General features: G+C 60.8%; 287 protein-coding genes, 11 pseudogenes and 1 riboswitch. Of the genes and pseudogenes, 170 read left to right on the top strand and 128 right to left on the bottom strand.

The genetic code is table 11. The annotated features are described in order from the left end of the window. Positions 1 to 369: 369 nt before the first annotated feature. From RI103_RS36955 to RI103_RS36945, 3 genes are all read left to right on the top strand, one after another. A complete protein-coding gene (locus RI103_RS36955) occupies positions 370 to 1,587 on the top strand; it encodes an AAA family ATPase (RefSeq protein ID WP_310818998.1) in 1,218 nt (405 codons plus the stop codon). 23 nt (positions 1,588 to 1,610) lie between these two features. Continuing rightward, positions 1,611 to 2,558: a ParB/RepB/Spo0J family partition protein gene (locus tag RI103_RS36950; RefSeq protein WP_409077061.1), complete on the top strand. Its 948-nt coding sequence runs from the start codon at positions 1,611 to 1,613 to the stop codon at positions 2,556 to 2,558. Between the two features lie 3,839 nt (positions 2,559 to 6,397). Next, positions 6,398 to 6,676: an HU family DNA-binding protein gene (locus tag RI103_RS36945; protein WP_310818996.1), complete on the top strand. Its 279-nt coding sequence runs from the start codon at positions 6,398 to 6,400 to the stop codon at positions 6,674 to 6,676. A gap of 399 nt (positions 6,677 to 7,075) precedes the next feature. Here RI103_RS36945 and RI103_RS36940 read toward each other — a convergent pair. From RI103_RS36940 to RI103_RS36930, 3 genes and pseudogenes are all read right to left on the bottom strand, one after another. Then, positions 7,076 to 8,699, bottom strand: a pseudogene (locus RI103_RS36940) (malate synthase G); the annotation flags it as partial. Continuing rightward, on the bottom strand, positions 8,699 to 9,103 hold the full coding sequence (locus RI103_RS36935; protein ID WP_310818995.1) for a heme-binding protein: 405 nt from the start codon (positions 9,101 to 9,103) through the stop codon (positions 8,699 to 8,701). The gene RI103_RS36935 and the pseudogene RI103_RS36940, both read right to left, overlap by 1 nt. Before the next feature lie 85 nt (positions 9,104 to 9,188). Continuing rightward, positions 9,189 to 10,127 (bottom strand): SMP-30/gluconolactonase/LRE family protein, encoded by a 939-nt coding sequence (locus RI103_RS36930; protein ID WP_310818994.1) that lies wholly within the window; start codon positions 10,125 to 10,127, stop codon positions 9,189 to 9,191. Between the two features lie 237 nt (positions 10,128 to 10,364). On the opposite strand from RI103_RS36930, the gene RI103_RS36925 reads away from it, so the two are divergent. The 4 genes from RI103_RS36925 (at position 10,365) to RI103_RS36910 (ending at position 15,977) form a co-directional block, all read left to right on the top strand. Continuing rightward, positions 10,365 to 11,912 (top strand): altronate dehydratase family protein, encoded by a 1,548-nt coding sequence (locus RI103_RS36925; RefSeq protein WP_310818993.1) that lies wholly within the window; start codon positions 10,365 to 10,367, stop codon positions 11,910 to 11,912. A 100-nt stretch (positions 11,913 to 12,012) separates the two neighbouring features. After that, positions 12,013 to 13,320, top strand: a complete 1,308-nt coding sequence (locus RI103_RS36920) for an MFS transporter (protein WP_310818992.1) — start codon at positions 12,013 to 12,015, stop codon at positions 13,318 to 13,320. Positions 13,321 to 13,393: 73 nt separating this feature from the next. Beyond that, complete coding sequence (locus tag RI103_RS36915; RefSeq protein WP_310818991.1) at positions 13,394 to 14,686, top strand: MFS transporter; 1,293 nt, start codon at positions 13,394 to 13,396, stop codon at positions 14,684 to 14,686. A 124-nt stretch (positions 14,687 to 14,810) separates the two neighbouring features. After that, positions 14,811 to 15,977 carry a mandelate racemase/muconate lactonizing enzyme family protein gene (locus tag RI103_RS36910; RefSeq protein ID WP_310818990.1) on the top strand — a complete coding sequence of 389 codons (1,167 nt, stop codon included), beginning with the start codon at positions 14,811 to 14,813 and terminating at the stop codon, positions 15,975 to 15,977. Positions 15,978 to 16,046: 69 nt separating this feature from the next. Here RI103_RS36910 and RI103_RS36905 read toward each other — a convergent pair whose 3' ends face one another. Both RI103_RS36905 and RI103_RS36900 read right to left on the bottom strand, forming a co-directional pair. After that, positions 16,047 to 16,976 carry a dihydrodipicolinate synthase family protein gene (locus RI103_RS36905; RefSeq protein WP_310818989.1) on the bottom strand — a complete coding sequence of 310 codons (930 nt, stop codon included), beginning with the start codon at positions 16,974 to 16,976 and terminating at the stop codon, positions 16,047 to 16,049. Between the two features lie 41 nt (positions 16,977 to 17,017). Next, positions 17,018 to 18,016 (bottom strand): D-glycerate dehydrogenase, encoded by a 999-nt coding sequence (locus RI103_RS36900; RefSeq protein WP_310818988.1) that lies wholly within the window; start codon positions 18,014 to 18,016, stop codon positions 17,018 to 17,020. A gap of 143 nt (positions 18,017 to 18,159) precedes the next feature. Between RI103_RS36900 and RI103_RS36895 the strand changes: the two genes are divergently transcribed. Genes RI103_RS36895 through RI103_RS36885 form a run of 3 tightly spaced genes read left to right on the top strand, consistent with a single transcriptional unit; the run spans position 18,160 to position 21,536 of the window. Then, positions 18,160 to 19,899: an IlvD/Edd family dehydratase gene (locus tag RI103_RS36895; RefSeq protein ID WP_310818987.1), complete on the top strand. Its 1,740-nt coding sequence runs from the start codon at positions 18,160 to 18,162 to the stop codon at positions 19,897 to 19,899. Positions 19,900 to 19,953: 54 nt separating this feature from the next. Further along, entirely contained in the window at positions 19,954 to 20,697 is a 744-nt protein-coding gene (locus tag RI103_RS36890; protein WP_310818986.1) for a GntR family transcriptional regulator, read from the top strand. Positions 20,698 to 20,729: 32 nt separating this feature from the next. Beyond that, on the top strand, positions 20,730 to 21,536 hold the full coding sequence (locus RI103_RS36885) for an NAD(P)-dependent oxidoreductase (protein ID WP_310818985.1): 807 nt from the start codon (positions 20,730 to 20,732) through the stop codon (positions 21,534 to 21,536). A 93-nt stretch (positions 21,537 to 21,629) separates the two neighbouring features. On the opposite strand, the gene RI103_RS36880 is transcribed toward RI103_RS36885, so the two are convergent. The 3 genes from RI103_RS36880 to RI103_RS36870 form a co-directional block, all read right to left on the bottom strand. Beyond that, positions 21,630 to 22,331 (bottom strand): fumarylacetoacetate hydrolase family protein, encoded by a 702-nt coding sequence (locus RI103_RS36880; protein WP_310818984.1) that lies wholly within the window; start codon positions 22,329 to 22,331, stop codon positions 21,630 to 21,632. Positions 22,332 to 22,420: 89 nt separating this feature from the next. Beyond that, positions 22,421 to 23,380, bottom strand: coding sequence for a helix-turn-helix transcriptional regulator (locus tag RI103_RS36875; RefSeq protein WP_310819340.1), 960 nt, complete (start codon positions 23,378 to 23,380; stop codon positions 22,421 to 22,423). Positions 23,381 to 23,580: 200 nt separating this feature from the next. Beyond that, on the bottom strand, positions 23,581 to 24,447 hold the full coding sequence (locus RI103_RS36870) for a LysR substrate-binding domain-containing protein (protein WP_310818983.1): 867 nt from the start codon (positions 24,445 to 24,447) through the stop codon (positions 23,581 to 23,583). A gap of 128 nt (positions 24,448 to 24,575) precedes the next feature. On the opposite strand from RI103_RS36870, the gene RI103_RS36865 reads away from it, so the two are divergent. From RI103_RS36865 to ggt, 6 genes are all read left to right on the top strand, one after another. Beyond that, a complete protein-coding gene (locus RI103_RS36865) occupies positions 24,576 to 25,598 on the top strand; it encodes an ABC transporter ATP-binding protein (RefSeq protein WP_310818982.1) in 1,023 nt (340 codons plus the stop codon). Next, on the top strand, positions 25,595 to 26,725 hold the full coding sequence (locus RI103_RS36860; protein WP_310818981.1) for an oligopeptide/dipeptide ABC transporter ATP-binding protein: 1,131 nt from the start codon (positions 25,595 to 25,597) through the stop codon (positions 26,723 to 26,725). The genes RI103_RS36865 and RI103_RS36860 overlap by 4 nt, the downstream gene beginning before the upstream one ends. A 103-nt stretch (positions 26,726 to 26,828) precedes the next feature. Beyond that, positions 26,829 to 28,331 (top strand): ABC transporter substrate-binding protein, encoded by a 1,503-nt coding sequence (locus RI103_RS36855; RefSeq protein WP_310818980.1) that lies wholly within the window; start codon positions 26,829 to 26,831, stop codon positions 28,329 to 28,331. A gap of 6 nt (positions 28,332 to 28,337) precedes the next feature. Continuing rightward, complete coding sequence (locus RI103_RS36850; RefSeq protein ID WP_310818979.1) at positions 28,338 to 29,282, top strand: ABC transporter permease; 945 nt, start codon at positions 28,338 to 28,340, stop codon at positions 29,280 to 29,282. After that, positions 29,282 to 30,178, top strand: a complete 897-nt coding sequence (locus RI103_RS36845; protein WP_310818978.1) for an ABC transporter permease — start codon at positions 29,282 to 29,284, stop codon at positions 30,176 to 30,178. Before RI103_RS36850 ends, RI103_RS36845 begins: the two co-directional genes overlap by 1 nt. A gap of 61 nt (positions 30,179 to 30,239) precedes the next feature. Then, on the top strand, positions 30,240 to 31,877 hold the full coding sequence (ggt, locus tag RI103_RS36840; RefSeq protein ID WP_310818977.1) for a gamma-glutamyltransferase: 1,638 nt from the start codon (positions 30,240 to 30,242) through the stop codon (positions 31,875 to 31,877). Positions 31,878 to 32,027: 150 nt separating this feature from the next. Here ggt and RI103_RS36835 read toward each other — a convergent pair whose 3' ends face one another. The 4 genes from RI103_RS36835 to RI103_RS36820 all read right to left on the bottom strand — a co-directional run bounded on the left by RI103_RS36835 (position 32,028) and on the right by RI103_RS36820 (position 38,937). Further along, entirely contained in the window at positions 32,028 to 32,243 is a 216-nt protein-coding gene (locus tag RI103_RS36835; protein WP_310818976.1) for a hypothetical protein, read from the bottom strand. An 86-nt stretch (positions 32,244 to 32,329) separates the two neighbouring features. Further along, positions 32,330 to 32,512, bottom strand: a complete 183-nt coding sequence (locus tag RI103_RS36830; protein WP_310818975.1) for a hypothetical protein — start codon at positions 32,510 to 32,512, stop codon at positions 32,330 to 32,332. Positions 32,513 to 32,804: 292 nt separating this feature from the next. Then, a complete protein-coding gene (locus tag RI103_RS36825) occupies positions 32,805 to 33,173 on the bottom strand; it encodes a response regulator (protein ID WP_310818974.1) in 369 nt (122 codons plus the stop codon). A gap of 208 nt (positions 33,174 to 33,381) precedes the next feature. After that, positions 33,382 to 38,937 carry an AAA family ATPase gene (locus tag RI103_RS36820; RefSeq protein WP_310819339.1) on the bottom strand — a complete coding sequence of 1,852 codons (5,556 nt, stop codon included), beginning with the start codon at positions 38,935 to 38,937 and terminating at the stop codon, positions 33,382 to 33,384. A gap of 269 nt (positions 38,938 to 39,206) precedes the next feature. On the opposite strand from RI103_RS36820, the gene RI103_RS36815 reads away from it, so the two are divergent. The 3 genes from RI103_RS36815 to RI103_RS36805 all read left to right on the top strand — a co-directional run bounded on the left by RI103_RS36815 (position 39,207) and on the right by RI103_RS36805 (position 42,224). Further along, the gene (locus RI103_RS36815) at positions 39,207 to 39,887 is read left to right on the top strand and encodes a response regulator (protein ID WP_310818973.1); all 681 of its coding nucleotides are present in this window, start codon (positions 39,207 to 39,209) and stop codon (positions 39,885 to 39,887) included. A 596-nt stretch (positions 39,888 to 40,483) separates the two neighbouring features. Then, entirely contained in the window at positions 40,484 to 41,029 is a 546-nt protein-coding gene (locus RI103_RS36810) for a DUF3331 domain-containing protein (protein ID WP_310818972.1), read from the top strand. Positions 41,030 to 41,306: 277 nt separating this feature from the next. Further along, positions 41,307 to 42,224, top strand: coding sequence for an NAD(P)-dependent oxidoreductase (locus RI103_RS36805; RefSeq protein ID WP_310819338.1), 918 nt, complete (start codon positions 41,307 to 41,309; stop codon positions 42,222 to 42,224). A 48-nt stretch (positions 42,225 to 42,272) separates the two neighbouring features. On the opposite strand, the gene RI103_RS36800 is transcribed toward RI103_RS36805, so the two are convergent. Further along, positions 42,273 to 43,073, bottom strand: a complete 801-nt coding sequence (locus RI103_RS36800) for a DeoR/GlpR family DNA-binding transcription regulator (protein WP_310818971.1) — start codon at positions 43,071 to 43,073, stop codon at positions 42,273 to 42,275. A gap of 318 nt (positions 43,074 to 43,391) precedes the next feature. Here RI103_RS36800 and RI103_RS36795 point away from each other — a divergent pair, with 318 nt between their 5' ends. The 6 genes from RI103_RS36795 (at position 43,392) to RI103_RS36770 (ending at position 49,608) form a co-directional block, all read left to right on the top strand. Then, positions 43,392 to 44,387 (top strand): 2-keto-3-deoxygluconate permease, encoded by a 996-nt coding sequence (locus tag RI103_RS36795; protein ID WP_310818970.1) that lies wholly within the window; start codon positions 43,392 to 43,394, stop codon positions 44,385 to 44,387. After that, on the top strand, positions 44,384 to 45,727 hold the full coding sequence (locus RI103_RS36790; RefSeq protein ID WP_310818969.1) for a four-carbon acid sugar kinase family protein: 1,344 nt from the start codon (positions 44,384 to 44,386) through the stop codon (positions 45,725 to 45,727). Before RI103_RS36795 ends, RI103_RS36790 begins: the two co-directional genes overlap by 4 nt. Beyond that, a complete protein-coding gene (pdxA, locus tag RI103_RS36785; protein ID WP_310818968.1) occupies positions 45,724 to 46,725 on the top strand; it encodes a 4-hydroxythreonine-4-phosphate dehydrogenase PdxA in 1,002 nt (333 codons plus the stop codon). The genes RI103_RS36790 and pdxA overlap by 4 nt, the downstream gene beginning before the upstream one ends. Positions 46,726 to 46,804: 79 nt before the next feature. Then, the gene (locus RI103_RS36780) at positions 46,805 to 47,413 is read left to right on the top strand and encodes a TetR family transcriptional regulator (protein ID WP_310818967.1); all 609 of its coding nucleotides are present in this window, start codon (positions 46,805 to 46,807) and stop codon (positions 47,411 to 47,413) included. Between the two features lie 96 nt (positions 47,414 to 47,509). Then, complete coding sequence (gene yqhD / locus RI103_RS36775) at positions 47,510 to 48,664, top strand: alcohol dehydrogenase (protein ID WP_310818966.1); 1,155 nt, start codon at positions 47,510 to 47,512, stop codon at positions 48,662 to 48,664. 38 nt (positions 48,665 to 48,702) lie between these two features. Next, positions 48,703 to 49,608, top strand: a complete 906-nt coding sequence (locus tag RI103_RS36770; protein ID WP_310818965.1) for an NAD(P)-dependent oxidoreductase — start codon at positions 48,703 to 48,705, stop codon at positions 49,606 to 49,608. 104 nt (positions 49,609 to 49,712) lie between these two features. On the opposite strand, the gene RI103_RS36765 is transcribed toward RI103_RS36770, so the two are convergent. Further along, the gene (locus RI103_RS36765; RefSeq protein ID WP_310818964.1) at positions 49,713 to 51,008 is read right to left on the bottom strand and encodes an MFS transporter; all 1,296 of its coding nucleotides are present in this window, start codon (positions 51,006 to 51,008) and stop codon (positions 49,713 to 49,715) included. 226 nt (positions 51,009 to 51,234) lie between these two features. Further along, positions 51,235 to 52,056 carry an N-acyl homoserine lactonase family protein gene (locus RI103_RS36760; RefSeq protein WP_310818963.1) on the bottom strand — a complete coding sequence of 274 codons (822 nt, stop codon included), beginning with the start codon at positions 52,054 to 52,056 and terminating at the stop codon, positions 51,235 to 51,237. 220 nt (positions 52,057 to 52,276) lie between these two features. Here RI103_RS36760 and RI103_RS36755 point away from each other — a divergent pair, with 220 nt between their 5' ends. Together RI103_RS36755 and RI103_RS36750 are read left to right on the top strand one after the other, a co-directional pair. After that, positions 52,277 to 53,152: a LysR substrate-binding domain-containing protein gene (locus RI103_RS36755; protein ID WP_310818962.1), complete on the top strand. Its 876-nt coding sequence runs from the start codon at positions 52,277 to 52,279 to the stop codon at positions 53,150 to 53,152. A 217-nt stretch (positions 53,153 to 53,369) separates the two neighbouring features. Beyond that, complete coding sequence (locus tag RI103_RS36750) at positions 53,370 to 53,819, top strand: hypothetical protein (protein WP_310818961.1); 450 nt, start codon at positions 53,370 to 53,372, stop codon at positions 53,817 to 53,819. A gap of 70 nt (positions 53,820 to 53,889) precedes the next feature. Here RI103_RS36750 and RI103_RS36745 read toward each other — a convergent pair whose 3' ends face one another. The 4 genes from RI103_RS36745 to RI103_RS36730 all read right to left on the bottom strand — a co-directional run bounded on the left by RI103_RS36745 (position 53,890) and on the right by RI103_RS36730 (position 61,429). Further along, positions 53,890 to 55,359, bottom strand: coding sequence for an efflux transporter outer membrane subunit (locus RI103_RS36745; protein ID WP_310818960.1), 1,470 nt, complete (start codon positions 55,357 to 55,359; stop codon positions 53,890 to 53,892). Then, positions 55,352 to 56,539: an efflux RND transporter periplasmic adaptor subunit gene (locus RI103_RS36740; RefSeq protein ID WP_310818959.1), complete on the bottom strand. Its 1,188-nt coding sequence runs from the start codon at positions 56,537 to 56,539 to the stop codon at positions 55,352 to 55,354. Before RI103_RS36740 ends, RI103_RS36745 begins: the two co-directional genes overlap by 8 nt. After that, a complete protein-coding gene (locus RI103_RS36735) occupies positions 56,529 to 59,720 on the bottom strand; it encodes an efflux RND transporter permease subunit (RefSeq protein ID WP_310818958.1) in 3,192 nt (1,063 codons plus the stop codon). The genes RI103_RS36740 and RI103_RS36735 overlap by 11 nt, the downstream gene beginning before the upstream one ends. A gap of 719 nt (positions 59,721 to 60,439) precedes the next feature. Then, the gene (locus RI103_RS36730; RefSeq protein WP_310818957.1) at positions 60,440 to 61,429 is read right to left on the bottom strand and encodes a LysR family transcriptional regulator; all 990 of its coding nucleotides are present in this window, start codon (positions 61,427 to 61,429) and stop codon (positions 60,440 to 60,442) included. 170 nt (positions 61,430 to 61,599) lie between these two features. Between RI103_RS36730 and RI103_RS36725 the strand changes: the two genes are divergently transcribed. The 3 genes from RI103_RS36725 to RI103_RS36715 all read left to right on the top strand — a co-directional run bounded on the left by RI103_RS36725 (position 61,600) and on the right by RI103_RS36715 (position 65,965). Beyond that, positions 61,600 to 62,820, top strand: coding sequence for a fumarylacetoacetate hydrolase family protein (locus RI103_RS36725; protein ID WP_310818956.1), 1,221 nt, complete (start codon positions 61,600 to 61,602; stop codon positions 62,818 to 62,820). Positions 62,821 to 62,891: 71 nt separating this feature from the next. Further along, positions 62,892 to 64,229: an MFS transporter gene (locus RI103_RS36720; RefSeq protein ID WP_310818955.1), complete on the top strand. Its 1,338-nt coding sequence runs from the start codon at positions 62,892 to 62,894 to the stop codon at positions 64,227 to 64,229. Between the two features lie 170 nt (positions 64,230 to 64,399). Beyond that, a complete protein-coding gene (locus tag RI103_RS36715) occupies positions 64,400 to 65,965 on the top strand; it encodes an altronate dehydratase family protein (protein WP_310818954.1) in 1,566 nt (521 codons plus the stop codon). 51 nt (positions 65,966 to 66,016) lie between these two features. Here the strand turns inward: RI103_RS36715 and RI103_RS36710 are convergent, their stop codons facing one another. The 3 genes from RI103_RS36710 to RI103_RS36700 all read right to left on the bottom strand — a co-directional run bounded on the left by RI103_RS36710 (position 66,017) and on the right by RI103_RS36700 (position 69,869). After that, positions 66,017 to 67,363 carry an MFS transporter gene (locus tag RI103_RS36710; RefSeq protein WP_310818953.1) on the bottom strand — a complete coding sequence of 449 codons (1,347 nt, stop codon included), beginning with the start codon at positions 67,361 to 67,363 and terminating at the stop codon, positions 66,017 to 66,019. Between the two features lie 81 nt (positions 67,364 to 67,444). Beyond that, entirely contained in the window at positions 67,445 to 68,524 is a 1,080-nt protein-coding gene (locus RI103_RS36705) for a Gfo/Idh/MocA family oxidoreductase (RefSeq protein WP_310818952.1), read from the bottom strand. A gap of 289 nt (positions 68,525 to 68,813) precedes the next feature. Then, positions 68,814 to 69,869, bottom strand: a complete 1,056-nt coding sequence (locus RI103_RS36700; RefSeq protein ID WP_310818951.1) for an aldo/keto reductase — start codon at positions 69,867 to 69,869, stop codon at positions 68,814 to 68,816. A gap of 202 nt (positions 69,870 to 70,071) precedes the next feature. Between RI103_RS36700 and RI103_RS36695 the strand changes: the two genes are divergently transcribed. The 3 genes from RI103_RS36695 (at position 70,072) to RI103_RS36685 (ending at position 72,964) form a co-directional block, all read left to right on the top strand. Then, the gene (locus RI103_RS36695; protein WP_310818950.1) at positions 70,072 to 70,983 is read left to right on the top strand and encodes a LysR family transcriptional regulator; all 912 of its coding nucleotides are present in this window, start codon (positions 70,072 to 70,074) and stop codon (positions 70,981 to 70,983) included. 174 nt (positions 70,984 to 71,157) lie between these two features. After that, on the top strand, positions 71,158 to 72,012 hold the full coding sequence (locus tag RI103_RS36690; RefSeq protein WP_310818948.1) for an SDR family NAD(P)-dependent oxidoreductase: 855 nt from the start codon (positions 71,158 to 71,160) through the stop codon (positions 72,010 to 72,012). 16 nt (positions 72,013 to 72,028) lie between these two features. Next, complete coding sequence (locus RI103_RS36685) at positions 72,029 to 72,964, top strand: SMP-30/gluconolactonase/LRE family protein (RefSeq protein ID WP_310818946.1); 936 nt, start codon at positions 72,029 to 72,031, stop codon at positions 72,962 to 72,964. Positions 72,965 to 73,046: 82 nt separating this feature from the next. On the opposite strand, the gene RI103_RS36680 is transcribed toward RI103_RS36685, so the two are convergent. The 3 genes from RI103_RS36680 to RI103_RS36670 all read right to left on the bottom strand — a co-directional run bounded on the left by RI103_RS36680 (position 73,047) and on the right by RI103_RS36670 (position 74,933). After that, positions 73,047 to 73,244 carry a tautomerase family protein gene (locus RI103_RS36680; protein WP_310818945.1) on the bottom strand — a complete coding sequence of 66 codons (198 nt, stop codon included), beginning with the start codon at positions 73,242 to 73,244 and terminating at the stop codon, positions 73,047 to 73,049. 101 nt (positions 73,245 to 73,345) lie between these two features. After that, positions 73,346 to 73,768: a hypothetical protein gene (locus tag RI103_RS36675; protein WP_310819337.1), complete on the bottom strand. Its 423-nt coding sequence runs from the start codon at positions 73,766 to 73,768 to the stop codon at positions 73,346 to 73,348. 214 nt (positions 73,769 to 73,982) lie between these two features. Continuing rightward, positions 73,983 to 74,933, bottom strand: a complete 951-nt coding sequence (locus RI103_RS36670) for an oxidoreductase (protein ID WP_310818944.1) — start codon at positions 74,931 to 74,933, stop codon at positions 73,983 to 73,985. A 200-nt stretch (positions 74,934 to 75,133) separates the two neighbouring features. Between RI103_RS36670 and RI103_RS36665 the strand changes: the two are divergent. Continuing rightward, a pseudogene (locus RI103_RS36665) lies at positions 75,134 to 75,423 on the top strand (cupin domain-containing protein); the annotation flags it as partial. A gap of 112 nt (positions 75,424 to 75,535) precedes the next feature. Further along, positions 75,536 to 75,961, top strand: a complete 426-nt coding sequence (locus tag RI103_RS36660) for a hypothetical protein (RefSeq protein WP_310818943.1) — start codon at positions 75,536 to 75,538, stop codon at positions 75,959 to 75,961. 18 nt (positions 75,962 to 75,979) lie between these two features. Here RI103_RS36660 and RI103_RS36655 read toward each other — a convergent pair whose 3' ends face one another. The 5 genes from RI103_RS36655 to RI103_RS36635 all read right to left on the bottom strand — a co-directional run bounded on the left by RI103_RS36655 (position 75,980) and on the right by RI103_RS36635 (position 78,668). Further along, complete coding sequence (locus RI103_RS36655) at positions 75,980 to 76,579, bottom strand: short chain dehydrogenase (RefSeq protein WP_310818942.1); 600 nt, start codon at positions 76,577 to 76,579, stop codon at positions 75,980 to 75,982. Between the two features lie 188 nt (positions 76,580 to 76,767). Then, positions 76,768 to 77,208 carry a YkgJ family cysteine cluster protein gene (locus tag RI103_RS36650; RefSeq protein ID WP_310818941.1) on the bottom strand — a complete coding sequence of 147 codons (441 nt, stop codon included), beginning with the start codon at positions 77,206 to 77,208 and terminating at the stop codon, positions 76,768 to 76,770. Positions 77,209 to 77,390: 182 nt separating this feature from the next. Then, the gene (locus RI103_RS36645; protein ID WP_310818940.1) at positions 77,391 to 77,522 is read right to left on the bottom strand and encodes a hypothetical protein; all 132 of its coding nucleotides are present in this window, start codon (positions 77,520 to 77,522) and stop codon (positions 77,391 to 77,393) included. Then, positions 77,519 to 77,665 carry a hypothetical protein gene (locus tag RI103_RS36640; RefSeq protein ID WP_310818939.1) on the bottom strand — a complete coding sequence of 49 codons (147 nt, stop codon included), beginning with the start codon at positions 77,663 to 77,665 and terminating at the stop codon, positions 77,519 to 77,521. Before RI103_RS36640 ends, RI103_RS36645 begins: the two co-directional genes overlap by 4 nt. 217 nt (positions 77,666 to 77,882) lie before the next feature. Then, positions 77,883 to 78,668 carry an alpha/beta hydrolase gene (locus tag RI103_RS36635; protein ID WP_310818938.1) on the bottom strand — a complete coding sequence of 262 codons (786 nt, stop codon included), beginning with the start codon at positions 78,666 to 78,668 and terminating at the stop codon, positions 77,883 to 77,885. Positions 78,669 to 79,570: 902 nt separating this feature from the next. Here RI103_RS36635 and RI103_RS36630 point away from each other — a divergent pair. From RI103_RS36630 to RI103_RS36590, 9 genes are all read left to right on the top strand, one after another. Continuing rightward, the gene (locus tag RI103_RS36630) at positions 79,571 to 79,966 is read left to right on the top strand and encodes a hypothetical protein (RefSeq protein ID WP_310818937.1); all 396 of its coding nucleotides are present in this window, start codon (positions 79,571 to 79,573) and stop codon (positions 79,964 to 79,966) included. A 91-nt stretch (positions 79,967 to 80,057) separates the two neighbouring features. Next, positions 80,058 to 82,370, top strand: a complete 2,313-nt coding sequence (gene bamA / locus RI103_RS36625) for an outer membrane protein assembly factor BamA (protein ID WP_310818936.1) — start codon at positions 80,058 to 80,060, stop codon at positions 82,368 to 82,370. A 415-nt stretch (positions 82,371 to 82,785) separates the two neighbouring features. Beyond that, complete coding sequence (locus tag RI103_RS36620) at positions 82,786 to 83,130, top strand: hypothetical protein (RefSeq protein WP_310818935.1); 345 nt, start codon at positions 82,786 to 82,788, stop codon at positions 83,128 to 83,130. Positions 83,131 to 83,161: 31 nt separating this feature from the next. Beyond that, positions 83,162 to 83,386 (top strand): substrate-binding domain-containing protein, encoded by a 225-nt coding sequence (locus RI103_RS36615; RefSeq protein WP_409077060.1) that lies wholly within the window; start codon positions 83,162 to 83,164, stop codon positions 83,384 to 83,386. Between the two features lie 185 nt (positions 83,387 to 83,571). After that, a complete protein-coding gene (locus RI103_RS36610) occupies positions 83,572 to 84,705 on the top strand; it encodes a porin (RefSeq protein ID WP_310819336.1) in 1,134 nt (377 codons plus the stop codon). A gap of 214 nt (positions 84,706 to 84,919) precedes the next feature. Beyond that, the gene (locus RI103_RS36605; RefSeq protein ID WP_310818934.1) at positions 84,920 to 85,306 is read left to right on the top strand and encodes a potassium channel family protein; all 387 of its coding nucleotides are present in this window, start codon (positions 84,920 to 84,922) and stop codon (positions 85,304 to 85,306) included. A gap of 212 nt (positions 85,307 to 85,518) precedes the next feature. Beyond that, complete coding sequence (locus RI103_RS36600) at positions 85,519 to 86,574, top strand: methyl-accepting chemotaxis protein (RefSeq protein ID WP_310818933.1); 1,056 nt, start codon at positions 85,519 to 85,521, stop codon at positions 86,572 to 86,574. Positions 86,575 to 86,992: 418 nt separating this feature from the next. Beyond that, a complete protein-coding gene (locus RI103_RS36595; protein ID WP_310818932.1) occupies positions 86,993 to 87,130 on the top strand; it encodes a DUF3563 family protein in 138 nt (45 codons plus the stop codon). A gap of 152 nt (positions 87,131 to 87,282) precedes the next feature. After that, complete coding sequence (locus RI103_RS36590) at positions 87,283 to 88,089, top strand: alpha/beta hydrolase (protein ID WP_310818931.1); 807 nt, start codon at positions 87,283 to 87,285, stop codon at positions 88,087 to 88,089. Between the two features lie 292 nt (positions 88,090 to 88,381). Here the strand turns inward: RI103_RS36590 and choW are convergent, their stop codons facing one another. The 14 genes from choW to RI103_RS36520 all read right to left on the bottom strand — a co-directional run bounded on the left by choW (position 88,382) and on the right by RI103_RS36520 (position 102,668). After that, entirely contained in the window at positions 88,382 to 89,284 is a 903-nt protein-coding gene (choW, locus tag RI103_RS36585) for a choline ABC transporter permease subunit (protein WP_310818930.1), read from the bottom strand. Continuing rightward, positions 89,277 to 90,446 (bottom strand): glycine betaine/L-proline ABC transporter ATP-binding protein, encoded by a 1,170-nt coding sequence (locus tag RI103_RS36580; protein WP_310818929.1) that lies wholly within the window; start codon positions 90,444 to 90,446, stop codon positions 89,277 to 89,279. The genes choW and RI103_RS36580 overlap by 8 nt, the downstream gene beginning before the upstream one ends. A 307-nt stretch (positions 90,447 to 90,753) precedes the next feature. Beyond that, the gene (locus RI103_RS36575) at positions 90,754 to 91,632 is read right to left on the bottom strand and encodes a glycine betaine ABC transporter substrate-binding protein (RefSeq protein WP_310818928.1); all 879 of its coding nucleotides are present in this window, start codon (positions 91,630 to 91,632) and stop codon (positions 90,754 to 90,756) included. A 390-nt stretch (positions 91,633 to 92,022) separates the two neighbouring features. After that, positions 92,023 to 92,181, bottom strand: coding sequence for a hypothetical protein (locus RI103_RS36570; RefSeq protein WP_310818927.1), 159 nt, complete (start codon positions 92,179 to 92,181; stop codon positions 92,023 to 92,025). Between the two features lie 340 nt (positions 92,182 to 92,521). Continuing rightward, on the bottom strand, positions 92,522 to 93,853 hold the full coding sequence (locus RI103_RS36565; RefSeq protein WP_310818926.1) for a type II toxin-antitoxin system HipA family toxin: 1,332 nt from the start codon (positions 93,851 to 93,853) through the stop codon (positions 92,522 to 92,524). Between the two features lie 2 nt (positions 93,854 to 93,855). Then, complete coding sequence (locus RI103_RS36560; RefSeq protein WP_310818925.1) at positions 93,856 to 94,308, bottom strand: helix-turn-helix transcriptional regulator; 453 nt, start codon at positions 94,306 to 94,308, stop codon at positions 93,856 to 93,858. Positions 94,309 to 94,659: 351 nt separating this feature from the next. After that, positions 94,660 to 95,202 (bottom strand): MOSC domain-containing protein, encoded by a 543-nt coding sequence (locus RI103_RS36555; protein ID WP_310818923.1) that lies wholly within the window; start codon positions 95,200 to 95,202, stop codon positions 94,660 to 94,662. A 203-nt stretch (positions 95,203 to 95,405) separates the two neighbouring features. Then, positions 95,406 to 96,845: a dihydropyrimidinase gene (gene hydA, locus RI103_RS36550; protein WP_310818922.1), complete on the bottom strand. Its 1,440-nt coding sequence runs from the start codon at positions 96,843 to 96,845 to the stop codon at positions 95,406 to 95,408. Position 96,846: 1 nt separating this feature from the next. Beyond that, a complete protein-coding gene (locus tag RI103_RS36545; protein ID WP_310818921.1) occupies positions 96,847 to 97,572 on the bottom strand; it encodes an aspartate/glutamate racemase family protein in 726 nt (241 codons plus the stop codon). Beyond that, positions 97,569 to 99,008, bottom strand: a complete 1,440-nt coding sequence (locus RI103_RS36540; RefSeq protein ID WP_310818920.1) for an amidohydrolase family protein — start codon at positions 99,006 to 99,008, stop codon at positions 97,569 to 97,571. The genes RI103_RS36545 and RI103_RS36540 overlap by 4 nt, the downstream gene beginning before the upstream one ends. Before the next feature lie 30 nt (positions 99,009 to 99,038). Then, complete coding sequence (locus RI103_RS36535) at positions 99,039 to 100,016, bottom strand: NAD(P)-dependent oxidoreductase (protein WP_310818919.1); 978 nt, start codon at positions 100,014 to 100,016, stop codon at positions 99,039 to 99,041. A 1-nt stretch (position 100,017) separates the two neighbouring features. Next, on the bottom strand, positions 100,018 to 100,788 hold the full coding sequence (locus RI103_RS36530; protein WP_310818918.1) for an ABC transporter ATP-binding protein: 771 nt from the start codon (positions 100,786 to 100,788) through the stop codon (positions 100,018 to 100,020). A 4-nt stretch (positions 100,789 to 100,792) separates the two neighbouring features. Then, positions 100,793 to 101,614: an ABC transporter permease gene (locus tag RI103_RS36525; protein ID WP_310818916.1), complete on the bottom strand. Its 822-nt coding sequence runs from the start codon at positions 101,612 to 101,614 to the stop codon at positions 100,793 to 100,795. 13 nt (positions 101,615 to 101,627) lie between these two features. After that, complete coding sequence (locus tag RI103_RS36520; protein ID WP_310818915.1) at positions 101,628 to 102,668, bottom strand: ABC transporter substrate-binding protein; 1,041 nt, start codon at positions 102,666 to 102,668, stop codon at positions 101,628 to 101,630. A gap of 364 nt (positions 102,669 to 103,032) precedes the next feature. Between RI103_RS36520 and RI103_RS36515 the strand changes: the two genes are divergently transcribed. Then, positions 103,033 to 103,761, top strand: coding sequence for a GntR family transcriptional regulator (locus tag RI103_RS36515; RefSeq protein WP_310818914.1), 729 nt, complete (start codon positions 103,033 to 103,035; stop codon positions 103,759 to 103,761). 62 nt (positions 103,762 to 103,823) lie between these two features. After that, a complete protein-coding gene (locus RI103_RS36510) occupies positions 103,824 to 104,567 on the top strand; it encodes an aspartate/glutamate racemase family protein (RefSeq protein WP_310818913.1) in 744 nt (247 codons plus the stop codon). Positions 104,568 to 104,700: 133 nt separating this feature from the next. Here the strand turns inward: RI103_RS36510 and RI103_RS36505 are convergent, their stop codons facing one another. Further along, on the bottom strand, positions 104,701 to 105,345 hold the full coding sequence (locus tag RI103_RS36505) for a flagellar biosynthesis protein (RefSeq protein ID WP_310818912.1): 645 nt from the start codon (positions 105,343 to 105,345) through the stop codon (positions 104,701 to 104,703). 772 nt (positions 105,346 to 106,117) lie between these two features. Here RI103_RS36505 and RI103_RS36500 point away from each other — a divergent pair. Continuing rightward, positions 106,118 to 106,573: a MaoC family dehydratase gene (locus tag RI103_RS36500; protein ID WP_409077050.1), complete on the top strand. Its 456-nt coding sequence runs from the start codon at positions 106,118 to 106,120 to the stop codon at positions 106,571 to 106,573. 186 nt (positions 106,574 to 106,759) lie between these two features. Then, a complete protein-coding gene (locus RI103_RS36495; RefSeq protein WP_310818911.1) occupies positions 106,760 to 107,650 on the top strand; it encodes an NAD(P)-dependent oxidoreductase in 891 nt (296 codons plus the stop codon). Positions 107,651 to 107,672: 22 nt separating this feature from the next. Here the strand turns inward: RI103_RS36495 and RI103_RS36490 are convergent, their stop codons facing one another. Further along, a complete protein-coding gene (locus tag RI103_RS36490) occupies positions 107,673 to 108,266 on the bottom strand; it encodes a TetR/AcrR family transcriptional regulator (protein WP_310818910.1) in 594 nt (197 codons plus the stop codon). 108 nt (positions 108,267 to 108,374) lie between these two features. On the opposite strand from RI103_RS36490, the gene RI103_RS36485 reads away from it, so the two are divergent. From RI103_RS36485 to RI103_RS36470, 4 genes are all read left to right on the top strand, one after another. Next, positions 108,375 to 109,337, top strand: a complete 963-nt coding sequence (locus RI103_RS36485) for a zinc-binding alcohol dehydrogenase family protein (RefSeq protein WP_310818909.1) — start codon at positions 108,375 to 108,377, stop codon at positions 109,335 to 109,337. 135 nt (positions 109,338 to 109,472) lie between these two features. Further along, entirely contained in the window at positions 109,473 to 110,351 is an 879-nt protein-coding gene (locus tag RI103_RS36480; RefSeq protein ID WP_310818908.1) for an MBL fold metallo-hydrolase, read from the top strand. A 141-nt stretch (positions 110,352 to 110,492) separates the two neighbouring features. After that, positions 110,493 to 111,224, top strand: coding sequence for an SDR family oxidoreductase (locus RI103_RS36475; protein ID WP_310818907.1), 732 nt, complete (start codon positions 110,493 to 110,495; stop codon positions 111,222 to 111,224). Between the two features lie 286 nt (positions 111,225 to 111,510). Then, the gene (locus RI103_RS36470) at positions 111,511 to 112,386 is read left to right on the top strand and encodes a zinc-dependent alcohol dehydrogenase family protein (RefSeq protein WP_409077049.1); all 876 of its coding nucleotides are present in this window, start codon (positions 111,511 to 111,513) and stop codon (positions 112,384 to 112,386) included. A gap of 109 nt (positions 112,387 to 112,495) precedes the next feature. Here the strand turns inward: RI103_RS36470 and RI103_RS36465 are convergent, their stop codons facing one another. Beyond that, on the bottom strand, positions 112,496 to 113,275 hold the full coding sequence (locus tag RI103_RS36465) for a hypothetical protein (protein WP_310818906.1): 780 nt from the start codon (positions 113,273 to 113,275) through the stop codon (positions 112,496 to 112,498). A gap of 681 nt (positions 113,276 to 113,956) precedes the next feature. Here RI103_RS36465 and RI103_RS36460 point away from each other — a divergent pair. Together RI103_RS36460 and RI103_RS39815 are read left to right on the top strand one after the other, a co-directional pair. Beyond that, complete coding sequence (locus RI103_RS36460) at positions 113,957 to 115,132, top strand: GGDEF domain-containing protein (protein WP_310818905.1); 1,176 nt, start codon at positions 113,957 to 113,959, stop codon at positions 115,130 to 115,132. A 1,653-nt stretch (positions 115,133 to 116,785) separates the two neighbouring features. Then, a pseudogene (locus tag RI103_RS39815) lies at positions 116,786 to 116,953 on the top strand (phage tail protein); the annotation flags it as partial. Positions 116,954 to 117,058: 105 nt separating this feature from the next. On the opposite strand, the gene RI103_RS36450 reads toward RI103_RS39815, so the two are convergent. After that, positions 117,059 to 118,129, bottom strand: a complete 1,071-nt coding sequence (locus RI103_RS36450) for a glycosyltransferase (RefSeq protein ID WP_310818903.1) — start codon at positions 118,127 to 118,129, stop codon at positions 117,059 to 117,061. Positions 118,130 to 118,871: 742 nt separating this feature from the next. Further along, a riboswitch (guanidine-I (ykkC/yxkD leader) is annotated at positions 118,872 to 118,971 on the top strand. A gap of 58 nt (positions 118,972 to 119,029) precedes the next feature. On the opposite strand from RI103_RS36450, the gene RI103_RS36445 reads away from it, so the two are divergent. The 7 genes from RI103_RS36445 (at position 119,030) to RI103_RS36415 (ending at position 127,973) form a co-directional block, all read left to right on the top strand. Continuing rightward, complete coding sequence (locus RI103_RS36445; RefSeq protein ID WP_310818902.1) at positions 119,030 to 120,100, top strand: putative urea ABC transporter substrate-binding protein; 1,071 nt, start codon at positions 119,030 to 119,032, stop codon at positions 120,098 to 120,100. A 32-nt stretch (positions 120,101 to 120,132) separates the two neighbouring features. Next, on the top strand, positions 120,133 to 120,948 hold the full coding sequence (locus RI103_RS36440; RefSeq protein ID WP_310818901.1) for an ABC transporter permease subunit: 816 nt from the start codon (positions 120,133 to 120,135) through the stop codon (positions 120,946 to 120,948). Beyond that, positions 120,945 to 121,730 (top strand): ABC transporter ATP-binding protein, encoded by a 786-nt coding sequence (locus RI103_RS36435; RefSeq protein WP_310818900.1) that lies wholly within the window; start codon positions 120,945 to 120,947, stop codon positions 121,728 to 121,730. The genes RI103_RS36440 and RI103_RS36435 overlap by 4 nt, the downstream gene beginning before the upstream one ends. 23 nt (positions 121,731 to 121,753) lie before the next feature. Beyond that, positions 121,754 to 122,458: an urea amidolyase associated protein UAAP1 gene (locus tag RI103_RS36430; protein WP_310818899.1), complete on the top strand. Its 705-nt coding sequence runs from the start codon at positions 121,754 to 121,756 to the stop codon at positions 122,456 to 122,458. 15 nt (positions 122,459 to 122,473) lie between these two features. Continuing rightward, positions 122,474 to 123,115 (top strand): urea amidolyase associated protein UAAP2, encoded by a 642-nt coding sequence (locus RI103_RS36425; RefSeq protein ID WP_310818898.1) that lies wholly within the window; start codon positions 122,474 to 122,476, stop codon positions 123,113 to 123,115. Between the two features lie 175 nt (positions 123,116 to 123,290). Next, complete coding sequence (gene uca, locus RI103_RS36420; protein WP_310818897.1) at positions 123,291 to 126,890, top strand: urea carboxylase; 3,600 nt, start codon at positions 123,291 to 123,293, stop codon at positions 126,888 to 126,890. A gap of 252 nt (positions 126,891 to 127,142) precedes the next feature. Further along, a complete protein-coding gene (locus RI103_RS36415) occupies positions 127,143 to 127,973 on the top strand; it encodes a 3-keto-5-aminohexanoate cleavage protein (RefSeq protein ID WP_310818896.1) in 831 nt (276 codons plus the stop codon). 60 nt (positions 127,974 to 128,033) lie between these two features. On the opposite strand, the gene RI103_RS36410 is transcribed toward RI103_RS36415, so the two are convergent. Then, positions 128,034 to 128,507, bottom strand: a complete 474-nt coding sequence (locus RI103_RS36410; RefSeq protein WP_310818895.1) for a ferritin-like domain-containing protein — start codon at positions 128,505 to 128,507, stop codon at positions 128,034 to 128,036. Positions 128,508 to 129,025: 518 nt separating this feature from the next. On the opposite strand from RI103_RS36410, the gene RI103_RS36405 reads away from it, so the two are divergent. Then, positions 129,026 to 129,466: an SET domain-containing protein-lysine N-methyltransferase gene (locus RI103_RS36405; protein ID WP_310819398.1), complete on the top strand. Its 441-nt coding sequence runs from the start codon at positions 129,026 to 129,028 to the stop codon at positions 129,464 to 129,466. On the opposite strand, the gene RI103_RS36400 is transcribed toward RI103_RS36405, so the two are convergent. The 7 genes from RI103_RS36400 to recC form a co-directional block, all read right to left on the bottom strand. Further along, positions 129,439 to 131,343, bottom strand: coding sequence for an EAL domain-containing protein (locus tag RI103_RS36400; RefSeq protein WP_310818894.1), 1,905 nt, complete (start codon positions 131,341 to 131,343; stop codon positions 129,439 to 129,441). The two genes, RI103_RS36405 and RI103_RS36400, sit on opposite strands and share 28 nt — an antisense overlap. 19 nt (positions 131,344 to 131,362) lie before the next feature. Continuing rightward, entirely contained in the window at positions 131,363 to 133,063 is a 1,701-nt protein-coding gene (locus RI103_RS36395; protein WP_310818893.1) for a methyl-accepting chemotaxis protein, read from the bottom strand. Positions 133,064 to 133,901: 838 nt separating this feature from the next. Continuing rightward, positions 133,902 to 134,717 carry a formate/nitrite transporter family protein gene (locus tag RI103_RS36390; protein ID WP_310818892.1) on the bottom strand — a complete coding sequence of 272 codons (816 nt, stop codon included), beginning with the start codon at positions 134,715 to 134,717 and terminating at the stop codon, positions 133,902 to 133,904. A gap of 764 nt (positions 134,718 to 135,481) precedes the next feature. Continuing rightward, positions 135,482 to 136,081: a hypothetical protein gene (locus RI103_RS36385; RefSeq protein ID WP_310818891.1), complete on the bottom strand. Its 600-nt coding sequence runs from the start codon at positions 136,079 to 136,081 to the stop codon at positions 135,482 to 135,484. A 93-nt stretch (positions 136,082 to 136,174) separates the two neighbouring features. Beyond that, positions 136,175 to 138,208, bottom strand: coding sequence for an exodeoxyribonuclease V subunit alpha (gene recD / locus RI103_RS36380; protein ID WP_310818890.1), 2,034 nt, complete (start codon positions 138,206 to 138,208; stop codon positions 136,175 to 136,177). Then, on the bottom strand, positions 138,205 to 141,903 hold the full coding sequence (gene recB, locus RI103_RS36375) for an exodeoxyribonuclease V subunit beta (protein WP_310818889.1): 3,699 nt from the start codon (positions 141,901 to 141,903) through the stop codon (positions 138,205 to 138,207). The genes recD and recB overlap by 4 nt, the downstream gene beginning before the upstream one ends. Then, a complete protein-coding gene (gene recC / locus RI103_RS36370) occupies positions 141,893 to 145,546 on the bottom strand; it encodes an exodeoxyribonuclease V subunit gamma (protein ID WP_310818888.1) in 3,654 nt (1,217 codons plus the stop codon). Before recC ends, recB begins: the two co-directional genes overlap by 11 nt. 565 nt (positions 145,547 to 146,111) lie before the next feature. Between recC and RI103_RS36365 the strand changes: the two genes are divergently transcribed. From RI103_RS36365 to RI103_RS36340, 6 genes are all read left to right on the top strand, one after another. Further along, entirely contained in the window at positions 146,112 to 147,287 is a 1,176-nt protein-coding gene (locus RI103_RS36365) for a hypothetical protein (protein ID WP_310818887.1), read from the top strand. Next, the gene (locus tag RI103_RS36360) at positions 147,284 to 149,284 is read left to right on the top strand and encodes a hypothetical protein (RefSeq protein WP_310818886.1); all 2,001 of its coding nucleotides are present in this window, start codon (positions 147,284 to 147,286) and stop codon (positions 149,282 to 149,284) included. The genes RI103_RS36365 and RI103_RS36360 overlap by 4 nt, the downstream gene beginning before the upstream one ends. 29 nt (positions 149,285 to 149,313) lie before the next feature. Next, a complete protein-coding gene (locus tag RI103_RS36355) occupies positions 149,314 to 151,953 on the top strand; it encodes a helicase-related protein (protein WP_310818885.1) in 2,640 nt (879 codons plus the stop codon). Positions 151,954 to 152,171: 218 nt separating this feature from the next. Then, entirely contained in the window at positions 152,172 to 152,378 is a 207-nt protein-coding gene (locus RI103_RS36350) for a hypothetical protein (RefSeq protein ID WP_310818884.1), read from the top strand. Positions 152,379 to 152,446: 68 nt separating this feature from the next. Continuing rightward, positions 152,447 to 152,590, top strand: a complete 144-nt coding sequence (locus tag RI103_RS36345; RefSeq protein WP_310818883.1) for a hypothetical protein — start codon at positions 152,447 to 152,449, stop codon at positions 152,588 to 152,590. 119 nt (positions 152,591 to 152,709) lie between these two features. Then, complete coding sequence (locus RI103_RS36340; protein WP_310818882.1) at positions 152,710 to 153,543, top strand: Sir2 family NAD-dependent protein deacetylase; 834 nt, start codon at positions 152,710 to 152,712, stop codon at positions 153,541 to 153,543. Positions 153,544 to 153,687: 144 nt separating this feature from the next. On the opposite strand, the gene RI103_RS36335 is transcribed toward RI103_RS36340, so the two are convergent. Further along, complete coding sequence (locus tag RI103_RS36335) at positions 153,688 to 155,907, bottom strand: ATP-binding protein (RefSeq protein WP_310818881.1); 2,220 nt, start codon at positions 155,905 to 155,907, stop codon at positions 153,688 to 153,690. 275 nt (positions 155,908 to 156,182) lie between these two features. Between RI103_RS36335 and RI103_RS36330 the strand changes: the two genes are divergently transcribed. The 8 genes from RI103_RS36330 to RI103_RS36295 all read left to right on the top strand — a co-directional run bounded on the left by RI103_RS36330 (position 156,183) and on the right by RI103_RS36295 (position 165,777). Continuing rightward, entirely contained in the window at positions 156,183 to 156,764 is a 582-nt protein-coding gene (locus RI103_RS36330) for a hypothetical protein (RefSeq protein WP_310818880.1), read from the top strand. Between the two features lie 483 nt (positions 156,765 to 157,247). After that, the gene (locus RI103_RS36325; protein WP_310818879.1) at positions 157,248 to 158,180 is read left to right on the top strand and encodes a LysR family transcriptional regulator; all 933 of its coding nucleotides are present in this window, start codon (positions 157,248 to 157,250) and stop codon (positions 158,178 to 158,180) included. A 228-nt stretch (positions 158,181 to 158,408) separates the two neighbouring features. After that, entirely contained in the window at positions 158,409 to 159,953 is a 1,545-nt protein-coding gene (locus tag RI103_RS36320) for an APC family permease (RefSeq protein WP_310818878.1), read from the top strand. 60 nt (positions 159,954 to 160,013) lie between these two features. Then, positions 160,014 to 160,775, top strand: a complete 762-nt coding sequence (locus RI103_RS36315) for an SDR family oxidoreductase (RefSeq protein WP_310818877.1) — start codon at positions 160,014 to 160,016, stop codon at positions 160,773 to 160,775. A 70-nt stretch (positions 160,776 to 160,845) separates the two neighbouring features. Beyond that, positions 160,846 to 162,276, top strand: coding sequence for an aldehyde dehydrogenase family protein (locus tag RI103_RS36310; RefSeq protein WP_310818876.1), 1,431 nt, complete (start codon positions 160,846 to 160,848; stop codon positions 162,274 to 162,276). A 162-nt stretch (positions 162,277 to 162,438) separates the two neighbouring features. Next, entirely contained in the window at positions 162,439 to 163,524 is a 1,086-nt protein-coding gene (locus RI103_RS36305; protein ID WP_310819397.1) for a DSD1 family PLP-dependent enzyme, read from the top strand. Positions 163,525 to 163,577: 53 nt separating this feature from the next. Then, positions 163,578 to 164,756: a porin gene (locus RI103_RS36300; protein WP_310818875.1), complete on the top strand. Its 1,179-nt coding sequence runs from the start codon at positions 163,578 to 163,580 to the stop codon at positions 164,754 to 164,756. Positions 164,757 to 164,778: 22 nt separating this feature from the next. Beyond that, entirely contained in the window at positions 164,779 to 165,777 is a 999-nt protein-coding gene (locus RI103_RS36295) for a D-2-hydroxyacid dehydrogenase (protein WP_310818874.1), read from the top strand. Between the two features lie 1,021 nt (positions 165,778 to 166,798). On the opposite strand, the gene RI103_RS36290 is transcribed toward RI103_RS36295, so the two are convergent. Continuing rightward, the gene (locus RI103_RS36290) at positions 166,799 to 167,278 is read right to left on the bottom strand and encodes a hypothetical protein (protein ID WP_310818873.1); all 480 of its coding nucleotides are present in this window, start codon (positions 167,276 to 167,278) and stop codon (positions 166,799 to 166,801) included. A gap of 444 nt (positions 167,279 to 167,722) precedes the next feature. Continuing rightward, entirely contained in the window at positions 167,723 to 169,189 is a 1,467-nt protein-coding gene (locus RI103_RS36285) for a hypothetical protein (RefSeq protein WP_310818872.1), read from the bottom strand. 407 nt (positions 169,190 to 169,596) lie between these two features. Between RI103_RS36285 and RI103_RS36280 the strand changes: the two genes are divergently transcribed. Continuing rightward, complete coding sequence (locus tag RI103_RS36280; RefSeq protein WP_310818871.1) at positions 169,597 to 170,433, top strand: hypothetical protein; 837 nt, start codon at positions 169,597 to 169,599, stop codon at positions 170,431 to 170,433. A gap of 78 nt (positions 170,434 to 170,511) precedes the next feature. After that, positions 170,512 to 171,318 (top strand): CsgG/HfaB family protein, encoded by an 807-nt coding sequence (locus tag RI103_RS36275; RefSeq protein ID WP_310818870.1) that lies wholly within the window; start codon positions 170,512 to 170,514, stop codon positions 171,316 to 171,318. Positions 171,319 to 171,530: 212 nt separating this feature from the next. On the opposite strand, the gene RI103_RS36270 is transcribed toward RI103_RS36275, so the two are convergent. From RI103_RS36270 to RI103_RS36260, 3 genes are all read right to left on the bottom strand, one after another. After that, entirely contained in the window at positions 171,531 to 171,788 is a 258-nt protein-coding gene (locus RI103_RS36270) for a hypothetical protein (protein ID WP_310818869.1), read from the bottom strand. Positions 171,789 to 171,960: 172 nt separating this feature from the next. Continuing rightward, positions 171,961 to 174,576 (bottom strand): CHAT domain-containing tetratricopeptide repeat protein, encoded by a 2,616-nt coding sequence (locus tag RI103_RS36265; RefSeq protein WP_310818868.1) that lies wholly within the window; start codon positions 174,574 to 174,576, stop codon positions 171,961 to 171,963. 80 nt (positions 174,577 to 174,656) lie between these two features. After that, positions 174,657 to 175,037, bottom strand: a complete 381-nt coding sequence (locus RI103_RS36260) for a CHAT domain-containing protein (protein WP_310818866.1) — start codon at positions 175,035 to 175,037, stop codon at positions 174,657 to 174,659. Between the two features lie 102 nt (positions 175,038 to 175,139). Here RI103_RS36260 and RI103_RS36255 point away from each other — a divergent pair, with 102 nt between their 5' ends. Beyond that, positions 175,140 to 175,520, top strand: coding sequence for a hypothetical protein (locus RI103_RS36255; RefSeq protein ID WP_310818865.1), 381 nt, complete (start codon positions 175,140 to 175,142; stop codon positions 175,518 to 175,520). A 47-nt stretch (positions 175,521 to 175,567) separates the two neighbouring features. Here the strand turns inward: RI103_RS36255 and RI103_RS36250 are convergent, their stop codons facing one another. Both RI103_RS36250 and RI103_RS36245 read right to left on the bottom strand, forming a co-directional pair. After that, positions 175,568 to 176,665, bottom strand: a complete 1,098-nt coding sequence (locus RI103_RS36250) for a histidine kinase (protein ID WP_310818864.1) — start codon at positions 176,663 to 176,665, stop codon at positions 175,568 to 175,570. A 2-nt stretch (positions 176,666 to 176,667) separates the two neighbouring features. After that, positions 176,668 to 177,438 carry a LytTR family DNA-binding domain-containing protein gene (locus RI103_RS36245; RefSeq protein ID WP_310818863.1) on the bottom strand — a complete coding sequence of 257 codons (771 nt, stop codon included), beginning with the start codon at positions 177,436 to 177,438 and terminating at the stop codon, positions 176,668 to 176,670. Positions 177,439 to 178,026: 588 nt separating this feature from the next. On the opposite strand from RI103_RS36245, the gene RI103_RS36240 reads away from it, so the two are divergent. The 4 genes and pseudogenes from RI103_RS36240 to RI103_RS36225 form a co-directional block, all read left to right on the top strand. Then, positions 178,027 to 178,398: a YciI family protein gene (locus tag RI103_RS36240; RefSeq protein WP_310818862.1), complete on the top strand. Its 372-nt coding sequence runs from the start codon at positions 178,027 to 178,029 to the stop codon at positions 178,396 to 178,398. Next, positions 178,395 to 179,663 carry a DUF6596 domain-containing protein gene (locus tag RI103_RS36235; protein ID WP_310818861.1) on the top strand — a complete coding sequence of 423 codons (1,269 nt, stop codon included), beginning with the start codon at positions 178,395 to 178,397 and terminating at the stop codon, positions 179,661 to 179,663. The genes RI103_RS36240 and RI103_RS36235 overlap by 4 nt, the downstream gene beginning before the upstream one ends. Positions 179,664 to 179,846: 183 nt before the next feature. Continuing rightward, positions 179,847 to 180,626 (top strand): DUF4239 domain-containing protein, encoded by a 780-nt coding sequence (locus RI103_RS36230; RefSeq protein ID WP_310818860.1) that lies wholly within the window; start codon positions 179,847 to 179,849, stop codon positions 180,624 to 180,626. Between the two features lie 143 nt (positions 180,627 to 180,769). Next, positions 180,770 to 180,961: pseudogene (locus RI103_RS36225) on the top strand (IS3 family transposase); the annotation flags it as partial. A gap of 182 nt (positions 180,962 to 181,143) precedes the next feature. Here RI103_RS36225 and RI103_RS36220 read toward each other — a convergent pair. The 4 genes from RI103_RS36220 to RI103_RS36205 all read right to left on the bottom strand — a co-directional run bounded on the left by RI103_RS36220 (position 181,144) and on the right by RI103_RS36205 (position 186,863). After that, a complete protein-coding gene (locus RI103_RS36220) occupies positions 181,144 to 182,886 on the bottom strand; it encodes a VCBS domain-containing protein (RefSeq protein WP_310818859.1) in 1,743 nt (580 codons plus the stop codon). A gap of 808 nt (positions 182,887 to 183,694) precedes the next feature. After that, positions 183,695 to 184,465, bottom strand: coding sequence for an alpha/beta hydrolase (locus RI103_RS36215; RefSeq protein ID WP_310818858.1), 771 nt, complete (start codon positions 184,463 to 184,465; stop codon positions 183,695 to 183,697). A gap of 417 nt (positions 184,466 to 184,882) precedes the next feature. Continuing rightward, the gene (locus RI103_RS36210; protein ID WP_310818857.1) at positions 184,883 to 185,302 is read right to left on the bottom strand and encodes a cytochrome c; all 420 of its coding nucleotides are present in this window, start codon (positions 185,300 to 185,302) and stop codon (positions 184,883 to 184,885) included. After that, complete coding sequence (locus RI103_RS36205; protein ID WP_310818856.1) at positions 185,295 to 186,863, bottom strand: NAD(P)/FAD-dependent oxidoreductase; 1,569 nt, start codon at positions 186,861 to 186,863, stop codon at positions 185,295 to 185,297. Before RI103_RS36205 ends, RI103_RS36210 begins: the two co-directional genes overlap by 8 nt. A 493-nt stretch (positions 186,864 to 187,356) precedes the next feature. Here RI103_RS36205 and RI103_RS36200 point away from each other — a divergent pair, with 493 nt between their 5' ends. The 5 genes from RI103_RS36200 to RI103_RS36180 all read left to right on the top strand — a co-directional run bounded on the left by RI103_RS36200 (position 187,357) and on the right by RI103_RS36180 (position 192,191). Continuing rightward, on the top strand, positions 187,357 to 187,632 hold the full coding sequence (locus tag RI103_RS36200; RefSeq protein WP_310818855.1) for a metal/formaldehyde-sensitive transcriptional repressor: 276 nt from the start codon (positions 187,357 to 187,359) through the stop codon (positions 187,630 to 187,632). An 8-nt stretch (positions 187,633 to 187,640) separates the two neighbouring features. Beyond that, complete coding sequence (gene dmeF, locus RI103_RS36195) at positions 187,641 to 188,912, top strand: CDF family Co(II)/Ni(II) efflux transporter DmeF (protein WP_310818854.1); 1,272 nt, start codon at positions 187,641 to 187,643, stop codon at positions 188,910 to 188,912. 424 nt (positions 188,913 to 189,336) lie between these two features. Further along, positions 189,337 to 189,900 carry a DsrE family protein gene (locus RI103_RS36190; protein ID WP_310818853.1) on the top strand — a complete coding sequence of 188 codons (564 nt, stop codon included), beginning with the start codon at positions 189,337 to 189,339 and terminating at the stop codon, positions 189,898 to 189,900. Between the two features lie 598 nt (positions 189,901 to 190,498). Next, positions 190,499 to 191,848, top strand: a complete 1,350-nt coding sequence (locus RI103_RS36185) for a HAMP domain-containing sensor histidine kinase (RefSeq protein WP_310818852.1) — start codon at positions 190,499 to 190,501, stop codon at positions 191,846 to 191,848. A gap of 178 nt (positions 191,849 to 192,026) precedes the next feature. Beyond that, entirely contained in the window at positions 192,027 to 192,191 is a 165-nt protein-coding gene (locus RI103_RS36180; RefSeq protein ID WP_310818851.1) for a zinc ribbon domain-containing protein, read from the top strand. Positions 192,192 to 192,496: 305 nt separating this feature from the next. Here the strand turns inward: RI103_RS36180 and RI103_RS36175 are convergent, their stop codons facing one another. Next, positions 192,497 to 192,907: an ABC transporter permease subunit gene (locus RI103_RS36175; protein ID WP_310818850.1), complete on the bottom strand. Its 411-nt coding sequence runs from the start codon at positions 192,905 to 192,907 to the stop codon at positions 192,497 to 192,499. A gap of 41 nt (positions 192,908 to 192,948) precedes the next feature. Between RI103_RS36175 and RI103_RS36170 the strand changes: the two genes are divergently transcribed. Together RI103_RS36170 and RI103_RS36165 are read left to right on the top strand one after the other, a co-directional pair. Then, the gene (locus RI103_RS36170; RefSeq protein WP_310818849.1) at positions 192,949 to 193,233 is read left to right on the top strand and encodes a hypothetical protein; all 285 of its coding nucleotides are present in this window, start codon (positions 192,949 to 192,951) and stop codon (positions 193,231 to 193,233) included. 29 nt (positions 193,234 to 193,262) lie between these two features. Next, the gene (locus RI103_RS36165; protein ID WP_310818848.1) at positions 193,263 to 193,562 is read left to right on the top strand and encodes a hypothetical protein; all 300 of its coding nucleotides are present in this window, start codon (positions 193,263 to 193,265) and stop codon (positions 193,560 to 193,562) included. A gap of 355 nt (positions 193,563 to 193,917) precedes the next feature. Here the strand turns inward: RI103_RS36165 and RI103_RS36160 are convergent, their stop codons facing one another. From RI103_RS36160 to RI103_RS36135, 6 genes are all read right to left on the bottom strand, one after another. Further along, positions 193,918 to 195,132, bottom strand: a complete 1,215-nt coding sequence (locus RI103_RS36160; protein WP_310818847.1) for a cyclopropane-fatty-acyl-phospholipid synthase family protein — start codon at positions 195,130 to 195,132, stop codon at positions 193,918 to 193,920. A 467-nt stretch (positions 195,133 to 195,599) separates the two neighbouring features. Next, entirely contained in the window at positions 195,600 to 196,805 is a 1,206-nt protein-coding gene (gene glp, locus RI103_RS36155; protein WP_409077073.1) for a gephyrin-like molybdotransferase Glp, read from the bottom strand. Between the two features lie 38 nt (positions 196,806 to 196,843). Then, complete coding sequence (gene fdhD, locus RI103_RS36150; protein WP_409077072.1) at positions 196,844 to 197,686, bottom strand: formate dehydrogenase accessory sulfurtransferase FdhD; 843 nt, start codon at positions 197,684 to 197,686, stop codon at positions 196,844 to 196,846. A 73-nt stretch (positions 197,687 to 197,759) separates the two neighbouring features. Then, positions 197,760 to 198,746 (bottom strand): cytochrome d ubiquinol oxidase subunit II, encoded by a 987-nt coding sequence (cydB, locus tag RI103_RS36145; RefSeq protein ID WP_310818845.1) that lies wholly within the window; start codon positions 198,744 to 198,746, stop codon positions 197,760 to 197,762. Positions 198,747 to 198,790: 44 nt separating this feature from the next. Then, complete coding sequence (locus tag RI103_RS36140; RefSeq protein WP_310818844.1) at positions 198,791 to 200,188, bottom strand: cytochrome ubiquinol oxidase subunit I; 1,398 nt, start codon at positions 200,186 to 200,188, stop codon at positions 198,791 to 198,793. Between the two features lie 73 nt (positions 200,189 to 200,261). Continuing rightward, a complete protein-coding gene (locus RI103_RS36135) occupies positions 200,262 to 202,583 on the bottom strand; it encodes an FdhF/YdeP family oxidoreductase (protein WP_310818843.1) in 2,322 nt (773 codons plus the stop codon). A 255-nt stretch (positions 202,584 to 202,838) separates the two neighbouring features. Here RI103_RS36135 and RI103_RS36130 point away from each other — a divergent pair, with 255 nt between their 5' ends. The 5 genes from RI103_RS36130 (at position 202,839) to RI103_RS36110 (ending at position 208,644) form a co-directional block, all read left to right on the top strand. Next, positions 202,839 to 204,263 carry a PLP-dependent aminotransferase family protein gene (locus RI103_RS36130; RefSeq protein WP_310818842.1) on the top strand — a complete coding sequence of 475 codons (1,425 nt, stop codon included), beginning with the start codon at positions 202,839 to 202,841 and terminating at the stop codon, positions 204,261 to 204,263. 353 nt (positions 204,264 to 204,616) lie between these two features. Further along, a complete protein-coding gene (gene moaA / locus RI103_RS36125; protein ID WP_310819395.1) occupies positions 204,617 to 205,666 on the top strand; it encodes a GTP 3',8-cyclase MoaA in 1,050 nt (349 codons plus the stop codon). Between the two features lie 396 nt (positions 205,667 to 206,062). Continuing rightward, the gene (locus RI103_RS36120; protein ID WP_310818841.1) at positions 206,063 to 207,580 is read left to right on the top strand and encodes an efflux transporter outer membrane subunit; all 1,518 of its coding nucleotides are present in this window, start codon (positions 206,063 to 206,065) and stop codon (positions 207,578 to 207,580) included. After that, positions 207,570 to 207,770: a DUF1656 domain-containing protein gene (locus RI103_RS36115; protein WP_310818840.1), complete on the top strand. Its 201-nt coding sequence runs from the start codon at positions 207,570 to 207,572 to the stop codon at positions 207,768 to 207,770. The genes RI103_RS36120 and RI103_RS36115 overlap by 11 nt, the downstream gene beginning before the upstream one ends. A gap of 13 nt (positions 207,771 to 207,783) precedes the next feature. Beyond that, a complete protein-coding gene (locus RI103_RS36110) occupies positions 207,784 to 208,644 on the top strand; it encodes an HlyD family secretion protein (protein WP_310818839.1) in 861 nt (286 codons plus the stop codon). Between the two features lie 127 nt (positions 208,645 to 208,771). Here RI103_RS36110 and RI103_RS36105 read toward each other — a convergent pair whose 3' ends face one another. Continuing rightward, on the bottom strand, positions 208,772 to 209,227 hold the full coding sequence (locus RI103_RS36105) for a phosphate-starvation-inducible protein PsiE (protein WP_409077071.1): 456 nt from the start codon (positions 209,225 to 209,227) through the stop codon (positions 208,772 to 208,774). 306 nt (positions 209,228 to 209,533) lie between these two features. On the opposite strand from RI103_RS36105, the gene RI103_RS36100 reads away from it, so the two are divergent. The 6 genes from RI103_RS36100 to RI103_RS36075 all read left to right on the top strand — a co-directional run bounded on the left by RI103_RS36100 (position 209,534) and on the right by RI103_RS36075 (position 216,361). Next, on the top strand, positions 209,534 to 211,714 hold the full coding sequence (locus RI103_RS36100) for an FUSC family protein (RefSeq protein WP_409077070.1): 2,181 nt from the start codon (positions 209,534 to 209,536) through the stop codon (positions 211,712 to 211,714). Positions 211,715 to 211,973: 259 nt separating this feature from the next. After that, complete coding sequence (locus RI103_RS36095; RefSeq protein WP_310818837.1) at positions 211,974 to 213,284, top strand: Nramp family divalent metal transporter; 1,311 nt, start codon at positions 211,974 to 211,976, stop codon at positions 213,282 to 213,284. A 252-nt stretch (positions 213,285 to 213,536) separates the two neighbouring features. Then, a complete protein-coding gene (gene tatA / locus RI103_RS36090; RefSeq protein ID WP_310818836.1) occupies positions 213,537 to 213,719 on the top strand; it encodes a Sec-independent protein translocase subunit TatA in 183 nt (60 codons plus the stop codon). 85 nt (positions 213,720 to 213,804) lie between these two features. Then, positions 213,805 to 214,341 (top strand): Sec-independent protein translocase protein TatB, encoded by a 537-nt coding sequence (gene tatB, locus RI103_RS36085; RefSeq protein WP_310818835.1) that lies wholly within the window; start codon positions 213,805 to 213,807, stop codon positions 214,339 to 214,341. 27 nt (positions 214,342 to 214,368) lie between these two features. Further along, positions 214,369 to 215,148 (top strand): twin-arginine translocase subunit TatC, encoded by a 780-nt coding sequence (gene tatC / locus RI103_RS36080; protein ID WP_310818834.1) that lies wholly within the window; start codon positions 214,369 to 214,371, stop codon positions 215,146 to 215,148. Between the two features lie 943 nt (positions 215,149 to 216,091). Then, complete coding sequence (locus RI103_RS36075) at positions 216,092 to 216,361, top strand: DUF4148 domain-containing protein (RefSeq protein WP_310818833.1); 270 nt, start codon at positions 216,092 to 216,094, stop codon at positions 216,359 to 216,361. Between the two features lie 501 nt (positions 216,362 to 216,862). On the opposite strand, the gene RI103_RS36070 is transcribed toward RI103_RS36075, so the two are convergent. From RI103_RS36070 to RI103_RS36060, 3 genes are all read right to left on the bottom strand, one after another. Next, positions 216,863 to 217,447, bottom strand: coding sequence for a winged helix-turn-helix domain-containing protein (locus RI103_RS36070; protein WP_310818832.1), 585 nt, complete (start codon positions 217,445 to 217,447; stop codon positions 216,863 to 216,865). A gap of 188 nt (positions 217,448 to 217,635) precedes the next feature. After that, on the bottom strand, positions 217,636 to 218,964 hold the full coding sequence (locus tag RI103_RS36065) for a HAMP domain-containing sensor histidine kinase (protein WP_310818831.1): 1,329 nt from the start codon (positions 218,962 to 218,964) through the stop codon (positions 217,636 to 217,638). 77 nt (positions 218,965 to 219,041) lie between these two features. Next, positions 219,042 to 219,719: a response regulator transcription factor gene (locus tag RI103_RS36060; RefSeq protein WP_310818830.1), complete on the bottom strand. Its 678-nt coding sequence runs from the start codon at positions 219,717 to 219,719 to the stop codon at positions 219,042 to 219,044. 1,100 nt (positions 219,720 to 220,819) lie between these two features. Between RI103_RS36060 and RI103_RS36055 the strand changes: the two genes are divergently transcribed. Next, positions 220,820 to 221,770 (top strand): LysR family transcriptional regulator, encoded by a 951-nt coding sequence (locus RI103_RS36055; protein ID WP_310819393.1) that lies wholly within the window; start codon positions 220,820 to 220,822, stop codon positions 221,768 to 221,770. A gap of 113 nt (positions 221,771 to 221,883) precedes the next feature. Here RI103_RS36055 and tatA (RI103_RS36050) read toward each other — a convergent pair whose 3' ends face one another. From tatA (RI103_RS36050) to RI103_RS36040, 3 genes are all read right to left on the bottom strand, one after another. Then, positions 221,884 to 222,135 (bottom strand): Sec-independent protein translocase subunit TatA, encoded by a 252-nt coding sequence (tatA, locus tag RI103_RS36050; protein ID WP_310818829.1) that lies wholly within the window; start codon positions 222,133 to 222,135, stop codon positions 221,884 to 221,886. Between the two features lie 176 nt (positions 222,136 to 222,311). Then, complete coding sequence (locus RI103_RS36045; protein WP_310818828.1) at positions 222,312 to 223,568, bottom strand: oxalate decarboxylase family bicupin; 1,257 nt, start codon at positions 223,566 to 223,568, stop codon at positions 222,312 to 222,314. Positions 223,569 to 224,386: 818 nt separating this feature from the next. After that, a complete protein-coding gene (locus RI103_RS36040; protein WP_310819392.1) occupies positions 224,387 to 224,857 on the bottom strand; it encodes a ribonuclease in 471 nt (156 codons plus the stop codon). A gap of 169 nt (positions 224,858 to 225,026) precedes the next feature. On the opposite strand from RI103_RS36040, the gene RI103_RS36035 reads away from it, so the two are divergent. Further along, on the top strand, positions 225,027 to 225,440 hold the full coding sequence (locus RI103_RS36035; protein WP_310818827.1) for a hypothetical protein: 414 nt from the start codon (positions 225,027 to 225,029) through the stop codon (positions 225,438 to 225,440). Positions 225,441 to 225,732: 292 nt separating this feature from the next. On the opposite strand, the gene RI103_RS36030 is transcribed toward RI103_RS36035, so the two are convergent. Further along, entirely contained in the window at positions 225,733 to 226,338 is a 606-nt protein-coding gene (locus RI103_RS36030) for a TetR/AcrR family transcriptional regulator (protein ID WP_310818826.1), read from the bottom strand. A 128-nt stretch (positions 226,339 to 226,466) separates the two neighbouring features. On the opposite strand from RI103_RS36030, the gene RI103_RS36025 reads away from it, so the two are divergent. Beyond that, on the top strand, positions 226,467 to 227,390 hold the full coding sequence (locus tag RI103_RS36025) for an NAD-dependent epimerase/dehydratase family protein (protein WP_310818825.1): 924 nt from the start codon (positions 226,467 to 226,469) through the stop codon (positions 227,388 to 227,390). 2 nt (positions 227,391 to 227,392) lie between these two features. After that, positions 227,393 to 227,737, top strand: coding sequence for a DoxX family protein (locus RI103_RS36020; protein WP_310818824.1), 345 nt, complete (start codon positions 227,393 to 227,395; stop codon positions 227,735 to 227,737). A 35-nt stretch (positions 227,738 to 227,772) separates the two neighbouring features. Here the strand turns inward: RI103_RS36020 and RI103_RS36015 are convergent, their stop codons facing one another. Then, complete coding sequence (locus RI103_RS36015; protein WP_310818823.1) at positions 227,773 to 228,306, bottom strand: alkaline phosphatase D family protein; 534 nt, start codon at positions 228,304 to 228,306, stop codon at positions 227,773 to 227,775. 23 nt (positions 228,307 to 228,329) lie between these two features. Here RI103_RS36015 and RI103_RS36010 point away from each other — a divergent pair, with 23 nt between their 5' ends. Beyond that, complete coding sequence (locus tag RI103_RS36010) at positions 228,330 to 229,169, top strand: FAD-dependent monooxygenase (RefSeq protein ID WP_310818822.1); 840 nt, start codon at positions 228,330 to 228,332, stop codon at positions 229,167 to 229,169. A gap of 22 nt (positions 229,170 to 229,191) precedes the next feature. On the opposite strand, the gene RI103_RS36005 is transcribed toward RI103_RS36010, so the two are convergent. Beyond that, complete coding sequence (locus RI103_RS36005) at positions 229,192 to 230,259, bottom strand: alkene reductase (RefSeq protein ID WP_310818821.1); 1,068 nt, start codon at positions 230,257 to 230,259, stop codon at positions 229,192 to 229,194. A 365-nt stretch (positions 230,260 to 230,624) separates the two neighbouring features. Here RI103_RS36005 and RI103_RS36000 point away from each other — a divergent pair, with 365 nt between their 5' ends. After that, a complete protein-coding gene (locus RI103_RS36000) occupies positions 230,625 to 231,074 on the top strand; it encodes an Rrf2 family transcriptional regulator (protein ID WP_310818820.1) in 450 nt (149 codons plus the stop codon). A gap of 234 nt (positions 231,075 to 231,308) precedes the next feature. Here the strand turns inward: RI103_RS36000 and RI103_RS35995 are convergent, their stop codons facing one another. Together RI103_RS35995 and RI103_RS35990 are read right to left on the bottom strand one after the other, a co-directional pair. After that, complete coding sequence (locus RI103_RS35995) at positions 231,309 to 232,316, bottom strand: sterol desaturase family protein (RefSeq protein WP_310818819.1); 1,008 nt, start codon at positions 232,314 to 232,316, stop codon at positions 231,309 to 231,311. Positions 232,317 to 232,386: 70 nt separating this feature from the next. Next, on the bottom strand, positions 232,387 to 233,397 hold the full coding sequence (locus RI103_RS35990) for a beta-propeller fold lactonase family protein (RefSeq protein WP_409077048.1): 1,011 nt from the start codon (positions 233,395 to 233,397) through the stop codon (positions 232,387 to 232,389). A gap of 562 nt (positions 233,398 to 233,959) precedes the next feature. Between RI103_RS35990 and RI103_RS35985 the strand changes: the two genes are divergently transcribed. From RI103_RS35985 to RI103_RS35975, 3 genes are all read left to right on the top strand, one after another. Next, positions 233,960 to 235,660, top strand: coding sequence for a methyl-accepting chemotaxis protein (locus tag RI103_RS35985; RefSeq protein ID WP_310818817.1), 1,701 nt, complete (start codon positions 233,960 to 233,962; stop codon positions 235,658 to 235,660). 279 nt (positions 235,661 to 235,939) lie between these two features. Then, the gene (locus RI103_RS35980; RefSeq protein WP_310818816.1) at positions 235,940 to 237,781 is read left to right on the top strand and encodes a diguanylate cyclase domain-containing protein; all 1,842 of its coding nucleotides are present in this window, start codon (positions 235,940 to 235,942) and stop codon (positions 237,779 to 237,781) included. 60 nt (positions 237,782 to 237,841) lie between these two features. Next, on the top strand, positions 237,842 to 239,503 hold the full coding sequence (locus RI103_RS35975) for an EAL domain-containing protein (RefSeq protein ID WP_310818815.1): 1,662 nt from the start codon (positions 237,842 to 237,844) through the stop codon (positions 239,501 to 239,503). 299 nt (positions 239,504 to 239,802) lie between these two features. Here the strand turns inward: RI103_RS35975 and metE are convergent, their stop codons facing one another. After that, the gene (metE, locus tag RI103_RS35970; protein ID WP_310818814.1) at positions 239,803 to 242,094 is read right to left on the bottom strand and encodes a 5-methyltetrahydropteroyltriglutamate--homocysteine S-methyltransferase; all 2,292 of its coding nucleotides are present in this window, start codon (positions 242,092 to 242,094) and stop codon (positions 239,803 to 239,805) included. A 110-nt stretch (positions 242,095 to 242,204) separates the two neighbouring features. On the opposite strand from metE, the gene RI103_RS35965 reads away from it, so the two are divergent. Then, on the top strand, positions 242,205 to 243,095 hold the full coding sequence (locus RI103_RS35965) for a LysR family transcriptional regulator (RefSeq protein WP_310818813.1): 891 nt from the start codon (positions 242,205 to 242,207) through the stop codon (positions 243,093 to 243,095). A gap of 196 nt (positions 243,096 to 243,291) precedes the next feature. Further along, positions 243,292 to 243,750 (top strand): MEKHLA domain-containing protein, encoded by a 459-nt coding sequence (locus tag RI103_RS35960; RefSeq protein WP_310818812.1) that lies wholly within the window; start codon positions 243,292 to 243,294, stop codon positions 243,748 to 243,750. A 56-nt stretch (positions 243,751 to 243,806) separates the two neighbouring features. Here the strand turns inward: RI103_RS35960 and RI103_RS35955 are convergent, their stop codons facing one another. Further along, positions 243,807 to 245,774 (bottom strand): APC family permease, encoded by a 1,968-nt coding sequence (locus tag RI103_RS35955; protein ID WP_310819391.1) that lies wholly within the window; start codon positions 245,772 to 245,774, stop codon positions 243,807 to 243,809. 374 nt (positions 245,775 to 246,148) lie between these two features. Here RI103_RS35955 and RI103_RS35950 point away from each other — a divergent pair, with 374 nt between their 5' ends. The 5 genes from RI103_RS35950 (at position 246,149) to RI103_RS35930 (ending at position 252,040) form a co-directional block, all read left to right on the top strand. Next, positions 246,149 to 247,504 (top strand): 2-hydroxycarboxylate transporter family protein, encoded by a 1,356-nt coding sequence (locus RI103_RS35950; RefSeq protein WP_409077047.1) that lies wholly within the window; start codon positions 246,149 to 246,151, stop codon positions 247,502 to 247,504. Positions 247,505 to 247,645: 141 nt separating this feature from the next. After that, the gene (locus tag RI103_RS35945; RefSeq protein WP_310818811.1) at positions 247,646 to 247,978 is read left to right on the top strand and encodes a hypothetical protein; all 333 of its coding nucleotides are present in this window, start codon (positions 247,646 to 247,648) and stop codon (positions 247,976 to 247,978) included. 60 nt (positions 247,979 to 248,038) lie between these two features. Next, the gene (locus tag RI103_RS35940) at positions 248,039 to 248,608 is read left to right on the top strand and encodes a hypothetical protein (protein ID WP_310818810.1); all 570 of its coding nucleotides are present in this window, start codon (positions 248,039 to 248,041) and stop codon (positions 248,606 to 248,608) included. Beyond that, positions 248,605 to 250,365, top strand: coding sequence for a hypothetical protein (locus RI103_RS35935; RefSeq protein ID WP_310818809.1), 1,761 nt, complete (start codon positions 248,605 to 248,607; stop codon positions 250,363 to 250,365). Before RI103_RS35940 ends, RI103_RS35935 begins: the two co-directional genes overlap by 4 nt. Beyond that, positions 250,337 to 252,040: a LeoA/HP0731 family dynamin-like GTPase gene (locus tag RI103_RS35930; protein ID WP_310818808.1), complete on the top strand. Its 1,704-nt coding sequence runs from the start codon at positions 250,337 to 250,339 to the stop codon at positions 252,038 to 252,040. Before RI103_RS35935 ends, RI103_RS35930 begins: the two co-directional genes overlap by 29 nt. A gap of 52 nt (positions 252,041 to 252,092) precedes the next feature. Here RI103_RS35930 and RI103_RS35925 read toward each other — a convergent pair whose 3' ends face one another. Further along, positions 252,093 to 253,025 carry a hypothetical protein gene (locus RI103_RS35925; RefSeq protein ID WP_409077046.1) on the bottom strand — a complete coding sequence of 311 codons (933 nt, stop codon included), beginning with the start codon at positions 253,023 to 253,025 and terminating at the stop codon, positions 252,093 to 252,095. 471 nt (positions 253,026 to 253,496) lie between these two features. On the opposite strand from RI103_RS35925, the gene RI103_RS35920 reads away from it, so the two are divergent. Next, on the top strand, positions 253,497 to 253,955 hold the full coding sequence (locus tag RI103_RS35920) for an Lrp/AsnC family transcriptional regulator (protein ID WP_310818807.1): 459 nt from the start codon (positions 253,497 to 253,499) through the stop codon (positions 253,953 to 253,955). A 315-nt stretch (positions 253,956 to 254,270) separates the two neighbouring features. On the opposite strand, the gene RI103_RS35915 is transcribed toward RI103_RS35920, so the two are convergent. Beyond that, a complete protein-coding gene (locus RI103_RS35915) occupies positions 254,271 to 255,539 on the bottom strand; it encodes a sigma 54-interacting transcriptional regulator (RefSeq protein WP_310819388.1) in 1,269 nt (422 codons plus the stop codon). A 379-nt stretch (positions 255,540 to 255,918) separates the two neighbouring features. Here RI103_RS35915 and RI103_RS35910 point away from each other — a divergent pair, with 379 nt between their 5' ends. The 5 genes and pseudogenes from RI103_RS35910 (at position 255,919) to RI103_RS35890 (ending at position 259,274) form a co-directional block, all read left to right on the top strand. Further along, the gene (locus RI103_RS35910; RefSeq protein WP_409077045.1) at positions 255,919 to 256,785 is read left to right on the top strand and encodes an MBL fold metallo-hydrolase; all 867 of its coding nucleotides are present in this window, start codon (positions 255,919 to 255,921) and stop codon (positions 256,783 to 256,785) included. A gap of 39 nt (positions 256,786 to 256,824) precedes the next feature. Further along, positions 256,825 to 257,004, top strand: a pseudogene (locus RI103_RS35905) (beta-lactamase hydrolase domain-containing protein); the annotation flags it as partial. Next, a pseudogene (locus RI103_RS35900) lies at positions 257,003 to 257,494 on the top strand (TSUP family transporter); the annotation flags it as partial. The pseudogenes RI103_RS35905 and RI103_RS35900, both read left to right, overlap by 2 nt. A gap of 28 nt (positions 257,495 to 257,522) precedes the next feature. Further along, a pseudogene (locus RI103_RS35895) lies at positions 257,523 to 257,701 on the top strand (integrase); the annotation flags it as partial. Between the two features lie 388 nt (positions 257,702 to 258,089). Next, on the top strand, positions 258,090 to 259,274 hold the full coding sequence (locus RI103_RS35890) for a porin (RefSeq protein WP_310818805.1): 1,185 nt from the start codon (positions 258,090 to 258,092) through the stop codon (positions 259,272 to 259,274). 364 nt (positions 259,275 to 259,638) lie between these two features. On the opposite strand, the gene RI103_RS35885 is transcribed toward RI103_RS35890, so the two are convergent. Continuing rightward, positions 259,639 to 261,189, bottom strand: a complete 1,551-nt coding sequence (locus RI103_RS35885; protein WP_310818804.1) for an alpha/beta fold hydrolase — start codon at positions 261,187 to 261,189, stop codon at positions 259,639 to 259,641. Positions 261,190 to 261,307: 118 nt separating this feature from the next. On the opposite strand from RI103_RS35885, the gene RI103_RS35880 reads away from it, so the two are divergent. Further along, complete coding sequence (locus RI103_RS35880; RefSeq protein ID WP_310818803.1) at positions 261,308 to 262,690, top strand: monooxygenase; 1,383 nt, start codon at positions 261,308 to 261,310, stop codon at positions 262,688 to 262,690. A 139-nt stretch (positions 262,691 to 262,829) separates the two neighbouring features. On the opposite strand, the gene dhaK is transcribed toward RI103_RS35880, so the two are convergent. The 9 genes from dhaK to RI103_RS35835 all read right to left on the bottom strand — a co-directional run bounded on the left by dhaK (position 262,830) and on the right by RI103_RS35835 (position 271,249). Further along, positions 262,830 to 263,819, bottom strand: coding sequence for a dihydroxyacetone kinase subunit DhaK (dhaK, locus tag RI103_RS35875; protein ID WP_310818802.1), 990 nt, complete (start codon positions 263,817 to 263,819; stop codon positions 262,830 to 262,832). Positions 263,820 to 263,833: 14 nt separating this feature from the next. After that, positions 263,834 to 264,472, bottom strand: coding sequence for a dihydroxyacetone kinase subunit DhaL (dhaL, locus tag RI103_RS35870; protein ID WP_310818801.1), 639 nt, complete (start codon positions 264,470 to 264,472; stop codon positions 263,834 to 263,836). Next, on the bottom strand, positions 264,469 to 265,515 hold the full coding sequence (locus tag RI103_RS35865) for an ABC transporter ATP-binding protein (protein WP_310818800.1): 1,047 nt from the start codon (positions 265,513 to 265,515) through the stop codon (positions 264,469 to 264,471). The genes dhaL and RI103_RS35865 overlap by 4 nt, the downstream gene beginning before the upstream one ends. After that, positions 265,508 to 266,611 (bottom strand): ABC transporter ATP-binding protein, encoded by a 1,104-nt coding sequence (locus tag RI103_RS35860; protein WP_310818799.1) that lies wholly within the window; start codon positions 266,609 to 266,611, stop codon positions 265,508 to 265,510. The genes RI103_RS35865 and RI103_RS35860 overlap by 8 nt, the downstream gene beginning before the upstream one ends. Before the next feature lie 3 nt (positions 266,612 to 266,614). Next, positions 266,615 to 266,809 (bottom strand): hypothetical protein, encoded by a 195-nt coding sequence (locus tag RI103_RS35855; RefSeq protein WP_310818798.1) that lies wholly within the window; start codon positions 266,807 to 266,809, stop codon positions 266,615 to 266,617. Then, positions 266,806 to 267,759, bottom strand: a complete 954-nt coding sequence (locus RI103_RS35850) for a carbohydrate ABC transporter permease (protein WP_310818797.1) — start codon at positions 267,757 to 267,759, stop codon at positions 266,806 to 266,808. Before RI103_RS35850 ends, RI103_RS35855 begins: the two co-directional genes overlap by 4 nt. Then, the gene (locus RI103_RS35845; protein WP_310818796.1) at positions 267,756 to 268,712 is read right to left on the bottom strand and encodes a sugar ABC transporter permease; all 957 of its coding nucleotides are present in this window, start codon (positions 268,710 to 268,712) and stop codon (positions 267,756 to 267,758) included. The genes RI103_RS35850 and RI103_RS35845 overlap by 4 nt, the downstream gene beginning before the upstream one ends. A gap of 75 nt (positions 268,713 to 268,787) precedes the next feature. Beyond that, a complete protein-coding gene (locus RI103_RS35840; RefSeq protein WP_310818795.1) occupies positions 268,788 to 270,116 on the bottom strand; it encodes an extracellular solute-binding protein in 1,329 nt (442 codons plus the stop codon). A gap of 113 nt (positions 270,117 to 270,229) precedes the next feature. Beyond that, entirely contained in the window at positions 270,230 to 271,249 is a 1,020-nt protein-coding gene (locus tag RI103_RS35835) for a LacI family DNA-binding transcriptional regulator (RefSeq protein WP_310819387.1), read from the bottom strand. A 713-nt stretch (positions 271,250 to 271,962) separates the two neighbouring features. Here RI103_RS35835 and RI103_RS35830 point away from each other — a divergent pair. Next, complete coding sequence (locus RI103_RS35830) at positions 271,963 to 272,718, top strand: DUF3944 domain-containing protein (RefSeq protein WP_310818794.1); 756 nt, start codon at positions 271,963 to 271,965, stop codon at positions 272,716 to 272,718. A 335-nt stretch (positions 272,719 to 273,053) separates the two neighbouring features. Here RI103_RS35830 and RI103_RS35825 read toward each other — a convergent pair whose 3' ends face one another. From RI103_RS35825 to RI103_RS35805, 5 genes are all read right to left on the bottom strand, one after another. Next, a complete protein-coding gene (locus RI103_RS35825; protein ID WP_310818793.1) occupies positions 273,054 to 274,586 on the bottom strand; it encodes an efflux transporter outer membrane subunit in 1,533 nt (510 codons plus the stop codon). Then, positions 274,583 to 275,488 (bottom strand): HlyD family secretion protein, encoded by a 906-nt coding sequence (locus tag RI103_RS35820; protein ID WP_310818792.1) that lies wholly within the window; start codon positions 275,486 to 275,488, stop codon positions 274,583 to 274,585. The genes RI103_RS35825 and RI103_RS35820 overlap by 4 nt, the downstream gene beginning before the upstream one ends. Further along, positions 275,485 to 275,694 carry a DUF1656 domain-containing protein gene (locus RI103_RS35815; RefSeq protein ID WP_310819386.1) on the bottom strand — a complete coding sequence of 70 codons (210 nt, stop codon included), beginning with the start codon at positions 275,692 to 275,694 and terminating at the stop codon, positions 275,485 to 275,487. The genes RI103_RS35820 and RI103_RS35815 overlap by 4 nt, the downstream gene beginning before the upstream one ends. Beyond that, on the bottom strand, positions 275,684 to 277,726 hold the full coding sequence (locus RI103_RS35810) for an FUSC family protein (RefSeq protein ID WP_310818791.1): 2,043 nt from the start codon (positions 277,724 to 277,726) through the stop codon (positions 275,684 to 275,686). The genes RI103_RS35815 and RI103_RS35810 overlap by 11 nt, the downstream gene beginning before the upstream one ends. A gap of 541 nt (positions 277,727 to 278,267) precedes the next feature. Beyond that, positions 278,268 to 279,203 carry a LysR family transcriptional regulator gene (locus tag RI103_RS35805; RefSeq protein WP_310818790.1) on the bottom strand — a complete coding sequence of 312 codons (936 nt, stop codon included), beginning with the start codon at positions 279,201 to 279,203 and terminating at the stop codon, positions 278,268 to 278,270. Positions 279,204 to 279,397: 194 nt separating this feature from the next. Between RI103_RS35805 and RI103_RS35800 the strand changes: the two genes are divergently transcribed. Together RI103_RS35800 and RI103_RS35795 are read left to right on the top strand one after the other, a co-directional pair. Next, positions 279,398 to 280,216 (top strand): enoyl-CoA hydratase/isomerase family protein, encoded by an 819-nt coding sequence (locus RI103_RS35800; RefSeq protein ID WP_310818789.1) that lies wholly within the window; start codon positions 279,398 to 279,400, stop codon positions 280,214 to 280,216. A 21-nt stretch (positions 280,217 to 280,237) separates the two neighbouring features. Beyond that, complete coding sequence (locus RI103_RS35795; RefSeq protein WP_310818788.1) at positions 280,238 to 281,131, top strand: alpha/beta fold hydrolase; 894 nt, start codon at positions 280,238 to 280,240, stop codon at positions 281,129 to 281,131. A 314-nt stretch (positions 281,132 to 281,445) separates the two neighbouring features. On the opposite strand, the gene RI103_RS35790 is transcribed toward RI103_RS35795, so the two are convergent. Continuing rightward, a complete protein-coding gene (locus RI103_RS35790; protein ID WP_310818787.1) occupies positions 281,446 to 282,780 on the bottom strand; it encodes a PLP-dependent aminotransferase family protein in 1,335 nt (444 codons plus the stop codon). A 553-nt stretch (positions 282,781 to 283,333) separates the two neighbouring features. Here RI103_RS35790 and RI103_RS35785 point away from each other — a divergent pair. From RI103_RS35785 to RI103_RS35770, 4 genes are all read left to right on the top strand, one after another. Beyond that, complete coding sequence (locus RI103_RS35785) at positions 283,334 to 284,017, top strand: sulfite exporter TauE/SafE family protein (protein ID WP_310818786.1); 684 nt, start codon at positions 283,334 to 283,336, stop codon at positions 284,015 to 284,017. A gap of 265 nt (positions 284,018 to 284,282) precedes the next feature. After that, positions 284,283 to 284,480: a DUF3563 family protein gene (locus tag RI103_RS35780; RefSeq protein ID WP_310818785.1), complete on the top strand. Its 198-nt coding sequence runs from the start codon at positions 284,283 to 284,285 to the stop codon at positions 284,478 to 284,480. Between the two features lie 229 nt (positions 284,481 to 284,709). Beyond that, positions 284,710 to 285,936, top strand: a complete 1,227-nt coding sequence (locus RI103_RS35775) for an MFS transporter (protein ID WP_310818784.1) — start codon at positions 284,710 to 284,712, stop codon at positions 285,934 to 285,936. A 317-nt stretch (positions 285,937 to 286,253) separates the two neighbouring features. Next, positions 286,254 to 287,669: an IS1182 family transposase gene (locus RI103_RS35770; RefSeq protein ID WP_310818783.1), complete on the top strand. Its 1,416-nt coding sequence runs from the start codon at positions 286,254 to 286,256 to the stop codon at positions 287,667 to 287,669. Between the two features lie 209 nt (positions 287,670 to 287,878). Here the strand turns inward: RI103_RS35770 and RI103_RS35765 are convergent, their stop codons facing one another. Next, entirely contained in the window at positions 287,879 to 288,505 is a 627-nt protein-coding gene (locus RI103_RS35765; RefSeq protein WP_310818782.1) for a response regulator, read from the bottom strand. A gap of 67 nt (positions 288,506 to 288,572) precedes the next feature. Beyond that, a complete protein-coding gene (locus tag RI103_RS35760) occupies positions 288,573 to 288,887 on the bottom strand; it encodes a hypothetical protein (protein ID WP_409077044.1) in 315 nt (104 codons plus the stop codon). A gap of 152 nt (positions 288,888 to 289,039) precedes the next feature. On the opposite strand from RI103_RS35760, the gene RI103_RS35755 reads away from it, so the two are divergent. Beyond that, entirely contained in the window at positions 289,040 to 289,960 is a 921-nt protein-coding gene (locus RI103_RS35755) for a LysR family transcriptional regulator (protein WP_310818781.1), read from the top strand. A gap of 610 nt (positions 289,961 to 290,570) precedes the next feature. On the opposite strand, the gene RI103_RS35750 is transcribed toward RI103_RS35755, so the two are convergent. Further along, positions 290,571 to 290,828: a hypothetical protein gene (locus RI103_RS35750; protein WP_310818780.1), complete on the bottom strand. Its 258-nt coding sequence runs from the start codon at positions 290,826 to 290,828 to the stop codon at positions 290,571 to 290,573. 55 nt (positions 290,829 to 290,883) lie between these two features. Continuing rightward, complete coding sequence (locus tag RI103_RS35745) at positions 290,884 to 292,614, bottom strand: methyl-accepting chemotaxis protein (protein ID WP_310818779.1); 1,731 nt, start codon at positions 292,612 to 292,614, stop codon at positions 290,884 to 290,886. 467 nt (positions 292,615 to 293,081) lie between these two features. Here RI103_RS35745 and RI103_RS35740 point away from each other — a divergent pair. The 4 genes and pseudogenes from RI103_RS35740 (at position 293,082) to tnpC (ending at position 296,927) form a co-directional block, all read left to right on the top strand. Then, positions 293,082 to 294,454 (top strand): annotated as a pseudogene (locus tag RI103_RS35740) (IS1182 family transposase). An 84-nt stretch (positions 294,455 to 294,538) separates the two neighbouring features. After that, positions 294,539 to 295,015: an IS66-like element accessory protein TnpA gene (gene tnpA, locus RI103_RS35735; protein WP_310818778.1), complete on the top strand. Its 477-nt coding sequence runs from the start codon at positions 294,539 to 294,541 to the stop codon at positions 295,013 to 295,015. Continuing rightward, on the top strand, positions 294,991 to 295,341 hold the full coding sequence (tnpB, locus tag RI103_RS35730; protein WP_310818777.1) for an IS66 family insertion sequence element accessory protein TnpB: 351 nt from the start codon (positions 294,991 to 294,993) through the stop codon (positions 295,339 to 295,341). The genes tnpA and tnpB overlap by 25 nt, the downstream gene beginning before the upstream one ends. Before the next feature lie 32 nt (positions 295,342 to 295,373). Continuing rightward, positions 295,374 to 296,927, top strand: coding sequence for an IS66 family transposase (gene tnpC, locus RI103_RS35725; RefSeq protein ID WP_310818776.1), 1,554 nt, complete (start codon positions 295,374 to 295,376; stop codon positions 296,925 to 296,927). A gap of 1,081 nt (positions 296,928 to 298,008) precedes the next feature. Here the strand turns inward: tnpC and RI103_RS35720 are convergent. From RI103_RS35720 to RI103_RS35705, 4 genes are all read right to left on the bottom strand, one after another. After that, positions 298,009 to 298,797 carry a phytanoyl-CoA dioxygenase family protein gene (locus tag RI103_RS35720; protein ID WP_310818775.1) on the bottom strand — a complete coding sequence of 263 codons (789 nt, stop codon included), beginning with the start codon at positions 298,795 to 298,797 and terminating at the stop codon, positions 298,009 to 298,011. 553 nt (positions 298,798 to 299,350) lie between these two features. Further along, positions 299,351 to 299,752, bottom strand: coding sequence for a hypothetical protein (locus RI103_RS35715; protein ID WP_310818774.1), 402 nt, complete (start codon positions 299,750 to 299,752; stop codon positions 299,351 to 299,353). 93 nt (positions 299,753 to 299,845) lie between these two features. Further along, positions 299,846 to 300,361, bottom strand: a complete 516-nt coding sequence (locus RI103_RS35710) for a low affinity iron permease family protein (protein WP_310818773.1) — start codon at positions 300,359 to 300,361, stop codon at positions 299,846 to 299,848. Positions 300,362 to 300,887: 526 nt separating this feature from the next. Continuing rightward, complete coding sequence (locus RI103_RS35705; RefSeq protein ID WP_409077043.1) at positions 300,888 to 301,409, bottom strand: lecithin retinol acyltransferase family protein; 522 nt, start codon at positions 301,407 to 301,409, stop codon at positions 300,888 to 300,890. Positions 301,410 to 301,572: 163 nt separating this feature from the next. Here RI103_RS35705 and RI103_RS35700 point away from each other — a divergent pair, with 163 nt between their 5' ends. Further along, entirely contained in the window at positions 301,573 to 301,749 is a 177-nt protein-coding gene (locus tag RI103_RS35700; RefSeq protein WP_310818772.1) for a hypothetical protein, read from the top strand. A 247-nt stretch (positions 301,750 to 301,996) separates the two neighbouring features. Continuing rightward, on the top strand, positions 301,997 to 302,401 hold the full coding sequence (locus RI103_RS35695) for a hypothetical protein (protein WP_310818771.1): 405 nt from the start codon (positions 301,997 to 301,999) through the stop codon (positions 302,399 to 302,401). Positions 302,402 to 302,627: 226 nt separating this feature from the next. Here RI103_RS35695 and RI103_RS35690 read toward each other — a convergent pair whose 3' ends face one another. Beyond that, complete coding sequence (locus RI103_RS35690) at positions 302,628 to 303,527, bottom strand: LysR family transcriptional regulator (protein WP_310818770.1); 900 nt, start codon at positions 303,525 to 303,527, stop codon at positions 302,628 to 302,630. Positions 303,528 to 303,724: 197 nt separating this feature from the next. On the opposite strand from RI103_RS35690, the gene RI103_RS35685 reads away from it, so the two are divergent. The 3 genes from RI103_RS35685 (at position 303,725) to RI103_RS35675 (ending at position 305,888) form a co-directional block, all read left to right on the top strand. After that, entirely contained in the window at positions 303,725 to 304,471 is a 747-nt protein-coding gene (locus RI103_RS35685; protein WP_310818769.1) for a glucose 1-dehydrogenase, read from the top strand. Between the two features lie 99 nt (positions 304,472 to 304,570). Continuing rightward, positions 304,571 to 304,861: a hypothetical protein gene (locus RI103_RS35680; protein WP_310818768.1), complete on the top strand. Its 291-nt coding sequence runs from the start codon at positions 304,571 to 304,573 to the stop codon at positions 304,859 to 304,861. Between the two features lie 271 nt (positions 304,862 to 305,132). Then, positions 305,133 to 305,888: a hypothetical protein gene (locus RI103_RS35675; protein ID WP_310818767.1), complete on the top strand. Its 756-nt coding sequence runs from the start codon at positions 305,133 to 305,135 to the stop codon at positions 305,886 to 305,888. A 284-nt stretch (positions 305,889 to 306,172) separates the two neighbouring features. On the opposite strand, the pseudogene RI103_RS35670 reads toward RI103_RS35675, so the two are convergent. Further along, positions 306,173 to 306,350 (bottom strand): annotated as a pseudogene (locus RI103_RS35670) (IS5/IS1182 family transposase); the annotation flags it as partial. Between the two features lie 215 nt (positions 306,351 to 306,565). Between RI103_RS35670 and RI103_RS35665 the strand changes: the two are divergent. Together RI103_RS35665 and RI103_RS35660 are read left to right on the top strand one after the other, a co-directional pair. Continuing rightward, positions 306,566 to 307,738, top strand: coding sequence for a serine protease (locus RI103_RS35665; RefSeq protein ID WP_310818766.1), 1,173 nt, complete (start codon positions 306,566 to 306,568; stop codon positions 307,736 to 307,738). A 528-nt stretch (positions 307,739 to 308,266) separates the two neighbouring features. Then, positions 308,267 to 308,575: a DUF4148 domain-containing protein gene (locus RI103_RS35660; RefSeq protein WP_310818765.1), complete on the top strand. Its 309-nt coding sequence runs from the start codon at positions 308,267 to 308,269 to the stop codon at positions 308,573 to 308,575. A gap of 505 nt (positions 308,576 to 309,080) precedes the next feature. Here RI103_RS35660 and RI103_RS35655 read toward each other — a convergent pair. Together RI103_RS35655 and RI103_RS35650 are read right to left on the bottom strand one after the other, a co-directional pair. Further along, positions 309,081 to 309,246, bottom strand: a pseudogene (locus tag RI103_RS35655) (integrase); the annotation flags it as partial. 86 nt (positions 309,247 to 309,332) lie between these two features. After that, entirely contained in the window at positions 309,333 to 310,247 is a 915-nt protein-coding gene (locus tag RI103_RS35650; protein ID WP_310818764.1) for a LysR substrate-binding domain-containing protein, read from the bottom strand. A 175-nt stretch (positions 310,248 to 310,422) separates the two neighbouring features. Between RI103_RS35650 and RI103_RS35645 the strand changes: the two genes are divergently transcribed. The 4 genes from RI103_RS35645 to RI103_RS35630 all read left to right on the top strand — a co-directional run bounded on the left by RI103_RS35645 (position 310,423) and on the right by RI103_RS35630 (position 314,565). Beyond that, complete coding sequence (locus RI103_RS35645) at positions 310,423 to 311,310, top strand: transketolase (protein WP_310818763.1); 888 nt, start codon at positions 310,423 to 310,425, stop codon at positions 311,308 to 311,310. Beyond that, positions 311,307 to 312,308, top strand: coding sequence for a transketolase family protein (locus tag RI103_RS35640; RefSeq protein ID WP_310818762.1), 1,002 nt, complete (start codon positions 311,307 to 311,309; stop codon positions 312,306 to 312,308). The genes RI103_RS35645 and RI103_RS35640 overlap by 4 nt, the downstream gene beginning before the upstream one ends. 6 nt (positions 312,309 to 312,314) lie before the next feature. Continuing rightward, positions 312,315 to 313,163, top strand: coding sequence for an NAD(P)-dependent oxidoreductase (locus RI103_RS35635; RefSeq protein WP_310818761.1), 849 nt, complete (start codon positions 312,315 to 312,317; stop codon positions 313,161 to 313,163). A 76-nt stretch (positions 313,164 to 313,239) separates the two neighbouring features. Beyond that, positions 313,240 to 314,565 (top strand): MFS transporter, encoded by a 1,326-nt coding sequence (locus RI103_RS35630; RefSeq protein WP_310818760.1) that lies wholly within the window; start codon positions 313,240 to 313,242, stop codon positions 314,563 to 314,565. Positions 314,566 to 314,616: 51 nt separating this feature from the next. On the opposite strand, the gene RI103_RS35625 is transcribed toward RI103_RS35630, so the two are convergent. After that, positions 314,617 to 315,351 carry an FCD domain-containing protein gene (locus tag RI103_RS35625; protein ID WP_310818759.1) on the bottom strand — a complete coding sequence of 245 codons (735 nt, stop codon included), beginning with the start codon at positions 315,349 to 315,351 and terminating at the stop codon, positions 314,617 to 314,619. A gap of 678 nt (positions 315,352 to 316,029) precedes the next feature. Here RI103_RS35625 and RI103_RS35620 point away from each other — a divergent pair. The 9 genes from RI103_RS35620 to RI103_RS35580 all read left to right on the top strand — a co-directional run bounded on the left by RI103_RS35620 (position 316,030) and on the right by RI103_RS35580 (position 326,143). Further along, positions 316,030 to 316,446, top strand: a complete 417-nt coding sequence (locus tag RI103_RS35620) for a tripartite tricarboxylate transporter TctB family protein (RefSeq protein WP_310819384.1) — start codon at positions 316,030 to 316,032, stop codon at positions 316,444 to 316,446. A gap of 3 nt (positions 316,447 to 316,449) precedes the next feature. Next, positions 316,450 to 318,009, top strand: coding sequence for a tripartite tricarboxylate transporter permease (locus RI103_RS35615; protein WP_310818758.1), 1,560 nt, complete (start codon positions 316,450 to 316,452; stop codon positions 318,007 to 318,009). Positions 318,010 to 318,169: 160 nt separating this feature from the next. After that, on the top strand, positions 318,170 to 319,057 hold the full coding sequence (locus RI103_RS35610) for a fumarylacetoacetate hydrolase family protein (protein WP_310818757.1): 888 nt from the start codon (positions 318,170 to 318,172) through the stop codon (positions 319,055 to 319,057). A 154-nt stretch (positions 319,058 to 319,211) separates the two neighbouring features. Further along, complete coding sequence (locus RI103_RS35605; RefSeq protein WP_310818756.1) at positions 319,212 to 320,174, top strand: tripartite tricarboxylate transporter substrate binding protein; 963 nt, start codon at positions 319,212 to 319,214, stop codon at positions 320,172 to 320,174. Positions 320,175 to 320,176: 2 nt separating this feature from the next. Next, a complete protein-coding gene (locus RI103_RS35600; protein WP_310818755.1) occupies positions 320,177 to 320,647 on the top strand; it encodes a 2Fe-2S iron-sulfur cluster-binding protein in 471 nt (156 codons plus the stop codon). After that, positions 320,644 to 322,803 (top strand): molybdopterin cofactor-binding domain-containing protein, encoded by a 2,160-nt coding sequence (locus RI103_RS35595; RefSeq protein ID WP_310818754.1) that lies wholly within the window; start codon positions 320,644 to 320,646, stop codon positions 322,801 to 322,803. Before RI103_RS35600 ends, RI103_RS35595 begins: the two co-directional genes overlap by 4 nt. Positions 322,804 to 322,845: 42 nt before the next feature. Beyond that, on the top strand, positions 322,846 to 323,526 hold the full coding sequence (locus RI103_RS35590) for a substrate-binding domain-containing protein (protein ID WP_310818753.1): 681 nt from the start codon (positions 322,846 to 322,848) through the stop codon (positions 323,524 to 323,526). A 256-nt stretch (positions 323,527 to 323,782) separates the two neighbouring features. Continuing rightward, a complete protein-coding gene (locus RI103_RS35585; protein ID WP_310818752.1) occupies positions 323,783 to 324,952 on the top strand; it encodes a porin in 1,170 nt (389 codons plus the stop codon). A gap of 171 nt (positions 324,953 to 325,123) precedes the next feature. Continuing rightward, positions 325,124 to 326,143, top strand: a complete 1,020-nt coding sequence (locus RI103_RS35580) for an alpha/beta fold hydrolase (protein WP_310818751.1) — start codon at positions 325,124 to 325,126, stop codon at positions 326,141 to 326,143. A gap of 89 nt (positions 326,144 to 326,232) precedes the next feature. On the opposite strand, the gene RI103_RS35575 is transcribed toward RI103_RS35580, so the two are convergent. Beyond that, positions 326,233 to 327,309, bottom strand: coding sequence for a LacI family DNA-binding transcriptional regulator (locus RI103_RS35575; RefSeq protein ID WP_310818750.1), 1,077 nt, complete (start codon positions 327,307 to 327,309; stop codon positions 326,233 to 326,235). Between the two features lie 193 nt (positions 327,310 to 327,502). Here RI103_RS35575 and RI103_RS35570 point away from each other — a divergent pair, with 193 nt between their 5' ends. From RI103_RS35570 to RI103_RS35550, 5 genes and pseudogenes are all read left to right on the top strand, one after another. Then, complete coding sequence (locus RI103_RS35570; protein ID WP_310818749.1) at positions 327,503 to 328,867, top strand: MFS transporter; 1,365 nt, start codon at positions 327,503 to 327,505, stop codon at positions 328,865 to 328,867. A gap of 55 nt (positions 328,868 to 328,922) precedes the next feature. Continuing rightward, complete coding sequence (locus RI103_RS35565; RefSeq protein ID WP_310818748.1) at positions 328,923 to 330,086, top strand: mandelate racemase/muconate lactonizing enzyme family protein; 1,164 nt, start codon at positions 328,923 to 328,925, stop codon at positions 330,084 to 330,086. A gap of 495 nt (positions 330,087 to 330,581) precedes the next feature. Next, positions 330,582 to 332,090 carry a methyl-accepting chemotaxis protein gene (locus RI103_RS35560; protein ID WP_310818747.1) on the top strand — a complete coding sequence of 503 codons (1,509 nt, stop codon included), beginning with the start codon at positions 330,582 to 330,584 and terminating at the stop codon, positions 332,088 to 332,090. Between the two features lie 990 nt (positions 332,091 to 333,080). Then, on the top strand, positions 333,081 to 333,257 hold the full coding sequence (locus RI103_RS35555; protein ID WP_310818746.1) for a hypothetical protein: 177 nt from the start codon (positions 333,081 to 333,083) through the stop codon (positions 333,255 to 333,257). Positions 333,258 to 333,261: 4 nt separating this feature from the next. Next, positions 333,262 to 333,464 (top strand): annotated as a pseudogene (locus RI103_RS35550) (electron transfer flavoprotein subunit alpha/FixB family protein); the annotation flags it as partial. Between the two features lie 214 nt (positions 333,465 to 333,678). On the opposite strand, the gene RI103_RS35545 reads toward RI103_RS35550, so the two are convergent. Beyond that, positions 333,679 to 334,614 (bottom strand): LysR family transcriptional regulator, encoded by a 936-nt coding sequence (locus RI103_RS35545; RefSeq protein ID WP_310818745.1) that lies wholly within the window; start codon positions 334,612 to 334,614, stop codon positions 333,679 to 333,681. Between the two features lie 127 nt (positions 334,615 to 334,741). On the opposite strand from RI103_RS35545, the gene RI103_RS35540 reads away from it, so the two are divergent. The 3 genes from RI103_RS35540 (at position 334,742) to RI103_RS35530 (ending at position 337,550) form a co-directional block, all read left to right on the top strand. After that, positions 334,742 to 335,749 carry a zinc-binding alcohol dehydrogenase family protein gene (locus tag RI103_RS35540; RefSeq protein WP_310818744.1) on the top strand — a complete coding sequence of 336 codons (1,008 nt, stop codon included), beginning with the start codon at positions 334,742 to 334,744 and terminating at the stop codon, positions 335,747 to 335,749. Between the two features lie 57 nt (positions 335,750 to 335,806). Beyond that, a complete protein-coding gene (gene nfsB, locus RI103_RS35535; protein ID WP_310818743.1) occupies positions 335,807 to 336,460 on the top strand; it encodes an oxygen-insensitive NAD(P)H nitroreductase in 654 nt (217 codons plus the stop codon). A gap of 139 nt (positions 336,461 to 336,599) precedes the next feature. Continuing rightward, on the top strand, positions 336,600 to 337,550 hold the full coding sequence (locus RI103_RS35530) for an aldo/keto reductase (protein WP_310818742.1): 951 nt from the start codon (positions 336,600 to 336,602) through the stop codon (positions 337,548 to 337,550). An 88-nt stretch (positions 337,551 to 337,638) separates the two neighbouring features. On the opposite strand, the gene RI103_RS35525 is transcribed toward RI103_RS35530, so the two are convergent. From RI103_RS35525 to RI103_RS35500, 6 genes are all read right to left on the bottom strand, one after another. Continuing rightward, positions 337,639 to 338,751 carry an alpha/beta fold hydrolase gene (locus RI103_RS35525; RefSeq protein WP_310818741.1) on the bottom strand — a complete coding sequence of 371 codons (1,113 nt, stop codon included), beginning with the start codon at positions 338,749 to 338,751 and terminating at the stop codon, positions 337,639 to 337,641. 569 nt (positions 338,752 to 339,320) lie between these two features. Continuing rightward, entirely contained in the window at positions 339,321 to 340,022 is a 702-nt protein-coding gene (locus RI103_RS35520) for an MOSC domain-containing protein (protein WP_409077042.1), read from the bottom strand. A gap of 225 nt (positions 340,023 to 340,247) precedes the next feature. After that, complete coding sequence (locus RI103_RS35515) at positions 340,248 to 341,234, bottom strand: ABC transporter permease (RefSeq protein WP_132380169.1); 987 nt, start codon at positions 341,232 to 341,234, stop codon at positions 340,248 to 340,250. After that, a complete protein-coding gene (locus tag RI103_RS35510; RefSeq protein ID WP_310818739.1) occupies positions 341,231 to 342,211 on the bottom strand; it encodes an ABC transporter permease in 981 nt (326 codons plus the stop codon). The genes RI103_RS35515 and RI103_RS35510 overlap by 4 nt, the downstream gene beginning before the upstream one ends. Continuing rightward, positions 342,208 to 343,782, bottom strand: coding sequence for a sugar ABC transporter ATP-binding protein (locus RI103_RS35505; protein ID WP_310818738.1), 1,575 nt, complete (start codon positions 343,780 to 343,782; stop codon positions 342,208 to 342,210). The genes RI103_RS35510 and RI103_RS35505 overlap by 4 nt, the downstream gene beginning before the upstream one ends. A 36-nt stretch (positions 343,783 to 343,818) precedes the next feature. After that, entirely contained in the window at positions 343,819 to 344,946 is a 1,128-nt protein-coding gene (locus RI103_RS35500) for a sugar ABC transporter substrate-binding protein (protein WP_310818737.1), read from the bottom strand. A 560-nt stretch (positions 344,947 to 345,506) separates the two neighbouring features. Between RI103_RS35500 and RI103_RS35495 the strand changes: the two genes are divergently transcribed. The 6 genes from RI103_RS35495 (at position 345,507) to RI103_RS35470 (ending at position 359,733) form a co-directional block, all read left to right on the top strand. Then, complete coding sequence (locus RI103_RS35495) at positions 345,507 to 347,186, top strand: ATP-binding cassette domain-containing protein (RefSeq protein WP_310818736.1); 1,680 nt, start codon at positions 345,507 to 345,509, stop codon at positions 347,184 to 347,186. A gap of 1,062 nt (positions 347,187 to 348,248) precedes the next feature. After that, on the top strand, positions 348,249 to 350,645 hold the full coding sequence (locus tag RI103_RS35490) for a phosphoketolase family protein (protein ID WP_310818735.1): 2,397 nt from the start codon (positions 348,249 to 348,251) through the stop codon (positions 350,643 to 350,645). Between the two features lie 90 nt (positions 350,646 to 350,735). After that, positions 350,736 to 353,288 carry a phosphoenolpyruvate--protein phosphotransferase gene (gene ptsP / locus RI103_RS35485; RefSeq protein WP_310818734.1) on the top strand — a complete coding sequence of 851 codons (2,553 nt, stop codon included), beginning with the start codon at positions 350,736 to 350,738 and terminating at the stop codon, positions 353,286 to 353,288. Positions 353,289 to 353,310: 22 nt separating this feature from the next. Continuing rightward, the gene (gene ptsG, locus RI103_RS35480; RefSeq protein WP_310818733.1) at positions 353,311 to 355,140 is read left to right on the top strand and encodes a PTS glucose transporter subunit IIBC; all 1,830 of its coding nucleotides are present in this window, start codon (positions 353,311 to 353,313) and stop codon (positions 355,138 to 355,140) included. A 17-nt stretch (positions 355,141 to 355,157) separates the two neighbouring features. Next, entirely contained in the window at positions 355,158 to 357,656 is a 2,499-nt protein-coding gene (locus RI103_RS35475; protein ID WP_310818732.1) for a glycogen/starch/alpha-glucan phosphorylase, read from the top strand. Next, positions 357,643 to 359,733 carry an isoamylase gene (locus tag RI103_RS35470; RefSeq protein WP_310818731.1) on the top strand — a complete coding sequence of 697 codons (2,091 nt, stop codon included), beginning with the start codon at positions 357,643 to 357,645 and terminating at the stop codon, positions 359,731 to 359,733. Before RI103_RS35475 ends, RI103_RS35470 begins: the two co-directional genes overlap by 14 nt. Positions 359,734 to 359,774: the final 41 nt, after the last annotated feature.

The raw sequence follows: 359,774 nt of genomic DNA, 5'->3' as shown, positions 1-359,774 counted from the left end.
ACCCTTGCGCCTCTGCCTTGGCGGATCGAAATAAAAATGTAATGTAATCGTCCATGTCCGTGCGGTCCTTGCGCTATTAAGTGGCTTGAGCCTACTTCTTGGTACTTCGCTGGCTTGGGACGACGGTTCAATGGACAAAAACTCTCACCTTTTATCCATGACAGTTTTTCCCCGCGGCGTTACGTGCTTCAAAGGTGAGAGATTTTGTGCGGCAGATTTCTTACATATAGATTGGCAACGATATCGGTTGAACGCATAAAAAACAGTGGCTTACGAGCGACATTTGAGAAACTGCACGACGATATAACGCTGTTTTTGTGTTTTTCCTGTATTCTCCGTTTAGCTTCAATTTCTAGGGAAAACTCCGAAATGGCCAATGTCAGCCAACCGATGCCGATTGACCGAACCGTGACGCTTGAGGAAATCTCAGATTTCGCGGATGTCGTTACCGACTATGCAACTGAATTACGGGACCAGATTCTCGCGCCGCGCCCGCGCAAGGAAGCGCCGGTGTTTACGACTGGAGAAGTCGCGGAACTGTGCGGCCTGACGCGTCAGCAGGTGCAGTACTTGGCAACGAAGGGGGATGGTGTGCTGCCGGAAGGGCAGTCCACTGGCACAGGACGAAGCCGCAGTCGGCTATTTACATTAGGCGAAGCCCGGAACTGGGTGCAACAGGTGTCGGATATCTACCAGACGCCTCTGGTGGCTGGGCCGAGCGATTTTGAGGGCAAAGTGCTTATCACGTCGCAACTGAAAGGGGGCTCCGCTAAAACCACAACGTCGATGTGCCTTGCTCAAGGGTTAAGTCTGCGCGGGCGAAAAGTTCTCGTTGTCGACCTTGATCCTCAAGCATCGCTTTCTGAACTATGCGGGCTATACGCTGAAAAAGAAGTATCTCCGGACGATACGGTGCTGCCTTTTGTCTATGACCAACAGGTCGAAGGAGGTCTGCTCTCCAGGGTGCAGCCAACATACTGGGATGGGTTGGATATCATTCCGGCGCATACAGAATTGGTCGGGGCGGAGTATCACCTTCCAGCCATGCAGATGAAGCTTGCAGGCTTCAAGTTCTGGCAGGTGCTCCGGGATGGGCTGGCGCCGCTGCGCAAGCATTATGACTACATCATTCTGGATACCTCGCCCTCTCTGTCCTATCTCAATCTGAATGCATTGATGGCAGCGGACGCGATGGTCATGCCGATGGTCCCGGAGAATCTCGACTTCTTCAGTTCGCTGTCTTTCTGGCGACTTTTCTCCGACGTCGCCAAGTCGTTTATCAAATATGAAGCTAACAAAAAGTACGATTTCGTTTCCGTCCTGCTTACCCGCGTCAACTACAACAGCACGTCCGCGGCGCCTGTTGTGCGTACGTGGGCACAAGGCGCATATCGTCACTGGCTGGACCCGTTCGAGGTTCCGGCAAGCTCTGTAATGAGCTCAGGCGCGCTTGCATTTACGACCGTTTTTGACATCAGCAGCTCTCATAGCCAGGCGAAATCCTTAGCACGCGTCAAACAGCCGCTCATCGACTATTGCCGATGGGTCGATGACATGTTCGTCAAACAATGGAGGCCAGCACAGTGAGCACCAACAATATACGTGACCAGATGTTGGCCAAGACCGCGAATCTTAGGTCAACAGCGGAAAGAACCCCCGACGCCAGCCGTCGCGCGAATCGGACAGAGACAGCACCCGGCATGGCCGGCGCATTAGCCGCTGCACAACTGAGAGTGCAGGAGCTTGAATCGACAGGAACGACGTCGCAATTGCCGTTGACGGAAATTGTTCCGAATCCTTGGCAGCCCCGGCGGATTTTCAATGAAGCAAAGTTGTCCGAGCTGGCAGAGTCGATTCGTGAGGTTGGCCTCATGCAGCCGATCGTGGTTCGCCGTGTTGAATCGGCCTACCAGATTGTGGCGGGGGAACGGCGCTGGCGAGCGCACAAGATACTCGGCGCGGAGCACATCAAGACGGTAGTCATCGAATGCTCGGACCAGGACATGATTGTTCTGGCGCTGGTCGAGAATATGGACCGGGACGACCTGACCGACTATGAGGTGGCCATCTCTCTTCGTCGGTCGGAGAGCGAGTTTCCGAGCCGCAAAAGGCTGGCAGAAGCAGTAGGTCTGTCACGTACCGGGCTGTACCAATTCCTTGCGTTTGAAAATCTGCCGGACTTCATGAAGAAGGACCTCGATTTGCAGCCTGCTCTACTCGGCTGCAATGCCGCAGAGGAAATTGTCTCAGCGCTTAAGAAGCACGGCAGCGAAGCTGAGGTGGCCGCACGCGAACTCTGGCCAGATGTGGTCAAAGGGGAACTGGCACAGGGCAAGCTCGCACCGGCGATCACCGCGATGGTGACTCGTCGTGCCTCGGGGACGGCGGCTCGCGAAAGGCTCATTGAGAAGTTCTTCGCCGGAAAAGATCAGGCGGGGAGCATCACCAAGGACGTCAACAGCTTTACGGTCAAAATCAAGACTGCGGCTTTGACCGAAGCCCAAGAGGCGCGAATCCGGCAGCTTATCAGTGAGTTGTATAAAGACGAGCCGCGCTGATCGAGTCCTGCTATGCGACATAAGGCCCGCTTCGAGCGGGTTTTTTTTTGCCGACGCAGTGGCTGCGTCAGTATTACTGACACCTCCGAGCTAAGCCCGAGATAAGCAGCTTGACGAAGACTGTGGCTCGCCTGATACCGGCGTCCTGGCGTGCGTCAGCTATGGTGCCTCTGCGGCCTCGTCAACGCGATCGCGAAAAGTATCAGTACCCAAATGATCTTCGCGGCCGCCCTGAATCCGGCAGCAAGGATCGACGGAGGGACGGGAAAGCAGTCTTATCAGCGATCTCTCTTCCTTCCGGCTGTGGATATCCAAAAAAAACTGCTCTGAAGCGCATGCCTCAGTGCTTCAGCGGTGATCTTAATTTGCTCAAGGGCCAGACATTTGCGGCGCAGTCTACAGGCAACAACCTGCGATCCCCGCCGGAGGATCCGTGCTGAATCAACGTGCGGTGCTTCAGCGTTCAATCGAGGCTAAGGCAGCCGCGGCGCCTTCCAGACGAGGAACCGGTTTGCGATAGTCCCCCGACGAGAATCCAGACGCCTGTTGATGTGCTTTTCGGCGTCGCGTTTTTTTATGATTTTGAGCACAGGTGTCAGGTCTGTGTTCTTGGAAGGTCACCTGTTTCGTCTTGCAACGCGACTTGCGGGGCAACCGGTAGCATTGCTGCGATGGTATGGCCGGAGGGTTCATACGCAGCGGGGAATCACGCAGCCGGGGCAAGGGGTACCGAGTACGCCCGCTACCCTTACAAGGTGCATCGTTCGGAGTGTCGGTATTACTGACACTCGTGTTCAAGAGCGAGCTCGCTTCGGCCTGCCCGACGTCTACAAGCGAGGGTGTCAGCGTTACTGATACAGGTCCATGTCGGGCCTTTTGATCGGTCGACGCGCAAGCGGCGAGCAGCAGTGCGCCTTAAATGCGAGAACGCGATGAGGATGCTGTTTTTTTGCTTGCTGCAGAGGACATGGAAGCGCGTCCTGTAGAGGCACTTCCGTATTCATCGCTCAAGATGCGTCGTGACATTGCTTCCCTCCCCCTTACTGCTACTGGAGCGCTCGACCAATGAGCAGATCCCGGTAGTCGGTGGGCGGCGTTGGCCCAGCGCACACTGAAGCACGTCCACGCGCAGGTGTTTTGCCATTGACTGTTTGGCGATCGACAATGTTTTGTTCCGCTTTGCTCAGCGACGTCGAAGTCGCTACCCGGTCCAGTCCGTCAGAGCAAAAATCCATTGCCAGTTAGCGCAGGAATGCCACCCGAAGAAGTAGATGCTCCGCCCAGGTGGTATTCGTGGTGAGGATCGCTGCCGCAGCGAAACGGAGATCTCTCGCTTTTTGCATCTTCAAAGCGACCAGATGCGAAGGAAGGTCGTGCGCCCCTTTCGGTTCCTCCGACTCGGCATACTTCAGAAACACCTACCCGTCCATCCTGCTCGAACCGAGCCCGAGCAGGATGCGGAAAATGTGAATAGCATTTCCCGCAGCATCGTGTTGAGGCTTATCACGAAATTGCTAGCGCACGTGAGGCGGTATTCCGCGTGCGATGCATTGGCGTCTTCGACTCTCAGCGACATGCCATACCTTGTTCGGTGAACTTTCACGCAGGCAAGATCGAGGTCGCGGTCGACTCAGCGAACGAGGCCACGGGCGTGAACCGAGGTAGCGGACGTCGACCGTCTACATGAAAATTTCGCAGCATGAATTTCGCGTAACGCCCAAAATTGGCTACGAATGCCCCGGCAAACTGCCGTCTACGCGCACGTGTCCGGGTGCCTTCCGTGCGGACTCACGCTGGATCCAGCTTCTGGCAAAGCCTTGGCGCTATGCCACCGAAGACCCAGAACGCTGTTCGCCGCCTGCAGTAGCGTCACAGGAGGAGGTATTCGATCGACTTTTGGGCTGCGCAGGCGGTCTTTGTACGGCCGCGAAAACGATGTAAGTGCGCAGAATCGTTCCGAGGTCGATCTAAGCGGAGATCAGAGACAAGGCAAAAAAGCCCTGCGTGCGATTGTGACCATGGCAGTCGCCGCGCGCCTATACATGCGCCAAACGCCCATGAGCGGCTTTGCGTCAGGATTTAACTTGACGAGAGCCGGGCGCTGCTCCGCCGGTACAACGACCAGCCGCGCAGTTCGATATGGGCCAGCGTCTTGACTTGCTCCTGATGCACCGGGGTCATAGACCCTTTATCCCCAAAACATGCCGAGGCTGCAGCCCTCCGCCTCTGGGATAGGTAGTCACTAAAATACCGTCACTGACCAGCCGGTGAGTGAAATTTCGAGCGTACGCCGAGGTTCTCGGGGCAGGTAACGAATACTCAGCGACATCCGCTCACGTCGCTCAGTTAGATGGCCGCGCATGCCCGCGAGCAACGCCTCCAGCCGCGTCCTCGCTTCAATGCGGCTCGGCCATGGGCGTCTGTGGCGACCGCACTACCAGCATGTGTCGTGGGCACCCTGTTTGGACGGAAGGAACGGGCAGTTAAGTCAGTCGGCGAGCAATGCCGCGTTGAATGACAACGTTCCTACGATGGCCATGAACGGAGGGCCTGGTCTGCATCGTGACCCTCTGTCACCGGATAAAAATCGGCTTGCGACGTCGCAAAAGAAGTGCCCGGTGCGTGTCTCGTGGAAGGGATGGCTACGCCCAGCGGCCGCCATCAATTTCCCACGCCGTAGCGACAGTTTCGTTCGTCTACGCGCTCGACAGGCTGCATCCGTGCGCCAATCACTTCTGCGGGAATCCTGCTAGAAACCGTACAGGCCGCCAAATGAATCGTCTAGGAGGCGCCGCTTCAGTTGCGGTAGATTTCCTTGCCTCGGAACCGTGACGTCGACTTACCCGCGACTGCTGTCTACGCGCCACATTCACGGCGGCTGCCTACCGGTCGGCGTTTCACGCTCTTCGGCCCGCGTATCGAACTCGTGAGGACACCCGAGGTGCATACCGTGCGTGCCGCAACGATCAGAAACCTTGCCGTAAAATAGTCTTTATCTATTAATATTTATATTTGATAGTTTAAACTAAGGTGAATCGCGTTGCTTCGGATAGGCGATCCCGGCAGGCGCGGGTTCCGCAAGCGCGCGCTCCATCCATCACGGCACCCGCCTTACCGGAGAACATGCGAAGGGTGCGGTATGCATTAGATGACTTCCCGTCCTCGGGCGATGCCTGTTCCACTGGTCTACGGAAAATAGTCGAAAGTTTCGCACCGGGTCATGGTTCTCGATTCGCGGGATGGCGAGGGCAAGGCGTGGTTCCATCCTCACCGAGACTGACATTTATGCTGCGCCTTCAATCAAGGCAAGTCATTCGGATTCGTCGATAGCGAAGGGGCGCGTGACGCTGCGACAATGGAGTTGTTTTCGTGCGGTGTTGCGACAGTTGAAGCGGCATGGAGCTCTACAGGCATAAACACGACCGCTCGAGGACTTAGCTCTCGCCGTTTCCTGTAGAAAGGGTACGCAAAACCCCCTGTTTTGGCATCGATTAGACGGATTCCGTGAAACAATTAAACAACCAACGCGGGAGCGCAGAAACGTCGCGCAAACAAGGGCTTGGGACATTTCCGAGCCAACATCTCTCAAATGTTTCACGATGAAGGTGCATTCCAAGGCTGGCAAATCGAGAAGGGGAGATCAGATATCGTTGAGCAGTACCTTCGCAAAGCGCTATGTATCAAACGATACGTATTCTGTAATTCTTGTCTCGCCTAACAATCATTCACGGACGGCAACCGTTCAGCGACCAAGAGCAAAGGCACGCTCGCTCGCCATTGCGCGAGGGCGCGCCGATCGGGTAGGGTGACAACTTCACAACCACAACAACGGATCGACAATGAACAAACAGGAATTGGTGGATGCGGTCGCCGCGTCAACTGGCGCGAGCAAAGCAGCAACAGGCGAGGCGATCGATGCGTTCATCGGCGCAATCACGAGCGCCGTCACGAAGGGTGACATGGTTCAACTCATCGGCTTCGGATCGTTTTCGACGGGAGCTCGCGCCGCGCGTGTCGGCCGCAATCCGGCGACCGGCGCAGAGATCCAGATCCCTGCGGCGAAGACCGTCAAGTTCACGGCAGGCAAGGCGTTCAAGGATGCCGTGAACGGATCCTGACAGCGACAGAGAGCCGCCGGTCGGCGACATGCCGGCGGCCGACATGTCGCCGCCAGAGTTCAGATCCAGGGCTGCAAGAACGTGCATACCCTGATCGAGGAGAATCGTCGCAGCATCAAGCCGCCGGCAAATGTGCTGCAAGGCTTGCCGGTATCGAGTTGATGTTTTTCATCTGCAAAGGCCAAATCTTGCGAAGTTCGGCACCGGAAAACATCGACGCGTCCGCACTCTGAAATACCTCGCGTCGACATGCCTGGGTATCCTCTCTAAAAGGACCATATTCTCAAGGCGGCTATCCACGCCACAGCCGCCAGTTAGCCGACGCATGGCTACGCGGGACGGTGATGGCCGCCCGCGTGCATGCTTAAATCAGGCCACGGTTTCGACTGCGATCCGCGCCTACCACTTCGCGCCAAGCCGGAACTTGTGTAGCAATGGCTCCGTATAGCCGGCAGGCTGCGACCGCCCTTCAAAAACCAGCGCCTTGGCCGCCTTGAACGCGAGCGATGTGTCCAGGTGACCGGTCATTGGCTGATACTGCGGGTCATTGGCGTTCTGCGCATCCACCACCTTCGCCATGCGCTTGAAAGTTTCGTTCACTAGCGCTTCCGACACCACTCCATGATGCAGCCAGTTCGCAATGTGCTGGCTGGAGATGCGCAGCGTTGCGCGGTCTTCCATCAGACCGACATTGTGAATATCCGGCACCTTCGAGCATCCGACGCCCTGATCGATCCAGCGCACCACGTAACCCAGAATCCCTTGCGCGTTGTTCTCGATTTCCTTGCAGATTTCCTCATCCGACCACTGCGCCTTTTCGACGACCGGAATAGTCAGCAGGCCATCGAGCAGTTCGTCGCGCACATCGTCTAGGCGGTCTTTTCCAATTCTTGCTGCACGACCTGAACATCAACTTGATGGTAGTGCAGCGCGTGCAGCGTCGCGGCAGTCGGCGACGGCACCCAAGCCGTATTCGCGCCCGCTTTCGGATGCGCGATCTTCTGTTCGAGCATCGCCTGCATGAGGTCGGGCATCGCCCACATGCCTTTGCCGATCTGCGCGCGTCCGCGCAATCCCGAGCTCAAGCCGACCAGCACGTTATTACGCTCGTAAGCCGCGATCCATGCCGACGATTTCATCTCACCCTTGCGCATCATCGGACCGGCTTCCATTGCACTATGCATCTCGTCGCCGGTGCGATCCAGGAAGCCCGTATTGATGAACGCTACGCGCGCCGATGCCGCCGCTATGCACGCCTGCAGGTTGACGCTCGTGCGGCGCACTTCGTCGATGATGCCCATCTTGATCGTATAGCGCGGCAGCCCTAGCAGATCTTCGACACGGTCGAACAGTTCGTTGGAAAACGCCACTTCGGCCGGGCCGTGCATCTTCGGCTTGACGATGTAAATCGATCCGGTCCGCGAATTGAGCCTGTTTTGCAGGTCGTGCATCGCGCCGAGCGACGTCATCACGGCATCCAGAATCCCTTCGGGGATCTCATGACCGTCGCGATCGACGATTGCCGGATTCGTCATCAAATGCCCGACGTTGCGAATGAACAGCAGCGAGCGGCCATGCAGCTTCACCGTCGAGCCATCGGGGGCGGTGTATTGGCGATCGGCGTTCAGGCGACGCGTGAAGGTCTTGCCGTTCTTCGTGACCTGTCGGTCAGATCGCCTTTCGTGAGGCCGGTCCAGTTGCGGTAGAGCTGCACCTTGTCGGCGGCATCGACGGCGGCGACCGAATCTTCGCAATCGACAATCGTCGAGACGGCCGCTTCCATCAGCACGTCTTTCACGCGCGCTGCATCGGTTTTGCCGATCGGGTCCGTTGCGTCGATCTGGATCTCGAAGTGCAGGCCGTGATGCTTGAGCAGGACGGCGGAAGGGGAGCCCGCGTCGCCCTGATAGCCTACGAACTGCGCGCGAATCTTCAATGCCGACGAGCCGTTCTTGAGCATGACGGCGAGCTTGCCGCATTCCACGCGGTACGCGATCGCGTCGACGTGCGGGCCGTTGGCAATCAGCCGTTGAGGCTGTTTGCTGCCGCTCTCGCCACTTGCGAATCCTGATCCGGCTTGACACCGGAGACGCCGACTGCGCCCACGACGTTTCCGTCGACCACGACCGGGACGCCGCCCTCGAGCGTGCCGGCGAGCGGCGCGCTCAGGAACGCGGTGCGGCCGCCGTTGATCATGTCTTCGTACTGCTTCGATTCACGTCGACCGAGCGCGGCGGTACGCGCCTTTTCGGTCGCGATGTAAGCGCCTATCGGCGCACAGCCGTCGAGGCGGAGCAGGGCCAGCAGATGGCCCCCGTCATCCACGACCGCAATGGTGACTGCCCATTGGTTTTTCTCTGCTTCCGCGCGCGCGACTTCCACGATTCGCGTGGCTTCTACAACGGTCAATACGGATTTGCTTTGCATGTCAGGGTTATCAAGTCAGGATGTCGAAGTGAAGTGTCGCCATCGGCGCATGCCGTGGCCGGGGTATGTTTCGTGGTGAACGGGGTTATCCACCCAGCGCGCCCTGCGTGTTGACGTGCACCGCATAAATAGACTGAGACGACGCCATGAACAGCCGGTTACGCGCGCGTCCGCCAAAACACAAATTCGCGCAGCGCTCGGGCAGGGCGATCCGGCCAATCATCTTTCCCTGCGGCGAAATAACCATGACGCCATCGAGTTCGTCGCTGCCCATGCCCCAGCCGCACCACAAATTACCGTCGATGTCCGCGCGCATGCCGTCGATCGTGCCGGCGCCTGCGTCGTAGAACATCCGGCCTTTACCGATGCCGCGACCGTCCGCGTCCATTTCATATACGTGAATCATCCGGTTGGGCACACCGCGCGATTCGATGATGTAAAGCAACTTCTCGTCGGGAGAAAAGCACAAACCGTTCGGCCCTTTCAGGTCGCGAGTGACGACGGACGCTTCGCCGGTCACGCCATCGATCCGATAGACGGAATGCGGGAGTTCCTGCTCCGCCTTGATTCCCTCGTAGTGTCCGGAAATACCCATCGGCGGATCAGTGAACCAGATAGATCCGTCCGACTTCACGACCAGATCGTTGGGCGAATTGAGCGGCTTGCCTTCAAAGGAATCGAGAAGGACGGTGATGCTGCCGTCGTACTCGGTGCGTGTGACACGGCGGCCGTGCTCGCACGTAACGAGCCGCCCCTGTCTGTCGCGGGTGTTGCCATTCGCGTAGTTAGAGGGTTTCCGGAACACGCTGACGACGCCCGTTTCCTCCTCCCATTTCAGCATCTGGTTGTTCGGAATGTCGCTCCACAGCAGGTAACGTCCATCGCCGAACCATACCGGCCCTTCGGTCCACCGGTAACCGGTAGCCAGCCGCTCGACAGCCGAAAAGGCCACGCGGTATTTATCGAAGGAAGGGTCTAGCGAAATCACCCGCGGATCGGGGTATCGCTCAGCTTGTTGCCACATCTCACTCTCCTGTTCGGGTACCCGGCATTTCCGCCTATTGCGGCGGCACAATCGGTAGTATAAAGGGAAATGAGTAAGCGCTTTCTCTTGAATTCGCAACTGAAGTGCCATAAGATGCCTGAAATTGTTGAGGTTCGAGCAGCGGCGCATCGGCCGTAGCGGTTATGTAAGAAAGCGATTACTCGCCTCGTGCTTTTTCGACCGCCCGGCGCAAAATTTTTTGAAGGGCAATGCCTGATGACTGAGATGACGAGCAAGAACGTAACCGGGCCAGTGATCCGGTTGCATCCCGCTGACAACGTGGTAATTGCGCGCATCGACGTCGCAATCGGTACGCCGGTTCCTTCGGAGGATTTTGTTTGCCGCAGCCAGGTGGCCGCGGGCTACAAGATCGCGGCGAGGCCCATCAAAAAGGGCGAGCCGGTTCGCAAATACAACGTGGTGATAGGTTTCGCGGCGACGGATATTGCGCCAGGCACGATGGTCCATAGCCATAACGTCGAGTTCCGTGAGTTCGACCGGGACTACGCATTCGGCGCGGACTACCGGCCCGTCGAGATGGTGCCCGAAGCGGAGCGCGCCACGTTCCAGGGCATCGTGCGGGATAACGGCGAGGTCGCCACGCGTAACTACATCGGCGTATTGTCGACGGTCAATTGTTCAGCCACGGTCGCACACAAGATCGCCGAATGGTTCACGCCAGAACGGCTGGCGGATTACCCCAACGTAGACGGCGTGGTCGCATTCACGCACTCGATCGGTTGCGGCATGGAAATGAGCGGTGAGCCGATGGCGCTGCTGCGCCGGACGATGGCGGGTTACGCGCGGCATCCCAATCTCGCCGCGGCGCTGATCGTCGGGCTGGGATGCGAGCGCAACCAGTTGGCCGGACTGATGGATCAGGAAGGTCTGAAGGCTGATTCGCGGCTGCACACGTTCATCATGCAGGAGAACGGCGGCACCCGCCGGACCATCGAGGCCGGCGTGGCCGCGGTCCAGGCGCTGCTACCCGACGCCAACCGCGTGAAGCGCACGACGGTTCCCGCCAGCCACCTGAAGATCGGTCTGCAATGCGGCGGCTCCGACGGCTTTTCGTCGATCACCGCCAATCCTTCGCTCGGCGCCGCGATGGATTTGCTGGTCCGTCATGGCGGCACGGCCATCCTCTCCGAAACGCCTGAAATCTACGGCGTCGAACACACGCTCACGCGGCGCGCGGTCAGCCGCGAAGTGGGCGAGAAGCTGGTCGAGCGGATTCGCTGGTGGAAAGACGAGTATTCCGTCGGTCGCGACGTCCAGATCAACGGCCAGGTCAGTCCAGGCAATCAGGTGGGCGGGCTGGCGAACATCTTCGAAAAGTCGATTGGATCAGCGATGAAAGGCGGCACGGGCCCGCTGATGGAAGTCTATCGATACGCCGAGCTGGTGAAGCAACCCGGACTCGTATTCATGGACACTCCCGGCTTCGACCCCGTCTCCGCAACGGGTCAGATTGCAGGCGGCGCGAATCTTATCGCCTTCACGACAGGGCGCGGTTCGATGTTCGGCGCCAAGCCCGTGCCGTCGCTGAAACTCGCCACCAACACGCCGATGTACACCCGTCTGACCGAAGACATGGATCTGAACTGCGGCGGGATCCTGGATGGCATTGCGTCGATCCAGAGCACGGGCCAGAAAATCTTCGACGCCATTCTTGCAGCCGCGTCGGGCGAGCGCACCAAAAGCGAAATGCTCGGACTAGGCGACCACGAATTCGTGCCATGGCAGATCGGCATCATGAGTTGAGTCCGCAGTGGCTCAGCGCATTGCGAGGGCGAACGGCCATTTACACCCATAAGTAAAGCCGCCGCCTGCAGGCAGTCGAACAAAATAGCGGAGACAGCCCTTGAGTACCCAAAGCCCGGCAATACAACTACCTGACAGCGCGGCAAGCAACTCGATCTACACGCGAGTGACCTGGCGCTTCATGCCTTTGCTGTTCGTCTGCTACGTGGTCGCGTATCTGGATCGGGTCAACGTGGGCTTCGCCAAGCTTCAGATGCTCAGCGATCTGAACTTCAGCGAGGCGATGTATGGCTTCGGCGCCGGCATCTTTTTCATTGGGTATTTCTTCTTCGAGGTGCCGAGCAATTTGCTGCTGCACCGGCTCGGCGCGCGCCGCTGGATCGCCCGGATCATGCTCACGTGGGCCGTGCTCTCGGCCGCGACCGCGTGGGTTTCGACGCCCGCGACCTTCTACGTGTTGCGTTTCTTTCTGGGCGTGGCCGAAGCGGGCTTTTTCCCGGGGCTTGTGCTCTATCTCACCTACTGGTTTCCATCGCACCGGCGCGGCAAGATGATTGCCTTCCTGATGGCGGGCAATCCGGTGGCGGGCATTGTCGGCGGCCCGATATCGGGCTTCATCATGCAGCGCCTCGCGGGGAACGCGGGCCTTGCCGGCTGGCAGTGGCTGTTCATTCTGGAAGCCGCCCCCGCGATAATCCTCGCAGCCGTCATTTTCTGGTTCCTCGACGATCGGGTGAAGGACGCAAAGTGGCTGCCGGTTCAGGATCGCGACTTCATTGCATCGGAAATCGATGCGGAAGCACGCACCAAAAGCCACGGTTCCGTGCGCGAAGTCTTCACGTCGCTCAAAGTCTGGACTTTGTGCACGATTCTCTTCGGTATCGTGATGGGCTCCTACGCCGTTGGCTTCTGGCAGCCAACCATCATCAAGAGTTCCGGAATCACGGACGCCTTCACCATCGGCCTGCTCACCGTCGTGCCTTACCTGGCCGCCTTGATCCTGATGATTGTGGTCGGCCGCCACGCGGACCGCACGCGTGAACGCCGCTGGCACGTCGTGTTGCCGCAATGCATGGCGGCAGCCGGATTCGTGACGTGCGCCTATGCGGGAAACAATACATATATTGCGTTGCTTGGCCTGACGCTTGCCGCTTCAGGCGTGATTACGGCCTTGCCCATGTTCTGGGCCTTGCCCACGTCTTTTCTCGGCGGCACCGGCGCGGCCGCCGGCATCGCATTGATCAATGCGACGGGCAATCTCGCAGGATTCGTCAGCCCTGCGCTGGTCGGGTGGCTGAAGACGGTCACGCATTCACTTGATTCGAGCCTGTTCCTGATCGCAGGGGCGCTGATTGTCTCCGCGAGTCTCATCTTGACGCAGCTTCCCGCGAGGCTTGTCAACAAGTAGGACCTTCATGGCACCCGCGAGAGGTGTCAGACAATAACATTCGGCATCCTTAACTACATGGAATAGAGACAACATGAAGACTGGGAAGTATCGCTACGTTGTCGCCTTGCTGCTGTTCATTGCGGGTGCGATCAACTACATGGACCGCGCGGCGCTCGGAGTGGTCGCGCCTATCCTCAATAAGGAGCTGAGTCTTTCGCCATCGCAACTCGGTGTCGTCTTCAGCAGTTTTTTCTTTGGTTACTCCATCTTCGCGTTCGTCGGCGGACAACTCGCCGACAAGTACGGACCACGCCGGGTTTTCTCCTGGGCAATGGGGACGTGGTCCATTCTCTGCGGGCTGACCGCGGCAGCGACTGGATTCGGCACGCTGCTGATCTTCCGGGCGCTGTTCGGTTTCGGCGAAGGCCCGATGAACTCGACGACCAATCGAACCATCACCAACTGGTTTCCCCGGCATGAAACCGCGACCATGGTCGGCTTTACGTTTTCGGGCCAGACGGTAGGCAGTGCGATCGCCGGGCCGGTGGTCGGATTGATTGCCATCGCCTACGGCTGGCGTACTTCGTTTGTGATCATCGCGGCGTTCGGGCTGGTGTGGATCGTCGCCTGGCGCATATTCGCTACCGACAAGCCGGCGCAAAGCGCGTGGGTCGGCGAGGCCGAACGCGAGATGGTCGAGGCGAGCCGCAGCGCGGCGCATCCGGCCGAAGGCGGCGACGAAAGCACGCCGCTGCGCAGCTACCTGTTTCGTCCGAGCACGCTCGCGCTTGGCGTCGGCCTTTTCGCGGTGAACTACACGCTATTCGTGTTCATCTCGTGGATGCCGAGCTATTTCACCAACGCGCTGCATCTGGACATGAAGCAAATGAGCGTTCTGAGCGCGGTGCCGTGGGCATGCGGCGGGATTGGCTACTTCGGCGGCGGCCTGCTCGCCGACGCGTGGTTCAAGCGCATGAGCAACAAGCTGCTGGCGCGCAAGGTTTCGGCGGTTGTGCCGCTCGCGCTGTCGGGTCTCGCCCTGCTGGGCGTCAGCATGGTCGATTCGGTGACGCCCGCGGTACTGCTTGTCGCGTTCGCCGTGCTGTTCCTGACCGCCTCGTCGCAAGCGTGCTGGGCCACCATGCACGAGCTTGTGCCGGGCAGGCATCTCGGAGGCGTGAGCGGCTTTGTTCACCTGATGAGCAACATTTCCGGCATTGTCGGTCCGACCATGATGGGTATAGCGGTCCAATACTTTGGCGGATACAGCAGCGGCTTCGTGCTCGGCGCGGCGGTCGATCTGGTCGGGGTGCTGGCGATGGTGCTGGTCATCGGCCGGCGCGCGGCGGGCGAGACAGTCGAGACGCATACCACCGCCGCCTGAACGGTCCGTCCTGCCAGGCAAGGAGTCAGGGCGGCGCAGGTGGCGCCACCCGCCCGCGACCGTGCCCGCGGCAGCACGATCGGTCGCGTGAGCATCGCTGTCTTTTTTGAGTCGATCTACTGCCATGAAACACGTCAACGTTGAACCCGAGCGAACCGATTATCAGACACGTTCGCGGATCGTTTCGGTGGAGGCGCGCACCATCCGTGTGCCGCTTGACCGCCACACTGCATTCTCGACCCGTCTCGTCACTGCCCGCGACTACACGGTTGTGCGCGTCACGACAGCCGATGACCATTACGGCATCGGCTTTTGCTATGGCGGCAACCGCGCCGGCATGCTGGTCACCTATGCCGTGCGCGAATTGTTTGCGCCGCTGTTGCGCGGGCGCTCCGCGCTCGACGTCGAAGGCGCGTGGTCCGCCATGTACGACGAGTCGCTGCTGCAAGGGCGTGCGGGTTCGGTCATGCGGGCGCTGTCCATCATCGACATCGCCTTGTGGGACCGCAATGCGCGCGCTGCGGGTCTGCCGTTGAGCCGCTATCTCGGCGGCACATGGAGTGCCGCCGTGCCGGCCTATGCGAGCGGTGGTTACTACCTCGAAGGCAAGACGCCCGAGCATCTCGGCGAAGAACTGGCGGGCTACGTGGCGCAGGGGTTTCGCGCCGTGAAGATGAAAGTGGGGCGGCTCGATCCGCACAGCGAGGAAGCGCGGATCAAGGCCGCACGAGAAGCGATCGGCGACGACGTGCTGCTGATGCTCGATGCCAACAACGCCTGGTCCGACGTGCCGACCGCGCTCGAATATATGCGCCGGTACGAGCCGTTCAATCCGTACTGGATCGAAGAGCCGTTCGGTCCGGACGACATCGACAGCCATGCGCAACTGAGCCGGCGCACGCCGGTGACCGTTGCGACCGGTGAGATTGAAGCGGGGCGCTGGCGGCATCAGGCGCTGCTCGACAAGCGCGCGGCCGCGATCCTTCAGTCGGATGCGGCGGTATGCGGCGGGATCAGCGAATGGCGGCGGATTGCGGCGTCGGCCGCGGCCGTGGGTGTGACGATGTGCCCGCACTGGTTCCACGATCTGCATGTGCATCTGGTGGCGTCGACGAGCAATGCGCGCTATGTCGAATTCTTTCCCGACGATCAGGTGCTGAATTTCCGTCGGCTGGTGGATACGCAACTGTCGTTCGCGGACGGCAAGCTGACCGTGCCGACTCGTCCAGGCCTCGGATTCGACTTCGATGAAGCCGCGCTAAACGAATACGCGCTGGACGAGTGGGCGTGAAGCCGAAGCAATGAATAGCTGAAAAGACCACCGGTTGCGCATGCAACCGGCGGGCGCTTCTTCAGGCGATCACGCCGTGACTTCGACACCTGGCATCGAGAAGCCGATCTCGCCGAGTGCGGCGGCGAGCGCGTCGCACTGCACTGGCGTCAGATCGACGAGAGGAGGGCGGACGACGCCCCAGTCGGGATCGTTCGAATACACACCGATCGCTGCCTTGAGCGCAGGAATCATCGGGAACCTGGCGAACACCGCGCGCGTGGCATCCAGTGCTGCCTGACGGGCATCGGCGTCGGCTGATTGCCAGTGGCGATACAACTGCACGATAGCCGCCGGATTGACGTTCCCGGTCGCCGTAATGCAGCCGACACCGCCGGACCGCATCGTGGCGAGCAGGAACGTTTCGCTGCCGGCGAACACATCGAAGCCATGCGGCTGGAAGCGCTCGAGCATGGCCTGGGTGTTGCTCCAGTCGCCCGAACTGTCCTTCACGCCGGCGATCACGCCCGGGAAAGCGGCGAGCAGCCGCTCGATGAGCGCGAGGCTGAGCGGCACCTGGGACACGGGCGGGATGTGATACAGGTAAATGCGCAGTGCGTCGGAACCCACGCGTTCGATGATCTGCGCATAGCTGCGGAACAAACCTTCGTCGGTGACGCCCTTGTAGTAGAACGGCGGTAGAGTCAGCACATGGTTCACCCCCAACGAAAGCGCATGGCGTGTCAGTTCGACCGTGTCGGTGAGCGCCGAGCAGCCGGTGCCCGGCATCAGACGATCGAGCGGAATGTCCGCGCCAACCAACGTTTCGAGCAGCTTCATTTTCTCGCTGACGGCGAGCGAATTCGCTTCCGAATTGGTGCCGAAAACCGCGAGTCCGACGTCCTGTTCGATAAGCCATCGGCAGTGACGGACATAGCGTTCGTGATCCGGAAGAAGGTCTCTTGTGAACGGCGTGACCACGGGCGAGTAAACGCCGCGGGGCCGGTTGACTGAAGTCATCGCGTGTTCCTTTTGATTGAGGTGAGCGTGTTTCGCGCCATTCAGCCTGCGATCTGTTGCGCAGACGTGCGGGCGTGGAGCGCTTCGGGATTGACACAGGTCGACGAGAGCTGGCCGTCGAGTGCGTCGATGAGATTGCGTACCGCGCGCATGGCCATGTTTTCGCGCGTCTGTTGCGTAGCGGAGCCGATATGCGGCACCGCTACCACGTTCGGTAACTGCAGCAGCGGCGAGTCCGGCGACACCGGTTCGCGTTCGAATACATCGAGACCGGCGCCGCGGATGCGGCCGTCACGAAGATGTTCGATGAGGGCGGCTTCGTCGACGACCTGTCCGCGAGCACAGTTGATGAGGATGGCCGACGGCTTCATGGTCCCGAGCTCGGCGCTGCCGATCAGTCGCTCGGTGGCGGGCGATAGCGGCACCAGCACGCAAACGAAATCCGCAGTCGCGAGCAGTTCGGGAAGCGGCCGCCATTGCGCGCCGTAGCGCTCCTCTGCTTCGGGGTTGCGGGAGCGGTTGGAATAGATCACGTCCATGCCGAAGCCGAGCGCGGCGCGCCTCGCAACCGCGCTGCCAATGCGCCCAAGCCCGACGATTCCCAGCGTTTTGTGGTGCACGTCGACACCGAATTGCGCCTCGCCGATAGTGCGCGTCCACTGGCCGCGCCGCGTCCAGGCTGCAAGTTCCGAAATGCGCCGGGCGGTCGCGAGGATCAGGCTGAACACGAGATCGGCAGTGGTTTCGGTGACTTCTTCCGGCGTATTCGTCAAAACGATGCCGCGGCGCGAGAGTTCGGGGACATCGAACGCGTCGAAGCCGGCCGAAATGGTGGACGCGACTTCGAGCAAAGGCGCGGCATCGAGGATCTCAGGCGTTATCTTGAGATTGTTGCCGACCATTCCGTGAGCCGCGCCCAAGGCGTGCCTGAACGGCGCGAGGTCGCCGGACGAAACGTCGACCAGCTTGACGGAACAGTGCTCGCGAAGAAGCCCCAGCACGGCTGGAGGCAATGAACGATAGGCCACGACATGCTTCATGAAGACCTCGGCGGAAGGCTGCTGAAGAGAGGAAATGCGGCACCGACCGCAACAAAAAAAGAATCGCTTGCGGACAGACTATAAGTATCGGTAACATCCTCGTCAAGATTATTGATAATCTCATCGAAGATTTAGGAGCAACCATGAGCGAGAAGAAAAGCGGCTTGCGGCAGGGCCTGACGAACTACGGCGATGAAGGTTTCTCGCTTTTTCTGCGCAAGGCGTTCATCAAGGGCGCGGGCTATACCGACGACGCGTTGTCGCGTCCCATCGTGGCCATTGCGAACACGGGCAGTGCCTACAACCCGTGCCACGGCAACGCGCCGCAGTTGATCGAGGCCGTAAAACGCGGCGTGATGCTGGCTGGCGGGCTGCCTGTCGAATTCCCGACCATTTCGATCGCCGAGAGTTTTTCGCATCCGACCAGCATGTATCTGCGCAATCTGATGTCGATGGACACGGAGGAGATGATCCGGGCCCAGCCGATGGACGCAGTGGTGCTGATCGGCGGCTGCGACAAAACCGTGCCGGCCCAGTTGATGGGTGCGGCGGCAGCGGGCGTTCCCGCTATTCAACTGGTGACGGGTGCCATGCTCACCGGCTCGCATCGCGGTGAACGGGTGGGGGCGTGCACGGACTGCCGTCGTTTCTGGGCGAGTTTTCGCGGCGACCAGATCGACGAAGCCGAGATCGAAGCGGTCAACAATCAGCTCGTCGCGACGGTCGGGACCTGTTCGGTGATGGGAACGGCAAGCACGATGGCCTGCATCGCGGAAGCCTTGGGCATCATGCTGCCGGGTGGCGCGTCCGCGCCTGCGGTGACCGCCGACCGTATCCGCATTGCGGAGCGCACCGGCGCGCAGGCCGTGGCGATGATCGGCAAGGATCTGAGTCCAGCGGCCATCCTGACGCCCAAGGCGATCGAAAACGCGTTGCGCGTGCTGCTCGCCATCGGCGGCTCGACCAACGGCATCATTCACCTCACGGCAATTGCGGGCCGGCTCGGGATTCGCATCGACCTCGAGCAACTCGACCGGATCGCGCGTGAAACGCCGGTGCTCGTCGATTTGAAACCGTCTGGACAGCATTACATGGAAGATCTGCATCGCGCCGGCGGGCTGACCACGGTCATGCGCGAAATGAAAGGCCTGCTGCATCTCGACGCGCTCACCGTGACCGGCCGTACGCTCGGCGAGGAACTGGACGCCGCCCCGGCGAGTTTCCCGCAAGAAGTTGTCCGCCCGTTTGCCCGCCCGATCTTTCCGCAAGGCGGGATTGCTGTGCTGCGTGGCAACCTTGCGCCGGGCGGCGCGATCATCAAGCAGTCAGCGGCAAGCGCCAGCCTGATGGAGCACGAAGGGCGGGCCGTCGTCTTCGAGGACGCGGAGGATCTGGCTCGCCGTATCGACGATCCGGAGCTGGAAGTGGAAGCGCACGACATACTCGTGCTCAAGCGGATCGGTCCGGTCGGTGCACCGGGGATGCCGGAAGCGGGCTACATTCCGATCCCGCGCAAGCTCGGCCGCCAGGGCGTGAAAGACATGGTGCGCATTTCGGATGGCCGCATGAGCGGCACGGCGTCCGGCACCGTGGTCCTTCACGTCACACCGGAAGCGGCGATCGGCGGTCCCCTCGCGATCGTACAAACGGGTGACCGGATTCGCCTGAGCGTGGCACAACGGTCTATCGAAGTTGTCCTCAGTGACGAGGAAATCGCGGCTCGTCTCGCCACGTTGCCGGCGCGGCCTGTCGATCCCGACGAGCGTGGTTATCGCAAACTCTTTCTGACCACGATCACTCAGGCCGACCAGGGCTGCGACTTTGACTTTCTACAAGCTGCCCGTATCACCGCGACCGTTCCCGGCAACGGAAACAAGGGTTGAAGATCATATTTTCGTATAGGCTCGCGGCTTAGATCATTTTGCGGATCCTTTTCTATGAGCAACGCTGCCAAGCCCAAACGCTCCGATGCACCCACTGCGAAGCCGGTCGAGCGCGACCGCAATATCGACGAGACGCTGCGCAGCGTCTCGGACGAACTCGAGGAGCAGATCGTCCTTGGCGTTCTGCATCCACGCGAACGGCTCGTGGAAGACGATCTGTGCGAGCGCTTCAACCTGAAGCGCCATGTCGCGCGTCAGGTGCTGGCAGAGGTGGAGCGGCGCGGCCTGGTGGAGCGCCGCAAGAATGTAGGCGCGCTGGTCAAGTCGTTTACACCGCGCGAAGTCACGGAGCTGTATGCGCTACGCGAGCTGCTCGAAGCGGATGCGGCGAAGCGCATCGTTTTTCCGGTCAGCAGCGAGGCGCTCGCTGCATTGACGGCAATTCAGGCAGAGCACGACGAAGCTGCCGTCGCCGGCGATCTGCGGCGCGTGTTCCGCGCGAACATGGCTTTTCACCATGCGTTTTTTGCGCTGTCGGAAAGCCAGGTTCTCACCGAGGCGATTCGCGAGTATGAGCGCCGCACGCATGCCATCCGTTCGGTATCTATCGTGTTTCCTCAATATCTGGAGAAGGCTCGCGCCGAGCATCACCAGATGATCGAGGCGCTCCGAACCGGCGACCGGGAATCGTTGATCAGGTTATGCCGTGACCACCTGGTGCCATCGCGCGATGCGTATCTCGAAGCGCACCATCGCCGCTCGGCTGGCTACGCCGTACAGAAAGGCGAAACCGATTAACTGTTTTTACCTGAATCACAGAGAGGGTATCAATGACTCGAGTACTGATTACCGGCGCGGCCGGTCACATTGGACGCGTGCTCCGCGCCGGTTTCCAGGGCCACTATGCGCTGCGCCTCGCCGATATCGCGCCGCAGGCGCAGGCGCAGGAAGGCGAGGAAATCGTCACCGCGGACATCACGCGGCTGGAGGATCTTCTGCCGGCCATGGAGGGAGTCGACGTCGTCGTGCATCTTGCCGGGATCCCCGACGAGGCTCGCTGGGAGCGCATCCGTGACATGAACATCGAGGGTTGCTACAACGTGTTCGAAGCGGCGCGGCAAGCAGGCGTCAAGCGCGTGGTGTTCGCGAGTTCGAACCATGCCGTGGGTTTTCATCGTCGCGACCGGATGATCGACAACAGCGTCGAGCCGCGCCCTGATAGCCGCTATGGCATCTCGAAGGTGTTCGGCGAGGCGCTAGGCCGGATGTACGCCGACAAGCATGGCATGTCGGTTGCCTGCATCCGGATCGGCTCGTTCCGCCCGGACAACAAGCCGACCGTACCGCGCCACCTCTTCACGTGGATCAGCCATCGCGACATGGTGCAGGTGGCGCGCCGCTGTATCGACTATCCGGACTTCCACTTCGCGGTCGTGTATGGCGTATCCAATAACGCGCGCAATCGCTGGGACAATGCCGACGTGCGCTATCTCGGGTACGTGCCGGAAGATGACGCCGAACTGTACGCGGCTGAGATCGCGGCAACGGGGAAGGTGGAAGATGCGCGCGAAGCGCTGTTTCATGGCGGCCCCGGCTGCATGGTCGAATTCGACGGTGAACCGCTGCGGATAGATTGAGCGCGGCGCGCGTCTTCCCGCGAAAGTGCGCCCGGTTCGCGCCGGACGCACTCGTTCGCAGACTAGACCTTGCGGCTACTTCCCGCGCCTCGTTCATCCGGCCAGCGGGCCTACCTCGAAACTAAAGGTTGCAACGCCGTCCAATCCGCCTGTGACCTTGTCGCCTGGGCGCAGTGCGCCGACGCCAGCGGGTGTTCCGCTGAAGATAAGGTCTCCCGGTTTTACAGTCACGGCCTGAGACACGTAACTGATGATGTCCGCGACAGGCCAGATCATCTCACTGAGATCGCCTTGCTGACGAACGTCGCCATTCACGGACAACCAGATCCGGCCGCTGGATGGATGGCCCAGCCCGGACGCGGGTTTGATCTCGCTCACCGGCGCGGACGCGTCGAAGCCTTTCGCCCAGTCCCACGGACGGCTCAGTTTCTTCGCCGTCGCCTGGAGATCCCGGCGTGTGAGATCGACTCCAACGCCATAGCCCCAGACAAAATCGAGTGCGTTTTCGGGGGCGATGTCCTTTCCTTCCTTGCCGAGCGCAATGACGAGTTCAATCTCATGATGCAAGTCAGAGGTAAGCGGCGGGTATGGAAGCACGCCGTTCGCTGGCACGATGGCATCGGCAGGCTTGGAGAAAAAGAACGGCGGATCCCGGTCCGGGTTGGCGCCCATTTCGCGTGCATGGTCGGCATAGTTGCGCCCCACGCAGAACACGCGGCGCACGGGAAAGCGGCTCGTCGAGCCGCTCACGGCAACGGAGGTGATCGTGGGTGGTGTCACTGAGTATTCGGTCATGGTAAGCCTCGCGAGTAGTATTGGCCTACCTACGATATCGGCTTGCGAACGCGTCGTGCAGGACAAACCCGCCGAACACCAGGACGATCTTACGGTGCGCCTTTGTGTGCGGTTGCGCCATCGTTTCGTTGACCGGCACTGCGGTGCATGTCGCGAAAGTCGCTCGGCGACTGACCGACCGACTGACGAAACCGCCTCGAAAAATAGGCTTCGTCGCGATAGCCGACCAGGAACGCAATGTCCTTGATGCGCCGGTTGTCGTTTGCCAGCAGATCCTTTGCGCGTGCGATGCGCCGCTCGGTCACCCACTCGACGAATGTCCGGCCCGTCTCTTTCTTGATGAGATGAGTAAGATAGTTCGGCGATAGAAACGCGGCGGCGGCGGCCGAGGTCAGAGACAGCGCGTCGCTCGCGAGATGGGCATTGACGTGACGGTCCACGCGGACTAGAGCGTCGCGTCGGCCGAGTCGTTGTACGTTACGCGAGGAAAGCCGCAGTAGCTGATCCGCGTGTCGCTGGCATACGATCCCGATCAGCTGAAGAAGATACCCGCGCAGGAGGGTGGTCGCACCGAAGCCCCGCGTCTCATTGACCTCCAGCATGCGCGACAAGACCGGCTCGATTTCGGCGAGATCGGCGCCCTCCAGAATGAAGTCGATGTACTCCTGAAGCCTGAACGGTGCGAGTTCGGGCGCCTGCGTGATCGACACATCCTCGAGGTCCAGCGGATCCGCAATGCCGGCCGTATTGGCGTGTAGAAACGCCGGCGTAAAGTTGATGACGATGAAGCGTGAATGCGCGGGGTGCGGTATCAGATGCAAGCGATACGGCAGGATAAAAGCAACCGCACCCGCAGGAAACGGCCGGCGTACTCCGCCGATGTGCTGTTCCGTATCGCCGCCCAGGTTGATCTGAATTTGAAAGTATTCGTGCTTGTGCGGCTCTTCAATCGCCGGGCGTGAGGCCTGATCGCGTATATAGAAATCCAGGCGGTCGCTTCGCTCGGGCATTGCATACGTGCGTGATACCGCCGCCGGTGAAGCCTTCATGGCTGCGTGCTCCAATTGATTCAGGGTCGCCGGTGGGTTGCCTGCTGGCGCCGCCGTCGGGCGCAAGGGTCGCCGAAGATAACGCATGGCGGCGTCCGGGCGCCTGATGAGGCGCTTCCCCGCTTCCGGACGAAAGACTGTATCAGACCAGAAGTTGTCGTGTGCAGATGGACCGCGGTGAAGCGGCGGGCACCGGCCGCTCAGTCGTTGTGCAGCTTATCGATTATCGCCTGCGTGATGCCGGGCCGGTCATATGACGCGCGCTGGATCATGCCGACCGTGCGCAGCACCGGCGGATTCGAGATCGACAGCACGCGTAGTAACGGATCGTTGTGCCAGTTGCCGCGATGCAGAAGCGGTAGCACCGCGACGCCGACATTCTCGCGCACCAGCGCGGCGATCGTCTCGATCGAGTTGAGTTCGAGGTATTCGTTGACCGTCAGGCCGACGGTCTGCAGCGCATGCTCGACGACGCGCCCGGTGCGTACCCGCCGGTCGAAGCGCAGAAAGGGGTGGTTGCGCAGAATCCGCCGCGGATCGTTGTCACCGATTTCGCGGCTGACCACCAGCATCAGCGGCTCCGTGTAGAGCGTCGTCCACTTCAGCGTGTCAGGCAGCGCCGTATCGGCACGCCCGACGACCGCCGCGATATCGACCTCGCCCGCCTCGACCATCCGCGCCAGTTCGTCGGAGCGCGACGACAGCAGCCGCACATCCAGTTGCGGATGCGCGGCCTTCAAACGCGCGATGACCAGCGACAGCGCGCCGATCACCGACACCACCGCGCCGATGGTCACCGGCCCGACCATCGAATCCGCCGGCGTCGCTTCGAGTTCGGCCAGCAGATCGAAAATCTGCTCGACCTTCGGCCAGATATCTTGTCCGTGGCGGCTCAGCGCAATCTGCCGGCCGCTGCGGTCGAACAGCTGGCGGCCGAGCGCCTGTTCGAGCCCGCGCATCTGCAAGCTGACCGCCGCCTGGGTCAGCGCGACGCTCCCGGCCGCGGCCGCGAATGATCCGGTGCGCGCGACGGCCCGAAAGGTTCTCAACATGCGCAAGGTCGGCATCGCTCATTCCCAAGAAAAAATTAAGTACCGGTAAGAAATATTAATATTTTCTGTTGGAAAGCGCACCACATAATCGCCGCAGAGACAGCCTTGAACAGGACTAGCAGCTCGATATGGAGTTTTCCAGCATGACCGATGCCGCCCGCCGACCGGTTCTGGAGGTGCGCGGCTTTTCGTTGAAGTTCTCGCGTGCTGCGGAGGTGCCGAACCTCGTCCACGACGTGTCGTTCTCAGTCGGCACTGGCGAGACACTTTGCATCGTCGGTGAATCGGGCTGCGGCAAGAGCGTGACGTCGCTTGCGTTGATGGGGCTGCTCGCGAGCCCGCCTGCGCAACGCGTCGCCGGCACCGCGTATTTCGAAGGCAAGGACCTGTTCTCGTTGTCAGAGCGCGAACTGGCTGATATTCGTGGCAACCGGCTGTCGATGATCTTTCAGGAGCCGATGACGTCGCTGAACCCTGCGTTCACGGTCGGCGAGCAGATCGGTGAAAGCATCCGGCGGCATCGCGATGTCGACCGTGGGCAGGCGCGCGAGCAGGCGCTCGAGATGCTGCGGCTCGTGCGGATCCCGGCGCCGGAAACCCGGCTTGACGCGTACCCGCATCAACTTTCCGGCGGCATGCGCCAACGCGTGATGATCGCGATGGCGCTCGCGAACCGCCCGCGCCTGTTGATCGCCGACGAGCCGACGACCGCGCTCGACGTGACGATCCAGGCGCAGGTGCTGGCGCTCGTGAAAAATCTGCAGGCCGAGACCGGCACCGCGATGGTGTTGATCACGCACGACCTCGGCGTCGTCGCGGAAGTCGCCGACCACGTCGCGGTGATGTACGCGGGCCGCATCGTCGAATACGGTACGGTCGCCGATCTGTTCGACGACCCGCAACATCCCTACACGATCGGCCTGATGGGCGCGATTCCGTCGGTCGGCAAGCGCGAAGGCGCGCTCGCGACGATCCGCGGTTCGGTGCCGTCGCCCGAGTTGATGCCGAACGGTTGCCGCTTTGCGCCGCGCTGCCCGTTCGCCGAGCAACGCTGCATTGACGCCGCGCCGCCCGACAAGGTGATCGCCGGCGTGCATCGCGTGGCGTGCTGGCTTGCTCCGGTCGAACAGGCTGCCGCGCCGTCGTTGCGCAAGGAAATGGCATGACGACGCCCTCTACGCCGACGCCGCACGCACACCCGGCTTCGAATTCGCCGACGCCGATCATCGAGGCGCGCGCGCTGACGAAGCATTTTGGCGGTACGCGGCATCTCTTCACGCGCACGCCAACCGTCTACGCAGTCAACGACGTGTCGTTCGCGGTCGATCCCGGCGAGACGTTCGCGATCGTCGGCGAATCTGGCTGCGGCAAGTCCACGCTGGGCCGCCTGCTGGTCCGTCTGATCGACTCCACCGACGGCCGCGTGTTCTATCAAGGCAAGGACATCACGCATCAGCAAGGCGCGCCGCTGCGGCGGCTGCGCCGCGAAATGCAGATCATCTTTCAGGATCCGTTCGCGTCGCTGAATCCGGGCATGACGATCGGCCAGATCGTCGGCGAGCCGATCGCGCTGCACGGGCTCGCTCGCAACGGCGCCGAGCACCGCGAGCGCGTCGCGCAACTGCTGCGCACGGTTGGCCTGCAACCGGCCTACGCGGATCGTTACCCGCACGAATTCTCCGGCGGCCAGCGGCAACGGATCGGCATCGCGCGCGCATTGGCCGGCGAGCCGAAGCTGATCGTCGGCGACGAGCCGGTGTCGGCGCTCGACGTTTCGGTGCAGGCACAGGTGATCAATCTTCTCGAGACACTGAAGCAGGATCTCGGCCTCACGCTGATCATGGTCGCGCACGACCTCGCGGTAATCCGCCATATGAGCGACCGCGTCGCCGTCATGTATCTCGGCGAGATTGTCGAGCTGGCCGATGTCGATGCACTGTTCGACGCGCCGCTGCATCCATACACGCAAGCGCTGCTGCGCGCGATTCCGGCGAGCAGCCCGCACGAGCGGCGTGCGAAACCTGCATTGTCCGGCGATCTGCCGAGTCCGACCGCGCCGCCTTCCGGTTGCCGTTTCCATACGCGCTGTCCGCATGCGAAGCCGTACTGCGCGCAAGCGCGGCCGATCAGCGAACGACTCGAGGACGGACGGCAGGTCGCCTGCCACTTCTGGCGCGAGATCCAGAACGCCGGCGGCGGCGCACCGCTGGCCACGAGCGTCAGCCCGAAATTGATCGAGCGGCTCGCGATCTACCGCGACCGCCAGACGACGCTGGCCGCCGGCGGCGACTGAGCCGGTGGTCGGGATGAAAATCGGGTGAAGAATCGAGCTGCCGTCGCGCCAATGCCCGTTCACCAAACTGTTTTATGAATTGGACAACAAGGGGAAAGTCTTCATGCGAAGAATGTTGATTGCCGCGGCGCTCGCACTCAGCGCTACCGCCGCGATGGCCCAGACCAGCCAGACGATACGGATCGGCTTGCAGGACGACATCGGTTCGCTCGACCCCGCACGCAGCGTGCAGCTCGTCGACCGGATCGTGTTTGCGTCGCTGTGCAACGCGCTGGTCGATATCACGCCCGATCTGAAGATCGTGCCGATGCTGGCGACGTCGTGGACGACGAGCGCCGACGGCAAGACGCTGACGTTCAAGCTGCGTCAAGGGGTGAAGTTCCAGGACGACGAGCCGTTCAATGCGGCCGCCGTCAAGGCGAACCTGGACCGCGATCGCACGCTGCAGACGAGTAACCGCAAGAGCGAACTTGCGTCGGTCGATCACGTCGACGTAATCGACGACTACACGGTCGCCATTGCGTTGAAGCAGCCGGACGCCGCGCTGCTCGCGACGCTGACCGACCGCGCCGGCATGATGCTCGCGCCGAAGACGCTGGCCGATCCGGCTGGCGTCGCCGCGCATCCGGTATGTTCGGGCCCGTACAAGTTCGTCCAGCGCGTGCAGAACGATCGCGTCGTGCTCGAAAAATTCCCGGGCTACTGGGACGCCGACAAATACCCGGTCCAGCGCGTGATCTTCCTGCCGATCCCGGATAGCACCGTGCGCCTCGCAAACCTGCGCTCGGGTTCGCTCGACATGCTTGAGCGCCTCGCGCCGTCCGATGTCGCCTCGGTCAAGAGCGACGCGAGCTACAAGTTCGCGCCGGTCAGCGGCTTCGGCTACTACTACGTGACGTTCAACATCGGCAACGGCAAGCGCAGCAACGCGCTGCTGAAAGACAAGCGCGTGCGGCAGGCGTTCGAACTTGCGATCGACCGTGACGCGATCAACCAGGTGATCGGCGCGGGCATCTTCGCGCCGGCGAATCAGGCGGTGCCGAAGTCGAGCCCGTACTACAACGCGTCGCTGCCGATGACGCATCGCGACGTCGCGAAGGCGAAGGCGCTGCTGAAGGCGGCGGGCCACGAGCACGTCGACATCGAGTTCACTTACCCGAACAACACGGTGTCGAGCCAGATCGTGCAGATGATGCAGGCGATGGTCGGCGAAGCCGGCTTCAACCTGAAGCTGCGGCCGACCGACTATGCGACCGAGCTCAATGCCGCGCACAGCGGTGACTTCGAGGCGATGTACCTCGGCTGGTCGGGCCGTGTCGATCCGGACGGCAATCTCCATCAGTTCAACACGTGCGCCGGCAACCTCAACTATGCGCACTACTGCAACGCCGAAGTCGATCGCTTGCTCGACGCCGCGCGCGTGAAGCTGACCGCCGCGGATCGCAAAGCGCAGTACGACGCGGCGTCGAAGCTGCTCGCCGACGACGATCCGATCGTCTACGTGTATAGCCAGCCGTGGCCGTTCGAGCTGTCGAAGAAGGTGCAAGGCTTCACGCCGTATCCCGACGGCCTGATCCGCCTGCGCGGCGTCAGCATCAAGGGCTGACCGATCATGCTGCAGATCATCGCAAATCGCGTGCTGGTCGCCATTCCGACGCTGATTCTCGTGTCGATGCTGATCTTTGGCCTGCAGAAGCTGCTGCCCGGCGATCCGGTGATGGCGATGGCCGGCGAAGATCAGGATCCGCAGCTGATCGCGTCGTTGCGCGTCAAGTACCACCTCGACGAGCCGGTGCCGACGCAGTACGCGCTGTGGGTCCGTGACGTCGTGCATGGCGATCTCGGCGCGTCGCTGCGCACCGACGTGCCGGTGACGTCGCTGATCGCGCAGAAGCTGCCGGTCACACTGCAGCTCGCGGCGATGGCGATGATCTTCGCGATCGGCATCGGCATTCCGGCCGGCGTCATCTCCGCCGCAAGCCGCGGCGGCGCGCTCGACTACGGCGCGAACGTCTTCGCGCTGTCCGGCATGTCGATCCCGAACTTCTGGCTCGGGATCATGATGATCTTCATCGTCTCGGTGCGCTGGCATCTGCTGCCGTCGTCCGGCTACGTGTCGCCGTCTGAGGACTTCTGGCTCAGCATCAAGACCATGCTGATGCCCGCGTTCGTGCTCGGCGCCTCGCTCGGCGCGCAATTGATGCGCCACACGCGCAGCGCGATGCTGAGCGTGCTGCGCACCGACTATATCCGGACCGCGCGTGCCAAAGGGCTGCTGCGCGGCACCGTCGTCGTCAAGCACGCCTTTCGCAACGCGCTGGTTCCGATTGTCACCGTGCTCGCGCTGCTGTTCGGCGAACTGCTCGCGGGTGCGGTGCTGACCGAGCAGGTTTTCACGATCCCCGGCTTCGGCAAGCTCGTCGTCGATGCCGTGTTCAATCGCGACTACGCGGTCGTGCAGGGTGTCGTGCTCGTCACCGCGCTGTGCTTCATCGTGGTGAACCTGTGCGCCGACGTGTTGTACGTCCTCCTCAATCCCCGACTGAGACGCAGCTGATGGCTACCCCCGCCACCCCCGTTCGCGCGTCGGCCGCTGCGTCGCAGACGACCGTACTGCCGCGCCGCAAGCGCCGCGGAATCACGAAGTTCATGCGCAATCGCGCCGCCGTGTTCGGCGCGGCGCTCGTGCTGCTCATCGTCTTGATGGCGGTGTTCGCGCCCTGGCTGTCACATTACGACCCGGTGCAGGCCAGCTTCATGACTGTGCGGCAGGCGCCTTCGGCCGTGCACTGGTTCGGCACCGACGAACTCGGCCGCGACGTGCTGAGCCGTCTGCTGTGGGGCGCGCGCGCGTCACTGCTGGCGGGCGTCGTGTCGGTCTGCATCGCGGTCGTGATCGGCGTGCCGCTCGGCTTGCTGGCCGGCTATTTCGGCAAGCTCGTCGACGGAGTGATCTCGCGAATCGCCGATGCGTTGCTGTCCATTCCGTTCCTGATCCTCGCCATCGCGCTCGCCGCGTTTCTCGGCCCGAGCCTGACCAACGCGATGACCGCGATCGGCATCTCCGCGATGCCGCGCTTCGTCCGGCTCACGCGCGGCCAGGCGATCACCGTAAAGGCCGAGGAATACGTCGAAGGCGCGCGGGCAATCGGCCTCGGCCACGCACGGATCATCGTGCGGTACATCCTGCCGAACGTGCTGCCGCCGATCATCGTGCAAGCAAGCCTGACGATCGCGACTGCGATCATCGCCGAAGCGAGCCTGTCGTTCCTCGGGCTCGGCCAATTGCCGCCGGCGCCGTCGTGGGGTTCGATGCTCAACACCGCGAAGGATTTTGTCAGTCAGGCGCCGTGGATGTCGATTTTCCCCGGCATCGCGATCTTTCTGGCTGTACTCGGTTTTAACCTGCTCGGCGACGGTCTGCGCGATGCGCTCGATCCGCGCGAGTCGTAATCGTAATCCATCACCGTTTCCATACACCGACAGCCCCCCATCACTTTCGTTTGAGTTTTCAATGACACGTTTCAATTGGCAAAACCCGTATCCAACACCCCGTTTGCCCGTGTTCGCGCGCAATATCGTTTCGACGTCTCACCCGCTTGCCGCACAAGCCGGCTTGCGGATGTTGTGGAAAGGCGGCAATGCCATCGATGCGGCGATTGCCGCGGCCGCGGCAATCACGGTCGTCGAACCGGTCTCGTGCGGCCTCGGCAGCGACGCGTTCGCGCTCGTCTGGGACGGCGCGAAGCTGCATGGGCTGAACGCGTCGGGCGTGTCGCCCGCCGCGTGGAATGTCGATTACTTCAAGCGTAAGTACGGCGAGGAAAACGGTCTCGCGAAGCGCCCCAAGCGCGGCTGGGATGCGGTGACGGTGCCCGGCGTGATCGCCGGCTGGGAAGCGCTGCATCAGAAATTCGGCACGCTGCCGTTCGCGGACCTGATGGAGCCGGCCATCGAAATCGCCGAGCGCGGGCACGCGGTGGCGAGCGTCGTTGCATACAAGTGGGCGGCGGCGGTGCCCGAGCTGAGGAACCAGCCAGGCTTCGCCGACACGTTCATGCCGCGCGGCCGCGCGCCGGAAGTGAGCGAACTGGTGCGCTTTCCCGCCCACGCTAAGACGCTGCGCAAGCTGGCCGAGCAGGGCCCGCGCGCGTACTACGAAGGCGAAATCGCCGAGCAGATCGCCGCGTTCTCGCGCCAGGGCGGCGGCGCGCTCACGATGGACGACCTGCGCAACTACCGCGTCGACTGGGTCGAGCCGATCGGCAAGGACTATCGCGGCCACACGGTGCACGAGATTCCGCCGAACGGCCAGGGCATTGCCGCGCTGATCGCGCTCGGCATTCTCGAGCAGTTCGACGTGGGCGCGCTGCCGGTTGACGGCATCGAATCGCAGCACCTGCAGATCGAAGCGATGAAGCTCGCGTTCGCCGACGTCTACCAGTACGTCGCCGATCCGCGTTCCATGGAAGTCACGCCCGAACAGATGCTCGACGACGCGTACCTGAAGTCGCGCGCGAAGTTGATCGATCCGAAGCGTGCCACGCAGTTCGATTTCGGCATGCCGAAGGCGGGTGGCACGATCTACATGTCGGTGGCTGACGAGCGCGGCATGATGGTGAGCTTCATTCAGTCGAACTACATGGGCTTCGGCTCGGGCATCGTCGTGCCGGACGCCGGCATTTCGTTGCAGAACCGCGGCTACGGGTTCTCGATGGATCCGAAGTCGGCGAACGTGGTCGAGGGCGGCAAGCGGCCGTTCCACACGATCATCCCGGCGTTCCTTACGCAGCAGGTGAACGGCCAGCAAGAAGCGGTGATGAGTTTCGGCGTGATGGGTGGCGACATGCAGCCGCAAGGTCATCTGCAGTCTGTCGTGCGCATGCTCGACTACGGCCAGCAGCCGCAGGCCGCGTGCGACGCGCCGCGCTGGAAGGTCAATCGCGACTTCACGGTCGACGTCGAGTCGACACTCGATGGGGACACGGTGCGCGCGCTCGAGGATCTCGGCCACACGATCAAATCGGTCGACGATCCGTACATGGACTTCGGCTCGGGCCAGTACATCTGGAAGCTCGATCGCAACGATCCGGAGCGCGGCTATGTGGCGGCAAGCGACACCCGGCGCGACGGACTGGCCGCCGGGTTCTGATCCGGGCAGCCGTACCGTACAAGATGCGTGAGCCTCGCAGGCGGCGCCCCGCCGCTTGCGAGGCTCGGGCTCAATGATGCCGCGCACCCGTGTGCGAGTTGATTGGGCGGGACAGACGGGCGGTTTGGGGCTCAGCGCCCGGCGTGATTGCTAGTGGTTCAGACAGAAGCACGCGCTCACAGCTTCGGCAGGCGACAGGCCAGTGTCGAAGTAAGCTTGCAAGCGGTGGACGATCGCCTCGTCAGGTTCCCAGGGCACGTGAATGAAGCCCTCTCCGAGGGCTTTCTCGTACACGGCTTTTGCCCATGTGCCCAAGTCGAGCTGGAACGGAAACGGCACTGCTATCTGATTCGACTGGATAAACATGACAACCTCCACAACATCGAAAATGCGAGTGGTCAAATCACGTGGATGCGAATAACGGCAGCGGATAGATACGACATGTCCGCGTTTCAACGATTCGGGCGCGCTACGGTCTTGATCATTGCGACAAGCACGGTCGCCACGACGACAAGGAAAGCGGACATGTAGATAAGCACGATGGTCAGCATCGGTTGCAGCTCCTTCAGAGATGCCGCGATTGCGGCGGCCACCACCGGCTGACACCATGAGCCACGATTGTGCAGCAGGTCCACGGCTTAAGCCGCGAAACGAACGGTGAGCATCGATCGTGAAGAAGCTGGATTCAGGTTCGCGTACAGATCGACGAACTGGTGATGAATGAGGCCGACCCTGTCAGGCGCATCGCGCTTGCACATTGGCCTTGAGAACAATGTACAGGTCCGAGGGACACGAAACCATTCTACGAACGGTTCGAACGCCCGTGCATGCGGATAGCAATCTCATACCCCCGTATAACTCGCGCATGTGCTGGAGGGGATGAAAGGCGTCCTTCGCAATGATTTCTTCTGACGGGTTGCCGACGCGCTATGGCCGACCCAGCGCAAGATCGAGCAAGCGCTCGATAGTGGTGGCATCCACGGGCTTTTCGAGGAAAGGGGGGGCGCCTCTGGCCTGGATTTTGGCCTCAAGCGCGGCAGTCGGGAATCCCGTGGTGAAAATGATCGGAATTGCGTACCCAAGGACCAGCAGGCGGTCGTGCAGGTCGATTCCGGACAAGCCCGGCATCCGTATATCCGAAATCAGGCATGACGTTTCGCCGATCAGCCCTGATTCCAGAAATTCTTCCGCCGATGCAAACACTCGTGCCTGCCACCCGAGCGAACGAACCAGACTCGCGGTCGCTACCCGGGCACCCTCATCGTCATCGACGACGGAAATAAATTGAGAAGACACAAGCGACGGGCCTCGACAGACCAAAAGCGGAGCGTGCCAGACGCAATCGTGTGGCATGCGACTCCAGATCAATCGTAGCTCGGAAGCCGTCGCACGGAAATCATACGAATGTATAAACGGCTCATGAGCGTGGTGCCGGTCCGGATGCGTCTCGACCGTGCTCTCAAACAGGACGATTGCTGCCCTGCATACCGCGCCGGCTTGCCTTTCAGGGCGCGCCGCCAATCGAAGGCAGGCTAAGCTGGAAGATGGCCCCATGCCCGGCATTGTTAGACGCCCACACCTCGCCTCCGTGGGCTTCGATGATCGAACGGCAGATCGACAATCCCATGCCCATTCCGTCGGCCTTCGTGGTGTAAAACGCGTCGAACAGCCGATTTGTGTCTTTCGGATCGATGCCCGGCCCCGAGTCCTGCACGGCAACGATCACGTGCCCATCGCTATCCCGATGGGACTCGATCAGGAGTTCACGCGAGTTGTCGCCGATGTCAGTCATCGCCTGGATACCGTTTATGACCAGATTGATGAGCACTTGCTGAAGCTGGACCCGATCGCCGAGCAGCGGAGGCAACCCTGAGGCAAGCTCGAGCCGCAACGAAACGCGGTGATTCAGGACTTCTCGCTGAACCAGGGCTACGACATCGTTGATCACATCGTTGAGTTGCAGTTGCGTTTTATGCGGCGTTGCCTTCCTGGTGAGCGTGCGGATACGCCGGACAATTTCGCTCGCGCGCCTGCCTTCGCCGATCATGTGCTGCACACAGGCCCGCACCTCTTCCGGCTGCGGCTCCTTGTGGCCGAGCCATCGCAGGCAGGCTTCGCCACTGGTCACGATCGCGCCGAGCGGCTGGCCCACTTCGTGGGCGATGGAGGCACTCAGTTCCCCGAGCGTTGTTACGCGAGTGGCATGGGCCAGTTCAACTTGCAACGCCTGCAACTGCTCCTCAGCTCGTTTGGCCGCGGTGCGCCGCGCTGCCAGTTCGGCCTCGGCCGCCTTCTGTTCGGTCAGGTCGAGCACGAACGCCACGCCGTTTTCCTCCGAGCCCGCCATTAGCGCGCCGCCGACCAGAACCGGGATGCGACCGCCGTCCTTGCGGATATATTCCTTCTCATAGGGCTGCGAACTGCCGCGCTGCCGTAGTTCTTCAAGCGCCCGCGCATCGGCGGCGCGATATTCCGGAGGCGTCATGGTGGCCCATTGGACATCGCCGGACAGCAGATCTTCTCGCGAATAACCTACGATCCGGAGAAACGCGTCGTTCGCGTCGGTGGCGATACCGGCCAGGTTCCAGAAGAACACGCCGATGATGTTCGACTCGACCAGCCGCCGGATGCGTGCTTCGCGCACGCGTAGCTCCTCCTCGGCCAGCTTGCGCTCGCTGTTCTCGCGCCGCAGGTCGGCGTAGAGCAGCGCGTTCTCCAGCGAGATCGCCGCCTGGGAGGCCAGCAGTTCCAGCACGGTCACGCGTTCGGGCGGGAAAGCATGCGTGGCCAGGTTGTTCTCCAGATACAACAGGCCGATCAACGCAGAGCGCCGCATGATCGGCAGGCACAACACCGACTTGGGTTGCCGGCGGGCAAAGTAATCATCTGCTGCAAAGGGATTCGGCTGCATCGCATCGGCCAGCAATACCCGCTCCTCGCAGCGCCGCACGTAATTGATGATGGACGCGGGCAGCACAGACTCGCGTATGGACGATTCCGGCAACGCCTGCGCGGGCAGCGTCTGGCGCAGATGCCGTCGTACCTGGATCGTCTGCTGCTCGACGCTCGCTTCGGCCGCGAGGACCAGGCTCTCGTTGCGTGCGAGCAGCAAATGGCCGGTCTGCGCCCCGGCATTTTCAAGCAGGATGTGCATCAGCGTGTCGACCAGATCCTCCAGCACGATCTGGCCAGAGATGGCCTGTGAGGCCTTGGTGACCGACAGCAGATCCAGTTGCTCGACGTTGCCGAACGCACTGGCCGCCGATGAAGCCGGCTCTTCGCGCAGTTGCGGCGCGCGCGCGTCGATCTGTTTGACCTTGCCGTCGGCGCCCCAGCGCGCAAAGCAGTCACGCGCCTTTCGCATGTAGGTGTCGGCAATTGTCTCGAAGCCACGCGTCCGGTAGAACGCCGACGCGCACTCATAAGCGATTGCCTCGTTTTGCACGAAGTGGTGCTCGCGTGCCGCTTGAATGGCCTGTTCGTAAAGCCGCATGGAATCAAAGTCGCGAGCTTCGAGACGAGCGATCTCCGCGGCTATCAACGCGGCGCGGCCCGCAAAATTCTCGGGGCAATTGCTAGCCCACATCTCGAACCGTTGATGGTGATCGGACAACGCCTTCAGGTGCCTGGGTCGTTCGTCAGCCGATACCGAATCGCAGTGCGCCGCGTGCGCCAGTGCGTCATAGAAATGATATTCCGCCACCTCGAAACAGAATGGCGACGTCCACAGCAACCGCTCAGCATTCGATGCCGCCGCGATGGCGCCAGTGTAGTCACCCGCATGGAAACGCGCTTGCAACTTGCGAATCCAATACCAGCAAGTCACAAGTGCGAGCCCCGGATCTGCGCCCAGATGCCGCTCGAAGCGGTCTTCGTCGAACGCAGCATCGTTGAAGGAGCCGAAATCGGGCGTCAGACCGCGGAGTCCAATGATCAGCCTGAGTTGCGCAGTCATGACGTCGGCGACAAATTCGAACCGCATCTTGCGTGCGAACGCGAGGCCGCTTTCGGCTTCTCGCTGCACATCGCCGAGTGGATCTCCGGACGCTAGAAGATTGGTGATCAGGTTGTTGCCGCAGTAGCCCGAAAACGTGAGGTCGCCGGTTTGGTTGGCCGTGTCAAAGGCGAGCCGCAGTATGGCGCGGCCCGACCGTATGTGCGACGTCCAGGGAACGATGAAGGCACCAAAGCACGCGTAGACGCGGGCTTTGAAGCGATCCATGCGGTACTTCTCAACGAGATCGACGCCGAGCTTGCCGAACCGGAGCCCGGCGCGGTAATCGCCGAATTGCGGACCGAGGGTCATGCCGAGCATGACGTAGGCGAATCCCGATCCATCGCTGTTCCCATGTTCGAGGCTCAGATTCGCCATACGGCCGGCGACGAGGCAATACAGGTTCATGTCGGTGGCATGCGCGGGCGGCTGGACGGCTGTTAGCACGTCGAGGGTAGCACGGCAGACGGGATCGGTCATCAAAGGCAACTCGAGGAGCTGCTCGATCGAGCGGTTGCCCATCCGTTGCCACAATTTCTCGTACTCCTGCTGCACCTCCTCCTTCCTCGGGTGCGCCGACCACGTGACGCCGACGGCACGGAGATATTCGAGGCTGACTTCAACGGCGCGGTCGGCTTGCCCCGCGTTCATATAAAGGGCCATGCGCAGGCACGCCACGGCGGCTTTATCGATGAGGTTTGCGGCGCGGTTTGAAAGCATCGACAGCCGTTGTTCCGCCGTCGTCAGGTAGCTGTTCAGGAATTCGCATTCGGCACGCTGAAAGCCGAGCGAGAACGTGAGCGCAGCGTGCCGGTCGGTGCCATCCTCTGTCACCAGTGCGTCTCCGGCGGTGAAGTAGGCGAGTGCCGATGCGTAGGCCGTCGCTGCCTTGGCACGCAGGCCAGCCGTGAGATTGAGTTCAGCCACGCGCTCGCGCTCTTGCTGCACCGTGATCAGCGCGGCGCCCCGATTGAACTGGTTCGCCACATCGAACAGATGGTCGGCGAGTTCGTCGGCCGTCATGTTCGAGAGGAGCACGCGGCCAATGCGCAGGTGTACTTCACTGCGGCGTTCTTCGGGAATCAGTGAATAAGCCGCTTGCTGGATCCGGTCGTGCAGAAACTTACCGCTGCCGTGGGTGCGCAAGATCAGATTTTCGCGCACCGCAGGCGCGAGGTGTTGCTCAACCTCGGCCTGGCCGCTGACCAGCGCGAGAATTCGCAGGTCGAACTTGTTGCCGAGGCAAGCGGCCAACTGCAGCGCTTCCTGTGCGGGGATCGGCAGTTGCCGTAACTTGCCCAGCATCAGGTCGACGACGTTGTCGGCAAAGTCTTTCGCCTTGATCTGTTCCAGGTCCCATTGCCATGCGTGAATCTGTACATCACGCCGAAGCAACCCCTCCTTGTGCAGCGCATCCAGGAACTGGATAAAGAAGAACGGGTTGCGCTCGGTGCGTTCGCAGATGAGGCGTGTGAGCGGCTCGCACGACGCGGGAGGTGCATGCAGCGTGTCGGCCACCAACTGGTTCAGATGCGCGACGGACAACGGCGCGAGCTGGATGTCGATCATCGCGGTGCCGCTTTGATGGATCGCATCGAGGCTCTTCATAAGCGGATGCGCTGCGCTCACTTCGTTGTCGCGATAGGCGCCGATCAGCAGCAGATAGCAGGTGTCCGGGTGGGTGAGCAGGTGTTCGACGAGCGCCAGGCTGGCTGCGTCGATCCACTGCAGGTCATCCAGGAAGAGGACCAGCGGGTGTGCCTTGCTCGTGAACACGGTGACGAATTGCCGGAAGACCAGGCGAAACCGGTTCTGAGCCTCCGTTGGCGGCAGCGCCGGTACCGGAGGCTGCGCGCCGATGATCAGCTCGACTTTGGGCAGCACATCGAGAATGAGCCGGCCATTGACACCGACCGCGGCCTGCAGTCGTTGCCGCCAGCCGGCGATGCGTGCCGCGCTTTCGGCCAGCAATTGCTGCACCAACTCGCCAAACGCTTGCGTCAGGGTGGCATAGGGAATGTCGCGCTGGTACTGATCGAACTTGCCTGAAATGAAGTAGCCATGCTTCGTGACAATCGGCTTGCGCAAGGCGTCGACCAGCGAGGACTTGCCGATGCCCGAGTACCCGGACACAGTGGCAAGCGCCGCCCGGCCGGTGGCCGTCATGAGTTCGAATACACCGAGGAGCGCGTTCGATTCCTGATCGCGCCCGTACAGTCTGTGTGGAATCTGGAAGCGATCCGATAGATCGTCCGTGCCGAGCCGGAACGGCTCGATCCGGCCGGCGGCGCGCCACTGCGCCAGACAGCGGTCAAGATCGGACTGCACGCCACGCATGCTTTGATAACGATCCTCCGGTAGTTTGGCCAACAGCTTCATGACGATGTCCGACACCGGTTGCGGCACCGTGGGTACGATATCGCACGGCGGCGGTGGCATGCGGGCGATATGGCAATGTGTCCATTCCAGCGGATCGCTCGCCTGGAACGGCAACTGACCGGTCAGCAGGCGATAGAGCAACACGCCCATCGAATAGCAATCGGTCCGGTAATCCACGGGACGATTCATGCGGCCGGTTTGCTCGGGGGACATATACGCCCACTCGCCCACGGATACGACAACGTCCTCTGGCGAGACGGTGTGTGCATGGGTCGTCGCGAGGCTGAAATCCACCAGCAGAACATGGCCGGTTTCCGGCGCGACCAGAATATTGGCCGGCCGTAGATCCCGGTGGATGATGTGGGCGGCATCGATGCCCACCAATGCATCGGCGAGGTGATGGGCGATAGTCAGGCAGCGAAGCAGGTCCGGGCGCGGGCTGCGGCACAACTCGGTCTCGAGCGACTCGCCTGAGAAGTCTTCCAGCACCAGCACGAGGCGCCCGCGGTCATCGATCAAGGTTAGCGGCCTGGCGACGCCAGCGATTTTCAACGTTTGAAGGAGCAGGTATTCGCGTTTGAAACGGGCGGATTGGACTGTGCCGGCGTCTTCGGGAAGGAGCTTCAGCAGCACCGGCTTCCCATCCGTCAGGCGGCGGGCACGATAGAGGGCTGAGCCCGCGGTCATGTAGACCCGATCAATGGTCTGACAATTCGCGATGATCATTGCTCCCCCTTGTCTGCCGGCGAGCTAGCCCCGACACTTGCGTCTTGCATTGCGCTGTTGAAGAGGTGCAAGCCTGCACGAACGTTGGCCTCATCCAAAGTGATCACGCGTTCACTGCAACGATTTACAATCAGTTTACTCGGTTGCCAATGAGGTGCAGGAGCATTGGCAGGTGAAAATGGCTGCATGCCAGCGGGTGCGACCGCATTCCAGCTTCGCGAGGTATCCAGATGACTACCAGACCGACCCGCCAGACAACGGATAAATCCGAAGCAACTGACGGTTCCGTTATCTACGTCGTCGACGACGACGAAGGAATCCGTCGGGCCCTTGACTTGCTTATGCGCTCCGTAGGCTTGCGCGTCGAGACTTTCGAGTCCCCGGACGAGTTTCTGCGGTTTCCTCACTCCGCGGGACCGAGCTGCCTCATCCTGGACGTGCGACTGCGCGGGAAAAGCGGCATGGCTTTTCACCAGGAAATCGTCAATAGCGGCATACGCATTCCCGTCGTGTTCATGACCGGTCATGGAGACATCGAGATGGGGGTGAAGGCGATGAAGGCTGGCGCGCTCGATTTCTTTGTGAAGCCATTCAAAGACCAGGACATGCTCGACGCCGTTGCTCAGGCGTTGGCGCGAGACAGCGAGCGCCTCGCGGCAGAAGCCGCATTGGCCGGTCTGCGCGCTGCGTACGAGTCTCTTTCGCCGCGCGAGAAAGAGGTGATGGGCTTTGTCTTGTCCGGCCTGCTGAACAAGCAGATTGCCTCTGAGATGAACTTGAGCGAGATCACAGTCAAGGTCCATCGTGGACAGGTCATGCGAAAAATGAACGCGCGCTCGATGCCGGACCTTGTCCGCAAGGCCGAATCGCTTGGTATCAAGCCCTGTCTCCCGGACGGCCGTCGTGGTTGAGCGTGGATCTTCCGGACGCGACGTGGCCCACGAGGCCGCGCTATCCCGCAATGGTGGGCAAACGTTCGGCCCCTCGCGCTGAGCGGCATCAAGACTGTGCCGGCGTTCGTTTCCAGACGGTCGCTCTGGTTGCTTGCGTTTGCCGCTCAACAAGAAATTCGCCTGCGGGGCAAGCTCAGTGAAATCTCCTAGCCGCGCCTATACGTCCGTATAAGCCGGTTACGCTAATGCGGCATCGGCATATCCCACCGTAGAGTAGACTCGCGCTCCGGCTAAACCTACTCTTATCTCATCGCGGCACGCTCGCGGTTACTGCAGCGCAACGCTCGCGGTTCGGCCCGACGACCCCATGGCACTTTCGGATGGCCGCCAGACCGGTTCACTTCTTAACGTCGTCAAGGAATCACCGTGTCACAAGTTCTACATAGCTGGATTCATATCGGAAGCAACTCATACGGCGAGTACACGTTCGTGCCGTGGCTTGGCAGGACGATTTATCGCCGTACCGTGGACTTCTCCGCCATATGCATCCAGTAGCCGCAAGCCGGGAGTTGTTCGACCGCCGCTTCACTCTTTGCTAAGGATAGCAAACGATCGTGAATGCTCAACCTAGTACGGATTCTGACATCCCATCAGAAAGTGAATCTTGCCATGCGCCTGCTTTCCCTGCGCTGTCCTCGTCCCATCACTTGTCATCGCATCAGCCGGACCGACTTGCTTCAGCGCCCGACGTTCAGGATGCGTGGACGACGACGCTCGCAATCATCGACCCGCTTTTTTCTTCGCCAGACCCGATGCGGAATCCTCCGGACCTGTCCGGTCGCTCCCACTTGGGCGGCGAGCCGCGCAATTCGCGTAAGTCGAACGGTGGTGACGTGCGCACCTACACCGTGACGGTCGTGGAGGAATTGTCGAATGCGCTCTTCGCTTTGCGCTGGCATGACGCGACGCTTTGCAACTACGAGGAGCAAATCTGGGCACCATGTCTCGCTCCCGCCGCGGGGCGTTGCGCCCTGTCGGGCGAGCCTGTCAGCAAGGGCGATCCGATATACCGTCCCCGAATCCGCGGACGGTTCATACCACTTAACAGCGATGCGGTGATTCTGGCCAGCGAGCTGATCAAAGCCAGCACACGTGCGTGAGGCGTGCGCCGATGGTTATCGCCGGTCCGGTCATGAACGGCGCGAGCTGGATCCGGTCGCGCCCATAACGTCCTGCTTCGCTGCCGCACGGCTTCACATCCGGCCTCGAGTTTCACCTGACCTACGATCCGCCGCAAATGACCCACTCGAACTCGACGCACGGATACGAGATCGAACTGGAGGTGGCCAGCGGAGCGATCCATTTTGCGCTAATGTGTAGCGCCATTCCGCGCGCTGCTGGAGCGTCATCCTTTGACTCCGACGTCGTTGCGACGACCTGCTGCGCGACAAACTCTGTCCGGATCAAACAGTCATGAATCAATCTGCAAGCAAACCCGCTGTCGGCTTTATCGGCCTCGGCATCATGGGCGCGTCGATGGCGGCGCGGCTTGCCGCGGCCGGCTATCCGCTGCACGTCTATAACCGTACCCGTGCGAAGGCTGAGCCGCTCATCGCGGCGGGTGCATCCTGGCATGCCACCCCGAAGGCGCTCGCTGAAGCATCCGACGTGGTCATCACGATCGTCGGCATGCCGGACGACGTCCGCGCGCTGTACCTCGGCGACGACGGTCTGATCGTGAACGCGCGACGCGATGCCGTGCTGATCGATATGACGACTTCGAGCCCGCAACTGGCCGAGGAACTGGCCGCGCACGCTGCAACTCGCGGCGTGCACATGCTGGACGCGCCGGTTTCGGGCGGCGATGTCGGCGCGCGCGAGGGACGGCTGTCTATCATGGTGGGCGGCGCGGCCGACGCGCTCGCACGCGTCGAGCCGATGCTGCGCTGCCTCGGCACGAACATCGTGCTGCAAGGCGGACCGGGCGCGGGTCAGCACACCAAGCTGTGCAATCAGATCGTGATCGCGTCGACGATGCTGGGCGTGTGCGAAGGACTGGCCTATGCGCATAGCGCCGGACTGGATTCGCAGACCGTATTGAGCGCGATCGGCGGCGGCGCGGCTGGTGGCTTTCAGTTGAATAACCTGGGGCCGCGCATCGCCAAAGGCGATTTCGCGCCCGGCTTCTTTATCGAGCATTTCATCAAGGACATGCGGATTGCGCATGAGGAAGCCACTCACATGGGACGTGAGTTGCCGGGTCTGGATCTGGTGCGCAGCCTTTATCAGAAACTCGCTGAGCAAGGCTTCACGCGCAACGGCACCCAGGCGCTGTTCAAACTTTACGAGCGCTGAGGAGCGGCAATGAAGCTGGCAGATCAATGCACTCTTCCGCGCGAGGCCCTATGACTTCCCGTGAAGCAGAGGCTGGCGAGCCTGCTGCGAGGCGGTTTCGATCGTCACTTCGCTATGCAGCAGGAACGTTGCCAGTTCCGGGGTGCCCGGTTCAGCATCGGTCACCAGGGTCCAGTCGCGCTCGAGTGGTGTCCAGTGCTGCTGGCTCGCGCGATCCAGTTTGTGCGACGTCACCAGCACGAAGACGTTGGCCGCCTGCCTGATGATGCATTCCTTCAGATAGGCCTGCTCGGCGGTCGCCTCGCAGAGCCCACGGCCGGCGACTACACCGTCCGCGCCAAGAAAGGCCTTATCCACGGAGAGACGGTTCAACGCGATCTGCGCAAGCGGCCCGAGCGTGCTCATGCTCGAGGGTCGCAGGTCGCCGCCGATCAGCGTGACCGGCACGTCGCTCGAGGCGAGCAGGCCAATTGCCAGCAGGTTGTTGGTGACCACGCGAATGTCGCGGCGGCCGGCCAGCAGCCGGGCCATTGCAGCGGTGGTGGTGCCGCCGTCGAGAAAGATGGTGTCGCCGTCCTGCACGTGGCTCACCGCCACCTGCGCGATCGCATCCTTTTGCTCGCGGAAGCTTTCGCGCCGCAGATCGAGCGACTCCTCGGGTTCGTGAATCCCGACCGAAGCGGCCGCGCCCCCGTACGTGCGCACGATCAGCCGTTCGTCGGCGAGCGCGCGCAGGTCGCGACGCACGGTTGCTTCAGACATGCCGAAATGCTCGCACAGGGCGCCTACGTCGTTCATGCCGGACAGGACGGCCTTCAGCATTGCCTCGCGGCGGTTCGTAACTTTCATGGTGATAGAGGGTAGCGGGTCGTCCGAATGGTGCGCGCAATGGACAGGAAAAGCGCCAACGGGCGTAAGTGTAATCAAACCGCCTTCTGGAGCAACGCCCGCGGCGTCGTCGCGCCATGCGCGCGCGGCGCCCATTGTGATCGTTTCGATCAATCTCAGCCAGTTTCCCGCGTGGAATGACGCGTTGCCGCAAATCTACCTCCAACGACGACCTATTGACGACTGGATTGCGCATCGCCGTTTCGTCACGTACACTCCGAATGATCGAATCAATCAATCAATATGATTGCATCGGTCACTTTCAAACTGGAGACAATGATGGCCCAACTTCCTATCAAGCGCGCGATCGAACGCGTTCCGGGCGGCATGATGATCGTCCCGCTACTGTTCGGTGCAATGATCGCCACCTTCTTGCCGGACACGCCGAAGTTCTTCGGCTCGTTCACAAATGCGCTGTTTACCGGCGCGTTGCCGATCCTCGCCGTGTTCTATGTGTGCATGGGTTCGTCGATCGATATAAAGGCGACGCCTTATCTGCTCAAGAAGGGCGGGGCCTTGTTCGCGGCTAAGGTGGGATCGGCGATTGTGGTGGGTGTCGTGCTGGGCCACTTTCTGGGTGAGCAGCCGGTTTCGTCCGGACTGTTCGCGGGCATGTCGACGCTGGCGGTGGTCGCCGCGATGAACGACACGAATGGCGGCCTGTACATGGCGTTGATGGGTCAATATGGCAAGTCTGAAGACGTCGGCGCTTACACGATCATGTCGCTCGAATCCGGCCCGTTCCTGACGATGGTCACGCTCGGCGTGGCCGGGCTGTCGGCGTTTCCGTGGCAGACGCTGGTCGGCAGCATTCTCCCGCTCGCGGCCGGCATGCTGCTCGGCAATCTGGACCGTGAGATGCGCAACTTTCTCGGCCGCGCTGTGCCGGTGATGATTCCGTTCTTCGCCTTGGCGCTGGGCGCGAGCCTCGACCTGCACAAAGTCTGGCAAGCCGGCTTGCTCGGCATCGGCCTCGGCATCGCGGTGGTGATCGTGACGGGCATTCCCCTGTATTTGACCGATCGGCTGACCGGCGGCACGGGTGTCGCGGGCGTGGCGGCAGCCAACACGGCGGGCAACGGAGCGGCCGTGCCGGCGCTGATCGCAGCGGCCAACCCGGTCTATGCCGAGGCCGCGAAGAGCGCGACCTTGCTGGTTGCCTCGTGCGTCGTCGTGACGGCGATCGTGTCGCCGATCCTTACTGCGGCGGTCGCAAAGCGGATCGGCAAGCGTGCCGAGGCCAGCCGCGCTGCCGCATTGGAGGCGAGCCGGTGAGCAGCACGAGCATTCTGATCATCGCCGACGACCTGTCCGGCGCCGCCGACTGCGCGATTGCGTTCGCGGGAGCGGGGCGCAGCACGGCGGTCACGCTGAACGCGTCGCGCGCGATGGGCGCCGCGGAGGTGATCGCGGTGGATACGGACACGCGCCGCATGCCGCCCGCCGAAGCCGCGCACTGCACCTGCGCCGCGTGGCTGGCGCAACGCGCGCCGGGGCGGCGTCTGTACAAGAAAATCGATTCGACCTTGCGCGGTAACTGGGCCGCGGAAGTGGCCGCGTTGCAGCCGCTCGCGGGCCTCGCCATCGTTGCCACGGCCTTTCCCGCCACTGGGCGCACCGTGCGCGAGGGTCGCGTATTCGTGCGCGGCGTGCCGCTCGAAAACACGGAAACGTGGCAACTCGAACACGCCGCGCATTGCGCCGACCTCAACGCCATGGTCGAGGCGGTCGGCTTGCGCACCGCGGCGTTGGGTGTCGACGCGCTGCGCGGCGACGCCGCAGCGTTGCGCGCTGCCATTGCCGCGGTGGCGAGCAGCGGCGCACAGGCGCTCATCGTCGATGCGGAAACGGATGCGGATTTGAGGGCGCTCGCGCAGGCGACGGCGTCGATGGACGAAGCCCTGTTCTGGGTCGGCTCAGGCGGTCTTGCTCGCGAACTCGCGTCATTGAGCGACCTGTTCCAGATCGGCACGGAAGCCGCGCAAGACGCGCCGTCGAAGCCGGAGCAGCCGACAAGCGCAATCCTGATTCTGGTGGGCAGCCTGTCGGCCGTCTCGGAACAGCAATGCACGATGCTGCGCGAGCGCGCGGGCGTGGGCGAGCTGATCGTGCCGCCGGACGTGCTGCGTGCTGGCGAGCTTCATCTCGAGTGGGCGGCCTGGCAAGCGCGGGTCGGCGCGCATCTGGGCGCACACACCGATTTGCTGGTGCGAATGGGGCGCGACGATCTGTTCGATCCCGCCGAAGGCGCCCAATTGTCGGCGGCCCTCGCTTCGCTCGTTGCACCGTTTTTCACGCATCTGAGCGGCCTGATCGCGACCGGCGGCGAAACCGCGCGCGCGATGCTCGGTAGAGCGGGCATCGACAGCCTGCAATTGCTTTCGGAAATCGAGCCGGGCGTGGCGGTGGGCCGCCCGCACTGCAACCCGCGCCTCACCGTCGTCACCAAAGCCGGCGCCTTCGGCAGCGAGCACGCGCTGTATGGCGCCTACCTTCATCTGCGCGGCACACCGGAGTTCGCCCATAGCGAGTCCGGAGCGGCTCACCCGAGCGGCACAACGACATCTTCGCCGGCCCGCGAAACGAACCAACGTCATTCAGGCAAAACATCATGAGCAACTACCTTCCAGTCATCGGCATCACGATGGGCGACGCAGCGGGCGTGGGTCCGGAAATCATCGTCAAGAGCTTGACGCACGAGGCCGTCTACCGGCAGTGCCGCCCGCTCGTCATCGGCGATGCGGCACGCCTCGAGCAGGCCAACCGGATTGTCGGCGGCAGCACGAAAGTGCGCCGCATCGCGAAGCCGGCGGATGCGCAATATGAGCAGGGCACCATCGACTGCATCGACCTCGCGCTGATTCCCGCCGACTTGCCTTTCGGCGCACTGTCGGCGCTCGCAGGCGACGCCGCGTATCAGTACATCGCGCGCGCCGTCGAACTCGCGAAGTCCGACGAGATCGATGCGATCTGCACGGCGCCGCTGAACAAGGAAGCGTTGCACGCCGGCGGTCACAAGTATCCGGGCCACACTGAAATGCTCGCGCACCTCACGGGCATCGAGGAGGTGTCGATGATGCTGGTCGCACCGAAACTGCGTGTGATCCATGTGACGACCCACATCGGCATTATCGATGCGATCCGCAAGATCGAACCGGGCCTCGTGCAGCGCACGCTCGAACGAGGCCATGCGACGCTGGTGAAGGCGGGCATTACCAATCCGCGCATTGCCGTGTGTGGCATCAACCCGCATGCCGGCGAGAACGGTCTGTTCGGTTATGGCGAGGAAGAAGAAAAGATCGTGCCGGCCGTGCGCGTCTTGCGCGAACGCGGCTGGGACATCGAAGGCCCGCTCCCTGCCGACACGTTGTTCTTCCGCGCGGGACGCGGCGACTTCGATCTGGTGGTGGCGATGTACCACGATCAGGGCCATGGTCCGGTCAAGGTGCTCGGCCTCGAAGCTGGCGTCAACGTGACAGTCGGCCTCGATGTGATCCGTACCTCAGTCGATCACGGTACGGCGTTCGATATCGCGGGCAAAGGCATCGCTGACGAACGCAGTCTGCTGGAAGCACTGCGTCAAGGTGCCGAACTCGCGACGCGCCGCGCGTGACACGGCTTGAAATCGATGTACGTGCGCAGTGCCGCCCGCTCAGGTGGAGCGACACCTTGGCTTCAGGACTGCAGTTGTAATGGTTATGCAAACACGACGCACTGAAGACTTTCGCGAAAAGCTACTCGAAGCAGGTGTCGGGCTGTTTGCCGAAACGGGTTATCACGGCACCGGCGTAAAAGACATCGTCGAGCGTGCTGGCGTGCCGAAGGGTTCGTTCTACAACTACTTCGAGAGCAAGGAGGCATTCGGCGCGGCGATCCTGCACCACTACGCGCAGGAGCAGGCCGCTGAATGGCAGCAGTATTCGCTCGAAGCCGCGTCAGCTGATCCGCTGCTCGCGCTGCGCGGCATCTACGCGCGCATCGTTGCTGACTACGAAGACTGTGACGACCGCTACGGTTGTCTGGTCGGTAACTTTGCGGGCGAGGTCGCGCAGTCGAGCGATGTGTGCCGGCTCGCCGCGCGCACGACGGTGAATGAATGGCGTGTCGGCTGTGCCGATTATCTGCGGCGCGGCCAGGAATACGGCTCCGTGCGGCGCGATCTTTCGGCGGACGCAATGGCTGACCTGTTATGGAATGCGTGGGAAGGCAGCCTGTTGCGGATGAAGCTGGATGACTCGGTCGAGCCGCTGAAGGCTTGCGTGCATTCAATGTTCGATCTGTTTTTCAAATCCCCGCAGTAACGGTCGTAGCTGGACTGAACGGCAACGGGTTTTATCCGGGTAGCCGTTTATTGCGTTTTAAGACGACCGGTCATTTCAATGTAAGGAAGAGATTCAATGCAGAACTTTACGTTTCACAACCCCACGCGAATCATTTTCGGCGAAGGTCAGATTGCCGCACTCGATGCATACGTCCCGGCCAACGCGCGGGTACTGATTACGTGCGGGGGCGGCAGCATCAAGAGCAACGGCGTGCTCGCGCAAGTGCAGGCGGCGCTCGGCGAACGCGCGTGGCACGTGTTCAGCGGCATCGAGCCGAATCCCACTTACGAAACGCTGATGGAAGCGGTTGCGCTCGCCCGTGAGAAGAACATCGATTTTCTGCTGGCAGTGGGCGGCGGCTCGGTGATCGACGGCACCAAGTTCATCGCCGCCGCGGTGAAGTTCGACGGCGAGCCGTGGGACATTCTCGCGAAGCAGACCGAGGTACGCGACGCGATGCCGTTCGGCAGTGTGCTGACCTTGCCTGCCACCGGTTCGGAAATGAACAACGGCGGCGTGATCAGCCATCGCGCGAAAGGCGACAAGCTGCCGTTCCGCAGCGAGGCGACCTATCCGGTCTTCTCGGTGCTGGATCCGACCACGACGTATTCGTTGCCGCAGCGGCAGATTGCCAATGGTGTCGTCGACGCGTTCGTTCATATCGTCGAACAGTATCTGACCTATCCGGTCGATGCCAGGGTACAGGACCGTTTCGCCGAAGGCTTGCTGATCACGCTGACTGAAGTCGGCCCGCAAGCGCTTGCCGAGCCGCACAACTATGCGGTGCGGGCCAACCTGATGTGGACGGCGACGCTGGCGCTGAACGGCCTGATCGGCGCCGGCGTGCCGCAGGACTGGGCGACTCACATGCTCGGCCACGAGATCACGGCGCTGCACGGACTCGATCACGCACAGACGCTCGCCATCGTGCTGCCGGCCATGCTGAGCGTGCGCCGCGAATCGAAGCGCGGGAAGTTGCTGCAGTACGCCGAACGCGTGTGGAACATCACCGAGGGCAGCGAGGACGAACGTATCAGCGCGGCGATCACGGCGACCCGCGTGTTCTTCGAACGCATGTCGGTGGGAACCCGCTTGCGCGACTACAAGATTGGCGGCCAGTCCATCGGCACGCTGATGGCGAAGCTCGAAGAGCACGGAATGACGGCATTGGGCGAACACGGCGACGTGACGCTCGACGTAAGCCGTCAGGTCTATCAATTTGCAGTCTGAACAGGCCCGCATTCGCGCGGCTGATCATTTGGAATGGCATGATGAAAATTGGATTTGTAGGACTTGGCTCGATGGGCGCCGCGATTGCGAAGAACCTGATCGACGCCGGGCATGATGTGCAGGTTTTCAACCGGAGTCCGGCCCGCGCGGAACCGCTGCGCGCAGCAGGCGCGAGCGTCGCGTCGAGTCCCGCGCAGGCGGCGCTCGGGGCCGACGTGGTGTTCACGATGGTGGCCGACGATGCCGCGCATGCAGCCGTCACGTTCGGCGAGGCGGGCATCGCCACCACGCTGAAGCCGGGTGCGCTGCACATCTCGATGAGCACGATTAGCGTCGCCACCGCGCAGGATCACACAGCGAAGTACCGTGAAGCGGGTCTTGCCTTCGTGTCCGCGCCGGTATTCGGCCGGCCCGATGCCGCGGCGGCGCGCAAGCTGTTCATCATGGCAGCCGGCGCGGACGAGCATCTGAAGGTTGCCGTGCCGCTTCTCGAAACGCTTGGACAGTCGGTCGGCATTGTCGGCGAGGATCCTTCGCAGGCCAATCTGGTGAAGCTGATCGGCAATTTCATGCTATCCGTGATCATCGAAACGCTGGGCGAAGCGTGTGCCGTTGCGGGCAAGGCCGGCATCGATCCGATGCGTCTGGTGGAACTGTTGACGAACGCAAACTTCAATGCGGCGCCATACAAGATCTACGGTCCGCTGATCGCGGCGCAGCAATTCCAGCCGCCGGGCTTCTCGTTGCCGCTCGGCCAGAAGGACAACCGCCTGATGCTGGCGGCCGCTGAGGCGCTTGGCGTGCCGCTGCCGCTGGCAAGTCTCGTCCACGACCGGTTCCTCACGTTGCGCTCGCAAGGGCTCGGTGCTGAACATGACTGGTCGGCGGTGGCGCTTTGCGCGCTGTCCGATGCCGGCTTGAGCAACGCGCTTCACGGCGGCTAAGCGCAATGGGCACGATGCCGCTCGCCATGAGCGGCATTTCACGTGTCGAACGGCGCGCGAGCGGAAACGTCGAGTATTAGCGGACCCGAGGTGCTATCTCCGGCTCAGCTACGGCCCATATTCGGCTCAGCCGCTGTGTCAGGCTGATGTCGTGGTCTGGCGGTTTCCTTGATCAACATGACGAACGCGCTCGTGCCGATCAGACAGAGGCCCATGACCAGCAGTCCGGCGGAAAACGAGTTGGTGAGCGAGCGCGCGAAGCCGACGAAGTAAGGCCCTCCGAAGGCCCCGATCATGCCGATGCCGTTGATCATGCCGCTTATGCGGGCCGTCACTTCAGGCGGCACGAGATCAGTGGCGATCGACCAGAGTACTGGCTGCGATCCGTACAGTGTCGCGCCGGCGATCACGAGCAGCGCCATGTTGGCGACGAACGGGCTGGACTCGAAGGTCTCGCCGCCAATCAGGAGGGCGAGGCCGGAAATGGCCAGCGGGATCGCGGAAAAGAGCCGCCGGTCCAGTTTGCGGTCGGACCAGTAAGTCAGGATCGGCATGAGGACGATCGCGAACGCGTAGGGAATCGATGAGAGCCAGCCGATGTCCGTCGGCGAAAGCCCAGGCTGTTGATGAATGACGCTGGGCAGCCAGATCACAAAGCCGAGGAAGCCCGTGTTCCAAAGCAGGATCGCCGTGGCGAAGAGCCACACCGCTGGACGCCGCAATTGCGAACTGAAGGACACCAGTGTGGGCGCTGGCGCTTGCGACGCGTGCCGCTTGTTTTCCGAGTCGAGGCGTTCGAGCAGCTGCGCGCGATCGGCGGCTTTCAACCACTTTGCGTTGCGCGGCGAATCGGCCACGCCCCACAGCCATACAAATACCCATACGAGCGGGAATACGCCCTCGACGATGAACAACGTGCGCCAGTCGCCGAGCTTCAGGATGTAGCCGGCGATCGGACCGCTCGCCATCGCGGCGAAGGGGTAGCAAAGTTGCCAGATGCCATTTGCGCGAGCGCGCTCGGACGGCGCAAACCAGTTCCTGACGAACAGCAGGAAAGTCGGGAATATGCCGCCTTCGAACACGCCGATCGCGAAGCGAACCGCGACGAGCTCCTGCGCATTGTGCACATAACCCTGCGCCATTTCGATCGCTCCCCACAGCACCATCAGCACGGCGATCAGCGTCTTGCCGTGGCCCTTGTCGGCGATCCAGCCGCCCAGAACCTGCGAAGCGCCATAGCCGAGAAACAGCACGCCCGAAGCGAATCCGAGAATCGAGGCAGTCAGCCCGAGTTCCTTGCCCATCGACGGAATCGCAAAACCGATGTTGGTGCGGTCCATGAACGCGATGATAAGGGTCATCATCATTACGGGCAGTAAGCGGAACCATCTTTGCTTCATTGTCTGTCTCCATGTTTCGCGTGCATGGCGACAAGGCGGCAACCAGCCCTGCGCGACAGCACGTGTTTATCTTTGTATCGTTACGTATTGCAAACGATCCGGCCTTGCATCGCGACGGTCCTGACCGTCTCAGTATGCGAGGCACTGCACGAAATACTGCTCAGGCAACGCAAGAACTGGATCCGGTCTGGCGCCGTCCTGAGCATCCGGGGCCAGACCTTGTGACTCACGTGTATCGATGCGGCGCCGGTTGCCACTTCTTCCAGAAGTCGGGGTCGTGGCAGATCACCAGTTCACCGCCGAAGAAGTCACACAGCAGGCGCAGCCGCGCGATCGATGCAATCGCCTGTTCGGTGGTGTGCGCATTGCCGGGCGGCGAGTCGGGCTCGAGATTGGCCGGGCAGAACACGGCGTCGCCGGTCAGGATCATGAGCGAGCCCGACGGCAGACGCACCATCAGCGATTGATGCCCCGGCGTGTGGCCTGGCGTTGTGAGTACGGCCACGCCGGGCTTGACCACCTGATCGCCGTGCAGCAGTTCATAGTCGATGCCGCAATCGAAATAGGCGCGCTCGTAAGGCCGCGCGGCAAAGCTGTCTGGCTGGTATGCAAAGCGGTATTCCGAGCCCTGTACCAGGAATCGTGCATGAGGGAATAACAGGTTGCCGCCCGAGTGGTCCCAGTGGAAGTGGCTGTTGATGACGATCTTCACGTCCTGCGGTGTACGACCGAGGTCGGCCAGCCGTGCGCGAATGTCGTCCTGTCGTTCATAGCGCGTGATCATGTCGGAAAAGCGCTTCATCGACAGGCAGGGATCGGCGCCATCGTTGCGTTCGCAGTTATGCGGCAGAAGACCGGTATCGAACAGAATATGTTCACCGTCCGTCATCTCGATCAGCGCGCCGGTTACGGGAACCTCGACCCGCGTGCCCATTCCGCGCCGCAACGTCAACGACGACTGGTCGTTGATCAGTGTGCCCAGGTTGAATAGCGCAACGCTTTTGACAAGCGTTTCGGTCGCGCCGGATAGGCTGGCTGGCACCGTCATCGTCTCCTTCCTGTTATGAATCGCCAAGCTCCCGGTCGAGTCTTTAATGGTCCGTCAGCCATGCCAACTGATTGCACTCGCAGAACAGCCCGATGATCGACGTCGCAGCCAGATTCGACCAGTCACGGACGCACCAAGGGGATATTTGCGACGAGTATGCTAGTCATCGCTCCTCAGAAGAAGTAGTCTTTCCTTTCTTCAAAACATAAAATTTCTTTCGATGGACTCCCGTTATCTTCAGAGCTTTGTCTACGTGGTCGAGTTCGGCTCGATCGCGGAAGCCGCCCGCCGGCTCGATCTGACGCCGGCCGCGGTGGCACAGCGCCTGAAGATGCTCGAAACGGAGCTGGGCGGTCAACTCGTGCGTCGCTGCGGACGCACGGTCGGTACGACGGAGGCCGGCGAACGTATCCTCGAACGCGCTCGCCAGGTACTGCATGACATTCGCGACCTGAAGTCGGATTTGGAGAATCCATCCACGCTGGGTGGGCAACTGCGCCTCGGCGGCATGGGTACGATGATGACGAGTCTGATCCCCGTCATGCTGGCCGAATTGCTGGCGCGGCACCCAGGAATCGATTTCTATCTCGAGCCCGGCACCTCGCTCGACCTGTATCGGAAAGTGGTGAGCGGTGATCTCGATGCCGCGGTCGTCGCACGGCCTCCTTTCAATCTGCCGAAAAGTTGCGACTGGCACACGTTCAGGGAAGAACCGCTCGTGCTGCTGACGCCTGCCGCCATGAAGGTGACCGATCCGCACGTCACATTGCAGACGGAACCGTTTCTCCGTTACGACCGCAATGTTGTCGGCGGGCAGCTCGCCGAGAGTTACCTTCGGCAGCACGGCATTACGCCGCATCAACGCTGCGAGCTCGACGGGCTCGGCGCGATCGCCGCGCTGGTCGACCGCGGTCTCGGTGTTTCGCTCGTGCCCGACTGGACGACGAAACCACTCGCCGATTTATCGCTTGCCAAATGGCCGCTGCCGCATCCTTTTCAGAAGCGCGTGGTCGGATTGATATGGGGGCGCTCCTCAGTGCGTATCCGGCTGATCCAGGCCTTTCTGCAAGTGGCCTCGGAGTTCAAATTTGGCTAAGCGGGGCAGCGCGGTTGCAAATTTATCGTAAATGCAGCCTCGGCGATATCGCTATAGAATTGACGCGACCCAACCGTGAATGTCCATGATTCGCGCGCCAGTAGGGCCGTTTCGCAACTCTCTATTCGATACACTTTCAATGTCACATAGCACTCGCCGGCCCACGGGCCGCGCTTCTTTTGTTCGGCGTCACCTGAGCAAGGAGATGCAGCTCCCAATGACGAGGCGCGCTGCCTCTGATATCTCACTCGCAAATCATCTCGCGCTTGCGGTCTGCCGCAAAGGGCAAGGAAACGCTCATCTGATCAGTGAGCTGAACAGAGTTGTCTATCTGACGTACTACTTACAAGAGGCCGGATTCGGTAATGCATCTGTCGATCTGTACCGGCGTGCGGAGGCTGCACTGGATCAAGCCGCCGGCAGGGCACAGTGTGACGGCGTGTGGCAAATCAGCGCGGAGGTCGCAGGCATGCTCGAAGAGATCCTCGCCATTCACGATCAGCAACTGACGGCGGCCGCGACCCGACACATGGTTGAGGCCAAGGCGCGGTTTGCCAGGTTGATCAAAAGCAGCGTTAGTTTGCCAATTTCGGAAGAGGCGCAGACACCTGATCGCCGCGACGTTACCAGGCTCAACGTTGCCGCGACCGCCAGCAGGTTGCAATAGTCCGGATAGGGAACGTGCTCCGAAGTACTCAAAATACGGAGCATGCCGTTCCCGCACCGCGCAGCGGCGCTCAATTCGCGCTGTGTTCCGTTGCTGTCGCGACGAGCGCCGGCGCTGCAGCAGCTTGAGCAAGTTCATCGCTCGACCATCCACCGCCAAGCGCATGCAGGAGTTGCACATTCGCACTCAACTGGCGTGTCTGGATATCGAGCACGCTGCGTTGCGCTTCGAGTGCGACCGTCTGCGCCTGCACGACATCGAGGTAACCCACCACACCCTGGCGATATTGACGTAACGCGAGGTCGACCGAGTACTGGGCGGCGTTTGCTGCATCCCGTTGCTCAGCCAGCGCAGTGCCGAGATACGACAGCAGGGCAAGGTTATCTTCAACCTGCTGGAATGCGGACAGCACCACACCGCGATACAGTTCTCCCGCTTCTTCGGTTGCCGCTTTGGCGGCATCGAGTTGCGCACGACGGTACCCGCCGTCGAACACGTACTGCACGAGTTGCGGGCCGACCGCCCAGAACAGATTGGGCGCGCTGACCAGGCCGGCGTAGGCCGCGCTCTGCACGCCACCCTGCAAGCTCAACGTGATGTCCGGGAAGTAGGCCGCCCGCGCGACGCCAATTTTCGCGTTGGCTTCGGCCACCCGGCGTTCCGCCGCAGCGACATCGGGCCGCCGTTGCAGCAGCGTCGAGGGCAGGCCGGTCGGAATCGCCGGCAACGCGATAGCGGCGGTCTGGGGCGGCAGGCTGAATTCGGACGCCGAGGCGCCGACCAGAACCGCGATCGCGTGTTCGATCAGGGCGCGTTGCGCCAGATTCTGCGACAACTGCGACTTCGCCGACGAAAGTTGCGTTTGCGCTCGGGAAACGTCGAGGCCCGACACGATCCCACTGTTGTGCAACGTCTCCGTGAGTTGCAAGGCCTTCGTGTACGCCACGACAGTCTCGTTCAACAACTCGGTTTGCTGGTCGAGACCGCGTAAGCGCAGGCAACTGTCCGCCAGTTCGACCTGCAGGCTCAGCCTGACCGAGGCCAGATCGGCCTGGGTCGCCTGCGCTTCGTCCTTGCCGGCCACCACGGAGTCGCGCACGCGGCCCCAGAGGTCGAGGTCATAGTTGATTTCGCCGCCGAGCGTGACGGAGTTGTATTCGTTCGGGCCGCCCACGCGCAACGGCCGGTTGTCGGACTGGCGATTGCGCTGCGGCACGGCGCTCACACTGACCGACGGATACAGTCCCGATTCGACCTGCGCCACGAAAGCCTGCGCTTGCTCATAGTGTGCGTACGCCGCGCGCAAGTCGGTGTTGTTGGCCAGCAGACGTGTTTCGAGATCGTCGAGCTGTGCGTCGCCATACATCTTCCACCAGCCGTTGCGGTCTATCCGGTCGGCGGGCTGTGCCGCGGTCCACGGGCCGACGGTCTTGTATTGCGCCGCGACCGGCGTCGGCGGGACCTGATATTGCGGCGCGAGCGAGCAGGCGCAGAGTGCGGCGACGCTCGCGAGAAGCGCCGGAAGTCCATACTTAACCATGTGCCACTGCCTTCTTGTTGGCCGTTGTCGCAACCTGCACGCTGTCGCCGTCGGCAAGTCCGTCGGGCGGTGTATCTATCACGCGGTCGGTTGCGGCGAGGCCTGAGCCAATCTCCACCGAGTCGCCCAGGTCGCGGTTGATCTTCACCCGCTTGAACAGCACGTGACCGTTCGCGCCAAGCGTGGCGACCACGACGCCGCGGCTATCGAAGACGAGCGCGCTGGCCGGCACACGGACCGAATTGGCGGAAGCGGGCAGCGAGAATTTCAGGCTTGCAAACCCGCCCGGCAGCAGCTTGCCGTTAGCGTTATCAACGAGCAGTTGAACCAGTGTCGTTCCCGAACTCGAATTGACCGAGTCCGCCGCTGCCACCACGCGCGCGGTGAACTGCTGGTCGGGATACTCAGGGACGGTCAGGTTGGCGGTCGTGCCGTCGTGTATCGCCGGCGCGTAATTCTGCGGCACCTGGACGTAGACGCGTAACTGCTTGACGTCGGAGACCGCGAACAGCTCCTGTCCTACGCCGCCGCTGCCGGCGTTGACCAATGCGCCGACGTCGGTATCGCGCGCGGTCACCACGCCGTCGAATGGCGCGACGATGCGCGCGAACGCCTTGGTCGCGACGAGGCGATCGACATTGGCCTTCGCGGCCGCGACGATCGCCTCTTTGGCGGTGTAATCAGCGGTGCGTTGGTCGACATCCTGCTGGGCGACGGAATCCGTGCCGCTGAGCGCTTCCCAGCGCTTCGCCGTCGTGCCCGCGACTAACGCATTGGCCTGCGCGCTCTGCAGGTCCGCGCGCGCCTGCAAGAGCTGCTGGTCGAGTTCCGGCGTTTCGATTTCGGCAAGCACCTGGCCCGCTTTGACGGGCGCGCCAATATCGACATTCCACGATTTCAGATAGCCGCTGACCTGCGCGAAAATCGGCGCGCGCGTAAACGCTTCGAGGCGGCCGGGCAGTTGCAGCGAGGGACCGTTGGCGTCGCGCAAGGGTTGGATCACGCTGACGGTCGGCACGGCCTGGGCGTCGGTCCAGGTTTTAAGTTTGCGGGCATCGGCGGCTCGCAGCGTGAGGCCGGCGATGACGATGCCCAGGACGACCAGCAGGCCGACCACGCCGGCTACCAGAAGCGGCCGGCGCGAAGGGGTATTGGCGGGAAAAGTGGATTCAGACGACATGAGCAGGACCTCCCGAGACGGATGCCGGGGTAGCCGCGCGCCCGGGGCGCGCGTGCACGATACAGAAAATGACGGGGACGAGAAACAGCGAAGCGGTAGTGGCAAACAGCAGGCCACCGATCACGGCGCGGCCAAGCGGTGCGTTTTGCTCACCGCCTTCGCCGAGGGCGAGCGCCATCGGCAGCATGCCGATGATCATGGAGAGCGCGGTCATGAGCACAGGACGAAAACGCGTAAAGCCCGCTTCGAGGGCGGCCTTGAACGGATCGCCGTGCACGGCGAAACGTTCGCGGCAGAAACTGACGACCAGAATCGAGTTGGCCGTCGCCACCCCCATGCACATGATCGCGCCGGTCAATGCGGGTACGGAGAGCGTCGTATGGGTCGCGAACAGCATCCAGACGATACCGGCCAGCGCGGCAGGCAACGCGGTCACGATCACGAACGGGTCGGCCCACGACTGGAAATTGACCACGATCAGCAGATAGATCAGCACCACCGCACCGAGCAGGCCGAACAACATGCCGGCGAAGGCGCTGTTCATCGTCTGCACCTGGCCCAGCAATGCGACGCTCGAGCCCTTGGGCAAGGTGCTGGCGTTGTCGTGCACGATGCGCTGGATATCGGATGCCACCGCGCCGAGGTCGCGGCCCTGGGTGGTCGCGAAGATCTCGACCATGGGCTGGATGTTGTACTGGCTGACAACCTCATTGCTGCTGGTGCGTTCGACTGTCGCCAGACCACCGAGGATCTGGGCGGTGCCTCCGCCGCTCGCCGTGATTGGCAGATTTTGCAAGGCGGCGAGCGAATCGAGGCTGTATTGCGGCGTTTGCATCACGATCGGATAAGACACGCCGTTCGCGTTGTTCAGCCAGAACGTGGGCGCGACCTGGCTGGAACCCGCGAGGTTCACCACCATGCTGTTCGTCACGTCGCGCTCGGTGATGCCGAGCAATTGCGCGCGTGTGCGATCGACATCGACGTTGAAAGTGGGATTGCCGTGCGACTGCGCGATCCGCGCATCGACCACACCCGGCACATCGCGAACCTGGCGCAGCAGACGGTCCACATACGCGTAGTTGGCGTTCAGGTTATTGCCGCGAATCTGCAGGTCGATCGGTGCCGGCGAGCCGAAGTTCAGGATCTGACTGATGATGTCCGCCGGCGGGAACGAAAACGTGACGCCGGGGAATTCGCGCGGCAATCTCTCGCGCATGATGCGAACATACTCGTCCGTTGGACGATGGCCTTCGTTCAGCGCGATCTGAATGTCACCGTCCTGCGATCCGACCGTACCGGTGTTGTTGTACGCGGTATTGATACCGCTAACAGGCAGACCCATGTTGTCGACCACCGTGCCGAGTTCCGCCGGCGGAACGATCTGGCGGATTGCGCCTTCGACATCCGCAAAGATCTGCGCGGTCTTTTCAACGCGTACGCCGACCGGTGCGCGCACATGCATCAGGATTTGTCCGGAATCGACCGAAGGGAAGAAATTGCGACCGAGGAACGGCACCAGCGCGAAGGAGAGAGCGACAAAGCCGAGGAAGCCGCTGACGAACCGCCGCCGATGGGTCAGCGCGAGTTCCAGCAACCCACGGTAGGCGCTGCGCACCTTTTCGAAGCGCGCTTCGAAGCCACGCTGGAAACGCCCGAGTGGACCGGGGCGCTTCGCTTCATGCGCGTGCTCGTCCTGCACATGCTGTTTCAGCAGGTATTTCGCCATCGTCGGCACGAGGGTTCTCGACAGGATGAACGACGAGATCATCGCGAAGATCACCGCTTCGGCCATCGGCACGAACAGGAAGCGCGCGACGCCGTTCAGGAAGAACATCGGCACGAACACAATGCAGATACACAGCAGTGAGACGAATGCCGGCGTGACGATCTGCGCGGCGCCGTCGAGAATCGCCGTCTCCACCTCCTTGCCATGCTCGAGGTGCCAGTTGATGTTTTCGATCGTCACCGTGGCGTCGTCGACAAGGATCCCCACCGCTAGCGCGAGACCGCCGAGCGTCATGATGTTCAACGTCTCGCCGAGCGCGGACAGCGTGGCGATGGAGCCGAGAATGGCGAGCGGGATCGAGGTGGCAATGATGATCGTCGAGCGCCAGCTGCCGAGGAACAGCAGGATCATCAGGCTCGTCAGCACGGCCGCGATCACACCCTCGCGCGCCACGCCGGTGATGGCCGCCCGCACGAACAGCGACTGGTCGCCGATGGGTTCGATCTGCAGGTTCGCGGGCCACGATGCTTTCCCTGCGGCAAGCCGCTCCTTGATGCCGGAGATGATGCCGAGCGTTGAAACCGAACCGTTCTTGAGCACGGACATCAGCACCGAGCGCCGGCCGTCGACGTGCACGATATTGGTCTGCGGCGGGCTGCCGTCGCGCACGTTCGCAATGTCGCGAATGTAGACCGTGGTGCCATTGGCCGCCTTGACCGGCAGATCGCCCAAGGCCTTGATTTCCGACGGCGCATTGTTGAGCTGCAACGTGTACTCGTAGTCGCCGATCTTTTCCGTGCCGACCGGCGTAATCAGGTTCTGGCCGGCGAGCGCATTGGCGACATCCTGTGCGGACAGGCCGCGCGCCTGGAGTGCCGCCGGGTCGACGTCGATCTGCACCTGACGTGTCTTGCCGCCGAACGGGTAAGGAATCGCCGCGCCCGCGACCGTCGTGAGGACCGGACGCACCGCATTCAAGCCGAGGTCGCCGAGGTTCTGTTCAGAGAGTCCCTTGCCAGACAGCGCCAACTGGATGATCGGCACGGTCGACGCGTTGTAGTTCAGGATCAGGGGAGGCGTCGTGCCTGCAGGCAACTGCCGCAATTGGGTTTGCGCGACCGAGGTCACCTGCGCGTTCGCCGTGCTGATATTCACGCCTGGCTGGAAGAAGATCTTGATGATCCCGAAGCCGGCCACCGATTCCGCTTCGATATGCTCCACGTCGTTCACCGTGGTGGTCAACGTGCGTTCGAATGGCGACGTGATACGGCCGACCATCTGGTCCGGCGGCAGTCCCGTGTATTGCCACACGACGCTGATAACCGGAATCCTGATATCCGGAAAAATGTCGGTCGGCGTCTTCATCGCGGACAAAGGACCGATGATGAGAATGAAGATCGCCAGGACGACGAAAGTGTAGGGTCGCCGGAGGGCAATACGGACTAGGGCGAGCATGAGAATTCCAGAGCTTGGGGGAAAACGTGAGCGTGTCTTGGTGGTGGCTAGCGCGGTGTGCGATGTCCGGCGGCCACGTGCTTGTACCTGCAACCGGCGCAGGGCGCGCTCGAGCCGGCAGCATGTGCGACCTTGACGGAATATTGACTAGGGCTACGCATGATCTACTTCGGTTGAGAATGACTTTTTTGTTGCTTACGATCAGTCAAAAAGCTTGCACGCATCTTTCAATTGCCCGCGTGGAAGAGAAAGATTGCGCAACGAAGAGAGTTGCCTCAGGACACATGCCGATGTGCCCAACTCAACTCAAGCGCGAATGTACACAAAGCTCGGCATTCCTGCTGAAGGACAAATAAGACGCGAGGCATAGATAGATGCCCAGTGAACTCATTTCACTTTGCTCGCGCAAACCGGGAATACCTTGTCGTTGCTGGAGAGAGCGATGTCTGGCAAGAACGGGACACCGGCGCAAGCGTGTCGTTTCCCGCGAAGGATGAAGCGTCAGCGTTTTTTATTACCAATTGTTCGAAGAGGTCCACATGCGCACCGGACACCTGCGCTGAGTGGCATTCAAGGAGCCGACTTCAATTCTGGAGATGAGATGTTCACGTCACGGTCACATCATTCAAGATGGACGTCACCGTAGAAGCGACGTTTTTCACAAAACAGTTGTGTGCAAAACAAATGGACCAGAAAGCGACTTTCGTCGGCTCGTGTCGTCACGTCGACTCACGCGATCCGTCGCGCGTTGGAAGCACCTGATCGCCCACACGTCCGGCAACCGAACGCAGAATGGCAATGAATTCCTGCATGGGCTGCGACGGCGCCTCGTACTTGCGCGTGACGATTCCGTAGCTCGTCATGGTGCGCTTGATGGGAACGGGCAAGTGCCCGAGCAGCCCCTTGCTCACATATTTTTCGACGGCGGCACGCGGTTGCAGCGAGATCATGTCGGTCGCCTGCAACAGTTCCAGTGTCGAAAAGATCGAAGGTGTTTCCACCATGCCCACCGGCGCGGGAATGCCCGCGCCGGCGAACGTTTCGTCGAACAGGTGCCGGATTGCCGTTGCTTGCGGATAGAGAATCCATGGCCACGCGCCAAGATCGGCCAACTCCAGCCGCCGCTGCCGCAGCAACGGATGATGCTGTCCGACGACCACCCAGACCGGTTCCCCAGACAGCACCTCGAAGTCAAACAGTACTTGATGGCGCGGCTCCGTCAGCCGGCCGACCATCACGTCCAGCTTCCTTTCCTCGAGCCAGATCGCGAGCTGGTCACTGCTTTGTTCGACGAGTTTGATGACCAGTTGCGGCCGCTGCTCGCGGATCTCCCTGATGCCGGTGGTCACCACCTGAGCGGCCGAAGCCGAGATGGCGCCCACGGTGAGATGACCGTAGCCGCCCTCGCTCAAGGTGCTGAACTCGTTCACGAACTTGCCCAGATCGGCGACCGCAGTGGTCGCATAGCGCATGGCCAATACGCCGAGATCGGTTGGGCGCATTTCCCGCGGTAGTCGTTCGAACAACTGTGCCCCGAACATCGATTCGATGTCACTCAGGATTTTTGTCGCCGCGGGTTGGGTGATGAGCATCTGTTCGGCTGCGATGCGCAAGTTGTGCGTGCGTCCGAGCGCATCGAGCAGTTGAAGATGTCTGAAGCGCAGCCTTGCCAGGACGCTCGACGCACGCACCGTAAATTGTCTGGGCATGGGGTAAACACGCAAGAACTCATAACCGGATGGAATCGATTGTACTGAATAAGAGATTGGATGTTTATCGGCTGGCTGCCTAAAGTTGCAGCTGAGGTTGCAGCTGAGCGAATCAATGTGCGGACTAGCGGTAAGCCACGCGCGCCAGACAAACATCTGTGGAGACAGACATGACATCCTCGCTTTCACTCAGCGTTGCGGACACGCTTCCGTCGGACGGGTTGTCCGGCACACTTGTCGGCCGCGCCTGGGTTCCCGCCACGAAATCAATGCCCGCTGGTCCCGCTGTCGTTGTCTTGCGCGCCGATGGCGTGTTCGACATTTCCGATGCGGCACCGACCATCAGCAGCCTGCTGGAGCGGGACGATCCGGTCACGACGGTGCGAGCCGCAAGTGGCCGCTGGATCGGCGGGCTGGACACGATCATCGCCAATACGGCCGATGCGGCCGGCGCTACGGTGCGCGACCCGGAGCGCGTCCATCTGCTCGCGCCTTGCGATCTGCAGGTCATCAAGGCAGCAGGGGTGACCTTTGCGGCGAGCCTGCTTGAACGCGTGATCGAGGAGCAGGCCAAGGGCGATCCGCAAGGCGCGGTGCGCGTGCGGGAGCAGATCAGGTCGCTGGTCGGTGATAGTCTCACGAGCATCCGGCCGGACTCCGCCGAGGCACGCGAATTGAAGGCGCTGCTAATCGAGCAGGGGCTATGGTCCCAATACCTGGAAGTCGGAATCGGCCCTGACGCGGAGGTCTTTACAAAAGCGCCGGTGTTGTCAGCTTTGGGTACGGGCACGGAGATCGGGCTGCATCCGAATTCGGTGTGGAACAACCCGGAGCCGGAAATCGTGCTGTCGATCGACAGCCGCGGCCGCACGCTCGGCGCGACCTTGGGCAACGACGTTAATTTGCGCGACTTCGAAGGACGCAGTGCGCTTCTGCTCGGCAAGGCGAAGGACAACAACGGCTCGTGTGCGATTGGGCCTTTCCTGCGGCTGTTCGACGAGACTTTCTCGATCGGCGATGTGCGCCGCGCGACGGTCGATTTGCGCGTTGAGGGCAGCGACGGTTATGTGCTGCGAGGCAGGAGTTCAATGGATCAGATCACGCGCGATCCACTCGACCTCGTTTCGCAGACGATCAGTGCGACACATCAATACCCCGATGGCGCGCTGCTGTTCCTCGGGACGCTATTTGCACCGATCGAAGACCGCGATGCCGCTGGCGCGGGCTTCACGCACAAGCTGGGCGATATCGTGAAGATTTCGAGCCGGCAGCTCGGCACGCTGGTCAACCGGGTGAATTACAGCGACCGCATCGAGCCGTGGACCTTCGGCGTGCGCGCGCTGATGGCGAATCTTGCTGCACGAGGACTGCTCGGCGCAACGGCTCTCTGATCGGCATCCGAACCCGCTGCGACCCGCCATAACAGACCGGCATACCCGGCTTCCTCAAGGAGACAGACGAGATGCAGACTCAACACGTTGCACAAGAGCCGTTGCAAAGCGCGGTGCGCAAGGCGCGCCTGCGCCTCGCGCCCTTCCTCGCGCTGATGTTTGCGCTATCGATGCTCGACCGTTCGAACGTGGGGTTTGTCAAACAGGCCCTTCAAGTCGATTCGAATATCGGCAACGCGGCATTTGCGCTCGGCGCCGGGATCTTTTTCATCGGCTATGCGGTCTTCGAGATCCCGAGCAATCTGATGCTGCATCGGGTGGGTGCGAAGCTCTGGCTGAGCCGCATCATGGTCACCTGGGGGCTTGCCTCGGCGGCGATGATGTTCGCGCACAACGAGACCTCGTTCTATGCACTGCGTTTCATTCTGGGCGTCGCCGAAGCGGGTTTTTCGCCGGGCGTCATCCTCTATTCCACGTACTGGTTCCCCGCACGCGAACGCGGCAAGGCGCTAGGCATCTACTACTTCGGTTTACCGGTGGCGCTCGTGCTGGGGAGTCCGCTGTCGGGCTATTTGATGGAAGTCATGGGTGGCCGTCTCGGGCTGCACAACTGGCAATGGATGTTCCTCATCGAAGGTCTTGCTGCGTCAGTTGTCGGCATCATTGCGTTCTTCTATCTGGTCAGCAAACCGCGCCACGCGAAGTGGCTGACGCCGGCCGAAAAAGACGCCCTGGAAAACGCCATCGCAGCGGAAGACCGGCACAAGGTCGCGCATGGCCCGGCTACCGCGCTGAGCGCACTGCGCAACTGGAACGTGCTTCGCTTTGTGTCGATTTATTTCGCCATTCAGGTCAGCGTGTATGGCGTCATTTTCTATCTGCCGACGCGGATCTCGGAGCTGACCGGTACCGCCATCGGCTCGAAGGTCGGGCTACTGACCGCCATTCCCTGGCTGTGCGCACTCATCGCACTGCGCTTTATCACTGGCTATGCGGACGCGAACGGGAAGCATCGGCAGGTTGCCGCCGCGATGCTGGCGGCCGCCGCAGCAGGGATAGCATTGTCGACCCTCGGTAACCACACCGGACCCGTGCTCGTCGCATTCTGTATCGCGACGGTGGGCTTCGTTGTCGTTCAACCGCTCTTCTGGACCTTGCCGACGGCCTACCTGAGCGGCACCGCGGCAGCGAGCGGCATTGCAATGATCGGCGCGCTCGGCAATCTCGGCGGCTTCATCGCGCCGACTCTGAAGACGGCGGTGGAGACGCTCTTCCATAGCCCACGTGCTGGCATGTTCACCCTGGCATTGGCAGGTGTCATCGGCGTGCTTCTGCTTCTGAGCATCGGCGTGCATTCACGCCGCGTAACCGGAGCGCCGCTAGGCTCGCCCGAAGCGACGCTTCGCTAGGCGCATGCGGCCACGCTGCGCACGATTTAACCGGAAATTCACATGAGCTTTCTCGGACATCATTTCATCGACGGACGGCGCAGCGATTGCGCATCGAATACTCCGCTCTTCAGGCTTGATGCGCCAGCCGGCGCGGCAGTGCGCGCAGTGCGGATCGAGGAGGCCGCGTCATGACATTCGACGCTGAAAACGCAATCGCCGATGCTTCGGCAACCGTAGAGCCGATCGTGCAACTGCATCCCGATGACGATGTCGTCATCGCGCGGCACCAGCTTGTCGCGGGCATGCGTATCCGCGGCAGTCTCGCCGTACGGGGGTTGATCCCGGCGGGTCATAAGCTTGCCGTCCACGCTATCGAAGCGGGTGCACTGGTACGGCGCTACGGCCAGATCATCGGCTTTGCGACACGTGGCATCGAAGCCGGAGAGCATGTGCACACCCATAACCTTGCCATGGGCGGCTTCGATCGAGACTACGCGTTCGGCGCGGACGTGAAGCCCGAGCTGACGCCTGCAGCGTCGGCACGATTCATGGGCATAGTACGCGCCGACGGGCGTGTCGCGACGCGCAACTACATCGGCATTCTGACCTCGGTGAATTGCTCCGCGACGGCGGCTCGCGCCATTGCCGATTATTTTCGTCGCGATATCCACCCGCAAGCGCTTGCGGACTATCCAAACGTCGACGGCGTGATCGCGCTGACGCACGCTCAAGGCTGCGCGATCGATTCCGAAGGCGAAGCGCTGGATATGATCCGGCGCACCCTCGGCGGTTACGCACGGCATCCTAATTTCGCCGGCGTACTGATCGTGGGGCTGGGCTGCGAAACCAATCAGATCGACCGGCTTGTGCAAAGCCAGGGTCTTACACCAGGCGCAGCGCTGAAGACGATGACCATTCAGGCGACCGGCGGTACGGCGCGCACGGTGGCGGCGGGCATCGAACAGGTCAAGGCAATGCTCGTGGAAGCGAACAACGTGCAGCGCGAGCCTGTCGATGCAAAGCATCTGGTGATCGGTTTGCAATGCGGCGGCTCGGATGGCTATTCCGGCATTACTGCAAATCCGGCGCTCGGCGCGGCAGTCGATCGTCTGGTGTTGCAGGGCGGAACGGCGATTCTTTCCGAAACCCCCGAGGTTTACGGCGCAGAACATCTATTGACGCGCCGGGCCGTGTCTCGTGAAGTCGGCGAAAAGCTCATCGAACGGATTCATTGGTGGGAAAGTTACTGCGCGCGCATGAATGCCGATCTGAACAACAATCCATCGGCCGGGAACAAGGCCGGTGGGCTGACAACGATTCTCGAAAAGTCGCTTGGCGCCGTGGCGAAAGGTGGCACGACCAATCTCGTCGACGTGTACCGGTACGCCGAACTGGTTCGTACCCATGGTCTCGTTTTCATGGACACGCCGGGCTATGATCCGGTTTCGGCGACCGGGCAGGTCGCGGGTGGAGCAAACCTGATCTGCTTCACGACTGGCCGAGGCTCCGCGTATGGTTGCGCGCCGTCGCCGTCGTTGAAGCTGGGAACCAATACCGCTTTGTGGCTGCGCCAGGAAGAGGACATCGACCTGAATTGCGGGTCGATTCTCGACGGCGAACGAACGGTCGACGAACTCGGTGAAGAAATCTTCCAGCTCATGCTCGCGACCGCGTCGGGCCAGGCGTCGAAAAGCGAGATTCACGGATACGGCCAGAATGAATTCGTGCCCTGGCAGATTGGCGCCATCACATAAGGTGGCGTTTGCGTTCCCCTCGCTCGGCCTGCGTTAGTCGTTCTCTTGAGCCTAGTTCGACTGCGTGACCGGGTACGCTTCCGCCTCGCGCTTTTTCGGCGGCACGATCATTTCGATTTTGCCGACAAGGAAGATATACGAAAGGATGCCCACAACGGCGACGATCGAGACGTACCACATTGCATAGTGGAAGCTATGCGTACGCTGCAGAATCATGCCGAAGACAATGGGCGTGGCAATGCCGGACAGATTGCCGAACAGATTCAGGAAGCCGCCCATCGTACCGATGAAATTGCGAGGAATGACGTCCGTAAATACCACCCAGCCGAGATTCGCGACATTGTTTCCAAAAAAGGCCAGCGACAGGATCCCGATCGCAATGACGGGCTGGTCCTCGAAGAAATTGACGGTGACGATCATGGCCGTCAATACGAGCCCAACGATCACCGGCAACTTGCGCGCGAGGGTGACCGATTTACCTTTTTTCAGGAGGCTGTCACTGAGGAAGCCGCCCGCCAGCATGCCGACCATCGCCATGAGATAGGGAATGGATGCGCCGAGTCCCGCTTTGGACAGCGTGAGATTCAATGCCTTTTCCAGGTAGACGATGAACCATGTCATGAAGAAGATCAGCGTCGAGTTGTAGGCGAACTGCGTGATGAACAGGCCCCAGACAGTTTTGTTCTTGAGGAAGTACAGGATGTCGTCTCTCTCGACCACGGTGCTGACGGCGGCCTGATCCTGAGATCCGTAGCCACCGCCGGCCTTGATAAGGTCGAGTTCGGCCTGACCGGTTTTCCTGCTGTCTTTCGGGTCGCGATAAACGATCAGCCAGTACACTCCAAAGACGATCCCCACTCCGCCCGTTGCATAGAACACCGCTTGCCAGCCGTAACGGCTCGTCAGAAAAGTCAGGACAGGCGTGAACAAGGCGAGACCGATGTATTGCGAACTGATATACGTCGCGGTCGCCCGTGCGCGTTCGTTCTTCGGAAACCAGTTGGCGACGATCTTCGTATTCGAGAGATACGACGGCGCTTCAGCGAGGCCAATCAGGGCGCGGCAGACCAGCAGCACCGCAAACGAGGCGCCCAGGGTCGCGAAGAGATGATGTGAAGCAAAGCCCATCGCGAAGGTGCAGGTGCTCCAGATGACTATGGCACTGCCGTATAGCACCCTCGATCCGATTCGATCAAGGAGATACCCGACAGGAAGTTGGGCGGCCGCATAAGTCCATGTGAACATCGAAAAGAGCAGGCCGAGCTGGGTCGGCGAAAGGCCGAATTCCCCCTGGATCCTGCTGCCTGCGATCGAGAGATTCGCACGATCCATGTAGTTGATGGCCGTGACTACAAACAGTAAAAAGACGATGAAATATCGGGTTCTTGTTGTTTTCATGATTTCGCATTCAAGAAGCTGGCCGGAGGCTCGCTCAAACATGCGTTGCCCGCATGGCACTCCGGCGATTCGTTTTTTTGCTTAGAGTGGGAGTTTTACAACCGCATTGCTTTGCGTGCTGCGATAGATGGCTGTGAACAGTTCTACGGTCTTGCGGCCGTCCAGGCCGTCGATCAAAGGCTTCGTGTCGTTGAGAACGGCAGTCAGGAAATCATCTATTTGTCGCTCGTGATAGAAGTACAGGGAATCCTCGGAATTGAAAGTCTCCGCATCCGCGTTTTTCCACTCGGCAAGCATCCCTTCTTCGTTCTTGATCGTCCAGATATCGTTGTAAGGCGGTTCGGTGATGGTCGACACACCGGCGATGAACATCGCGCCCCCGTCCGTCTGCACGCCGACCGACGCACCGTTGTCGCCGTGAATATGGACCTTGCCGTACAAGGCAGGATTCTGTGCGTTGCTGACCAGAATGTTGGCAATCGCGCCGCTTTTGAACTTGACGATGGCCGCTGCGGTGTCTTCAACCTCGATGTAGTCGTGGTTGACGTTCTTCCATACTCCGTAGACTTCATCGATATCCCCCAGATACCAGAGGAGCAGATCGAGCTGATGAGGCGCCTGGTTCACGAGCACGCCGCCTCCTTCGCCAGCCCACGAGCCACGCCAGGGATCGCTCTCGTAGTACTGGCGGTCGCGCCATCCGAGCATGACGACGTTGCCGATCACTGGGCGGCCGATCTTGCCGGCATCGATGGCCTGCTTGATGCGCATCGCGGACGGATAAAAGCGCCGTTGGCACACGACGCCGACCGTACGCTGGTGTTCTTCCGCGCATGAGAGGATCGCATCGCAGTCTTCGAGCGACGAAGCGAGGGGCTTCTCGATGAGAACGTGACAGCCGCTTCTCAAGGCGGCGATCGCAACGGAAGCGTGCTGAGGATGCGGAGTGCAGATGCATACGACGTCGACCTGCGCGGTCTCCACCATCTCTTCGACGCTATCGTACGCATGCACGCCGTATTGTTGGGCGAAGGCCTTTGCCCGGTCGAGAGAGGTGCTGCACACCGCGACGAAGTCCGAATTCTCGAGTTTCGCGAGCGCCCGGGCATGGAAATGACCGACCTTTCCGCAACCGATGATGGCCGTCCTGAGTTTTTTCATGGTGATTCGGTGTTACGTGGTTAGTTTTAATGTGAGTGAAGCGCGGCTGCCACCGGTCGGGTGGCAGCGCACCATGTCGGTGGTGGACTGCGTGATGCCACGCGTGAAGGGGACATCCGTCGGCTCGATGGCGCGGCGGCCCCAGGACGGCGCGCCACGGTCGAGTGTCGTGGCTGCAAGCACAAGTCGGCTTCGCGATGGCACGACCGCGATCCGCGCGAGATCGACATCCGCGAATGACGGACGATCTTTCAGAGCGGCCGGAAGCCGGTGCCGGCCGCGTCACAATCTACGCGTTGAGATGGGGCTCCAGCAGCGACAGGTCCGCAGGCGAAAGACGATCGTGCGCGGTCCGCGCCTGATGCCAGTACGGGTAGAGCAGGGGCGGCGCGCTCACCTTGTCGAGCCGCTCGCGCTGTTCGGCGCTCAGCCGGAGATTCGCCGCGCCGAGGTTGTCGAGCAGCTGCTTCTCGTTGCGTCCGCCAATGATGACCGAGGTGACCGCGGCGCGCCCGAGCGTCCATGCGAGCGCGACCTGAGCGGCCGAGACATTCAGCTCGCCAGCGATTTCAACAAGCGTGTCGACAATCGACCACAGTCGTTCGGCGTCGCGGATTGGCGGCTCCGTCCAGCCGGCGAGCTGACGCGTACCCTCGGGCGTCGCGTCGCGACGGTGCTTACCTGACAGGAGGCCGCCTGCGAGCGGGCTCCAGACGAGAATGCCCAGGCCTTGATCGAGCGCAATCGGCGCGAGTTCGTATTCCGCTTCGCGTGCTTCGAGCGTGTAATGGATCTGTTGGCTCACGAAGCGCGGCACACGATCGCGTTCGCTCACATGCAACGCCTTCATAAGGTGCCAGCCTGAATAGTTCGAGCAGCCGACATAGCGGACCTTGCCGTGCCGTACGAGCAGGTCGAGCGCTTCAAGTGTTTCTTCGAGCGGCGTGAGTCCGTCCCATTCGTGCACCTGGTAGAGATCGATCACATCCGTCTTGAGACGGCGCAGGCTCGCCTCGCAGGCTTCTATCAAATGATGCCGCGACAGACCCCGGTCGTTCGGGCCGTCACCCATGGGAAAGCGGGCTTTCGTCGCGATCAGCACGCCACCTTTGCGCTTTCCGCCGAGCGCCTGACCGACGATTTCCTCCGACGCACCGTTCGAATAGACATCAGCGGTATCGATCAGGTTGACGCCCGCATCGATGCACATGTCGATCTGCCGGCGCGCCTCGTCGAGGCCAACCTCGCCGACGCTGGCGAATTTGCCTTTGCCGCCCATCGTCATCGTGCCTAGCGTGATGGTCGACACCTTCAGGCCCGAACGGCCAAGTTGACGGTAGTCCATGATGCGATCTCCATGTATGTTGCGAGGATTGACAACCGGCGTGCGGCCGTGATTTCCATTACGCCCGCATTTCGCGCCTGGCGCTCTTTCACGTCTTCAGACATTCGACGATAACGGAGATTGAATCACCATTCCAATAGAAAGATATGATTCAATTGTGCGGTTTCCGTGATTAATCGTCTCTGCAAGAAAGAGTGTCAACGTGGATCTGAAGCAGCTGGAACATTTCGTGGCGGTCGCGGAAGAGCGGCATTTCACGCGCGCGGCGCGGCGCCTGAACCTCGTGCAGTCCGGATTGTCCGCATCGATCCGCTCGCTGGAAGAAGACCTGGGCGGACCATTGTTCAATCGCAGCACCAGGCGAGTCGCCTTGACGCCCGCCGGCGAAGTGCTGTTCGCAGAAGCGCAGCGGGTACTGGCTGCGGCGCGCGACGCGCGACATGCTGTCACGCAGGTTCACGGTCTCTCACGCGGTCGGCTGAGTATCGGTGCGATTCACGGACTCGCGCCTTTCCTCGACCTGCCCGCTTCTCTGGGGCAGTTTCGGGCCGCGTTCGGCGGGATCGACATCGAATTGACACTGGACGGCTCGCGTGCGTTGATCGACGAGGTAGGGGAAGGTCGCCTCGATCTCGCGTTCACACAACCACCGGATACGTCGCTCGACGATCTCGGATCGCACATGTTCGCATGCGAAGGAATGGTGGTCGTCTGCGCGAGGCATCATCGACTTGCGGGCGCCAGCGGGCTGGCGCTGGCCGATCTCGTCGACGAAACATTCGCCGACCTGCGCCCGGAGTGGAGCGTGCGGCGGCTCGTCGATCGATGCTTTGCGGCGGCAAGTCTGCAGCGTCGCACCAGCTTCGAGGTCAACGACATGCCGATGTTGCTTGAACTGGCCGCACATGGGCTTGCGATCAGCATGGTGCCCGAATCCGTGGCCGCCGCGCGAGGGGGCACGCGCGGCGCGCCGGTCGCAACGGCGCGGCTGCGCGAAGCCGAGGAGCCCTGCTGGGAACTCGCGGCGGTTTTTAAGGGCAGCGCGGGAGAACCGCTCATACCTGTCGCCCGTGCTTTTCTCGACTTGCTCAAGTTGCCCGCGGTGGCGACCTGACGCTCGACTGGCTCCGCGCGGCGGTACTGCGCCATGCTTCGCGACGCTCCCCAATGCGAGTCCCGTGCGTCACGCGAAAAAAAGTTCATGCTAGGATCGCCGCCTCACTGTTTCAACGGCTCGGGATCGTAGTCGCTTGTCGGCGCCGCGATTCCGGCACCAAGGAGAATTCTGATGACTCATTCTGCCCTGACTCCGGGCGCCGTCGCCGTCATCACCGGCGGCGCCGCCGGCATCGGCCTGGCTGCTGCCAAACGCTTTGCGCAGCTTGGGCTGCGTGTCTGCATTGCTGATCTCGGCGCCGACCGCGTCGCGCGGGCCGTGGAGGAAGTCGCCGCGCTGGCCGCAAACGGTACGCAAGACGTCTTCGCGGTTGAGACCGACGTCAGCGTCGCCGACGATGTTCGCCGCCTGCACGCGACCGTCGTCGAACGCTTTGGCGGAGCGGACTTGCTGATGAACAATGCCGGCATTCAGCCCGGCAGCGGGATGTTCGGTCCAACCGGGAACTGGGAGCGCGTGCTGGGTGTCAATCTGTGGGGTGTGATCCATGGTACGCAGGTCTTCGTGCCGGACATGATCAAGCGCGGTCGTCCGGGGCTCGTGATCAACACCGGTTCCAAGCAAGGCATTACCACGCCGCCGGGCGACCCCGCATACAACGTGGCCAAGGCCGGTCTGAAAGCATTCACCGAAGCGCTGCAGCATGAACTGCGCAACACCGCCGACTGCCAGATTAGCGCTCATCTGCTGATTCCTGGCTTCGTGTTCACGGAACTGACTCGCAACGGCCGCGTGGAAAAGCCCGCCGCCGCATGGACGCCGGAGCAGACCGTCGATTTCATGTTCGAGCGTCTCGACGCCGGCGACTTCTACATACTGTGCCCCGACAACGACGTGCCGCGTTCGCTCGACGAATTGCGCATTCTGTGGGCGGCGGGCGATATCGTCGAGAACAGGCCCGCGTTGTCGCGCTGGCATCCGGACTATGCTGGGGCATTCCAGGCGTTCATCAAGCAGCCCCGTTGACTCGAGGGTCGGCGCTATGTGGCAACAAAGTGAAACCTATCCCGATCCCGCAGTGGAGGTGCTCGATCCGCGCTTCCTGAAATACCGGATCACGAGCGCGGCGGTCGAGCGGCTCGCGACTGGCATGCGTTTCGGTGAAGGACCGGTGTGGTTCGGCGACGGCCGCTTCCTGTTGTGGAGCGACATTCCGAACAACCGCATCATGCGGTGGGACGAGGAATCCGGTGCGACGTCGGTATTTCGCAAGCCCTCGGGTTACGCGAACGGCAATACACGGGACCGCCAGGGTCGGCTGATCACCTGCGAGCACGGCAACCGGCGTGTGACGCGCACTGAGTACAACGGCGCGCTGACTGTGCTGCTCGACCGCTTTGAAGGCAAGCGGTTGAATTCGCCGAACGACGTGGTCGTGAAGAGCGACGACAGCATCTGGTTCACTGATCCGCCGTTCGGCATCTCCAACAACTATGAGGGTGTCAAGGGCGAGCCCGAGCTGCCGACCAACGTGTACCGCCTCGACCCGGCCACCGGCCGGGCGGAGGTGGTCGCCGACGACATCGTCAATCCGAACGGCATCTGTTTTTCGCCTGACGAACGCCGCCTTTATATTGTCGAATCGGGCTCGAAGCCGCGGCGCATCCGTGTGTATGACGTCGAGGACGGTCGGCGCCTCGTGCGCGGGCGCGTCTTCGTCGATGCGGGCGAGAACGGTGCGCCAGACGGTTTCCGTTGCGACACGGACGGTAACCTGTGGGCCGGGTGGGGCACCGGACCGGGACTCAATGGTGTGATGATCTTCGCGCCGGACGGCGACGCGATTGGCCGCATCGCGCTGCCCGAACGCTGTGCGAACGTCTGCTTCGGCGGCGCGGCTTACAACCGGCTGTTCATGGCCGCCGGACAGTCACTGTACGCGTTATATGTCGATGCGACTGCGGCGGTGGCGACCTGAGCGCGCCGGTGGATTGCGTCCGCGGCCGGTCGGCCGCGGCGCAACCGCATGCCGGTCGGCCGGCATGCGGATTCATGTGGGTTCAAGAGGTGTGCTGGCGCTCGCTGAACGGAATGCCGCCTCTTGACTTGGAGTCTGGGGCAGACTCCACGATCTGCACGACAACCTGTTCGGCGGCGACGCCGAGGCTGTCCACCACCACTTTGGTAATCCCCGTCATCAGCGCTTTCTTCTGCTCGGCTGAGCGGCCTGCTACTGCGTAAACAACGACTTCCGGCATAACGTACTCCTGCGGGTTGGCATGGAACTGCAGCTGCAATCATAGCGGCACCGCACGACGCGCGCTTGAGCCCGGCCCGCATTAGGCCGCCTTACGCTGCCTTACGCAGCGTTCGTCAGAAGGTCGGCGTTGAGGCCGAATTGACGCGCGATCGATTGCAGCCTGTCGCCCCATTCCCAGACACCGAAGACGTCATGCACGTTTTGCAGGCAGCTCAGCAGGTTGACCGTCTGCGGGTCGTATACGTTGATCTTCGAACGCAGTAGCGCTCTTTTCAGCGCGGCGACACCCACGTCCATATAGGCGGGCACTTCGTGCCTTTGCTTGCTGACGTAGTGAATGGGAACCCCTTCCATCGCCGTCAAGTAGTCGCGTGGCTTGATCAGGTTGCCGACCGGACAGCCGCCGCCGTAACCGCGATATGCGCCGCCGCCGCGCGGCAGGAGCGCTGCTTCGCGCTGCCGGAAAAGATGCTGGACCGCCTGGTCGAAAATGACTTGATGGCTTAAAAATTCGAGAGTCATTCGGTTCTCCTGCCGCACCGCGGGCTGGCGTGCTCGCGGATTCTGTCGGAATGAGAGAAGGGTAGGTTCTGCCGGAGCGCAAATCTACTCTACGGGGGGTTATGCCGATGCCGCGTTAGCGTAACTTGCCTATACGGGGGTATAGGCAGCATGACCAGCGGTTTTGTCGACGTGTTCGAGGTCGCCTGATTTTTTCATCCAGTGCCGGACAGCGCTACGGGCGCAAGCGCACCTGAGCGAGCTCTTCGCACACCTGCCACAAATGGCCGGCAGTCGAAGCGTCCTTCGCCTGGCCGGCGACGCTGGCCTCGCCAATCCTGCTTCCGCGTGCCTCCAGAAGGCCTTGTGGACCGTAGTAGCCACCGTCGCGGACGTCACGCGAAGTAGCCGCGTAAAGGGTCGGCAGCGCGCCTGCGAAATCGGTGTTCAGTACGGCGCCGATGAAATGACTGAGGACGTCGCGGGCAACTCCTGAAATCGCGGAGCGATCCCCACCTCGAAACAGATTGGTGTTTGCGACGCCGGGGTGAGCGGCAACCGACATCAGGCGGGAATTCGCAGCGCGCAAACGCCGGTCGAGCTCGAACGCGAATATCAGATCCGCGAGCTTCGACTGCCGATAGGACCGCATCGGCGAATACGTCTTTCTGGATTGGAGATCATCGAAATCGATTTGTCCTCGCTTGTGCGCGATGGAAGCGATCGTGACGATCCGTGGTCGGTCGGGCGATCCGGCCGCAGCCAGTTCGAGAGCGGGCATCAGAAGCGCAGTCAATGCGAAATGACCGAGTACGTTGGTGCCAAACTGCAGTTCGAAGCCGTCGACTGTCTCGAGCCGTTTTGGCGGCGCCATGACGCCAGCGTTGTTGACCAGAATGTGAATGGGGCGCTGCTCGACGAGCTCCCGCCGCGCGAACTGGTGTACGGAGTCGAGGGAGGCGAGATCGAGAATCGCCAGTTCGGCGCGAGCGTCGGGTGCGGCGGCGTTCAGACGGGATAGGGCCTCTTCTCCGCGCTGTTGATCGCGGCATGCCAGAACGACCTGCGCCCCTTTGCGCGCCAGAGTCAACGCGGCATGGTAGCCGATCCCGCTGTTCGCTCCTGTGATGAGAACTCGCTTGCCGATCTGCGGCGCAATATCGGCTGTGGTCCACTGTCTATTCATGTGCTCCGGCTCGGCTTGGGATAGTCGCCTGCGAGACTACCATTAGTCCGCTTGGGGCGTCGCTATCAGCCAGGCAGCAGTTTCCGGCGATGCTGATCACCCAGGGGGCCGCGATGAAAAATCGTCGCAAAGTGCGACGCACGGTCAAACCTCGCAATAACAATGGATCAGAATCGCCGCTGATTGACATCCTGCCCAGGGACTCGGCGAACCTGTTTGCCAGACTCACCAACGTGACCGGAGGCCGTCATCTTGAGGTCATTCTTGTGAGATGCCGCCGGAGCAAGAGCGTTACGAAGTGACAACGCATGCTGGTGAGGAGTTTGTGTATGCGATCGCCGGTCAGGTGTCGCTGACGCCGGACGGCAAGACATTTGAGTTGCGCGCGGGAGATAGCGCGCATTACGAATCGACGCTGCCGCATAGCTGGGCAAATACCGCTCCCATCGAGTCGGTCGTCGTCTGGGTCGGTACACCCAGACTGTTGTAGACCGCGTACCGATCAACCCTGCAACTGACCGTTGCGTGTCCCTCCGTTCGCGTCGACCAGTGCCAAACACGCAACTAACGGTCTGCGAAAAATCGCCCACCCGACAAAAATCTTGCTCGATGTGCGCAGTGCCGCTGAATTCACCCGCGACGGCGCGCCCGCCGCAGTCCATGCGCCAGGCGGTCAACTGCTGCAGGCGACGGATCAGGCCATCGGCGCGCGCCGCGCGCGCGTGTTGCTGGTCGACCATGACAAGGTACGCGCGCCGGTTATCGCGAGCTGGCTCACGCAGATGGGGATCGAAACCGCGCTGGTTGCTTCTCGAGATGCTGCGGCCTTGCGGCGCCCTGCATCGGGCGACAGCCGAAACCTGGCGCTCGATGCCGTTTTCATCGACGCCAACGGGCTGCGCGAACTGCATGGCGCCCATGCCCTGCACCTGATCGATCTGCGCTCCAGCGCGGCTTACCGTACCGGCCACGCGGCAGGCGCGCGATGGTCGATCCGCCCGCCGCTCACTGACATCATTCGTTTATGACATGCCGGGTCCGCTCGCTTACCACTTCACGACCTGAATGACCTGGCCCGTGATGTCCTCGACCAGACTCTGCCTGTACGCGTGGGCCACGGCCTCGGCGGGAACGCCGGCAGAGCGGGCCTGGCCCATCGCGGCAAGTGTTTCGGAAACCCAGCCAGGGCTGACGACATTGACCCGTGCCTTGCCCTGCAGTTCGAGTGCAGCCGATCTGCCGAACGCCTCGACCCCGGCGTTCACGACACTCACGGCGGGGCTGCCTTTCATCGGATACTGGGCCAGGATGCCGCTGGTCAGTGTGAGGGAGCCACCTCGCGTAACATGGCCGAAGGAGCATCGGACGAGATTGATCTGACCCATCAGTTTGTTGGCCAGACTGAACGAAAGATCTTCATCGGTCAGCGATTCGAGTGGCGCGAATTTCGCCGAGCCTGCGGCGCAAATCACGGCATCCACGGTTCCGAGTTGCTGATACATGGACACGATGGATGCCTTGTCCGCGAGGTCGACGAACAGGTCTGAGCCTGTACGGCTGGCGCCGATGAGCTGGTGTTCGGGCGAAAGCAGGCGAACGACCTCTTTGCCGAGCAGTCCGGTTGCGCCGACTATGAGTACACGCATAGGTCCTCCTGGGTCTGGAATGCTCACGCCAGCGCGGAACGACGCATCACGCGAGGCGTGAGGAGAAAGGACGGGAATATCGTACTACCTCTCGCGGCAACGCGAGCACTACACGTCGTGCTTCGCCGCTGGCGGGCAAAAATGGCCCGTTGACTCTCGTAGAGAAACAGCACGCCATGTCCCGCCACTTACCTCTGCGCGACACCTGGCACATCAGACCGGGGCTTCAGCGGCAGTAGTCCGATATGCTTTCGCAGTCGCTGACAAGCAGGATTGGGTGTTCCGTCCTCGAGCCACACTCGATATTCGCGACATGGCGACGGCCGCAGCGGGTAAATTTCGCAGCGGATGCCAGGCTTGCCGACTATCCCGCGCAGGGCGATGCAGCGTCCGTGGCCGGCCTCCGTTCCCTTCATGCAGACAATGACTGGATTGACGGTAGAGACGAGTTCATCCGGGACCGTGCCGCCAGGTGAACTCGCCATTTCACCCATATACATCGACACACGGAAGTGCTGGCAACACGCTCCACACGACAGGCATGGGTTGCTTTCGTCGTCGGCCATATCCACGAAAACACGGTTGTCGTCCTGTACATGAAGTAGTTGAACGATTTTGCTGTTGGTCATATTCGATACTGAGCCGTTTATCGTACGGTCTAATTGCCGCGGCATCGCTTCGGAACTGCCTGGTAATGAAGCGTCGGACTCGCGTCCATTACTCCAAATGGCGCGAATGAGCGCAGCTGCGACTTGTCGGTCGCGACACGGCGACACGCGAATGCGCGCAAAAGCTGCATTCGTAAGGGCTATCAAATGTGCATGGGGAAATCAGGTACGACGCGCACCGTCTGCCGGCTGGCAAGACGGCGGCTGATCAAGAAGCGCGCGACGTCCTGCAGGTCAGACAGCGAAACTGCCCGAAAATCGACGACATCGATCACGCAAGGCGCCACTCCTTTGATTGACGTTCTCGAGATTCTAGGCGCGCGTCAAACTCGCGGGCAAGTAAAAAGGCTGTAAAGAACACCTTGGTGCTTTCGAATGAATACGGCTGATGGATGACAAGGCCGGCCTTGATGAGCATGGAGCGCGCCGCGTACTGTTCAGCTTGCGGCGCGCCCTAACACCGGGAGCGCTTCAATGTTGCGGCGCGCCTCCCCTCAACGCGCCTTCACATCATTCGCGTTGACCGCGAAGAAGTTGCGATACGGGTTGTCCGCTACCTTTTCCTGCGCGATGCGCTCCTGCATGCAAGCCCACACAGATTCCCAACTGGCCAGACAATGCAAGTCACTGTCAAATCAATTCCCGTCCGAAGCGGATGCGGCCATCGCGGTAGCGCCCGCCTTGTGACCCGCAGCCTCCAGAATCAGGTTCGCGACTTCTTGCGGATGAGACACGAGCGATAGATGACCGGCATCCAGTTCCACCGTCTTCGCCTTCATGCGCGCAGCCAGAAAGCGCTCCAGGTCCGGTGAAATCGTCTGGTCGTCCTTGGACACCGCATAAAATGTCGGCTTGTCATGCCAAGCCGCCGCGGTGGTCCGCTCGCCGAACAAGGAAGCAGCTGTCGGCCATTGTTCGGAATACAACGCTTTCGCTTTGTCAGGCGTGACGCCGTTTGCAAAATAGTCGAGGAAGGCACGCTCCGAAATGGTTGTTTGGCCTTCGTGATTTTGTACACCTGCGCGAACCGGCATCGTGGGAAACTTCGCCGAGAGCGCGACAAAATCCTCGCCCGCGCCAGGCGCGCGCGCAGCTACATACACGAGCGCCGACACTTTCGACTCCGTGCCGACATCGCTGATAACGGTACCTGCCCAGGAGTGTCCGACCAGCACTGTCGGACCATCCTGCAAGGCAAGCGCGCGACGCGTGGCCGCCTCCGAGTCCGCGAGCGACGAGAGCGGGTTCTGAACCGCGGTGACATGCATTCCGGCTGCCTGCAAACGCTCTACAACACCGTTCCAACTCGAGCCGTCCGCCCAGGCTCCGTGCACCAGAACGACATTATCTGCGTGCACCGGCTGCGTGGTCTGCGCGGAAACTTCATTAAAGAAAATGGGTGCGGACAGTGCAGCGAGCACGACCAGCTTTGCGATGGAGAGAGATTTCATATGGAATCCAAATAGATCGATGAGCGACGTGCTCAATCTCACGACCTGGCCGTGAGGCGGGGACATGTTTGTACACATGACTCAAACGTAAACCCGGCTTCGATCGGTTTATTCCAAACAATTTTTTAATCGAGCACGGCCACGCGACACATCTACGATGCCGGTATGCGTCGTTGCACCGACGGAGTGTCGTGCTCTAGTGACCGCCTTTTTCGCCGGCATTGCCTTGCACGTCGCCATGGAACGATCAGGCTACCTCGGTGTGTCGCCCGTGTCATTCAGCACATCCAGGGCTGCGCGACAAGCGCCGTCAAGCTGTTCGCGCATCAGGTCCTGCACATTCGGCAGCTGATTCACGATTGCATCGCGAATCCTGACTGTCTGGCTGAAAGACGCCTGCATGCGGCCGCCGCGCGCCATGGCGATGCGCCGCAGGCGGCATGACGTTGATGAGATCAGGTATTGCGCTCAGGCAGATGGAATAAGTTCCAGTGCCTGGCCGCTATGCCAAATATCCCCACCAGTTGCGGACGTCCACGAGACCCGAGAGAGGCGCCTCTGGCGAGCCCGTGGCGCGCTGCTGCCGGCGCGACGCCGAATTCCGATGGAAGCGGCGGTGCCGGCGCGGGCGCCGCCCCTTCTTCCGTTCTCCCCGCAACTGGCTGAACGAGACCTGACCATAAGCAGACAGGCTGCATACATGAATGGTCAAAGCCGTCGATCTTCTTTATCCAGAAAGAAACGTTACCTCCCATCAAATAGAAACAGTTTTAGAAGCTTACTGATTCGGAAGAAACGGTCGGTAATCCGTATGTAACGCCACGCGAGCGAAGTCGTACTACGCTCGATATCTGGCTCAAAGGAGTGCCCTCATGTCATCACCGCGCGCGTTCGCGATCGATTCGTTCCGTGGTTTCGAACTGACCGAAGACGGTCAGTATCTGACGTTGAATTGTAATGGGACCGACCGCATCGACTTGCATTGTTCGGCCATGCACGAACTGCTTGCGGCGCTTTCGAATGCCATCGGCTCGTCGGAGCGCATCCGCCACAAGAAGAAAAACGTGAAGTTCGCGATGCCTTGCGAAGCATGGACGCTAGGCAAGGATGCGGGCGGCGCACCTTATCTGATCTTTACGTTCCGCTTGCCCGGAGGAGCGGAATTGTCCTTTCAGTTGCATCGCTCCCAGGCTGCGCACATGACGGAGGTTCTCGCGCTAGCCACCGGATTGGCGAGGTCGGACGTCTCCGGGTTCAGGCTGCAATAAGGCACGAGTCCCTTCTCATCCGCACGTAGCGGGTTATCTATTCGTAAAAAGTCGATTGTGGTTTGAGCCGACTTTTTCTCTCGTGTCCTGTATGAACGCAAAGATTCTGTTTTCCCGTTGTACCAAGGTATTGGCCCTCGCTGGTTTGGGAGTGACGGCCGTCTCCGCGAACTCCGCAGAGCCGTTTGTGGTTCGCGATATCCGGCTCGAAGGCTTGCAACGCGTCGAACCCGGTACTGTGTTCTCGTACCTGCCGATCAAGCAAGGCGATACCTTTAGCGACGACAAGGCCTCGGAAGCGATCCGCACGTTGTACGCGACGGGCTTCTTCAACGACGTCAAGATCGCCACGGAAGGAGATTCCGTGATCGTGCAGTTGATCGAGCGCCCCGCGATCGGCACGATCGATTTTTCGGGCATTCACGAGTTTGATAAGGACAATCTGACCAAGGCGCTGAACGCCGTCGGCCTGTCATTGGGTCGCTATTACGACAAGGCGCTCGTCGACAAATCCGAACAGGAACTGAAGCGCCAGTACCTGACCCGTGGCTACTACGCCGCTGAAGTCACGACGACGGTCACGCCGATCGACCGCAACCGTGTGGGTCTACTGTTCTCGGTTGTCGAAGGTCCGAGCGCGAAGATCCGCGAGATCAACTTCATCGGCAACAAGGTGTTCAGCGAAAGTACGCTGCACGACGAAATGCAGTTGTCCACGCCGAACTGGTTCTCGTGGTACACGAAGAACGATCTGTACTCGAAAGACAAGCTCACCGGCGACCTCGAAAACGTCCGCTCGTATTACCTGAATCGGGGCTACCTCGAATTCAACATTGAGTCGACCCAGGTGTCGCTCACGCCCGATAAAAAGGACATGTACCTGACGGTGACGCTGCACGAAGGCGAACCGTACACGATCAAAAGCATCAAGCTGGCGGGCAATCTGCTCGACCGCGAGCCGGAGCTGGCCAAGCTCATCAAGATCAAGCCGGGCGAGCGCTTCTCGGCTGAAAAGCTGCAAGCCTCCACCAAGGCCATCGTCGACAAGCTCGGCGAATACGGCTATGCGTTCGCCACCGTCAACGCGCAGCCGCAGATCGATCAGGAACACCATACGGTCGACCTGACGCTGCAAGTAGACCCGAGCCACCGCGTCTACGTGCGCCGCATCAACGTGATCGGCAACACGCGCACCCGTGACGAAGTGGTGCGCCGCGAAATGCGCCAGATCGAAAGCTCGTGGTTCGATTCGAACCGCCTCGCGCTGTCGAAAGACCGGATCAACCGTCTCGGCTACTTCACGGATGTCGACGTGACCACGGTGCCGGTGGAAGGCACACCGGACCAGGTCGATGTGAACGTCAAGGTGACCGAGAAGCCGACCGGCGCGATCACGCTGGGCCTGGGTTATGGCTCGGGCGAAGGGCCGATCATTTCAGCGGGTGTGTCGCAAGACAACGTGTTCGGCTCAGGGACGAGCCTTGCGCTCAACGTCAATACGTCATCGACGTACCGCACGCTGACCGTCACTCAGGTTGACCCGTACTTCACGGTCGACGGCATCAAGCGCATTACCGACGTGTATTACCGAACCAGCGAGCCGCTCACATTCTCGAGCACGAACGACTCGAGCTTTCGAATCATTACGATGGGTGCCGATCTGAAGTTCGGGGTTCCGTTCTCGGAATCCGACATGGTGTATTTCGGTCTGGGTATCGAACAAAACCGGCTCGACGTCGACGCTACGACGCCGCAAAGCTATATCGACTACGTCAAAGAGTTCGGCCGTGTGTCGAACAACGTGCCGATCACGATTGGCTGGTCGCGAGACGACCGTGACAGCGTGCTCGTGCCGAGCCGCGGCTACTACACGCAGGCGAATGCCGAATACGGCACACCGATCGGCGGCACGCAGTACTACAAGACGGACCTGCAGGCACAGTACTACTACTCGTTCGCACGCGGATTCGTCCTCGGACTGAACTTCCAGGGTGGCTACGGCAATGGCATCGGCAACCCGTATCCGATCTTCAAGAACTACTACGCGGGCGGTATCGGTTCGGTGCGTGGTTATCAAACTGGCTCACTGGGTCCGCGCGACGCGACGACGGGCGACCCTATAGGCGGTTCGAAGATGGTTGTCGGCAACGTCGAGGTGACGTTCCCGTTGCCGGGCACTGGATACGACCGGACGCTGCGTGTCTTCACGTTCCTTGACGGCGGCAATGTATGGGGTTCCGAAGGCAACAGCATCGGCGCGAACGGCTTGCGCTACGGCTACGGCCTGGGCCTTGCATGGATCTCGCCGATCGGACCGCTGAAGCTCAGCCTCGGCTTCCCGGTCGTCAAACACACTGGCGATCAGTACCAGAAGTTTCAGTTTCAGATCGGGACGTCGTTCTAGCGAGGTCACGTTTTTGCCGATGCCGCGAACCGGTCAGCGCCTGATGTGGTTAGCCGTCGAGTTTTTGCAGGAAACACGACGTAACAAACCCATGCCGCACTGGGGGCCGGCAAGCGGAATAGCGTCAGCCGGCGGCGCGTTTTACATTCAGCAGATCCGCGTCGGCGTGTACATTCACATGCTCCGGCAAATGCGCTCTGCGAGGCGAACCGACGGGGTCTTCACGGTGTCGGCGCGGCGGTCCGCGTCGTGGCACCGGACCGTCGAAGAGGACGGAATCATGCGTAAATTCATTGGGGTCGCAATGCTGCTTTGCGGTTGTGTCGCATGCACGACGCCGGTGGCGTCGCAACTCGCCCCAGCTGTTCCGCTGGACGGGACGGCGACTACATCGACTGTGTCGCCCACGTGCCGTATGGTCAACGGCACGGCGGATGTCGATGGCACTACACAGAACATATCAGGGCTTGCATGCAAGCAGCCCGACGGCACCTGGCGGATCCAGCAGCAGGGCACGGACGTCGAGATGGGCGACGTTTATCCGCCGCCCGTGTATGCATATTATCCCTATTACGACCCGTGGTTTTATGGGCCGCCTGTGGCGTTCGGCTTCGGTGCGTCGTTCGTCTTCGTCGATCGTTTTCATCATTTCCATCATGGCCGCTTCGGACCGCACGGCGGCTTTCATGGTGGCTTTCATGGAGGTGGCAATTTCCATGGAGGTGGCGGTTTTCACGGAGGCGGCGGAGGGCACCGTTAGCGGATGGCCTGGTCAATAGCGATCGAGTCGAATCACTCGCGGCCGTACCAGTCGGCAAATCCTGTTCATGGTGCGCAAGGGCAACCCAAAGCATGTCCATGACTTGCCGGACTTGCGTGGGCCGGGAGTGGACGTCGGGACGCCCGACTCAAGCCGTCCCGGCAACGGCAAGCTGAGCGCCCTCGCTGCGTCGTTTATGAAATCTTTGCAAGAAGGAGCAAAGTCTTTCGGTGAACCGCAATGGCAATCCCCATAGAATCTTCAAGCTGCGGATACGCGGGTGGAAAGTGGATCACATTCACGGGCCAGCCACACCTTTGGTGCCGGGGGCTCTCGTTGAACCCTCGTTGCATGAACGGCGCGTTATCCGGATTTTTGTTGAGCCGGGATCATGCACACATCATGATTCCTTCTTGGGGCATTGCCTGGAGTGTAAAACAAGTGAAGAAGAAGATTATCGGCGCAGCAGCTTTGTCAGTCTTTGCGGCGGCGGCTCATGCGCAAAGCAGCGTCACCCTTTATGGATTGATCGATACAGGTATCGTCTACACGAATAACCAGGGTGGCAGCAGCGCGTGGCAGGAACAAAGCAGCATGCTGTCGAACGAAGTATGGGGTCTGCGGGGGAGTGAAGATCTAGGTGGCGGTCTGCACGCGATCTTCCGTTTGGAGAACGGCTTCAATATACAGAACGGCAAGACCACGTACTCGGGTACGATGTTCGGCCGTCAGGCTTTTGTCGGTCTGCAGAGTGACCAATATGGAACGCTGACTTTCGGCCGGCAATACGACTCGGTAGTCGATGTTCTGGGGCCGGTCGCATTGGCGAACAACGGCGACGGAAACAACCTGGCTGCACATCCGTTCGACAACGACAACGTAGACGACTCGTTCTATATCAACAACTCGGTCAAGTACGCGAGTCCGACTTATCGGGGGCTGCAGGCAGAGGCGCTGTACGGTTTCAGTAATGCGGCTGGTGGCTTTGCGGACAATCGCGCCTACAGTTTCGGTGTGACGTACAACAACGGTCCGATCAGTCTTGCGGCGGCTTACCTTCAACTGAATAACGGTTCGCTTTCGGGTACCGGGGCAGTGTCGAACAATGACTTCGTCAATTTCCCCGCCGCGCGCCAGCGCGTGATGGGGGTCGGCGGCAACTACACGATTGGTCCGGCGACTATCGGCTTGCTGTGGACGCACACGCTGTTCGACAATACGCAGCCGGGTGCGAACTCCGTGATCGCGCAGTCGTTCGACAGCCTGCATTTCGACAACTACGAAGCCAACGTGCACTATACGCTGACACCTTCGATTTCTCTCGCCGGTGCTTACACGTTCACTCAAGGCGCCTTTGCCGGAACCACGGGTTCGGCGGACCCGAAGTGGCATCAAGTGACACTGATGGCAGACTACTCGTTCAGCAAACGCACCGATGTCTATGTCGAGGGTGTCTACCAGCATGCATACGGAGCCGCTGGCTCTGCGTTCGAGGGCGCGTTTATCAACGGCCTGGCGCAAGCTTCAACAGGCAACCAGGTGGCGGCGACGGTAGGCTTGCGTACGCGCTTCTAACGGACGCAGTGTCTGTTCAGCGTGGACACGCGCTGGATCATTACGTCGGCACATCGCCCGTACGCCGGGATGGATGTTGCCGACGTATTGATCCAGCGTCTTCGGTTCACGGGCACCTTGCCATACACGGTTTGGACGATTATTCACGATCCTGAAGTAGTATCGATTTCAGGCTTCGTAAAAGAGAAGCCTGAAAATCCGTGAGGTTCATGACATGAATGATGCCGCCAAAGAGGCTGTGAGCGCCCGAATCCAGCCGCAAGAGGCAATTGCCGAGTTTGCCAAGATCCTCTGGCACCTGCGCGCCATTCTGGTGATGCTGGGGATACTTTTCTTCATTTTGTCGGTCGCCATGTACTACGTTGGCGGGGCTGTCGATGTAGCCACGCGCACGCCATCATCGCCTGGTCAAACCTTCTACTTTTGCGCGGTCACGGCGCTGACCATCGGCTATGGCGACGTGGTACCGACCACCGCGTCTGGTCGGATCGTCGCGATTTCACTTGGACTGCTCGGTGTGTTGATAACGGGTGTGGTCACTGCTTCCGCCGTGTACGCCATCCAGGTGGCGGCGCATCGTGCCGGACTACGGCCTCACTAGGCACGCACCCGTTGTGAAGTTCGATGCGACGGCTGCAATCGGCAACAACAAATGCACAGCGTCGGTGCGCACAAAAATGGCGCATTGAAGCGCCGATATATCGGTCGTTTTTTCCTCAAGTATCTCTAACAGCGTGCCGTTAATGCCGATTAATTATTCGAGTCGGCGGGGAGCGAGGGCTCCCACTCCGCACGCAACTGAGAGATACGAAAATGTCCATAGAGCAGGCAAAGCCTCGTCAATCGTCCGACGGGGCAGTTATCGCCGAGTTGACCCGCGAAGTGCGCAAGATATCCAGAGATAAGATCGCTGATATCGACCTGATCAATCGCGAGGCGACCTATCTTGCCATCAACGCGTTAATCGAAGCTGCTCGTGCTGGAGAAGCCGGCCGTGGCTTTGCGGTCGTCGCAAACCAGGTCAAGAACGTGTCCGGCCGGATCGGGCAACTCACCGGCGAACTCGGTAAGGAATTGGCCAGCATCAGCGAACGTATGGTGACGGAACTCGAGCGACAACAGGGCCGCCGTCTGACCGATCTTGCGTTGAACATGATCGACGTGATCGATCGCAATCTTTACGAACGGTCATGTGATGTGCGTTGGTGGGCAACCGACGCAGCGGTTGTCGATTGCATGACGACTGGATCGGCGGCGGCTGCCGCTCATGCGGCGAAGCGGCTGTCGGTCATCTTGGATAGCTATACCGTCTACCTCGACATCTGGGTACTGGATATCGAGGGGCGCGTCGTTGCGAATGGAAGACCCTCGCTGTTCCCAGTCGTCGACACAGTGAACGCAGCCCAGCATGACTGGTTCGCTGCGGCGCTCGCTACGCGGTCCGGCGATGAGTACGCAACCGCCAACGTCGACAGAGCCGCGGGATTGAACGGCGCGCAGGTTGCCACCTATGCGACGGCGATCCGGCAGGACGGTGCGAGTGACGGAAAGGTCGTCGGCGTTCTGGCCGTGTTCTTCGATTGGGCCAAGCAGGCCTCGACCGTCGTCAATAGCGTCCGCTTGACCAATGGAGAGCGGGAGCGCACGCGCTGCATGATCGTCGACGCAAGCGGTCGAGTGATCGCCTCTTGCGCAACAGCGGAGCACGAGAGTGTGCGCTTCGACCTGCCACGGAACGCTGCTGATTTCGGAACTTACCGGACGGCAGGAGGATCGCTTGTCGGATATGCGCTGACACCCGGCTATGAAACCTATCGCGGTATGGGCTGGTTCGGCGTTATCGAGCAACAGCCGGAGCAAACAACGTAACTATCGGCATGAACACACGCGGGTCAGGTCATCTGCAATAGTGGCCCAGGTCCCGCGTGGGGCCGATAGTTGCCGAGGGCTGTCACTCCACCTGAGTACCCCTTTTCCGAAACGTGGCGCTCATCCAGCGCGACACGTACTGAATACGTGTTAGTCGCGACCCAACTTTCACTCGAATATTCGTCGGCCACGCGGCGACACATCGTCGGATCCGCGTCCCTCAAAGACCGCTGAAACTCCCGCCAGACAAGGCTTCTTGCAACGTGGCACGGACTCTGCACTACACAGCGTCCAGCCGTAGCACGACTCGCCCATCCATCAAACCCGGATGCCCCGCACAGGATGCACGCCTGGAACCTACGTATCGGGCCCGTTCGTGACGATACGCAATCGATCAGGTCACCGTCTGGAGGACATCATGTTCATCTATCTTTTCCTGCTGCTGAGAAAGGCACTCGAGCGCGCTGAACACAGCCGTCGAGACGCGTACCTCGCGTCTGCCGTCGACATGGGCGAACTCGAACGCCGCATGCATGCGATGGACATTGACGGCTGAGCGACAAACCCACGCGCCCTCTACTGCACAGTCTGGACGCCGGATCATGCACGCCGGCGTCCCGATCATAGCCAGCTGCCCGCACCGCGCCGATAGTGGAGACTTCCGCCGTCCGGCACCGGTGTGCCCAACTCCTGAGTTTCATGAACGACATGAATAGCACTCTCGCATCGCAAGCCTTCGCATCCGCAACGTCGGTGATCGCGCTGCATTGCTCCGGTTCAGGAGCGGCGCAATGGCGCAAGCTCGGCGAGGCGCTTAGCCCGCGCCACGCGTTCGTCGCGCCCGAGCACTACGGCTGCGATAGCACGGGCCCGTGGAGCGGCGAGCGCGCGTTCACGCTAGCCGACGAGGCGGCGAGGACCATCGGCATCATCGACGCCTCGTGCGGCAAGGTGCATCTCGTCGGTCATTCGTATGGCGGCGGCGTGGCGTTGCGCGCGGCCGTCGAACGGCCGGAGCGCATTGCGAGCCTGACGCTCTACGAGCCCTCGGCGTTTCATCTGCTGAAGGCAATGGGCGCGCACGGTGCGCACGCGCTCGCGGAAATCATCGCGATCTCGAAGCGCACCGCCGATGGCGTGAGCTGTGGCGACTATCGGGGCGCGGCGGCTTCATTCGTCGACTACTGGGGCGGCCGGGGCGCATGGGAAGCGCTGCGGCCAGCGGTGCAGGCAGCGCTCACGCGTTGGGCGCCGAAGGCGCCGCTCGACTTTCGCGCGCTGCTCGACGAACGTACGCCCGCAAGCGCGTACACGGGCCTGCGTGTCCCGGCGCTGATCATGCGCGGCCAGCACGCGCCCGTGCCGACGCGCGCGATCGCCGACCGCCTGCCGATGCTGCTGCCCGCGGCGCGTCTTGCGATCGTCGAGGGTGCGGGACACATGGGGCCGCTCACGCACGCCGACAGTGTCAACGCGATGATCGTGCGGCATATCGCCGACGCGGATGCGGCGTAATCGGCGGGCTTCAGTGTGCAACGGGGTTTCTTCCGTCGAATAACGGCCGCTTCCGACGCAGCTGATGCGCTCTACCTGTCAGGCAGCGTGCGGCCCGATCTCGTCTTGCGCTTCTTCTCCAGTCGGTCCAACAGCCGGCTCACAAATTGAAAATTGCTGCTGGATCGAACGATGGTAGCAAGCCGTGTTGGACACCGTTATTACATGTTTATGTTGTGACCTCGCGGTGGTGTCCGAGGCGTCGTTCCGAACGATTTCAACTCGAGCGATACCTGTGCGGCTCGCTAGCTGTTCAACCCTGTGCGACCTGTCGCTCCCGTCGTATGCGCATCACACTGCGCAGGCCTGCGAAGGGTCGCGCGCTTGCCGCGCCGGGGGAGCGGCCGAAGCTCTCGGTAATACGGTCCAGAATGATCGCCAGCAGCACCACCGACAAGCCGCTTTCGAAGCCGAGGCCGATATCCAGACGCTGGATGCTCGCGAGCACGTCGTTGCCGAGACCACCTGCGCCGACCATCGACGCGATAATTACCATCGACAGCGCCAGCATGATCGTCTGGTTCACGCCCTGCATGATCGACGGCAGCGCGTTGGGACACTGCACCTTGTAAAGCAGTTGCCACGTCGTGCAGCCAAATGCCTGGCCCGCTTCGACGATCTCGCGATTCACATGGCGGATGCCGAGGCTCGTCAGGCGCACGGCGGGCGGCATGGCGAAGATCACCGTGGACAGGATGCCCGGCACACGGCCAAGGCCGAACAGCATCGCGGCCGGGATCAGGTACACGAACGCCGGCATCGTCTGCATCACGTCGAGAATGGGCCGCACGACCATTGCGACTTTCTCGCTCCTGGCGGTCCAGATGCCGAGCGGGATGCCGAACAGCAGGCTGATCAACGTCGACGACAACGTGAGACCCAGCGTCACGACCGTCTGGTCCCAGAAGCCGGTTGCGTAGATCAGCCATAGCGACAGCGCGGCAAAAATCGCGAACCGCCAGCCGACCCGCCAGAAACCGATACCGATGAAAAACGCCATCAGCGTCCACATGGGAAAAGCCTGCAGGCTGTGCTCGACAAGCGCGGCAAAGCTCTCGATGACCTTGCCGATCGAATCGAACGCGGCGGCGTCGTGATCGAGCAGATAGTGAACCGATCGATCGACCCAACGGCCAAGCGGAATGATCTCAGACATGGGAACCTCGATTGCGCGTAAGTACCTTTAGAACGATGGCCCGGTCGACCGATCCGCAGTAGCGGTCTTCATCGTCGACCACGGGCAGCGCGGTCGCGTTCGCGCACACGCGCGGCACCAGCTGGTCGAGCGGCGTGCCGCGGGAAATGCATTCGATCTTGCGAAGCGACGGCGACGCGTTGCCGATCGCGTCGCGCGTCACGAAGCCGCGAATTCGCCGCTCGGCGTCGAGCACGAATGCGTAGTCGGCGCTGCCGTTGAGTGTCGCCGCGACCGTCGACGCATCCAGGTTACGCAGGAGCGGCACGCCGTTGGTCTGCATCAGATCGGCCGCGGTCAGATAGCGGCTCGTGTCGATGCCTTCGAAGAACGCGCGCACGTAGTCGTCCGCCGGGTTGCTGATGATCTCCTGAGGCGTGCCGATTTGCACGACGCAACCGCCTTCCATGATCGCGATGCGGTTGCCGATGCGCAGGGCCTCTTCGAGATCGTGCGACACGAACATGATCGTGCGCCGCTGATTCCTCTGCAGTTCGAGCAAGACGTTCTGCATTTCCTTGCGCTTGAGCGGATCGAGTGCGGAGAACGCCTCATCCATGATCATCAGCGAAGGATTGACCGCCAGCGCGCGCGCGAGGCCGACGCGCTGCTGCATGCCGCCCGACAGTTCCGCTGGCAGCTTGTGCGCGAACGCGGCGAGCCCCACCTGCTCGAGCATGTCAAGCGCACGCTTTTCGCGCTGCTTGCGGCTCATGCCGCCCACCTCGAGGCCGAATGCGGCATTTGACAGCACCGTGCGCTGCGGCATCAATGCGAATGACTGGAACACCATGCTCATGTCGGTGCGCCGCAGCGACGTGAGTTCGGAGCGGCGCAGGGCGGCGATGTCGCGGCCGTCGATGATGACCTTGCCCGCTGTCGGCTCGACGAGCCGGTTGATCAGACGGATCAACGTGGATTTGCCGGAACCGGACAAGCCCATCAATACGAAGATCTCGCCCTTCTGAACGTCGAACGACACGTTGTGAACGCCGACGATCTGGCCGGTCTTCGCAAAAATTTCGTCCTTGGTTGCGCCGCGAGCGAGCAAGTCCACCGCTGCGGCGGGATTGTTTCCGAAAACCTTGCAGAGGCCTTCGACCACGATTTTTGGGGAATCCATTGAATTCATGTCCTTGTGGTGCAGGCGCCGGCCTGCACATTGTTGCCTCCGTGGCTTTTCGTACTTGCCGTGCAAAAGAGGGCGGTAGTCGCGCGCAGAACGGCCTTCAGCAAGGCTCGGCAGTTCGGCGGCTTTCGCGCAATTGGTGACAGCACAAGCGATTGATCAAACGGGATCTTTGGATCAAACCACTGTGATTGGAACAGGACGTACGTCTACCCCTGTCAGCGCGAAGGCGAGAAACGCGTAAAAGGAGCAGGTGGGTCTCGCCGCCGACATCAGATGGGAACTGCGAAACCAGAAAGCGTCATTTCGTCCCGGCGACCCAGCCATCCACGCGATCCGCGTGCGCCGCGATCCACGCATCGGCCGCGGCCGTAGGCTTGCTGCCGTTCTCGGTCGCCAGCATCACGCTATCGATCTCACCGGGTTTCCACTGGAATTTCTTAAGGAATGCAACCACGGGCGCGGCCTTCGTCTCGAGCTGCGGATTGATCACGTTATCAACATGCTCGGCGCCGCCAAATACCTTCTTGGGATCGTCCAGAAATTTGAGCTTCCACCTGGCAAACATCCAGTGCGGCGCCCAGCCAGTCACAACAACCGGCTTGCCCGCATTCATCTGCCGAGCGAGTTCCGCCGTCATCGTGCTGCCCGAGCTCGGCATCAACGTCAGACTGAGGTTATATGCCTTGATGGCGTCGTCGGCTTTCTTCATCACGCCCGCACCTGCATCAATCCCCACGATCCGACCATTGAAATCCGCTTTGTGCGCTTCGAGATCGGCAACGCTGTTCTCAGGCACGCTGGCCGGCACGACCAAACCGATCTTCGCATCCTCGAAATTGGTGCCGACGTCGGTCACCTTCGCTTTGAACTGGTCCCAGTAAGCGCCATGTGTCGCCGGCAGCCACGCTGACAGCGTCGCATCGAGATCGCCCCGCGCGACGCCCTGCCACATGACCCCTGCTGCCACTGGCACGAGTTGAACCGGATAGCCCAGTCGCTTCTCTATGATGCGTGCGGCCACATTCGACGTTGCGACGCTGTCGTCCCAGCCTTCGACATAGCCAATCTTGATTGATGGTTTGGTGTCCGCTGTTGCAGTGACGGCTGTACTCATCGTCACAATCATCGCGGCGCCCAAAGCACTGCACAACAACAGTTTTTTGAAATCCTTCTTCATTGATTTCCTTTACTTGTCAACTATAAGGATAAAAGCGCTCGCTGGGCCGTGATCGCGCTGTCATGACGCCTTCGCGGAAGACGGCTGAGTTCCGCGATGCAAAAGCCCTGCTCGGATGGAACGCGATCAGATGCGCTGCGGGTGGCGGCGAGTCGAGCACCAATTCTGCCCGGCCGCGAGCGGTGTCCGATGTTCAACGAAGGCGAAACGGAGCACCAACGCTCCAGCCGCGCAAACGACCGGTGTCGCATTTCCGTCGGAGTGGGTCCACTATCGCAACATCCGGGTGTTTCGCAGCGGCGCGCGCCGCGATCGGCTCTGTCACCGGGCCGGATACGCGTGTCCAGTGATAGGGGATGTGCGCGTCGTCAAGGATTGCATAGGTCGATTTCAACGCGCTCGGCATCGCTTGTTTCTGCTGCAGGCGCGAGGCACCGTGGCGATGGAGTGCAGACATTCGGCATTGCTCAGCGGCTCGAGGACTTCCGCCAGCTTGCCGCCGGCCATGCAGCGCTCGACAAAGAGAAAGACCACGCGGCGCGCTTTCATGATGAACGACCCGGTTCTGCAAACGTAACATGTCATTGCCCTTCGATATCGTTTGCATGCTTTCATTTCAACAAAAGCGGCATCAAGGCGCCGAAAAGAAATCCGGTTCGACGCATAAAAATGCCATCAACGCGGCTCGGAGGCGGCAACTTTACGGCTCGCGGCGACCTGGACCCTTGCGCTTGTGACGCTTGACGCACGGGGTGTCATTCTGGCGGGACTTCGTGGGATGCGTCGCGGCCGTCGAGCAAGGATGATCGATGGCAAGTCGAAGATATTTCCTCTGGACGGAGCGAAGCGGTATTGGGATGCTGGTCGACGAACCTGTCCTTCAATCGGTCTACTGAGCGGCGAGCTTCGCGCTTTGCTGCCGCAGGCCGTTAAAGATCTTGTCTGACACGTCCTTCGGAAATGTGGCCGGCAACAGCGCCTCTACCTCTGCGATAGCACCCTCCGTCATATCAACCAGAGTAGTGATCATCTCTTCGACGTCCGCAGGGGCCAGCGTGACTCGTTGCCCCTGCGCAATCCAGTGGCGATGCCGGATATCGTTGATCAGGTAATGAGCGTTCTTGCCACGTACCGCCATTGCCAGTTTTACCCGACGCGCAGGAAACAGGTTCGCTCCGTTTCCAATGATTGGGTGTGCGGAGAGAACGTCATAGATCGGAGTGGCCTCATAGCGATTGGACTTCAGGTGTGCGATGCTGAAATTCTTCGCGTGGCCGTCGGTGGCTGCGAGCATCCAGAACACGATCTGCGTCATGAAGAAATCGCGCTGATCGATGGTGGCCCGCTCTGAACCGGCCAGGACTTCCATGACCTTCTGGATTCCAGGTCCACCATCTGACTCATATTTGGCCGTCGCGGGCGTCCCGGTGGCCTGGCACATGTCCTCCTGGGGCAGCCGCAGGATCCATGAACCGTCGCTCGCGTACCTGCGATCGAATCGCTCGACGACGAGCACTTTCTGGTCCTCGAAGGTTGCCATGTCGCAATTGGCGATGGGTAAGCCATACGCGGCGACGATTTTTGAGCACAGCCATTCGTTCTCTACCGACGTGCGCATGTCGGCGCGCATGTTTCCGACCAGCCCAAGCGGTAGCTTCAGGATATGCGTGGTCGGAGTGCTGCCTTCCGGGATGGCCCACTGGTCGTCGTGCCGCAGAAGCGCGGTCTTTTCCTGCGCGCCTGCGATGGACAGGCGTAGGTCGTCGATGGGCTCATGCTGGCCCAGCACAGGCGGGGCCGTTATTTCCCGCAGCAGCCGCGCGATTTCCGCCTCATTGAGGGGACGCCCGCTGATCCGCTCAAGATCCACCGGGGTTTCGTCCGGAGGCAGCATTTGGATAGCGCCTACGCAGTCCCGGCCCAGCTTGGCCAGCAACTCGAAAGGCGACGTGCCGCCAGTTTTGTAGCGCCCCGCGATGCGTTCGCGGATAGCCTTGCTGTCTGGCAACAGGTTGTCGAAATAGTCCGAGACTACCTTGCCCCGATAGGGCTGATTGCCGGCCGTAAAAGGCAGCGAGAGCGACAGGGGACGTCCCTGTTCGTCTGCTGTCCAATCTTCGAAGTAGGTGAGTTTCTCCCCGTCGCGCGTGGTCTCCCAAGTGCCTACGGGCAACCCGTTCATCCAGAGGGTCAGGCTTTTGGCGTGTGCGCGGCGGGCCATTGTTACCAGTCCTCCCGCTTTCTGGGGGCAGCGGCCGTTGGCGCCGCTCGCTTGCGTGCGACCGGTTTCGGCGAGTCTTGCCCGCTACCACGCGTCGGTTTAGCGGCAGCCTTCCGGGCGCTCGCCGTCTTCGCTGCCGTGGTCGTCGCGCGCTTTTTTACCACGCTCTGCTTCACCGCGACCGGCGATTCCACCGTCCGCGGGCGCCCGGGCTGGCGGTCTTCGAGATTCGCCGAGCCCGACGCCTGGGCCAGAACGATATCGACCTTGAGCACCTTCAAAATATGGAATAGCCGATCCATGCTCGCGGATTCGGGCTTTGCCTCGAGCTGGGCGTAGGTCTGCTGGGTGACGCCCAAACGGCTCGCCATCTGGGCCTGCGTGAGGCCGGCGGCCTTGCGGAAGCCGACGAGAAGCGGCCGCAACTGGAGAGGGGTTTTAACGGGGTAGTCCACGGGCGACCTCGGCTAGTCGTAAAAAACAGTAATCAGCCTGTAAATGACGAAAACAGTATATATGCTGTTTTTGCCCAATACAAGAAATAGGCTGTAAATGACAAATACAGCAAATATACTGTTAAATTACCTTGTCGGATGCGCGCTGATCAAGTCAGGTTTACACCTTGAGAAGGGACAGGGCGGATGTCACTGTTGGCGCGCTGGCCCAGCTGGATCATGATGGTATCTGGGCCGCGCGCATGTGGTGGGTGCTGCGTGCGTTTGGACACGCACAGGTGGCTGTGCTCGACGGTGGCCTTGAGCAGTCGGCTGTACGCATAAACCTGGCGCAAGAGGTCTGGAAACCAGCTACACCATTTCAAGGTCTCGATATGGCGGTGGCGGCATCTTGACGGTGATGCCGTCGCCAGGGCTGACCGGTCCCGCCGTGGTCACGACACCCATCACGCCGGCCTTTCGCAAGAGCTTTCCTTCCGGCGAACGACCAAGAACGGCTGACAGGAGACCTGCCTGGAACTGATCTATTTGCGCGCACGGGTTTCTCAGGCCAGTGAGCGTGACGACCGAATGCTCGCCGATATGTAATTCTGTACCCACGGGCAACGAGAGAAGATCAAGCCCGCGCGTCGTGATGTTTTCGCCGAGATCACCGGGTACGACGCTAAAAGCCTTTTCCAATAACTCGTCGAATAATTCACCGTGCATGAGATGCACCTGGCGCAGATTGGGTTGCGAGGGATCTCGTGCGACACGCGAGCGGTGTTTAACCGTGGCGCCACAGTGGGCATCGCCTTCAACACCCAACCCTTTCAGCAACATGATCTGCCAAACGGATTGTTTGGAAAACGTGTGGGAGGCATTGACGTGAACCGCAATGACTTTTCCGTCCATGATCGAGTGACCTTCAACGATTTGGCGTGGTGACAATGGCATGCCGCAGACACAAGACGATGGCATCATAGTCAAAGTGGCGGTCATTGAACAACCGGTCGATGTCTTTCAGATGACTCATTGCGGGTCCACGCTCGTCAAAATCCGAGGGTAGTGCCGGCTCATCCGGTTCGCACCGGAACCCTCACACGCTCTCAACGAAACTACAGCGGCAGTTCGGTCTTCCGGCGGCGCGGCTTGGCCGGATCGGGCCGTGCGCACGGCAGGAATTCGCCGCGTCCGGCATCGCCGCACGGCTTTTCGCCGTCCCACACCACGTCGCCGCGCGACATCGTCAACGCGGGCCACGCGCTCAGATGCATGCCCTCATACGGCGTGTAATCGACGTTGTGATGCAGCTTCGCGTTTTCCACATGGAAAGTGCGGCTCTCGTCCCAGATGACGAGGTCGGCGTCCGCGCCAATCGCAATGCTGCCCTTGCGCGGATAGAGACCGTAGAGCTTCGCCGCGTTGGTCGAGGTCAGCGCGACGAAGCTTTGCGGCGTGATGCGGCCGGTGCGCACGCCTTCGGACCACAGCAAAGCCATGCGCGTCTCCACGCCGGGAATACCGTTGGCGATCTGGTCGAACGAGACAGCTTCGCCATGCGCTTTCTTGCCATCCGGACCATCGTAGCGGAACGGCGCGTGATCGGACGAGAACACTTCGAACGCGCCGTTTTCAAGCCCGTCCCAAATCACCTGCTGGTTGGCCTTGTCGCGCGGCGGCGGGCTGCAGATGCACTTCGCGCCTTCGAAGCTGTCGTCGCAGCCGAGCGAATCCGCGGTCAGAAAGAGATACTGCGGGCAGGTTTCGCCGTACACCTTGAGACCATGGCTTTGTGCCCAGCGGATCTGCTCGACCGCCTCGCGGCCCGACACGTGCACGATCAGGATCGGCACGTCCACCAGTTCGGCGAACGCGATCGCCCGATGCGTCGCCTCGCGTTCCACCAGCATGGGCCGTGACGTCGCGTGATAGCGTGGCGCGGTATGACCGGCGGCGAGCAGCCGCTCGGTCAGCCACGCGATGCAGTCTGCGTTCTCCGCATGGATCATCACCATCGCGCCCTCGCTGCGCGCGACCGAGAGCGTGTCGAGCATTTCGCGATCGCTCAGCTTGAGCGCGTCGTAGGTCATGTAGATCTTGAACGACGTGTAGCCTTCGGCGATCAACGCGGGCAACTCGTCGCGCAGAATCTCCGGCGTCGGGTCGGTGACGATCAGGTGGAACGCGTAGTCGATCACGGGCTTCCTGTTCGCGCGGCGATGGTAGTCGTCGATCGCTTCGCGCAGCGTGTGGCCTTTCTGCTGGCACGCGAACGGAATCACGGTCGTGGTGCCGCCGCAGGCCGCGGACGTGGTGCCGGAGAGAAAGTCGTCGGCCATGATCGAGCCGTCGCCGGTGGGCTGATCGAAGTGAACGTGGCTGTCGACGCCGCCGGGCGTCACGTGCCGTCCAGCCGCGTCGATTTCGCGCGCGCCGGCTTCGAGCTGCAGGCCGAGCGCGACGATGCGGCCATCGCGAATGCCGATGTCGCTGGTGAAGATGTCCGCGGCCGTGACCACGCGGGCGTTGCGAATGACGGTATCGAAGATTTGCATGTCAAATTTCCTGAACGAGCCGGCCCCAGCCGGCGATGCGGCGTGTATCGACGCCGCAGCGGCGCAGCATGTCCCATACGACGGTGGTGACGGTGTCGAACACCGGCACGCCGTGTCGCGCTTCCCAGTGCGCAACGCGGTGCGCGGCGTAAAGATTGGTGCAGAAGGTCGTCACCGCTTGCGCGCCGCGGGCCACCACGTCGGCCACTTGACGGTCGAGCGTCGCTTCGTCGACCAGCGCAAAAGAGAAGTTATCCTGAAGATCGAGATGGCTTTCGCGGCTCGCATCGATACCGAGCGCGGCGTAGTTCGCGACAATCTTCTGCTGCACGTCTGCGAGATACGGCGAGACGAGGCCGAGCCGGCGAATGCCGAACGCCTCCAGCGCGCGATTGAGCGCGAGCACCGACGTGCTGGCGGGAATGCCCGTCGTCTCCGTGATCGCGGCGCACAGCGCTTCGTCCTGATCGAAGCCGAGCCAGCCGGCGGACGTGCCGCTCCAGCCAATCATGTCGACATGCGCATCGGCGAGCAGGCGCGCGGCATCGAGAATGCGTTCGCGCTGGAACTGGCCGAGCGCGTCGGGACTGAGCGCGATCTGCGTGACGGAAAAACGCGCGAAATGCACGCTGACTTCTGGCAGCCCGGCTATCAGCGCCTGCGTCAGCGGTTCGAGAGAAGTATTGGATGAGGGCGTCAGAATGCCCAGACGGATGCGTCGGCTCATGAACGGATAGTGGAAACGGAGGGATAAGGACGAAGCGGACTCGGGCAGCGCCGCCAGACGGCATCGACGGCGCGTTGAGCGTCGGCGCGGATCTGGTGTTCGTCGACACAGAGCGCGCGGCCTTGCTCGATCACGAGCCGGCCGTCGACGATCACACTTTCCACGTCCGAGCCGGTGGCGTTGTGCACGAGATTGCCGAGCGGATCGATGCTCGGCGTGAGATGCGGTTGGCGAAAATCGATGATTGCCAGATCGGCGATCCGGCCGACCTCGAGTGTGCCGAGACGCGCGCCCCAGCCGAGCGCGGCGGCGCCATGGCGCGTGGCCATCGCGAACACGTCGGACGGTTGCCAGTCGTTGCCCACCGCGCCGGCTTGCAGACGGCCCATCGCGAGCGCCCAGCGCATCACTTCGATCATGTCGCCGTGCATGGTGTCGGTGGCGAGGCACAGCGGCGCGCCGGCGTCGAGCAGGCGCCGCGTCGGTGCGATACGCCCGGACATCGCGTTGCCGAGCGGAATGTGCACCACGTGTGCCCCGCTTCGGCCCAGACGCGCGATGTCGGCGTCGTCGACATGAATGCAGTGGCCTGCGAGCAGCCGGCCGTCGAGCAGGCCGATTTCGTCGAGCAATTGCACCGGCGATCGCCCATGCTGCTGACGGACCCAGTCGACTTCATCCGTGCTTTGCGCGAGGTGCGTGCTGATTGGCAGATCGTGACGGCGGGCGAGCGTGGCGATGTCTTCGAGCAGCGCGACTGAACAGGTGTCCGGCGCATGCGCGGTGAGGTGTGCCTGGATGCGGCCGTTCGCCTGACCGGCCCAGCGCGCGATGAACGCGTCGGCACGTTCCAGCTGGCGCTCGCCGCGGGCGCGGTCAAAGCGCCGTTCGCCAGCCAGCACCGAGGCGAAATCCACGTCCGCGAGCCGCTGGCTGGCGAACACCCGCACGCCGGTCTGCGCGATACCCGCGACGGTCGCCTCGGCATGCACGAAGCTGTCCGCCAGCGTCGTGCAGCCGGCGCGCAACGCTTCGAGCGCGCCGAGCCGCGACAGCGCGAGGGCTTCTTCAGCGTCGAGCCACGACGCTTGCGGCAAGCCCGGCGTATAGGACGGCGCGAAGCCGCAATCCGGCGCCACGCCACGCACAAAGTTCAGACCCGCGTGATAGTGCGCGTTGACGAATCCCGGCGTCACAACGCGTCCCGGCAGCGATAGCGTGCGTGTCGCTGCGGGCCGCGCGTCGCCGATATAGGCGATGTGCGCGCCACGAATGCCGAGTTGCGCCGCGCGCGCCGAGCCGTCGGCGAAAATCAGCGTCGCGTCCGCGATCAACAGATCGAGCGGGCCGTTCGAGACCGGCGCGGCGCCAGTTTCGATGCATACGTTGCCGGCCATGTTCAGGCTTGCGGCCGAATCGGGTGAGGGTAGGGTCATGACGTGGTTCGACGATCGCGTGACATGCGTTCACGCGCCATGCGCGGTTATCCAGTGATGGAAATCGGCTTCCGCCGCGGCGAGATCGAACCGTGGCGCAAAGCCGGTATCGGCGACCAGCCGCGTGTTGTCCATCGACGCGCGGTCGTAATCGGCGAAGTAATCGATATTCGGCGCCTCGTCATGTTGCGCAATGCGCCACGTGAACGCGGGATAGCGCAGCGCGAGCCGTTCGCACAGGTCGGCGACGCTCCACTCGAAACCCGCGCCGAGGTTGTAGACGGAGTGAGGCCAGTGCGGCGCGTCGAGCAGGGCGAGCAGCGCCGAGACCGCATCGCGCACGTAGAGCCAGTCGCGGCGGCCGGCGCGTGGCAGCACGGCGGTTTCACCCCGGCGCGCTTTCGAGAGCACCTGCAGCGGCGCACTCAAGGTGTCGCGCACGCCCGAGTCGGCTTCCCACGGGCCGAAGCACGTGCCGAGCCGTCCGATCACGAGCGGCACGCCGTGCAACGCGCAAAGACGCGATGCGGCGTCTTCGACGGCGCGCTTGGAGATGCCGTAGAGGCCTTCGGGCAGTAGCGGCGTGATGTCTTCGACGAGCCGGTGCGGCGCGCGGCCGCTCAGTCCGTACGCCGAGCCGGAACTGCCGTGCAGAATGCGTTCGACACCCGCATCGGCGGCCGCGGCAATAGCGGCGAGCACACCGCCGACGTTTACCTCGAAGATGGTCTGAGGCATTTGCCGCTCGCGCCGCGCATCCGCGGTGATCGCGGCCAGCGTGACGAGCCGCGATGGCCGATGCGTGCGCATTGCCTCGCGCAACGCGTTGCCATCGCGCACGTCGCCGGTCAGCGCAACGAAACGGCCTGGCAGCGCGGCAAATGACTGCAACGCTTGCGCGCGCGGCGCGCTGCGGTCGAAACCGATGACCGTCTCGCCGTCGGCGAGCAGGCGCTCGACCAGCGCGAGACCGACGAAACCGCTGCTGCCCGTGATGAACGTGGTCATCTCAGGCCGGCTCCATCACCGCTTCCGGGCGCAGCAGCGAGAGGATATGGCGCTTGTAGTCGTTGAATTCGGCGCTGGTCGGGTCGCGCGGCCGGTCGAGTGAGATCGGCAGCAGTTCGCGAATGCGGCCCGGACGCGCCGACATCACCGCGACATGCGTGCCGAGCGCAAGCGATTCGTCGATGCCGTGCGTGACGAACACGATCGTGCTGCGACTCTCGCGCCAGATGCGGATCAGCTCGGCATGCATGTCCATCTTGGTCTGCTCGTCGAGCGCGCCGAACGGCTCGTCCATCAGAATCACTTCCGGGTTCATGAGCAGCGCGCGCGCAATGCCCACGCGCTGGTTCATACCGCCGGAGAGCTCGCTCGGGAAGTGATTTTCGAAACCCCTGAGACCGACCATCTCGATGAAGCGCTGCGCCCGCTCGCGGCGTTCCGGTTTGGGGACGTTACGCATCTTCAGATGAAACGCGACGTTCTCCCACACCGGCAGCCACGGCATCAGGTTGGCCTGCTGGAACACCACGCCGCGGTCCGCGCCCGGCGCGGTGACGATCGAGCCACCGACGCTCACCGTGCCCGACGAAGGACTGTCGAAACCAGCGATCATGTTCAGCAGCGTGGACTTGCCGCAGCCGCTCGGGCCAAGCAGACAAAGAAAGTCGTTGCGCTCGACCTTGAGGCTCACGTTGTCGAGCGCGGTGACCACCTGTTTGCGCTTGGTGTCTTCGAACGTGCGCGAGACGCTATCGATTGTGATGAGGGCCATGCTGTCAACCTTCCCTTGCTTGCAGAGTGGAACCGCGTTGCCAGCGCAGAATGCGCCCGGCGATGCGCTTGATCATGTAGTCGCTCAGGAAACCGAGCAGACCGATGCTCACCATCGACGCGATCACGATGTCGTAGCGCAGGAAGTAATACGAATCCCACAGTACGTAGCCCACGCCGCTCTTTACCGCGACCATCTCGGCCGTCACTGTCAGCATCCACGCGGAACCGATCGCGATGCGCAGCCCCGAGAAGATGCTCGGCAACGCAGCGGGAAACACGATGTGACGCAGCAACATCGACGACGTGCCGCCCGTCATCGCGCCGGCGCGCAGCAGGTTGCGGTCGCAAGTCTTCACGCCGTGAATCGTGCTGAGCAGCACCGGGAAGAACGACCCCATGAAGACGAGAAAGATCGCCGGCTTGTTGGCGATGCCGAACCAGATGATCGCGAGCGGAATCCACGAGACGGGCGGTACGGGGCGCAACGTCTGCAGTGTCGGCTCGATCAGCGATTCGATCGAGCGGGACCAGCCGATTGCCATGCCAATGGCGACACCCAGCACCGTGGCGATCCCAAAGCCCGCGAACACGCGCGCGGAACTGGCCGCGATATCGAAGAGCCAGTGGCCGGAGTAGGTCTGTGTGTTGCCGTCGGTGCTGAAAATCCAGTCGGCCCAGGCGAGCACGACCTGCGACGGCGCCGGCAGCAGCGCGGCCGGCAAGATGCCGGAGCGGGAGAACGCCTCCCAGCCGGCCAGCAGCAGCACCGGCACGATGCCGCGCTCGATCCGCTTGTAGAAACGCGAGGAAAACAGGGTTGACATGGCGCGGTCCGGATCAGTAACCGAGTTCGGTCTTGGGTTTGCCGGTCACCTTCTCGAGGAAGCTGTAGTCGAGGTTCTTCTGCACGGCATCGCTGACATCCGAGTTCACGTACTTCAGGTCGTGCATCATTTTTGCGATCGATACAGCGGAGGCGCGATACATCTTGTAGTCCGGATAGAGATTGTCGACCGCGCCGGTGGCGATGTTCTTGTCGAGGCCCGTCACTTTCTGGATCGTATCGACGAAGAGCGGCTTGTTGGCGGCCATCATGTCGTCCACCTTGACGATCGAGCGCACGGTTTCCAGCACGCCTTGCGGATTGCTCTCGATGACATCCGGACGCGTGACGATCAGGTTGGTCAGCTTGCCGGCCGCCTGGTCATACGGAAACGCGAAGAACTTGGCCGCCTTGACCTCGCGGATCTGCGTGGCAAACGGCTCGACCGAAGTGATCAGCTCGACTTCGCCGCGGCGCAATGCCTGGACGTGGTCCGACGGATTCGGAATGTTGACGAACTGCACATCCTTGTTGATGTCGATGCCGTGCATGAGGAACGCGCCGCGCATGTGAATGTCCTGCGCGTTGCCGCGCGAGGCCGCCACGCGGAACGGCTTGCCGTCCTTCTTGTATTGCATGATCAGTTTCTTCAGGCCGTCCCAGTCGCCCGGCTGCACCGGCAAGTTGTTGGCGATCAACACCTGCGAACCGCCGTTGATCTGGCCGGAGATGGCGACCATCTTGAAGCCCTTGTCGAGCGCCGTGACATAGTGCAGATAGGTGACCTGCGCGACGTCAATGCTCTTCGAGAGCAACGCGGTCAGCACGTCGTTGGCCGTGTTGAACGAGGTCGTCGTGAGTTTGACGCCGGTGGCGTACTGCGGCGTCAGCGACAATGGCGTGCAGTGCGCGCACTTGGCGTAGCCGAGGTTGATCGGATCGGCATCCTTGGCGTGGCCGAGCGTCGGCGTGAGCGCGGCGGCAACCACGAGGGGCGCGAGCAGCACGCGGGCGGCGCGCTTCAGGGCGGCGAGAGACGGGCGGATAAATCGCATCAGAGAAGCTCCGTTATTGTCACAAAATGAACTGCGTTTGTGACAAACAAAGCAACAGACGTGCCAGTAGATTGTCAGGACGTCTCCCGCGACTTTGAGCGGTATCCTTGTGCATAGCTCAAGTCCGCGTGTGTCGGCGCTGTGGGTACTGCGAGACAATGGGCGCAATCGGTATCGTCCGCCGGCCGGCTTGCGGCACTGTTCTGCTACGCCCGCACACACGGCACCGTTCGGGTGCCTTTTAAATATGCGAGCGGTGCCGATGTGCGCCAATGGTGCAAATTCGCGCAATTCCAATTATTTTTGTCACAATCTATAATTGCTTTGACACAAAAGCCCCGTTGGTCAGCCGAGGAAACCCAGCGTGTTAACCGACAAAGAATCCCGCCGCCCGCGTAAGGCGCGGCCGGCCGCCCAGATCCTGGATGCGGAAGACAACTCCGATACGATCTACGAGCGCATCCTGACCGCCGTGATGGAGCACCGGCTCATTCCGGGCACCAAACTCGTCGAGGAAAAGCTCGCCGCCGTGTTCAAGGTGAACCGCACGCGAATCCGCAAGGTGCTGGCGCGGCTCACGCACGAAGGCATCGTTACCACTATCCCGAATCGCGGGGCGTTCATCGCTAGCCCGTCGGTGCAGGACGCGCGCCATATCTTCCAGGCGCGGCGCATTCTGGAGCCGGCGCTGGTCCGCAGCCTGGTCGAACGCGGCAGCGCCGAAGATTTCCGGCGACTCCATGCGCACGTCGCCAAGGAGCGCGCCGCGCGCGAGAAGGGTGACAAGCACGCGGTGATTCGCCTCTCAGGTGAATTTCATCTGCTGATCGCCGAGATGGTGGCAAGCCCGCCGCTCACCAAACTGATGCGCGAACTCGCGTCGCTGACCTGCCTCATCATCTTGCTGTTCGATTCGCCGAACGTGCCGGCCTGCCCGAACCATGAGCACACGGAAATCGTCGGGCTGATGGAGAAGGGCGAACTGGAGGCGGCGATCGCGGCGGCGGTCGGACACCTCGATCACATCGAGGCGACGCTTGATCTGTCGTTGCCTGAAGACACTGAGGTCGATCTGAACGCCATCTTCGGATGAACGCGTATCGGCCTCGCTTTTAAACATGGCAATTGCGCCATCGCACCTGATCGGAACCGTGAATGAAACTACTGATCGTCAACCCGAACATCTCGTCGAGCGTCACCGATCTGATTGAAGCTGAAGCGCGTCGTGTCGCTTTAGCCGATACACAGATCGAAATGGCGACGGCGGCGAGCGGCGTCGCCTACATTGAAACCCGTTTCGAGGCGCTGCTGGGCGCGCACGCGGTGGCGAACATTGCCGGCGAGCGCAAGGGCGAATACGACGCGCTGCTGGTGGCGGCGTTCGGCGATCCCGGCCTGCTCGAGTTGCGTGAAGTGCTCGACGTGCCGGTTGTCGGCATGACCGAAGCGGCGTTGATGACCGCCGCCCAACTCGGTCAGCGGATCGGCATCATTGCGATTTCGCGACGCATCACGGCCTGGTATCGCGAATGCGTGGACCGTTACGGCATGCTCGGCCGGCTGGCGGGCATCCGTCATCTCGACCGGCCGCTTCGCGATCCCGGTACGGTTCAGGAAGATCATGGCGCGCACCTGGTCGAACTGAGTCATCGCGCGGTGGAGGAAGATGGCGCCGACGTGCTGATTCTCGCCGGCGCGCCGCTAGCGGGATTGGCGCGCAGCGTGGCGGACCAGCTGCCGGTGCCGGTGATCGATGGCGTATCGAGCGGAGTATGCCAGGCGCAAGCGTTGACCCGGCTCGCCACGGCGCGCGCGCAGGCTGGCAGTTTCGCGAAGTTGCCGGCAAAGCCCAATGCAGGGCTATCAGGTGGCCTGGCCGCATTGCTGTTACGTGAATGAGAGACGCTGGGGCGTGAATTCCAGTTGGAATTCATGCGTCAATGTCGAGCGTAATTTCCCCGGAAGTATCGAAGTAAAAATCGCCGCCCTATGTATCTTCACGACGAGCCGCGTAATTCGCTACTGGAGGGAGTTACTTGCCGCTTACCAGATCCTTTGTCTGCAGGGTAATCGCTGACAGGCCTTTTTCCACAATCTCCCGCCAGTCGCCGGAAGCCACGACCTGCTTGGATTCGCTAACGCGAGTCTTGATGGTCTGAGCACCATGAAGAGCGCCGACATCGCCGGACACATGCAGTTCTGATTTATGGTTGGTTGTAACGGACCAGAAGCCGGGCTGGAACCAGGCCCAAAAATCGATTACTTGTGCAGTCACCGGAGCGGCGGTGGCAAAGTTGGGATCGCCTTGCTTCACAATGATGTAACCCGCCTGCTGAAAGCCAGTAGCCAGCGCGCTTTCAACGAGGCCGGAGACCGTCTTGCCTTCAGGAAGCACCACATCGCCGAGTGCCTTGCCGTAACCGTTTCTCTTCCGACCGATCGCGCGAGTTTTCGACGCATCGCTGGAATCTTCATCAGGATCCAGTGACGCCATGTCGGCGCTAGGGGGCGCGACGGTAAAAGTGCGTTTGTCCTGGACGGAATCAATGCGCACGTACTTCCCCGTCGCAGGGTTTGCGCCTTGAGGCGCGGCGACGTCGACAGTTCCTCTGCCCACCGCGCATCCGGCGAGTATGGACACAGCGACGCTATAGATGGCGATTCGACCCAACAGCATGATTGGCTTACTCCTGGTTGATTATTCTGGTCGCGAGGCCAAACGTTCGACGACGTCCCACGAAAGAATGCATGCGCTCGAACTCATCCTGCGCGATCCGAAGCATCGCTGCCAGCGCCGAGACGACGATTCATTTTGGTCTAGTGTCTTTTGTTGAGAACTCGCGGAGTACGCGTTGACTCAACGTCATTTGGAATAACGGCCGGTTGTTGGAAATCTGAAGGTCGTTATCGGGGCGGGGATTGCTGTGATAGCTTGTGGGACTTCGGCCGGAGCAGTCGCCGCTTTACTATCAAGCTAAACCAGTCCCGCGATACGGATCTGAGCGATTCAGATCGCTCGGGACATCGAAATAACATATTGCAAGACCCGCCTGCACCGGTGTCCGATGCGCAGATCGAATCGGCGGTCGCGAGCGCCGCACGAGATAGCGATTGATGCCTGACTCGATATCTTCTATGCGCCGCTTCAACTTTGCGCTGGTGAAATTGTGGTCCCGATTGTTGACCGCCTGACTTGGCGATGGTTTCGAAGTCCAGCGTCAACCGGTCAGTGAACCGCTTCTGTTCCCGATTTCTCGCTTGACAAAGTAACAGACCTGTCCGTACTATAAAAATTAGTTACAGGTTAGTTACTTTGCGATGAGCAACCATGCGGGCGATCGAGACAGAGACTTTCTCAGGCTGTCCCAAGACATCATCAATGTCGAAAGCGGTGCGGGGAAGACATTGGGCTCGTGCGCGAAACCATTGCATAAGGCTGGGACCGAATCATGAATCAGTTGAACGAGCGCTATCTGGAAGATTTCTCAGTCGGGCAGATGTTCGGCTCAGGGCGGCTGCGCATCGACAAGGAGCGGGTCCTTGCGTTCGCTGCCGAGTTCGATCCACAGCCCTTTCACCTCGATGAGTCGGCGGCGCGTCGCTCGATTTTCGGTGGACTGGCTGCCAGCGGCTGGCACACCGCCGCCGTGACGATGCGGTTGATGATTGAGACCGAACTCAAGCCGGCTGGCGGCTTCGTCGGCGCTGGGCTCGACGAGTGCCGCTGGCCTCGGCCAGTGCGTCCCGGTGATGTGTTGCGCGTCGAGTGCGAGGTGATTGAGGTGCGGCCGTCAAAGTCCCGTCCGGAGCAGGGTGTGATCAAGCTCCGAACGACTACGCTGAACCAGAACGACGAGGCCGTGCTGGTGCACGTCGTGAACATGGTCGTGCCGCGCCGTCAATAACCTTCGTGTTGACACCGCAAAGCGGGACTGCGGGAGAAGAATGCTCATGATGGAAATTGCGGAGGTCACGCAGGAAAAGTCGATCATGTACTGCCTTCCTATCCGCACGCTCCGCATTCGAAACCAGTTCCTTGTATTGGCGGCAACGTATCCGACCGTGTGGCCTCAAGCGCCAACCGCGTTGGGATGGAGGTGACAATGGACATCGGCTTCATCGGCTTAGGTGTCATGGGACAGCCCATGGCGCTCAATCTGGCCCGTGCGGGTACACAACTCATTGTGTGGAACCGTTCCGCTGACAGGAGTGACCCCTTGCGAGCGGCGGGCGCAACCGTCGCGACAAATCCTGCCGAGATATTTAAACGGACCCGCGTGGTATTCATGATGCTGGTCGATGGCGACGCAGTCGACGCCGTTCTCGGCCGTGGCACATCGCAGTTCAGCGCGAACGTTGCGCACCACACGATCGTCCACATGGGCACGACTTCGCCCGACTACTCTCGCGGACTCGAAGCCGACATTCGCAACGCCGGCGGCAGCTACGTGGAAGCGCCCGTTTCGGGCTCGCGCAAGCCCGCCGAGGCGGGCCAGCTCGTGGCGATGCTGGCGGGCGAAGACGCGGCCGTAGAAAGCATCCGCCGTCTGCTCGAGCCAATGTGCCATCAGGCGATTGTGTGCGGCCCGGTTCCGAGTGGGCTTCTCATGAAGCTCGCGGTGAACCTGTTTCTGATGACCACCGTCACCGGCCTTGCGGAAGCGGCCCATTTTGCCGAGCGGCATAGTCTGGACATGCAGCAGTTCCGCGTCATCGTGGACGCCGGTCAGATGGCGAGCGACATCTCACGCGCGAAAATTCTCAAACTGGTGACGCGTGACTTCGATGTCCAGGGGGCGATCACCAATGTGCTGGAAGTCAACCGATTGATTGCGGAAGCGGCGAGGGAAGCCGGGGTCGCGTCGCCGCTATTGGATGTCTGCTATGCGCTATTCGGTGAGACGCTGGCGCTGGGGCACGGACAGTCCGACATCGCAGCCGTCGTCCACGCACTCGAGGCAAGAACCGATTCCGGCAATTGATCGCGTTCGTGATCGCGTTCGATTAGGCCAACAATTTCGTGGCGGCATCAATGAGGTCGCCTCTCAGATCACCCGAGTCCGCTATCAGTCCAGTGACATATGCGCCGTTGATCAGCAGCGCAATCTGCGACGCGGTACGGTTGGGATCACTAGCGCCCAGCCTGGCAACGATCGTGGCGAGCCTCGCGCGCATTTCGTCCTTGTTGTCTCGGGCGATAACCCGGCCAGGATGGGTGTCGTCGGGAAACTCCGCCACCAGGTTAAGAAAGGGGCAGCCACGAAAAGCGGGGTGCGCAACCCGCTTCGCGATTCCAGATAGCAACGCGTCCAGCAAAGCGCGCGGGTCCGCGGCGTGCTTCTTTTCAACGTCATCCCACCAGGCCCAGAACAACCGATCCTTCTCGGCGGCGAAAGCAGAGATCAAAGCGTCCTTGGAGTCGAATACGCGATAGAGGCTCGTCTTCGACACCCCGGATCGCTCAACGACCGTGTCGACGCCGATGGCACGAATGCCCTCGCGGTAGAACAGGTCGCTAGCCGTCGCGAGGATGCGCTCGCGCGCACTCATTTCGCCCTTTGGCGGGGCTCCCCGCCGGGGTCGGGCTCCTGCCTTCATATCCGCAAACTCCTTTGAATCGAATTTTCTGGTTGACAAAGTAACAGATCAGTACCTAGTATGAAAGTTAAGTACAGGTCTGTTACTTTAAAGGATATACCAATGCGTGTGATCGAAGCGGAAGCCTTTTCGGGTTATGACGGGTTGCGGCAGATCGAATTACTCAAGCCGCAAACGGCGAAGGACCGGGTACTGGTTCGCGTGACGGCCGCCGGCGTCACGCCGCTCGAACATACGGTCCTGTCGGGTGGGCATCCTCGAGCCACGGCGCCGCTGGTGCTCGGCAATGAGGGCGTCGGTGTCATCGAGGACGCCGGCGATTCCGGGCTCGCGGTGGGAAGCCGCGTGATGTTCACCGGACCTTACGGCGTCGGTGAGAATGGAACCTGGCAGGAATGGCTGCTGGTGAAGCCGGAACATCTGGCGTCGCCCGACGCGATCGGGGACATCGTCGCGGCCAGCATTCCGGTTGCCTATCTGACAGCACAGATCAGCCTCACCGACGCCGGCTTCAAGCCGGGCATGACCGTGCTGGCACCGGGAATCGGCGGGTCGGTCGGCAACGCGACGTATCAGCTCGCGCGGGCGCAAGGCGCCGGCAAGGTGATCTCTACAGCTGGCAGCGCCGCGAAAGCCGCGAGGGCGCGCGAACTTGGCTTCGAGGACGTGATTGACCTCAGCGCGGAAGGTCTCGCCGATGGCGTTCGCCGGATAACGGCCGGCAAGGGCGTCGATATCGTCATCGAGAGCATCGGCAGCGCTGTGACGAGTGAGGCGTTGAGCAGCCTGGGTCGCGACGGTGTCCTGATCACGTTGGGCTACTCCGCCGGCCGCAGAACCACCATCGATGTCACGGACCTGATCTGGAAGCGTGCGCGGATGGCTGGTTTTTCCCTGTTCGCCCAGTCGCCGGTCGCGATCGCCACTGCGTGGCAGCACATCATCCCGTTGATCGTAAGCGGATCAGTCAAGCCGATCGTCGAGAGCATCTACCCCCTTGCCGAAGCACGCGAAGCCCTGCGTCACCTGATAGAGGATCGGCCGTTCGGCAAAGTCGTTTTGACGATGTGACCGACCTGACCGGCGGATATTCACAGCCCCACGCGCGCCTGTTCCATTGGTGCGATCCCTGTGCCTTGGCCGAAGCAGGTCAGGCGATGAGCGGACGAGATTTCCTCGACGCGATGCAACCACGAGGAGGTCGTTATGTTGAATTGGCAGGTGGGCTCGGTGAAGATCACATGCGTGGTCGAGATGCTGTTTTCCTTCCCGCACGACCCGGAGGGTTTCTTCCTGCGAGACGCGACGCCGGAGGCGCTGAAGGCCAGCCCCTGGCTTTATCCGCACTTCGTCAACGAGGATGGTTCGCTCAACGTATCCGCCCATGCGCTACTCGTTGAGGCGCCGGGGCTGAGGCTGGTAGTCGACACGTGCATCGGCAACGACAAGCCGCGCAATCTGGTGGGCGGAAACCCGCTCGCGACGCCGTTCCTGCAACACCTGGCGGATGCGGGATGGAGCCGCGACAGTGTCGACGCCGTGGTCTGCACTCACCTGCATGTAGACCACGTGGGCTGGAACACCATGTTGATGCATGGCAAGTGGGTCCCGACCTTCCCCAAGGCACGCTACCTGATTGGCAAGCGCGAATTCGAGTATTGGAGCAACGAGGGCGACGAGGAGCAGCGGGCGATCATGGGAGACAGCGTACGGCCGATCTTCGACGCCGGCCTGGCCGAACTGGTGGAGATGGACCACCGCGTCTCGCCTGAGATCTGCCTGAGGCCAACCCCTGGCCACACGCCCGGCCATGTCAGCGTGGTGATCGAATCGGAAGGGCAGCGCGGTGATCACCGGCGACATTGCTCACCATCCTTGCCAGATGGCGCACCCCGCTTGGGCCACGAGCCTCGACAGCGACGTCCAGGCCGCGGCGACCACCCGCGCGAAGATGTTCGCCGAATGGGCCGACCAGCCGATCCTGGTCATCGGCACTCACTATGCCGCGCCGACAGCTGGACATGTGAAGCGCGACGGGGCGGCGTTCCGGTTCGAGGTCTAGCCGCCGGACGGCCACGGAGATGATCGACTGACTGGCCGGCGTTGGTTGGTACGCGCAAACCAGCCTCGAATGCAGCCGCGCATGGGAGCTCGGCTATTTTTGGCAGCCGACCGCCAGCTCGGAGGCGCTGCCAAACGGAATTGGCAATCAACGGAGTAGTCGCTATGGATAAGTTGCAGGGAAAGGTGGCCGTCATCACCGGCGGCTCGTCGGGGATAGGCCTCGCCGCCGCAAAGCTCTTCGTCGCCGAGGGCGCCTACGTCTTTATCACTGGCCGTCGTCAGAAGGAACTCGACGAAGCCGTAAGGGCCATCGGGGGCAACGTGACTGGCATTCAGGGAGACGTCGCCAATCTGGATGATCTTGATCGTCTCTATGAGAACGTCAACGCCACAGGGCGAAGAATCGACATCGTCTTTGCCAACGCTGGCATCGCTGAGTTCGCTGCCTTGGGCAACATTACTGAAGCGCATTTCGACAAACTGTTCAACACCAACGTGAAGGGCGTGCTTTTCACCGTCCAAAAAGCTCTGCCGCTCCTGAACAATGGTGGATCGATCATTCTCACGGGCTCCGTTGCGAGCGCAAAAGGGACGCCTGCCTTTTGGGTATACGGCGCGACCAAGGCCGCCATCCGCAATTTCGTAAGAGGATGGACTGTGGAGTTGAAGGATCGTCGCATCCGCTCGAACGTCCTTAGCCCGGGGCCGATTGATACCCCGGTTATCGGTCAGCAGCCTCCAGACGCTATGGCGAGAATTTTATCCACCATCCCGATGGGACGCATGGGGGAAGCCGACGAAGTTGCCAAAGCTGCCCTGTTTCTCGCTTCGGATGACTCAAGTTTCGTCACGGGCATCGAACTCTTCGTGGACGGGGGCAGAGCGCAGATCTGATCGTCAATGGACTCGCTACGAAGGACGCCGCCGCCTTGTTCGCTGAAGATGCTGAACATGAGTTTGTCGCGCATCCACAACTGGCGGAGCGCCGGCATGCAGTGGCAATACACGACATTCCGCAACACGGTGCTCGATAAGGCATACCCGTACGCCATGTTTACTTAGGTATCCATCGAAGAGGAGTTTCATCATGAAAGGTATTGTGCTCACCGCATATGGCGACCCTGCAACGGGACTTGAATTCCGTGAGTTGCCCGAACCCGCCAGTCCGGGCGCGGGCCAGGTGATGGTCGCGGTCGACTATGCCCCGATCAACTTCAGCGATATTCTCGTCGCGCGGGGCTTGTATCCGCTGCATCCGGAGTTGCCGTCCGTGATCGGCAACGAGGGTGCGGGGCGCGTGCTGGAGGTGGGTGCCGGAGTTGGCAACGTCAAAGTCGGCGATCGCGTGACGCTCCCGATGGGCAGCTTTACCTGGCGCGAGCGAATGGTCGTCGACGTGGACGGCATAGTCGTGCTTCCCGCCGATGCCGACCCTCATCAGTTGGCGATGCTGAATATCAATCCGCCTACCGCGCATCTGCTGCTCGAGACATACGTGCACCTTCAGGCGGACGATTGGATTGCAATCAACGCGGCGAACTCGGCCATAGCGCGCTGGATAGTCGGCTTCGCCAAACGAAGAGGTGTCAAGACGCTCGGACTGGTGCGCCGCGCCGAGGCTATGAATACCGCGCGAGAAGCGGGATGCGAACTGGTCTTGCTCGACGATGAAGACGCGCCGGCGAAAATGACCGCGGCGCTGGGCGGAAAACGCGTGCAGCTTGCACTGGATGCTGTCAGCGGCGAGGCGGCTGGCCGACTGGCGAAGCTGCTGGGCCCTCGAGGCACACTAGTGTCGTACGCTGCCCCGAGCTTTTCGGCCATTGCAGTAAGCCCTTTCGACGTCATCTTCAATGACCTCACCATTCGTGGCTTTTCTTTGGGCAATCCGGACTTTGCCGGACAGATTCCTGGCGCCATCCTGGAGGCGTCGAAGATGGTGGCCGCAGGCGAAGTTGCAATTCCAGTGGCCGCAACATATCGGCTCGAGGAAATCGGCGCCGCAATCTCCCATCAGGAGCGAGGCGGAAAAGTTCTTCTGAAAGTCGGGGACTAGGTGCAGCAGACCAGGCCCTGGCCGGGCTGGAACAAGGGAACTCGTCGTCATCGTCATACTGGTCTTCGACGTTGACTGCGACTCGGCTCGCCTGCCCTCTTGCGAAAGTCTAGTCTCGCGCCATGCGCCGCAGTCGCATGGCGTGCAATCGATGGGAGAGACTTTTGAACACATTGCCCTCGTGCGGATCGCCGAAATGGAGCAGTACGGTACTGCGAACGCTGGACGGCAGACAGGCCTGATTCGCATGAAGCGAACGCATGCCCCAGAAGAAGTAGACATTGCCCGGCGTGAGCGGCACGATTTTCGCCGAAAGCCATTGCTGCACGCGCGGCGATCGCCACATCCGTTTCAGCAGTTTCTCTACCAGCAGTTTTTCGAGGATGTTGACGACCGCAAAGCGCCTGGCATTGCGCAAATTCGGGAACATGACCAGATGGCCCGGCGGTTCATCCGGGCCATTGGGGATCAGAATCGGCAACAGTACGGTGACGACGTACGAGTCGTAGTGAAAGTTGAGCGCGTGACGCAGTCCGTGCGTGCCAGTCAGCACGCGCAGGACCGGGAAAATCCGGTCGCTGGGCGGCGATGTGCGCATCTTCCGTTCGTAAAGACATCGTAATAGCGCGTGCAAGCCCGCGTCCTCGAATAGCCGATTGAGGCAGGTATCGGCGATCCACGCCTTGCCTTGAAAGTCGAAATATTGACCGCCGTGCCGCTCGATCTGATCTGCGACGAAACTGCGTAGCTGCACGAGAATCGCATCCGGCACGGTATAGCGCAGGATCCCTACGCCGGAATCGTCCATTGATTCGGCCAGTGCCTGGGCGCTCTCTGCGCTCACCGGCGCGAATCCGTCGGGCGGTAACCCGTCGCTCAATGCGGTCATTGAAGTCCTCCTGGCCTGGTTTCGATGGCGAACGCGCGTTCATGCTCAGCGTAGGAACCTTGACGGAAAATTGTGCTGTCTTCCGTACGAGTTCGTACAGATGGACCCATTTGCCCAGCGGATGCGCGCTTCGTTCAACTCCCGGATATGCCAGTCGGGTACCTCGAATAATTTGAGGTTTTCGGTCGCCCGGACATCACTTCAACCGCGGAAGTGACCGGTACGGAATGGCCGCCCCCTTGCCGGATTGCGTCGATTTATAGTGACCGACCTGTTTCGGTCCTTCGACGTGGAGTCTCAGATTGTTGACAATCGACGGATAAACCCACGCCTGAGAGATCCCGACCGACCACGGCCATTTGATACCTTATTTGAAGGCTCTAAAGTTTTGTCCATTTTTGCCGTTACATGGGCTGTGTCGCGGTATTGGCTTTTTCTCTCCTTCGTCGATTTGCGTTTTCGACAATTACAGCAATCTTTCTGAAGACGATATCTGTTGTCGCGACCGGACAGTTCACGTGCTCGTTCGACAAAGGTCTAATGTGGCGGTAACGCAGACATGCTTAAAGATGAGCGTCCTCCGAGCGCATCCAGGGCCATACCTCGACTATCATCCTACTATTGAATTTTTTGCGTAGAATTGCCGCCGCGATACACCGGCGTAGGATTCTCTCCTCAGCGATGCACGTCGATCTTCTCACCCTTTATTTCCTCATTGTCGGGACGCTTTTCGCCAGTTCCGGCATGACGCTCTGGGAACATCGAACACATCCCAGGCGCAGCAAGGAATTGAAAATACTGGCAGCGGGGTACGCAACGCTTGCCATCGGATGTGCGGCGGTAACAGTTCGCCACGAACTGCCCGGTGCGACTGGCTCGGCCTTGAGCAACCTCGTTATCGTCACTGGCTATCTATTGGTCCTGCAAGGCGTCGCGTCCTTGAGCGGCCGGAAATACCGTAACAGCTCTATTGCGATGCTCATCCTGCTGGCGCTCACATGGGCCGTGGCCGGCGCGCGCTGGGAGAATCTGGTGTGGTACTACGCGAGTGCGATTCCAATCGCGTTGGCTAGCGGCGTGACGTCTTTCGAACTGCTGCGATGCGACAGCATGAAATCGATGCAATCGCGGCGCATCGCGATGTGGGTGACGGGCATCCATACGCTCCTGTACGCTGCCAGAGCGTGCATCCTGCCGTTTTTGGCGGCACGGTACGGGCAGGACGTGGTGTCGGTCGCTAGCAACATTACGATGTACGAAGGAGTTCTGTATTCGGTTGTCCTGCCGATGACCCTGCTGAGGTTGATCCGCGAGGAGACCCATGGCGAGCTTCTGCGAGACTCCCAAACGGATTACCTGACCCGTCTTGGCAATCGCAGATGGTTTTTTGAAGAGGGCGCACGCGTGATCCGCGACGCAGAACCATGCCGGCCGATTTCTCTCCTTGCATTCGATCTCGATCTTTTCAAGGCAATCAATGATCGATACGGTCATAAGACAGGCGACGAGGTACTGAAAGCATTTAGCGACATTGCCCGGAGCGTGGTGGGTCCTCATGCGATTCTCGCGCGCATCGGCGGAGAAGAGTTCGCTGCGCTGCTTCCCGACCATGACAGCCTTCGCGCCAAAGAAGTGGGCGAGATCGTCGCCAAACGTTTCGCTGAGACGATTCCTCACCGGATTGATGGCGTCGCGATACAAGCAACGGTCAGCGTTGGGCTCGCACAGTTCGGAGCCGAAGCGCCCACGCTTGCCGACCTGCTGGCAGCTGCCGACGCGGCGTTATACAACGCGAAGTCGCTCGGTGGCAATCGGCTCGTATTGGCGCAGCCTGCCTCGCGCCCCGAGGTTGCCTGACGATGGTGTGGACAGCCCGGTTGCTATCCGCGTGACGCGAGTGGTCGAAACCGGTCGATGTCTTTCAATTTGAATAAACATTGCGGCCACACTTTCGTCGAAAGCCGGGCGAAATCTCACAAATGCCCGGCTTTGCATCAGAGTCCATTTTCAAACCTTTGTTGAGTCCGCAACGATGTTTTAATGCCACGTGGGTTCACCGTTCCAATGGTTTTTATAGGGCGTGATTTTTCCGTTGAATTAGCGGAGGAATACGATTATCCTCGCCCCGGCGAACCGAAAGTTTGGGTAAGGAATGGCTAATAACAATGCTCGGTTCCGCGTCTGGTCGGAGGCATCCGCTCACTTTGACCGCCTGACCACGCATCGAAACCTGAAGTCCCCAGGGGCCAATATCGGCCTTCGCCCGGGCGACGCAGAGCGCCTGAGGATTTTTGTGAATCCAGGAGAGCACCGGGTTTCAGATAAAAGAGCGGCATATATCGAATCAAAGGAATAAAAATGCAGGGGAAAAAAAGTACGGCAATTTTGCTTTCGATCGCGGTGTCGACATTGTTCAGTGGCTGCGGCGGTTCAGATTCCGCGGCAACCAGTCAAGGCATTGTGCCGGCGTCGATAAAAGGTACCGCGGCGACCGGCGCGCCCATTGTCAACGGTCAGGTGTCGTTGAATTGCGTTGCCGGACACGCTTCAACCCAGACCGCAGCCGACGGTTCGTGGTCGGTTTCAACTGCGGGATTAACGTTGCCGTGTGTGGTTCGCGTATCGGCTTCGTCGGGATTGGTCCTGCATTCCTATGCTGCCTCGCCTGGAACGATCAACGTGACGCCGTTCACCGAACTCGTCACGGCAAGCGCAGCGGCGAATTCCGACACGGAAGCGTTCTTCAATGGCTTCTCCGCGGCGTCGGCGAGTGCGGTCAGCAATCGGCTTGCGGCCGCGGTTGCGCAAACCGGGCAATTGCTGACTAACCTCGGTGTGAATGTCGATGCAATCAATCTGATGAACCAACAGTTTCAGCCTGTTTCCGGCAACGCATACGACGACGGACTGGAATTGCTGAGCGCAAGACTCGCTGCCACCAACAGCACGCTGACGACGATTACCCAGCAACTCGTGAGCGGCAATGTTGGGCCGGCTGGAGCCACCGGCGCGACGGGGGCAACGGGAGCAACGGGGGCGACAGGAGCCGCAGGAGCGACGGGTGCGACAGGCGCGACCGGCACAGCGGGCGCGAACGGCGCGTCGGGAGTAGATGGCGCGACGGGTGCGGCCGGAGCGACTGGCGCAACTGGTGCAACGGGCGCCACTGGTGCGGCGGGTTCCAACGGCGCGACGGGCGCCGCGGGGCCGGCCGGTGCCACCGGTGCGGTGGGCGCCACGGGGCCGGCCGGTGCGACTGGTGCGGTGGGCGCCACGGGGCCGACGGGCGCGACTGGCGCGCAGGGCGTCCAGGGCGTAACGGGAGCAACGGGGACAACAGGTCCAACCGGCGCGACCGGCCCGACCGGAGCCACGGGCGCTACCGGTGCCACGGGAGCACAGGGCGCTCAGGGCGCTCAGGGCGCTCAAGGCGCCACGGGCGCAACGGGTTCGGTTTCGGGATTGGGTAATCCGGGCAACGCTGCCCCGGGCACGGGCGAGACCTGCACACTGGGTACCGTCTGGCTGACGGCGGCCGGCGTCGGCGTGGGGGTGCCCGCCAACGGGCAGTTGATGAGCATCTCGCAGAACACAGCACTCTTCAGCTTGTTGGGAACCGCCTTCGGTGGAGACGGTGTAACAACCTTTGCATTGCCCAACCTGGCGTCAGTCACGCCGAATGGCCTGACCTACATGATCTGCACGCAAGGTATTTTTCCTTCGCGTAGCTGAAGCAGCTTAGTTTGGCGTCATCGAGACAGGGGCCGCCCGGCAAGGTAGTCCCTACAGCCCGAAATATTGTCGGTTCCCCTCGATGCGTTGACGATGCTCCTGCGGGAATTTCTGTTCGCGCAGGAGCCGCTGCAGCGCGACCCGCCCCTGCTCGATAGCGCCGACGTAATACGCGCTCACCACGAGCTCGTCCAGAGCCCGCCAGGCATAGACCGATTCGTCGACGAACAGCGTGTCCGCGGGACGCGCGATCGCAGCCGCCTGTTGTGCGAACAGATGCGCCAACGCGAACTCACCGCGCAGCCGGTGATACGCCGCGAGTCGGCTGAGTGGCTCAGCGCGATGCGGACGGGCCTGATAAGCCGCGAGATACGCTTCGCGCACTTCGTCTGGATTAGCCCCGCTGAGTTCGGTGAGAGATGCGATCTGGAAGAGCGCGAACCAGCGCTCTTCATCCCATCCTGCCATCTCACACCGTTCGCGGTACACGCGAATGCTATCCTCCAACCGACCGGCATCCCGGTAGCTTTGAGCAAGGTAAAACCGATAGCGGGGGTTATCAGGTTCGTTGCGTACCGCTCTTTCCAGCACTTCGATGTCGCGCAGATAGGTGTTGGTGTCACGAGCACGCGCGCCGTCGCGAGACACGACAATCGTCGCGCCTGGCAGAGCCTGCCAGGCATGAGGCGGCGCCTGCGTCAGGTACTCGTGCAAGACGCCTTCCCAGCGCCAGGGTTGATGCGCCGCGACAAGTGCATTGCGCAGATATTGCCATTCGTCGAGCTGGCAGCGGACCTGGTAGCCGTCCGCTTCGAGCGGCGGCCATGCGAAGCCTGCATCCATCTGCAGCGTTTCGTCCGCGTCGATGAAGAATAGATAGTCGCCGTGCGGTTTGGCGAGTATCAGCGCTTCATTGCGGTTGTGCGCGAAGTCTCGCCAGACTCGCTCATGCAATGTCCCCGGAATGCCCGCCATACAGTGCCGAATGATGTCTTGCGTACCGTCTGAGGAGCCTGTGTCGACGATTGCCCAATGATCGATCCATGGCTTGACGCTTGCGAGACATCTCTCAATGACTGGCGCCTCGTTCTTCACAATCATGCTCAGGCAGATTTTCTTCATCCATTTCCCCGTGGCCGGCGTTGATCTTGTGGTCTGTGTCATCGCCGCCCTTACATAGCTACAAAGAACTACTAATATCGACGCTCATTTTCCCGCAATAAAAAGGTCAAGCCGTTGACCGTCACAATACCGGGAAAAGAATGTGTCCGACCGCGCGCCGCAACCGGGCCACATATTGCAGACTGCCGTTGCCACCAGGACAGCAGGCTTGATCGTCAGTGTCATTCTTTCCTCGTCTTCGGTTGTTCAGGCTGTGGGTCGCGTCCGCGTTGCGTCGGCGCCCTCGTGCACGCATCCGGGGGCGTCACGGAGGTCACGTCGTTGCAGCAGCAAGCGTAGACCGGAAACCCGTATGAATTCGTGCGGATTATGGTGGTTGGTCCGTGCAGCGGGCACACCGCGTTCGTATTCATGTCGCCTCCTGAAAACTCATGGTCAACCGCTTATATCGTACACGCGGCTTCAGTTCGTGAATGATTTTCGTCATGCCTTATCCGTTGTTGGTCGGCCGACCGAACAACCGTTCGTCGATCACGTCGGCCTGGTAGCGCTGGCAGCAGGCAAACCGAACCGCCATGCACGCATAAGGTGCCCGGTCTGCATGCCCGGGTGCGCGGCGTCACCAAAGCGGCGCAGAAACGCGCTGTGCCGCGCCGGAATGCGGTGATTTTTATTTGGCACACTTATCGCTTAAGAAGAAGTGCAAGGAGCCGGCGCAGCATCCGGTTTAGCACACAATCTGGAAATGGACGGCTAGGGTTCCGGCCTGCTTCACGCAGGCGCTGGTCCGAGAGCTGTCGACCTCAGGCGAGGTTACACGGCGGGATAAAAGCCCGGGAGAGAACGCGATGTTTGCGCTGCTCCCTGCCGTCGCTAACCGTCCCTTTCGAGGTCAACCTCATGCGCAAGCTCGCTCGCTTTCTCGGCATCGCCGCCGTCTCTCTCGCCGCCTTCGCCTCAACCACCTCGTTCGCCGCCGGACGCACCGACTTCAAGGTGTGCTGGACCATCTACGCTGGCTGGATGCCGTGGGGCCAAGCGAAAACCCAGGGCATCGTTTCCAAATGGGCCAAGAAATACGGCATCAACGTCGATGTCGTGCAACTGAACGACTACGTCGAATCCATCAATCAATACACCGCTGGTAAGTTCGACGGTTGCGCGATGACCAACATGGACGCGCTGACCATCCCGGCCTCGGGGGGCGTGGATTCGACGGCGCTGATCGTCAGCGACTATTCGAACGGCAACGATGGCGTGCTCATCAAGGGCAAGGGCAAACAGATTGCCGACCTGAAGGGCCAGCAGATCAATCTGGTCCAGTTCTCGGTATCGCACTATCTGCTCGCACGCGCGCTCGAGAGCGCGCATATGAGCGAGCGCGACCTCAAAGTGGTGAACACCTCCGACGCCGATATCTCCGGCGCGTTCGCGACGCCCGCCGTCCACAATGCGGTGACGTGGAACCCGATGCTCGCCGACCTCAAGGCACAGACGAACGTCACCGAAGTCTTCGACTCCAGCAAGATCCCAGGCGAAATCATGGACATGATGATCGTCAACACGAAGACGTTGAAAGACAACCCGGCGCTCGGTAAGGCGCTGACGGGCGCATGGTTCGAGATGGTCGCATTGATGCGAGCCAATAACGCCGCCAGTACCAGCGCGCTCACCGCGATGGCGAAGGCGTCGGGCACCGATCTCGCGGGCTTCAAGGGTCAACTGTCGACCACCGCGCTGTTTTACACACCGAAGGCTGCGCTCGATTTCGTCACCAGCCCCGACATGCCGAAGATCATGACGCGCGTCGCGAAGTTCTCGTTCGATCATGGTCTGCTCGGGCAGGGTGCCAGGAGCGCGGATGTAGTTGGCATGGTGTTCGACAAGGGCGTCGTGATCGGCGACAGGAACAACGTCAAGCTGCGCTTCGATCCGACTTACGTCGAAATGGCAGCCGCCGGCAAGCTCTGAGCCAGACAACACGCATTTCAATGGGCAGGCACATGCGACTCATCAATCGACATCCCAGCCGAAGCGGCGGTCTGATGCTGCTGTTGCTGCCGTTCATCGTACTGATGGCGGTCTATTTCACCGGGTCGTCGATGCGGCTTAAGCTCAATCCCGATGACAAGCTGCTGCCGAGCGCGACGCAAATGAGTGAGGCCATCAAGGAAGTCGCTTTCAACGAGGACAAGCGCACCGGCGAGTATCTGCTGTGGACCGACACGATATCGAGCTTGCGACGGCTCGGCACCGGCCTCGTCGTGAGTGCCGTGATTGCGCTGGTCGCGGCCATCGCGACTGGCTCGTTTCCGCTGGTGAGCGCAACGTTTTCACCATTCATCACGGTGATTTCGATGATCCCGCCGCTCGCGGTGCTGCCCATCCTGTTCATCGTGTTCGGGCTCGACGAGTTGTCGAAGGTGGTGCTGATCGTGGTCGGCATTACGCCGATGATTATTCGCGATCTGCACGCGCGGGCTCACGAGATCCCGATCGAGCTGTGGGTCAAGGCGCAGACGCTCGGTGCAACCAGTTGGACCTTGATTCTGCGTCTCGTGCTGCCGCAATTGCTGCCGCGCTTGCTGGTGGCCATGCGTCTCTCGCTCGGCGCGGCATGGCTGTTTCTGATCGCCGCGGAAGCGATCGCTTCGACGGACGGTCTCGGCTACCGCATCTTTCTGATGCGTCGCTACCTGGCGATGGACGTGATCCTGCCTTACGTCGCGTGGATCACGCTGCTCGCGTGGCTCACCGACGAGCTGCTGCGCCGCCTGACGCAATGGTCGTTCCCCTGGTACGGCGGAGGCGCCCGATGATCGAAGTTCGTAACGTCTGGAAGGAATACGGCGAACAGGTCGTGCTCGAACGATTGAACCTGCGCATCGAAGAAGGCGAGTTCTGTTCGATGGTCGGCGCTTCGGGCTGCGGCAAGTCCACATTCCTGCGGCTGTTGCTCGGCCAGGAGCGCGCGACGCGCGGCGAGATTCTGCTCGAAGGCGAACCGTTGCCGGCTGAACCCGATGAGCATCGCGGCGTGGTATTTCAGCGCTATTCGGTGTTCGACCATCTAAGTGTGGTCCGCAATGTGATGCTGGGACTCGAATTGCCGCGCGCGAAGTTCACGGGCCGGCTGTTCGGTGCACGGCGGCGTGCGGCGCGCGACGAAGCCGCGGCGATGCTGGAACGCGTGGGCCTCGGCGCGGCGCTGGATAAGTATCCGCAGCAACTGTCGGGCGGCATGCAACAGCGTCTCGCGATTGCCCAGGCGCTGATGGCGAAGCCGCGCGTGTTGTTGCTCGATGAGCCATTCGGTGCACTCGATCCCGGTATTCGCAAGGACATGCACGACTTGCTGCTGGGCCTCTGGCGCGAATCGAAGCTGACGATCTTCATGGTCACGCATGACCTGAAGGAAGGCTTCACCCTGGGCAGCCGCGTGCTGGTATTCGACAAGGTTCGTGTCGATCCTCAAGCGCCCGGCGCCTACGGCGCGCGCATTACCTACAACATTCCGCTCGACCACAGCCGCGGCTCCGCGTCGTCCATCCATCTGGCCCGAGCCGTGGTGGAAGGCGCATCGCGTGTCGAAACGGTCTGAGCCTAAATGGGAATCTTGACAACATGGATTTGCTACTTGAAGAAACCGTCCCCGGAGGGGGTCATGCATCGTTGATCGTCAAACGCGGCCAATCGTTGCGCATTACCGACCTGCGCGGCGGCGCGAACGTCAGCGTTATGTTGATCAATGCAGCCGAGAAGAGCGAACGGCTCAATCTTCCCGATACGCTGAAGTGCCAGCACACCGCGAAACTGACGGCCGGTCACTGCCTTTATTCCGATATGGGCCGCGTGCTCGCAGCAATCGTCGCGGATACCTGCGGCTGGCACGACAGCATCGGCGGCGTATCGAATGCCGAAGAAGTGCATGAACGGTACGGGACCGGCCGCTATCAGGAACTGCGCAATGCGTTCCATCGCAACGGTACGGACAACCTGCTGGTCGAATTGGGCAAGTGGGGGCTGGGCATCTCCGATCTGCTGATGACGCTCAATCTCTTCAGCCGTGTCGACGTCACCGACGCGGGCGCCTTGAATTTCGTGCCTGGCAATTCGAAGGCGGGCGACTACGTCGACCTGTATGCACCGATGAATACGCTCGTCGTGCTCACCGCGATCCAGCATCCGCTCGATCCGCATCCGGAATACGCGCCCAAGCCGGTCAAGCTCGCGTTGAGCCATGCGGAGCGCGACGTCGCCGAATTGTGCCGAACCGCCTGTGAGGAAAACGTGCGCGGTTTTATCAACACCGATCGTTTCTTTCTCTGAGCGGAACCCGACATCATGAAAACGACGCTTACAGTCAGTGACAAACGCCCAGAACACGCAGTCTTTCGCGAGACACTCGCGGCCGGTGAACCCTGGCTTCATGAACTGAAAACGGGGCAGACGCTGCGCATTCTCGATCTGGAAGGCAATCAGGCGGTCGATACGCTGTTCTTCAGTCTCGCCGATCCGCGTGAACGTTTTGACCCGCAACGCACGCTGCGTCGGCAGAAGAATCTCTATCTGACGACCGGTACCGTGCTGTATTCGAATCTTGGCAATCCGATGCTGACGATCGTCGCCGACACCTGCGGCCGCCACGATACGCTCGGCGGCGCTTGCGCGCAGGAGAGCAACACGGTGCGCTACGCGCTGGAAAAGCGCTACATGCACAGCTGCCGCGACAACTACCTGCGCGCCTGTGCGCACGACGGACGTCTGTCGAAGCAGGAAATCGGCGCGAACATCAACTTCTTCATGAACGTGCCGGTGACGTCCGAAGGCGGACTTACATTCGAAGACGGCATCTCGGCGCCGGGCAAGTATGTCGAATTGCGCGCGCAAATGGATGTGATCGTGCTGATCTCCAATTGCCCGCAGTTGAACAATCCATGCAATGCCTATAACCCGACGCCCGCTGAGCTCCTGATATGGAACTGAAGCGTATCCGCAACTGGCTTTATTTCGTCATGCTGGTTCGGTCCGGACGTTGCTGCACTCGCACGCGCGAACAACTGACTCACGCATATCGCTGACACGGACCTCTGCCGCGGACGACCGCGGCATGCAATTCCCACGTGGCGGGACGGCCTGCCCATGAATCCAGTCTCCTCTCATGTTCGAGAAAATCCTGATCGCCAATCGCGGCGCCATTGCGTGCCGCATCCTCAGAACGCTGCGTGAACTCGATGTAACAGGTGTCGCCGTCTATGCGGAAGCGGATCGTGCGAGCCTTCATGTGAGCGAGGCGCCCATCGCGCACAGTCTCGGCGATGGGCCGGCCTCCGCCACCTACCTCGACACAGAAAAAATCCTCACGATCGCCCGCCGCGAAAACGTGCAGGCAATCCATCCCGGTTACGGTTTTCTGTCGGAGAATGCGGCGTTCGGCGAAGCGTGCGAAGCAGCAGGCATCGCTTTCATCGGACCGACGGCCGCACAATTGCGAGCTTTTGGCCTGAAGCACACGGCTCGCGCAATCGCGGCGGAAGAGGGCGTGCCGATGCTCGAAGGCACGGGCTTGCTCGACGATTTGCCCGCAGCCCTCGATGCGGCGGCGTCGATCGGCTACCCGGTGATGCTGAAAAGCACGGCGGGCGGCGGCGGTATTGGCATGCGGGTGTGCTGGAATGCCGGGGAACTGAGCGCGCATTTCGAAGTGGTGAAGCGCCTCGGCCAGAACAACTTCAGCGATGCGGGCGTGTTCCTCGAAAAGTACATCGAGCGGGCGCGGCATCTGGAAGTGCAGGTTTTCGGCGACGGTCTCGGCGATGCGATTGCCCTCGGCGTACGCGACTGCTCGGTGCAGCGGCGCAACCAGAAGGTGCTCGAAGAGACGCCCGCGCCGAATCTGCCGCAAGGCATGGCGGCCGCCTTGTGCGACGCCGCGGTGAAACTCGCGAAAGCAGTCGAGTACCGCTCGGCCGGCACGGTGGAATTCGTCTACGACAGCGCCGCGCAGCAGTTTTATTTCCTCGAAGTGAATACGCGTCTGCAGGTCGAACATGGCGTGACCGAGCAGGTCTGGGGCGTGGATCTGGTGCGCTGGATGATCGAACTGGCGGCGGGTACGCTCGCGCCCTTGCACGAACTCGCGGCAGGTCTGGAGCCGCTGGGGCATGCGATTCAGGCACGGCTCTACGCCGAAGACCCGGGCCGCGATTTCAAACCGAGCCCGGGCTTGCTGACCGACGTCGCGTTTCCGCTCGCCGACGGCCGAGCGCTGCGCATCGATACGTGGATCGAGGCGGGCTGCGAAGTGCCGCCCTATTTCGATCCGATGCTTGCCAAGGTGATTGCGTGGTCGTCAACGCGCGAGGCGGCGCGCCACCTGCTCACCGACGCATTGAAGAACACACGAATCTATGGCGTGGAGACGAACCGTGACTACCTGCGGCAGATCGTCGACGATCATCCGTTTGCGTCGGGTGAGCCGTGGACGCGCTGCCTTGAAGGGCTCAAGTATTCGGCGAGCACGGTCGAAGTCGTCAGCGGCGGCATGCAGACGACCGTGCAGGACCATCCGGGCCGCCTCGGTTATTGGGCGGTCGGCATTCCTCCATCCGGTCCCATGGACGACCGTGCGCTGCGGCTCGGCAACCGGTTTCTCGGCAACGATGCCGACGCTGCCGCACTCGAAGTGACGATGAGTGGGCCGACGTTGCGCTTCAACACGGACGCCGTCGTCGCCGTGACGGGTGCGAATCTTCCCGTGCTGCTTGACGATGTCGAACAGCCGTTGAACACGACCCTGTTGGTCGCCGCCGGTTCGACGCTCGCGCTCGGCACGATTCGCGGCGCCGGCGCGCGTGCGTACCTGTGCGTGCGCGGCGGCTTCGACGTCGCGGTGTATCTCGGCAGCCGCAGCACCTTCACGCTCGGCCAGTTCGGCGGGCACGGCGGTCGAGCGCTGCGCGCGGGCGATGTACTGCATCTTCAGCCGCTGCTGGATGAAGACGCGGGTAGGGTACTCGCCAACGTTCCCGCGCTGGAAACCGTGCGCACACTGCGCGTGATCTATGGTCCGCACGGCGCGCCGGAGTACTTTAGCTCGCGTTATATCGAGCAGTTTTTCGACACCGAATGGGAAATCCATTTCAACTCCAGCCGCACCGGCGTGCGTCTGATTGGACCGAAGCCGGAATGGTCGCGCGAGGATGGTGGCGAGGCGGGGCTGCATCCGTCGAATATTCACGACAACCCATACGCGGTCGGTGCAGTCGATTTCACTGGCGACATGCCCGTGATTCTTGGACCCGATGGTCCGAGCCTTGGCGGCTTCGTTTGTCCGGTGACGATCATCGAGGCGGATCTTTGGCAAATCGGCCAGTTGAAGGCCGGCGACAAGGTGCGCTTCGTGCCGGTGCGGATCGATGAAGCGCGCAAGGCGGCCCGCCAGCGTCTGCGTGAATTGCAAACGCTCGAATTCGAGGGGGAGCCGGCACTCTCGAAGGAAGTGGCACTCACGTCGCCTATCGTCCTCGATACCGGCACCGATCGCGAACGGCTTGTCGCGCGTGTTTCCGGCGACACGCATCTGCTGCTTGAAATCGGGCCGCCGGAACTCGATCTGGTACTCCGGTTCCGGAGCCATGCGCTGATGCAGTCATTCGAATCGATGGCGCTGCCTGGCGTGATCGATCTGACGCCCGGTATCCGCTCGCTGCAGATTCACTATCAGCCTGAAAGGCTGCCGCTCTCGCAACTGCTCGGAATTGTCGAGCGCGCATGGCAGCATGTGCTGCTGCAACGGGATTTGCGCGTGCCGTCGCGCATCGTTCATTTGCCGCTGTCGTGGGACGACCCCGCGTGCCGTCTCGCCATCGACAAATACATGACGACGGTGCGCAAGGACGCGCCATGGTGTCCGAGCAATCTCGAGTTCATCCGCCGCATCAACGACCTCGATTCGATCGATGCCGTCAAGCAGATCGTCTTCGATGCCAGCTACCTCGTGATGGGCCTCGGCGACGTGTATCTCGGCGCGCCTGTCGCCACGCCGCTAGATCCGCGTCACCGGCTGGTGACGACCAAATACAACCCCGCGCGCACCTGGACGGCGGAGAACTCGGTCGGGATCGGCGGAGCCTATCTATGCGTGTATGGGATGGAAGGGCCCGGCGGTTATCAGTTCGTGGGGCGCACGTTGCAGATGTGGAACCGCTATCGCGAAGTGGCGGATTTTTCAGGACGGCCATACCTGTTGCGCTTCTTCGACCAGATCCGCTTCTACGAAGTCCCCGCCGACGAATTGCTGCGCATCCGGGCGAACTTTCCCCTGGGGCGCTACCCGTTGAGGATTGAAGGGACCGAGTTGTCGCTTACCGACTATCAGGCGTTTCTCACGCGCGAATCCGCTGGCATCGAGCAGTTTCGGGCGCGCCAGCAGGCCGCGTTTCAGGCCGAGCGGGAGCGCTGGCGCGAAGCCGGGACGGCGGAGGAAAGTTTCGAGGCACCCGTCACGGAGAACGCGGAACTGGCGCCGCTGCGGGACGGTGAAGTGGCGGTGGACAGTGAGATCGCCGGCAGCCTTTGGCAGGTGCGGGTGGCGCCCGGCGAAACAGTCGCGGCGGGCGACGTGCTGCTCATTATCGAGTCGATGAAAATGGAAATCTCCGTGTGCGCGCCGTGTGCAGGGATCGTCGGCGAGATTCACGTGGTGCCCGGCTCGCCGGTGGGCGCGGGGCAACGGGTTGCGGTTATCGAGCGTATTTGACTATTCCGGTTGGCCTCGTGCGCCACCTCTTGCTGTCCAAATGCCATCTCAACGGGCCCCACGCTGATGAGTTGTGGTAGCGCGGGCGAGCCGACCGGCTGCTCGCGTTCCGTCTGTTCTAAGGTACGCGGTCCCCATCGCGCGGATTTGAACTAGACTTGGAGCACGTGGTGTGCGGGCATTTCGCCGGCCACGCGGTCATGATCGGCCGCCATATAGGCGGGACGGAAACCTTGAACTGGAGTGTGAGCCATGAGCGAACCGTGCATTATTTCCGTTGCCATCACTGGCTCAGTTCCGCGCAAGAAGGACAACCCGGCTGTGCCGATCACGATCTCCGAGCAGATTGAAAGCACGCACGAAGCGTACGAAGCCGGAGCATCGCTCGTGCATCTGCACGTGCGTGACGAACAGGAGAACTCCAGTTCTGACCGGTCGAGTTTCGCCTCTCTCCAGGAGGGCATCCGGAAGCACTGCCCTGACATCATCATCCAGTTTTCGACAGGTGGTCGTGGCCGTTCATTCGAGCAACGCGGCGCGATGCTCGATCTGCGCCCGGATATGGCGTCGCTCGCGACGGGCTCCGTCAATTTTCCCACTACCGTCTACGAAAATCCGCCGGACTTCGTGCGTGCGCTTGCGCAAATGATGCTCGACTACGAGGTCAAACCGGAAATCGAAATCTTTGATCTTGCGATGTTGTACAGCACAGTGGACCTCGTGCAACAAGGGCTGCTGACATCTCCTGTGCACGTTCAGTTCGTGATGGGTGTAAAAAACGCGCTGCCCGCGCGTCGCGAGATTCTTGAGTTCGAGGTCAAACAACTCGCGGCGCACTTGCCGGATGCAACGTGGACCGCAGCCGGTATCGGACGGCATCAGTTGGAGGTCAATCACTGGACTCTCGAAATGGGCGGCCACTGCCGCACAGGTCTGGAAGACAACGTGCGCTGGGACAAGGACACGCTGGCAAAGAGCAATGCGCAACTGGTTGCGCGGGTGGCCTCATTGTGTGACGAATATGGCCGGCGGGTGGCGAGCGCCGCCCAGGCGCGTGAAATGCTGGGTCTGCCGGCCAGATAGGCCGACGCGGCGCGCCACCACGCGTGGCGCGCCACGCGCATGTCACCATAGTCCGTTAGATCAGGGTTGACCCGTCTGGCGTTCAGCCGACGTCGTCATTTCTCCAGGGCGGCGCAGCATCTTGTCGACTTCGCCCGCGTGCATCTCTTCGACATGAATCATCTGACGGGCGAACTCTTCGAGTGCAACGGAGCGGTCCTCGACCAGCGCGAGCAGTTCGCGATAAAGCGCCAGCGCGAGGTTCTCGGCTTGCAGCGATTCGCGGAGGATCGACGCGATGTCGAATGTGTGGGAGTCGAGGAGGGGCCCGATCGCAAGCGACGGATAAGCGCCCAATGTGGTGATCCACTCGCCGACCTGCTGTGCGTGCAACAGCGATTCGTCGGCCTGCTCGCGCAGCCAGGACCTGATCGGAATGCGTCCGAAGCCGAAAACAAGAAACGAGTAGTGCGTATATCGAACGACGCCGGCCAACTCGGATTCGAGAATCCGGTTCAGCACCGCAACGACGTCTTCCTTGTCTATCTCTGCCATTTGGTCGCTCCTTTTTTGTCGCCGCGGCAGACACGCTCCGCGATTCGCCGCCTGTGCCACGCCACATGATCTGGGCGGATACTTGTTAAATGTAGTCCCGCAAGGCGATCGCGCAAGGCGTTAGTTGGAAACTACGGGTTTGCGTCGGCCAGCGGCGAGAGGGAAGGACTCTGTCGCAGGGCTGGAACGCTGTTTGTTTTGGTGTCAATTTGACATAATCGTGGCGGCGAATTTTTGGCGTGGTCTCCGCCAAGTTCAAATGTCCGCTTTTTCGCGGGGGAGCTGGCCGGCCGCCGGCGGTCCGGCACGGGAGGCTTTGATGGCCGCGACCGAACGGATAGCGATCGATGACGATGCGCAAATTGGGCCGGTTCAAGGCCATCCAGGACATCCCTGAGGCTAGCTCAAGCCGTCGTGCGCGGCGGAACGGTTCAGGCGGACGACACACCCCTCACGTCGAAGTGGATGCGAAAATTGGCCGCCCATATACTGGCGCTTACCTCGGTAAAGGAAACACTATGCGGCGCGTGATCGTTCGGCGGTCTTCAGTTCATGGAAAAGGCGTGTTCGCCATGCGCGCGCTCGCGGCGGGCGACCGTGTGCTCGAGTACAAGGGCGAAATCACGGCGTGGCGTGATGCCGTTCGCCGGCATCGGCGGGAAGGCGTCGCGGGACATACGTTTCTCTTCGGCCTGTCGGACGGACGCGTCATTGATGGCAGCCGCGGCGGCAACAGCGCGCGGTGGCTGAATCACGCGTGCGCGCCTAACTGCGAGACCATCGAAGACGGTGATCGCATTTACATTCACACACTGCGCGCCATCGAGCCGGGCGAAGAACTGTTCATTGAGTATCTGCTGGCCATTGACGAACCTTCAGATGAAGAGGTCCGCGCCCAATACGCGTGCCGGTGTGCTGCCGCGGAGTGTCGTCAGTCGATGCTGGCGGACGCGGTTTGAACAGAAGGATGCAGGCATTCTTCCCTGATCATCAGCAACGCTAGTTTCCCCAAGGGGCTTTTCGGATTTTGCGGATCTGGCAAACCGCGCTGGTTGCCTAGCCACGCAATCATCTGTTGCGCCGGCATCGGACGGGCGATCCCATAACCCTGAGCGGCGTCGGCGCCGAGAATCACGATGGCTTCGAGTAGCTCCGCGCCCTCGACTCCCTCCACGATCACGGATTTGCCCAACGAATGGCCGAGCCGGGTCAGATGGTAGATGAAATGCAGCACATTGGAAGGGTCCTGGTCGACGTGGCTCACGATACCCCGGTCAATCTTGACCCAGTCGAATGGCAGCTTTCGCAAACGGTTCAGGCTACTGTGCCCTGAGCCTAGATCGTCTTCGGCGAGGCTGACGCCAAGCGCCTTGAATTTCGCCAGTTCGCGGGACACGTCCACACCGGACGGAAGTGCACCCGTTTCCAGAATTTCCAGGACCAGCAGGTGCGGGGCGCAGCCGTGTTCTGTCAAGGCCTGCCGGGTGGCTTCGAAATAGCGGATGTCGCTCATCGCACTGGGCGGCAGATTGACGGACACGGTCAAGTCAACGCCGCCTTGCAGCCAGCGATTTCTCTGGGCCAGCGCTTGCCCGAGTCCCCGGACGTAGAGCTCCAGGAAATCGTCCGAGGACAGCGCCGGAAAAAACTCTCCAGGCATCAGCAGCCGATCGCCGTCCCGCAGGCGGGCCAGCGCCTCGACTTTGGTCACCTGACCGGTCCTGAGATCCAGCAGCGGCTGGTAGTGCATTTGCAACGCGTCCGATCTGAGCAGCGCCGCCCAATGCTGCCGGATCGCATGCGGCACCGTGACGGTATGTCCTTCGCTATTCTCGATACGAGCAATGGCGAACCCGAGGAGGGTTTGCAGCTGCGCGATAAAAGTCATCTGGTCTGCTGCCGCATATCCTCCCGGAAATGCGCTGTACAAGGACAGGATGGCCATCGGAGGGTGGCCCGGCGGGCTCAGAGGAATCGCCGCGCTGGAGCGAAATCCTTCGCGCCGCGTGAGGCGCTTCCAGGGCACCGCCAGAGGATCCGTCTGGAAATTGACGATCCGTTCGACCTTTCCGCTACGCCAGGCCCGGCCGGCCGGCCCCCGACCCTGAGGACGATCGCCATCCGAGACAGGCCGGTCCGCGGAGCTCTCCAGTTCAGCGCGATATTTCTCGATGGTCTTGCCCGAGACCGACTCGAAGCGGAACACCCCCTCGCTGTCCGGTCGGCCTACTGAGCATCCCGCGACCTCATCATGCGTGCCGAGTATTTCACCGACCCCGACAATCAGGCCGGTGTAGCTGTGCGCGTCCCACGCCAGTCGGGTAATGCCCAGCAACACGTCCTGACGCGAGGTCTGCAACTGCTGGTAGGCCTCTGTCTGCCAGGCCAGATCACGGGCAAGGCGCCGACCTAACACTCTGAGTGCTTCACCGTGCACAGTCGTATCCACATTGTTGTGAATCGCCGCGGCAAGGAGTCCACCACTGCGGATCAGGTCTTCGGTCTCCAGCCCCACCATGGCATGGACACGCCCTATCCGCAGTGCCATCGCGCGGTGATCCCTTGCGGTCAGATCAGGGGCGGCAAGGGTGCATAGAATCTGGATCTGCTGCGATTTGACATGCTGGAGCTCGCACTCGGACAGAGCCTCGAGAATGTGCTTCGAACTGGGCAGCCGGGTCAAACCTTCGTAGACCCGGCTGACAATGTCGCTGGCATTACGCTGCAATGCCTCTGCCAGGGATGTGAGTGCTGATGCCCACGCGGAGCTGTACAGGTGCGACTCATCATCCATCAGATCATTGTCACGAGTCGGATCGGGAGCGACGTTCGACATGGTCGGAGATCCCACCTGCTTAAAAGCGGTCCCACTCGCCGGCTTCAACGGTTTGCGCTATCCGAACGGGCTGCGGTGCGGGTCGCTTCAGGGTTGCCGTAGCGGGCGCCTTGGTGTGCGCTGGAGCCGCCTTAAGCCTTTGTGCGACCGGACGGCTGACCTCGGCGCCGCGGGAGGCGTTGAGCCTGAACATCGACACGGACGCTTTCAGATCGGTCGCCTGCGACTCGAGCGAGCTGGCGGCGGCCGCCGCCTGTTCGACCAGCGCCGCGTTCTGCTGCGTGACTTCGTCCATCTGCGTGACGGCCTGGTTGACCTGGCCGATGCCCTTACTCTGTTCCTGCGATGCGGCGGTGATTTCACCCATGATGTCGGTCACACGCCTGATCTCGTGAGTGATCTCGCGCATCTTCGCGCCCGCTTCCCTCACATGGCCGGCGCCCGCCTGCACGCGCTCGACCGATTCGTGGATCAGCTCCTTGATTTCCTTCGACGCCGCCGACGAGCGCTGCGCCAGCGAACGCACTTCCGAGGCCACCACCGCAAAGCCCCGTCCCTGTTCACCCGCTCGTGCGGCTTCGACCGCCGCATTCAGTGCAAGGATATTGGTCTGGAAGGCGATGCTCTCGATGATGCCGACAATGTTAGCAATCCTGTCCGAGCTGGCGTTGATGCCTTCCATGGTTTCGACCACGCGCGACACCACGGTGCCGCCCTGCTCAGCCACCGAAGCGGCCTGCGCGGCGAGCTGGTTGGCCTGACTGGCGTTGTCAGCATTCTGGGTGACGGTCGAGGTCAGCTGCTCCATGCTGGCCGCTGTTTCCTCGAGCGAGGCGGCCTGCTCTTCGGTGCGCTGCGACAGGTCCTGGTTGCCTGCTGCAATCTGGTGTGTGGCGGTGGCAATCGAGTCGGCCGATGTCTTGATCGTGCCGATCGTGTGCGTGAGTTGCTCCTGCATGCGCTTCATCGAGAAGAGCAGGCTCGAGCGGTCATCCGGTGCCGTCTTCACAACGGCGGTCAGGTCGTTGTTGGCGATCTTGTTGGCGATCTCGGCGGCATAGGACGGCTCGCCACCCAGTGAGCGGAGGATGCCGCGGTTGAGCAATACCACGACAGCCGACAATGCCCCGGCCAGTACCACCAGAATTCCGAGGCTCTGATACAGCGACGAGCGGAACGCCGCATCGAGGTCGTCGATATAGAGCCCCGTGGTGAGAATCCAGTCCCACGGCTGATAGGTCAGGTTGTAGGCAATTTTCGGGAAAGCTTCGGTGCCTCCTGGCTTCGCAACGCTATATGCGGTAAAGCCACGGCCGTCGCGCTTGACGAGAGCGACCATCTCCCTGAAGACGTACACACCGTTCGGATCCTTGTAGTCGCTGACGTCCTTGCCATTCAGCTCTGCGTTCGTCGGGTGCATCAACACCTTTGGCTGAAAACTGACGATCTGAAAATAACCGTCCTGGCCATAACGCATGTTCCGGACGCTGTCGATTGCCCGCTTCTGGGCTTCCGTCACGGGCATGGAGCCGGCGGCCGCCTGATCGCCAAAGGTCTTGACCACACTCAGGGCGATCTCCGCCGCGTGTTTCAGGTCCGCTTTGCGCTCCTCCAAACGCATTTCTCGAGTCTGGTATGCGTTATAGACCGATATTCCAGTGAGACATAGCAGGCTCAGAACCAGCGGCAGCCAGAGCTTCTGGACGAAAGACAGTTTCATACCTACGGACCCTTGCGTTGATCATGTCACGAGCAAGCAGATTGCATTCAGCGCACGTAATTCAAACATCACATGTATATCGGCTGAAGTTCGCTCTACTTGAGCGGACAGTGACGGATGCGGCTATTTGCCGCAGACTGGCTGGGGAACATCTGCGCAAGAAATGCCGGACGGAGTTCGCGGGCCGCCACGAGTACTGCGGGCATGAAGCCGTCGGTGCGTTTGAAAATAGGAGGAATCCTAACGGATGGTCACGTAACAGCAACATCAAGACGGGGACCGTGCCGCCGGTGGACGGCATCTAGACCGATCTGAGCTTGCTGCCCCAATCGTTCACTCTTGAGCGCGCCGACAGCAGCGTGAAGGGCCACGCCGCCTAACGCAAGGTCTCCGAGATCGGCCAGGACCAACTGCTCGAAACGCCCCTAACCTGGTCAGGGCTGCAACATCCATCGAATGTGATACTGCGACCGGAGGTATTCGAAGATGCGCCTCGTCGCCGCGCAGACACGCAGAGGTACTTTCGTCTGCAGAGAGGTGGGAGGATTCTCCCGGCGACCCGGGTTACCTGTGAGTGCGGATTTTGGGGTCCGTCGACAGCCCCTTGCCGCCAGTAGGACCTGCCCCATTTGACCCAGGATTAAATAAGCGAGGCGTCACCGTCGGCTCGCCGAGCGGCGACAAGGAGCGACATGTCATGCACGATGATTCCGTGGAATACAGGACATCGGCGATCATGCCGCTCGCCTCGATTTCCATCTTAGGTTATGCAGCGACAGCGATAGTCGTGCATCCCACGAGAGCGCCAGTCATCAATGACGTAGCACGCGTTTCTGGGTCAATTGGTTCGAGCCCGCTCCGATGCCGGCGTGCGGGCCTGAGAGGCATGGCCGATACCGCCTTCCTGCATCCAGTAGCCGAGGCCCATGAAGATTGCTCCGCCTGCCAGATTGCCCGCGGTCACGAAGAATTCATTGTGGATAGCGCCTGCAAGCGTAATTGAGGCGGGATGATCAGCCATCAACGCAAGCGCAAACGCAAACATGTTTGCGACGCTGTGCTCGAAGCCGCTTGCAACGAATGCGAAAATAGGCCAGAAGATCAGTCCGAGCTTCGCTGCGTCGTTCGTCGTACGCGCGGCCATCCAGATCGCGAGGCAAACCAGCCAGTTGCAAAGCAGGCCCTTGGCGAACAGAGGGAGATCTGGGGCAGACATCTTTGCCTCCACCGCCTTGAAGAATGCCTCTGAACCGTCAGTCAATAAAACCCCGCCGCCTGCTGCGTGCATAATGGCCGCCAGAACAATGGCGCCTATGAGATTTCCGATCCAGCATGTCACCCACACTAGCAACATGCCGCCGATCCCCGTCTCACCTTTAAATACGGCAAACGGCATATACATTGCCGTTCCCGTGAAAAGATCGGACCCGGCAAACACAACTATCGTAAGGGCGCACGCAAATACGGCACCCATCACGAGGTGCACGTAGGCTGGGCCGACGTGCGCGCCAACCGAAAACATGAGAATGTCGCCGAAGCCAATATAGGCTCCCGCCATTGCCGCACCGATCAGAAAAGCCAGCGGCGATCGCTGCACAGTCGATGCTTTGTGAGCACCCACCTTCGCGAACTTGTCGATACTCTCTGCGTACATCACTGCTCCACATTAAGGGTGTGCCTCCGCTGCCCGGGAGGTGTTGAGGCAAACTGACGCATATGCCTGTTTTCGAAGCCGTGATATTCGCCAGGAAACTTCTAAAAGTCGACGATTGGCTTTACATGCCGCAACTGTGCTCCTTGAGATTGCTATCTTTTGTACTCTTCCTGGCGTCTTTTCCTTATAGGCTGAATATGGCAGAAAGTTAGTTTATTGGTTATGGAAAGGAGGTCGTAATTGAGAGTGCAACCGAATGCCGCAGTACGACGCGATAGCTCATTGCTCTGTAACCCCTCTGCTCACGCTTCACATTAGTGCGGATTCGCCGTGGTCGAATACACCGTATCGGATGCCTTTGCCGTTAAGGCAAACAGAGACGTGATGAGAAGGACCTGCCTTCCATTTCGTGAGCGGCTGCAACTGTTTCTGCCCACGTGCCGGCAGAGCTGGAAAACAAAGAGCCCGCAGCAGCCGAGGCTGCGCGGGCGAACACTCGCGACAGGGGACACGCGAGCGAGGAGACACGGTGGTGGCCTGGTTCGGTATCGAACCGCGCGCTACCATGGGATCAGAATAGACGGACGGCGCAAAAGAAACCATTCTACGAACGGTCGCTGCAGTGTTCCGTCTGTATCGTGCGCTTATACGATTGGATACGCAGACTCGAGTCTCACGGCCTTGCAGCCTGCGGAAGTAATTCGCCAGCACCTCCCGCAACCGCCTGATCGCTTCCTTCTGCATCCGGCCGATGCGGCTCGCTGTTACGCCGAGCCTGGCAGCGATAACCTCGCCGCGCCGCTCGCGCCGGCGAGGCGGGCATGAGCTTCGGCATGATTGGCTGACGCCCATTGATACACGCGCTCTAGCACCGTCTCATAGGCGCGCGCAAAGAACCATTGCGTTCGGCTCAATTCCCAGGAGTAACCGAACACGCCTTCGCTGTCGACGATGAAATACGGCTGACGCGCCTTGACCATGAAGCCTGCTTCGAAATCCCACGCGATGCTGGCGAGAATCGCGGCGAGATCATCCACGTTCGTCGCTGTTCGTAAGCCACGCAGCGATTGGTCGCCCAGGATCAGTGCCTCGCGCACCTCGTTGAATTCGGCATGAAGCCGCGAGCGAACCGGGTCGATGAAGATGTCGTCACAAAGCGCGGCATCGATATGGATGATCTCTTCAAGCCGGACAGAATTCACAAAGAAGCGGGGGTGAATGCGTACATGTCTCTCGGGCAGGGGCATAGGACGTTCTCCGAAATTCGGGCGATCCGATTTCGATCGTATGGACATGCGTTTTATGGATTGCAAACGGTTTTGATTGCCGCAATGAGCGTCAATTGTCGTTTCGTATCGGGACATTTTCTGTCCCGATACGGGTTCGAGCCCTCAGGAAATGCCAAGGTCTACTGGCGGGAGGGACTATTGATGCTCTCGCCATGCTTCCTCGATACGCTAGAGAGGGTTATTCGGACCGAGTGTTGCAGCTTCCAGGCGGCGTCCTAGCGCGCTGGTTCGATCGGTGCGCTGCGCGATTGCATACGCGAGTGTTTCGCGGTTTGCCGATACGAGGGTGAGTTGCGTGCGCGCCCGCGTGACGCCCGTGTACAGCAGCTCGCGGGTAAGAACCGCGCTTTGCTCGGGTGGCAGCACGAGCGCCGTATGCCCGAATTCGGAGCCTTGCGACTTGTGGACGGTCATCGCGAATGCCGTCTCGACATGCGCGAGCCGACTGCATAGCACGCTGCGCAGCGTGGTGCCGTCGGCGAAATAGACGCGCAGCGCGTCGCCTGAAGGACCTCTGAGTGCAATGCCCACGTCTCCGTTGGACACGCCCAGTTCGGCGTCGTTACGCGTGACGAGGACGGGACGCCCTTCGTACCATTCGCCGGACGCACTGATCAAACGGTCGTGCGCCAGTTTTTGCCGGATCGCTTCATTCAGGCCGCTCACACCCCATGCCGTGTCGCGTAGTGCGCACAACACGCGGAAGCGATCAAACGCGGTGAGTACGTCGAGCGCCCAGCGATCGTGTTCCGGGTTATCGGCACGGGCAGCGATCACCTGGAGATAGGAAGCATATCCCCCCGCCGTGTTTGCACCGCCATGGCTCGCGAGCTGCACGATCGCCGCGGGGGTTGGCGTGACGAGCCAGCGCGCTTCGGCGTCGTCCTGCGTGGACAACACGGCCTCTGCTTCGGCCACGTCGCCATTGTTGATGTGTTTCGCCAGTCGACCGATCGCTCCGGCAAAGCGCCGGCTTTCGGTCAGCATCACAGCTTGCTGCGCGAGTCCCGAGCTGCGTGCCGAACCGGGCTCGCCGAGCTGGAATCCCGTGGTCGCTTGAATGTAGTCGCGCGTGGAGGCGTCGTATAAGGAGACTCCGGTGTCGTTGCACAGGTCCGCGAGGACCGCACCGGCTTCGACCGAAGCCAGCTGATCCTTATCGCCCAGCAGAATCAGGCGCGCATGCGGCGGAATCGCGTTCAGGAGGGCGGCCATCATGCCGAGGTGAATCATCGACGCTTCGTCGACCACGACCACGTCCACATCGAGCGGATTAACGGCGTCATGGCGCAGGCGTGCCGTGTCGGGGCGCGCGCCTAGCAACTTGTGCAGGGTCTGTGCCGGACCGATCATGCTGGCGAGATCGCGCGTGTGCAGCCCGTTTGCGAGCGCTACGTCGAGATTTTCCAGCGCACTGCTGATCGATGCCGTCAGACGCGCGGCCGCTTTGCCGGTCGGCGCGGCGAGCGCGATGCGCGGTTCGGAGCCGGATGCTGCCGTGGCGAACAGCAGCGCGAGCAGCCGCGCGACCGTGTAGGTCTTGCCGGTCCCCGGACCGCCGGTAACGAGCGTGAAGTGCCGCCGCAATGCGACGGCGCAGGCGACGCGCTGCCAGTCCGGCTGGTTGGCGTCCGTGACCGGTTTGAAGAGTTTTTGCAGCCACATCCGTACGGCGTCGTTGTCGAGCGGAATCGTCTGTGCGACACGCGCGGCGATGCCCGTGGCCACATCGCCTTCGTGACGCCAGAAACGGCGCAGATAAAGGGTCGTGCCGGCCAGCACGAGCGGCTCGTTATGATCGGCCGCCGACGCGTCGCACACGACGCCGGTTGCGCGCAACTGCGCCGCCCACTCGTGAGCGTCGGCGGGAATGAGACGCGCGAGCGCGGCGCCGGCCGCGCGGGCTTCGTCGCTCGGCGCCTCCTTGGCGGATGCAAGCCGCACATCGAATGGCTCGGCCGCCCAGGCGGCAAGTTCGATGCAGGTATGGCCGCGTCCTTCCATCATGGCGGCCAGCGCCGCTGTCACGGTGACCAGCGGCGCATTGCCTACCGCGCGGCGCGCCACGAATTCGGCGAAAGCATAGTCGAGCCGACGCAGCCAGCCTGCGTTGGCACACGTTTTCAGATCGCACAGCACCTGATCCAGATTCGCCGGCGGCGCTCCGTGCGTTGCCGCTGAAAGTTCGGCGGTCGGGCTCATGCGGGAACTCCGATGGGGCTCAGCGCGCGATCGAGCGCGTCCAGCTGAACGGGGTCGGTTGGGATGGTGACGCAGCAGTGCGCGCCGGGGCCAATCCCGCGCAAATAAAAGAACGCTGCGCCGCCCAGATGTTGAGTCGGATCGTAAGACTCACCGAGCCGGGCTCGCAGTAACCGATGCAATGCGACGAGGTACAGCACGCCTTGCAGGTCGTAGCGATTCTCTGCCGTGATCTTCTCGAGAGCGGCCCGTGTGTACGCGCTGTCGGTGCGTTCGACAATGCTCGTCTTGTAGTCGAGCAGCCAGTAACGTCCATCGTGCTGGAAAACGAGGTCGACGTAGCCTTTGAACATGCCGCGCAGCGTGTGGTCCGGCAGTGCGCCGCGTGGCGCGTCAAGCTCGATCCAGCGGCGGCAGATCGCGTCGATCTGTGCAAGCGACGCGTTGCGCGACGGCATCCAGAACTCCATCTCGCTGAAATACGTGTGAGGCCCGTCAGCGGGCGGCGGCAGCGAGGCGAGCGAGAAAGGCGGGGCGCCCGCTACCAGCGTGAACGGCGCGGCAACAATCGCGCGCAGCCATGCGAGCACAGCTTCGGCCTGGTGGCTCCAGCGGTGCCTTTTGCAGCGCTCGCCGATCAGGCGGGCGAATTCATCGGTATTGACGAACGCGAATCCCTTCGCCGAAAGCCAGTCGAGTTGCTCGTGGATGAAGTCGCCAATATCGGCGCCGGCCGGCAAGTCATGCCACGGCCAGCGCACGGCGGGCGCCGCCGGCGCTTTGGCGACCGGACCCTCGGGGGCGCCCGCGGCCGACTCCGCGTCGTGTCGGCGCCTGCGCGCGTCACTGCGGTTTTCACCCGGCGCGACCGGCGCCAGCGTGCGCTTCACGGCGGAAAAACTCGACACGCCCCAAGCACGATCGAGCGACGTGGTGAATTGCAGCGCGTCAGTGAGCGCACTGCGGGTCTCGGCTCGCGAAAGCGGCGTGCAATCCGGCTGCGCCGGAATGGCGACACAGTCGATCCCCGCGCCGTTCAACACGCTCTTCAGCCTGGCGGAGAGTGCGGTGGACTCATTCGGCTCCCCTGCATTCAACAGATAGCCGAGCGCCGTTTTCGGCAGCAGCTCCGTCGTTCTCTGCGTTACGTTGGCGGCGCCGAGCCAGACGGCAAAGCGTGCCCGCGTCAAGGCGACGTAGAGCAAGCGCACGTCTTCCTGACGGCGCTGCTCGTCGGCGCGTTCGAGCGCCTCGGTCTCGAGGCGATAGTCGAAACGGCGCGAGCCGTCTTCGTCGGCCCACGAGAAGAATGCTTTGCCTTTCCTGTCCACTATCCGGCACGACGATGCGAAGGGCACGAACACAAGCGGATACTCCAGCCCTTTCGACTTGTGGATCGTCACGATCTTGACGAGATCGGCATCGCTTTCGAGCCGGACCTTTTGATGGTCCGGCGCGTCGAGCGCCTCCGCGGCGTCGTCGATCTGGCTGGACAGCCAGCGTACCAGCGCGTGCTGACCGACGACTTCCTGCGCCGCGGCCTGCAGCAGGTCGCCGATATGCAGCAGGTTGGTCATCACGCGTTCGCCATCGCTGTGGCCGTGAGCGAGCAGGCGCGCCGGCAGATCCAGATCGTGCAGTGTCCGGCGCAGCATTGCGAGCACGCCCTGGCGCGCCCATGTGGCATTCAGTACGCGCAGCTTGTCGACGCGTTGGTCCCATGCGTAGTCGTCGGTCGCCAGTTCTGCCAGCGTTTCCAGCGATTCGCCCAAACTCGGCGCGGCCCAGGCGGCGCGCGCCGCATGGCCGTCGAGCGGGTTTGCGACCGCTTTGAGCCAGCGCCAGACGTCGAGCGCTTCCTGGCTGCGCAACACCGAGTCGCGTTCGGACAGATAGACACTGGCGACCTGCCGGCGACGCAGCGCGTCGCGCACCGCCGTGGCCTGCTTGCCGCTTTGCACCAGCACCGCGATATCCGCGGGTCGCAGGCGTTCCTTCAGCACGCCATCGGCGGCGAACCCTGCGTTGGCATCGTTGAGCAACTCGGCGATCTGTTGTGCACACGTTTCGGCATAGTGCGAGCGATATGCTTTAGTGGCTAGCGGTTCATCGGTGTACCAAACGGTTAGCGGCGCATGGAGGCCGGCCTGCGTGACGAAGGTCCGGTCGCGGCCCTTCGCACCGACTTTCACGAACGGCACCGGGTTGCCCTGCGGCGTGCGAAACAGGAACGCCGCGCGGGGGAAGGCCGGCGTGCCGTTCAGTCCTTCGGCATGGCCGAAGACATGATTGAGCGCGTCGACGACGGCCACCGTCGAGCGAAAGTTCGTATCGAGGTCATAGTGACGGCCAAGGGTTGCTTTGCGCGCCAGCAGATAGCTATGGATATCCGCGCCACGAAAGCCATAGATCGACTGCTTGGGATCGCCGATCAGCACGACGCCCGTTTCCGGGGCGTTCGCATCGATCTTGTAGAGGTGGTCGAAGATCCGGTACTGGACCGGTGCGGTGTCCTGAAACTCATCGATGAGCGCGAATGGATACTGATCGACGATTCGTTTGCGCAGCCTTGCGGCGTTTTCGCCCTGCAGCGCGGTGTCGAGTCGTTCGAGCATGTCAGCGAAGCCGAAGTTCGCGGCCTGCTGTTTCAGTGTGCGCAGGCGTTCACGCACGACTGCGGTGGCGTGCTCGAGGATCACTTCGGTGAGCGGCGTCAAGGCGTTGCAGTCTTCACGGAGTTTCGGCAACGCGTCGATATGCGGATGCTGGGGCACCGGACGGTCCTGGTATTGCGCTGCCTTGATGCCGTCCGGGCAGAGCCGCTTCCATGCACTGTCCGTCACCGTAGTGGTTTCCGCCGCGGGATTCGACGCCCAGGCGCTCAGTGCCAGCATCCAGCTCTCGATCCAGTCCTCGCGCACCTTCGCACGGCTCAGGGTCTGCGTCGGGCCGGCCTGAACCTGCTCCAGAAGCCACGCCTCAAGCGCCTGGAAGCGTTGCACCCAGCCGGATTTCAACGCTATGCGAGCGGCCAGCGCCGCTGCGAACGCGGCGGAGAGCGTCGCGGCGGGCCTGGGCCATTGGCGATCGATGGCCATCATCTGTTTGATGTGTTTCGCCAACTGCGTCACCGAGTCGAAACAGGCGCTGAATGCGTCGAAGTCGGCGCCTTGGAGCGGATAGACATGCTGCCGCCAGTAGTCGCGCACAGCGTCGTCGAACAACGCGGAGTCGTTGGGTGCGAGCGTCTCGTCGAACAGATTCCCGCTGTCGAATGCATGCTCGCGAAGCATCCGCTGGCACCATGAATCGATGGTGAAGATCGCGGCGTCGTCCATCGCGCTCGCGGCCAGCGATAAACGGTGAGCAGCGCCGCTGCGCAGCTGCGGATCGGCATAGCTGTGCCAGAGTCCCGTGAGGAACGGATCGCCGCTGGCGGCCGGCGCGCGCAGGCACGCGGCGGCTTCGATCAGGCGGGCGCGAATGCGGTCGGACAGCTCGCGCGTGGCACTGCGCGTGAACGTCATGACGAGAATTTCCGACGGCGCGAGCGGCGCGCTAAATGCGTTCTCGCCGCCGTGACCCAGCACGAGGCGCACGTACAGCGCGGCAATCGTCCAGGTCTTGCCGGTTCCAGCGCTCGCTTCGATCAGGCGGCTGCCGTGCAGGGGAAAGCACAGAGGATCAAGAGACATTTTCGGCAGCTTTTTTGCGTGACGAGCGGTTCGTCTTTGTGGCTTGCGGTGCGATAGCCGCGGATTCGTCTGCGTTTGCTTCGGATTCCTGGTCGTATCGCAGCACGGTCAGCGCATCCAGTTCGTCGCTCATCGGTTTGAAAAGCGTGAGCGCGAAGTCTTCGAAGCCGAGCCCGTCCGGCGTGCGATGCGCCAGCAGGGCATCGAAATCGGGAAACGCACGGGCGATGCACGGCTCCTTGCCGTCACCGGCAAATTGCTCCGAGCCGATGTACTTCTGCTCGGCGTCCTCCAGCTGGTCCGGCGCCGGCGCCGACGCGAAAGCGAGAGCCGTGGCAAATGCGAACGGTAGCGGCGAGCGCACGCCGGCGCTATACGTTGCAAGGAGCGTCGACAATTGCTGGCGCGCTCGCTCGGGGTCGATCGGCGGCCAGATCAGCGCGGCGTCGAGGCCGATTACCACGCCGGTGCACGACAGTCCGCACGCGGCCGCCGCAACTTGCAGCAGGTACTCGAAGAGCAGTTTGTCCTTCATCGCGACGGGAGGCTTGCCACGCCGTTTGGCCGAAAGCTGGCTGGGCCGCACGCGCACCCATTGCAATGTGCCGTCTGGTTCTTCGCGCAGTCCGTCGACCCAATCGACTAGTGCAACGTGCTCGCCCTCGGCTTCCGGCTGCGCTGTGGACTGCTGGTTGGCGTAGCGCAGCGGCAGTTTGCTCACCTGCGCGGGGCGGGTCTTCTTTTGATGCGCGTCCCAGTGCTGGATGAGCGGCAGAAGTTCTTCGGCCAGACTGTCTTGCAAACGCTCGCCGAAGCCACCAATCGGCAAGCGGCCGGTTTGGGAAAGCCGTGCCGCAGCCGTTCGCAACTGGAGGTCGCGGTCGCCGGCGGGGAGTGCATCGTTTTCACGCAACGAATCGAGCAGCGTATCGCGCAACGCATACTGCTGGAGGCCGTCGAGATCGAAGGGTTCGTCGTCCTCGGCGCTGCGCAGGCGCTCTTCGAACGTCACGTTCAGACGATCGCGGAAGAATTGTTTGACCGGATTTCTGAGGAACGCCTCGAGCATTTTGAGCGTAAGTGCCTGCAGCGCCTCGCCGGACAACTGAAGGGATTGCGGTCCAGCGGCGGCGGCCGGCGGGTTCGCGTAGACGGCGCGCCACTCGCGTGCGTACGTCGCCAGTGCGCCGCCTTCGAAGTAGCGGCGGCTGAACGGCTGCAGCGGGTGTTCGGTCGTCAGCCGCTCGACCGAAGCGCGGCCCCAGCCCGCCTCGAGATAGTCGCGTAACTGCGATACCAGCGTGGACGGCGGCTGCTCCGTGTTATCGCGCACGCTACGGCCGGTCCAGCTTATGTACAGCGTGTGTCGGGCGGCAAGCAGCGCTTCCAGCATCAGGTAGCGGTCGTCGTCGCGGCGCGCACGGTCGCCTGGGCGGCGCTGTGCGGCGAGCGCCAGCAGATCGAAGTCGGGGTGGCTCGCGCGGCGCGGATAGTCGCCGTCGTTCATACCGATCAGGCAGACCACCTTGAACGGGATTGCCCGCATCGGCATCAGTGTGCAGAAGGTGACGCCGCCGTACTGGAAGCCGCGCATGTCGCGCGGCGCGTCGAGTTCGTCGAGCCAGGCCTCGCGCAACAACTCGGCCGGCACGGCGTCTTCGAAACCGGCGTCCGCGCACAATTGCACCCAACGCGCGAGCGCGGTCCGCATCGAGGCAAGTGTGAAGCGGCTTGGCTCGTCGCGCTCGTCGAAGAAGGTCGAGAGCAGTTCGCGTGCGTGTCCCGACCATGCGTCCGGTGTGTAGTCGCTGCTCAGTCGCCTGCGCCAGTCGCGCAGCGCTTCGATCAGCTCGGCCAGTTGGCCGACTAGCGCAGCATCGAGGCCGGCCACGTCGGCGTAGGGTTCGATGTCGTCGAACATGGCATCGGCGCCGTTTGCGTAGCCGAGCAACATCCGGTTCAAGCCGAACGACCATGTGTTGAGTTCACCGCATTCGCTCAGTTGCAAGGCATCGCGATGCTCCGCGTCGAGCCCCCAGCGGATCCCGGCGCCTTCCATCCAGCGCGAGAGCCGCGCCAGATCCGGCTCGTCGAAGCCAAAGCGGCGCGCCACTGCCGGCACGTCGAGCAGGTCGCGGATTTCGCTCAGGCGGCAACGCCGCGTTGGCAACGACAGCAGCCATTCCAGCGCGCGCGGCAAAGGATCGTGGGCGCGCGCCCGCTGGTCTGCCAGCTGGAACGGAATGTAGCGTGGGTCGTTGTGGCCGAATTGGCCAAAGATCGCCTGGATAGCCGGCGCGAAGGGCTCGATGTCCGGCATCATCACCACAACGTCACGCGGTGCGAACGTGCTTTCACCGCCGGCGGCATGGCGCTGGAACAGGGCCAGCAACTGGTCGTGCAGAATCTCGATCTCGCGTTCGGCGCTGTGTGCGATATGGAAGACGATCGAGCGGTCGTCGTGATTCACGTCAAGCGGCTCGCCCTCAGGCAGCGGCTCCATGTCGCGGATGGCAGCCTGCACCTGGTCGAGCAGCGGCGCTGGCCACTCGGCCGGCTCGCTATCGTCGAAAACTTCGGCGCGGCGCAGCTGCGGATGCCTTTCTTCGAAAGTGTCGAGCAGACTCAGGAAGTCGCGCCCCTGACGGCCCCATGCGGCGAGCAGCGGATTGCCGTGCATGTACAGCGATTCCAGTGGAAACTCCGCGAGGTCGACGCCATTGCGCAACTTACGCTGACCGCGATTGCGGGAGCGCAGCAGGTCGCGGCCTTCGATCAGATCGCCCCAGTAGTATTGGCACGGATTCGGTACGGCGATGATCACGAGGCACTGCGAGCTCAATGCTTCGAGCGCCTGCAGCGTCTGCTCGGGTAGGGACGATGCGCCGAACAGCACGATACGGCGCGGCAAGCCACGGACAGTGCCGTGTTTCAACGCATCGACAAAGCGCCGGTGCACATCGGCTCGCCCACTGGCCGCGGCGGCCGCCGGGTTGGCGGCAGGGTCGGCCGTCCCGATATCGGCGAGGATGGCGCGCCACAGTGCGGCTTGCCATACCTGATCGCCGTTGAGCGGCCCAGGCTGATCATTGGCGTCGATCAACACGTCGTTGCCGGCCGCCCATGCCGCGAGCCAGTCGCCGCGATAAACCTGGTACTGGTCGTACAGATCGGCGAGACGACTTGCCAGTTGCAGCCGGCGCCGCGGTTCGCCGTTTTGCAGGAACGCGTGCAATGGCGCGTAAGAGTCGACGCCGACGCCGACGCCGTTGTCGTCCGGTGACGTGGCGGACGACGCGCTAGCCGCCCCGCATACCGTCGTGAGTAGACGCATCAGCCGCCATGCAAGCGGGTCCTTGTCCAGCGGCGAGACTTCGGGCACGCCGACGTCGCCGAGAACCTGCGCATAGGCGCGCCAAAGGTAACGGCCTGGCAGTTCGATCGAGGTTGCCGCGCAGATGCCGTCGGCGGTCGCCATCTGAAGGCGAAGCCAGTCGGCGATGCCGTTGCTTGGGACGAGGAATATCTCCCGTTCGAGGGGCGCCAGCGGTGCGCTGGCGAGTTGTTCTGCAACAAGTGACCAAAGCGTCTCGAGTCTGTTCCCGCTCAGTACTACAAGTCCGCGCTTATCGACCTGGCTCATCTGGATCCCGGTTAGCGGCTCCGGCGTCGTATGGCTGCGACAGCGGAAGTCTGATATGACATTGATGGTTATCGGCGCCGGAAAGACTTTTCTTTAGATAAACACGGGTACTCGCCTGATGCGGTTTTCAGGGTGCAGGGTGGGATCGGGACACAAAATGTCCCGACTTCGGAATACGATGACGGATTCGTTAACGCGTAGAGGCGCAGCTCTTGTCGTGCCTCTGCGGCTCAACCTCTTGCCGTAAAGTTCTCAACCGGCCTGCCGATAGGACGACATCTGGGCAAGTGAAGTTTGAGAACGATGCCCGCAGTCCAAGAGGTTCGCGCCGGACACGGACGGGAATGTCACATGGTCACGCAGTGCAACAGTAGGGATCACGCTGACGTATACACGGCCATGGCCTTCTGTGAATAACGCTTTAGAACGCTAGAAGAATGCTTACTATTACCGACCAAGAAAAGCTATTCGAATCGCGATTGCCTGGTAGCCAGCGCCTTGATGCGGGTGATCCTGGGGAGTCAGCATGATGTGGGGAGCAGCAGAACCGAAGGATTTCGCACAGATGCGCTTGCGGCTGGATTTCGGCTTGCGGCGCGCCATCATGGGTTTCAACGAATGGGCCGTGCCCGGTCTGGGCGGCGCGTTTTTCGTGCGTCAGCTCAGCTGGGCGTGCATGGGACTGCGTCTCGCACAGGAGATGGAAACCTCCGCTACGCCCGCGCGCATCGCGGAAGCGCTGGAAGCCATGGCGAGTTGGATCGTGGTTCGCCGTGGTGCGCAGGCCGAGACGGAACCTCGCGTGCAGGGCAAGCGCAAGTTCGCCGGCCGCAATAGCCTGTCGTTCAGCGACGTGGCAACGGGCGGGACATATGTCACCGTTCCTTTCCGCCGCTCCGTGACGCGGGCATTGCCGGGGCTGAACCTGTGCATCCGTGAGGAGGCGCGCTTCAGCAAGCTGGAGCTGACTCCTGCCGGCATCGAATTGGCCGAACTGGCCTTCGCCAGCGGACAGCAATCGGAAGGCGGCGCGCGCCGCTGGCTGAAGCAGTGGATTCAGCTGGAGGACAAGGAAGCGAAGAACGTGCAGCAAGTGGTCAAGGACGCTCTTGAGCCGGCGCTGGCCAGCGATGCGGAGAAGAGGCTCGTGCTGGAGCGCGTACGTGCCGATGAACGCCGCGCGGTTCTGGCGACATTGCTGTGCACTCACACCGACGCAAAGCTCGCGACGGAGAGCGGACGCAAAAGCTTGCTGGATGGCGTGCACCATGCCGAACACGCCGCCCGGCTGGCAACCTGTTTCGCGTTCGAGGACGTGCGCGCGAGCGCCTTGCAGGCAGCGCAATCCATTGGCGGTGCGATTCAGGGCTCCGCCCAGGAAGTGCGGGATCTGGCGGCACGCCAGGATGTGGCTGAGGCTTTCGATGCGCTGGGTCGCGAGTGTGACGCGATGCGGGACGGTGCCGCACCGGGGGCGCCGTCGGACGCAGTCGGCTTCTGTCAGGAGCAGTCCCACTCGCGCATGCTGGAGGAGCGGATCGCTTCGCTGGCCGGCCGCGCTCCGATGTTGTTCTCCGTGATTGAAGGACGCATCGATCAGGGTGTGGCCTACACGGGCAAGCCGTTGGTAGCCGACGACGCCTATGAAGTACAGGAAACGGAGGTGCCGCAGGCGCGCGGCGTACCAGGCCCGCTGCTTCGTTTCCGGCGGCTGCTGGCTGACGCGGGAGCGCTGTCATGAGTGCCGTCAAGGATCGCAGCGACCTCGAGACGCTCTTCTCACCGCCGCAAGGCGAGCACGGTACGCATCTGCTGCTGTGCGGACTGAGCGGCGACACGGAGACCCTTGAGCGGGCGCTGGCGGCTTTCACCAACGATACCCCCGCACAGCGTCGAGCCAGAGGCCTCGTGCGCGGGCTGATGATGCTCGACGCGTCGAGCCGGCAGTTGCAGGCGCAACCGGTTCCCGGCTTGCTGCAACTGTCGCCGTGCCTGAAGGATGCGTGGCGGAGCCGCACGAGCCTGATGCACGCGAAGGTGGCGCTGATGGGCTTCGGCCCGTCGAGTGTCGGGGCGCCGTGTCGCTGGCGTCTGGTCGTCTCCACCGGAAACTGGACAGCCGAGACCTGGGGACGCCAAGGCCAGATCGACCTGTTCTGGACGACAGAGTGGGAGGCGGAAAGTGATGGGGCGAATGCAGATCAGGCACTGGCGGACGTGCACGCCGCCTTCGAGTTCTTCGAGCGGCTGTTGGGCGGCCTCTACGGTAAGCACCACGCTGACCTCGCCGACGACGTCCTCGTGACCGGATGGCTGAAGGTCTGGCGTGACCGGTTGCAGTTACGCGGCAGCGCTTCGAAGCGAACGCCGCAATTTATCCACAGCCTCGACCGGTCGCTGTTCGATCAGATCAGAAAGCGCTTTCCACAGAAGGGCGTGTCGACTTTGGTAGCGGGATCGGGCTTCTTCGAGCAAGCCGGCAAGACGGCCCCGGATTCGGCACCCACGGTGCTGCAGAAACTGGAATCGTTGGGTGATCCCGGCAGCCGCCTGCTGGTGTTCAATCCTGAGCGGGCGGGTGGCATTGCCGCCTGGCTCGAGCAGCTGCGCGGGACAAAGGTGGGCGCGCGCAGGCTGACTCAGAGCCGGGCTGGAAAATGGTCCCTGTGCTTGCCGCGCGACCCGCTGGAGAAGAAGGCGAAGGTGGGCCGCAGGTTTCTGCACGCCAAGTACATCGCCGGGCTTGATCAGGTCCGCGAAGCCGGGGAGGGCAGTGCGAGGCTGGCCTTCCTGTACCTGGGCTCGGGCAACCTGTCGCATCGCGGCTTTCTGACGCGAGCCTGTGTCGAGGGCGATGCGCGGGATCGTCGCGGCGTGGGAAACGTGGAAGCCGGCACGGTGCTCTTGCCCGACGAACGCATCGCGCAGATCTGGCAACGCCTGGCGTGTGGCGATCGGGCGCCTGAGCGGGCTCTGAAGGAGGCAGTGGAGGGCCCGGGTGAAGACATGTTCGAGCCGCTCGATCCGCCGCCCGTGCTGTTCTTTCGCCAGGCGGGCGAGTGCCTGCATCTTGTCCGCAGCGAAGTGCCGCGGACTACGCTATGGCTGCAAGGGCCGGACGGTCTGTGGATAGCGGTCGAACCCGAACGGGAGTCCGTTCCCTGGACTGCCGCGGCCTGTCCGCCGTTCGTGCGAGTACGCAACGTGGACCCGGCATCGCAGCCCGCGGGATTCGGGTGGGACGTGGCCGTATTTGCCGCGAACGGCCTGTTCTGCAGGCGTGCCGTGCCGCAACTGGACGTGGAGAGTGTCCTGCAGGCGCTACTTGTGTTCCCCGCACTGCCGCCGCATGACCACGAGGACGATGAGGACGATGAAGACGTCGGCCGCCCAGCAGCCGCCGGCGCGGATGTACGTGGCGGCGCGGCCCGCTATGCCCTGCGTACGCTTGCCATGCTGGTCGAGACGATCGCGCAGCGCAACGTGCTGACGACCCCCGAGGAGTTTCCGTACTGGCTGACGCAGCTACGGGTGTTGCTCTTGGAGCAGACGGCAACGCACGAGCGGGAAGCAATCCGGGCCCTCAAGGTCGATCTGTTTGACGCGCTGGATCAGCCCGGCTTTGTGCCGCCCTGGCTGGCGGAACGAGCGGAACTGCACAGGCAGTATCGGACCTTCCTTCATGACCTGCGTGCCGCGTGGTGCGTGCCTTCGAACGCGGAAGCCCTATGCATGTGAAGCAAGCTGGTTACGGAAGGAGTCGGGCAGTGGATTGGGACCTGGTGCTGAAGCGGCTCGAGCAGCTCGCCAACGTGCGCAGCCTGCCCGACGGCAGCGAGCTATGGCGCGCCAATCAGGATGCCTCCTTGCGCTGGATGGCGCAGCGGCTGCGAGAGGAGCCGGGTGTCCTTATCGCGGACGAAGTCGGCCTGGGCAAGACGCGTCTGGCCGTCGCCCTCGCGGTCTGCGTGGCGGCGAGCGGGGGCCGGGTTGCCGTGCTGATCCCGCCAGGACTTGCCTACCAGTGGCAGGACGAGGAAGTGCAAGGCTTTCTGAAGCAGTTGAGCAATCTGCGGCTTGGCTGGTTGCAGGAGGCGCCCGCGCATCGCTTCCTGCGGACCTACGCGGATCTATACAGCGACGACAGCTCGTACCCACTCGCCGACGCATTCCCGATTCTGTTCATCTCGCATGGATTCGGGTTGCCGCCGGTGGGCAAAGTAGTGAACCACGAGTTGTGGGCGCTGCCTTATCTGGTCCGAAAAAAAACGGGCCTTGGCACCTGGGGCGCTAACAATCTGCTGGTCAGTCCGATGCAGCAGGATGCCGCACGGTACATCGGTGAGCGCTGCAGCGCCGCCACGCGCCAACTGTTGCAGGACGCCGTAGTCGGCACACCCGCGCCGGAAACCTTCAAGGACGAAAAGCTCGCCAAGCTGTTCCAGGACATGATCGGCGAACTGCTGGGCGACTTCGACCTGCTCATCGTGGACGAAGCACACAAGAGCCGCGCCGGCGCGAATCTCAGCCTCGAGGAGAAGCAGGCCGAGGGCAAACTGCGCAGCCGGCTCACCAAGCTGATCGACCATATCCTGTTTTCGGGTTCGCGGAACCGTCAAGCCAAACGGCTCGCGCTCACGGCCACGCCCATGGAACTCAGTGTTGAGCAGTGGAAGGCGATCTTCAGTCGGCTCGGTCTGGGGGACGAGCGGGTGAAAGTCCTGAGTGGTGTAGTGAACCGCTATGCCAAGGCGGTCGAAGGTTTGCGCGCCGGATCGCAGGACGAAATCGCGACACTCAGGTCGTCGGCGAGTGAATTCCAGGAGAAGCTGCAAGATATCGTGACGCGGCGTCTGTGGCGAGATCACCCCCTGGTGCAGCGCTATACGCAACAGACAGGCGAGCGGAACGGCGCCCACCCTCATCGGGAGTACCACGCACACCCGGTCGTGCTGGCGAAATTGAACCTCTCCGAGCGCAGGAAGCTCGCCTTGTCCGAGGCACTGGCCGCGGCGGCGCGGGGCACCAGCGTCGGACACGACCTGAAGACCGCGGGCATGCGTTTTTCGCAGGCGCTGCCGCAACAACCCGAAGCGCTGCAGGACGTGGACATCGACGAAGAAAAGCGGAGCAGAAAAGAGGAGGATGAGGCGCTTCCGGAGCGCGCGGACCCCATGGCGGCGCGCGCGGCGCAGGCACGGCTGCAGCGCTGCAAATACTGGCGCGCGGCCGCCGCGCGGGAAGACTGCGAGCAGCTCGGCGAGGTCGCTGACAATCCGCGCTACGCGTTGCAATGGCATCCGCGCGTGCTCGCGGCGGTGCGGTTGATCGAGGAACTCACCGTCCGTCGTGACGGCGAGAAGGTGCTGGTCTTCGGTGAGTACCTCGCCTCGCTGCATGCCCTGAACCGCAGCCTGAACATTCGCCATTATCTGCGGCACATGCGCGACGGGAAGCCGATCCCGCTGCCGCAAGGCGTGCGGGCCACGGATCACGACATGCAGCGCTGGCGCCTTGACCCTGAGTTCGAACTCGCTGGAATGAGCGACGAGCAATTCGAGAAGAAGGCCGGGGAGTTCACGGCGCGATACGAGCGGGAGCGCGAGCAACTGCGCGACGTGTGCAGCGGCGTCGTGGAAAAGGCCGGTCTCCTGCGCCATCTCTCCCCCGAGCTGGCCGGCGTGCTGGCAACGTGGCTGATCCAGCAGCTCTGCGTCGAGGACCAGCTATGGGCCGTCGACGATCCAGATGAGAAGGAGGCCTTGCGCGAGGAGGTGCGCGCGCGGCTGGCGAGCTTGCGCGATCCCGATCCACCTGAAAAAAAAGAAGCGCATAAGAGCAACCGGGAAGTCCTCAGTTGGACCAGGATCGTCGAACAGCTCAAGGAGGATCTGCAGAGCAATGAGGCTGGCGAGTACGTCTTCCGCATGAGCCCGTTTGCCCAGCTGATGATCGGCGACACCAAACCGGCCACGCGTCGTGCCCGGCAAGGTGCGTTCAACCATTCGCGCCTCAATCCGAGGGTGCTGCTCGGCCAGTCGGACGTGATGAGCGAGGGACTCAATCTCCATCACGCGTGCCGAACCGTGGTCCTGTTTCATCTGGACTGGAACCCAGGCCGGATCGAACAGCAGATTGGACGCGTGGACCGACAGAACAGCGCATGGATGAAGGCATGCGAAGCGGCCCTCGATCAGGACCACACGCCGCCGAAGCTGGAGGTCTACACGCTCGCGGTCGAGGGTACTTATGACGAGTTGCGCTCATCGGTGGTGCAGGAGCGTGTGCGGCTGCTACGCGCGCAACTATTCGGCGAAATTCTTGCGCCGGAGCGGCTGGTACAGTTGCCGCCGCAGGCACAGGCGCAGATCTCGGCGATCCACATCGATTTCCGTCCGAAGAGTTGAGTAAATCGTCTGCTGGGGCAGGAGGAAGGGGCCAAACCGATGCAGCGCGTCTTCGGCCCTGTGCGCTTTCCAGACTGACGTCAAGCCGACACGATGATGCGGAGCGCCGGCCAATGTTCGGGACACGATTTGTCTCGATCCGCATCTAAAGTCATGACGGCACGGCGGCAAGTTCGCTGGATGAAGCCGACAGACTTTCCAACGCCAGGAGAAAAAATATGGCCGTCGAATATATTCGGGACGATCAGCATCGTGTGGTCGGCAGCATCGAGACCGACTCGGGAGGCAAGCAGATCGCGCGCGATGTTCAGTTTCGCCGGGTTGGCGTGTTCGATCCGAAGGTCAACCAGACGCGCGACGATAACTTCAGGATCGTGGGCACGGGCAACCAGCTTGCTGCGTTGATCTGGCGCGCGGTCAAATAACGGTGCCAACGCCGGTGCCGCAACGATGCTGCGGCGGTCAACAACGTATTCACCTGAGAGGAACCGATATGGTCAATAACAATTCTCCGCTTGAGAGCCTTGCGGCATTCGCGCTCGTCTTTGCCGCGGGCATTCTGTCGACGGTAGCGCTCGGAAAGTACATCGAGAAAGTGCGCCGCGATGCCCTAACCGCCGCGACCTGCCCTGATTAAAGACGCGTCTGCCGGTGTTTGCCGCGCACGAAGCGGTAGCATGATGGCAGGCGTGGCTCCGACGAAAATGGCGGAGCCACGCCGCAAAGTACGAACGGGAATCACAGAGGCTGAACGCAATGGAAAAACAAGCCCAGACGATGCTGCGGGCCGTCGAATGGCTGCGGGAGGCGGATGGCTTGCTCGTGACCGCCGGCGCGGGCATGGGTGTGGATTCAGGGTTGCCCGACTTTCGCGGCAACGAAGGTTTATGGCGCGCCTACCCTGCGCTGGCCGCGGCGCAGCGCAGCTTCGAATCGATGGCCAATCCCCGCGCCTTCGACGAAGACCCTACGCTCGCGTGGGGGTTCTATGGGCATCGTCTGAGTCTCTATCGCAAGATAGAACCTCATGCCGGCTTTGCCGTGCTCAAACGCTGGGCGGCGCGTATGGAGCACGGCGCGTTTGTCTTCACCAGCAACGTCGACGGTCAGTTCCAGCGCGCGGGTTTCGCCGCGAACCGCGTCGCCGAATGCCACGGTTCGATTCACCATCTCCAATGTGTTGTGCCGTGCTGCTCGCGTATCTGGCCTGCAACGGATTTTGTTCCGCAGGTCGATGAACCGGCGTGCCGTCTTACCGGTCAACCGCCACGCTGCCCTGAATGCGGGGCGCTCGCGCGTCCCAACATTCTGATGTTCTGGGACTCCGGTTGGCTGTCGCGGCGAACCGACGAGCAGGAGGCGCGCCTGCAGCGCTGGATCCCATCGGTGAAACGGCTCGTGGTCGTCGAACTCGGCGCGGGTACCGCATTGCCGACGATTCGCCGTTTCAGTGAGCGACACGGGCCGAGAGTCATCCGCATCAATATGCGCGAACCGCAGATCAATCCGCCATGCGGCGTGGGCATCCAGGGTGGGGCGCTCGCCACGCTGATCGCGCTCGATGACGTTTTGCGCAAGCAGGCAGGGTGAGGGACGCCGACGATCTGATCAAAGGTGTCGATACGACACCCTCGCACTTTCCGGCTTGCCTCGCTGCGAGCAGCGTGACTCGCTAGCCCGGCCGAACGTCCTCATGTTCGACAATCGGTTCTGGATCGGCACACGTATCTCCAATCAGCTGAACCCGATCGGTGCCTTGCCCCGTTGCCTGGTGAGGCATTCGTCAGCGAGCGCGCGAGCGAACCCGGCCGCCGAACGCATCGGGCTCAGCCCGTGACGGCGGATCACAGCGGCGAAGTCTCCGGGCGTCAACGCGCCAAGCCGGGCGACCAGGGACTGGTCCTCCGGTCCGGGCGTACCGAGCCCAAGCGCCGTGCAGCGTTCGGCGAAAAACGCGCCGGCCTGTTCGGCTCTCAGATAACCGAAGTGCAGCTTCGCATCGAAACGCCGCAGCGCGGCCGCGTCGAACGTATCGAACAGGTTGGTCGACATGACCAGCACGCCGTTGAAGTGCTCCACCTGCGTCAGCATCTCGTTGACCGCCGTGATCTCCCAGCTGTGACCGCCAAAGGCCCGATCGCGCAGGAAGCTGTCGGCTTCGTCGATCAGCAGCACCGCGCGCTCGTGCAGCGCTTCGCGGAACACCCGCGCGATGTTCTGCTCGGTCTCTCCGACGAATGGCGCAATCATGTCCGAGGCGCGCTGGAGCAGAAGTGGGCACTCCAGGCGTTCTGCGAGCCACGCGGCGAAAGCGCTCTTGCCGGTGCCCGACGGACCATAAAGGCAGAGCCGTGCCGAGCGCGTGCGCACCACACCTTGGGCGAGTGCCGCCAGATCGCAGTCGACGTTCAAATAGCGCAGATCGTAATCGCCAGTGGTCGGCAGCGCGACGGGCGGCGCCAAGGGCGCATGGCCCTGCGCTTCCAGCGTGCCGCTGACGAGCCGTTCGAGCGCCTCGCCGAAGCGCTGCGGCGCCCAGTCGTCGGCTACCTGTTGCAGCACGGACGCCGCGCGCGCGACCACGCCCGGCGTCAGTGCGCCATGCGTGGACATGCGCTGCACGGTGGTATCGGGCAACCGGTGCGCGCACGCTTCGAGGATGATTCGCTTGCGCACCCGTGCCGGCGGAACACGCATGCGCAGCACCATGTCGAACCGGCGCATGAAGGCCGGATCGAGACCGGTCACCGAGTTCGACAGCCACAAGGTGGGCACCGGATTGCTTTCGAGTGCACGATTGATCCACGCCTTGCGCGCTTGTGCGACGCTGCGCTCGTGCGGGCCGGTATCGGCGAACACGTCCTCGGCTTCGTCGAACACGATCAGTGCCGGCGTTTCCGCGAAAAATGCCTGCGCGGCACGAAATGCTCGCAAACGCTGCTCGCCCATCACTGCGTCGCCATCGGTGTCTTCGCCGGTGACCTCGTAAAGCTTCACTTGCAGAGAGTGGGCCAACGCGCGCGTGAGTTCGGTCTTGCCGGTTCCGGGCGCTCCGTGCACGAGAATGTTCACACCATGCCGGCGCGCGAGTAGCACGCACTCGAGATAGCCGCGCATCAGTTCAATCTCATCGTCGACATGCGCGAAGTCCTCCAGCGTCAGCGTCGGCATTGGCGCGAACGTGACCATGCCGCGTAGAAGTTCGAGCGCGTCGATGTTGTCCGAGACGATCGTATCGGCAAAGCCGTCGCACAGCAGATCGAGCTTTGTGGCGAGCGCCCAGCGCTGTTTGCGGTCGACCGTCAGCAGGCCGGAACGCGCGAGCGTACCCTGCGGGGACAACGCCTGGCGCACTTCTTTCTCAGGAATGGCAAGCACAGCGCTCACCGCGTGAAAAAGCCTGGCCGAGGTCAGGTCGCCGACCCAGTCGCTCATCAGGTCCAGCACCTGATCGGTGTGAACCATCACGGCGAAAGTGAGGATGCGCGTCTCGAGGTCGGAGAGGCCGACGAGCTCGCGCAGCCGCGCCATGTTGGCGGCGACGATCGCGGGCGGGGTCGCGTGACGCGCGTTCGCTTCCTCCGCGGCGTGGCGATCGCGCAGGAGTTGCGTGGCGGCGTCAATGTCGAAGCCCTTGCCGGCGCGCGGCGGCGCGTCGTCGTCGCCGTCGCCGAACAGGCCAGCGATCGTCGCGTCCTCGTCGTCGCCTTCTTCGCTGCTGGAGTCGTCGGTCGTCTCGGGCAGCCCCTTTTGTGTGTTCGCCGGTTGCACTGCCTGAAGCTTCGGCAGCGCGAGCGCGCGCACGATCAGATCGCTCGCCCAACCGCGCGGCTTGATCAGGCGCCGGTGCAGTTCGAGGTCCACGAGAAAGCGCAGCGTCCACAGCCGCACGATGGGTTCGATGATCGGCGTGGCCGTGAGATTGGAATCGGGATCGACGAGAGGGTGCGTCATGTGTGCGTTGTAGCCTCCGGCAGTTGCGAAGCCCGCAGTATCGCGTGCTGACCGGACATTTCGCGTCCGGATCGTTTCTTTTTACCAGACGGGTTTTGTCCGGATCCGGCTTTATAGTGCGGTCCTCTTCCGGTCGGACAGCACGGGAAACAGAAACACGCGGTGCTAAAGAACATCGGCCGACGAGCCGATAACCTGACAGGCCGGCACGGTGCCTTCAGGAGGCATGCAGTAAAACAACGCCACCAGAACGATCAATCGAAACACGAGGAACCATGACCCAGACTGCCGAAATCGCTCCGCTGTATCCCAACGTCACTGAACGGTCGTTGCGCCTGGCTGCGGTGTACTTCCCGATTCTCGTCGAATGCGCAAAACGAAAAGAACTGATCTACTACAGCCAACTGGTCGAGCGTGCCAAAGCTCTTCATTCGGACCATGCCGATGTGCAGAGTGCGATTCCAGTGTCGATGGGCCGCGTGCTGGATGTGATCAGGACCTTCTGCCGGGCCGACGGGTTGCCTAACCTCGCGAGCCTCGTGGTAAGCCGTCAGACGGGCGAACCTGGGCAGAGCTTTGTGGATCGGCATAAGGCGGCCGAACTGCAACAGGAGGCATTCGGTTTCGACTGGGCAGCGCATGCCGTCGCGTTCGACACGCATATCGTCGAGGCGATCCGCGTCGTGACGCTCAAGCCGCGTTCAAGGGTCGAGGCAGACACGATGCGGTGGACCTATTACAGCGCCCACAAGGCGCAGTTGCCCGCGAATGTCAAAGAGGCCTCCGATGCCATCACGGTACTCCTGATGGAAGGCTACGAGCCCGCCGACGCGTTCGCGATGGCGCTGGAACGGTAGACACTGACAATGCGGATCAACGAGTTCGGCTGCGCGGGACGCCCGAGAGCCCGTGCGACGCGAAACTCGCAATGCCCAACTTCCTCCGCAACCGTCTTTGCATGGGTCCAGGCCGAATCGGCATTGGCCGGCTGCGTTTCTTGCCGCCATATTGGGAGATTTGATTCCGCGAAGTTTTCATGTTGACCATTCCGGAACAACAGGCGTCCCGCTAGGGTCAATGCGCGAACAGACTGGCCATCCCCAACGCCATATTCGCCGTGAAAGGTTGCCGCGCGGCAGGCTCCGTCGTGCCCACATAAGGTGCGCCCCAACACGTTTGACGTCACCATAATCATGCGCGTGCACCGCAATGGACCGCCGACATCCCCGATATGGTGTGTTTCACCCGGCACGGCAGTTGCTTGAACTTGCACCTGCCTTCGCCTCGCACGACTTCATCGGCGCGGGTGTCTCTTCGACTCGAGCGGTTGATTTCTGTCAATGGAACTGAAGTGGCTTGAAGATTTTCTGACGCTGGCGGCCACGCGTAATTTCTCGCGCACTGCCGAATTGCGTTTCATGACGCAGCCGGCGTTCAGCCGGCGCGTCAAAATGCTTGAGGAGTGGGTCGGCGTCACTTTGCTCGATCGCCACGCGCAGCCGATTGCGCTGACAGCCGCGGGTGAGCGGTTCCGCGATATTGCCGAAGAAGTGGCCCGGCAGCTCTACCAGGGGCGCGACGAGTTGCGTGCGGCAGCGGAGGGACTCGCCAATACGGTCAAGTTTGTCGCGACCCACAGCCTTTCGCTGACATTTTTTCCTCACTGGATCAGCGCTTCTGAAAGGCCGGGGGAAGTACTGAAGTTCCGGCTCGATACCGGCCATGCGACCGCGTGTGTGCAGATGATGCTGCAGGGCGCGAGCCACTTCATGCTGTGTCACACGCATCCTTCAATCGATATTGGCCTCGACCCGAAACAGTTCCTGGCCTATCGCATTGGTTTCGACCGCTTGCTGCCGTTGTCGCGGCCCGGCGTCGGCAGTGGGCCGCTCGATTCGCTCGACGACGCGTCTTCGGGGCGCTGCCGGTACCTGGCGTATGCCGAAACGTCCGCCATCGGTCGTGCGGTCGAAAAACTGCTGCGTACCTCGCCGGCAGCCGGTCGGCTCGACCGCGTCTTCGTCTCACCGCTCGCCGGCGTGCTCAACTCGATGGTGCGTGATGGGCGCGGGCTGGCGTGGCTGCCGCAGAGTCAGGTCGGGCGCGAACTCGAATCGGGCGAACTGGTGCGCGCGGGCTCTTCCGATTGGGATATCGAGGTCGACATCACGCTGTTCCGTCCACGCGCTCGCTTGCCGGGCAGCGCCGAAGCATTCTGGGAAACGCTGACGGCCACATCCTCCGCGCAAGCGGTTCGGCCGGCTGCTGGCTGAATCGCTGAACGCGCGAATCGCTATCTGAACCGTCGCAACCGGTACGCCCGGTTGCGCTTTCTCTGTTCGTCCTCGTCATCGTCCTCTTCCTCGTCCTCGGCCGAATGAGTCGCTCGCATACGCGATAGCGCCATGCTCGCTCAGCATCGCGCGATCGAATTTCGGCATTGGATGGCAGTTTTGTGACGACCTACGATGCGCTCAAGTTGACCTGACTGGAGCAATTCGATGAGCACGAAAGAGGAGAGCGCGATTGCAGAGGCCGATGGCCTCAAACGCAACGCGTTGGGATTAATCAGTGCGATGGGCATGTCCCTCGCGTTTATCTCGCCGACCATCGGCGTGATGTTCATATCGGCGTTGATCGGCGGCAAGGCCGGCGTGTCTTCGCCGTTCGTGTTCGTGCTTGGGACCGCGGGCATTGCGCTCATGGCGTTGACGATCGCGGAATTCGCCAAGCGTGTCACGTCGGCGGGAGGCTTCTACAAGTTCATTACGCTCGGTCTCGGGCCCGAAGCCGGTTTTGCAGCCGGCATGTTGATGTTATTCGCGTACGCGCTGCAAAGCCCGATCAACACCAACCTGTTCGGCGGTTTCCTCAGCAACGCGCTGAAGAATGACTTTGGCATCATGGTGCCGTGGTGGGCGTTGATGATCGGCGTCGTGGTCCTCGTCGGCATTCTCGCGTGGTATTCGGTCCATGCGTCGATGCAGTTCGACGTCGCGCTATTGATTGCCGAAGTCGTGGTAGTGGGCGGCCTGTTGATCGTCATTGTGATCAAGGGCGGCGATGCCGGCCAGGTGCCGCAAAGCTTTTCGCCAATGCACGCGGATCAGGGCTTCGGTGGTATCGGACAGGCATTCGTCTTTATCGTCATGGCATTTTTCGGCTTCGAATCGTGCCTGACTGTGGCGGAGGAATGTCGTAATCCGCGTCGCAATCTGCCGATCGCGCTGATTGGATCCGTGGTGCTCGCTGGTTTGTGGTTCACGTTCGCGATGTACTCGATCGTGGTCGGCTACGGCTCTGCGCACATGGACAAGCTCGCCAATTCTCAGGAGCCGATCCATGACCTCGCCGTGCGCTACCTTGGCCATATGTACGGCAATCTTGTCGACCTCGCGGCCGTCTCCGCAATCGTCGCTGTCGTGCTCGCCATCCACACCGCCAATTTCCGCGTGTTGTATTCGCTGGGCCGCGACGGGCTGCTTCACAAGGCGCTCGGCCGTACTCATCCGAAGCACAAGACGCCACACGTCGCGATTGTGGTGTACTCCATCCTGACCCTCGTGGTGGGTATTGGCGCGGGGTTCTGGTGGGACCCGATGTCCGCGTTCGGTAATCTCGGCTATCTGTCGTCGCTCGGCATGTTGCCCATCCTGATCCTGACCAACATCGCACTGCCAGTATTCATGTGGAAGCGTTATCGCCAGGAGTTTTCGCTGCTGCTGCATGTCGCGTTCCCTGTCATCTCCAACGTCATTTTCCTTGCGGCGATCTGGCTGAATATTCATCCGTGGCCTGCCGCGCCGTTGACCGTGTTCCCGTGGATTGTCGTCGCGGTGATCGTCCTCGCCGCGCTGTGGGGCCGGCAACTCAAGCGCCGTGAATCGCCGGCGTTCTATCGCCTGGGCGCGGTGCTCTTTATCGAAGGCGATGCGATTCCGGAACTGGTCGATGTCACCAACGAATCGCTCGACGATTTGCCCGTCGGTGCGGCAACCACACGTGGCACTGAAGAAGCACTGGGCTACGGCAACGAAACGGCCTGAATTTTTCCTCGCCACGTCGACGTCTCTTCGTGGCTTGTAACAACCAACTTGAGAACTGTGATGGGTAGACTGAATGGCAAGAGCGCGCTGATTACCGGCGGCGCGTCAGGCATAGGCAAGGCGATTGCGCAATTGTTCGCGCAGGAAGGCGCACACGTTGTGATCACCGACATCAACGCGGCGGCGCTCGCCGCGGCGGTAGACGAACTGACGCAATACGGCAAGGTATCCGGTTGCGCGGGCGACGTCCGCTCGATGGCGGATGCTGGCCGCATGGTGCAGCACGCCGTCGACGAGCATGGCGGGTTGGACATTCTCGTGTGTAACGCGGGCATAACCAGTGTGATGCCGATCGAGCAGCTATCCGAGGACGAGTGGGACGCGGTTCTGACCACCAACGTCAAGGGCATGTTCACGATGGTCAAGCATGCGGTACCCAAGATGATCGAGCGCGGCGGCGGAAAGATCGTCACGCTCGGTTCGGAGATGGGCATCGTCGCGGTTCCCGAGTCGCCGGCATACAACGCCAGCAAGGGCGCGGTCATGATGTTCACAAAATCGATCGCGCTCGATCTGATTCGCCACAACATTCGCGTCAACGCGCTGTGCCCCGGCATTACGCGCACGCCGCTGCTGCAGGCGGAAGTCGACAATAGCCTCGACCCGGCGAAAACCGCCGCGGCCCAAGCGTCGTGGGCGCCGATCATGCGCGTGGCCGACGCACGCGAAATCGCCTACGGCGCACTTTTTCTGGCTAGCGACGAGAGCTCGTTCGCGGTCGGCACCGACCTCGTGCTCGACGGCGGCTTTACTGCCCGCTAGACATTCACGCATTCCCGCAACGTCTGGCCGCTGACGCGGCGGCCGGCTTGCGTCCTTATGGAGTCACATAATGAAACAGACAGCCGCCTTCATCGATGCAGAGTGGATCGAGACAAACGACACGGTTGCCGTGCTGGATCCATCCAGCGGCAAGGCATTCGCCCAGACAGCGGAGTGCGGACCCAGCGAAATCGATCGCGCTGTGCGCGCAGCACGGCGAGCACAGCGGCAGTGGCGCAAGGTTGCGGTTGCCGAGCGTGCGCGCATCCTGCGACGCATCGCCGAACTGATCAAGCGCGATGAGGCGGATCTCGCGCATCTCGAAGCGCTGCAAACCGGCAAGCCATTGAAGCAGGCGCGACGCGACGCGGAACTCACCGCCCGCTATTTCGACTTCTACGCCAGTGCCGTGGAAACACACTACGGCTCATCGATTCCGCTGAATGCGGACACGATGATTTTCACGGAATGGGAGCCGCACGGCGTCACGGCGCACGTGATCCCGTGGAATTACCCGATGCAGATTTTCGCGCGCACCATTGCGCCGGCTCTCGCAATGGGCAACTGCTGCGTGTTGAAGCCTGCCGAAGAAGCGCCGTTGACCGCCGTGCGTCTCGCAGCGCTCGCATTCGAAGCCGGTCTGCCTGCCGGTGCTCTCAACGTCGTAACCGGATATGGTGAGACGGCGGGCGCGGCACTGACGGGTCACAGCGATATCGACCACATCTCATTCACCGGCTCGGTCGAAGTGGGGCGCATCATCGCTCACGCGGCGGCTAATCGCGTGATCCCGGCGACCATGGAACTGGGCGGCAAATCGCCGAACATTGTGTTCGGCGATGCAGACCTAGAACGCACGGTGCCGGGCGTAATCAACGCGATCTTGCAAAACGCTGGTCAGACGTGTTCGGCCGGTTCGCGGCTGCTGGTCCACGAGAGCCTGCACGACGAGATGGTGGCGCGCATTTCACAGGCCTTCGCCAGCGTGAAGATCGGCCCCGCGCTGAGCGACCCGGCACTGGGTCCGTTGATCTCGAAGATTCAGCGTGATCGTGTCATGTCGTTCGTCGAACGGGCTCGCGATCACAACGCGAAAATCGTCGTGGGTGGCGATGCACTGAACGGCGGCGCATTCGGTGACGGTTTCTTCTTTCAACCGACGCTGATCGACAACGTCGATCCGGACAGCGCGATCGGTCAGGAAGAAGTATTCGGGCCCGTGCTGGCCGTCACGTCGTTCCGCGATATCGATGAAGCGGTGCGTCTCGCGAACGGCACCGACTACGGCCTTGTCGCCGGCGTATGGACACGCGACATCGGTACTGCGCACCGGATGATCCGGGAAGTGCTGGCCGGACAGGTCTTCGTCAATACGTATGGTGCGTCCGGCGGCGTCGAGTTGCCATTCGGCGGCTTCAAGCGCTCGGGCTACGGCCGCGAAAAAGGCGCTGAGGGCTTGCGCAGTTTTGCCCAGATCAAGACCGGTGTCGTCGCGCTGTAAGTGCGTTCACTTCTTTCTACATTTCGACTTATGACCAGCATCATTTCAGCACCGCGCTTGTCCGACGAGCCAAACCTCGTCGGCAATTCGCAGGACGTTCCTGCTTCGACCCAGTCAATCGAACATCTCGATACGCCGGCGCTGTTGCTCGACGAAAGCCGGATGGTGCGCAACATTGCCCGCTTGCGTGGGCGGCTCGCGGGGCACGGCGTCAATCTGCGTCCGCACCTGAAGACGGGGAAGTCGCTCGACGTGGCGCGTCGTGTCATGGATGGTCCGGGCGGCCCTATAACGGTATCGACGTTGCGCGAGGCCGAGCAATTCGCGGAGGGCGGCGTAAGGGACATTCTCTATGCGGTCGGTATTGCACCGGCCAAGCTCGAGCGCGTGACGGCATTGCGTCGACGTGGGGTCGATCTGTCGGTGGTCGTCGACAGCCTGGATGCCGCCCATGCGGTCGCGCAGCAGTCGCGTATCAGTCGCGATCCGATTCCCACGTTGATCGAGATCGACTCCGACGGCCATCGTGCCGGTGTCAGCCGCGCGGCAGCCGGGCAGCTGATTGCCATCGGCCGTGCGCTGCATGAGGGTGGCGCATCGTTGCGCGGCGTCATGACCCACGCGGGTGAATCGTACTCGTGCGATACCGTCGATGCGATCGTCGCAATGGCCGAGCGCGAACGTGCGGAAGCCGTTGGATGTGCGGCCGTTTTGCGGGACGCGGGTCTTCCCGCACCGGTGGTGAGCGTGGGGTCGACGCCGACGGCTCATTTCGCGCGCGATCTGAGCGGTGTCACCGAAGTGCGCGCCGGGGTGTTCGTGTTCTTCGATCTCGTGATGGCGGGGCTTAACGTGTGCGCTGTTGACGACATCGCGCTGAGCGTGCTCGCGACCGTGATCGGGCATCAGTCCGACAAGGGCTGGATTCTGGTCGATGCGGGCTGGATGGCCATGTCGCGCGATCGTGGCACGGCCTCGCAAAAGATCGACCAGGGCTACGGCATTGTCTGCGACGTCGATGGCGTGCCGTACCCGGACTTGATCATGGCCGGCGCCAATCAGGAGCAGGGCATTCTCGCGCTGCGTGACGGGAGCGCCGCGCAGTTGCCGCAGCTGCCGATTGGCTCGCAGGTGCGCATTCTCCCCAATCACGCATGCCCGACCGCCGCCCAGCACGATTACTACACGGTCGTCAGGACTGGCTCGCGTGAGATTCTCGACAAATGGTCGAGATTCCGGGGATGGTGAAGAGGCAGTCGTATTGAGCCGAGGCAGTTTCAGGTCAACGAAAAAGCAAACAAATGAAGATAAAATTCCTGACTACGCTGGCATGTAGCACACTGGCTACCGCGGCACAAGCGCAAAGCAGCGTGACGCTGTACGGCACGCTGGATACCGCCGTGGGTTATGTGAGTAATCTGCCGAAGGCGAACGGTGGGACAGGGGCCGCGTTCCAGATGATAAACGGGACGCTGAGCGCCAACTCCTGGGGCTTGAAGGGTACCGAAGATCTGGGCGGCGGACTCTCCGCGGTTTTCAGGCTCGAAAACGGGTTCTTGCTTAGCAACGGGGCGCTGAACAACAACGGGCGGGAATTCGGCCGCGTCGCGACGGTTGGTTTGGCGAGCGTTCCGTTTGGCACCGTCACGGTCGGCCGGCAGTTCGATCCGATTGTCGACTTCGTTGAACCGCTGACCGAAGACGCAGTTTTCGGCTCGGCGTTCGCGACGCCAGGCGATCTCGACAATTACGACGAAAGTCTCGGTGTCAATAACGCGGTGAAGTATGTGAGCCCGAATTACTCAGGCTTGCAGTGGGAAGGGATGTATGCGCTCGGCGGGGTCGCGGGCAGCGCGTCCAGCGGTCAGACTTATGCGCTTGCCGTGGCGTATGGAAAGGGTCCGCTGAATCTTGCCGCCGGGTACTTTCACGCGAACTTCGGCAACGATTTCGTGTTGACCAGCAGCGGTGTGTCGCTCGCACCGGGCGCTAGCGCGCCCACCACCGACAATCCCTATTTTTCGAGTATCAACCGCGGATTGTTCTCGGCGAAATCCATGAGCATGATTCGCGCGGCCGCGACATATCAACTCGGCTTGTTTCACCTCGGTTCGGCATACAGTAATGTCGAATACGGCGAAGGGCCGCTGTCGGCCAACACCCACTTTAACAACGCCACGCTCTACGTCAACTACAAACCGGTTCCCACAACGACGCTGGGCATCGGTTACGACTTCACCAAGGGCGACGGTGGTGCGCAAACCGACGCGACCTACAATCAGGTCGGCCTGGGTGCCGACTACAGCTTCTCCAGGAGTACGGACGTGTATACGCTCGTTGCCTATCAGAAGGCGTCGGGTCGAACGGCCAATGGCACGGGGGGCAGTATGGCGGCTACTGCGTCGATCGGTTCCTATGGCCTCGACGCAGGCAAAGACTCGCAGACCATGGTGTTGCTTGGCATGCGGCATCAGTTCTAAATCAGGCCCTCATGGAGATCCGATGAAAGATATTGCGCAACGAGTGGAGCCCATCACGAGTGTGGCGGTGCTTCATGCAACGCCGGACGACTTTCGCCAAACGCTGGAGGGCTCGCATCCAGACGTGAAATTCCATTGGATCTCCGATCTTGAGAAGGTCGATGCGGTCATGTCCTCAGCGAAGCCGGATGCGGTGTTTGCGATCCGCAAGACAGGGTTCGGTGGCCTGCCGCATCGCCGGGCGGCGTTCTTTCCGGGGGTACGCTGGGCGCATGTCGGAGGCTCAGGATATGAACACCTCCTGCCAATCGAACGAAGCGACGTCTGCTTGACGAATGGGCGCGGCGTACTGGCTCCATTCGTTGCGGAGACTGCAATTTCCGGCATGCTGGCGTTAAACGGACGGTTCCTGAAGTACTTCGATCAACAAAGCCGCAGACTCTGGAAGCCGCTTGCTTTTCGTCCTCTGGCGGATCAAACCTTGCTCGTTGTCGGCTTGGGCGCTATCGGGCGAGAGGTTGCAGTGCGAGCGAAGAGTCTGGGCATGCGAGTTGTCGCGATCACTAGCCGCGTGCACGAAACGCACGCCGGAATCGACGAACAGTATCCGTTGACCCAGTTAGCGGAGTTGTTGCCGCGCGCTGACGTGGTTAGCCTGCACGTGCGGCATACGGATGAAACAACCCATCTGATTGACTCGAAGGCGCTGGCGCTGATGAAGTCCGAGGCCATATTGATCAACACCGCGCGCGGCGCGATTGTGCACGAGCGCGCACTGGTGTCCGCACTCGAAGAGGGGCGGCTCGGCGGCGCTTACCTGGATGTCTTCGAACAGGAACCTTTGCCGTCTGACAGTCCACTTTGGAGCTGCCGTAACCTGGTCCTGTCGCCTCACAGCGCCGACAATATCCTGGGATGGCCCGGTCGCATGGCGGCTCTCTTCTCGGACAATCTGGCTCGGTGGAACTCCAATCGCCCCTTGCTCAACGTATTGGTGCCTGCAATAGATGAGCGGAGCTGATGACGGCTTCAGTTTTAGCGTACCTGGGCCGGTCACTGGGGTTTCTGTGAGTCGGTCACGGTGCGGTTCGTATAAATGTCCAGAGAAAAAACATCCATAAGGACAGGGGCTACCCGGTGAACCTTTGAGGACCGAAACCCGGCCATGCGCCGGGTTTCTGTCGTTTACGCGCGTCACTTTCAAATGGGCGAACGGAAATGCAGGAGCGAGGCACTGATTGCCAGGTTAGCACGCCGGCGAGGGATACTCCCACTGATTATTAAATGGGTTGTATCGCGGTTGCACCTGGACGCTCATTTTGCAGCCATTTTCATATGTAACTATGCAACTTCCATTGGTACATTGAAACCGGCAGCTTATATTCGACTTGTTAGGCCGGCAGCTTTGGGACTGCGCGGCTACGACCTGAGACGATTGGCGAAACCCTGCCTCGTCATCCCAGTTTGGAATATTGTCGCGTTGACAGTTGCCATAAGACTTGGAGCAATCGTCGTATGCGTGATCAACCGCTGTCTGCATATCGTCGTATGCCGTCGACCAACTACAGCCCTTGTCACCACAAACCAGAGCACCATAACCGGGATTTTTGGCTCGGCTAATAACAGTGCACTTTTTTTCTAGCTGGGTCAGTCCATTTTTTTTAGCGGTAGCGCGACACCCTTCCAAAGCTTTATTGTCGGCCTCTTTTTGCGATGCGTAGTTATACGACACGTAAATTGTTGAAGTAGGATACCCATCGACGTCCGCAACCGACAGGTGCGCCTGGCTCATCCCCGGGAAAAGACAAATCAGCAAAGCGCAAAATAGGATTTTAGATATTTTATTCATACTTGTGCCTCATTTTTAAATTCACATCAAATGACTCTAATTGCGTGGTGCGGCTAACGCAGCTGGCGTCATTGCAGCGTTGCCCGCCATTTCGTTCTGTGACGGGTCAGTCTGCGTGCATCGTCGTTGCCACAACTCTTATCGGCTTTTTTCAGCAAAAATTAACGGGGGATATTGAAAATTCTGTCGCGATTCATCGCGACCGCCGGGGTCGCGGGCCATTCATTCGGAGTCGGGCCAGATGCGGAGTGAATCTGGCGATGCGGCGCGTAACCCAATGATGGATGCTGGGCCAAAGGCCATACCGTACGTTGTTCCACGATCGGCGCAACGAGGAATACTCAGGACCATCGTATATCTCGCAGACGTGCGAGATGAGATAGGCGACACCCGCCACCTTGTGTTCTCGTGGCACCTCGGCCAGCAGATGGCCGCGTGCGCATAGGTTCAGGTCGCGGAACGCCCCCGGGTATCGGAACGCTGGGCGCAAGAACAGGTCTGCGTCGGGCAATTGTTTCTTGTCCAGCAGCGCTTCGACCAGATTCGTGTAGGCGTTCGGCGTCTGAAATTCAGTTGGGATTTCGTTCCATGGGGGCATGAATCGGTCAGTCCCGAAGGTGCGGTCATCGTAGTTGATCGAGGCCAACTGGGCTTGCGTCAAGGTATAGGTCATGTTCCGTTCGCGTACATGCGGATCTGGTTGAGCAGGTGGTCGTCTATCTTGCGTCCGTCAGTGGCGGAGCAGGCAGCAGGCTGATCGCGGATAGCGCGGCTGCAATGTGCGTGAGTCTGAGCATTCTTTTTCCTCTCGTCTCGGGGCGGTATCGAGGTGAGAAGAGTTTCGCCGACAGGCGAGGGCGTTGTATCGCCCATGCGACGAACATGGCGTCTGTGCGACGAATGAGGAATTGGGCGGAAGAACAACCGGCGTGTTGAGCGCGGTATTTACCGATATTTGTGCGGCAACCGGATTTAGCAGCGCCAGCGACGGCTTGCGCGCGGATAACGAATAGTGAAGTTGCACGAGCGAAAGACCGTGGCCCGAGAATTGATCCCGGGCCATGGTCTGTCACGGACGATACGCTGAAGTCGGTCGCGTGGCGACCGACGTGGCCGCTCAGTGCCAGACTTCGGCGAGGAGCCCGACCATGTTGTCCGCCGTATTGCTGTCAAGCCACACGAGAGCGGCCGCCCCCGTCACAGGATCCGCCGCCGAGACCGGCGCGACGCCGGTCAGGTCGTGGATGGTTTGCGTCCAGTTCGTTGCTGCCGCGCTGCGCCGCCACGACATGATTGCAGTGCCGCGCATCGACAGGAACACGGAGGAGTCGTCGCCGAGCCACACCTTCGGCTGGCCGACGCCATTCGTGGCGCTCGCGATCTGGGACGCCGTTGTCCACGAGTTGCTTGCCGCCGAGTAGGTGGCGACCCATGGCGCGCGCTCGTAGTAGCTGGCGTTCGTCGTATTGGCCGCTGAAAACACGAGGACCGCGTCGCCGTTGCTGTTGGTCGAGACCGTCGGATAGAAGTTCACCGTGGCGCCGGCCACGTACATCGGCGCCTGCCAGTTGATCGCACCCGCTGGCAGGCGTGCCGTGTAGATCTGCTGGTTCAGGGCCACACCGATCACCGCCGCGCCGTTGTCCGAAGCAGCGAGACTGAACTGGAGATTGGTCGAGGACGATCCTGCCACGACCTGCGTCGCACCGACCGTGTTGTTCGCAAGCCGCCGCGCCGCTAGCAGTTGAAAGGCGGACGAGTTGTCCCACGCGCTCCATGCGACGTTGACGTTGTCGGAACCGTCGATCGAAACCTGCGGCGGAGTGCCGTCGGAGTGGCCTGCCGCAATCGGACCGAAGCTGGTCGTCTTGCCACTTGCAATGACGTCGCCCTGGATCACTGGTGCATCCGCTGTCGCGCCCGGCGCCATGTAGGCAAGGACCACGTCACCCTTGCGATTGATCGAAAGCGCCGGCATCGAGCTGGCATAGCCGAGGCGCGTGGGCGTCGACCAGTTATTCGACGATCGCTGATATGAGGCGATGTAAATCGATTGGGCCGCCGGATAGGCCACGCTCGCCTGATCGATCCACGCGACGGTGGCGTCCCCTGTCGTTCGGTTGACCACGACGCGATTCGCGGCCGGCGTGGCGAGATTGCCGGATGCGGGCGTCACCATGGCGGGGTTTTCGCCAGCGGCCGAAAGACTAACGGGCGTGCTCCACTGGTTCGAGCCGGGCTGGCGCACTACGCCATAGAGGGCGTTGGTGCCGCCTGCGTTGACCGGCTGCACGTAGACGGCGACCGCAAAGCCATCGGATGCGATGGCAAGGTCGGGATAGGACGCCGCTGTCTTCGAGATCGTGGCAGGCGTGGACCAGGACAGCGCTGATCCCGGTGACGTGCCACTCGATGACGGAGTGTTTCCAGAAGTCCCCGAAGTGCCCGAAGTGCCCGGCGAGGTGTCGTTCGCACCGGTCGAGCTGGCAGCAGACGACGCCGGGTCCGCGCCGCTACCCGCGCCGCCACAGGCAGCCAGGACGAGCGAAAGGGCAAGAGTGACGGTCAGACGGTTGGTTCGCATGTTCAGATTCCCGTAATCGAGTGGACGTGAAGAACGAGTGGTCTCGTTCGAAGCAGTATTACGGGCGTGCTTGGGTGCGTCGCGAGCTATGCGACGAATACGGCTGCGTTGCGATGAGTGGCGGGATGGGCGAGATGAACGCCGTCTGAACCGGGTGCGATTGGAGTGATGGAATAACCGCCTTCGAGCTGGCATGTCGAGGCAGCGTTGCTTCACCTCGCGCACAGGTACTGGTCACTCGATTCCCAGTTCGAACTTTGCCGATACCGCGTTTTCGCACTCAATGCGCAAATCTCCCCGTTCGTCGCACACGGGTGAAGTTCGTCGCTTTGCTATCACCGCCAGAACCCGCCTAAACGAAACTCCGGTTATGCAACAAAACAGTTCGAACCAATGGGGGAAATTCGATGGTCGTGTGTTCCGGAATAAACAACTCCGCCGGCGTTACCCAAGACGTCCGGCGCCCGCTAACCGTTCACCTCAACGTCTGCGGTGCTCCGCCGACAGACGATTCCAGCAGATCGTCCAAACGGTCCACATTGAATGGACGCGGAGCCAGGATGCGGCATATGAATAATTCGGGGATTTTCGCCATGCAGAAGTGCGCTCTTATAGCGGTCGCAGGATTGGCAATGTTCGCTGCTTCGGCAGTTCAGGCTCAGGAAGTATACGGAAACATCGGCACTGAAGGCTTGGGCGCCGGTGTGGGCTATTCGTTTGAATCGCATGACAACGTCCGCGCCGATTTCAACGGCATCGGCCTTTCGCACAACTTCAATGCCGGCGGCGCTCACTACGACGGCAAGCTGAGTCTTTATCACGGTGGCCTCTATGCGGACTTCTTCCCGGTACCGGGCATCGTCGGTGTGCGATTGACAGCCGGCGTTCTCATCGGCGGCGACAATCTTGCGGGCGACGCGACCAACATGTCCGGCACATACACCCTCAATGGCGTGACGGTCCCGGCGAACGGCGAAACCATTCACGCGAAAGCTCAATTCCCGAGTGTGCGGCCGTATCTCGGGATTGGTTTTGGTCACAATCCGCTCTCGCGTGGCCTGTCGTTTTTCTTTGACGCGGGGGTCGCCTTCGGCAAGCCCAAGCTCACCTACGATGTGCCCGCCGATATCGTGGCCGCCGCGGGCCAGGCAAACGTCGACGCTGAAAAGGCCAGCCTGCAGTACAAGGTGAACCGTGTGAAGGTCTATCCAATCGTCAAGGTCGGTTTGGCCTATCGCTTCTGATAAGGGTGTGCGCGAGGCTTGACTCCCCGACGGACGCGCTGCAGACCAATCACAAAAATTAGATACAGAACTGAATCGATGAATCTCAAACTGACAACTCTTGCGGCAGCTTCGCTGCTCTTTCTCTCGGCGTGCTCGGAAATGCAGTTGGGCAACGGAGCCAGGTCGCCTGATAGCACGAGCGTGGCCGGATCGAACTCGCAAAGCACCGACGATGGGTTGAAGCGTTGCAAGGCGCCGCTCGGCACCGCGTCGATCGTTGAGGACACTGCAGCGCCGTGGTTTTCGCTTCTGACCGGGCAGTATCAGCTCGGCAGCACGGTGCCCGTTCTCAAGCTACTGGTCCAGCAGTCGAACTGCTTTGTCATCGTCGACCGCGGACGCGCCCTGAATGCCGCCATGACCGAACGGCAGCTGAACGAAACGGGCGAGCTGCGCAAGACTTCCAGGATGCACAAGGGGCAGATGGTTGCGGCTGATTACACCATCAGTCCCACCATTACGTTCAACTCGAGCAGCACGACGGGCGGCGCGTCCAACCTCCTGACCTTCGTGCCGATTGTGGGCGGCGCGCTCGCTAGCGTCGCCGGTTCGATGAACACTAAGGAGGCATCCACGGTGCTGACACTGGTCGACACCCGATCGAGCGTACAGCTTGCGGCTGCCACCGGGTCGGCCAGGAACATCGACTTCGGGATGCTCGCGGGCTTCGTCACGACGAAGAACGGCGGCACGATCAGCGGGTACTCGAATACGCCGCAAGGCAAAGTGATCGTTGCTGCTTTCACCGACTCGTTGAATAACCTCGTCGACTCCGTCAAGGAATACCAGGCGCAGAACGTCAAGGGGGGCTTGGGTAACGGCGGAAACCTGCAGGTTAACTAATCGGCAGCTGTGCAGCGTGGGCGAAGACTGGGCGTGGCTTGCCAAAGAGGCAGGGCTTCGCCCAGCATTGCGTCAGTTAGTGAAGGAAACCGCATTGAAGTCGGACGACGAAGTTGGCTTTAGATTGCTTCGGCAAGTTGAGTTGGTGTTCGTCAATCGAAAGAAAAAAGCAGCCAGCGCCGAAATCGGCGCTGGCTGCTTTTCTTCTTGTGTTAGTTCATCGGGCACTCGGGAGACGGGTACACCCATTGGTTGTTGAACGAATCGTATTGCGCCTGAACCTGAACGTGAAAGCGTTTTCCGTCGTCACGGACGATCTCGCAATCGCCGTTCACGCAACGCGACCGGCAGTCGTGCTGCACGTACTGCTGGTTGTCATGCGCCTTGGCGGCATAGCCTGTTGCAAGGAAAACGGCGAGCCCTGCGCCGGCCATTGCGATTACGATGCGCTTTACGAGATTCTTCGACATGAGTTGGTCCTCTTGTGGGTTGGGTTGTTGGTGGGTTGCATCGCGTTGAAAACAGTTTCGCGTGTTCGCACCCGGGCATCATCGAGAATGCGACAAACGTCGATTGGCGCCGACAAACGCGGGATAGGCGAGACGGCTACGGATCGTTCACGGCGCCATCCGCGCCGAGGTCTTAAATCTTCCGCAACGGACTATCGCTGCCCGCGAGCAGGAAGGCAGCCCATGCCGATGCGGGATGCCCTGCTTGCCGCACTGCGCATTTCGCCTGCTGGAGGGCACGGCTTTTCGGCAACCCTTGAGAAAGCGCACGATAAAACTCCGCCATCAGGTCCACGGTTGCTTCGCTTGGCACGGGCCACAATGACGTGACCGAGCTTGCAGCACCAGCCTGCTCGAGCGCGCGTCGCAGGCTCGCCACTCCCTCGCCGACGTCGATATCGCCATTGCCCGTATCGCAACTGGAGAGCACCGCCAGTTGAGTCTGTTGCAGCGGCAACCGGGAGATGTCTTTGGCGAACATGATTGAAGCAGACGTAGCGCCGGAGAGCACCAATCCTGCTCGATGCCCCGGATAAATCAAATCGGTTATCGCGCCGTCCAGGCGGTCCATTTCCGCGTTGTCTGGTGCCGTCGGAAACGTAAAGGCCTCGGCCAACCGGTCATTTTGTGCATCACCAGAATCCGCCGGAAATGGACTTTCAAGAATGACGGCGTGACTGGCGACATGGACGACCGGCGGCGAATAGTCGAGGTTGAGCAACGCCTGAGGGGTTGCCGCCTCGTGCTCGAACAACCTGGTCCTGAAACCAATGTTCGTGAGGCCGCTCTGGACTGCGCGGGCCTCGTTGGCGGTGTCCGGCAATGGCGGTATTTCCATATCGCCCAGCCAGAAATTGCGGGTCGCCGGCTGCCTTTTTCCAGCCGATGCCTGATCCGGGGACGGATAGTCAGGGTTGGCAACGATGCACGCGGGACCGGCGCTTGTGGTAACAGGACGATCTTCGGTTAGTTGCCCGAGCGAGGTGACATACCGGATCGCGCGGCGCAGAAGTAAGGGCTGACCATTGATGTCCGGCAGTACCTCGAACGGCACCAGCGAGAGCGCGCCGTCCGGGTCGATCACCCAGTTCTTCGCGTTCGCCGCACTGGGCGGCAAGTCGCGCAACAGCGATTGGGCGAGCAACTGGCTTTGAGCGCTCCAGTCGCTATTGGCCAGCACCGCCCGCCGTAACGCGAATGCAGCCGCATCGATTTCCCGGCACGCGCCAATGTCGCGGAGGTCGACCGTGTCCCGGGAAACGCAGTAGCGCAGATAGCGCGTTGTGATCCGTCGCCCGTCTCCGTCCGCCGCCCCGGTCTCGTATTGCGCATAGCCAATCGCGACGCTGTCGCGCAGCACGGCCTGCACCTGAGGCAGTAAGGCACTGCCCGACACGATGACGTCATCCAATCCACGAGCACGGAGGTCCGGCGCGACCATTTGCAGACCAACCCCGTATTGCATGGTCAGCGTCATAAACTGGGTGAGCGCCTTCTTGGAGGGCTGCAGTGCTGCCAGTTGTGCGTCGATGGCGTGCAGCTGGTCGCGTGTCGTCCGCGTGCGCTCGTTCGACGATGTCTCCAACAGCAAATTCATCCGCTCCACGTAGCGAATCCCCAGCCCTTTGTTCTGGACAACGAGCCCGATCAGTTCCGCACTTATGTCCGGAGGCAAGCGCTTGCCGTCAGGTCCGGAGAGACGAAATCCAAGCCTCGCTGACGTCATTGCACGGCTCACGGCAAATCCGGCTAGCTGCACCTGATAGCCAGGTTTCGCCGCCGCCATCTCTCGCTGCCGCTGGAGGCTTTGGGTGAGCGCCCGGCGAAACGCGTCATCAGCTAATTCGCGCTGGCCGGCCCGGGCGAGAAGCAAGGCGAATTTAAATGTGCGGCGCTCATTGGTAAGGCTCGACCAGTCGAATTCGGGTGCGGCAGGCGGCATACGCGCAGCCATTACCGCCATTGCCCTGCGGAACGCTTCGTTGTCGACGGCCCGGCTTTGCCCAGCCTGGGCGAGCAGCATCTGGATTCTGGCCATGGGCGGCGACGTTGCCATACCGGGTGAGGGCGCCTTGAGGGCCGAATTCGAAGCGTTCTCGATACACTGTCTATAGAGTTCGGCGAGCAATTCAGGTTGCCGACAGGCCACCAACGCGCGTGCCAATGTGGTCGGAATGTCCGCCAGGCTCACCGGTTCCCGGAATAGCACATCGTCTATCGTGTAGGCGCGCTGTGTGCCCTGAATGGCATAGGCAAGCGTCGTGAACATCGGCTTTGAGAACTCGATGTCGAATAGCATCTTGCCGATTTCATCGTCCTGCCTGATGAGCATGCCGTAGTACGGCTCGATCCGTTCAGTACGGGTTCGCACTTCCGCAGCTCTCGCCTGTTCGAGCACGCGTCGCGCTTCCTCGTTTCGCCCTACGCCAAGCAGCGCACATCCAAGGAGCAGATTGACTCGCAGCCGCCATGGCCATTGGGTATCCGGTTTAGCCTCGACCAACGCGGATGCTTGAGTAAGCAAAGGAAGCGCTTCTTCCGCTCGGTTTTGCCTGAGCGACTCCGTTGCTGGCATGAGAAGCTGGCCGAGCTTCGCACGCAGGTCGTCCATTTGTCCGAACGCGTCAGCATCGGCTCGCGCTTGCCACGGTAATGCCAGGCCCAGGCCGGTGAATACAATGGAGCGCCGTAGCCGCGAAACGCGATGGCCTTTACGTGTCGTGAATTTGCCGCGTAGTTCCTGAATCATGGTCTGTTTGATTGTGTATAAATGCGACGGGGCTGAGCCGGTTCGCAGCACGACCGGCCGGCAACGGCGGCCCCTGAGTGCTAGGTTTTCAGAGGCGAATCGGAGCCGGCGAGGAGAAAACCAGCCCGTGCATAAGCCGGATAACCTTCGCTGTGCAGCGCGACTTTTGCGGCTTGCAAGGCCCGGCTTTTCGGCATGCCTGCGGCAAGGCCAGCGTAGAAGACTTTCACCAGTCCTGCAGTCTGCTCGCTCGGCACTGGCCACAGCGATGTCACGGTGCTTGTTGCTCCAGCTACTTCCAGCGACCGCCGCAGCTCCGACGAACCCAGGCTGCGATCGAATATCAAATCTTGCAGCGCGCGAAGCTGACTGCCGTCGGCGACCAGGGTCGATGCGAACTGGCGTCGGAATAGGAGCGCACGTCGAATGCGCGGGTGTTCATCAGAGGCGCGAGGGTGCATCGAGGGCGGTGGTTAGCTTGGGTGCCGCGCATTGAAAAGCGCAACCCAGTTTTGCCATTGGGCTGCGCTTGGGGACGTACCGGAATTGTCGGCGAGGCATCGATGCAAGACGTCGAGGGTAGCCGACTGCGTGAGGCACTGCCGCGCAGCCCGCATCGCTTCGGCCTGCGCCACTTCGTGTTCGGCGACCGAGCGAAGTTGTCCAACAAACCGTGTAGTGCCGTCGTCGGGCGATATCGAGCACGTCTCGGCCGCGCGGCGCAGGGTACCCCGCACTCGCGGCGATGGATCGCCGGCATCGGGTACGCGATGGCCCATCGCCGCGTCCACGCAGAGCGCGATTTCGGGTTTGATCTCATCACCCCCAAGCCACGTTTCGTACTGCATGAGCCTCAGGGTGAGTGCGGCGTCGGGCTTTGCGGCGGGGTCCGGTTCGGATGCGACCGCGCGAGCAAGGTTTGCGCAGGCGATCAGAAGCGCTGAACCGAAGGCCCAGGCGCGTCGCTGTTTTGCGAAATATATATGACGCGTCACGTCAATCTGCTTTGGATTCCGGGGATCATCATGCGGGCGATTACGCCGCCGCCCGGAGCGCCAGCAATCGACAGTACGGCGTTCGGCCCGTACAACTGCTGCATACGCTCCCGCACGCTGCGCAGACCGAGTCCGGTGCCGCGCGTGGCGGGCGCGCTTTGGAGGCCAATACCGTTATCCCGCACTTCGATCAGAACGCCGCCGCCGTTGTCGGCGCTCATCTCCGCTGCGACGCTCACGGACACGGCGCCAAGCTTCGGTTCCACGCCATGTTTGATGGCATTTTCGACGAGTGTCTGAACCAGCAGCGGCGCGAAAGGAACACCCCTCAACGCATCGGGCAGATCGACCGATACGGTCAGACGGTCCCCCATCCGGACTTTCATCAGTTCGAGATATGCGCCGACCGATTCGAACTCGGAGCCCAAGGTCGCGGTGTCATTGCGCATATGTGGAATCGCCGCCCGCAGATAGCGGATGAGGTGTGTCAGCATCAGTCCCGCATCGGCGGGAGCTTTCTGAATCAGGAACTGGAGGTGCGCTAACGTATTCCACAGAAAATGTGGCTCGATCTGGGCGCGCAACGTCATGATCTGCGAGAGCGCGAGCGCCTTTTCCTTCTGGGCGGTCGCCTCACGCGCGCGGGCGGCCTCAAGGTTCGCCTCCATGGCACGGGTTTTCTGTCTCGCGTAGTGCCGTAAATTGCGCGCGGCCACGAGCAGGCTCAGTCCCACGACGACCAGAATGATGAAATCGGAGACTGCGTCGCCCTGGAAGAGCCGCTCGCTGATCGAAAACGGCAGCGCATAGATGGCGAGCCCAGCAACGGTCGCGATCACCGCCGCGCCAATGCCCATTTCGACCGCGGCGATCAGCGTGGCGTAGAGCGATGCCACCCATGGTTTCCTCACGTCATTGAAGACGTTCAGCAGCAGAAAGATGGCGCCCATCAAAGCCATGCCCGTCACCACACCACGAAGCCCCACGTCGGCTCCGGCGAGGTAGCTCGACCACCACTCCATTGCCGCGAGCGAGGCGAACAGGACCATTGCCGTGACAAGCCAGTGAGCACGGCGGGAAAAGATCTTCCTCATGCTCACATTGCCCGGAAAAGCGAATGGTTTGCGGTAGACACCCGGATCCGCTCGGGCCGGTCGCGCAGTTCGATCTCCATGCTGTCGTCCTGGCGATGAACCGCACGGATGAAGCGCCGGTTGACGATGGCGCTGCGATGAGTCTGCAGGAACTGCGTTTCGTCGAGTTGACCTAGCAAGTCCTTTAGCGACATGCGGATCAGGCCGTCCACGTCGCCCGCCACAACGCGGGTGTACTTGGTATCGGATTCGAAATACCGCACGTCGTCGACGTGCACCATGTGCACCTGCGAGCCGACTGCCACCTGAAGCCACTCGATGTTCTGGCCGATAACCGGGGCCACTGCAGGCGTAGCACTGCGCACGCCCAACTGCGCGAGGGCATCCATGAGTTGCTGCGATTGCATGACAGCGGTCGCCATCGACTTGCGCAGGCGAGAGACCACGGTGGCAAGACGGGCAGGTTCAAGCGGCTTGAGAATGTAGTCCACCGCGCTGGCTTCGAACGCCTCTACGGCGTGATTGTCGTAGGCGGTGACGAAGACCACCCGGGACGGGACCGTGATGGCGCGCGCGACCTCGAGCCCGGTCAGACCCGGCATGCGGATGTCCAGAAAAGCCACGTCCGGGCGGCGGCTCTCGATCTCAACCAGTGCAGCAGGTCCGTCACCTACCTCAGCCAGGATATGGAGATCTGGCCAAAGGGCTATGAGCTGCTCGCGCAGCATTTCGCGCATATGCGGTTCGTCGTCGGCAATGATGGCTGTTGGCATGAGTTCTCTGGTTTTTTAAGCTGACTCAGTAGAGGCAGTTCTGCGTTGTGAGGTACAGGCAGGTGCTGACTCTACTGGGCATTGGCGACGACACAACTGGCCCGCGACGGACGTCGCTCAGGCTGGATGAACCCCGGTTTTCGCGGTACGAGCGCTGCTGCGATGGAGTTGTCGTCTGCCGGGAAAGTCCCTCTTACGCGGGCGATCGAAAGCGTCACGTCTTGTATACGGCTACGTTCCGAGGAAATTTAGGCGAGGGCATTCAAATCTTTTAGCCGTCGGCGAGTGGCTTGGTGCGCCGTGAGAGGTGGCGCCGTCTTTGTCCAATAGAGATGCCAAGGCACGCTTGACGGAAGGACTTGCAGACATCGGAAATCGGGCGACGCGTGCATGAGATGCTGCGCTGCTCGGAGGGTGTCCGGGCTGGGACAGTTGAAAGTCAGATATCCTCGACGGAGGCGAGTGACTAAGACGGGTGCGCCGTCCGCCATTTTTTTGACGCTGCCTGTCCGTCGGCATACGGCCCGAGCGTCATTGTCATGGCGGCCCGATGTGATTCACCGCCTCAACCCCATGACGGAGGCTCATATGCAATACCTATTGATGATCTATTCGGAAGAAAACGGCTGGAACCGGATGACCGACAGCGAGCGGCAGCAAGGAGTCGCCGCGTACCATGCGTACACGGAATCGTTGAAAAAAGCGGAGGTGCTGGTGGGCGCCAACCGGCTGCAGCACACGAGCACGGCCACCACGGTGCGGCTCATCGACGGCAAGCCGCAGGTGCTTGACGGACCGTATTCCGATTCGAAGGAGCAGCTCGCCGGCTACTACCTGATCGACGTGCCCAACCTCGACGCGGCGATCGCGTGGGCGTCGCGTTGTCCGGGCGCGGCGCACGGCCTCATGGAAGTGCGCCCTGTCTGGACTGCCCCCTACGACGCGCCGTCTGCTGCATGAGTTCGTCCGGCGGCGGTCGTGACACTGACGACACCGCGCATTCGATTGCCGAGGCGGTCGCCCGTCGCAGTTACGGCAAGCTCGTCGCACTGCTGGCGATGCGCACGCGCGACGTCGCCGCGGCCGAAGACGCGCTGGCCGACGCGTTTGCAGCCGCGCTCGCGGACTGGCCGGAGCGCGGCTGCCCCGCGAATCCCGAAGCGTGGCTGATGACGGTTGCGCGCCGCCGGGCGATCGATGGCGCGCGTCATCGCCGTGTCGGCGACGACGTGGTGAACCAGCTAGCGATCCTCGCCGACGAGATCGACGAGCGTGAAGCAGGCATGTTGCCCGACCGGCGGCTTGCGCTGCTGTTCGCGTGCACGCACCCTGCGCTCGAGGCCGCGATTCGCACGCCGCTGATGCTGCAGGTGGTGCTGGGGCTCGAAGCGAAGACGATTGCGTCCGCGTTCCTGACGTCGCCCGCCGCGATGAGCAAGCGCCTCGTGCGGGCGAAGAACAAGATCCGCGAAGCGGGCATTCCGTTCAGCGTACCGGAGCGCGAGGAGTTGCCCGGCCGGCTCGCTGCGGTGCTGGAAGCGGTCTATGCAGCGTATGCGGAGGGGTGGACCGATCCCGTCGGCGGCGGCACCGAGCGGCGTGATCTCGCCGGTGAGGCGCTGTTTCTCGCGCAACTGCTCGTCGAGCTGTTGCCCGAGGAGCCGGAGACGCTTGGTCTGCTCGCGCTGATGCTCTTTGCGCAGGCGCGGCGCGATGCGCGACGCAATGCGGCCGGCGACTACGTGCCGCTGTCGGCTCAGGATCCGGCGACATGGAACGCGCCGATGATCGACGCAGCCAACGCACTGCTGCGGCGCGCGAACCCATTCAACGCAATCGGACGCTTTCAGCTCGAGGCTGCTTTGCAGTCGGCACACGTCCACCGCTGCCAGACGCGTCGTCCGAACTGGGGCGAGGTCGTGCAACTCTACGATGCGTTGCTTGCCATTGCAGCTTCGCCGGTGGTCGCGGTGAACCGCGCACTCGCGCTGGCGGAACGCGACGGCCCGCAGGCGGCGCTCGACGCGCTCAAGCCGTACGCCGACGATCCGCGGCTGGCCGACTACCAGCCGTACTGGGCCGCGCGCGCCGATCTGCTCGCACGCGCCGGCGCGACGGCGGAAGCGCTCGGCGCGTACGATCTCGCGATCGGACTTGAACGCGATCCGGCCGTTCGCCGGTTTCTGCAGCGCAAGCGCGCGGAGCTGTCAGCGGCGCGAAGGTAGATTGGCGCCTCGCGTTTGCCACGCGAGTAAGCCTCGCGCAACGGCGACGCGGACCCCGGGTCGCGCTGTAACGTGGTCGAGCGCACAGACTATCGATGGAGCTTCGTGGTCTGGTTGAGGGGTTTGGAGTCCCCGACCCACCAGGAGTATCCCGTTCAGACTGGGCACTGCGCAACCACAATCATGAGTACATGGGTCCACGAGCTGCCGTTATGGTTGATGGCACTTGTCACTTTCAGTGCGATATTTCTCGCGGGCGCGACCATCCATTTCGTCACCGGATGGCTTGCTGCCGGTCGGTATGGGCGATCATTCAAGGCAATTTCTCCCGGTCTGCTTTCTCCACTCGGTATCATATTCGGCTTATTTATCGCCTTCACGGCCTCGCAGGTCTGGAACGATACAGCGCGCGCCAATATCGCGGTCGCCACTGAAGCGAGTGCGTTGCGGTCGGTTGTCGTCATGTCTGCCGTTTTGCCAAATGAAGCCCAGACCGAACTGCGAAGGATGGTCCGAGACTACATCCAGTACACCGCGACGACTGAATGGCCGCTCGTGGCGAAGGGAGCCGTCACACTTAACGTTAGTCCTCCTTCGCTGAACAACGCACTGAAGTTCACGCTATCCCTACCAGTCGTTACGCCCGGACAGCAGACGGCGCAGCGCGAGGTCGCGGCGTCCCTGCAGCATGCTCTCGAAGTGCGTCGCGAGCGTATCCTGATCAGTCGCAGTGAAGTGAATAGTGTCAAATGGCTATGCCTGACGTTTCTGGCGGTGTGCCTGCTGTTCGCCATCGCGTTCGTTCATTGCGACAACCGGCTGACATCTGCCGTGGCAATCGGTCTGTTTTCGGCGGCACTCGCTACAACCTTTTTGCTCATCCTCTCCCACGATCGGCCCTTTACAGGAGACGTCGCGCTGACGCCCGAGCCGCTGTTGCAGGTGATACCTGAGGATCGCTGAGCGTTGTCGGCCACGAACCGACAGTCGTAGCCGGGAGTTGACCGACCGTTACTCGTTGTTATGCAGACACCGGTAGTCACCCTGCTGGAAAGAGAGCATGCGGGTACAGCGATTCGCGGATGTGCCGGTGCCCTCGACGGCTGATGTGCCAGCTGCTGGGCGTTTCGGTCAGCGGCTATTACGCGTAGCGCAAACGGCCGCTCTCGTTGCGGGCACAACAGGAGTCTTGCCTCAGAGCTGAAGTGCTTGCCGCGCACCAGTGCACACGTGAGAGCTGTGATCCCGAACGCTTGCAGAGGCACCTCGGGGAGCAAGGTGTGTACATCGGCGCTAACGCATCAAAATGAACGCGAGGCGTTCGAAGCGGATGCGTAGGCGCCTCCGCTTCGCTCGCTGTGATCAACTTGCGGTGGGACTAGCACCCACTGGAGTGCGCCCATGCTACGCGCACAAAAAAATGGCTTGCATTCCACTGAATGCAAGCCATTTGAATGTTCGGGCCGGCAAGTATTGCTGCTTAGAGGCTGCTCATCGCCACGCCTCGCAGCACCTGACCGTAGGGCGCCGTCTGCATCACGGTGAAGCCCGAGGAAGTCGTCACGGTCGAACCGCTCACGCTCAGCGTGATCTTCACAAGCTGGTTCGAATCGGCACCTGCGTCGAACGTCGTGCCCAAACTGTTGTTGGCCGTCGAGGTGACCGCGTAGAGCGTGTACGAACCGTCACTGTTGATCACCCCCGTAACGTTGCGCAGGCCGTCCGCCGAGGTCGTGTACTTCGCGCTGACCGTACCGTACGTTCCGCTGGTATCGGTCACGGTGTACGCCTGGCCGAGATTAAGACCTTGGGTAAGGTGAGCGATGGCCGTCCAGGTACTGCCCGACTTCTGATAGACCCACAGACCGCCGCTGCCGATCGCCATGTCGCCCGGATCGCCATCGCCTTCGTCAGCCACGAACATCAGGTTTGTGTTTGTCTTCGGCATCCACATACCGAACGGGTAGCCGGTGTTCCAACTCAGCGGCCACGACGTCACGCCAGCGGTCGTCAGAGCTGAGGTCAGCGCCGCATTCGATGCCGGCTCATTGCTTGCGGCCGGCGCGCCCGACCATGCGGTTGTCGGCGCGCTAAACAGCGGCGTGATGTTGACGTTCTGCAAGCTGCTGAACTGAGCACCGTTCGCCAGGGCGCCCGTCGCCCCGACCTGGAACACCGTATTCAAGCCGTTGCTGCCGCTGCCCTTCGATACATACAGAGTGCCGTCCGAAGCCAGAAACAGACCGCGGAAGTTGCCGTCCTTGCCGGTCTTGTCGTAAGCGAGGCCGAGCGAGGTCAGCGAGAAGCCGAACTGGTTGCCGCCAGCGTTGGTCTTCTTCGCAAACGTAGTGCTCGACAGTGCGTCGGTAATCGTACCCAGCCCGCACGACGTCGGCGCCGTATAAGTGCTGCTGTTTCCGGAGAAGAAGGCGCCGACCGGCTGCGAGAATGCGCAGCTGCTACCCGCGGCAATCGTCTGCACGCCCGTGTTTATGGTCAGCATGTCGAGCTGGCCATAGGTCGGGTTCGGCGACGAGCCCGAGTTGCCGGCATTGCCGACGATATAGTACTGACCGCCAGCGAGCACCGACGCACGGCCGTTATTACCCGAGTAGGCATTGGTGTTCGTGAAGGTCAGAGCCTTGGTTGCCAGGTTGAGCTGAGCGACCGTGCGATACGTCGGTGTGGCGATGTCGGTATTGGTCGGATCGATTACGCCCGGCGTATTCGAGTTCGAGCGATCGATGGAGTCGATCGCTGCGTTATAGCCGTTGAAGGTGATCGCGCTACCGTCCTGCGACAGGTTCAACGCGAGTTCCGACTTCGATGCGAAGCTCGTTGTGAAATCGAAACCGTTCTGCTTGGCCGCTGCCGTCACATCGAGGTACTGGGTCGGGCTGGTGGCGCCGGTCGCCCATTGATCAATCACGGCATCGGAGGTCACACCGAAGTTCGCGTCGGCGGTTGTACCCTCCGTCGTGAACACGTTCGGATAGGTACCCGGCGAGACAGCGGTCACCGGCGCAGCATTGGTCGTTTCTGGCGTGGCGTTGAACGGCAGCGTGCCCGTGACCGTGAAGGCCGCGTCATAGATCGCACGCGAGACCAGCAGCGTCGGCTGTGCGCTAGCCGAGCTCGGTGTGGTGCCCGAGGCCGGGTTCGGACCGCTTTGCGCTGGCGTGCTGTTGGTGCTGCCGCCGCAGGCCCAAAGCATTGACGTCATTGCAGCGATCGGCAGCAGTCGGAACACGGTACTTTTCATGCAACCCCCTATAGTATGGATTTCGAATAAGTCTCATCGCACCATGCCGAAAACATAGAAATTACTAAACCGACTAGCTTGCTTTGCGAACGCACCAGCAACAGCCCGCAGGATCGCCTACACGATGTCATCAGCAACACAGCTTCGGGACTGTACCAGGGGGCGCGTGGTGTTGTTATGACGCCAACCTTGCATTTATAAACTTCTGCTGTGCACGAGGAAGTACGTCGGCGAAATGCGAACCTGACCGGCAATGCGGAATGGGGGCGCCGGCGCCGATCCATAGGCGCAACGCCTACCCGCCAGGGAGGCCACTGCCAAGGCGGCTTAAGCACGCCCTCGGAAGTTCAGTTCGAAGGAGTGATCCACCGCGCGGCATCGGCGGCGGGCCTTACAGAATCTGAGGCGTGGGGTGTGACACGCTGGCGAGAACCTTTGGACAACGTTAAAGGCCCGACGTGGAAATCTCGCCGTACAGTTGGCATAACCAATGATCCGGCGCAAGTTGGCCGAGCGCTCACAGGTTGCAGTTCACGAAAGCTCCCTCACAGCTCCGTAGAACTCTGTCCACATCACGTCCTCCACGATCGTTCGCGCAAGATCGTTATCATCCCGTTGGCGCCTCCAAACTGATCTTGAAGAGGATGAGCAAGATCGGGAGGTCCGGACGCACATCATAATTGCGACCGAACCGAGGTGAACGATCATAATCACGACACCGACGATCAACCAGGTACGCCCGTCCGATCACATTCATCGGGACGAGCACTTACGCGCACAATTTCATAAAGTGCACGAGCATCGCGTTGATCTGATCAGGCACTTCTAGCTGCGAGAAATGCCCCGCTCCAAGGGTCTGGCCAACGAAAATACCCGGGCACCTGGATTTCAATTGCATCATGTCGCCGAGTGGACTGGCAGCTCCGATGTATGCGGCTGGCACAGAGCACTGTTCTGCGGCGTCTGCGGCGTCGTATTCCGTAGTGTGACGGGCAAGCGCAGATGCAAGCACGTGCTGTGGCGTACTCTCCATGGCCGTGGTGATCCATTGCTTGCGTGCCGGGTCGTCAGACGGAATGAAGAGCGTCTCCGCAAGCTGGCGCACGACGAGCCTAAAGTCATTCGTCTGAAGTCCTGCGACGGCCACCTTAAGCTGCTCTAAGACGCGCGCGGAAGGGAACAGCAGCGAGTCGATAAGCACAATGCCACTGGCGACATCCGGATGACGCGCCGCAAGTTCAAGTACCGCGTTGCCGCCCATGCTATGCCCCACTAACATCGGCTTGCGCACGCCAAGCCTCGAGCACAACCAGGCGATGTCGTCCGCGAAGACCTCCATGGTGTAATTTTGATCTGGCGCGTCGCTCATGCCGTGGCCGCGAAGATTGAGGGAGATCACACGGTGATGCACGGATAAAGCGTCTACCTGCGGCTTGAAGAACTTACGGTTGCATCCCCATCCGTGCACCAGAACAATAGATTTTCCCTGCCCGACATCATCGAATCCGAGACGCACGCCATCACGGTCTATTTCTGCCATCTTCGCTCTCCGTATATCAAGAATCTGACACAAGCGATAACAGCTGTTCCCGGAATCTATTCCATCCTCCAACGTGCAGCGCGATCCTGTTCAGCCGGCCGTTGCGGCTTAGATGCCTCACGTGATCTTGCGTCGTCCGTGAGCTTATGCGCAGCCAAACGCCTCGCGGCGGCCACTGGTAACGGTGTGCGGCCGAGCAATGTGAAAAGCGGCCAAGGCGGCAGCGCCTCATAGTCACCGACCGTTCGTGCGCACGGCAGTGTTCGGACCAGCTTGATCAGATATGCGTACCAACGTTGAAACTGAAACCACCCCTCGCCGCCCCAAAACAAACCCGGGTACGTCGTGCCACAAGTCTCGTGAAGCGATGGAGGACGGTGCGGATAAGAGTCCCGGCGATTGCCACACCACGTGAACTCAGCGCAAACTTCTAACCTCGCTCGGCGTGACAGTTCCGGTAAATCGATTCCCAAAATGAGTTCTCGTGTAATTGACAACAGCAGCGACCTGCTCGTCATCCATCGCGTCGCCAAACGATGGCATCGCCTTTCGGCCGTGCAGCACGTTGACGATGACGTAGGGTGCTGCTTCGACTGCGGGGTTGTCAGCGAGCGCCGGGTAGTGCCCCGCGCCCTGTGCGCCTTTTCCATCCGGCATATGGCATCCCGCGCAGGTAGCGTTGTAAAGCGCTTCGCCGCTTTCTTCGGTGAAGCGGTGGCCTGGCGAAATCGTGAAGGCGCGTGATGTGTCCTGTGCCACGGCCTGAACCGACACTGTCGCGGCTCCCATCGGCAAGGCCATCAGCATTACGCTGAGGATCAGCGTCGGCCTATCCATTGACGATTCTCCGATGCAACCGGGTGATCGCATCCAGTGACGACAGCACGGCGCCTTCCTGCCATGCCGGGATATGGGAAGCGTGCTCTCCGGCAAGGACGATGCGTCCGTCGAGCTGACAGAGATTCGCGTAATGCGCTTCTCTCAACGCATCCGTCCAGGCGGCGAAGCAGCCATTCGTGAACGGTGATCGGCTCCAGCTCATCGCGAAGCCATTCTGGTACTCGCGCGCGTACTGCGGATGAATCTGGCTGCCCTGGCTCAATGCCACCGCGATCCGTTCCGCAGGGGGCAGCGCACCCATCTCATAGCTGGCGGGCCCCCACATGTAGGCGCCGAGCAGCACCGCAGGCCCGGTCGAACCGTAACCTGTTGCCGGATAGCCGATCGTCGAGATCGGCAGGTCAGTATGCGTGATGCCGCCGTAGATCTGATCGTCTTCTTCCCAGAATCGCCGGCCAAATTGCAAGCCGATTTTCACCGATGTCTCGTAGGGCACCGCATCGATCGCGGCGCGCATGGCCGGCCCGACCGCCATGTCGATCTGACTCAGAATCGAGAGCGGGATGGTGCACACCAGCCAATCCGCATGCGCGCTCCGTTCGGTCCGGGTGGTCGTATCGGTATAGCGCACTGTGACGCCTTGCTCGTCCTGCAAGATGGCCGTGACCCTGGCGTTGAACACTACGGCGCTTGCGACCTGCGAATGAAGCGCATGGGCAATCCTGTCCATGCCGCCGACGGGCTGGAAAATGGTGCTCTGATAGTCCCGCTCGTTTCCGGATGAGAGCCATTGCCACAAACGCGATGCAAGCAACGGGTCGCGCGGGAGCAGAGTCGACGGCACGGCCTCGGGCATCAGCCCACCGCCAGGCGCGGTCGCGAATCCGCGGCGTTCGCTGCTTCGCCCGCCCGCCTGATAGCGGCCACTCCTATCAAGCGCACCCCATTGACGCAGGGATTCGAGTAGCAGATGCGCATCTTCGGCTGACAACGCATCATCGAGTGCGTCTTTGTGCATTGCTTTGGAAAGCAGCTCGGCGATATAGCCCTGATAGTCGGTCTGCACCTCGCGGAATCGTTGCGGCTTGCCACCGAAAGCCTCCGTCGAATGCAGGTATGCGTTGTAATTGACCTGGATGAACGGCTCGAGCGCCACCTTCAGCCGTTTTGCATAGTCGAGTACGCCCTGATGGTGATACGGAATGCGCCACGGGCCTGGATTCAGATAAAGCCCATCAGCGAAATCGCAGTACTGGGTGGCACCGCCGAGTTCTGTATAACGATCACCGCCCCTGACAGTCCAGGCCCGACCACCCGCGCGGTTGTTGTACTCGAGCACTTGCACCTGGTAGCCCGCGTTCCTCAACTCAAAGGCCGCGACGAGGCCAGCCATGCCGGCGCCGAGCACGAGAATTCGCGTTCCTTGGGGCGCGCCATCGAGTTTGATCGGCCCGGCGTAGGTCGAGGCAGCGGCGAACCCAAGCGTGCTCATGCCTTGCATCATGGCGGCCGCGCCGAGGTTCTTGCCGATCAGCGTCAGCAGGTGCCGGCGGCTCATCGCGTTTGTGGTCATTCTCGACATAAGGACGGGTGCCCCGACTGGAGAGAAATGATGGAGACGGCATCCCGGATTGCAAAGGCCCGAATCATACGGATACGGATTCGTATACCCGGTCATTGTGTTGGGCGTGCTGCATCGGACTAGTTCATTCTATGCGATCACCCGTCGAGCGTCGTGAATCGAACACCAGAAACGTTGATTGTGAGCGCGAAGTTGGCCGTCGCGCCTCCGTTGCGACGCGAACGTCCGGCGGCTGCCTGCTTCCACTGAAAACGGGCTTGAGACGAACTGAAACTATGAACCGTTTCTCGTCACCACGTGCGACTGTCCGTTACCTGGATGGCCCACTGCGCCTTGTGAGCCGGGCTCACTTGGAGAATATCTGGCGAGTCCGCTGACATTAGAATCCGCGGTATCAACATATACCCCAACCCCCTATGCTAAACTTGCGGCCATTGCATACCCCGTGGGGGTATTTGGAGAGCGCACGGTGAGTCACACGGTCCAGGAAAAACAGAAGCTCCTCAATAGGGTCCGCCGCATCAAGGGACAGGTCGAAGCCATCGAGCGGGCGCTCGAGGAAGAGAACGGCTGCTCGGACGTGCTGCAGCGGATCACGAGTTGTCGCGGAGCGATGAACGGTCTGCTTGCGGTTGTGCTGGAAGACCACATCAGGAACCACCTTGTCGACGCGGAAACCGGCGAGGAGGCCGGTGTCAGCGCGACGGAACAACTCATTGAAGTTGTTCACAGCTATTTCAAATAGAGTTAAAAATGAGCGATTCTAAAGACGCCGCGTTCGGCGCAGGACATGACCACATCTTTCTGGGTGTCGGTCACGAGAAGAACGAGCGCAAGACGTGGGCCGTGATTGCACTTTGCAGTGCGATGATGCTGATTGAAATCGTCGGCGGCAGCATGTTCGGTTCGCTGGCGCTCGTCGCCGACGGCCTGCATATGTCGACGCATGCCGGCGCGATGCTGATTGCGGCTCTCGCGTACACCTACGCGCGCAAGCACGCCAGCGACTCCCGCTTCGTGTTCGGCACCGGCAAACTTGGTGACCTCGCAGGGTTCTCGAGTGCCATCGTCCTCGCGATGATCGCCGTGCTGATTGGCTACGAGGCGGTGTCGCGCTTTCTGTCACCGGTACCCATTCATTTCGGTGAAGCCATTCCCATCGCGGTGGTGGGCTTGCTTGTTAACCTGGCGAGCGTGTGGCTACTGAGCGGCGGCGACCATGGACACAGCCATGGGCATAGCCACGGCCATGGCCATGATGACCACGCTCACGAAGAGGAAGTGCCGACGATTTCCGCTGCATCCGGCGTGTTTGCCGTTTCCATCTTCGAAGACGGCGTGCCACCCGTTTTCCGCATTACGCCGGCGACAGCGGGCTCGCGCCTGGATGCTTCCGCTGTTTCCATTACGACGGTGCGGCCCGATGGGACAGAACAGGCATTCGCGCTGGCGGACCGCGGCGGCTATCTGGAATCGACGATAGACATTCCTGAGCCACACGCTTTCAAGGCCATCGTGTGGATGCCGGACGGCGAGCACGAAGTCGACTTCGAAGAACATGAACATCACGAGGACGTCCATGAAACAGCGACCCGCGACCATAACATCAGGTCGGCCTATATCCACGTGATGGCAGATGCGGCGGTCTCCGTGCTGGCTATCATCGGCCTTGTGCTGGCACGCGCTTTGGGCTGGCTCTGGATGGACCCGCTCGCCGGTGTCGTCGGCGCGCTGGTGATTGCAAACTGGTCGTACGGCTTGATGCGCGACACTGGCGCGATCCTGCTCGACATTAACCCCGACAGGCGCATGGCGGAGAATGTGCGTCACGCTATCGAGGACCGCGGCGACAAAGTTGTCGACCTGCATGTATGGCGGGTCGGCCCTGGTCACATGAGCGCCGTGGTATCGGTGGCAACAGATGAAATCCAGCGAGACTCGCGTTTCTACCATGCGGTGCTCGGACGCTTCAAGGGACTGTCTCACGTCACCGTTGAGGTCCAACCGTCACAGGTGGCGGCCTGAGGCATGACGGTCAAGTCGCCGTGCATCTATGTGTGCGGCTTCGATGATCGGACGCCAAACAATTACGAGCGCGTCCGCCCCGACCTCGGGAAATGCGTGCGGGAGACGCTCGATCTGAATGCCAATCAAACAGTTGCGCTCATGAGCGGTCCGAATGTCCCAATGATAGTGCACGGTCTTGCACATCGAGAAATTCTAAGTTTCAAAAACGCAGTCACCTGGTTCCTTTTGTAGCAATAGGATGGTGCTTCCTTATACGCAACGTGGCGACGATCCTGTCGATTGGCGATACGGACCCTGGCCAACGTGTCGCCTAACCCTTGATGCCAGACGAGCTTGTTTCCATCGTGCTGTGCTGTGTGCTCGGATATTGATCTGGCCGAATCGGCTCTGACCAATGACCGCATCGAAAGAGGAGGACCCCATGTCCAAACTTAAGACTCTAGTTGTCGGCTGTGCGCTATCGCTTGCTTGCGCAGCTTCGTTCGCGCAGACTCCTTCACAGCCCCCGGGGTTTTGGAGCACGCCCACGATACCCGGTTACGGCAGGATGCATATGCCGGATAGCCCTGCCTATATGCCGGACCCGTCGCACATCTATAAGATCGTCTTCGCGGTCACCCAGGCTTCGCGAACGCCGTCTGACGTGAACGGGGCTTTGGATCATGTTGCTCGAACTGTCAACCTCTATGTGGCGGCTGGCGTACCACTAAAAAATCTGAAATTCGTCGTGATAGTGGGTGGCGCTGCGGCACCAACGGCGCTTGACGACGCTCACTATCGAGCAAAATTCGGCATACCGAATCCCAACTTGCAATTGATTTCCGAACTCGAGCAGGCAGGAGTTGACGTGGCCGTTTGCGGGCAGGCTGTTCCTGAGCATCACTTCGACTACACGTGGATCGACCCAAAGATTAAAGTAGCGCTCTCCGAGTTGACCACTGTCACGGTTCTTCAGCAACAGGGCTACGCGCTGCTGCCTCAATGAGGAATCACTTCTGTGACTACCCAACCGATTGAACGGAAGCAATCGCAAAGCACAGACGTCGCGGTCGATCTGGAACAATTCAGTTTGACCGTCCGCATGCTCAAGATATAGCTTCAGCGATGCGGATGACAGCGGACAAGGAGGAAACGATACACAGTAATCGCTTTAATCTTTGATCGCGTTTTCACATTCCCTCTTAGCGCCAGCCATGCCCCCCGTCTGGCAACCTCTCGATCGTGATCGGCGGCAACGCGCCAGATCATAAGAAGGCGGACTACATTGCAAATTTGTAATCGACCCGTCCGTTTTGCGTAAACTACCATCCAGTATCCTCAAAGCCTTCGAATGGTAGTAGTTAGCCTCGAGCGCAAGGTTGCTGCAGTAGTTTGACCGTCAGTTGGAACCGGTGGGGGAAGGCTTCGCGAAAGCAGATTTCCCAGGACCCGTCGGATCCCGAGCGACTGCTTTGAAGTACCTCAACCTCGAGTAGGTCAACATGGGCTCCAATTAGCGCTAGCGTAGCTCGTGCGCGGCTCAGGCTATCTCCTCGTAGGGCAACCCCTTGAACATTTTCTCGTCAGCGACGGAAGGCGCCCAGGTGGGTCGCAGCTGGAATACGACGACGTTCCGACAGCTGTTCGCCTACGCTATCATCTTTTCGTTCTCGGTGATGTTCCTGATCGGCTTCGTTGGGTACGCGGTGACGGACCAGATGGAGCGCAGAGCCGACGACGTGATCCAGTGGCAGCTCGGCTATTTTGGCTCGTTACCCGAGAAAGAACTCGCCGTCATCCTGCAAAGAAGCGTCGAACACGAACACATCAACTACTACGGTCTGTTCACTGCGGATGGTCAGCATATCGCAGGGGACGTGCCGACACTTCCGCCGCAGCTGTCCGTCGAGCGCAGCGGCATGACGTTTAAACATACGCTGTCAGTTGCCGGTAGTGAACGAGCGCCGATCGTGCGCGCGATGGCGGAGCGGCGCAGGGACGGCACGATACTGGTCATCGCGCACGATATTACGCACGGTCTCACAATCCGCCTGGACGTCATCAATGCGCTTCTAGCGGGCGGGATAATTTCCCTCGTGGTCAGTTCTGCCGTCGGTGTTGCACTCGGCGTGCGCCAGATGCGACGTGTGAAGGCGATCCGTCGCGTTACATTGCAGATCGCTCAAGGCGACCTCAAGCGGCGTCTGCCGACCGGTGGCCGCGACGAACTGAACCTGTTGTCGCATCTGGTCAACAACATGCTCGATGAAGTCGAGCGCCTGATGACCGAGGTAAAGGGCGCGTGCGACGGCATTGCGCACGATCTGCTTACGCCGCTCGCCCACGTCGGTAGGTCGCTCGTCCATGTTGCGGAGCGCGCCGACGCACTTGACGACGAACAGTTGTCGACCATGGTTGCTCACGCGCGATCCAATACCGACAAGCTGCTGGAACGGTTTCGTGCAATGCTGCGCATTTCGGAGATCGGCGCGCTGCAGCGGCGCGGCGGCTTTGCCGAGGTGCAACTGGCGACACTCGTCTCGGAAGTCGGCGAACTCTACGAGCCGCTTGCAGAAACCAAGTCGATCCAGCTGGTGGTACAGGCAGAGCCGGTGGGCGCCATTCACGCCGACCGCGCGCTGCTGTTCGAGGCATTCACCAATCTGATCGATAATGCGATCAAGTTCGCGCCGACAAGTGGCACGGTGCGTATAACACTCACCCGGACACGGTTCGGTCCACAGGTCGAAATCGTCGACAACGGACCGGGTATTCCTTCCGGCGAACGGCAGGCGGTGCTCGGACGTTTCTACCGCAGCGAGCAGACGCGCCATATCCCGGGCTCGGGTCTCGGCCTCAGCATGGTCTCGGCGGTGATCCGGGTCCACGACTTCACAATGAGGATCGACAACGCCGCGCCCGGTACACGGGTGACGATCGAATGCTGGTCGTGAACGCTCGCTTGAGCCACGTCGGTTCCGCGACCGGAGGGTTGATTTTTGAACGTTTTTGCGGATGACCGATGTACAGCGGAACCCGCCTGCACTGCCCTGCACTAGAATGGGTTATTACCGGGCGTCGTTGGCAGTCTCTGGCCAGCACGGCGTTCGGAATTCTCGTTGGAGGAATGCCATGCCGACTTACCAATACAGGTGCGAGAAGTGCGGTGAATTGTTCGAACATGCCGAGCATCTTGCGGAACATGAAACCGCTCATCCAGCTTGTCCGAAGTGCGGAAGCGAAAAGGTTCAGCACACACCAACTCCATTTGTCGCGAAAACGTCCAGAAAGAGCTGAAATCTGTCTGACCGAGCAAGGCAAATCCGGCCATCTACGGCCGTTGGCCTGTCTGTCACGTGGACGTTCGAACGCGGGATCCGCCCTCAGACAACGGACGGTGGCGAGCGGATCACGCGCGGCATCAAACGTCCAGGCGTTGGGGCCGGAACCGACCAGCGAACTGTCTGCGCGGCTGAGCGGCGCACGTGCCCTAAGCCGCACGCCGGCGCCCAGATACGCGTCAGTCGAATCACCGGCAAGATCACCTCTCGCTCGCAACTGACCTTCAATGCGCTTCAGCGCAGTGCGTCGAGACGCCGTGTTCAGAGCGACGCCAGCGCCGGCACGACGCCGCTGATCACCAGCATCACCGTGCCCATGGCCATACCGTCGCCGATCGAACCCTGCTCGAACTGCTGCCAGATAAATACGGATGCGGTTTGCACGCCGCTGGGCGACAGCAGCAGCGACGTCAGGAGTTTACGTGAGGCCACCGCGAAGACGATCATCATCGACGCCGCGAGCGGCGGGGCCACCAGCGGCAAGACGATGCGCCACAACATACGCATTTCGCTAGCACCATGCACGCGTGCCGGGGCCTTGAGGCTGCCGCCGATCTGCCGCAGTGCGGCACTCGCATAAAATACAGGATAGGGCAGTAGCAGGCAGTTGTACGACAGGAGCAAATGACCCACGTGTTGTGCGGCGTGACGGGCCAGACCGGCAGATTCCACGCGAGGATCAAGCCGACGCCAATGACGATGCCGAGCATTGCATGCGGCAGCAGCGTGAGACCGTCGAGCGCCTCGCGCCCGGGTGTGCGCGTTTTGATGATGATCCACGCGGCAAGAGAACCCAGCGCGCCGGTGAGCACGGCCGTGCCCGCGGCGCGGAATTTTTCTGGGACGCAATGAACATGCGTGAAGGTGGAACAGTCGATTCTATTCGCTTCACTGCGTACAGCAACCCTTCCGTTGTTTTGAACCCAACACACGGCTTCATCGCGCGGCAGGTTTATTCTGGATGTGCAACTATAGTCACGCAACTCGCACCTGTCTGAACAGTCCTGACACCCAACGGGGAGGGTAGATGAGAGAAGATGCCAAGACGCTATTCGTTGCTTCCGAGGACATCGCGACGGCGTTAAATTTACTGGAGAGCATTGAGGTTGAGGTCGGGTTCAATAGCGATGACCCGGAGAGCATCGAGCAGGCGATTCTCGCCGTCGAGGACGCGATCAACACTCGTCTGAGCGGCTATCGCGGCGATGCGCGTATCGAATCAGCCATCCTTCGCGTCAAGTCGGACTTCCGGTGCGCGATCCTTGATCAAGCCTCGTCCGAGGACGACAATGATGAGGTCATCAGCAGTATCCACACCCTGCATTGATATTTTTCGTTCCCATATCACCCAAGCCCTAGTTGCATCCGGTCGCTTTACGGGGGCTTCTTGAGGCAGTGCTTCATCCGGTTCGCCGGACTACTGGAGCGTTCTCCGGATACTCATAAACTTCGGCTGAGTCATCTCCTCGTACGCGAAACGAACGCCTTCGCGGCCGAGGAGCGCAAGCTCCCGATGCGGTCACCATCCGTCGAAGTACTGTAGAGCTGGGCCCCGCACATTTCCTGATCAGGAAGCATGGACGATCCCGAAAACCTGTAAAGCCATTAGCTAAGTTAGCATGGCTGTTGATCCCGGAAGCGAGTATTTCATTTGAGAAGACGTGCTGCATTGACCTGTACGCTCATCCGCGTGCGATCCCCCCTCGCTGTCGTAGATTTACCGCCGGGACCCCGCTACGCATTGACGCAATGCCTCCTGCCTTCTGACACACGATTTGATGCGCCGATACGTTACGAATAGAGAACGCATGTGCGCAACCTGCAAGATAGACACGCCATGCCCTGTATTTAGTCTCGCCGATAGTCTGACGAATGCGCTCAGTGTGTTGCTCATAGCGCTCTGCCCAGCACCTCAGTGTCGCCGCGCAGTATTGTCCGAGATCTTGAATGTCGATAGCCTCCAATCCGCTTTCCCGCAATGCTCGCGTCACCAGCGAGATGTGCGAATGTTCACCGGACGGTAACATGAATCCACCAACGAACTCGCCTCCTGGAACCTGTGTGTCGCCCTCGCCGGAGTCAGAGTTCGTGATGCGATGGTCTAGAAGTATGCCGCCGTCTGCAAGGAGGCAGTGAACCTTCGAGAAGTACGATGGGAGGTGGTCTCGTCCTATGTGCTCGAACATTCCGACGTTCGTTATCCGCTCAAACGTCCCACGGAGATCGCGATAGTCCGCTAGCCTGATTTCAACCCTATCGCTCAGGCCTGCCGCTCTAACCCTTTCGGTTGCAAGCTGGTATTGATTCTCCGAGAGCGTTACACCGACGCATCTTGCCCCATAAGTCGCAGCAGCGCGCATGACTAGCGCTCCCCAGCCACATCCAATGTCCAGGAGACTTTGCCCAGATTGAAGTCCTATTTCACTGAGAACACGATCGATCTTCTTGAGTTGCGCTTCATCAAGCGTTTCCTTGCCGCTCTCAAAGTCGCCGCACGAGAAAACCATCCTTTCGTCCAGCCAGAGTTTGTAGAAGTCGTTGGAGACGTCATGATGATAGCGGATGGAAGTTTTATCCCATTGCCGGCTGCGATTTGTCCGACTCGCGGGTTTGGAACGCACGGACATGCGATATACCGCGTCGACGACTTCTTCGAGCTTTCCGTCCACATCGATGCGCTCCGTAATGTACGCTTCAGTGAGCGAGTTCACACTCGAAGTGAAAAGCAGCGGAAGGGCTGACGCATCGCGAACATGCACGCGTACGATCGGACTCTCGAAAATCCCCAGGTCAAAAATTTTTCCGTTCCAAAGGCTCAATTGGATTGGAAGATTGTGACTACGGCGAATACCGTTCACCCAGCGTTCTATTCCTGAGTTCACTAACCGATTCAGCATTTCTCCTTCCTTCGGTTCCATGTCGTTGATAGCCCACTTCCCTCGGGCCGAGTAGCCCCTGTCGTTGGCGCGGCTGCGCCGAACGCTTTGACTAAATATAAGGTCACTCTTTGGCGATCGAGAGCACACATGTCAAGACGCCCGAAGGGCACAGAAGAGAACGCCGACGTGCGCGATGTTTCGTCGGACCGGCGAGGCGCCGACTGTGCTGGTCTCGTTGTTGACCGATTGCGTTCGTTCATCGAGTTCGAGCAGCTTTATCCCACGAGAAAGACCGGTACTGTCGGGTTGCGGATCCGAGGGGACTGAGAGCAAGGCCTAGCGAGGGGCGGGTGACGACGATAAGTTTTTCAGAACTGCAATTGCCGTCCGCGAGAAACGGCTGTGCGTTTTGCGTCAATTGGTTCAGGCATTGTTCCGGTGCTGGCACGCAGGCCGTAGATGGGTGGCCGGTACGGTCTTCGCCCTCAGGTGAGCCAGTACTGAAAATCGTAATACTCGGCACGCTGACCACTAGTGAATTGACTACCGGCCCGGATGCGCGCCAGACCGCTCGTCCGTGCCATCGAACTTAACTCGCCCGCGCCTTGTTGCTGTAGAGGAACTAGCCGCAATTGACCTTCATCGCTCATCGAGCACTTAACACGAATGAAATCGTCCCTGTCCTGCGTCTCCTCCCTTGATGCGTATAGCGGTAAGCGGGGAACCTGCGGAAACAGCGTGTCGCGCCCCTGCATGCGTCTGAGCATTGGCGTCACCAGAAGCGCAAATACAGAGAAAACAGCCCCCGGATTGCCTGGCAGGCAGACAACGGGTTTTCCGGCTACGTAAGCAACTGCGACGGGTTTTCCCGGCTTCATCCTGACTTTCCAGGCAGCAAGCTCTGCTCCCATCGATTCGAGCGCCGGTTTGATCAAATCTTTCTCCCCGACTGAGACTCCACCGGCGCAGACTACCAGATCACTTTCTGAAAGCAACCGGCCAAGCGCGCCACGGATCTCGAATTCGCTATCGCGGGAGTGGATCAAGCCAACGACCTGTGCACCCATGCTTTGCACAAGCGAAGACAACATCGGGCCATTGCTGTCAAATACTTTCTCGGGGGTATGGATATTGCCCGGAGAAATGAGTTCATCGCCTGTTGTCAGAATGCCTACCCGGAGCTGCCGGTATACGCTGACTTGATAGATGCCCTGTGTCGCAATGAGCCCGATGTGCGCCGATTGCAACAGTGCGCCTTTTTCCAACAGTAACTGACCTTGGCGAATGCTCTCTCCGCGCCGTCGAACATGCTGGCCTCGACGCGGCGCACATGTGAATTCGACGCCATTGGAGCGCTCCTTCGCATATTCCTGCATGACTACCGTATCTGCGCCTTCAGGGATGAGACTGCCGGTAAAGACTCGAGTGGCCTTGCCGGGTGCCAGGTGTTGCGGCATTTCGCCGGCGTAGCATCGTTCCTGAACCGGGAGCGGTTTGCCGTCAGAGAGGTCTGCATATCTGATCGCGTAGCCATCCATTGCGCTGTTGTCGGCGCTCGGCAGGTCAATAGCGGCGAATACCGGTTCGGCCAGAACCCGGTTGGCGCAATCGCCAAGCGGCACTTGCTCCGTGGTGTCGATTTGCGGTGCGCCAAGCGCGAGCATCTGCTGAGCATCATCAAAGCGCAGCATTGTCGGTGTTTTCGTTTCCTGGGCCTCGAGAGTGTCACTCATTGTGCGAACCCGTTCGGTGAATGTGCAGTTGGCGCTGCCGTGTATTCGACAAATCCATTCCGGCGACAAAAGCTCAGCAAGCGTATCCCTGCCTCCTGAGCAATCTGAATGGCGAGGGACGTAGGCGCGGATATGGTTGCCAGCATCGGAATGCCGACACGAGCTGACTTTCGAACGAGTTCATAGCTCGCCCGGCTAGAGAGAAAAACAAAGCCGCTTTGCAAGTCGACGCGACGATGTACGAGTCGACCGATCAGCTTGTCCAGAGCGTTGTGTCGACCGACATCCTCGAATGCTTCCGTGATCGTGCCATCTGTCAAACACCATGCTGCCGCGTGAACACCACCGGTTTGTTTCATCAAGGTCTGTTTATCCGGCAACTGAAGGACGGCACGTTCGATAGCGCGGGACGTCACTGCAACGGAAGCGCTGTGAAGAGGGACTCTCTCTGGCCGCAAGTCGAGTAGCTCTATGCTCTCGATACCACAGACTCCGCAGCCTGTACGTCCAGCGAGCGCTCTGCGCTTGCCCTTTAACTGCTGAAATGCACCTTGCGCAATCGTCAACTGGATCTCGATGCTGGACGCGTGATGTACCACGTCCACCTCGAACACATCGGAGATCCGGTCGACGATACTCTCAGTCAAGGAAAAACCGATCGCGAATTCTTCCAGATCCAACGGAGTAGCCATCATGACCGCGTGCGAAATTCCATTGAACACGAGTGCGACGGGTACCTCCACGGCAACGCTGTCTACAGTGGTATCCAATACGCCCTGCCACAGGCGGGAGACCGGACGTACCACGCTGCCGGAATGATCAGTCGGAAGATTGCACAGCACGGACTCTCTCCAATGTTATTACGCGATGTTCGTGGCGGCTCGGACTTTCGCATGCCGAGCGACGGGTCGTTTAGTGATGAACGGGAGCGACCTTGCCGCGGAACAAGTGGTACTGGTACAGGTTGTAGCCAATCATGATTGGAAAGACGGTGCCAATTCCAAACAGCATGAAGGTGAGTGTCGAACTATCAGAGGCTGCTGACGCCACACTCAGTTGGCCAGGAACGATATACGGGAAGAGACTGGTCGCCAGCCCCGCAAAGGACGCAATGAACAGGACGGCGGAGCCGGCAAAAGGACCATGTTCGCTGCCCATATGAACCGAGTACAAGATGTAGCAGACGGCCAAAGCCGCGAGTACGGCGAGTCCAATCAAAATGCTCATCACCCCGTGCTGGTCCCAGCGGCTGACGCCGACAGGGCTGATGACCAGCGTTCCAGCAGAGACGATAATCGCGGCGGCCACGGTTGTGAATACGGCCGCGATGGAATAGCGCCGTGCGGTCTGTTCAAGGCTGCCGGTGGTCTTCTTGACCAGCCAGGTTGCACCGAGCAACACGTAACCAGACACGACTCCAATTGCGGTGACCGTGACGAAGGTCAAGTGCAGATGACCGGGAAGCAGACCCGTGAGAATCTTTCCGAGGATCACGCCTTGGCAAATTGCCGCGAGCAGGCTACCCACACCAAAGATACGGTCCCAGACGGGCTTGCTGCCCGTCGCGGCGTGCCGGAATTCGATGGCTGCGCCACGCATGATCATGCTCGCAATCAGCACCATGATGGGGACGTACAGATCGGACAATATCATTGCGTACGCGGACGGAAACGCGCCGAATAACGCGCCTCCGAGTGCGACAAGCCATGTTTCGTTGGCGTCCCAGACATGGCCGATCGATTGAATCATGAGATTGCGTTCCGACTCCTTGGGGCGAAACAAGGTGAGGATGCCGACGCCGAGGTCAAAGCCGTCCGTGACGACGTAAAGCACGAGCATCAAGCCGATTATGCCGAACCACGCGTGACTTAACAGGCTCTCAGTAGAAGCTGGATTCATTGGGGTACCTATCTGGATGAATTTAAGCGGGTGTGACGTGAGTCCTAGTATTCAACCGAGGCGTGAGGTGCGGTCCGCGGAGTGGTCTCAGCCGGTGGCTGCAGCGTGAGGTCCGGGCCCTTCTTCAACCAGCGGCGAGCAAAGATAAAGAACGACGTGATCAGAATGGCGTAGAACGTGGCAAACATAATCATGCTTCCGCTGATCGCTGTTGCCGATATGTTGGAAGCAGCCTGTTCCGTGCGAAGGAGGCCGTAGACGACCCACGGTTGACGACCAACCTCGCGAACGATCCAGCCGCATTCAACCGCCATATACGGCAACGGAATGGCGAGAACCCATGCGAGCAGCAATTTGCGTTGGGCGAGCAGGGCGTCGAGGCGGCCACGTGCCTTGCGTAGAGCAAAGATTGTCCAGAACGCCAGAACCATGAAGAGGAAGCCGATGCCCGCCATGACGCGGAACGCGTAATAGAGCAGGGGCAACATCGGCGGCTGGTCGGCAACGGGGATGTCGGCAAGGCCCGTCACCTGGCCGTGCAGAGTGTGCGTGCCGAGGACACTCAGGAGTCCAGGAACTTCGAGAGACCAGTCATTGGTTTGTTTGGCTTTGTCCGGCCATGCGAGCAAGGACCAGGGTGCACCGGTACCCGGCGCATTGGTCTGCCAGTGGCCTTCGATAGCTGCGCCTTTGGCCGGTTGCGTTGCAAAGACATCGACGCCGCTTGAATCGCCTAGCCAGATCTGGACAGGGGCGACGAACGCAAGACACACCAGCGCGACTTTGAAAGAGCGGACGAAGAATTCAGGGTTGCGGCGCTTCAAGAGGTAGTAGGCAGAAATGCCGGCGACAACGACCAGTCCGGTCTCGAGCGCCGCGAACCACATATGCGAAACGCCCCACACCATGTCGGGATTGAAGATGGCCTTGGCGTAGTCGGTGACCACCAGTTTGCCATTGACCGCTTCCACACCGGCGGGAGTCTGCATCCAGGAGTTTGCGACCATGATCCAGAACGCCGAGAGGGTCGAACCCAGAGCGACCATGCTGGTAGCAAAGAGGTGCACTGGCTTAGGCACACGTTCCCAGCCGAGCATCATGATGCCGACGAAGCCCGCTTCGAGCATGAATGCCATTGCGCCTTCGAAGCCGAGAATGTTGCCGAAGAACTGTCCGGTGTACTCCGAAAAGGGTCCCCAGTTGGTACCGAACTGGAATTCCATAGGGATGCCGCTCACAACTCCCACGGCGAAATTGAGAACAAGAAGCTTGCTCCAGAATCGTGCGTGGCGATACCAGACCACCTCGTTGGTTCGAACCCAGAGGGTTTCAACTACCAGCAAAAATGCCGAGAGGCTGATGGTGAGAATCGGCCACAGAATGTGGAATATGGCCGTCATTGCAAACTGGCCTCGCGCCAGATGTAAGGCTTCTACAGGCATTTCGATCACCAAAAGGAGCGAATTGGAAGGCAAGCGCGCCAAACGGCGCGCGGCTGGTCTAAAGGGCGTCGCGTTATGCGGCGGCGGCGGGCGGCCCGGAACGATGAAGCAACACCGGGATCGACTTGGAGGTGGGCGTATTGCACACGTCTGCGACACTGGACAATGGAACCAGCGGGTTAGTCTCCGGGTAATAGGCTCCAATGCACCCACGCGGAATGTCGTACTCGACGAGCAGGAACGAGTCGGCACTTCGATCAATGCCGTCGTCCCAGACTGTCGTCATGTCGACCCACTCGCCAGCCTTGAGGCCAAGCATTTCCAGATCCGCGGGATTGACGAACACCACCCGGCGCTGTCCGAAAACGCCGCGATAGCGGTCGTCGAGGGCGTAGATCGTGGTGTTGTACTGGTCATGCGAGCGGGTGGTCATCAACGTCATGACGCGTTCGCCGTGAAGCGCCTTGGCGCGCCGGATAGGCGTGTCCGTTTCGATCTTGTGGACGATGAAATTCGCTTTGCCCGTAGCGGTCAGCCAGTCGCGCTCGCGGGAGGCGACACGCAGATGAAAACCGCCGGGATGCTTGATTCGCTCGTTGTAGTTGTCGAAGCCGACGAGAACCTTTTCCATGTCGTCGCGAATCAGTGCGTAGTTCCGGGCACGTCCCAACCAGTCAACTTTGGCGTTGCCTAGCGTCGCATGGGCGATATTGGCGACGATGGCCGTCTCGGACATCAGATTCTTCGAGGCCGGAATACTCATGCCGTAGGAGATGTGGACCATGCTCATGGAGTCTTCCACCGTGACGCCTTGCGACACGCCGCCCTGGATATCGATTTCCGTTCGACCCAAGGTCGGCAGAATCAGAGCGTCCCGACCATGAACGAGATGGCTGCGATTGAGCTTGGTCGTGATATGCATGGTCAGGTTGCATGACCGAAGCGCATCGAAGGTTCGTGGGGTGTCCGGGGTTGCTATGGCAAAGTTGCCGCCGAGGCCAAGGAACACCTTCACGTGGCCTTCGAGCATATGTTCGATGGTTTCCACGACGTCGAGGCCATGCTCGCGTGGTGGCTCGAAGCCGAATATATTCCCTAAGCGATCCAGGAATTCCTGTGACGGCTTTTCTTCGATGCCGACCGTACGATTGCCCTGCACGTTCGAGTGCCCGCGTACTGGACACAGACCTGCACCCTCACGACCGATATTGCCGCGCATCAACATCAGATTCGACAGCATGTGCACCGTTGGCACGGAGTGCTTGTGCTGGGTAATGCCCATGCCCCACGTCGCGATGACGCGCTTGCCGTTCACATAGATACGCGCGAGCCCTTCAATTTCCTCGCGAGGCACACCCGACTCTTCTTCGAGAGCCGGCCAGCTTTCGGCACGCAGATCGGCGGCGAAGGATTCGAAGCCCAAGGTGTGTTCCTTGATGAACTCAACGTCGAGAATGCGTTCATCGCCCCGTTCGATCGCTTCGTCATCCAGTTCGATCACCCGCTTTGCGACGCCCTTGATCAGCGCAAAATCACCGCCGAGCTTGGGCTGGATGAATGTGGAGGCAATCTTGGTGCTGGACATCGTCAGCATTTCGAGCGGGTGTTGCGGGCTCGAGAAGCGCTCCAGACCGCGCTCCCGGAGCGGATTGATCGAGACGATGGTCGCGCCGCGCTTCGCGCAGTCGCGCAGTTCCCCGAGCATCCGCGGATGGTTGGTTGCGGGATTCTGACCGAAGATCAGGAGCGTATCGGCGTGTTCAAAATCGTCCAGCGTGACCGTGCCTTTGCCAATTCCGACGGTTGTCGGAAGGCCTCGACTGGTCGCTTCATGACACATGTTCGAACAGTCGGGGAAGTTGTTCGTACCATACATACGAACAAATAACTGATAGAGGAACGCTGCTTCGTTGCTTGCGCGGCCCGAGGTATAGAAGGCGGCGTGGTCCGGACTGTCCAGCTTGTTGAGATGCGTGGCGATGAGCCGATAGGCATCGTCCCAGGAAATTGGTTTATATTTGTCAGTCAGCGAATCGTAAACCATTGGGTCCGTCAGTCGGCCATGCTGCTCAAGGTCATAGTCGGTCTGCTTCATCAATTCTTCAACGGTGTGCTCCGCGAAGAACGCCGGCGTGACGCGCTTGGTCGTCGCTTCCGCGGCGACTGCTTTGACGCCGTTTTCGCAAAACTCGAAAGTCGAGGCATGTTGACGGTCCGGCCACGCGCATCCCGGACAATCGAAGCCGTCCGGTTGGTTCTGCTTGAAGAGGGCGCGATAGTTGCCGCCGGAGACTTTCTCCTTGATCAGATTGATGGCGACATACTTCAACGCGCCCCAACCGGCGGCGGGATGGTGGTAGGGCTCAATCCGCCCTTTCTCTTTCGGCTTTTCCATGACCTCGGCTCCATTGACTTCGCGCTTCGAGGTATCCGTCCATTGGGCTTCGCCGCGTCGCGCATTCGGTAGCCGAAGCATAAGAGCGTTGAACTGGGCGCAAAGCGCACACATCCGCTGTGCTCCATGAAGCACAGTTTCAATAGGTGCGTGGAGACGAAATCTGTGCTCCAAAGGAGTACACTTGCGTCATGTTCTACCGGCTGCGAACGGTTCTGGAAGCCGATGGCGCAGCGTTTGCGATTGAGACGACCTGTGAAGCTCTATGAAAAACTGGCCAGCGATATCGAAGCGACGATCCGTAAGGGCGTGTTTCGTCCTGGTGACCGCATCCCTTCAGTTCGGCAATCCAGTCAGCACCACCAACTGAGTATCACCACTGTCATCCGCGCGTATTTGCTGCTCGAGAGCAAAGGCGTTGTCGAAAGCCGTCCGCAGTCAGGGTATTTTGTACGTCTACTTGACGCCAATTCAGACGGCAATGCTCACGAGTTGCGTACATCAAAGCCGATCGTCGTGTCGTCGGAGGTGGACGTTAGCCGTCTGGTGCTATCGACGCTGCGCTCGATTGGGACCGATGAGGCAGTTCCGCTTGGCTCGCCTTATCCGGACCCAGACCTGTTTCCCTCCGATAAGATCAATCGCTACGCGCACGCGATGAGCAAGAAAAAGGGGATATGGGGCGTCACCGACGCGTTGCCGCCAGGCAATCCGAATCTGATTCGTCAAATCGCAAGACGCTACCTCGAGAATGGGGCGTCGATCGATCCAAATGAAATGATCATTACGATCGGTGCCACGGAGGCGATTAACCTGTGCCTGCAGGCAGTAGGCAAGCCCGGTGACACGGTTGTCGTCGAGTCGCCAACCTTTTACGCAATGCTCCACGCCATAGAGCGCATGGGAATGCGTGCAATTGAGATCCCGACGGATGCCCAGGAGGGCATCGATCTTACCGTGCTCGCAGACGTTCTGGAGAATCAGAAGATCGCCGCATGCATGGTCATGCCGAACTTCCAGAACCCGCTCGGCTTCCAGATGACGGAACAGAAAAAGCGCGAGCTCGTCGATCTGGTGACGCGGTACGACGTGCCTGTTATCGAGAACGCTGTCTACAACGAACTCTATTTCGGCGACGCTCACCCGAGGTCATTGAAATCTTACGACACGCAAGGTTTGGTGCTCCATTGCGCCTCGTTTTCGAAGACCCTCACTGCCGCCCACCGCATTGGCTGGGCGCTCCCCGGCCGCTATCGGGAGCAGGTTGAGAAGCTCAAATTTCTCAACACACTAACAACGCCGAATTTACAGCAACTGGCAATTGCCGAGTATCTTCAGAATGACGGCTACGAACACCATTTGCGTCGGATTCGGCGGCTCTACGCTCTACAGGCCAATCTGATGAAAGCGATGGTCAATCGTTTCTTTCCGGAGGGCACGCACACTTCGACTCCGGCCGGCGGATACGTCCTTTGGGTAGAGTTACCCGAAAAAGTCGACTCGATGAGGCTTTACCAGCTTGCGCTGGAGAATGGGATTACGATTGCCCCCGGCAATATGTTCTCGGCTTCGAACGCTTACAGCAACTTTATACGTCTCAACTATAGCTACGCGTGGAGTCCGGAGATCGAACGAGCGGTGCAGACGGTGGCAAAGCTGGTCGCGGCCAGCGCCCGATAGCCCTTGCATGGGCGCAACGCCCAGAACTCGCCGGATCCTGGAGCATTCCGCCTCGATCACTTGAACCGGAGCTGCCGCTCCTCGCTGTCCCAAGCCCAATCTGACGCATCGAGCCAATTCGGGCGTGGTCCACGCTCTTCTGTGTTCTTCGACAATCAGGCGGTCTGTACCGGTCTTGAATGACCCCTGCCGGTATGCTGGCTGTAAGTTCCCACGGTCGACTTTTAGCGTTTCCAGAACGGACCGACGGCCGGGCACTGATACGACATACCGATGTTTCAACGGAGGCTGGGGTGGGTTCGACTCAATATGACCTTGCAAACAATGACGCGTTACGTCGCTCTCGTTCGGCGGTGGCGTTGGACGAAGCAGAATGTGTGGATTTGCTCGGCCGACCGTTGAAGGATTTACGTCTGTCGGTAATCGATCAGTGCAATTTTCGATGTACCTACTGCATGCCGAAGGACGTCTTCACCAAGGACTATCCGTTTCTTCCTTCGTCAGAGATTCTTTCATTCGATCAGATGGTGTTGTTGGCCGAGTCGTTTGTCAGGCTCGGTGTCGAAAAAATCCGGATTACTGGAGGAGAGCCGTTGCTGAGAAAGAATCTCGAGTTTTTGATCGAGAGACTTGCACGACTCAAGACCCTTGACGGGGAAGACGTGGAAATCAGCCTGACGACGAACGGCGCGTTGCTTGCCAAAAAGGCGGCTGACCTTCGGAATGCCGGATTGCGACGGGTTACGGTGAGCCTTGATGCTCTGGATGACAATGTTTTCGGGAAAATGAACGGTGTCGGATTCCCTGTCGGCACGGTGCTACACGGTATCGAAACCGCAGTAGCAGTCGGCCTTGAGCCAATTAAGGTAAACATGGTTGTCGAAAGGGGTGCCAACGATGGACAGGTGTTACCTATAGCGGAATATTTCCGTAATACAGGAGTGACCGTTCGCTTCATCGAGTTCATGGACGTGGGGGGCGCGCGATTGTGGGACAAGCAGAAGGTCGTCACATCAGACGAGATTCGTCGCGCAATTGAGTCTGTCCACCCACTTCTTCCCGTGGAGAAAGACCGGTTGAATGATACGGCGATCAATTACGAGTACGGAGACGGAGCGGGAAGAATAGGATTTATTTCGAGCGTGTCGAAGCCGTTCTGTGGAAGTTGTACCCGTGCGCGGGTATCAGCAGATGGGCAACTATTCCTCTGTCTGTTCGCAACGCATTCGGCTAACCTGAAACCTCTGCTTGGCGAGATGCAATCACCATTGCAACTCGCTTCTGAGATTCGAAAGCATTGGAGTAATCGGGACGATCAGTATTCCTCGACACGGAGTTCCGCGTATTCCAGAACGGGTAAGAAGACTTACCCGACCGTACGAATGTCGCTTGTGGGCGGCTAAAGCGTCTGGCAATGGGCCGCCCTTCAATGCCGGGGCGGCTTATGGTACGTCGCGAAGTATTAATCCCCGGACGCGCAAAGTGCCGCACATACAGCCAGACCGCAAGCGCACAATGACGCGACTTCCATTCCGTCAACCTGTATCAAGACTTTCACCAGCCCGGCTTCCTCCAGTGAGGCCAGGGTCCGTACCAGCGTACTCATCGTAACCGTTCGATTAACTGACTAACTGACCGAACCGGCAAATGAGCTGACAGGGTACATATGCGATCTCGGCTGTGTCTTCCGCCGGATGCACAAACTGTCTACTTTCTGCTCTTCGACAACGCGGCACTATTACGCCCAGTCGCAAGAAACAATGACAACCTGGGTTCTATAGATAATTGAAGAGGAAATCGTGCAGATTCCTGTACAGAAAGGGATCGCCGCGCTCGCCGTTCTTACGATCTCGCTAGTCATCGCCGGCTGTGCCAGTACCCGAGGTATCGCCCCACAAGCACGCGGAATCGACGCATCCTCTCTTGATGCCGGCGCCGCCGTGCGTGCAGCCAATGCCGACGCGCAGTGGCCTGTTGCCGACTGGTGGCGTGCCTATAACGATCCGCAACTCGACGCGTGGATCAAGGCGGCTCAGGGCGGCAATCCAACGCTCGCCGTTGCCCAGGCACGGGTGCGCGAGGCGCAGTCGATGGCGGGCGTGGCGCGCGCGGCACTCTCGCCGCAGGTCGACGGCAATCTGTCGATCGAGCGGCAACACTGGCCGGACAATGACTGGTACGGTCCGGGTCCGTTCGCCGATGCGAACACGTGGAACAACACCGGCACCCTCGGGTTGTCCTATCACCTCGACCTGTGGGGCAAGGACAAGAACACCGCCGAGCGGGCGCTCGATATCGCGCATGCAAGCGCCGCAGACGAACGCGCCGCGCAGCTCGAACTGGAAGGGAACGTGGTGCGCACGTACATCGGCATGTCGATGAATTACGCGCTGCTCGATATCGCCAAGGCCACGCTGCAACAGCAGCAGCAGATCGTCGATCTCGCCACGCGCCGTCTGAACGGCGGTCTCGGCACGCAGCTCGACGTCAGCCAGGCAGAAACGCCGCTGCCCGAGTACGAGCGCCAGATCGACGCGCTCGAAGAAGAAATCGCGCTGGGCCGCAACCAGCTAGCGGCGCTTGCAGGCAAGGGCCCGGGCGCGGGTGACCCGATCACGCGGCCGACGCTCGCGCTGTCCGTGCCCGCCGGACTGCCGTCGGCCTTGCCCGTCGACCTGCTCGGCCATCGCCCCGACATCGTCGCGGCACGCTGGACGGTGGCGGCCCAGGCACGCGGCATCGACGTTGCGAAGGGCAACTTCTATCCGGACATCAATCTGCTGGCATCGATCGGCGGCTATGCGGCGGCCGGCCCGATGTTCGAGTTCCTGCGCTCGGCGGCCGGCAGTTGGACCGCTGGCCCCGCACTGGCGCTGCCGATCTTCGACGGCGGCCGGCTGCGCTCGCAACTCGGCGCCGCGGACGCGGGCTACGACGAGGCCGTGGATCGCTATAACCAGACCATCGTTAGCGCGTTGAAGGACGTTGCCGATCAGGTCGTGCGGATCCGCTCGCTCGATACACAGGAAGACGATGCCAGGCGTTCGGTTGCGACCGCACGCAAGAACTATGAGCTGTCCAGGGAAGGCTACCGACGCGGTCTGACCGACTATCTGAACGTGCTGGTCGCACAGAGCCAGTTGCTGCATGTCCAGCAAGGCGTCGCGCACATTCAGGCCGAGCGCCTCTCCGTGTACGCGTCGCTTATGACAGCGCTAGGCGGTGGCCTCGCCGAACCCAGCGACAGTCCGAAGACGGTCCAGACGCTGCCGGGCTCGCGAGCCGAAGCGCAACAAGGAGTTCGCCATGCCACGTGAAGTCGCTGTCCTGGATGCGTACGTGCCGACCATTGTGCTGTTGTTCATTGCCGGCGCCGCGCTGAGCTGGCTGCTCGATCGTGTGATTGCCTATACGGCCCTGTATCGCATCGTCTGGCACCCCAACCTGTTTCGGGCCAGTCTTCTCGTGTGTGTATGTGGCGTGCTAGGTCTCGCCGTTTATCGTTGATTAGAGTCCAATCATGATCATCCGAAATTCTCTGGGTTTTATCGCGACGGCCGTCGTTTTCGCGGCCGCGATCCTGATTGGCCGTCTCTTATGGGTTCACTACATGGATGAACCCTGGACCCGCGACGGGCGGGTGAATGCCGATATCGTCAACATTGCGCCGGACGTTTCAGGCGAGATTGTCGGTCTGTCAGTGCACGACAACCAGCTGGTGAAGAAGGGTGACCTGCTGATGCAGATCGACCCTTCGCACTACCAGATCGCCGTCGAGCAGGCCGAGGCTGCGGTGGCCGCACGTAAAGCCGAGCTGCAGATGCGTCGCGACAATGCACAACGGCGCGCGGATCTGGACAGTCTCGTCGTTTCGAAAGAGGGTCGCGAAGACGCGGCCGATACGGCGTCGGCTGCAGATGCGGCCTATCAGCAGGCACTGGCCACGCTGGCCGCCGCGAAGCTCAATCTCGAACGCACGCGGGTGCTCTCGCCGGTGGATGGCTATGTCACCAATCTTGAAACGTTTCGCGGCGACTATGCGAGCGTGGGTACCCCGAAGCTGGCCATCGTCGATAGCAATTCGTTCTGGGTGTATGGGTATTTTGAGGAAACCAAGCTGCCGCATGTGATGGTCGGCGACAAAGCCGAGATACGCCTCATGAGCGGCGGTGTGTTGCAAGGACACGTGGAGAGCATCTCGCGCGGTATCTATGATCGCGACAATCCGCAGAGCCGCGACCTGCTGGCTGATGTGAACCCCACGTTCAACTGGGTGCGCCTGGCACAGCGCGTGCCTGTGCGCATCAAGATCGACACTGTCCCAAACGGCCAGGTATTGACCGCGGGCACCACGTGTTCGGTGGTCATCGCGACCAGATGATCATGCCGGCGGGCTGGAGCGCTGCACCAGCCATTCGCAACCTGTATTTATCCGGGGCACTGCGCTCAGGTGCTCGCACGGCCCGGATCGCTGGCCGACCGGCTTTCGCGAGTGTCGGACGGCATTGTCACCGCGCCGTTCGTTTAGGCAACTCTTCGCGGCCCTCGTCGTCGCTAGCCGGGTATTTGTGCTGTCCGTAGCGAAGAATGAATATCCCGGCGGCGAGCATCACAATACCGAAGGCGGTCGCTAGCATGTGCATTTCACCCGCGTCTCCGAAGCGAAGGATTAGATCACGTGCCAGCGAAGCCATCGCGATGTAGAGCGGGAACCGGACGGGAAGCTGACCGAGGCGAAGATATCGCGCGTCCATCGTCAACACTTCGAGATACAAAAACATTAACAATAGGTCGGTCAGCGTCACCTGCCCCGATAGCAGCACCTTGTACGTTTCCTGCACCATGGCGAACGTCGTAGCGAGACCGATCAGGACCAGTCCGATCAGTTCGACGACATTCAGGAAGCGGTCAAAGTGGACACGCACGCGCGCGGTCGTCGAGGGGAAATTGCTCATGCCGTTCATATGGGTATGGAGGGTAAAGATGGCGTCAAGTATCGTTGCCGTTCTCTTGAGCACACGGGTACAGAAAGGATGCGAGAAGTAGATCACAGTTATCCGGCAGCGCCAGGCCGATGCATACACGCTCCGGTAATCGGCGTGGTTTGGGCTATGTGAAGCTGGACTTCGGACAATTCAAAAGAGCCGATGACTGTATTCGGGGCAGGTCCGCCTATTTGTGCTCTTCAGCGCCGGGCGCTCCACCTTATGCTCCTGCCTATGATGAGCCCCGGGTGATGAACACCCGCGCGAGGGAAGGATTTTGTGTTTATAACCGACGAGAAAGTGGCACGCCGAACCCCGGCCGGATTTTCCCGATTGTCTGTCTGGGTGCGCGCGACAAGGATAGGTGCCGCAGCGTGGATCGCTGGCGACGGCGGCGTCTGGCTATATCTGCTGAAAACTGCGACCGCCGCGTTGCTCGCGTTGGGCATTGCGATGCTACTGGAATTGTCGAGCCCGCGCACCGCGATGGCCACTGTGGTCGTCCTGATGCAGCCGTTCGGTGGCATGGTTCTGGCAAAAAGTTTCTATCGAGTCGTTGGGACCACGCTCGGGATGGTCGCCGCACTGATGCTAGGCGGGATTTTCGCGCAACAGCCCGAACTCTATATGCTGGGGATAACGGTATGGATCGGTGCCTGTACTGCTGCTGCGCTCCGGTATCGCCATTTTCAGTGGTACGCATTCGTGCTCGCGGGATACACCGCTGCACTGATTGGCATTCCAACGGTCATGGAGCCAGGCGGTCTGTTTATGGGCGCAATGACACGCGCCGCCGAAGTCACGATCGGTATTCTTTGTTCCAGCGCAGTCAGCGCGTTGGTTCTACCGCTGCGATCAAGCACCGTATTGCGGAACATCCTGCGCACACGCTATACCAACTTTTCTGTCTTCGCCGCGAGCGTTCTCGCCGAGCGGGTTGAAAGCGACGTTTACGAAGGTCGGTTTGCCGATCTGGTCGATCAGATTGTGGGATTCGAGGGGGCCCGCGGGTTTGCCTCTTTCGAGGATCCGAACACACGCGTCCGAACCAGACGGCTAGCTCGACTCAATAGCGAATTCATGAACGCTTGCACGCGTTTGCACGCGCTTCATCAACTGTCGAACCGCATGCGAACGGGGCGAGCAAGACTGGTTATGGAAGCTGTGCGGCCATATTTTGGCGAGCTTTCGGGTTTGCTAGTCAGTCGGAAAGATCCGATGAAACCCGACGAAGCGCGGGCGGCGAGGGCGGCGATTGAACTCGATCGCTTCCGGACAACGTTGCCGACACGTGCACGCGAGACGCGGCGCTCGCTGGAGACGGCTGTGCCGGAACTATTGCTCGACTTCGATACGACGATGGAGCTTCTTTATCGTTTTGTCGAGGAATTCCAGCGCTATACAGAAACATACGCGTCGCTGATTGACCAGAAGCATGTGCTCGAGCGATCTGTGACAAGACAGGTCGTCAAGACCAACGCGTATGCAGTCGCGTTTACGTTCTTGCGGACGGTGGTGGCGGTCGGGGCAGTAGGGGCATTCTGGATCGCGACTAACTGGCCGAGCGGCGGCTTCGCTGTGATTGGGGCCGCGGTCACGTGCGCGCTCACTTCCACAGCGCCAAACACGTCTAAGGTTGCTGCGCAAATGGCGGTGGGTGTGGCCTTTGCAACTGTGGTGGGATACGTCTTTACCTGCTTCGTATATCCGAATATCGAAGGGTTTCCGCTGCTGTGCGCTGTACTGACGCCTTTGCTTGGCCTCGGTGCGTTTCTGTCGATGCGGCCTGGCGCTGCTGGCTATGGGACCGCTTTTGGCATTTTTTTTTGTCTGCTGGGCGGTCCGGACAACGTAGTCGTCTATACACCGGATCTCATCATCAATAACGGCATCGCCGTGGTCGCGGGCATGCTCGTATCCTGCATCGTCTTTGCAGTGATTTTCCCGACGCAGATGTCGTGGCGGATTGAAAAGATCAAGCGGGATCTGCGGCGACAGATGGCGCTCGCATGTGAGGGCGCGCTCGTCGGACTCAACCAGAAGTTTCAGTCGAGCACGCACGATCTGATGTTCCAGTTGCGAATCCTACTGATGAAACGCTCCGAACAGCATCGCGATACATTACGATGGATGCTCGTTCTTCTTGAGGTGGGAAACTCGGTCATCGATCTTCGGAACGAGACGGTCGATATGCCATACGCAGCGCGATTGCAACCGGGATGGGACACAGTGCTGGATTCGGTGAGTCGAGATCTGGCAGACCTATTCGAGCGGCCGGACACGGCTCGACTCACGCGAGCACTGGCGTCAGTCGAAGCGGCGATCCGGATAGCGCAGTTCCTACTCGGCGAGTTGGGCGAGAATCGTGAAAAGCGTGATCGAATGCAACGAATTCTTAGCTATCTACATTTTATCCGCACGGCGTTGCTCGATAAGGACGCGCCTTTTTACACCACCATCAAGTGATTAGCGGGCGGGGCTGACGCGCGTGAATTACGTCATGCGCAAAACGCCCCGCCTGGATCGCGAACCGACGATCTGCTCCATCGGTTGCACGATTAACTTTTTTTCATAATCACGCCATTCCTGTTCCATTGTCTCGCACATATCCTCACCTTTAACTGAATCCATGCGCGGTCGTCGCGTTTTGAAACAACCAGGCCGTGACGGTCGGTTGCTCGTCCGACGCCCGTTTCTGACGGTGAGTTTCTAAGAGGATTTGATAATGAATAGTGGACAAGTCCCGCTAAGGTTGTCGGATCGGACGGTAAGCGCAATCAATGAAGTGCTGGCCGGTCGAAGGGCTGGCGGTCTCAGCAAATTGATATTTGCCGGTCCAGCTGTCGTGGCATCAATCGCCTACATGGACCCGGGCAACTTCGCCACGAACCTGCAAGCGGGCGCACGGTATGGCTATTCCCTGCTCTGGGTTGTCGTGGCAGCGAACGTCATTGCCATGCTGTTCCAGGCGCTGTCAGCCAGACTCGGTATCGTGACCAATCGGAATCTCGCTGAGATGTGCCGCGAGCATTTCCCGATGCCGGTGGTCTATGCAATGTGGGGCGTCAGTGAAATTGCCGCGATGGCAACGGATCTGGCGGAGTTCCTTGGCGGGGCAATTGGCTTGTCGCTCCTGTTTCACCTGCCGTTGATCGACGGCATGGTAGTAACAGGAGTGGTGACCTACGCGATATTACTGGCTGAAAGGCAGGGATTCCGACCAATCGAGCTGATCATCGGGGGGCTCGTTGCGGCAATTGCCATGTGCTATCTCGTTGAACTGTTCATGGTTCATGTGACGTGGGCCGCAGCCGCGCGTGGGACCTTCGTGCCAACGTTGCATTCGAGCCAGGCGGTCACAGTCGCAGTCGGGATTATCGGCGCCACCGTCATGCCGCACGCCATCTATCTGCACTCTGGCCTGACCCAGAACCGCGCGCCTGCACGTACCGAGGATGCACGCCGTAAGCTGGTGCGTTTCTCCAATCGTGAGGTGATTATTGCGCTCACGCTTGCAGGCCTCGTCAATATGGCGATGGTTGTGATGGCGTCCGCTGCATTTCACGTGGGCCATCCCGACATTGCGGAAATTGAAACGGCTTACCATACGTTGACGCCGTTGCTCGGCGCAGGGGCTGCCGCGATTTTCCTCGTTTCGCTCCTTGCGTCCGGCGTTTCCAGTTCGGTCGTGGGAACGATGGCGGGGCAAATGATCATGCAGGGTTTTGTCGGCTTTCATATTCCTGTGTTGCTTCGCCGCTTACTGACGATGGCGCCGGCCTTCGTGGTGGTCGCGTTGGGCGTGAATGCCACTAATGCACTGGTCTATAGTCAGGTGGTCCTGAGTCTTGCCCTTCCCATGCCGATGATTGCGCTGGTGATCTTTACCCGCAGGCGCGACATCATGGGGGTGTTCGCCACCGGCCGGCTGGTTAGCGCGGCGGCGATTCTTGGAACTTCGGTAATTTTTGTGCTCAACATCGTTCTGATTCTGCAAACGTTTGGTGTGAGCATCCCCGGCTTTCATGGTGGCTGACAGGCTATGTCAAACAGAAAGTAGCCAATACGTAAGATGTAATACGCAGGGCAATGTGACAACGCTTCTTGCTGCTGTAGCGGCGGCGGGCGTGGCACTGTCTCGTGCCCGGCACGATCAGTAAAGTGCAGGGCTTGTCTGCCTCGACATTCGCTGTTCCATTGAAGTGCACAAGCGCTTCGCATTCGACCGCCTGGTCAAATCAAACTCTCGCCGCACAAAATTAATGCGGCGGGATCAAGGAGAGTCTTAATGGGTTCACTAAGTATCTGGCATTGGCTGATTGTTCTGGTGCTTGTCGCGCTGGTTTTCGGTACGAAAAAGCTTCGGACCATTGGCGGCGATTTGGGTGGCGCGGTAAAAGGCTTCAAGGAAGGCATAAAGGAAGTCGAGACAGCGACTCATGCCGAGCGCGCAGAGTCGCCGCGAAACTAAACAGTTGAGGTCGAGACCGAAGAAACCTTTGAGCCCGGCGAAATTCATTGAACGACAAACAGTCATGTGCTGACGGGACATCTCCATGCTTGATCTAGGTCTTACCAAGATGGCAGTCATCGGCGTGGTTGCGCTGGTCGTACTGGGGCCGGAGCGGCTACCACGCGTAGCGCGCACGGCCGGAGCGCTCCTTGGGCGGGCGCAGCGCTATATCAGCGACGTGAAAGACGAAGTCACGCGCGAGATCGAACTCAATGAACTGCAGAAGGTGAAGAGCGAGTTTGCGGTGGCCGCGACGAACATCGAGAATGCCATTCATGAGAATCTGCGTGAACAGAAGGCGGATCTCGAGGTTGCGTGGAATGGCGGTTCTACGCAATCGCCGGAGGCCGAGCAAGCTGCAGCACCGCTTCCATTGTCAGCCCCGCCGGATGTCGCCTCGTGGCGCGGTGATACCGCCACGGGAACCAGGTGCAGGAACTGGCGTGGGAAGCAGGCGGTCACGCCGACCTGGTACAAGCGCACCGCCGCACGCCGTAGGCACGTGCAATCGGTTGCTGCTCGCGTGGCTCGCCACCCGTCGGCATATCCAGCCGTCAGAGAAAGATTTTTCAATGTCTAGCTTCCTACTTTTTAATCGAGGGCCGGTATGAGCCAACTTCAGCAAGCCCGGGTAGAAGGATCAGAATTAACCTTCGTGTCGCATCTCGTCGAACTACGCGACCGCTTGATCCGCGCAAGCATGGCCATCATTGTTGTGTTTCTCGGACTCGTCTATTGGGCTCCCGACATATTCAAGCTGCTCGCCCGCCCGTTGATGATGAACCTTCCGAAGGATGGCAAGTTGATCGTCACCGATGTCACAGGCTCATTCTTTGTGCCGATGAAAGTGACGATGCTCGTGGCGTTCGTGATCGCATTGCCGTTTGTGCTGTATCAGATCTGGGCGTTCGTCGCCCCCGGTCTTTACCAGAACGAGAAAAAGCTGGTCGCGCCGCTCGTCGGAACCAGCTACACGCTGTTCCTCTGCGGGATGGCGTTCGCGTACTTCGTCGTGTTTCCGACGATTTTTCGCGTCATGGCGCACTACAACGCGCCATTGGGCGCAGCAATGAACACCGACGTCGACAACTACCTTAGTTTCGTGATGACGATGTTTCTTGCGTTCGGCGTCACGTTTGAGGTCCCGATCTTCGTGATACTGCTGGTGCGGCTCGGCTTACTGACTGTCGCTAAGCTCAAGGAAATCCGCCCCTATGTGGTTGTCGCGGCATTCGTCGTGTCTGCCGTGGTGACGCCGCCCGACGTCTTTTCCCAGCTGATTCTCGCCGTTCCATTGATCGTCCTGTACGAAGCTGGAATCATCGCGGCACGGCTGTTCGTTAGCAGACAACCCAGTGCGACAGCTGAGAAGAGAAGTGGCAGCTAACGGCGGCATGGTCAACGGCTTTTTTAATGACGCCGCGACGAGCGGAGCGCTACCCCGAGCTTAGGGTAGCGCGCAAATACGCAGCGTTGTGGGGAAGGGAAGTCGATTTGATGCGTACCATGCCGGTGCGGATATCAATCTCCGCCGGCATGCGCGGCTACTGTATGAACCATGTTCGGGGAAGGCATTGCTTGTGAGGCAGGCCACGTGGCGAGTCCCTGTACTTCGTGAAGACGGCTGACTATGCCGCTTGTCATGACGGCGACACCGGCAACGAACAAAACGATGCCAATGAGCTGCCGAGGGCGCAACTGTCCGGGGATGTGGAAATTTATCTCACTGAACACGAAAAACTCCGATTCTTGGAAGTTGTGCGGACGCAGCCTGGCCGATAAGCGCAGAGGGAAGATACACACACGCATCGCTATTATGAGAATCGGCGGGTAACAGTCGTTCTCCGTAACCGTGAAACATTCTTTATGTCGAAGATCTCCGTTGTCGTAGTCGACCGGATCTGCGAAATTGGCCTTGATTGCCGCCCTTGCTTCTCGCAGGTGCCTAGGAGCGGTAACTTTGGTGCTGGCGGTTGCATAGCCGCAAGACGCAGGCCTTAACTGCTAGAGCAGTGCGTGCAGTTGCAGACCACTACGACCGCGGACCACTCATTGGAGTGCGACGAACTTCAATCGCGTCGATATCGTTAAAGAAAATTTAATAACTAACTTGGAGTCTGCCGCCGCTTGCCGGCGACAACGCTGTTTCGTATGGCCTGGTTGAGAGAAACGCGATTAGTCTCACATTGCTGGAAGAAAACTAAATGCGATTTCATCTTCGTTGCATGGTGCTGATAAAGCGCGTTCGTTATCCTTATTGTTATCCGATCGATGAGTGATTCAAAGATCATGTTTCGGAAAATCGACTTAACGCTATAAGGATGACTGAAATGAAATACCTGACGATTGTTGTTGCCATGTTCGCCGCTACCGCCACTGCTTCGGCATTTGCGCAGTCGAATCCATCGAACGTTCCAGGCAAGTCCGTTGTCGCACAGGTCGCATCGAACGATCAATCTACGGCGCAAAGCCAGTCGCTGCCCGCGTATGGGCAGCCTCTGCACGAGAAGACGCGAGCTGAAGTGTACCAGGAACTGGTCCATGCAGAGCAGGACGGGCAACTTGCTTATCTCAACTCGACCGTCTACGCGCATCCCTGACCAGCGAGGCTCTGACTATCTCAAGCGCGCATCGCGTCCTGAAGGGCTAGAGGCGTTTGAGCAGACTGGTCAGCGTTCCGCCTCGCGAGCAGCGTGTTGCTCATGGTCACCTGCGTGCAGGGCCGTGGACTGCCAAGCTTGCAACGGCGGGGACGAGGTACACGTTCATTTTTGACGTACTGGAGAACATAGTGAAAATCCGTAAGCTGATAACGCGATCTGTATGTCTGGTGGCCGTCGGTATGGCAGTGGGGCTGTTGTTGTCCGGCTGCGCCAGCGCTGGCCCAAATGGTCCGGACGGCTGCGTCGGTCCGCCCGATTTCTGTCAGCCGTATTTCGGTTCGTGAACAGGTGGGAACGCACTCGCCCGGTGGGACAGCGCGTTTAACACTGCGCAGAACCGTCCCGCCTGGGCTGCCGTCGCTCCGCTTTTTAAGTTTGGTTTTTCCGGAATCAGATGTGCTTTCGCGTTCTGGAATTTATTTTTGCTTGCACTGCGGGTCAAGTGTTTGCGGCGCGCTGGGAGCGTGGATCTTGCGCGGACGCTGGTACGCAAATCGGTGTTCTGGTGAGTTGATAGCCATAACAGCTAACGGTGGCGATGTTGATGTCGGGCAAATGCTGTTTGAGTCTGCGGCGCAAGCGCCAAACCAGAGGACTCGCTGTAGACAAATCAATGTCGTCCTTTTCCGGCCACGCGTAGCGGAGCAACTCATCGTGCCGCACAGGTACGTCGAACTGGCGCATCAAACATTCAAGTACCAGATATTCTCTCTTGGTGAGCGGGAGACGCCGGTTACCGTCGACCAGCTCTCGTTTTAGCGGATCAAGTCGGAATGGGGGCGGTAACTGGTTTCGCCGGCGTCGAACTGTGGTTGTGCGATGCAAAACCTGCATCCGCTCATGCATCTCGATATACGAATACGGATAGGTAAAGCATGCATCTGCGCCAGCACGTAGTGATGCAATTCTGTCGCTGGATTTAGCGGCGCCGAGCACCGCGACAATCACTGCGCCCTCGGCGGCGGTTTCAAATTGAGGTAACGCCGTTACCAACTCTGAATACGAAGAGGGGTCAAGGATCATTAGGACTATCGCGTCAAACGATCCTGTCGAAGCAGTCAGAATGCCGTCGTGGAGGTCATCCGAGCATCGCAGGCTATGCGCACTTTCGCGAAATGCTTTGCATAGCCAAGCGGACTCCCTATGTTGAGGTGACACGAGAAGAATGCGCATATAGTGATGGTCTCGATGGAAGGTGGAGTTCGCGCGAATCAGGCGAGTATCCGTGACCAGCATTCAATGGTTGCCCTGGTACCCGGCGCTGCATCATGTAGCCTGATTGTAAAGTCGTGCACGCGCATGACCGTCGATACAATGCTGAGTCCTAGTCCCGAACCGGCGATATGTTGAGTGCGTTCGCTTCGATAAAAGCGTTGAAGCACGGCGTCACGATCTGCCGGTGGGATGCCCGGCCCATTGTCGATCACTTCCACCTTGGGGCCGGCCGGCGTCGGATTGAGTTCAATCCGCACTGTTCCGCCAGTCGGCGTGAACTTCAGAGCGTTGTCCAGCAGATTGCACAGCGCCTCGAACAACAGGTTGCGGTCCGCGCGAATGGTGCCGACGTCCCGCGTTCGCACGATGAACTGAATCGAGCGACTCTCCGCTAATGGTTCGTAAAGGTCGCCAACTTCACGAACCAGGGTCTCGAGTTGCAATGAGGCAAAGCCCCCGCGCCGCTGTAGAGTGCCAATTTCAGAGATGCGCAGCATAGCGCGGAAGCGGTCGAGGAGTGCAGTCGTCTCGACGCGGGCCCGCTCCACCAGAAGCGACAGTTCCCGGTCCTCATGTTCCCCGGTGCGCTCCGCAACCTGCCCAAGCAGAGTGTGCATGCGAGCGAGTGGCGTACGCAGGTCGTGAGCGATACCGTCGCAGGCGCCCTTCACCTCATTCATCAGACGTTCCACTTCCTCGAGCATATGGTTGACCAGATGCACCAGCATGTCGATTTCGTCGCGCCCTCCGGTCGGCAGGCGCTGGCCGAGGTCGCCCTGCGCAATCATTTGTGTCGTGTGCCGGATCGCTTTCAGGCGGCCCAACTGTCGCAGGCTCAACGCGAAACCACCAGCGATGCCCGTGACCATGCAAAGTATTCCACCCAGGATGAGCGCGTTGATGATCCTTTGGCGAATCCTCAGGACGTGGGTAAGATCGCGGGCAAGCACCAGCCTCTCGCCGTCGCCGCGCTGCTCCGCCATGACTCGCGCCACTGGCGCTCGCCCTGCACCTGCAACCGCCAGGCTGTCCAGCGTTACGCCAGTGCGGTTCACCGGTAGTCCCGGCGGGAAGACAAGGATGTCGCCAGCAACGTGCTGACCGTCCGCAGTGAACAGGCCGTAATAGTTCGAGTGCATGCGCTCGTGCTCGATGCGTCGATAGATGGCCTCTGCAAGATCGCCATGCGGCATCGAATCGAAATAGATCAGTTGCCAGTGCATTACGACGTCGGTTTCGTGCTCCATGGTGCCTGCCACGATCCAGCCGATAAATCCGATCAGCAACATGACAGAAACCGAAAAGAGCACCGTGTAGGCGGTCATCAGCCGGAATGTCGTTGAGTGCCATCGCCACCGCAGGGGCAATGGCGTCAGAAGTGAAACGTCCACCAAGGTAGTTCTCATTCAAGAATATAGCCGGCGCCGCGTACGGTCTTGATCAGTGGTTTCGCTCCGGACGGGTCGAGCTTCTTGCGCAACCGACCCATGTGCACGTCAATCAGGTTGGTACCTGGATCGAAGTGGTAACCCCAGACGGTTTCGAAGAGCATTGTTCGCGTGACGGTCTTTCCGGCGTTGCGCATCAGGATTTCGAGCACACGATATTCGGTGGGCAACAGTTCAATCTCTTCGCCGTCGCGTCGCATCTTGCGGGAGATCAGGTCGAGTTCGAGCGGCCCCACCGACAGCGTTGTCTGAGCCTGAGTGCCCGGCGCCTGGTTACGGCGCAACAGTGCCTCCAGACGCGCGGCCATCTCGTCGGGATCGAACGGCTTGGTCAGGTAGTCGTCACCGCCTGCTCGCAGGCCGCGCACGCGTTCATCGACATCGCCCAGCGCGCTGAGCATCAGCACGGGCGTACGGATGCCGACGCCGCGCATGGTGGTCAGGATAGTCAGCCCGTCGATGCCAGGCAGCATACGGTCCAGGGTAATCAGGTCATACTCGGCGCTGATCGCCCGTACCATACCCTCCTGACCGCCGTCCACCCAATCGACCGAGTATCCGCGGCTCTGCAGTTCCCGAACGATCTCGTTTCCCATGATCTCGTCGTCTTCGATTGTCAGCACGCGCGACATGGTCATCTCGTGCGTCCCCCGCATGTATCACCTTCGAACCGTAAAAAGTCCTGCAATGTCAGATTTTGCTTTGCGGGCCATGTCTCGGCTAAGCGATCGATTGGTGGGTGTGTTGCGGACAACCGGATGGCCAGATCAACGCGCACAAGAGCGGTAAAACGGCGCGACATTGGCGGTTGGTTGGAATCCCACGGCAATCCTGCCGTGGACGACAAAGCTGGACGCGGCCGACACGAATCCATGTGGAGCGCTGCAGTCTCTGCATCGAGCGACGTATTTGCGACGTCGTGATTAGAAAGACGGACGGTAACTGGAAGCGAAAACGACATCACAAGAGTTCTGCCAGGCGAAAAGTGATCGGTGGGCGTTAGGGCCGCCTCGGGTTAAACGCACGTTCGTGCGGCCGCATACGTTAGCCGCACCGCACAAAGCGCTGCGGCGTCATTCACTGGCTACACGCAAAAAAGGGCCGACCGTGAAACGGTCGGCTAAGGGTTCCAGCATTTCCGAGGGCTATATCGCTGGAACCGGAGACAAGGTTAGTGCGGTCCTGCACTGGACAGAGAGCACACATTGGGGACGAGAAAAGAAGCACAGTGACTTTGCGAGGGCTCGCACCGTCGAATAGCGACGGAGCCCTGCGCAGTAGCTTCGCACTGTGGCGTCGGCACAATATTTCCGCGTTGTGGGGATTGGGCATCGAACCTTACCCGTTGATTACGCGCGCCTGGACTTGCGATAAAGATTCGCTGGCTAATTCGGGGCACGATCTCCGTGGCCGTTGTGATGTTGGGGGAGAGTCGCGCATTTCGTCCCGTTCCTCGCTGACGCAGAGGTCCCGAATTACGATCGCGGCGGCCGTATTGCATAAGCTGGAGGCGGCAAACATGAAACATTCGCAATGTTCGCGATATACGCCGACAGTCCCTTGCGGTCTATGCTAAGGCGTATTCCTGGACTCCCACGATCGTGGCATGGCAGCCGTCACAGCGCGCCGGCAAGAGGGTGCATCGAATTTGCCTCAACTGCCGGTTCGGGAGTGTGGCGTGTTGGAGGCGCCTCATATTCTCGGCGCGTTCATAAATTTTGGCGAAACTATTGTGAAAAATGCGACTCTGCGTCAGCTAAAAACCTTTGAAACCGTAGCTCGGCGCCTAAGCTTCTCGCGAGCGGCGGACGAGTTAAATCTTTCGCAGCCGGCCGTTTCTACGCAGATCAAACATCTGGAGGAGCACGCAGGTGTCGCGCTGTTCGAACAACTCGGCAAACGAATCTTCCTTACGCCCGCGGGACGAGAAATGGTGCATCACACGCGAGCGATCATCGAACGCTTCCGTGTGGTGGAGGAGGCACTGGCACGGCTGAGGGGTATGAACGGTGGTAGCCTGAACATCGGCGTGGTCAGTGCCGGCGGCTATTTCTTCCCGCGCTTGCTTGCCCACTTCAACGAGAAGAATCTGGGAGTCAAGTTGGAACTGGCAGTCGAGAATCGGGATCAGTTGTTGAATCAACTCGACGAGAATCGCATCGACCTCGCCGTGATGGTCGGCGCGCCAGCAGACCCGAGAATCGTCAGTGAGACATTTGCACCGCATCCATTCCTGATTGTTGCGTCGCCGTCTCATCGACTCGCGGACAAGCGGGAGATTCCAGTTTGCGAACTGACGAAGGAGCGTTTTATCGTTCGAGAGAAAGGCTCCGACACATGGGGTGTGATGGAGGAAGGGATAGCGGATGGGTTCGACAAGGATAGCGAGCCGATCGAGATCAAGAATACTGAGACGATCAAACAGGCTGTGATCGCGGGAATGGGCATCAGCTTCTTGTCCGCGCATACCGTCGATCTTGAACTGAAGGCGGGAATGCTTGTCGTGCTTGATGTAGTTGGGCTTCCAATCGTGCGAGAGTGGCGTATCGTGCATCGTGCGGATAAGCAACTCTCTCCGGTAGCCGAAGCATTTAAGCACTTTCTGCTCGAAGAAGGTTCAACACGGATAGGTAGGCTTAGCCACGTTGGCACTGAAGCTGCGTTTCTATCAGCCATTGCATAGAAGCTATCTTGCAGTGGATGCGTATTCCCGGAGTTGGCCGTAAAGCGATTCGTGCGCCGCGACGAAATGTTTGGGCCCGCTGGTTCTTCGGGTCCCATGGTGAGCCGCCTCGGTCAGTGATCGTTCGGGACCGGAGACGTTGCAACTTTCGCGACGTCTCCAACTCTTGCGTGTTGCTGGTCGCTCGAAACGAGCGACGAAGTCATCGCATCGGTGGGACTCGCCGGTTCGCTCTGCAATCCATCCTTGAAGCCTTTGACAGCTAATCCGAGATCGCCACCGACCGTTCTCAGTTTCTTCGTGCCAAAAATCAGCGCGACGATTAGCGCAACGATTAGCCAATGCCAAATGCTTATTGAACCCATCTCACCTTCTCCTTGATTCCCAGTTGATTGCCAATGGAATACTACCCGTGCGGTCGGCTTGGCCGGAAACCACCGGGTAGTCGATTGCTCTCGCTTTGTACCTTTCTCAACGGTCCGCCCGGGGCGGATAGCTTGATGCCCGGGCGGCGGCTGAGCAGAGGAACGGCAACTGCAATTTAAATCGGCAGAACGTCGGGACGGTTGTTCGGGAACCGAGCGATGGTCTCCGCAGTAACGTTCAGATGATCCATGATCATCCGCGGCGGCGTGTGCGTCAGCCAGTCGGAAAGCGACACTTCGGCGAAGTGGTCCGCCTTGAAGATTTCCAGGAACACGAGGTCAGTGTTGCCCGTGTTCTGCACGTAGTGACCGAGACTCTTCTTTACGTAGCCGATGTCGCCCGCGCGGAAGTCCGCGGTGGCCGCTTTCGGGCCCGTATCGAATACCGTCATCCGGGCTTCGCCCTTGATGTAGTACTGCCATTCGTCCGCGTTCGGGTGCCAGTGCAGTTCGCGCATACCACCCGGCTTGACCGTAACCAGGGCGGCTGCGACGTTTGCCGAGGCCTTGAAATTGCGACTGTCGGCAATCCGCACCGATCCACCCTTGGTCTCCTTCGTCGGCGCCATATCGCCCAGCGAGAAAATGAACGGGTGCTCCGGCAGGCCAAGAGGTGTCGCCACTGAACGTTGCGCGGCTGGCAGCGGACCCGGATCTGAACCTTGGAAAATCCACAGATTGTCGACCGGAATGTTCTTGAAGGCGTCGGCCGGTACGTTGAAGTTAGCGGCCAGGACGTCCGGCGGCGTGTGGGCAATCCAATCCGTTAGTAGAAGCGTGTTGAATTCCGATGCGCGGCCGTTGTCGAACGCGAGCAGAAATTCCGCACCTGTAGGTCCGAGGCCTTGCAGCGAGTGCGGCAAACCCGGAGGGAAATACCAGAGATCGCCGGTTTTGACGTCGGCTACCTGCGGGCGGCCTTGCTCGTCGAGGATGGTAATGCGGCATTTGCCGTCCAGCATGATGGCCCACTCGGCCTGCTGGTGCCAGTGCATCTCGCGGGTGCCGTTGGTTCCAAGGCGCATGTTGACGCCCGAGATGTCTTCGGAAATTGCGAAGTCATCCTGTGTAACTTCACGGGCCCAGCCGCCGTTCTGGTAGCGCTTGTGCGCGTTGTTGAACGACGCCCAGAATAGCGGCATCCCATTGATGTCGGTAGCCGGCGGGTTCTGGAACGACGGGAATTGATTAGCAATTGCGGGGTTTTGAGGACCAGGGTCGGTACGGCTCGTCGGGCTCAAGGCGTTGATTTCACCTTCGGCCGGCCGGTCGGGATTGCCGAACGTGGCAGCCTTGGCTGTTGCGGCAACGCCGAGCGCTGCGGCCGAGGCGGCCGCGCCTACCAACATTTTACGTCGTGACAGATCAGTCATGGTTTGCTCCTCTCCGTTGCGGAAACTGAATAAATAAAGCGATTGTTTCGCTGCCTGAAATTCAATCGGTTATGCCGGGATCAGCCGGTTAGCCAACTATTAAAAATAAAACCGTTATGTGGAACGATCAGCGTGTCCTGAGCGAAACTGGTGGCGAATTAATTTTCGTCATTAACGATCCGTAAATTGGTTGTTTGACCGACTTCGCCAGACAGGCTGTACCGTTGAGAGCGATGATAGGTGTTAGTCGTTTTGAAGGATAATTGTTTTTTTTGAATGAAACGATAAGCGTCGAATTATGATATTTTTCTGATTGATCTGGAGAAAATGACAAGTGCGGCGGGATTAAATGTTGAGAACCAAAATATTAATAATTATTTAACCTCGCCAAGGAGATATTCAATGTCACCGGTGGCCCATCGGCAGAGACCTTAGTCGTGGTCGAAGCTCGGGTGTTCCCCCGCTCGAGGAGACCTGATTAAGTTAGCGAACGCGACATTGATGGAGCGCCGGCACAGTCAGCTTTTGTGACTCGCGATATTTGTTTGGTACGCGGGGTGTTGGGACACGTCTTCATCGAGCCACACAGGGGTATGTCGAAGCGGCCTGGAGGCACCTACTGAACCGGCGTACTTTGAGCAAAAGGGGAGGCAGACATGGTCTGTGCCGAGTCGACCGAAATATAGGCGGGAAGAGGCGGCAGCAGACGGTCCCCGTTACTTCCGCCACTGATCGTGCCATCGCGGCACGGTCTCTGAAAGCACGACGCCCCCGAAGCGTACGTCATAGGTAGCACAGGGCGTTTTTACTGGCTTAAGCTATTCTGCAATGCGTTTGAAACTGGCGTAGTAATCGTCGGTGTAATAGCAGTCGCCGGTCTGCCTACGCGGTCCACCACATACGATGCGGCGCTGCCCGCGATCCGCCGAGCCAGGAGTACGAACTGTGTACGTGTGGTAATAGCCGCGCGGATGCTGCGGCAGCAATACCGCACTGTTGCGGAACAGGACACCGTCCTCGGAAAAAGGGAAAGGGCCGCCCGCTTTTATCAGACGCAGTGTCTCGGCTGCTTCCCCCGGCAACTGCGCCTTGGTGACGGCGGCCAGCACGCTCCTTTCCTGCGCGCCCGATGCAGCGGGTGTCTCGCTCCCGGCCTGCCCAAGCTGAGCCAGCGCCTGACTTGCGGATGCGCCCGGTTCCTGAGTAGTGCTCTGCGATCCGTCCTTGCCGCATCCGCTGAGAATCGCGCTCAAGGCGATGATGCAGGAGAGTTCCCACGCTCGCTTCACGAAACGTTGTCTCCAGGTTGACCCGCAATCGACGATCGCGAACGATTTTAGGGTATCGCTAATGGCTGAGTGAATCAATGTTCGGCCGGAATTTCATCGGCTTGATGAGGAGAGGCTCGACGCGGAAGGCTGAGCTTGAGCCCGTCGAACCGGGGAACCGTATGACGATATGATTGCCGGCCTGCTCATTCGGCGGGCCGAACAGACCTGTGGCAATCGGGTAATTCCTGATCTTATGGGGATGTTCAGAAGCCGCTGTTGGATCGTGTTTGGCTCGCTCCCGGGACTGAAGGTCGGTAACGTCACCGTCTTGCAGTTTTGGACATCGATGCTGATGAAGCCCATCACGGCGGAGTTCGGCTGGACTCGCGGTGTGATGTCCGTCGCGGTCATGCTGGGGTCGATCTTCGCCTCGACTGCTACGCCCGTCGCTGGCAGACTGATCGATAGGCGTGGGATCAGTCGGATCACGCTGGTTGCAATTGCGCTCTTTGCGCTTGCGCAGCGCGCGACAAGAGCATCGATCGTTTGCGTCATCTCGCGAATAGCTTCGTTTTGCGCCAGCTTGCGAATGCGCCTCTGATGAAAGCATTACCGGCCTTATCGGCGAGCGCCTAAAGTTAACGACACCGTCGCCGTTAAAAGAGGGTTTCGTGCGTTCGAGATGGGAAAGCAACTGCCGATTGCAGGAGACATGCCCATCGCATGAGGCGATGTTCGGCCGCAAAACGACATTCACAATTTTAGAAGCGCGCCTGGATCATGCGGAAACCGATGCGCGAATGCGTTTGGAATCGGATGAGCGGTGTCTTGCTTCCCGCGCTACACGCTGTTGCGCTCCGCATGCTGTGGCTCGACATCTTATGTGGCGCTCCTTAGCGAAGTGCAGCCTCCACCGCCTCGTCAATCTGCAGCGCAAAGCGCGCTTCAACATCGGGCACCGTGTAGCCAATTGACAGTTCCAGATACGCGTCGCCTAGCACCAACTGAACGAATGTCGCTGCCCGCAATGCGGCCGTCGATTCGTCAAATCGCTTGCGCAGAATTTTTGCGGCGAAGGCGCGCACGACCTTTGCACCATTTTCGTAAAACACCTGACCGAGTTCCGGAAGACGCTCGGCCTCAGCAACGATGGCCCGGTAAAGCCGCAGATTATCCGGCGCGATAAGGTTTTGCGCCAACACCCATCCCAACTCGCGCAACTCGACTTCGGGTGTTCCATCGGATTGCTCGTCCAGAGCGTTGGCAAGAAGTCCACCCACCTGAGCGCACATCGAGCTCACCAGACCAACGAAGAGTGCCTCCTTCGACTTGAAGTGGCGGTAGACCGTCTGTTTGCCGACGCCGGCGGCCGCGGCGACGTCGTCCATCGTTGCCAGGCCAAAACCCTGACTTAAAAAAATGGTTTTCGCGCCGTCGAGGATCGCGGACCGCTTACGGCGCTGCAGCGGGCTCAGGTCGGGGAGGGAAGAAGTGTCCATGCGAGATAAATAACAGATCGTCGAGTAGTTGACAAGACTGGTCAGTCTCGTTTAGATTTGTCAAAACGAGACCGATGAGTCTCGTTTGTGTGGCCATTCAAGTTCGCAACCAATCACTGGAGAACGCTTTGAAACTGTTCATCACAGGCGGTACTGGATTCATAGGGCAAGCGGTCGCGCGCAAGGCAATCAGCCTCGGCCATCAGGTGACGGCACTGGTGCGCGAGGAGAGCTCGGCGGCCGCCAGTGCGCTGGCACGTCTCGGCGTGAAACTGCATGGCGGCGACTTGCGTGAGCCACAGTCTTTTGCTGCGACTGCCGGTGTCGCTGATGGCGTGATGCACATGGCGTCGACCAACGATGCTTTCGCTGCTGCTGCCGATGAGGCCGCGGCTGTAGCGATGCTTTCGCATTTGCATCCGGGCACGGCGTTCGTCTATACGTCGGGCACCTGGGTCTACGGCAATACGGAAGGGGAGCCCGCGACTGAAGCATCGGCGCTGAACCCGACACCACTCATCGCGTGGCGGCCTGCAGTGGAGCAACGCGTGCAGGCGCTGGCGGCACGCCGCTCGATTGCCGCGGTGATCCTTAGGCCGGCGGTGGTGCACGGTTACGGCGGCGGTATCTTCGGCATGCTTGCCGGCATGGTCCGTCAGACCGGCAGTGTGAGAGTCGTCGGCGATGGTCGCAACCACTGGCCTGCCGTTCACGTCGATGATCTCGCCACGGCTTACCTGAGCGCGGTGGAGCGGGCGGCAAGCGGGGATGGTCGAGTCGCGGGGCAGATCTTCAACGTGGTCGCGGAAGAGGCCGTTGCCGTTGCCGAAATGGGTGAAGCGATTCGGGCCTCGGTCGGCGCCGATCGCGTCGAATCTTGGCCGCTCGACGATGCTCGCAAATCGCTTGGCCCATTTGCTGACGCACTGGCACTCGACCAGACGGTAAGCGGTCAGCATGCGCGGCAAGTTCTTGCGTGGGAACCCCACGGCCCCGGCCTGATTGCGGACCTCTCTGTACAGAAGCACTTTCAGCTAAGCAACGGGGTGTGAGGATGGCGCTAAACACTGGATCTTTCGAAACGATTCTCGCGACGATCGTAGCGGTTCTGTTCGCGGTTGCTGGGGTGGTCAATCTCGCAGGACGCGGCGCGGTGAAGCGCGACTTCGCGCGCTGGGGTTACCCGGCATGGTTTCACTTGCTCTGTGGTGTTCTCGAGCTACTCAGTGCAGCACTTCTTCTTGGACCGCAAACCAGAGTTTTAGGCCTAACGCTGGCCGGTGCGATCATGATTGGCGCGCTCTTCACGTTGCTGCGAAACCGGGAGCCGTTCCGGCATCTCGCCCCGGCGCTGATCTTCTCGGCGCTCATTGTGGTTACTGTGGCGGTCCGCGATTGAGACTTCCTGACCACCAGGCGCGTGAATCCGGGACGCTAACAGGCCGCGCGGGCAATCGGTGCTGCGGGTGCGAGCGGCGCGGCCGGTGCGCTGCCGTCGCTGTTCAACCCTTTCACCTTATTGAAGATCGCGACGAACTGGCCCGGCGTCACGGTTGCTGAAGCATAGCCGTTGCCGTCATGATCGGCATATAGCAAATCGGGGTTGTTCTGTTGCAGGAACTGGTCGAAGGCTATCGGCGAAGACGTCAGCGGCGCAACCGGTGTGCCTGCCGCGCCCTGCTGCACGTCGACGAAGAAAGGCCGGCTGCTGATGCCCGCCGTCATGAGTTCGACGGCAACGGGCGTGCCGTTCACCGGATCGGGCACGTCGCGCACGATGCCGCACTGGAACGCGTGCAGATCGCCGGTAACCGTGACGAGATTGCGGATGGATTGCGTCTTCAGGAACGACATCAGATCGGCCTTGTGCGTCGGATAGCCGTCCCACGCGTCGCAATCGATCACGAAGACGAGGTTATTGGGCGGCGGCGCAAGTCGCGTCAGATCGAGCCACAGGCGGTTTAGCATGACCTCCGCCTGACTTCGATGCCATGCGCGCGCTGCTCCTGCCGGCCTTGCCGGATGGCACGCAGCTGTCGTCAATGCGCTGGTCATCGGTCTACCGTGTCAGCCATCGCATCGTGCCTGCTTATGCCAAAGGCAGCGTGTTCATTGCAGGCGACGCCGCGCATATCCATCCTCCGGTAGGCGGTCAGGGCATGAATACGGGATTGCAGGATGCGCACAATCTGGCGTGGAAGCTATCGCTCGCGGCCAAGGGGCTCGCACAGCCTGCATTGCTCGAGAGCTATTCGGAAGAACGGCAGCCCGTCGGAGTCGACGTCGTCCGGTCGAAGAGCGCGGCGCTGAATGCGGTGTTCGCTCGTGAGGCGGCGACGCCGGCCATGCGCGAAACCCAGTTGCTCGTCACCTATCGAGGCAGCCGCATCGTCGCCGACGAGTGTCGCGACATGGACGTGACGTCACCCGCGCCCGGCGACCGCGTTCCCGAACTGGGGAACCTCCAGCAGGCGTTCGTCGGGCATGCGCGGCGCCTGCATGAATGTGTCGGCCGGGGCCGGCATGTTTTGCTCGGCTATATCGAGGCACCCGGCGCGCAATACGATGCGTTCGTCGAGGGCTGCGCTGCGCTCGATGCCTTGCTTCACGGCCTGGCGTCCGCGGTGTTGATCGCGGCACCGGGATGCGAAGTGCCTTCCAATGAGCAGATTACTGTGCTAACGGATGCGGCAAACGAATTCACCACCGCGTTTCGCGCCCCGGGCGGCACGGTGTGGGGAGTGCGGCCTGACGCGCATATCGGCTGGCGTAGCCATCGCTGTTCGAAAGAGGCGGTGAAAGAATGGCTGCGGCATTCGATACAACTTTAGCGACTGCATGCGCGCGTCTGCTTCACACAGCTTCGTCGAGCAGTGGGTAGTCGTTGTAGCCGCTTTCGTCGTCCGCGTAGATGGTTTCCGGATTGACCGCATTGAGCGGCGCACCGCGTCGAAAGCGCTCCACCAGATCAGGGTTGGCGATAAAAGGACGCCCAAACGCCGCCGCGTCTGCATCGCCACGTTCGATGGCCAGCTCCGCACTCTCCCTCGTTAGCCCTTCATTGAGGATGTAGGCCCCTTTGAAGATACGCCGCACGTCGCGGCCGATGCGATCGTCGCCGCGATCCAACGCCTCGCGCGCGAAAATAAAAGCGATGTTGCGCGCGTTGAGTTGCTCGGCGACATAACTGAACAGCGCGCGCGGATTCGAGTCGCGCATCGAGTATGAACTCGACATCAGGTTCAAATGCACGCCGATGCGGTCCGCGGGCCAAAGGGTGAGCAATGCATCGATTGCCTCCAGCAGGAAGCGCGCGCGGTTCTCGATCGATCCGCCGTAACGGTCGCTCCGCAGGTTCGATCCGTTGTGCAGAAACTGATCGAACAGGTAACCATTTGCCGCGTGAAGCTCGACGCCATCAAAACCAGCGCGTTTTGCGTTTGCGGCGCCCACCCGGAAATCCTCGACGATAGCGGGAATTTCTTCGGTCTCCAGCGCGCGCGGCACGGTGTATGGGCGCTGAGGCCGCACGCGGGTGACATGGCCGTCCGGCGCGATGGCACTGGGGGCGACCGGAAGCTGGCCGTCGTGGTAGACCGGGTCGGAAACTCGCCCGACGTGCCACAGCTGGGAAACGATCAGGCCACCCGCATCGTGTACCGCTGAAGTCACCTCTTTCCAGCCGGCAATCTGCTTCTCGGTCCAGATGCCCGGTGTGTTGGGATAGCCAACGCCCTGAGGTGTGACGGAAGTGGCTTCGGTAATGACGAGTCCCGCGCTCGCACGTAGCGCGTAGTGCCGCGCGTTGAGGACGCCTGGACTGCGCTCGGCGAACGCGCGCATGCGCGTGAGCGGTGCCATGACAATGCGGTTCGACAACTTCAGCGCGCCAATCTGGATTGGATCGAAGAGTGTGGACATCTGCGGGCTTCTCATTTCGGTGTTAGAGGTAGCAAGGACGGCTGCTCAGTTTCCATTGACTGGGGGACGTTGCACGCCATACGTTTATCGTCACGACACATTCGATGTAACAATAGTTGTTACAACATAAACCATCCAGGCCATCAGCACAAGTCTTCTGTCATGAACGGGCGCCTTCGATGAGACACGAATGGCGCGAGCAGGGTTGATCCGGCACACCAATAAGCCGGCGCGTGCAGCCTGAAATCGTCCGTCTCTTAAGGCGGGGAATGCGCCATGTCACTGGATCCATCAAACAGGTCAGGATTGACTACCCATGTTGTAACGAATATAGTTACAACTAAACTGACTAAAGCAGGTTTTCTATGAGCGCCAATAGCCGCTTGACCGTGGCGACCCACATCCTGGCGTGGATGGCGCTCGTCGCACGGCGCAGTCCTGATCCGGTCACGTCCGATCGGATCGCTATCAGCGTCAACACGAACCCGGTGGTGATTCGTCGTACGCTTGGGTTGCTCGCGAAAGGGGGGCTCGTCGAGAGTTATCGCGGCGTGAATGCGGGATGGCGTCTGAGCAGGAGTGCGGATGCAATCAGTTTGCTCGACGTCTTCAATGCACTTGAAGAGGGTGCGCGCTTCGCGCTGCACCCTTCAAAACCCAGTCAGGTGTGCCCCATCGGTCGAGGCATCGGGTCGACACTGAGCCACGTCTATGATTCGATCGACGATGGCGTTCGAAAAACGCTTGCCGCGACGACGATCGAAGCGGTGCTCACAGACACTCTTGCATCGCAACCGTCGAAAAAGCGCGGCTGAGTCCGGATCGGTTATACGGGCACGTCGAGCCAAAAGAGTGGGAGAACGAATCGTCGCCAAAGGGGCAACGGTACGGACTATTGGGCTTGACCTAGCCGTTACAAAACGCGAGTAACGCCTGGCGCGCCGCCCAGGGCTGGCTGGACGGCGCTGTCGGGTTTCTTTTAAGCCCGTCGCAAACATGCGGGATGGCTCTGTGCGACCGCAGCAACAGGTGCACAGGGTCAGCTGCACTCACTGCACAGCACGATCCGCGTAATTCCTTTGCCCGCGCAGACGCTTCACAATTCGGCCAAACGTGAGCCATTGCTGCGCGATCAATCCGTCGCCATACGAACGGCCCGAGCCATGCGGCACCGGTAGCTGGTCACGGATGCCGGTCACCTCGACGGCGGGGTTCCATGAAACGGTGCGGAACATCATGTCCCACCATGGAAACAACACGCCGAAATTGCAGCCGTAGGCCGTGCCTTCATGACCGTAGCCCACCGCGTGGTGACGGCGGTGAAAGATCGGGCTGACGATGATGCGCTCGAGCAGCCAGCCATACGGCAGGCTTGCATTGACGTGCTGGATGCTCTGCATGAAGTTGCTGACCGCGACCAGCACCACGAACTGGTTCGGCTGCACGCCGATAAACAGCGAGATCGCCGCGAAGAACGCCGCCTGAATGATGTCGTCGAGAAAGTGGTTGCGGTCATCGGTCCACAGCGACATCTGCTGCTGGCTGTGATGCACCGCATGCAGTTCCCACCACACGCCGAAACGATGCTGCCACCGGTGGTACCAGTAGCCGGCGAAATCGAGCACGATCAGGTAAATCAGGAACGACACGACTGGCTGATCCGTCACGCCTGGCCAGAGGCCGTCGATATCGATGTTCGGTATGTGGTAGATCGCTATCAGGCTCTGCCAGTGATCGAATAGCGGCTGCAACATGAAAAAGAACGCAATGTTAATAATGCCGAGCTTGGCGATCCACGTATAGATCACGTCCGCGCGCAGTGCCTTGCGATCCTGCCACTGCTCGATGGGGCGCAGTGCTTCGAGCGGTCGTAACGTGAGATACATCACGACGATTTCCAGCGCACCGACTATCACCCAGTACAGGGCGTCATAGGTGTCTTCGTCGTAACCCATCAAGCCGAAGCGATAGAAAAACGGCTGCACGACGTCGACATATAACAGCGTCTGCAGCGCGGACACCATATTGTCGAGTTGGGCGGCGATTTCATGAAACATCAGAATCCTCGTGCTTTAGCAAATTCCGGCAGTGCTCATGTAACGGCAAGTTTGTGACGACTTGCCCAGCCTAGTCTGGATTGGGCGATACCACCGGTGCCCGGTTGTAGAAGTAGATGCCGTGCGGCGAACGGCCAACCGCAATAGTTTCGACCAGCTTGCGCGTGGTCATATCGATGATGCCCACATGCTTCGCGAAACGGAATCCCACCCATAGATAGCGCTTGTCGGGAGTTAGTTCCATGTCATCCGGCCCGGCCATCAGTCCGGTGATATCGCCGGCATTGGTGAGCGTGGTGTAGTCGATAACGCTGATCGTGCTATCGACGCGATTGGACACCACCACATGCTTGCCGTCGTCGAGGTTGCGGAAATTGTGGGCGCCGCGGCCCGTGTGGATCTTCTTGACGATCTGCTGCTTGTGCAAGTCCACCACCGTGACGTCGTCTTCGCCGGTCATACCGACCAGCAGGTAGCGGTCGCCCGGTGTCATCCACAGACCTGCGGGCTCATTGCCCACGTGCATCTTCCAAAGCACTTTCTGGGTCGGCAGATCGATCGCCGCGAGTTCGCCGGAATCCTGCAGCGTGACGAACACGGTGCGGTTGTCGGAGGCGAACGTCATGTGGCTAGGAGTCTTCGCCAGTTCGATGTGCTTGGCCAGCGCCATATTTGCGCCGTCATAGCGGTAGATGTCGACGCGGTCCATGCGCAACGCGGCCGTGACGAACCACTTGTGATCGGGAGAGAAGCCCAGTTGATATGGGTCTTCGATGTCCTCCACAGTCCGCTGCACCGCACCGGTGTGCGGGTCGACAAACATCAGGTTGTTCGACACCGAATCCGCAACGATCAGGGAGTGGCCGTCGGGCGTGATCATCAGATGGTGTGGTTCCTTGCCGGTCGGCTCTGTACCGACAACTTTGTGCGTGGCTTCGTCGATCAGCGTCAATTGCGCTCCAGCAGAATCGAGCACGATCACGTTATCGACGGCATTCGCGCAGTTCGTTATGGCCAACATACTCCACAGCGACGCGGCGAGCGCTCCATTCCTTGTAATGGAAACGATAGAAGATGGCATTCGGATCGTAATCACGCGAAAAGTACTTTGAGGTGAAATGTAATAAAGACGTCGGAGTTTGTCGGCAGCGGTCGAGACCGTTGCCATCTAACGTTTGTACCATCGTTACCGATGACACGAAAGGCGGGGCCGGATGCTGAAATTGCCGGGCAAGGAGTCAATTGAAAACGGCTCGCCGTAGATCGACCTGGACACAGCACAAGTCGGACCCGTTGCGGCCGGTCAGAGTTCCACTTCAGTGTCTTGAATGACAAAGCGGCTTTCGTAACTTTCGAGTTTGCGTCCCTACGGTCCGATCTGTTTTTCCATCACGTCGAAATCAACCTCGGCAACCCGTCGGTAAATCCACGTTCATTCCGATGCGCACTTGCTAACTCGTGGCGACGCGCGTACTCGGTCAGGCGTCTCTTGTGCCGATGTTCCTAGCCACGCTGCGACAAATAGCCGCTTACTTTGCCGTCCGCTCAAGTGGAGCGAACACTAGCCGATATCAGTTTGAAGATTGAATTCTGAGTTTTGACAATCGGCCTGCTCGTGACATGTTCAACGTACGGAATTAGAAATGAAATTGTCTTTCGTCCAGAAGCTCTGGCTGCCGCTGGTTCTGAGCCTGCTATGTCTCACTGGAATATCGGTCTATAACGCATACCAGACTCGGGAAATGCGTTTGGATGAGCGCAAAGCGGACCTGAAACACGCGGCGGAGATCGCCCTGAGTGTGGTCAAGACCTTTGGCGATCAGGCGGCCGCCGGCTCCATGCCCGTGACGGAAGCCCAGAAGCGGGCAATCGACAGCGTCCGGAACATGCGTTATGGCCAGGACGGTTATTTTCAGATCGTCAGTTTTCAGCCAAAGGTGTTGATGCACCCGACGAACGCAGAGCTGAATGGCAAGGACGTCAGCGACTACAAGGATCCGAACGGTGTGTACGTCTTCAGGGAGATGGTCGCTCTCGTCAAGCGCGACGGCCGTGGCTTTACCGCATATAGCGTTGCGAAGCCAGGAGGCACCGAAGCTTTCCCGAAAATTGCCTACAACCTGACCTATCAGCCGTGGGACTGGATTCTCACCACGGGGCTCTATATCGACGACCTCGATGCGGCGTTCCGCTCGTCGCTGTATCAGAGCCTCGGAATTCTGGTGGTACTGGCCGGGGCATTGTCGGCTGTCGTGGTATTGCTCAACCGCGGCATCCTCCGCTCACTGGGTGGCGAGCCGTCCTATGCCGCCGAGATCGCCAACAAGATCGCCAACAACGACCTGACCGCCGTTGTGAAGACGGCACCGGATGACCGCTCGAGCCTGCTCTTCTCGATGAAGCGCATGCAGGAGCAACTCACGCACACGATCGGCACGATCAAGACATCGGCCGACTCGATTGCCACCGCCACACACCAGATTGCAGCAGGCAACCAGGACCTGTCGCAGCGCACCGAAGAGCAGGCCGCCTCGCTCGAGGAAACAGCGGCCAGCATGGAGCAGCTGACCTCGACCGTCACCCAGAATGCTGACAACGCCAGTCAGGCCAACCAGCTCGCCGCGCAGGCCGCTTCGGTGGCTGAGCAGGGCGGCACCGTGGTGTCGCGCGTGGTCGAAACCATGGAAGGCATCAACGCCAGCTCGGACAGGATTGCTAACATTGTCGGCATCATCGAGAGCATCGCCTTCCAGACCAATATCCTTGCACTGAATGCGGCGGTCGAAGCCGCACGAGCGGGTGAACAGGGACGGGGCTTTGCGGTGGTGGCCTCGGAAGTGCGTTCGCTGGCGCAGCGCTCGTCGGCGGCGTCGAAGGAAATCAAGGAGCTGATCCACGAATCGGTCGAGCGCGTGCAGGCGGGCGCCGGCCATGTGAGGGAAGCGGGCGCGAAGATGCGCGAGATCACTCACGAGATCAGGCGTGTGACCGACATCATGGGTGAAATCACCGCCGCATCGCAGGAACAGAGTAAGGGCATCGGCCAGGTCAACCAGGCCGTCACGCAGATGGACGAAGTCACGCAGCAGAACGCGGCGCTGGTCGAACAGGCGGCGGCCGCCGCCAGCTCGCTCGAGTCGCAGGCGACCGATCTGAAAGCGTCCGTGTCGATGTTCAGGCTCAACGGCTCACGCGACGCCGGAGCCGGGCGTGCTGTCGCGCGGACGTACCCAGGGGCGCCGGTGCGCGCGAGTGCGCCCGCCACGCCAGCCCCGAAACACTCCGCACCGCCGGCCATTCGGGTGACCCAATCCACCCAGGCTGGCGAATGGGATAGCTTTTAGAGCGCGTCCGTCTCACAGGTGATTGACCGGCAGAGCCGTGAGCCCGGCTCGGCACTGAAGGTTTGGCGCTCAACGTACAAAACTTCGGCGAACAGGGCTCATCGGATTGCCGATGCAATACCAGCGTGTATGAAAACGGGCGATAGGTACTGAGCCATTGCCTGAGGTCGCTACAACGAGAGCGCATTTCGCCGATCCCTCAATGGGGTGCGGAGGACGGAGGTTGAGGGTCGAGACATGCATTTCAATTCATACAAAGAAATCCCCGGAAACGCGTCCATGAACGTCGCATCGCCTCGGTGGATCCACAATCTCCGGTCAATGCTGCTAGCCTCGGTGGCGACGTCGCTCGCATGCATGGTCAGCCTGGCACTCAAGACCATGGACGACGAAATCTCGCCGATCTGGCTGGTCGAAGCTGTCCTGCTTGCACAGATGATGGTTGCGCGGCCCCAGCAACGATACGGAGTGCTCGCCGCTGGGGTACTCGGCAATTTCGCGACCAGGCTTTTTGTCGGCAGCAGTCTGGGGGTGTCGCTATCCTATTCGTTCGCCGACTTTGTCGGCGTCGTGAGTGCAGCGGGGTTCGCTCCGCATATCTCAACGGCTGCCGAACTGATCCGCCCGAAGCCGCTCATGAGGTTTCTGGTCGGCTGCGTACTGTTTTCAACCATCGCGTCCGGGCTCGTTGCGGTGACTTTGTTGGGTGAGCAGGATGCTGGCTCCCGGTTACCGACCACGACCACCTGGTTCGTCTCGCATGCTCTGGGTTGCGCGATCTTCACGCCGACCGCCGTGGCCTTCTGGAGCGGCGAGCTTGCAAAGCTCTCACGCACGGACCAGCGCGGGAAGAACGGCGTTCTGTTGCTGCTGGTTTGCGTCGTCACGACGGGGGTATTCGGGCAGAACCAGTTTCACCTGCTCTACTGGGCCCTTCCACCAATCGCGTTACTGGCATTTCAGGCAGAACTTGCTGCCGTGCTGCTTGGTCTCCTGCTGTGCCTGGCGATTGCGATGTGGTTCACGATGCACGGCCTGGGCCCATTCTGGATCGAGCCTTTCGGGAGCACACAGGGGCGCATCTTCGGCCTGCAGCTTTATTACATGGCGGCGCTGGCTATAGCGTTGCCCATCAGCGCTTCTCAGGCACAGCGCAATCGCCTCATCGCCCGGCTACGCGACGGCGAGCGACGATACCAGGTACTTGCGGAAAACGCTACTGACATTGTCGTGAGCATGCGGCTCGACGGCAGGCTTACCTACGTTTCGCCAAGGGTTACCCCGGTGCTGGGCTATGCCCCTCGCGACCTCCTCGGCGTGTACTACCCGGAACTCGTCCTGCTGGACGACCATGCTGCACTGGCCACGGCCATTGCGAGCCTGACAGGAGGGGTGACAGAGGCCTCCCAGGACAGTCGCTTTCGGCGACCGGACGATCAGGTCCTGTGGATGAAAACGAGTCTGCGGCTGATCATCGACCCGTTCTCCGGCAAGCCTGAGGCACTTATGGCTACAGTTCGCGACATTACGGAAAGCAAAGTCGTGGAGCAACGCCTCGCAGTTGAACGAAGGGAGCTGCAGGCGCTCGTTTTCCGCGACGGCTTGACCGGCGTGTTCAACCGGCGACATTTTGATCATGAACTCGAACGCCAATGGCGAAAGGAAGCACGGGCCGTCAGCCCGAGCCATATGGCCGTGATCATGATCGATATCGACGCATTCAAGGACTATAACGACCACTACGGGCACCCGGGTGGCGACGAGTGCTTGCGTACGATCGCACAAGCGATTGCCTCTGCGGCCAGGCACCCGACAGACGTGGTGGCGCGGTATGGCGGCGAAGAGTTCGCGTTGATCTTGCGAGACGCCGATCAGCAGGGCGCGCTGAGGGTTGCCGAGCGCATCCGGGCAACTGTCGAAAACCTGCGGCTTCCACATCCGGCTTCCCGTACCCGCATCGTGACGATCAGTGCTGGCGTGGCCGCGCAACGACCGGGCGATGGCGGCGACGGGAGCGGCCTCGTCGCGGCAGCAGACCGGGCGCTCTATACCGCCAAACAGCAAGGGAGGAACCGGACCTGCCCCTCTGAAATCGGTTTTGCAGATCAGGCTGCCTCATGATGCGACGCCGCTTCGCATACGCGTTCGCGAAGCGGCCAATCGAATTTCGACCACCTTTGGATGTTCGCCACGACCGTGATCACCAGACTCGCTACCACCATATTTCCCCGTACCAATGATATGGTCACCCAGTCGTGGAGAGTGCGGTTGTCGGCCGCCGGCATCTTCTGCGCGGTCCTGACGGCGTCGCTCGCGGTTGGCTATCACGTCGCCATCAGGCAGACGCGGCAGCGCGAAGTGGACCTCGCGAAAAACATCGGGCTGTCGGTGGGGAACATCATCGCTGCGGTTGAGACCGACGGACACCACCTCGCACGGTTCGCGGGGCAGCGCTGCGCGAGCATCGATGCCAGCCTGACCGTGGACGACAGACTTGCCCAGTATGTTCGCAGTGCGTTTTTCGTCAAGGGCGGTCGCATCTACTGCTCGACCTTATTGGGGGATCGCGACATCCCGTTGCAGGCGTACCTGATGTCCCCGGGCGCCGCGACCCGAATCGTGATGCATGGCGGTACGCCGCTTCGTCCGCAGTGGCGGGCGATGGTGGTATACGAGCGCCTGTCCAGACAGAGCGGTATCGGCCTCGTCGTTCCAGGCGCTTACGTCGAAGACGTCCTTGCGAGCGTACAGGCGGCTAACGCGCTCCCCGCGGCTGTCACCGGCTCCGATGGCAGCGCGCTCACCAGCGATGGGCGTTTTGTGACGTCTTTCTCGCCTGGCAAAGACTGGGCGAGTTACGTCGCTCCCCATGCGATTTTCTCCTTGTCGGTAAAGGACAGCCCCGCATGGCGGCTGCAAGACCTGATCGGTGTTGAAGGCGTCGCTCTGCTGATCGGACTGTTGCTCGGTTGGGCGATCGCCGCCGGTTATCTGATGCGCAACACGCCACGGCGGCGTCTGATCCGTCAGGTCCGTCGAGGTCTCGCACGCGGTGAATTCGTTGTCTTCTATCAGCCTATCGTCGACATGGCGACCGGGCAGTGGGTCGGTGCCGAGGCGCTGGTGCGCTGGCAGCACCCTCGCTGGGGCCTGGTGATGCCGGGCCATTTCATCGGCGAAGTGGAACGCAGCCCGTTGATCGCGGACCTGACGCAATTCGTCCTCCGGCAGGCGCTCATGGAACTGGGTGCCATGGATCTTCCAGACGGGTTCAGCCTCACCGTCAATCTCGCCGCGTTCCATGCAGGCCTGAGCGGCTTTCCCGGCGATCTGAACGACATCCTCGCTGCCAGTCGGACCAGACTGCGGGTTGTCCTCGAAATCACCGAACGCGGCCTGCTTGCGGGCATTGACGGCGTGAAAGACAGCCTCGCCGCACTGCGGCGCCAAGGTGTCAAGTTTGCCGTCGATGATTTCGGCACGGAGAACAGCAACCTTGTCCTGCTGCAGCGATTTCACTTCGACTACATCAAGATCGACCGGCAATTCGTCCAGAACGTAGACGGCGACGATTACGCGCTGGTGGAGGCCATCACGTTCCTCGCGGCGCAAGTCGGGGCATTGGTGATTGCCGAGGGCGTGGAGGATCGGGCACAGCAAGGCATTCTGAAGGAGATCGGCGTCACGCTGGCGCAAGGCTTTCTGTTCGCGAGGCCGGGTTCGGCCACGGAATTCGCAACAGGGTATGCGGCGTCGGCGGGACGTGCCGCCGACTTCCGGCCGCCCCCCGTTACTATTTTCACACCCGATCAGCGGGGATTTGGCCAGCCAGGTCCGGCATGATAGCCGCCCCGCTTTGTGCCGATAGCTGCATCGAGCGGCAGAAATCAGGCGCAGAATTGGCAGCCATTGACGAGAGCAAGCGCGGTCGCGCCTCCGTTGGTATTCGGAGCGCCGATGCGGACGTGCCCGTTCTCTTCGATCTGCGATGCGATGCGAGGGCAATCATCGATCGCACTTTGACATGCTGCGTCCCGCGCTTCTACACATGCTTTTGTTCATGCAAACGCCCGGTGCTTCGAACGACTAAGGTTTGAACCGGCGCGCCAGGCAAACGCGCCGTGCAAGACCGCGCGAGTGGCTTACGCAGAAGCGCGCAGCTTTTTCGCAGCCGCCACCATGTTGGTCAGCGCCGGAATCACCTCTTCCCACTGACGCGTCTTCAGACCGCAATCCGGATTCACCCACAGGCGCTGCGCGGGGATGCGCCCGGCAGCCTTTTTCATCAGTGGCACGATGTGCTCCTGAGTCGGAATGTTCGGCGAGTGGATGTCGTACACACCCGGTCCGATTTCGTTCGGATAGTTGAAGTTGTCGAAGGCATCCAGCAACTCCATATCCGAGCGCGAGGTCTCGATGGTGATGACGTCGGCGTCCATGTCGGCGATCGACGCGATGATGTCGTTGAACTCCGAGTAGCACATATGCGTGTGGATCTGCGTCTCGTCTTCCACGCCGTTCGCCGCGATGCGGAAAGACTCCACGGCCCAGTCGAGGTAATCCTTCCACTGCGACTTGCGCAGCGGCAGGCCTTCGCGCAATGCGGCCTCGTCGATCTGGATCACGCGCACGCCGGCTTTTTCGAGGTCGAGCACTTCTTCGCGGATCGCCAGTGCAAGCTGGTGGCACGAGACCGAACGCGGCTGGTCGTCGCGCACGAAGGACCAGTTCAGAATCGTAACCGGGCCGGTGAGCATGCCTTTCATGGGCTTGCTGGTGAGCGACTGGGCGTATGTGATCCATTCGACGGTCATGGCCTTCGGCCGACTGATGTCGCCGAACAGGATAGGCGGCTTCACGCAACGCGAGCCATACGACTGCACCCAGCCAAACTGGCTGAACGCATAGCCGTCGAGTTGTTCGCCGAAGTATTCGACCATGTCGTTGCGCTCGGCTTCGCCGTGCACGAGCACGTCCAGCCCCAGCGCTTCCTGCTCGCGCACGCTGCGTTCGATCTCGGCGCGCATCGCGCTCCTGTAACCAGCTTCGTCCAGTGCGCCGTTCTTGAACTGGCTGCGCGCCTGGCGGATCTCGCCGGTCTGCGGGAAGGAGCCGATGGTCGTGGTCGGGTAGGGCGGCAGCTTCAACAACTCGGCCTGCTTGTCGGCGCGCGCCGAATAAGCGTGCTTGCGCTGACCCAATGCCGGATCGATCTTCGCGAGAGCGGCCTTGACTGCCGGGTTGTTCACGCGCGGCGAAGCACGGCGAGCGGCGATGTCGGCCGCATTGGCGGCCAGCTCAGCCTTGACGGCGTCACGGCCCTCGTTCAACGCGGTGGCCAGCAGCTTCAGTTCACCCAGTTTCTGCAGTGCGAAGGCGAGCCACGAACGGACTTCCGCATCCAGCTTCTGCTCGCTGCCGAGGTCGACCGGCACATGCAGAAGCGAGCAGGACGGTGCAATCCACAGACGCTCGCCTAGTTGCTTCGCGACCGGCTCGAGCCAGTCGAGCACGCTCGCCAGGTCGGTCTTCCAGATATTGCGGCCGTTGATCACGCCGAGCGACAGCACACGGTCCTGGGGCAATTGAGCGATCACCGCATCGACTTCGGCGCGGGCATTGATGGCATCCAGATGCAGGCCCTGCACCGGCAGTTTGCAAACCAGCGGCAGATTGTCGAGCAACCGGCCGAAGTAGGTGGCCAGCAACAGCTTCACCTTGCTGTTCGCAAGCGACTGATAGGCGGTGACGCACGCCTGTTGCCATTGCGCGGATAGTTCGGTGACGAGGATCGGCTCGTCGATCTGAATCCATTCGACGCCTTGCGCCGCGAGCGTAGCCAGCAGCTCCGCGTAGACCGGCAGCAGGCGCGGCAGCAGGGCCAGCTTGTCGGAGTCGTCCTTGGCTTTGCCGAGCGCCAGATAAGTCAGCGGGCCGACGATCACCGGCTTGGCCTTGATGCCTTGTGCCTTGGCCTCGGCCAGTTGTTCCAGCAGGCGCGACGGATCCAGCTTGAATTCGGTGCTGGTGCTGAATTCGGGGACGATGTAGTGATAGTTGGTGTCGAACCATTTGGTCATCTCACCGGCGGCCACACCGCCGCAGCACGCGCCATGGTCTTCGGCGCCCCTGGCCGAGCGACCGCGAGCGACGCGGAAGTAGTTGTCGAGCGGGTCGCCGTGAAAACCCTGCACGCGCTCCGGCAGGTTGCCCAAGGTGAAGCTCATGTCCAGCACCTGGTCGTAGAAAGCGAAATCGCCTACGGCTGCGAAACCGAGGTCTGCCTGGTGCGTCCAGTGATGCTGGCGCAGCTGGGCGCCCAACGCCTTCAGCTCATCGAGCGAGGACTCGCCTTTCCAGTAGGACTCCAGTGCGAATTTCAGTTCGCGCTTCGCGCCGATGCGGGGGAAGCCCAGATTGTGTGTCGTTGCCATCGTGTCGCCTTGATTCGGTCAGGTTGCGGATTCATGGATCGTAGCGAAGGCTATTTATGAAGTAAAATGGTGTTAATTCAACGAATCATTAGTTTTGTTCATGTGACATCATGCTTGAGAGAACTCATCTGGCCATCGTGCAGGCTGTGGACAAGCACGGCTCGCTCACCGCTGCCGCGGAAATTCTGTGCGTGACGCAATCCGCGCTCAGCCATTCCATGAAGAAACTGGAGCAGCAACTGGGTGCCGACATCTGGTTGCGCGAGGGGCGAAGCCTGCGATTGACCCAGGCCGGTCAGTACCTGCTTGCCGTTGCAAACCGCGTGCTGCCGCAACTGGCGCTCGCCGAAGAACGCCTTGGCCAGTATGCGCAGGGCGAGCGTGGCTCGCTTCGCATCGGTATGGAATGTCATCCGTGCTACCAGTGGCTGCTCAAGGTGGTGTCGCCCTATCTCGCGCGTTGGCCCGACGTCGATGTCGACGTCAAGCAGAAATTCCAGTTTGGAGGCATTGGCGCGTTGTTCGGCTATGAGATCGACTTGCTTGTCACGCCTGATCCACTCTATAAGCCCGGTCTGCGCTTCGAACCCGTGTTCGACTACGAGCAGGTACTGGTGGTCAACGGCGAGCACCCGCTTGCCAACGCTGAGTATGTCAAGCCGGACCAGTTGACGCGGGAGGTGTTGATTACTTATCCGGTCGAGACCGACAGGCTCGACATCTACAATCAGTTTCTGATGCCCGCCGGTGTCACGCCCCGGCGCCACAAGGTCATCGAGACCACCGATATCATGCTGCAGATGGTGGAAAGCGGCAGGGGCGTCTCGGCGCTGCCTCGCTGGCTGGTGGAAGAGTATGGGGACAAGATGAACGTTGTCCCGGTACGCCTGGGGCGAAAGGGCATCGCCAAACAGATTTTCCTGGGCGCCCGCGAAACCGACACCGAAATTGACTACCTCAAGGCCTTCGTCGACCTGGCTCGCAAGCCGGCAGTGGCTTGATCGAACAACAGCAGACACCATGACACAGGTTTATGTAATAGCCCTTGTCCAGCGCGTCGACTATGCTCGCGAGTTAGCAAGGGGATGACACGCCATGGACGCGCGGGCCGGACGCAAGAAACTTCGCCTGAAGATGCTGTATCGTGAACGCCTTCTCCTTGGGACAGAGCCCACGATTTCCGTAGAGATGCCTTAGATGATCCCACTCCATCGCAATCCAGCTTTCTACCAGCTCCTTAGCGATAGTTACGCCCGGGTGCTTGATCTCCCCCTGGTGCCGCAAGCCATGCCCGTGGTCGAAGCTACCGAATGGCTCTACGAACGCGCACCGTTCGCAGTACTTGCACACAACACCGATCCCGACCCGCTCTTTATTTATGGCAATAAGGCCGCGCAGCGCCGCTTTGAATATAGCTGGGATGAAATCATCCGGCTGCCATCCCGGCTCTCGGCTGAAGCCCCGAATCGCGAGGAGCGACAGCAGTTCCTCGCGCGCGTACAGCGGCTCGGCTATGAGGCGGGCTACCAGGGCGTGCGCGTCACCAAGTCAGGCCGGCGCTTCATGATCGAGGAAGCAACGCTGTGGCAACTTCTCGACGCGCAAGGCAAATTGCACGGCCAGGCAGTTGTCATCCCGCGTACGCGTGACATTTGATCGCGTATATCAAGCGTCTCGTGTGAATCCAGTCAGAACGCGGGTCAACGCCCCCGTCAACCGATCTTCATCGGCAGAAGCACCATCCGCCTGCCTAGCGATCGCAGGCGCTTCTGGATTTCAGCTGGCGTTCGATTGTGCAGCCATACCGACAACAGGTTGACCCGCCTGAAGGCGAGCTCGCTGGCGAAACACACACTGTTCGGGAACTCTTCCATGGTGGCCTCGGTAAGCCGCATCAGTCCGTTCATCGAACGCGTGACAAACGCGATCCGGAAATCGGCTGCAAACCCCTGATAGCGGCTCTGGGCAATATAGTACGCAAGCGATGACGTCATCTCCTGGCGCAAATGCTCGATACACTTCGCGTCCTCCCAGCATTGCGCGTCCACTTCGCCGACTGTCAGGACGATCATGTTTTCGAACCTCCCCGGAAACATGCGCGCAACGCAAAGCAACGCATGCATGCTCGTACCGCGATGCCGGTCGACAAGCACGATCGCGGTTGACCGGGACGGGTCCGGTCTGGTTGCTGTGTTGTCATCGACCTTGGGCGCAGCGCCGGCAAACAATGCGTCTTCGTTCTCCAGTCGCGTGGAGATTTCCCTGTAGTGTCGCCTGACGAGAAAACACAACGCGATAACCAGGCCTGTCACCAGCACGGTCAGCCAGCCGCCTGCCGTGAACTTTTCGACAAGCGTCACGGCTAGCACTGTGGCCGTCGTCGTTAAACCGAGCACCGCCAGCGCAAAAGGCCGTAACCAGCCTCTGTGGTCGCGGCGACTCCACCGGTAGATGCACAGGCCGAGGAACGACAGGCTGAACGTCAGGAAGACGTTAATGCTGTACAGCACCACGAGCGTGGTCACATCGCCGTGCGTCCATAACAGGATCGCGAGATTCGCAACGCCGATGACGACAACGCCGTTGCGTCGTACCAGCCGCGTCGACAGGTGGCGGAAACAACGCGGCATCCAAGAGTCCGCTGCCATGTTCGACAGGACCGTTGGCCCGTCGAGGAATCCCGCTTGCGCGCCGACGAGCAGAAGCCCTGCCTCTAACGCAAGCACTGCAGCCAGCAGTGCATGGCGTGCAAGCGATGACCCCATCCCGAGATGATCGATCACGCTGCCGAATACCACGGCGTTGAGCGTTTTGCCCTCGACCGGCCTGGCGTGCCAAAGCATGTAAAGCATGATGATGCCTCCCGCCGTGAATGCGAGCGACGCCGCCATGCAGAACATGGTCCACTTGCCATTGCGCACGCGCGGCTCGACGATCATGCCGACGTTGTTCGACACAGCTTCAAGGCCGGTATAGGTGCCGCCTCCCAGCGAGAACGCACGCATCAGCAACGCCGCGACCACGAGCGGGCCGAATAGATGCGACATGCCGCGCGCCTCGCCCACGGCGGCCGGCGCAATCGCCGCCAGTTGAGCGCCGTGGACTGCCACGCCATAGACGATCAGCGCCGCATGAAGCACGACGAAGCCAAGGAAAACCGGCAGCAGCACAAGGATCGATTGCTTCATGCCGCGCAAGTTAAGGCAACTCATCAACACGATCAGGCCTAGCTCCGTGACGAGCTTGAACGCCTGCGCGGTCGCCGGCAACAGGCTGAACAAGGCTTCGACGCCGCTCGCGATGGACGTCGCGACGGTCAGCACATAGTCGACCAGCAGCGCCGCACCCGACACGACGCCACAGCGCGGGCCGAGCAGTTCGGTCGCGACGCGATAACCACCGCCACCGGCGGGGAACAGTTCGATGATCTGGCTGTAGCCGAACGAGATGATGAAGACGGTGGCTGCCGTCGCCGATGCGAGAAACAGAGCGAGTGGCGTGTGCTGTCCGAGTGCGAGAAACGCCTCTTCGGGACCATAGCAGGCTGACGACAGTCCATCGGCGCCGAGGCCGATCAACGCGAACAGCGGCGTGATCGCGATGACCTGGCGCGTGCGGGGGGCGAGCGGATCGAGCGCCTTGCCGACAATCAGCGTGCTTATTTTCCGGAGGGCGGTCACGACGGACGAGTTACCGTATGAGCGGCCGGCGATAAACCACGTCTTCGAAACGGACGATTTGAACGGCATTGTTCCTGGAAATTTTTTTGGATATCAAGAGATGCCGGGCGAAGATAACAATAGTCGGAAGCGCAGCCTCGAACGGCCGCGTAAAGTAGATTCCACCTGAAACATATAGCGGAACCAGTCATGATCGGTGGCAGTGCAGAGGATACTTCTGGCGAGATATATTCGTCATAAAATTTCAGCGAATAGAATTAAAACGCCGTATCCGCCTGTCTGGTGCCACAATTCACTGACTAGACAAAGACCGGTCCGCATTCGACCGCTCTATTGCAATGCAGCACAGCTCTTCAACCGCGAGGAGACTCTTCGTGCAAATCACTCCACACACATCGCACCCGGCGCCGGCGCAGCAGCCCCAAATCAAGCCGCGCTTCTGGCCTGAGGGCTGGTGGAAACTGATGGAATACCGGATCGGTATCATTCCGTTGCCGGTCTACGTCATTCTGCTTGCGCTGATCGCGGGTTTCGCGATCACCGGAAAGGTGCCGGGTGAGATCTCGATGGCCATCGCCGTGCTGGCTTTTTTTGGTTTCACCTGCGCGGAAATCGGCAAGCGTCTGCCGATTGTCCGAAACATCGGAGCTGCCGCAATCTTCGCGACCTTCATCCCCTCGGCGCTGACCTACTATCATTTGCTGCCCAAGCCGATCCTCACGCTCACGACAGACTTCACGAAGTCGACCAACTTCCTCTACCTGTTCATCGCCTCGATTATCGTAGGCAGTATCCTGAGCATGGACCGCCGCGTGCTGATCAGGGGCTTCATCAAGATCTTCGTTCCGCTCGCCCTCGGCTCGGTCGCGGCGGGTATTGTCGGGACGCTGGTCGGCACGGCGTTCGGCCTCGGTGCGCGCCATACGTTCTTCTATGTGGTGGTGCCGATCATGGCGGGCGGCATCGGCGAAGGCGCGATACCTTTGTCGGTCGGCTATTCGGAGATACTTCACCTGCCGCAGGGCGACCTGTTCGCCCAGGTGCTGCCGCCCGTGATGCTCGGCAGTCTCACCGCGATCATCTTTGCAGGCGCGCTCGACATGCTGGGAAAACGCCTTCCGCATCTCACGGGTCAGGGCCGTCTGCAAGTCGGAGAGGAAGACGAAATGGATCCGGTGCAGGAGGAAATTCGCGGACATGTCGACGTCTCCCATATCGCCGCGGCGGGAATCACCGCCATTACGCTGTACCTGCTCGGACTGATGTGCCGCAATATGTTCGGACTGCCGGCGCCGGTGGCCATGCTGTTTCTGGCGGTGCTGGTCAAGCTCGCCCGGGCGGTGTCGCCGCCGTTGCAGGAAGGTGCCTTTGTCGTCTACAAGTTCTTCTCGACGGCCGTGACCTATCCGCTACTGTTCGCGATCGGTGTGGCGATGACGCCGTGGGACAAACTGATGGCGGCGTTCACGCTAGCCAACATCGTCACCATCGTCGCAACGGTGGCGACGCTAATGGGCAGCGGCTTTGTGCTCGGGCGCATGTTGAAGATGTACCCTATCGACACGGCGGTCGTGAACGCCTGTCACAGTGGGCAGGGCGGGACCGGCGACGTTGCCATCCTCACCGCCGCCAACCGCATGCAGCTAATGCCGTTTGCGCAGATCGCCACCCGCATCGGCGGGGCGATTGTCGTCACGGTCACGTTGATCGTGCTAGCGCACATGGGATGAGCGTGGCTCTTGCGACCACAGGGACGCCGCTCCGCGTTGCGCAGAAAGGACTCGACGCGTGAGACTCGAGCCGACAATCGAATGAGCCCCCCGGGGAGCGCGGGCCACGCTGCTGGCAATCGAGAATAGGCTGGAGCATAGGTGAGCGGGCCGGCATTGCAGGCGAGGGGCGCCTGTTTGCCTAAAGAAATGAAACTTACAGCCGTAATAATGATTTCCACATTGGCTGGAAGCGGCCGGATTACCGCGCACCTGATTCGAACAATAAATATGCCGATTACACCTTCTCCTTTCACGCTCGAATGCGTCAAGTGCGCATGGTCGCATACGTTCGCGCCTCGCAGCGATGTCCTGATCCCCGGTCTGGACATGAAATCACATTGCCCGCGCTGTGGCGCGCGGGAATTACGGCGGCGTGAAGCGACGCTGTTCGAACAGTTGTCGCGCAAGCTGAAGGGCGTCATCTCGCGATAAGGCGAGCGGATTCCGACGGCGTCGCTCCCGTTTTCATCATCAATCACCTTGTCACCTACCATGCATCCTGAACAGGATTTCGATCGGCTGTACACGGACATCTCTGCAAACATCGCTGGCGCCATCGCCGATATTGCCGAACTGAATGTCGAGCACGAACAAGGCAAGCAGGAAATTGGCAACATGCTGCAACGGCTGCGCACGATTCAATCGCGCTTCGACCAGCAGCTCGCCAATCTCCAGCAATCTGCTGAATGGGACAAATTCACGCTCGCCTTCTTTGGCGAGACGAATGCCGGTAAAAGCACCATCATCGAGTCGCTGCGCATTCTTTTCAAGGAAGAATCGCGCGAGCAAATGTTGCGCGAACAGGCCCACGACGTCGAGCGTTTCGAACAGGCGCTCAAGGACCATGTCGAGCAGGTGCGGCAAGGCATAAGCCGTGTCTGCAATGACTATGCGGCCGAAATTGCCGACATCAGGCAAGGCGCGGCAGCGCTCGCGGGCGTGGTGAAGGCGGAATCGTCGGCGCGTGTGCGCCGCAAGGTCTGGCTGGGTGTGCTTGGCGGCGTCGTGGCGGGTTGCGCGCTCGCGGTGCCGCTCACGCTTGTGCTGCGAGGCCTGCTATGAGCACGGTGAGCGCAGAAACCGAGGCGCTCTGCGAAGAGCCGACCCGCACCGCGCCCGCGGGTCCGCCTACGCCCGCGAAGGCTACGCGCGCGCCATTGTCCCGCGTTCGGGCTGCCACGGAGGCGCTAGACGGTCTGGTCAATGCGTTACTCCCAGCGCTCCATCAGGCGGCGGTCGCGCTAGAAGAGCGCCGGCTGGCGGCGCCGCGCGCGGACGGCCGGATCATCGGCACCGGCGAGGCGGACTTCACCAAGGGCAATACGGTCTATCAGCTGAATCACAAAGGCAAGACCTTTCAACTGCTCGATGTGCCCGGCATCGAAGGCGACGAGAACCGCTACGCGAAGATGGTGGAGCAGGCCGTCGCGAAGGCGCATCTCGTCGTCTATGTCAACGGCACCAATAAGAAGCCCGAGAAAGCCACCGCCGAGAAGATCCGCTCGTATCTGCGCTGGGGCACGCGAGTCTATCCGCTCGTGAACGTGCGCGGCAATGCCGATGCCTACGAGTTCGACAGTGATCGCGAGTCGCTGGAATCGCACGGTGGCGCGCTCGACGCGCTCAAGCAGACCGTCGGCGTGCTTGATGCCGTGCTGCCGGAAGGCGTGCTGCTGCCCGGCAACTGTGTGCAAGGACTGATCGGTTTTGCTTCGCTCGCGGTGAACAGCGCGAGCAGCAGGACGACCATCCACCCGTCGCGGGACAGGGATCTCGTCATCCAGCAACGCAATTACCGCAAGTACTTCGCCTCCTACAAGGCGATGTTCGAGTTCAGCCAGCTTGGTGCTATCGCGCAGCTGGTTGACGCGAAGCTGCCCACTTTCCGCGAAGACATTATCGAAAGCAACAAGGTGAAAGTGCGCCAATTGTTGGCCGCGAACATTGCGGAGCTGAAAATCGCACTCGCGGATCATCAGCGCTTCGTGAACGATGTCTCAGGGAGTTTCAAGGACTGCCGCGATCTGGTCGAGACTTCGTTGAGCACGTTCGAGCGCCTTCTAGCCAGCGGATTCTCCAACCGTTGGTCCGACTTCTTCAACGCGCTCAGCGAGCGTGCCGACGCGATCGTCGCCAACAACTACGGCGAGAACGACGTCATCGAATCGGAACTCAAGCGCGAGTCCACGGCTCTACAGGCCAAGGTGGGCGAGGATCTCCAGAAGCATCTTCAAACCTTGCTCGAGGAACTCCAGGCGCGCGCACACGATGCCATGCAGCGATTGATTGTCGACGTTCAGCGCATGCAGTTCCTGCAAGACATGAAGCTCGACGATGGCAACCGCGCCGCGGCATTCCGCATCGAGCAGTTGGACATGAGTCTGAGCCTCAAGGAGTGGGGCGGCATCGCGTTGAATATCGCTTCCTATGCGGTCACGGGCGCAACCATCGGTTCAGCATTTCCGATCATCGGCACCGTGATTGGCGGGATTGCGGGCGCTGCCATCGGTGCACTCATGAGCGTGGTCGGGTTCTTCACCAGCAAGGAGAAGCGCATCCGCAAAGCTCAGGCGCAGGTGCAGAACAAGATCGACGATCTGCGTAGCGAGGTCATGCGTAAGCTGCCCGTCGAAGCCGCGAAAATCACCGGTTCGATCCGCAAGGAAATGGCGGATTCCGTGCTTGCGCGGATCGAGGCGTTGCATGCAACACTCCTGCGCCCGCTCGTCGTCATCGAACAGCAGATTGCCGCGATGTCAAACATCAAAACTCAACTCGAACACATGCCCTATGGAACAATTCAAGCAATTCAGCGTTGATAAGGACGCCGCCGTCGGCAAGCTGGACCAGTTGCGCGAACTCCTCGCAGAGCTTGGTGAGCTGGGGCTGGACGTGCATCAGGATCTGGACAAGATCGGTTCCGCATTGGCTTCGATCGAAAGCGACGTGTTGCGTATTGCGCTGCTCGGCGCGTTCTCCGACGGCAAGACGAGTGTGGTCGCCGCATGGCTTGGGCGCATCATGAGCGACATGAAGATCGACATGGACGAATCGTCCGACCGGCTCGCCGTGTACAAACCCGAAGGGCTGCCCGGCGAATGCGAAATCGTCGATACGCCGGGACTCTTCGGCGACAGGGAGAAGACGCTCGACGGCCAGACGGTGATGTATGAGGAGTTGACGCGCCGCTATATTTCGGAGGCGCACCTGATTCTTTACGTGGTCGATGCCACGAATCCGCTCAAGGAAAGCCATGGCGAGATCGCGAAATGGGTCTTGCGTGACCTCAACAAGCTCACTTCCACGGTCTTCGTCATCAACAAAATGGACGAGGTGACGGACCTGACCGAACACGCGCTCTATTCGGAACAGGCCGCGATCAAGCGGGACAATCTCAAGCTGAAGCTGCAACGTGTGGCGGGCCTTTCGCCGGACGAGTCGGCCCAGCTGAATATCGTATGCGTTGCCGCGAATCCGAATGGCCGCGGTCTCGAATTCTGGTTCGGCAAGCCGGAACACTACGAAAGCCGCTCGCGCATCAACGATCTCAAGGCGACGACGGGCCGCATCCTGAAGGACAACGTGCCCGCGGTATTGATCGCGAAAACGGGCTTCGACGTCGTGCGCGATGTGGTTGCGCAGAAGCTTGCGGCTGCTCAGGCGCAACTCAATGAACTCGCGATCTATGCGAAGCAGAACCAGGAGGAGTCGGAGCGTATCAAGAGCGATATCAACCGCGGCCGCGTCGATGTCAATCGGCTGGGTGGCGAGCTTGGCAAGGAATTGCAGGCGATGGAAAAGCAGTTGCTCAACAAGTTGCGTCCCTTGTCGCTCGAAGACATTCGCGGCTATCTCGAAGACGAGATTGGCTATGCGCAGGACGGCATCGGCTACAAGCTGAACCTCAATATCAAGGCGGCGGTCGATCGCTTTTTCGAACAGTCTTCAGCCGTCACGAACCGTATTTCGGTTGAGATCAGTCGCCAACTCGACAAGAGTGAGAGTTTCATTGAAGCGATGAGCGAAGGCGTGCTCCAATCGGCAAGCGGTGCGCTCAAGGGCATTTCGAAGATCAATCCGAGTGTCATCAAAGGCACGATTTTCGCTGCACGCGACCTGCTGGGCCAGTTCACGGGCATTGCCATCAAGTTCAAGCCCTGGCAGGCCACGAAGTTTGCCGGTGCCATCGCGACCTGGGCCGGTCCTGTGGGGGGGGCCATTTCGCTGGGTGTCGATGTGGTCAAGATGTACAAGAGCCACGAGTTGGAGTCCGAGCTGAAGCAGATCAAGGACGAGATTGGAGACGTCATCAAGAGCGCCTTCAAGGATATCTACGACCTCCTTGCCGACAACGAAAAAATGCTCGACTTCTTCGCGCCGCAGCTGCGCGAGTTCCAGCGCATCGTGGCGACCATGAGTGATAGCGCCAGAGCCATTCAGGAGAGTCACCAGAAGTTCGGCCAGATCGAACAGCGACTGAAGACGCTCGCCTGAGGGCGCACGGGCGGGCGCTTGTTCCGCCGGTGACGCCCCCCTGCTGCGCGGTCTACTGCACGGTCTGCTGACGTTGATACTCGTGGTGCTTCATTTGCATGTAATCGACGCGGCTGACCTCGTGCAATTGCCGCGGATACTCTTCGGTCGCGTCGAACCAGTCGGTGAGGCGTTTCTCGAGGCGGGCGTTGGACGGACTGGAAAGCGCACCCAGGTACGCATCGATGGCGAGGTAATAACGCATGGTATTGCGTTCCACCAGGCCGCGCACGCCGCCGATGTATTGCGTCTCGCCCGTCGACGGATCGGGTGTGGAGGAAAAGCCAACCTTGTCGCTGCCGATCGTTGACAGATAGGTTTTCATTGCAAGCCGTCCGGCCATGCCATAACCGTAGGCGTAGGTCAGATGGATAAAGGTGCGGTTATCGCCCACGGGTATCGCCTCCAGCACGATACGGTAGTCTTTCGTACTCAGCGGACCCGTGGCGGCGGAGAGCTCCACGCGGAGATAATCCGGGCTGCTCGCTGCCGGACGATAGTTGAATTGAACACGGTAAGACGACGAAAGCGACTCCTCGGTTTTCTTGCCGATGTTCACCGCGAGGACCGTACCGCTGGCGCTCGTCGACGCATGGCAGTACTTGGTGTTCAGGTGCAGGATCAGCACGTCGCACCAATTGACCGGGCCCTGAGTGGGGTCGTTGAGTGTGCCGTTGACCGTCGCGAACGGATAGTTGATCACACCGTAAATATCGCCCTTGAGTGCCGAGGGCAACTCCTGCGATTCGAGGTAAAGCGGTCGCTGGAACTGGTTGTGCGCGAGTTGCTGCGTCAGACTCTGGTATTTGTCGCGTAGGCTCGCTGCGTTGTCGGCCGCTTGCGCGAAGGTGCTCTGGCACAGACAGCAGAACACCGCCAGCATCGCGGCCATCAGCCACTGTCGCGCTCTCCGGTTGGCTTCTGGGGATTCGGCAAGCTTGCCCATGGATGTCCTCCTACTTTTGGCTCAGGTTGCGGGGTACATGCAGTTCCAGCGCTGATTCGGTAGAACATGGGAAGCTGTCCGATCTGAGGCTTCCTGCCATTGCATTCCAGTCGGCCGGCAATTTCGCGCAGAGATATGCTAACTCAGGCGTACGCCGGTTCGGAAGGAGTGGTTCAACCGCGTAACCATCGGCCATCGCGACCACGCTTGCCTCCTGAAGCGCCCAGACATATTTGAGCTGGGGTGCGTCATGCAAGGCGTCCATCAGCGTAACTCGGTCCTGCCGGGATTACCGAAAACATACTCGCACCCAAGACTGCTCAACGTTTCAAGAAAGCGTGTGAAAATATTAGCCCGGCGTCCTGTGAAGCGGCTTCCTGAAATTGGTGGAATAATGGTTGAAAGCAGATGAGCGTTTCTTCCATCCGGTAATTTTACGAATCCTGTTCACGTGCCATGAACGACTTGAGTTTGACACTCACCAAGCAGGACCGCGCCATCGTGCGCGCGTTGCAACGTAACGCGCGAATGAAGAATGCCGAATTGGCCGAGCTTGTCGGAATGTCGACGACGGCATGCTGGAACCGCACCCGACATCTTGAAGAGATCGGACTGATTCGCGGGTACGTTGCGCTGATCGATCAGGAGAAGCTTGGGCTATCCGACACAGTCCTCATCGAGGTGACTCTGGACCGGCATGAGGACGAGGTATTGGCGCGCTTCGGGGAAGAGCTTGCCGCGTTACCGGAAGTTCTCGACGCGTACCTCATCTCCGGTGAATACGACTACCTGATCAAAGTAGCGGTGCAAGGCACGGCGGGATATGAACGCTTTTTGCGCGAGAAGCTGTACCGCATATCAGGTATTCGTCACAGCCGGTCGATGTTTGCGCTGCGTTGCATGAAGAACGTGCCGTCGGTTGTGATCTGAGCAACCGTCGGCAGCGAAGGGCGCGGTCAACTGACGAAACTGATTCGAGCGACGGTGCCGAAAGCGCCGAGCAGTCTGGCAATTTCGCCGTCAATGAGACGAGCCTCACATTGAATCTTGCATGAGCCAGCGTGCACGGCTTGTTGAATAGGACGGCGCCGAGCGCCGCTTCCGGTTGCTTGACACGAAACCGCGATTCGCATTATCGACAACAGGGGTCCACTGAACAACCCGGTCGACTGCGATCACTACATTCAGTCCTGCCACTGGTCTACCACCGTCAGACGACGTGCTCGTAGCGCCCGGCGCGCCCCGTCACCTTCGCGCCTTTAGTCGACGATACAGCGTGCGTTCACTCATCCCGAGGTGTTGAGCGAGCGCTGTGCGCGTCCCGGAGAACTCCTCCGCGAGCCGTGCGAGCTCATGGTCCGTAAGCTCTCCGCGTGCCGAAAACGGGGGGGAGCCCGTGCCGCCACCCAGATGCGCCGACTGCGCCGCCACCATGTCATCCGGCAGATGTTCGATCCGGATCATCCCGTCGTCGGCCAACAGGCAGGCGCGATCGAGCACATTGCGCAGTTCCCGGATATTACCCGGCCAGGAATAGCTATGGAGCGCCGCGAGCGCGTCCGCTGCAATGCTGAACTTGCGGCCCGCAGTGCCTTGCGTGCTACTGATACGCTGCAGGATCGATTCGACGAGCAGCGCGATATCGTCGGAGCGCTCGCGTACCGCCGGCAAGTTAATTGGAAATGCACTGATGCGGTAGTAGAGGTCCTGGCGGAAGCGGCCATCGCCAATCATTTCGCGCAACGGTTTGTGCGTGGCCGCCACGAGCCGGAAATCCGCGCGCAAGGTCTCTATGCCGCCGACCCGGCGGAACGTGCCGGATTCGATGAGCCTTAGCAGCTTGACCTGCATCGACAGTGGCACATCGCCTATTTCGTCGAGGAGCAGCGTTCCGCCTTGCGCGGTCTCGACCAGTCCCGGTTTGCGCGCGACTGCGCCCGTGAACGCGCCTTTTTCATAGCCAAAGAGTTCGGTCTCGAACAAGGCCTCCGTGATGCCGGAGCACTCGACAACCACAAAGGGGTGTTGCGCGCGCTCGCTTGCCTCATGGACGGCACGTGCGAACAGTTCCTTGCCGGTTCCGGATTCTCCGAGAAGAAGCACCGGCAGCATCGAAGGGGCGACGCGATGCAACGCGGAGATCGCGGCGTTGAACGCCGTCGAGCGTCCGACCAGACCTTCCGCGCTGGGCTTGGCGGACGCGCCGCGCACCGTGGCGAGCCGCTCGACATACGCCACTACCTCCCGCTGCGAATTGAATATCGGCCGCAATTCGACATCGACATGCTCCGGCCCGCGAGGCGTGTGATGAATGTGGAGCACGCGGTCGGGCCCGCGCAGTTCGAACGCCCGTTTCATTGGACAGTGCTCGCCCGCCTGGTCGCAAGGAACGTCGTAGTGATGCGAGACCTGGTAGCACTTGCGGCCGACATGAGGCTGGCTGGCAATGCCGAACTGACGTTGATAAGCGGTGTTGGCGGCAAGTATGCGGTACTCGGGATCGAGCACGATCATGGGCTGAGCGTCGTGCTCCAGGTATGACACCAGGGTGTCGACATCCGGCGCTGCTTGTAGCGGTTCGGCCGAAGTGGCTACGAGGGAACTGAGGGGTATCACCGGTCTTGAGGATTTCACCGCGGCGGCTCCAGTAAAAAGACACGTCGATACTGCCACAACTGCCACATGGCTGCCAGGAATGGCAGTCTTGGCTCTCGGTCGACGGTCCGAGGAGGTGTGGCGCCACCTGCCTCAAGAAAAATGTTGATAAAAATCAGTTGTCTATGGAGCGGAAAATCAAAAGGGAAATGCAATGGCACGGTTCTTGTGTTGAGTGACCGACCCTACCGCGAAGCAACACTTGATTGAGGAGAAGATGTTGAATACGACGAGCCCCATGCAAATCGAAAGCTTCTTCGAAGCCTGTACGTCGACGATTAGTTACCTGTTGCTGGATGTCCGCACAGGCGACTGCGCACTGATCGACAGCGTCCTTGACTATGACCCGAAGTCAGGCCGCACCTCCACGACGACAGCCGACAAGCTCATCTCCCGCGTCCAGGAGCTTGGCGCAAAGGTCGAGTGGCTGCTCGAAACTCATGTACACGCCGACCATCTCTCCGCCGCGCCCTACCTCAAGGAACGGCTCGGCGGAAAGATCGCGATCGGCGCGCAGGTGACCCGCGTGCAAGACGTGTTCGGCAAGCTCTTTAACGCCGGCATGAAATTTCCCCACGATGGCAGCCAGTTCGATCAACTGCTCTCCGACGGCGAAACGTTCACCGTTGGAGCGTTGCAGGCGCGCGCTATCCACACCCCGGGCCATACACCCGCCTGCATGACCTATGTCGTCAGCGACGGCGTGCAGAGCGCGGCCTTTGTCGGGGACACCCTGTTCATGCCCGACTACGGCACTGCGCGCTGCGACTTTCCCGGCGGCGATGCACGCACGCTCTACCGTTCTATCAACAAGGTGCTGAGCTTGCCGCCCGATACCCAGCTGTACTTGTGTCACGACTACCAGCCAGGCGGGCGGTCGTTGCAGTTCGTCAGCACGGTCGCCGAGCAACGCGCGCACAACGTTCACGTACGCGACGGTATCAACGAGGACGCCTTCGTGGCGATGCGCACCGCGCGCGACGCGACACTGAACGTGCCGGTGCTGATGCTGCCGTCAGTACAGGTCAACATGCGCGCCGGACATCTGCCCGATCCGGAAGACAACGGCGTGCCGTATCTGAAGATCCCTCTCAACGCGATCTGAACCGGCGTAACTCATTCACGGAAGCAATTGGAGAAAATGGTGGACATCAGGAAACTGACGGCTGAACTGGCGGTATCGCAACAGATCGCCGCATCAGACATGCGTGCGATCGCGCAAGCGGGCTTTCGCGCCGTCATCTGCAATCGCCCGGACGGCGAAGGCGCCGACCAGCCCAACTTTAGCGAAATCGAGGCGGCGGCCCGCGACCAGGGCATCGCTGGTGGTGGCCGGAAGGCTGTTATCACAGGCTTTGCGGCGCGGACGCCCGGACAGCGCGGACTCGCGGTTTTGCGTCGGCCACATCAACCCGAACACCGGGCGGCTGATCTGGTCGTGGACCACGGGGGTCGCACTCGCGGCGACCGGCGCATTGACCGGCCTCATGACGGGACTGCTCGGGGTGGGCGGCGGCTTCATCATCGTGCCCATGCTGCGCAAGCTGACCAACGTGTCGATGCATGGCATTGTCGCCACGTCGCTGATGGTGATCGCGCTGGTCGGCAGCGGCGGCGTCGTTGTGACGGTCCTGCACGGTGCGCCATTGCCGCTCGACCTGACGCTGTGGTTCAGCCTGGCAACGGCCGTCGGCATGGTGACCGGGCGGCTGGTTTCGCATCGTCTCTTCGCGCAGCACGTGCAGGTGGGTTTCGGAGGCGTGTTGATCTGCGTGGCGCTCGGGATGATGGCAAAAGCCGCGCTGGATAGGTGACCCACCGGCCGACACATTACAAATGCTTGACGCGGCGGACGGAATGCACACCATGCGCCGCACGCAGGCATCACTGATCTCACGCCGCACTAAAAATCTCCGGGCAGCGCAAATGCTCCCGGCCACACCAAACTGGAAAGCACGCTTCGATGCGTCGGCATCGAAGTTGGCGACGCGCTCGAGATGGCTGAACAAACCGAGGTCTGAGCGGCTGGTTGCCGGACAGTCAATCGGGCGCTGGCGGGCCATCTACAGCCATTCGACCGCGCTCTCTGGCGGACATTCGACCGTCGACTTCCATGCCAGTTTGTCCGCCATACGGTCTCGCCCAGGTCTCCGCCGGTCCCGTAGATATACCTAACCTGGACGATGACGCGCGCGACCGTCTGACGCTGAGGCAGATTGCCGCAACTGAAATTCAGTATTCCCTCAACACTGCTTTGAACATCCGTTCACAAGGAATAGGATCGTCAAGGTTTTCAATCTTCGCTTCCGCTTAATAAACGCTTTGAGAGGGCAACAATTCGCCTGCCTGTAAGTAGCATTCTTCGACAAGCAGGGGATCTTCCAGATCATCGATTTTTTGACAACTGCAATGAATAAAACTCTTCTGATAGCCCTGCTGACGGGTATTTTTGCAACCGCGGCACACGCTCAAAGCAGCGTAACGCTGTACGGCCTCATCGATACGGGGCTGACGTATACGTCGAACCAGAAGGAAACGGGGTCAACCGTAGGGCATAGTAGATTCGGGATGACCGATGCCAGCATCAACCCGGACCGCTTTGGTCTGCGTGGATCGGAAGATCTGGGCGGCGGCCTGAAGGCTGTCTTCACGCTGGAAAATGGCTTCACCCTCACCAATGGCGCCCTTGGCCAGCATGGCCTGCTGTTCGGGCGGCAGGCGTTCGCCGGTCTGTCGAGCGATCAGTTCGGTACGTTGACGCTCGGCCGCCAATACGATGCGATGGTCGACTACCTTGCGCCGCTGGCGGGCGCTGGTGCACCCAAGGGCGGCGTGTTCTTCGGACATCCGTACGATAACGACAATCTGCAGAACACAATGCGGATTAACAATGCGGTCAAATACGCGAGTCCGAATTACGGCGGCTGGCGGTTCGGCAGCCTGTACGGCTTCTCGAACGAGGCCGGCGGCTTTTCCAACAATCGCGCCTATAGCTTCGGTACTTCATACAATCACGGTCCATTTCGTTTCGCGGCTTCGTACCTGCAGCTGAACAACGGCGGTACTGCCGCCAATCTGGCCGGCGCGACAGACTCCATCGTCAATCCGGCCGGCCAGGTGACCGGCAGCGACTCGACGTTTAGCGCCGGGCAGCAGCGTACGTTCGGCGCGGGTTTTGACTACGAGTTTGGTCCGGCGACGGTTGGCTTTGTGTTCACGGAAACAAAACTGGAAGACGCAACGGGGATCAACAACACCAGCTCCTCGCCGATCCCCCTCGGTAACTCGAGTCTGCGTTTCGATAACTACGAAGTCAACGCGGTCTACAACGTGACGCAGGCATTCACTGTCACAGGGTCGTACACGTTCACAGACGGCAGTTCCAGCCTCGCGGGCGCATCGAGCCCGAAGTGGAACCAGGCCAACCTGCTGCTGGATTATTCGCTGTCCAGGCGGACTGACGTGTACGTCGAAGGTCAGTTTCAGCACGTGAGCGGCGGTGGCACCGTATTTACGGCTGACATCAACGGTTTGTCACCGTCAGCCACCAGCAACCAGGTCGCCGTCACGGCAGGTTTGCGTACCCGCTTCTAGGCTTCATCGAACCAAGGTCAAAAAAGCATGGGTCGCGTGCAAGGCAGAAGCGCTACTGATCAGCGCCGAGCCGATGCATACGAGAATGTGCGTGTGCAACCTGGCTGCCCCAGTTCTGCCTGCTTCGCTGCCACGCATGAAATACATAACAGTTCGCCGACTCAGACGTTCGAAAGATATTGCTTTGACTGTTCGAGTCCGCCGCCATCATCAGCCATACGCGATACGCCGTGCGGTTTGCGGTTGGCGCTCGAGCGGCCGGTTCGCATGGATATCGGACCATTACCGCGCGTCGATGTGGCGAACTCACTCTGAATTGCGCTCTCCCAGAGCTGACGTCTTGTGCCGCATCTTCCGGTCACAGCTACCCAGCGAGACTGCCGACAAATCGCTTGATGTTGTCCAGGACGGGTTGCTGATCGCCCGCGAAGACCCAGTGATCGGCGCCGTCGAGCTCGACGAATCGCGCCTGCGCGATGTGACTGGCGAGATGCCGACCAGCGCCGATGCGAACGGCGCGGTCGTCGTGACGATGCAGCACCAAGGTCGGCATGGAGATTCGGCCCAACAGATGGCGCACATCCATGTCGCGCAACGTCTCGAGCACGCCCTTAATGGCGCCGGGGCTTGACGCGGCCCGCAGCAAGCCTGCCCACCAGGCTCGCGCCTGAGGATCGCCGGCCAGGCTCGGCGCGAATGTCTCAATGCCTGCAGGGCCGCCCCAGGCTGCGACGAGCTGCTGCAGCCACACGTCGTACTGGCTAGCCTGAAGGGCGTGAGGGTAGTCGTGCGCTGCGGTTCCCTTCGCCAATGAGGCGAACAGAATGAGGCCAGCGACGCGATTGGGGTGATCGACGACGAACTTGATGCATGCTGGTCCGCCCTCTGACGCGCCGAACAGCACGACCCTCCGGCTGCCGGCGGCGTCCAGCACGGTGCCGATGTCCAGCGCGGTCGCATCGACGCTGGGATTGAACCCGACCCGATCGGAAAGCCCGACGCCGCGACGATCGAGCAGGATGAGACGGCCCATTTCGGCGAGGGAGGACAGGAACGCCCGGCACCGGGGCTCTTCCCAGACTCGTTCGACGTGAGACACGAAACCGGGCAGCACCAGGACATCAATGCGGCCGGCGCCGTAGGTCTGGAACGCGAGATGGACGCCGCCACCGCTGACGTAGCGCGTCGACGGCGGATGCTCGATGGGCAACGTTGCGCCGGCATCGAGCAGCGCGCGGGTCTCGGATTCGGGCGCCACATTGAACTCGTCGCGAAGGCGCTGCGTCAGGGCCGCGAGGTGCCGCTGGGCCGTGGCCCGGTCCCCGGCGAGCAGAAGGTTGCGGATGAGGTGCCGGCCGTACACTTCGCTGAGCGGATCAAGCTCGACAAGACGGCCGGCGTGCGCGGCCGCGGCCGCGTAGTCGCTGGCCGCGTTCTTGTGGTGCACCACTCGCTCGAACGCCTGGATCGCACGGCCTCGCAAGGCCTCCCGGCGAAAAAAAGCCCATTCGTCGAACTGCGGGCAGTCGCCGGGCGAAAAACCCTCGAGAAAGTCGCCGAGATAATGGCGGCATGCCCGCTCGAACTCGCCGCGGTCGCAGGCTTGCTCGAACAGTTGGGAATCCACCTGCAGATCGATCGCTGCCGACCATCGAACTGTTGACCGGTCGGTGGTAAGAACGTCGTCGCCGAGCGCGTGCTGGAGGCGATGCAACAGACGCCGAAGCCGCGCCCGTACAACCTCTTCGCTGCCTTCCGGCCACAACATCGTGGCAATGACGTCGCGCCCGACTGAGCCCTTCGCTTCGGCCAGATAGACCAGCAGGGCCAGGCCTTTGCGCAAGGACAACTGGCATAGCCGGCCGTCCCGACGGATCTCCGGAAATCCAAGCGTGCGCACGCTGAACAGAGCCATGGCGAGGCGACCCTCAATGACGGCGTCCGGGGGACGCTCAGGGGACGAGACAATCCTACCATTGCCTGCAGACGATGGTCGCTGGACTCATTGCGACGGATTGAACTGGAGGATTGTCATGAAGAACCTGGGAGAACATGCGATCGTGATTGGCGCCAGCATGGGTGGGCTGTTGGCCGCACGCGCACTAGCGGATTTCTACACCACCGTCACCGTGCTCGAACGCGATGCGTTTCCGGCCGCTGACACGCCGCGCAAGGGGGTGCCACAGGGCCGTCATACCCATGGGCTCCTTGCGCGCGGCAGCGCGATACTCGAGGAATTTTTCCCGGGATATAACAACGAGGTTGTCGCGCAAAGCGGTGGCTTGATCGGTGATGTAGCCAGCGATGTGATCTGGATAGGTCGCAACGTCAGGCTTGCTGACGGCACGAGCGACCTGACCGGTCTGCTTGCGAGCCGTCCCGTGCTCGAAGGTCACCTACGCCGACGACTCCTGGGATTGACGAACGTGCGCGCCATAGAACGTTGCGCTATGCGGGGTCTCGCCAGCGACCCCGCTCGCGGGTGCGTGACCGGTGTGCGCACATGCGTCGAGGGCAAGCCGGAAGAGACCATCAACGCGGACCTTGTCGTTGATGCGACTGGCCGCGGCTCATCGAGTGCGACGTGGCTTGAAGAGCTCGGCTACCCACCTCCCGCCCAAGAGAAGGTCGAGATCGGCATCTGCTACACGACCCGTAGCTATCGACGTCGACCGACTGATCTCGACGGCAAGCAAGGTGTCGTTGTCGCCGGTAGTGCGCCAAACTGGCGCAACGGCGTCATGCTCGCGCAGGAAAACGACAGCTGGGTCGTCAGTGCCGGCGGTTTCCTTGGCGACGACGCACCCGACAACGACCAGGGCTTTCTCGCGTATCTGGCGACGCTGCCGACCATGGAGATTCACGACGTTGTCGCAAGAGCGGAGCCGCTAACCGATTACAGGCGCTACCGCTACGTCTCCAGCCTGCGCCGGCGGTACGAGAAGCTCGCACGCTTCCCCAAAAATTATCTGGTTTTCGGCGATGCCATCTGCAGCTTCAACCCTGTCTACGGGCAGGGCATGACGGTCGCGGCAGAGGAAGCGCTGACGCTGCAGCGGTGCCTGCGCGCGGGTTCGAACGATCTTGCGCGTCGATTCTTCAGGGCGGCCGCGAAGATCGTCGATATTCCGTGGGACATCGCGGTTGGCAACGACCTCCGCCATCCACAAGTCAAGGGCGCGCGCCCGCCGATGCTGCGTTTTATCAATTGGTACATTGGCAAGCTTCACAGTGCCGCGACACGCGACAGTACGCTGGCGATTGCGTTTCTCAAGGTTGTAAACCTGATGATGCCGCCGTCGTCGCTGCTCAGCCCTGCGATCGCCTGGCGGGTCTGGCAGGGCAACCGGAGGCCTATGTTATCGGTTCCCTCGCCTGCAATCGAGGCGGCGAGGCGTAATAGCGCCCCGTCATGACCGGGTATCCCGATGGTGACCGGCGCAGGCGGAGAAGTTCAACCACATGGTGGCGGACTTTCTTTCGTTGAGACGATCCGGAGTGGAGCGGGCATGCCGTCGGTGCAACCGCGGCAGTCCAACACGGCACCAGCGCGCCCTACATCCCCCAACGCAACGACGGCGTATGGACCGGGCTGTCCCAGTGGCGTGCCATTTCGTCGTCCAGCACACACAACGTAATCGACGCGCCCGCCATCTCGAGCGACGTCGTCAGCGCACCCACCTGTGCCCGGCCGACCTTCAGGTCGCGTTGCTGAAGCCACGTGCGCGTCGAGTTGAAGAGCAGGTAAAGCTCGCCAAGCGGTGTTCCGCCAAGGCCGTTGATGAGCACCAGCAATTCGGCTCCGGCCTGGGGCTTGAGGTCATCGACGATCGCTTTGAGCAGCTCTCCCGCAATCGCATCGGCGCCCGAGAACTTGGCGCGGCGCCGGCCCGGCTCACCGTGAATGCCCACGCCCACTTCGATCTCATCATCGCCAATCTTGAACGTCAGCGTTCCCGCGGCCGGCACGGTGCAACTGCTGAACGCCACACCCATTGAAGCGGTGCGCTTGTTGATCCGGTCGCCGAACGCCTTGCACTGTTCGAGGTCGGCGCCGCTTTCGGCCATGCTGCCTACCAGTTTCTCCACGATCACCGCGCCAGCTACACCACGCCGTCCTGTAGTGTAGCTGGAGTTTTCCACCGCCACGTCATCGTTGATCAGCACCATCGCGTTCGGGACCTCGGACATCTCCGATGCCATTTCGAAGTTCATCAGGTCACCCGAATAATTCTTCACGATGAATAGCACACCCGCACCGGTATCGACAGCGTCGGCAGAGGCCATCATCTGATCTGGCGTGGGTGATGTGAAGACTTGACCGGGACAGGCTGCGTCGAGCATTCCATAGCCCACAAAACCGGAGTGCAACGGCTCATGTCCCGAACCGCCGCCCGATATCAATGCCACTTTGCCCGGTTTAAGCGTCTTGCGACGCACATACACCGGTTCGTTGTTGAGTACGACCAGATCGCTATGCGCGGATGCGAATCCGGCCAGACTTTCGGCGAGGAAATCGTCGACGTGGTTGATGAACTTTTTCATGGCCTGGCCTCCTTTCACGCCCGGTCGCGCGCCAGATGCGCGCATACGGCGGTGATCATGATCTGACTGGAACGCGCACCAGGGTCGATATGACCGCGCGAACGTTCGCCCAGAAACGATGCCCGCCCTTTGGTCGCAAGCATATCGCGGGTGGCGAGCATGTTCTGCTCGGCCACCGGCGGCAATTCCTCCAGCACTGTTTTTCGCAACGTAGGTGATTCGACGGTCGCAAGCTCCTTGAAGCGCGCGGCAACGGGAATCAGCACGTCCATCATCGTCTTGCTGCCTACGCCCGTCTTACCTCGCTGTCCGACCGCTTCGACGCCTGCCGCGAACATCAGCGCGGTGCCCGCAACATCCAGCGGATTGTTCGCCGACGCTTTCGCCATCCCGTTCAGCAGCGAAAAGAACAGCGGCCCGGATGATCCGCCGACCGTCGAGAGCACCTTGTTCGCCGCGAGTTCCAACGCGGCCCCTAAGGTTTCCGCTTCGATGTCCGTACGCATTGCAAGCAAGGCCTCCATGCCGCGCAGCAGATTGAAGATGTGATCGCCATCGCCGATCTGTTGGTCGAGTAGGGCGATTTCCTCCGTGTGTTCTTTCAGCGCTGCGTATGCGGCGTCGATACACTCCATGATCGTTTTGCCGTTCATGTCGGGATCCTCCTGCCGTCTGCACGGAAATATAAGAGGCTGCGAGCGGGCAGCGACACGCCCACCGACTGCCCCGGGCTGAAATTGCGTTCGGCCATTGTGGTCGCCACAACCGCGGTTCCGGCGCGCTCCAAAATCAGCAAGTGGCGCAGTGGTGAGTATTCGAGCACCTTCAGGTCGAGTGCGTCGCGTGCACTATCGATGCCGGGTGCGTCACGCGCGTCGCCCTCGTGCAGCACCACGTCTTCAGGACGAATCGCTACGGTGGCGGTGCCGGTCGGCACCGCTGCTGAATCGAACAGCGTGGGTGGCAGCAGGTTGATGGGCGGCGAGCCGAGCCGCTGCGCCGCGCTCAATGAAACCGGATTGCCGTAGACCTCGCGCGGCGTGCCGAGTTGCACCAGACGGCCGTGTTCAAGAATGCCGATGCGGTCGGCCAGTGTGGTGGCTTCCACCTGATCATGCGTGACGTAGAGGATGGTCGCACCAATCGTACGATGCAGCCGCTTCAGCTCGATGCGCAATTCCTCACGCAGTTTTGCATCGAGCGATGATAGCGGTTCGTCCATCAGAAACACTTTCGGCTCGCGCACGAGCGCACGTCCGATCGCGACGCGCTGCATTTCGCCGCCCGACAAGTGCGTTGCCATGTTGTCGAGCTTCGCCTCCATATGCAGCATCCGCGCGACCGCATGCACGCGCGCGCGGACCTGTTCCTCGCTGCTGCGACGACGAGGCGAACGCAGAGGAAACGCAAGATTGCCGAACACGGTCAGATGCGGATACAAGGAGTATTGCTGAAAGATAAACGCGACATCGCGATCGGAAGGATGCACGCCGGTGGCGACCGCGCCGTCGATTAGCACGTCGCCGGCATCGGGACGTTCCAGTCCCGCAATCAGGCGCAGTGTAGTGGTTTTGCCCGCGCCGCTTGGTCCGAGCAGCACGACAAATTCGCCGTCTTTCACGTCGATCGACAGGTCGTCCACCGCAACGATGTTGCCGAAGCGCTTCGATACATTGCGTAGCTGGACTTCAGCCATGACTGTCTCCGTTGACAGAAAGCCTGGAAGTAGCGCCCGGCAGCAGGCGTTCAGTAGTGGCGTCATAAAGCAACGTGCGTTCTTTCCGAAACGACAGACCGACGATCGTGCCCGCGGCAACACCATCGTCTTTACTTGCCCGCACGCGCACGACGCCAAGCGCGGTTTCAACCGCCAATACCTGGTGCGAGCCAAGGTATTCGTCGGCGATCACCTGGCCGCGCAGCGGACCGTGCTCGTCGATCAGGACGTGCTCTGGTCTGATTCCCAGCAACACGTTCGCGGCAGCGGCACCGCAACGCGGTACGGATACCACCGCGCCATGCAGACTCACCTGCTCCTGGCCCGCCATAACCGCCTCGTCGGCGGGCAAGAAATTCATCGGCGGACTGCCGATGAAGTTGCCGACGAACACTGTCGCGGGGAAGTGATAAATCTCATGGGGCGAGCCCGCCTGCAACACTTCGCCCTGATTCATCACGACGATATCGTCCGCCATGGCCATCGCCTCACTCTGATCGTGTGTGACGTACACCGTGGTGGCGGCGAGCGCGTTGTGCAGTTTGCGCAATTCCAGGCACATCAGTTCACGAAAGTCTGCATCGAGCGTGCCGAGCGGTTCGTCCATCAAAAATGCTTTCGGTTGCCGCACGATCGCGCGTCCGAGCGCCACGCGTTGCCGGTCGCCACCGGACAAGCCGCCAGTCTTCCGATCGAGAATGTCCTCGATGCGCAGCATATGCGCCGCTGCATTGACCCGGGTGGCAATCTCGCTGCGTGACACATGTTCGTTCTTCAGCGGAAACGCGATGTTATTGCGCACCGTCATATGTGGATACAACGCGAACATCTGGAACACGAAGGCAATATCGCGTTGCCGCGCGCGCAACGCAGTGACGTCCTCACCATCTATCAGGATCTGGCCGGAAGTCGGTAGCTCCAGCCCCGCGATCATCCGCAGCGTCGTGGTCTTGCCGCAGCCTGACGGTCCGAGAAGCACGACGAAGCGTCCCGCGCCGATGGTCAGGCTGGTGTCGCGCACCGCGACAAAATCGTCGAAGCGCTTGTGAAGATGAGCGAGAACGATCGTGGACATGATTCAGTCAGGAAAGTGGCTGGTGACGACGAACGCGAGCGCGCCCACCAGGAGGACCGGAAACGACCAGGTGAAGAGCGCCAACGAAAACGGCTGCACCAGCATGGCCACACCCAAACCGATCAGTACCGTCGACGCATTCTCGCTGTACCTGCGACGTAACAGCCAGCGGTGCGGCGGAATGATTCCACGTTTCATTTGCGCACGGCTCCGAAGGTGATGCCCCGTAACAGATGCTTGCGCAGCAGAACGGTGAAAAAGAGAATTGGCAGCACAAATAGGGTGGTCGCAGCTGCAACGGCAGGCCAGTCCTGACCGCCTTCTCCGATGATGAATGGAATGAATGGCGGCATGGTCTGCGCATCGCCGCTTGTCAGCAGCGAAGCAAACGCGTATTCGTTCCATGCAAAGATCAGGCAGAAGATCGCTGTGGCGGCAATGCCCGTCATCGCTTGCGGCAAAACCACCTTCACGAAGGCCTGCAAACGTGTGTAGCCGTCCACCAGCGCAGCCTCTTCATACTCGCGCGGGATCTCATCCATGAAGCCTTTAAGCAGCCACACCGCTAGCGAAACATTCACCGCCGTGTACAGCACGATCATGCCGACATAGCTGTCGCTCAAGCCCAACGCGCGATACATCAGGTAGATCGGAATGGCGATTGCGATGGGGGGCATCATCCGTGTGGAGAGAATGAAGAACAGCATATCGTCGGACAGCGGCACCTTGAAACGCGAAAACGCGTATGCCGCCAGCGTGCCGAGAAATACCGCAAGAAACGTCGAACCGAATCCAATGACGAGCGAATTCATGAAGCGCGGCAAAACCTTCGAAGGTCCGGCGATCACCATGTTGCGCTTGCGCACCTCACGCTCATACCAGGTCCGCGCAGGCGGCAGGCTCGCAATGAACTCAGGTGTCTGCCGCGAGCGGATCGTGAACAGGTTCACATAGCCTTCCATGGAAGGCTGAAACAGCACGACGGGCGGATACGCTATCGCATCTTCCTGCGTCTTGAAGCTCGTCAGGAAGATCCAGACCATCGGTAACGTAGCAATCAGCGCATAGGCGATAACGACCGCAGCCGCGAAGCGCTTGGCGCGCGGAGATGACGCCACCACGGAATGTTGTGTCGTAGTCGGTCTCATCGCTGTTTGATCCGGTTAAGTGCCTTCACATAGATATTCGCCGCACCGAATACCGTCACGAACAGGATGATTGCGAGCGCGGACGAATAACCCGTCTGCCACTTTTCGAAGGCTGCACGCTTGAGCGTGATAGATACCGTTTCGGTAACCGAGCCCGGGCCGCCCGATGTCAGCAGGTTCACCATATCGAACATCTTGAAGTTCTCGATGCCGCGAAACAATACCGCCAGCATCAGGAACGGCATGGTCATGGGCAACGTGATCGACCAGAACTGACGCCACGGCGTCGCGCGGTCCACTTCCGCTGCTTCGTAGATATAGTCGGGAATTGAACGCAGGCCCGCGAGGCAGATGAGCATGACGTAGGGTGTCCACATCCACGTATCGACCATGACAATGGTCCACGGCGCGAGCGCCACGTCGCCGATCATCTGGAACGACCCCGGCGCGATGCCGGTGAAGAAGCTGACGATATCGTTGAAAAGCCCCGTCTGCGGTTGCAGCAGGAACGTCCAGAAGTTGCCCACTACAGCAGGCGACAGCATCATCGGCAGCAGGATTAGCGTGGTCCAGAAGCTATGTCCGCGGAACTGCCGGTTGATCAGCAATGCAAGACTGAAACCCAGCAACACCTCCAACCCGACCGACCAGAACACGAAGTGCGCGGTCACCTGCATCGCGTACCAGATATCTTCGTCGGTCAGAATGTCGACATAATTGTCGATGCCGACAAAACGCGCCGGCACGCTCGGCATGTTCGACTTGAAGTTGGTGAACGACAGTCGAAGCGCCCAGATCAATGGGAAGATGTTGATCGCGAGCAGCAGCAGAATGGTCGGAAGAATGAAGAGCCACGCGATGGCCCGATCCGACAGACCGCTTAACCGCTTCGCGATGCGCGTTGACGCTCCCGCTTCGAGACTCGTGGGAGAAAAAGGCTTATCTGCCAACATGCCTGGCTCCTTCAAGTGGACCAGAGACAGGCCGTTCAGCCGTCGCCGGTCCAGTCAAGGTTAGCTAAAACGCTACTACTTTCCTTCCTGCTTAAAGACCTTGGTCCAGTCTTTCACCAGCAGATCCAACGCATCTTTGGCCGTGCCCTTATCGGCCACGACGTAATCGTGCACACGCTTCTGCATGTCGAGCAACAGTTCGGCGTAAGCGGGCTCTGCCCAGAAGTCTTTGACGATTGCCATTGACTTCAGGAACGCGGGTGCGAACGGCGCGCTCTTCGGAAAGTCCGGGGCGTCGACCACCGATTTGGCCGCCGAATAGCCGCCCAGTTGCCACCATTTCTTCTGCACGTCAGGTTGCGCAAACCACTTGATATATTCGAGCGCGTCTTCTTTATGGTCCGAGTACGAGACGACCGAGATGCCCTGGCCGCCCAATTGCGTGTATTGCTTTACCTCACGCGGATTGACGAAGAAGCCGATCTTGTCGCCTCCGACATTCGGGTCTTTATAAAGCCCTGGAAAGAACGCAAACCAGTTCATCTGCATCGCCACCTGACCCGACTTGAACGCGTCGAGCCCTTCCTGCATATAGGCGTTGGTCATGCCCGGTGCCGTGCAGCACTTATAGAGCGCCTTGTAGTATTCGAGCCCCTTCACCGCGCCTGGCGAATTCACGAAGCCATCGAGGTGATAGGGCTTCTTGGGATCCTGATACTCAAAGCCGAAGTTGTACAAGGCGTTGGTCACGCCCATCGTGATCCCCTCGGATCCACGCTCCGTGAAGATATACACGCCATAGACCGTCTTGCCGTCAATCTTTCGACCCTGGAAGAATTGCGCAGTCTGTTTGAGTTCGTCGAGCGTAGTGGGCGGCGCGAGCTCGCGGTTATATTTTTGCTTGAATTCTGCGCGCAGCTCTGGGCGCGCAAACCAGTCCTTACGGTAAGTCCATCCGACCGCGTCAGCCATCGCAGGCAAGGCCCAATAGTTCGGCGTATTCTTTGGCCACTCCGAATATCCCACCACCGTCGCCGGTACGAAGTCGTCCATGGAGATCTTGTTCTTGGTGAAGAAGTCGTTGAGCTTTACGTAGTGTCCATTGACCGCCGCGCCGCCGATCCACTGACTGTCGCCAATGATCAGATCACAGAGCTTACCGTGCGAATTGAGTTCATTGATGAAGCGGTCGGCATAACTGGTCCACGGCACGAACTCGAACTTCATCTTGATGCCGGTCTTGGTCGTGAAATCCTTCGATAGTTCGACCAGTGCATTGGCGGGATCCCATGCCGCCCAGCAGAGTGTCAACTGTTTGTCCTGTGCGTGCGCGCCCGTTGCAGTGCCGAGCCCCAGCGATATGAGGGTTGCCGCCACTACCCTCGTTGACGTCAGACGTAACATGTCTCTTCTCCTTGTCTTTCTCGGGTCTCCAACCTGATGACATTCAGCGCCCATGCGCCGGGCACCGCATTTCGGCTCTGGCAGATCAGAAGTCGGTCCGCGTGTCGCGAGCGTCAGGCATGCGCATTCTCACGAAGATAAATCCGGGTTTCCGGCGTGGGGATGGCAAGCGCCCCCCGGACGTCGTTAAGAAAATTAATCGCGGCGAGCCCGGCCCAATGAACAATGCCGCGCACGTCCTGATCGAGTATCACGTCGATCGCACGCTCCGACAGTTGGGTGCGGGTCTCCGCAGTGCATTCGTGGCCAATCAGGACGAGGTGAACCTTGTCGCCGGACTCCTGCAATGCCGCTGCAATGCCGGAGATGCCGCCGCCCGTCACATACACGCCGACCAGGTCCGCATGGCGCGCACTTAAGCCCTGTACGGCAAGACCGGCGCCATCGTCGTCTTCGGCGAAGTCCGGTTCGGCGATCCAGCGCAGGTTGCGGAAGTCCTCCTCCAGCACTTGCGAAAAGCCGGTGCGCCGTTCCACCTGATCATGCAGACGCGATGATCCCGATAACACCGCAACAGTGCCGAGCTTCGCGCAAAGGAAGCGCCCCATCAGCAGTCCCGCCGTGCGTCCGGCAATCCGGTTGTCGACACCCACGTACGCGGCGCGCCGGCTCGCGGGTAAATCGGAGAACACGGTGACGACTGGCACGTGGGCATCGCTCATCTCTTCGATGAAACGCTCAACCCACGGATAGTCGAGAGGTGCGAGAACCAGCGCGTCATAGTCGATCACTTCGGCGGCGAACGCAGCGGTCTCGCGCTGGCTGGAAAAATCGCAACGGTAAAACGAAGGGGTGATGCGGTGCTCGCGAAAGAAGCTGGCCGACAGCGCAATATCGCGCTCGACGTGATCGAGGAAGCGGGAGTTCACTTGCGGCAGCACGAACGCGACCCGGAATGAGCTGACCTTTGCCGGCCGGCCGCGGCTCGCCCGCTCATCACGCAGATTCGCGAGTGCCAGATGCACGCGTTCAGCAGTTTCCGGACGCACAGCCTGATCGTCGCGCAGGACACGATCGACTGTGGCCACGCTGACGCCAGCCCGACGCGCAATCATCGTACGAGTAGCCGGCATGGGTCTCCTCCGGTGCCGAACGAAGAATTGTTTTGTTTTACTGAAGGTAGTTTTTTCTGGAAAAAATGCAAGCTTTTTAGCGAGGAAAAAAGCGTCATTGCTATGATGAACAGAGCGGGCCGTAATAGGGCGCAAGCGCAACGGACGGCGCAGCGGGTACGAAGATAATGAATCGCAAGGGCTCCCTCGATCACCGCAACGGAGGTGACTACATGCGCAAGCAGTGTGAAGTTAGCTGGCTAGCTAAAGTGACCTCGGGTCCGTCTTCGCTCAAGCATTGTGAGCGGGTGAATGTCGCTAGTTGACCGACAGTGTGCGTTCACACCAGTCGCGCCATAGCAGCCGTTGATGAAACGGACGGCCGCATTGAGATCCGTTCCATTCGATACCCGCCTGTCGACGCACAGGCACCCATTCGATGGCGCTGCTGCTTGGGCCGCCCGTCGTCCGGGGGGCAAGCGACTGGAAGAACCAACCGACGTACGGTCGACTCTCGGACGCAGAGGCAAGCAGCTGCGCGCGTTGCTCCGGCAGAGGTTGGAGAGCGGGAACGGCACGAAGTCGGAATGTACCGCGCGCTTAAGTTATTCGAGAGCGGGCCGTAAACCCGGCGTGGGGGCGCCGTGCCAGGCGGCAGGAGGAGCGGGCCCAGGCAGGGGGGCGACGGCGGACGCCCCGGTGATTCCATTCAAAGTACGGAGCAGAGAATATAAATGGCATATCGACACGACCCAGATCTCGAATTCTTGGGCAAGCTTAGTTCTAGCGATCTGAACGACTTAGTGCGCTGCTTGACGCACGACAAAGACGGGAGCGCGCGGTTGACGGAAGAGCTCACGATGTCGGACCTCTATAAGAAATACGCTCCCGACCACAACCGGTATTGGCAGCTCATCGCTGCGGAGGTGCAGTGTTTCGGGGGCAACACGTTCGCCACGATGTTCCGAGGCGGCAAGGGCGTAACGTATAAAGAGGTGCTGTGCGATGTGTGCGACAAGCTCGACGTGAACTACAGCAAGAAGTCGTCGGTCGAGACCATCGAAGGCAACCTGCTCATGAAGATTTTGCAGGACGCCCTAGCGAAGATGACGCCCGAGCAACTCCGTGATCTGGCCAAGGAACTGGGCATTAAGGACTTTGCCAACATCACGTCCGCGGCACTGGCCGTAGTTTTTCAGACCATCTTCCGCGCGGGCGGCTTTAAGTCTTACCAGCTCACATTGATCATCGTGAATGCGGTATTGAAGGCCCTGGTTGGCCGGGGTCTATCGTTTGGTGGGAACATATTGCTCACCCGGACGATGGCGATCCTGACCGGCCCGGTGGGTTGGATCATCAGTGGTGTCTGGACCGCGGTCGACGTCGCCGGCGCCGCTTATCGCGTGACCATCCCCGCAGTCATCCAGATTGCCGCGCTCCGCCAGCAGCAGATGTACGGCGACGTGACCGAGCAGGTGAAGTTCGGCTGATCGTCCACTTGCAGGGCGCGCGGGGCTCAGTCCTCCAGCGCCTCTTGGGGGGCAAGATGCAGGTAGGCCGGCTTGGCGCCTTGTCGTTTTCCTGTAGGCCAAGACTGGCCGCTGTAGCCAAATGCCGTGTGAAACTTCGTTCGCGCTCGTTGGGTCTGCTGCAGAAAAGAATTGCAGTAATGCCTGCGTTATAAAAAAGACTTGGACAACTAGACTCGCGCGAACTCAGAAAAACATGGAAGACAGAATCTTTTTCAATGACGAGGGGTGCTCGTCACTCGGTCCCTGAGTTGTGGTCGTGGATCAAACCTTTGCCATGAGCGGTATAACCTCGGTTAAAGTCTCGGCCCTGCCGTTGACCGCCTTCCAGTGACGCTGCGCGTCTGCGGCGAGACTGAGGCATCCGCGAACCCGCAGTCAGCGCGTGACAGCGGAGAATGATCTTGCTGCCAACCGCCGCCCAGCGACTGGAACACGCTCACCTGGTAGTACGCGATTTGCGCGTCTGACTCGGCAAGTGTCGCCTCGGCGTTGGCCAGCGTGCGGTCGGCGTCCAGACTCAAAAGATAAGGCACGCGCCCACCTTGGTAGAGGCGGCGTTGTTCATGAGCAACCACGCTGGCCTGGTCGCGTGCTTCACGCAGTGCGCCATTGCGGCTGAGCTCGTTGGTATAGCGAGCCAGCGCGCTCTGCGCCTCCTCCAGCGCCTTCAGTACTACACCGTCAAAGTGTGCCAGAGACGCATCGGCGCCCGCTTCCGCGCGGCGGACACGCGCCTGGGCGCCATTGGTCGGGAAGTTCCACGTCACCAGTGAGCCGAAACTCCAGTGGCGCGTGTCGCCCATGCCGAGATCCGACAGGGCGCCCGCTACACCGCCTGTAGCGCCGAGGCTGATCGAAGGATAGAGATCGGCCGTCGCAACGCCGATCTTCGCGGTAGAGGACGCCAGTTCGCGTTCGGCCTGCCGGACATCCGGCCGCCGCTTGAGCAGCGCGGCGCCGTCGCCGACCGGAAGAGGCTGTTTCAGCCACGGTTCCTCGCGACACTCTGCTTGCGGCAAAGACGGCGCGCCCGGCGGCTGACCCAGCATGACTGAGAGTCGATAGGCAGCCGCCGCCTGTTCGGCGCGAAATCGCGGCAAGCTCGCGCGCAGGCTTTCCGCCGGCGATCGTGCCTGCGGGACGTCCGCCGGCTGGTTGCGGCCTGCATCCACCAGTTTGCGTGTCAATGTGACAGCGCTTTCCTGGAGCGCGAGCTGGCGCTGTGCAACTTCAAGTTCATGAGTGGCTGCGCAACCCTGCACATAGGCAAGAACCGTCTGCGACACGACCATCACGCGGGCCGAGTCAAGCGCGGCCTGGCTGGCCTGCGCCGCGGCAAGCGACGCCTCGTCTGCGCGTTCCAGTTTGCCGAAGATGTCGATCAGATACGACACCGAGACGCCATAGCTGCCAACATTGATGACAGGGGGCTGTTGTTTAGTCAGAAAAGCCTCGCCCGAATACTGCTCGCGGCTAGTTCCAGCCGTGATGTTGCCCTGAACCAGGTGCTCTGCCTGCACCTCCTGGAAGTTCGCGAGCGAGCGCCGAAGATTGGCGGCGGCGACGCGCAGGTCGGTATTGGCACGCAGAGCCTCCTGCACCAGTCCATTAAGCTTCGGATCGTCGTACAGCTGCCACCAGTCGTCCGGTAGCGGCGCCAGGGAGATCGCGGGATCGTCGGAACCTTGCAAAGGACCCTTGATCATCGGCGATTGAACCACGGCGTTCGCAGGCACGTGATAGTCCGGGCCGACGGTCATGCAGCTGGACAATAGCGCGATCATCAGCGCGCCAGCGGCACGCGCAAGCCAGATGCGAATGTTCATTGCCGCGTCTCCCGGCTTGCGGTCATTTCGGACGCACGTTCTCCACGGACACCGACGGTGACGGTGCGTCCCGATACCAGTTGTACTTCGGCAGGCACGTTCTCGAGCATCACGCGGACTGGCACACGCTGCGCCAGGCGCACCCAGTTGAAAGTCGGGTTCACATTGGGTAGCAGATTCGATCCGGCGCTGCGGTTGCGGTCCTCGATGCCGGCCGCAATACTCTCGACGTGACCCTGCAGCACAGTGTGCTCGCCCATGATGCGCACATCGACGGGGTCGCCGATACGGATCCGGGGCAGCTTGGTTTCCTCGAAATAACCCTCGACGTACAGGGAGTCGCTGTCCACCGCCGAAAGCGCGGGCTTGCCGGCGTTGGCGTAGTCGCCTGGCCGTGGCATCCGGTCATTGACGAAACCGTTGACGGGACTCACGACACGCGAGCGCTCGATATTGAGGCGCGCCACGGCGACGGCGGCCTCAGCCTGCGCAAGCGCGGCCTCGCCTTGTTCGACGCGCGCCTGCGTGGCCTCGACTGTCTCGCGCGCGACCACATCGACCAGCGAGCGATTGCGTGCGGCTTCGCGGCGCGCCTCGGCCAATGCAGCACGATAGCTGGCCGCGGTTGCCTCGGCCTGTTGCAACGCAAGGTCGAATCGCTGGGGATCGATCACGAACAGCACCTGCCCGCGGTGCACCTGCGCGTTATCCTTCACGTACACCTCGGTCACCAGCCCCGATACGTCGGGCGCGACCTGGACGATGTCGGCGCGCACGTGACCATCGCGGGTCCACGTCGCCGTCGTATAGTAGTTCCACAGATGCAACCCAACAAAGGCCGAAACGCTTACGGCCACGAGTGTGAGCAAGACTGGACCGAGGTGAAAAACGATACGCTTCATGATGACATTCTTTGTGCAAGCGCCAGCAAGGCGCCAAGCATGATGATGTAGATGGAGGCATTGAACAGTGACCGGTGCCAGACTCGTCGATAGAAACCGGCACGTGCCAACAGTCCACGCAGAACCGAGGTCAGTCCGAACGCCAACAGCATCAGCACGAGCAGGCTCGGGACGAACACACCGTAGACGTCGATCTCACTTGGCATCGTCATCGTCCGCTCCAAGGGCAGGCCGGTTACCCGGGAATAGCGTCAGACGCAGCCCAACCAGCGCGGTCAAGGCCGAGCGCGCATTGGGCGTTGCCTGAAGGGCGACGGCGTGGCAGGCGGCATCGATGCGGGCTGCGAGCGCCACGGGAGCTTCATCCGGGCGCCTTCGACGGGCTCGGCGACTTGAGTAAATTGCGAGCGCACGCAGCACGCGGACCACGGCACGCTGCATCGGCGGCGCCATGTCCGCCGTATCGCGTTGCAACGCCAGCGTGTCGAAGCCCACCTGAAGTCCGACGAATTCGTCGTGCGAAGAGGCTCCCGCCCCGACCGTTTGCATGGGTATCAACCGCGCAAGCCGGTCAAGCATGCGGGCGCGAAGCAGTGGAGAAGCAACCCACCCGTCGTGATCCGCGCCATGCGCGATGTCGCACCAGTTCGCGCGGATCAACCGGTCGGCTGTCAGGTGCTGACCAAACGGCCGCGTGAGCATGTACCAGAGCGGCGCGAACGACATCCCCGCAAAGATCGCCAGGCTGCTGTTGAAGAGATCGTCGAAGGGTGCGTCGTAGAGCGTCTGCACATTCGCAAACGTGACCGCGTTCACCGACAACAGCACCGCGTACAGATTGAAACCGGGGCGCACGATCAGCGCGCCGATGACGATGTACGGTATAGCCAGCAAAGCCACCAGCGCTCCGAAATCATGGGCAAGGGGCAGCACCACGAACAGGTAGAACCAGACCACCAGCAGGCAGACTGCGCTCCAGGTCACGAAGCGCCATGCCACCTTGCGCGGCTGGTCGACGCCGGACAGCAGGCAGATCGTCGATGCCGCCAGCCCGACGGGACCAGCTCCGTTTTCCCAACCCGAGATGATCCAGAATTCGCCGACGCAAAATATGGCGAGTCCCGCCGATGCTGCCTGGAATAGCAACAGCAAATGATCGTGGTGGTAGACGCGCGGGGCCGGTTCGCCTCGATAACGGAGCACTGGCATCGATACCGCAGGCGTGTCGTTGCCGATGCGCCGCTGCAAAACCAGACAGTCTTCCCACAGGTCAGCGAGCGTGTCGAGACGCCGCTCTGCCGCAGTCACCAGGCCGGCGTGCCAGCCTGGTGCGCTTGCGTGACCGGTCGACGCGGCACCTTGCGCACCGCCGGAATCGAGGCGTGGCGCGCCTGCCTCTGCGCGTACCCACGCGCCAACCGCGGCCATTCGCCCAACCAGCGCCGGTGGCACCCCGGCGCTATGCTCACGCAGGGCATGTACCACCTGCGCGAGCGCCGACAACACAGGAAGCAGCATGGTCATCCGCTCGTGAAGCGCACGCGCGCCTGCCACTGCCGCCGGACTATCCGCCTCATAAGAGAGGTGATCGACAAGATGGCCGATTGCGCTGATATTGGCCGCTAGCCGGTTGCGGCTGTCATGGCGCACAACTTTTCGCGGATCTCCGGCAAGCATGTCGGTGACCCACAGCGCCGCATCGGCGAGCCACGTTTGCGATTGCGCACGCAACACTGTTGCGACGCGGGTCGGAAAGACCAGAGTGGCAAACACACTGGCGCAGACGATGCCGATTACAGTTTCCTCGACCCGTACAAGCGCCACGTCGAATACGGTAGTCGGATCAGTGACTGTCGGTAAGGCGACGATCGGCAGCGTGAACGCTGCCAGCAGGAACGTGTAGCTTCGCGGCCCGCGCTCCATTTGGGACAGGTACAGCAGCGCGGCCGTCCAGAACGAGATAGCGGCCATCAGGGCTAACGGCTCATTGACCAACGGCGGCACCAGCACGAGTGCCGCGGCCGCGCGTAGCACCGTGCCGCCGATGCGATAGGCGCTCTTCGAGCGTGTCGCACCGTCCAGCGGATTCGAAACCAGATAGACCGTCGCCATGGCCCAATAGGGGTGATCCAGGCCAAGCGCGAGCGCAATATAGAGCGAAAGCATCGCGGCGCCGAATACCTTGACCGAGAATAGCCACTGCTGCTTCGCTCGCCATTTGGGCAGTATCGACAGCATCCGGGTAGCGGACAGGGGGGATCATGCGAGCGGGCCTCCACCCAAGCCAGATCCGAACAGACATCGCCTCCAATCGGCAAAAATGTGATGGGCACCTGCACGACTACGTTTCGAAGAATGACGGGTCATCTGCGCTCTGCCTGGTGAATGGACTGCTCTGGCCTAGATGCGTCTGCGTGGTCGCCAATCCGATGCGCTGGCAATCCTCGCGCACGATTTCGCGAATTGACCAGCGTGACGCTTCGGTCCGACCGTGCCGACGCATTGGAAACCTCTCACGGTACGGCACAGAATCTAAGCCTTTCCTCGTCCTTCGAGTAGCCGGCAGAATTGGGAACTTCCCTTTCGTTTCTGGAAGGCAAATGTCGACCTGAGCGATGGGCATCGGTTGCGCCGGTGCTTTTACGAACATGCGTTCGTGAGTCAGATCGGGATATAGGAAGTCGGGCCTGAATTTGCATTCCTATGCATGTGTCACTAACGGGGGCATCACCATGCAACTCGCAGAGTGGGCCGCCGGCTAGTGGGAATGCTCAGGTGTCTAAGACGATGTCGGCCGCCTGCGGGCCGGGCGTGGCGGCCGCGGACCTGCGGCATTCGCGTAACCGAGCCTTTCCCTCAGCTTCGGCACCAGGAAGTCGATAAGTGCCCGCAGCTTGAGCGGTATCTGGCGTTGGGCCGCGTACATGAGGTTGACAGGCGCCGGGTGCGGCTCGAAGGCTTCCAGAAGCTTCACGAGACGACCGGATTGCACGGGTTCTTCAATCTGGTACGACACGACCCGCGCAATGCCCGCACCCTCCGCCGCGGCAACGACGGCAGCCTCCACTGAACTCACCACCAGCCGGGACGGCACCTCGATCTTCAATGTCCGGCCTCTGGAGTGAAATTCCCAGTTGCTGCCCACCGCATACCCTTCGAATGACACGCAGTCGTGCGAGAGAAGATCTTCGGGCTTGCGCGGTGTCCCATGCTTTTTCAGGTAAGCAGGGCTTGCGCACAGCACTTGCCGATGCAGGCCGACACGCGTTGAAATCAGGCTGCTGCTCGGTTGTTCCCCAAGCCGCAGCACGAGATCCACACGCTCATCCAGCAGATTGACGAGCCGGTCCGTCAGTTGCACGCGCATGCGGATTTGCGGAAACGCGGCTAGAAATTCGACTATCACCGGCATAACGTGGATGCGCCCCATCACGGGCGGCACGCTGATCACCAGTTCTCCCTGCGGCGCCTGATATTCGCCGGAAGTCGTGCGTTCGATTTCCGCGACCTCCTCCAGAACCCGCCGGCATGACGCCACGTAGCCGCGCCCGGCTTCCGTCAGTGTCAGCGCGCGGGTGCCGCGCACGACCAATTGCACATTCAGGTGTGCCTCCAGATCGGAAACGCGTCGGCTCACTGTCGCCAGAGGAATACGAAGTTTTCGACTGGCGGCGGACAGGCTTCCCGTGTCTATCGCCGCCAGCAAGATGCCCATTGCCTCAAACCGATCCATGGCCTTCCACCAATGAGAGGTCAGTTCTCAATTCTACCGGCTACTCAAAGGTCCAGGAACGGCCTAGATTCTGTATCGATCCGGCCGCGCTTGCGCATCCTGTGCGCCACTGTCCAAGGCGCTCGGCCTCGTGTACCACCAGCCAACACCGACTTGCCCATCGGGAACCAGCCACCATGACTTTCGAAACGCTCAAAGTGAACCGCGACGGAGCCGTTCTGTTCGTAAACATGTTTGCGCCACCCATGAACCTGCTCGGCCCCGAACTCGTGCGCGACCTCGTCACGCTGATCAAGGACGCTGAAGCCGACGATGGCATCAAGGTGCTCGTCTTCAGCAGCGCCGATCCCGACTATTTCATCTCGCACGTGGATGTGACGAAGGTAAAGGAGTATCGCGACGAAGCCGCAAAGCTGACCGGCGAGCCCTCGATCGCGCTGCTGTTCCGCCATTTGAGCGCAAGCCGGCTTGTCTCGATCGCGCAGATCGAAGGGCGTGTGCGCGGTGCCGGCAGCGAATTCGCGCTCGCCTGCGATATGCGCTTTGCCGCGCGGGAATCGGCGGTGTTCAGCCAGATGGAACCCGCCTTCGGACTGATTCCCGGCGGCGGCGCGGCCCAGTCGCTTACTCGCCTGATGGGCCGCGGCCGTGCGCTCGAAGTGATGCTGGGTGCGTTGGACTATGACGCGAACCTCGCGGAAACGTACGGATGGATCAACCGGGCGTTGCCCGCCGGGTCGCTCGGCGACTTCGTTGCATCGCTCGCGCGGCGCATCTCCCGTTTCCCGGCGGCCGGACACGCCATCGTCAAGGAGCGCGTCAATGCCATCGCACTGGCTCCCATCGACGAGTTTCGGCGCGATTCAAATCTCTTTGGAGAAAACGTGCGGTCGCTGCCCGCGCAGCGCCGGATGGCATCTGCCATGGCGCGCGGCTTCCAGACGCGCGAGGCGGAACTGGACCTGAGCCGGCTGCTCGGCGACCTCGACGATTGATAACCGGGAAGGAGTGCATCGATGTACCAGAAGCAACACGTAAGTATCCCCGTCGATGGTGGAATCGACCTGTCGGCATGGCTGTTCCTGCCAGAACATCACGACGCGCCGCTGCCCGCCATCACCATGGCGCACGGCTTCGCCGGAACGAAATACCATGGCATCGAGCCGTTTGCCGAAGCATTCGCACAAGCCGGTTTTGTCGTGCTGCTGCACGACCACCGCAACTTTGGCGAAAGCGGCGGTGAGCCACGGCAAGACATTAACCCGTGGCAACAGATCACCGACTGGCGCCGCGCCATCTCGTACCTGCAGGCGCGGCCGGAAGTGGACGAGAACCGCGTCGGCATCTGGGGCACGAGCTTCGCAGGTGGGCATGCCTTCGTGCTTGGTGCGACGGACCGGCGTCTGAAGGCAGCGGTCGCGCAAGCGCCCACCATCGACGGTTACGCCGGCGGACTGCGACGGATTCCGCCGGAGGGCGTTGCAGATCTCGAGGCGAGGTTCGCGGCTGACGAGCGCGCTCAACTCAATGGCGAACCGCCGGCGATGCAACAGATCGTCAGCGGCGATCCCGCCGTGCCGGCCGCTTACAAGGCTGCGGATGCGGTGAGCTTTTACCTTCAGCCAGTGCCTGAGGGTGTCTGGGAAAACACGCTCACGCTGCGCTCGACGCGCTGGGCGCGCATGTATTCGCCAGGCGAGTACATCCCGCGTGTATCGCCGACTCCGCTGCTGATGCTGGTGGCGCAGCATGACCACATCGCCGTTACCGACCTGGCGCTCAAGGCATACGAGCAGGCACTCGAGCCGAAGCGGCTGGTCATGCTCAAGGGAGGGCACTTCGACCCGTATCTAGCCGAACTTCCAAGCGCTTCACGCGAGGCCGTTGACTGGTTCAGGAAGCACCTCTGATGTCGCGCACGGGGCGGTCGCCACCAGGCTTCCCCCCAACGATCAGGCGAACGAGGTCGGCGATCTGCATCGCGCACCTGCAGTTTCGGCACCACCCGCATCTCGCGATCGTACCGGCGGTAGCCGGTCCTCCGCTGCCTCTGCGCGATCCGGGGTGTTTGCCTGACTACCGCATTAGCAATGCAACCGAAGCCAAGTCAAAGTTACTGCGGTTTACCGTTCTTCGATCGTCTGTCCACGACGGATGTTGAGGTGCAACTGATCTACGGGCATCCTGGCAGGAGATTCAGCCATCCAGCTAGAACAAAAACATACTAAAGATCAACGTGGTCTTCCACCACTTTGGCTACTTTCTGGAGAGACTGTCGTAGCGTTTCGAGATCAACCGAGCCAAGTGCCAGTCGAACGGCGTGTGGAACGTGCTTTGACGTAGCGAAGGGATGGGCTGTCGACACAGAGATTCGCTCGCGCAGCAACGCCTTCGTAACAGCATCCGCGCGAACTTCTTGTGGCAGTGGCAGCCAGACGAAGTACGAAGAGGGGTGGCGGACCAACTTCAAATGACCAAGGACTTCGCTCACAACGGCCTGGCGCAGGGTGGCGTCACGCCGTTTCTCCGCTTCCAGCCTTGCAACGGTGCCATCCTCAATCCATCCGCAGGCAATCGCCGTCATGGTTGTGGGCGTGTTCCAAACGGTCGCCCGGATCGCGCGCTCCAGTTTGCCGACCCAATCGCGCGGTGCGCTGACCATGCCGACGCGAAGCCCCGTTGCGATGCTCTTCGACAAGCTGGACACGTACACCGTCAGTTCAGGTGCAAGCATAGCTAGTGGCGGCGGCGGACGCTTCTCCAGAAAGGCATAAGCTGCATCCTCGATCAGAATCAGTCCATGTTGTCGAGCAATAGCCACCAGATCACGCCTCTGACGGGCGCTGACTACCCAGCCCAACGGATTATGCAGTGTCGGCATCGTGTACATCGCGCGCACCCGTCTTCGCCGACACAATTCCGCCAAAGCATCCAGATCGGGGCCGTCTGCAGCACATGGAATCGTAACGAGTTCGAGCCGGAAAGCCTCGGCGGTCAGCTTAAAGCCGGGGTACGTCAGCGCGTCCACGGCGACGACATCGCCGGGTTCAAGCAATGCTATGGCTGTCGCAGTCAGCCCATGCTGCGCACCGCTCACCAGCACCGTATTCTCGGGCGAGGCTGACAAACCGCGACTGGCCAGATGGCGGGCCATTGTCTCCCGCTCGTGCGGCCGCCCGCCATGGGGATGGTACCGAAGCAATGCTTCCAGGTTGCCCGACCCCGCCAATTCTCGCAGCGCCGTTCTCAGGAGCTCGCCCTGACCCGGCATGGAAGGATTGTTGAAGTTCAGGTCGATCGCGGCGTCGTTCCAGGCCTGGAGATCGACGCCATGGCCACGCGGAAGCACTTCCTTTACAAACGTGCCCCGGCCGGTTTCACCGCTTACCAATCCCATTGCATCGAGCTCGGCGTAGACGCGCGTGGCAGTGACGAGCGACAAACCTTCTCTTGCAGCGAGATCACGGTGGGTAGGCAGTCGCGTTCCAGGACGCAGTCGACCTTCGTGGATGTCGGCTGCGAACTGGTCAACCACTTCCTTGTAACGGAGTCGAGGCATTGCGATTCCATGACAATCGTTTGAATGTATCGATTATCTTCCAAACATCGTTCATGACACAAACACTTCCTGTCAGGTCACATCGTCCAACACTTGCCAATACTTCTTGCACACAGAGATTTTCCTTCGCCCTGGACTCTCGAAGCTCCACGATCTCACTGAAATTCAGCATTCGTGCACACGTTGCGACCAGCAGTCCGAGTGGCTCTTGCCCGGTTCGGCGGGTACCTGAAAGGGCACAAGCCCGGGTTGGCTACATTACGCTCAACGGCGCCGTTAGATGTATCTATGACAATAATTTGATTGTACTGAAATCGCAGACTACGATGCGTTATCCATTCAGCCTTAGACCTTCAATCTCACGCAGAACGCCGCACTTGTGAGGCCCCGGATCAACCCTCTGCATGCTGTTCGTGCGCGGGGCAGGACCCCAATTTCACCGAAAACTGGACATGCGTATGTACCTGACTCAAGCCACTGGACTTGCAAATGTTTGCGGGGCCAATCTCAATGAACACTTTTTCCGTTATTGGGGTGAAGATTGGGGGGCGACATGGAACTGAACGCCGCTGTTATCCTCATCACATTCGCTGGTGTTTTCCTGATCTGCTTCATGAAGGGAGCCTTCGGTGGCGGCTTCGCCATCGTCGGCATCCCGCTGCTGTCGCTCGTCATGGATCCCGTGACGGCGGGCGGCTTGCTTGCGCCCCTGTTCGTTGCAATGGATCTGTTTAGCCTGCGCTACTGGAAGCCATCGACCTGGTCTAAGCCCGACCTCGTGTTGCTGGTGCCCGGACTGGTAGTCGGCATTGGGCTTGGCTATCTTCTGTTTCGGGAGTTGGACCACCGCGCAATAGCCGTCGTGATGGCCATCGTGACACTGGCTTTCGTCGGCCTGTGGATCAAGCGCGGTGGAGAAGTCGTGGTGCGTCCGCGCTCATCGCGTAAAGCCGTCACAGCCGGCATGACTTCGGGCATTACCACCATGGTCGCGCACTCCGGGGGGCCACCGCTAGCGATGTACTTGCTGCCACTCGGCCTCGGCAAGCAGATGTATGCCGGGACGACCAGCATGTTTTTCACGGTAGGCAATATCTGTAAGGCGTTGCCATGGCTGACTCTGGCAAGGCCAACCGGTGCCGTCTGGACGTTGATGGCAATCTGCCTTCCGGCAATTCCTGCCGGTGTCTGGCTTGGTTGGCGCCTGCATGACAAGCTGGACCAACGTCAGATGTAGAGAGCCTGTTACGGTTTGCTGGTGGTCACGGCCATGAAGCTGCTGTGGGATGGCGCGTCGGGTTTTCTACGCTAGAGATCTTGCTGTGCTGCTTGCGACCAACCACAAGTGTCATGGTCGACGCGTCAGGAAGATGGTGCGGCACAAGGTCGGCGCTCGTATGAAGCCTCATGCAAATCGCCATCCTGACGCCGCGAGATTGGCGCGGCATCGGCGACAAGTCGTTGACTTGCCATGCGTGCTACTACCGCCACCATGCGCAGCAATGAGTCTGTCCAACTGTGTGTCACTTACGAGCAACTTCTTGGAGACTATTGTGTTTTCCTTTCTTTTAACAGAGATCGGCCGTTGGCTTGATCGGACAGCACAGCGCCGCGATGATGAGTACCTTGCGGGTTCGCGAGACCTGGCGGAGCTCGAATGTCGCATGCGGTCACTGGAAAAATGTTCCCAGCCGAGGTAAGGCTTCCGTGATCAAAGGACTAAAAGTGGTCCCGCGACGGCGTCTACAATCGTCGTGTAACGAGGTGGGGCACGCATTTGCCCCCAACGCGCAGAGTCAAGGCAAGAGAGCCTATACATGACGACTTCGACATCACGATCAAGTCAGAAGCTTAGGTAAATGTACGTGCACTCCACCCGTGCCTCCGGCCATAAGCAGTTGCTGACCTTTCCCATCTGAGGGTCCCACAGTGACAGAACCACATCATTCCCGCACCCACAGCCTCGCATTGGCTGTGAGCCTCGTACTAATTGCATTCTCGCTGCGCACGCCCATTACGAGCGTCGGCCCAATCCTCCTCGAAGCGGTTCGAGCGACACACCTGACGCCCGCCGGCGCGAGCATGCTGACTACGCTTCCGTCTCTATGCTTTGGCCTGTTCGGGCCGCTTGCACCCATGCTCTCCCGACGCGTGGGGAGTGAGCGGGCATTGCTCGCGCTGCTGGTGCTGGTCACCGCCGGCATCGCCTTGCGAGCCGTACCTTCATGGCAGATGTTGTATGTCGGACAAGTCGTCGCCTGCTTTTCGATTGGCTTGATGAATGTACTGCTGCCCGGCGTTGTGAAACGCGATTTCCCGCAACACGTCGCTCTCATGACCGGACTGTACAGCGCCTCGATGGCCGTGGGCGCCGCCGCGGCTGCCGGAGCAACGGCGCCAGTCGCCAATGCTACAGGACGCCTCCTCGGTGACGCCGGTGGCACGGCATGGGCGTGGGCATTGGCGCTCTGGGCGCTGCCCGCCGCACTGGCCGCGCTCATGTGGCTGAGGCAACTGCCACCTGTGGAAACTCAGGCTGGAAGGAGCGCGCCAGTCGTTCGCGGTTTATGGCGAGACCCGCTCGCATGGCAGATCACACTGTTCATGGGGTTGCAATCGTCGCTTGCATATATCGTGTTCGGCTGGCTGGCAACTGTTTTGCGCATGCGCGGAATGAGCGCAGTCGATGCAGGCCTCATGCTGTCGCTTAGTGTGATTGCTCAGGCCGCAGCGTCTTTACTGCTGCCCTTCCTGATTGCGCGCCTTCCGGACCAACGCGTGGTGAACGTCATCGCATTGATGTTGGTCGCCGTGAGCCTCATGGGTTGTTTCTTCGCGCCTCTTTCGACGATGTGGGGCTGGACACTGCTGCTCGGCCTCGCGCAAGGCGGCGCCTTTACGCTCGCCCTCACCGTCATAGGGTTACGCTCGTACGATTCGCATGTGGCCGCGCAGCTCTCCAGCATGGTTCAAGGGGTCGGCTATCTGATTGCGGCCACCGGCCCGTTCATCGCCGGATCCTTGATGCACTCAACCGGTTCCCTTCACAGTCTGGCCGTCCTGTGCGTAGCCGTCTGCGCGATGTCAGCCTGGTTCGGTTATGCCGCCGGCCGGCGCGAGCACGTGAACGTGCGCATTGAGCTGACTACGGTCTGACAGCGTCGAACATCTGCTTACGGACATAAAGGCTCAATGGATATTTTCGGCTGCGGTGCGATGGTCTGCTCAGTGTCGAGCACGCGCTGACAGAGATGATTGGGTGAATGTCTGTTATGGCTTGGAAGCTGCCGTGGCATTCATACTTGGGCGAACGGCTGGAGAGGGTCGAGTTCAGTCTGACGCGGCTGGCTAGTCGGCGTTTCCTTCGCTGATTTCAGCATCGGACCGTGTCCGGCCGATTCTGTTGAAAAAGTCGGCGTCGATGCGGAATGTTAGGTATCCTGGAAGGCATCAAACGACGGGAGTGAATCGTCATGATGGGTCGACTGGATAGCGGGCAGGACAAGCTTTTCTACTCGTTCAACCTCGACCACCACGTCCCGCAATCACACCCGCTGAGAGGCATCGATCGCTTCCTTGATCTGCGAGATCTGCGCCAGCACCTCGCACCGTACTACAGCCCAATGGGTCGTCCATCGATTGACCCGGAGCTCATGATTCGCATGTTGATCGTGGGTTACTGCTTTGGCGTCCGGTCCGAGCGACGTCTGTGTGAAGAGGTGCATCTGAACCTCGCATACCGGTGGTTCTGCCGCATGGGTCTGGAGGACGCCGTACCGGAACACTCGACGTTCTCAAAGAACCGTCACGGGCGCTTTCGCGATAGCGACCTGTTGCGTCACGTGTTTGAAACTGTGCTGAGTCGCTGCATGGCCGAGGGGCTTGTCAAGGGTGAGGGATTCGCAATCGATGCAAGCATTATCAAGGCAGACGCGAGTCCTGCGAATGGCGTGTCGGGAACAGAACCTATCGACTGGGGACGTGCTGACGGACACAGTCGCGCTGTGCGGGAATATATTGAAGCGCTTGAGCAAACCAATCCAATAGCAGCAGATACATCTGAACCAGCAGCGTCTTTGACGCCTCCAAAAAAGATATCCCTGACCGATCCTGCCGCGCGATGGACGGCCGCTCCGGGCGGCCCTGCGTTCTTTGCCTACTCGACGAATTATCTGATTGACCTGCAGGCAGGGATCATTATGGATGTTGAGGCGACGCCGGCAAATCGCGCACAGGAAGTTGAATCAACCAGAACAATGATTGATCGTGTTGGACGTCAACGGGAGCTGACGCCTCGCAAGCTGGTAGGTGACACCGCATACGGCACAGCAGCGCTGCCTGGCTGGATGGTTGAAGAGAAGCAGATTGAACCGCACGTCTCTGTCTGGGATAAAACCACCCGCAAGGACAATACGTTCTCCCGCAGCGAATTCATCTGGAATGAACAGACCAACGAGTATCGATGTCCTTCAGGGTATGCGTTACGCAGCGACTGGCGTCCACTGAAAAATCCCCGTACGCACATCACGAGAGCCGACACCATCGTGTATCGTGCGAGCGAAAAGAATTGCAACCGCTGTGCGATGAAGAGTCAATGCTGTCCAAATATGTCGTTTCGCAAAATCACGCGCAGCATCCATGAAGCCGCCCGCGACGAGGCTCGACGAATCGCGACAACCCCCGAATACAAGCAGTCTCGCCGACAGCGTAAGAAGGTGGAAATGCTCTTTGCCCACCTCAAGCGCATCCTCAAGCTGGATCGTCTGCGGTTGAGAGGTCCAAGTGGTGCCCATGATGAATTTCTGATGGCAGCAACCGCGCAAAATCTGCGAAGAATGGCCAAGTGGCTCATGCCAGCAAGCAAGCAGATGAAGCAGGCAGTTCCATGACGGGCAAGGGAGATCCCTGCTAGGTTCAAGCTCGCAGCTTCGCCGATCGCCACAACGCGAAAACGTGTTGCCAACTCCTACATCCCCAACCAGAACACGACTTTTTCAACAGAATCGGCCAGAAGGCGTCATTCGCCCGTCAGCGCAACCGGACATTCGTGCGTCAGCTTCGCATCTCGAAACAGCCGCTCGGCTGGTGGCGCCGCTCGTCACGTTGTCGACGATGTTTCAAGCTGCAGTCTGCTTGCCTGCCTGACCAACGTCGCAAATGAATCCGCCTGCATTTTTCTCATGATGCGGCCGCGATGTACCTGTACGGTGTATTCGGTGATACCAAGAACTTCAGCCGCCTGCTTGTTGAGCCGGCCGCTTGCGAGTAACGGCAACAGCTCCTGCTCACGAGGCGTCAGCGATTGGTGGAGAGCCTGGAGCGCCGCCGAATCTTCCGCCTCCTTGCGAAGAACGTGCGCCCTGGCGAGTGCCGCATCAACCGCGCGCATCAACGCGTCTTCATCGAGTGGCTTTGTGAGGAAGTCAACAGCCCCGCCCTTCATGGCCAGGACCGTGGACGGCACATCTGCCCTTCCGGCAATGAAAATGACCGGAATCTGTGAGGTCCTGCTGACACGCTTCTGGACTTCCAGGCCACTCATGCCTGGCATTCTCATATCCAGTATCAGGCATGCGACGACATTTTGATGCGGCGCGGCCAGGAACTCCTCGCCAGAATCGAATGTCTGGACGTCTCTTCCGTTTGCGCGCAACAGCGCAGCGAGTGCTTCTCGCACCCGACTGTCGTCGTCCACCACGTAGACTAATTCGCTCGCGGACTCCATAGAACCTCTCTGTCGTTAGGTGAAAGCCCTTCCTTGTCGGACTAACGGTTTTAAATGTCTGCTTGCCTTAGCGGCCAACCCGTACTATCGACCCATCCACAATCGTCGCAACCCTCTTCGACGAGATCCGCTCGGTGTTTCCGGATGACGGATCGAACCCGAGAAGATCTTCAATGCCACCGTGGTCAGGATGGTCGAAACGGAGAAATCCTTCGCAACCTGCGCGGCATTGTTGCGCAGCAGAATCAGATCGATCGACTTCGAGGCGAACGCCCATTGCGACGTTGTCGATCAGGATCAGCGTGTGATCGGCCGGCGAAAGCAGCAGTTTTCCAGGCTTGGCTGTGCTTGGAGCATCGTGTTCTCCGGGTTGATTCAGCAAACTTGATATCGCGTGATGAAGACCGTCCGCGCTGAGTGTTCCATTGACATGGATGAGAGCGCCCGCAGGAACGATTTCGAAGGAGCGATAGTAATTGACCTTCTCAACCTGATAAATAGAATGGAACGAATGGGTTCCATTCCGTTTTTTTCATGTCTTCTCTTCCCGATCTTCAAGCTTGGGCCATATTTGCCCGTGTTTCCGATCTCGGCTCGTTTGCCAAAGCGGCCGAGTCGCTCGGCATGTCGCAGCCCACCGTATCGAAGGCGATTGCCCGCCTGGAGCAACGGCTTGGCACAGCGCTGCTATATCGGACATCGCGCCGGCTGTCGTTAACCCCGACGGGCTGCATGGCCCTCGAACGCGCGGTCCGCATCCTGAACGAAGGTGAAGCCGTCGAAGCCGAGGCGTCGGCGCAAGCGCTCACTCCCCACGGCACGGTGCGCGTCAGTGCGCCGATGTCGTTTGGCCTCAAATATCTGACGCCGCTGATTCCCGAATTTCTCAACCGCTATCCCGACGTCAACATCGACCTGTCGTTGACAGATACTGTGATCGATGTCGTCGCCGAAGGGTACGATGTGGCACTGCGCATCGCCGAGTTGCCGGACTCGTCGCTACGCTCGCGCAAGCTCTGCGAGGTGCGCCGGCCGCTCGTCGCAAGCACGGACTATCTGTCCCGCAACGGCCGCCCGAAGCATCCACGGGAACTCGTGGACCATGCCTGCCTGATCTACACCAATCTGCCGACACCCGGCCAATGGCGCTTCCGTCATGCGTCCGGAGACGAGTGCGTGGTGCCCGTGAAGGGGAGAATCAGCAGCAACAATGCCGAGGCCATCATTCCGGCACTGCTCGCGGGACAGGGTCTGGCGCTGCAACCGGAGTTCATCGTCTGGGATGCGCTGTGCAGCGGCGAACTGGAGGAAGTCTTGCCAGACTGGCAGATTGCGAGAGTTCATCTCAACCTTGTCACACCGCCTGGCGGTTTCAGGCCGGCGCGGGTGACAGCGATGCTGGCTTATCTCAGCGAATGTCTTGCGAGCGTGCCCTGGGCGCACACGGAAGAGTGAACTCACATGAATGCTGGAGTTGAGTGCGCAACAAACTCTCCCGGGTTGCTTCGTCAGATCACTTGTTGGCGTTCGTGGAAGAGGTTGGCGTCATCCACATCGTTTGGTAATCCACAGCAGACCATACCGGTTCCAGGGCATCCACGATTTATCTTCGCGGCTGGCCACGTGAAGCGCGCGATACTACGTCAGCGCTCTTCCTGAGCGACAGAGTTGAGTAGACGGTCGCGCGGGCAGGATGCGCCGTAACTGAGCGATCGTGGGTAGGCGTCTGCTTGAGGCTCAATGGATATTTTCGGCTGCGGTGCGATGGTCTGCTCAGTGTCGAGCACGCGCTGACAGAGATGATTGGGTGAATGTCTGTTATGGCTTGGAAGCTGCCGTGGCATTCATACTTGGGCGAACGGCTGGAGTGGGTCGGCTTACGCCCGTCGCATATTCCATTGTGATCTGCGAACGACCGAGGCTTGCGTCGGACCGGGTCCGGCCCAGTGAGAGTCACTCGAATCGGATTCGTGAGCGTCAGCTCACAGGCCGACATGAGCCGTAAATAGTTGTGGTCTCAGCCTTGCGGCGCTCGCACTTAAGAACGGGTCATCGTGCGGTCGCGTCAGAAGGAGGGGTAACGCCGATCAGCATGTTGGGGGGCGACGGTATTGGTGAGTTCAAGTAGTGCCGAGTGATATTCCACGGGCAAGGCCACATCGTGCATCCACGACAGGGCCTCTTCAATGCCCCCTCGGAATGACCGGGTCACCCCCGCAACGCGCTGCAACGTCGTGAGTTGGGGCAGGACGGCCTCCAGAAACCTGCCCAACACCATCGCCCGCTCGCCAGGAACACCCATTTTCTTTGTGTTGGCCGCCATGAGTTCGACTACCTAGCCCAGCACATCGTCAGTATTGTTCAATTGTCAGACCCGCTCAGAATGTCTGCCAGTCCGAAGCGCCGGTATCGGCCGCGATGACGTTTTCCCTGTTTGCGGTAATGACTGGCGCCCTCTCGGCCGACGTTGCACGAGGGGGCGTGCGAACTGCCGGTGCCGGCCGACGCGGTTCGCTCCGCGACGCAACTGTCTGTGACGCCGATGGCCCCCTATCCGCAATCGTGAAGACAGCCACGGCCTCACGCAACCCCTGCGCCTGCTGGGCCATCGACTGCGCCGCTGCCGCGGCTTCTTCCACGAGGGCGGCGTTCTGCTGGGTCACCTGGTCCATCTGGGTGACGGCCTGATTGACCTGCTCGATGCCGGTGCGCTGCTCTTCCGAGGCCGAGGAGATTTCGCCCACAATGTCGGCAACACGCTTCACTGACTGGACGACCTCGCTGATCGTGCTGCCTGCTTCCTCAACGAGCTTTGATCCTTCGTCCACCCGATTCCCCGACTCGCCGATCAGGTCCTTGATTTCCTTGGCCGCGCTTGCACTGCGTTGGGCTAGCGTGCGGACCTCGCCGGCCACGACGGCAAACCCCCGCCCCTGTTCACCGGCGCGAGCCGCCTCGACCGCTGCGTTGAGTGCGAGAATGTTGGTCTGGAATGCGATGCCCTCGATCACGGCGATGATCTCCGACATTTTGGCCGAGCTGCCGGAGATCCCGTGCATCGTTTCCACTACACGTCCGACCACGTCGCCGCCACGCTGTGCGATTTCCGACGCCGTGCTGGCCAGCGTGGTTGCCTGCCTTGCGTTATCCGCGTTATGACGGACGGTGCTGGTCAGCTCTTCCATGCTTGAGGCGGTTTCCTCCAGCGACGCCGCCTGCTCTTCGGTGCGCTGGGACAGATCGGTGTTGCCTTGGGCGATTTCGCCGGCAGCGACCGAGATCGACTCGCTGGAGGTCTGGATACCCCGTACGATCGTGGTCAGCTGGTCCTTCATGACGCCCAGCGAGAACAACAGGCTGCTGCGATCGCCCGCCTTCAACTGAACCGTCGTGCGCAGGTTCCCGGCCGCGATGTCGCTGGCGAGTGCCGCAGCGTCGCGTGGCTCACCGCCAAGCTGCCTTGCGAGGCCGCGCGCGATGAGCAACGCCAACGACAGTGCAATTGCCGATGCAGCGACGATCAGTCCGATCACAAGGGCAATAGCATGCGAATACGCCCGGCCTGCCGCCGTGCCTTCGCGGACCGATCCCGCCACATTTACGTCAACGATGGTGGTGATGTCCTTTTCAATTGCGGAGCGAATCGTGGTCGCCGATCCTTTCAACAGCGCTATGGCGTCCGCCGCCTTGCTCTCTTTCGCCAGGGCATGGATCTGTTGATCGATCTGCATGTATTGCGGCATCAGCGTCTGGATGTCCGCGAACGCCACCCGTTCCTCCGGCTCAGAGATGAGTTTCTCGTATTCGGCGACCGCGCGACTATAGTTCGCAATACGGGCCTCGCTTTGCGACTCGGCATCCTGGATTTCAGCGGGAGTCTGTGCAGTGGCAAGGCGGTATTCGGCAAGGCGGATGTCGCGCAGGCCAGCCTGCATCTGCAGGCTGCTGCGAACCGAAGGTAACCATTTGTCGCGCAGTTGTGATACGCGATTGTTTTCGGCGCTGATCTCGAAGAGGCCGAACCCGCCCAGTCCGATCATCAGGACGGTCACGACGGAGAAACCAAGCATCAGTTGGACCAGCACCCTAAGATTTTTCAGAAACGGCACGGCAAATTCCCCCGATATTAGAGACCCCATGGGCACCCTAGATATTGCGTTATGAATGCAAATTCCTAATGCGTATAACGACTCATGCTGGTCGTTCTTTAGCGACATAGGGTGCATTTCCGTCATTACCTATTTCCGTAGGCATGGCAACGGCACTAATGTAAGGTTTGCCCTGAACTAAATGCTGCGCCGGTCCGACGAAGGCGGCCTGACATTTTCGGCTTCACCCCGTTGACGCTGCCGTGCCAGCGTGGCGACTAACACAACAGCATCAGTCGGTATCGCCAACGTTCAAAAAGGGGCTCCCCAGCGAGGATGGACGGCTGGCGGAATGCGCAAGAGCGACCGCTTTGGAACTGCGGTGGTGACATTCGCAGAAACTAACTGAGGAGCCGGAATGGGTCGAGCTTGTGTGAAAACACGCCGATCGCCTAGACTGGATCAACTCATTCAGCATGGGTGACCGGATGAAGCGATTTATAGAAGGTGAAGATCGCAAGCAGGTGACGCTGCTTCCGGAGTGTCTCGATGACTTCGTCGCAGAGGACAACCCGGTCAGGATTATCGAGGCGTTTGTAGAAGAGCTTGACCTTGCATCACTGGGCTTCGATGGAGCAATGCCGTCGACTACAGGTCGCCCGTCCTATCATCCAGCAGTGCTGCTGAAGATCTATATCTACGGCTACCTGAACCGGGTGCAATCGAGTCGGCGTCTTGAGCGCGAATGCCAGCGCAATGTTGAGTTGATGTGGCTGACGGGCCGCCTGGCGCCGGACTTCAAGACCATAGCTGACTTTCGTCGTGACAACGGCGTCGGCATTCGCAACGTGTGTCGCCGCTTCGTGATGCTGTGCCGTGAGCTGAAGCTGTTCTCGCAAGCGCTGGTCGCCATTGACGGCAGCAAGTTTCAAGGCAGTCAATACGCGCGATCGCAACTTCACCGAGGGTAAGGTCGACAAGCGCCAGAAGCAGATCGAGGAGAGTATCCAGCGGTATCTGAACGCGCTGGAGACTGCCGATCGTACGCAACCCGCTGAAGCAGCAACTCAAGACGCAGCCTGATGGCCAACTCTCGATGACTGATCCCGACGCGCGCTCCATGGCGACGAGCGGCAAAGGCTCGGGAACGGTGGGCTACAACGTGCAGGTGGCCGTTGACGCCAAACACCACCTCATCGTGGCTCACGAGGTCACAAACTCTGGCAGTGACCGGGCGCAGCTTAGCCCCATAGCAAAAGCTGCGCGCAACGCGATGGGTAAGACCAGACTGCGGGCCGTCGCCGATCGTGGCTACTACAGTGGGCCTCAGATCAAGGAGTGCGCCGACGCGGGGATTTCGGTCATGCTGCCGAAGCCGACAACATCCGGTGCGAAATACCATGGCCGATTCGACAAGGCAGACTTCATCTACATTGCGCGGGACGACGAATACCAATGTCCAGCTGGAGAACGGGCAATTTACCGTTACACCAGCGAGGAACACGGGATGCAGCTACACCGATACTGGAGCAGCGTCTGTTCGCAATGCAAAATAAAGTCGCAGTGCACGCCCAGCGGCCAACGACGGATAAGTCGATGGGAGCATGAGTCGGTGCTGGAAGCAGTTCAACGTCGGCTGGACAAGACGCCTGATGCGATGACCGTGCGCAGGCGAACCGTCGAACATGTCTTCGGAACGTTCAAGCACTGGATGGGTTACACGCACTTCCTGACGCGCAGGCTGCCCCACGTGGGGACCGAGATGAGTTTGAACGTACTCGCCTACAATCTCACTCGAGTGCTGAGAATCCTGGGCTTCAAGAAGACGATGAAGGCGATGCGGTTGGTGGGTGCATGGTAAGCGGTCTATGAAGGACACCCTTCCATCACACGGCTGATTCACAGAGGCTACCTGTCCATGTTCAACTAACGTGGACACGTGTACATGAGCGAACAGGAAGAAGGCTTGCAGGGCCGTCTGGTAGTCGGTTCGAAGCGCGACGGGCGGCGCAAATACGACGAGAGCGCAAAGCGTGAGCTGATACAGGCATGCCTCAAGCCGGGCGTATCGATAGCGCGCACTGCGATGGATCACGGTATCAATCCGAACCTGGTGCGAACCTGGATTTCGCAGTACCAGCGCGAGCAGGGTCGGGCCGGAGTGGCCGGGCTTGCGAATGAACTCGCCAGTCAGACTCAGGCCAATGTTTCGGAGCCTGCACCATCAGAGGAGCCGGCTTTCGTGCAGGTCGAGACTGCTGCGCTTCTGCCGGCACCGGTCAAGTCAGCCACGACGTTCCAGTTGAGCGTTCTGCTGCCCAACGGCGTTCACGTGGAGGTTGGACAGACGTCCGCTGAGGAGCTGGAGGCGATCGTCCAGATGCTCGAGAGGCTGCCATGTTCCGGTTCGACGAGGGGTTGAAGGTGTACCTGCATCGCGAGCCAGTCGACTTCCGCGTGGGGATCAACGGTCTATCGATCCTGGTCGAGCAGGCGATGCGCCTGAACCCGATGGCATCGGCTCTATTCGTGTTCGGCAACCGGCGTCGCGATCGCATCAAGATACTTGGCTGGGGCGGCAACGGCTTCTGGTTGTTCCTCAAGCGACTTGAGGCTGATCGCTTTATTTGGCCGTCGGAAGGCGAGACCATCTCCCTCACCGTCGAGCAACTGCACTGGTTGCTCGACGGCATCGACCTGGCCGTTATCCAGAAGCACCCACGACGTTTTTACGAGCGGATCGGCTGAACGCCCTGTGCACCGGGATGGTCTAACCAGCCATGCCGAACGACATCGTCACACTGAGTGCCGAAGAGTATCAGGCGCTGCTCGCCGAGCGCGAAGCACTGCGTGGCGAGCTTCGTTTGGCGAAGGCTGAGCGTGATCTGGCGGAGGAGCGGCTACGTGCCTACAAGCACGAGCTGTTCGGCGCATCGAGCGAGGCGCGTGTGACTGACCAGCTCGGCCTGTTTAACGAAGCCGAAGCGCTTGGTGCTGACGCCACGCCGGCGCGTGAGGACGAACCTTCTACGCAGGTTGCGGGCCACATGCGTGGCAAGCGTGGTCGCAAACCGCTAGATCCGAATCTACCGCGCGAGATCGTGCGGCATGAATTGCCGGAGCCGGACCGCTTCTGCGCACACGACGGTCATGCGCTGATTGAGATCGGCGTCGAGACCAGCGAGCAACTCGACGTGATTCCCGAACAGGTACGCGTCATCCAGCATCAGCGCGTGAAATACGCGTGTCCCTGCTGCGACCTGGGTATCAAGGTTACGCCAGCACCGGCAAGAATCATCCCTCGCGGGCTGCTCACAGAATCGGCGCTCGCGTGGATCATCACCGGCAAGTATCAGTACGGCATGCCACTGTACCGGCAGGCAACCCTGCTGCGCCGCTTCGGCGGCGACATCTCATCGAACACCCTGGCCGCGAGCGTCGTTCGCGTCGGGCTGGCCGTGCAGCCAGTGATCAACCTGATGCGTGATGTGTTGCTCGAGTCGGAACTCATCTACGGCGACGAGACGACCTTCCAGGTGCTGAAGGAGCCGGGACGAAGACCTCAGTCGAAGAGCTATCTGTGGGCGCAAGTCAACGGCTCGGGACCACCCGTTAGGATGTTCTCGTACTCGCCGGGGCGCGGTGCGCAGCACGCACAGCGTCTCTATGCGGGCGTGAGGCTTGGTAGCGTCCTGATGAGCGATGGTTATGAACTGTACAACGGCATCGCACACGATCATCAGCTCGTGCATCTCGGATGCTGGGCGCACGTACGCCGTGGCTTCATCAAGGCGGAAGAGACCGTGCCGAAGGCAGCGCGCACGCCAGACCTGTTGGCCAAGCGGTTCATCGGATTGATCGGCAAGCTGTTCGCAGCCGAAGCACGCAGCTCGAAGTGGACGCCGGAGCGTCGGCAGCGGCTACGTGCTCGATACAGCCGCCCCGTGCTCGCCACCATCGAACGCATGATGCTCGAGCACTTGCCGAGGGTCGTACCTTCGAGTCTGCTCGGTAAAGCTCTCCAATACATGAGTGGACAGTGGCACAAGCTGGTCCGCTATGTCGAGCGCGGGAACTGGCCCATATCCAACAACCTGTGTGAAAACGCCATCAGGCCATTCGTCGTCGGAAGAAAGGGATGGCTGTTCGCCGACACCGTTGCCGGTGCGCAGGCCAGTGCCAACCTTTACTCGCTCGTCGAGACCTGCAAGGCGAATGGTATCGATCCATATCGCTATCTCGTCTGGCTGTTCGCGAAGTTGCCGCTCGCCGCCACCGCTGACGATTACGCGGCGCTCATGCCATGGGCACTGTCTGATGCTCCCGACCTCTGAGGGACGTCGTCAAAAGACCGCTTACGGTGCATGAGCATTCCGTAAGTCCTGAACCCAAGCCCTTAAACTCGTCAGAACGTATCAGAGGGGTACACCCTCTCGTCGGCGCCGTGATAGTCGCAAAGGCGGTCAAACGCACCGCTGGGGTCAGCAGTCACGCGTCGCATTGAAGTGCCATCGGGTTTCCACACACCCTGGGTCGTATTGGGAACGTCGAGAAAGAGCTGACATGCCGGCGTTAATGCCTGGACACCGACGACAGCTTCCGAAGAACGTCGTTCACGCTTCCGAGCCGCCACACATCGTGTGGAGCGTCGAACAAAACACGTCGCACATGCCATGACCAAACCGAACAGACTGTGCTGGTCAGTCGATCGAAGCGCCGAAGCAGCGGCCACACGAACGCGCTTTGCCCAGTCGCAGGCGCCCGGCGCTCACTGTTGCCTCACCACCGCAGTCGCACCGGCAAACCCACAAACCATCGCCAGCGTACCGATCGGTTGTCAGCTGGCCAAACACCTCACCGCCCCGCAGCGCAGGTGAGCCTGGGCGGGACCGCCACACGCGGCGCTGCTCACGGCAGCCGCAATCTCGCGTTCTGCCGCCTTCTACCGCCTTCAACGTGGCAGTCACGTGGCCGCCGCAACGGCACTTCCAGAGCCACACATCGGCGCCGCGATATTGAAGCGCGACAAGGTAGCCGAAGGTGCGACCAGAGACATTGCGACTAGGCGGAAAGGGCCATTCAGGCGCGGAGGGGGGACGGATACGCTGATTCACAAACGGTAGATGGGATTCGGCATCCTACTCTCAAGGCATAAGTGCAGCCCGTCGCTTCGTGGGCGTGGCTCAGGAAGGCGGGGACAGAGTGGCCCCGTACAATCGATGAATCGGCACCTCGTTATAAGGAGCGCGTGCGCAAGTTGTAGCAACATGCCGATGATACTTCGTGGACATCCTCTTTGCCGAGTGACGCAGTTTCGATTGTGTTGCCTCGACGGGTTGAATCCGCAGCCATGAGCGGCCGTGGCCATTCAGCTTGCGCACGATCTCTTGAACGATTGACGCCCGCGAACCGGCCTCAATAGGCGAATTTCTGATAGGCCTCAGGTGCGCGGGGCGCGTCGAGTGCAGCGACACGCGGCATATGGCGTAATAGCCGCATTGCGCGCGGGCTCAGGCGCTCGTCCAGGTCGACGGGTACATCGATATGTACTTCGGGTCGAAAATACCAGCTTCTGCTATAACCGATCACCACCATGGGCCGAGGTTGATTCGTTTTGTTCGGTGTGCCGCGATGTAGCGCGCGGACGTCGCGGATTATCACGTCACCGAGCTCCATCTGGATGGCATGCAAACCGATCCGCTTCTCGTTCCATGCTTTCATGGCTTCGTCCGGACGCATGCGATGGGTGCCCAGCGTCGTCTCGAAGGGGCCATTCTCGAGCGACACGTCGCACAGGGGAAAGTTGACTGCCAGTTGAAAAGAGGGCGTCTCGGGCAGGTCGTCGAATAGCGGAGGCGTGTCGCGATGGAGGTCCTGATACGTCGAGCCGATCAGTGGCGTGTCGGTCGCAAGCTGACACATAACCGGGTCGCCGCCCGCGACACGCTCGACGATACCGAGGATGCCGGGATCGCAAAAGATACTTTCGTCGGCGAAAACACCTGCGAACGGAAGCGTGATGTAGTGTCTATTGTCGCCCCGCACTGCCGTTGTCCCGGAGGCGACGCGTTCGCGCAGCAATGGCTCAAAGGCGTCGCGCCAGGCGTTCAGGGTTGCCTTCGGAAAATGCTGCTTCAGGACAACCATTCCGTCGCGCTCAAATGTCGCCGCGTATTCTTGTAGTTCGTCGTTAGAGAAGCCCATCACAGTTATCTCCTCGTGTTATCCAGCGCGTTGTCGGTGCAGTTTACTACGTGCGAGTTGGATTAAAGCGTCCTGATGCCACAGGGATTAGGCACTGCAACACGTACTGTGTATTGGAAGCGTTTGTTATGGACGAAGATGATGTTCTCCTTTCAGAGCCCGGCCAAGACGGAGCAGCCCTTGCTACGTTCGTGCAAAAGAAGGCTTAGCGGTGCTCGGTGATGGCGGATTGCACGACCGCTCCCTTTCCATCGAGGTGCGCGCCCTGAATAACACGGGCCGCGTCTCAACGGTCTCCACAGCACGCAAACCGTATCGCTTGGCTCGGACTGCATTTAGCGGCGGTGGAGTCGTGCCAAAGAATCGAGCCGCTGCTTAAGCGGCCGTAACACTACCTCAGTACTCTCGATTTGTCCTTAAGCGCGGGCTTGCGCGCCTGAGGACTCCCTGACAGGACATCGGGCACAGCGGAGAACGTCTCGCGGGAAACGCAATCCGTCGCGTGCTTCAGATGATCCCACACTGCTGACCGCCGAGGGTCAACCTCTAACGTTCAGCTTCCGCCCGAAGCAGGGTTGGTAGCTGACGCCGGCGTGGCGGTTCCAGACTTCTTGTGCATCTTCTTCTGCGAACCCATCGTTGCGGGTGCCATGGCATTAGACCCTGATGCGCCAGACACCGTGTCGGTCGACCCGCTCGCGTTTGGCTTGCTCATTCCTGTCCCGCCTTGTCCTCCCGCGGCACCGCCGCCCGTGCCTTGGGCGAAGACGCTACCCGACATTCCAATTAAAAGCACCGAAATCAAAGCTCCTTTCGTCACAACTCGCATGGCAGTCTCCTCAAGCACAAATCGGTCAACACCGGACGGCGTCAATCCGCATGTGGCTATCCGCAATTCACATACCATGCCGAAGGCCACGGCTTGGGAAGACAGGGCGCGGGGAATATCTTCCATTCCATGCGTTCTGACCATAGTCGGTCGCTGCGGCGAAGTTGCTGGAAGTTTTGCGAGCAGCGTTACCGCGGCGGCGGTTCCGCATTCCCCCCGTCAGGCTCCAGCTCTCTCCTCGCAGCAGGCCTTGACGTCAGCTGCTGCCTGCACAATGTCGTCGTCGTTGGGGTTCTTGGTTGACAGCCGAAGGTAGGCCGTCGCAAGGCGTCGCAATTCCTCTTCCGTTGCATCCTCGATTCCGATCAGATGATTGTCCGCCGCTCGGTGAGAAGCCAGAAGCTCGTTAAGCTTGAGGTGCATCGCGACACTATCCTTGTTCTGACTCTGCTGTATCAGGAACACCATAAGGAATGTGACGATGGTCGTGCCGGTGTTAATGACCAGTTGCCAGCCATCTGAGTAATGGAACAGCGGTCCAGTGACAACCCACGCGACAATCGTCGCCACGGCGAGGCAGAAGACCGCTGGCGACCCAGCCCAGCGCGTCACGAGACTCGCAAATGAGTCAAACGCCCTGGTCAACGGGTGCTGTGTCGCGTACGCGGGGCTTGCTGTGTCGGGAACCGTATCCAGTTCATCGGTCGGAGCCGCGGCTTGGCGTTTTGATTTCATTGGCCTGCTCCAGAGCGTAGGTGTACGTACGCAGCAACGTACGTGCCTATTAACTGTGCGTCAGCCAGCGATGCCGAGGTTCGCCGTCGGCCATGATCACTCAAGCCAACCGCAGGATCTGCTCAACTCACCTTCCAGAATTCAGCGCGCGCTCTGCGATGGACGGTAATCCGGAGGGTGCCGGCGCCCTGGAGCCCGGAAAATTTACCCGTCGTCCGCTAGCTATCTGAACACGCTGTCACCGCTTCGAAAAGCCGGATTAGATCTGCTGGATCTATCACTTGAGTTGCGAACGGCCGCTTTGGAAAAGATCGAATGTCGAGTGCCGGCCCGCTTCGGTGGCTCGTGGCTCTGTGCATGGCAAAAACAGGAGCGTTCGCTTACGCAGACCGTGGGCCGCAATGTTTATGTATGCTTGCCGGACCTCGGGCTAAACTAATTGCCATACATGGACACGCTTACGCGTAGCCGGACATTATCTGACCCATCAAGCGCTCTTTGGCGGTAACGCCGACAGAGTCGCTCTTCACATCGAGCAACGCACCTGCGCACCTGCGCGGTTGCTGACCATCCCAGTGAGGTAATTGATCGACATCTTGAACAGGCCGGCCGCTGCGCCGATTGCCACACGCGGATAGGTCAGGTACGCGCGCACTTGCTCGCTGCGGCTTTCGCCATACAGACACCACGTGCAGAAGTGCTCGCAGTTATTGGTCAGCAGCCTGTATCGATTCTCGCCAAGGCGCGAGCGCGCCCGTTCTACGACTTGCCGGTCGGCGCAACCTGGACGATTGCCCGGCTTTATCCACACTTCGCTTCCGGCAGCGAAGCATGCAATCGTCACCTCCTCGACAGGTCCGCGATGCAACGACCGGGCAAGACCCGCGTAGTGCACCACCTTGCCTTCGCCTACATAGATGCCGTGGTGGCGGTATGCGCCGCGAGGTGTCACGAGATGTGCGCCGAGAGCCGGTTCGCTTCCAACTCCAAGATGCCACAGCATCTGTATCGTCGCACTGGTGCGCGACTCGATAGTGGCGTGTCCCATGATTCGACTCCCAGCTGCAACCTGCATGAGCCAAGGATAGAACCGAATATGTATTCACGATAATTAAAGATTTTTTGGAGTTGCATAGCTGATTGATTATGGATGATGGCCGTGTTGGTGCAGGCCATGTGTACACGGGAGGCAGGGCGATCAGCATGTCCAGATGTCTGCGCAACAGCCCCTTCACGCGGCGCTCGCCGAGGTTGCACGCGGTCTGGGGGGCAGCGAACTCGCATGCGAGCAGGCGGTTAAAACTTTGCTTCTGCTCGCCCGCGGCGTTGACGATGAGGCGCGTTCGTTCGCTCTGGCCGATGACTTGTCGACCGACCTGAAGGGATGAATGATCGCTGCACCCGCATAGCCGCCGTCGAGGCGGTGAGGGTGCCGATGACTGGAGAGGGTCGCCTGCGGAAGTTCGCTAGTCGAGTCGAACGCACTGCACGTGGCTTCCGATGGAATTCCAGGTTCGGCCATCTATGGACGTTGGCTTGAACTAGAATCTGGGTTGGGTAGCAGAGAGGCAACCGCCGAGTTTATGCGCAAGAACAGTAAATTCTGGCGCCGCAATGAGGCTCCGTGAACATTTCATGAAACAGGGGATTGTGATGCGCGCCCACCTCGCTGTTATTGTCTTTCCTTTTCTAGTTGCCGGCTGTAACACACCGCCGATTCCCCCCGGCAAACCTGTCGATATTCCCACCGCTTTGGAGCAGGTCATGGTGGGCCTCTGCAATTTCAAAAAAGAACAAGCGGCGCGCGGAAAGGACTGGGGCGTCGCTCTTGAATCGATTACCGTGGAACTTGACTTGACAGTGGACGGCGCAAGAAATCCCCCAGTGGCGGTCGCCCCAGATATTCAATTTATCCCGACCGTCAGCTATGGACAGATCATCACAGCCAACAGGGGAAGCAGGCTGGCGCTTACGCTGAAGAATACCAGCGGCAACAGTGTTCCCGTTGGCGAGTGCGATGTGTCCAAAGCTGCAAAATAAGGACCGCAAATCGGCCGGCGCCATTCGGGCCGCCGGCATTCAATGAACTCGTCGCCCTGCCAGCACGCAAGGGCTACGATTGGCGCGAAAGAACGCTACGAACGCATACGACATACGAGGCCGCGTAGGGCGGTGGTCGGCCAGATTCGGACCTTCGACATTGTCGGCTGGATCGTTGACAATTGCGTTCGGATTACCAGTGATCTTCCTTACACCCATCCGTGCATCAACGAGCGCTTTGCCACGAGCGGGTGGTCAGGTCGTCCACTCTTGAAAGGAAGAGCTTCAAGACGGGCGACATATTCGCCTTGCTGTAGCCGATAGCCAGATCAACTTCCGGCACATTGCCAGCTAGGGGCCGGCTAACCACCGACCACGGCATCAAATTCTCAAGGTACGAGGGAATGAGCGTCAGACTTCGGGTCGATGCCACCAACGACATGACCATCGCAGGGTTATCGACGTTTTGGGTCGGCACGATTTCGATACCGGAACGCTTCAGGTAGCCGTCGATAACCGCGCGCACCACCTTCGCCTTGCTCGCCATGGCAATAAAAGGGTAATCGGCAAGGTCACGGGGAGAGACTACGTCGCGTGATGCCAGCATGTGGTCGCTGGGCATCAGCACCACCAGCGGCTCCTGACTCACGACTTGATAAGCAAGATCGAAGTCCGGCTCGGCGCGCATGAATGCCAGATCCAGCTTGCCTCGTGCAACTCCTTCAGCAAGATCTGGCGAATACCCACTGGACACCGTGACATCCACGTTGGGTAATTCATCTCGAAGAATGTGCATGGCTCTGGGTAGCCATGTCATCTCCTGCCCGGTGAGAAATCCGAGCGCAAATCGCTGCTTGGACGGCTGTGCTGCCTGCTTGGCGGCTTCAATGGCGGCATCCACCTGATTCAGCGCCAGCCGCACGTGATCGATGAAGGCCTTTCCAGCGGCAGTCAGTTCCACGCCGCGTGCACTGCGGCTAAGCAATTCAACCCCGACCTGGGTTTCCAGATCCCGAATTTGCCGGCTCAGCGATGGCTGGGAGGTGTGCAAACGGCGTTCGGCTGCGACCGTAAGGCTTCCTGTCTCGGCGACGGCGATGAAGTATCGAAGGTGCCGCAATTCCATGATCCCTCCACGATGCCGCTTTTGCTTGACCATGCCTTCAAAGCATGACCTCCCAGCTTATTAAGTCTTTTTCCATTCTGCCATAACCCCCTAAATTCCTTCTCAAGGCATCGTAGTTGGAAGGTTTTCCACTTCGAACGTTGGCATCTTCGGTCAACCGCCTCACGCACAGAAAGCCATATTTTTGGGAGTTTTTTATGAGCAAACCCGTAATTCTTATTACCGGTGCCCTGACTGGCATCGGCCGAGCCACCGCCCTCGCATTCGCCCGGAACGGTGTCAACCTCGCTGTCGCTGGCCGCCGCACCGCGGACGGCACAGCTCTGGAAGCGGAACTTAGGAAGTTGGGCGCGGAAGCTGTCTTCATCCAGACCGACGTACGCCACGAGGACGAAGTGCGCCAACTGGTCGATCAGACCGTAGCCCGCTTCGGTCGACTCGATGTTGCCGTGAACAACGCCGGGACCGAGGGTGTGCCTGGTCCAGTGATCGAGCAGACTCCGCAGACGTACGCAACTGTGTTCGACACCAATGTCCTTGGCACACTGCTGTGTCTTAAGCATGAGATGCGCGTGATGCTGGCGCAGAAGAGCGGCAGCATCATCAACATCTCGTCGACCATGGGTAGCCGTGGTGCCCCGGGTGCTTCGATGTATGTCGCGAGCAAGCATGCCGTCGAAGGACTGACAAAAGCGGCTGCGCTGGAAGGCGCAGCTGCCGGCGTGCGTGTGAACGCTGTTGCGCCGGGTCCGGTGGAAACGGGCATGCTGGACCGTTTTACCGGAAGCGCTGAGCGCAGGCAGGCAGCGCAAGCCGGTGTTCCCGCAAAACGTTTCGGCACACCGGATGAAATCGCGGATGCTATTTTGTTTCTTGCGTCGCCCAAGTCGGCATTCGTGGTGGGGCAGATTATTGGCGTGAACGGCGGTAAGACTGCGCTTTAATTCTGATTTCGCCGTTGTCAGCGTTTTCGTTGTAAGTCGATTTTTCCAAGCCGCGATTGTGGCAAATTCTTCTGCGTGGGGGGTGAAGGCACGCGCTGGGTGTCCGGCCAGAATGAAGCCAACGAACTCCACACAGATGCATGGCAATCCTATGCGATCATGCCACGCCACGCCACGGTTGCGGCAGCAGTGACCGCAGACAGATTCCACAACATGCCACTGTGGGGGCAGTTTTTGAGCCGCCACGGTGGCGTCAGGAAAGACGCTGTGACGTTGTCCGCTCGACGGGTTCGCGATCAGAACAGTGTGGACGACCTTGCACAATGTTTCCCGCTGCAGCTGCTTGCCGTTTCGGCACCGGTCGACGTCTTCTACGAGTTCTACGCGTGAAAACTTGCGGTAAAGTTCGACTGTTAAAGGTCCGTTTTCAGGAGAATCGGATGTCCCTTGTGGGTCGACCACGGTCTCACGCCTCGGTCGGAAGCTGACATTCGCAGAATGCTGAAACGACGGATCTCCGATAACCGCGATGGCCGATAACGCGGCGAATGTGACTGATGCGACAAACGGCTTCGGCGCATAGGGCCTAAAATTAAAAACAGCGCCGGTCCCTTTGTGTGGGGCGGCTCGCCTTATCCTCTTCTATCAACGGCAGGCGGCCATGAACACTCACGATGTGCGTTTCGTTCGCCCGGTGCTGGCCGCACTTTGCGGGGCTTCGCTCGCAACACTCGTCGCGTGTGGCGGAAGCGCCTGCTTCGGCCTCGACGGCTGTGGCGGCAGAAACGGGATGCCAAACGTCGCTCTATCCGGCACGGCAGCGATCGGCAAGGCGCTCGCCAGCGCGATGGTTACCTTCAGTTGTGCGTCGGGTTCGGGCTCTACCCTGTCAGACGGCGGTGGACACTACAGCATTACGTTCAACGCCACGCTTCCCTGCATCCTCGCTGTGACCTCCGGCGGCGCGACTCTGCATTCGCTGGCATTTGCCGGTGGCACTTTCAATACGACACCCGAGACCGAACTGATGTTCGTCTACCTCGCTTCGCAACTTGGCACAAACGAGACCAGCCTGGTTGCGGGCTTCCCGAGCAACTTACAGTTCCAGCGGGTGCTGGCAAATCAGACCAATGTACTGGCTGCGCAATCGGCAGTCGTCACGAATCTGCAGCAGCACTATGCGGTCACACTGACGGCACCGGCGTTTCTGACGACGCCGTTTATCGTCGGGCAAGCAGGGGTCGACAGCGATCTCGGCGCGCTGGCGACAGCAGGCGCCATCAACGTCAATGGTATGCCCGATCCGGCTGCCGTCTCGCTGCTGTCCGCGGCGGGTCTCGCCCATCCGCTCACGACGACGTCCACACCTTCATCCGGCACTGGTGGCACGGGGAGCGCCGCCGGCGGCATGATGTGAACTGAGGCAGTTTGAGGCTGGCGTCATCAGGCAGCGGTCGGCCATCTTCAGCTGTTTGCCACCGCACTCAGACGGCCATTCAGGCGGCCGCTCCACTCCTACAACGGACTATCGTCCTGGCATCGGGCGGACGGGGCATTGGCCGAAGATTTCTTCCGGCGGCGAATGGCCGCCTCAACGCGGGGACTAATGGCGTAGTTGGCCACATCGGCATCAGCATCTTGCACGAGGGTGCCCAGAATGGCCGCCGGCGTGCCGGTGTCCGCTAGCGCATACGCCGCCCAAATGCGCAGCATCGCCTCCACCGCGAACGGCGGACGACTAGGCTTGCCTTCTCGGGCATACGAGGGCAATCAGCATCACCAGATCGGCCCCCGGCACGACCCGGTTCATGTCGTCCAGGAATTCGCACTTGCGGGTGCGATTCATCGACAAGTTCAGTCCAAGGTCAGTCTGTTTCATGCGCTAAGTCCTCGCTGGCTCGACGATTCATTGCAAGCACAACCGGAGGCGATTATGCAGAATTTTCCTGACCGCCTTCTGGCAACGCATCCGCGAAGCCACTGCGGATAAAGCCCGTCCGCCCTTGTGTGTACTAGCGTACAGACGGAGTCTTGGCCGTCCTTAAGATCCTCAAACATTAAGGCGGCAACCAATGCCGCTTTCTGGAGGCAGCCATGACTGATATTGAAAAACTAAAAGCGGCCTTGGCCAAGATCGCCGAAGTGGCTAGCGCTGCAGTAAGCGACGACGCGTGTCCACCAACGAAGACCGAGAAGCACAATTTGAACCACCGACCTCTGACTGGCAAGGAGCTTAATGCTAGAGCGTCCGAATTCGACCGTGATGGCCGGCACTATGGTCTTCAGATCTCCGTTGACGTCACGAGTTCGAGCGCTCCCGAACCAAAGACGACGATCTACCGCGATGGCGACCGGTGGCGCATCGAGTTTGACATCCATCGCGCGACGACCACGCAACGCACCGGCCTCACCGTCGGCACTTTGCGACGGCCCGCGCGCGACGAGCGCATCCCATACCAACTTGACGGGTTCATCCCAGTCGACGCGCAGGTCCGCACTCGGCCGCTTATCGAACGGATCGTCCGAAGGCAGGTGCGGTTGCGCGGGCCCAAGGGCGACTACACGCCGCTTGTGGTGTTTCCCGGCGACGCCCGGCACCTGCTCACGGATAGCAGCTGGCCGTGGAACTTGACTGGGCGGGTGACGACCAGCGATGGCAATTCCGGCTCGGGCGTGCTCATCGGCGATCGACTCATGCTCACCGCGCATCACATGCGTCCGAGCGCCAGCATTAATCGGGGAAGCTGGTGGATGACGTTCTCGCCTCACTTTGACGGCGCGACCAATCCTAATGCTCCGTTCGGGTCAAGTAACGTTAGTGATCTTCGCCATTACGACGCCGACAGCGACGACGACTACGTCGTCGGGCACGACTTCATGCTATGCCGGCTGTTTGAGCCGCTCGGCCAGCGACTCGGCTTTTTGGGGGCCACCACCTTCAATGATGACTGGCGCGGCATGCAGGTTTGGGCCAACATCGGCTACCCTGACGATGTGGGCGGCGGGACGCGCCCCGCGGTGCAATTGAATCAAAGCATGGAGGACGACTACGAAGACGACGACGGGCAAATCATCGAAACTGAGGCGAGCCTCAACCACGGCAACTCCGGCGGCCCGTTCTTCTCCTGGTTCGACGACGGCCATGTTCGCCTTTGCGGCGTCGTGTCCTCGGGCGGCACGTTCGGCGACGACCGGGACAATGCGCTTGCCAGCGGCGTCGACATGATCAACTTGATCAACTGGGGACGCAGCAACTGGCCCGCCTAAATGTTGAGATTGTGTTACTGACTGAGTATTGGGTGACCGTAGTGCTCGTACTCGGTCTGCTGCTCTGGCGAGCCGCGGCGTCCTATCAATAGTTCGGCAGAAAGCTGCCTCATTTTGGGAAACGACACATAACCAGCTAAGGATGCCCCGTCGTCGGGTAAGCTGAGCATCCACCTAACGAGTGTCAATGCGGCATGGAACCCGGATGACATTCCCGGAGCGAGGAGCTGGCAAACCTTGGCTGTTGGCCACCTCCGAATGTCGAAGTTGGCCGATCCCCGCGCCAGTCAGCAAGGCAGGATGAATGGCCGTTGTACCGTGGAAAGTGCCTTCCGCGCCGCTTGTGGCTGAGCGGCGGCAACGGGTTGGTCGATGCCTTTCGCACAAAACTCTCGATCGGCGATCGTCGCTTTGTACAGTGCGCCTTCTTTCAGTGACTGGACTAAGGCAAAATAAACGCGGAAGTCACGCGCGACCGGCGGCATCGCACCGTCCGCGTCGCACCAATCGGACCCGTGGAGATGCGCTATGGAAAACCTCGCGAGAAACTGCTCGGCGCTTGCTGCGTTGGCGCTCCTGCTGACTGGATATGCCGCCGGCGCGCCACATAGCGGGCCACATCTGAGCCCAACGGAGTGCCGTGACCTGGCCGAGATTAGAAGCAACGCGCCCCGGACGAAGTCGCAACACCAAAGCGAGCTTTCGGCCCTGAGGAAAGCGGGCTACAACCCGTCACCGTGGCACGACGACCCACACTACCCAGCGAATCTACACGCGGCGCAGCGCCTGGTCGACCATTGGTTCGAAACGGAGTGCAAGCAGTTGCAGCCCAAGTGAGAAGCCTCCGGAGCCACTACGGACCTCCTCAGACTTAGCGCGCAGCAACCGCGCGTCGCATTGCAGCGCAGCGCTGATCCCGTGGGCTGCAGACCACCCCACGGCTCTCCTTTTCAACGTTCGAGGTATGTCTCGGACCGAGTTCGGTCAGCTACGAACGTTGACCCACGCTTTCACCCCGGACGTTCGAACATGGGCTCCGTCCCAGACCGCGGACCCTCGTGCGCGGGTCATGTCAGCCGCGTCGTCGCCCGGAATAGCCATCCGGCTCGACCTCAGACAATCGCTCGCTTGCTAAACGGCACCGGGGAATACGTCGACGACGACGGGCCTATCTCGCACCGTAGAAATGACGGTATTGCCACGATGCCTGCTTCTTCAACTCATCGTCTGGCCATGGCCCGGTGCCAAATCTGCTGATCGAAAGCGCCTGCGCCGCACGAGCGAAGCCGAGGGCCTGCTGGTCGCGCCAGTCGGTCGGGGGCGTTTCAACAATGAAATGTCTTCCAGTGCCATAGACGACCGAAAGGGCCGTCTGATGCTTGACGTTGCCCGTTGCGGCGATCAGCCGCCACACTTCATCTGCGGCCGCGCACAACAGGCAGTGTGCGGGGCACGCGCACGGATTGCATCCGGGCCATCAGTTCCGGTTCGTGGAGCGTGATCTCGAAGACCACGACCGGTTACGTTTGCCGTCCACGAAGAGACACCGACCACTGCGACGCTGAGCGGCGTATGCATGCGAAGAAGAGGGCGCTCAAGACTCTGTCTCGTCGTCTAGACCGGGGTGATCGATTCTCAACTCCTTGAGCAGCCAGGTCTTGAAAGTGTCAAACGCCTGGTGATAGTGAGCCCGTTTCGGATAGACGAGGTAGTGCCCGACATAGGGCACTTCACGCGTACGCCCGAGCAGCGGGCACGCCAACTTCCCATTCTTCAATTCGCGATCGGCCAGTAGCGTCGATTCGAGCACGACGCCGAGTCCGTCGACCGCCGCCGCGATAGCCATCGAACTGCGGTCGAAGTGCAGGCCGTAGTGGCTGGGCGGGCTCAGATCGTTAGCTTCAAACCAGCCTCTCCACTGGAACATCTGGACGTCGCATTGAATTAGCGTGTGCGCATACAGGTCTTCGGGGCTGCGGATCTGCGCGGCAAGGTCCGGCGTGCACAACGGCGTGAGCTTCTCCAGCGCTAGCGGAATCTTTTCATGCGCGGATGGCTTCGGCTCGCCGTACACGATGTCGAGGTCGAAATCATCGTTTTCGAAGCGCGCGTAATCGGTGCTCGCGGAAAAACGCAAGTCGATGTTCGGATTTTCGCGGACGAAACCCGATAGTCTGGGCAGCAGCCACTGCGTGGCGAAACTAGGCGCCGTGTGCAGGCGCAGCGGAGTCGGTCCGTCGGTCGCGACGAGCGCGAGTCCGCGCCGCATCTCGTCCATGCCTCGCTGCACGTGCTCAAGCAGGATCGCCCCCTCGCGGGTGAGTTTCACCTCGCGCGTACTGCGCTGAAACAATCGCAGATTCAACGTCTCTTCGAGTTTGCGGATCGAGTGGCTCACCGCGCTCGGCGACAGATCGAGTTCGTCGGCGGCCGTCGCGAACGACGCGGTGCGACCGGCCGCCTCGAAGACGCGCAGGAATGGCAGCGGCAGTTTGCGGACCGACTTCATGCGTGAATTCCATTCATTAATAGGTGCAATCCTTTCTTTTGTCAGGCCGTTTTACCCAATGATACTCTGGCTCTGCGTCGAATTGATCGACTACTGATGAATGAAACGCACCTGTCGCCGCCAGATACGGCGGCGCACCGGGCACAGACATTCCGAAAAGTACCAGGACGGAGACATGACACCCATCACCGACTCAACGCGGGCGGCCGCCGACACGCCAGCCGATCCCCACGCCAACCTCGCGCACCACGCATACCGGATTCGCCGCTTTGCTCTACGTATGGGCGAAGTCCAGGGGCAAGGCTATATCGGCCAGGCACTCGGCCTCGCCGACGTGCTCGCCGTCGCCTGGTGCCACGCCATGAAAATTCGTCCGGACGATCCCGAATGGGAAGAGCGCGACCGGTTCCTGCTGTCGCACGGACACTATGCGATCGCCCTTTATGCCGCGCTGATCGAAGCCGGCATCATCGAGGAGACCGAACTTGAAACCTATGGCTCGGACGACAGCCGCCTGCCCATGTCGGGCATGGCGACCTACACACCGGGTATGGAAATGTCAGGCGGCTCGCTCGGTCAAGGCATGACGATCGCCGTGGGCATGGCGCTCGGCCTGCGCCTCAAAGGCAATCCTGCCTTCGTCTACAACTCGATGTCCGACGGCGAACTCGACGAAGGCGCGACGTGGGAAGCGGCGCTCTCCGCAGCACATCATCGGCTTTCCAACCTGATCGTGCTCGTCGATATCAACCGTCAGCAGGCGGACGGTCCCTCGCACGACATCCTCGCGTTCGAACCGCTCGTGGACAAATGGCTGGCTTTCGGCTGGCACGTTGAACGTGTGGACGGCAACGATCTCGACGCTGTGATCGGCGCATTCGATCGGGCGCGTGCGCTGACTGATGAGAAGCCGCGGGTAATTCTCTGCGACACGCTGATGGGCAAGGGTGTGCCGTTTCTCGAAGCACGCGAGAAGAATCACTTCATCCGCGTAGATCAGGAAGAGTGGCAGCAAGCGATTGCCGTGCTCGATCAGAACCACACGCAAGGAGATCGCTCATGAGCGCCGTCACTGAAAAGAAGCCCCGTTTGACCACGTCCGCGATGATAGCGTCGATCGCATCGGAAGGGCAAAGCACACGCCCGGCGCCGTTTGGACATGCGCTCGTGGCCGAGGCCGAGAAGCGTCCGAATATCGTGGGCATGTCCGCCGATCTGTCGAAGTACACGGACCTGCACATTTTCGCAAACGCGTTTCCCAAGCGCTTTTTCCAGATGGGCATGGCTGAGCAGCTTCTGATGGGCGCGGCGGGCGGCATGGCCAAGGAGGGCTTCATTCCGTTCGCTACGACCTACGCGGTGTTCGCGACCCGCCGCGCCTACGATTTCATCCATCAGGTGATTGCCGAGGAGAACCTCAACGTCAAGATATGCGCCGCTTTACCGGGGCTGACGACGGGCTATGGTCCGAGCCACCAGGCAACCGAAGATATCGCGCTGATGCGCGGCATTCCGGGACTGACCATCGTCGATCCGTGCGACGCGCTCGATACCGAGCAAGCTGTCGCCGCGATTGCGGCCCATAACGGCCCCGTGTATATGCGCTTGTTGCGTGGCAAGGTGCCGGTCGTGCTCGACGACTACGACTACACGTTCGAACTGGGCAAAGCCAAGCTGCTGCGCGACGGCGCCGATGTGCTGATCGTCTCGTCCGGCATCATGACCATGCGCGCGCTCGAAGCCGCGCAGGCGCTGGATGACGGATCGGCCAGCGTCGCCGTGTTGCACGTCCCGACGATCAAACCGCTCGACGAAGCCACCATCATCGAACAATGCAAACGGCCGGGCCGGCTCGTGATCGTTGCGGAGAACCATAGCTGTATCGGCGGGCTTGGCGAAGCCGTCGCCATCGCGCTGATGCGCGCGCGTGTTATGCCCGAGTTCCGGCAAATCGCGCTTCCCGATCAGTTCCTCGACGCGGGTGCCCTCCCGACGCTGCACGACCGCTATGGCATCTCGACTTCATCGATCGTCGGGAACATAAAACACTGGCTCAAGTAGGCGGACATGATGAAGGTAACCTTTGTGGGTATCGGTGCGATCGGTCTGCCGATGGCGTTGCAAGTTCAAAACGCGGGCCATAGCGTGACGGGCGTCGATCTTTCGAGCCATGCGCGCGACGTCGCGCGAGCAAGCGGCCTCGACGCCGTCGGCCTGTTCGATGCGGCACCGGCCGCCGAGGTCGTTGTCGCCATGGTCGCAACGCCTGCGCAACTGGCTTCGTTGATCGACGGCGTAAGCGAAGCAGTGGCCGGGCAGCGCTGGATCATCATGTCGACCGTCGGCCCGGTGAGCGTGCGTGAACAGGGAGCGCGGTTGCGCGAGGCGGGTGCGCGTGTGGTCGATGCGCCCGTGACGGGCGGCGTCGCGCGGGCGAGGACGGGCGAATTGGTCATCTTTGCCGCCGGCAACCAGGACGACATCAGCGCGTTGCGTCCGGTGCTCGATGCAATGGGCAGCGTGCGCGTTACGGGCGAAAACCTCGGCGACGGTCAGAGCATCAAGGTGGTGAACCAGCATTTGTGCTCGGTGCATATCGTTGCCGCCGCCGAGGCCTTGCATCTGGCCAGTTCGCTCGGCCTCGAGCCTGCCGCGGTGCTCGAACTGATCGAGAAAGGCGCGGCGGGTTCGTGGATGTTGTCCGATCGCGGGCCGAGGATGTTGGCCGGCACCGACGTCAACGTGACAAGCGCGATCAATATTTTCGTCAAGGACAGCGATCTGGTTGCAGCCGCGGCTGAGGGTTGCGGCGCGGACGTACCGCTGCTCGCAGTGGCCAATACCCGCTACCACCAGGCTGCCGACGCCGGCCTCGGCACACGGGACGATAGCCGCGTGATCGAAACCTGGCGCTGAGAGACTGGCGCGCAATGGCCGTCGCCTCGGCACGGCACGATTTCTGACTTAATAAAACGATCCGGAGACAACTGCCATGAGTACCTCTACTACGACGCTTGCCGCGAGGGACAACCCGATCAAGGTCTCCTTTGCCTCGATGATCGGTTCGGCGGTGGAAAGTTATGACTTCTTCATCTACGGCACCGCCGCCGCCGGATGGTTCGGCAAGATATTTTTTCATACCAACGATCCGATCATTGGCATTCTCGCGGCGTTCGCCACGCTTGCTGTCGGCTTCCTGATGCGTCCGTTCGGCGGCTACCTTGCTGGCCATTTCGGTGATCGTTTGGGTCGCAAGACCGTGCTGTTCTGGTCGCTGCTCGCGATGGGAGCCGCAACGGTGCTGATCGGCGCGTTGCCGACCTACGAGCAGGCCGGCGTGCTGGCGCCGGTCCTGCTGATTGTGTTGCGAATGGTGCAAGGCATCGGCTTCGGCGCCGAATGGGGCGGGGCGGTGTTGATGGCGTGTGAGCATGCTCCGGCTAGACGTCGAGGCTTCTTCGGCGCTGTGCCACAGGTTGGAATTCCGCTCGGACTGCTGCTCGCCAACGGTGCGTTCCTGCTGTCGTCGCATCTGTTTGAAGGAAACTGGGTATGGCGGGCGCCGTTCCTTGTGTCATTCGCGATGGTGGCGATTGGCATTTTCATCCGTTTGAGCGTCAAGGAGTCGCCTGCATTCGAGGCCATCAAGGCCAGCGACACGATCGTCAAGCAGCCCGCGCTGCAGGTGATCCGCAGCGACTGGCGGATGATCCTGAAGATCATCGGATTGCGCCTGGCGGAAACGGGGGGCTATTACATCACGACCAGCTTCATGCTGTCGTACGTGATGCTGGCGCATGTGACGAGCAAAGAGAACGTGCTGTGGGGGACGATGATCGGCTCGGCCATCGGTCTCGGCAGCCATCTGTTGTACGGCGCGTTGAGTGACAGACTGGGACGACGCCCGCTTTTCCTGTTTGGCTCATTGTTCACGATCATCTTCGGCGTGCCGATGTTCCTGTTGATCAACACTGGCGCGGGCGTCATGGTCATTACGGCGGTATCGCTGTCGCTGCTGTTCAGCCACGATCCTATCTTTGCCGTCGAATCCAGTTGGTTCTCCGAGCAGTTTCCCGCCAATGTGCGCTCGTCAGGGATTTCGCTTGGCTACAACGGGGCGTCGGTCGTGGCGGGACTGCTGCCGTTCATCGCCACCGGACTGTTTGGCGTCGTTGGCTGGATGGGACCTGCCATCATGTTTTCACTGCTTGGAGTCGTCTCCAGCTTGTGCGCGTTGTCCATGCGCGAGACGGCGCCGGCGGTGGTGGAGAAACAAGTTGTCATGCCCGTGAACCAGCATGAAATGGGCACCCGCTGAGTGAACTCGCCGGCGGCTGAAGCTCGCCGGATCGAGACTGTCCGCCACGTGTCAAAAGTCGAAAAGATTGTGCCGTACGTTCACCAGGTGCGCGACCATGAAATCGCGTGCACTGGCCGCATCGCGTTCCTTGAGCGCTGCCAGCAATTGCCGGTGCTCGCGCTGATAAGCGAGCCTTCGCTCAGGCGTAAGGCTGCGTTTTTTTAACAAGCCCCATTCGCCATGTTCGCGGACTTTCAGAATCAGATTGAAGACGCTGATCATGAAATTGTTGTGCGCGGCCTCCGCGATCTTGTGATGAAACTCGGCGTCCCAACGCTCGAACTCCTCGAGCGTCTTTGACCGCTCCGCGCTCAGGCAACAAGCTTCCATCGCTGCAAAATCGGCCGGTGTGCCATTGCGCACCACCAGGTCGATCAGGCCCGGCTCGAAAATCAGCCGTGCGTCCATCAGCTCGGCAGGGCTTACTACAGTTTGTGGCTCGGCTGCCTTGGGTATTTTTTGCTCAATATCCTCGGCCACGTAAGTACCGCTGCCCACGGTCTGGGTGATCAGACCCATGTCTTTCATCTGCGCCAGCGCGCGTCGCACAGTCGAGCGGCCGACCGCGTAGGCCTCGCTCATCTGCCGCTCGGTGGGCAAGCGTTCGCCCGCATGCCAACGGCCATCGCGGAGGTTGGACAGCAGCGCTTCCTTGAGCGTGTAAACCGGATCTGAAACGGGATGTTCGGGCATTGGATAAAAAAGCTGTAACGGGTTCCACGAATCATAAGGCAATGACTGCAAGGTTGGTACAAATTGGTTTCACACGCGCGCGCCGCCAGATGTGCCCGGTTTTCGCCACCCCGGTATCACCGTTCGCAATCGAATGCGCCCAGCACAAACCAAGATGTGCTGGCAACAGCTCCAACGTGATCAAGGCCGCCGGCCACGGTCACTTCGTGGATTGACGAGAAAACATTCGATTGCTAGCATGGCTCCGTTTGGGTTTATTTTAAACCAAATTGAACCAATAGGAAATCTCGTGCGCGTTGTTTCCCTGCTCGTTGACCACCGTCAAGTCTGTGTCGTTGTCGCCGCTCCACAGCGCCGTCGAGGTTCGCCACCTGCCGCCTTATCTCAAGTCCCGTCATTCCTCAAGACACGCGATGTCATGACCCGACCGCGGATGCCTGAGTCCCTCTCAATACCGTCGCACAAAGGACCTTTGACCCGTCAGCGAAGCAGCGGGAAAGCTCCGTTGAACCCGTTGCGTAGGGCAACCGGACAAACCAGGTCGTGGCAACCCTAAAAAAATGAAGGTGAATCGCTACGCCGAAAAAGACAGCGTTTTAGCAGTACCCAAGCTCCGGAAAGAACCGGCGCGAAGGCAAATTACAGGAGACAAGTAAAGTGAGTACCAAGACGGCGCATGCATTCGGGTTTCTGCATCGCTATAACAAAGATCTCTATGCGGGCGCCCTGATGCTCGTGCTCGGTCTCGGCTCGGTCTATGCCGGGCTTGGCTATAACGTGGGCAGCCTGAGTCACATGGGCTCGGGATTCTTCCCTGTGGCAGTGGGGACCGTTCTCGTCCTGTGCGGCCTCGCAATCGCATTTTCTGCCAAAGCCCCTGACGCCCATGCCACTGCGGAACCGGCGCCGCCGCCAGAATGGCGCGCCTGGTGCTGCATCGTGATAGGCATTGCCGCCTTCGTCGTGCTGGGCCGATACGGCGGCCTGTTACCCGCCACCTTCGCGATCGTGTTCATTTCGGCACTCGGGGACCGGGACAACACCTGGGTCAGCGCGCTCATTCTCGCCGCCGCGATGTGTGCGATCTGCACCGTCGTGTTCTGGTGGGCGTTGAAACTGCAGTTTCCATTGCTATCCTGGGGTTGAATCATGATGAGTCAATCTCTATTGGACTTGATGCAAGGCTTCGGTGTCGCGCTTCAGCCCCACAACCTGATGTGGTCGTTCGTCGGCGTGTTGATCGGCAACCTGATCGGTGTGCTGCCGGGCATGGGCGCGTTGTCGGCCATTTCGATGTTGCTGCCGCTGACCTATACGATGCATCCGATTCCCGCCATCCTGATGCTGGCGGGTATCTTCTACGGTTCTCAATACGGCGGCGCGATCGGTGCGATCCTGCTCAACCTGCCATGTCATCCGCCGCACGCGGTGACCTGTCTGGACGGTTATCCCATGACCAGACAGAACAAAGGCGGCACGGCACTGGGCATCGCCATGCTGGCTTCATTCTTCGCGGCGTCGTTCGGCATCGTTGTGATGGTTTTCGCCTCGCCGCTACTGGTCAGCGTGGCTTTCAAGTTTGGGCCGGCCGAACTGTTTTCGATCATGCTACTGGGCCTGCTGGCCGGTGGCACCATGTCCCGGGGCTCGGCGCTCAAGGGAGTGGCGATGACGGCGGTGGGACTGCTGATCGGCATTGCCGGCACAGACGTCAACAGCGGTGTGATGCGCCTGACCTTCGGTCTGCCACAGCTTTCCGACAAGGTCGAACTGGTGGCGCTGGCGCTCGGCCTGTTCGGTGTGGCGGAATTTTTGCGCAACGTCAATCGCATGGAGTCGGTGGGTAGCGGCACGAAGGTACGTTTGCGCGACATGCGACCCAGCATGGCCGAGCTCAGGCAAGCGTTCTTGCCGATGGTGCGCGGCACGCTCATCGGTACGTTGTTCGGCGCGATGCCGGGCACCGGTCCTACCATCACCACGTTCCTCGCTTACGCGGCCGAGAAAAAGCTCTCCAAATCACCCGAACGGTTCGGCCGCGGCGCCCTCGAGGGCGTCGCTGCGCCGGAGGCCGCGTCGCATTCCAAGACCCAGGTCGACTTCATTCCAACCATGAGTCTGGGCATTCCGGGCGACGCCGTGATGGCGCTGATCCTCGGCGCGCTGTTGATCCAGGGTATCCAGCCAGGTCCGCAGTTGATCACCGAGCACGCCGACCTGTTCTGGGGGCTCATCGCCAGCTTCTGGATCGGCAATGTTCTGCTGGTGATTCTGAACGTGCCGCTGATCGGTGTCTGGGTGAAGCTGTTGCGGGTGCCTTATCGCTATCTGTATCCGTCGGCACTGTTTTTCATTGCAGTGGGCGTGTACAGCACCAACAACAGTCTGTTCGAGGTTGGCGAAGTGCTGGTGTTCGGCGTGGTCGGCGCCATCTTCGCCGCGCTTGATTTTCAGGTCGCGCCGATCCTGCTCGGTTACGTGCTCGGACCGATGGTCGAAGAGTATTTCCGGCGCGCGATGTTGCTCTCGCGCGGAGACCTGGCAGTCTTCATCGATCGCCCGATCAGCGCCTTTTTCATCGCCTGCAGTGCTCTGCTCGTCCTGGTGCAACTGTTTTTTTGGGTGCGCGGCATGAGAAAACGCGCTGCCCAACGCCGCTCATTGCACGCGACGAAACCAGCCACCGTCACCGACAACACGCTGGTCTGAGCTGCGATATATTGGTTGCAATTGGTTAAACCGATTCCCAATCTAGGTTGCTTGTTTTTCATCACAACGCGGAAAGAAGCTAGTTTACTGGGCGGACGGGTCTTGTAGAATGGTTTTGTTTGGGATATATTAAAACCAATAGTAACCAATAGGAGATTTGATGCGCTTTGCTTCCCTGCTTATCGACCGGCGTCACGTCCCGGTCGTCATCGCCGACGACCTGCAACGCTTCGTCGAGGTTCGTCACCTTCTGCCCGGCTTTGACGGTGACATGATCGATCTCATCGCCCAGGTTTCGTTGCCGGACCAGCAGTTCGCCGCCGCCGTGCAACGCACTGATCGCTGGCAAGCCGTCGGTACCCACGAGCTGCTCGCCCCGCTCGAGGTGCGCCGTAACATCTTCTGCGTCGGCAAGAACTATCACGAACATGCGAGGGAGTTCAGTCAATCCGGTTTTGACACGTCCGCCCAGCAAGGCGAGGTCGCTCCGCCCGCGCCCGTGGTCTTCACCAAGCCCGCTTCTACCGTGGTCGCGCATCGCGCCACCGTCAAAGCCTTCGAGCACCTCACGTCCCAGCTCGACTATGAGGTCGAACTCGCTGTCGTCATCGGTAAGCCTGGCATAGGCATTTCCAGGGCGAATGCCCTTCAGTACGTGTGGGGCTACACCATCGTCAACGACGTCACAGCGCGCGACCTCCAGCAAAAGCATCGTCAATGGTTCATCGGCAAGTCATTGGATACCTTCTGTCCGATGGGCCCCTACCTGGTTTCCGCCCAGGGTATCGATAGCGCCAATCTGAACGTGCGTTGCTGGATCAACGACGAACTGCGCCAGAACGCCAACACCAAAGACCTCATCTTCGATATCCCAACTATCATCGAAACCCTTTCGGCCGGCATGACTTTGCTGCCCGGCGATGTCATCGCCACCGGCACCCCCGCTGGCGTCGGCATCGGGTTCAAGCCCCCCAGGTTCCTCAAGAAGGGCGATGTCATGAAGCTCGAGATCGATCACCTCGGCTCCCTTGTCAACACCATTGGATAAATAGCGCGCGGCATCTTTTTCAATGAGCACGGCGCTTGTGCGCACCACGCCGGGCGGCCGTGTCGTTACTGCGCACGCAGTGGCGACGCGGACTATAAATACCAGGAGGCACGTCATGAACAATCGTTGGAGCACTCGCTCCTTTCGCCGGTGCATGGGCCAAGTCTTGACGCTTGGCGCACTGGCGTTGACATCGATCGCGAGCTTTGCAGCCGACGACTATCCGAGCCGTCCGGTCACCATCATCGTGCCATTCGCGGCAGGCGGGTCCGCCGACGTATACGCACGCATCGTCGCGCAACAACTCAGCGCTCAATTGAAGCAGTCGTTCATCGTCGACGACCGGCCTGGCGCGGGCGCCATCATCGGCACCGAGTATGTGGCGCAGTCGAAGCCCGATGGCTATACGCTGCTGTTGATTTCCAACACGCACACCGTCAACGAAACGCTCTACACGAGGAAGCCATTCAAGCTGATGAGCGATTTCGTGCCCGTGGCGCCCATCAATTCTTCCGACCTGGTGCTGGTGACACGCCCGGGTCTGGGCGTGAATAGCGTCGCCGACCTGATCAAGCTGGCGAGGAGCGAACCAGGCAAACTGTCGTATGCCTCGTCCGGTTACGGCACGCCTTATCACATGGCCGGTGAGCTATTCAAACAGATGGCCGGCGTCTCGATCCTGCATGTGCCTTACAAGGGCAGCTCGAATGCACGTACCGACGTAATCGGCGGCCAGGTCGACATGATGTTCGATGCCACGACCACCATGGCGGGCTTTATCAGCAGCGGCAAGGCCAAGGCGCTGGCCACCACCGGCACGGTGCGCTCGGACCTGCTGCCGAATCTGCCAACCGTCGATCAGTCTGGGGTGCCTAAGTACAACGCCGTGATCTGGCTCGGCCTGATGGCGCCCAAAGGCACGCCGCCCGCGGTGGTCGACAAGCTCAACGCCGCACTGACCCGGATCGTCGCCACGCCGCAGATCAAGGCGTCCTGGCAGAAACAGGGCGCCGACACGATGTCGATGAATCCGACTCAGTTCACGCAATTCATGAATGACGACATAAAAAAATGGGCGCAGGTAGTGAAGGTTTCGGGTGCGAAGGTCGACCAGTGATCATGGCCGCGACTACGCGCATTCCGGTTACGGTCAATGGGACCGGCCATGGGTTCGATCTGGACGGCGACACGCGTCTGCTCGACGTGCTTCGCGATGAACTGAAGCTCAAAGGCACGCGTTTCGGCTGTGGAGAAAACCAGTGTGGTGCGTGTTTCGTCCTGGTCGACGGTTTTGCGGTGGCGTCATGCGACACACCGCTTTGGGCGCTGGCAGGCAAGCATGTGACCACGGTCGAAGGATTGGGCAACCCGGGGGCACCGCATCGCTTGCAGCGGGCGTTCATCGCCGAGCAAGCCGCGCAATGCGGCTACTGCAGCTCGGGCATGCTGATCGCAGCGGCGGCCCTGCTCGAGCGCTGTCCGCACCCGACAGACGCCCAGGTTCGAGAGGCCCTGGACCGCAATCTATGCCGGTGCGGCAGCCATAATCGCATCGTGCGCGCAGTGCTGCGTGCCGCCTCGTCATCGTGAACTCTCGCACCACCTTCTCCGCCGAAGCGACAGGCGTACTGGTCAGCGAGCGGCCGCAGAGTCTGCGCGCCAATCCTTGCCTTGGCGCGTGGCTGCGCTTCTCCAGCGAGGGATACGTCGACGTGTTTTCGGGCAAGGTCGAGTTCGGCCAGGGCATCGTCACGGCGCTCGCGCAGATCGTTGCCGAAGAACTGGATGTCGGCATCGACCAGATTCGCATGCGCCCGGCCAACACGGCGGCGAGTCCCGACGAGGCCGTCACCTCCGGTAGTCTTTCGATACAACACTCCGGCACCGCGTTGCGACACGCCTGCGCGCACGCCCGCGCTTTGCTGCTCGAACGTGCTGCGCGTTTGTTGCAGGTGTCCACGGATCTGGTGCATCAATTAGCGGTGAAGCGCGGCGAAATCAAGGCGCCGCACGGCGGTATCGCGAGTTACTGGGCCATCGCCGGCGATGTCCAGTTCGACGTCGATGTCGATTGCACAATTACCGTGAAAGCGGCCGCCGCCTATACCGTCGTGGGCGCGCCGGTGTCGCGCGACGATCTCGCGGATAAATTCCTGGCGGTTCCTCGATTTATCCAGGATATCGAGTTGCCGGGCATGCTGCATGGACGCGTGCTGCGTCCGGGCTCGCGCGCGGCGACACTGCTCGCGCTCGACGATGGCGCAGCACGCGTGGTGTCAGGCGTGGTGCAAGTGATACGCGACGGCTCGCTGGTGGGCGTGCTGGCCACGTCGCAGCGCGCCGCCGTCGAAGCCATTGACAAGCTGCGCCAGCACGCCCGCTGGCAGCACAGCGAGCCCCTTCCCGAACAACAGAAGTTGAGCGTCTGGTTAAAGCAGCAACCAGTGGAAACCACCGTGGTGGCCAACCGGCAAAGCGCCGCCCCCGACGTTGCACGCACCTTGAAGATGACCTGCGACAAGCCGTTTCTGGCGCATGCCTCGATCGGCCCCTCGTGCGCATTGGCCCGATTCGACGGCGAACGGCTGGAAGTGTGGAGTCATAGTCAGGGCATCTTCAATCTGCGCGCCGACCTGGCGTTGAGCTTCGACATGCCGGTATCGGCCGTGGTGGTGCGGCACGCGGAAGGCGCCGGCTGTTATGGGCACAACGCGGCCGACGACGTTGCATACGACGCCGCGTGGCTGGCGCGCGCCGCGGGCGGCCAGCCCGTTCGAGTCCAGTGGAGCCGGGCGGACGAGCTGGCATGGGCGCCGTATGGCCCTGCCATGGTGATCGAACTCGAGGCAGATCTCGATGCGGGCGACCGTGTGGTGGGCTGGCGGCATAGCGTCTGGAGCAACGGTCATGGCACGCGGCCGGGTCGCGGCAACACTCCCGCGTTGCTGGGCGCCTGGCATCTCGAGACGCCGTTCGAAGCGCCCGTGGCAATCAATCCCCCGCTGGCCGCGGGCGGTGGTGCCGAGCGTAATGCGGTGCCGTTCTACGATTTTCCCGCGTGGAACATCGTGAATCACCGGGTGCTGAGCATGCCGCTGCGAACCTCGTCGTTGCGTTCGTTAGGGGCATTTGCCAACGTGTTCGCGCTTGAGTCGTTTGTCGACGACCTGGCCGAAGCGACCCGCAGTGAACCGCTCGAATGGCGCCTGCGGCATTTGTCGGATCCACGCGCCCGAGCCGTGCTGCAGCGCGCGACGCTGCGCGCCGGCTGGCATGAAAGGGATAAGCAGGAATGCATCGGCTATGGCATGGCCGTGGCACGGTATAAAAATTCCGGCGCGTACTGCGCGGTGGTGGCACGCATCGAGGCAGGCGTGCAGATCGTGGTCACCAGACTGAACATTGCCGTGGACGTGGGCACCGTCATCAACCCAGATGGCGTCGCCAACCAGATCGAGGGCGGTGCACTACAGGCTGTGAGCTGGACCTTGAAAGAAGAAGTGCGATTCGACCGGCAACGCGTCACTAGCGATAGTTGGGAAACCTATCCAATCTTGCGGTTCACGGAAGTTCCCGCTGTCGAGGTCGATATCGTGCCGTCGAACGCACCTGCTTGTGGGGCGGGCGAGGCATCGCTGGGGCCGACCGCGGCGGCCATTGGTAATGCGGTACGCGATGCGCTCGGCGTGAGAGTAACCAGCCTGCCCTTGACCGCGGAGCGAATCATCGCGGCATTCGGCCATTAATCCAATCAGACGGGAGTCACTGTAACTATGGAATTGAATATTTTGAGCGCCGGCGCGGCCAAAGGTGTTGTTCAGGCACTGGCGGAAGAATTCCGCACGAACACGGGCGCCGGTCTCAACGGCACCTTCGGCGCGGTCCACTCGATCCGCGAAAAGCTGGATGCCGACGAGCCTTGCGACGTCATCATTCTGACCGGGAAAATGATCGCGGATTTGGACCAGATGGGACGCGTGGAATCCGCTTCGTGCGCCGAGCTGGGACGTGTCGAAACCGGCCTCGCGGTACGCACCGGCGAACCGCTTCCGGCCATCGGCGACAGTGAGGAATTGAGCGCCAGTTTGAAACGCTCGAAGGGAGTCTACTTTCCCGACCCGCTGCGCTCCACCGCCGGCATTCATTTCGTTGCTGTGTTGCGGAAGATGGGTATCTACGACAACGTCGAGCCGTTCCTCCGGCCATTTCCGAACGGCGCGGTGGCCATGGCGAACCTGGCGCAACGCAGCGAACCGGGACTGATCGGCTGTACTCAGGTGACCGAGATCATGTATACCCAGGGCGTTTCGCTGGTCGGGCTGTTGCCCAAGGAATTCGAACTGTCGACGGTCTATTCGGCGGCCGTCAGCAGCAAGGCCGCGAACCCGGAACTGGCACGTGCCTTCGTCCAGCTCCTCACCGGCAGCAAGACCCAGACGCTGCGTGCATCTAGTGGCTTCGACGTTTAGTTTGATGCGCATGGGAACCGTGCGGGACCACTCGGCAGACGACACCGAACCGGCCAGCGAGGGCGCATTCCGCGCCTGAATTTGCGCGAGAGCGATCGAACGGCACGCCACGGCGTGCCGCTTTGACGCAGATCGATTTAACCGGCAGTCGATACGGAGGACAAGTTCAGAACTATATGTAATTCGATATATTAATTAGTAGTGCATATACAGTGAATCAACTGAAAACCGAATACCAAAGAGAATGGAGGCCATAATGAAAAAGTCACTACTAGCATTGCCGATACTGGCTGTTTGTGCGACGCACGCGAGCGCACAGAGCAGTGTCACGCTGTACGGGCTTCTGGACGAAGGATTGATGATCAACACCAACGCCAAGAACGTAGTCAACGGAAAGAATGTGGGCGGCCGTCAGTTTCAGGTCGATTCCAATTCGGGTTTGCAAGGCAGCCGGTGGGGCTTGAAAGGTGCCGAGGATCTGGGCGGCGGGCTGAAGGCGATCTTCACGCTGGAATCCGGTATCAACGTCAGCAACGGCGCGTTTGGCCAGGGCAACACGGCCTTCGGCCGCCAGGCGTTCGTGGGCATCTCCAGCGCGAGCTACGGCACGGTCACATTGGGGCGGCAGTACGACAGCGTCAACGATTACATCGGTAGCTACGGCTTTGCGCTCTCGTATGGCGGCTCGAGCACAGAACATCCGGGCGACATCGACAACGTCAATCACTCCTCCCGCGCGAACAACACGATCAAATACGCGAGTCCCAACTTCCGTGGCTTACAGTTCGGCGGCACGGTCTCGTTGGGCGGCATTGCCGGTCAAATCTCGCAGTCGAGCGGCTATACATTGGGCGCGAACTATAACCACGACGGCCTCGGCCTCGGCGTGGCGTACGAGTACTTCAAGAACCCGTCTGCGCCGGGCGCCATTTTGAACGGCAACGTGAACCCGACGACTTTCAACTCGCTGAATTCGGGTTATCTCGGGGCGAGACCCGCGAATTCGTTGCAGATCGTCGCCGCGGCTGGCAGCTATCAGATCGGACCGGCGCTGATCGGCGCGGTGTATTCGAACACGAAATACCAGAATATCGGTGCGTTCGGCGGCGCGACGGCGACCTTCAACGACTTCGAATTGAACGCGTCCTATCGGTTCACGCCGGCGGTGCTTCTGGCGGGTGAGTACAACTACACGAAGGGCAACGCAGTGCGCGGGGACATCGGCGACCAGAAGTACAATCAGTTCTCGCTGGTGTTGGACTACCTTCTGTCGAAACGCACGGACGTCTACATGGAAGGCACGTTCCAGACGGCAAGCGGCACTAGCTCGACGGGCGCGGCGGCGGTAGCGGATATCGGCGGCCTCGGCGATTCGTCGAACAACCATCAACTCGTCGCCCGGGTCGGGATGCGCCACAGGTTTTGAGGTCGTAGCGCGTCGGCGCGCGAGCGTCGTCGGCGACATCTCAACAGTTAATTGACTCATGCCGTACCACGGCACACGCCATGGAGTCGAGACAAAGAAGCGTGTTGCCCGGGCTCAGCGGTACGAGCACAAGGATTTGTAACGTCTTAATTCTCATAGTCGGGAAAAACAATGAGCAACACGAAAGACACGCAGCCGATGGTCCGGCGACGCCGATTGCTACAAGGCGCGGCCCTGACACTGATGGCCACGTCAGTGCCGCTCTCTGCCAATGCGGCGGCGCCGCAGATCATTGCCGAAAATCACTGGGCGCAGAAAGGTGCGGTGAAACTGTATCTGTATCGCAAGCGACTCGCGGACGACCGCAACGCAAGTTCTGGCCGGAAGCCCGTGTTATTCCTCGTGCACGGTTCGTCGTTTTCGGGCCGCGGGGGCTTCGACCTGCAAGTGCCGGGCGCAGCGAACTACTCGTTCATGGACGAGTTTGCTCGCTACGGCTTCGACGTCTGGACCATGGACCATGAAAACTACGGCCGCTCGTCGCAGACGGATTCAAACTCCGATGTCCGCTCCGGAGTCGAGGACTTGAAAGCCGCGATGCCGGTTGTCGAAAGGGTGACTGGCCAGAAAACGTTCATGTTCTATGGCCAGTCGTCCGGCGCCCTCCGCCTGGGCGTCTTTGCGATGGAAGAGCCGGACCGCGTGGAGCGCATGGTCCTGGACGCGATCACTTACACGGGCGAAGGTGCGCCGGAAATCATGAGGCGGCGCGCGAACATCGCGGCCCTCGAGGCCAGCAACTTCCGTCCAACCTCGCAAGCGAGCTTCGATGCCATCTTCGCCCGCGACGACCCGTCGACGGTCGATCCCAAAGTACCGAAAGCATTGGGCGACTATGAACTCAAGCTCACCAACCGGACGCCCAACGGCACTTACATCGATATGGCGATTCATATGCCGATGGTCGATCCGAAACGGCTGCAGTGTCCCGTTTGCATGACCAGAGCCGAGCACGACGGCAATGCGACCGATGCGGAACTGCTCGATTTCTTCTCGCAGTTGCCGAACAAGGATAAGCAGTTTTGCGAGATCAAGGGAGTGGCTCACATTGCGGTGCTGGGCATTAATCGGCATCGTATCTGGCATGCCATGCATGCCTTCTTCACGATGCCTCCGCAGCGTTCAGCCTGACGTAACGAGAGCGTGCAAAAGTAGGGGGAGCGGGCTCAAGCATCTGGCTGCTGCACGAGCTTCGTGTGGGGTACGCTGATATCTTCAGATCAACGCACGATTGCGCTACCCGCGGTGCGATTTCTGGATGTTTTCGTGCTGACAGAGCCGCAGCTCGGTCGCGGCTCGAACCATGTCGGTAGCGTCACTGTCTCGCGCTCGCCCGGTGCCTCGATATGCGCAAGCAGTATCTGCGCGGCGCGTGCTCCGAGCAGCGACGCGTCGCGCATCACCGTTGCAATGGCAGGCTGATGGTAGCGGCATAGAGGGACGTCGTCACAACTGACCAGCGACAGATCGATCCCCAGCTGAAGGCCGCGTTGATGGACCACCTGTAGGGCACCTTCAAGCAATTGATTTCCGCCCAGCATGATGGCACTCGGTGGTCTTTTCGCAGCAAGCATTTCTTCAAGCGCGGCCTTCCCATGTTCCGGCGACAGCGTTCCGCAGTGGACGATGAGATCGCGCTTGACACCGAACGTGTCGAACGAGGATTCCATGGCGCGGATTCTCTCCCGTGTCGGACGCACGTCGCGGCCCGCCACGAGGCCGATGCGCCGGTGTCCGCTCGCGAGGAGATGACGGGTAGCGTCGCCGACACCCTGAAAATGATCTGAGAGCACGTAATGCGCCGGGATGTCCGCTGGCAACACGCGGTCAATGAGCGCTATCGGCGCCTGGGCGTTACGTAACGCCGTCAAGGTAGCGGGATCATCTTCGAGTGCGGGTAGCACGATGAGTCCATCCACCTGGCGTTGCAACAGCAGTTCGATCCGCTCTGCGTCCACGCTTGCTACGCCAGCGGAATTGGTCAACAGGACGGAGAAACCGGCCACGCTCAGCACGCTTTCCGCTCCGCCCACGATCGATGCGATCAGCGGATTGGTAATGTCCGATCCGACGAAGCCAATCGAGCGCGTCGCTTTCCTGCGTAACCCTTGCGCCAACGCGTTCGGCGTGTAACCGAGCGTGCGCGCAGCATCCAGTACGCGTTGCGTCAATTGTGGGCTCGATCCCGACTGACCGGACAGCACGCGCGACACCGATGCGATGCCCACGCCAGCCAATGCCGCCACTGCCTTGATTCCGGGCCTCGCCTTCGGGTCGCCCGGCGTGTTGTCAGTCATTAACTGTTCTCCTCTTGACACGACAGTTTACAACGATTAATCTTTGGAAACGTTTCCCGGAAACGTTTCCAAAGAATCAAGTTGAAGATACGCAAGGGTGGGGCCGCAAGGAAACACGCAAAGCGGCATCCATGATGGGGCGAGACGGCACGCGGCGCACAGAAGTCGCGTCCACAGACCAAAGAGGTGATACGTGGAAAGCGCAGCACGTATGACGCCGGAAATCCGGCAGGCAGTTCGCAATGCAATTCTGAGCGCGATTGTTGGCACGGCGATGGAGTGGTACGACTACTACCTGTACGCCACTGCCGCCGCGACGTTGTTCAATCATCTGTTTTTCCCTTCTTACGATCACCTTACCGGCACGTTGCTGGCATACGCGAGCTTCGCGATCGGCTTTATCGTTCGCCCCGCAGGCAGCGTCATTTTCGGGCGTATGGGAGACCGTATCGGACGTAAGGCGGTGCTGATCATCACGCTGCTGCTAATGGGAGGCTCGACCACGCTGATGGGACTTCTGCCGACGTATGCTGCTGTCGGCGTATGGGCGCCCCTCATGCTTTGCCTGCTGCGCGCGGCGCAAGGACTCGGCTCGGGCGCGGAATACGCGGGCGCCGTGCTGATGGTGATCGAGTACGCGCCAGTAAAGCGGCGCGGCCTGTACGGCTCGCTGCCCTACATAGGCGTCGCGCTTGGGCTGCTGATGTCACTGGCTACTTTCCACATCTCCTCGGCGATGTCGAAAGACAGCTTCGAGTCTTGGGGTTGGCGCATACCGTTCCTTCTCAGCGCGGTTGTCGTTGCGCTCGGTTTGCTGCTGCGCAGCCGCCTCAAGGAAACACCTGTATTCGAGGAATTGCGCCGCAAGAAGGCCGTGGTGCGCGCGCCAATCACGGAAGTGCTGCGAACCTCGTTGCGACCGATGTTGTGCGCGTGGGGCGCCCGCCTCGGTGACAACTCGCTTGCGTACATCTACGAATCCTTCGTCATCGTCTATGTAACACAACAGTTGCACATGTCGCGCGACATGATCGTGACTGCGCTGATGTGGAGCACAGCACTGCAGTTCATCACGGTGCCGCTGTTCGGCTGGGTCTCAGACCTCATCGGCAGAAAGCCGGTCTACATAACGGGCGCACTGATTTCCGGCATTGCAATCTTCCCATTTTTCTCGATGCTGCAGACCGGACAAATCGTGTGGATCTACACGGGACTGTTCCTTGTCTCGTCGATTGCGAAAACGATGATGACCTCCGCGCAAAGCCCCTGGCTCGCAGAGATGTTTCCGTCACGCGTGCGCTACACCGGATTTTCGCTTGCCCGCGAAGTGACATCGCCCATTTCGGGCGGCATCGCACCAATTATTGCCGTCGCGCTGCTCGCCGTTGGCAAAGGCTCGCCGCACCTGGTCGCGTGCTACGTGGTGGTGCTAGGCGTGATCACAGCGGTATCAGTACTGCTTGGCCCTGAAACGCGAGGCCGCAACCTCGACGATTCTTCAGGAGACCTGGACCCGGGACATGAGCAACTGGTTGCCTTTTCGCAGGATGCGCGCTGACTCGCGCCTCTGAAGCGTTTCCGATTATTTCAACGCAAAGAACATAGGAGTAGAAGTGAAGATTACCAAAGTTGAGCCACTCCACGTCGGCCAGTTCATGTTCGTGCGCATCGACACGGACGAAGGTATCACCGGCTATGGCGAAGCCGGCATCTGGGGGCATATTGAAGCCGCTGGTACGGCCATCCGGCGCTTCGGCGAATATCTCGTCGGAAAGCGGGCCTTCGACATCGAGCATCACTGGAACGTGATGCATCGTTTCAGCTACTTCCAGGGGCTGTCGATCAACGCAGCGATTTCAGCTATCGACATCGCGCTTTGGGACATCAAGGGTCGAGCGCTCAACGTGCCGATCTACGAACTGCTTGGCGGTCCGGCACGCAAGAAAGCCCGCATCTACGGGCATATCTACGAGAGCACGATCGATAAGGTGCTGGAAGAGTGTCAGCGCAAGATGGAGTCGGGGTTCAATGCATTCGGGCACATCAACCCGTTTCTCGACGAGGGCAACGACCAGGTCTACTTCAAGACACACATTCGCAAGATGCGCGATGCGATCGACAATGTGCATCGTATGCGCGAAGTGGTGGGCGACCGTGTCGATCTGCTGATTGAACTGCATCGTCGGCTTACGCCGGCGGAAGCGGTAACATTCACCAACGGCATCGAAGAAGACACGCCGATGTTCGTTGAAGATCCAATCCGCCCCGAGAATGCAGATGCGATGGCGCGCGTAGCTGATCGTATCCGCGTGCCAATTGCAACTGGTGAGCGCTTCTGCACGATCTACGAATTTCAGGCGCTGCTGGCGCGCAATGCAGTGGAGTACGCGCGCATTGACGTCGCGGTGTGCGGCGGCATTACGGGAGCCAAGAAAGTGGCGGCCATGGCTGAAGCGCATCATGTCCAGGTGGTGCCGCACAATCCGCTTTCGCCGATTGGGCTCGCTGCGTGTTTGCAGGTGGCTGCTGCTATTCCGAACTTCGCGATCCAGGAATACGCGACCGGCTTCGAGGCAGGCGTTTTTGAGTCGACCGGTACGCATCTGGGCAGCGATATCGTCGACAAGGTCCCCTTGCCGAAAGAAGGCTTCGTTGATATTCCCAACGGTCCGGGGCTCGGCATGGCGCTCTTGCCCGACGCCCAGAAGATCAGGCCGCCGCTCGTCAAACCGATCTCGATGCGTCCGCATTTTGACGGGTTCGTAGTTGATCAATGATCGGCCATTGCGAAAATTGTTTCCAATCAACGACTAGGGAATAACTCCAGCAACCCGGTATATCATTCGACGCTCGGCGCATTTGACCACCGTTGTCCAAGCCTATCTCCATGCGCCCACATTTCGATGGGTCCATTCTCGATCAGCAATGCGCTTGATTTCGGAGCACGAAAACATTCGGGTTGCGAACCAATAACGAAAGATTCAGTTGCGACGGGGCGCGTTTGTTTGCGAACGATGCCCCGCCGCGAGATACAAGCGCGCCGCCAATGCAACAAGAATGCAATACGTTGTATGCGGCGGGCGTTCGTCCATTACATTCGCATAGCCGATACAACACATACAATTCCATTGATTCACGGCTATAACGATCACGAATAGGCATTAAGTTTTCCCATTGGGTGGACGTTAATACAAGGGCGGGAAAACTCACTGGGGGAAAAGAAGATGGGTCGGCTGGGAATAGCTGGAAAACTATGGACCGCATTAATTATCATGTGGATCGGGTTGATCGTGCTGGGCGGCTGCGCGGCGCTGAAAAGCCGGCGATCGATGCTGGAAGAGCGACAGGTCGGGGTAAGAAACGTCGTTGAAAGCGCGCTCAGTATTGTGCAGGCTTACGGAGCGAAAGTTACCGATCACTCCATGTCACTTGAACAAGCGCAAGCCGCAGCATTAGCGGAACTGGGATCGATCAGATATGGAAAGGATGGCTATCTGTTCGTGTTTGACTCCAGGCCGGTCGTGTTGGCAATTGGTAATGCGTCGGTCAAGTCGCTAATTGGCAAGAACGTCGGCGACCGCGCTGATCCTAGCGGCAAGAAGTATTACCTCGAATTAGCCAAGGCCGCGGCCGCTGGCGGCGGCTATGTGGACTATTTCGGCGTGGCGCCCGATACGGGCGCGCGGGTTCCAAAAGTAAGCTATGCAGGCGTTTATCAGCCGTGGGGCTGGTACGTGGGATCAGGGGTGTTTCTATCGGATATCGACGCTGCGTTCAGAGCAGAACTGTTCGGTTATCTGTTGATACTCGCGTGCATTGGCGGGGTGGTTTCCTCGGTGATGTTTGTGATTATTCGCAACATCAAGCGTAGTCTCGGAGGCGAACCGGCTTATGCGGCAGGAATTGTCGAGCAAATCGCCGCGGGCGACTTGTCGGTTCACGTGGGCGGTTCGCTTATTCACGACGGTAGTCTGCTCGCGGGTATGAACCGAATGCAGCGGAGCCTCGCAACGGCGGTGGGATTGGTGCGGCAGAGCGCCAACGCAATCGATGTCGCTTCGCGTGAGCTGGCAACCGGCAATAACGACCTGTCGGCGCGTACCGAGGAACAAGCAGCCTCGCTGGAGGAAACCGCCTCCAGCATGGAACAACTGACTGTCACGGTGAAACAGAATGCGGAGCACGCGCATGAGGCAAGCTTGCTGGCGCAGAATGCCTCCGAACTCACGGATCGCAGCAGCGCCTTCGTGGCCGACCTTATCGCTAGCATGCATACAATAGGCGAGCAATCGAAACAGGTCGGCGACATTGTCGGCACAATCGAAAGCATCGCGTTCCAGACCAATATTCTGGCCTTGAATGCGGCGGTGGAGGCGGCGCGCGCGGGTGAGCAAGGGCGCGGTTTCGCGGTTGTTGCAAGTGAAGTGCGTATGCTTGCGCAGCGCTGCGCAGCCGCTGCCAAAGAGACGCGCGCCATTATCGATGCGTCTGCGGGCACGGCTTTGAGCGGCTCGACCACGGCAGACCGTACGGGACGCTCCATGACTGAAGTCGTTGACGCAATCCGGCGTGTGGCTGCTGTGATCACCGAAATATCGGCCGCATCCAGCGAACAGAGCGCGGGCATTGAACAGGTGCGCCTGGCGATCGATCAGATGGACGAGGTCACGCAGCAAAACGCCGCACTGGTGGAGCAGGCGACTGCGGCGACCAATTCATTGGCGGATCAGACGGGACAGCTACAGGCCGCGGTATCGGTCTTCAAGGTCGTCAACGCGTGACGACCGTTCCACTGCAGGACTTGTTGGTTAGGCCGTCGCGGATGACCATCGATATATCCGGAAATGACCCGGAGGTGAAGAAAACGCATCGCGACCGAAGGCCGATGATGCGTATGCACTCCGTGCCGTCTGGTTTTTGGACGACACGGAGTGCATATCTGATCGTCTGGTAACCGTTGCCATGCTTCTGAATCCAACGCCGGCCTCCTGGAGCCGCAACATTTTCAACTTTCACCGGCCAATCGCCAAGTAGCAAAAACAGCCATTCGAACTCCGTCCGGGTTTGACGTCTGCAATCCGTTCATGGCCGCCGTTAACGGAGGAGGCGAGCCAGCGGCTACTCGGGCCGATGGCTTGACATCGATCGACGATGGCCGTTCCACTTTGATAGTGGCATCAAGGAACTGACTGTTGTTGCCGACCGGGGCTCCTTCAAGAGCGAGGAAGCACTGCAATCACGTCTTCAGGCGCCACCGAGGCTTGCTCAACTTCGCGGAGTTGCCGTCGAAGGCTTCGGAGAATCCGGCGAGTTTCCCTGATTCCCATTAGCCCTCTCTTAAGGGCGCAGTGGATTGACGCGGACTCCCTTGGCGCAACGTGATCGTACGGGCGCGGTTTCGCTTGAGGTGTTCTCTCGCGTCCGTGGTGGACTCGCCAAATCACTGTGTAAACGTACAGTATCGCGAGTTGCGCGTAAAGGCCTAGACTTATCATTCCGACACAAACGCGGAGCGCGCCATGGTCAGCAAGACCGTCCGCCGGACATTCTCCGGTCTGACTTCGACGTTTTCGCCAGGACCGAAAGGCAAGCAAGGGGTTGCATATACCGTGAGATCGGCCCAGCAACGCGCCGACGAAGCCTGGAGACGCACGACGCACGGAGTCCACAGTTCCCTAGTCAGTAAAGATCGGAAGGCGTGATTTTCGGAAACCAAAAGCAAGACCGAGCCTGCCGTCCGAATTAGCTGTGATCGAAGCCGGAGACGAACTATGACTGCGCCGCAAAAACTTGACGGTGTGACGCTGAAGCCCCAGGCCAAGGCTCCGCGCAAGCTGATCGAAGTCCCCGACCCCGAAGCGCGCCCCGACCTTTTGGAAGCCGTTCGCCGAGTCGTGACGGAGAATCGGGAAGCTGGGGAGCGACGATCGGAGAATAATTCGATCTAGTATGGCCGAAGGCGGCAGCGCGACGGTAGAGAAGATCGAAGCGGCAACCGACAGCGGCATTTCGTCTTTCGTCAGCCGTGAAGTGACGAAACTGGATCGTCTGGAGCTGACGTCAGCGAAGATCATCTTCTCGGTTGCCGTGGTCTTGGCAACGGCGAGAAATACACGAAGGTTCTCGCAAACGTTGCGCGTCTGAGTGCATCGGTCACTCGTGGGACTGCCTTTGCGGGCAATCCATTCCTCACACTGGCGCTGCCTTCACTGTTCCGCGGTGACGATGGATTCGACTGCTTGAGGCATCACACAAGTCGCAGTCAATGGGTGCCTCGCGATGCGACGCCGGCGCGTGCGGCTTGCGAAGCCGCAGTGGCTTCGCCGCAGATTCCCGGCGACGTGAGAGTGACCGCGGCGTTGTAAGCGTTCAGCAACGAGTTCCATGGGGCGCATACTTCGGCAACAGCGCTGTAAGTGCCGATACGCGCTCCTTCAGTACTTCATGCAACTGCCGGATCGCGGGAAAGAACTGCTTGCGATGCGTGCAGATCAGGTTCAGCGGCGCCGCCTCGCCGGGCTGCTCGGGCATCAGTACTTCGAGTCGGCCCGTCTGCACGTCGGCACACACGTCGAGCCACGATTTGTACGCAATACCCTGACCCTCGATCGCCCAGCGCCGTGCCACGTCGGCGTCGTCGCAAAAGAGCGACCCGGCGACGGCCACCTGGCGCAGCTCGCCCCCCACGGGGAACACCCATTTGTCGTACACGCGACCGCCCAGGACATAGAGCAGGCAGTGGTGGCCTGCCAGTTCGTCCAGCGTGCGCGGCCGCCCATGCCGTTGCAGATAGGCGGGCGACGCCACCAGCACACGCCGATTGTCGCTGGCCAGCGGCAGCGCGACGTAGCTCGCGTTATCGGCGCGGCCGTAGCGGATGGCGATCTCGACCGGATCGCGAAACATGTCGGTCAGTTGATCGGACAAAAAGAGCCGCACCGACAGCTTCGGATGCGCCTCGCGAAACGCAGTGATCCAGGGCAGCAGGACATTGCGGCCCAGATCCGACGGCGCGGCGATCTGCAAAGGCCCCTGCAGCGCGTCCGCCGCGCCCCGCAGGCACTCCCGCCCCTCCTGCAATGTCGCTAGCACCTGCTTCGCGTACGGCAGATATTCCTCGCCTTGGGCCGTAAGCCGCAGGCTGCGCGTTGAGCGCGCGAACAAACGGACGTCGAGCTCGCGCTCGAGCCGCTGAATTGCCGCGCTGACCTGGCCCGGCAGCAGGTCCGCTTCGCGGGCGGCGTTCGAAAAGCTGCCGAGCGCGGCGGTGCGCGCGAACAGAGCCAGGTCGTCGAACCGGATCATTTTCATTCCTGTAGTGAAAGTTCTACCCGATTCTCCCTGTTTTTCGAAATGCTTGTGCAGCGCATCATTAAAACAACGTCCGAGCCGCTAACGTGGCTCGCTTTCGAACATCACGCCAGTAACGCAGATGAAAGCCATCGTTTATGACCAGCCCGGGTTGCCGATCGAAGATCCGCGTGCACTCTACGAAACGGAATTGCCGAAGCCCGAGCCGGGTCCACGCGATCTGCTCGTGAAGATTCGCGCCATCGCCGTGAACCCCGTCGACACCAAGGTTCGTGCGGGAATGCTCGGCGACACGCCGCGCTTGCTTGGATGGGATGCCGTCGGGACGGTCGAAGCCGTCGGCGCCGCCGTCACGCTGTTCAAGGTCGGCGATAGCGTGTTTTACTCCGGCTCCGTCACCCGCTCCGGCGCCTATGCCGAGTACGGCGTCGTCGACGAGCGCATCGCGGGTCATCAACCGAACACGCTCGATGACGCGCGCGCCGCCGCATTGCCGCTCACTTCACTCACAGCCTGGGAGCTGCTGTTTGATCGCCTCTGCGTTGCCGAGGGCGGGGGCGACGGCGATGCGATTCTGATCATCGGCGCGGCCGGTGGCGTCGGCTCGATTCTCACTCAGCTCGCGCGGCAACTGACCAAGCTGCGTGTGATCGGCACGGCATCACGACCGCAGACACAAGAATGGGTTCGCGATCTGGGAGCGCACGACGTCATCGATCACGCCCGCCCGCTGCAAGAAGAGCTGCACCGGATCGGCGTTGAGAAGGTGCGCTTTGTCGCGAGCCTCACGCATACCGAGGCGCGCTATCCCCAGATCGTCGACGTGCTCGCGCCGCAAGGCAAGCTTGGCGTCATCGACGATCCGAAAACGCTCGACGCGATGCCGCTCAAGTTGAAAGCGATCTCGCTGCACTGGGAACTCATGTTCACGCGGTCTCTATTCGAGACGCCTGACATGATCCGCCAGCACGAGATTCTCGAGCGCGTCGCAACGCTAATCGACGCAGGCACGCTGCGTACGACGCTCGGCGAGCATTTCGGGGCGATCAACGCCGAAAACCTGCGGCGCGCGCACGCCCTCATCGAAAGCAATCGCGCGCGCGGCAAGATCGTTCTCGAAGGGTTTTGAGTCACCAGTCGACTTTCTGTTTTGATTGCTTGTCCGTCTCCATAAGAAGATATCGCCATGAATTTGATTGACGCCGTACAAACCCGTCACACCGTCAAAGCATTTGAACCGGGTCGTTCGTTGCCGCAAGCATCGGTCGATGCGTTGCTCGCCGCGCTTCACTACAGTCCTTCGTCGGTCAACTCGCAGCCTTGGCACTATGTCGTCGCGTCGACGCCAGAAGGCCGCGCGCGCATGGCCAAGGCAACGCAAGGCGCCTACGCATACAACGAACCGAAAGTGGTGAACGCCTCCCACGTAATCGCACTGTGCATGCGCACCGATATGGACGCGGATCACCTCGACGCTGTCCTCGAGCAGGAAGGCCACGACGGGCGGTTCCAGGTCGACGGAGCGAAGGGCATGCAGGATAAGACGCGTCGCTCGTATGTGGACATGCACCGCTACGAGTTGCGCGACGTGCCTCAGTGGATGGAGAAGCAAGTGTATCTTGCGCTGGGCGGACTGCTCGTCAGCGCGGCCGTGCTCGGCATCGACGCGACGCCGATGGAAGGCTTCGATTCACGCGCGCTCGACCTCGAGCTTGGGCTGCGCGAACGCGGGCTAACGAGCGTCGTGCTGGCGGCCTTTGGCCATCGCAGCGAGCAGGATTTCAATGCCAAGCTGCCGAAGTCGCGCCTGCCGCGCGAGCAGATCTTCACTTTCATGTGATCGAAGCGGCACGCCGGCCTTCCGGCGTGCTGCTTTGCGGGCGAGGTTCTCCGGTTTCTTCCTTTGCAGGCGAGCGGCCGCATTCGCGCGTATCCATTTTCCGTTCGTTTCCAACTCAACACCGTAAGCGAAGAAAGCCATGCAGCACCACACCATCGGAACCTCGAATCTTCAAGTCGCACCTCTCGTTTTCGGCGGCAACGTATTCGGCTGGACCGCCGATGAGCGCACGTCGTTCTCCATCCTCGACGCGTTCGTCGATCACGGCTTGAACTTCGTCGATACCGCGGACGCTTACTCGCAGTGGGCCGAGGGTCATCAGGGCGGCGAGTCCGAAATGATCATCGGGAAGTGGTTCAAGGAAAGCGGCAAGCGCGACAAGATCGTGCTTGCGACCAAGGTCAGCAGGCTGAAAACGCGGCTGGGGCTGTCGGCGGCGAATATCGAGGCGGCCGTCGACGATTCGCTGCGCCGTCTTCAAACCGATTACATCGACGTCTATTTTTCCCACTTCGACGACGAAACGACGCCGATGGAAGAGACGCTCGGCGCGTATCAGAAGTTGATCAAGGCGGGCAAGGTGCGCGTGATCGGCGCGTCGAACTTCACCGGCGCGCGACTTGAGGCAGCGTTGAAAGTATCAAGGGAATCGGGCTTGCCGGCGTATCAGGTGCTTCAGCCTGAGTACAACCTGTACGATCGCGAAGGTTACGAGACGGATCTGGAACCGGTCGCGCAGGCGCACAACCTGGCGGTAGTCACGTACTTCAGCCTGGCAAGCGGCTTCCTGAGCGGAAAATACCGTTCGAGGGCGGACATCGATAAGCGTGCACGTAGTCCATTCCTGAACAAATACCTGAACGACCGTGGACTGCGAATCGTCGATACGCTCGTTGAAGTGGCCAAGCGCAACGACACCACACCCTCGACCGTGGCGCTCGCCTGGATCATCGCACGGCCTAGCGTGATGGCGCCGATTGCGAGCACTACCTCAGTGGAACAACTGGAAAGTCTGGTGGCGGCGGCGAGCCTGCAACTGTCTCCGGAAGACCTGAAGCTGCTCAACGAAGTCAGCGCCCCGGCGAAATAAACGAGTGCGTAGCACGGACCTGCGTAGCTTTGCAGAAGAGGGCGTGCAGCGTTCGCGTCGCAACGCATTGGCAGCCGCCTCGCGCACCTTAGCTCGTGCTCCTGCCCGCGTAAACTTTGGTGAGGAAGGCACCGATTACGCGATTCTGGAAATCCACTTCCGGCTGCGTTACGCCGGCAGCGGAAAAATGACCCGACGGCCAGCGTGGTTCGATCGATTCGAATTGCGCGCCCTGGATGTAGCGTGCGGCTTCTAGTGCCTCCGGTTCCGGATTGAGCAGATCGCCGACCCCAGCGAGAATCAGCGTGCGCGCCCGGATCGACCGCAACGCCTGATAGTAGTCGCCGTTCAGACCTGGCGTGGTGCCGATATCGTGCGCATCGTAGGCCCACGTCTGGTAAACCCAGTTACGCGCATCGAAATTCTTCCACCCGTCATCTTCGGTCTTAAGGAGCCAAGGGTCGACGTCGTCACTTTTCGGCATCGTATTCTTGAGTAGTTCCGGCGTGCGGGTGATCAATGCCATCGTACCGGCCCACAGACGCATCCCCGTTTGCGGAGGTTGCTTGTAATTTCCGTTATCCCACGCAGGATCAGACATGATCTCTTGTCGCGTGAGATCGAGCACGGCCTTGGTCCATGCCGGCGTGCGTCCCAGAGGAACGATTGGAACCAGCGCGTCCATCATATCGGGATGACTGACGCCCCACTGCAGAGTCTGCATGCCGCCCATCGAAGCGCCAACTACTGCGACCAGATGCGCAATGCCGAATTTGCGAGTAACAAGCCGGTATTGCGATTCGACCATATCGCGAATCAGGAAGTGGGGGAACGACATGCCGGGCTGGACGACGCTATTGGACGGCGAGGTTGTGAGCCCATTGCCGATAGCGTCGGTCGTGATGATGAAATACTTATTGGTATCAAGTGCCTTGCCTGGGCCGATCAGGTAATCGAGCCGATGGTGGTTACCGCCAATCGCAGTGACCATAAGGATGGCGTTTGACTTCTCTGCGTTCAGGGTGCCATGCGTCGCGTACGAAATCGAAAAATCCTTGATGACCTGCCCACTTTCGAGCGGCAGGTTTCCTTCAAAATACTTCTCTGCAACTCCGCCAATAGCCGGTTCCTGCGCTTGTGCTGCGGCGGCAAAGCCTAGCAATGTGGCGATAACCGCCAGCCCATGTGTCACACGTCCCATTCGTAAATCACCAATTTGTTGTGAGTGGCAGGAGTTTGCCCAATGCGAGTCGAGGCTGCAAGCGTCCGTCCCACCAGGTCCTGCGCTACAACGTTATGGGCGTCACCGGGGTTGGCCCGGGCTAACCGTCCAACTCTTTCATCCGACGCTCAAGCTCGGCAATATCCTTCGAGTGTCCTTCAGAGCGGGTCTGTTGGGCATTTTGCAGCCACCGGTCGAGGCAGTCCAATAGGAGAGTGAAAAGCATAAGTACATCCGATTCGGTTGAAGGCTATTTAAGATTTCGCCAGTGAGCGGAAAGGCTTTGCCGTTGTGCATGCAGAAGGTCTCCTGGCACTGCGCGATATTTCCTGATCGTAGATAGCTATCCGACGGCGTTTCCTTTAGATCAGTATGTGATGCGGGCGACTCGCATTCAAGCGCGTGGATGCATCAAAGCATGCCAAACGTACACCGTTTCATGCCACCCGACACGCGATCCGTTGTGCGTTTGCGTGACATACCTGGTTCATGATCACTGCCCTTTTCGAGCGCGTAGTCGGATGACTGTTTCGATTGCCTTTTCATCACTAATTCTCCAGGACTGTTTTGTCGCCCGGCTTGATGGTCCCGCCTGTCAACACCTCTGCGTAGATTCCGAGATCTCCGTGGTTGACGTAGTCCATGATCTGGAGCGGAAGGTTGATATCGCGCTCGCCAGTCGCGGGGTTTACACTCGTTGCTGCGCAGCGCTTGGTGCGTCTTATCACTTTCAGACGTGCGTCGCCGATGCAGAAGTGGCGGTCGAGCCACTCCATCTCGGCCCACGCAGGAAGCCCGTCGAAATAGACGTTCGCGCGAAAACGCACGGGATCAAGTTCCATACCAACTCGCTCAGCCAAATCGCGGACGGTCGCAAGATTGATGAGGGAGATGCTGCGCATCAAGGCAACAGAGTGAACGCTGACGTCAGTGAACTGGTGCCCGGGCGCGTGTACGACCTTCGGAGTTCCTGGAAGTGGCACCCCAAGGAAATCTCTCATAAAAAACGCAGCCATCTCCTTCCCGGCGTCGGTGGCGAGATCAAAACGGGCTGTTGACCCATGGTGCTCGACTTCGAGTTCGCTGGTCTCTGGAATCAGGCGGGTTTTCAACTGGGCCAGCCGTTCGTATTTGGCCAGCATCAGAAATTTCGTCTTCGGCTCGGGGGTGGGATTGCCCGGGTCGAATGTAAATGAACCGTCAGTAATGGCATATGCGCGGTCAAGCGGAAACCCTTGCGCCTCTTGCAAAAAAACAGATTGCAGAGACTCTGGGGATAGTCCTTTGACTGGATACCGTTTTAGACAATCTACGAACATGGCGGGCTCGGGCTGAGTGAGTTCTGGTACGCATCAGCGTACAAGTAAATCGTTGAGCGCGTTGGCTGGCGGCTGTTTCCGGGCGAAACCCTGAACAGCTCTTCATGGCCGGTTGCACTCGTTGATTGAGCGCGACTGGCGGCCCATCGGCTCGACCTACGCCTCTCGCTTGCTTCGCCCATACAGTAGGAGCATCGCCGCGATCACCACGCCGTAGATGATCTGACGCCCCGCCTCCGGCATCTGCGCGACCGAGAGGATCGATTGCAGCAGTGTGATGAGGATCGCGCCGGCCACCGTGCCCAGGTATGAACCCCGTCCACCCAGAATCGACGTGCCGCCGAGCACGACCGCCGCGATCGCCGGCAACAGGTAAGCATCGCCCATCGACTGTGCGGCCTTCGACGCATAGCCCGCGAGCAGCACGCCGCCGAACGCGGCGAACGCGCTGCACACGGCGAAGGCGGTCACCGTGACGAGCCGCGTATCGATGCCGGAAAGATACGCCGCGCGCTCAGTGTTGCCGATCGCGTAAAGCGTGCGGCCGAAGGTCGTGCGCGACAGCAGGAACATCGTGGCGCCGCCGATCACCACCCACAGCGCGACGGCATTCGGCACGCCCGGTACGAGCCAGCCCGCCGCGAGCCAGCGCATCACCTCCGGCGCGGAATCCTGCGGCGACGATCCGCCCGTATAGACGATCATGATGCCCTGCGCGACCGCATTCGTCGCAAGCGTCGCGATCATCGACGGAATGCGCAGCAGTGCGACGAGGATGCCGTTGACGATGCCGATCAGCACGCCGCAACCGATCCCGACCGGAATCGCGAGGACGCGCCCGAGATCGCCGTGCCCCGCGACCGCGCACGCCATCATCGCGCCGACGGTGATTGTCCACGGCAGCGACAGGTCGATGTGGCCGAGCAGGATCACCATCATCAGGCCGGTCGCAATGATGCCGAGGAATGCGCCGACCTTCAGTTGCAGCAGGATGTATTCCGGCGACGTGAAGTTGCGCGAAAACATCCCGCCGACGAGCAGCAGCGCGACGATGCATGCGAATGCGATCACGATCGGTTTGTCGATTCTGCGGGTGAGCCTCGACACGAACGTGGTCCGGCCGGTCGCGGAAGCGTGGCTCATTGAAACCACTCCAGACGGTTGCGCACCCTGAACAATCCGCACGCGCCGATCGCGACAGCAAGCAGAAGAATCATGCCCTGAAATAGCGGCTGCCACAGCGCATCGACGTTGAACACGAACAGCAGATCGCCGATGCAACGGAACGCGAATGCGCCAAAGATCGCGCCGATCGCGCTGCCCTTGCCGCCGAGCAGCGACACGCCGCCGATCACTACCGCGGCGATCGAAAACAGCGTGTACGAGTTCGCGCTGCCGAGGTTCGCATCGCCGGTGTCCGTGAAGAACGTCAGAAACAGGCCGCCGACTGCCGCGAGCAGGCCGGCCAGCGTATAGCTCGCGAACTTCGCGCGGCGGATCGGCATGCCGGACAGGAAAGCCGCGGGTTCGGACGACCCGGTCGCGTATGCCGCTCGCCCGATCGCCGAGCGTTTGAAAGGAATCCAGACGATCACGATCGCGGCGAGCAGAATCACGAGGCTCGCTGGCAGAACGCCGGCGACCTTGCCCGTCAGTGCGTCGGCGAGGTCCTCGTTGATCGATCCGCCGGGCACGGGGCGCAGCAGCAGCGCCAATCCGTAGTAGACGGCGCCCGTCGCGATCGTCGTCACGATCGGCTGCAGCCGGCCGAAAATGATGATCACGCCGTTCAGCGCGCCGCACAGCGCACCCGCCCCGAGCACGCCGGCGATGCCGAGCGCGCTGTGCAGCGAATCGCCCGTGACGATCCACGACCCGATGCAATTCGTCAGCACCAGCGCCATGCCGATCGACAGGTCGATGCCGGCGGTCAGCACGACGAGCGCCTGCCCCATCGAGACGAGCGCGAGTAGTACCGCTTTGTTCGCTGCCGTCTGAAATACGTTGGCCGACAACGCCGACGGATAGTTGACGAGATAGATCGCGAACATCAGCACGAACAGGCCGAACGCGAACACCGCTCCGCGATTCTCCGCATACCAGTAACGCAGCCCGCTCATAGCGCCACTCCCGTGGAAGGCACAATCTGTCCGACCTGCAGGTCGAGAGCACTGGCAATCAGGTTCTGCTCGGTGATCGCCGAGCCGACGAGTTCCTTCTTGATCCTGCCTTCGTACAGTACGAGCACGCGGTCGCAGCAGCCGATCAGCTCGCCATAGTCGGTCGAATAGAAGACGATCGCGGCGCCTTCGTCGGCAAGACGCCTGAGCAGCTGGTAGAGTTCCTGCTTGGTGCCGACGTCGATACCGCGCGTCGGGTCGCTGAGCAGCAGGATCCTCGGCTGCCGCATCAGCCACTTCGCGATGACGACCTTCTGCTGGTTGCCGCCCGACAGCGAGCCCACGGGCGCGTCGACGCTGAACGACTTGATCGCAAGCAGCTCCATCATCTGCTCGACGAGCGACTGCTGGCGGTCGCGATCGATTATGCCCGCGGTGGACATGCGATCGAGTGCGGCAAACGACAGGTTCTCGCGTACCGACATCGGCAGCATCAAGCCTTCGGTCTTGCGGTCCTCGGGTATCAGCGCCATACCGATTTCGTTGGCGCGCGCGGCCGTCGGGCTCCCGATCGACACGGCTTTGCCGTTGATCTCGATCTTGCCAGCGCAGCCGCGCAACACGCCAAACAGCGCGAGCAGCAGTTCGCGCTGGCCTTGTCCGTCGAGGCCGCCCAGTCCGAGGATTTCACCGGGCTGCAACGAAAAGCTGATGCCCCGCAGCGTGTCGCTCCATGCGAGATCATGACAGGCGAGAACCGGCGCGGTGCCGCGGGCGTCCGCGGGCTGGTCCGCCGGTTTGGCTGCGGGCTTGGCAGGAAATGCATGCTGGTACTTCCGGCCGATCATCATTTCGACAACCTCGTCGTCGGAGCGCGTGCCAGCTTCGAAGCTCATCACATGGCGACCGTTCCGGTAGACCGTGCATTCGTCCGCCAGCGCCTTCACCTCGTGCATGCGGTGCGAGATGAACAGCAGCGCGAGCCCCTCTTCGCGCAGGCGCTTGAGCACCTCGATCACGCGCGCGACGTCGGCCGCGGTCAGCGCCGAGGTGGCTTCGTCGAGGATCAGAATGCGCGGCGAGTGTGCCAGCCCCTTCGCGAGCTCGACCATCTGCTGGCGCGACAGCGGCAGGGCCCTGACTTTCGCAAGCGGATTGATGTCGGAGGCGCCCGCTCGCGCGAGCGCCTCCTCGGCCTGGCGGCGTTGGGCCCGCCGGTCGATCATCCCGAAACGTCGCGGCGGGTTCGCAGCGTAGATGTTGTCCGCCACGCTCAAGTCGGGGATCAGCGACAGTTCCTGATACACGCAGACGATACCGGCCGCGTTCGCCTCGGCAGGCGACGCGAACGAGACCTGCCGGCCATCGAAATGCATCGTGCCCTCGTCCGGCTGCACGACGCCGGACATAACCTTCAGCAACGTGGACTTGCCCGCGCCGTTTTCGCCGAGGATCGCGTGAATGCGGCCTCTGCGCACCGTGAGTTCGGCGTGATCCAGCGCGACGGCGCCGCCGTAGCTTTTCGACACGCCAGACATCTGAAAGAACGGCTGCTCTGCATCCTGCAGCATGCTTCGTCTCCGGTCACAGCGCGGGCCATCATCCGGTCACTGGTTGCCCTGGTTCTGCTTCATGATTTCCTGCGCAGAGAAATTGATGCCGCATGTCGGAAACGAGTTGCCGACGAAAAAGTTGTCGGAGTCGTTCGGAAAATAGTTGACGCCCGACTTCAGCATCGAATCGTCGGTGACGTCGAGCGGCAGCTTGATCGCCACGGGAATCGTCTGGCCATCCAGTGCAGCGAGTGCCGTCTTGATCGCCACGGCCACCTGCGCGGGCCCGGTGCCCGCCGACGTGCACTTCAGGCCCTGGCTCCCATACTGCGCGCAGAACTTGCGAAAGCCGTTCTCCGTCTCGCCGCCGAAAGGCACGAACGGGTGTTTCGCATCGATCATCGCGCGCACGACGCCCGTGTCGCCGCCTTGCGCCGATATGCCATCGAAATGACCCTGCACGGCAATCGCGTCGGCAGCGACCTTTTGCGCGACCCCGTCGTCCCACTTGCCGTAGACCTGGACGACGTTCCACTTCTTGCCGGTGTCGTCCAGCGTTTTCGTGAAACCATTGTGCCGGTCCGTGTCGACCGACGTGCCCGCCACCCCGCGAACTTCGAGCACCTTGCCTCCGTTCGGCAGGTGGCCCGCGAGCCATTTGGCCCACAGCGCGCCGAGCCCATACTGGTCGACGTTGACGTTGATCGCGTCTGTGCTGTCGAGCGTGTTGTCGAAAGCGACCAGCACCACACCGGCGTTCTTCGCGCGGCGGATCGCGGGGCCGAATGAGGAGGGATTCTGCGCGTTCACGATGACGGCGTCATAGCCGGCATCGATGAAGTTGTTGACGGCCGAGATCTGCGCCGGAACGTCCTCGCCGGTCGAGACGACCTTGAATTCCTTGAGCTTGGCGGCAACGGCCGGTTGCGCGGTGTAGGCCTTGGCCGTCCTGATCATCTGGATACGCCAGGTGTTCGCGATATAGCCGTTCACGAGTGCGATCCGGTAAGGTGCGTTCTTCTTCGGATACTTGATGAACTTCGTGTCGCTCTTCCAGGGGACCATGCAGGCGGGATCGCCGGACGGCCCTGAAACGATCGAAGCCTGCGCGAAAGCCCCGCTTGCGCAGAGCGCCAATGCGGCGCTCGCCGCCGCTCGAAGCACGTGGATTTCTGAAAGCATGTTGCCTCCTTTTGTTCGATTGGACGTACCGATTGCCTGCGCACATGGCTGGTCGCGGACTGCCGGCACGGTGTGCGTGAAGCACGGAACCTTGCGGAGTTGCTATAGCGGGACTGGATCGGACTTGCAGAAGGAGCTTTTCAACGGCGCCTCCTCGAAGCGAAAAGAAGGGCATGCGTATACGCGTTCCCGTCTGACAGTACTGGCATACCAATCCACGCGCGATAGTGGTTTACCAGTGAATCCAGCGCACCGGGCGACCGGGCTGAAACCCTTGGTGGATAAGGACTGGGCTGCCGTGAACGGAGGCGGCGCTGCACGGGTCCAACGGTCGCTCCAGAGAGCGTTCGCCGAGCTGGTGCTATCGGCCAGGAGCCGTCACTCACCGTCTGTTCGCTGGCCCCGCAGCCGGAACGCCCGATGCGCCAGCGCCCCCGCCTCGCTTTGTGGTCGGTGGGCGCCGCAAAGCGCAAGCGCTTCTTCACTCGTGCGACCAGAAAAGAGACAGCCCTGTACGTCCGGTCAGCTATCATGCCTATCCCCCTCCGAAGTAGCTCCTTATGATTTCCGTCCGTAATGTCACGCTGCGCCGTGGCGTCAATGTCGTACTCGACCGCGCGTCCGTCACCTTCACCCCCGGCGAAAAGATTGGCCTTGTCGGCCGCAATGGCGCCGGCAAGTCATCCTTCTTCGGCCTTCTCAACGGTACTTTGCACGAAGACGGCGGTGAATTCTCAATTCCCGCTGCATGGAAGATGGGCCAGGTCGCGCAGGACATGCCGGAGACCGAGCAGAGTGCCACCGACTTCGTAATCGAGGGCGACACCGTACTGCTGGTCGCGCAGGCCGAAGTAGCCGCCGCTGAGGCCAGCGACGATGGCATGCGCATGGCGCACGCCTACATGGCCCTGCACGACGCCGGTGCACATGACGCCCCCGCGCGTGCCCAAGCGCTGATCCTGGGCCTCGGCTTCAGTGCTGCGCAGCTTAGCCAGCCGGTCAACAGTTTCTCCGGCGGCTGGCGCATGCGACTGCAACTGGCGCGCGCGCTCATGTGCCCATCCGACTTGCTGTTGCTCGACGAGCCGACCAATCACCTCGACCTCGACGCGCTGGTCTGGCTGGAAGCGTGGCTCAAGCGCTATCAAGGAACCTTGGTAGTGATCAGCCACGATCGCGAATTCCTCGACGAGGTGACGCAGGTGACGGTGCACGTCGACAACGCCAAGCTCGTGCGCTATGGCGGCAACTACAGCAAGTTCGAAGACATGCGCGCTGAGCAACTGTTGTTGCAGCAGGCCGCGATGGCCAGGCAGGCGGACAAGATCGCGCACCTGCAGCAATTCATTGACCGTTTCAAAGCCAAGGCCTCGAAGGCGAAGCAGGCGCAGAGCCGGGTCAAGGCGCTCGAACGCATGGAGAAGATCGCACCAGTGCTTGCGGACGCGGAGTTTAACTTTGAGTTCAAGGAGCCGCTCAACGTCCCGAACCCGCTGTTGTCGATGCTGGACGCGAGCTTCGGCTACGCGGCGCCGACCGGCGTACCGCCGGGCACGCCGCCGACGGTCATCGTGCGGGGCATCAACCGATCCGTGCTGGCCGGGCAGCGCATCGGCATTCTCGGTGCCAACGGCCAAGGCAAGTCCACTCTGGTGAAGACGGTGGCGCGCGAGCTGGCGCCGATCGCCGGCGAAATCAGCGAAGGCAAGGGCCTGAACATCGGCTACTTCGCACAACAGGAACTCGACGTGCTGCGTCCCCTCGACACGCCGATGGAACACATGATCCGCCTTGCCAAGGACACGCCGGCGCACATGCGTGCCCCCGGCCAGAGTGGCACCGAACAATCGCTTCGCACCTTCCTGGGCACCTTCAACTTCAGTGGCGACATGGTCCATCAGGCGGTCAGCACGATGAGCGGCGGCGAAAAGGCGCGGCTCGTGTTGTGCATGATCGTGTGGCAGCGCCCCAATCTGCTGCTGCTCGACGAGCCTACCAACCACCTCGACCTGGCCACACGCGAAGCGCTAGGCATGGCACTCAACGAATTCGAAGGCACAGTGATGCTGGTCAGTCACGACCGGTCCCTGCTGCGCGCGGTCTGTGACGAGTTCTGGCTCGTCACCAAGGGTGGCGTCGAGCCCTTCGACGGCGATCTGGACGATTACCAGCAGTTCCTGCGCGACGAAGCCCGTCGCATGCGCGAGCAGGCTGCCGGGGAGCAGAAGGTCATCGCCTGAGTTAACCCCTGGCAGCTCCAGTTTGGAAGCTTCCATAGCGCTCGCATCGAGTCGAAGGGCCGCTTAAGGTCGGGGGTGTGAGCGCACTGATGCAGGATGCTGCCACCGGATGAGCGCAACGCGTACTGCCGCAGTCAAAACGGGCGGCACCGCCGGTCGCGAAAAGCGCGTCGAATGACAGCTTTTGAGGCTCATTCGCTTGACTGCGAACGAGCAGGCCGTCGCTAGTTTGATCATGTCGTCAAACCGAGCCCCGAGGGTTAAGAAAAACTCGGCGTTGAGCGCAGTGCCATAAAATATTTTCAGGTAGTTGGCTACAACCGGTTCCTGAAACCAATAATTTTCAATGGAGTGACTTTTGTACGTACTCGGGACGATAGGGCGGAGGCGATGTTATATGTGCGTCATCGCACATAGCTTTTGAAGCCTCGATTCCAAGCTGACGAGCATGCTCCAAATATTGTGTCGAACTCGTAACGAGCAGTTAAGTTCCTTTGGTTCAAGCCCGTGAGCGAGTCAGCAGGTTTCCATGCGTGAAGTCGAACTTCGTTGATTCTGTCCATTTCATTGATAGCGAGCCAGCAAAGGTGTATCGCCAGAAAAAGCACTCATCGGCTAACAAGGCGCGATTGCGAGCGGTCCAACGCTCATGACTTCGCAATTCGCGTGACGCGTGCGGTGATAAAGCGTGTCCGCTACTTCCATCGGCCTCGCATCGATGTACTGAAACGGACACGGTCGTAAAGCGCACAAGTCTCCGATTCATTTTGTGAACAAGTTGTCGTGACTTCGCTAAGCGGATAAGACAAAGATTAGAAGAATGCGTGTGCCAATCCTAAAGACCATGTTTTATCTGCGCCGGTGAATCCGCTCATTGCTTGCAATCTGCGCCCAGTAACATATGCTCCCTTCAGAAGCGTTTCAGGCTCTTTTCCCGGAGCCGCAATGCAAAAGACCACTCCCAGCCGCGATGTGGTCCGGCCCAAATGGCAGCGCCGACGCAGCGCGCCCAACGCTTCTCCGTTCACCTCGGTTGAGGCTGTATGGACAGGAGACGTCAGCATGAGCAACGATCGCGCGTCGGACGCGTCGTCCCACGCCACGCTATCCAGCGATGAACTTCGACGCATTGACGCCTGGTGGCGTGCCTGCAATTACCTCTCGGTCGGCATGATTTATCTCAGGGACAATCCGCTTTTGCGCGAACCCCTGAAAGTCGAACACGTGAAGCACCGCCTGCTCGGACACTGGGGCGCGAGCCCCGCGTTGTCGTTCGTCTGGGCACATCTGAATCGCGTGATCAAGCGCGACGATCTCGACGTGATCTTCATGGCCGGACCCGGACACGGCGCGCCGGGCGTGCTCGGCCCCGCTTATCTGGAAGGCACCTACTCGGAGGTGTACCCGGACAAGAGCGAAGACGCCGAGGGCATGCAGAAATTCTTCAAGCAGTTCTCGTTTCCGGGACATATCGGCTCGCACGTGACGCCCGAAACACCCGGGTCGATTCACGAAGGCGGTGAACTCGGCTACAGCCTCTCGCATGCTTATGGCGCCTCACTCGACAACCCCGATCTGATCGTGGCCTGCGTCGTTGGCGATGGCGAGGCCGAGACAGGTCCGCTTGCCACCGCCTGGCATTCGAACAAGTTCATCAATCCCGTGCGCGACGGCACCGTACTGCCGATCCTGAACCTGAACGGCTACAAGATCGCTAACCCGACGATCCTCTCGCGCATCAGCCATGAGGAGCTGGCGGCATTATTCGAGGGCTACGGTTATACGCCGTATTTCGTCGAGGGATCGGACCCGTCGGAGATGCATCAAAAGATGGCCAGCACGCTCGATACGGTCATCGGCGAAATCCGCACGATTCATGAAAGAGCACGCACAAACGGCAACGCCGAGCGCCCACGCTGGCCGATGATCGTCTTGCGCTCGCCGAAGGGCTGGACCGGACCCAAAGAAATCAAAGGTCATAAGGTCGAGGGCTCGTGGCGCTCGCATCAGGTGCCGTTTTCCGATGTGCGCGGCAACCCCGCAAATCTCGAACTGCTGGAAAGCTGGTTGCGCAGCTACAAGCCGGAAGAGCTTTTCGATGACAACGGCCGCTTGCTCTCCGACTTGCGCGAGCTTGCGCCGCAAGGCCCGAGCCGCATGAGCGCCAATCCGCATACCAACGGCGGCCTGTTGCGCCGCGAGTTGAAGCTGCCGGATTTTCGCGACTACGCGGTGGAAGTCGCGCATGCCGGCAAGGTGCTGCGCGAGAACACGCAGCCGCTCGGCCAGTTCCTGCGCGACACGATGCGTTGCAACATGAACACGTTCCGCGTCTTCGGTCCTGACGAGACCGCGTCCAACCGGCTGCAGTCGATCTACGAGGTCAGCAAGAAAGTGTGGATGGCCGACATGCTGCCCGAGGACGACGACGGCGGCGAACTCGCGCGCGACGGTCGCGTAATGGAGATGCTCTCGGAACACACGCTGATGGGCTGGCTCGAAGGCTATCTGCTGTCTGGGCGTCATGGTTTCTTTCACACTTACGAAGCGTTCGCGCACGTGGTGGACTCGATGTTCAACCAGCACGCGAAGTGGCTCGACGTGTGCAAGAACCATGTGCCGTGGCGCGCTTCGGTGGCCTCGGAGAACATCCTGCTTTCGTCGACGGTATGGCGCCAGGATCATAACGGCTTCTCGCACCAGGACCCCGGTTTCATCGACCTCGTGACCAACAAGAGCCCGTCGGTCACGCGTGTCTATTTACCGCCCGACGCCAACACGCTACTCGCCATCGCGGACCACTGCCTGCGCTCGACCGACTGCATCAATGTGATCGTCGCCGACAAGCAGAAGCATCTGCAATTCACGACCATCGACGAAGCGGTCGTGCATTGCGCAAAGGGCATGGGCGTATGGCGGCGCGCGAGCAACGACGAGGGTGAGGAACCGGACGTGGTGATGGCCTCGTGCGGCGACGTCGCCACGCAGGAATCGCTGGCGGCCACCGCCATACTGCGCGAGCGGCTGCCCGAGTTGAAACTGCGCTTCGTGAACGTGGTGGACCTCTTCAGGATGCAACCCAGGAGCGAGCACCCGCATGGCTCGACCGATCGCGAGTTCGACAGCCTCTTCACGGTGGACAAGCCCGTAATCTTCAATTTCCATGGCTACCCGTGGTTGATTCACAAACTCGCATATCGCTTTCGCAATCACGAGAATCTGCACGTTCGCGGCTACACCGAGAAGGGCAACATCAATACGCCGCTCGAACTCGCGATCCTCAACAAGGTGGACCGCTTCAACCTGGTGCTCGACGTGCTCGACCGCGTGCCGCGCTTGCAGGGCAGAACAGCGCATCTGCGCGAGGACATGAGGAATGCAATCATCCTCAACATGAACTACGCGCACGAGCACGGAACCGATAGCCCCGAGATTTCCGATTGGGTGTGGCCGTATTGACCGGTTCGTAGTCGGCGCCGTGCGTCGCTCGCTCGCACGGCTCGAATCGAACTCATTCAGGCGAGCGTCAAAGCGTGAGGAGTCGTCGAAATGAAAGCTCCTGAGCGTCCTCTGCGTATCGCGTTGCTCGCGCCAATTTCGGGCGTTATGGTGCCGCTGGATAGCGTGCCCGATCCGGTCTTCGCGCAGAAGATGGTTGGCGACGGTGTGTCGATCGATCCAACTTCGGACGAGTTGCTGGCGCCGCTTCCCGGCAAGGTCACGCAACTGCACAAGTCCAGCCACGCGGTGACGATCACCGGCGACAACGGGCTGCAAGTCCTGCTGCACATTGGACTCGACACCGTGCTGTTGCGCGGCGAGGGCTTCATGCCGTTGGTCAACGAAGGCGACACCGTCGCGGCTGGCACACCGCTGATCCGTTTCGACACGGTCGCGGTCGGCGCGAAGGCGAGCAGCCTGCTCACGGAGATGGTGATCGCCAACGGCGAACTCGTCACCCGCTATGTGCCCGCTAGAGGCCTCGTCAACGCGGGCATCGACACGGCCCTATATGTCGACCTGGTCGGCAGCGTCGCGGACAAGGAGACGGCGGCTGCGACCGGCGCAATCCTCTCCGGCGAAATCACGCTGCCGAATCCGGCGGGCCTGCATGCGCGGCCTGCCGCCGTCGTCGCTGTGGAAGCGAAGAAGTTCACCTCCGAGATCCGCCTGCTGCGCGGCAGCGACAACGTCAACGCGAAGTCGGTCGTCGCGATCATGGGGCTCGCCACCACGTTCGGAGACAAGTTGCGCGTCGAGGCCCGCGGACCCGACGCAGCGGAAGCGGCCAGCGTGCTTGCGCGACTGCTCGCCGACGGTTCTGGCGAAAAGCCCGGCGACGCACCCGCGCCTGGGGCAACTCCAGCGCCTCCCGTTTCAACCGCCGAGCCCATCGCGACCCGCGCCGCAGTCACCGACGCCGACGCTAACGAGTTCACCGGCGTCTGCGCTTCGCCGGGACTTGCCGTCGGCAACGTGGTGCAGTTCCGCCAGCAAGTGATCGACGTGAACGAAGCGGGCGAGTCGCCGCAACGCGAACGCGCGCAGCTCGAAGCGGCGCGGCACCAGGCGCGTCAGCAGATCGAAGCGCTGAAGGCGACGCTCGCCGATGCGTCGAAGGCGCAGATTCTGGCTGCGCATCTCGAACTGCTGGACGACCCCGACCTGAACGATATGGCAATTGGTAGCATCAGCGAAGGCAAGGGCGCGGGCTTTGCGTGGCGCGAGGCTTTCCAGAAGCAGGCGAGCACGCTCGAGAAGCTCGACAACCCGCTGCTGCGCGAACGTGCAGGCGATATCCGCGACGTCGGCCGGCGGGTGCTCGCGTTGCTCGCCGGCGTCAGGCAGGCGCAGATCGACGTGCCGCAGGACTCGATTCTGGTTGCAGAAGAACTGTCGCCGTCCGACACCACGTCGCTCGATCGCAGCAAAGTGCTCGGCTTCTGCACGACGACCGGCGGCGCGACGAGTCATGTTGCGATCCTCGCGCGTTCGCTCGGCATTCCCGCGATTTGCGGTATTGACGCGCGCACGCTGCAACTCGCCGACGGCACCCCCGTCGTGCTCGACGGCTCGCGCGGCCGCTTGCGGCGCAACCCGAGCGCCGACGAACTCGCGCAGGCGCGCGAACGGATCGGGCGCCAGGCCGCCAAACGCGAAGCCGAAAAGCTCGCGGCGAGCAAGCTCGCGATGACGGCCGATGGCCACCGGATCGAGGTCGTCGCGAACATCCGCAATGCGCAGGAAGCGCGCGACGCGGTGGCGGCCGGCGCCGAAGGCGTGGGCCTGTTGCGCTCCGAGTTCCTGTTCGATGCGCGCGACACCGCGCCATCTGAAGACGAGCAGGCCGCCGAATACTGTGCGGTAGCCGAAGCGCTCGGCCGCGAGCGTCCGCTCGTGGTCCGCACGCTCGACGTCGGCGGCGACAAACCGCTGTCGTATCTGCCGCTGCCGAAGGAAGACAATCCGTTTCTCGGTTTGCGCGGCGTGCGGGTGAGCCTGGCACGTCCCGACATTTTCCGCACGCAGTTGCGGGCGATCCTGCGTGCCGCGCCGCTTGGCAATCTGCATGTGATGTTCCCGATGATCGCTACGATCGAGGAAGTGAAGGCAGCGCGCAAAATCCTGCTCGAAGAAGCTGGCGACCACGCGGCGAGCGTCAAGGTCGGCGTGATGATCGAAGTGCCTGCTGCGGCGCTGATCGCCGAGCCACTCGCGCGCGAAGTCGACTTCTTCTCGATCGGCACGAACGACCTGACGCAATACACGCTCGCGATGGACCGTGGTCATCCGCAACTCGCGAAACAGGCCGATGCGCTTCACCCTGCGGTACTGCGTTTGATCGGCATGACGGTCGAGGGCGCGCACCGGCACGGCAAATGGGTCGGCATTTGCGGCGGTATCGCGTCGGATGCGATGGCCGTGCCCGTGCTCGCGGGCCTCGGTATCGACGAGTTGTCGGTCAGCATTCCCGCTATCGGTTCGGTCAAGGCCCAGCTTGCGCGGCTGACGATGGCCGAGGCCAGCAAGCTCGCCGCCGACGTGCTGCGTTTGGGCACCGCCGCGGAAGTCCGCGCGCATCTTTCCCGTTTTGCCGACTGAGCGGATCAAGAGGAGACCTGCCATGTTTTCGCATGCGTTCGGAGTCTTGCAGAAAGTCGGCAAGTCGCTGATGCTGCCGGTCGCGGTACTGCCGGTGGCCGGCCTGTTGCTCGGTCTCGGCGCGACGGACTTCCACGGTTACGTGCCGGCGGTCGTGCTCGCGCTGATGAAGAACTCAGGCGACGTGATCTTCGCGAACCTGCCGCTGATTTTCGCTATCGGTGTCGCGCTCGGCTTCACCGAGAACGACGGCGTCTCGGGTATCGCCGCGACGATCGGCTATCTGGTGATGACGGCGACGCTCGGCGTCATCGCGAAGGTCGAGGGCATCGAGCCCGACATGATCATGGGCATCCCGTCGATCCAGACCGGCGTGTTCGGCGGCATCCTGGCCGGCGGCCTCGCGGCGTGGATGTTCAACCGCTACTACCGGATCACGTTGCCGTCCTATCTCGGTTTCTTCGCGGGCAAGCGCTTCGTGCCGATCGTAACGGCGATTGGCGCAATCGTGCTCGGCGGCATCCTGTCCTTCATATGGCCGCCGATCGGCAGCGGCATCAAGGCGTTCTCGCACTGGGCGGCGGTGTCCGACCCGCGCACCGCAGCCACTGTGTACGGTTTCGTCGAGCGTCTGCTGATTCCGTTCGGCCTGCATCACATCTGGAACGTACCGTTCTTCTTCGAAATGGGCAGCTACCTCGATCCGACGACCGGCAAGACGGTGCACGGCGACATCACCCGTTTCTTTGCGGGCGATCCGAGCGCGGGCATCCTCGCGGGCGCGTTCCTGTTCAAGATGTTCGGTCTGCCTGCGGCGGCGATTGCGATCTGGCACTGCGCGAACCCGGAGAAGAAAGTGGCCGTCGGCGGCATGATGATTTCGGCCGCGCTGACGTCGTTCCTGACCGGCATCACCGAGCCGATCGAATTCGCGTTTCTGTTCGTCGCGCCGGTCCTTTACTTCATCCATGCCTGCCTCGCGGCGTCGGCGCAGTTCGTCGCGAACACGCTGGGCATGCGCATGGGCTTCACGTTCTCGCAAGGCGGGATCGACTTCCTGATGTTTAACCTGGTCGGCAACAAGGGCACGCACGCCTGGTACGTCTTCATTCTCGGCCCAATTTACGCGGTGATCTATTACAGTGTGTTCCGCTTCATCATCACGCGCTTTAACCTGAAGACGCCCGGCCGTGAGGACGACACGGTCGAGACCGCGCCGCTCGCCACGAGTGGATCGGGCGGACGTCCGCGCGAGCTGGTGCTTGCGTTCGGCGGACGCTCGAACATCACCAGTCTCGACGCGTGCATTACGCGTCTGCGCATATCCGTGAAAGACCCCTCGCGCATCGACGAAGCAAAGCTGAAGGCACTCGGCGCAGCGGGCGTGATGCGCGTCGGCAATGGCGTGCAGGCGATCTTCGGGCCGCTGTCGGAGAACCTGAAAACCGACATGCAGGAGTATCTGAAGACAGCAGGCAGCGACGCTGACCTCGCCCCGGCTGGCACGCCCGTCGCATCGGACGAACCAGTGGCTGGCGCGGGCGCTACGGCTGCTGCGGTGCTGGCAGGTTCAGCGCAAAGCTCGGCGCAGGAAATCGCGCGTGCGGAAAAGATTCGCACGGCGCTCGGCGGGGCGGGCAACATCATCAAGCTCGACGCGCTCGCGGCCACGCGCTTGCGCGTCGAACTATCCGACGTATCGCGGATCGATGCGGCCGCGCTGAAGGCCGTCGGCGTGCCCGCGACGCAAACATTGAAGAACGGCGCAATCGATCTGCTGGTCGGACTCGGCGCGGAGAACCTCGCTGGCGCGATCCTATGGGAGCCGGCGGCGCATCCAGCCCCGGCGTGAAATCGAGGGCAGAAACCATGAACGATGTTTCCATGGCAGACGCGGCTTCGAACGCGAAAGCCGCGGCGCTCGATGTGACCGGCTACGCGTTCCAGCACGACGTGGTGAGGAATCTGATCTGCCGGGAGGGGCGCTATCCGGACATTGCGGGCCCGCACGACTGGTACATGGCGCTCGCCTTTAGCGTACGTGATCGCATGCTCGCGTGCTGGGCCGGATCGACGAAAGTCTATGCGGCGAAGGACGTCAAGGTTGCCTGCTATCTGTCGGCGGAGTTCCTGATAGGTCCCCAGCTCGGCAATAACCTGCTCAATCTCGGTATGCAAGACGAAGCGCGCGAAGCCATGCATGCGCTCGGCCAGGATCTCGACGTGCTGCTCGCGATCGAGGAAGAGCCCGGTCTCGGCAACGGCGGACTTGGACGCCTTGCCGCGTGCTACATGGATTCGCTTTCGACGTTGGAAATACCGGCGATCGGTTACGGCATCCACTACGAGTTCGGCATCTTCGATCAGGAGATTCGCGACGGCTGGCAGGTGGAGGTGACCGACAAATGGCTGCAGAACGGCAATCCATGGGAAATCGTGCGGCCGGATGTGAGTCACTACGTCGGCTTCGGCGGATACACGCAGCACCAAACCGACGACGCGGGCCGTCTGCGCGTAAGCTGGGTACCGGCGCGGCAAGTGAAGGGCGTCGCATGCGATCTGCCGGTGCAGGGTTATCGCCTCGGTACCTGTAATACCCTGCGCCTATGGAAGAGCGAGGCGGTCGAGTCTTTCGACTTTCAGGACTTCAACGCCGGCGAGTACTACGAAGCCGTTCAGGAGAAGGTGATATCGGAGACGTTATCGAAAGTACTTTATCCGAACGACGAACCGGAAGCGGGCAAGCGCCTGCGGCTCGCGCAGCAGTACTTTTTTGTGTCGTGCTCGCTTCAGGACATGTTGCGCCTTCTGCATCTGAAGAACACGCGGATCGAAAACTTCGCGGACCTGTTCGCCGCGCAACTGAACGATACGCATCCGTCGATCGCGGTGGCCGAGTTGATGCGTCTTCTGCTGGACGTGCACGGACTCACGTGGGAAGCCGCGTGGGACATCACGCAGCGCACCTTCGCGTATACCAATCACACGCTGCTGCCTGAAGCGCTTGAAACATGGGGTCTGCCGCTCTTCCGGAGCCTGCTGCCGCGCCCGCTCGAAATCATCTACGAAATCAACCGCCGTTTTCTCGACGACGTGCGGCGCTCGTTTCCCGGCGACGACGCGCGCCTGACGCGCATGTCGCTGATCGACGAACGCGGTGACAAGAAAGTGCGCATGGCGCATCTCGCGACGGTAGGCAGCCATGCGGTCAACGGCGTCGCCGCCTTGCATTCCGACCTGCTGCGCGAGACCGTGCTGCGCGATTTCGCGCAGATGTTTCCGCAGCGCTTTCTCAACGTGACGAACGGTGTGACGCCGCGCCGCTTCCTGATGTTGAGCAACCCTGGCCTCGCGGGTCTTCTCGATCAAACGATCGGCGTCAACTGGCGCACCGATCTCACGCAGCTCGACAAGCTCGCCGCGTACGCAGACGATGCCGGTTTTCAGGAAGCGTGGGGCGCGATCCGGCGTGACAACAAGGCGGCGCTTGCGGCGCGGATTGCGAACGCAACGGGCATCGACGTCGATTCGAACGCGCTGTTCGACATTCAGGTCAAGCGCATTCACGAATACAAACGCCAGCATCTGAACGCGCTGTACATCATCAGTCTGTATCACCGGCTATGCCGCAATCCCGCGCTCGACATCGCGCCGCGTTGCTTCATCTTTGGCGGCAAGGCCGCGCCGGGCTACGCGATGGCCAAGCTGATGATCCGCCTCGTCACCGGCATCGCGGCGGTCGTCAACCATGATCCGGTGATCGACGGCCGGCTGAAAGTGGTCTTCTATCCGGACTTCAATGTGAAAAACGGGCACTGGGTCTATCCCGCCGCGGACCTGTCCGAGCAGATTTCGACAGCGGGCAAGGAAGCATCCGGCACCGGCAACATGAAGTTCATGATGAACGGCGCGGTGACAATCGGCACGCTCGACGGCGCCAACGTGGAGATCCGCGAAGAAGCGGGCGCCGACAACTTCTTCCTGTTCGGCCTGACGGCGCAGCAGGTCGACGAGGTCAAGCGCAACGGCTATCGCCCGTCCGACTACGTGCAGTCCAACGACGACTTGCGCGAAGCGTTCGCACAGATCGCGCAGGGCCGCTTCTCGCGCGGCAACCCAGACGTTTTCCGACCACTGCTCGACAATCTGCTGCACGCGGACCCCTTCCTCGTGCTGGCCGATTTCGCGGATTACGTTGCGTGTCAGGACCGCGTGAGCGACGCATGGCGCGACGCGCGGCGGTGGACGCGAATGTCGATCATGAACACGGCGCGCTCGGGCAAGTTCTCGTCGGATCGTGCGATCGGCGAGTATTGCGAGCGCATCTGGAACGCGCGTGCGGTGAGGATCGACCTTGCTCAGCCCTAACGTCGAAAGCAGGCGCAGTTATCAGGCTCGGCCCGGCTCTCGCTTTCCGCTCGGCGCGTCGGTGGTGCCGGGCGGCGTCAATTTCTGCATTTTTTGCCGGCACGCGACTCACCTCGAACTGCTGCTTTACGCTTCGACGGATAGCAGCGAGCCGTTTCAGATCATCGGACTCATGCCCGAAAGGAACCGCACGTTCTATTTCTGGCATGTGTTGATCGAAGATCTTCCGGTGCCGTGCTGCTACACATGGCGCGCCTACGGCCATCATGGCGTGCCGCAGCTCGACGACGAAGCCAGCAGCCGTCACGAGTTGCTCGATCCCGCCGCGCGCGCGGTCAGCGACCGCCGCTGGCATCGCCGGCCCGCTACCGGTGGACACGAGCCCGGGCATGCGTCCTTTAGAGCCATCGTCACCGAACCGCTGGACGAACGCGAAGATGTGGCCGTGCGCACGCTCGACGACGCGATTATCTACGAACTGCATGTCGGCGGCTTCACGCGTGATCCATCGAGCGGCGTTCGACATCCCGGCACGTTCGCGGGGCTGATCGAGAAGATCCCTTATCTGAAGGAGCTGGGCGTCACGCACGTCGAGCTGCTTCCGGTGATGGCCTTCGATGAGCAGGACGTGCCTGCATCGGTCGCCGCCAAAGGGCTCGTCAATTACTGGGGCTATAGCACGCACAGCTTCTACAGCCCGCATCCGCGCTATTGCGTCGAGCCTGAGCAGGCACCGCAGGAGTTCCGTACGTTGATAGACGCGATGCACGCTGCCGGCCTCCGCGTGCTGCTCGACGTGGTGTTCAATCACACTGCGGAAGCAGGCCTGAGCGGGCCGGTGATCAATTTCAAGGTACTCGCCAACGAAGTCTTCTATCACGTCGATCCGGCGGACGGCGGGCGTTATCTCGACTACACCGGCTGCGGCAATACGGTCAACTGCAATCATCCGCTGGTGTCGGCGTTCGTCCTCCATTGCCTCGAGTACTGGGTGCAGGAACTCGGAGTGGACGGCTTTCGCTTTGATCTGGCGAGCGTCTTCACGCGCGGCGAAGGCGGCGCGTTGCTGCGCACGCCGCCGTTGCCGTGGGCGATGGAGGCGTCGCCGGTGCTCGCGCGCGTGCCGCTGATCGCGGAGGCGTGGGATGCGGCAGGCCTGTATCACGTCGGTGCGTTTCCGGGCATGGCGTGGGCCGAATGGAACGGCCGCTACCGCGATGTGATCCGGCGCTTCGTGCGCGGCGATCCGGGACTGATCGGCCTGATGTGCACGTGCCTCGCGGGAAGCGCGGATCTCTATGAAGCGGACGGCAGACTGCCCGTGAACAGCATCAACTTCGTGACCTGCCACGACGGCTTCACGTTGCGCGATCTCGTCAGCTACGACGCGAAGCGCAATGAGGTGAACGGCGACGACAACCGCGATGGCAGCAACGATAACCTGTCGTGGAACTGCGGCGCCGAAGGCGACACGGATGATCCGTCTACCGCGGGCCTGCGTTTGCGGCAGGCCCGCAACTTCATCGCGATCCTGCTGCTAAGCCAGGGCGTGCCGATGCTCCTCGCCGGCGACGAAATCCTCCGTAGCCAGCGCGGCAACAACAACGCGTACTGCCAGGACAACGCGCTGTCATGGATGGACTGGCGTTTCTCCGATGACGCGCTCGACATGCTGCGTTTCGTGCGCGAGATGACCGCGCTTCGCAGGCGTCACCCGAGCCTGCGCCGCCGCCGGTTCCTCACGGGCCGCGCTGAGGACGGGCAAATGCATCCCGACGTCGCCTGGCACGGCGAACGGCTCGGCGCTCCCGCATGGGGCGACCCCGGCGCCCGGCTGGTGGCGTTCACGCTCGCGGGACATGCGGCGCGCGCGCCCATGTTACACGTCGTCCTCAACATGAACGCGGACGCGCGCGATGCAGAGCTTCCCGCCCTCGACGAAGCGAACTGGCGGCGACTGGTCGATACGGCAGCGCAGCCGCCGGGAGACATTGTTTCGACTGTTGAAGCAGCCCGCATCGAACGCGGCACCTGCCGTGTTGAAGCGCGCAGCGTCGTGGTGCTCGAATCGCGATGAATGTAAGCAATCGGGCTAGACGGTGTGCGGTAAAGCGACTT

This window comes from Paraburkholderia sp. FT54, assembly GCF_031585635.1.
GTDB lineage: Bacteria > Pseudomonadota > Gammaproteobacteria > Burkholderiales > Burkholderiaceae > Paraburkholderia.
The sequence above is the reverse complement of the archived record's forward strand: the minus strand, read 5'-3'. Positions and strand labels throughout refer to the sequence as shown.

Coding starts and splice junctions, on each gene's coding strand:
- RI103_RS36440 (WP_310818901.1), top strand. CDS start 120,133: ATGCGACTCATCAATCGACATCCCAGCCGAAGCGGCGGTCTGATGCTG.
- RI103_RS35540 (WP_310818744.1), top strand. CDS start 334,742: ATGAAAGCCATCGTTTATGACCAGCCCGGGTTGCCGATCGAAGATCCG.
- RI103_RS36605 (WP_310818934.1), top strand. CDS start 84,920: ATGAATGATGCCGCCAAAGAGGCTGTGAGCGCCCGAATCCAGCCGCAA.
- RI103_RS35990 (WP_409077048.1), bottom strand. CDS start 233,397: ATGCCATCTTCTATCGTTTCCATTACAAGGAATGGAGCGCTCGCCGCG.
- RI103_RS36525 (WP_310818916.1), bottom strand. CDS start 101,614: ATGTCAACCCTGTTTTCCTCGCGTTTCTACAAGCGGATCGAGCGCGGC.
- RI103_RS36875 (WP_310819340.1), bottom strand. CDS start 23,380: ATGAAGGCTTCACCGGCGGCGGTATCACGCACGTATGCAATGCCCGAG.
- RI103_RS36275 (WP_310818870.1), top strand. CDS start 170,512: ATGAATCTCAAACTGACAACTCTTGCGGCAGCTTCGCTGCTCTTTCTC.
- RI103_RS36035 (WP_310818827.1), top strand. CDS start 225,027: ATGATTGCCGGCCTGCTCATTCGGCGGGCCGAACAGACCTGTGGCAAT.
- RI103_RS36280 (WP_310818871.1), top strand. CDS start 169,597: ATGGTCGTGTGTTCCGGAATAAACAACTCCGCCGGCGTTACCCAAGAC.
- RI103_RS35815 (WP_310819386.1), bottom strand. CDS start 275,694: ATGCCAAGTGAGATCGACGTCTACGGTGTGTTCGTCCCGAGCCTGCTC.
- RI103_RS35790 (WP_310818787.1), bottom strand. CDS start 282,780: ATGCCTCGACTCCGTTACAAGGAAGTGGTTGACCAGTTCGCAGCCGAC.
- RI103_RS36685 (WP_310818946.1), top strand. CDS start 72,029: ATGTGGCAACAAAGTGAAACCTATCCCGATCCCGCAGTGGAGGTGCTC.
- RI103_RS36700 (WP_310818951.1), bottom strand. CDS start 69,869: ATGGACTACCGTCAACTTGGCCGTTCGGGCCTGAAGGTGTCGACCATC.
- RI103_RS36460 (WP_310818905.1), top strand. CDS start 113,957: ATGCACGTCGATCTTCTCACCCTTTATTTCCTCATTGTCGGGACGCTT.
- RI103_RS35860 (WP_310818799.1), bottom strand. CDS start 266,611: ATGTCCACGATCGTTCTCGCTCATCTTCACAAGCGCTTCGACGATTTT.
- choW (WP_310818930.1), bottom strand. CDS start 89,284: ATGTCTGAGATCATTCCGCTTGGCCGTTGGGTCGATCGATCGGTTCAC.
- RI103_RS36725 (WP_310818956.1), top strand. CDS start 61,600: ATGACATCCTCGCTTTCACTCAGCGTTGCGGACACGCTTCCGTCGGAC.
- RI103_RS36415 (WP_310818896.1), top strand. CDS start 127,143: ATGAGCGAACCGTGCATTATTTCCGTTGCCATCACTGGCTCAGTTCCG.
- RI103_RS36255 (WP_310818865.1), top strand. CDS start 175,140: ATGCAAGACGTCGAGGGTAGCCGACTGCGTGAGGCACTGCCGCGCAGC.
- RI103_RS36110 (WP_310818839.1), top strand. CDS start 207,784: ATGATCATCCGAAATTCTCTGGGTTTTATCGCGACGGCCGTCGTTTTC.
- RI103_RS36860 (WP_310818981.1), top strand. CDS start 25,595: ATGACGACGCCCTCTACGCCGACGCCGCACGCACACCCGGCTTCGAAT.
- RI103_RS36115 (WP_310818840.1), top strand. CDS start 207,570: ATGCCACGTGAAGTCGCTGTCCTGGATGCGTACGTGCCGACCATTGTG.
- RI103_RS35575 (WP_310818750.1), bottom strand. CDS start 327,309: ATGACTGACAACACGCCGGGCGACCCGAAGGCGAGGCCCGGAATCAAG.
- RI103_RS36475 (WP_310818907.1), top strand. CDS start 110,493: ATGGATAAGTTGCAGGGAAAGGTGGCCGTCATCACCGGCGGCTCGTCG.
- RI103_RS36575 (WP_310818928.1), bottom strand. CDS start 91,632: ATGAAGAAGGATTTCAAAAAACTGTTGTTGTGCAGTGCTTTGGGCGCC.
- RI103_RS35495 (WP_310818736.1), top strand. CDS start 345,507: ATGATTTCCGTCCGTAATGTCACGCTGCGCCGTGGCGTCAATGTCGTA.
- RI103_RS36580 (WP_310818929.1), bottom strand. CDS start 90,446: ATGGATTCCCCAAAAATCGTGGTCGAAGGCCTCTGCAAGGTTTTCGGA.
- RI103_RS36910 (WP_310818990.1), top strand. CDS start 14,811: ATGAAACACGTCAACGTTGAACCCGAGCGAACCGATTATCAGACACGT.
- RI103_RS35525 (WP_310818741.1), bottom strand. CDS start 338,751: ATGGGACGTGTGACACATGGGCTGGCGGTTATCGCCACATTGCTAGGC.
- tnpA (WP_310818778.1), top strand. CDS start 294,539: ATGAGCGAACAGGAAGAAGGCTTGCAGGGCCGTCTGGTAGTCGGTTCG.
- RI103_RS36715 (WP_310818954.1), top strand. CDS start 64,400: ATGACATTCGACGCTGAAAACGCAATCGCCGATGCTTCGGCAACCGTA.
- RI103_RS36410 (WP_310818895.1), bottom strand. CDS start 128,507: ATGGCAGAGATAGACAAGGAAGACGTCGTTGCGGTGCTGAACCGGATT.
- RI103_RS36905 (WP_310818989.1), bottom strand. CDS start 16,976: ATGACTTCAGTCAACCGGCCCCGCGGCGTTTACTCGCCCGTGGTCACG.
- RI103_RS36750 (WP_310818961.1), top strand. CDS start 53,370: ATGACGAGGCGCGCTGCCTCTGATATCTCACTCGCAAATCATCTCGCG.
- RI103_RS35825 (WP_310818793.1), bottom strand. CDS start 274,586: ATGAACATTCGCATCTGGCTTGCGCGTGCCGCTGGCGCGCTGATGATC.
- RI103_RS36345 (WP_310818883.1), top strand. CDS start 152,447: ATGGTCAATAACAATTCTCCGCTTGAGAGCCTTGCGGCATTCGCGCTC.
- RI103_RS36870 (WP_310818983.1), bottom strand. CDS start 24,447: ATGCCGACCTTGCGCATGTTGAGAACCTTTCGGGCCGTCGCGCGCACC.
- RI103_RS36760 (WP_310818963.1), bottom strand. CDS start 52,056: ATGACGGTGCCAGCCAGCCTATCCGGCGCGACCGAAACGCTTGTCAAA.
- RI103_RS36565 (WP_310818926.1), bottom strand. CDS start 93,853: ATGGCCCGCCGCGCACACGCCAAAAGCCTGACCCTCTGGATGAACGGG.
- RI103_RS36260 (WP_310818866.1), bottom strand. CDS start 175,037: ATGCACCCTCGCGCCTCTGATGAACACCCGCGCATTCGACGTGCGCTC.
- RI103_RS35650 (WP_310818764.1), bottom strand. CDS start 310,247: ATGAAGTCGGTCCGCAAACTGCCGCTGCCATTCCTGCGCGTCTTCGAG.
- RI103_RS36640 (WP_310818939.1), bottom strand. CDS start 77,665: ATGCTCATCAAGGCCGGCCTTGTCATCCATCAGCCGTATTCATTCGAA.
- tnpB (WP_310818777.1), top strand. CDS start 294,991: ATGTTCCGGTTCGACGAGGGGTTGAAGGTGTACCTGCATCGCGAGCCA.
- RI103_RS36270 (WP_310818869.1), bottom strand. CDS start 171,788: ATGTCGAAGAATCTCGTAAAGCGCATCGTAATCGCAATGGCCGGCGCA.
- RI103_RS36930 (WP_310818994.1), bottom strand. CDS start 10,127: ATGTGGCAACAAGCTGAGCGATACCCCGATCCGCGGGTGATTTCGCTA.
- RI103_RS36315 (WP_310818877.1), top strand. CDS start 160,014: ATGGGTAGACTGAATGGCAAGAGCGCGCTGATTACCGGCGGCGCGTCA.
- RI103_RS36530 (WP_310818918.1), bottom strand. CDS start 100,788: ATGGCCCTCATCACAATCGATAGCGTCTCGCGCACGTTCGAAGACACC.
- RI103_RS36670 (WP_310818944.1), bottom strand. CDS start 74,933: ATGAATAGACAGTGGACCACAGCCGATATTGCGCCGCAGATCGGCAAG.
- RI103_RS35755 (WP_310818781.1), top strand. CDS start 289,040: ATGTCTTCTCTTCCCGATCTTCAAGCTTGGGCCATATTTGCCCGTGTT.
- RI103_RS36180 (WP_310818851.1), top strand. CDS start 192,027: ATGCCGACTTACCAATACAGGTGCGAGAAGTGCGGTGAATTGTTCGAA.
- RI103_RS36250 (WP_310818864.1), bottom strand. CDS start 176,665: ATGAGGAAGATCTTTTCCCGCCGTGCTCACTGGCTTGTCACGGCAATG.
- RI103_RS36010 (WP_310818822.1), top strand. CDS start 228,330: ATGCGCGCGCTGCTCCTGCCGGCCTTGCCGGATGGCACGCAGCTGTCG.
- RI103_RS35630 (WP_310818760.1), top strand. CDS start 313,240: ATGAGTACCTCTACTACGACGCTTGCCGCGAGGGACAACCCGATCAAG.
- RI103_RS36880 (WP_310818984.1), bottom strand. CDS start 22,331: ATGACCGAATACTCAGTGACACCACCCACGATCACCTCCGTTGCCGTG.
- RI103_RS36335 (WP_310818881.1), bottom strand. CDS start 155,907: ATGACGCACCCTCTCGTCGATCCCGATTCCAATCTCACGGCCACGCCG.
- RI103_RS36925 (WP_310818993.1), top strand. CDS start 10,365: ATGACTGAGATGACGAGCAAGAACGTAACCGGGCCAGTGATCCGGTTG.
- RI103_RS36520 (WP_310818915.1), bottom strand. CDS start 102,668: ATGCGATTTATCCGCCCGTCTCTCGCCGCCCTGAAGCGCGCCGCCCGC.
- hydA (WP_310818922.1), bottom strand. CDS start 96,845: ATGCAAATCTTCGATACCGTCATTCGCAACGCCCGCGTGGTCACGGCC.
- ggt (WP_310818977.1), top strand. CDS start 30,240: ATGACACGTTTCAATTGGCAAAACCCGTATCCAACACCCCGTTTGCCC.
- RI103_RS36300 (WP_310818875.1), top strand. CDS start 163,578: ATGAAGATAAAATTCCTGACTACGCTGGCATGTAGCACACTGGCTACC.
- RI103_RS36945 (WP_310818996.1), top strand. CDS start 6,398: ATGAACAAACAGGAATTGGTGGATGCGGTCGCCGCGTCAACTGGCGCG.
- tatA (WP_310818829.1), bottom strand. CDS start 222,135: ATGGGTTCAATAAGCATTTGGCATTGGCTAATCGTTGCGCTAATCGTC.
- RI103_RS35925 (WP_409077046.1), bottom strand. CDS start 253,025: ATGGGCAAGCTTGCCGAATCCCCAGAAGCCAACCGGAGAGCGCGACAG.
- tatB (WP_310818835.1), top strand. CDS start 213,805: ATGCTTGATCTAGGTCTTACCAAGATGGCAGTCATCGGCGTGGTTGCG.
- RI103_RS35750 (WP_310818780.1), bottom strand. CDS start 290,828: ATGGCGGCCAACACAAAGAAAATGGGTGTTCCTGGCGAGCGGGCGATG.
- RI103_RS36835 (WP_310818976.1), bottom strand. CDS start 32,243: ATGTTTATCCAGTCGAATCAGATAGCAGTGCCGTTTCCGTTCCAGCTC.
- RI103_RS36265 (WP_310818868.1), bottom strand. CDS start 174,576: ATGATTCAGGAACTACGCGGCAAATTCACGACACGTAAAGGCCATCGC.
- RI103_RS35770 (WP_310818783.1), top strand. CDS start 286,254: ATGATGGGTCGACTGGATAGCGGGCAGGACAAGCTTTTCTACTCGTTC.
- RI103_RS36320 (WP_310818878.1), top strand. CDS start 158,409: ATGAGCACGAAAGAGGAGAGCGCGATTGCAGAGGCCGATGGCCTCAAA.
- RI103_RS36405 (WP_310819398.1), top strand. CDS start 129,026: ATGCGGCGCGTGATCGTTCGGCGGTCTTCAGTTCATGGAAAAGGCGTG.
- RI103_RS36140 (WP_310818844.1), bottom strand. CDS start 200,188: ATGCCTGTAGAAGCCTTACATCTGGCGCGAGGCCAGTTTGCAATGACG.
- RI103_RS35800 (WP_310818789.1), top strand. CDS start 279,398: ATGACTTTCGAAACGCTCAAAGTGAACCGCGACGGAGCCGTTCTGTTC.
- RI103_RS36065 (WP_310818831.1), bottom strand. CDS start 218,964: ATGACCGCCTACACGGTGCTCTTTTCGGTTTCTGTCATGTTGCTGATC.
- RI103_RS35940 (WP_310818810.1), top strand. CDS start 248,039: ATGCATCCTGAACAGGATTTCGATCGGCTGTACACGGACATCTCTGCA.
- uca (WP_310818897.1), top strand. CDS start 123,291: ATGTTCGAGAAAATCCTGATCGCCAATCGCGGCGCCATTGCGTGCCGC.
- RI103_RS36675 (WP_310819337.1), bottom strand. CDS start 73,768: ATGACTCTCGAATTTTTAAGCCATCAAGTCATTTTCGACCAGGCGGTC.
- RI103_RS35710 (WP_310818773.1), bottom strand. CDS start 300,361: ATGAAATCAAAACGCCAAGCCGCGGCTCCGACCGATGAACTGGATACG.
- RI103_RS36915 (WP_310818991.1), top strand. CDS start 13,394: ATGAAGACTGGGAAGTATCGCTACGTTGTCGCCTTGCTGCTGTTCATT.
- RI103_RS35585 (WP_310818752.1), top strand. CDS start 323,783: ATGAAAAAGTCACTACTAGCATTGCCGATACTGGCTGTTTGTGCGACG.
- RI103_RS36705 (WP_310818952.1), bottom strand. CDS start 68,524: ATGAAAAAACTCAGGACGGCCATCATCGGTTGCGGAAAGGTCGGTCAT.
- RI103_RS35890 (WP_310818805.1), top strand. CDS start 258,090: ATGAATAAAACTCTTCTGATAGCCCTGCTGACGGGTATTTTTGCAACC.
- RI103_RS35865 (WP_310818800.1), bottom strand. CDS start 265,515: ATGGCTGAAGTCCAGCTACGCAATGTATCGAAGCGCTTCGGCAACATC.
- RI103_RS35690 (WP_310818770.1), bottom strand. CDS start 303,527: ATGGAATTGCGGCACCTTCGATACTTCATCGCCGTCGCCGAGACAGGA.
- RI103_RS36480 (WP_310818908.1), top strand. CDS start 109,473: ATGTTGAATTGGCAGGTGGGCTCGGTGAAGATCACATGCGTGGTCGAG.
- RI103_RS36555 (WP_310818923.1), bottom strand. CDS start 95,202: ATGGACGGAAAAGTCATTGCGGTTCACGTCAATGCCTCCCACACGTTT.
- RI103_RS36895 (WP_310818987.1), top strand. CDS start 18,160: ATGAGCGAGAAGAAAAGCGGCTTGCGGCAGGGCCTGACGAACTACGGC.
- RI103_RS36045 (WP_310818828.1), bottom strand. CDS start 223,568: ATGACTGATCTGTCACGACGTAAAATGTTGGTAGGCGCGGCCGCCTCG.
- RI103_RS36000 (WP_310818820.1), top strand. CDS start 230,625: ATGAGCGCCAATAGCCGCTTGACCGTGGCGACCCACATCCTGGCGTGG.
- RI103_RS36160 (WP_310818847.1), bottom strand. CDS start 195,132: ATGCTGAATCGGTTAGTGAACTCAGGAATAGAACGCTGGGTGAACGGT.
- RI103_RS36815 (WP_310818973.1), top strand. CDS start 39,207: ATGACTACCAGACCGACCCGCCAGACAACGGATAAATCCGAAGCAACT.
- RI103_RS36235 (WP_310818861.1), top strand. CDS start 178,395: ATGAGTTCGTCCGGCGGCGGTCGTGACACTGACGACACCGCGCATTCG.
- RI103_RS36310 (WP_310818876.1), top strand. CDS start 160,846: ATGAAACAGACAGCCGCCTTCATCGATGCAGAGTGGATCGAGACAAAC.
- RI103_RS36655 (WP_310818942.1), bottom strand. CDS start 76,579: ATGCGTGTACTCATAGTCGGCGCAACCGGACTGCTCGGCAAAGAGGTC.
- RI103_RS36165 (WP_310818848.1), top strand. CDS start 193,263: ATGAGAGAAGATGCCAAGACGCTATTCGTTGCTTCCGAGGACATCGCG.
- yqhD (WP_310818966.1), top strand. CDS start 47,510: ATGCAGAACTTTACGTTTCACAACCCCACGCGAATCATTTTCGGCGAA.
- RI103_RS36800 (WP_310818971.1), bottom strand. CDS start 43,073: ATGAAAGTTACGAACCGCCGCGAGGCAATGCTGAAGGCCGTCCTGTCC.
- RI103_RS35600 (WP_310818755.1), top strand. CDS start 320,177: ATGGCCGCGACTACGCGCATTCCGGTTACGGTCAATGGGACCGGCCAT.
- RI103_RS36350 (WP_310818884.1), top strand. CDS start 152,172: ATGGCCGTCGAATATATTCGGGACGATCAGCATCGTGTGGTCGGCAGC.
- RI103_RS36360 (WP_310818886.1), top strand. CDS start 147,284: ATGAGTGCCGTCAAGGATCGCAGCGACCTCGAGACGCTCTTCTCACCG.
- tnpC (WP_310818776.1), top strand. CDS start 295,374: ATGCCGAACGACATCGTCACACTGAGTGCCGAAGAGTATCAGGCGCTG.
- RI103_RS36005 (WP_310818821.1), bottom strand. CDS start 230,259: ATGTCCACACTCTTCGATCCAATCCAGATTGGCGCGCTGAAGTTGTCG.
- RI103_RS36780 (WP_310818967.1), top strand. CDS start 46,805: ATGGTTATGCAAACACGACGCACTGAAGACTTTCGCGAAAAGCTACTC.
- RI103_RS35715 (WP_310818774.1), bottom strand. CDS start 299,752: ATGGAAGATATTCCCCGCGCCCTGTCTTCCCAAGCCGTGGCCTTCGGC.
- RI103_RS35560 (WP_310818747.1), top strand. CDS start 330,582: ATGTGGATCGGGTTGATCGTGCTGGGCGGCTGCGCGGCGCTGAAAAGC.
- RI103_RS36590 (WP_310818931.1), top strand. CDS start 87,283: ATGAATAGCACTCTCGCATCGCAAGCCTTCGCATCCGCAACGTCGGTG.
- RI103_RS35705 (WP_409077043.1), bottom strand. CDS start 301,409: ATGGGACACGCCACTATCGAGTCGCGCACCAGTGCGACGATACAGATG.
- RI103_RS36245 (WP_310818863.1), bottom strand. CDS start 177,438: ATGCCAACAGCCATCATTGCCGACGACGAACCGCATATGCGCGAAATG.
- RI103_RS36820 (WP_310819339.1), bottom strand. CDS start 38,937: ATGACCGCGGGCTCAGCCCTCTATCGTGCCCGCCGCCTGACGGATGGG.
- RI103_RS36720 (WP_310818955.1), top strand. CDS start 62,892: ATGCAGACTCAACACGTTGCACAAGAGCCGTTGCAAAGCGCGGTGCGC.
- RI103_RS35510 (WP_310818739.1), bottom strand. CDS start 342,211: ATGAGCGGGCTGCGTTACTGGTATGCGGAGAATCGCGGAGCGGTGTTC.
- RI103_RS36220 (WP_310818859.1), bottom strand. CDS start 182,886: ATGACGTCAATGCTTTGGGCCTGCGGCGGCAGCACCAACAGCACGCCA.
- RI103_RS36490 (WP_310818910.1), bottom strand. CDS start 108,266: ATGAAGGCAGGAGCCCGACCCCGGCGGGGAGCCCCGCCAAAGGGCGAA.
- RI103_RS36340 (WP_310818882.1), top strand. CDS start 152,710: ATGGAAAAACAAGCCCAGACGATGCTGCGGGCCGTCGAATGGCTGCGG.
- RI103_RS36950 (WP_409077061.1), top strand. CDS start 1,611: ATGTTGGCCAAGACCGCGAATCTTAGGTCAACAGCGGAAAGAACCCCC.
- RI103_RS36395 (WP_310818893.1), bottom strand. CDS start 133,063: ATGAAACTGTCTTTCGTCCAGAAGCTCTGGCTGCCGCTGGTTCTGAGC.
- RI103_RS35885 (WP_310818804.1), bottom strand. CDS start 261,189: ATGGCTCTGTTCAGCGTGCGCACGCTTGGATTTCCGGAGATCCGTCGG.
- RI103_RS36865 (WP_310818982.1), top strand. CDS start 24,576: ATGACCGATGCCGCCCGCCGACCGGTTCTGGAGGTGCGCGGCTTTTCG.
- RI103_RS36935 (WP_310818995.1), bottom strand. CDS start 9,103: ATGCAAAGCAAATCCGTATTGACCGTTGTAGAAGCCACGCGAATCGTG.
- RI103_RS35645 (WP_310818763.1), top strand. CDS start 310,423: ATGACACCCATCACCGACTCAACGCGGGCGGCCGCCGACACGCCAGCC.
- RI103_RS35835 (WP_310819387.1), bottom strand. CDS start 271,249: ATGCCGGCTACTCGTACGATGATTGCGCGTCGGGCTGGCGTCAGCGTG.
- RI103_RS36680 (WP_310818945.1), bottom strand. CDS start 73,244: ATGCCGGAAGTCGTTGTTTACGCAGTAGCAGGCCGCTCAGCCGAGCAG.
- RI103_RS36240 (WP_310818862.1), top strand. CDS start 178,027: ATGCAATACCTATTGATGATCTATTCGGAAGAAAACGGCTGGAACCGG.
- RI103_RS35635 (WP_310818761.1), top strand. CDS start 312,315: ATGATGAAGGTAACCTTTGTGGGTATCGGTGCGATCGGTCTGCCGATG.
- RI103_RS36795 (WP_310818970.1), top strand. CDS start 43,392: ATGGCCCAACTTCCTATCAAGCGCGCGATCGAACGCGTTCCGGGCGGC.
- RI103_RS36330 (WP_310818880.1), top strand. CDS start 156,183: ATGACCCAGACTGCCGAAATCGCTCCGCTGTATCCCAACGTCACTGAA.
- cydB (WP_310818845.1), bottom strand. CDS start 198,746: ATGAATCCAGCTTCTACTGAGAGCCTGTTAAGTCACGCGTGGTTCGGC.
- RI103_RS36740 (WP_310818959.1), bottom strand. CDS start 56,539: ATGTCGTCTGAATCCACTTTTCCCGCCAATACCCCTTCGCGCCGGCCG.
- bamA (WP_310818936.1), top strand. CDS start 80,058: ATGAACGCAAAGATTCTGTTTTCCCGTTGTACCAAGGTATTGGCCCTC.
- RI103_RS36735 (WP_310818958.1), bottom strand. CDS start 59,720: ATGCTCGCCCTAGTCCGTATTGCCCTCCGGCGACCCTACACTTTCGTC.
- RI103_RS35640 (WP_310818762.1), top strand. CDS start 311,307: ATGAGCGCCGTCACTGAAAAGAAGCCCCGTTTGACCACGTCCGCGATG.
- RI103_RS35880 (WP_310818803.1), top strand. CDS start 261,308: ATGAAGAACCTGGGAGAACATGCGATCGTGATTGGCGCCAGCATGGGT.
- RI103_RS35960 (WP_310818812.1), top strand. CDS start 243,292: ATGATCCCACTCCATCGCAATCCAGCTTTCTACCAGCTCCTTAGCGAT.
- RI103_RS36650 (WP_310818941.1), bottom strand. CDS start 77,208: ATGACCAACAGCAAAATCGTTCAACTACTTCATGTACAGGACGACAAC.
- RI103_RS36595 (WP_310818932.1), top strand. CDS start 86,993: ATGTTCATCTATCTTTTCCTGCTGCTGAGAAAGGCACTCGAGCGCGCT.
- RI103_RS35530 (WP_310818742.1), top strand. CDS start 336,600: ATGCAGCACCACACCATCGGAACCTCGAATCTTCAAGTCGCACCTCTC.
- RI103_RS35965 (WP_310818813.1), top strand. CDS start 242,205: ATGCTTGAGAGAACTCATCTGGCCATCGTGCAGGCTGTGGACAAGCAC.
- RI103_RS36015 (WP_310818823.1), bottom strand. CDS start 228,306: ATGCTAAACCGCCTGTGGCTCGATCTGACGCGACTTGCGCCGCCGCCC.
- RI103_RS36230 (WP_310818860.1), top strand. CDS start 179,847: ATGAGTACATGGGTCCACGAGCTGCCGTTATGGTTGATGGCACTTGTC.
- dhaL (WP_310818801.1), bottom strand. CDS start 264,472: ATGAACGGCAAAACGATCATGGAGTGTATCGACGCCGCATACGCAGCG.
- RI103_RS35915 (WP_310819388.1), bottom strand. CDS start 255,539: ATGATCGTGCTCGATCCCGAGTACCGCATACTTGCCGCCAACACCGCT.
- RI103_RS35805 (WP_310818790.1), bottom strand. CDS start 279,203: ATGGGCATCTTGCTGGCGGCGATAGACACGGGAAGCCTGTCCGCCGCC.
- RI103_RS35850 (WP_310818797.1), bottom strand. CDS start 267,759: ATGAGACCGACTACGACACAACATTCCGTGGTGGCGTCATCTCCGCGC.
- tatA (WP_310818836.1), top strand. CDS start 213,537: ATGGGTTCACTAAGTATCTGGCATTGGCTGATTGTTCTGGTGCTTGTC.
- RI103_RS36855 (WP_310818980.1), top strand. CDS start 26,829: ATGCGAAGAATGTTGATTGCCGCGGCGCTCGCACTCAGCGCTACCGCC.
- pdxA (WP_310818968.1), top strand. CDS start 45,724: ATGAGCAACTACCTTCCAGTCATCGGCATCACGATGGGCGACGCAGCG.
- RI103_RS35995 (WP_310818819.1), bottom strand. CDS start 232,316: ATGTTTCATGAAATCGCCGCCCAACTCGACAATATGGTGTCCGCGCTG.
- RI103_RS36845 (WP_310818978.1), top strand. CDS start 29,282: ATGGCTACCCCCGCCACCCCCGTTCGCGCGTCGGCCGCTGCGTCGCAG.
- RI103_RS36850 (WP_310818979.1), top strand. CDS start 28,338: ATGCTGCAGATCATCGCAAATCGCGTGCTGGTCGCCATTCCGACGCTG.
- RI103_RS36170 (WP_310818849.1), top strand. CDS start 192,949: ATGCGGCAGCAGCGTGAGACCGTCGAGCGCCTCGCGCCCGGGTGTGCG.
- RI103_RS35785 (WP_310818786.1), top strand. CDS start 283,334: ATGGAACTGAACGCCGCTGTTATCCTCATCACATTCGCTGGTGTTTTC.
- RI103_RS35490 (WP_310818735.1), top strand. CDS start 348,249: ATGAGCAACGATCGCGCGTCGGACGCGTCGTCCCACGCCACGCTATCC.
- RI103_RS36600 (WP_310818933.1), top strand. CDS start 85,519: ATGTCCATAGAGCAGGCAAAGCCTCGTCAATCGTCCGACGGGGCAGTT.
- RI103_RS35475 (WP_310818732.1), top strand. CDS start 355,158: ATGAACGATGTTTCCATGGCAGACGCGGCTTCGAACGCGAAAGCCGCG.
- RI103_RS36445 (WP_310818902.1), top strand. CDS start 119,030: ATGCGCAAGCTCGCTCGCTTTCTCGGCATCGCCGCCGTCTCTCTCGCC.
- RI103_RS35765 (WP_310818782.1), bottom strand. CDS start 288,505: ATGGAGTCCGCGAGCGAATTAGTCTACGTGGTGGACGACGACAGTCGG.
- RI103_RS35665 (WP_310818766.1), top strand. CDS start 306,566: ATGACTGATATTGAAAAACTAAAAGCGGCCTTGGCCAAGATCGCCGAA.
- RI103_RS35545 (WP_310818745.1), bottom strand. CDS start 334,614: ATGATCCGGTTCGACGACCTGGCTCTGTTCGCGCGCACCGCCGCGCTC.
- RI103_RS36465 (WP_310818906.1), bottom strand. CDS start 113,275: ATGACCGCATTGAGCGACGGGTTACCGCCCGACGGATTCGCGCCGGTG.
- nfsB (WP_310818743.1), top strand. CDS start 335,807: ATGAATTTGATTGACGCCGTACAAACCCGTCACACCGTCAAAGCATTT.
- RI103_RS36500 (WP_409077050.1), top strand. CDS start 106,118: ATGAATCAGTTGAACGAGCGCTATCTGGAAGATTTCTCAGTCGGGCAG.
- RI103_RS36390 (WP_310818892.1), bottom strand. CDS start 134,717: ATGTACGCAGAGAGTATCGACAAGTTCGCGAAGGTGGGTGCTCACAAA.
- RI103_RS36210 (WP_310818857.1), bottom strand. CDS start 185,302: ATGGATAGGCCGACGCTGATCCTCAGCGTAATGCTGATGGCCTTGCCG.
- RI103_RS36425 (WP_310818898.1), top strand. CDS start 122,474: ATGAAAACGACGCTTACAGTCAGTGACAAACGCCCAGAACACGCAGTC.
- RI103_RS35610 (WP_310818757.1), top strand. CDS start 318,170: ATGCGCTTTGCTTCCCTGCTTATCGACCGGCGTCACGTCCCGGTCGTC.
- RI103_RS35500 (WP_310818737.1), bottom strand. CDS start 344,946: ATGCTTTCAGAAATCCACGTGCTTCGAGCGGCGGCGAGCGCCGCATTG.
- RI103_RS36710 (WP_310818953.1), bottom strand. CDS start 67,363: ATGAAAACAACAAGAACCCGATATTTCATCGTCTTTTTACTGTTTGTA.
- RI103_RS35660 (WP_310818765.1), top strand. CDS start 308,267: ATGGAAAACCTCGCGAGAAACTGCTCGGCGCTTGCTGCGTTGGCGCTC.
- RI103_RS36730 (WP_310818957.1), bottom strand. CDS start 61,429: ATGCCCAGACAATTTACGGTGCGTGCGTCGAGCGTCCTGGCAAGGCTG.
- dmeF (WP_310818854.1), top strand. CDS start 187,641: ATGAGCGATTCTAAAGACGCCGCGTTCGGCGCAGGACATGACCACATC.
- RI103_RS35830 (WP_310818794.1), top strand. CDS start 271,963: ATGGCATATCGACACGACCCAGATCTCGAATTCTTGGGCAAGCTTAGT.
- RI103_RS36885 (WP_310818985.1), top strand. CDS start 20,730: ATGACTCGAGTACTGATTACCGGCGCGGCCGGTCACATTGGACGCGTG.
- recD (WP_310818890.1), bottom strand. CDS start 138,208: ATGAGCCCGACCGCCGAACTTTCAGCGGCAACGCACGGAGCGCCGCCG.
- RI103_RS36305 (WP_310819397.1), top strand. CDS start 162,439: ATGGTGCGCAACATTGCCCGCTTGCGTGGGCGGCTCGCGGGGCACGGC.
- RI103_RS36450 (WP_310818903.1), bottom strand. CDS start 118,129: ATGAAGAAAATCTGCCTGAGCATGATTGTGAAGAACGAGGCGCCAGTC.
- dhaK (WP_310818802.1), bottom strand. CDS start 263,819: ATGAAAAAGTTCATCAACCACGTCGACGATTTCCTCGCCGAAAGTCTG.
- RI103_RS35840 (WP_310818795.1), bottom strand. CDS start 270,116: ATGTTACGTCTGACGTCAACGAGGGTAGTGGCGGCAACCCTCATATCG.
- RI103_RS36755 (WP_310818962.1), top strand. CDS start 52,277: ATGGACTCCCGTTATCTTCAGAGCTTTGTCTACGTGGTCGAGTTCGGC.
- RI103_RS36540 (WP_310818920.1), bottom strand. CDS start 99,008: ATGACCCTACCCTCACCCGATTCGGCCGCAAGCCTGAACATGGCCGGC.
- RI103_RS36290 (WP_310818873.1), bottom strand. CDS start 167,278: ATGACCTATACCTTGACGCAAGCCCAGTTGGCCTCGATCAACTACGAT.
- RI103_RS35515 (WP_132380169.1), bottom strand. CDS start 341,234: ATGAGCCACGCTTCCGCGACCGGCCGGACCACGTTCGTGTCGAGGCTC.
- RI103_RS35795 (WP_310818788.1), top strand. CDS start 280,238: ATGTACCAGAAGCAACACGTAAGTATCCCCGTCGATGGTGGAATCGAC.
- glp (WP_409077073.1), bottom strand. CDS start 196,805: ATGCTGCGCTTTGATGATGCTCAGCAGATGCTCGCGCTTGGCGCACCG.
- RI103_RS36075 (WP_310818833.1), top strand. CDS start 216,092: ATGAAATACCTGACGATTGTTGTTGCCATGTTCGCCGCTACCGCCACT.
- RI103_RS36770 (WP_310818965.1), top strand. CDS start 48,703: ATGATGAAAATTGGATTTGTAGGACTTGGCTCGATGGGCGCCGCGATT.
- recB (WP_310818889.1), bottom strand. CDS start 141,903: ATGTCTCTTGATCCTCTGTGCTTTCCCCTGCACGGCAGCCGCCTGATC.
- RI103_RS35580 (WP_310818751.1), top strand. CDS start 325,124: ATGAGCAACACGAAAGACACGCAGCCGATGGTCCGGCGACGCCGATTG.
- RI103_RS36365 (WP_310818887.1), top strand. CDS start 146,112: ATGCGCTTGCGGCTGGATTTCGGCTTGCGGCGCGCCATCATGGGTTTC.
- RI103_RS36900 (WP_310818988.1), bottom strand. CDS start 18,016: ATGAAGCATGTCGTGGCCTATCGTTCATTGCCTCCAGCCGTGCTGGGG.
- tatC (WP_310818834.1), top strand. CDS start 214,369: ATGAGCCAACTTCAGCAAGCCCGGGTAGAAGGATCAGAATTAACCTTC.
- RI103_RS36505 (WP_310818912.1), bottom strand. CDS start 105,345: ATGCTGTTGGGTCGAATCGCCATCTATAGCGTCGCTGTGTCCATACTC.
- RI103_RS36535 (WP_310818919.1), bottom strand. CDS start 100,016: ATGACCACGTTCATCACGGGCAGCAGCGGTTTCGTCGGTCTCGCGCTG.
- RI103_RS35820 (WP_310818792.1), bottom strand. CDS start 275,488: ATGAAGCGTATCGTTTTTCACCTCGGTCCAGTCTTGCTCACACTCGTG.
- RI103_RS36325 (WP_310818879.1), top strand. CDS start 157,248: ATGGAACTGAAGTGGCTTGAAGATTTTCTGACGCTGGCGGCCACGCGT.
- RI103_RS36620 (WP_310818935.1), top strand. CDS start 82,786: ATGGTCAACGGCACGGCGGATGTCGATGGCACTACACAGAACATATCA.
- RI103_RS36070 (WP_310818832.1), bottom strand. CDS start 217,447: ATGATCCTTGACCCCTCTTCGTATTCAGAGTTGGTAACGGCGTTACCT.
- RI103_RS36135 (WP_310818843.1), bottom strand. CDS start 202,583: ATGGAAAAGCCGAAAGAGAAAGGGCGGATTGAGCCCTACCACCATCCC.
- RI103_RS36745 (WP_310818960.1), bottom strand. CDS start 55,359: ATGGTTAAGTATGGACTTCCGGCGCTTCTCGCGAGCGTCGCCGCACTC.
- RI103_RS36095 (WP_310818837.1), top strand. CDS start 211,974: ATGAATAGTGGACAAGTCCCGCTAAGGTTGTCGGATCGGACGGTAAGC.
- RI103_RS36105 (WP_409077071.1), bottom strand. CDS start 209,227: ATGAACGGCATGAGCAATTTCCCCTCGACGACCGCGCGCGTGCGTGTC.
- RI103_RS35975 (WP_310818815.1), top strand. CDS start 237,842: ATGTTCGCCACGACCGTGATCACCAGACTCGCTACCACCATATTTCCC.
- ptsG (WP_310818733.1), top strand. CDS start 353,311: ATGTTTTCGCATGCGTTCGGAGTCTTGCAGAAAGTCGGCAAGTCGCTG.
- RI103_RS36430 (WP_310818899.1), top strand. CDS start 121,754: ATGGATTTGCTACTTGAAGAAACCGTCCCCGGAGGGGGTCATGCATCG.
- RI103_RS35695 (WP_310818771.1), top strand. CDS start 301,997: ATGAAACAGGGGATTGTGATGCGCGCCCACCTCGCTGTTATTGTCTTT.
- RI103_RS35620 (WP_310819384.1), top strand. CDS start 316,030: ATGCTCGTGCTCGGTCTCGGCTCGGTCTATGCCGGGCTTGGCTATAAC.
- recC (WP_310818888.1), bottom strand. CDS start 145,546: ATGAGCCAGGTCGATAAGCGCGGACTTGTAGTACTGAGCGGGAACAGA.
- RI103_RS35810 (WP_310818791.1), bottom strand. CDS start 277,726: ATGCTGTCGATACTGCCCAAATGGCGAGCGAAGCAGCAGTGGCTATTC.
- RI103_RS36190 (WP_310818853.1), top strand. CDS start 189,337: ATGTCCAAACTTAAGACTCTAGTTGTCGGCTGTGCGCTATCGCTTGCT.
- RI103_RS35555 (WP_310818746.1), top strand. CDS start 333,081: ATGACTGCGCCGCAAAAACTTGACGGTGTGACGCTGAAGCCCCAGGCC.
- RI103_RS36955 (WP_310818998.1), top strand. CDS start 370: ATGGCCAATGTCAGCCAACCGATGCCGATTGACCGAACCGTGACGCTT.
- RI103_RS36495 (WP_310818911.1), top strand. CDS start 106,760: ATGGAGGTGACAATGGACATCGGCTTCATCGGCTTAGGTGTCATGGGA.
- RI103_RS35780 (WP_310818785.1), top strand. CDS start 284,283: ATGAGTCTGTCCAACTGTGTGTCACTTACGAGCAACTTCTTGGAGACT.
- RI103_RS36765 (WP_310818964.1), bottom strand. CDS start 51,008: ATGAAGCAAAGATGGTTCCGCTTACTGCCCGTAATGATGATGACCCTT.
- RI103_RS35685 (WP_310818769.1), top strand. CDS start 303,725: ATGAGCAAACCCGTAATTCTTATTACCGGTGCCCTGACTGGCATCGGC.
- RI103_RS36285 (WP_310818872.1), bottom strand. CDS start 169,189: ATGCGAACCAACCGTCTGACCGTCACTCTTGCCCTTTCGCTCGTCCTG.
- RI103_RS36020 (WP_310818824.1), top strand. CDS start 227,393: ATGGCGCTAAACACTGGATCTTTCGAAACGATTCTCGCGACGATCGTA.
- RI103_RS35720 (WP_310818775.1), bottom strand. CDS start 298,797: ATGGGCTTCTCTAACGACGAACTACAAGAATACGCGGCGACATTTGAG.
- RI103_RS36295 (WP_310818874.1), top strand. CDS start 164,779: ATGAAAGATATTGCGCAACGAGTGGAGCCCATCACGAGTGTGGCGGTG.
- RI103_RS36400 (WP_310818894.1), bottom strand. CDS start 131,343: ATGTCGAACGTCGCTCCCGATCCGACTCGTGACAATGATCTGATGGAT.
- RI103_RS35935 (WP_310818809.1), top strand. CDS start 248,605: ATGAGCACGGTGAGCGCAGAAACCGAGGCGCTCTGCGAAGAGCCGACC.
- RI103_RS36215 (WP_310818858.1), bottom strand. CDS start 184,465: ATGGCAGAAATAGACCGTGATGGCGTGCGTCTCGGATTCGATGATGTC.
- RI103_RS36030 (WP_310818826.1), bottom strand. CDS start 226,338: ATGGACACTTCTTCCCTCCCCGACCTGAGCCCGCTGCAGCGCCGTAAG.
- RI103_RS36060 (WP_310818830.1), bottom strand. CDS start 219,719: ATGTCGCGCGTGCTGACAATCGAAGACGACGAGATCATGGGAAACGAG.
- RI103_RS35855 (WP_310818798.1), bottom strand. CDS start 266,809: ATGAAACGTGGAATCATTCCGCCGCACCGCTGGCTGTTACGTCGCAGG.
- RI103_RS35700 (WP_310818772.1), top strand. CDS start 301,573: ATGTCTGCGCAACAGCCCCTTCACGCGGCGCTCGCCGAGGTTGCACGC.
- RI103_RS36510 (WP_310818913.1), top strand. CDS start 103,824: ATGAAACTACTGATCGTCAACCCGAACATCTCGTCGAGCGTCACCGAT.
- RI103_RS36570 (WP_310818927.1), bottom strand. CDS start 92,181: ATGAAAGCGCGCCGCGTGGTCTTTCTCTTTGTCGAGCGCTGCATGGCC.
- metE (WP_310818814.1), bottom strand. CDS start 242,094: ATGGCAACGACACACAATCTGGGCTTCCCCCGCATCGGCGCGAAGCGC.
- RI103_RS36435 (WP_310818900.1), top strand. CDS start 120,945: ATGATCGAAGTTCGTAACGTCTGGAAGGAATACGGCGAACAGGTCGTG.
- RI103_RS35505 (WP_310818738.1), bottom strand. CDS start 343,782: ATGCTGCAGGATGCAGAGCAGCCGTTCTTTCAGATGTCTGGCGTGTCG.
- RI103_RS36690 (WP_310818948.1), top strand. CDS start 71,158: ATGACTCATTCTGCCCTGACTCCGGGCGCCGTCGCCGTCATCACCGGC.
- RI103_RS35845 (WP_310818796.1), bottom strand. CDS start 268,712: ATGTTGGCAGATAAGCCTTTTTCTCCCACGAGTCTCGAAGCGGGAGCG.
- RI103_RS36205 (WP_310818856.1), bottom strand. CDS start 186,863: ATGAGCCGCCGGCACCTGCTGACGCTGATCGGCAAGAACCTCGGCGCG.
- ptsP (WP_310818734.1), top strand. CDS start 350,736: ATGAAAGCTCCTGAGCGTCCTCTGCGTATCGCGTTGCTCGCGCCAATT.
- RI103_RS36630 (WP_310818937.1), top strand. CDS start 79,571: ATGTCATCACCGCGCGCGTTCGCGATCGATTCGTTCCGTGGTTTCGAA.
- RI103_RS35980 (WP_310818816.1), top strand. CDS start 235,940: ATGAACGTCGCATCGCCTCGGTGGATCCACAATCTCCGGTCAATGCTG.
- RI103_RS35930 (WP_310818808.1), top strand. CDS start 250,337: ATGGAACAATTCAAGCAATTCAGCGTTGATAAGGACGCCGCCGTCGGC.
- RI103_RS35615 (WP_310818758.1), top strand. CDS start 316,450: ATGATGAGTCAATCTCTATTGGACTTGATGCAAGGCTTCGGTGTCGCG.
- RI103_RS36545 (WP_310818921.1), bottom strand. CDS start 97,572: ATGAGCCGACGCATCCGTCTGGGCATTCTGACGCCCTCATCCAATACT.
- RI103_RS35985 (WP_310818817.1), top strand. CDS start 233,960: ATGAAATTGTCTTTCGTCCAGAAGCTCTGGCTGCCGCTGGTTCTGAGC.
- RI103_RS35605 (WP_310818756.1), top strand. CDS start 319,212: ATGGGCCAAGTCTTGACGCTTGGCGCACTGGCGTTGACATCGATCGCG.
- RI103_RS36385 (WP_310818891.1), bottom strand. CDS start 136,081: ATGTCCCGATACGAAACGACAATTGACGCTCATTGCGGCAATCAAAAC.
- RI103_RS35675 (WP_310818767.1), top strand. CDS start 305,133: ATGAACACTCACGATGTGCGTTTCGTTCGCCCGGTGCTGGCCGCACTT.
- RI103_RS36890 (WP_310818986.1), top strand. CDS start 19,954: ATGAGCAACGCTGCCAAGCCCAAACGCTCCGATGCACCCACTGCGAAG.
- RI103_RS35910 (WP_409077045.1), top strand. CDS start 255,919: ATGCAAATCGAAAGCTTCTTCGAAGCCTGTACGTCGACGATTAGTTAC.